Origin of the sequence: Psychrobacter sp. AT9, from assembly GCF_047272965.1 — a bacterium.
Taxonomy (GTDB): Bacteria; Pseudomonadota; Gammaproteobacteria; order Pseudomonadales; family Moraxellaceae; genus Psychrobacter; species Psychrobacter glaciei.
In genome coordinates, this window is the sequence record NZ_JBKOTW010000001.1 from 1 (window position 1) to 461,373 (window position 461,373).

Consider the following 461,373-nt stretch of genomic DNA (forward strand, 5'->3'; position numbering starts at 1 on the left):
ATGATAGATACAGCAACTATTTGGGATAAATGTCTAAACGACCTACGTTATAACGTCAAAGATAATGTATTTACTATGTGGTTAAGACCTTTATCAGCTCATCAAGAAGCACAAACGCTGATCATTCTTGCGCCTAACGATTATTTTGTGACGTATATCAAAAAAAACCATCTGCAAGATATCCAGCAACTGGTGGCTAAGCACAGTCAAGGTGTTATCGAAGAAGTTATCGTGCGGGTCGACAATGCGGGTCGAGAGTCAGACGAAAATAATCAGTCACAATCAGGTTCGCTATTTGAAGAGGACAAACCCTCCCCTACCCCTGCCGAACACAAATTTGAATCTATACATCAGAATAATGCGCGTGCAGATATCGATGCCAACATGCGTCACGCTGCCTTAGCAGACTCTGCTGATGCCAAATCTTTGAGCTATCTGAACCCTGACTTTACCTTTGAGACTTTTGTTACTGGTAAGTCTAATAATCTGGCGTATAAAGCTTGTTATGAGCTTGGTAAACGCCAGTCAAAAAACCGTCATAATCCTTTATTTATATATGGCCCTTCAGGATTGGGAAAAACGCATTTAATGCATTCAGTAGCACATCGCTATTTAAAAAATAATCAAAGTTTTTATTATTTCACTTCTGAAAAATTTATTAATCAATTGGTTTATTCATTAAGAAATAATAAAATAGAAGATTTTAAAAAGAAAATAAAAAAAGTAGATTTATTGATTGTAGATGATATTCATGTCTTAGCAGGAAAGACTAAAAGTAGTAATGAGTTTTTAACGTTATTTGCGGATTTTACTAGTGGTGACAAGCAACTGATTTTGGCATCAGATCGTCATCCCTCGCAAATGACAGAGTTTGATGAACGTTTTAGATCCCGTTTTTCTTGGGGTTTGACGGTGGCTGTTGATCCGCCTGAGATTGATACACGAGTACAAATATTACAGAAAAAAGCGGCATCACATGGCATGACACTGCCTAAAGAATGCGCACTATTCATCGCTCAAAATGTGGTTTCAAATGTTCGGCGTTTAGAAGGTGCTCTAAATCAAGTATTTGCTAATGCCAATTTGACGGGTGCACAGATTACTCTCGAAATGGTGCAATATGCGTTGAAAGATATTGTCGCAATGCGTGTCCAAGCCGTGAATATGGATAATATTCGTAAAGTGGTCGCTGAGTACTATGATGTGACTATCAAGGATATGATGGGCCGTAAGCGCACGCGTAGTATTGCTAGACCACGCCAAATAGCCATGGCATTATCACGTGAATTGACCAGCGATAGCTTTCCGGAGATTGGACAGTCCTTTGGAGGCCGAGATCATACGACGGTGATGCATGCTTGTGATAAAGTTAATGAGCTGCGCGCCGCCGATCCTGCGTTCGATAAGGATTACAAGACACTTGCGCTGATGTTACAAGCAGGTTAAAGGCGTATGCAGTCGCTAAATTTAGGGTGTGGCTGCACTATTTTTGGGCTGTGGTTACACTATATTTTAGTCGGCTGATATGGTTTATAATATTGCGAGTGTCAACAGACAGATACCTTATGGATTATCGTCAGTAGACAAGGTATTATTGAGTCATTATTTTACATTTATATAAAAAGAATCATTCAAATAAGAGTAACCAAGCATGCAATTATCGATTAATCGAGAGTCGTTACTAAAAGCTATTAACCTGATCGCCAAAGCCGCTGACAAACGCCACAATATGGTTATCTTGGGTAATATCAAGCTACAGTTGTCTGAGTCAGCGCTTATTTTGACTGCTTCTGATTTAGAGGTAGAGCTGACATCGACGTTGAAATTGCCTGCTGGTGCTTGCGTGGAAGCAGGTACAACCACTTTACCTGCGACCAAGCTGAGAGATATCTGCAAATCTTTACCAGCACAAGCACAAGTCAGTCTTGCCACGCAAGAGAACGAGCGCTGCTTGCTGACCAGTGGTAAGAGCCGTTTTACCTTGGGTACATTGCCTAGCGAAGATTATCCAAGCTTGGGCAATCCTGAAAACATCACACCGTTGACCATCAGCCGTAGCCGTCTTACTGATTTGATTCATAAAACTCAGTTTGCCATGGCGATTCAAGATGTCCGTTATTATTTAACCGGTATGCTGTTCGATGTTTCACAGCAGCAGCTAACCACCGTTGCGACTGACGGACATAGACTGGCATTGGCGCGTAGCGTCATTGATGTCAGTGCAGATTTGAATATGCAAGCCATCCTGCCGCGCAAAGCGGTGATTGAGCTTGAGCGTTTGGCCTCTGAGCTTGGTAAAATGCTAGGTGATCAAGATAACGCAGTAACGCTAAGTTTCGGTCGCGAGTTTTTGCAAGTAAGCTTGCCATTCGGTGAGGTGGATAGTGCAGGGCAGGTGAGTGATAATCTAATGGTTACCTTTACCGCGCGTCTGATCGACGGTAAGTTCCCTGACTATCGCCGTGTCATGCCAAGCAATACCGATAAATTGGCTTTATTTAATCAAGAGAAAATGACGGATGTGCTACGCCGTGTCGCTATTTTGAGTAACGAAAAATCACGTGGCGTGGTGTTTAATTTCGCCAGCGACGGTATGGTAGAAGTACGTGCCAATAACGCTGAGCAAGATGAAGCAGTTGAGATGATACAAGCTAAGTATCAAGGGGAGCCTATGGAGCTGTCCTTTAATGCCGCCTATCTGCAAGATGTGCTAGGTGTCATCCAAGGGGATCTGCAAATGCATATGAGCCAATCTAACGCCTCAGTGCTAGTGAATCAGCTGAATGATGAATTCCATCAATATGTCATTATGCCAATGCGTATATAGTGTTTTTAGTTTTGTAGAAAGCTGTACAGTTAGACCGTGGCACTTGTCCTGTTAGACGGTATCGTTATCTTTATAGCATGGTTTTAAAGACCGTTTTTACATTCAAAACTAACATCTGCAACCTCGAAAAATCTTTAATTAATTAAACTTTTGCCTGCTAAAATGTAGGTGGCGAAAATAGGCGGCTGTCGACATTATGATTGAACGTCTACAAATCTCACACCTACGTAACCTCAGCCAAGTCACTCTACCTGCCACTGCTTGCAACGTCATTATCGGCGCGAATGGTAGTGGCAAAACCTCGCTATTAGAAGCGATATTCTTGTTATCAAGAGGTAAGAGCTTTCGTCATCATCAGCCCAAACGCTATATTCAGCATCATCAAGACAACGCGACGGTACATGCTAAGCTCAGTGATAGCAGTACTTTAGCGATTCAAAAGCAAGCCGATGCGACGACGATACTACGTCTTAATCAAACCACGGTCTACAATCAAAGCATCTTAACCGAACAGCTCCCCACACTATTGATAGATCCCTCTACGATGGACATGTTAGAGCAGGGCAGTGCCAGTCGTCGGCAGCTGTTAGATTGGTTGGTGTTTCACATGAAACAAGGCTTTCATCCGCAGTGGGTGGCTTATCAACGCCTGTTAAAACAGCGCAATAGTTTGCTAAAAAAATCGCGTCATTTGACCCAAGTTCAACTCGCTGAGCTAAAAGCATGGGACAAAGGTCTGAGCAATCATGCCGCACTTATCCACCACTATCGAGAACGAATATTTAGTGAATGGCAGCCTTACTTTGCTCAAAGCATTGCTCAGTTATTGCCTACTTATGCGGAGCAATTAAGCTTGAGCTATAGCGCCGGTTACGACACCAATGTTGCGCTCGATGTGCAGCTTAATGAACGCTTAGAGCAGGATTTGCAGCTGGGCTATACCCGTATCGGTAACCACCGTGCCGATATTCATGTCCATTGGCGCTCTAGCGAGCCGCTAGCAATGCATGAAGGGCAGGAAGCTAAAAGCACGACAATAGAAGGCGATATGCACACGAAATTACCCGTTCTAAAAGAACAGGCCGCAAATGTGTTGTCGCGTGGTGAAAAGAAACTATTGATCACCGCATTGCGCTTATCACAGTTGCCGCTGCTACTTAATACTGAAAAAGGTGCTGATACCTCTAATAATGATTTTGAATCACGAGTGATACCCGTGGTACTGTTAGACGATATCACCGCAGAGCTGGATGATAGGGCGATTGAGATTTTATTGTCAACGCTAGCACAGCTGCCTTGTCAGGTATTTATGACCAGTTTGACCGAGGATATCGTGCCGCTAGTCAATAAATTCTGGTCAGAACCTAATATGTTTCATGTGAAACAAGGTCAAATCTCATCTGACCAATAGCAATTGTTTTTTACATTATTGCCTCCTTGCTTTGTCGTCAACTCTGCATTTGACCTATAAATTCCACCTTTACTCCAACATAATTTTCACTATCCTAAAATACTTGACGAATAGTGATAAAACTGCCAGTAAACAGTGACTTAGAAGGGAAAAAATGCTAAAATGGGGCTTTATTTTTGTCCTATTCTCAGCAAGTTATCTTATGGCGTGATATAGAGTTTTTTTATTATCTATAAAATTCTAAGTGGCTGATAAACATGCGTTTTATTTATTTTACTTGGCTTCAATAATGTTCAAAAAAACAGAAGCTAGTATTAAAAAACTGAGCGCTAATTTTATGTCTTTAAAGACACGCCACAAAGTTGTAGCTAACGCTATTTAGCTACTAATACGCATGAAAGACTTTGACCATAAAACGTTAAGTCTAAGATAACATCGTGAGGCGTCACCGTAATGGTGCGCCCGTGATGGGCTGATGATGGCTAGATTAAGGAATGCACATGAGTGATTCATTACCTACCGATTACGAGCAATTGACAGCCGATACGACAGTTTCAGATGCTACAGTTTCAGATACTGTCGTTGACACGATTGTCCCTGCCGCCGTTCCTGAGAGTTTACCTTCTGATTATAGCTCCAAAGATATCCGTGTCTTACGCGGTCTAGAAGCCGTGCGCGTGCGTCCTGGGATGTATATCGGTGATACCGATGACGGTACTGGCTTGCATCATATGGTCTTTGAGGTAGTGGATAACTCTATCGATGAAGCGTTGGCCGGTCATTGTGATCAGATCGATATCGTCATTCACGAAGATGAATCGGTCAGTGTCATGGATAATGGTCGCGGTGTCCCTGTCGATATCCATCCAGAAGAGGGTGTGTCAGCGGCGCAGGTTATTATGACTGTCCTGCATGCAGGCGGTAAGTTCGATGATAACAGCTATAAAGTCTCAGGCGGTCTGCATGGTGTCGGCGTTTCGGTCGTTAACGCCTTATCTAAAAAGCTGGAAATGAATATCTGGCGTGAAGGCTATCACTACCATCAGACTTATACCGATGGCGTGCCTGATGCTGACATTCAGCAAATGGAAGCAACTGATAAAACCGGTACTCAAATCCGCTTTTACCCTAGTAACGACGTATTTACTGGCACTATCTTCGAATATGATATTTTAGCCAAGCGTTTACGTGAGCTGTCGTTTTTGAACTCAGGTGTACGCATCGTCTTGACCGATGAGCGTATCGATAAGCGTCATGAGTTTGAACATAAAGGCGGATTGTCCGAGTTTGTCAGCTATATCAATGCGGGCAAAGATGGCGTCAACGAAGTCTTCCATTTTGATAGTGAGCAAGATGACGGCATCAGTGTCGAAGTGGCCTTGCAATGGACTGATACTTATAACGAAAAAGTATTGTGCTTTACCAACAACATCCCGCAGCGCGATGGTGGTACGCATTTATCAGGCTTTCGTTCGGCATTGACCCGCTGTCTCAACAGTTATATGGATCGTGAAAACTTATTTAAAAAAGAGAAGGTAACAGCGACGGGCGACGATGCGCGTGAAGGACTAACGGCGATTGTCTCGGTTAAAGTGCCTGATCCAAAATTCTCTAGTCAAACCAAAGATAAGCTGGTCTCAAGCGAAGTAAAGTCTGCTGTTGAATCGGCGATGCATGACAAATTCAACGATTTTTTGTTAGAAAATCCAACGGCTAGTAAAGCCATTGCGAATAAAATCATCGATGCGGCACGCGCTCGTGACGCAGCTCGTAAAGCGCGTGAAATGACGCGTCGTAAGACTACTTTGGATATCGCAGGTTTGCCTGGTAAGTTGGCCGATTGCCAAGAAAAAGATCCAGCGCTTTCGGAACTTTATATCGTGGAGGGTGACTCTGCAGGTGGTTCAGCGAAGCAAGGTCGTAGCCGTAAGACCCAAGCGATTTTGCCATTAAAGGGTAAAATTCTAAACGTTGAGCGTGCGCGTTTTGACAAAATGCTATCGTCTGCGGAAGTGGGTAATCTAATTACCGCGCTTGGCTGTGGTATCGGCCCTGATGAATATAATCCTGATAAAGTACGCTATCATAAAATCATCATCATGACCGATGCCGACGTTGACGGCTCGCACATTCGTACCTTGCTGTTGACCTTCTTCTTCCGTCAAACGCCAGAGTTGATCGAGCGTGGTTATATTTATATCGCTCAGCCACCACTATATAAAGTAAAAAAAGGTCGTCAAGAGCTGTATCTAAAAGATGATGAAGCGCTTAAAGCGTACCTACTGTCATCTACAATTGATAATACCAAGCTACACATCAGTGAAGATGCACCTGCGATTACTGGGCAAGCGTTAGAGACGCTATTGAATGATTATAACCAAACGCAGCTGATTAAAGCCCGTTTGCAAATTCGTTTTCCAGCGGTGATTTTGGATGCTTTAACGCATACGCCGAAGCTTAGCACCGACATGACTTACGATAAGTCTGCTATGCAAGGGTGGCAAGAAACTATGCAAACTCAGCTTGAGCACTTCGGTAGTGATCTGAGCCCTGAGATTGAATTGATTAATATTCATGCGCCGCAACCGAAAAATATGGATGCAGCCGCTGCAGATTTATTGGGTATGAAACCTGCCGTAGCAGCTGAAGATGGCGACACTTCTGACGGTGAAGCGTTATCGGCTAAAGCACAATGGTTACCTCGCATCACGGTTTATGTGCATCAATTGGCTCATCATTATCTGCTAGATGCAAGCTTTATTAATTCAGGCGAATATACCAAGTTGTTACGCTTATCGGCGGAATGGAACACTTTGCTTGAGGATAGCGCGTTTATCCGCCGCGAGAATACTACAGGTGCTAGCAAAGACATCCCAGTCCGTGACTTTGATTATCTCTGGCAGCAGATGATGCTTGATGCGCGTCGTGGTCTAGCCATCCAGCGCTACAAAGGGCTAGGGGAGATGAACGCCGATCAGCTGTGGGATACGACGATGGACCCTGAAAACCGTCGTATGCTACGTGTTACTATCGAAGATGCCATCGCGGCGGATCATATGTTTACCTGCCTAATGGGCGATCATGTCGAGCCACGTCGTATCTTTATCGAAGAGAATGCGTTAACAGTCTCTAACCTAGATATTTAAATAGCATAATATTGTGACTCACTAAAAAACCACCGCTTTGGCAACCAAGGCGGTGGTTTTTTAATGTTAAGATTGTTTCACGTGAAACTTAATAAAAAATGATATCCTGCTGATATAAAATTTTCTCGCTCGCTGTGCGCTTCGCACTCTAGAGGCTTCGCAAAATTTATTTCAGCAGCATTGTCGTTTTTTTAAATTGAAACGACTATAAACCTTCATTAAACTGTCCCAGTTATAAATTATTAGCATAAGTGAAAAAATAAAATGATTGAAGTCGTGCTACTTGCTATTGCTCTAGCCATGGATGCATTTGCCGTCGCGATTGGGCTGGGTGCTAAGTCGCAAAAACAGAGCAAGCAATATTTGCTGCGTTTAGCTGTCTATGCGGGCTTATATTTTGGTATTGCGCAGGGTATTATGCCGCTTATCGGCTATTTATTAGGTGCGGCTTTACTAGGTTGGTTGGCTGCTGCTGCACCCTGGATCGGTGGTATTATACTGATCGGTCTCGGTGGAAAAATGCTGTATGAGGTGTTTACTGGCGATGGGGAAGATGCGGTAGATAGTGCGCTTCATCTAAAAGCCCATGATATTGATACGGCTGGTGACGAAGCTGCAGTCATTCATACTGCAAACAACGGTATCAATCATCGCACTATGCTTACGCTCGCAATTGCCACCAGCATCGATGCCATGGCGGCAGGGTTTACGCTTAACTTATTGGCGTTGAATGCTTGGTTAGCGTGTTTAATTATCGCCGTAGTAACTGCCGTATTCGGGCTGTTCGGTGTTTATTTAGGCTGGCGCTCTGGCACATGGTTAGAGGATAAAGCCGAAGCACTGGGTGGTTTAGTGCTTATTTAAATTGGTGTAAAAATCATGTTTTTTGGCTAAATAACTATAGTGAGTGAAAAGTAGTATCGATACATCACGCACTGTTGATATCAATTTTTCTTGCTTGCTGTGCCTACGCAGACAGAGGCTACAAAAAATTGATATCAGCAATACCGACGCGCTTTTAGGATGTTTTGACTATATTTCATTCCAACCTATTTTCTCAATAAAAAGTACCGCTCTGGGTTCCAGAGCGGTACTTTTTTGTTTCACGTGAAACTTTAAGAATTAAAAACGGTAGCTGCTACTCTTCATCAGTGTTAAAACGCCATGCCAATATACGGGTGTTTTTCTGCCCTTGGCTCATCTCAATAATGCGCATCTGTGTGACATCGAGCTGCTTTAACAATAGTTGTAAAGGCTTAACATTTTCAGATTTTGAGACCAAGCTAGTAAACCAGCCAACATGCTCAGCAAAGTCTTGGCTCTCTTTTATCATTTTGGTTAAAAAGGTAATCTCGCCGCCTTCACTCCATAGCTCTTTATGCTGACCGCCGAAGTTTAGGTTTTGTGCGGCATTGCCAGATTTCGTTGAGCTACGGCTTACTTGCTCGCTTTCGTTCTTACCACGATGTCTTTGCAAATTATGCTGCTTGCGGGTATTGGATTCCATCGCCTCTTCTAATGAAGCATGGAACGGAGGGTTACAAACGACCACATCGAAGTAATCTTGACGACCGATGATGCCTGCAAAAAACTTTTTTGGGTTAGGTTGTAGTTTAACTTTCACCGCGCCTTTTAGCTTTGGATTGGCATCACAAATCAACGCTGCGGTATTGACCGAAATAGGGTCGATATCGCTCGCGGTAAAGCGCCAACCATAGCTTTGACTACCGATAATCGGATAAATGGCGCTGGCACCCGTACCGATATCTAAAGCGTGGATTTCTTTGCCCGTTGGCGGGAGGTTATCGTCATTTGCATGACTGGTTTGCGCAAGTAAGTCGGCAACATAGTGAATGTAATCTGCGCGTCCCGGAATCGGTGGACACAAGTAACCTTCAGGGATGTCCCAAAACTTGACGCCATAGTAATGTGCCAATAGCGCCTGATTAAGCACTCTTACCGCTTGATGATCAGAGAAGTTAATCGTTGGCTCGCCATTAGGATTGGTAATCGTATGCTTGGCAAGCTCTGGCAAGGCACGGGTCAATACCGCAAAGTCATAGCGACCTTGGTGCGGATTGCGCGGATGTAGCTGACCGAGTTTTTTAGCAGTCTCAGGCGATCTGTTTCTGTGATTGTTGGCGGTCGGGCGACGGTTCATAGGCTTACTGGTCATAGTATCGGGCTTTGATGTTTGAATATAATGCACCATTTTAGCAGATTTCGTAGGTAACGAAGGTCTTATCGGTTACGTAAGATAAGATTTAATCCCAATACAATCATCGCTGTACCCAAGACGCGGTCTATCCAATGCTCAAAGCGTTGAAAGCGGCGATGAATTGCAGGGATAGAAAGTAACATCACCACCGTGCTAAACCATGCCATCTGCAAGACCATCATCCATACGCCATAGATTGCTAACTGCCAAAGCGGTATGTCAGGTGACAATACTAAGGTAAATATCGCCACGAAATACACTGGCGCTTTTGGGTTAAATACATTGCAAAAAAAGCCACGACGCAGAATGGCGAAAGTTGAGTCGCTATCAATAGAAGGTTTTTTGGTAGAAAGCAGCTGTGCTTGCTCGGTAGTCGCGACTTGTGAAACGTCAATGCCTACATGTTCTGAATCTGCTGAATCTAATGGTTTTTTCGGTTTGGCTTGAATACCTTGCCATCCGAGATAAATCAGATAGCTACCACCCAACCATTTAATAGCAGTCAATAGCGGCTGTGAATGGGCAATCACTGTTGCCAGTCCCAGCACCGAATAGATAATGTGTACAGCAAGACCCAAGGTAATACCAAGGCTACAAATCAAACCCGTGCGTCGACCTTTTGCCAATGTCTGCTGTGATACCAAGACAAAATCAGGCCCTGGGGAGGCAGCAGCGAGTAGATGGACGCTAGTGATCAGCAAAAAACCGTGCCAAAATTCCATAAAATACTCTGAGTCATGTCTTAGTTTGAATAATAGTTGCACTTATCGCAAATCAGGTCAACTAATATTGATGTCAGCTATTCATCAACGCGAAAACGGTGCTTGCGTTGCAGAGGGCGTATGTCTATATTAAAAGTAAGTCGAATAAATCTTTAGCAATATTGATTTGGCATAGGGTGAACCCTGCAAACTAGCATTCTAAAAAGGACAAGACCATGACTATGGAAAATAATAACCGCACAGACAATCGAATTACCCAAGAAACAGACGGCCATATCTGCCTGATTGGGCTAAATCGTGCCGATAAACGCAACGCCTTTGACAGTCATATGATTGCGCAATTATCTGAAGCGCTCACTCGCTATGAAGATGATGATAATTTACGCTGTGCGCTTATATTTACTCATGGAGATCATTTTACCGCAGGTCTGGATTTGGTAGAGCTGCAAGACAAGCTAAATGACGGTGTGTTTGAGTTTGACGATAACCAAATCGACCCGTGGGGCATTAGCGGAAAATTGCGTACCAAGCCCGTAGTAGTGGCAGTAAAAGGTACGTGCTTTACTGTGGCTATCGAGCTGATGCTCAATAGTGACGTGGTCATCGCTAGTGATAACTGCAACTTTGCACAAATGGAAGTCCAGCGCGGTATCATGCCATTTGGTGGTGCAACGGTACGGTTTGTAGCAGCAGCAGGCTGGCAAAAAGCCATGCCGTATCTACTCACGGGTAAGGCATTCGATGCGCAAACGGCTGACAGGCTGAATCTAGTCAGTGAAGTGGTGGCAAATGGGTCTGAATATGAGCGAGCACTGACGCTTGCGCAAGAGATCTGTCAGGCAGCACCGCTAGGTGTGAGAGGGGCATTGTCATCAGCACAAGATGCCAGTCGCAATGGCGCAGCAACGGCATTGGCCAATATTCATAGTTATCTACCACCGCTCTTTCATTCAGAAGATGCAAAAGAAGGCGTGATGGCGATGGTTGAGAGACGTGAGGCTGAGTTTAAGGGGCGTTAGTTGTAAAAGAAATAATAAAAAATTGTTAACTTATAGGAACAAATTATGGAGCAAATAGTTGTCAAAAGTGATGATTATAATTCTGAGTCGCAAGTTACTAAGAAAGAATGGTTAAGAGTATTATCAGATAATAGTTTTATGACTAACAATTATAAATTTGCCTTGAGTATTTTCTTTTTAGAGCCTGAACATAAAGCCACCTGTAAATATGTAGCTGAAAAATACCACACGTCTCCTTTTTCACTCAGTGGGTTCATCACTGGTTTCAGTAGAGGCGTTCAAGAGCGTTTAAGTAGGTTTGAAATAACTACAGAAGAGGGCGCCAAAACTTATTGGTTAGTTACAATGCTTGGTAAGAAGGTGGCGGGTAACTTATTTGAATGGAAGCTGCGTGATGAGTTGGTTGAAGCAATGCAAGAATTAGAATATATCAATGCTAGTGCTATAAAAATCGATAGTATTAGCCATTTAGTCGGTCTTATAAACAAAGACGTTGGCGATTTTAAAAAACACTTTCTGATGGCTCGAAAGGATCTAGTAGGTAATCAAAGAGTCACTAACTCAAAAATATTGTTTAAGTATGATAGCGAAGAAAGAGAGTGGGCAATTAACGAAGGGGCTGGCACTGAAGTTCAGTTCCATATTTACTTATCAGACAATAAAATTGGTTATGGTCTAGGTTTTAATACGCTTTATGTCAGATTTAAAGATGACAAGACGCCCATACAATATATCAAACCTTATATGAATGCTTTTACTGCTTTAAAGGAGAGTGATGAGATAACAAAGCTCGCTGACAGAGGTTTTAAGTTAAATATGGATGAAGAGGACTTTGAAAACCCTGTTGAAGATGAGCATTATTTATTTGGTCGAATAATAGAGTTAGATCATGGACAAAAACTGTCATTGGTAGATTACTACAGTATCATAAATGATCTAAGAGGTGACTTGTTTGATGCTTATAAAAATATTTTTAACCTAGCCAATAAGTTAACCATGAATGAACAAGTAAGCGCTCAAAACATTCAGCAACCCATAAATAATACTTTGATGCAAGAAATCAGTGAGCTGTTGCTTACTAATAAAAATCTGATATTAACGGGCGCACCGGGAACGGGTAAAACGTATTTAGCTAAAACCTTGGCTGAGGCATGGGGCGCAGAACATAAACTTATTCAGTTTCATCCCTCCTATGACTATACTGACTTTGTCGAAGGCTTAAGACCTATCCAAAATGAAGATGGAGAAGTTGGCTTTGAGCTGCGAGATGGGAGCTTTAAGAAGTTCTGTAAAGAAGCACTGAAATATCAAAATAACCAACAATTAAGTAATTTTGATGAGGTCTATCAAAAGTTTATAGATGACATTGCTGAAGAAAATCTAGACTTAAAAACGCGAATACGGAAAAACCCTTTCAAAATTAGTGTCAGTCCACATGGCTATATAATTGCTAAAGCTGATACCGAAGCGCCAAAGCCTATGACGTTGAGTAAAGAAAAGATACAGACTTACTTAGAAACAGGTAAGTCTTTAGCCTGGAAACCTTATTTGATTCCAGTATGCGATTATATCAAAGAAAGTTATGATCTGAGAATGGCTAATACTGAGGACAAGGGTAAAAAATTCATACTTATACTCGATGAAATCAACCGCGCTGAAATCTCCAAAGTATTAGGCGAGCTGTTTTTCTCTATTGATCCTGGCTATCGGGGCGAGAGTGGCAGAGTCACGACTCAATACGCCAATCTACAAACTGAAGAAGATGTCTTTAAAGAAGGATTTTATATTCCAGATAACGTCTATATCATCGGCACTATGAACGATATTGATCGCAGTGTCGAGTCGTTTGATTTTGCAATGCGCCGCAGATTTGCTTGGAAAGAAATCAAATCAGCAGACCGTCTATCTATGTGGGATGGGCAAATAGATGAGTGGTCAGAGGAAGCAGAGCAGCGTCTCATTGCTTTAAATAGTGCTATCGAATCTGTACAAGGCTTAAGCGATGCCTATCATGTTGGACCAGCCTATTTCCTAAAATTATCTAATTATGACGGTGATTTTGATAAGCTCTGGACGTATCACTTACAGTCGTTACTTTTTGAATATCTGCGTGGCTACCCTGATGCCAATGAGCAGCTAGCTCTGTTAAAAAATACCTATGACTTGGTTGATGCTAATGTTAGTTACGACTGATAATAAAGCTTTGGAGCTGACAGAAGCGCATCAGCGAGATAAAGATAATCTAAGTCTTATTGCTAATAAAAGTATTGGTGAACTGGTAAAAGCAAATCCTGAGCTATTGATATTTCCTGAGTGTATCAAAGACAATGAAGACGATATAGTCAGCGACCCAATCTTTGAGCTAACCTTTAGTGACTCTAAGACAATGCTGGCAACGGGTAATATCATGGGTTTTATTGGCGTACAAGGTACGCAATTAAAAATCCAATCGCGTTTTGCTCAAGGTGCTATTAATCAAGTTGATAATAGTGTTGAACAAGCGAATAATCGAGGTGCTAGTAATGAGGATTACTTTTTGCACTATATGCTACAAAAGGTCTTGTGCTTTAATCTTTTTGATCTAAAGCACAGTCGTAGTCAAACCAATGTGTTTGATTTTTTGGTATATTTATTTCCTTATTTCCTGAAAAAAGCACTCTCGCAAGGCTTGTACAAGGAGTATCAAAAGAAAACCTATAACGACAGCAATCTCAAAGGCGCTATTGACATCAAAACACATCTGCAACGAAACTTACCGTTTCGAGGTAACATCGCCTACCGTGTACGAGAGCACAGCTTTGATAATCCGATAAGCCAGCTTATTCGTCATGCCATTGAACTGATCAAACAAAAACCAAGCTTGCGAGACGTACTGCACAGCGATAGCGAAACCCTTAATTTCGTTAATTTGATTGTCCAACACACTCCGTCATATCATGCGCGAGACCGACACACTTTCATTAATACCAACCGCAAACCTTTCGTTCATCCCTATTTTACGGAATATACTGGTCTGCAAAAAATCTGCCTACAAATCTTACGTCATGACGGTCTTAAATACGCTCATAATGACGATAAAGCTTACGGTATATTGTTCGACGGGGCGTGGCTGTGGGAGGAGTATCTAAATACGCTCCTGCGTGATATCGGCTATAAACATCCAACCAGTAACAATCGAAAGGGTGGTACCAAGGTTTATGCACAGAAGTTTTCGGGTAATAACGTGCGCCGTTATCCTGATTTTGTGAAAGATAACCGCATTATTTTGGACGCGAAATATAAGCGCATGAAAGACAATCACATTAGTCGTGATGACCTCAATCAAATCCTATCTTATCTGTTTTTATATCGAGCTAATATAGGAGGCTATATTGCACCTACGGTAGATGATAATTTAGCTTTGAATATGGGTGTCTTAAATGGCTTCGGTGGTAGTATTCATAAGTTTAAGCTGGCGATTCCGCAACAGGTCGCCAGTTATCAAGCGTTTAAAACAGCTATTACTGAGAATGAAGCGAAGTTGATTAGGGCTATTGAAGCGTTGTCATTTGAACAAAGTGATGATGATTTACTTGCCATAAGTTAAACTTTGCAAACAAAAAATAGCTGACTTAAGACGCGTTTTAGCCCTGACATGAGAGCCGTAAAAAAATTGCAGTGCAATTTTAGGCTTGCAAGAGAAACTCTCTTAAATGGGAGTTTCTTAAGGCTATCCAAGCAGATAATAGCGAATGGCAGGATTGGCTCCAACTTTATAATAACTCTAATAACCACGAAATCTAAAGCGGCACTTCAAAACACCATCAAGCAAACCAAACATACCAACCAAAAAAACCTCGCAATCGCGAGGTTTTTTGTTTTATCTAGTATGACTGACTATAACTACACCAGCGTCAGTATTAACCACTCAATTATAATTATTTAGCCGACTTATAGTAGTCAACCATCATAGTGCCTAACGTGCCATTGTCATCGATAGTGACGATTCTGACCGTACCTGACTGTGATGCGGTACTGGACTGCACTTGTCCGGCATTACCTAAGACGACTTGGTTGTTTTTAGCCGCCATTGCCCCGTTACCGATAGCGATGCTGTTCATGCCGCCTGCCATAGATTTATTGCCTAGAGCGACCGAGTTTGCACCTTGTGCGGCTGCCGCTTCACCCACTGCCGTAGAGCGTACGCCACTAGCATTGGCTATATGACCAAACGCTTGCGCGCGTTCAGCGGTGGCTTTTGACTGCCAACCGATAGACGTTGAGCCTAGACCTGCGGCATTGGCTTCGCCGCCGACAGCAGTTGCGGAATTCAGACCTGCATTGGCTTTATTACCGATAGCGACGGTGTCATTGGTGCCACCAGCCATAGCGGCTTCACCGACTGCGGTAGAGCGAACACCGCTAGCATTGGCTAAGTGACCAAAGGCTTGTGCGCGTTCGGCAGTGGCTTTTGACTGCCAACCGATAGAGGTTGAGCCTAGGCCTGCGGCATTGGCTTGACCACCGACAGCGGTTGCTGAGTTCAGACCTGCATTGGCTTTATTACCGACAGCGACGGTGTCATTAGTGCCACCAGCCATGGCGGCTTCACCAACAGCGGTAGAGCGAACACCGCTAGCATTGGCTAAGTGACCAAAGGCTTGCGCGCGTTCGGCAGTGGCTTTTGACTGCCAACCGATAGAGGTTGAGCCTAGGCCTGCGGCATTGGCTTGACCACCGACAGCGGTTGCTGAGTTCAGACCTGCATTGGCCATATTACCGATAGCAACTGTGTCGTTAGTGCCGCTAGACATAGCACTATTGCCTAAAGTAATGGCAGTAGAGTTAGCGTTTGCCATCATTTGAGCGTTTGCAGTAACAGGCTGAGCCTCAGCGCCTGTTGCCATAGCAGTGCATGCAGAGGTCGCGGCAATGGCTAGGGTAAGCGCACTAATTTTTAGTGTTGATTGTAGTAGAAAGTCCATTTTCATGAGTAAATCCTTTTTAAAAGCCCAAAAGGCTGGTTGGTGTGATTAAAGAGTAGGTGCAGTAATAAGTAAAATAGACATACCGCAAGAAACCCCGCAATTGCGAGGTTTTATTGAGTTAAATAGCGATTGGTTGAGTCGGTACTTTTGCACCATTTACCAAGCGAAGGTTACCCCGCCACGTGCCCCGACTTTTCCAGTATCAAGACCAAATCCTGCACCCGCTGAGATCGTCATGCTGTCATTCACGCGCCCAGCAAATGAGGTACTCAGTGCTGAGCCACTATTGTAATAGCCTGTGCCAATGGTCATGGCATAGCGTTTGCCTGAAGGAATGACTGGTGTCTCGAGCGCTAGCGCCATTGCGATACCGTCTTCCGCTTCATCTAAGCGATCTTCTTGACGGTTGTACTCGTTGCGCAAATCGTTAATTTGTCTCGCATTGCTAACTGAGGCTGTGCCTAAGTTGGCGACTTGAGCATCCGTGTTGGCTAGCTGGTTTGCGGTAGCCAAAGAGTTGACAGAGACGCTAGCGCCTAACGTGCCATTGGCATCGGTAGTGACTATGTTGGTTGCGCCTGACTGTGATCCTGTACTGGCTTGTAATTGACCGGCATTACCTAAGACGATTTGGTTGTCGCTTGCCGCTGTTGCACCATTACCGATAGCGATAGCATTTGCGCCGCTAGCACTAGATTTATTACCCACTGCTACAGAAGAATCACCTTGAGCTGCTGCCGCTTCGCCTACTGCCGTAGAGCGTACCCCTGTTGCTGATGCTAAGTGACCGAAAGCTTGTGCGCGTTCGGCGCTTGCGGTTGATTGCCAACCTACTGCGGTAGACCCTGCTTGAGTGGCTTGCGCTTGCGCACCGACGGCGGTTGAAGAAGTGCCAGAAGCAGTCGTCTGACGTACACCACTTCTATCGCCGCCAATGGCCACGCCATCAAGACCCGAAGCGACTGAGTTGTTACCGATAGCGATGGCGTTGTCTGACTCAGCGCTGGCCGCTTCACCAACCGCAGTTGAACGCAGGCCGCTGGCATTGGCTAAGTGACCGAATGCTTGCGCGCGTTCGGCCGTGGCTTTTGACTGCCAACCGATAGAGGTAGAACCCAATCCTGCAGCATTGGCTTGACCACCGACTGCGGTGGCTGAGTTCATGCCAGCATTGGCTTTGTTACCGATGGCGACAGTATCATTAGCACCAGCTGCGGTAGCTGCTTCACCGACAGCAGTAGAGCGTACGCCGCTAGCATTGGCTAAGTGACCAAATGCTTGTGCACGTTCAGCCGTGGCTTTTGACTGCCAACCGATAGAGGTGGAGCCTAATCCTGCTGCATTGGCTTGACCACCGACGGCAGTGGCTGAGTTCATACCTGCGTTTGCCGCGTTACCGATGGCGACGGTATCGTTGGTGCCACCTGCCACGGATTTATTACCCAGCGCTACTGACGCTTCGCCTTGAGCAGCGGCTGCCTCACCAACTGCCGTAGAGCGTACGCCGCTGGCATTGGCTAAGTGACCAAATGCTTGCGCGCGTTCGGCACTAGCGGTTGATTGCCAACCCACAGCAGTAGTACCCGCTTGAGTGGCTTGCGCCTGCGCACCGACAGCAGTAGAAGAAGTACCCGAAGCAGTCGTCTGACGTAAACCACTTCTGTCCCCACCAATCGCCACGCCGTCAAGGCCTGAGGCTACTGACTTGTTACCGATAGCGATAGCATTATCTGAACTAGCGGCAGCGGCTTCACCGACTGCCGTAGAGCGTACACCGCTTGCATTGGCTAAATGACCGAATGCTTGCGCGCGTTCGGCACTAGCGGTTGATTGCCAACCTACAGCAGTAGTACCCGCTTGAGTGGCTTGCGCCTGCGCACCGACAGCAGTAGAAGAAGTACCAGAAGCAGTCGTCTGACGTACACCACTTCTATCACCGCCGATCGCCACGCCGTCATCGCCTGAAGCAACGGCAGTGTTGCCTATCGCAACCGCATTAGTACCTGAAGCCACGGCATCTTCAGCGCCAGCAAAACTTTGGTCGCCTGATGCGGTAGTTTGATGACCGACTGCGGTAGCCATATCCCCAGAAGCTTCTGCCTGCCAACCCAAAGCGGTTGCACCTGGGGTGTTCGCTAAGCTTTCGCCACCAATGGCAGTCGTCGAGTTGCCTAATGCCTGCGCACCTGCGCGCGAGCCATTTTCAGATACACCACCGCCAAGTGCTACAGCATCGACACCGTTAGCTTGTGAGTTCGTACCAATAGCGGTAGCATTTTCAAAAGAGGCAAAGGCGGTGTTACCGATCGCCACAGCGTTTTCATCCGACGCAAACGCATTTTGACCCACTGCGGTGGCGTTGTCGGCAAAGGCGCTGGTGTTCGGGCCACAAGCTAGGGCATCTGTCCCAAAGCTGGTTGCGCCTCCTGTGCCCCCACTGCCTAATTGACATTCAGCTGCCATCACAGCGGAAGTACTCAAAGAAGCAGCGGCAATGGCTAGGGTAAGTGCACTAATTTTTAGTGCTGAGCATGGTAGAAAATCCGTTTTCATAATGCTATATCCTTTTTTAAAAGCCCTCGGGGCTAATTGGTTGGTAGAGGTCAATGTCTATCTTAACGCTCGTCATATCAGCGTACTCTGACGTAAACGACTAGGGCGTGTCATCATTTAGATTGTGAGGCTTAAACTGAGGAAAATTGAAGCCAAACAAGAAAGAAATTGCCGTAAATATGAACATATTGACAAGGTTTCTGACGATGTTTGGCAAAATTTAGCCATTTTAAGACCACTAAATGTATCCATGTGTTAATTGATCATACGCCCTAGATACTATTCAGAATTCGCAATATAAATGTAACATTAATATTTGATAAAAATTTAATTATTGTTAGCATTATTTACTCAAAGGTCGTTTAAGCCGATGAATAGATAATTACGGTTGAAAGAGGCTAAGACTGCTAGGGCGTGTCCTAATCATTCAAACAGTAAATACAACGCCATTATCTAGACTATAATAAGTGACCACTATCTGTTAGGAGAATGTCAGTGCTATATAACTTTGATGAGATAATCGATAGGCGTGATACGGGGTCAGTCAAATGGCACTATACCGATGACACGATTCCACTGTGGGTGGCGGATATGGACTTTAAGGCTGCCCAGCCGATATTAAACGCGATTGAGAAAATTGCGCAGCATGGCATATTGGGCTATACCAAACCCACTGCGGCTTTGTATAAATCGATTATTGACTGGCATGGTAGTCGTTATGATTTGTGGTTGGATGAGCAGCATATTTTGTTCTCACCCGGTGTCGTGCCAAGCCTCGCACTGATGATGAGCGTATTTACTGAAGTAGGGGATGCGGTATTGGTCAATGATCCCATTTATACACCCTTTATGACTAAGGTGGAGCAAAACGGTCGCAAGCTGGTGACCTCTGCATTAAAAGAGATTGAGGGCAAATATCGCTTGGATTTGGCTGATATCGAAGCCAAGATAGTTGAGTACAAGGTTAAGCTTTATTTACTGTGCAATCCACACAATCCGGGCGGACGCGTGTGGTCGAGAGAGGAGCTAGAAGCGCTGCTGTCTATTTGCAAAAAATATAATGTGGCGATTGTCAGCGATGAGATTCATCAAGATTTAACCTTACAAGGTCACACATTCACGCCTTTTTTGACGCTAGCAAAAGATTATGAGCACAACGTGGTAAGTCTTACCTCTATGACCAAAACTTTTAATATCGCCGGTATCAAAGGCTCGCTGATATTTGCTAAAGATGAGTCATTAATCAAAAAAATCAGCCAACAGCAGCAATTAAATGACGAGTATGAGCTGAATCTATTTGCTTATGCGGCTATGCGTAGTGCTTATGAACAGGGCGGTGAGTGGCTTGAGCAGGCGCTTGGTTATATCGAGTCCAATATCGAATTAACGATTCACTTTTTAGAAGGGCATCTACCTAAGATTAAGGTGATGCGCCCAGAGGCGTCTTATTTGATTTGGCTCGATTGCTCGGCGTACGGCGAGGGTGATCAGGCGCTTTATGACACGCTTAGAGACGCTAAGGTTGAGCTAAATTCTGGTGTCAAATATGGTAATGAGGGACACCTTAAAATGCGCATTAACGTGGCCTGTCCTCAAGCGGTGTTGATAGAAGGCTTGAACCGTATTTATACAGCCTTAAATAATCATGACAGTTAAACAGCAACGCAAGCCATCACTCCTAATCAATATTAAGGTTAGGCTGGCGCAGACGTTTTATCTTATTTGGCAGGGTAGCCGGTGATGTCTTGAATACTATGATACAAGGGCTGTAAGCGCTCGTACATCTTTAAATAGACTTCATTATACAAGCGCTTGTACAGCTGGACATTCGCATCAATGGGTAAGAATTCATCGCCCAAATGGGTCATCGCTTGTGTCGCGGTTAAATGGTCAGGATAAACGCCAAGACCTACCGCACAGTTGATGGCAGCACCTAAGCCTGAGGCTTCATAAGTATGCGGTCGGTAGGCAGGCATGCCAAAAATATCTGCTGTGAGCTGCATGGCTGAGTCACTTTGGGAGCCGCCGCCAGAGACGCGCAAGTGTTTGATGGGCTTTCCCGTGCGCTTCTCAATGGTATCAAAACCAAGCTTGAGCTCGTAAGCCAACCCTTCTAAGATAGCGCGGTAAACGTGCGCTCGCGTGTGTACATCGCCGAAGCCAATGAGCGCGCCTTTGCCCTCAAGCCCCGGATGACGAACACCAGGCGACCAATACGGCTGCATCATCAGACCCATAGACCCTGCCGGAATGTCTTTGACCGCTTGGTCGAGGAGTTTTTCGGTATCGATACCCTGAGTCTGCGCCAGCTGCTCCTCGTAGTGAGCAAACTGCTCTTTAAACCAGCTGACCATCCAAAAGCCACGATAGATCATATACTCATGGTTGTAATAGTTTGGCGCGGCGGCGGTGTAGGCGGGCATGTGCTTGAGGACTTCGACGTAATCGGTAGAGATGGTGTTAATAGTGGCAGTGGTACCAAAGCTTAAGCAGGCAGTGTCAGTAGCGAGACCCGCTGCCCCTAGAGCTTCGCAGGCTTTATCGCTGGCGGCAGCAATCATCGGTGTGCCCTGTAGAATACCTGTGGCCTCGGCGGCGGCGGCGCTGATTTGACCGAGCTTTTGACCGGGCGAGATAATTTTGGGCATTTGATCAGGGGTACAACTGAATAATCGCCATTTGAGATCTGCGGGTTTTAGCCACTTTTGTGCTTTAAAGTTATAAGGCAGGTAGCCAACCGAATGGCCTGTCGAATCAGCGAGTTCGCCTGTGAGCTGATAGGTGAGGTAGGCGGAGAGATTGACATAGTGCGCAGTCTTCGCCCAGATTTCAGGCTCGTTTTGCGCGAGCCAATTACAGCGCGCTTTTTGCTGCGCCTCGGAGACTAGCTCGCCCATGCCGATGATTTTGGTCAATGGGCTTAGGAAACCAATATCATTGGTCTCAGCGCGGCGCAAATCCATCCATACGATAGCAGGGCGCAGCGGCTGTTTATTCTTATCCAAGCATATCATCGTATAGCGCTGGGTCGCGAGACTGACACCAGCGATTTGTGCTGGGGTGACATCGCAGCTTTGCCATAATTGCTGGCAGGCCTCGCTGAGCTTTTGCCAATAATAGTCGGCATGTTGCTCGGCATAGTTGGGCTGCTTAGAGAAATACGGCTCGATAGGCACACGGGCTTTGGCGATCTCAGTGCCGAATTGATCAAAGATAAGTGCTCTGACGCTTTGGGTGCCGTTATCGATAGCTAAGAAATAAATCGGGTCATCAGGAGTGGTCATAGTTGTCCTTAACTATGTGGTGATAATCGTAAATGTCAAAACGTGCTACTGAAATAAACTTTCCTTGCGTGCTGTGTCTTATCTGCTTTGGCGCTGACAGAGGCTGCGTAACTTTTGTTTTAAAAGCAGGTATTCCAGTAGCACTGACTTCGAATGTTAAGTTAATTGAGAATATTAAGCCGCAGGCAGATGATAATAACGCTGCCATAATTGTTGATAACGCTCTGCTTCTTGCTGCCACCTTTGCTCATCCCAGCCCAGCTCCTCTTGGCAGATTGGCTTCAATCTGGCGCTAATCAATGGCGTCATCGCGCCATGCGGTAGTATCAAACCTAAGCGCGTGCGCCGCAATAGTAAGTCATCTAAATGAATCACTTGCTCATAATGCGCGGCAAAGCGAATCTCCGCCCAAATGGTATTGCTATCGGTGACGTAAGCTAAGTCTTCGTCATGGGCGAGTTCAAGTAACCTATCGAGCTGTAGACCATAAAACCCTTGTAAGCGCTGTTGTAAAGGTTTTGGCAAGGTCGCAAATTTAGGATTGGTTGGGATTTGATTGCTAAAAACTTGATCGCTGTCTAGGTTATTGTTTTGAATAACTGACTCATCAAGGGCGAGCACTTCTTGACACTTTTTAAGGACATCAAGCGCAATGAGGCGAAAGGTCGTGAGCTTACCACCACTGACGGTCACTAGGTTGTTATCTAGCCACACGCTATGGTCGCGCTTTTCTTTGCTCGGACTGACGCGCTTACCATCGCCGCCTTCTGATATCAGCGGCCGCACGCCTGCCCAAGTGCTGATCACATCCTCTCGGTTTAGGTTGACGTCATCAAAGAGATCATTGGTCGCAGTCAATAGATAATCCACCTCTTCGCTGGTGATGCCGACCTCTTCATCGCTTAACGGCGGATGATCCAAATCGGTGGTACCAAGGACGGTGCGGTTCTCCCAAGGGAAGACAAAAACTGCTCTTTTATCGACAGGGTGCAAAAAAGTATAAGCTTGCGTAAGCGGTAAGCGCTCTTGGCTGACCACCAAATGACTGCCGCGAGACGGACGAATTTGCTTATTAAAGGTTTGCTCGGTTTGTTGGCTTGCTTGCATCCGTAGCGTATCTGCCCAAGCGCCCGTCGCACTGACCACGACTTTGGCATGAACGTTATAAGTTTGAGCATTGTTAGCTATAGAATCTGAATCAGCGGTATCTTTTAGCGCTGCCCCTACCACCAATCCTTGCTCATTAGTGAGTAACGTCTCAGCTTTTAAGTAGTTAATCGCCTGCGCACCGTCATATATCGCTTCGTCCAGCACGCGCATCACGAGTCGCGAGTCATCGGTCACGGCATCACTAAACTGACTGGCACCCAAAAAATTCGTTTGCTTGATATGAGGATTTAGACGCAAAAAAGCGTCCTTTTTAAAGTAGGTAAAATAGCGCTTGCCTGCCAGTTTATCGTAGACGCGAAGCAAAGTATTAAATATCCAAGGCGGTGGAAACTTGCCTTTATAATGCGGCATAACGAAATGCATCTCGTTGACCAAGCCGCCAGCTTCACTCAGCATGCGCTCACGTTCACGCACGCTAAGCAAAGTCGTTTTATAGTCGCCCGAGGCAATATAGCGCAGCCCACCATGTACCATTTTACTAGAGCGGCTGGACGTGCCCCAAGCAAAGTCTTTTTGTTCGATAAGTAATACCGCCAAGCCGCGCCGCGCTGCTTCGCGGGCAATCCCAGCACCGGTAATACCGCCGCCAATAATAAGCATATCCCAAATCTGTGATCGAGATAGGGGCGCTAGGGCTTGCTCACGTTGTGTGGTTTGGTTCATAGATGATTCATCTTAGTTATCCATTGATATGACATAGGCAATTTTAAACAAAAAAGCGTCATGATTACGGTGTGCGACAGCAATGATTTTTTCTTGCGTGCTGCGTGCTGCGTGCTGTGCGCTTCGCCAGACAGAGGCTGCGTAAAAAATATTGCTATAGCACTTATCGTTCCTCTTTTTAAGCAATCACTCTTCAAGTAAAACGCCCGGATTCATACGTTGTTCAGGATCTAAGCTTTTGATCATATCGCTGGTGACTTGTAGGCCAAGCGCGCCTTTTTCAGCGCCAAGATAAGGGGCGTGATCACGACCAACGCCATGCTGATGCGATATCGTGGCTGTACCATTAGCCAAACTAACACTGGCGGCATGTTTGATTTTTTGCCAGCGTTTTAAAGTCGCAGCGTGATCTTTTGCCGCTCTAAAGAAGTAAGTGGTATAAAGACTGGCACCTTGTTTATAAACGTGCGAGATATGAGTAAAGGCCATGACTTGCTCGCCTTCATCTGCTAGCGAATTTTTCACCGCCTCCTGCATCTGCGCCATTTGCTCATCGATATTAATCCAGTTGGTCGCGGTCTCAAAGGTATCGACCATGATGCCTTTTTCCCACAACGTACCACGGAGATAAGGAAATTTAAAACGCCCGTGTGCCCAGATATTGCCCATGATATCGGTCAGCTTACCAGTGACACTACCGTGCTGCTTTAGTAGTTTTTTAAACTGGGTAAGTGCCAATTTATTCTGTGCTTTGTCACCTGAGACGCCATAAGTCAGCATGACTTTATCTGAGCTGAGTCCGCGCGCTTTTAGATAAGTGCTAATAGCCAAGAATTGACTCGGTGTAGTGCCCAGATGCAAGTGCGCATCGGTCTCGACCGCATTACTTAGACGTAGCATAGACAGGCGAATGTTACTTTGCACCGCTTGTTTTAATACGGCTTTACCTGCTGCCCAATTGGGTAAAAAAGCAACTTTGAATAGCTCTTCTTCTGGTTGTGACTGTACGCGCATTTTGACTGTCGTAAAGATGCCAGCACGACCTTCGGTGCCCATCATCATCTCACGCAAATCAGGCCCTGCCGATGACGCCGGAATATCAGCGATATTTAACACACCTTGTGGAGTGACAAGTGTTCCGCCCGCAAACATCTGCTCGATACGCCCGTAGCCCAACGACTGCTGACCACTAGAGCGCGCGGCGATCCAACCGCCAAGGGTTGACAGCTCCCAAGACTGCGGATAATGTCCTAGACGGTAACCGTGCTCGTCCAATTGTGCCTCAACCGCAGGCCCTTGCGTACCCGCACCAAAAGTCGCGATTTGACTCTCATTATCCAAGTCAATCAGCTGATCCATCTTGCTCATAGCGACGGTCAATACGGGGCGCGAGCCTTTTTGTGGATTAATATGACCGACGACTGACGTACCGCCGCCAAAAGGAATGACGATAAGATCATGCTCTTGGGCTAATTTAAGTAATTGCTCGACATCATCAGTCGATTCAGGGAAAGCGACACCATCAGGGAAGACTTCAAAGTCGCCACCGTGCATAGCGATCCAATCGGGGAAGCTTTGCCCACGCGCATGTCTGAGTCTAACTTCACTATCGATAGATACCGTATCAAGATCGGTAAGGGCGGTAGGTAAGCGCGATTTGGGCACAGTTTTGAGCACTTGTTGCAAGCTCACAGATTTTAGCTTATTGGTTTTGCCGATGTGTGATTTGATCAATTTTGCGCCATGTGGCGAGACTTTTTTATTGATACTGACATTGCCCCAACCATTCCAGCGCGTTTGCTCGATGGGGGTATTTAAGGAGGTATTATCTTTTGAGACGCTATCTACACTGATGTTATCGATATTTTTATTATCAGAATTTACGGCGATAGGTGCAGACTGGTCAGATTCAGGACTTTTACGGATAAGAGATTTGATTTTGCTCATAGAGAGTTAGCCTTTCGATTTATTATATAGTCAAATCCTATATAAATCGGATGCGAGGTCAGGCGCGCTCAGTCTACTATCCTGTAGACACTTCACTCGTCTTCCTTGTATCCAAATTATCTTGAACCGACTATCACTTTTATTTAGGTTTGGATTGAGATCTGCTGTTAATAATTAGGCGCAATTTAGCGACCGCTCAATGTCTGGTAATGAGTGTGAGCTAACGATACTAAATCTATCGCATTAAAGCCAAATTGCTTATCATTCGAGCATATCACAATATAAACAAAAATTTTATAGGTACTCGTCATTTGTATAATAAAAAATTATCGTCTTTGGCGAATAATCATCAATATCTACTAATAATTATCGATAACCATCAATAATCGCGAACAATTACGCATCTAATAGCCAATAGAGGGCGTAAACTTGTTAAAATAGGCCACCAATTTATTTATTGATGGACATCGATTTATGACCACTGCCGCTGCCACTTCTGCAATACCGACTATCAAGCAAGATCGCATTCTTATCCTCGATTTTGGCTCGCAGTACAGCCAGCTTATCGCCCGCCGTGTGCGCGATTCTGGGGTGTTTTGTGAGATGCTACCTTTTGATATCGACACTCAGCGCATTACTGATTTTGGTGCCAAAGGCGTCATCCTATCGGGTGGCCCTGAGAGCGTACACGCAGAGAATAGCCCGCGTATCAACGATGCGGTGTTTGATTTGGGCGTACCAGTACTGGGTATTTGCTACGGTATGCAAGCGATGGCAGATCGTTTCGGCGGGCAGGTTCATGCCAGTGATATCCATGAGTTTGGCGCAGCGACGATCAACATCAATGGCACTTCTACCTTGATCGATGGTATCGAAGATGCGGCTGGCACGCTCAATGTTTGGATGAGTCATGGCGATAAAGTGATTGAAGTCCCTGAAGGCTTCGATATTGTGGCCAGCACACCAAGTTGCCCAATTGCGATTATGGCCAATGATGACAAGCAATACTACGGTCTACAGTTCCATCCAGAAGTGACGCATACTTTACAAGGTCAGGCGCTATTGGGTCGTTTCGTTCATGAAATATGTGAGTGCGCAGGCGATTGGACACCAGACAACATCGCTGAGATGCGTATCGCACAGTTAAAAGAGCAAATCGGTGACAAGCAAGTATTGCTAGGTCTGTCAGGCGGTGTTGATAGCTCAGTGGTAGCAGCGTTACTGCACAAAGCCATTGGCGATCAGCTTACCTGCGTATTTGTAGACAACGGCTTACTTCGTTTAAACGAAGGCGACCAAGTCATGCAAATCTTTGCAGAAAACATGGGCGTGAAAGTCATTCGTGTTGATGCAGAAGATTTATTCTTAAACGCATTGGCAGGCGAGTCTGATCCAGAGAAGAAACGCAAAATCATCGGCAAAACTTTCATCGACGTATTTGCTGAGAGTGCGCGTCAAGTCAGCGAGCAGAGCGATGGTAAAGTCGTTGAGTTCTTGGCGCAGGGAACGATTTATCCTGACGTCATCGAATCTGCCAAGTCGCATCAAGGCAAAGCACACGTCATTAAGAGCCATCATAACGTTGGCGGTTTGCCAGATGACTTGGCGTTTAAGCTGATTGAGCCGTTACGTGATTTGTTTAAAGATGAAGTGCGTAAACTCGGTATTACTTTGGGTCTACCAGCAAAAATGGTCTATCGCCATCCGTTCCCTGGTCCAGGTTTGGGCGTGCGTATCCTTGGTGAAGTCACCAAAGAATATGCTGATATCTTGCGTCAAGCCGATGCGATATTCATGGCAGAGCTAGAAAAATCAGGCTGGTATGACAAAACGGCACAAGCATTTGCCGTATTCCAACCGATCAAATCGGTCGGTGTGGTCGGCGATGGCCGCCGCTATGCGTGGGTGATTGCGTTACGTGCCGTTGAAACCGTAGACTTTATGACCGCGCGCTTTGCGCATTTGCCATATGATTTGATCGAGACGGTATCGAATCGCATTATGAATGAAATCGCTGAAGTATCACGTGTGACTTATGATGTGTCGAGTAAGCCGCCTGCGACGATTGAGTGGGAATAAATCATTTAAGTATTCTAAACGGTAACGGTGTTAACCTCGCTAGATGTACAAACACGTACTATCTGCGCTCGGTTGCCTTGTTACCATCTTAGACTACGTAAACTTATCTAAATAGCTTTTCAACTCAGATTTTTTGAATTGATATACAGCTTGTCGTCAATGAAAAAACACTCAACTTGGTTGGGTGTTTTTTATTGCTCAAAATCATCAGATAGTTGCAAATACCCCAGTTTTTTATTGAACATTTGTCTTTATTGTCTATAATATGGTCGACTTTAATCGGTTTTATTTATCATTGAAGTTGAGATAAAACTACAAACTGTTCAGTAAAACTAAGGGATAAGATGCTTTGTAATAACTGTGGTCAAGAAAACTCAAATGAAGCGGTTTTGTGTTTAAACTGTGGACACAATCTGTCTGACATTCAAGGACAAACACCACCACCGTTAACAGCGGTCAATATTTCTAAAGATGCGCAAAGCATGCAAAACACACCATCATCTGACTCTCAGACAGCTGATAGTTTATTAGCAGCCTTCGTTGGTAAAAAGTATGATGATTTCTACCGTAATAAATGGTTTAAAAATCATAAACCTACTTTAAGTGCTGATAATAAAAAAATTAATTTCCAAAGTTTCAATCTAGCTGGTTTTTTCTTGGGCTCTTTTTGGTTTTGCTATCGAAAAATGTATCTAGCCGCCTTTTTAATCATACTTGGTATAACAGTCGTTGATCTAACTCTAATGTATTTGTTGGGCATGGAAAAATATAATATGTTAGGGCAGTCTGTTTTTATAGGAGCATGGGCTGGCCTAGCAGGCGTTTCAGGTAATTACTTTTATCTTAAACACAGTGTTAAAAAAATCACGAAGATTACGGACACTCATGCAGATTCGGCTGTAATTAATGAACAATTAGCCAAGCAAGGTGGCACGTCGTGGATTGGTTCAATCGGTGTTACTCTCTTACTTATATTACTTTCGGGCGGTATAACTTACCTACTTGCGCCTAATTGGTATTGGATAGAGTAGCGGTTTTCACTTTTTACTTAGTAATATCTAGCTGGCATGATATAAAACACTCAACTTGGTTGGGTGTTTTTTTTTGCTTTAGAGTTTTCGGAGCTAATCTCGCTTTCCGCTACTATCTTGTCTGCCCACTAGAGCTGCGACTAAAGCCCGCCGTGTTCCTGCTACCGCGAGACCACGGCAGGCTAAGTCGCTGCAATCTAGTGGTCAAACAAGGATATCCGTTGCAATCGAGGCTAAAACGCAACTTCCCTTGCACTCGAACGAAACAGTGCTTCATTATTTTCTGGCTCAAGCTGAAAAACTTTGAAAATCTAATAATAAACAGCCATCAGAACTTAGTCAAATGCATGCTAACGAAGACTTTATTTCTATTGATATCTCTCAGGTAATGGTGGTCTTTCTTTTCCAATTTTTTCCATAAACTTATTTGCGTCTTTTTCAAGCTTTTTGCTTGAGATATTTTTTGCGAATTCAATAATGCTCTTGGTAAGCTCACCTAGTTTGATAAAGTTGATTAAGCGTTCATGCTTAAGAACAATTCCAAACAATAAATCATAATCTATAGGTAAATAAAAATCTTTCGTGAAATTGTGATACTTAAAATATCTAACATTAATTCTTTGTCTATGAGCGAATTGAATCTTACAGTAATCTCTAAGGATCAACCCGACACAAGTTATTAACTGTTCTGTATTTCCATTATTATATTTCGAAGCAGAGTCTAAAATAGTACCAATAGAGGTAGACAAGGATAAAAAACTATTTGGTGTCAATTGAGTGAGGTTATCTTTAACTAATATGTCGTAATTTTCTGATTGGTTCGTTATCAAGTCATCTATAAAAGAGTTTAATTCATCATCTTTAAAACTTAAAGTATAAGTTTCACCTAGTAACTCCTTTAATATCTCAATAAAATCTTCTCGTTCTATGCTCATATCTAAGCTAGGATTCATGATAATGTGTAGCTCATCAGGAAAATCTTCTAACGGGAGTTTTTCATTCAATTTCTTTTTGCTTAGGGAGTCTAGATTATATTCTAGGTAAGCTTCTCGCCGCACTGGAGAAGTAGAAAGTGAAATAAGGAATTTATGAGAAAGCTCTGGTATGTTTGCAGCTTCAACAATTTGAATCATCGTTGAAGTAATTCTTTTTTTGGACAATAAGTCAAGCATGGTGTATGAGACCATGTTGTTTAGCATGAAAGTAATAGTCTCTATCAGCCTCTTTTTTTGGTCGGTAAGGTGTAGATAATTTAATCCATCGACAAAGTTCTGCACAATTTGAAAAGTGTTGAAAAAAGATTGGTCCTCGGAAAGTATATGGCTAGCGTTTTTGTACACACCAAATAATAGCTCAGGGTAGAATTTCACTAGAGTAAAGTCGTTTAGGTAATTGAAGATAATATCATTTTCTTTTTCGGATATAGTATAAGACTCTAACTCTTCTTTTCTTTTTTTATCTCTCTCATTTGGAGATTCACCGATAGTCGGTATTTTTCGGGTTGCAAAAATAAGAGGAGTGTAAAGATGGAGTTCTTCAGCAGTGATATATTGTTCAGAAAAATTATAAACTGCACTAGTATCAAGCTTTTCTTTATCATCAAAGTACTCTGTTGACTGTGCGATTACAAAACCAATGTTTTCATAGTAACTGTACGGTTTTCCATTATTCCCTGAGTTGGGCTGTGTCCAGGCAGGAAATACTGATTTTATTTCATTTCCATGGTGTTGTATTACTACCTTAATTTTGAGTAGAGGATCACCATTGTTTATATACCCAATAATTTGTCCTGGTTGTGTTTGTCCTTCATCTTCATTTTCTAAAGTTTCTCCTATTAAGCTTACAATTTTAACTTCGTCATAACCTTTTGGGAATAATGTCTTCCAGAGAAAGCCAGATTTATAGTATTCATCAGGATACATGGTTATCCTTGCAGCTTTCCCAGTAAATAACTCCCTAGGTATTTTTAGCGTGATAACTCCATTTCCTAGCTCTCTAGCGTAATACCAGTATTGATGCTTATTGCTATTGAAAAAATGTAAATGTTCTAATTTATTGGAGTGCTTTTTCCTGAATTCAATCCAAGCGTCATAAGTATGTAATCCTCCGCTTATCACGGTCATGTTATCCTGATTTCTAACTGGTCTAATCGAAAAATTTCCCTGCGTAATATGAACGATGGCAGCTTTTGTTAACTTTAGCTTTTCTCCGTTTTTCTGTATAAACTCTTTAATCATTGTGTTTTCCTTCTGTCTTTTTATAATTTGACTAGTTTCTTATAAGTTGCTAATAAAGCTTTGAAGAGAATGATTTGTCTAGAATTTGAAAGAAAAATTTAACTTTCAAGCTATTCTGCTTAATCTATTTCCCAAAGTAGATATTTTAGGCAGAAAAATTTATTTTTTTCCTAATGCTTTCAAAATACAAGCGGTATCGAAACCATTACTAATGCTTTCGATACCGCTTGGTGTGTCATTGGCTGTTAAGCAGTCATTTCTCAATTTAAATAATAGAATTTTCTTATTGTCCTATAGATTAGTTCTTACTATACTACAGGTAAGATTGGGCAACTTCACCTTATCTGAAAATTGAAAAGACAGAATTATTTTGTTTAGGTAAAAAAGGCAGCACCTCAAAAGAGATGCTGCCTTTTTTATAATGCTTGACTGCTAAGTCAAAACCCTAACCCCGCACATTCACCACATAACGCCCAACCGTCTTGCTCGCCATAAAGCGATCTAAGTATTCAGGTGTTTGCTCAAGCGTGATCTCTTCAGCATACTTTTCGAGATCAGGCAGTTTCATATCGGATGAAACACGCTCCCAAACGGCTTTTTTATCCGCCAGTGGAATATAGACCGAATCGATACCGAGTAGGGATACTGCACGAGTGATAAACGGCATGACCGTCATCGAAAACTCAGCGCCACCTGCTAAACCACAGCTAGTCACTGCGCCGCCCGCTTTGGTTTGCTTGAGCAAGTTTGCTAAGTAATCGCCGCCTATGGTATCGATAGCGTTCGCCCACAGTTCACGACCAATAGGTTTGCTACCGATTTCATTGATGGTATCGCGATGACGCACTTCGCTCGCGCCCAATGTTTTTAAATGCTCGCTTTGCTCTGGCTTACCTGAGAATGCAATGACCTCGTAGCCCAACTGCTTCAATATCGCGATACTGATGCTGCCCACGCCGCCCGTTGCGCCTGTGACAGCGACTGGGCCATCGCTTGGTTTTGCGCCCATTTTTTCTAACTTTTGCACACTTAATGCTGCGGTTAGGCCGCCCGTACCGTAAATCATCGCTTCTTTTAATGTCAGCGACGACGGGCAGGGGAGCGCCCAATCGGCAGGGATAGAAATCATCTGCCCCAAGCCACCATCGGTATTCATGCCGAGATCATAGCCAAAGACCACGACTTCTTGCCCCTCTTTAAATGTGCCAGACTTATCACTGACCACGACGCCTGCCGCATCGATACCAGGTGTGTGCGGATAGTTTTTAGTGATTCTTTTATTACCTGATGCTGACATCGCATCTTTGAAATTCAACGAAGAGTAATGGACTTCGATCAACAGATCGTTCTCAGGTAAATCGCTGACGTTACGGGTTTGGATGCTTTTTTTAAATTCACCGTCGCTGGTTTCTTGGACGACTAAGGCTTTAAAGGTTTTATTATTAGACATGATACTATTCCTATTTTATTGCTTTTGTATTAAATGTACTTTAAACGAATCTCTTAAACGAGTAGCTTATGGTTTTAACAATACTTTGCCTTTTTTGCCAGATTGCACCTTGCCAGATACCGCTTCTTTAATATTATCCAACGTATAGATGCCGCCTGTTGGTAGCTTTAATTTACCGCTAGCGGCGCGCTCGATAAGCTCTTTTATTAAACGGCTTTTATTATCTGCATCCATCTTTTGCATTAATGCACCGCCCCAAAATCCTTTGAGTGTCGCTTGTTTAAAGATTAGATGAGTCGGATTGAGCGCGAGTGGCTGACCAGACATCGCACCCACTGCTGCTATGATGCCACCATGACCGAGCAAGCTTAGTAAGTCACCACCAGACTGACCGCCGACAGAGTCGACCGCACCGCTTATTTTTGCATCGCCGATAAGTTGACGGACTTGATCTTTCCAGTCGTCATCATCGCTCACCACGTTGTTTTCGGTGATACCAATCTCGGTCAGCTCGTTTGCTGACTCTTTACTACGCACGACGTTGATGGTATTGATACCGCGCTCAGCTGCCAACATCGCAAGCGATTCACCAACTGCGCCATTGGCGGCGTTTTGAATGACCCATTGACCTTTTTCTAGTTCTAAAAACTCAATGAGCATCAAGGCGCTCATCGGCATGGCAATAAGCTGCGCGGCCATTTCATCATCGATGGCGTCCGGTATAGGGATGACGCTGCTGGCAGGCGCGGTGAAGTACTCGGCCCATGTGCCTTCGACACCGGTGACCACCACACGTTGACCCGCTTGCATACCTTTGACGCTAGTGCCGATAGCATCAATAGTACCCACGGCTTCGCTACCAGCAAGAGCGGGCAGTTTTGGCTTGGTGCCATATTGGCCTTGGATAGTGATGAGGTCGTGGTTATGTATGGAGGATAAAATAGTCTTGATACGGACTTCGTTTTCTTTTGGCACTGGCATTGGGCTGTCAGTGATCGTTAGTACGTCTGACGGTTTGCCAAATTCGTTGTAGGTTACGCTGCGCATACTTATATCCTTTTTTATTGTTAGATAGCTATCGTTAATTATTAATCTTTAAATGATGGTGATTAATCACTCATCAACCTTAACAAGTAGGGCTTGATACCCGCAACCTGACTTTGGTAAATGAACGTTGCCCGCTGTTTATCAATATACTACTAGGTAAGTTATAAGCGGTAAGCTATAAAAAACTGTCATAAAAAATGGCAGCGCTCTCACTGTAAAGAACGCTGCCATTATCAATAAAAGTAAGGCTGGCTAAATGACAAGTTAACGACAGTTTAAGGTTTTAGCAGTACTTTACCTTTTTTGCCTGACTGCAATTCGCCATCGACCGCTTTGGTGATATCTGCCAAATCAAAAGTGGCTTCGACCGGTAGCTTTAATTTGCCATCGACCGCCCGTTCAATGAGCTCATTTACTAGACGCTGCTTATGCTTCACGCTCATCTCTTGGCTGAGTTTGCTGCCCCAGAAGCCTTTCATTATGGCTTGTTTAAAAATCATATCGGTAGGATTGATGGCCATAGGCTTACCTGACATCAGACCAAAAGAGGCCAAAGTACCATAATGACCTAGCAAGGATAATAGCTCGCCACTGTTCTCACCGCCGACGGAATCAACCGCTGCACTGATGGCTTCATCACCGACGATATGACGGACTTGATCCTGCCAGTCTTCGTCTGAGGTATTGATATTGTTTTTGATCCCCAACGCTTCCAATTCTTTTATTGCGTCACTGCTGCGCACCACGTTAATGGTTTTGATACCGCGCGCCGCTGCCAGCATCGCAAGCGACTTGCCGACCGCGCCATTAGCAGCGTTATGGATGACCCATTGACCCGGTTGTAATTCTAGGAATTCAATCATCATCAGAGCGCTGAGCGGCATCGCGATAAGTTGCGCGGCCATCTCATCGTTCAGACTGTCGGGTACAGGAAATATCATATCGGCTGACGCTACGAAGTATTCCGCCCACGTCGCTTGTACGCTCGCCGCTGCCACACGCTGTCCGACTTTTAAGCCTTTGACTTCACTGCCAACCGCATCGATGATACCAACTGCTTCAGAGCCACCAATCGCTGGCAATTCTGGCTTGAAGCCGTACTGACCGCGAATAGTGAGCAGGTCATGGTTGTGAATGGAGGCGAGGGTGGTTTTGACACGTACCTCATTGGCTTTGGGTTCTGGAGTAGGACTGTCGCCTAAACTGAGGACTTCTGTTGGTTTGCCAAATTCGTTATAAGTTGCACTACGCATAAGGTATTCCTTTATTTATTTTTGAGTGTAGTCAATCCTATATAAATCAGATACAGCGTCAGGCTCGCTTAGTCTAATACTTGTAGTACTTTCACTCGCCTTTCTTGTATCCAAATTATGTTGAATCAACTATGTTTTTTTGATTATGTATAGGGATTGGTCATGGCTGCTAGGGCATGTCTTCATATTAAAAATGAGGATGCGCCCTAGTCATAAGCCAAGATCTACAGTAACAAGGGATGCTTAAGTACCTCAATATTACTTTGGTTAAGTGATGTTGTCGGTTACTCTTATTTGAATGTTCAACACACCCTAACCTTGAGGATTATTTTGTATTGCCTTATTTTCAACACTCTTAACTTCAGGCTCAATCATTTTAAATGTTCCATCAACCATATCTGTGAGTAGCGGCTCGCCCTTATCATTCACGCGAAACAATCCATACTCTGCCATCTCAAACGCTTCGGCGTGACCTTTTTGAAAGAAGAAAGCGTTGGTCGCCAGCTTCAATTTGTTATTGCGCACGCGATAATGAAGCGCCATTTCATTCGATGCTACATTGTCCGGCTTAGCATCGACTAAACGGCTAAATTTACCGACGTTATTTTCATCTAAAGTGACGATGACGTAGCCTTCACTAGCATCAATATAGTATTCGTTTTCTGGAAGCCTCTCGTTTAGTTGGTCAAACACATCACGCTCTAACGCATAGCTTAAGGTCATATAATCGCCTTGCATAAAGCCGCGCGGATCAATGGGCGCAAGCTCTAATAGCACGGTATCGCCAGTAGCCAAATGGGTCTCAAACTTTGCGACATTAATGGTCATTATGGCTAATATTGTTATCAAACCCAGTAGCGCAACGCCGATGGTGAATGTACGCTTTTGCCACCATGGTAGCGGCTTGGCTACAGACTTTTGCCCTAGCAATGAATCATTTTTTTTATTCATGACAAGTGCTCCTTCTCGTTAGCCACTGTCCGTGCTTCGCCACTTTCTTTGCTAATCGCACAATAACGTTTTATGAGTAACCAACGCATCAGTAGTAAGCCGATACCGATGCTTAGCATAGAGGCGGATTTGACCAATAAAGAGGTATCGAGCTGATAGTAATACCAAAAGATATAGCCGACTAATGCCGCAATGCCGAGCCCTAATAGCACGCGCTGACTGTTGGCAACCGCGATGACGATGATAAGGCTAGTCGTCAGCAATCCTGAGACATAAATCGACATAACGCCCAATATAGCGATGGCGAAAACAATGATGAATCCTGCCGCTGATAGCAGTTTGACTTGATAGCGCTTAAGGATAAGCAAAGCAGCATAAAGGCTGGCGAGCGTCAGTAAACCTTGTGCGAGGTAGTAATTATAGCTAAAGGTGTCGCCATAATTATCAAGGCTATCAAAGCCGCCTCCATATTCAGCGGCGATAAAGTAGACCGAAATGCTGAGCAACATCAAAGCGCTGGCGTAGGAGAGCGCTTTGCTAATATCAAAGGCCGCCAGCCGCCATTTAATAGGGATTCGCTGTAATATTGAATAGCGTTGTAAGTTGGCAACGGCAGTCATAAGCGCCAGTAGCCCTAAGCTTAACTCCGGCAGGTGATAGAAGTTGAGTAGATAGATTACACAGCCCAGCGCTACCATAGCGCTTAATAGGCGGTAAATAAAATTGGGCATGACGATGGTCATAAACAGCTGTATAAGTAATAGGATGATTACATTTACGGGCTGTTCAATCTCATTAGTCAATAAGGCAAAGGCGATATAACCTTGACCAGCGATAGTAATCGCAAAGGCTAAGCTGTTCCAGAATGGGCTATGACGTAAATGGGCATTATAAAATAAAGACCAGCCAATAGCGCTCAATATGCCGCCAGTAACCAATACCCCAATGATACTGTCAAAAATCTCAGTCTCAAATAATATTAACGTCAAAAATCCAATGAATAATAAACTGGCAAATATCCCACTAAGACCAAAAAGGATGTTGATAAACCAAGGGGTATGCTCTTCAGATTCAGTTTGGTTTAACAAGCTATCGTTCCCATTTTGCTCGTTAATAAACCCGTGCTGCTGTAATAGCAAAAGGCTACGACGTTGCTCATCGTTCATATCATTAGTCATAATTGCTCCCCTTTAACGGTGGTATGGGGCACATTGTTCTCGTTTTTAAGACGCGCAACTTTGCGTAGCCAGACGACGGCATAGGAGCTCATACCGATCAGTACCAGCCCTAACAATAAGAAACCGCCAGCGTCAAAATCACTCAGCAGTGCTTTGCCTAAAATAAAGACAACAACCGCAATCACTGAGCCTGACAAGTAAGTTAATATCAGCAAATCAGTCGTACGCTTGCGGAACCGCCAATGCATAAACACACACCAACCTAGCCACAAGGAAACCGCGACTAAGAACAGCAGAATATTTTTATTATCAAAAAAAGTGCTTATCGTCAGATAAGTGATGGTATACGTACTGAGTAGACCGACGACATAGGTACTCCAATGTAGGCTGGATTTGGCGGCAGTATGGAGAGTAGTTGAAGAATTGAATTTGCTATTGATAGCAATGTCAGTAGTAACGCTAGAAAGGCTTAAATTAGACGTCTTTAAATTAGATGGCTTTAAATTAGATGGCTTTAAATTAGATGGCTTTAAATTAGAAAGCCCTGAATCACGTTTGTCTTCAAAGCAGATCAGCCATAAATAAAAAGCGATAACATTAATAACTGTGATTAAGGTGAATTGCCAAAAGTCTTGGTAATAATAATCTATGCCAAAAAACAATGACGTATCGATATAAAACAAAGTGACAGTATTAATCAGCCCAAGCCACAGCAGCCACAGCGCAGGGAAACGGGCGATGATGACCCACGGCAAGATTAATACTGCCCAACCAAAGAATAGCTGCCATGTATCCGCACCAGTCTGATACACCTGCCCAAATAGCGCCAATAAACTACCCGTAATAATACTAGCGATGAGCAATAACAACTGCCGAATAAAGGCAAAGCGCTGACGAAAAGACAGTGCTACATAAAGCGCGATAGTAATGGCCAAAGCGCCTTCGACTAAGGCGAACTTGGCTAATTTACCCATGTATAGCCAGTTATAGGCGATAAAGAAAACCAGCGAAAGTACCAACGCTATCCCACCGACAATCAAAAGCGCTTTATCAAAAAATTGCAGCCATGTGCGCTTACTGGGATAAACGTCTAAAAGTAGGGCTGCGGTATCTGCCTTTTCTGTAGGAAGTGTACCTTGGTTGAGCAACTGCTCGATTGTACGCCTTGATTGAGTCATAGCGCCCTCTATATAAAAACGGTGTGGCTTATCTTAGCTGTTTTTATATGGTAGGGGTGGACTTAAGTTTAAAATTCATCTTGCTCGTTTAACTTAATAAAACTCAATTTTACTCAATACATGCTCTTGCACTAGGTAGGCACAGATATAAGCGCTTGGCCACGCAAAAACAAAGGCCAGTCCCCACGAGTGCAGTAGCTCCATAAAGAAACCATCTATAAAGCCTACTTTGACCAATATCAATGCCGTCGAGATAATGAGCGACATCATCATCGCCATCAAACCCGTAAAGATAAGTCGGTAGTACTTACGGCGCGTGCGTATTCTAATAGTGGGAAAGTTGGCCATAGTATTCGGTTGTCCTACATGGTTATCGCGATGTTCAGCCTATGATGCTGGCATATATTATGTATATAATTTTTAGATGATCAATGATCATAACTGACAAAGCAGTTGGCTATCAGCGTTTATCATACTCTGTGAAATCGAGCGGGTAAAATCGTTATTACTCATCTCAAAGTTCGCCATATCTTAACGACCCTAATGTTTATCTTAAGAAAGCATTTTTTTAAAAATTAGCAGGCTTTAGTATGCTGTTTTTGCTAAGATAAAATCGATCACCACACATAAATAAGGCAGTAAAATGACCGCTCAAAAGCAACGACACTCTCAACAAAAAACCTTAGGGATCATCGGTGGTATGAGTTGGGAGAGTACCGAAAGCTATTATCGTCTGATTAATGAAGGGATAAAGGATAAGCTGGGCGGATTACATTCAGCAGATTTGCTCATACATAGCGTAGACTTTGGGCCCATTAATGAGCTCCAAGAGCAAGATGAATGGGCTGAGCTGGGTGTAATAATGGCCAGTAGTGCTCAGCGTCTACAAGCCGCTGACGTAGACGGGATAATGATTGCTTCTAATACGATGCACAAATTGATCGATGACGTGCAAGCCGTGACCAGTGTACCCGTGATTCATATTGCTGATGCGACGACTGACGCTATCAAAAAGCAGAAGCTAACTAAAATCGCATTATTAGGTACGCAGTTTACGATGACCCAAGATTTTTATAAACAGCGTTTAATCGATGCAGGTTTGCAAGTGTTGATACCAGAGAGTGATGAGCGCGCAGAAGTACATCGAATTATCAAAAAAGAGCTATGCGTCGGTCAATTTAAAGACAGCTCACGCCAGTATTATAGCCAAGTCATTAAAGATTTAGCCGCACAAGGGGCAGAAGGCGTGATATTAGGCTGTACTGAGATTGGCTTACTTATCAAAAAAGCCGATAGCCCGATACCAGTCTTTGATACCACTGCCATTCATGCGGCAGCGGCGGTAGCATTCTTGCTGGGCGAAGACTAACGCATTTCCTCCACTCGCTTATTTAAAACACTATCAATTGCATAGAACATTGTCGATTGAATAAAGTAGATACCTTAATATCCTCGTTGTCGTAAAAACATTGACTTGCGCGTAATCATAAACCAATTTGCCATAAATGGGCTTATGCTAAGATTAAGTATTCAAGATGTTTTGCCAACCATAAACGAGGATGTTTCAATGACATTACTGCGCACGAGTTTAGCTGCTCTACTGACTCTTTCTGTCGTGGGATGTACGACGCCCAATAGTTTTACCGTCGCCACGACCCAAAAGATCGTACAGTATGAGCGCAATAAATCAGACCTTGAGACCAAAGCTATGACGCTGGCATCTGGCGAGCAGATGACTTATTTAGAGGGCGGCAACTTAGCTGGCGAGCCTTTATTATTGATTCATGGTTTTGGTGGTAATAAAGACAACTTTACCCGTATCGCCGATAAATTAGGAGATTATCATCTGATTGTCCCTGATTTACTAGGTTTTGGTAACTCTAGCAAGCCATCAGAGGGAGACTACCGCGCAGATGCTCAAGCAAAGCGCCTGCACGAACTACTACAAGCCAAAGGGTTGGCATCCGCTATTCACGTCGGGGGCAACTCGATGGGCGGTGCTATCAGTGTCGCCTATGCAGCGATGTATCCTAATAGTGTCAAAAGCCTATGGTTATTGGACAGTGGCGGATTTTGGTCAGCCGAGACGCAACGAGAGTTCAAAGCATCAGACCTTGATAATAGCCCGTTATTGATTGACAACACTGAAGAGTATTTTGCGATGTATAAGACGGTCATGTACAAGCCGCCTTATGTTCCCAAAAGCGTGCAAGCGGTCTTTGCACAAGAAAGCATCGCCAATCGGGCGCTAAATACTAAGATACTCAAGCAGATCATCGAAGACAATGTAGAGGCACGCGCCAAAGTGGTCGCTCAATACAACATCCCGACGCTAATCGTTTGGGGAGAAGAGGACAAGGTCATAAAACCTGAGACTGCTAAAATAATGAGCGAGCTGATGCCACAAGCACAGGTCATCATGATGTCGGAAGTGGGTCACGTGCCGATGGTAGAAGCGGTGGAAGATACGGCGAAAGATTATAAGAAGTTTCGTGCAGGACTAAAAAAGTAGTGATTTAGAAAAATTGTGCTCAAAAAAAAGGAACACTAGAATCAATGTCTGGTGTTTCTTTTTTTGTTTAGGGTAATAATTTGAGTGATTTGACTATATCACAGAGGCTACGAAAAATTCATCCCAGTCGCACTGCATCTGTTTTAAAGTGAATCCACTGGATATAGTGAGGCCTGAGATTTAGCTATTGTAAGCTGGGTTTTTAACCCTGAAAAGCGTTAAAAAATGGCAAAATTAAAATGCTGGATTAGAACCTAACTGACGTCAATCAAACTATAGCGTTTTCACCAAGCGCTCTAACAACTCAATCGTTCTTTCTTGTCTGACCAAGGCGACCCCTTGTCCTGCCCATAAAGACTGATGCTCTGGGTCAAGATTATTGGTCGCATGGCCACGTAAAACTTTGGTCATCGCATTTAATTGTGGGTAAGGCGGCAGCTCATGCGCGCTTTCAAATTGCGCAAAGTCACGCAGATAATCGTTTAATAAACCACGTGCCTGCTTACCTGAAAACAGCCTCGTCAAGCGTGTCTCAGCACTGCGTTTATCTTGACTGGCATCGAGCAGTGCTTGCTTATAAATATCATTGATACCGCATTTATCGGTGGTCAAAAAAGCCGTACCTATTTGTGCCAGCTCAGCACCGGCTGCTTGAATCGCTTTGATGGCTTGCCCAGTCATGATGCCACCTGCTGCGATTAACGGAATATCGGTACATGCACGCGTTTGACTGATCAGCGTCAATAATCCCAATGGATCATTTTCACTTTGCGCTAACCAACCACCACGATGTCCACCCGCTTCGACCCCTTGTACACATACCGCATCTGCACCAATATCGGCCCATGCTTTCGCTTCTAATGGATGATTGGCAGTACCGATGACGCGCGTGCCTAGACTTTGCAGGCGCTCAACTTGCTCAGCGCTAATAATACCAAAGGTAAAACTGGCGACAGGGACAGGATTGTCATAGAGCACTTGTAGCTGCTCTGCAAAGTTTGGCGCTGGGCGCTCAGGTAACGCCATGTCTATATCATTTACTTGATAGTATTGACTTAGCCAAGCGGGGATTTCGGTATCAAAGGTGCTCGACTCGTGCTCAGATAACACCATTAGGTTGATCATAAAAGGGCGATCGGTGAGCGATTTAAGGCTATTAATGTGCTCATGCAAAACATCTGGTGCCGTCGTCCCACTCCCTAACGACCCCAGTCCACCGAAATTACTGACCGTTGCCGCCAGCTCAGGTGTGGTTGCGCCTGCCATGGGCGCTTGAACGATAGGGTAGGTTAAATCAAGGGTGTTAAGTAAGGTCATGACGGGCTTCCTTTTTATTTTATTAGAATTTTTATCTAACTTACTTTAACAGAGGAAAGCGATGAGCGTGTTGGATAGTATTTATTTAGTTAATAAATAGGAGGGGTGGATTTTGGCTATAGTTAAAATAGTTGACTATGGATCTGTAGCTAAGTGATTATATTAATCTACTTTTAGGAAAAGGTTACAATAATTGGGTAATATGATACTAACAAAAATCATGGATAGTATGCAATGAACACAACTCAAGCTTTAGCTGAAATAACAGATGCTGGACTATTTGAAAAGATAGCAACTTCAGTGCTGCGTTATGCTGAGCCAGAAATCTACGGAAGTGTGTCTCATCAAGGCGTGAATCCTCAAGGAAAAACGGTCAAAGCACCACTAGATAACGTTGGGTGGCGTCATACTGAAGTAGATGAAACGATAGTTTGTATTGCCCATACGACTACCTCTAAAAGCGACTTAGAAAACAAATGGCTACGTGATTTGGATAAAGTTAAACCTAGAAAACAAGGAGGTAACCCGACAGGAACGGATGGTGACCTAGTAAAAGCCATCAAAGAAATTAATGAAATCAGAAGAACTCATCCAAATATTAAGGCTCGTCTTGCTCTAGCTATAAATTGTGAAGAAAGTCAAGATTTAAGAACTCAAGTACAAATACTGGCCTCAAATCATGATATTGAGTTAGATATTTGGTCTGTATCAAGACTGGCTGGATTTTTAGATACACATCCTGATGGTCAAATAATAAGGAGGAATAGTCTTGGTACAGCACCGATTAGGCTATCAAAACAGTTACTACTAGAAATTGGTGAAAAAAGCCTATCAAATCTTAAATTTGATGCTGAGTTGTTTATTGAAAGAGACTTTAAGCCCGTTTACCAAAATACATTAGTCGTAGGTGTTTCAGGTACAGGTAAAACGACTCAATGTATTAATGTATTAAATAAGTACTTAAGCCATCAAAAGCCAGTATTGGTACTCTCAGATAGTACAGTTAACCAAGCAGTTTCTATTGAGGAAGCCGTCGATATTGAGTTGCATCGTTACGCTAATGAATTAATACCTCAATCAGGTCTTCAAGCGTTAGAACTATGCTCGATTGACGAACCTTTAATGATATTAGTAGAAGATATTAATCGTTCATCAGATAGCGCAAGACTACTGAGGAAGTTGATAGACTGGTCAAATAGTAATGTTAATTTCATTCTGCTCTGCCCAGTGTGGCATAGGTTAATTGCTAGCTTGAGCTTTGAGGAAAGAAAAGGTTTGGAGGCGTATTTCAAACTTGAATATTTAGAAAGCTATAATGAAGATGAAGCGAATAGAGCAGTAATTGCAAGAGCAACTCAGGAAAAAATACAGCTCGATGGGCTATCCGCAGCAAATATTGCCCAACAACTAGGTTATGACCCACTGCTAATCTCACTAGCAAACTTGGCTGAATTTCATGAAAAGTCTAATGTTATTGCAGAATATGTTCGTAAAACTCTCCAGTCTATTGCTACTAGAAACGACTTGTTAGCTTATGAAGTAGAAGAGGCAATTGATGAATATGGATTACATCTATTTCAGAACAAGAAGGTACAAGGAGAGTCTCGAGATTTAAGGGCTTTATCCCAAAGCTCACAAAACGCATTTAAGCAAATTTTAATGGATGGTCGTTTATTTAGACAAGCCTTTGAAAGTTCAGATGACGCTATTATGTCACGGCATGACCGCCTTAACTTTTACATTATGGCAAAATCTATAGTGAGTTATCTAGAAGATGATAGCTTTGACTTAACAGATCCTTACTTTGCAGAAATTATAGGTATCTCTTGTGCTTTAGCAGGTCTTAAGAAGGATAAGTTATACGACATTACTATTAAGAACAGTCTTGTGGCATTTCATTGCTACGCATTCTCTGCAAAAACTAATACCTCTTACTTAAATAGCGCAATTAATAACATCAAACAATGGTTAGTAGTATCTGAGCATCAGTCTGACTTGTATAGCGCTCAACTATATAAATCGTTAATCATTTTAAATGATGTGTTGCATCCTTCAGTAGATGATATTTTGAAATTATATAACGATAGACATCATAACCAAATTTTCTACCAAATTAGCTTCAAGCAGGGAAACTTAAATAATGGATTAAGATGGATATCGACCCACCATTTTGATACAAATGTAACGGGTGAAAAGCAGGTTATTGATCATGTTCTCAATAAATATGGAGAAAGTTTAGTACAGCAGATTTGTGAAAGTTTGATAGATGAAAATATTAACTATCATACAAAACATCGATTATTGCGGTTGATTGGCTATACTGAAAATACTATTTTTGCAAATGCTGTCAGAACAGCATGGCGATTTATACCTGATGATAAAAAAGACTATCGCCTATTTTTTTGGGCTGCTGCTAGAGTGTGTGACGATGACCCAGATTCACTACTAGAACCCATGTTTGACTATTGGGAAAATTTATCAGATGAAAAAAATGAGTATCATTCTACGGATAGATCAAACTTTGCTGCGCATGGCTTAAAGTGGAAATTTAGAGAACATGTACCTTATAGGTCAATTGCTTTTATCCTTAAAGAAGCAGAAAAGAGAGATAGCTTGAATTTTTACATTTTGTATATGCTCAATGAGGTTGATCATCCTGATGTCTTAGAAGCACAAGCAACGCGCTTAGCTAATAGTAGACGGCAAGGGAATTATATGCCAAGTGCGGTATTAGACACATTATCTAGAAATTCTGAAAACGGAAAAATACTTTCAATCGAAAGTAAGGAAAAATTGTTATCTATTTCTGAAAGTTTAGAGGGTGACGACTTCCTAAGAAAGAGTGCTTTTAATTTATGGGAAATGAGTCCACATCATGATGATTTAATAGTGTTACAAGACATAGCTAACAGCGATATTCGCTTTGAAACCGCATTAATGGGTCGAGCAAAACGACAGGATACGACAGCTGTTGCTCAAATAATAGAGAAAATAAATGAAAACCCTAGCTATTGGTGGCAAGCTGCACGTTATTTTTGGCATAAAGATTTTGAAAAATTACTTGAGGATAGTGTTGCAAAAATCGATGAATCATCAGATTTAGAGATATTTTGGATCATAGACGAATTGTTTGAGAAAATAAAAATTCAAGAGGCAGAGTCTTTGTTAATTAAATATTGGAATAATCTGTCAAGCCACTCAATGTTCATCCAAATAGCTCTAATGATTGCAACGCCTAATTTACAAAACTTAGTAGCTAAGAAACTAGAGAATAAAAGCAATGTTGAAGAATATTTTATGCATGTTAGACATACTTTGGGAGTCAGAACTAGAGGTAGGAAAGGTATTCACCGTTATGAACAGATGAAAGCAATAGAGCCATACTTTGAATATTTGGATGAGAGTTTTCTTTTCGATTGCGCCATTATTTGCTTAAAGGAAAACTGGCAAAATATTCATCAAAAACTTAAAACTATGATAAAAGATGAAGGTTATAGAAGAGTAGTGGTGATCAGTGTCAAAGATTTAGAAGAGTCTCGTCTTGCTGAAACTTCTTTTGATGAAAGAAAAGTATCTTTTTTTACGTACAACTGGATAAACTCACAAAAAAGATTCGGCTGGTCTCATAAGAAAATAGTGGATGCCTTGCTTGATTGGTTTAAACAATATCAATCTGAAAAAGCTCTGGAGGTTGTTAGTAAGCCATTGTCGGAAAGTGGTAGACGCTCAGATTACATAGCTTTAAAAGGTATTTTGCAGAATATGGATAGCCTTTCGAATGAAGCAGATGTTTTAAGTAAGCTATATTTCAACATTTACTCTCGGTCACTAGAGTGAGTAAGGTGTGCTGATCGTACCCTATCTAAGATTCAAACCATTAGAAAGCACGACCTATTAAACAACTAGAAATAAAATTTCGAGACAAAAAAATGGTCAGCTTCCAAACCATCCAAACGATGACTAAGAAACTGACTCATTCTTATAACTTTGCTTTTTAACTTTTGCTACTAGTTCAACTGCAACGACCCTTTCGCATTCATCAGCAGCTCAACCACATCATCACCACTGATGACCGTGAAGCGTTTATCAATGGCCGATTCTTCTACGCCACCATGTTTCATACATGCGCTACAGACCAATACTTGTCCACCTTTTTCGATAAAGGCTTCTAGTAACTCGCCAGCAGGTTCAAATGGCGCGCCAATATTGACGTCATCTAAAGCGTTCGGCAATGCCAAATGTACCGCATCTACCATCAATATCACTGAGGCAGAATGACCTTTTTTAAGCGCCACGCCTGCCATCGTGAAGGCTAGGGTAATTTTGCTTGGATTTGATTCACTATTATCAAATAATGTACCGACATAATCTGTTGTGTTAATCATATGGTTCTCCTATTAGGGTTTTGTCATAGTAAATAACTGACTGACTAATAGACTACCATTTATTATACTTTTTTATATAGTGTATTGTTATCAAATAGTATTGCTTAAGTTACTTAACCTACTGGTGGCCATGGACGATCACTATCACTCTCTATCCATTCAGCGACATAGCCAGTTGGCGGTAGCTTCCAATCAGACTGATTTAAGGCCGCAAGCACACGTGCCGTTTCGATGACTTTACCGCCTTCGGTCACGCCCGTACGTAATAGGGCAGACGAGCAGGGCTTACCTTTGACCCACATCGACTGCTCGATATACATCCAGCGTTCATCAAAGCCTGCAATGTGCGTTTTCATCGTTACTTTATCAAAGGCGCGAATACGCTTGCGATACTGAATGGTACTGCCTGCGACCACTAAGCCCCAGCGATTTTTTAATAGCTGTTTGCCCAGTCCGGTACGTACCGCAAAGTCCGTACGCCCCATGTCATAGAGGGTTAGCACGCGCCCATTATTCATCTCTAAGAAGTTATCAATATCTGACAACCGGCAGCGCAACTTAATCTCGCTGGTATCTTTAAATGTTAAGGTATTGCCCCTCTTTACTTGCAGCGCGGCATAGGCGATGGTACTGGCATAGCGAAGAAAAGGATACATAGAGCAGTCTCAAAAGTTGAAAGGTAGGATTTAGCGTGTCAGATTATCATTTATTATTAGAAGGTACGCCAATAGAGTTGAAATAAGCACTGACGGTTTCGGGTATCCAATTGATATCGAATTTTGAGGCTTTGGCTTTTTTACCCTTTGCCTGCTCACTCTGTGACTGTTTTTTGTCTGAACGATAACGCAGATAGCCGATATGACCACCGTGCTTAGTGTCGAGGATGGTGACGCTGTCAGACACATCATTTGGCGTGGCGGTAAAGCCGATAAAAGGGTCGTCTTTGGCGCTGATTAATAGTAAAGGCTTGGTTACAGTGATCAAATAAGGGAGAGCAGAAGAAGATTGATAGTAGTGATTGTTGGAGCGGTAGCCATGACGCGGCGCGGTGAAGATATCATCAAAATCGCTGATGCGATTGACCGCTTTGATCGCATCGATTTCTTCTTTGGTGATATCGTTTGCCAATGCTTTTTTGATAATGGGATTGAGTAAGTAGGGCGTGTAGATGCGATGGCTCAAAAAGCTGTGCATACTCAGCGCCGCTGATGACATATCGACGGGAGCAGAGATGACAGCCGAGCCTTTGCAGATGGCTTTATCTCTATACTCGCCCATGTATTTTGCCAAGGCGTTACCACCCAATGACACTCCAGCCGCATAAATATTGGCGTATTGCTCGCTGAGATTTTGTAGCGCGTGATGCACTTCATTGGTATCGCCCGCATTATAAAACACTCGACCATTGGCTGGAATACCGCCACAACTGCGAAAGTGCGCCACCACAAAATGCCAGCCTTGCGCATGCATTTGATACGCTAAAGCGCGCGCATAATGGCTGTCGCTACTGCCTTCCATGCCATGGAACAGCACAATTAAAGGTGTCTGTTCACGCTCGCCATTTTCGGTTGCTTTTACAGGATGCGCATCATAAAAGTCATAAGCGATATCGGTTTCACCTAGTGAGTCTTGCATCACCATCCGACGATAAGTAGGCGTTTTTGGCGCAAAAAACTTGGGCAAGATGCTTTGTAGATGCGGATTGGTCAGCCAAAATGGGGGTTCAAAAGGAGTAGGTGAGAAAGGTTTGGTAAATTTGGAAGTTGACATAAGGTGGTCTTATTTAATTATCATTGAAAAGCAATGAGTCATCATAACGCTAGCAATGGTGAAAACCAATGGTTTTCAGTGAACGTCTGGTTACTCAAAATCATCAATAGTTTAAGGGTCATCCAACACCCGTCCATCCATCGCAAGGCGTTCTTTTAACGTCTCAATATCTGCCTCAGCGAGCGTCACGGTCAGGGTGACTTGCTTACTATAAGTGACCTCATCAATACGACCGTTTAGACTCTCGACCACATAGCGGCATTGGGCTTCGGTGGCAAACTCTGCGAGTATCTGTACTTGCGCCATGGCTACATAAGGGCTTAAGGTCATCTGGTCGACCGCCGCTTGCGCAGAACCTGCATAGGCGCGAGTCAGACCGCCAGCGCCCAGTTTAATACCGCCAAAATAACGCACCACGATGATAATGACGTTGCCAATAGATTTGTGTTGTAGGACATTTAATATCGGACGTCCTGCGGTGCCACTTGGCTCACCGTCGTCGTCGAAGCCTGCACTGGTGGTGTTATCAGGGTCGCCAATGATGTAGGCCCAGCAGTAGTGACGGGCATCGGCATATTGTATACGCAGCTGTTCCACGTGAAACATTGCTTGCTCGCGTGAATGCACCGGATACGCATAAGCGATAAAATCAGATTTCTTGATTTCTAGGCGCGCAGTGACGGCACGTTTTAGCGTTTGATAGCTCATATTTCATCAGGTCTAGGTAGGATATGGTAAACTTGTCTAACTTTCACTGTCGCCATATTGGGTGCAGTGTTCATTTAATTTTTCATTATAGTACCATTTCTCACGCTTAAAGATAACGAGCGAGTCGCGCCTAAGTGCTAATCTAGTAGCCTTGGCGTGGCGGATAGAATTAGCGGTTTCGTTAAGTTCATCCCGTTAGCGGCAGGGTTGGAAGTGGTAACATAACACTGATGGTAGTCAATCGTATGCGTTTAGATAAATTTATTAGTAAGGCCACCGAGCTGTCGCGCAAAGAATCCAAAAAGATTATGCACGCGGGTGAAATCACGGTCAACGATCAGGTAATCAAAGATCCTGGCGTCCATGTCGATATCGTCAATGATGATGTCATGTGGGCAGGCGAGCCGCTGTCGGTCGCAGCGGGCAATCGCTATATCCTATTGCACAAGCCTGAAGGCTTTGAATGTACCTTAAAAGCGAAAGAATACCCCATCGTGACCGAGCTGATTTCGGTACCAGAATTGGGTAGCTTACGTATCGCGGGTCGTTTGGATGTCGATACCACGGGTGCTTTGCTCATCAGTGATGATGGCGGCTGGTTGCACCGTGTCACTAGCCCCAAGCATGAGCATGCCAAAGTCTATGAGCTGACTTTAGCTGATGCGATGGATAGCGCAGCGCAAGAAAATGCGGTCAAAGAAGTCGCCGAAGGAATTCTACTAGAAGGCGATCACGAAGAGACCAAACCTGCCGTCCTTGAGTTCATGGATGAGACGCATGCCCGTCTGACCCTAGAGCAAGGCAAATATCATCAAGTCAAACGGATGATGGGCTACTTTGGCAACAGAGTGACGGAGCTGCATCGTGCCAGTATCGGCCATATCAGTTTAGACGGTCTCGATAAAGGGGATAGCCGCTTCTTAACCGAGGAAGAAGTTGCCAAATTCTAAATTTTTGCCTTATTGAACCCTAAAATAATTTGTGAAAATAAGATTTAACATGAGCAGCCACTATTAAAGTGCGCTGCTTTTTGCTGTCTGTTATTTCTTTCAGCTATAGTCGATACTGAATAAAGTAGATACACGATATAACGCACGAAGCTGGTACAAATTTTTCTTGCTTGCTGTGCCTACGCCGACAGAGGCTGCAAAAAATTATCCCAGCCTCGCTGTATCCTTTTTATATTGACCTATCTATATTGACCTATTTATATTTGTATTGCCTGTCTCTTAAAGCTCAGTAGCAATTTTGCAAATTTGGCCTTTTAATCGCTGTCAAAGTTAGCGCATATGCTAAAGTCCCGTTATCTTTTTAATCTATGTTTTTGCATAATGAAGTGGATGCTTGTTAAAGAAACTTGCCGAACACGTCTGTTAAAACATCTCTTTTATAACAAATGGGACTGTCTCCGTGAAACAATTTTTATTAAAGTCTGCTGGTTTGATGAGCGCGATACTATTGGCGACGACAGCTTGTGCCGAGCCGAGCGCCACTGATGCTACCAATAATAAAATCAGCTCAAGCGCGCAAACCACGCCAGCCGCTGGCACGGTAAGCCAGTCGGTGGACAAGCGCTTGCGCCAGTTGCTAACGCAAGCAGGGATTAAGACGCAGATAACCTCAATTGTGCCTTCTAAGTTGCCCAATATGTATCAAATCAACCTAGCAGGACAGCTGCCATTGCATATCACTGAGGATGGCCGCTATGTCATCCAAGGCGAGCTACAGAAAAACCCCAGCAAGCGCGTAGTAACCAAAACGCCAGTACGCAGTAATCGCGACCAAATAGGCAAGCCGGTTAGTGCTGCTGTCAAATCATCGTTACTTGCCAATATGAGTGCGCTGAAGAATATGAGCGCTAAAACGCCTTTCTTTTATACGGCAGTGCCGGGCGTTATTTGGGGAGCAACGCTAGAAGGAGTGCCTTTCTTGCTATCGGACGATGCGCAGTACATCACTGACAGTGAGATATCCGTCATCGAAAACGGTCAGTTTATCGGGCTTGATGAAACGTTTGAAAAACGCAAAAATCAATCGGTGTTTGCCGCTTTAGACGAGTCGCAATTGATTACTTACCCAGCCATCAGCGCAGAAAAAGCCATTATTTATGTGGCTACCGATGTCAATTGCCCTTATTGCCGTAAGCTACATCAACAATTTCCTATGCTCAATACCAAAGGCGTCACAGTAAAAACCATCGCCTATCCGATATATGAGCAGTCACCTGCGCAAATGCGTGGTATCTGGTGTCAAGCTGATGAGGACAGCCGTCGCAAAGCCCTTAATAAAGCCATGCTGAGTGGAAAAATGACGCCAGCCGCTGCCAGCTGTAATGTTGATTATGTGACGCCCAATCGCGAAAAAGCGGCGGGACTGGCAGTCATAGCCACGCCTGCTATTTACCGTGAGGATGGCGTACTCTACCAAGCGAGCTTTGAGAGTCCTGAGTTTTTAGAGTTTCTAGGTATTAAATAACCTTTAGGCATTAAATAATTTATCGTCTGTCCACTATAAAATATATCCTAAAAACGCGACGATATTGCTGATATCAATGTTTTGTAGCCTATGTCTGTGTATGTATGTGTCTGTCTGCGTAGACACAGCAAGCAAGAAAAAGTGATATCAGCAGTGCGTGATGGTTCGATATTACTTTTCACTGACTATAATGCTTTTAAAATGACCTTTCTCATAAGTTACCTTCCTTAAAAAACGCATACCAAAGCCGACGACCTTCACTATCGAAATGCCTGACGGTATCAAAAAACTGTTGCCGTGCGCGCTCATTGACCAGAGGTGCAGGCAGCAATGGATCAAAAATCACACTGCGGATACCAGCATCACCGAGCATATAGACTTCACGTAAGGCAGTATCACGCGGTAGTGTATCTTTAGCAGCCGACCAGTCATGCAACCGTTGCGAGATTTCTTTATAGCTTGCTTCCAGCTGCATATCGGACCAGAGTGACAACGCCTTGTCCTGTCGAACACCATCAAAGGCGCTGGCTTTAAAGACGGCAGCCTCCTCTCCTAAGCCAAGATCTAACAGTCGCGCGCGTATGGTTTCGACGCCGCCCGATAGATTGTTGGGGCGCAGATAAAGACCGATATCCAGCTCGCGGAAACCTAACAAAGAAAGCGCGCGAGCACGGGCGCGGAGCACTTTACGGTCGCTACGTGGTAGGCCGCCCGTGGTAACAGCAATCCATGAGTTGTCCCACTCTGTCACGCGCTGATCAGCCGTCGACCATGCCGCTACATCAGCACCCAGTTTTTGCCCCTCAGCACCCAAGCGATAAATAGCAGCATCGACTGCCTCGACCAGTCCCGCTTGCGTCAGCCGTGCCATGGTCACGCGCACGCTATTTTCGGTCATATCAAATAGCGCACCTGCGCGAACGGCCTCAGCAGCCGTCAAAGTTTCCTCATCCGCTACAGTCAGTAGTCGCAAAAGGAGAAGGCGCGGCGTTGGCCAAGAAGTATTACTATTTTTGACAATATTTGATTCCATATGTAATATTAACATTGTACTATGGAAGGTACAAGCCAAAGCGATCTATCAAATAAGGATGTTGTCGATGATGAATCAATTCAATACACATGAGGTGTGCAATCAGCCGGTTGCGCTAGAAAATTATAATGCATGGCAGACAGACATAGCCTTGATGGAAGCGGTTGCTCGCGAGGGCGGATCATGGGCGCAGGATCATCTGAGTGCATTTGGCGCTCGTACTGGTGGCGATTTGATTGATAGTGGTTTTGCTGCCAATGAAAATCCTCCTAAACTTTGCAGTTTTGACCGCTATGGTCATCGGATAGATGAGGTCGAGTTTCATCCTGCCTATCATGAGCTGATGGCAGCTGGGATGGAATACGGCATGAGTAGCTTTGCTTGGCGCCATGAAAATCGTGAAGGGTCGCATGTGGCACGGGCGGCGGTGATGTATCTTGGCTCGCAGGCAGATGCGGGCTTTGGTTGCCCGATGTCGATGACTTATGCAGCAATTCCTGCGCTACGCCATGCACCGGCATTGGCAGAAAAATGGTTGCCCAAGCTGTTATCAGCAGAATATGATCCACGTAGCCTACCGATGGAACAAAAGACGGGCTGTACTATCGGTATGGGCATGACTGAAAAGCAAGGCGGCTCAGACCTACGGCGCAATACTACTAAAGCGCTTCGACAAGATGATGGAAGTTATAAGATCATCGGTCATAAATGGTTTTTTTCAGCGCCGATGTGTGACGCGCATTTGGTATTGGCACAGACCGAAGGCGGGCTTAGCTGTTTCTTAGTACCGCGCTTTTCGCCCGATGGCACGCGCAACGCGGTTCGGATACAGCGCTTAAAAGATAAGCTGGGCGATTGGTCCAATGCCTCATCTGAGGTCGAGTTTCATGGCGCGTTCGGTGAATTGGTTGGTATAGAAGGGCGCGGCATCGTCACAATTTTAGAGATGGTGGCGTTAACCCGTTTGGATTGTATGATTGGCTCGTCAGCGCAGATGCGCCAAGCCGTTGTGCAAGCGATTCATCATACCAGCCAGCGCGAGGCTTTTGGCAAACTGCTGGTCGATCAGCCTTTGATGCGCAATGTGTTGGCTGACTTGGCGTTGGAGTCAGAAGCCGCCGTTGCTCTGACCATGCGCGTGGCTCGCGCGGTTGAAATGAGCGGCAAAGATCCGCATGAGACTGCGTTGGCACGCATTGCGACCGCCATTGGTAAGTACTGGATATGCAAGCGTGCACCCGTATTGATCAATGAAGCGCAGGAATGTTTAGGCGGCATCGGCTATGTAGAAGAGAACATTTTGCCACGCCTTTATCGGCAAGCGCCATTGAACTCTATCTGGGAGGGCAGTGGCAATGTGCAGTGCCTCGACGTACTGCGCGCTTTGCGCAAAGAGCCAGAAACGCGTGAAGCTCTATTCGCCGAATTGCAAAATGCTGCTGGCAAGAATGCGCATTATGATGCCGAACTTAAATGCTTGGCGGCACGTTTCGAGGATCTTGAGACGCTTGAGTTTCGAAGTCGCTATGTGATTGAGCGTTTGGCATTGATGCTACAGGCGTCGATTTTTCTGCTGGGAGATCATACAGACATCGCGACGGAGTTTTGCCGCTCGCGCATTGCAGGCGAACACGGGCTGACCTTTGGCACCTTGAGCCCCGACGCACCAGTGGCGCAATTAATTGAACGTGCTGCGGGCGCAACCAAAGCAGTGCTATAGATTATCCAGCTAGCGTGGCGTTGTGTATGGCGATTGTGAGAACTTTAAGGTAACTTGCAGTATAAATACCAGCGTCACTTTTTTACGGTGTATCTTTTATATGCTGCGCAAATAAGGCAATGTGCTCGACGCCAATCCCGCAGCAGCCACCGATGATATCCGCGCCAGATGCTTGCCAAAGTGTGGCCCATTTTAGGTAATGCTCAGGTGTGGTGTCTGTGCGTATTTGGCGCAATTGAGCGTTGGCTTGCTTATGGACTTGCTTGGAAGCAAAGGCATTGGCGTAGACACCAAGTTGTTGCTTGTCTCCTGCTTCGTTGACAATGGCTTTGGCGACCTGCAGTGCTGAATCCATGACCTCAGGTTGACTACAGTTGAAGAGTATTGCCGTCACATTCAGAGCCATCATGGCGCGAACGGCCTCTGCTACTGTTTCGCCAGAACGTAGCGTGGGTGTGGGTTTTCCTAATTTTGCTTCGCTGCTGTTATCAGCGATGTCTAGCTGACTGTCGTCTAGCGTAAAGGCAATCCAAATAGGTTTTGGCGTCGTTTTGTTTTCATTTTCTGTAAAGTCTGTAATCAACTGCTGCCATGTTGTCGCTTCTATAATGCTGCTTTGGGTTTCCACCAGCCAAATATCCACATAAGCTATCTGCGCGGCTAATAATGGACGGGCTATCACCGGTGCTTGCTTTGGGTCGAATAGATCGGGTCGATAAGAACCAAACAATGGCGGCAAGCAACCAGCGATTTTTACGGGGGCTATTATAGGGGCAGCACTGGCAATAGAGGTTACGCTAATAAGCTTTTTGCTTTCTTGTACAGCTTCAAAAGCGAGCTTGGCGGCCGTTTCTATCAGCTGTTCGCCATCACTAAAGAATTTAGCGCCTAAATGGTAAGGGGTCACCGCGTAGCTATTGACCGTGATGACAGTAGCACCGGCTTTTATATAATCTAAATGAATATCACGAACGCTCTCTGGTGCCAAGCTCAGTGCCAGCGCCGACCATTCAGGCTGCCGAAAAGGCGCACCGCGCCGCTCAAGCTCACGTCCCATTCCACCATCTAACAACGTGGTTGGAGGACGAGCGTTAGATTGAGCGTGAATGCCCTGAGGCATTATTTGAGTTGGCATGACAGTCTCACTTCTAAGATAGTGCAATAGTAAATTAGGCGTATTAAGGCAACACGATATCAACGATTTTCCAATGAATCAGACCGTCGCGCTGCATCTCTATCGTGAGCGGGTAGCCTTTTACTTGACCGCTAATAGTGAAACAATTAATACCGCAATAGCTCAATGTCGGCTTGTCACTGTCTGATCCTTGTGCCGCCTGCTGCTCGAGTTCCGCTGCCTGTTTTTTCATGATTTGCTGCATCTGGTTTTGAACCACTGCATTGACATCGCCGCGCTGGATGATTAAGTTTTGAATCAGGTTTTTGAGGTCGACTTGATTGCTCGCGATAGCCCATGCAGCGGCTAGCTCTTTGGTCGCGCTATTGGCTTGACCTTGAGTATTGATGACTTTTTCGATGTTTTGCGGGGTGATGGCACCAGCGACTGCTTGCGTGATAAAGCCATTGGCTGCGTCAGTTAACGGCGCACCGCCCAGCTCAGCAACCAATGGATATTGAGTCATGGTATTGGCAAATTGATCGGTCAATTGAGTTTCGATACTTGGACGCAGCTGCTCATAATCAATGGCGGCAGCGATAGTGGCACCGTCTTTGGCATCGTAAGCGTTTTTGAGTTGATAAGCACTATAATAAGGTGAGCCCGCATAGATGGTCACAGCAATTATGATCAATAAAACCAGCAGTTTTTTCATAAAAATTCTTACCTTATCGCAAACTTAATCGGCATCAATATGGCGCTAAATATTAGCACGACTTAACCTTGGGCGGGTATAAAAAGCTTTGTCCATTTACTACTAGGGCGTGTCCTCAATTCAAGCGATTGTATCTAAATGGGCTAAAAATGTCTAAATTTTATCAAACATCGTCAAACAGCTGATTAATATCCCAATATTATTTGCACTATTTTCCTCGTTTGACTGCAATTTATCTCATTTTTATACCCATTTTTAAAATGAGGACACGGCCTAGCATCTTTTTTGATCTGACCAAACCTAGCGAGTCGGTAATTTCATGGCGTCAAAGCTTGATAAATTACTCAGCTATCTCCATAAATAGCGCAAACTTTTAATAATTGATTTGGCTAAGCAGCATCCCGCCGTATTCGCTTATAAGATTCATACCGTTATTGCTTCCGTTCGCTTGTGTTCTGCTATGTTTCATGTGAAACCTAACAGAACAATCGAGTACAGAAACAAGGCGATAATTGATTTGGTTTGGTGAATCGACCAGCAGGCGGCACTGTAAAGACGATAGGAGAGCCCATGAGTAAGCGCGATTTTTATGAAGTATTAGGTGTCAATAAAACCGCTGATAGTAAGGAAGTGAAACGAGCTTACCGCAAGCTGGCGATGAAATATCATCCAGACCGCAATTCTGATGATCCTGATGCCGAAGACAAGTTTAAAGAAGCGTCGATGGCTTATGAAGTGCTTAGCGATGAAAGCAAGCGCTCCGCTTACGATCGCATGGGGCATTCAGCCTTTGAAAATGGCATGGGCGGTGGCGGCGGTGCTGGTGGCGGCAACTTCCAAGACATCTTTGGCGATATCTTTGGTAACTTTGGCGATATCTTTGGTCAATCACGTGGCGGCGGCGGTGGACGTTCACGTCGCGGCTCGGACTTGCGTTATGTCATAGAGCTGACCCTAGAAGAAGCGGTGCGCGGATGTAAAAAAGAAATCAGCTTTACCGCGCCTGCGCCTTGCGATACTTGTGATGGTAAGGGTGCAAAAAATGCCTCTGATGTCGTGACTTGCCAGATGTGTCATGGTCAAGGTCAAGTTCGTATGCAGCAAGGATTCTTTGCCGTTCAGCAAGCTTGCCCACAGTGTGGAGGCTCTGGAAAACAGATTAGAAACCCTTGTTCTGACTGTCATGGTAATGGCGTCAAAGACAAATCACGCACGCTAGAAGTGTCTATCCCAGCAGGCGTTGACGATGGTGATCGCGTCCGTTTATCGGGCGAAGGTGAAGCTGGCGGCGCAGGCGTGCAAAATGGCGATCTATACGTTGAAGTACGCGTCAAACCGCATAATGTCTTTACCCGTCAAGGTGCCGATCTCTATATGGACGTGCCAGTGAGCATTACCGATGCGGCATTGGGTAAAGAAGTTGAGATTCCAACCCTAGATGGCAAAGTCAAAATCAAGGTCGCCGAAGGGACGCAAAGTGGTAAATTATTACGTGTCCGTGGCAGAGGTGTGACGCCAGTACGTACGACTATGAAAGGTGATTTGATCTGCCGTGTGGTCATCGAGACGCCAGTTAATCTGACTCGCGAGCAAAAAGACTTGTTACGTCAATTCCAAGATACGCTCGACGGTGATAGCAAGCATCAACAGTCACCGCATAAAAAATCATTCTTTAAAAAGATTGGTGACTTATTCGATTAACTGAGTTGTTTTAATCACTCGTTTGGTTGAATGACTAGATACAAAACCCCCAGTGTTTCACATGAAACACTGGGGGTTTTTATTGGAAGTATAAAAAACCACTCAGGTGGTGATATTTGCTAAACTTACGACAAATAGCATTCAAAACCTTTCTTATTAATATAGAGCTTTTAGGGTAAAAATATGAGCCAACAGATAACAGCGCAAGAAAATACAAATAAACAAGCCATCAGAGTCGGTGTCATCGGTGCTGGTGGTCGTATGGGGCGTATGCTCATCGAAGCCGTACAAGATAACACGCAAACCACGCTTAACGCCGCGATTGAACGCCAAGGATCTAGCCTTGTGGGTGCAGATGCTGGCGAAGTCGCTGCTATCGGACGTTTAGAGGTGCAAATTGTTGATGATTTGCAGACAGTGATAAATGACATCGATGTGCTGATTGATTTTAGCTTGCCTGATGCCACTGAACAAAATATGCAGATTTGCGCGGCCAACGATGTGGCGATGGTCATCGGCACGACTGGCTTCAATGAGCAACAAGAGCAAGTATTGGCAAAGGCAAGTGAAAAAATTGCCATCGTCTATGCGGGTAATTATTCAACAGGCGTTAATCTGTCATTAAAGTTGCTCGGCATGGCGGCAAAAGCATTTGGCAATGATGCAGATGTAGAAGTCATTGAAGCGCATCATAAGCATAAAATCGATGCACCATCGGGTACGGCTTACATGATGGCAGAAGCGGTCGCAGAAGCACGTGGACAAAACTTAAAGGACGTTGCTGTCTATGGTCGTGAAGGGCAAACGGGCGAGCGCGAAGCAGGCACTATTGGTATTCATGCCATTCGCGGTGGTGAAATCATTGGTGATCATACCGTGATGTTTATTGCTGACGGTGAAGTCGTCGAGATTACCCATCGCGCGCGCGCACGGATGACCTTTGCAGCTGGCGCTGTACGTGCCGCAACTTGGGTTATTAAGCAAAAAGTCGGGCAATATAATATGCAAGATGTTTTGGGTTTGAATGACTAATGTTTGAATGACTAATGTTTGAGTGATTATAGCTTCTTGATTGCTGGTTCGACGGGTGCTGAATAGTGGTGAGGATAGGCGTATGAATAAGGCTAAATTGACTATAAAAGCTAAGCTCAGTAGCGCTTTGACTTCTCTCAAAAGCGCTAGCTACGTACGTCAAACAGCATTTACCCTGACCTTTAGCGTAATCATAGCTATCTTACCAGCCACCGTGCAAGCGGCCACTTACCAAACCTACGTTATTCATACTTATGGTGGTGATGCATTACTGCCATCAGTCCGTCAGCAGCTAAATACCAGTCGCGATGGTGGCACGGTTGCAACCTATCAGGATAAGCTGGTACTCCGCACGACTACCGCTAATTATCAAGCAATACAGCAGCTATTGAGCCAAATTGACCGCCAACCACAAGCGTTAACGGTCGCTGTGCGTGTGGGCAATAATAGCAGTACCCAAGGTAGCATCCAGCAAGGGCAGGTTATTATCACCAATCGAGGTATCCAAGGCGCAGGCGTGATTAACCAGCGCAACAGCCAACAGCAAACAAATAATTTATATCAAGTACAAACGCTGTCAGGCAGTGCTGCGAGTATCAGCACAGGCACGCTCTATGCGCTGACTCAGACTAATACCTACCCAACTTATAATCGCTCGTCGGGACAGATTATTATTCAGCAGCAAGTATTATTGCCAACGACGCAAGGTATTGCCGTTACGCCAAGGCTGCTTGCCAATGGTCAAGTCGAAGTGCAGTTATCACAAGTTGAAGAGAGGCTTGTGCGCTCTAATTCGTCTTATGATCAAAATAGTCATCAAGCCACTCAAGGTCAGCGCTTAAATAGTACCCTTATCGTGCCACGTGGACAGTGGGTGACTATCGGTCAGATTTCACAAAATAGCCAAACCCAACGCTCAACTTATGCAAGTAATCGCGCTATGAATAATACTAACAGCACGCCAATCTGGATAATGGTGCAGTAGCATTGCATGGATTAATATTGTTTTTGGCATAAAAAAGCGCGGCACTGCGAATCACAGTACCGCGCTTTTCTTATTTCTGACCATTCACTGAGAATTAGTCAATATAAATCACTTCTAACGGTGGAAAGCCATTGAACTCAACAGATGAGTAAGAATTAGTATAAGCACCAGTGGTTAGCCAAAAGATTTTATCACCAATTTCCAGCTCTTCTGGCAACTGATAGCCTGCTTCTTCATACATGATATCGGTTGAATCACAAGTTGGACCAGCTAACACGACCGTACCTTCGCTGGTTGACGTTTCCATCTTAGGCGTATAAACCGGATACTTGATCGCTTCACCCAAGGTTTCAATTAAGCCTTGGAATAAGCCCACATCGGTGTATACCCAACGCGTCAAGTCGGTGTTCGATTTACGCGAAATGAGCACCACATCGCTGACCAGCACCCCTGAACCACCAACCAATGAACGACCGGGTTCTAGGATGATCTCTGGCATGTCTTCGTCATTATAGTCATCCGTCAAATAACGAGTGATTTCTTCAGCATAGACTTTTACCGGATTGACTTCACTGATATAGTTCGCTGGAAAGCCGCCACCTAGGTTAATCATTTGCAGCTTAATATCTTCTTCGTTTTTCATCCAGTCAAACATATATTTAACTTTGGCTAAGGCATCATCCCAAGCGGCAACGTCTTTTTGTTGGCTACCCACATGGAACGATATGCCATAAGGTACCAGACCCAAATCACGGGCTTGAATCAACAGCTCAATCGCCATATTCGGATGACAACCAAACTTACGAGATAATGGCCATTCAGCGGTCTCAGAGCCTTGTACTAAGATACGGACAAAGATTTTTGAACCAGGGGCATGCTTAGCAATATTTTTTAAATCGGCTTCTGAGTCAGTTGCATACAAATCAATGCCTTTCTCAAATGCATATTTGACATGTTCTGCTTTTTTGATGGTGTTGCCGTAAGAAATACGCGATGGCTCAACGCCGCAGTCAAGGACACGGTCAAGCTCATAAATGGACGCACAATCAAAGTTTGAACCAAGCTCGGCCAGTAAATTAATGACCTCAACTGCAGGGCTGGCTTTCATCGCATAATGCAACTTGGCGTTCGGAAAAAAACCAACCATTTCATGATATTTGGTTTTAATACGGCTAAGGTCCACCACTAAAAATGGGGTTTCGCGACCTTCGGCAGCTTTGGTGAATTTCTGCCAGCCGGCAGGGTCAAAATATTGGTCAATTTTGATCATGGTAGGAAACCTTTAATAAAAACAATATGTGGTGGATAATAAAAAATAGCGTCGCTCTAGAATGGTCGAGCAAAAAAAACCCAAACGCTCTAAAGACGGGTTGTATCAAGCATTGGTGGTTTGCGGCTGTTTTTCAGCGGATTGCTCGCCTTGTTTTTCACGTATTTTGAGCACTTTACGAACTTTGTCACGCGCTCGAGTTTGTTTGAGACGTGATAAATAATCGACGAATATGACCCCATTCAGATGATCCATTTCATGCTGAATACAGACGGCAAGTAAGCCTTCTACTTCTTCATCGATTTTTTCACCATTCTCATCTAAGGCTTCAATACGCACTTTGTTTGGGCGCTCAACACTGTCATAGACTTCAGGTACAGACAAACAACCCTCTTCGTACGGTTGCTTTTCTTCCACCAATGGCGTGACTTTCGGGTTAACAAAAACCTTAGGAGCATTTTTGTCTTCTGACAAATCGATAACGATGAGCTGAATATGACGATCTACTTGACTGGCAGCCAAACCAATACCTTGGGCATCATACATGGTCTCAATCATATCAGCGATTAAGGTTTTTATTTCAGCAGTGACTTCCTTGACAGGCTTTGCAAGGGTGCGTAAGCGCGGGTCTGGATAGCTTAAGATAGGGAGTAATGCCATACGGCTCACCTCAATAATAAATATAAAATAGTGGAGCTATTATAAGATAAATGGGGACAAAAGTAATGCTTATCAATGCCACCTGTTGATATCGCTGTGTTTATGTCGCTATGAATAAGCGCAATACAGCCAGACAATAAAAAAGGTCTCGCTTATCGCCAGACCTTTTTTTGTCAATCGTATATCACATTAAACGTGATTAGATACGACGCTTGCTCATAATCATCTCATAGATGAACAGCAAGATTATGGCACCAATTACTGAGAATATTAGACCAGTAAAACCACCGTCAGCATTTATGCCGATTAGTCCGGCCAAGAAGCCACCTACTAAAGCACCAACAATACCCAATACAATGGTCATTATCCAACCCATAGGGTCGCTACCTGGCTTGATAGCTCGTGCCAATAAACCTGCGACCAAACCTACAATAATCATCCAAATAAAGCTCATATCATTCTCCTAAATTTATTATCAATTATATGTTATTTATTAATTCGTTTATTAATTTCGATAACTACATTGTAGGGACTGTCTAGAACTAAAGGTAAGCGCGAAATGTTACCAGTGTATGAGCTGTGTGAGGAAAACCCTCGATTTGCTAAGATACACGTAGGATAAGTAAATGAAAGGTTAAGAAGGTAGCGAAGTCGCAAACGTAGCTCATAGTTTATGACTTATGACTTATGACTTATGAGTTATGGCTATTGCAAATGCTGAGACATCCCAAAGTAATCAAAAAGTCTGATAATAAAAAAGCGTTGCTTATTCATAATAAGCAACGCTCTTATTCAAAACCAAATCTATACTAGCTTGGGCGTGTCATCAATTAGCACATTGATACATTTTACATAGCCTTTTTACGTTGCTTTGTTATGTAGCGCAGTTAATAAGCGTTGATGAATACCTTCAAAACCACCATTAGACATAATCACAATGGCATCACCAGCTGTTGCATGCGTGTCGATATGTTCGATAATGGCATCGACACTAGAGAGCACTTGTTGGTTACTCATAGTAGAGTTTGTAGCAGTGGCCTGATCAATGACGTCTTTTAGACCCCATTCTAGTCCTGTCGGCTCATACCACAGTGTATAGTCGGCGAGGGCAGCAGACTCAGCCAAGCTGTCTTGATGAATGCCCATTTTCATGGTGTTACTACGTGGCTCAATGATGGCCCAAATACGTCTGTTCGCCAGTTTCTTTTTGGCACCATCTAACGTAGTGGTAATGGCAGTGGGGTGATGGGCGAAATCATCAAAGACTAAGATGTCATTTACCTCACCGATCAGCTCCATGCGACGTTTAATACCTGCAAAGGCAGACAGTGCCGCGCAAGCCGTTTTGACACTGACCCCAACATTATAAGCTGCCGCAACAGCCACCAGCGCATTATTCACGTTATGAATACCGCTCATCGACCAATCGACGACTCCCGTGGCGTCTTTATCAACAGCGTCAGCAACAAAACTTACGCTAAACTGACCACCATCTTCGCTGATAAGCTCAGCCTGCCACTCGCTGCTATTGTCTAAATTATCATCTTCTACATTGGTAGCGTTTGCTGCTGAATCCAGCACGGTGGTTCGCCAAACGGGTGTCCAAACGCCTTTTGCCAACGTATCCTCTAAGCTGGCAGTCGCTGTCGGCATAATGATTTTACCAGTGCTCGGAATCATGCGCACCATATGATGAAATTGGGTCTGAATGGCATTGAGATCCGCAAAAATATCCGCATGGTCAAATTCAAGGTTATTTAAAATAGCCGTACGCGGGCGGTAATGAACGAACTTTGAACGCTTATCAAAAAATGCAGAGTCATATTCATCTGCTTCAATGACAAAATAGCCAGTATTTGCCGAATCGTCATTATCAATTTTGTCAGCGCCCAAATAACTGCTGTGAGAGAAGACCTGCTGTAAACGCTCATCAGTGGTATCGACAAGTGGCACACCGCCGATTAAAAACCCAGTATCGATACCTGCATAATGTAATATCCAAGCGAGCATGGTCGTCGTCGTGGTTTTGCCGTGAGTACCGGCAACAGCTATCACATGACGCGATTGCAATACCTGCTCAGATAAAAACTGCGGCCCTGAAGTATAGCGTAGACCAGTGTCCAGCATATACTCGATGACATCCATGCCGCGCTTCATGGCATTACCAACGACGACCAAATCTGGCGCTGGTTGCAAATGCGCCACCAGATAGCCTTGCTCAATGGTCACGCCCGCGTTTTCAAGTTGGGTGGACATTGGCGGATAGACATTGGCATCTGAGCCTGTGACCGTATGTCCAAGCTCGCGCGCCAACAAGGCCAACGAGCCCATAAAAGTACCACAAATACCAAGAATATGAATATGCATAGACGTTCCGTGCGAGCTTAAATGAAGAGAATAAAAATACAGTATTATCCCAAAAGTTACCGATATCAACCGTGGCTTTTTAGGACACACTTAACCTAAATGTCGCTATTACTGGTTATACTGCTGTAGCAAGAACTAAAAGTAATCGCCAACCAATCAGGAGGGCAGACAAGGGCTTATTGTAAAGTAAACACTGTTGGATGACCAATAAAAAACGCCTGATAGATAGGCGTCATTCAACGGATGGTTTGGCTTATTTAGCATCATTGGATGCCGCGATATTAGGGTGTGTTTGATCCTTCGACGATGGTATTAAAAGCGCCTATTTATGGCTGTTCAACATGCCCTAAATATTTTGTGCCGCTGCTTTTTTATTTGCGTGACAGCGTGTAGTCGTTGTCAGGTTTTTTATACTCATCTATCATCACCAAATGGTTGTCTTGGATATGGTAAGTTTCGATATTTTTGCTTTCATAAACAATCGTAATCGTATCATTGTCTTGTCTATAGATACCCGACTCAAGCAGTGGCTGGCGCGGCGGCTCAGCATTGTTATAGAGGCTCTTTTTTAGTACTGAGCCATCAGCAAACAAGTTCAGAGTAATGTCGATATTGTCGCAAGACGAGCAAGGAACCATACCACCATAATCGCCCATCAATGTAGCTTGTAGCGCACTATCATTATTTGACTCTGAAATCATCGGTGCGCTACGTGCATGCGTGTCACCAGTGGGCTGTGCGGCGCTAATAAGGGATTGTCCAGTATCTGCATTAGCCAGCGCATCAGCGTTCGCTTGCTCATTGTCTTGCGAGTCATCGGCGACCCCTTGCAGATCAGAGCGCTCCGCATTATCGACGGGGGCAACTTTAGTGCTCACCCCTTTATTAGTCGTAGACGAAGAACTGTCGCAACCGAGAAGTAGCAAACAGATGGGCACCGCTAACAGCAGTCGACCAGAGCGTTTTATGGTTTTAGAAGTAGTAGAGAAAATAGACGTAAGATATATCATGGCATACCAAAAACAGTTTTTAATATAGATTCTAGAAACGTTACGAGTATTGTCAGTTAAGATCGATTTCGCGCTATTATCAGGGACAAAAGCGGACAAGCTTACCGAGACTAAATCAGCATTAGGCGCTGATAGTATGCGTTTATCGGTTGGTATCGATCAATGATAGGGTTAAGCTTATTGGACATGGTGCTTATTAGGCAATGGCTTGCAGTTAATGACAGGATAGCCAAAGCATATCCTTATGCCAACTGTGCACATAAGCTGTCATACAATATCAAAGCATCACAGATGCCTATGTGGACTTTTTGTTATCAAGCGGTATGATAAAGAGGATAAGTGGGATGAAGGGGCAGTGAATGCAGTGAACAAGGGCGTTTAGAATTAGTAATGACGATAAAGAAAGAATAAAAAAATGGCAAACCTCTATATCTAGAGAGTTGCCATTTTATGAAAAGATAAAGGGTTACCGTTTTATTGAACCGTCAATCGCTTCAGTTATCATTAAGCACGACGAACAGCTGCGGTAGGGCGGATGATACGCCACAATATCAGTACGTGTACGATTAATAGAATACTAAAAAGAATCAGTGATTGCTCAGGAATACTTAAGCCCATAAGTGTCCAGTCGACAGAGGCGCATTCGCCAGAGCCTGCAAAAACCTCTTCAAACACTTGCAGAATAGGAAGGGTGTCCATCCAATAGTTCAGACCTGGACCACACGAAGGTACTTGATCGGCAGGTAGATGTTGTAACCAAACATGACGCGCAGCAACCGCAGTCGCCCAGCCAATACCTGCTAAGCTACCAAGCCATAATATGAGTCTTACCACTTTAGATTTTGGATTAAACAGTGCTGATATTAAGGCAAAACCGCCCATTACTATGAGGCCAACACGTTGAAAAATACAAAGTGGGCAAGGTGATAGACCCAGATGGCGCTGTAAATAGAACAGCGCAAAACTCATTCCTATCACTGCCATTAATACTAAAAATACTTGCAAGTTACGATAAGTGGTTAGCTGTTGCATTGGTCGAATACTCTTATAATATAATCAATAAAACACTATCAATAATAAAAACGATGGACAATAACAAAGGTTAATTAGCGGTACTGTTGTAGGAAGTCCATAAAGTCTTCTGTTTCAGCCACTTCAATCTCTGCTTGCTGTAGTATTGATTTTTCAGCCAATACTTCATATTTGGCTTGAGTATTGGGGCTAAGGGTTTGCTGCAATAGAGAGTCACGATGCTGCTGCGCTAGGGTAAAGCCCAGCTGCCATAAACTGCCTAGACGCTTGCTATCAGAGTTTACTTGCGCTGATATGGTCGACTCAGAATGTCCCGCTTTGCCTTGCATCAACGCCACCGCCGCACGGTAATCATTGCCACCATAATGCGCATCGAGTAGGGCTGCTAGTGGTTGCATACGACCTAAGTGCATCAGCATCCAGCTTTCTAGTGACTGCTCCGCACCATTGTTAATGATGTGCAAATTGTCACGGCGACCTTCATTGACCACGCGCTCAAGATTGATGGCCAGAGCTTCTTCCTCTTCAGGCATCAATTCAGGCGAATCATTCAGTAAGCAATACAGCGCCATCACTTCTAAAAAACAAGCGCTAGATAGACGGATACCGATATCGCTATACGGATCAAGATCGATGGCGCGGAACTCGACGTAAGCAATCCCGCGACGCTCAAGTGCCTCGGTAGGCGTCTCGCCACTCATCGCAATTTGTTTAGGACGTATCGGGCTATAGTATTCATTTTCTATTTGCAGAATATGATTATTGATTTGAATAGGATTGCCATCAGCGTCATTTAAACCAAGCTTCTCAAAGCTCTCATGTGGCGTTTGAATCGCACGGCGCAGTCCAGCGACATATTCTGGTAGATAGTTATAGCGGATATCGAGGTGTTCTTGCACACTATTGGTATAGCCAAGCTTGCCCATACGTAGGCTAGTGGCGGCAGGCTTATAATAGGTTGAATCGTTCAGCAGCTCCAAATCGTGCTCGCGCCCTGATATAAAGCAAGGACACACACTTGGACTGGCACCTAGCAAATACAGTACCAGACTGGTCAAACGCTTGAAGTTGCGAATAAGCCCTAAATATTTCTCGTTCTTGAAATCTGTCAACGTTTGGGTTGGGGCGGCGGGTGCTTTCGCTTGCCACGCTTCAAACAGACCATCACCGAAAGATAAGTTGTAATGTAGACCAGCGATGGTCTGCATGCGGCGACCATAACGGATGCCTAGACCACTGCGATATAGGGTTTTCAGCTTACCAGTGTTAGAGCTGCCATAATTCGCCAGCGGGATATCTTCATCTTTGGACGACAGCATACATGGCATAGACAGTGGCCACATCAGCTCACCCTCAGGCATACCTTGATACACCAATACGTGCAGCTGACGCAGCATGTTTAGCGTCTCTTTTGGGGTGGCTTTTGGGTCGGTGATGAGCTCAAGCAAGCTCTCTGAATAATCAGTGGTGATAAACGGATGGGTGAGTTTTGAGCCCAATTTGGCTGGATGCGGGGTCTGTGCCAAAAAACCGTCAGGCTTAACGCGTAAGCCCTCTTTTTCGATACCGCGGAGCATACCCGTTAAATGCTGAGTATCAAACCAATTGGGGATTTCAAAGCTAACAAAGCTAGGCACAAAATTACTCATAATAGTCATCTATTGTTATTTGTTATGGCGGCTCAAAACACGACTGGTGTATGACCATCAAAGAGGTGGGTATTTAGGTTGATAATGACGTCAGTTTAGCTCAAAGCGACCCTGAAAACCACGGACAATTACAAATACAATAAGCTTTAGGCGAAGTGATTTGTCTGGATTTCGGCACTTTTTTTGAGGAAAACTGGTCAAGAATACAGCTTGGTTATTACTACTAGGTCTTTATAAAAAAAGCATCTACCCGAGAGATAGATGCTTCGACTGTCATATTCTGGGCTATTTAACATAGTGCTACAGTCTATTCAGATTAAATAGAGAATGACGAACCACAGCCGCAAGTCGTGGTTGCGTTTGGATTGGTCACGACAAAACGTGCGCCTTCTAATCCTTCGGTATAGTCAACGGTAGAGCCTTGCAGATACTGATAACTTAGCGAATCGACAACCAAGGTCACATCGTCATTGTCAAAGTTGGCATCATCTTCATTCAACTCATTGGCGAAATTAAAGCCATAAGAGAAACCTGAGCAGCCACCGCCAGTCACATAGACGCGTAGCATAAGATCGCTATCACCTTCTTCTTCACGTAGGCGACGTACTTTTTGTGCGGCACTATCGGTTAGGCTTAATATCGTTGGATCTACTGGCTGGCTTGAGCTTGGGCTAAATTGGTTGGCTGATTCGTTCATATCTACCTCAGTTGCTAGGATCAAATGCGGTCGTCGTCCTGTTTGGGTTTGCAACTGACATCGTTGCAAATAAAGATACGCGCGGCGTTTGATTCGATTGGGTGCTGTCGTTATGGCAAAGTCGTTGCAATATTATAAGGTTGGTATTTGGGCTACTACTATTCGGGCTACTACTAATTAATAGTCTGCTGGCATTAATCTTTTGGCAGTATATCATAATGGGGGTGACGATTCGTTTGTCAAGAGTGACAGTCGTCAACGCGGGTTTTATGACAGGCTTTTTTAGTATAATAACTGATTGGTTTTGAAATAGTTATTTAATCGTTTGCCTATAAGGCAAGCGTTTGAAATAATAGCCGCCAGTCAGCATGCCAGATGTGTGTTTTTCTTATTGCCTTATATTTTATATTACTGTTGAGATGAAGAAATTATATGATCGAATTTAAAGACGTTGGTGTTCGCCGTGATGGTCGTGAATTGTTTGCAGGTGCAAGCTTCCAGCTCCATCCGGGCCACAAAGTTGGCTTAACGGGCAACAACGGCACTGGTAAATCGACCTTGTTTGCTTTACTGCTGACTCGAATGGGCACTGGCGATACCGAGGTCACACTTGATAGGGGCGAAGTGAGCATCCCTGATAGCTGGCATGTGGCGCATATGGCACAGGAAGTTGGTGCAAGTAGCCAGTCTGCGATTGATTATGTATTGAGCGGTGATGAGCAGTGGTATGAGATTAATGCCTCTTTGAATGATTTGAGCAGCGTTAGTGATGAGCAGATTGGGGTGTTGCATCAGCAGTTCGACGAAATTGATGGGTATCGCACACCGACCAAAGCCGCGCAAATCATGGCAGGTCTTGGCTTTAATACGAGTCAGCATGAGCTACCGGTAGAAGGGTTTTCGGGCGGCTGGCGCATGCGTTTGAACCTTGCCAAAACCTTGATGAGCCGTGCTGATCTTATGTTACTCGATGAGCCAACCAACCATTTGGATTTGGATGCGATTCTGTGGCTAGAAACGTGGATCAATGCGTTTACCGGTCTAGTAATCGTCATCTCGCATGACCAAGCATTTTTGGATGCGACGGTTGGTCATATTCTTCATGTAGAACAACAAAAAATCACCCTTTATACCGGTAACTATCAGCAGTTTATTCGTACCCGTCATGAGCGTATGGCGCAGCAGCAGCAAGCATTTGAGAAGCAAGAAGCAACTAAGGCGCATTTGGATGACTTTATTCGTCGTTTCCGTGCCAAAGCCAGTAAAGCCAAGCAAGCGCAGAGCCGTATCAAGCAACTTGAGCGTATGGCTGAGCTGTCACCAATGATGGCGGACAACCCGTTCTCGTTCCGCTTTTATGAGCCAGCAAATATGAGCTCACCGCTGATTGAGCTGACCAAAGCAGATATTGGTTATAGCGACGTACCACTGCTGCATAATGCCAATGTGCAAGTAACGCCGGATACGCGTCTCGGCTTATTAGGCATGAATGGCGCAGGTAAATCAACACTTATTAAGGCATTGGTGGGCGAGCTTGGCGTATTAACAGGGACGTATCGTGTCTCTGATACCCTTAAACTTGGCTATTTTAACCAGCATCAAATGGATATTCTTGATGCAAAGGCAACCCCAATAGAGATGTTGCGTCGTCTAGCAGGCAAAACGTCTGATGCGATGCTACGTTCGTTTTTGGGTAGTTTTGACTTCCGTGGAGAGCGCATTGATACCCCAAGTGAATTATTCTCTGGTGGTGAGCGTGCGCGTTTGACGCTAGCATTAATTGTTTGGCAACGTCCGAACGTCCTCGTCCTTGATGAGCCAACCAACCATTTAGACTTGCAAATGCGCCAAGCATTGACCATCGCGCTACAGGGCTTTGAAGGGGCAGTGGTACTGGTTTCGCATGATCGCGAATTGATTGCGAATGTCTGTGATGATCTGTTTTTGGTACATGATGGTATTATCGAAGAGTTTGATGGTGACATCAGCGACTATGGCAAGTGGCTGGCAGAAAAGCGTAAACAAGAGAATGCACCAGATAAAAACACTGGCAAGAAAAAAAGCAAAAAAGAGAGCAAGAAGTTCGTTTCACGTGAAACAACTGACAGTCAAATGAGTAGTAAAGCCTCTACTGTATCCTCAAAAAACAAAGCCGCTGAGCCTACGCTTAGTAAAGAAGAGCAGCGCAAACTGGCCGCCGAACAACGTAAGCTGACCGCACCAATTCGTCGTGAAATTGAAAATACAGAAAAGGCACTGGCTAAAATTGATGCGCAGTTAATTGCTCTAGAAGAAAAACTGGCCAACACGGATCTCTATGAAGACAGCCGAAAGTCCGATTTGTTGGTGTTGCTCAATGAGCAAACCGCGCTACAGCAGCAGCACAGCGACCATGAAGAAAAGCTATTGCTAGCGATGACCACGCTAGAGGAAATGGAAGCAAATGCTCGTTAAGCAATATGGTTAGCACAATTAAGGGCTTATTGTATGGTCGCTAATTGATAAAATCAGACATAAAAAAGGGAGAGCGTTAGCTCTCCCTTTTTTATTACATTATTCCTTACGGTATCTACCATCACCATAAGAGAGTATCTTCATACTGGTCGTACAAAGTTGACAGTCTATCTTACCAGCAGCGGCTTTAGATAAATCAAGAATGCGTCCTCGGATGAAAGGTCCTCTATCCGTAATTTTTACTATCACGCTCTGCTTTGTCTTTCTATTGGTCACTTGTACCTTCGTACCGAATGGCAACGTTCTGTGCGCCGCAGTCAAGGAGTTCATGTTGAAGATACTGCCACTGGCTGTGCGCTTACCATGAAACTTATTACCATAATAGCTGGTGTTACCGGCAAAAACGGTGGTAGTCAGCAGTAGTGATAAAGTGATAACTAAAGACTTGATGAAATAAGACATTTAATACCTTTAAACGATTTATAAAATAGACAGATAAGCTTGCCTATATTATTCATACTCCCTATGAGTATAAACATTATATTCATTTTACAATACATAGCTTGTCATATCCTTACCGTTCTGTAAAAGAACGCTAGAGGTCACATATTCACATATCGAAAATTAAGAAAATGGACCGTTAGAGTCCAAAATAAAGCACGAAATCCAAAGAAAAACTATTGTGTTGTAGACGATGTTAGCAGTGATTTAAGCAACGTTTTTATAGTAGTTAGCCCTTATAAAATAGCGGCTGTGGCTGAATCTTTAATCAATTTACTGAAATAATTTAGCGCTGTTGTGTTTTTAATAAAAAATGAGCATAAGTTGATGTAAATAAAAATTGCTAGATTCTTACATTTTTGTAAAGCGTATCAACTTGAATATTATTCTAGAGCGTGTCTTCATCTCAAAAGTGGTATGTTAAATAAGTTGCGATGGTTTTAGTCGCTGCTGCCATGATTTTATTTGGCGAGAATTTCAGCAGTTTCCATGGCGAGATGTGTGCGATTAGAGAGAATTTTAGATTTTATGATATTGAGTTTTTGGAGACGGTATTATTTGAACAACATATGCTATATTTTAAGAATGAGCAGTCAGATAAGGTGCCATATGCATTGAGTAATAAAATCATGCCAACCAAAGTGACATTATGGCAACAGTGGTCAAAGAATAATAATGCCAAAATCGTTGTGACATCTATCAGGGTCTGTTGAACATTCAAATATTAGGACTGCTGATCGCTAAAATCGCATCAAACCTTTTATCAAATCAGGCGCAAACCGACGATAATGTGGAGACCTTAGCTAGGTTTACAACAACATTTGGGGTGGTTTTAGCATCAGCCCCAAGTATACAAGCAGGGGCAGGGCTATTTTTTGCCAATACATGGCGAAATTGTCTACCCTAGAACGACTAGGCGTCAAAAATTTCACTGCGTATTGTCTAAAAAATAGCCACTGCCAGTTCCACATTTGAATGTTCAACAGACCCCAATATAATGACGCAGGCGAAAAATTAAATATTCATTCATTATCCCCATATTATGTATTAACTGAATTTATTAGAAATAAATACGATAAGGAAAAACAATATGGCAGAGAAAAATTACTATGACATTTTAGGGGTCAAAAAAGACGCCTCAGACGCCGATATCAAGAAAAAATACCGTAAGCTTGTCCGTCAATTCCATCCTGATGTCAGTGACGATCCAGACGCTGACAATAAGATTGCTGTGATTAACAACGCTTATGAAACCATCCGCGATAAAGACAAGCGCGCTGAATACGATGCGATGCTAAACAATCCGTTTGCTGGTCAAGGTGGCGCTAGTGGTTTTGGTGGTCAATCAGCGGGCGGCGGGCAAGGTGGTTTCCGCTGGGAAGACATCAAAGACCAGTTTGGTGAAGGTGAAGCGTTTGGCGATGGTAGCTTTCGCTTCGATGATATCTTTTCTGCATTTGGTCGCGGTGCACGTGGCTCAACGAATGGGCAGGCAGGTGGTCGCTCTCAAAATGGTGGCTTTGACCAATTTGGTGGCGGTTTTGGGTCGCAAGATAGCAAAGGTCAAGACCAACATGCAGAGATTACGGTTGATTTGGCCTCGGTCTATAATGGTGATGATTACAGTATTAAATTAAACGTTCCGGTTCGTCAGCCTAATGGCAGTGTCGATTACGAAAATAAAACCCTCAAGATTAAAATTCCTAAAGGCATCACTGATGGCAAACAAATTCGTTTGACAGGTCAAGGTGCGGCTGGTGGCGGTAATGGTAAAAACGGTGATTTATTTTTAAAAGTGAAAATCCGTCACGCAGACAATATTCGTATCGAAGGTGTTGATGTTTATCAAACCGTCAACATCGCCCCATGGGAAGCCGCGTTGGGTGAAAAAATTAACCTCACGACACCAGCAGGTACGCTTGGTGTGACGATTCCTAAAAACAGCAAATCCGGTAGCAATTTGCGCTTAAAAGGTAAGGGCATCCCTGCCAAGCAAGCGGGCGATTTGTATTTAACTTTACACATCGTCAACCCTGATATCAGTACCGAAACCGCTACCCAAGCTTATGAGCAGCTGAAACAAGCTTTTTCTGATACCAATATCAGTCGTTAATGATCGCCAAGGAATACTTAAATCGAAGCAGAGATAAAGACCATACGATAACAATAAAATAAAGAGCAAACGAGGATAATCGCTATGAAACACTCGCCTGAATTTACCGATATTATCATGAGCTTAGATGAGCTAGTATCGGCCTGTGGCCAAGAGCGCCAATGGGTTATCGAATTGATTGAAGAAAATATCATCGAATATGATGTGCCAGAACGTCAGCAGTTTACTGGCTATCAGCTAACGATTGTACGCCGTGCATCGCGTTTGAGTCGTGACTTTGAAGCCAGTGTACCAGCGATTGGTTTGATACTAGAGCTATTAGGTGAGGTGGAGCAACTCCGCCAATTAAAACATCAGCTGGATATGCAAGCACCAGTGATTGAAGTGGATATTGAACACTCAAAGCAGCCGCATTAGCAGTAAATAGTAGACAATAAAAAAGGGCCTTAATAGACCCTTTTTTATTGCCAGAATGAATAACGGGCTAAAACTTAACGAGAATACGTTGGATCAGCAGCTGCCGTAAATAGTACGTCAGTTGATGAATTCAGTGCTGTTTCTGCCGAGTCTTGTATCACACCGATGATAAAGCCAATTGCCACCACTTGCATGGCGATTTCGTTTGGAATACTAAACAAGCTCGCCGCCAATGGAATCAGTAGTAACGAACCACCAGCGACACCAGATGCACCGCAAGCACTAATCGTTGCCACCAAACTTAGCAGAAGCGCTGAAGCAAACGTCACTTCGATACCCAAGGTATGAGCAGCGGCGAGAGTGAGTACGTTGATCGTAATCGCCGCGCCTGCCATATTAATGGTCGCACCCAGTGGAATCGTCACTGAATAAGTATCTTCGTGCAGCCCAAGCTTACGTGCAAGGTTCATGTTGACGGGAATGTTGGCAGCCGAACTACGGGTAAAGAAAGCCGTGATTCCTGACTCACGCAGGCAAGTGAATACTAGTGGGTAAGGGTTTTTGCCAGTCTTAACAAGGACAATAATAGGGTTGGCGACCAAAGCGATAAATAGCATACAACCGACCAGTACCATTAAGATACGCGCATAACCAGCCAGCGCGCCAAAGCCTGTCTCCGCGACGGTATTGGCAACCAAGCCTAAGATACCAAAAGGCGCTAAGGCAATGACCCATTTCACCACTTGTGAGATGGCATCTGCGAAATCACCGACGACAGTACGAGCCGTATCGCTGGCTTGACGCAGCGCAAAGCCAATGATGATTGCCCATGCCAAGATACCAATATAGTTGGCTTCAGCAATGGCGCTGATAGGATTGGCCACCAAATTCATCAGCAGATTGGTCAACACCTCTTTTAAGTTCGCTGGTGGTACTTGCTCGATAGTAGCGTTCACCAACGTCAGCTCGGTCGGGAATAAGAAGCTTGCGCCCACCGCAGTCAGGGCGGCCAAAAAAGTGCCGAACATATACATAATGAGTACGGGCTTAACGAAGACTTCATTGCCGCTACGATGCTGACTAATCGCTGCGATGACCAAAGTAAATACCAGTATCGGTGCCACCGCTTTTAGTGCACCCACAAATAGCGTCCCTAACAAGCCTAGTGCTATACCAGTATCTGGTGCTAGCCAACCAATCAGTACGCCTAATATCAAACCAATAATAATGAGCGGCACCAGCCCTATACGCTGGTACATCGCAATTAGTGAACGCATCTATACATCCTCGATTTAGTCAATACTCCAAATTATTTATAAATGATGACCGCATTAACCTTGCTTAAAATACGCATTGTACGCTCAGTTGCTTGGTCGCCATTTTGAAATAATTCGACTGTAAATAAGACGTTTATAGTGAAAACAGAAAAATAATCGAAGGATGGTAGCATTTTTTAGGATAAGAGCCTACCTTTACCACCAACCGACATAGGCGGGGCAGGTGAAGGTAGAGACTTAATATGAGAAAAATTGACGTGGATTCTCTGATGAGAAATCGTGCTTTTCGTGAGAAATGAGGAGGTGTTAGGGCGCAGGCTGCAACTTAAACTTTAAAATGAGTCAGCTCATAGCCTAATTGTTGATAGGCTTTATATTTATTACGACCTTCTTGAACACTGGTCGCGTCAGGTTTAATCAGCTCAAGAATACGGGTAGGTTGGGCATTGCTGGTTGCTTGCATAAAAGCATTGACGGGCTGTGCTGTTGTATTAATAACGATACCGTTGAAATCTGCTGGCATATAGCCGCCAAGCAATACAGGTGCTAATCGTTTGTTAATATCAACCTCAGGATCATCGCCTTCAGTATTGTTAGCTAAAAGGCGTTGATGCGGTATAAAGCTTGTCGCTTCTTGTGCCCATAGCGCCTCATCAAGCGTCGATGATAATTCTGCGTCATCACCCACCAGAATGAGCAGCGATTGGCTGCTTTTATTGAGTGCCGTTTGGGTCAACTGACAAATAAAGCCCAAGAAATCTTGGGCTTTACTGTCGCTTAATACATAAAAGCTAACTTTCATAAACTGATTTTCATAAGTTGGTTTTCGTCAACGGATTAGACCATATTCGCGCTGTTTTTTAAGTATTGCATAAATAGCGGTACAGGGCGGCCAGTTGCGGCTTTATCTTTACCCGAGTTCCATGCCGTGCCAGCGATGTCTAAATGCGCCCATGCTTGACCTTCTTCGACGAAGCGCGACAAGAAGCATGCAGCAGTTACGGCACCTGCACCTTTACCACCGATGTTTTGCATGTCAGCGATAGGCGAGTCGATCTGTGCTTGATACTCGTCATCCAACGGCATATGCCAGATGAGATCGCCAGATAGGTTGCTGGCATTTTCTAAATCAAATAAGACATCTTCATCATTACTGAAGACCGCTGAGCGGACATGACCTAATGCCACCACACAAGCACCAGTCAATGTCGCGACATCGATGATGGTTTTTGGATTATAGCGCTGTACGTAGCATAAAGTATCTGCCAATACTAAGCGACCTTCCGCATCGGTATTTAAGATTTCAACGGATTTGCCATTCATGGCTTTTACGATATCGCCTGGGCGCGTGGCATCACCTGATGGCATGTTTTCTGCACAAGCAAGCGCACCAACGACGTTGATTGGTAGACGCGCTTCACATAGTGCTTTAATCGTACCGAGTACAGAAGCTGAACCACCCATATCAAATTTCATCTCATCCATCGCCGCACCGGGCTTGATTGAGATACCACCTGAATCAAACGTGACGCCTTTACCGACTAATACGATAGGTGCGTCATCATTTGCTGCTTGCACAGTGTCATCGTTCTTTTTAGAGGCTTTTTTGTTAGCAGCCTTGGTGGGTAGTTTATCAGTCAAGGCTTTTAGGCCACTAACTTTGGCACTGCTAGTTGTGGATTTACCAGCATCGGCGCTAAAGTTTGACTTGCCGCGATACTCCATGAGTACCAGCTTGCCTTCTTTAGTAGAGCCTTGCGCGACTGCTAAGAAGCAATTCATGCCCAGCGCTGACATCTCATCTTCACCCAGTACGGTGACTGTTAATAGGTCAGGGTAGGTTGCTGCTAGCTCTTGGGCTTTTTCTGCCATGTAAGCTGGGAAGCAGATGTTGCCTGGTTCGTTAGCCACATCACGAGTCAAGCTTTGACCAGCAAATACTGACTCTGCGAATTCTAATGCTGGCTGTAGTGATTCGTCAGCTAGTAGATAAATATCAGTTAGCGCAGGCGTGCTTTGCTCAGATTTGTATTTGTCAAAACGATAGGTCGCGGCCAACAGATTGAGGGCAAACTGACCAAACTGGTTTTCTTCAAGCGTGTCGCCTAACGCAACGGTGATAGAGGCTACCCGTTTTTGTGTGCTGCTATAGATGGTTTGAGTGATTTTTTGCAAGACTGTATTGTTGAGCTTATCAACGTTGCCAACACCGACCAATAATAGCTGGATAGGGTTTTGCTTAGTGGTTTTTTTATCACCCGCTAGCGCATAATCAACTACCGTTTCGCCAGCTTTACCGTTGAAGTGCGAGACTTCGATCAATTGCTCGATACGGGTGCTATAGTCTGCCAACACCGATTCAGCAAGGATGTTTTTTTTGTCATCGATTAGGACGACTAGGCAGGCCTCATCTTTATTTTTGGCTTCTTTTTTTAGAATTTTTTGAGTATGAGTTTTTGGCAGGTGCTGAGATAATTTAATATTCATATAGTTATCCTTATTAGAGTTATAAATTTAGAAGTGCAAATCAGTGATGAAGACAATATCAGCATTTTACTACTCTTATGTCGTCTCACTATTTTTTAAATTTTTAAATTGCTTATTATTATAGTGTAGCATATCAGCGAATCGCTGCGCAGTCGGCAAGGGTTAGGTAATGTTTTCGTTTAAATTTGCTGCGCTATCTTGCTAAGGCGTATGGGACGTTCTACGACGAGTCTACCCGTAGCTGACAAAGAGTCAAAAGCGAGCTAAAAGCAGGCAACCGCCATACTATCGAATGTATGACGATTACGCACAGTAATAATTACATTAATTATTAACCAAGTCGTCAGTCGCAACCAAAGCCGCAAATCTATCTTGCAAGGCCGCCATGGCAGTATCGTGCATCACTTCAGCGCTGATGCCTTCTCTTTTAGCACTAGGAAGTGCGCGAGTGGCACAGGCATCATGGCAAACAAAATTATCAAAGCCTAAATCAAACGCTGCTCTGACGCTAGAGCTGACACACATATGACTCATAAAGCCTGCAAAAATAATCTGTTTTTTTCCGGTCGCTGAGATAAGTGCTTGAAGCTGAGTGTCATGAAAGGCATTAGGATGCTTTTTGGTGATTATTTTTTCGCCATCCATTGGTTTTAGCTCGTCCACAATAGCGACGTTAGCAGACAATGGGTCAAAAACATTGCCATTGTCTTCGCCATGATGAGCGATATGAAAGATAGGAACGTCTTGCTTACGGGCTTTATCAAGCAATAGGCGCGCGTTTGCAGTGGCTTTGCTGCCTGCTTGACCTAATGGCATGGCGCCATCGACATATTCGTTTTGATAATCAATAAAGACGATAGCGCAGTTTGACCAATCAAGGGTATCAAATTCGCCACCAGCCAGCTCAAGTAGGGTAGAGGGATTAGACATTTTATTTATGCTCCAATAATTGTGGTAGAGATGAGTATTGACAATCAATCAGTCTAGCAATTAATGCTACTCATATTTGTGACTTGATACGAATGACAAACAAACCTTTCTAAAAGCAAAAACACTGGCTAATTAAATTGACGCAATACCGCAGCCAGTCATGCCTTACCATTTATGTGATTTATTGACTACTGGTAACGTCTACCAGTGTTTATTCATGCTGAATCATGCGTCATCAGCAAGGCTTGGGTGATTTTTTAGCACACATTTCACAGTCATTTTTTATCAAAATATGCTAGCATTAGCGGTTACGTTTATCGCTTATCTTTATATCATTTGACTTATAAGTGGCACCGTTACGTTGATATCTATTTAAGTGTTTGTCTGTTTAGGCATTTGAGTAGCATTAAACTGGTAACACCATACTATTGCGCTTGGCTCTGTCAGTCAGCACGCGATACACCGTCCACATATCCACTGTTAAAGAGTACCTATTGTGATATTACGCCGCTACATGACCCAACAAGTTGCCTCAACCACCGCTTTGGTATTGGGGTTTTTGGTGGTTATGATGCTTGGTGGCCGTCTGATACGTTACTTTGGCATTGCCGCAGAAGGCAATCTAGATATCAGCTTATTATTTACCATCATTGGTTATAACTTGCCGTATTTTTTAGAGCTGATTTTGCCCTTGGCTTTTTTTATTGCTCTAATGCTGGTATTTGGGCGCTTATATGTCGATCAAGAAATGGCGGTTATCAACGCCAGTGGTGTCTCACGCGGCAAGCTGGCTCGGCTGATGACTCCCTTGATACTGGCCTTATTCGTTGGCGAGGCTGCATTATCAGTCGTCGGAAAACCGTGGGGTGTACGCTCATCTGAGGCTATTTGGCAGCAGCAAGCCTTTACCAGTGCCTTTGATTTGATTCGCCCCAATGAGTTTATCAGTAGTGGCAATTACCATCTCTATGTTGGCAGCCTTAGCGACGACAAAAAACAGCTACAAGACGTAATACTCATTCAGTCTGAGCCAAAAGCTAAAGGTAGCAACGCTAAAGCGGCTGCCATGGATGTCGATAATACGATTGATCCTGAAACCGCAGAACAATTAGCGATTCCAGATGTACCGCAAGCGCTGATAAGCAAGGGCGATAAAAACATAAGTAAAGACACCATTACTTTGGCCAAAAGAGCCGAGCAAGTACAGACAGGTGACAAGGGCGTGACCCAGTTGGATTTATTCCAAGGGCGTCGTTACGAGGTCGGCGCGGGCAGCTTGAAGTATAACCAAGTCGGCTTTGATCGCTATCGCATTACCTTGACGGAATCCTCACAAGATGTGATCACCGAAGACAATATCGAAACCCAAGCAATCGGACCGTTATGGCAAGCGGCAACTGGCAGTGCCCAGTTCGGTGGTGAAAATGCGCTGCGTGCGGCACAGGGTGAGCTTGGCTACCGTTTTGCTTTGCCGTGGTTGATGATTATTGCACCGATGCTCGCTGTACCACTGGCGCAAGTACGTCCGCGCCAAGGTCGTTGGTTACGCCTATTTCCTTCGATTTTATTGTTTGTCAGCTGTGCGCTGGGTATCATTTCACTCAAAAACGCTGTGAGCAAAGGTAGTGTGAGCGTTTGGGCATATGCTTGGCTGATTTTAGGATTTATGGTATTGGCACTTTATATGAATTGGGGTAGCCGTGTGCAGCACCGATTGCGCTTTCGCAAACCAGAGAATGGGTCTCTAACAGTCACCGATCATCAAAGTAGTGGCTCACAAGGAGGGCAGTCCTCATGAGTGCTTTATTCTCTAAATCTCCCAATTCTAACTCGCAAAACGCGAATGCTAAGTTTGCCAAAAAACCTGCCAATCTAAAAGTCCTTAGCCGTTACGTCAAACTGAATGCTTTGCTAGCAATCGTCGGAGCGGTTATAGGTCTGTGGGCATTACAACTGGTATTTTCTTATTTGTCTGAGCTGGATTCGTTAGATGATAGCTATACGATGGGTGAGGCGATTAAATATATCTTTTATCGCTCGCCTTATTTTTTAGAGCAGTTTATCCCGACGGGTGCATTGCTCGGTGCAGTGGTCGGCTTGGGTTTACTCGCCAATAAAAGTGAGTTGGTCGTCATGCGTGCCGCTGGCGTTAGCGTTTATCGCATCGTTGGCTGGGTATTACAGCCTGCTTTGATTTTTGTACTGCTTGCCTTGCTCATCAATCAGTTTATTTTGCCGCACTCTAATCAATTGGCAAAAGAGATCAACGATGAAGACAGCACTTCGTTGGTCACATCGGTGCGTGGTTATTGGACAGTGCAACCACGTTTTGAGAATACAAAAGCTGGTCGTACCAAGCCGGATGGTAGCGATATTTTGTATATCGATTATGCCGATGTACAAGGTAATATCGGCGAGGTCAAACGTTGGCATTTAGACAATAATGGCAATCTACAAACGGCTGTTCACGCTGAGGGTGGGCAGTATATTGGTCGCGAACCGCTGGATACAGTCAGTAGCCAGCCGAGCGAGCAGTATCGTTACGAGTGGCAGCTGAATAACATGACCAAGCTGATGATTAATCAAGGCTTTGAGAGTAGCCAAGCGATCTCGCCGTCAGATACCTTAAGCTTGCCCTTTGCGCCTGAGTCTGTGTATTTACTCACCCGCAAAGCCGAAGATCTGTCATTGACCCAGCTATACGAGCATCGTCAGTTTATGCGCCAACAAGGTCAACGCTCTTTGAGTCATGAGCTGGCATTTTGGCAAAAATTGCTATCACCATTATCGATATTGTCGTTGGTGATCGTTGCTTGCTCCTTCGTCTTTGGCTCATTGCGTACACATAGCTTGGGCTTGCGTATCGTGGTGGCATTATTGTTTGGCTTGCTATTTAGTTACGTGCAAGACTTGGTTGGCTTTGTCTCATTGGCGACTGGATTTTCGCCATTATTGATGGTGCTACTACCGATCATTGCCAGTGCGATATTGGGTGGGTATTTGCTTAAACGGCAGATGTAGCGAGATATCATTTGCCATAAAGAAGCCCGCTAAAACTATATGTTTTAGCGGGCTTCTTATTTGTGTCACGTTCAAAAATTTATATCATTCACAAAAATTAGAGTAGCAAGGAGAAAGAGTACAAGTACTACGCATTGTAGGCTAAGCGATTTTGACACAGCTAATCGTATTTTTGGCGTTTGGTATTAGTCTTTGGTCGCCATTGTAATCGTATAGGTTTTGCCTTGCTTGACCTTGTCGCTATTGCCAAACACTTCGGTAAATGAGCGTTTCACGAATTGGCGCAAGCCATTGATTGTTACCACATAAAAACGGCCACCTTTACGCATGCGCGCATAGGCATCGAGGAAATATAGATAATGCTGCTCTTTACCCACTTTGGCAGGCAAGTTCGACATCACAAGGCTAAAGTCTTTGTCTTTTGCCACGTGATTGAAGCCGTTTGATAAATGTACATCGACATTATTAAGACCGTTTTTCTCACAATTTAGGCGCGCATATTCTACCGCCATAAAGTCTTTATCAATCAATGTATGCAGACCATTCGGACATTCACGCGCTGCCGTCATACCAAGCACGCCATAGCCACAGCCCAAATCGATTGAGTCATCATCCGCTTCAAAGTCAATATAATCAAGCAGCATCAAGCTACCATCATCGAGCTTTTGCGGTGAAAAAATACCCCATGTGGTCGCAAAATCAAACGGCTTGCCCAGTACATCTTGGCGAAAATTAATATCTTCACGCCAATGTTGGGCACTTTTCAACAGGTCAGCAGGGGGTCTATGGCTCATGAGATTCTCAGATAATGGATAAGTAAAAGGCGGTGCATTGCTCAGTTATGCAGCGTGCACATCATACGCGTATTGTAACGAGAAAAGAGCGGGTTTGCAGCTATGGATTAGTAGAATTATATGGTGGGAAATTTAGGTAGCGTACCTTATGACTTCGTAATAAAGTTTTAGGACTTGTAAGTATGTCATGTAATAGGAATTACGGAATGACTTTTGGTACAAATTTTGACTTAAGCTGTCAATTTCGTCGATACTAATTTTAGAGTTTATAAGCACACAGAATTTTACGAACAAAAATTCATTGCTAATATCTATTAACTCCGTTAGATTTGAGAAATATATTAAATATTATTTAGGGAAGAAATAATGGAATTATTTAATCAGTTGAAAGGACTAGCAGATAAAGTCGAAAACCTCAAAGATAAAATAGGCAATGAAGAAAGTACAAAGCATGCTTTTATATTACCTTTCATAAATATCCTTGGGTATGACGCTTTTAATCCTTTAGAAGTCGTACCAGAATTTACTGCAGATGTTGGCATAAAAAAAGGTGAGAAGGTAGATTACGCTATATATCAAAACGAAGCTCCGATATTAGTTATCGAGTGCAAGCACTGGAACTCGCCTTTAGATGTTAATAATTCATCGCAGTTATTCAGATATTTCCATGTTACTAAAACACGTTTTGCCCTACTAACTAATGGTATCGTTTATAAATTCTACACTGATTTAGTAGAGCCAAATAAAATGGATGAAAAACCATTCTTCGAATTCAATATCTTAAAGTTAAAAGAGGGTCACATAAAAGAAATAGAGAAGTTTCATAAATCAAATTTTGATGTTGATAAAATCGTCAACAACGCAAGTACTTTAAAGTATACCAGTGAAGTTAAAGCATTGATAAAGCAGGAAATGGAAAATCCTTCAACAGAGTTTGTTAGACATTTTGCAAGCCCTGTCTACTCAGGACGTTTGACGTCTGGAGTAGTACAAGAGTTTACAGATATTATCCAAAAAGCTTTTACTCAGATGATCAATGATAGTGTTAATGACCGTTTAAATGCGGCATTGAATAAAGAAGAAGAGAAGCAAAAGAGCCAAGCAGGTGAGTTATCTGACGATGAAGGCTTAGAAGAGGAAAACGATAATGGAATTATTACTACAGAAGAAGAGCTTGAAGGATATGGGATTGTGCTTGCGATTTTGAGACGCAAAGTTGCGAAAGATAGAGTCTATCACAGAGATACAAAGTCCTATTTCGGAATTTTACTAGATAATAATAATAGAAAACCTATATGCAGACTACATTTAGATAGAAGTGTAAAGTACATCACGATTTTTAAAGAAAACAAAGAGTCAGTCAAGGAGCAAATTAACTCTATTGACGATATTTACAACTATGAACAGACGTTGCTAAATATCGTTGACTATTACGACGCAGAAACGGTGTGAGGTAGATAGACTACCTTTGAAAAATAATTGGTTAGATCTTGATTATATTTTTCAAAGTAGTTGATCAGTTTGCCCTTTCAAATGATGCTCAGCATGCAAATTCTGTAATTTTGCCATCACAACATTGGTATAGTCAATCCACAGTAATGTCGATACAAGGAAACCGAGTGCAAGCTATACATTAGTATGGTTAGCGAGGTTATCGCTGTAGCGATTTTATAGTGGGCAGACTATATAGGTTTACGTGACCAAAATACTTGTGAAACTATTTTCTCAAACGCTTCTTAAGTAAATGATCAAACACAAACGGCCCAAATGGCAAGAAAGATCCAACTACGCCTGCAGGCATTGCCCACAGCGGCATTTTTATTTTGCTCGTTGCAATCAATAGCATCAAAATATAGGCAATAAACAATGCCCCATGCGCCATACCGACATATTTCACTGCTTCAGGAATACCCAGCATGTATTTTAGTGGCATGGCGATACCAAGCAATAATAAAAAAGAAGTGCCTTCTAAGTAACCCATGATGGTCAGGTTTTTAAGAGCAGAATTTTGCCCTTTTGTTAGGGTAGGCAGAGTAGATGGCTGAGCTTGCAACACGTTATATTCCTTTTACAATCATCAATAAATCTTTAATTTCGACTTTAACCGCGCGGATGATGCTCAGCATGCAACTTCTGCAATCTCGCCGTTGCCACATGGGTATAAATCTGCGTGGTAGACAAATCACTGTGCCCGAGTAGTAGCTGCACACTACGAAGATCCGCCCCATGATTGAGCAAATGCGTGGCAAAGGCATGGCGTAGCGTATGCGGTGATAACTCTTTATCAATATTGGCAACTTTGGCGTATTTTTTAAGCAAATACCAAAAGTTCTGCCGCGTCATATACCCGCCTTGCGCTGTCAAAAATACTGCTTGGCAATTTCCTGATTTCAAATGCGCAATCAAATCACCACGAGCATGCGTCAGATAATCTTCCAGCGCATCACTGGCATATTCGCCCAATGGCACCAGTCGGGTTTTATTGCCTTTACCAGTGATTTGTAGCCAGCCAGAGTTTAAATTGACTTGTTCTAGTGACAGGTTAATCAACTCGCTAACCCGTAGACCGCAGGCGTATAGCACCTCTAGCATGGCTTTATCACGCAGTCCCAGCGCGGTGCTGGTATCGGGTGCAGCGAGTAGATTATCAACATCCCCCTCGCTTAAGTCCTTTGGTAGTGGACGTCCGAGTTTAGGACTTTTGATACGCTCGCAAGGGTTGTCCTCACGCAGATTACTGGCAATCATCCACAGATAAAACTGACGCAAGCTTGAGAGCATACGTGCTTGGGTACGTGGGGTTTTGCCTTCTTGAGTGAGAGTTGATAAGCAGTGCAGCACGTCATCAGGCTGCCAGCGGGTCAGGGCGATAGGATTGGTCAGCTCGCAAGAGCGCAAATCGCGCACATAAGCATTACGCGTCCGCGTGGCGAGACCGCGCGCCAGCATTGCTTGACGAAACTCAGTGATGTAAGTTGGTTCGTCGTCTACTGCCAGCGCTTTTGGTTGTCGCTGTTGTACGGCGCGGTCGCGACTCATAAGTGATGGCTCATAAAATAATGCTCAATTATTAAATATTAGGCAGGTTCTAAGCACCATAACGAGGTCACTTCCGCACTACGCGCCGCATATAGAGGATCAGTATCATCTTGACTGCGACCATGCTTAGGTGTGGTATCGAGACGGTATTTTACTTTTAAACCGCTATCTGCAAACCAGTCTAGTAATTCATCACGAGTACGTAGATGTAGATGTTCCGCCAAATCTGACAGAATCAACCAAAGCTCACCTTGCTTAGCTAAGTGAGACTTCGCGCCCTGCAAAAATCCACGCAGCATCGCGCTATTGGCATCATAAACGGCGTATTCGAGCGGCGAGCTTGGCTTAGCAGGTAACCAAGGTGGATTACAGACAATCAGATTGGCGAGTGGCGCATCAGTCGGATATAAATCCGTTTGCTGCAACTGTACGTTAGCCAATTGTAGGCGTGTAAAGTTTTCGCTGGCGCAGGCTAAAGCACGTGGATTTAAATCCGTGGCAACCACCTGTTTGACACCGCGCTGCGCTAAGATAACGGCGAGTAAACCAGTGCCAGTACCTATGTCATAGGCAACCTCATGAATTTTTGGCAGTGGTGCATCAAGCAATAGCGGTACATACTCATGCCGTGTTGGCGCAAAGACACCATAATGCGGGAATATCGATAGACCTAGGCTTTCAATCGGTACGCCTTTTTCGCGCCACTGCGCTGCACCAAGCGCCCCTTGCAAATCACGAAATGATAGCACGCACGATTCGTCTATCGTTTTATCCAACTGGCCAAAAGCTGCTGTGCAGGCCGCACTGACATCAGGGGCGCGGCGTAGCTGGCTGACATAATTGGCATCAAGCTCTAGTAGCAAACGGCTTAATATGCGCGAGCGCTGAGCTTGGATTTGGCGCTGCTGATGAAATAGGTTGGGTATTTCTTTAGAGCTGGCTGAATCAGATTCTGCTGTAGACTTAGCTGCTTTGTTAGCCGCTTTCTTTATTTTGCGCTGCTCGGCGCGCTCATTGGTACGCTCGATGCGCCGAGCGAGGGCTTGTAGTAATTGCTTGGCATTATGAAAGTCACCACGCCACAGTAGTGACGTGCCTTCGCAAGCCAAGCGGTAAGCCTCATCTGCAGTCGTTTTGTCATCGACCAATACAATACGCGCAGGCGGTAGATGATGGCTTTCCGATAACCAGCGGGCATTATGGAAAGTGTCGTTTCCGTCTGTGTTTTCGAGCCACTGCACATACTGTTTTTCGGTTGGTAACACGTTATCTACCTTTAATTTGTGAATGGTATGTTTGGTACAAAGCAAAGATATCTTGATGCTATATAGAGCTAATTGAATGCGTTCAAATGTTCTTTTTCTTAACCAAATAACGATAAAGCGTGGCGCTGATTGGCGCATCCTCATCGCCAGCGACCGTTATTTCATCGGGATCGATACTTAGATCTACATTTTCAGCCAGCGTTTCTTGCTGGACAAGCTCATGCCCCAAATGACGGCAGAAATTAGGAATGTCACGAGTGGTGGCTGGGTCGGTAGCGAGTATTTCAATTACCTCGCCAGCATCGGCTTTGCGGATGGTTCGATGCAGCATCATGACAGGCTCAGGGCAGATCAGCCCTTGAGTATCTAAATGATGATTGATCGTCGTTTGCGTGGTAGAAGTGTTCATAATAGTCATTCAAGTCGATAGTATAAGGTGAAAGTTTTTTTCGTCATTTATAAGTATATTTTTATAAGCATGTTTTACGCTTCTTCAGCGATTTCAGTGTCTTTTTCTACTTCTAAAAAATTAAAAAAGCGCTTAAAGCTCACTTTAAATAAAAACGCCACACCTAGCCAACAAGATAAGCCTAACCATGCGGTATCAGCGAATAATAATCCACCAATCAATATGATGGTCGAGACGCCAATACTCATGGCAATCATCGACGCTTGGTTTAAGCGATAACGATAAATCACCAGCGCATCATAAATAGTAATAGGAATCGTGAGCGCAACCAAGGCATAGGGCAGGTTATAGAAAAGTTGATAAAGCAGCTGATTGTCATGGAAGGCTTTGATACTGGCAATGGTGCCAAAGACCACAAAGGCGAGAATGGCGGCATAAATAAGATAAATCGCTATTTGATTCGCTCGCTGTGCGCCTTTGATACGGGCGATGGCAAGCGGTGCAAAACCATGTTGCGATTTTTTTTGCAGAGATTGGTCTGAGACAGTGGTCATAATAATCAGGCATTTATCCGTGTAGAGTGACGATATGTCAGAAATTGGCGCTGTTTTGACAGCAGGCTTGTCGCTGATTTAATCGGCTTTGATGGCGTCGATGGCGATACTGCTACTCGGGTCAGCAAAGTAAGTCGACATCAGAATACAGGCAGAGATGTCATCGATTGGGTCGCGTTCATGCTTAATCCAACCATTATCCCACGCGATCTCACGCGCCGCCACTGAGGTCAGGCGCTCATCACAGAGGCTCACGACCACTGGTAGATGCTGTTCCATGACTCGATGCGCTAGGCGACGGGCAAATTTATGCGCACGCTTCGACAGCATTGAGCTGCTACCATCCATATTAAGCGGCAACCCCACCACCACTTTTGTTACACCCCAGACCTTGATAATACCTAGCAGATTATCCCAGTCCGGTTGACCATTATTCATGGCTAAAATATCAAAGGCACGCGCAGTCTCGGTAATAGTATTGCCTAGCGCCATCCCCATTTTTTTAACCCCGTAATCGAGCGCCAAAATAAGATGAGGCTTAATAACTGGTTCCACCACAGCAGTGTCAGCAGTTTCGATTTCAGTGCTAGTATCAGACTCTACCATCATTATGCGCGCTTCCTGTTTCTGTTGGGCGTGATTCTTCTGTTGGGCGTGATTCATTTGGCTTAACGGCTTTAATTTGAATGCGGCTTTATTTAAACGGATAATTTAACAATCATAGCTAGTCATTAAGCATGACCAATATCACTACTAAGGTAGTCAAAGTTAACGCCAATCTTATCAGCGGCGATTTGCCAACGTTCTTCAAATGGCGTATCAAACAATAAATTCAGATCAGCAGGACAGACGAGCCAGTCGCCACTAGCAAGCTCTTGATCGAGCTGTTTTTTGCCCCAGCTGGCATGACCCAAGCACAGCTGATAATGACCAACGCCTTGACCGGCGGCGATACGCTTGAGGATATCTTGGCTGGTGGTAATACAGACATTCTCTGATATAGCAAAAGACGATGCCCATTCTGGTTGACCCGTATGCAGCACAAATCCAACCTCGGGATACATCGGGCCGCCTTCTAATGCCACATCTTCCATCACTTGTGCATCTGTCACTTCAATGTCTAAATCTTCTAGCAGTTTGCCCACGCGTGCCTGCTCTAATGGACGATTGACCATCAGACCGAGTGCACCGTGTTTATCATGACGGCAAATATAAATCAGCGCCTGCTCAAACCTTGGGTCTGACAGTTCTGGTGCCGCGATTAAGAAATGATGGGTCAAATTGGCTTTAGACATAAAGAAAAACGCAACCTAGTATTAAAGGTAAAATAACAGAGATGACACACCACTATATGGCGATACTGAGGTGAAAATCAACCAAAGCAAATATTTAGCGGTTATGAGACGCTAGGGCGTGTCCTCATTTTTAAAATGAGGACACGCCCTAATGACGACAAGGTTCTTTACTTAACGTCCGTTAATAAACTGCGGGCGTGGTCGCGGGTAACGTCAGTGATGATCACACCACCAGACATGCGTGCCAGCTCATCGATTTGCGCGCTATCGGTCAGTATTAATAGCTCGCTTTCGGTTTGCTCGTCATGGTGTTTTTGTACCAAGATATGCTGATGCGCTTGCGCCGCAACTTGTGCTTGGTGGGTAATGGCCAGTAACTGCTGCGTCTGCCCAAGCGCGCGCAGCAGCTCACCGACCACTTGCGCCGTGCCGCCACTGATACCGACATCGACTTCATCAAATACTAGCATGGGCTTGGCAGCATTATTGTCAGCATTGGTTGCTTGTAATACCTGCATCACCAGTGCCATTCGTGACAGCTCGCCGCCTGAAGCGATTTTATGTAGTGGTTGCATCGGCATGCCGACATTGGCGCTAAATAATAGGTCAATATCATAGCAACCTTGCGCATTATATTGGCTAGGTTCGGTCTTTTTGGTAAAGACAAACTCGCAGCGCGCATTGGGCAAAGCTAGCGGTTGTAACTGTTTAACCAGTTGCTTGCTGACAGTGGGCGCAGCTTTTGAGCGCTCTTTATTTAGCTGCGTTGCTAGCGCAAGGTAATCTTTCCAAGCCTGTTCAATTTGCGCTGCCATGGCATCGCTGCTTGGCTCGTTTTCTAGCTGCTCTAATTGCGTCTCCCAACCTTTGGCTTCCTCGATTAAGTCGCTCGCTGGCAAGCTATGTTTACGAGATAAGCGATGACCTAAGCTGATAAGACTGTCTAATGTCTGCAAGCGCTCAGGATCAGGCAGTTGTTGTTCAGCATAATCTGACAGTAAGCCTGTTACCTCAGTGATTTGCTGCTGCGCTAAATGCAGCTGCTCGGAGGCTTGCTCAAAGGTTTGACTGACGCTCATTTGGTTATCACAAAGCTTAATCGCCTGCCCGAGCAAGGTCATGACATCTGGCTCATCCGTGTCATTGTCAAGCAGATGCAAGCCATGACTGGCCTCGATCATCAAGGCTTCGATATTAGACAGCTCTTCGTGCTCCGCTTCGACTTCGGCATAATCAACCGCCAATAACGGCGCAATGTCAGCTAATTGACTCTGCAATAATTGCATACGGTCTTGGCGCTGAGCCTCACGGCTCGCAATGTCATCAGCACGGCGTTTAAGCTGCTGATAAGCTTGATAGCTGCTGGTCGTTTGTGCAGCAAGTGGCGTGATTTGTGCCATCTCATCAAGCCATTGCACCACAAACTGAGGCTTAAGGAGCGCTTGCTGAGCATGTTGGCTATGAATATTAACCAGTAACGTACCGAGGTTTTTCAGTTCAGCCAAACTGACTGGCGTGCCATTCAACCACGCTTTTGAGCGTCCGGTATTGCTGAGCTGACGACGAATCAATACTTCTGGTTCTTCTAATGGTCGGTCATTTTTGGCAAACCAATCGGCGACGACGCTGTTATTTTCCACATCAAACTGGGCATAAATATCAGCGTGCGCCGCGCCATGTCTGACCATCGCACTGTCTGCACGTTCGCCTGCACATAAAGATAGCGCATCCAGTAATAGCGACTTGCCAGCACCCGTTTCACCAGTGATGACATTAAAGCCTTCAGCCACACTCAACTCATGCTGAGCGATCAACGCAAACTGATGTAAAGTTAATGATACAAGCATCAACGCCTCTCATGACAGACAATTGACCTCGCATGAAATCATAAGAGGCCATATCTAAAATAGGATAAATAAAGGAATGAAGTCGTTCAGTTGATAATGTTAGTGAGACAAATATGGTTGGCAAATAGTATGATGTTAAATGCAATTAAATACAAATTTTAAAGCCATTAAATCCTGTAAGTCACCCTAAAAAGACTGTCATAAAAATTCATTAAGCTTATGATAAATCAGTGATTACTATCTTAATGATGGTCTTTGTAACGGCAATAATAGGGAGGATAACCCTAATTAGGAGTCACTGTAATAGCAGGGTGTCAGTATAGTAGCGCATCAGCAATAATAGCGCTCAACGCTTCAGTCTTATAGGCGCAAGCCGATAATCTAAACATAAATCATCAAGCGTTCTTTAACCTAAAAACCAAATAAAATTTTCATTGCCGCTGTAACAAACTTTATAGATATAATGTGGTAGCATAATCTCACATAATGATAAACTCTTACCACTAGATTTTTAATCATTGTGCGTCATGACGTGTTGTTACCATATCGCAAATGAATAGTACAACCTAGGTAGAGTAAGCAATTAAATTCGTTACTTATTTTTTAGTTTGGCAATAATTATTTGATAAGGAAGCCACTATGACAGCGGCGCAATTTACCAGTGTAACAGTCAACGCCCAAGCCACGATATCGTATGATGGTCGTTGCTCAAGCCATACCATTATGTTTGAGGATGGTCGGCATAAAACATTAGGTGTGATCTTACCTTGCGACAACTTGGTTGAGCATTATCACTTCAGTACTAACACTTCCGAACGTATTGAGATCATCAGCGGCGAGTGTGAAGTCAAAATAAATGGTGATGAAGAATTCAGCTACTATCGTGCGGGACAATCATTCGTCGTTGAAGGCAATAGTGGTTTTAACTTACGCACAGAGGAAATCGTGCAGTATATCTGTCATTTAGAAGGTTGAGACTCTCCCAAGTTAAAGGTTTTAAAAGACAACTTATAACGCCTAAGCCCTCAAAAAGAAATAAATCTTGCGATAAGGTTTATTTCTTTTTTTTGGTAACATTATTTTTTAAGCTCTTGATTAGTTGCTACAATTATCGTCATATTTCCCCTTTCTATCGCAGTGTGCGATACCCACTTTATAACCGGTAGTCCTATTATGGCAAAACCCATTTATTTCTATGGCATTCATGCTATTGACGCGTTACTCGAACACCGTCCTCTTGATGGCCTTAGCTTGTTTGTACAGCAAGGTCGCGAGAGTGACAGTCATGTCCGAGCGATTATGGCGCAGGCAGCAGACAATGGCATCAGCATTCAACCGACGCAAAAAGACAAGCTCACGCAATTGTGTGGCAGTCCGCAGCATCAAGGCGTGGTGCTAAATGCGCGTCCGTTAGGTTTCGCTGATGAAGGCTTGCTTGATATTATTATCGGCCGCGAACAGTGCTTGTTATTGGTCTTGGATCAAATCACTGATGCACATAACTTTGGTGCGTGCTTGCGTACTGCTGTCGCGATGGGTGTTGATGCGGTGGTTTGTCCGAAACATCATGCGGCTAGCCTTACGCCTACGGTTGCTAAGGTATCGGTAGGGGCGGCAGAAATGATGCCTATTATTAGCGTCACCAATTTGGCACGTACACTATCGCAAATTAAAAACGCAGGTGTTTTTGTATTCGGTACGGCACTCAATGCAGAGGCGAAGCCGATACATGAGGCAGATTTGACGGGCAAGACGGCGATGATTATGGGATCAGAAGGAGAGGGCATGCGCCGCCTGACGACAGAGAGCTGTGATGAGCTGGTTTATATTCCGATGTCAGGTAATGAACATGGCAACTTACAAAGTCTAAATGTAAGTGTTGCCACGGGCATGGCGCTGTATGAGGTTAATCGGCAGCGTACTTTAGCTGCTGGGCAAGCGTAAGATAGCTCTGATGTAGCGGCTCTAATTTTAGGTAGAGATCAGCCAAATTACCATCATTAAGCACGACATCATCGGCGTGCTGATTGCGCTCTTCGCGACTTAGCTGATTGACCATAATGGCTTTAATTTTTTGTACGCTTTGTTCATCTCGTTGGCTGGCACGGGCTAGCTGAGTATCTACCGCGGCGTCCATGACCAAAATACGCTGGCACAAGTTAGCCAGACCCGCCTCCGCCGCTTCAATAAGTAGTGGCGCTGACAACACCACATAAGGTGAGGTATTGGCGGCCAGCTGTAATTTTGCGGTTTCACGTATCGCTGGATGGGTAATCGCCTCTAGCTCAATGAGTGCCTCAGGGTGGGTAAACACATGGGTGCGCACGGCGGCACGATCCATTTCACCATTGTCATTTAATACCCAATTACCAAACTTCTTCTGGATTTTGCGTAGGGTTGAGCTGCCTTTAGCAACGACCTGATGAGCAATGACATCCGCATCAATAATATCAATGCCTTGTTCAGCGAACCAATCACTGGCAGCAGACTTGCCACTACCGATGCCCCCTGTTAAGCCAATGACTAAGGTTTTGCTTTTCTTTTGCGAGGTCTGAGGCTCATGAGAATAAGGTGAAGATGCTTGTTTTGACATAATAATGACTTATCTGCTCGATATAATGACAGTGATGGTTGTAAGTTGAGACAGTATTTTGATGCTTATTTTAAAATTTGATGCTTGTTTTAAGAGGAGCGATCAAAACACTTTCTAAGACAATCTAGTAAGTATACATGCCAAGATACCAGTTGACGATATCTGAGCCATATAATAAAGCAACAATACCAGCGATAGCGATGTAAGGGCCAAAGGCAAACGGCTTGCTCTCACCTTGTTTCTTCATCAAGATAATCCCAACGATTGAGCCGAGCAAGGAAGACAGTAAAATAATCAATGGCAGCATCATAGGCCCAAGCCAAGCACCCAATACCGCTAGTAGCTTAAAGTCGCCTTGTCCCATACCGTGTTTTTTGGTGATGAGGAAAAATACCTTGACCACTATCCATAGTGATAAAAATCCAAACAATAAACCCCAAATAGACTGAGTTGGCGAGACAAACCAGCTTTGCGAATTGACAGCCAATCCTAAGCCCGCTAAAGGAAAGGTTAGGCGATCTGGTAGTAGTTGGGTATCAAAATCAATACCGGTTAGCGCAACCAATGTCCATACTAAAACTAAGGCTGATAACCCAGCGGCACTGACCCCAAACTGATAGATGACCAATATTGACAGCAATGCAGTCACTAGCTCAACCACAGGGTAACGCAGGCCGATAGGAGCTTTACAATTCGAGCAGCGCCCACGTAACACTAGCCAGCTTATTAAGGGTATGTTTTCGTACCACTTTATTTTGTGCGCGCAGTGAGGGCAGCGTGACGCTGGTCGACTCAACGTAATAGGGGTGTCCGCTGCGACGATATCGGTCAATGGTATGGTATGCTCTTGCGGCATGTCTGCTTGCTGAGACATAAATTCACTGCATTCTTGACGCCAGCTATAGACCATCATCAGCGGCATACGGTGAATCACCACATTTAAGAAACTGCCCACACAAAGGCCCAACAGACCAAATACGACTAACGCTACCGTCATATTATTTTGTAGTAATTCTATAAATTGCATTAAATTGCTTTCCTTCCCGTCATCTTTAACCTACCACTGCACCCATTTGGAAAATCGGCAAGTACATCGCAATCACTAAGCCACCAATCAATACACCCAGTACTGCCATAATTAAAGGTTCCATTAAACTGGTCAAGCCATCAACGGCGTTATCGACTTCGTTTTCGTAATAGACCGCTACTTTATCTAGCATTTCTTCTAAACTACCAGACTCTTCACCGATACCGACCATTTGAATGGCTAAGCTTGGGAATAAATTGGTGGAGCGTATAGAGAATTGCAATTGTTGCCCAGTAGAAACATCATTTTTAATTTGCTGCGTGGCATTATAAAAAACAACATTGTTGGTGGCACCAGCCGTAGAATCTAAGGCATCAATAAGTGGTACACCTGCAGCGAAAGTGGTAGATAAAGTACGAGCGAAACGCGCGATAATCGCTTGATAGGCAATATTGCCAAATATGGGAGCTTTTAAGACTGCACGGTCCAAAAAATCTCGGAATTTTTTAGAGCGTTTTTTGGCTTCTGAAAAACCAATAATCGCCCCACCAATGATAATAATTAAAACAAACCACCATGCTTGCATCCATTCAGACATAGCTACTACCATTTGGGTGAATGCTGGTAGCTCCGCGCCAAATGATTCAAATAATCCAGAAAATACAGGTACTACTTTTACAAGTAGAATTATAGTCACGATAATGGCAACAACGATGACCGCAATAGGATATTTCATCGCCTTTTTGATTTTGGCTTTTAATAGCTCACTTTTTTCTTTATAGGTGGCAACCCGCTCTAGCATGGTCTCAAGCGCACCCGACTGTTCTCCAGAGTCAACGAGCGAGCAAAAAAGATCGTCAAAATAGCGAGGATGCTTACGCAGGGCAGAGGCAAAAGTACTGCCAGCTTCAATATCAGCTTTTATTTGCAAGACCAGCTCTTTCATACTGGGATTATCGAGGGAGTCGGCGACAATTTCAAAGGATTGAGTCAATGGCACGCCAGCCTTCATCATGGTTGCTAATTGCCGAGAAAAAATGGCAATATCAATAGGCTTAATAGACTTTTTAAAGGTATAAAGGGGCTTCGGTTTTTTCTTAATACCTTTGACGGTGATGCCTTGTTTGCGCAGAGTAGCTTTTGCCAGCTCTAAGCTACGACTGGTCGTTTCACCTTTTACTTTTTGTCCGCGTCGATTTACCCCGTCATAGACAAAGTCTAACAGCATGTCGGTCTTTGCTTTTGCCATGATACTACCCTCAAAATTTGTCTAATATAAATATTGCAAAGATGTACAACGATGCCAGACTTATTACACAAAGATGGCATACTTTATTTTAACGTAAAAAACCAGTATAACTCTGTTTTATTTTTAAGTACATCTGAGTGGATATTATTGCTCATTTATAAAAGCCAATCTATTAAATCTAAAAGCTATCGACACTGAAGTTTCTATCACCGTTATTTCACTTTTAGCATTTACGATTATTCAGAGGTGACACGCATCATCTCTTGAATACTGGTCACGCCTTGCAATACCTTCAAAATACCAGAACGGCGCAAGTCTCGAAAACCGTTTTTGAGGGCGGCATCTTTGATATCTATCGCGTTGCCGTCTTCCATGATAATCCGGGAAATATCAGGGCTGACTTTCATCACCTCATAGATACCCACACGGCCTTTATAGCCTTCGCGGCATTCGTTACAGCCTACCGGTTCATAGATCACATTGTCTGGGTTGTCTAAATCAGTGTCATTAAAGCCAAGCTCAAGCAAGCTTTGCCGTGGGACGTTGATGGGTTTTTTACAGTTTTTACATAAGCGCCTTGCTAGGCGCTGGGCGATGACCAAGTTTACTGACGTGGCAATGTTAAAGGAAGCCACACCCATATTGCGTAGGCGGGTCAACGTCTCTGGTGCTGAGTTAGTATGGAGAGTCGAAAGTACCATGTGTCCCGTTTGCGCGGCTTTAATCGCAATCTCTGCCGTCTCAAGGTCACGAATCTCACCCACCATGACGATATCAGGATCTTGACGCAAGAATGACTTCAGAGCATTGGCAAAGGTCAGACCAACCTTAGCGTTCACATTGACCTGATTAATGCCTTCGAGGTTAATCTCGACTGGATCTTCGGCAGTGGAGATATTCGTTGCACCCGTGTTTAAAATGTTAATGCCAGTATATAGCGATACCGTTTTACCAGAACCCGTCGGTCCAGTAATCAGCAGCATACCTTGCGGTTTATGCAAAGCTTCCAAAAACATTTCTTGTTGGTCCGGCTCATAACCAAGGGCTTCGATGCCGAGCATGGCGGATGACGGATCCAAAATACGCAATACAAGTTTTTCACCAAACAGGGTCGGTAATGAGTTGACCCGGAAATCGATGGCTTTATTTTTAGATATTTTAAGCTTGATGCGCCCATCTTGTGGTATGCGGCGCTCTGAGATATCCATCTGTGACATTACTTTTAGCCGCGCTGCGATTTTGCTGGCAAGTTGCACGGGTGGGTTGGCCATTTTTTGCATGACACCGTCGACACGAAAGCGGACACGAAAGGTTTTTTCATACGGCTCAAAATGTAAATCTGAGGCACCCATACGGATGGCATCGACTAGCATTTTATTGACAAATTTTACGACAGGGGCTTCATCAACACTGTCGCTAAGCTCAGTTTCACCCTCTTCTTCACCATCATCAAAATCTACATGTAAGTCACTGCTAGAAAAGCTATCAAAACTTTGCATGGTATCGGCATAAAGATTTTCAATGCGTTTTTTTAGCTTATCTTCTTCGACGACGACGGTTTCGATAGAGAGGCGAGAGTTAAAGGCAATCGCATCAATGGCATCTATACGGGTTGGGTCGCTTAAGGCGACAAATAAGCGCTGCCCACGTTTAAAGAGAGGCAAGGCATTAAACTTACGCACGATTTTTTCATCGACCAAGTCTTTTGGAATGACATCCAAACTGATCGCGTCAAGATCAAAGAGTGGATCACCAAAAGCTTGAGACAGCATTTGTGCTAGCTGATAAGCATTGGCCAATTTATTGTCTACCAAATAAGGCACGAGTCCGATCTGCTGCTGCTGTGATTCCGTCTGCGCAGTTTTCATATGCGCTTCGCTCACGACACCTTCGCTAATCAGCTGCTGGGCTAGACCACCGTATTTATTGGCTGTAATAGACATAATAACCTCTCTCTGATATCGAATGTTTTGCTAAAATCCGCTTGCTAGGCATTGATGGTTTTCATGAGTAGCCTTTTATCACTAATTATCGTTAACGCTTGTTGTAACCGTTTGAGATAAATAATTTTAAGCGGCTGCCATTTTTTAGTATTAATAACACCGTGTGGAATTGATATTGTTTTAACGGTTATATTTTTTAAAAGCTATATATAGAATATGGCACTATATATAAGGTATGTCGTATACAAGGTATGCCGCTATTTAAAGTATTTCACCCTTAACTTATACCATGAGGCATTAATCTACAGAGCGCCATAACTGAATAAAATACAATGAAAACAGGATGGCCGTAAAAGCCATTCTGCTGCAGGTCGCACTATACTATAGCACTTGTGAAATATTTGTTATACTGGCGCGCATATAAGCCAAATTGGCAGGAATACATGAGACAAGGTAGATGAGTATGCAAGCTTGGGTAATTGGCAATTGGAAGCAGAATCCAGCAACGAACCACGACGTCAATGCGCTACTAGATGACTTATTAACTGCAGTTAATACTGAAGAGCAAGTGGTCAAAAATAGCTGCAGGTTAATGGTGGCTCCCAGTTGTATTCACTTAGCTGCTGTCAGCGCCCGCTTAAAAGATACCTCAGTGTTGTGTGCCGCGCAAGATATTAGTGCGCATAGCGCGAACACTGGTGCGTATACAGGGGATTGTTCCGCGCAGCAAGTTGCTGATGCTGGCGCAACTTGGACGATACTTGGTCACTCTGAGCGCCGTCAATACCATCAAGAAACTCATGAGTGCTTGCTGCAAAAGCTGACTCATGCGTTGATGCAAAATTTGGGCGTGGTATTTTGTATTGGTGAGACCCAAGCACAATATGACGATAAGCAAACACTGGCGGTCATTGATACTCAATTATCGGTTGTAAAGGATTTACTTGCGCAACAGCCCGAGCTTGCTGCTTCATTATCTGAGCGCTTAATCATTGCCTACGAGCCAGTATGGGCGATTGGGACGGGCAAAGTGCCAACAGTCGCAGAGGTTAGCACAACGCATCAACATATTAAGCAAACCGTCACAGGCTTTTCTGAGTCGTTAGAAGCAATGACTGTACTATATGGTGGTAGCGTCAATGTTGATAACGCCGATAGTTTTGCGGCAGATCCCATGATAGATGGCGCATTGGTTGGTGGTGCTTCATTAAAAGCAGACAGTTTTCTGATGATTGCCAACGCTTTTAGTCGCGCGCTTGGTTAGGGTAAGGTGACAAAACAGCGATTTAATCGCTAACTTGTCGAAAAAATGTCTTTATCAGTTGGCAAAAGTAGGTTTAACAGTGCCCTTGCAATCGTGTACAATGCGCCTTATTTATATAATCGATTTGGCAGCATTACAAGTTAGTTGCTACCACTATTAACTTTAAGATTTATTTTCCGTTATCTGTCGTCATTACGCGGCAAAAGAGGCCACCATGTTTACGTTTATATTAGCCCTGCATATTATCGTGGCGATTGCCATGATCGGCTTGATCTTGATACAGCATGGTAAAGGGGCAGATGCTGGGGCTTCTTTTGGTGCTGGCTCGTCAGGTACGGTATTTGGTGCCGCAGGAACTGCCAACTTTTTAACACGTGCGACTGCAGTATTGACAGTCATATTTTTTATCACCAGTATGACCCTTGCTGTTCATGCACGTAAGCAGGCAGAAGATCAGTTTCGTTTAGATGTTCCTGTTTCAGCTCCGCAAACGCCGCGCCCATTAACGCAAAATCCTGAGTAAGTGTCTTTTAAGTAGGCAGTGCTTGCTATTTTGGCACGTTAGATTTACAATGCCTTTCTGTTTTCGCAAGACCTTATCTATTGATGCCTACCTTAAGCATTATTTACAGTAGATTAAACGTTAGAGAACAGAGTAGCAAAATGCGATTGTGGTGGAATGGTAGACACGCCATCTTGAGGGGGTGGTGGCGAAAGCTGTGGGGGTTCAAGTCCCCCCAATCGCACCAAGTTTTATAGACGTAGCATATAGCGTCAGGTTGGATTTTTTAGTAGAGAATACTTAATTTAGAATTTATTTAAAAAAGGTATTGACACTTCTACGAAACCTCCCTATAATATGCGTTCTAGATTGATGCGGGGTGGAGCAGTCTGGTAGCTCGTCGGGCTCATAACCCGAAGGTCGTTGGTTCAAATCCAGCCCCCGCTACCACTTTTTATACTGATGTTTTGTACACTAAATTTGTCAGTGCCGATTAGCCCACCATTATGTTTGTGGGTTTTTTTGTATCTGTGAGTCAGGGTTGTCGCGGTATCTGCCCTACTTATGCTAAGCTCTATGCCCATAGAGTACGATACTTACTATTCATCTACTTACCGCCACTTGCGTGACTATTCGCAAGCGACGCTGCCTTTTACTTCATACTCTTTTATTGATCATTTTGCTTTATACATAATAAGCACATTCATCAGCTGAGCTTGATGTTCCTAGGTAATGTCCTTATATATAGTAGATGTCAACCGAATATAATACTGAGCTAGTGCTATTATATAATGCATAAAACACCTAACGATTGCTGTGAGCCGCGCAAATAAAAAAGTAATAAATAAATAACGTGGTTCATTAAGTACGACAGATAAGTAAATAGGAAAATATAAATAAATTATGAAGCTTTCGACTAAAGTTGCAGAACTAACTACTATTATTGCCCCTGCGGTAGCTGCATGTGATGTGGCGCTGTGGGGCGTAGAGTTTACCCCACAAGGCAATCGCTCGTTATTGCGTATTTACATTGAGGCTTTACCTGAAGAAAAAGCACAGGATAAGCAGGTAAGTATCGAAAACTGTGCGGCGGTTAACCATCAGGTAAGCGGCATCCTAGAAGTGCATGATCCTATTGCTGGTGAGTTCATTTTAGAAGTTTCCTCACCTGGTTTTGATCGGGCGTTCTTTTCAGATGACCAAATGTATGATTACGTCGGTCAGACTGTGAGCTTGCGCTTGATACAAGCCATTGGTGAAGGCGATAAAAAACGCCGCAAAGCAACAGGTACTTTAGACAGTATCGATGCAACGTCTTTAAAATTGACGTCTACCGATGGTGAACAGTTTGAGATTGCTTTGAGTAACATTGATAAAGCCAACTTGATTTATGAAGATGTCTAATTTCAATATTCAATGGTAACGCAATTCAGTATTAATCAATATTTTGACCCCTAAATAGGGCGTGACTGACGATGACAACACAACGTCAATATGCCAATTATAAAATTTAAGTCAATTATAAAATGATAGGACAGGTATAGCATGAGTCGTGAAATCTTAACGGTAGTAGAAACTGTCAGTAATGAAAAGGGCTTAAATCCTGAAGATATCTTTGAAGCCATAGAAGACGCTTTGGTGGTATCAACCAAGAAAAAAGTCTATACCGAACAGCCAGAAGTAGAGGTGCGGGTATCAATTGATCGTGCAACTGGCGATTATGATACGTACCGTTATTGGACAGTGGTTGCCGATGAAGACCATGAAATGCCAGCCTGTCAGCTTGCTATTACCGACCTTGATCAAGAAGAATGGTCAATTGGTGATATTAAAGAAGAACAGATTGAATCCATTGAGTTTGGTCGTATTGCTGCCACGCAAGCCAAGCAAGTTATCATTCAAAAAATACGTGAAGCTGAGCGTGCGCTAGTAGCAGACGCTTTTGAGCCACGTGTTGGTGAAATGATGTATGGCGAAGTAAAAAAGCAAACACGCGATGGCTATATCATTGATTTGGGTGATAACGCCGAAGGCTACTTATCACGTGATCAGATGCTACCACGTGAGCAATTACGAGCGAAATCTCGTATCAACGCCATTTTATATCATGTAAACCGTGAAAATCGTGGTGCCCAGTTATTATTGTCGCGCACTCATCCTGAAATGCTCTCGGCATTGATGCAAAAAGAAGTGCCTGAGATTGCAGAACAAATCATTGAAATCCGTAACGTCGCTCGTCTGCCAGGTACTCGTGCTAAAATAGCCGTCAAAACCAACGATCATCGCATTGATCCGGTTGGCGCTTGTATCGGTATGCGTGGTACGCGTATTCAAGCGGTTCAGCAAGAGTTGGATGGTGAGCGTATTGATGTGGTGGTTTGGTCAGATGATCCAGCTCAATTCATCATTAGCTCTTTAGAGCCAGCAGATGTTAGTAGTATCATCCTAGATGAAGACATGCAGACCGCTGATATCATTTTTAGCACCAACGATCAGTTAGCGCGTGCGATTGGCTCACAAGGTCAAAACGTCCGTTTAGCTTCTGAACTAACGGGCTATAAGCTTAATATGATGCTCGAAGAAGAGTATCAGCAGCGTCAACAAAACGAATCGAAAGCGTTCATTGAATTGTTTTATGAGCGTTTAGAAGTCGATAAAGATTTAGCTCAAGCGCTTGTCGATATTGGCTTTACCAGTATCGAAGAAGTGGCTTATGTGCCAGTTGAGACTTTCTATGACATCGAAGGTTTAGACGACGAAGCGATTGACATGATTCAAGAACGTGCTAAAGAAGTCGTCATCGCTGATGAGCTAGTCAAACAACAAAACATGAAAGAGCCAAGTCAGGAGTTACAAGATCTTGAAGGAATGACCGTCAGTTGGGCTTATAAAATGGCTCAAAAAGACATCATTACTGTTGATGACTTGGCAGAACAAGCCGTCTTCGATTTAGAAGATATCGAAGGATTAGATACTGAAACCGCAGGAAAACTCATCATGAAAGCTCGGGAATCTTGGTTCAATGAATAAGCGGTAACTGCATATCGCTGTCTTTTAGTGATATGCTATCGATAATAAAGTGCTGGTATAAAGTCGCATAATACATGCAACCTAACCACCAGCCTTAACCCAATCATTTGTAGCCAACAACTGAATTGAACATATAGCAAATAATAGACAGTAGGTGATAATAAATGGCAGATAAGACCGTCAAAGAACTGGCAGATATGGTAGGCAAAACCGCAAGTGCTGTAAAACAGCAACTGGTAGATGCTGGACTGCCTGCTCGCGCAGAGGATGACCTAGTCACCGAGCTTGAGCAAGAGAAGTTGGTGACGTATTTAAAGCAAAGTCATGGTCAGCAAGATAAGCGTCGTATTAGTCTCAAGTCTAAAACAACGAGCACCGCGCGTGTGACCGGCTCTTCAGGTAAATCTAAGAGTGTCAATGTGGAAGTGCGTAAAAAGAAAGTATTCGAAAAGCCTGATCCAGAAAAAATGGCTGAAGAGTTGGCTGCGCGTGAGCAAGCGATGATTGAGTCGCAAGAACGTGCTGCTAAGGACGCTGAAGAGCGTGCTGCTACTAAGAAAAAATCTGAAGAGCGTCAAGCAGCAACCTTAGCTGCGATGCGTGCCAGCTTAGGCTCTAGCAAAAAATCAGACGATAAGAATGACGATATTTCTACTTCAGTTGTTGTGAAAAAGGGCGGTAAGACTACTATTGAAGTCAAGCCTAAAGAACAGCCGAAGAAAAAAGTTGCTGCTACGAAACCTAAAGTTGAAACAGCAGCTGAGCGTAAAGCTCGTGAAGTACGTGAAAAAGAAGAAAATCGTCTACGCGAAATTGAGACAGAAACACGCCGTGTTCAAGCTGAAGAAGCGCAAAAGCGCACACTTGAGCAAATGCGTAAAATGGCTGGTAAATATACGGATCAGCCTGCTGCTGAAGTTCGCAAAGATGAGCCATTGGCTGAAGGTCTAGTCGGTGACGCATTAGAAGAATCATTTGAAAAAGAACGTCGTGAAATCAAGCGCGGTGCAAGTAGCACTGGTGCTCGTGGTCGTCGTCGTAAAAATCAAGATGAGCGTGAGATCAAAAACCGTAAAAATGGTTTACGTTCAACGCAAGCGTCACAGCATAAGTTTGAAAAACCTGTTGAAAAAATTGTCTATGATGTCGAGATTAGTGAGCAAATTACTGTCGCAGATCTTGCCCAGCGTATGGCAGTTAAAGCCCGTGAAGTCACTAAATTACTCATGAAAATGGGTGAGATGGCTCGTGAGTCAGATACGATTGATCAAGCGACAGCCAGTTTGATTGTTGAAGAAATGGGTCATAACCCAGTACCAGTTAGTGATACTAAGGTTGAAGACGATCTACAATCTGCAGTCAATGAACGCAGCAGTAACGTGCAAACACGTCCACCAGTCGTAACTATTATGGGTCATGTCGACCATGGTAAGACTTCATTGCTAGATAAAATTCGTGAAACGAAAGTAGCGAATGGCGAAGCAGGTGGTATCACTCAGCATATCGGTGCTTACCATGTAAAAACCGGTCGCGGTGTGATTACTTTCTTAGATACCCCAGGTCACGCAGCCTTTAGTGCTATGCGTTCACGTGGTGCGCAAGCGACTGATATCGTTGTACTGGTTGTCGCAGCTGATGATGGCATGATGCCGCAAACGGAAGAAGCTATCGACCATGCACGTGCTGCTGGTACGCCGCTTATCGTTGCCATTAATAAAATGGATAAGCCGGGCGCTGATCCTGACCGCGTACTCAATGAGTTGACTGCCAAAGAAGTCGTCTCAGAAGAGTGGGGTGGCGATACACCAATGGCGCGTATCTCAGCCAAAACGGGTGAAGGTATTGACGAGCTATTAGAATATATCAGCATCCAAGCAGAACTAATGGAATTAGAAGCGCCGTTAGATGGTGCTGCGCAAGGTGTGGTGATTGAGTCAAGACTTGAAAAAGGTCGTGGTCCTGTTGTTAGTGTTCTAGTCAAAAAAGGCACACTAAAACAAGGCGACTTGGTTCTAGCGGGCGAGCATTACGGTAAAGTCCGTGCGATGACTGATGAACATGGTCAGCGTATTCAGTCAGCGGGTCCTTCTATCCCTGTAGAGATTTTAGGATTACCTGAAACACCTGCAGCTGGTAGCGAATTCCTAGTCGTTACAGATGAGAAAAAAGCCCGTGAAGTGGCTGATTTCAGAACCAATCGCGAGCGTGAACGTCAACTTGAGCGTCAGAACGCCATGCGCTTAGAGAGCATGTTCGATCAGATGGAACAAGGCAATGTGTCATTCTTGAACATTGTTCTTAAAACTGATGTCCGTGGTTCGCTCGAAGCATTACTATCGGCACTGAATGAGCTGTCAACTGATGAAGTAAAAGTTCGCGTCATCAGTTCAGGTGTTGGCCCTATCTCTGAGTCTGATGTAACGCTTGCAGAATCTAGCGAAGCGGTATTGTTAGGCTTCAACGTTCGTGCAGACGCGACCGCACGTCGTAAAGCAGATGCAGCCAACATGGATATTCGCTATTACAGTGTTATCTATGGCTTGATTGATGATGTAAAAGCAGCCATGAGTGGAATGCTTGCGCCTGAACATCGTGAGAAAATCTTGGGTGTTGCTGACGTTCGAGAGGTATTCCGTTCTAGTAAGTTCGGTGCAGCTGCCGGTTGTATGGTGGTTGAAGGTACAATTTATCGCAATAAGCCTATCCGTGTACTGCGTGATGACCAAGTTATCTTTACTGGTCAGCTGCAATCATTACGTCGCTATAAAGAAGACGTTAATGAAGTACGTACTGGGATGGAGTGTGGCCTAGCCGTTCGTGGTTATGATGTCGAAGCTGGTGATAAGATCGAAGTCTTTGAAATTCAAGAGTTCGAACGTACTATCTAAAGTCACTGCTCGATAGTAAGGTCTCTAATCATGCAAGATGCTTAATCAGCTGAGCATATTAGTATCTCCTTCATATCTAGCTGTACTTAGGCCTAGCAGGTACATCCTGCTAGGCCTTTTTTAACAAATATCAGCCCTTAAATGTATTAATAAGCAAACGGGCTAATCCATAAAAATAGGCCATATCAAATTAAGGTAACAATATGAACCAACGTTTACAGCGCTTATCCGATCAAATTCAGCGTGAGCTTGCTGTTCTTATTCGTGACGCAGTTAATGACCCGCGGCTAACTGGTTTTGTCACTATCTCTAGTGTCAAGGTCAGCCCAGACTTAGGGTATGCGGACGTTTATGTCACCATCATGGAGCCAGAGCTTAATGACGCGATGACCAAAACCAACCACGAAGAAAGCATCAAAGTGCTGAATAAAGCAGCAGGTTTTTTGCGTACCGAATTGAGCCATAGTCTCAAAACGCGTACGACACCACGTCTGCGCTTTCATTATGATGAAGTAACGGCTCGTGGCAACTATATGATGGACTTGATCAGTCAAGCGGTCATCAAAACTGAGCAGAATGAAGATGAAGTCGATAGCAAAGAAAATGATGATTAATGACAATGACTAGTCAACAAACAACGGATAAACAAAAAGTCTCCGGCGTTATCTTAGTTGATAAGCCGCAAGGTATGACGTCACAGCAAGTGGTCTCAAAAGTGAAGTATTTGTTTAAGTCTCCTGCACATGACAGCAAAAAAGCTGGTCATACAGGTACGCTTGATCCCATGGCCACTGGTCTATTGCCTATTTGTATGGGTGAGGCCACGAAGTTTAGCCATTATCAACTTGATGCCGACAAATCTTACCAAGCGACGATATTGCTTGGTAGCCAGACAGATACTGGTGATGCTGATGGTCAAATCGTTGGACAGGTGTCTATTCCAACTTTTGATCAATCAATATTGGACAAGGTTGCTCAACAGTTTTTAGGGGCTCAGCAGCAAATACCACCGATGTATTCTGCCTTAAAAAAGGACGGCAAAAAGCTTTATGAGTATGCCCGTGCTGGTATCGAAGTAGAACGAGCGCCAAGAGATATCGTGATTAAGGCTATTGGTTTAGAAGCTATTGATAACGAGCAGATTCAATTGACGGTGACTTGTACCAAAGGTACTTATGTGCGCGTATTGGCAGAGGATATTGCCAAGATAATGGGCACATTAGGGCATTTAATCGCATTGCGCCGTACGCAGGTCGGAAAGTTTAGCATAGTGGAATCGATTTCTTTATCAGCGTTAGAGGCGCTATCGTTAGATGAGAGACAGGCACAGCTCCTTGCTATTGATGAATGTGTCAGTATCGAGGCTGAGCTTACATTGACTGCTGAACAGTATACCCGTGTCCATATGGGGCAGCGGTTGAATGTTTTTGAGCAGCTTACTGATGATTTGCGCGATTATATTTCAACCAGTATTAGCCACCAGTCTTCTGTTTCAGAAAACAATGATACTCTACTAGATAGCGATATAGTCAGTAGTGACGGTGAACAACCATTGATCCACGAGATAGCGGTAGATATACGCTTGCTAGATGAGCAAGGGGAGTTTATTGGATTGGGCGCTATTAGTCTCAATGGCCGACTGCAACCTAAGAAATTAATCCAGCGGTAGGGTTATATTTGCTAAGCTTTTCATGGTTCGTATGTTTCATGTGGCTATGAGCCAATTAATCCTCTTTAAACTTACTAACAGTTTACACTAATCACATATCCTCACATTTTATTGCAGGTTTCACCTATGGTGAAGCCTGTTTTTTTTGTACATTAGATAAGTCAGCTAGGGAAGGCTAGAAGAGATAACCAATGTAATAAAAATAATAAATACACTAATAAGAAAAATTTAAAATAATAAAAAATGCTTAGGGAATAGATTTAACAAAGAAAGTTTTACTGCTGAAGTCTCAACACTAAATAAAAACAAAGAAGTACTATAAAAACAAGAAGTACTCATAACAAAAAAAACAGATAAATCAATAATAAAATTTATATATAGAATCACAAATATAAAGACAAGGAATATCATGAAAACGATCGCTTTCTTACTACACAATAATTTTGAACAAGCAGAGTATGAAGATGTTAATAACCAACTAAAAGAAAAAGGCTATAACACACTGCTTATTACTACTAACGAAGACAGAAAAGTTCAAGCGATGAATCAGGATGTCTATAAAGGTGACACTTTCACCGCTGACATCTTTGCAAGTGAGGCTAAGGTTGATGATTATGACGCGCTAGTAGTGCCAGGTGGTACTGTAAATGCGGATACCATTCGAGGCAATAAAGAAGCTCACAGTATAATCAATGCAATTAATGAAGCAAATAAACCGTTGGCGGTTATTTGTCATGCACCTTGGGTACTTATTAACACGGGTATCGCAAAAGGTAAGACCTTAACGGCGTACCACTCATTGCAAACAGATTTGGAAAATGCGGGAGCAAATTTCGTTGATAAAACCGTACAAATTGACGGTAACTTAATTACTTCACGTAATCCAGATGATATCGAAAATTTCGTTGATGCTATCGATAAAGCCTTGTCTTAACTGGCTTTGTAAGATATTAACGATGAACATATAGCATTAATCTACCAATAACTATAACCAACCATGATCGAGGAAAATATTATGTCAAACTCTAATCCAAACGATACCAAGCTTGAGCAACAACGTTCTGAATCAGCAACTGCAGCTCTTAAAAGCCAAACCGAAAATAACCATACTGAAGAGTCAGAAGCAGCGGCAGATCGTATTGCGGACAATTTAGAAAATGCTAAAGAAGACAAGTAGAGTATTTAAAGCGTCACTCATAGCTGGGTGACGCTATTACATTTTTTTAGCTTGGTATCAATAATTATAAAACTAAATAGTTCAGAAAATAATAACTTAGGAGCTAATATGAGTAATTCATCGAATAATATGGACGAGCAAGAAAAAGAGATTGAAAAGCTTGCAGAAGATATCAACCCTAGCGAACATGCCACTCCGGATAGTTTAGCGGAAGTCACTACGGCAGCACCTCTTGCTGATGATGAGCTAGGTGGCAATGCTACTGAGAGCGATGTGAAAAAGTAATACGCTAGAATCTTGTAATGGCTATGTTTGTAGTGGCTGTGAATGTACCTTAGATTATTATATTGGCAATTTATCTTGCCATGAAACTATTATGAAAAACTGCTGCTAGTTCAGCAGTTTTTTGGTATAATAACCGTCACATTTGAATTAATATTTTAGATAAAGCAGGTTGCTGAACTTACTGTTTAAAGCAGATGATTGAGTTAGGCAATATTCCGCTGATATCTGGCTTATTTTTAAGTGGTTTTTTATAACACATTGAGCTTGTCGTACACTAGGTCAACTCTAGTAATGCAGGGTTGTCCTGAATGGCGTACAAGTTACTTTATTTACTATTCTATAGCTTTTAAGATGGCTTAAATTTGAGTGCATCTTGGATGCTTTTAGCATTGCCGGAGATATTTATGCTAACTAATACTGATCGCGAACAAATCATTTCTCAATACCAGCGCGGCGAAAACGACACTGGTTCTCCAGAAGTTCAAGTAGCTTTGCTAAGTGCACGTATTAACGATTTGCAGAACCATTTTAAAGCGCACAAAGCTGATAATCATAGCCGTCGTGGTCTTATCCGTATGGTTAACACGCGTCGTAAATTGCTTGATTACCTAAAAGGTAAAGATCTTGGTCGCTATACCACTCTTATTAGCCAGTTGGGTCTACGTCGTTAATTTAACGACAATAGTACGAGCGATCGCTAAAATAACAAATGCCATCCTGTGGCGCTATTTTGAATTTTTTGCTAAATCGCTTGGAACTTGCTTGTTGCTATCGATAAAATAGATTTTTCTAAAACGGTGTGGAATAGTTTCACACCGTTTTTTTATGCTTGTTAATATAGATGATTAATCTCAAATATTTTCACGCTATAGTTTTAGAATTTTTTGTAAAACTAAGGGTTGACTCAATGCTGATTTGAGTCATATCTAGGGAAGACTATAAACAACAGCCCTGTTTTGCAATTAATTGGTCAATGGCTAGAAATCACTGTAAAATAATGCTTGGTCAGTTTTATGCCATTGCTACTATCTGTTGTAGTACCTTAGCAAAGATAGAAAAAACATCGTATATGTATGGTTGCTGCTTGGCATAAGCTTTGACTATATTGATGAAAAAACGAATTTGAACGACTAAAAATATGTAATAGTACGATGTCTACTGTAGACAAATGCATAAGATAGGCAGGTGACACTATCAGTCTCATCGATAGGACTTGCAGATAAAAGACTTGTTCCTCAGGAGCTAGAGACAAAGAATTTTAATGACAAATATCAGCGCGCTTATGACGTTGATATTATTTTCGTCAGTCAACATTAGGAAAATTATATGACAAATCCGACAATGTTCAATACTGTTAAACGTGAATTCCAATATGGTAGCCAGCAGGTTGTTATCGAGACAGGGCGTATCGCTCGTCAAGCCAACTCTATTTTAGTTCACATGGGTGGTGTTACTGTCCTAGTGGCTGCCGTTGTTAAGTCTGATGCGAAAGAAGGCCAAAACTTCTTTCCATTGACCGTCAACTATCAAGAAAAAATGTACGCAGCGGGTAAAATCCCAGGTGCTTATGGCAAACGTGAAGGCCGTGCGAGCGAGTTTGAAACATTAACGTCGCGCTTGATTGACCGCCCGATTCGTCCGCTATTCCCTGAAGGTTATGTGAATGAAATTCAGATTACTGCGACGGTTGTATCGTCAGATAAGACTCAGTCTGCAGATATCGCTGCATTAATTGGTGCTTCAGCGGCACTGGCTATCTCTGACGCGCCATTCAATGGTCCAGTCGCAGCTGCCCGTGTTGGCTTCATTAATGGCGAGTACGTACTGAACCCAACAATCGAGCAGCTCAAAGAGAGCGATCTTGATTTGGTTGTGGCTGGTACTAAGTCTGCCGTATTGATGGTTGAATCAGAAGCAGCAGAGCTTTCAGAAGATCAGATGCTAGGTGCAGTACTTTACGGTCATCAACAGCAGCAAATCGTTATTGATAACATTGCGTCAATGGCTGAAGAAATCGGTACTGCTAAGCAGCAATATAGCGCTCCTGAGCGTGATCAAGCACTTACTAGCAGCATGAAAGAGCAGTTTGGCGAGCAAGTTGCTGACGCTTATACGATTACTGATAAGCAAGCGCGCTACACTAAGCTTGACGAAATTAAGCAATCAATTATTGATACGCTTGCTGGTGATGCTGAGTCAGAAGCCTATGCTGATACGGTATCTGAGCTCAAAGAAATCTATAACGATCTTAAGTATCGTACGGTTCGTGACAATATCTTGTCAGGTAAGCCGCGTATTGATGGTCGTGACCCTGAAACCGTTCGTGCGCTTGATGTGCAAGTTGGTGTATTGCCATATACGCATGGTTCAGCATTGTTCACACGTGGTGAGACGCAAGCATTGGTTACAACCACGCTTGGCAACAGCCGTGATGTCAACATGATTGACTCGCTAGGTGGCACTATCCGTGACCATTTCATGCTGCATTACAACTTCCCGCATTTCTCAGTGGGTGAAACGGGTCGTGAAGGTATTCCAAAACGTCGTGAAATTGGTCATGGCCGCTTAGCACGTCGCGGTGTACAAGCAATGCTTCCAGATAGCGAACGCTTCCCGTATGTCATCCGTGTGGTGTCAGAGATTACTGAATCAAATGGTTCATCTTCTATGGCATCTGTTTGTGGTGCAAGTTTGGCATTGATGGATGCAGGCGTACCAATTAAAGCCCCAGTTGCTGGTATCGCGATGGGTCTGGTTAAAGAAGGCGAGCGTTTCGCTGTACTATCAGACATCTTAGGTGATGAAGATCATCTTGGTGATATGGACTTTAAAGTTGCTGGTTCTAAAGACGGTATTACTGCGCTTCAGATGGACATCAAAATCGAAGGTATTACGCCTGACATCATGGAGCAAGCGCTTAAGCAAGCCCATGCCGGTCGTATCCATATCCTAGATGCGATGAATAAAGTATTACCTGAGAGCCGTACTGAGATCAATGCGCATGCCCCTAACTATGCTGTTATCGAAATCAATCCGGACAAAATCCGTGACGTCATCGGTAAAGGCGGCGCGATGATTCGTCAGCTAACGGAAGAAACTGGCGCAGTTATCGATATCGATGATGGTGGCACGATTCGTATCTTTGGTGAAAACAAAGCAGCGACCAAAGCAGCTATCGGTAAAATCGAAGCATTGACTGCTGAAGTTGAAGTGGGCAAAACTTACGAAGGTACGGTCGCTCGTATCGTTGACTTCGGTGCGTTCGTTAACGTCTTGCCAAACACTGATGGTCTAGTGCATATCTCACAAATCGCAGAAGAGCGCGTTGAGAATGTATCAGATTATTTAAAAGAAGGTCAAACCGTTAAGGTACTCGTACAAGACGTTGATAACCGTGGTCGCATTAAGTTGACTATGAAAGGCGTTGAGCAGGGTTCAACCCCAACTGCTGAATAAGTACTTTCGCTGGATATAAAAAACCGCTTTGGGCTGTTAGTTAATAACACTCAAGGCGGTTTTTTTGTGGCTAAATAAGCATTTACCTTTATACAGTCAGTGAAAAATAATACCGCTACATTGTCATCCTCGCTAAGCATACTAATGTATAACTTGCGCTCGGTTTCCTTGTATCGAAATTATTTGAATTCAACTATATCAGGTTGAATGTTGCTGTCTCCATCCAATCTATTCAATGACATTTCATTTTAATAAAATCATATCTAAGCACTGACAATAAAAAGTCCAACGCCAAACGCCCATTTCAAACGTTCAACATTGGATTGATAAAACTCTAGAATAATTTTCTAATTAACCAGAGTAACTATTCTTGATCTAACTTGTCGATCATACCCTGATATTTTTCTTTTTTAGCAGCGATCTTTTTGCGTCTTTCTTCAGCCGTCGTGACCAAATTTTTGGCGACGTCTAAGCTCTTATCAAAGGCCGCTAATTCAAGATCTACCGCATCCAATAGTTTGCCAAGCATCATAGCCGTCGCTTTTTCAGAGACATCCTGAGTCATACCACTAGCATCAGATTTAAAGTCGTCTTTCAGCTTTGACGCCCACTGATAAATGCCTGCCATGGTAATGCTAGATTTATCCTCTTGATCAGCATTATCTTTTTTACTGGTCTTGTCTTTTTGATTAGACTTGCTGTCTTTGGTGTTTTTGTCAGACTGATCCTCTTTATCGTCACTATTAGATTTGTCGTCTTGATTAGATTTTTGATTTTTATCAGAATCTTTATTCTTACTTGATTTATCTGACGTATCATTTTTAGCAGTACTATCGTCTTTAGCTTCCTCGTAGTCATGCTCAGCGTTGTACGCTTCAAAGTCGCCGTCCTCAAATACCACGGTATCCTCTCTGACCACTTCTACGCCAGTCACTGCTTTATTGTTGGTAGATTTTTTTGAATTCTCAGCATTATTGTTGTTTGACATAGCTTGTTATCCTTATTTAAATTTGAATGTAATAATTTTTTATAGTGGTTGCCTATAAAATGGATACTAAGCTAAGCGCATTTTTTTATCAATATATGGATATAAATATACCGTTTAATGCCTACAGGAAGATACACGCCATGGTTTAAAGCATTAAACGGTAACAATTGAGCTGCATGTGATAACGAAGGAAATATTAAATTTTGTTAATCATTATTAATAGGGTTGTCAGCAATAAACTGAGCCAGTAGCTCAGCCAGTTTTTCGCCTTGGTCTTCTTGTAAGAAATGACCACCGTTAATAATAGTGCTATGGTTTTGACCTTTAGTTCCAGGGATAAGTTTTTGCATGATTCGATCACCACCACCAGTGACAGGGTCAGAATCGCTAAACAGAGTAATGAAAGGTTTGGTAAACTTGCTAAGCTCACCCCAGGCGGCACGGTTTTTTGTTGAAGCAGGATCGTCCGGTGTGGTCGGTACTAGTATGGGGAACTGTCTTGCGCCTTCTTTGTACGATTCATCAGGGAAGGGCGCATTGTAAGCATCGATTACTGCCTGTGATAGCTCGGTCGTAGTGCCACTATTAATAATGCTACCGACATGAAACTTCGGAGTATCTTGTGAGAATTGCTGCCACTTGCGGAAGCTTTCTCCTGGATCGTGATCTCCTGTGGGGAGCATGGTATTGCCAGCTGCTACTCGAGCAAATCTGTCTGGATTTTCTGCCACGAGACGTAGACCAATGAGACCACCCCAGTCTTGACAAAATAATGTGATATTTGTTAAATCTAACTGATCAAGTACGGATTGCATCCAGTCGACATGGCGCTGGTAGGTATAATCCGTACGGGCGGCAGGTTTATCTGAGCGCCCAAAACCAGGAAGATCTGGCGCGATGACACGATGTCCAGCCGCTGTCAGTATCGGTATTACTTTACGATATAGATAACACCATGAAGGCTCGCCATGTAGTAGTAAAATCGGATAGGCATCCTTGGGACCTTCATCGAGATAATGTACACGCAGCTCACCGCCTTCGCCATCATCGACCATCATATAATGCGGCGAAAAATCGTAATCGGCTAGGTTTTCAAAGCATGAATCGGGGGTTCTAAGTATTTTCATAGGGTATCCTTATCCTGATAATAAATAACCGTGCTTTCTCAAACAGTAAACACTCATTTAGCATAGCATTCAAGCCGTTATCGGTGTCATGTTTTTTGAGTGTTAAAGATTGTGCTATGCACCAACAAACGTTTTATTTGTTCTTAGATATTGATACTTTTGGGTACGTGCACATCAATACGCAGCTTAGGAAGGTCTTGTAGTTGCTGCGTCAGTAAAGGCAAGATATCGAGATGCCAGTCTAATGGCAATGAGTTTGCGACGTTGGATTCAGGAGGCGAACTGCCTACAGTACTGTGTAAATGACTATCGATAAGCGGGCGGGCAAATAGGGCAATTCTGCGGATGCCTTGATGGCGAATAAGAGGAATAAGCTGGTGGTGCAAGTCTGTTAAAGCGTCAGTGAGCCAGCGCGACCGCGTCGGATGATAAGGGTGATCTGAGATAACAAGATTGGCAATATAACTGGGTTGATTGCCATTACTGCTGACGCCAAGGCCAGACTGTTCTCGTGTGCGTTTGTGTAATAAACAGCTACCAGCGTTTAGACTACCGTCACGGCACGCGCGACGATAGTGATGGTAGTTATCAGCGAATAGCGTCTTGGTTCGTGCGAGGATAGGGTCGAGCAGGATGCCAGCAGTATTAACTGGTAAGATAAGTAATTGGGCACTGCTATTTAAAATAGGGGCATGCGTCAATTGTAGATTCGCCATCGTCAGCCCCTTCAAAAAATAGTATGTTTATTCTACCTTAGCTTGTACTGTACTTTCTGCTTCTAATTGTGCGATTTGTTGTTCGAGCAAGGCAATTTGATCTTCCTTCATATCCGTCAATTTTTTATTCATCGCTAATTGCTCAGCTGCCAGCTTTTCTTGGGCAGCCCAGCGTTTACGCTCATCTTCTAAGCGATCAATTTCTTCTTTGGCCAGACTATCCGTCTTTGGTAAAGGAGCGCTTAAGATGGTAGCAGGTTTTGGTACTTGACTATTTGAGTTGTCAGCTGTGTCAGCGGCGGTAGCATTCTGATCAAGGACAGTCGCTTCACTCGTTATAGCGTCATCACTATTGACTTCACTGAGGACATTTTCTGCTGGCATAGCAGCAGACTGTGCAGCCTCGTTTTGCTCAGCGATTGATGGTGAGCTGCTGCCAGTTTTTCTAGTCTCAGGCACAGATTGCGCCCAAACTAAATAGCCGATAACAATGAATAGCAGTGCCAATATAATCGCTATCCAGATTCTACGGCGCGATTTAGCGGCTTTCGCTTTTTCACGTTTGCTCAACAAAGGATGCTTTTTTTTATTTTTCATACTACGGTCAATTTATGTCAAAGATATAAGTAGCCATACTATAGCAAACTCAAAATAAAAAGCCTATCTATTGCTAGATAGGCTTAAAGTACTGTTAAATAATAAAGCACTTAAAAAACTTTTAAGTATCAGTATCAGTATCAGTATCAGTATCAGTATTATTTGTTTGCTTAAGTTTTAAATTTTACCGTACCACTGGTGCCTGTCGCCATCGCATCACGAGCGAGTTGGTCTTCCGCATGGTTTTTGGCACTGATGGCATCAGGGTCGGGGCGATGTTCTGCATGGCTACATTTAGTACATTCAATATACTCATCAGGCACAGGCGTCATAATATTTACCTGTACCACTGCGTCCATCGCCTGACATTTGGGACAGCGGACGCCTGCTAAAAATCGGCGCTTTGGGCGTGACGATTGATAACGCATCTAAGTGACCTCGCGATTGCTTTTGGCATTGGCGGCATCGATGTTTTTAACATTGCTAAAGCCGCTGTGACGCAATAAGGCCTCAATACTGGCGCTACGACCACGGAAGTTCTCAAAGTTAGTCTTGGCAGGGAAGCTACCACCAACCGACAAGATACTCTCACGGAAAGCTTTACCAGTCACTGGATTAAAAATACCTTCTTCTTCAAACCTACTAAAAGCATCTGCAGACAATAGCTCTGCCCATTTATAAGAGTAATAGCCAGCCGCATAGCCACCTGCAAAGATATGACTAAAACCATTGGCAAAGCGGTTATAGTCAGGTGTCTGTATGATGGCAATATCGTTACGAACCGTATTTAAGGTTGCCAAGATACCATCATAATCAAGTGCTGGCGTGTGTGCATGAATCAATAAGTCGAACAGTGAGAACTCGATTTGACGCAGGGTTTGCATGCCGCTTTGGAAGTTTTTTACCGCCAGTAAGGCTGCAAGTTTGTCTTTAGGCAAAGGCTCGCCAGTCTCGACATGACTACTAATCAGCGCAATACCTTCAGCATCCCATGCCCAGTTTTCCATAAATTGACTGGGTAGCTCGACTGCATCCCATTCGACACCATTAACACCCGCGACATCACCCACTGTCACTTGCGTTAAAAGATGATGTAGCCCATGACCAAACTCATGGAACAAGGTCAGTACTTCATCATGGGTCAATAAGCTTGGTTTGCCATCGAGGGCAGGCGTGAAGTTACCGACCATAAAGCAAACCGGTAGCTGCTGATGGTCTTGCTCGTCATAAGTGTAACGCGACTGAAAACCACTCATCCAAGCACCGCCGCGCTTACCACTGCGAGCAAACAAGTCAAAATAAAAGCCGCCAAGCAAGTTATCGTCAGCATCAAACAACTGATAGAAGCTTACCTCGTTGTGCCAGCGCGATACAGATGTGCTTTCACTATCTGTCTCATTACTACTTTGCTCTTGTACTTTGATACCATATAAACGCTCAACAATGGCAAATAAGCCGTTAATCACTTTTGGTAACGGGAAATATGGGCGTATCTCTTCTTGCGATAAACTAAATTCGCTTTGTTTTACTTTTTCAGCGATATAAGCACTGTCCCAAGGCTGCAAATCATCAATGCCATAATCTTGCGCATATTTTTGCAGTTGCGCTAAATCCTGCTTAGCAGCTGGAGTGGCTTGCGTGGCCAAATCGCGTAAAAAGGTTTCTACTTCTGCCACGTTATCTGCCATTTTAGTCGATAGTGAGACTTCTGCGTAATTGGCAAAGCCTAATAGTGTGGCTTTTTGCTCACGTAGTTGTAGGATTTGACCCATGATATCAGCGTTATTCAGCGACTCGCCTTTTTTATTTGTATGACCATCAAACTCTGAGGCACGCGTGACGTAAGCGCGGTACAACGTCTCACGTAGACTGCGGTCGTCAGCATGAGTCATGACCGCAAGGTAAACAGGGATATTTAAACTTGCTACGTAATAAGAGGTCGGCAACACATCAATATCTGCTTGCGTGAGGGCACCGCTGGCAAGCTCACGGGCTTTATACTGTTCGCCTGCGTCTGCCAATAGTGCCAAACCACTTTCGGTCAAGCCCGCCAATTGCGCTGACTCTAATGGCAATGCATAGGCTTGGGTAGCATCCAATATATTGTCTGAGAACGTCGCTGATAAGGTTGAGAGTTCACTTTGAGTCGCAGCGAATTGTTCTTGCTCAGCTCTAGGTAACGCCACACCTGACATCTCAAAGCTTCTAAGCGCAAGCTCAATGGCACGAGCGCGCGCAGGCTCAAGCGCTGCAAAGAACGCTTTATCATTCACGATAGCTTGATAACGACTAAATAATGGCTGATGCTGCCCCACACGAGTGCCGTAAGCAGACAGCTTAGGCAACAGCTCATGATGCACATGACGAATCTCATCGTTGCTCATCACGCTATTGAGATGCGACAAGATACCCCAACTGCGATCTAATGCCAGATTGATATGATCAAAATTCATCACATCGCTCAGAGCTTGCTCAGCAGTGACATCAGCAGGACTGTGGTTGCTGTCAGTATGGGCTGTCATTTCATCTAAAAAAGCATTGGCATCGTCTATCGCGCTAATGACTTGGCTTTGTAATGCACTTGGTGAAACATTGGCAAAATCGACAAGGCGTAAATCTGGAGAAATGGGTGTCATAAAGGTATCCGATATCTGATATTAGTGAATAAATTATTATTGGTTAAATAGGGTTTGGTATAAGTGATTTGCGTGATGTCACACACAGAGTATAAAAGGCTGTCAGTTACTTTTTTATTTTGCGGTTTTATACCTATATTATATAAAAGATGGGTTCATTTAATGAAAATGCAACCTACTCACTGACAATACAGAAAGTAAAGCGACGAGAGGGTCGATATTAAATATGTTTAAATGAGATAAACCTGCCTTTTATAACAACATAGATTGTTCTACTTACAAAGCGCTATCATTTGCTTGCAAATTGACCCTACAGCAAGTGAGGTTTGACTGTTAGCATCAAGGGAATAGAATAAAAATATCAAACCCTATTGATAAACGATTTATAGAAAAAATGACTCATAGAAAAATTAACAACGTTGAAAGTAAATGATAATAAAACAAGGAGCAGTATATGAAAGCGACTCTTAAAAGTTTACGTGAAACTAAAGCCAATCCAGCGGTCAGTATCTTTGTTAAGACACATCGAGCGCATCCAGCCAATGAGCAAGATCCAATCGCTCTAAAAAACCAGCTAAAAGTCGTAGAAGATCGCTTAACCAAAGAATACGACAAGAGTACGTCGACAACTATCTTAGACAAGATTCATGCTAAGACCAGTGAGTTAAACCACAACTATAATCTTGATACCTTAGCCATATTTGCCAGTACTGACGATGTACAAGTGATCCGTATGCCCATCGATACCACAGAGCGGGTTGTGATTTCAGACAGTTTTGCCACTCGTGACCTAGTTCGTGATATGGCAAGTGCCGTTCACTACTATACAGTCGTGCTGACCCGTGATAAGGCTCGCCTGATCGAAGCATCAAATGATCGTGTCATCAGAGAGTTTGATAAAGATGACGATGCACAAAACAATATGGAAAGCATCGCATTCCCTGTCGAAAATAATGGTCTGCATACGACAAGTGACGGTGGCTCTGATCGTTCTGCAAGTAATGAGAGCAGCCATCTAAAAGAGTACTTTAACCAAGTCGATAAGAGCGTACAAGAGCTGTGGGGCGAGCATAAAATGCCTCTTGTCATCGTTGGCGATGCCAAAAATATCGGTTACTACAAAGAAGTCTGTGATCGTCCAGAAAACATCATTGCCACGGTATCAAATGCGACCAATCTAGAAGATGGCAGTGCACAGCATATCGTCGATAGTGTACAAGAAGCGGTAGAAGAATATCGTACGTCATTACATCATGCTGCTTTGGGTGAGATTGATAAAGCCCGCGGTGCCAACATGTTGCAGACGGATTTGCAGGAAGTATATCGTAGCGCGTTCCAAGGTGCTGGCGAGACGCTCTATGTTCGCCGTGGCTATATACAATCTGCCAAAATTGATGAAAAAGCGCAGACTCTAAGTATTGCTAATGATGCTACCGCAGAAGGCGTCACTGATGATGCGATTGGCGAAATCATTGAGCATGTGATTCATAATGGCGGTGAGGCTGTGTTTATGCCGCAAGACATCATGGGTGAAGACCAACCGATTGCTCTAGTGACTCGCTACTGATTCAAAAAAACTGGCTATCAATGATGTTCATCGACGAATTCGCCATTGATAGCATATAGGTATAATATGAGAGCATTGGTTCGATAAGAATCAGTGCTCCTTTTACATTGATGCACTTCTACATTACTAATTGACCACTCGTTTTTGATGATAAGTTTTTATGCAGTGCTATCAACTTTTACTATCTAAATACTGAGTTTATGACTGAATCTATGACTACCACCTCTTTTGTTCTAACCAGCTATAACATTCACAAAGGCATGTCGCCTATGAATCGCCAAGTGAAAATGCAAGGTATTGCCCATGCGCTTGAAGTCATAGAGTCCGATGTGCTGTGTTTGCAAGAGGTGCAAGGTCAAAACCTCAAGCGCAATATGCAATACAACGAATATCCTGACCAATCACAGCATGAGTGGTTTGGTGAGTATCTGCAGCTGCAAAATAGCTATGGCAAAAACTCAGAATATGAAAACGGTCATCATGGTAATGCCGTGCTCAGCCGATTCCCGTTAGATCCAAAACACAATGTCAATATTACCGTCAATAAGCTTGAGCAACGCGGCGTCTTACACTGTGAGGTACAGCCTATCGGTTGGGAGCGACCTGTCGTGGTATTGTGTGCGCACTTGAATTTGTTTGAGCGCGATCGTCTCAAGCAATATGAAGCCATTGCCAACTATGTGCGCAATGAGATTGCGCCTGACCAACCGCTTATTTTGGCAGGCGATTTTAACGATTGGAAAAAACTGTCTTGTGATAAGTTGGCGTCCAGTCTCGGCATGACCGAAGCTTTCAAGCATTGTCACGGCAAGCTGTCGCCCACCTTTCCAGCCAAGCTGCCCGTCCTCAGCTTAGACCGTATTTATGTACGTAATCTAAGGATTAAGGATGCATGGGTACACACTGGAAAACCGTGGTCAACGCTATCCGATCATTTGCCCATCAGTGCTGAACTGATGTTGCCATAGCGCAAACCATCTACTGAAACGCAAACCATTGACTAAAAAATAAAATAATAGAAACCCACAAGGATGATGAACCATGTCTAATACTCAAATACCAACCACTCAACAGGCGGTACTTATTCGTGAGTTTGGCGAACCCGACGTTATGAGTTATGAGGATGGTGTTGCTGTTCCTACTTTGGCGGATGAGCAAGTCTTAGTAAAAATAGCCTACGCAGGCATTAACCCTGTTGATTACAAAACCCGTCAAGGCAAAGGGTGGGGCGCTGATAATATTCGTAAAGATAAATTTGATCATGATCAGCCAGCGATTTTAGGCTTTGATATGTCAGGAGTGGTGGTCAGTAGCAATAGCGAACAGTTTGCTGTTGGTGATAAAGTCGCCGCCTTGACTTTCAATGGTGGCTGCTATGCTGAGTATGTGGCAGTCGATGCCAAATTGCTCGCCAAAGTGCCAGAGTCAGTCACATTAGAGCAAGCAGGTGCGCTGCCTTGTATCGGACAAACGGCGCTACAATTTGTAGAGTTTGCTGATATCAAAAAAGGTGAGCATGTCGTCATAAATGCGCCAGCTGGCGGCGTCGGTCATTTGTTGATCCAGTTGCTCATGAATAAAGTGGCGCAAGATAACATTAAGGTGACGGTAATTTGTTCGCCAGAAAAATATGCCAAGCTCGATACGTTAATAGACAAATCCAAGCTAACGAGCTGGATTGACTACACTAAAGAGGAGGCGTTTCCTGACTTGCAAGCCGATGTGCTGCTTGACTTGGTCGGTGGGGGTGCAGGGGTACGCGCGCTTGATGTACTCAAATCTGGTGGCCGCGTTAATGTACTTCCAACGATCTGGGTTGATAAGCTCGTCGATGCTGGTAGTCAAAAAAGCTTAAACGTGGCGGGTTATAAAGCGCAGCGTAGTGGGCAAGATATGGCAAGAGTGTTAGAACAAGTGGGCACTGGTAAGCTCAAATTACAGATTCAGCAGACGTATCCGTTATCTGAAGCCGTGGCAGCACATCGTGAGCTACAAAAAGGCGATACCTTTGGTAAGATTGTTCTAAAGGCAGACTAGTCTGGCAGCATCTGCCGAAACGTGAGACTAATGCGTCCAGTGTTGACAGTTTTAGTCTTGGTGATAGTGTGTTTCCAGTAGGCTTGTGTATCGCCATGCATGACAATAAGCTGACCAGACTCAAGATAAAGCTCGACTTTATCTTGGGTTTTTTTATGCTTAAAGACAAATTTGCGCGTGGCACCGAGCGATAGGGCAGCGATAATTGGCTGATAGCCTAACTCTTTCTCGTCATCTGCATGATAGCCCATGCCATCGCTACCTGAGGGGTAATAATTCAACAGACAAGAATTAAAGTTAGCGACAATTCCAATATTTGCTAGTTGTTGTTCGACATGCTGTTTCATGTGAAACACTGTTTCTGACCATGGGATACTTTGGCGGGCGTGTCCAGAGTAGTGATAGCTGCTATTGTTTCCACCCATCCAAACGATTTGACGCGTGGTGACATGGGTCTTGCCAAACAAAGTGACAATGTCAGCATGCCAAGGCAGTTCGCTTAGTAAGAGGTCGTAAAGCTCACGGCTCTTCTCAACAACGCTGCCCAGATCATTGAGTATCCCTTCATAAGGCAATAAGTTATCTACAGGACTAGGAGCAAATAAATCAGTCATAAGCTAAAATTTTAACGATTAAAATTCTGTAAGATAAAAGTGGCGCATTGCTTCGGTGTTTCTATAGGTAATAAATGTCCGTTCTCAGGCATAATATTAAGCTGGTTAGCGGGCACAAATTTTTGCCAATTATTACGAACTTTATCGTTAATAAAAATAGTCGGCTTGCCAATGATAAGTTGGTAAGGCACCTTGGTTTTCGCCAGCTTCTTTAATGCACCGTCGATATAAGGGATACCAAAATAATTCGCTATCTCTTGTTCGGGAGTGAATATAAATGCATAACTGCCATCGCCTTGCTGTATTAAGCTTTGTTCGGCAAACAGGTACAAGTGCTCATCAGAGATGCGTCGATAAGCGCTTTTTTCTCGTAGGTTTTTATAGAACTCATCTACATTTGCCCAAACCTTTTGCTTGGTTAAAGCGCTTTTAAAAGGTTGACGTTTAAGCTTAACGGAACGAGGTATCAGCTTATACAACAGCGCTTGCGATTTGGTAAAAGTTACCGGCTCAATCAAATACAACTCAGAGAATAGATCAGGGCGTTTGGCCGCTGCCATAGCAGTAGCGGTAGCGCCTTGTGAATGTCCAATGCCTATAACAGGACCATCTTGAGTCTGCTCTAAAAACTGAATAAGCAGATCGGCATCTTGCTCACGCGTTAATACACGGGCTTTTGGCTGGTCGTACCAATAGCCGCGCATCGCGAGCGAGCTGATGTCAAAACCAGCAGCAAGCTCTGTCAACAGGGGTTTGTAGTTACCTACTGTAAAACCATTGCCACCATAAAAGTGCGCTTTAGGGCGTTTATTTTTATTATCAGCCGATGTATTCAATGAGCTTAAATCATAATAGCGTGCCTTTTGACCACCGATATCGATACTGTTTGTGAATGCTTCCATAAAAGTAACACTGCCTTATGATTTATTATTCATCAATAATTAATTGTTTTCGCCTAAGAAGCCGCCACTTTGACGCTGCCATAAGCCAGCATAAACCCCATTTAATGCCAATAGTTCATCGTGGCTGCCTTGCTCGATAATCTGACCTTTATCCATGACCACCAGTCTATCGAGTGCGGCAATCGTAGAGAGACGATGGGCAATGGCAATAACTGTTTTGCCCGTCATAATATCATTCAAGCTTTCAGTAATGGCAAATTCAATCTCAGAGTCGAGTGCACTTGTCGCTTCATCTAAGAGTAAAATCGGCGCATTTTTTAGCATGACACGTGAGATAGCGATACGCTGACGTTGGCCGCCAGATAGTTTAACCCCGCGCTCACCCACTTGTGTATCCAGACCAGTATTGCCTTTATCATCATATAAATCTTTGATAAATTCCCAAGCCTGTGCTTGCTCAGTGGCAAGGATGATTTCTTCATCGCTGGCATCAGGGCGACCATAGGCGATGTTTTCACGGACAGTACGATGGAGCAGCGAGGTATCTTGGGTGACCATGCCGATTTGTTGACGCAAGGACTCTTGAGTGACTTCGTCAATCGCTTGCCCATCGATGTAGATTTTACCTTTATCCACATCAAAAAAGCGTAATAATAAATTCACTAAGGTTGATTTACCAGCACCTGAGCGACCCACCAAACCAATCTTTTCACCCGGTTTAATATCTAGATGGAAGCCATCAAGTAGTTTGACTTGTGAATGGGTAAGGGCTGTTCCGGCAGTATTAACCTCGTCAATGCGCTCGCCTTCGATATCATCGTTTTCACTTTCATAACTAAAGTCAACATGATCAAAGACGATATGGCCATCAGTCACTTTTAGCGTAGCAGCGTTAGGTGTATCAACGATAGTCTGCGGTGCAGATAGTGTACGCATACCGTCCTGAGCGGTACCAATGCTTTCAAATAAGCTGGCTGTTTGCCACATAATCCACTGCGTTAGACCATTGAGTCGCAAGGCCATCGCTGTGGCTGCGGCAACAGCGCCAACACCGATGTCGCCTTGCTGCCATAAATAGATGCCAATCCCAGCCGTACTACTCACTAAAACGACACTAATCAGATGGGTTGAGACCTCTAAATAGCTGACCCAGCGCATTTGTGCATGAACCGTTCCTAAGAACTGACCCATGGCGTTCTTGGCATAACCCAGCTCACGGCGTGAATGACTGAACAATTTGACAGTCATGATATTGGCGTAAGCGTCAGTGATGCGGCCAACCATCAACGCACGGGCATCAGCCTGTACGATAGCCGTCCGTTTAAGCTTGGGAATAAAGAAGCGCAACGCAATGCCAACTAGGACAAACCAGATAATAAATGGGATGAGCAATAAGCTGTCTAAGTTAAATAAGATAACACCAGTCGTAATAAAATACACGATCACGTACATAAACATGTCAGTGACCGTCATCACCGTATCGCGTACGGCTAGAGCCGTCTGCATCACCTTAGCAGAAACGCGACCAGAGAACTCATCTTGATAAAACTGCATCGACTGCCCGAGCATGTGCTGATGAAAACGCCAGCGCATTTGCATCGGAAACACACCTTGAATCGACTGAAAATGAATAAACGAAGATAAGGCAATCCAAAAGGGACTCAATAGCATGACCGCTAGCATCAAAAGGAGCATATCACCTTTTTCAGCCCACAGCGTTTGCGGTGTATAGATACCCAGCCAGTCGACGATATTACCAATCCAAGCAAACAGCATCGCTTCATAAATGCCGATACCCGCCGACAAAATCATAAAAAAGAGTAGCCAGCCACGCAAACCTTTGGTGCATGCCCATAAAAACTTCATCAGCCCGTCACGAGGTGAGGGCAATGGCATAGGCGTATCAGGAAAGGCGGGTAGACGGTTTTCAAAAAAGCGAAATAGAGCATTCATAGGCAAGGGTAGAACATCAATAGCAATACGCCAAGACAAACGCTGGCAAGCATTGTCTTGAACATTTATTTGTGTGAATAGGAAGTTACGCTATTTTAACAAAACTTCGTAATCACGCCTGCATGCTAATTGTAAATTGACAATCAATAGCTGCCTACGTTTACTACCTGTTAGCAAAAGCATTATAAATAGATTGCTGTATAAAACATATTTTGTTACATTCTATGGTTTTGTTGAGCAGAAAACATGGCTTAGGGCCTGTTCTCATTTTTGGCTAATTTAGTCGCTTCCGTTTAGGGCGTGTTTGAGTAAACGAATAATAAATACACAAAATTGCAGCTTAAAAGGTAGACGTTCATGATGTATTTAACCATCGCGGTACTATGTAGTGTCGCTGTGTCAGTACTTTTAAAAATATTACGTCAACGAAATATCGATATCCGTCAGACTATCGTCGCCGGTTACCCAGTAGCGTTCTTACTCACTTGGTTTTTATTGAAGCCAGACATCAGCGGACTTAGTCTGTTAGGAAGCGCGTGGGGGATTATCATAGCGCTTGGCGTATTGCTGCCTGCCGTATTTATCATTCTTGGGCGCGCGATTGCAGCGGTCGGCATGGTGGCAACCGATGCCGCCCAACGTTTATCACTCATCATTCCTATCGTTGCCGCATTTTTATTATTCGGTGAGATGCTGACGGGTACTCGTATATTTGGTTTGGTATTAGGGTTTTTAGCTCTCGGTGCTTTGGTTTATCGTCCACAGCAAGGCGGCATGGATAAACAGGCGCGCCAAACGCCGCTTTGGTTATTTGGCGTCTGGGTAGGCTATGGCATTATTGATATTCTATTCAAGCAAGTTGCCAAGCAAGGGTCTGCCTTTCCGCTAACCTTATTTATAAGTTTCGGGCTGGCAGGGCTGTTACTGTTTATTTATTTGCTAATCACTCGTGTGCGCTGGCAGGGCAATGCCCTCATGGCAGGAGTACTGCTGGGTGCGCTGAATATGGGTAATATTTACGCTTATGTACGAGCGCATCAAGTATTGTCTGAGTCACCAAGCATTGTGTTTACTGGTATGAATGTGGGCGTCATCGCAGTGGCAACTATCATCGGCGTTGGCGTATTTAAAGAGCGGCTCAATCGTATTAATATAGTAGGCTTGGTATTAGCAATTTGCTGTGTGGCAGTACTGTTTTTAGCTTAGGAAACACCCTAATAATTTAGCCCAAATCCATCAACGTCGTTGCGATTTATAAAATCGTTAACTTATCAGATATAGGCACGCAGGGCATCCTATGATAAGGTTGCTTAAAAACAGCAAGGCTGATATAAGCTGACAAAAAGCGATTTGCTTTGAGACACTTGACCTCAATGAATAACAATAGGATGCACACTCAATGGAATACCAGAAGCAATTACAGCGTATAAAAAATGGTTCAGGCTTCATCGCGGCGCTTGACCAAAGTGGGGGTAGCACGCCAAAAGCACTTGAAAATTATGGTGTGAGCAGCGACGATTATGACAATGATGACGCCATGTTCGATCTCGTACATGAGATGCGAGCCCGTATCATCACTTGTGAGTCTTTTGATAATGAGCGCGTGCTTGGGGCGATTTTATTCGAAGATACCATGGAGCGTGAAGTTGACGGTAAGTCGACGGCTAACTATCTGTGGGAAAACAAAAATATCGTGCCATTTCTTAAGGTTGATAAAGGTCTGGCTGAACAGATGAACGGCGTGCAAGTCATGCGCCCGATACCTGATTTAGATGCGCTATTGGACAAAGCCAAAAACTATCCAGTATTTGGTACCAAGATGCGTTCAGTAATTTATGAGCCCAATGTCGATGGTATCGAGCTAGTCGTGCAGCAGCAATTTGATGTCGCCAAGCAAATCATCTCAAAAGGCCTGATGCCAATCGTCGAGCCAGAAGTAAATATTGATGGCACTAAAAAACATGACTGTGAGCTGATACTTAAAACCAGTCTGTTGCATAATCTGGATCGTTTAAGTGGTGATCATCAAGTCATGCTGAAATTGACCTTGCCAGAGGAAGCGGGTTTTTATCAAGAACTGATTGATCATCCAAAAGTGCTAAAAGTGGTGGCTTTATCGGGTGGCTATAGCCGGAGCGATGCTTGTGCTAAGCTAAAACAAAACCCAGGTATGATTGCGAGCTTCTCACGTGCCTTTACTGAAGGTCTAAGTAAGCAGCAAAGCGATGAGGAATTTTCTGAAACCATTAACAACTCAATTGAAGATATCTTTGAGGCGTCGAAAGTTTAAGCAATAGCTATTCAAAATAAAATTTATAATCCCAGTAAACTTTATGTTTGCTGGGATTTTTTTATTGCTTTAATTCTATATTGAACTTATTATTATCCGAATTAAGTTCATCCTTTTATGAGCTTATTTATCATAAAATGGAGCTCTTCTGATGAATGTACGTTACTCAAGCTTGTTATTAGTTTCTATATTAGCTTTATCTGGTTGTGGCGGTGGTTCAGATTCAGATAGTGGTGATTCTTCTGTTACTCCGAATACTGGTAGTCCTTCTGTAGAGCAAAATACTAACACTCAACAGCGCCAAGAGCCTGAACCTTTTGCTGGCTCTTACAGTGGCGTAATCAACAGTGATTTAAAAGACATCTATAATACCTATTTATCAATGAGCACTATCGTCAATAATGATGGTGAATTTTGGATGGTATATACCAATAATGGCTTCATTTATAATGCCAATGATTTAGTATTTGGTTTGATAAATGGTAGATTTGAAAAAAGTAGTAATCCAAATTTCACCTCATTATCATCAAATGCTACTGACTATAGTTTTACCAGTAATAGTGTTGGCACAAGATCCATTGATCTTGACCTTGGCAGACAAAATGGTGCTGATTTTACTTTTTTTGAAACTGTGGTTTATGAAGATGCGTCTAATCCAGAAGGCTTTGAGGAAGAGCTTCGGTACCCAGTATTCTTAGACTACAATCAAGGAAATTCTACAGATAAATTAGAGGATTACAAAGGGGTTTACCAAGGTGCCTTAGTGACTACGAGCACGCGTAGTACTGCTAGCATGGTCACAAACGCTATCTCAAAGGGAAGGATGGGATATAGTATTGTAGATGAACAGGGTTGTATTATTGAAGGGGATATTACTTTTGACCCAAAATCTATTTATCTTCGTGTGGATGGAAACGTAGACAACTCAGCCATCACTTGTCATCTAGAAGAGGGCAAGGTACATGGCCTTGTAACTAAAGATGATGATAAGTCCAAGGTTTTGATGCTTGTTAATGACGATAACAAAGAAGCATATGTATTTAGCGTCGTTAGTTAAGCAACCAAATATCTCTAATATTCAATTAAGACCAATAAAAAAAGCTTGCCCCTAATCTAATTAGAGGCAAGCTTTTTATTTTATCTATTTTTCAGTACTTAAAATCAAACCTCTTTATACAACTGACGATTGTCAGAATGACATTTCTTGGTCATCTTCGTCCTACCTCAACGAATTTTTTCAGTACTGGCTTCACCAAGTTGTTCAATGCGCTTCGTATTCAAGTTTTTAACCAAATGACTAGCATTCGTTCAGTCGACTGTTTAAAGCATTGCTTTTTCGCTGGCGGCATTTTTATCCAGCCCCGCCGCATAATCTCGCACGTTCTGAGTGATTTTCATCGAACAGAATTTTGGCCCACACATCGAGCAAAAGTGTGCTGTCTTATGCGCGTCTTTCGGCAGCGTTTCGTCGTGATATTCACGCGCTGTATCTGGATCGAGTGCTAGATTGAACTGATCATCCCAGCGGAATTCAAAACGCGCTTTAGATAACGCATTGTCACGTGCTTGTGCACCTGGATGACCTTTGGCCAAATCAGCAGCATGGGCAGCAATTTTGTAAGTAATGATGCCATCTTTAACATCTTTTTTGTTTGGTAGACCCAAATGCTCTTTTGGTGTGACATAACAAAGCATGGCGGTGCCGAACCAACCAATCATCGCCGCTCCTATGGCACTAGTAATATGGTCATAACCTGGTGCAATATCAGTCGTTAATGGCCCTAACGTATAAAATGGTGCGTCCGCACACAGCTCAAGCTGCAAATCCATATTTTCTTTAATACGGTTCATCGCGACGTGACCCGGTCCTTCAACCATGACCTGCACATCATGCTCCCATGCCACTTTGGTCAGCTCACCCAAGGTTTTGAGTTCGCTAAATTGCGCTTCGTCATTGGCATCTTGTAAACAACCCGGACGTAGGCCATCACCCAAACTAAAGGCGACATCATAGGCTTTCATAATCTCGCAGATATCTTCAAAGTGCGTGTATAAAAAGCTCTCTTGTTGGTGCACCATGCACCACTGCGCCATGATAGAGCCGCCGCGCGAGACAATGCCCGTCAGGCGTCCGGCAGTCATTGGCACATAATCCAGCAGCACACCTGCGTGAATGGTGAAATAATCAACGCCTTGCTCTGCTTGTTCAATTAAGGTGTCGCGGAATATCTCCCACGTAAGGTCTTCGGCCACGCCATCGACTTTTTCTAGCGCTTGATAAATGGGTACGGTACCAATCGGCACTGGTGAGTTACGAATCAGCCACTCGCGGGTTTCGTGAATATGATTGCCGGTGGACAAATCCATGATGTTATCCGCGCCCCAACGTGTTGCCCACGTCATTTTTGAGACTTCTTCATCGATAGAGGAGCCGAGTGCTGAGTTACCGATATTGGCGTTGATTTTTACCAAAAAATTGCGCCCGATAATCATGGGTTCAGATTCAGGGTGGTTGATGTTGTTGGGAATGATGGCACGTCCAGCAGCCACTTCACTACGTACAAACTCAGGGGTGATAACCGTCGGCGTATTAGCACCAAAGCTCTCTCCGTCATGTTGGCGTATGTCCGTCAAGTCATGCTGCTTTTGGGTTTCACGGATGGCAATGTATTCCATTTCAGGCGTAATAATGCCGCGACGTGCGTAGTACATTTGGGTGACGTTGCCTGTTTTACCATCAACATCTTTGGCACGGCGCGGTTTATCAATGTGAGCAAATCGTAAGTTGGCAGTGCTGATATCACGCGCGCGCGTTTGTCCATACTGACTTGATAGACCTGTTAACTGCTCGGTATCTCCGCGTTCGTTTATCCAGCCTTCACGTAGTTTTGGCAGACCTTTGGTGAGGTCAATGGTGGCATTGGGGTCAGTATAAACACCTGAGGTGTCATAGACATAAAACGGTGGGTTCTGTTCCCATTCGTTCTCAGAAACGCCTTGCACAGGGGTAGGATCAAGCGTTATTTCGCGCATCGGTACTTGAATATCGGGTCTTGAGCCTTCGATGTAAATTTTACGAGAGGCAGGCAAGATACGGTGTAAGTCGCGGGCATCTTCTTCAAAGCGCGCGTCTGTTTGATGGCGATGGGCAGGGGTTTTTAGGGCATCTGCTTTTTTATCCGCTTTGCTAGCAGTCGCGTTGAGCGAAGCATTGGCTGGGATATGAGTTTGAGCAGCTTTTGTGTTCGAGGTAGTGTCTGAAATAGTCATATGCTGTCCTAGCGTGTTGGTCTAATAGTATAGGCAACACCGCCAGAATCTGCGGGGGTAAGCATACATGATACGGACAAATTCAATCGTAAAAAACCTGCTAGCGCTATCAAACCTAAACGTAGTCAGTGATCTTTCGCTGATTGAGAGACGGAACTTATTATTAACGCTATCCATCAGCACAAAAAATACTGGTAGAGGTTGGCGATAATAAAAAGGCATTTCTGCACGCCCTTTGTACTTGTATAACATAGGCTTAAGACTTCCCTGCGTCGGTACTAACCACATCAGGTTCGGCGGGTGATCTCTCAGCGAATGTATAAAGGCGGCTACTTTAATAAAGCGAATTTAATAAAGCCAGTCTTCAATACACCGCACCCCGAGTCTGTCAGTGTTGTGAATCTTATTCATACTAACAAAATTCTGCACCAACGGCTAATAGTATTTGGCTAATCATATAACAACTTAAGATGGCGTCTGATGGTTTCTATGAGTATGGTTGTATCAGGCTGTTATCTATAAATTATTGATATAATTCGTATTTATTTAAAATATAGCAGTGCTGCCTGAATATTATGTAAAGCGAATGAAAGATTGTGACAACTGTCATCAAACTGTCATAAAGATTTGGCAAGATAGCACGCATATCACAAACAATGCTTTTTCATATCGTTGTTAAACTTCAGGAGTCCTACATGCGTTATTCGTTATTAGCAGTAGCCGTTAGTTGTACATTAATGCTCACGGCATGTAATAAATCAACCGACACGGCAGAGCCCACTGCTGATACTAGCAGTAGCGCTGTTACCACGGCTGAAACCACCTCTCAAACAGCCTCTTCTGCTACCACAGGTTTTAAATCTGCTGAAAATATCGCCATGAATATCACGGGTGCAGGTGCATCATTCCCGCAGCCTATCTATGCCAAATGGTCTTATGACTACAATGGGGCAACTGGTGGCCAAGTCAACTATCAATCGATTGGCTCATCTGGTGGTATCAAACAAATTCAGTCAAAAACCGTTGATTTTGGTGCTTCTGATGCACCAATGACGCCTGAAGAGCTTGAAGAGTCTGGTCTTATTCAGTTTCCGACAGTTATCGGTGGCGTCGTGCCAATCGTCAACATCGATGGTATAGAGCCGGGCGCATTGAAGCTAGACGGTACGACCTTAGCAGATATTTATTTGGGTAAAATCAGTAAATGGAATGACCCAGCTATCAAAGCCATGAACCCAGATTTGACCTTGCCAGACGCGGCAATCACGACGGTATTCCGCTCAGACGGTTCAGGTACGACTTTTAACTTCACGGACTATCTGGCCAAAGTATCACCAGATTGGAAAGACACGGTTGGTGTTGATAAAACAGTTAAATGGCCGACCTCTGCGACTGGTGCAGGCGGTAAAGGTAATGAAGGCGTATCAAGCTACGTAAACCGTATGAAAAACTCTATCGGCTACGTTGAGTATGCATACGCTAAGCAAAACAAGATGTCACATACGGCATTGAAAAATGCAGCTGGCAATATCGTGCAACCATCAGCTGAGACCTTTGCTGCGGCAGGTGATATTGATTGGTCACAACAAGAAGGCTTTTATAAAGTCATCACGAACTCTGAGACTGACCAAGCATGGCCAATCGCTGCTGCCACCTTTATCTTAGTCCATAAGCAACCAGAGAATCCTCAGCAAGTTGCTGGCGTGTTGAACTTTTTTGACTGGGCTTACAGCCAAGGCGATGACGACGCTATGGCACTAGATTACGTACCATTCTCTGACACGGCAGTGGCCTTGTTCAAAGCAAAATGGAACGACGTAAAAGGTAGCGATGGACAGCCTGTCTATAAACCTGCTCAGTAATTCGATAGTCATTATTTAATAACGATCGAATTACCCTTTCAAACAACTATTCTCCGGTAGTTGTTTGAAAGGTTTTATCACAGCGAATTTAAGCGCAAAGCCAATGATATTTATAGCTTCTGATACTCATATCTGCTGAGTTTGTTGTGATAAAACCTGATAAATACGCTCATTTTTTAATCTTATCCTATTGAATGCTGAGACACTTATGACAGACTTAAGGTCCCAACTGGCTAAACAAAAACGTTACGATGCTTTATTCGTCAACTCCACCAAAGCATTTGCCATACTGGTATTGATGTCTCTAGGTGGTATTTTAGTGTCGCTAATTGTCGGGGCTTGGCCAAGTATTCAAGAGTTTGGTTTAGGTTTTTATACCAGCAATAACTGGGACACGGTCGCCAATGAATACGGCGCACTTGCACCCATCTATGGCACCTTAGTGACCTCATTTATCGCCATTTTGATAGCCGTGCCAGTGAGCTTTGGCATTGCCATATTTTTGACCGAAATGTGTCCTGCTTTTCTAAAAAAACCACTTGGTATCGCCATTGAGCTATTGGCTGGTATCCCCTCTATCATTTATGGTATGTGGGGTTTGTTCGTCTTCGCGCCATTCTTTGGTGATCACATCCAGCCATGGTTTATTGAACACGTCGGCCCTTTACCGATTATTGGTAAGCTGTTTGAAGGCGCGCCGATGGGACTGGGGATGTTCACAGCGTCCTTGGTGCTTGCCATCATGATTATTCCCTTTATCGCTGCCACCATGCGCGATGTTTTTTCCGTCGTGCCAGACTTATTAAAAGAATCAGCCTATGGCATGGGCGCGACGACTTGGGAAGTGATGTTCAAGATTATTTTGCCGTATACCAAAGCTGGTGTGGTTGGTGGTGTTATCTTAGGACTGGGTCGCGCATTGGGCGAGACCATGGCGGTGACTTTCTTGATTGGTAATGCCTTTAATATCAGTCCAAGCCTGTTTACCTCTGGGGTTACGATTACCTCAGCGCTGGCCAATGAGTTCGCCGAAGCGTCTAGTGAGCTGCATCTGGCGTCGTTGCTACATTTAGGCTTAATCTTATTTGTGATTACTTTCATTGTGCTGTCCATAGCGAAGCTCATGCTCATGCGCATGGATCATAAAGCAGGCAATCGCTAAGCTGACTTTATATCAGCACGACAAAGATTGATGTTGTCTAAAAAGGCTATTTAAAAAGATATGGGAAACGAATGTTATGCCTAATCAAGCTATCAGAGCTACTACCGCATTACCGTTGAAGACAAGCTTTGAGGCACGTTATAACAAAAGCCTTTATAACAAGCGTCGTCGTCTGAATAAGCTTGGATTGGGCTTTGCGTTGTCGGCGATGGCGTTTGGCTTATTTTGGCTATTATGGATTTTACTGACCCTGTTCGTTGAAGGTTTTCAAGGACTGGTACAGTTGCCAGTATTTACGGCTGATACCCCGCCACCGATGAGCGCAGGTGGCCTACGCAACGCCATTGTCGGATCAATCATGTTGGCATTTTCAGGCTTGTTTATCGGGGCACCGATTGGGCTGATGACCGGTATTTATTTGTCAGAATTTTCTCAAGGCAGTATGCTAGGCAAGGTAACTCGTTTTTTAAACGATATTTTGCTATCAGCACCCTCGATTGTGATAGGTCTCTTTATTTATGCGCTTATGGTCAAAGGCAATAACTTTTCTGGTTGGGCAGGCGCGCTGGCGTTGGCATTAATCGTTATTCCTGTCGTCGTACGTACCACAGAAAATATGCTCAACTTAGTGCCCAATAGCATCCGTGAAGCGGCCTACGCCTTGGGCACACCAAAGTGGCAACTGGTAACCAAAGTCACGATCAAAGCTGCCAAAGCCGGACTGACCACAGGCGTGTTGTTAGCCTTTGCCAGAATCACTGGTGAGACTGCACCGTTATTATTCACTGCGCTGAACAATCAATACTTTAGTACTGATATGGGTAAGCCCATTGCTAACTTGCCCAACACCATTTATCAGTTTGCCATGAGTCCTTATGACAATTGGCATACCTTGGCATGGTCAGCGGCATTACTGATTACCTTGTCTGTATTGATACTGAATATTTTGGCGCGGTTTATTGGCAACCGTGGTCACAGCAAATAACAGCTACTAAAAAATCAGGCCTTGTCGATTTTTACTTAAATTTATATCACTTTTCATTGAGTTAGGTTGGATAATATTATGAATGATGTCATCAATAAAGCGCCTAAAAAAACGGCGGTTAAAAAGTCTCATATCACCGAAGACAATCTATTAACCAACCCTTTATCGACCAGTGCACAAATGGCTCAGCCAGATGCCGCAAGCTTTAACAAGCAAACACTGCATGATATTCCACAAAATATGCCGCCTGCAAAATTGGAAGTTCGAGATCTGAATTTTTATTACGATGATTTCCAAGCATTAAAAAATATCAATATTGATATCCCTGATAAAAAAGTGACCGCGTTTATTGGCCCATCAGGTTGCGGAAAATCAACGCTGCTGCGTACCTTTAATCGTATGTATGATCTGTATCCGGGCATGCGGGCAGAAGGTAATATCAATATTGACGGTGCAAATATTCTAGACAAAGACGTCGATGTTAATTTGCTACGCGCACGAGTCGGTATGGTCTTTCAAAAACCGACACCATTCCCAATGTCGATTTACGACAATGTGGCGTTTGGTGTGCGTCTTTATGAAAAATTAAGCAAAGCTGAGCTGGACAATCGAGTGGAATGGGCGCTGAAAAAATCAGCATTATGGCCTGAGGTTAAAGACAAACTTAAAGCCTCTGGACTGTCGTTGTCTGGTGGACAGCAGCAACGCTTATGTATAGCGCGTAGTGTCGCCACCAAGCCAGAGGTATTGTTACTCGATGAGCCAACTTCTGCGCTTGATCCTATCTCTACCGGTGCTATTGAAGCGCTGATTGAAGATCTCAAAAACGACTACACCATCGCTATTGTGACGCATAATATGCAGCAAGCGGCACGGGTGTCAGACTATACGGTCTATATGTATTTGGGCGATATGATCGAGATGGGCGAGACGGATCAGATATTTACCAAACCGGCGCAAAAAGCGACGGAAGATTATATTACGGGTCGTTATGGCTAAGCGCATTGATGATTAAGTTGGGCGACGCTTAGAGTCAGCCGTCAGTCGCTTTTCATTGAGTGATAATGTCAGTCATTACGCTGATGGTTATGTACTGACCATCAAGCACTGATAATAAGACGCTGATAACAAGCAAATAGGATGAGCACTTATTGTGAGCAATCATTCGAAGTTTTTGACATTGACCGAGGTATATCGGCAGATCGGTTTTGAGCACTCAAACAATGTGCCCTTTAATAGGCACACGGTGTCATCGAAATCCAGATTTCAGGGAATACGTTCTATGCAAAATGACAAGCATATCTCTAAAAGTTTTGACCAAGATCTTGATGAAGCGATTCGACTGTTTCTGCATATGGGTGATAGCGCGGCCAATCAAGTCGCCAAGGCAATCCATGCATTGACCGATAAGAACCAAGCGCTGGCACAAGAAGTGATTGATATGGATTTTGATATCAATCGTATGGAAGTCGATTTGGACGAACATATTTTATTATTGGTTGCCAAACGTCAGCCAGCTGCCAGTGATTTGCGTTTGGTCATGGCCATCAGCAAAGGCGTGGTTGATTTAGAGCGCATCGGTGATGAAGCGGTGAAAATCGCCCAGATGACAATCAAAATTATCGCGCAAGGTAAGACTGAGTATGGGTATGCGGAAGTTCAGCATTTGAGCAACCAAGTTCGGCTGATGGTACATAATGCGCTGGAAGCTTTTAGCCAATCGAACGCTGAGCAAGCCTTTGAAGTCATGCGTAATGATAAAGTGGTCAATGATGAGTATCAGTCGGCCATTCGCGCCTTGATGACCTATATCATGGAGGACTCGCGCTACGTCTCAAAAGTCATGAATATTATGTGGGTGCTGCGTGCGCTTGAGCGTATCGGTGATCATGCGCAGAACGTGGCAGAGCTGGTTATTAACTATATCAGCGGTCAGGACGTGCGTCATTCAGACTATGCTGAGGTCGAAAAAGCGGTGCAAGAAGCCAACGATAGAATGGCTGCACGCCAAGCAAGCGCAACATCCGTTACCGATGCTGGCGCAGCAAACAAGACAGAGGATTGATAGGGTATTTAACACGCTTTATAGTCGGTGTACTCTAAAAAGAACATAGCGCTACTGGGATGCTGTCTTCAAATTTAGGTTGCGCAGCCTCTGGGAACGCAGCACGCAAGTCAAATTTATCCCAGTAGCACGTTTAAATTTATATAACAGTTTTATTTTCAACTGACTATAATCTATAAATAAAAACGCGCTATATTATTTATATAGCGCGTTTTTATTTATAGCAGAAAATCACAAATAATTAGCTTTCTGGCGTCCAACCTTGCGCGCGCTCATAATCTTCATTGTCTAAAAATTTATCACGTTGCTCGGTTAAAAACTGCTTGGCTTTAGGGTCCATCATGCTTAGATGATTTTCGTTAATCAGCATGGTTTGGTGCTCAATCCATTCTTTCCATGCTTTGTCAGAGACCGTTTCTTGCAGCTCTTGACCTTTTTTATTAGGAAAAGGTGGATGTGGCATTTTTGGCAATTCTTGCTGATATTTGCGGCAAAATACCGTATTGGCTTGTGGATTAAAACTCTCAGTCATGAGGCAGTCCTTATTGTATTATTAAATCGAATATTAGTATTCACCTATGATAACGGTCTTAGTAGATTTAGCCAAGCCTATCAGGTGTATAGAAGGTAACAGCCGCTTTATCTACTGATCTTAATAAAAAACCCGCCTAGAGAGCGGGATTTTTATTAATAGATGCTAGTTTTATTAAAGGTTTTACGCAAATACTTTTAAGCGTGCGCGACCATTAACGACGGCTTGCTTCACTTGATTGGGCGCTGTGCCACCTAAATGATCACGAGCTGCCAATGAGCCTTCTAGTGTTAAAAAGTCAAAGACATCGTCACCAATAGCATCGCTAAACTGCTGTAGCTGTGCCAAGGATAAATCACTCAAATCGACGCCTTCTTTAATACCCAAAGCGACGGCATGACCAACGACTTCATGAGCATCACGGAAAGCGACACCGTTACGCACTAAATAGTCCGCCAAATCAGTCGCTGTCGCATAGCCTTTCATGGTAGCGGCGCGCATGCTTTCTTTATTTGGAGTGATGTTTGGTAACATGTCACCAAAGGCCAATAAACAGCCGGTAAGCGTATCGACGCAATCAAAGAGCGGCTCTTTGTCTTCTTGGTTGTCTTTATTGTAGGCGAGGGGTTGGCTCTTCATTAGGCTGAGCAAGGTCATGAGTTGACCAAAGACACGGGCTGCTTTACCGCGTACCAATTCAGGCACATCAGGGTTTTTCTTTTGCGGCATGATAGATGAGCCGGTACAGAAGCGATCTGGTATCTGCACAAAGTTAAACTGCGCTGACATCCATAGGATAATCTCTTCGCTCATGCGTGACATGTGCATCATCAAGATAGAAGCAGCTGATGTGAATTCAATAGCGAAGTCGCGATCTGAGACAGCATCAAGCGAGTTTTGGCAAATGCCTTCAAAGCCCAACAGTTCAGCGGTAATCGTACGATCGATTGGGAACGTCGTGCCAGCAAGCGCGGCACTACCAAGCGGCATCTGATTGATACGGCGACGCGCGTCAACGAGGCGTTCAGTATCACGGTATAACATCTCAAACCATGCCATCACGTGATGACCAAAGCTGACTGGCTGCGCGGTTTGCAAATGGGTGAAACCAGGCATGATGGTATCAGTATGCTGCTCAGCCAAATCAAGCAAACCACTTTGCAACCGTACCAATAGTGCGATGATATTATCAGTCTCTTCGCGCAGCCATAAACGGATATCGGTGGCGACCTGATCATTACGGCTACGACCAGTGTGTAGCTTTTTGCCCACCGCACCGACGATATCTGTCAGGCGTGATTCAACGTTCATATGCACGTCTTCAAGCGCAATCGACCAGTTAAATTCACCAGCTTCGATCTCTTTCAGCACTTGTTGTAGACCGTCAATAATAGTGGCAACATCATCAGCACTTAAGATATCGCATTCTTTGAGCATGGTTGCGTGTGCAATCGAGCCTTGAATATCGTGCCGCGCGAAGCGTTGATCGAAGCCTACGGAGGCGGTAAAGGCAGCGACGAAGCTATCGGTTGCTTCACTAAAGCGCCCGCCCCACATCTGCTGACCTTGACTGCTGGTCGGGCTGTTTTGTACCGCAGCGTTTGTTATAGAAGCATCTGTGCTAAAATCAGCGACAGATGAATTTTTATTTGAATCAGGATTACTAGGGTTTGAAGAATTGGCGTTCATATCGGTCTAAGACAAATCAAGAGAATAAGAGCCCAAGTATAGCAAATGATGAGGTTGCCTTACTAGCTGCGCGCTTAGAGTTTTTTATTCCCAAGCTCATGGACGTCATGAGACCTTGGCAGTGGCTGCTTTACATCTTTTTTTGGTCGCTGTTCGTGACGGTGATTGATCGTCATGACTTGGCAACTTGGTCAGAATTTGTGATTAAATTCATGAGCCGATTTTTACAAAACACAGTAAGTATCATCCCATCATTATACCTAGTAGATTATTTACGCCCTGTCTTTACACGCATGAGCATCGTTAAAGTCAGCATTTATATTCTTGCGCTACTCATGCTAGCTTCTGCAATATCAATGACATTAGTCATGCTTATTATGATCAATGTGGGCTGGCTCGAATACGATCTGCAAGCTTTTATTATCAATGTCCTGTTTGATACCATCATTGGCGGCGGCTTTACCTTGGTGTTTCTACTGTATTTTTTACGTCGCTATCGTGAGGTTAGTGCGCTCAAAAAATCGTTTGAGTATAAATTGACTGCACAAAACGATGTGATTAAAGCACGCCTTGCCCCGCATTTCTTCTTTAATACCATTAATACTTTAGTATCCCTTATTGAGTCCAATCCCTCTCGAGCAGCCTCCTTATTGCAACACGTTTCCGCGTTATTTCGTGCCAGTTTTGAAGGTGCTCGCGAGATTAGTTTTGAAGAAGAAATCGCGCTTTGCGAGCATTATCTTGCCATTGAATCTATTCGTTTGGCGGACAAGCTCATTATCAATTGGCGGCTACCTGACGAGGATGTCATGTATGACATGGTCATCACTGCTTTGATGCTCCAAAGCGTGATTGAAAAAATGCTACTCAATGTGGTTGAAATGACCACCGAAACCATTTATATCGATATTGAAGTAACGTGGCAACAGCATCGCGTGACGATTACCATCAGTGTGCAACTGCCCAAAAAAACCTTAATGGTTCACTACGATTTGCGTCAGCACATGAATTTTTATATTCAGGCCGAACGTTTACGCGCCTACTTTGGCCAAAGTGCCGATATTCAAAGTACCGTCACTAGTAAGCAAATCGTTACTGTCATAGATTACCCTCTTCAAGACGTCAGTCTATGATTTTTATCTGGTTATATTCTCTTTAGTAACTGACCGTGGCATATTTATTGCAGCATTTATACTATTATTATTTTCGTTATTAGTTTTAAAGGATGGCGATAACAGCTTAAGGATAAATGTTATTATGTTACTGATACGATTAAAGAAATATACTAGGTACGCCGTAAGAAAGGAGTTTCCATGCGGATTGTAGTTTGTGATGATGAGCCGTTAGCACGTGAGCGTTTGGTTAGGATTGTGCAGGAGTCAGGTCATCAAGTGGTTGCGCAAGCAACGACAGGCGCAGAAGCCATCGTGGCAGTGAAAACTCAACAACCGGACATCATTTTATTAGATATTCGCATGCCTGAGATGGATGGGGTTCGCTGTGCGCAAGAGCTTGCTAAGCTTGAGCATCCGCCAGCGATTATTTTTGTCACTGCTTACGATCATTATGCGATTGCTGCGTTAAAAGCCAATGCGATCGGTTATTTATTAAAACCAGCCAATAAAGATGAACTGTTAGAGGCACTTGCTAAAGCGAAAAATCTAAACGCAGCGCAGTTAAATGAGATTCGTAAGCTCGAAGATCCAATGGCACGTCCCGTCCGTGAACATATCGCGGCACGTACCCACCGCGGTGTTGAGCTGATTAAGCTCAAAGACATTTACTACTTTACGGCTGATCAAAAGTACGTCAAAGTTCGCCATAAAGACGGTATTGTCCTCATTGACGAGACCCTAAAAGAGTTGGAACAAGAGTTTGAAGACCGCCTCTTTCGGGTACACCGTAACGCTATTATTAATCTCAGCTTTTTGGACTTTTTAGAGACCTTAGATGCGGGACAGTATCAGATACGGTTTAAAGGTATTGATGAGACGCTAGCGGTGAGCCGCCGTCACCTGCCAGCGTTACGTGAAAAAATTCAGAGTATGTAACATACCATTGTCATAGCGAAATAATCATCCCATATCATCAAACCCTTATTTATGCTTAAATAGGGGTATTTTTTTGCGTCGGCAGTCATGGTAAATGGTCTTTATCGCCATTTTATAAGGTAAATTTGCATGACTGTTTCGCATTGACATCGCATGAACATTGCACTGTCGTATCGAACTTATTGAGGCCCTTTATGAGCAATCCGCAGCAACCTGCTTTGACCACTTTAAATATCGCCACACGCCAGAGTCCGTTGGCGCTATGGCAAGCCGAACATATTCGTGATCGCCTGCTAGAGATGTATCCTGACTTGACCATTAATCTGCTAAAAATTGTCACTAAAGGTGACAAAATTTTGGACACGCCATTGGCCAAAATCGGTGGTAAAGGTTTGTTTGTCAAAGAGCTCGAGCAAGCGCTGTATGAGAACCAAGCAGATATCGCCGTGCACTCATTAAAAGACGTCCCCATGCAGTTGCCGGAAGGCTTGATGCTGGGTGTTTATTGCAAACGCGCTTCACCAACGGATGCTTTTGTTTCCAATACTTATAATAGTATTGATGAGTTGCCACAAGGTGCGGTAGTTGGCACGTCAAGCTTGCGTCGTCAGTGTCAAATCAAAGCCTATCGCCCCGATCTACAAATCAAAACCTTGCGCGGTAACGTTGGTACCCGTTTGGGTAAGCTGGATGCTGGCGAGTATGATGCGATTATTCTAGCGACCAGTGGTTTACAGCGTATTGAGCTTACCGATCGCATCCGCGGCGAGCTTGATATTGATGCTTGCTTGCCTGCGGTCGGACAAGGCGCTCTGGCAATTGAATGCCGTGAAGGTGATGACGAGGTGATAAAATTGCTTGCACCGCTCAATGATGATAAGGCTCGTATTCGCCTTATCGCTGAGCGCGCGCTAAACCGTCATTTAGAAGGTGGTTGCCAAGTGCCGATTGCGGCTTATGCCGTTCTACAAATGGCTGATGAAACAGCTGCCAACAACGATGACAATGGTAATAATGGCAACAATGATAATGGCAATGTGTTGTGGTTGCGTGGTCGTGTGGGTCAGGCCGATGGTAGTGAACTACTAAAAGCGGACAAGCGTGTCACATTAGTCGGTACGCAAGAAGAGCAAGAAATACAGGCCAATCAACTTGGTATTGATGTTGCCAAGCTCCTACTTGCCGATGGTGCTGGTGCTATCTTATCAGCGATTTATCATCCTGAATGATATTTGAGTAGATAATATTAGAATAAATAATATCTAAGCAAATGGCATCTAAGAATAGTATTTCTGTATGGTGAGTAGCTCAATCATAGAATGGTAATTACTTATACTGACTCTGATTACGCTCACTTTAATTTCATAAGCATTGTTTTATGGTCGGTTTATGCCTTGTTCAACATCACAGTTCACGGATTCGCCTCACTCAACTGAGCAATCATCAGCGCTGCCGCAAGTAGTCATCAACACGCGCCCGATAGAGCGAGCAGCGCCACTGACGCAGTGTCTACAAGCGGCAGGGCTGTCTGTCATTGAGATGCCGATGTTGGCATTGCAAGCACGTGCAGCGACCGATGAAGACAGAAAAATGATGCGGCAATGGCTGGCTGGTGACTATCAAGCACTGGTTATTGTCAGTCCGACCGCTGCGGCCTCAGGGTTAGCCATATGGCAAGCGCTTGAGGTTGAGCGTTACAAAAAAAACAACACTACTGAGCTGGCAGAGTCCGCATTGGCGGCGTTAGAGACGCCAAGTCATTTGATTGCGGTTGGTGAGGCGACTACTGCTGTCCTCAATGATGCCAAGCTACCGGTGGCAAGTTATCACGTGCTTCAACCTACCATTGCCAATAACGAAGGTATGCTGGCGATGCCTGAGATAGAAAGTCTACAAGCGGGCGATAAACTATTGATATGGCGTGGACTTGGCGGACGTCGTCTGCTGGTCGATACCTTGCAGGCGCGCGGTGTACATATCGATAGTATTGCTTGGTATGAGCGCATCATGCCTGACGAGGCGCAGAGTCAATATGAGCAATGGCTACAAGATTTTCAGGCAAAAAACGCATCAAAAACCATAGCATCAGCAGACAGAATAAAGCCCATCGTCGTGATCAGTAGTGGTACTGCCTTTGAGCATTGGGCAAGTATTGTTAAAGCAACAGTAGTAAGGGCTTCAGAAGCGACGAATTTAGAAGCAATTGCAAATCAAAGCAAGATCGACAACGCAGCGCTTAAATTATCAGACTTTACTTATATCGTATTGGGCGAACGCTTGGCAAACATGGTCGCAGAACAGCAGTTGAGCTACTGGCGTGTGGAAGATTTGGTGCCGGAAACCATTCTGGCAGCCATTAGCGCTAAAGTCCTATAGAAAAAACGATTTCTTAATAACCAGACAACACTTAAAGCTTGATACGCTTTTTTTGTTCGCTTTAAATAGGTTTAACCCTACCCATAACGGTCCTATCTTATGTCAATAAATTCTGAATCATTATCTAAGGAACCTTCTGCTATCCAGCAGCGTCGGCAAGCAAATACCTTGTTGTTGCGTCTACAATGGTTGGTGATTTTGCTACTTATCGCGGCATTATTAGTCTTATATATTAGCCATCAACGTTTTCAACATAGCGTCAATGAGCGCCTGCAAAGCAATGAGCAGGTGGTCAGCCGTCTAAATGAGATGGATGATCGCATATTTGCCATGAGTCAGCAGACCTTACCAGAGCCGAGCGTAGCGACCAATAACCAAGCTCAGAATCAGCTGGATTTATTGCGTATTCAAATACAGGCAGCCAATAGATTATTGGCCGACAATAACGATAGCGCAGCGATAGACTTACTACGTGGTCTGCATTGGCAATTGGCACAAAGCAGCAATGAGATTGCCCCAGCGTTGACCGTGGTCATTAAGCAAAGTTTGCTCAAAGATATCGAACGCCTGCAAGCAGAAAGTGCACAACCAAGCCCATGGCAAATTCAAAATCTAGCGATGCAAAATATTCAAGATTTTTTGCACAGTCATGAGCGTGCCGCGAACAGTAATGGTACTAGCAATCATAATGGTAATGAAGGCACTCAGCAAAGTAGAGCGGTAAGCAATAATAACCTTGCTTTGACACGCCGCCAGTTAACCATTCATGAAGTTATCATGACATTGAATTTAGCGAACCAAGCCAGCAATATGCGTGAACAAGATCAGCTAGTCAGCTATCTGACGCAAGCTCGTAAACAACTAAAAACCTTAGTGCCACAGTCTTCTATGACTGCTAGCAAACAACCTGCGCAAGCAGAAAAAAGTGCGACGAGCGCTGCTGAAAGTACAAATGATCTCGCCAAGAACTTAGAAACCATGAAAGCGCCAAGCGATATTCCAGAAGTACTCGATTGGTTAGATAGACTGATTGCCAATGCACCAAAACCGACGCCACTGTTGACCACGCAAATTTTGGACAAACCGCAACGTTAATGAAAGATGACGTCAATGAATGAATATTATTTAAGACAATCGTCTATATCAATATTGAAAGATAAGGTTAAAACATGGATCAGCCAGATAGAACAGTCGGTCTTGCCACTGAGGTACTAAACGATAGTCGTCCTGACGAATTGGCGCATTATCCTGTTATTCATCATCAGCCTATTCACTGGGGCGAGATGGATGCATTTAACCACTTAAACAACGTCGTCTATTACCGTTATGCTGAGTCAGCGCGTATTGCGTATTTGCAGACGTTAGGGATGTTTGATGGCAGTATGGTCACCGTATTAGCACAATCCAGTTGCCAGTATTTGCGTCCTGTGACCTATCCGGATACTTTATTATTAGGCGTTCGTTGTCAACGTTTGGGCAATACGAGTATAACCATAGAGTATCGTTACTATAGTACGGCGCAATCGGCTATCGTTGCGACGGCTGAAGCAGTGGTGGTGCGCTTAGAGAGTGATGGCAAAACTAAGTTGCCTTGGACAATCGAGGAACGCGAACGACTGCTCGCATTAGAAACAGACATTGGACACACGCCTAAATTTTAAAAATTAACACCTAATAAATAAAAAAGGCACGCTAACGGTAAAGTAGCGTGCCTTTTTTAAGCTTGATTTTTCGACTCAATAACGCAAACAGGTTTTAGTCTTGCTGCGGCGCATGCACAAAATCAACCACGTTCAGATCAAAGCCTGAAAGGGCATAAAACTTCATTGGTGATGACAATAGGCGCATATCACGGACACCTAAGTGACGTAATATTTGCGCACCCACACCAACGCTACGATATGGCTGTTGAGTAAGCGTTGATTGCGATTCATTGTCTGCAGCTTTGTCTAACGCATCCCCTAAATCAACCGGCTGGTTACTACCAATCCAAACCAATACACCACGATCTGAGGCGCTAATTTCTTTTAGTGCCGCTTGTACACTCCAGCCACTACGGCCAGTCATGTCATTTTTAGCCGCAAACAAATCACGTAATGGATGGAAGCCATGAACACGTACTGTACTGATCCCTTCGCTGACATCGCCTTTGACTAATGCTAAATGGGTCTCATCAGCACCAAACTCACGGAAGCGATGCAAAGTGAACGTACCATGTTCAGTTTCAAAAGGATGTGATTCTACTTCTTCTACTGTTTGCTCATTGGCGATACGATAGTTGATAAGATCAGCGATCGTACCAATTTTAAGGTCATGCTCTTTAGCAAATATTTCTAGATCATCACGACGCGCCATCGTACCATCAGCATTGATGATTTCAACCAGTACAGATGCTGGCTCAAGACCTGCTAAGCGTGATAAGTCACAACCTGCTTCTGTGTGGCCAGCGCGATGCAGTACGCCACCATCTTGCGCAATGATAGGAAAAATATGGCCGGGCTGTACAATATCTTCAGCTTTAGCAGTAGCAGAAACCGCTGCTTGAATAGTACGGGCGCGATCGGCAGCAGAAATACCAGTGGTGACGCCTTCAGCTGCTTCAATTGATACGGTAAAGTTGGTGCTGAATTTAGCTTCGTTGCGTTCAGACATCAGTGGCAAAGACAGCTGATGCGCACGCGCTTGTGAGATGGTCAGACAGACTAAGCCGCGCGCATGGGTAATCATAAAGTTAATATCTTCAGGGCGCACATGGGTCGCTGCCATGATGATATCACCTTCGTTTTCGCGGTCTTCATCATCCATCAAGACGACCATTTTACCAGCACGAATGTCTTCGATAATCTCAGGAATCGTATTTAAACTCATAGTAAATCTCAATATTTTATTATTTATAGATAGGTGTGATTTGGAATATAGAGCATTATCTACCTATTGTAGCAGCAGATGATACAAAGCGCTGTTACGGTCAAGCAAAGCGCGCTATAAGCAACGTCATTCAATAAAAAGTGACGCACTTAATAGCTTATATAGTTCATTATGAGGTCATTTTAACGCTTTTCATCGCAACGTGCTGTGTCATCTTCCCACTATATCGTTCAGTATGTCAAAAATCGTCATAAGTATTATCAATGACCACTACCATTTATGCATTAAAGCGTACATTACATAATGATCCGAGCCGTGTTATACATGGTTAGTCATTACTTGCTGCTTGGTCTTTCAGCCAATCCATAAATTGTTTACTATGCTGCTCGCGCTGATTATCTGCAAACTCATAAAAGCGTGTGCCGATTAAATTGTCTGGCAAATATGACTGCGGATAATAGTGATTGGGATAATCGTGCGGGTAGATATAATCTTGACCATAGCCTTGATTGCGCATTAATTTGGTCACGCCATTACGCAAATGTAGCGGGACAGGGGAGGCATCCTTTTCTGCCAACGCCATTGCAGCATTGATCGCTTTATACGTGCTATTGCTTTTGGCACTGGTCGCCAGATAAACCACCACTTGCCCTAAAATTAGACGTGCCTCAGGCATGCCAATAGACTGCACACTGCGCAATGCGGCATCAGCAAGGAGTAGGGCATTAGGATTGGCATTGCCGATATCTTCACTGGCCAAAATCACTAAGCGTCGCGCAATAAAGTCGGCAGGCTCACCGCCCACCAGCATCCGCCCCATCCAATACAAAGCTGCATCAGGGTCAGATCCACGGACAGATTTTATCATTGCCGATATAATATCGTAATGCTGCTCACCATCTTTGTCGTAACGCACCAAAGCAGTTTGCGCCACTCGGCTAACCAGTTCGTCATCAATGATAACTGGCGACTGTTTAGCATCAGCCGTTTGAATGGCAAGCTCTAATACATTTAGCGCCTTTCTAGCATCACCATGTGCCAGTTGGCTGATCGTATTTTGCGCTTGTAGATCGATAGTCAGATTTTGCAGAATGTTATCTTCTTGCATGGCCCGTTGTAAGACCGCGCTGATTTGCTGAGGCGTCAGCGGTTCTAGGCGATATACTTGGCAACGAGATAAGAGGGCATTGTTGACACTAAATGAGGGGTTTTCAGTTGTAGCACCAATCAAAGTGATATCGCCAGACTCTACTGCACCCAGTAGTGCGTCTTGCTGCGCTTTATTAAAACGATGAATTTCATCGATGAATACCACAGGTGATTCAAATGCCAATGAATCTTTATTATCCAAGACTTCGCGTAACTGTTTTACCCCAGTATTTAACGCAGAAAGCGCATGAAAGGGACGACCAACGGCATCTGCTAGCAGCATCGCAATGGTGGTTTTGCCAATGCCAGCTTCACCATGCAAGATAATGGACGGCAGGTGTCCTTGCTCCACCAAGCGTCTTAATGGCGCACCCGCTGCTAATAAATGTTCTTGACCAATGATAGCATCAAGAGTCGTGGGGCGCATACGCTGGGCGAGTGGGGTATCGGCATGAAAGTTAGGTGGCATAAGATTCTCTATCGAAAAATGAAAAAGCTATCTACTAGCTACAATGGTAGTAACGGCAAGGTTTTTACGGTTAAATTCAAATGACAGCATACTACGCTGCCTTTATCATTTTCATTGAGTTTCGACACTCATATACGTTTGGCATGATTTTCGCAGCAATTTTATAATAGTAATGAGTATTAGACATCAGCAGTAAAAGTGGGCTAGTTTATAAGGATGGTACTTGTTATAAGTTATACACGCTAGGCTAACGCAAAAATATGTTAATGAAAGCTAACTAAGCGTATAGCTTGTGTCCTGGGCACTTTAGTTTTCATTATTGACCTATATTAATGGCTTTACCGTATCGGTGAGAACAGTAAGCTAAACGTGATTATTAGAAGGAGCTTATTAAATATGAGGTATTACATTAACGATGTCTGAACCGACTCTTAAACGCTTATTCAATCGTTACTTGCGTAGTGATATAGGCAAGCAGCAGTCACGTTATCTGACAGCAGGCGAAATAGCATTGGCGCATTCAGTATTTGGTGACAGCATCAAACTAGATGAAGTGCAGTTGAAGACAGCGTGGTGGGTACTAAAACACTATGCAGTTAGCCCTAATGGTAATATTTACTTTCATCCGGCAGATTGGATAGCAGATTTTAGCCATGCGTCCATTGGTAAGCAAAGTTGGCTCATACATGAGCTAACTCACGTTTGGCAGCTACAACAAGGATTAAAGGTAGTACGCGGAGCGCTTGTCGACCGAAGATACGACTATGTGTTAGAAACAGGTAAATCCTTTTTTAGATATGGTATCGAACAACAGGCACGCATGGTACAAGACTATTTCGTACGTCGGCAACTTGGCAAAGACTGTCAAGATCTAGAAGCTTGTATTCCATTTCTGACCGTACATGCTGTGAATAATGCGACAGGTAAAAAGTACGACTAAAAAAACGACATAAACCAGCAATGGATTGCTGTGATAATTCTAACTTTTATTATTTTGCATTAACAAAGGATATGTACTCTGATGTTTAAATTTTTGCCAGAAACGCTGGATAATGAGGCTCATGATAGCGACATGAATAAAAGCTTCTCAGACAAAAGCACCAGCTCTCTACGTTATCCCTCAACGGTACTTGTGGTAATGCTAAGCGGCATATTGTTATTGAGTGGTTGCCAGCAAGCAGACACGCAACCTGAGCCAAAGGACAGTCAAAGTACTGAACAGACGAGTGCTGAAGACAGTCAACCAATGCCGCAAAGTGATTCGGCTGCTGCGCGTATCAAACAGTTTCAGCCACTGTACGTCGCTCAAGCACAAGGGTTGCAGCGTCGGCTACAAGCAGAGTATGAGTCATTACAAGCTGCTGATGCGTCCGATGGCGATGCTTTATTGCTCGAAGGAGCGACTGACACTACGGCTAATGATGATGGCAATCTTGGTAGTCAAGTGACTGCTAGTAATACACCCGATAATAGCGGTTTGCCAGCTACAGAGGCGAGCAACAGTAATGCGTCTGAACAAGCATCAGTACCAGCCGCTACCGAGGGCGATGTCACGGATACTGAGATGAATACCAGTACTGAAGTTGGTGAGCGCGATTTGACTGTACTTAAGCGTATCAGTCTCGAGCCGCGTAAACCTGTGATGATGACTGAAGCACAAATGATAGAAAGTTATCAGCAAGCGATGGACGCGTTATATCAACCAGTAACGACACCGCTTAGTGCCGAAGATAGCGATACTTTAATTAATATAGCCACTTTGACACCGCAGTTATTCGAGCATGCAGAAATCGCTGGCAGGGTCAGTGCAAAAAGCCCAGCGCTGGCTCGCTTGATTATTCAACATCAAGTCTGGGAGCAAATAGAAGCGCAGCAGGTGATGGATATGCAACAAATGAAGCAAACGCAGCAGCAAGAGTTTGAAACTCTGATGGCTAAGTTCAATGAAACCATCGAAGGATATGATGAACAGATTGCCAAGTATGAGCAGACTTTGAAAGAGTTTCAATAACTGACGATATTGAGCACGACTGAATCAGCAAATGTATTTAATAGAGCTAATATACTTATCTAAAACTAAAAGCATAAAAATCCCGCACGATGGCGGGATTTTTTATTGCTCAAATACTATTTAGCTTACTTGCGATCTTCGACCTTTACAAAATCACGGCGCGTTTCACCAGTATATAACTGACGTGGGCGACCGATTTTGAATGGTGCACTGTGCATCTCTAACCAATGGCTGATCCAACCAGAAGTACGAGCCAATGCAAAGATTACGGTAAACATTGACGTTGGGATACCGATAGCTTTCAAGATGATACCAGAGTAAAAATCAACGTTTGGATATAGGTTGCGCTCGATGAAGAACGGGTCTTCTAGTGCGATTTTTTCTAGCGCCATCGCCAATTCAAGCTTAGGATCATTGATACCAAGTGCTTCTAATACCTCATCACAAGTCTCTTTCATTACTTGCGCACGTGGATCGAAGTTTTTGTAGACACGGTGACCAAAACCCATTAGCTTCACTTCACGGCTTTTTACTTTTTCCATGAATTCAGGCACGTTCTCGACAGTACCGATTTCATCTAGCATCTCAAGAACGGCTTCGTTCGCGCCGCCATGTGATGGTCCCCAAAGGGCTGCGATACCAGCAGCGATACACGCATAAGGGTTAGCACCCGTAGAGCCTGCTAAACGTACCGTTGACGTAGAAGCGTTTTGCTCATGGTCAGCATGCAAGGTAAAGATTTTGTCCATTGCACGAGTGATGACATCGTTTTTCTGATAATCTACATCAGCAGGCGTTGCAAACATCATGTATAAGAAGTTTTCAGCGTAGTTAAAGTCATTACGCGGGTACATGAACGGTTCGCCCTGAGAGTATTTGTAACTCATCGCAGCAAGCGTTGGCATCTTAGCAATCAGACGAATAGCCGTGATTTCACGATGCTCTTCGTTACTGACGTCTAGGTTGTCATGATAGAAGGCTGATAAGGCACCAACAACACCAACCATAATAGCCATTGGATGCGCGTCACGACGGAAGCCTTCAAAGAACTTACGCAATTGGTCATGAACGCCTGAGTGCTTACGGATCTTTTCAAAGAAATCTGCTTTTTGCTCGGCATTAGGCAATTCGCCATGAACAAGCGCATAAGCCACTTCTAAATATTCAGCGTTGTTTGCTAATTGATCGATAGGGTAGCCGCGATGCAATAACTCGCCTTTGCCGCCATCAATAAAAGTAATTTTTGATTCAACAGGTGCGGTTACTTTAAAACCAGGGTCATAAGACCAAAAGCCCGACTCTTGTAAAGCCGCAACATCGATAACTGGGCGCCCTAAAGTACCTTTAATAATTGGAAGTTCGTATTCTTTACCATCTACGGTTAGTTTGGCGTGAGTGTCAGCCATAAATTCCTCTCCATTGGTTGTAACTTGTTAGAATAAAAATATACCGACGCACAGCCTCGCGCCATTACTAGTAAAACGGTCAAAATGTTTTTAACGTATTTAATATGCAGGCTATATTAGCAGCAATTCTCTATGATTTGAAAAAACTTTTAGCAGCAAAGGCACCAACTGGTGTGGTTTCATAGTGTCTATCTACTGTAAATTTTGTATCAAAATATGTCTGCTTGGTTATTTTGCTTAAAAACTGCCCTTTTAGAGCGTTAAGGCAAACTCTATTATGCGCATAATATCTGCATCGATTTACCAAAATAGAGCAAAGCGTATTTTGGCTATCTATGCTAAAAACAGACTGCGTATGAGTAGTAGGCGAACGGAATGGGTCATCTAATCCGCTGAGCTGAGTCGTCAGGGGGGATTTAGTATTGCACAAATTCGCTTGTTTGTTAAATAAGCCTTCTTATTTCATTAGTTTAGGGATAAATTTGTAATTGTCGCCCAGTCATTTTATAATTAGCGTTACTTAACTGGCACTCGCTTTGTGCGAATTGATAAGTGGTCATGATATAGTGTCGTTTAAAGCTGACTCTATCTATATTTAGTGACGACTAGACGGTGACTGTTTAGACCAGAGCTGTACGTGATGGTCTGATAGATCTTGTTAACTGTCCTATTTTTAAGTAATGAGCCTATTTTAATTAATCCGCTTATGGTTCATATTGATGTAGAGAAGACAGTGATCTTTTTCTATGTGAAAAGTATCAGTAAAAATAGAATAGTTAATCGCTCTAACGAATAGTGCGGTTACTTGTTGGTTAGTCGATGAGCCGCTATTAAAAAGCTTATCAATTTAACGAGTCCTGCTACACCGTTTACCATCCGACCATTTCTTCATATTTAGCGCAAACTAAACGAAGTCAGCTAGCTCTTCCTTACTTTATTCGTCTCGTGTGTTGCTCAATACCTAACTTGATACTATTTATATCAAGCAGTGGTTGTTAGCAGATACAGGAGTATAACCGCAAAAAGGATGCCCGCTGTGAAAAGCAACCGACCTATTGATCTGCCTTTAAGCCAAGTGATTAGCGTTAATCGCTCACCGATTGCGATCGCCTCAATCTTGCATCGTATCTCTGGCATTATTCTATTTTTATTGATTCCTGTCATGCTGTGGTTACTACAGAACTCATTGGCGTCGCCTGAGAGTTTTGAGACCGTATTTGACAACGTACTTGTGCGCTTTTTAGCATGGATATTCGTTGCGGCGATTGCTTATCACTTTGTGATGGGTATCAAGCACTTATTTGCTGATATGGGCATGAATGAAGAACTAAAATCTGGCCGCACTGCGTCTATGGTTAGTTTTGTGATTGCAGCGATTCTAATTGTCGCGTCATTTGTATGGGTGATGTTCTAATGATTAAAAATGATTCAGGAATCAAAAGTGCGACTGGTCTGACCGGTTCAGGCTCACGCGATTGGATTATCCAGCGTATTAGCGCTGTCGTTTTAGCTGTTTATAGTGTGGTATTGCTGGGCTTCTTTTTGACGCACGGCGACGTTACTTATCTTGAATGGTCATCATTCATGACCAGTCTGCCTATGCGCTTATTTAGCTTAGTGGCGGTACTTGCACTAGCTGGCCATGCTTGGGTTGGTATGTGGACCGTGTTCACTGATTATATTACCACTGGCAAACTAGGCTCAAGCGCAGCAGGTCTACGCTTAGTGCTACAGTCATTGATGATTATTGCTATTTTAGTATTTTTATTTTGGGGCATCATGATTTTTTGGGGTACTGGTTTCGGTGTTGTTGCCGTTTAACTATAGCCAATCATAGCGTTGGATATTACTGACTTAGTCAGTCACTTATATAATAGGTGCGCTATGGTTTAGTCAGTGAGCGAACCCAATATAAAGATAGATATGCAAATTAGGTGGCTAAAGGTTGTTAGCGTCATCCACTTTGATAATTTCAAGTAGAGGCGAGACAATACAGTGTTTTGTCCAGCAATAGGATGATTTTGAGACAGCCTTTTTATTTACTTCTAAGCATTAACAGGCATTAGGAAAACCGTAATGGCAACTAGACAAGATAATACCATTAGTAATATTAAGACCCTAAACTACGATGCAGTTATCGTTGGTGGTGGTGGCTCAGGTATGCGTGCTTCACTACATTTGGCAGAAGCGGGCATGAAGGTTGCAGTCCTGACCAAAGTATTCCCAACGCGTTCGCACACGGTTGCTGCTCAAGGTGGTATCGGTGCAAGTTTGGGTAACATGAGCAATGATAACTGGCATTTTCACTTTTATGATACCGTTAAAGGGTCAGATTGGTTAGGTGATCAAGACGCTATCGAATATATGTGCCGTGAAGCGCCAAAAGTCGTCTATGAGCTTGAGCACATGGGCATGCCGTTTGACCGTAACGAAGATGGCACGATTTATCAGCGTCCGTTTGGTGGTCATACATCAAACTATGGTGAAAAAGCGGTACAACGTGCTTGCGCCGCTGCTGACCGTACAGGTCACGCACTATTGCACACGCTATATCAAAAAAACCTAGAGCAAGGCACTGAGTTCTTTATCGAGTGGATTGCCCTTGACTTGATCAAAGATGAAGCCGGCAACATCAATGGCGTTATCGCACTTGAGCAAGAGACGGGTACTGTTGCGGTATTTCAGTCACCGATTACTGTCCTAGCGACAGGTGGTGCAGGCCGTATCTTTGCCGCATCTACCAACGCTTATATCAATACTGGTGACGGTATTGGCATGGCGGTCCGTGCTGGAATTCCATTACAAGACATGGAATTCTGGCAGTTCCACCCAACAGGTGTTCATGGTGCAGGCGTACTATTGACCGAAGGTTGTCGTGGTGAAGGCGCTATCTTACGTAATAAAGATGGTGAAGCATTCATGGAGCGTTATGCGCCAACTGTGAAAGACTTGGCACCACGTGATTTAGTATCACGTTCTATGGATCAAGAAATCAAAGAAGGCCGTGGTTGTGGCCCTAATGCGGACCATATCGTTATGGATATGACGCATCTAGGTGTTGAAACCATCATGAAGCGTTTGCCATCAGTATTTGAGATTGGTAAAAACTTTGCCAACGTTGACATCACTAAAGAGCCGATTCCAGTTATCCCAACCATTCATTATATGATGGGCGGTATTCCAACTACGATTCATGGTCAAGTAATCACTCCTGATCTAGAAGCGGGTACGGATGAAGAAGGTCTATACACGAAAGGCACTGTCGTTAAAGGTCTTTACGCTATTGGCGAATGTGCTTGTGTCAGTGTTCACGGTGCCAACCGTCTAGGTACGAACTCACTACTTGATCTATTGGTATTTGGTCGTGCGGCAGGTAAGCATATCGTTGATGAGTTCCATCATGCCGATCACAACTATAAACCACTTGATCCACGTGTCCTTGATTTTACAGTGAAGCGTTTAGACAAACTGCAACAATCGACTGAAGGCTATAATGCTCAAGACGTTGCGGACGAAATTCGTTCGACCATGCAGACACATGCCAGTGTATTCCGTACGCAAGCGATGATGGACGAAGGCGTTGAGAAAATTTTAGCGCTAGGCGACAAAATCGACCAGATTCATTTGGCTGATAAATCACAAGTCTTCAACACGGCCCGTATCGAAGCTTTCGAAGTGGCTAATCTATATGAAGTGGCTAAAGCGACAATGATATCAGCAGCGATGCGTCATGAAAGTCGCGGCGCCCACAGTGTGTCTGACTACGATCGTCCAGAAGATGATGACTATGCACCAAATGGTCGTAACGATCATGATTGGATGAAGCATACCTTGTGGTATTCTGAAGGCAATAAAATCGTTTATAAGCCAGTACGCAAAGTGCCATTGACCGTTGATTATATCGAGCCAAAAGTTCGCGTCTATTAATTTTTGACTGCGCCGCTGGTCTATATGAACAGCGTTAACGTTTTATCCCTTATTAATTTATTAAAAAGGTGACCGCCAGCTACATGCTCATGCCAGCGCTGTGATAAAAATACTCTATCTAGCGCTGATATGTTGCAACCTTTGTACGCCCGCCATCACCTACGTGTGGAGTTTAGCATTATGAGCCGAGGTACTCGCACCATCGAAATCTATCGCTACGATCCTGATCTGGACGCAGCGCCACGTATGCAAACCTATACAGTTGAGTTGTTAGACTCAGATCGTATGTTGCTTGACGTGTTACTACGCCTGAAAAAGGAAGATGAAACCATCACCTTCCGTCGCTCTTGCCGTGAAGGCATTTGTGGCTCTGATGGCATGAATATCAATGGCAAAAATGGTCTAGCCTGTCTTATCAACATGAACACGCTACCCGAAAAAATTACTGTTCGTCCGTTGCCAGGTTTACCTGTGGTTCGTGATTTGGTCGTCGATATGAACCAATTCTACGAGCAGTATGAAAAAGTACACCCGTACTTAATCAACGATCAGCCAGCACCGCCAACAGAGCGTTTGCAGTCACCTGAGCAACGCGAAAAGCTAAACGGTCTGTACGAATGTATTCTATGTGCGTGCTGCTCAACCAGCTGCCCATCGTTTTGGTGGAACCCTGATAAATTCTTAGGTCCATCTGCACTATTACATGCTTATCGCTTCGTCGCTGATAGCCGTGATGGTGATACGCAAGCACGTTTGGCACGTTTGGATGATCCGTTCAGCCTATTCCGTTGCCGCGGTATCATGAACTGCGTTTCAGTGTGTCCAAAAGGTTTGAACCCTACCAAAGCAATCGGTCATCTACGTAACATGCTGATAGACCAAGCAGGTTAAACGAGTTAAGCGCTGCTTAGTTTATGTACATATCATAATGAAACACCGTCTCAGTATTAGGCGGTGTTTTTTATTAGCTAGATTTGCGTATGGGTAGGAGATAGAAGAGGTATTTCTGTTTACTATTTGGAGAGGCGCATTTGGCTAAAACGCGTTAAATCGCTGGTCAAAAGTAAGCCAGTATTAACAATACGTTGGTGGTATGTAAGAAGTCCTGTTATGTAAACGAACTGTCTATATAATTAGCAGTAGAAATGCACGGAGTAAGAGGTTTATAATAGATATTCATTATGTAAATACCTACTATTGAGCAAACAAACTATGTCGTGCAAGGCATGCATGCTAAGCTATACAGCAATGTATGTTTGTCAAAAATGACAATAAATATCCTTCATAAGAAGACATTTCAGCGAAAATAGCCAATTCATAGGCTAGCTGAACGATAGGGTATTTGCAAAAGGTATTATCATTAATAAATTGGTTATAGCTGATAGCAGTATATATAAATTAATGTTGTGAAACGAGTCAGACAAGAAAACTGGACGTTCACAAATAATTTTATCAGATGGCTATTGTTTGAGCTGAGTATTGTAGTAGCGCCATCATTATTACTTGACATATTTTTTATCGATAATGATGAACGCTACTTATCACAGTAGGAACAACGATGCCTTATATTAGTCATCAGCAATTATTAGTTATCAGCAATAGCAAATCTTATTACTGTTTAAGCTCAAAAGTCAAAATATCAAATGTACAACGAACGACACAATAATAAGCACGATTCCATTCATTTATCTATCAAATAGACGATTATTATGAATAGTATAACTAAAGAAGCCGCAGACGTAGAACATACTGAACTGGCCGCTGATAATGCCAACTATATCGAAGTGCTTTATGAGCAATACCTGACTGACCCTACTAGTGTTGATACGGATTGGCAAGCGTATTTCGAACAATACAAATCGCCAAACGATGCTCAGCATAATGCTATTAAAGACCAGTTTTTGTTACTTGCTCGCAATCAAACGGCGAACAAGGGCACTCCTGCAACCACAACGACTAGCAATGCAGCTGACTGTGCCGACCCTAAGCAAATGGGCGTACAGCAGCTGATTTCTGCTTATCGTCGCCGTGGTCATCGCCGCGCAAAACTTGATCCATTAGATCTGCACCCACGCGCTGAAGTGGAAGATTTGACGCTTGAGTATCACAATCTTTCAGAAGCCGATCTAGACACCATATATCCCACCAATGATTTGAATATTGGTAAGGACGAAGCACCGTTACGTGAAATTATTGAAATCATGGAACGTGTTTATAGTCGTTATATCGGTATCGAATATATGCACGTTACCACCAGTACAGAAAAGCGCTGGATGGAAAAATATCTCGAAAGCAATCTGGGTTACATTGAGTTTGATAAAGACAAACGACTCTCTATCCTTGAGCGTTTAACCGCTGCCGAAGGCTTAGAGAAATATTTGGCGCGTAAATATACGGGCGTCAAGCGTTTCGGTCTAGAGGGTGGCGAGAGCTTTATCCCTGCTATCAATGAAATCATCCAACGTGCTGGCGGTTATGGCACCAAAGAGATGGTTATCGGTATGGCGCATCGTGGGCGCTTGAACTTATTGGTGAATATCTTAGGTAAAAAACCTGCTGATTTGTTCGACGAGTTCGATGGTAAAGTTCAGCCAGAAAAAGGCTCAGGCGACGTTAAGTACCACAATGGTTTCTCATCTAATGTGATGACGCCAGGTGGCGAAGCGCATTTGGCTTTGGCTTTTAACCCGTCACACCTTGAAATCGTTGCGCCAGTATTGCAAGGGTCAGTACGTGCCCGTCAGGTTCGTCGTAATGACCAACCTCTTTTAGACAATAAAGGCGGTAACTCAGTCTTGCCAATCGTCATCCATGGTGATGCTGCTTTTGCTGGTCAAGGCGTGGTTCAAGAAACGTTCCAAATGTCACAAACTCGTGCTTATACCACTGGTGGTACGGTACATATTGTGATCAATAACCAAGTTGGTTTTACGACCAGTCGTCAAGAAGATGTTCGTTCAACTGAATACTGTACTGACGTGGCAAAAATGGTACATGCACCTATTTTACACGTGAATGGTGATGATCCTGAATCGGTCGTGTTTGCCGCACAATTGGCATTAGACTATCGTCATCAATTTGATAAAGATATCATCATTGATCTTTTCTGCTATCGTCGTAACGGTCACAACGAAGCAGATGAACCTTCTGCCACTCAGCCTTTGATGTATGCCGTTATTAAGAAACTGCCGACGACTCGTACTATTTATGCACAGAAGCTTATTGCAGATGGTATCTTGAATGCTGAACAAGAAAAGCAATACGAAGATGAGTATCGTGAGTCTTTAGACCGTGGTGATTATGTTGCCAACTCACTGGTTCAAGAACCTAACGAACAGCTATTTGTAGACTGGAAACCTTATCTAGGACATGATTTGGTTGATGACTGGGATACCAGTGTCGATATCGAAATCCTAAAAGGTTACGGACGTCGTATGGCTGAAATGCCAGAAGGCTATAAGCTTCAGCGCCAAGTTCAAAAAGTCGTTGATCAGCGTTTGGCTATGCAAACTGGCGAAGAGCCTCTTAACTGGGGTGCTGCTGAGACATTGGCATACGCATCTTTAGTCGATAACGATAAAGTATTGGTTCGTATTACTGGTGAAGATGTGGGCCGCGGTACTTTCGCTCACCGTCACAGTGAAATTTACAATATCGATGATGGCAGTATGTATGTGCCACTGGCTCATATGAGCGAAACACAAGCGCGTTTTGCCACCTATAACTCATTGTTATCAGAAGAAGCCGTATTGGCCTTTGAGTATGGTTATGCAACGACCGTACCAAACGCATTGATCGTTTGGGAAGCGCAGTTTGGTGACTTCGTCAACGGTGCGCAAGTCGTCATCGATCAGTTCATCTCGAGTGGCGAAACCAAATGGCAGCGTGTGTGCGGTCTGACTATGTTGTTACCACATGGTTTCGAAGGTCAAGGCCCTGAGCATTCATCGGCGCGTCTTGAGCGCTTCTTACAGTTATGTGCTGAAGACAATATGCAGGTCATTACGCCAACGACGCCTGCGCAAATTTATCATGCCCTACGTCGTCAAGCAGTGCGTCCGATTCGTAAGCCATTGATCGTCATGTCACCAAAAAGCCTATTGCGTCATAAGTTGGCTACGTCAAATCTCGAAGAGCTGGCCAATGGTAAATTTGAGACTGTATTGCCAGAGATGGATGAGCACAACGCAGACAACGTGACTCGGATGGTGCTATGTGGTGGTAAGGTTTATTATGACTTGCTAGAACAACGCCGCGCGCTCGGTCTTGACCATGTCGCCATCATCCGTATCGAACAACTTTATCCATTGCCAGAAGAACGGTTGATTGCTGAAATTGAAAAATACAGCAACCTAAAAGAAATCGTTTGGACGCAAGAAGAACCGCTTAATCAGGGCGCTTGGTATTACTTGGCACCGAGTATGTTCCGTATTGTGGTACCACATCCAACCAAGGCAAAAGTCATGGAGCCAGTAGCACGTCCTCCTAGTGCTGCCCCTGCGACAGGTTCTGCGAAATTACACGTACAACAGCAACAAGCATTAATCGCTGGCGGTCTTGGTATTAGTGTGGACGAATTGTCTAAGTAGCAGGTTGTCAAAGTAACAGACTAGATAAGACAAATGAATCAGGCGATGACAGTCAGTATGGTGTAAATACTTTAGATCGGTACTGACTGCCTATCACGACTTAATAATAAATAGCAATATCCAAATCTAAGGAGTATATCGATGGCTGAGATCAAAGCCCCCGTTTTTCCAGAATCGGTTGCCGATGGCACAATCGTTGAATGGCATGTCACTGAAGGCCAACAAGTAAACCGTGATGACCTATTGGCCGAAATTGAAACTGACAAAGTTGTATTAGAAGTTGTGGCACCTGATGATGGTGTGGTAACCAAAATCGTTAAGCAAGTTGATGATACTGTATTGTCTGATGAGTTAATTGCAGAGTTTGAAGCGGGCGCAAGTGGCGCTGGTGCAGACGACAGTAATGACGGTGATGCTCCTTCCGTGAATCCAGATCAGCCAGCTGCTCCAGTACAAGCAAAGCAAGCGGCAGATGGCGGCGAGCCAGTACAAGTAACAGATAAGAAAGAAGAAGCTGATCATAAAGATCAAAGCCCAGCAGTCCGTAAAGCGGCAAAAGAGAGCGGCGTCGATCCTAAAGATGTCGAAGGTAGTGGTCGTGGTGGTCGTGTAACCAAGACTGATATGGCAAGCCCAACGCTAAAAGCAGACAGCTCTATTAAGTCTGATAGCGGTCGTCCAGTAGCTGAATCAGCTGGTGAGCGCACCGAAAAACGTGTGCCAATGACACGCCTTCGTAAGCGTGTTGCTGAGCGTTTATTATCAGCGACGCAAGAAACTGCGATGCTGACGACGTTCAACGAAGTTAACATGAAACCGTTAATGGACATGCGTACCAAATATAAAGACCAGTTTGAAAAGCGTCATGGCGTTCGTCTAGGCTTTATGTCGTTATTCGTCAAAGCAGCGACTGAAGCGCTAAAACGTTTTCCAGCAGTGAATGCATCACTGGATGGCGACGACATTGTTTATCATGGTTTTTATGATATCGGTGTAGCTGTATCATCAGACCGTGGTCTAGTTGTTCCTGTATTACGTGATACCGATCGCATGAGCATGGCAGATGTCGAAAGCCGTATCCGTGAACTTGGTGGCTTGGCTCAAAAAGGCAAGCTTGGTCTAGATGACATGACTGGTGGTACTTTCACTATCTCAAACGGTGGCGTATTCGGTTCACTCATGTCAACGCCTATCTTGAACCCGCCACAAACCGCTATCTTGGGTATGCATGCCATCAATGACCGCCCTATGGCAGTTAATGGTGAAGTTAAAATCTTGCCAATGATGTATCTTGCACTATCTTACGACCATCGTATGATCGATGGTAAAGAAGCGGTACAGTTCTTAGTTACTCTCAAAGAGTTGGTCGAAGATCCAACCATGCTCCTCTTAGACCTATAAGCTTCTAAGCTTGTATTGGCAACCGCTGATACAAGCTTTTTAACTTTGGTAGCGTGGTATAAATAGTTTTTTAATGATGCTACCGTTTCGAGTAGCAACGTCAGCAGCTATATTTTATTAGCGTTTTTTGATAAATAAATGTGTGGCGTTGATATAGTGTATTAACTAGCAGCGAGAAACATCGTTTATCTCTTAATAAAATAAACAATAGCATAAATGATAAATAAAATAGAAATAGGAACGTACTATGAAAGACAGTTATGATCTAGTCGTTATCGGCGGCGGTCCTGGTGGTTACGAAGCAGCTATCCGTGCAGGACAGCTTGGTATGAGCGTTGCTTGTATCGAAAAACGTGTTTATAAAGGTGAGCCAGCACTTGGCGGTACTTGCTTAAACGTTGGTTGTATCCCATCAAAAGCACTGCTTGATAGCTCGCATCGTTATGAAGCGACCAAGCACGATCTTGATGAGCATGGTATCAGCACCGGCGATGTCGCTATTGATATCGAAAAAATGATAGAACGCAAAGAAGGCATCGTTAAGCAATTAACTGGTGGTGTTGCGGCATTATTGAAAGGTAATGGCGTTGACTGGCTACAAGGCTGGGGCACGTTGGTTGACGGCAAAGGCGCTGATAAACAAGTTAAATTTGTCGCTTTAGAAGACGAAGCAGAAAGCACTATTACCGCTAAGAATGTGATTTTGGCGGCAGGTTCAGTGCCTATCGACATCCCAGTTGCTAAAACTGACGGCGATCGTATCGTTGATTCTACTGGCGCGCTTGATTTCACTTCAGTCCCTAAACGTTTAGGCGTTATTGGTGCTGGTGTTATCGGTCTTGAGCTTGGTTCAGTATGGCGTCGTCTAGGTGCTGAGGTTGTGGTCTATGAAGCGCTTCCTAGTTTCTTAGCAGCCGCTGACAAAGACATCTCGAAAGAAGCTGGCAAAATGCTGAAAAAGCAAGGCCTTGATATCCGTGTCGATACCAAAGTAACCAATGCTGAAGTTAAAGATGATCAAGTGGTCGTCACTAGCGAAAACAAAGGTGAGTCGAGCGAAGAGAGCTTTGACAAACTAATTGTTTGTGTTGGTCGCCGTGCTTATTCTGAAAAATTACTTGGCGATGACAGTGGCATTCAATTGACCGAACGTGGTCTTATCGACGTGAACGATCAGTGCAAAACCAATCTTGATGGCGTTTATGCCATCGGCGATTTAGTCCGTGGTCCTATGCTTGCGCACAAAGCGATGGAAGAGGGCATGATGGCTGTGGAACGTATTCATGGCGAAAAAGCTCAAGTTAACTATGACACCATCATCAATGTCATTTATACTCACCCAGAAATTGCATGGGTAGGCTTAACTGAGCAAGAAGCTGAAGCAGCTGGCTATGAAGTCAAGACAGGTTCATTTAACTTGGCTGCCAACGGTCGTGCACTAGCTCAAAGCGAAGCAGAAGGCTCTATCAAAGTAGTGGCTGATGCTAAGACAGATCGCCTACTAGGTATGCATGCTATCGCTGCTGGTGCTGGTGATATCGTCCATCAAGGTATGATTGCGATGGAATTTGTCTCTAGTATCGAAGACTTGCAGTTGATGACGTTTGCGCATCCAACGATGTCAGAAGCGGTGCACGAAGCGGCACTATCTGCAGATGGCCGTGCTATCCACGCTATCCAGCGCAAAAAACGCAAGAAATAAGCAGTTGCTCGTTTAATTATTATCGATTTACAACCTGATTGTGGTATCGCTATTTTGGCGATAGCCACGATCATGAGTGCGTCAGACGTATGATTAATATATGCATGGGCGCACTTGATTTCACTTTTTATTAATTGTAAAAAATAAAGGATACAATCAATGAATTTACATGAGTATCAAGCAAAAGAGCTATTAAAAAGCTACGGTTTGCCAATTCAAGAAGGCATCATCGCCTATAGTGGCGACGAAGCTGCTGCTGCTTTTGATAAAACACCAACTGACATTGCGGTTATTAAAGCGCAAGTACATGCTGGTGGTCGCGGTAAAGCGGGCGGTGTAAAGCTGGTTAAAACTCGTGAAGAAGCCAAGCAAGTTACTGAAGAGCTTATCGGCACCAATTTAGTTACTTTCCAAACTGACGCTGATGGTCAACCAGTTAACTTCGTATTGGTTGCAGAAGACATGTATCCAGTACAAACTGAGCTATATCTTGGTGCAGTCGTTGATCGTGCGACTCGTCGTGTGACTTTCATGGCATCAACCGAAGGTGGTGTTGATATCGAAGAAGTAGCAAACGAGACGCCAGAAAAAATCTTTAAAGTACATGTTGATCCTTTAGTTGGTCTAATGCCTTTCCAAGCGCGCGATGTTGCGTTCAAACTTGGCCTAGAAGGCAAGCAAATCAATCAGTTCGTTAAATTAATGACTGGCGCTTATAAAGCATTTGTTGAAAACGACTTTGCCTTAATGGAAATCAACCCATTAGCTGTTCGTGAAAATGGCGAAATCGTTTGTGTTGATGGCAAAATCGGTATCGATTCGAATGCACTATATCGTCTGCCTAAAATTGCAGCACTACAAGACAAAACTCAAGAAAACGAGCGTGAGCTTAAAGCTGCTGAGTTTGATCTAAACTATGTTGCCCTAGAAGGTAATATCGGTTGTATGGTTAACGGTGCTGGTCTTGCAATGGCAACGATGGATATCATCAAATTGTATGGTGGCAAGCCTGCTAACTTCTTGGACGTTGGCGGCGGTGCAACTAAAGATCGCGTTGTTGAAGCATTCAAGATCATTCTTGAAGACAGCAGCGTTGAAGGTGTTCTAATCAACATCTTCGGTGGTATCGTACGTTGTGACATGATTGCAGAAGCCATTATCGCTGCTGTTAAAGAAGTCGATGTACAAGTACCTGTCGTTGTACGCCTAGAAGGTAATAACGCTGAAAAAGGCTTACAAATTCTAGAAGAGTCTGGTCTTAAGCTGACGACAGCCCAAGGCTTAGCAGATGCGGCTCAGAAAATTGTCGACGCTGTTAAAGCTTAATATATTTGAGGCATAGTCTTTTAAATATAAGCGTTTAAGCATAGTAGTCAACGTGTAATAGCAGCTTGTTGGTATACATTTATCATTAATATTTAATGGTTAACACATCATCAGGTAGCTATTACAAGACAACCGAATACAAGGAATAAATAATGAGTGTATTAATCGATAAAGATACCAAAGTATTGGTACAAGGTTTCACTGGTAAAAATGGTACGTTCCACTCTGAGCAAGCGATCGAATACGGTACTAAAGTCGTCGGCGGCGTAACGCCAGGTAAAGGCGGTCAAACGCATCTAGGCTTACCAGTATTCAATACAATGGCAGAAGCCATGGAAGCGACTCAAGCGGACGCTTCTGTTATCTATGTACCAGCACCATTCGTACTAGATTCTATCGTTGAAGCAATCGATGCTGGCGTTAAATTGATCGTTGTGATCACTGAAGGCGTACCGACTATCGATATGCTAAAAGCCAAACGCTATCTTGAAGAAGCGGGCGACGTGCGTTTAGTTGGTCCTAACTGCCCAGGCGTTATCACTCCAGGCCAGTGCAAAATCGGTATCATGCCAGGTCATATCCATCTGCCGGGTAAAGTGGGTATCATCTCACGCTCTGGTACATTGACTTATGAAGCAGTAGCCCAGACTACTAAGCTTGGTTTTGGTCAGTCAACTTGTATCGGTATCGGTGGTGATCCTATCCCTGGTATGAACCAGATTGACGCATTGAAATTGTTCGAAGCTGATCCACAAACTGAAGCTATCATCCTAATCGGTGAGATCGGTGGTACTGCTGAAGAAGAAGCAGCTGCTTATATCAAAGATCATGTGACTAAGCCAGTTGTTGGCTATATCGCTGGTGTTACCGCTCCAGAAGGCAAGCGTATGGGTCATGCTGGCGCTATTATCTCTGGTGGTCAAGGTACTGCTGAAGAGAAGTTCAAAGCGTTTGAAGATGCTGGTATCGCGTATACACGTGACCCATCTAAGCTTGGCGAAAAGCTAAAAGAAGTTACTGGTTGGTAATTCAGAATTAATTCTGTAATGTGACTACTAAAACCATGTTGAAATGTTAAGAAGGCACCCCTACAATGGGGTGTCTTTTTTTGTAACATAAGATCGTTACAATATTATATATCCTTGTTAAAAAAGAATACATCTATGATAAAAGTACTAAGTATATTTGGCACACGTCCTGAAGCCATTAAAATGGCACCAGTGGTTAAAGCTTTAGAAGCTAACCCTCATATCAAGTCATTAGTTTGCGTAACAGCTCAACACCGTGAAATGCTTGATCAAGTATTGTCGTTATTTGAGATTACACCTGATTATGACTTAGATATTATGAAGTCGGGCCAAAGCTTAACTCAAGCCAGTTCAAGAATGCTACTTGCTCTTGAACCTATTCTCGAAGAGTGTCAGCCAGATTTAGTATTAGTTCATGGTGATACATCGACCACATTGTGTGGTGCCCAAGCTGCTTTTTATCAGCAGATTCCTATTGGTCATGTAGAGTCTGGATTGCGGACTTATAACATCTATTCTCCATGGCCAGAAGAGGCCAATAGACAACTAACCAGTATTATTACTAAACTGCACTTTGCACCGACTAAAGCAGCTGCTCAGCATCTATATGACGAACATAACAACCCTGAATTTATTTATGTCACTGGTAACACAGTCGTCGATGCGCTATTAGGCGTCAAACATAAATTAGAAACTAGCGAGTTTCTCAAGAAAGATTTACAGCAGCAGTTTTCTGAACTGGATTTTACTAAGCGCCGAGTATTGATTACTGGGCATCGTCGTGAAAACTTCGGTGATGGTTTTGAATCAATCTGCCAAGCAATTCAAGAGCTAGCACAAAAGTACCCAGATTACGAATTTGTTTATCCTGTACATTTGAATCCCAATGTAAAAGAGCCAGTCGAACGCTTACTACATGGTCTTGATAACGTTAAGCTGATTCAACCACAGGATTACCTACCATTCGTTTATTTGATGAGCACGAGTCATATCATCTTAACCGACTCTGGTGGTATTCAAGAAGAAGCACCTTCGCTCGGTATTCCAGTTCTAGTAATGCGTGAAACGACTGAGCGTCAAGAGGCAGTTGAAGCAGGAACTGTTAAACTAGTTGGTACTCATCACGCTACTATTGTGGCTGAAGTTAGCAATCTTATTGAAAATGAAGCTTTATACCTAAAAATGAGTGAGGCACATAACCCATACGGTGATGGCCAAGCGTCAGAACGTATTGCTAAAACTATTGTTAGCTTTTTTAATGAAGCAGATTCTTCAAAATAAATATAAGTTAGGTGAGAGAAAAATGAAAAATATTTGTGTGTTCGGTTTGGGCTATATTGGTTTACCAACAGCGGCAATGTTTGCTCATCATGGGGCAAACGTCATCGGTGTAGACGTTAATCAGCATGCTGTTGATACTATTAATCAAGGCAAAATCCACATTGTTGAGCCAGGTTTAGAAGCTATCGTGAAGCAAGCAGTAGATAATGGTAAGCTTAAGGCTAGTCTCACTCCCGTACATTCAGATGCTTATCTCATTGCAGTTCCTACACCTTTTAAAGGTAATGATCATGAGCCTGATTTATCCTATATTCATGCTGTTAGTAAAGCATTAGCCCCTCTGTTAGAAAAAGGTGACGTGGTAATTCTAGAGTCAACATCACCAGTGGGTGCCACTGAGAAAATGGTCGAATGGCTCGCTGAAGAGCGCTCTGATCTTACTTTTCCTAAGTATCATGAGCCTGAAAATGAAGCCGATATCTTTGTTGCTTATTGCCCCGAGCGTGTACTGCCAGGCAAGGTCGTAGAAGAGTTGATCTCAAACGATCGCATTATCGGTGGTATGACCAAAGAATCGACAAAAAAAGCGCAAGAAGTATATCGTATCTTTGTAGAGGGAGAGCTATTAGAGACTAACTCTCGCACTGCTGAAATGGCAAAACTTACTGAAAACGCCTCTCGTGATGTGAGTATTGCTTTCGCTAATGAGTTGTCTATTATCTCTGATAAGTTAGATATCAATGTCTGGGAGTTGATCGAGCTAGCCAATCACCATCCACGCGTCAACATCTTGCAACCTGGTGCTGGAGTAGGTGGCCACTGTATCGCGGTGGATCCATGGTTCATAGTTAATCAGAACCCAAATGAGGCAAAAATTATCCGTGCTGCTCGTGAAATCAATGACAGTAAACCTGATTGGGTCATTGGAAAGATTAAAGCCGAGGTGGACAAGTTAAAAGAGATAGGGATTGATAAGCCGACAGTAGCGTTATTGGGTTTGGCATTCAAACCTGATATTGATGATCTACGTGAGAGTCCGGCCGTTAATATTGCCGAAAAATTATTAAATAACAGTGCGTTGGGAGTTCTTCTAGTAGAACCTAATATAACTACACTTCCTTCTAAGCTTGAGAGTGGTGATTTGGTTGAGCTAAGCGAAGCTCTAGAAAAAGCAGATATTATAACAATACTGGTAGGACATGCTCAGTTTAAACACACAAGCTTTAATATTGATAAAGTAATAATAGACGCAGTGGGTATCGTTTAGCTTGATATGTCATATAGTAGATAATAATAAGATATTTTAAGAACTGCTTAATTTAATTCGATTGCTATAAACCAGCTACTATTTTTATAAAATGATTAACATATGAGTAATGAAGATTTTAAAGAAGGTGTATCTATCATAGTTCCTTGTACTCGTCCTAATGAGTACCTTGGTAAGCTTTTAGATTCCATTTACAACCAACAAGGACTGAATCAAGACTTCATCGAAGTTATTTTAGTATTTAATGGTTATAATGAGTTTATCATTGAGAAGTTTACTGATAAGCTGGAAAAGCTTAAGACTAAGCATCAAGTCAGACTGCTCTACAATAGTGTGGGCAGCGCCTCTAAAGCTAGAAATATAGGGTTAGAAGCAAGTACTAGAAGCTTTATTTGTTTTTGTGATGATGATGATTGGATAGGTGTTAATTACATAAATAATTTATATAAGGTATCAGACCTCTCTAATATAGCTTTTGCTCCTATAATAGATGTAAGTATGGATGGAAAAAAAGAGTCGAGAGAAGATATCAACAGATTTCTAAAGTCTGATAATTCTAACGATCTATCTTTATATTCAAGAGCGCTTACTCTTAATGCGTGTAAACTGATTCCTACCATTTACGCAAAAAAAGTTAATTTTGATGAGGCTTTAATGAGTGGTGAAGATGTAGTGTACTTTTGTGAGTACGTAAGTAGATTTAGACCAAGTTTTGCTCATGTTAATAACGGTGGTTGTTATTATTATCGTCTAAAAACTAAAGACTCTACATCTAGACAATCAATGAGCTATGAGTTCAATGTCGAGCAAAGGCTTGACGTAATAAAGAAACTAGTAGATTTGGCAACTGCTGATTTAAATAATTTTTTTCAAAGTAAGATAAATGCACAACTGTCATTTTTAAACAAATATTTCATTAAAAACTCAAACAGTCTTAGTAGTATACGAAAGTCTTTTGAAAGTAGAAGCTTATCTGATCTTACGATGTTTAAGAATGATAGGTTTTATATCAATTTGTCTTAATGGTAAAAACTATGAAAAAAAATAAATTATTCAAGAAGATGAAAATATCTTTAAAAGATAAAGTGCCTAAGCCTAAAGGTAATGATCAAATAGGAGACAGATTCAAGCTATTGGCTCATGAGTTTCTAAATAATGAAATAAACTACGATGAAGTATTAATTCGTGCTGCGGCTTTGTATTTGAGAAGAGAGCAGCACTTAAAAAATAATGAAAAGTTAGATAAGAGTATTAGTTACATACAGCTATTTCTTAATGAAACTAAAGAGTATAAAAATACTCAACTTGTCAGTATTACTAAAAACCCTAAATCATTAAGTAATGGTTATGAGTCGAAACCACCGATAATTACGAAAGCAGATAAAAGGATTCAAAAGGGTGAGGTCACAGTATTAAAATCGAAAGCTTCTAGAGCAAAAGGCAAAAGTAATCATTTACTATCAAACGAGATTTATAAGCAGTATAAGCAAGGATTGACTATAATATTTGTTAATTTTTCAATGGACAAACGGGAAATATTAACTAGTTTTTTAGATAAAAACAAACAAAGTCTAAATCTTTTAACAGTTAAATTTTTAGGAGAACTGGAAATTGGTGAGATAGACGAGTTAGCAAGGCTATCACAATATTATAAGATGAGGCTTAGGGTTTTAGACTCTTTAAATTCTTTACAACAGTTAGTCAAAGATATTGATACTAAAAGCACAGGATTTGTAGACTTCAATTCTCGGATTATTGATATCGATATTAAAGAGTGTTTGAATAAAAGTACCTACAACTCATTATTATTACCAACTAACATTTGTAATGAAAATTTTGATGTATTAGTTGATAGTAATTGTAGTAATGGGGCTATTATTCCTACCTATTTATTGAAAAAATATGATGTCAAAGTAATTGATGTATTCACGTTTAACTTTTTGCTCATTAGACTGAATAATACTTACAATATGGTTGGTGTACCTTATCCATCTATGATGAATTATTGTGCAGAGCTAACGCTAGAAGATACAGTAAAATATATTCAGAATCTAAGTAGTCTACCAGCCTTCAATGAAACTGATATCGCTACTCAAAAACTAAACAAACTCTATGCCGATTTAAGAAGTGCTGATCAGGATAATTTGCTTAGTATATCTATGCAGCAAAATGCTTATAGAATAGATTTCAGAAAAGCCTTTCCTGATAGTTTTAAAAATACTTCAACTTTGGTAATAGCTTATAACTTCACACCTTTTGTAGATCCATCGGCTATAGTAGTGGCCAAACGTATACAAGAAGAGGAGTGGTATTCGGATGTAATCTGTAATGATATGACAGCTATCAGAAAACGTTCAGAAAGCTTAGCATTCATTGGTAAACCTTATATCAATTCAGTCATTACGATTAAAACTAAACCGACTTTTGCGCATCAGCCGCATTATCAAGAGTTTGTCGATAAGTCTATTGAAGTGCTAGATCTAAGTAAGTATGAGCAAGTTTATAGCAGAAGTTTTTTTGTAGCGGCACATTTCTTAGGGTTTGACGTTAAAGTTGAAAAACCAGAAATTACTTGGCTTGCGGAGTTTTCAGACCCAGGTGTCTTTGATGTGCAAGGCAATAAAAGATATTCGTGGTTTAGAGACTTGGCAGTCCGTGATAGATATGTAGGATTAGTCTATGAAAAATTTCCTGATTTTAAAAAGTATCGTTTAGAAGAAAATGACAATATATACTTTTGGTCAGAACTTCTGCCTTTCTGCTTTGCAGATAGTATTATGTTTACTTGTGAGAATCAACGACGAGTGATGTTAAATAACTTAGAGATAAGTGAGTTAAGAAGCATTGTAGAAAATAAGTCTATTGTTAAATCTCAGCCGACCCTTCCAGAGTTTTTTTACTCTTTTAAAGAAGTTGAACATAATATAGAAAACGAATATATCAATATTGCTTATTTTGGTTCGTTTTATATAAACCGTAATTTCAATGATGTATTTGAGGCTATCAACAGACTTCCATTGGACAAAAAACAGAAAATTAAGCTGCATATTTATACCAATCAAATAGATGATGTCATTGAGGCCGCGACTGAATATAGAGTTCTAGATAATATTGTGGTATCAAACTACTTAGACTATTTGGATTTTTTAAATATTCTTGATGAATTTGATTACTTATTTTTGATGGATACTAATACTGATGGAACTTTTGAAGTAAATCCTTATTTGCCATCTAAATTGAGTGACTATTTAGGGTCTAAAGCTGAAATTTGGGCTCATTGTGAGAAAGGTAGTTCTTTGAGTAATCATAAAGAAGTAGCTTACAAGTCGTATATCGATACACCATTATCTATAGACAGCGTAATAAATAACTTATTTTCTATTGAGAGAGTTTAGTATGAAGCACAGTTCAGTTTTAATAGTATGCCTTAATAGCTCTATCGGTGGTGTATCAACTAGGATGGAGGGTGAAGTAAACGCTTTCATAGATAAAGGCGTTGATGTTTATCTTCTTGGTGACGAGCGTGTAAAGGAATGTAGTTATGCAACCAACCCTAGAGTCAAACAAGTTAAGATAGCCGATCTAGGTGAATGTAATACGGTTGATAAAATCATTGAAGCACTTAACCACGTTGAGTCTATGATTTTGGAAAATAATATCTCTTTCATCTACTCTCATCATCCAGATATGTATTTTATAAGTGCTATTGCGTCTCAAAGGTTAAAAGTACCGTTCATGATTACGCTTCACGGTATTGGCTTTCATCTGTTTAACAACCCATTCCAGCATTTTATTTTGAGAAATTTCGTTTATCCTTACGCAAGTTTAGTGACGTGCATGTCGCCTGCATTGACTACGATTAGTCGGATATATGCTCCAGAGACCAATCTTCGCTTATATCACAATCTAGTAAATACTGAACGCTTTAACCCAATCAATGCTAATAATATCGATGATGTCGATAATCGTTGGTTGATCGTAAGCAGAATAGATGCTGAAAAGTTCCCTGGGCTGGTCAAGTTCATTGAGTATGCTTATCGCGCTGGTATACCTGGAGTTGTCATAGCTGGTGATGGGGGCTTGGTAGATAAGCTTAAACAACTATTATCTGAGGCAGGGATTGTAGATTATGTTACGTTCTTAGGTGCCAGAAAAGATATACATGAGTTAGTACATAAATACAGTGCAGTTGCTGGAGTTGATAGAGTTGTTTTAGAAGCTGGTAGTAGCATGAAGCCAGTTTGTATTTTGGGTTATAACGGTGGAATCAAAGGTTTCTTGAAAGCTGATAATTTTAAGAGACTTGCCTACACCAATTTTTGTGGTCGAGATCTACCTGATTTAGATTTGAATGATTTTGTTACGGAAGTTAACAAAGTTCATGAGATAGATTTGGTTGAAATAAGAAGTATGATCGAAAAGGACTACAGTGAGACGGATAAATGGACTGAAAATGTAGGAGAGTATTTAACTTATTTGGAGTTTAAAGAAAATAAGGATATTCAAGTTTTATACGATCTAATGTGTTTTTATAATAAACCCATAGAAGGACAAATTTACACCTCTCCTGTATTTAAAAAATATATCGTCAAAGACATAATGGTACGTAAAGATAAAAATTCAACTACTGAATATCAAGAGTTCTTAGGTTTGTTAGAAAATAGTGGCAGCTTTGTTAAACCTCACAGCTATGCTATTCGAGATAGTAAAATTAAAGTAGCAGACTCTGTCAATGAGGGAGAATTGATATTTTCAAGTGAAGAAGGTGTCTATCTAAACGATGGTGTCAATGTTGAGCTTGAAAGTTACTTAAAAGCCAATTATGGTCATAAAATGAAAATAAAAATTCGAGCAATGACACATGATAAAGACCATGAAACCAATCCGATGATTATGTCAGTTCTATTTAAAGATAATAATTCTAATCAAAGTACAAAAAAACATAATGTAGAAGGCTTAAGTGTTTCAGCAAATGAGAGTATCGGCTATTTCAAATATGTTCCTGTAAAGAATTTTATGTGGGAGTTTAATTTCGATATCCTTATTAAAGATAGCTCTGAAATAGAGGAGATTAGACTCAAAAAATGGCAAGCTAAAGAGTTTGAAGAGATATTTATTGAAAAAATTGAAATTCATGTTTTTAATTAAAAACCTATAGTATGCGGTTTTCTTGTTTGAGTATTAATCTTTGAGGTAAGTGTCTATGAATTTACTAAATCCAGTTATTAAGACTGCTGATTTGATTACTCTTGGTTGTAAGCTTATTAGTGAAGAGAAAAAAAATATTATAGGATCTGAATTTTCTAACTATTCAACAGAAAATTATAGTGTATTTGCATTTTCTGGACTGATTTATCCTATTAATAGCCAGCCAAAACTATATAATTTTTCTGACTGCTCTTTGCCAAGTTTTAGTGAGGATTTAGATGACTTAAAAGGTCAATGGGTTACCGTATTAGCTAACGAAAAGCGAAGTATGTTTAAAATTATCGCTGATTATTTTGGTTTTCAGAGTGTTTTTTATCGTTATGATATTATTGATGAAGGTCATTCGCAATTATCAGTTAGCACGAGTTATAACTCGTTGATTGAGTATTCTAAAAAGAATCTACTTTCATGTACTTTTAACGAGGAGCAGTTCTATCTAGCGATGGGAGCAACTAATGTACATTTGCGTACAGCTTTCTCTACTCAATCTTTTTGTCGTGAAATAAAGCTTTTGGGAGTAGATGAGATTTTATCTTTTGATATTTTGAAAGATATATTTACAGTTCATAAAAAAGAGTTCATTAGTGATTCCGAAGAAAGAAGCTACGAAGAGCTGATTAGTATTGGAGTTAAAAAAGCTAAAAAGGATATATCTTCATTAGCCAACTTCTATGAAGATAAAAGAATATTTCTGTCTGGAGGTCGTGATTCAAGAATGGTGTTAGCTCTGCTCTCATCTTTAGGAATTGAAAGCGATTTCACGACTGCAATGGGTAATCCTCAGAGTTTATCTGGATTAGCGAAAAGGGTCGTAGAGAAGGATCTTTACGTTTCTACTTATTTAGCTAATGAATTTGGTATGAAGTATAGCAAGTTTAGTGAACACCTCAGGTTAAATTTGGATTTTGAAAAGTCCCTAGAAAGGATCTTATCGCATGGCGCCCAGTTTGCTTGGACAATAGCACCAAGTAATAGAGTAACTCTGCCTGCTCATAGCTACCTTGCTTTAAGAGGGGGAGGCGGCGAGCTTTTTAGAGCTCATGATACGTCAAAAGAGGCTATAGCTGAACTTCAGACGAAATATCCTGATTTTAACGCGTTGGACTTTGATACTCAGGTTGATGCATTATTTAATTTATACATAAATGTTAAGACTATACCAAGCAATTATGTAGTTAGATGCAAAGAGTTATTCACTGAATCTTTTGTTTTTGATAGAGAGTTCTCTCTCGAGCAAAATATAGATTGGCACTTTGATTACTATAGAAATAGAGTCCATTTTGGACACTACATAAGTTCATTCAGTAAAAATGAATTAGCCTTTCATCCTTTAATGCAGAAGGAGTTCTTATATGCGGCGAATCATCATAATATAGATGATAGAAGGAATGGCAAGATATGCTACGACATTATTGAAAAACTCAATCCAGAGCTTAATAGAATTACCTTTGATAATGGTCATTGGTCGCATATTGATATTAAATTTGGCCCTACCTTAGAAGAACTGAGTAAAGATACAGAACTGTATAAAGAGTATTATCAAGTGCAAGTTAAGAACTCTGCTTTAGCTAATAAACCTGTTGACATTAATAAATATGAAATAGATCCTGAACAAAATATCTCACGCTATAAAATATACAATCTTGCTATTAATATTCTTTTAGAGTTAGTTTTCGAACGTAAGTATACAGTCAACCATATCGAGCAAATTATTAAAAACATTCACTCAGGAAAAGCCTCTCCTGTAGAAGTTCTTTTAAAATATATTGATTACAAGAATGCTTTTGAGGAATATAATACTTCTTGTGACTTACTTTCAGTAAATATGCCAGTTAATAGGAAATATTTGGATTATCTTAATCTTGAAAGCCCAGAAAAGCTTTTATCAATAAAAAAAGAATGTTTCAAAAATTTGGATTATACATTTGTTGTAGCTGAAAGCCTCTATTTTAAAGTAAATCTAAGCTCTAAATTTGATGAGTTATTCGATAAAGTTGAGTATGCCTTCTACTTACACGAGAATGGAAAAGTTTTGGATAAGTGTTGGTATGGTAAAAATAGTGAGTATCGTTATAATAATTTAGATAAAGGAAAAAGATATGTTGTTCATTTTTTCTTAAAGATATTTGTTGATGATAAAGCTTTTAATTCTATCATTGTAAGGTCTGATTTTATCAACACTTAGTTATGGTAAATAGTTTTTAGATAACTAAAGCTGCTGAGTTATTTTGCTGTTTGGAAAAATTATGACCTATATAAAGTGTAAATATAAGATATTCCTAATTAGTGATGCCTTGACTTCTACCGCATTACAAAAAAGCAATTTTCAAATAGAAAGCTTAAAAAATAATAAGTATATTTGGCAACATCTTTTTAAAAAAACTGGTTTTATTCTAGTCGAATCAGCTTGGCGTGGTCATAAGGACAAATGGCGCTATAAGATAGCCAATTACCCTGATTATCCTGAACGTAACAATATTGAGCTGCGTAAACTGTTAGAACTGGCAGATAAATACAACATCCCTGCTGTATTTTGGAATAAAGAAGATGGTGCTCATTTTAACCGTTTTATCGATTCTGCTAGCTTATTCAAATATGTACTAACCGTTGATTCAAACTGTGTTGAACGCTATCAGTCTATACTAGGCAAAAATGTAAAAGTAGGGGTGCTACCTTTTGCGGTGCAGCCTAAGTTTCATCATCCCACTGATCTTCCACCTCACTATAACGAAAGTTTGTTTGTCGGTAGTTATAGTCATCATATTCACAATGCGCGCCAGCAATGGCAGGATATGGCGTTTACTGCAGCCTCTCCTTATGGACTGACCATCGTTGACCGTAACTCTGATCGTAAGTCTGATGTCTATCGCTATCCTGACCTATCGAATATGACTATCAAGCCTGCTGTGCCCTATGACCAGACAGGTGAGCTGTTTCGACAGTATTCTCATTGCTTGAATGTCAATACCGTGACTGACTCCCCTAGTATGTTCTCCCGTCGTCTGATTGAAATTATGGCATGTGGGAGACTGGCAGTGACCAATCCTAGCTTATCGGTCAGTACCCGTTTTGAAGGGATGTGTGAAGTCATTGATAGTAAAGAGCAAGCCGATGAGTTGTTTGCGCAATTATCCAGAGGTTATACTAAACAGCAGATAGAAATGATGCGTTACGCCAGTGACCATGTATTGAAAAACTATGACTATGATCAGTGGATTAAGCACATTGTAGAGTTTATTGAGCTATAGTCATTTCAATACGTTATTGTTTCTAACGCTTATTTATATTTCTTTCATCTTTTTAAATAGCTAAAAAACTATGAAAAAAATCACTCACGCCGTTATTCCTGTCGCAGGCTTTGGCACTCGTATGTTGCCATTGTCTAAATCTGTGCCAAAAGAGCTGTTGCCACTAGGCAATCGTCCCGCTATTCATTATGTCGTCGAAGAGGCGATTGCTGCTGGTATTAAGCATATTGTCTTGGTTGGTCATGCACAAAAAAGTGCGATCGAGAATTACTTCGATATCAATGCTGAGCTGGACAGTCAGCTTAGAGCGAAAGGTAAAGACGCGCTGGCGGATAGCTTAAACTGGTTACCAGAAGATGTGACAGTCTCTATGATACGCCAAGGCAAGGCGTTAGGTTTGGGTCATGCGGTACTCGCGGCTCGCCCCATTATTGGTGAGCATGATTTTGCCGTATTATTGCCCGACGTTGTGCTTGATCCGTTTACGGGCGATATGACTAATGATAATTTAGCTTTTATGATTGATGCTTTTGCCAACGATGCACATTCACAGATATTGGTCGATAATGTTGCCGATGAAGATGTGCATAAATATGGTATTGCTAAGCTGAGCGACGCTATTGAGATTGATGAGCAATCAGATACTAATACTAGCTTTAAAGTCGCAGGATTTGTAGAAAAGCCCAACTTAGCCGATGCACCCTCAAAATTAGCAGTGGTTGGTCGTTATGTCTTTAGCAATCATATTTTTGATTACCTAGCCAATACGACAGCTTCGGTCGGTGGTGAAATTCAGTTGACGGATGCTATCGATGCCTTGATTAGTGAATATGGCGTCAATGTCACGACTATGCGTGGCGACAGCTATGATGCTGGTGACATGCGTTCATATATGCAAGCGTTTATCTATTTTGCCGAGCAGCAATTAGCAGGTGATGAATAGTTGATGGATGAGATAAAGGGCGATAACGCTTACAACAGCGCTCGAAACTCTACATACTGGCAGCAATTGCAAACGCTTGCTAAGCAGCCATGGTCACTGGCAGCCTTGTTTGCGCAAGATGATAATCGTGCAGCGCGCTTTAGCATGCAAGCTGGCGCGCTATATATGGACTATAGCAAGCAATGTATCGATGAGCAGGTGCTGGCAAGTTTATTACAGCTAGCAGATAGTTGTGAATTGTCCACACGGATTGATGCACTCATGCAAGGCGCGATGGTGAATACCAGTGAAGAGCGAGCAGCCTTGCATACGGCGCTACGTTTGCCCGAGATGGCAGAGCTAAAAATTGGTGACCAAAATGTCGTTGCTGACGTCCATCATAGTCTTTCACAAGTAGCGCGCTTATCTGAACGTGTCCGCAACGGTACATGGCGTGGATTTTCTGGTCAAGCCATCACGGATGTGGTTAATATTGGCGTTGGTGGCTCTGATCTTGGCCCACTGATGGCGACTACCGCGCTGGATGAGTGGGCAGATACCGAGATTGAAGTACATTTCGTCTCTAACATGGACGGTACTCAGCTTGATAATCTGCTCAAGCATCTTAATCCTGAGACCACCTTGTTTATTATTTCGTCCAAATCCTTTGGCACGGTTGACACCTTATCTAATGCTAAAACGGCATTGTCATGGCTGCTTGCCACTGCCAAACTGCGTGCAGGTACGGAAGACAGTGTGCTACGTCGCCACTTTATTGGCATATCGGCCAATAGTGAAAAAATGAGTACTTGGGGTATTCATCCAGAGCATCAGCTACAGCTTTGGGAGTGGGTTGGCGGTCGATTCTCTTTATGGTCGGCGATAGGACTGGCGATCGCTATTCGTATTGGTATGTCTGGTTTTAAAGCATTATTAGCTGGTGCGCATAGTATGGATGAGCACTTTGCGCAAGCTGATTTTTCAGAGAACCTGCCAGTATTATTAGGGCTGCTTGCTGTTTGGAACAGTACTTTTTTACAGGTGAATGCCCATACCGTACTGCCGTATGATGGTCGTCTCAGCTATTTGCCAAGCTACTTAACTCAGTTAGAGATGGAGAGTAACGGTAAGTCGGTCACCCAACATGGCGATCATATTGACTATGATACTTGCCCGATTCTATGGGGTGAAATTGGCTCCAATGCTCAGCATGCCTTCTATCAGTTGCTACATCAAGGCACACAGCAGGTGTCTTGTGACTTTATTGCTTGTGTGCGTCGTTATAGTGGTCAGATGAAAAATGCGCCATTACAACAGCAGCATGAGCTGTCCTTGGCTAACTGCTTGGCACAAAGTCGGGTGTTGGCCTTTGGTAATGCTGCGCTCCAAGAGTCTGAGGTGCAAGTAGCGCCTGCTGCGGCAAAATATAAATACTACCGTGGCAATCAGCCTTCAACCACGCTACTTATCGACGAGCTAACGCCGCATAGTTTAGGTGCGCTGGTTGCGCTTTATGAACACAAGGTCTATGTGATGGCCAGTATCTGGGATATTAACCCGTTTGATCAATGGGGCGTTGAGATGGGCAAGCAGATGGCAGAATCTGTACATCAAGCCATGCAGCAAGAGGTAAGCGGTCAATTTGATACCTCTACTGATCAACTGTTAAAGCATATCAAGCGTTGGTCTTAACGTTACTCGCATACTGATATTAATATAAACATATCGAAAGGTCGTTCTATGTCAGATGAACTGAGTTATAAATGTAAAAAACCGTCCGTCTGCGTGCTCGTTGGTCATAGTATTGAAGCTATTACCAGTGCCGTGGTGCTGGCAAGCTTGGGTCAGACTGTTCATTTATATGCAGACGTAGCGATGTTAGAGCAGCAGTTGCAGCAATATAGCTTTGAGCATCACTTGCAAGCGCTGTGGCAAATGTATGAGCAGCAGCAAATCATTCTAAGTAAAGCGTTGCCAGATAGTGCTGATACATTAATAAAAAGCTATGAATCAGTAGGTCATGACGAAGCGGATACTCAGAGCATTGTGGCACTTTATTGGTTGTTTTTAGACAGTATCAAGCCAGTATGGGCAGAAGACAGCTGGATTACCGCATTCAACCACAGCCATCAACAGGCGCTGCCTGTGATTATGAGTGGTATTGAGAAACTAGGGATTGTCTCAGTACTTGCTCAGAATTTGCAGCGCGCGTGGGTATATTATGTGCCGTTTGTATTCTTGCAAGATGGCGATGCTTATAGCTCGATGCTGAACCCTGCATTGTGGTTACTCGGTGAAAAAACAGCCAACAGTAGCCAGCATCTAGAAGTATTGAAGCCGTTAATGCAGCATGCGCGTGCCGCTCATTACGCTGATATTGCGACGATAGAGTTTGCCCGTAGCAGTATCATGGCGATGCTGGCGACACGAGTGAGTTTTATGAATGAGATGTCACGCTTGGCTGACAGTCAGCAGGTTGATATCAAGCAAGTCAGTCGGATTATGGGGCTAGATGAGCGTGTCGGCAGCAGTTACCTGCAAGCAGGCTGGGGGTTTGGAGGCAATACATTGCCGACCGAGCTGGCGAAATTACAGCAGTCGAGCATGAGTCATAGTTTAGATATGCCGCTGTTGCAGTCAGTCATGCACATCAATGAAGACCAAAAAGAGCTGATATTCCGTAAATTCTGGCAATATTTTGATGGCTTTATTGATAATAAAACGGTGATGATTTGGGGCGGTAGTTATAAATCAGGCTCTGGACGTACTGCAGGCTCAGCCATACACCCATTACTAGCATTGCTGTGGTCTTATAATATTCGTACTTTGGTGTATAGCGATAAAGCACAAGATGAACTTGCCGCGCTTTATCAGCAGCAACCATTACTGCAATTGATTAATACTCCTTATCAGCAGCTAAATGCCGCACAGGCTGTTTTTATCGTTAGTTGGTCGCCACAAGATCAACTAGATATTGCCAAGCTTAATCAACAGGCGATGCCAGTATTTGATGCGCAAAATGTAATGACACGCTCGCAGATAGATAGTTTAGTGGGCGACTATTTAGGTATTGGTCGGTCTAAATAGTTCTATTCAAGTTTGTCTATTGCTAAAAAAGCTCGCTGATTATTATTAGCGAGCTTTTTTTGATTTTAAGTAGGGCGTATTAAATCGTATTAATTTACGCTGGTATAGCACCTTGTGCCGCTAGCCACTGTTGAATCTCTCGAATTTTAATCGCTAGCAATTCTTTATCACCATGACTTTCGATGTTTAATCTGATAAGCAGTTCGGTATTGGAGGCACGCAGATTAAAGCGCCACTCGCCAAAGTTAAGGCTCAAGCCATCAAGGGTCGATTTGGTCGGATTTTCGCTGCTAAATTTTTCCTCAATAGCGCTAATAATCATTGGCGCATCATGAGTAGTGAGACGAAAATTAAGCTCGCCCGAGCTAGGATAAGCTTTGATATAGCCGCTGACCAACTCAGATAGCGTCTTACCGGTGATAGATAGTAGCTCAATCGTTAATAACCAAGGAATCATACCGCTGTCGCAATAGAAAAAGTCACGGAAATAGTGATGGGCAGACATCTCACCGCCATAAACAGCGCCTGAATCACGCATGACTTGCTTAATAAATGAATGTCCAGATTTACTGATGACAGCCTTACCGTTATGTTCCTTAATCACTGCTTCAGTATTGTATATAACACGCGGATCGTAGACGATTGACTCATTTGGGTACTTATTCAAAAACGCTTGTGCAAGCATGCCGACGATATAACTACCATCGATAAATTCACCATGTTCATCGAATAGGAAGCAGCGGTCAAAGTCGCCATCGAAGGCGATGCCAAGGTCAGCTTTATTTTCCAAAACAGCATGTTGGGTGGCCACTCTATTGGCTTCAATCATAGGATTGGGGATGCCATTGGGGAAGCTGCCATCCGGTGTATGGTGCAGTTTAATCACTTCAATCGGCGCGCCAGCTTGTGCAAGCTTTTCAATCAGCAGGTCAACGACAGGTCCCGCACTGCCATTACCTGAGTTAATCACTAATTTAAGCGGTTTGAGTTTATCGGTATCAATAAAAGTCATGACATGATTGATATAAGCGCTTTTATCAGTTAATAACTGCAATGTTCCTGATCGGTTTTTAGTGATAAATTGCCCAGACTCTGCCAATGCCTGAATCTCTGCCAGACCATCATCAGCACTGATCGGTTTTGAGTGTTCTTTAACTAATTTTAAGCCGTTATAATTAATAGGGTTATGACTGGCAGTGACTTCGATACCACCCAACGCCTGATAATGACTGGTGGCAAAATACACCTCTTCTGTACCGCTCATGCCCAAGTCAATCACGTCAACTCCAGCATCTACAATACCAGCGATGGTCGCCTGTTTTAATTGCTCGCTTGAATGGCGAATGTCGCTACCAATAACGATGGCAGGTTTTAGATTTACCATATCATTGTCATGAGCCTCAACCGCCGCACTATAACGCTGAGATAAAATCTGTGCAAACGCACGACCAATACGGTAAGCAATGGCTTCGTTTAGATTTACCCCCAGCTCGCCGCGAATATCGTAAGCCTTAAATGAATCAATAATAATAGGGTTGAATTCAGTCGCTGGCTGGTAGCTAGTGGTCGCAGACGTAGACATAATGATAAAATTCCTTATGCTAAAGCAGTGATAAAATAATGAGATGGACAACACAATTATAAGCTAATAAGCGTTCAATGCTACACTAACGAGAAAATCGTTATGAACTTAACGTAATTTTATAGTCGGTACTAAATAAAATGGGTACACGACATTATGATGCGTGACTGGCACAAAATTTTCTTGCTTGCTGTGCCTACGCAGACAGAGGCTACGAAAAATTTATACCAGTCACGCTGTCTCTTTTTTATATTGACCTGACTATATCTAATAACAAACGAAAGTGTAAGAGTATCCCTCATGAGCAATCAAGACAACAAAATAGCAGCGCCTGCACCAGTACAAGGAACGCCAACTGCCAGTGGTGAATTAGACGATTTATTGGCATTGATGGCACGGCTACGTGTTGACTGTCCGTGGGACAAAAAGCAAACCAATCACAGCCTCATTCCTTATGCAATCGAAGAAGCTTATGAGCTAGGCGAATCGGTACAGAGTGAGGATGATGAGGATATCAAAGGCGAGCTTGGTGATGTGCTGCTGCAAGTTGTTTTCCATTGTCAGATGTATGCGGAGCAAGGTCGCTTTGATATGAGCGATGTTATTACTACTTTACAAGAAAAGCTCATTCGTCGTCATCCGCATGTGTTTGAGGCTGAAACCCTTGAAGATGACGCAGCGGTAAAAGCTCGTTGGGATGAGATTAAAATGGAAGAGCAGCAAGCGCGCGAGGTACGTGGTAAACCCAAACGTCGTCTAGACAATACCAAAGCGGGCAGTGCGCTGATGCAGGCACAAGATGTACAAAAGCAAGCATCAAAGCTAGGGTTTGACTGGGAAGGCGTTGCAGGGGCAGTGGATAAGCTAGATGAAGAGATTGCCGAGCTAAAAAATGAGCTGACGGATAAATCTAAAACTGAGGTCAAAACAAATATCAGAGAGATTGAAAAGGAGCTGGGCGATTGTATGTTTGCCTTAGTCAATGTCGCCCGTAAATTAAATCTTGATGCAGAAGCAGCAACGCTGACGTGTGTGCATAAATTTAAGTCACGTTTTGGCTATATTGAAGAGCAACTGGCAGCAGCTGGCAAGCGTTTAGAAGACAGCGACATAACAGAAATGGATGCATTATGGGAAGCGGCGAAACGATATGAACGATCATCATGAACGCTCATTCTAAAGTCTCGTTTACCAGTTTAGTCAAGACTGCTATTTTAGGTTATGTTTTGGCTATTCTGATGCTTAACAATGCTAATGCTGTACCATGTTTTGATAATCCTCAAAGTGCTTATGCTTATCTTTTATCGCAAGAAAATGCCAACACTCAAGCGCGTGAGCAATATACCGTGAATATCAATCGTGCCAGCGAAGGCGAGCTGGTTTCACTAAATGGTATTGGTAGTAGCAAAGCCCAAGCGATTATTTTATATCGTGAAATGTTCGGTAGTTTTAAGACAGTAGATGAGTTAGCAAAGGTCAAAGGTATTGGTGCAAAAACGGTTGAGAAAAATAGAAGACGTTTAAGTGTGCAGGATTAATGGCTATGTTTTGCATTAATTAACCCTAATATTGACAAAATAGCACGTAAGTACATGTCATAACGCACCCAGCGCGCGCAAAATTTGTTAAACTAGTGAGTACATCCGCCTGATAAACGCTGTGTTCGTCAGGGGTGGTTAAAGAATACCGGCGAGGAGTAGATGCATGGCCGAGCGTGCCGCCAAGCAGTTAGAACTGAATAAATCTGAATTACCCAATTCCATTACTGAAGTAATTGCCACCTTGACCCGAGCTGGGTTTGACGCCTATATCGTCGGTGGCGGTGTGCGCGATACCTTATTGGGTCTACGCCCCAAAGACTTTGATGCTGTCACTGACGCCAAGCCGCATGAGATTAAAGACGTCTTTGGCAAGCGCTGCCGTATTATCGGTCGCCGCTTTCAGTTGGCGCACGTATATTCAGGCCGTGAGCTGATTGAGGTCGCTACCTTTCGTGGTCCGCCCACCAGCAGTGGTACCACCAATCAAGATGGTATGATCCTGCGTGATAATGTTTGGGGTGACATCCAGCAAGATTTCTCTCGTCGCGATTTTTCTATCAATGCGCTTTATTATCAGCCACTTAAAGGTGTGGTTCATGATTTTTGCGGTGCGCTTGAAGACATTGATAATAGAATCATTCGTCTGTTGGGTCATGCGCCGGTTCGTATTGAAGAAGATCCAGTACGCTTATTACGGGCGTTACGTTTTAAAGCCAAGCTCGGTTTTGAGTTTGATGAGGCATTGTCTGAGCAATTTCATGATGGTAATTGGGCGCTGCTTGAGCAAATATCACCGCACCGTCTCTATGATGAAACGCAGAAAATGTTTACGGGTGGCTATCTTGTGCCATTGCTGCCGTTATTGTTTGAATCAGGTGCGATTGATAGCTTAATTATTTATCCGCCATCTGAGCCCAGTCCTTTAGTAAAACAAGTGGCCATCAATACGGATAAACGTATTGCGGCAGGCAAAAGTATCAACCCAGCATTTTTCTACGCAGCCATACTATGGGAAAATTACCTGCATCAGTTAGAAAAAGCCAAAAAGCGCAATATGCCATTTGCTGAAGCGCAGATGCATGCAGCTGGCAAAGTCATCGATCGTCAACGCATCAAGACCGCTATTCCTAAATTTGCAGAGCAGTTTATCCGTGATATTTGGATATTGCAGCCAAAACTAGCGGCTCCGCGTAGTAAACAAATCGTTCAGCTCTCTGAGCACCCACGCTTCCGTGCGGGCTTTGACTTTTTACTATTGCGCGAACAGTGCGGTGATGCTGAGCATCCGCTATCCGAATCGACCAATGATATGGGCGACTGGTGGCAAACGTATCAAACCTTGTCTGAACAAGAACAAGAGCAAGCGATTGATGATTTCGATGAAAATATTCGTCGCGGTGCCTATAAGAAAGGGCAGCGAGGGCGCGGACGTAATCGCCAAAAGCCAGAGTCAAATATAGTGGATGAATCGATGTCTAATCAAAACAACACTAAGCGTAGCAAAGCCAATGGCAGCACTGAAAAACATAGCATTGAAAATCACAGTACTGAGAAAAATGGTCATGAACAAGCCGTGGTAAATGATTCGTCAAATATCCCCTCACGCCGTCGCCGTGCTGCCAGCCAATCTACTCCTGCCAAGCAGTTTAGTGGTAATAAAGATAAAGGTCATGATTCGCAGCAGGTAAAACAAGACAGTAATGAGCTTGCTCAGCTACAGCAGTTGTCTCTTGCTAATACCAGCAGTCAAACTGCAAATAAACGCCATCACTCTAAGCCTGCGCCATTGTTTGTCATCGAGCACGCAAACGTCGTGCCGCCATTACAAAAGCAGCTATCACCTGCTGATAAGCCTAAGCATCGCCCAGAGCCTGTGCAGAAAAAGTCAGCTATTAAGAATGCATCGGCTGATAAAGATCGACATAATCAGAATGCAAAAACTGATAGCAAGGCTGATAGTAACGCTAATCGCTCAAATAACGCCCAGCAGCCTAAGGATAAACAGCCAGAGGTTACGTCACCTGCTGCTAATGCCTATCCTACCCGTTCGGTAGCAAGAACGCCTGCGCTCGTCACTATGAACAATGAGCCGATACCGCATAAGCGCCGTCGCCGTCAGCCAAGTGTAGACAATACTAATCTTGCTGACAGCACCGAGAAGCAAGTAGCTGCTAATAACGCCGATAAAACTGAAGCGAAGTACACCAAAAAAGCACCTAAGCCAGCAGCTCAATCTACTGGTAAAGCTAAAAAAACAGTAGAACCTGCAGCAACTAAGACGGCAGGGAATAAGACAGAAGCTAATAAAGCGACTGTATCTGCAAAAACTAAAAAACCAGCCAAAGCAGCAGAGGCTAGGTCTACTAAGAACAGTCAAAATGCTGATAGCAAATCGTTGGCCGGTCAAGTGAGCGACAATAAAATGGGCGACAATAAAGGCCCTGTACCATCGAAACGTCGCCGTCGCCAGCCCAGTACCGATAATGTCTAGTATTGTTGACGATGTGGATAATGTTAATTGGGTAACCTGCTATGTGGGCTTGGGTAGCAATCTAACCAATGAATTGGGTTCACCTACAGAGCATTTGCAGCAGGCATTGCAAGGGTTGCGAGAGCATAAGCAGATACGCGAGGTTAGAGCTTCCTCATTTTATGCGTCAGCGCCTATGGGGCCACAAGATCAGCCTGACTTCGTTAATGCAGTGGCTGGTTTTAAGACGATATTGACCCCCTTTGAGTTGCTCGCATTTTGTCAGCAGCTAGAAGAGCAGGCTAAGCGGGCGCGCTTACGACGTTGGGGTGAGCGTAGTCTGGACGTCGATATTTTGTTATATGGTGACACGCGAATTACCGAGCCGCAGCTAACCATACCGCATGCTGGACTGCTTGAGCGTAATTTTGTCTTGTTACCGCTGCGAGAGTTAGCCTCAGCGCTCATCATTGATAGTATATCGATAGATGATTATCCATCTAGTAAAGATTGGACAGGGTTAAAATTATTATCAAGCGACTGATAAATTTTGGGTTATAGGCATGATAATAGTTAAAGGTATTTATAACTAAAGGCATTGAAGATTAATCGAGGGTCATATGACGACGTTATCTACTTTAAATAAATTCAAAAAAGACGGCACCAAGTTTACTTGCTTAACGTGCTATGACTCGATGTTTGCACGCATGATGGACAAGGCACAGATTGATACCATTTTGATCGGTGATAGTTTGGGTATGGTGGTACAAGGCCACGATTCCACCTTGCCCGTGACCGTTGATGATATGGCTTATCATACGGCCAATATTGCTCGTAGCAATAAATACGCACTGATACTGGCTGACTTGCCGTTTATGAGTTATGTGACCTTGCCAGAAGCGGTCGCTAATAGCCGTCGATTGATGCAAGCTGGCGCGCATGTGATTAAAATCGAAGGCGGTAGTGAGCTTTGTGAACTGGTGACTACATTGGCGCAAGCAGGTACGCCCACTTGTGTCCATCTTGGCTTGACCCCACAATCAGTCAATGTATTCGGTGGTTATAAAATCCAAGGTCGCGGTGACGCAGCAGCTGATAAGTTGCTTGCTGATGCCAAAGCGGTAGTTGCGGCAGGTGCCGCACTTTTAGTATTAGAATGCGTACCTGCTGAGCTCGCTAAAGCGGTTACGGAAGCGGTTACAGTACCAGTGATTGGGATTGGTGCTGGCGCAGATACGGATGGTCAAGTCTTGGTCATGCATGACATGCTGGGCATGGCTCATGGTCGTGTCCCGCGCTTCGTTCATGACTTTTTAACTGATGAGCGCAATAGTACGCACAGTATCGAAGGCGCCTTTGCCCTTTATCAGCAATCAGTACGCGACGGCAGTTTTCCAACTGAGCAGCACCAATTTAGCTAATTTTTTTAGCCAGTCTTAACGAGTCTTTTGGTTTTTACGATTATCAGTAGAAGAATATTTAACGATGCCAATCATTTATCAGCAGATTTCAGAGTTGCGCGCCGCTCTACAGCCTTATCGTGGTCAAAGAAATGATAAATCAGATAGCGCTCAGCGTATTGCTTTAGTACCAACGATGGGCAACCTGCATGAAGGTCATCTGGAGCTGGTAAGCATTGCTAAGCAGCATGCCGATATTGTGGTGGTGAGTATCTTTGTCAATCCTACCCAGTTTGGGGAAGGAGAGGATTTTGATAGTTATCCACGCACCTTGGATGAAGATGTCGCTAAGCTAGCAACGGTTGGTGCAGATTATGTTTTTGCACCCAATGTCGATGAGATGTATCCGGTATTGCCACCATCGACCTCAGTTCTTGCTGGTGCCATTACCAATCAACTATGTGGTCAATCACGTCTTGGTCACTTTGATGGTGTTGGTATCGTCGTCTCTAAATTATTCAATATCGTGCAGCCTGATGTGGCGGTATTTGGACAAAAAGACTACCAGCAATTAGCGATTATCAAACAATTAGTACGTGATTTGAGCTATCCCATTGAGATTGTGGGTGCACCTATTGTTCGCGCTGTCGACGGCTTGGCGCTGTCTTCACGCAATCAATACTTGAGCGCCGCTGAACGCAAAACAGCTCCCGTACTTCATATGGAGCTGCAACGCCTAGCACAGAAACTAGCACAGCAGTTAACGAGTAATAAGCAGGGCAGGCAAGGGTTTGACGCATTATTAGCAGAAACGCATCAGCGTATTAGCGATGCTGGCTTCAACATTGACTATCTAGAAATAAAAACTGACCAGCTAGGGACTATTGATACTAGTGATAGTAGTGAAGCAAACGGTAATGGTAAAAGTAGCCATTTAATGATTTTAGTCGCTGCTTGGCTAGGGCGGGCACGATTGTTAGACAACCAATTAGTGACGGTACATTAACCGTTGTGACGTAGTAATTTGCTGGATGCAATGGACTAGGATGACGGATCATGGATGCAAACAACAGTAAGCAAACAGAGCAGGAAGTGGTGGCTGTAACGAACGATGAGCGGCTGAGTATTTTAGTCGTGTCAGGGCGTTCTGGCTCAGGTAAAACGTCAGTATTGAATATACTAGAAGATTTAGGCTATTATTCTATTGATAATTTACCGTTGTCATTGGTGCCTGACGCTGCTAAGAAGCTGGTCAGCGACAGTGGTATCAAACGCATCGCGCTTGGTGTCGATATTCGTACTCCGCGCGCTGACTTGTCTAATTTTGCTGCGACCCATGACATTCTAAAACAGACTTATGGTAAGCAGGCTGTTGAAGTAGTGTATGTGACCGCGCAAGAAAGCACCTTGGTTGCACGCTTTAATGCGACGCGTCGTGTTCATCCATTGATGTCACAAGATGTCGACAGTGATAATGCTAGGCATATCGCTTTCAATCTACCAGCCGCGATCAAAAAAGAAGTCGAGCTGTTAGAGCCCATTGCCAGCCATGCTGATATCACAATTGATACTAGTATGCTTAATATCCATCAGCTCAAAGACACGTTGCGTGCCTATGTCGGTATTGACAATCAAATTGTCATTAATTTGCTGTCTTTTGGTTTTAAGTACGGCAGCCCAATTGATGCTGATTTTATATTTGATGTTAGAATTTTGCCAAACCCACACTGGAAATCTGAGCTGCGCGCCTTGACGGGTCTTGACTCTGAGGTCGGCGAATTTTTTGCAGATTATCCAGAAGTGGTTGAAATGACCGACGATCTCGAAAGGTTTTTAAGCCGTTGGCTGCCTGACTTTTTACACAATAACCGTCATACCGTGACAGTGGCAATTGGCTGCACTGGTGGCAAACACCGCTCAGTATTTATTACCGATAGTTTACAACGTCGTCTTGCCGATGCGATGCCAAACACTATAAAAGTGCTGGCGAAACATCGTGAAAAAAACCGTTGGTAGTTATTGGTAAACATTAGAATATGTCCTCAATTTAATTGATGGGCTAAAAATGGCTAAATTTTGCCAAACAGCGTCAAATAATTGGTTAGTATCTCGATATTATCTGCGCTATTTTTCTTGTTTGACTGCAATTTTTCTTATTTTTATCGCCGTTTTTAGAATGAGAACACGCCCTAGTACTTTTATTATTCATTATTTTGGAACGCTTTTATGATTGACTGGTCAGAACATGATATGCGCGTCTCGCGCACAGAACTCAAAAAATCCCATGAGCGCTTACAACAGTTATCGATACCACTTGCCAGCTTGTCGAAAAAACAGCTGAAAAACCTGCCAGCCAGTGATTATTTTATGGCAGAGTTGATGGCTCTTGCGGATATCACCAGTGCCACTGCGCGTATTAGACAGACCAAGCGAGTCGGCAAATTGATCAGCGAAGAAAATCGCCATGAATTGGTAAAAGCCTTATTCGATGCCTTTTTCCCAAAAGAACAAGTCTCTAAAATAGAAAGCTGGTCCGAACGTCTAAATATCAATGATGAAGGCACACTAAAGCAGTTTGTCAAACAGTATAAAATTTCAGAGCGCAACAGTCTGTATCAGTTATTGCTTTGGATCGAATACGCCAAGCACACGCACGATGATGAGCTGATGATGGAGTCTAAAGAAGATTTGGCCAGCTATATTCGCGAAGTGACAATTTTATCGGATTTAAAAGGATAGTTGTCCTACAACAACTAATAGCGTTACAACGGTTGTCTGCACAAATACCAATAGATAGACGAAAAAGAAAGTTTATCGAAGTCTAAACATAAAAAAGCCAATCATGAGTGATTGGCTTTTTTAGCGGCGTTAATACAGTTTAATTAAAGACAATTAACGTCATAAACATAGACATGCCTGTGTTTATTTTTTCTCAGCACGTACTTTGTCAACTAAGTAATCGACAACCTTAACTACTTTGGCGTCTTCACCCGTTACCACGTACTTGCCTTGTACCACAACAGCTGGTACGCCCGATAGCTGATAACGCTTGGCGCCTGCTTGTGAGCGACCAATTTTTGTACCAACGGCAAATGAGTTATAAAGGCTGTTGAATTTCTTTTGATCAACACCTTGAGATGCATACCATTTGCTTAATGAAGCTTGGTCAAACAGCTTTTTGCCATCTTTATGAATGGCATCAAATAACGCATCATGGGTTTTGCTTTCATAGCCTAGGAGTTGAGCAGAATAAAAACCACGGGCACTGGCTTCCCAAACAGGGTTAAGCGCTGCTGGCGTTTTGAAGAATGCCACATCTTTGTCTTTGTTTTTTGCCCATTTTTCCATATGTGGATTAAGCGCGTTACAATGCGGGCAACCATACCAAAAGAATTCACGCACAATAATAGCATCACCGGTGATTTTTTCTGGATTGTCTAGCACGCGATAATCTTTTCCGGCGACATAATCGGCTGCTTGTGCGCCCATACTGGCGATTCCAATGGCGAAAGCCAGACCAGTCAATGTAATGACACGTTTCATACTTTTTCCTTGAGAGGTAGAGACTGAGAGTTTTAGGAGTTTCTATGGGTTTGAAGGTATAAATGACAAAGTGTCGAGTATAATCAACCTACAGTAGAGTACCGACTATAATAACGTAAAATAGGTGTGGTTGTGAACCCGATTCTTAACTAACGGTTGTAAACCTGTGAGCTATTATTTAAGGTATCTTACTTATCACTATTTGAGTTTCAAAACTGAAACTTTTAATCAGGTAAAGATAGAAACTGCCATTGACGCAATAGTTGCTATAAAGTAAACAGCACACGGTGATGATGATGTTCAAGTATTTGCTAACCTCATTCACAATCCGTGACGATGTACTCACGACAAAACCGCCGCTCGCATGCTAATATTAAGTATATAATCGTGCACTGTATACGATAATAACTCTAAAGGAAAATGCTATGAGCGCAGCTTTATCTTCGCCTTCTGTAAATGATCAAGCGACCAGCCGTTTCGATGATGCTGATACTAATAATATGGTTACAGATGATACTGTGGCTGATAGTACAACGCCTGCCACGATAAATGTGGATCCTAGCGAAGTCGACAAATTCAATAAACTGGCGAGCGAATGGTGGAGTAATACTGGCGCGTTTGCAACTTTGCATGAAATCAATCCACTCCGCCTGAACTGGATAGAAGAAAATATTAAGCGCGGCTATCAAAATAGCGATGATAGTACAAACGCTAGTAAGACTGCTGAGATGGGTCTGACTGGCAAAAAAGTGCTCGATGTCGGTTGTGGCGGCGGTATATTGTCTGAGTCGATGGCACGTCGCGGTGCTGATGTGACCGGTATAGACTTAGGGACTGAAAACCTAAAAGCGGCCACGCTTCATGCCGAACAAAGCAATTTAGAAAAGACGTTGCGCTATCAGCATATCCCAGTAGAACAGCTAGCAAAAACCCATGCGGGTCAGTTCGATGTGGTGACATGCATGGAAATGCTTGAGCATGTGCCTGATCCAAGCTCGATTGTGCAGGCTTGTTTTGAGCTGTTAGCGCCTGGCGGTGTGTGTGTGTTATCGACGATCAACCGTAATCCCAAGTCGTATCTGTTTGCTATCGTTGGCGCCGAGTATGTATTGCGCTTGCTTGATCGTGGCACCCATGATTATGCCAAATTTATCACGCCTGCTGAGCTGGACAAAATGGCAGTTACTGCTGGGTTTACACGCCAAGATATCATTGGACTACATTACAACCCAATAACCAAGCGTTACTGGCTGGCACAAAACGTCGATGTCAATTATATGATAGCCGTACAAAAGCCAAAGGCTTGATAGCTTAAGTCATTGTTTATCGTCCCATCATTAACGCACCAAACACCTCACTAATTAAAAGAGTATGCCTTATGAGCCAATTCGTCAAAGCCGTTTTATTTGACCTTGATGGGACGCTAATCGATACTGCCGCTGACTTCGTACGGATTATCGGTAAAATGAGCCGCGAAAACGATTGGCAAGCCCCGCCTGAAGCGCTTATTCGAGAACAAGTTTCTGCCGGTGCGTCAGCCATGGTCAAGCTCATGCTGCATCAAAATGGGCAAGACAGCGTTAGCGAAGATGATTTACTTGGTTTTCGTCAGCAGTTTTTGGATGATTATGCCGCAGATATTTGTATTGATAGCTGTGTATTTAGCGAGTTAGAAGAAGTGCTGACCACACTTGAGAAAAAAGGCGTACCTTGGGGTATTGTCACCAATAAGCCGCGCTATCTAGCAGAGCTACTGTTACAAAAAATGCAGTTAGATGAACGCTGTGCGGCCTTGGTCTGTCCTGAGGATGTATCACGTTCCAAGCCTGATCCAGAGCCGATGTATATGGCATTAGAGAAACTCGGTATACCGCGCGGCGCTGCTGGCTGTGTTCTCTATGTCGGCGATCACATACGTGATATTGACGCTGGCAATGCCGCTGGCATGTCGACGATTTTGGCCGCTTATGGCTATATTCCACTTGAAGATCAAAAAAGCCTAAAGAAGTGGGGCGCAGACTATATTACTGACACCCCTGAGCAGTTGAAGAAGCTATTGCTTACTTCAGGTAAATTTGAATATCTATAAACAAACCAATCATCAGTAGAGCCGTGATAGGAACATCAACTATAAGTAAATGACTCATGAATATGTCATCTGCAATAGTTGCCTTTAAGTAAGTCCTTCTAAAAATAAATGCTTTTGAAATTAAATACCTTTGATTATAAATAACAAGCAGTGAGTCATATCATGAGCGACAATGTTAAGCAGTCGGCGACCGAACAGAGCAATCAAGTAGCCACGGGAAATTCTATGCAACCTTTAACGCACGACGATATTCGTCAGTTTGTGCCACCTATTGATTGCTTAGACGGTAAGACTATCTTGGTAACGGGTGCAGGCGATGGCATTGGACGCGTCGCGGCTTTAACCTACGCCCGTTATGGTGCCACGGTTCTACTATTGGGTCGCACGAGTAGCAAGCTTGAATATGTCTATGATGAAATTGAGAGCTTGGGTGGCAAGCAGCCAGCCATGCTACCGATGAATTTAGAAGGTGCAACCTATGCAGACATGCAGAAGTTAGAAAGGCTTATCGACAAAGAAGTGGGTCAGCTTGATGGTATATTACACAACGCTGGTATGCTCGGACAATTGACGCCGCTTGAGATGTATGACATTGATACTTTTGATCAAGTAATGAAGGTCAATTTTACGGCGACCTTTATGCTCACGCAAGCGTTGTTACCGCTGCTAAAAGATGCGAATCATGGTTCCATTGTCTTTACTTCTAGCACAGTCGGTACGAACCCTCGCGCATTTTGGGGTGCTTATGCGCTCTCCAAGCAAGCCGTCGAAGGAATGAGCGATATCTTTACTCAAGAGACGCAAAATACGACGAATCTGCGTTTTAACTGTATCAATCCTGGTGGCACTCGTACCAATATGCGCGCTCACGCTTATCCGGGTGAGAATCCTATGTCTCTTAAGACACCTGAAGACATTATGGCGGGCTATGTTTGTTTGATGAGTGACGCCAGTATTGGAATACGTGGACAAGTGGTAGATTTACAACCAAAAGATTAGCAGAGAAAGATGACTGTAAAAATCATAGTGTTATATATGTTTTTTACAGTCGCTGGCGGGTTGTAATTAGGATTAGAAAGCCCCATCTATCTGTTCTTAAAGACTTTTATCTTATAAGATATTAATAATAATAGACAAAAAGGATAAGATTATGGCAGGTGGTTGGTCAAAAGATGGCGCCGAGCACGAACAAATGGATGCGACGGTCAATGATGCGCTTGAGCGCGCGAGGCGTGCGCAACCAACGGGTAAGAGTGCAGAATTTTGTGATGAGTGTGGCAACCCGATTCCAGAAGCGCGTCGTATTGCTGTGCCGGGTGTGCAGCATTGCGTCGGCTGTCAAACCGAGCTTGAGCAAGAGGCGAGAGCGGCTGAACTGTTTAATCGTCGCGGCAGTAAAGACAGTCAATTGCGCTAATTAGTACAAGTTAATTAAAAAAAGACCGACACTACTATTTTACTTAGTAGCGTTGGTCTTTTTTTTGAACGTAGTATTTTTAAAAGGGAGTCTTTTTATAGGTAACTAGGGCATGTCTTCCATCAACAGCGCCATCAGCTCATTGTCGCAAGCCTGCCAATCTAGTGAAGATAATAACGGTAGAGTATTCTCTACTTCTGCTTTGTTAGACACTACACCGTTATCTATAACTGACTGCAAAATCACCTCTAGTCGGCTATCGATTTGGGCGCTCGCCGTGGTGATAGTCAAACTGTCAGGCGTAAAATTAATCTTTAACCAACCATCAGAGGTGTTAACCAAGCCTTTAATACGTTGCCAGTTAGGCAGTCTTAACAGCCATTCTTGTAGACCATCAGCGTTAAACACATAATGTGCAGGCAAGCACCAGCCACCTAGCAGCACATCTTGTTGTTGCTCATGATAGCGGTAGGGTAGATCGGTATCTGCCTCTATGTCTCCAAGACTTTGGTCATTCTCTGTAGCTCGGTTAGACATCAAGCTAGTAAATGGCTTTAAAGAAGTACGAATCTGATTAGGCTTGGTTTTATCGGTAGCGCGTTGCTGAGAGATGGTATGGCTTGGTTTGGTCAGCTGTGCTATCAGCGTTGATGAGGGGGTACTCAAAGCAGTTGTATTATTTGAGCTATTATCTTCGGTTCGAGAGAGAGACTCTGTCCAGATGACAGCCACCTCAGCATTGAGCATTGCTATCCACTCTTGTAAAGCCTTGAGTTCATCTGCATCCAGTTGCGTATAGCGATTGATCACTAAGACATCAGCATCACGGACATGCGCTTGAAAACCATCGTGCGAGCGATACTTTTGTTGTTGCCATTGCACGCCGCTCAGCACCGTAATCACGGCCTGCATATTGAGCGCTGTCTGCCAATGTGGCGCTCTTAATTGTTGTATCAACTCGCGCGGATGTGCCAATCCGGTGGGTTCGATAATAAGACGCTGCGGACGATGGTCACTAAGCAGGCGAGTAATCGCAATTTGTAGGGGTAGTTGACTGGTACAACAAATACAGCCACCACTAACTTCACGAATGGCAATGTTACCTGCATCAGCATTTTCGTCTTGCGCACTTGCTAGCAGCGCACCATCAATGCCAATACGCCCAAACTCGTTAATCAATAGCGCCCAGCGCTCATCGGCGGGCTTGCTAGAGAGTAGCTGGTTGATGACGGTGGTTTTACCCGCGCCCAAAAACCCTGTCACCAAAGTGCAGGGTATGTTTTGAATCATGGTTGATGTGGTCAAAGCCATTGTTGTCTAAACCATCGTCATAAGTGGTTATAAAGCAGCCACTATAAAGTAAATACTATTCACTTTTCGCCGTTTCAACTTCGGCTTCGTCAGGAACGAACACGTAGCCTACACCCCAAACGGTTTGGATATAGCGGGCTTGCGAAGGGTTGTCTTCAATGAGGCGGCGCAGACGTGAGACTTGTACATCGATTGAACGCTCCATTGCACCCCACTCACGACCACGGGCTAGATTCATCAGCTTATCGCGAGTTAACGGCTCACGTGGATGCTGAACCAATGCCTTTAATACTGAAAATTCACCAGTCGTTAAGGTAACGACGTTGCCGTCACGTTTGAGCGTACGAGTCGATAAATCAAGCGTCCAAGGTCCAAACTCAACCACTTCTAGCTGATGACTTGGCGCACCCGGCAGCTCGCGATTTTGACGACGAAGTACCGCTTTGATACGAGCAAGCAGCTCTTTTGGGTTAAAGGGTTTAGGCAGATAATCATCCGCGCCCGCTTCAAGACCAGCGATACGATCAGCATCACCGCCTTTTGCAGTCAGCATGATGATTGGAATATCGCCATTGTCTTCACGCAGACGCTTACAAATACTAATGCCATCTTCACCCGGTAGCATCAAGTCCAACACCACCAAAGAAAAAAGCTCACGTTGCATCAACTTATCCATTTGACTGCCATCATGGGCAGTACGAACGACGAAGCCATCATCTTCTAGGAAGCGTTGTAATAAAGAACGCAGACGGGCATCATCATCGACCACTAAGATACGCTGAGTCAAAGTATCGGGGCTGTTATTGTCAGGCATACAGGCATCCTCTTATAAAAATTATTATTAGTAGAAATTATCAGCAAAAACACTGTCGTTATTTTATGGTTGAGCCATTTATTATAGAAATTGCATATAAATAAAAAACTTTTGTTCAATTCGTCAGTGCGTATCAATATTTGTGCTATTGGTACTTTAGTGTATAAGATTGCACCGCCAATTGCATCACCTGTAGGCATAAATGCTGTATGCGTTTGTTTAACAAGGCTACAGAACTTAGGATAGCAACCGAATTAAGCTATAAAATCACAGATAAATAAGGAAAAGATAAAAAGGATTTTTATTCATGCAGCTTTTGCTATAATGCCAAACACCATTTATCAACGATTGATACGTCTATGAGTAGCACTGATACCTTAACGCCATCTCAAACCTCGACAAATGCACAGGTTTTGGATGCAACCACACACGCGAATATTCACGACAAGCTTGCTCGCGCGCTTGGCATTAAGACTGCTCAAGTCAATGCGTTTGTCAAACTTTATGATGAAGGCGCGACCGTTCCGTTTATCGCGCGTTACCGTAAAGAAAAAACGCAGAATCTTGACGATGCGCAGCTGCGTGCTTTAGAGAAGTCGCTCAATTATGAGCGCGACATGGCAACGCGTCGCCTTAAAATTACTGAGCTGCTTAGTACGCAAGGCAATTTGACCGACGAGCTACAGACGCGTATTGATAATGCGACGTCTAAACTTGAGCTTGAAGACATCTACTTGCCTTATCGTCCGCGTCGCCGTTCACCAGCGGCCAAAGCACGCGCTGCCGGTCTCGATGTGGCTGCTCAAGCAGTCTTAACACAAGAGATTACCCCAACAGAGGCATTGGCTGACTATCAAGCGCCATCTAGTATCTCTGACGATAGCGGTAATGAGATTGAGGTCGACTTTAGCGATATCGACAAGCAGTTGGCTGGCGTACAGGCCATCATCGTTGATGAATGGACGCAGGCGTTAGATCTGCTGGATAACTTGCGCAGTGGTTTTGCCAAAACGGCCAGTATCGTCTCGGCAGTTGCCAGTGATGATAAACGAGAAGTTGGCGAGAAATTTAAAGACTATTTTGAGCACAGTGAAAGCCTTGCTCGTCTACCCAATCATCGCCTATTAGCGATGCTACGTGGTCGCCAAGAAAACGTTTTGGGTCTCAAAATTGAAGGCGAAGATACTCCTTTTATCGAAAAGATTATTGCTCATTTTGATATCGATGCCAAGGCACCTGCTGCCCGTCGTGAGTTTTTAGCAGAAGCGGCGAGTAGCTTGTGGAAAGAAAAATGGCGTCCGCATATCGAGCATCGTTTATTGACTGAAAAACGTTTGACCGCTGAAGCAGATGCGATTGATGTGTTTGCCAATAATTTACAGCACCTATTGATGTCAGCACCTGCTGGTCGTAAGGTTATCTTAGGCGTTGATCCTGGTATTCGTCATGGCGTAAAAATGTCCATCGTTGACGCCCAAGGTCATGTCATGTTGGATAACGAAGACAAGCCTGTCGTCGCTACCGTGTATCCGTTTGCCCCTGATAATAAGATGGATGCAGCTAAAAAAGTCATCGATGAGCTGTTAAGCACTTACAACGTTGATTTGGTCGCTATCGGTAACGGTACAGCGAGTCGCGAAACAGATGCGATGATTAAAGAGATTTTGGCTGCCAATTCTGAGCTAAAAGCCAAAGCGGTTATTGTTAATGAATCTGGCGCTTCTGTTTATTCGGCGAGTGAGCTTGCCAGTGATGAGCTTGCCAATTTAGATGTCTCTGTACGCGGTGCGGTTTCTATCGCGCGTCGCTTGCAAGATCCGTTGTCAGAGCTGGTCAAAGTAGATCCAAAAGCGATTGGCGTTGGTCAATATCAGCATGATGTCAACCAAAACCAGTTGGCCGATAGCTTGGATAAAGTCACCCAAGATAGCGTGAACGCGGTTGGGGTTGATGTAAATACGGCAAGTCCTGCTATCTTAGCGCACATTGCTGGTTTGAATAAAAACGTTGCGCAGCAAATCGTCACCTATCGTAAAGAGCACGGCGCGTTTGATAGCCGTGAGGCGCTCAAAAACGTTCCGCGCTTAGGTGCTAAGACCTTTGAGCAGGCAGCAGGCTTCTTACGCATACACGACGGTAGCAATCCACTTGATGCGACTGGCGTACATCCAGAAAGCTATGCGCTGGTTGATAGCTTACTTGCGCAAACCGGTAAAGCATTGCCGGAAGTATTGGGGAATGATGGTGTACTAAACACGATCGACACTACTGCGCTTGCTGCAAATGATGACAATATCAGTGTAAAAGCCATCATCGAAGAACTTGCCAAACCTGCTCGCGATCCACGTCCTGAGTTCAAAACGGCTAATTTCCGTGATGATGTCAATAGCATTAAAGATCTGAGCGAAGGGATGACGTTAGAAGGCGTGGTTACCAATGTGACGGCTTTCGGTTGCTTTATCGACGTTGGTGTCCATCAAGATGGCTTAGTGCATATCTCACAGATGGCCAATGATTTCGTTGCCGATCCAATGAACCGCGTCAAGCCGGGTGATATCGTGTCAGTACGTGTTATTTCTATTGATGAAAAACGTGGCCGTATCGGGTTTAGCATGAAGCCTGAATCTGAAAAACCTGCACGCCCAGCAGCAAAACCTACTGCGAGAGATGCTGGCTCTGATGAGAAAGTTAGTCGTCCACGTAGCAATCGCCCAAATAGCAGCCGTCCAGCTGCTGACAAGCGACCAAGCAAGCCACGTGGTGATCGTCAGGATAAAGGTAGTGCTAGCAATAATCGTAGCAAAGCGCCAAGGGCTGATAAAACAGAAGTGCCGAGCAAAATGGGTACGTTGGGTGCATTGCTGCAAGAAGCAGGTGTGACTAAAACTAAAAAATAAGTGGCTTTATGGATTTCTTAAGTCGTTTCTAAATAATTAACAGCAATAATCAATAAAAAAGGCAGCCATTAGGCTGCCTTTTTTATTGGGAATATATTTGAAACATATATTACTAGAAGTGCTTTAGCGTGGCTAATAACTCAGCTTATTGGTCGTCTTGTTCCGACTCTAATAAATCCTCTTCATCTAGCATGTCTTCTTGTGGATCTTCTTGTAGCATCTCTTGTTGTTGCATTGCTTCTTCTGGATCTTGCATCGCTTGTTGTTCGGCTTGCATAGCCTGTCGTTGTGCTTGCTGTGCTTGCTGTGCTTGTTGCTGTGCTTGCTGCATAGCCTGTTGTTGTACTTGCATATCTTGATCTTGTTGTTGTGCTTGAAGCTTAGGCGCCATTTGCTGTTGATTAGCGTTGCTATTCACGCTTGCTCTTGAGATGCGCTGAGTTTCGCTGATCTGAATCGAATTAGATTGATTTGGTACTGATTGATTGTCAGCATTTACAGCTTCAGTCTCGAGTGTGGTAGCGGTAGTAGCATTTTGCATATCTGCTTGTGCAGTCTCAGCAGGTGCTGCCATGGCCAAGCTTGGGATAGTAAGTGCGGCACCAATAAGTAACGATAAAGGCAGGGTACGGTTTTTCATCAGTTGATTCCTCAGTTTGCATTCTTATAGTGTCAGCTTAAAGTATTTCAAACTTGACGCTTATTTACATGCTTTCGTTTATCATAAATTAATTTAGTATTTTGAATATATATATTTAGTATATCTAACATTTAATGTGTAGATAAAATAAAATCATGACAACCGTATAGCGATTATCATGACCAATTTGAACGAAAAGCTTTATAAAATCATCTAATAAAACTCTAAGCAAGAGAATACCAACTAAGCCATTATTATTTCAGTAGTACATAGATTAAAAATCTAACAGACAAGCGCTCGCAGGTGACTTTGTGCAACTATTGTATTCTTATTGTCAGGTAAGAATATGAGCGTTGCTACCTTATCTTTAGGTATGTCAGCTAATAAATAAGCGCATGACCTACTGAGAGTCAAGCCTTTGTCCTGTAGAAAAAACTATTCGACGATGACATATCTACCAGTCGTAGGGTTGATAACGCGCTGCTGTAAGTCATTATCAGGGACACGGATAACTGGGAAAGTCTGGCTAATTTCTGTACTGTCAATCACCTCGGCGTCTGCTGCTTCGCCAACGACGACGGTACGTCCAGCTTCTTCTACAGCAATGGCAGTACCGTTAGCCGTGTTGACACGTTTGATTTGATCCACGGGAGCGACGATTACTTCTTTTACCCGATACTTAGCGGGTCGAATAACACGAGTGGTTTCGATAATGACTGGCTCTACACTGCGCTCTTCAGTAATCGCAATTTGTGCTTCTGGCGCGTCAGCTTCAGTGACTTCAGCCATAATCGGTGTCGGGAATTTGGTGCTAAAATGATTGTCACACTGTTGCATACTTAGACGGACAGGATTGCCGTTTTTGTCCATATAAACGTTGACTGGCATATCAGCAGCGATGGGAACGTATTTTCCGACCAATGCACCCGATACCCCGTAGCGACCATTCGATTGTCCAACGCCTAAATCACAAGCGCCTGCTGCATAGTCGCTAGTATTCAAGTTATTACTGTCAACGACATTCTGTGGAATCATAACATCAGATAAGCGCATCTTTTTGACAGAGGTTTCACCAGCTTGGCGTTTGGGATTTTGATACGTATAAGGGGTATAAAATTTGGCTGAGCCATCTTTGACAGCAGTGACGCACTCGTCGTAACTGTCGTAACCTACGTTGCCGTGAGTATCGGTCGTCATCCCAGCATTTGCATTACTACCAATCATTGCCAGACCTAAGGTGATGACAGCGGCGGTCAATATATTCAATTTCATAGTTACTTCCTTTTAATTATAAATAGATGTGTTGTAGTCAGAATGGTGGCTTGCTTATATGGCTTATTTTTATACTGAGTCATTAGGGCGCGTCATTAATGAAAATTATTAGTGAAATAATTACTTATTTAATAAATAACGTCATAGTTTCTAATTCAACGTTTCTGCCTTAATGTTTCTTTACTTTAACGTTTTTAATGCTACGTCAGTTGCTAATAGATGGCTGTGACATCAGGCTAAGAATGTGTAGCATAATGTATAAAAAAAGGTAAAACTGGCAACATTGTTCACCAAAAATGTACGTTATTATTATTTATTAACATCTGCTAAAAAATCATGGGAAATTTTACCTATTAAAAAACCGTACCCTGTTACCAAGATACGGTCAGTAAAACTTAAGACTTTATCACTCTATAATCTATAAAAGTCTAACCCTCGACTATTTCGAAGCTAAGACCTGCATGCGTTTCTAGGCGCGTTAGCAGTTTGTTGCCCATTGCAGATGCTGGCGTCCAAAACCCACCACAGACATCGTCTTTGCTAATATCTTGCGCTAAACACAAGGCCGCTTGTGCCAGCATGCGTGATGTACTGCCATAGCCAGGATCTTTGTCGCCCGTTACTTTGGTATTGATGGTGTCTTTATTGGCAGTTTGGCCAAAGAGACGAATATCGTAGTAACCATTATCTTGATCAGACTTCGACGGGCCAGAGCCAGCTTTCGGTAAGACGTGCTTGGACAGTAGCTCGCGGCTTGGCTTAATCATCATCGCGGTGGCAAATCCTAACAGCCCAGCGCTCAGTGCATAGCTCGACAGCTTACCTTTTATGCCATCTTTCATCCACATGGCTTCGTCATATTTAAAATCACGTCCATATTCATAGCCGAGTAGTTGGTTACTGCGATGCACGATACGGGTATTGATGCTTGCCATCACAAAGGGAGCCAACCAGCGTTTGTGCTCACTGTCATATTCTGGCTTGCTGATATTGGCTTGGCGCACGCTAGGCACGTCTTTATCATCATTAAGCAGATAAGGGTTTGCCACTTGCTTACGACGTGATTTATCTTGTCCCACTTCTTCAAAGATGGTCGCCATCGAGGCAATCGTACCACCAGATAAACCCCCTTTTGCCGCTTTTACGCGCATGTGAATCACATCACAAGTGCTATCGAACTGAGATTCTGCCTGCTGCTGGGTAAAATAAACGCCCAAATCTGACGGGATAGAATCGAAGCCACAGGAGTTGACGATACGAGCACCGCTCTCTTTGGCAGTTTCTTGATATTTATCCATCATGTCTTTGATAAAGATAGCTTCACCGGTGAGATCGACATAGTCTGTACCATTTTCGGCGCAAGACTTGATCAATGGCTCACCATATTTTAGGTAAGGGCCGACGGTTGAGATAATGACTTGTGTTTGTTTGGTCATCTTATCAAGACTGGCAGCATCCTTACTGTTGGCTATAATGATGTCTACTTTGTTCTCAAGCTTGGACTGTAATTCGTTAAGCTTGTCTTCGTCACGACCCGCTATCGCCCACGTGACGCTATCACCATTTTTATTTTTGGCATCAGACAAAAAGCTTGTTAAATAATGGGCGGTAATTTGCCCAACGAAACTTGTCGCACCATATAAGACGATGGTGTAAGGACGCTGTTCGCTACCGGTCGGCTTATTATCATCTGCTGCATTGATAGTCTTTGAAGTATCCGTATTTGTAGCCATATTTATTATCCTTAATAAGTGTTTTTTATATGTAATCTCATACTGAATGGTAGAAATAAAAAATCATTTTTTATATGCCATTGACTCTATTCTAAGACATGTTGGCCGTAAGTAGAAACCCGTTAGTGTGAACTGTGATGGTTTATAGCAGACTATAAGAGGGAAATGCTAGGGATTAAGGGGTGTTTTGATATCTCTACATATAAATCTCGAAAAGCCAAGAAAAAATATCAGCATATTAAGATTTGCTACAAAGGTTACATAACCTACCGATATTATTACCAAAATGAACGTTTATCGGTGCGAAATATTGCTAATCTATGTTTGTAAGCAGTTATAGACAGTATTAAAAAAAACAACAACTTAAAATGGATATTGGATGAGGTAAGGCAAATATTAGTAACGGTCGTTTATAAGGTCTGTTATATGTGTCTTAGAATCTAATTTTTGATAATTATTGAGGAGAAATCTATGTTTCGCTGGGCTATTATTTTTGCCGTAATCGCACTTATCGCAAGTTTCCTAGGGTTTGGCGGTGTCGCTGGACTGTCTGCAAACTTCGCATACATTTTGCTAGCATTGGCTGTGATCTTGTTCATCGTCGCGTTTGTTAGTCGTAAAATGTAATGATAAGTTGAATAAAATAAACGTTACTCAGTAATAAGAAAAAGTCCTCGATTGAGGACTTTTTTTATGGGGATTTTTTACTAAAGGTATTGCTTGAGGTATTAAATACGTCTCTATATATAAAAGAGGCGGGTTAAATAATTATAAATGTTTGGGCTGAATAATATGTTCCATGCGTTTGGCCAAACGAATATCAAGACTGGTAATACCACCCGTATCATGGGTCGTTAGACGCACATCTACGACGTTATAAGTATTGTGCCATTCAGGATGATGTTCGAGTGCTTCGGCATGAAATGCAACTTGGTTCATAAAGCTTATGGCTTCGATAAAGTCGTTAAATTTATAGCTCTTGGTAATACCGTTGCCATCGCGCTGCCAGCCAGCCAAGTCTTCTAGCTGTAGATCAATTTGTTTGTCAGATAAACTACTCATAGCGGTCTCCTTTATTATTATGTTGGATTTACTGGTCGAGTATTCGCTAGCTTTTGGTTATTGGTAGACTTCTCCATTTTAGTAAATGCTACATGGGTTTTATGATTAAAATAGGGCAAAAAACCCACCTACGTTTGATATCTTGTCACATATTTAACGATAAATATATGATTGTAGATAGCAAACAAATAGGAGGGTAGTGTGGCATCAATTGTTGGATTTTAATAGAGCTAAAGGATGGTATTCGACTATACCAAATCTTGATACTCAGGGTGTTTGCTGATGTAAGAGGCGACAAACGAGCACTGTGGCACGACTTTTTTATCCTGTTCGCGCGCATAGTCTAGCGCATGTTTGACTAGACCTGAACCGACACCGCGCCCACCCAATTCTTGCGGTACGATAGTATGGTCATAGACGAGTTTTCCGTCGCGTTCTTGATAGCTGATATAGCCAGTGTGACCATTGATTGAGGTCTCAAAACGTTTGGCTTGTTCATCATGGACAATATCTAAGTGTTTTTTGTCAATATTATCGTTCATATAGCACTCCATTTTTTATAAGTTTTCGCATCATTAATGTTTGTATGAAATGACTTGTTTTTATAATTAGTTATTTCTTTATATGATTCATTGCTAGTCTTTATTATGAGTCATTGCTCATAGATATAATAGATACTTACGAATGCTTATGGTAAATACAGATAGGCGAAATGTTACCGTTCATTCTTATAACCTCTACTTGGCATAAAATAAGGCGTTTTGCACCACAGGCGGTAGATATTTGCTTAAGCCGCGCATGAGCGGTTCATCTTTTGGTTCGACAACATTATTTGCATGCGCTGGTAGATTAGATTGCGCTTGCAAATGTGCCTGCCATTCTTCTGCACTTGGTTTGCTAAAATGCTTGATACGACCTATTACTTGTTTGAATTGGCGACCAAACCGACCAGTGTTATAAGACAAGCCATACTTTTGGCAGATTGCCTGTACTTGTGGCGCGATACGCGCGTAATGGCGAGCGGGCATATCAGGGAAGATATGGTGCTCGATCTGATGTGACAAATTACCCGTTAAAAGGTGAAACCATTTGCTACCTTGAATATTACTAGAGCCAAGGATTTGACGGACATACCAGTCACCTTTGCTTTCGTTAGCATCGAGATGGGTGTAGATATGCGCCTGTTCGGTAAAATGACCACAGAATATCACTGCCCACGTCCAGATATTGCGAGCGATATTGGCAGTGAGATTGCCGCTCAATGTACTTATGCCGCTACGGCGCCCCAACGTTACTGCTGCTAAGGCTGGCAGGGCGATATAGTCTTTGCCCACTTGCCGACCGATTTTGGCAAATAAAGCGCGAGATTTTTGCTGCATGATGTTATGCAGATCAGGAGAGTCCGCATACTCATCGGTGCTGATTTGAATATCATGAAAAGCAACTGCCCACTCAAATCCAAGTGCCAGTCCTGCGGTACTAAGCAAGTTGTAGCGATCTTCAGGCACCCAAGGCTGCTCATCAGTCACTCGAATCAAATGGTAACCCACATCATGATCGCGACCAACGATATTGGTATAAGTATGGTGCAAATAATTGTGCGAATGCTGCCATAGTGGGGCAGGACAAACGATGTCCCAATCAAACTGCTTACTATTCAGATGCGGATGCTGCATCCAGTCATATTGCCCATGCATGACATTATGACCAAGCTCCATATTGTTTAAGATTTTGCTAAAACTTAATAAAGAAGTACCCAATAACCAAGTCGCCATTATACGTCGTCGTGATGACAGTCGACCTGCGACAGCCAGCAGACCACGTGCCAGCACTTCACTATAGACGACGGTGGTATAAACGCGCTGAATGTAGCGAGCATCCTCAGCACCCAGTGAGTCCATCACGCTCTGATACAGAGTGTTTAACTCAGCAGCCAAGGCTTCTGTACGCGCTTTTGACAATTGCGAGCCGCTCAAGGTTGGATATAAACCTTGCTTTGGCGGTACAGTCGTTAATCCAGAAAATGTAGGCACGGCAGACTGTGCGGTGAACATAGAGGGTAATAAGCGCATAGATAGTCCTTAACCGAGACTGCTTAGGGTGTCAGACGACAGCGTCGGTCCAATGATTCAAGTGAGTTTTAGCATATAATATGCACCAATGTTAATCTATCGAAATCTGGTACAAGTTGCTGTATTTTGGTTAGTTTACCTATGGCATGTCATCAATTAGCACATTGATACATTTAGTGGTCTTAAAATGGCTAAATTTTGCCAAACATCGTCAGCAATCTTGTCAATATGTTCATATTTACGGCAATTTCTTCCTTGTTTGGCTGCAATTTTTCTCATTTTAAGCCTCACAATCTAAATGATGACACGCCCTAGGGTAGGTCTTAATCAAACAGTAATAATGATAAGAATAATTAATGAGTGAGCGGGGCTTTATTTTTGGTTCACAAAATATTTCAAACGCTTTAAAACCGTTAATAAGGCGGTATAAACACTTCGAGTCTATCTATAAAAAATATCTATGAGTCTCTATTAAAAATAGCCACCTAATAGAAGCAAAACGCTTTATACATCTAAAATAACTTCTGTCATTGGTATATTGATACAGGTCTGAATGGATTCATAACCATTGCTGCTCACTTTCCCCGTTTGGATATTTTTGACGACACCGCTTATTTTTTGGCAGCGACACAGCTGGCATATTCCTTGTCTACAACCATAGCTCAGCCGTATGCCTGCTTGCTCAGCCCCTAAAAGCAACGTGGTGCGACTACTAAACTGCTGCTGTCGCCCGCGTAAATATACCGTTTGCGCTGCTATATCTGCCGTTTTGCTCGACTCATCTGTGCCAACGTTCATATCAGCATCGGTCAATGCCGTACCAAAATGTTCGATAATCACGTTGTCTCGTAGAGAGTGCTTGTTAGTTAAGCTCTCCTCATCTGTTGGCGGGCTTAGTGTGTCAAGGGCGCGGTAAAGCCCTGCTAACAATGAGGATGAGCCGCAAGCGAATATCGTCGACTCTGCTAATGATAATGGTAGCAGTGATAAAGTATCAGCGTCTAAATGTCGCGTGCCTGCTAGCTGGCTACTGTGGTTATTTGAATCAGTGGTATTAACCATATAATAAGCAAAGTTGGGATAGGTGGTAGCTAGTCGTTGCCAGTACGCTTGAAAAGGCGCTCTTGCCAATGTCGAACGATAATAATATAACAAAGTAACGTGACGTCGTTGTGTCAATGCTTGAGTAATCAACCCTAACATTGGGGTAATACCGCTACCACCAGCGACAAATAAGAGGGGCGACTGCTCAGAGTGTGGCAGTCCACTTTTTTGCTTGGCTAATTTTTCTGATGTATCCGCTAAGGTAAAGTCACCGCTCGGAACGCTACTATTAAATACCGTACCAAGTGGCGCTTGTCTGGTCAGATAGTCCGAAACCAGCCCTTGCGATTTGATAGCAATAGTGACGGTAGCATGTAGAGTATTGCTAGCGCGATCCTCAGTATTATGGTCAGCGTTATTAGCAACACTATTGTCTACAAGGTTTTTAGTGAAAATAGCATCATATAAATTTTTTGGCTGAGGAAACAGCCCAACCAGCGAGTAACTGCGCTGATGATTGATGCCATCGATAGGTACGGTCAAATGAATATATTGACCACCTTGCCAGCTATCGTTGACCGAAAATGCCTGTCGTTTGAATGCGTGATTGACTTCAAATTGCAGCGCAATCAATTCTTCGTTGAGCACCTGCCGTGCCACAAGGCGAAGTTTGGGTGTGGTCAATGACCAAAACGGATGCAGGCGTGACCCAATAAAATCAACGAACGCGCGTTGGATAATCTCAGGGCGGTAGCCGGTCGTCATAGAATACCTTTTATCATATGCTTTTCAATCATTGTAAAGTCGTGCATTTGACTGCTCGCCTAACTGCTTTTGCCGTCGCTTTTATCAGCATTTATACATATTAGAACAGACAAAAGAACTCTACAATTATTGAAATATTTTATTAAGAATATCTAATATCTTAACGGCTATTCATTAATTTTGCGAAAAATTTGCTGCAACTTTTTGTGGGGTTTATAAAACAGAAGCGTATCAGGGTGATATGATTATTGTTCAAATTAGGGCTTATACTGACTATTATAGGCTGCATTCAAGCAAATAATATTGTGCTGATAGACGTAAAAACTCGCGCTTATAGGTGCAAAAATACGAAATCAATGCCAAAGAGTGCTAAAGCCATCTACTAGCTTGCAGGGTATGCGCCACAATGCGATAATGGCCTATAATTTGTAACCCTGATTTTGAGGTGCAGCACGCTTGGCATCATTGCTAAGTATGATTTGCTTGCCTCTTCTATGCAGTCTATCGGAGTGTTAATGGCTCAATATATTTACACGATGAACAACGTGTCAAAACTTGTTCCACCTAAGCGTGAAATCCTAAAAAATATCAACCTATCGTTTTTTCCGGGTGCCAAAATCGGTGTACTCGGTATCAACGGCTCAGGTAAATCAACCTTGCTGCGCATCATGGCAGGTGTGGATACAGAATTTAGTGGCGAAGCACGCGCGCAAACGGGCACCAAAATCGGCTATTTGCCGCAGGAACCACAGCTTGATGACAGCAAAGACGTACGTGGTAACGTCGAAGACGGCATGCGCGAAGCGTTAGATGCGCTCGCTCGTTTAGATGCTATCTATGCTGAATACGCTGAACCTGATGCAGATTTCGATAAACTTGCTGAAGAGCAAGGCAAAATGGAAGACATCATCCAAACATGGGATGCCCATAACTTAAGCACTCAGTTAGAAAAAGCCGCTGATGCCTTACGTCTGCCGCCATGGGATGCGGATGTTAGTAGACTGTCAGGTGGTGAAAAACGCCGTGTGGCGCTATGTCGTTTGCTATTATCACGCCCTGATATGCTATTACTTGACGAACCGACCAACCATTTGGACGCCGAATCTGTCGCATGGCTAGAGCAGTTCTTGCAGAACTACAGCGGTACTATCGTTGCCATTACCCATGATCGCTATTTCTTGGATAATGTCGCGCAGTGGATTTTGGAGCTTGACCGTGGCCATGGCTATCCATATGAAGGCAACTATACTGAGTGGCTAGAGCAAAAGAACACGCGTCTAGAGCAGCAGAATAAGCAAGAAGAGTCCTTTGCTAAAGCGCTGAAAAAAGAGCTTGAGTGGATTCGTAAAAACCAAAAAGGCCAACAAGCCAAGTCTAAATCTCGTGTACAACGCTTTGAAGAGCTGAACTCAACAGAGTTCCAACAGCGCAACGAGACGGCTGAGATTTACATTCCACCTGGTCCACGTTTGGGTAACAAGGTTATTGAGATTAATGACATCTCTAAATCATTTGGCGATCGTTTGCTCTATGAAAACCTAAGTTTTAACGTCCCAGCAGGTGCTATCGTCGGTATTATTGGTCCAAATGGTGCGGGTAAAACCACGCTATTTAACATGATTACTGAACGTGATACGCCAGATACTGGAACCGTTGATTTGGGTGAAAGTGTCAAAGTCGCTTATGTTGGTCAGGTACGCGACAACTTAGACGATAGCAAAACCGTTTGGGAAGAAGTGTCTGACGGCCTCGACATCATCACTGTTGGTGAATATACCACGCCAAGTCGTGCTTATATCGGTCGCTTTAACTTTAAAGGTTCAGACCAGCAGAAGCATGTCGGGCAGTTATCTGGTGGTGAGCGTAACCGCTTGCAACTGGCGAAGACGCTAAAGCAGGGTGCGAACGTCTTGCTCCTCGATGAACCATCAAACGATTTGGATATCGAAACCTTGCGTGCGCTAGAGGATGCGATTCAAGTATTCCCAGGTACCGTCATGGTCGTGTCGCATGATCGCTGGTTCCTTGACCGTATCGCCACCCATATCTTGGCGTTCGAAGAAGAAGGCCCTGTTTGGTTCGATGGTAACTACTCTGAGTTTGAGACCTATCGTAAAAAGACCATGGGTGATGCTGCCACTCCTAAGCGTATGAAGTATAAGAAGATTACGAACTAATACGGCTGTTTAGTATATTGCAATCCAATAAAAAAGACCTCTAATCGTTAGAGGTCTTTTTTTGTGCTTCATTTACTTGAGATAACTGGTTATAAATCAATTCCAGCTAGAGATTAGCGCTTGCGCCCAAATTTACGCTGCTTTTTATTACTAATCTCAGTAATCGCATGGGTAATTTCCTCTTCGTCTAAGCTGGCGACTTGCTGCAAGATTTGCATCATATCAGGCGTTAGCACGTATTTGGCATGATGCGCAATGTCATGAATACGGTGATCAAAGGTCAGTATGCCCGTTTCATCGTCCTTTTGTAGATAGTCAAGGCGAGTCAAGGCGCTAATAAAGCTAGTAAATAAGGCGCGGTCAAAGAAGTCAGGAATGTCATCCGCATACAGCACAGACAAGCGCTGACCGAGCAAGTGGCACAGATCAACGACTTCATTTTCAGTCAAGTTGCCAGAGCCTTGTTGAGCAAGGAGGGCAAGCGTCATAAAGTAACGTTCAAGGCTTTGCTCGACTGGCGTCGCAAGCACTTGTAGCTGCTGATAGCATTTGCTATTGGACTCGGGGACGCTAAGTACGCCATCACCTAACTCAACGATCAGTCCATGACTGAGCAAATTATCTACTTTTTTATTGAGCGTTTCGGCTAAGCCATGTGCTGGATAATATAAAAACAGCTCACTTTGTAAAAATGGATATAACTGCTCGGCAATATTATCCAAACGACTGCGTTCGATACGTCCATTGCGCGCGACTAAGGCGGCTAGGAATGATAGCAGAATAAAGACATGTAAAATGTTATTACGGAAGTAGCTAAGCAGTGCTGCTTGCTTGTCTGCGACCTGAATGATGTCGCCTAAAATATGCGGAATACGTTCGATCAGTTTGAGCTTGACCCCATAATCGATAATCTGTTGCGGGCTCATATCAGTGATGACCGTATCCTCTGAATAAGCCAGCTGCTGAGCAAGACCTTGATAGAGCGCGATTTGCTCACGGCAAATATCTTCATCTAGTGCTGCTTTGGGAGCAGACAGAAGCACTAATGACAGTAACGATACGGGATTGACCACCGCAGCTTTATTGATATGCTGCATGATTTTTACACCGATGTTGTCGACCATGGCGCTGGTTTTGGCATCGAGTGGGGTATCAGTGCGATCAGTCGGTAAGCTATTGGCTGCCACATCGAATTTTGTCATAAAGTCGCTAAGGTGGAGCGGTTTGCCAAAACTTAGATGGACATTGCCAAAGATGCGCTCAATTTTACGACCAACTTTGAGTAAGCCGATTAAAGATTCAGACTCTTTTGGCTTGCCTTTTAATTCACCCACATAAGTACCGCCTTCCATAATCCGCTCATAGCCGATGTAAGTTGGAATGAATACCACTGGCTTATTGGTTTGGCGTAACTGGCTGTGTACAGTCATTGCCAGCATGCCCATCTTTGGTGGTAGCAGACGACCTGAGCGTGAGCGACCGCCCTCGATGAAGTATTCGATAGGCGTATTACGAGTAATAAGCGTATGCATATATTCGCGCAACACAGCGGTATAAAGCGCATTACCACGGAAGCTACGACGAATATAAAACGCCACCGCTCCGCGTAATAGTGGGCCTAAGACAGGCACATCTAAGTTATCACCTGCTGCAACGTAAGGGATGCTCAGACCACGCTTGTAGATAACGTAAGACAGTAGCAGATAGTCGACATGACTACGATGACAAGGCACGTAGATGATTTCGTGATCTGTTGCCAGCTCGCGCACTCGCTCAAAATGATGGACTTCTACACCGTCATAAAGCTGTGTCCATAACCACGTCAAAAATCGATCAAAGACACGAATAATCGGGTAGGAGTAGTCATTCACCATTTCATTGGCATAGCCCTTCGCGAGGCTACGGGCGTCACGAACATTGATCCCCGATGCTTCGGCCTCAGCTTCTATCGCATGCTTAATCGCTGGTGAATAGACCAGCTTATCGACCAAGTTGCGTCGATCTGATAAGTCAGGACCGAGCATACTGGCGCGCTGCTTATCTAGGTAGATCTTGAGCTGTTGTTGCAGCATGCGCACCATCTCACGATTGCCATCGGCAGCTGCGACCAACGCATAACTTGGTACGGTATTCGCCTCATTGGTGCCATCAGTAGTTGAATTGACTGAATCAGTGGCAATAGAATCAAAGACAGCAGGACCTTCTACGTGTCCTTTAAGATTGTCATTAATAAGGGCACGCAAGTCTTGCGGTGGATGGAACTGGACAAAGGTATCGCGTCCCATCACCCCAATATTAAATAACTGCTTGGTAATGCTGGGATCTTCCCAGTTATCAGCCGTTAAAAGCTTAAAGAGGGAATCTTCTTTCTCAGGTGCGCGTCCCCACAATATAGATACCGGCACCAAACGCACTTTTAGCTCTGGATACTGTAAAACAGCAGACACCAAACGAGAAAGGCGCGGCGATAGCTGACTGTCTTTGGCATGGGGATGGTGCAAAAATATAATGGCCGCATTCTCTTTAATATTATGGGCGGCGTCATTTACCCCAACCAATGCTGGTGGCAGATTGTGCTCTTGCGTCTGCAAATCGATCAAAATACTATTGGAGCGCGAATAATCTTGCAGCACATAAAATCTTAGCGTCTGATCGTCAGTATCAAATTCTGGCAACTCACCCAACAGCTTCGGCTTAACAGCGATATCGAGCAGTTGACCCGATACCTTGCGATATAGCTGATTGATGGGCGCATTCGAGTAAGGCTTAGTCGCAATTGCAGCGTCATCGGTTGCTGCATCGCTGCCTGTCGCTGACTGGCTATCGGTCGCGACTGGCGCTTTAAAAATCCGTTTTTTTAGGAACTTATTCTTTAAGAAACTGGGTATCATAATGGATATCAAAATTAGTAAATTGTATTGCCCTCATGATGCCATAAAAGCCATCAAAGCGATATATTGTGTCTGTATATACTGCTAATATTAATACGATTTGGTGACCATTTCGAGCGTTAAATACTGGGTGAGATGCTTAGTTATTTGAAGTATAAAGGCTTTAGCGCAATGATATAGTGGCGTAAACTACTACTAAATATCAAACTTTAGATCGCTATCGGTTGAATTGAGGACACGCCCTAATCTTTACTCTCACTTATTTCAATTACATAACCATAAGTTAAATACCTATGACTCCTGCTATCAAACTTGCCAAACAGCGCGGCCTTGATTATCAGCTGCACGAATATACTCACGACAGTAATGCCGCTTCTTATGGATTGGAGGCTGCCGAAAAACTGGGCATTCCAGTAGCTCAAGTGTTTAAGACTTTGGTGGTAGCCACTGACAACGGCTCACTGGCAGTGGCTATTTTGCCAGTGGACAAAATGCTGAGCTTCAAAAAAATGGCCAAAGCCTTATCGGCTCATAAATTGATGACCTGCAAAAAAGTACAAATGGCAGACCCTAAGCAAGTCGAACGTAGTACAGGTTACGTACTGGGCGGGGTCAGTCCCCTTGGACAAAAGAAGCGCTTGACGACCGTCATCGATATGTCAGCTGAACAGCAGCCAACCATTTATGTGAGCGGCGGTCGCCGCGGGTTAGAAATCGAATTACCACCGACACAATTGGTTGCCACTCTTGAGGCCTGTTTTGCTGATATTACCGATGACTAATGGTTAAAGTCAGGCTTGATATGGACACTAAATTTTCACTCATTATTCACACTTCTTTAAGGATAGACTCATGCCGCATTTAACCATCCAAGTGACGCCTAACGTCAGTATTGCTCATGAAGAATCATTGCTCAAGTCGCTCAATAAAGTGCTATGGGACAGTGGTCAGTTCAAACAACAAACTGATATCAAAGCACGCATCCTACCCATCCAAACATTTCTGGTGGGTGTGGAAGATGATGAGCAGGCCAATGGATTTATTTACGCGCATCTAAAAATGATGACAGGACGTGATATTGCCGTTCGCAATCAGTTGGCAGAGCTATTGGTCGCAACGATAGAAAATCAATTGAGCGCCGCGCAATCGGGACGTTCAGCATTGCAGATATGCGTGGAAGTTGAAGAGATTAGTGCGGTCTATCATAAAAAAATGCTTGGTGACTAGGGCGTGTCATCAATTAGCACATGAATACATTTAGTGGTCTTAAAATGGCTAAATTTAGCCAAACATCGTCAGAAATCTTGTCAATATGTTCATATTTACGGCAATTTCTTCCTTGTTTGGCTGCAATTTTCCTCATTTTAAGTCTCACAATCTAAATGATGACACGCCCTAGTATTAGTAATCAATGTTTGCCGTGCGCCTTACCGTTACTCGTATTTTAATGAATCTACAAATACTCGCACAGTGGCTCGCTGGCATACTTAGGTAAGACAATCACTTCAACGCTATAACCTGCCGTTTGACCTTGGGTGGCCATCAGATTACGAGCAATGCGCAATCGATAAGTCCCCGTGGCAGGCAAGCAGCCTTGATAAATGATACCGCCTTTGGTGCCATCTTGTGTGCCATTGGGCATATGCAGCACACCGACATTGGCAGTCTCAGGCGCACCAACGAGTGGCGCAATATTAATGATGGCATATTGCCAACTGCTGGCGTGAAAACGATACCAGTGCTCGTCTTCATTAGTCTTTATCTGACCAGTTACTGTGCTACTAATAGCACCTTTAGCAAACTGAATAGGGGTGTCGCTACTTTTAGCCAACGCACTATTCGCGCTAACACCTATTAATGTGGCACTTAGCAACAGCATTTTTATCACTCGTGCGATTAACAAAGTGCTTTTGTTATTCATGGACAACATCATTATCTCCTCACTGAGTTTGTTATCTATCTATTATTTCCAGATCTAGTATTCTCTGACTTTTAGTTAAGCATAAAAAAGCGCCTAAATAATAGGCGCTTTTTTTATCAATGATTGATGAATTTGTTTTTGAATCTTAATCTAAGAAAGCAAAGTTTTCGATTTTCATGGCAGTCATGCTGCTGCTTGGCGCAACCATACCTTCGGCGTGACCTGAGGTACGTGGTAACAGTTTATCGAAGTAGAACTCAGCAGTTTGGATTTTGGCTTTGTAGAACTCTGGTGATTCTGTACCGCCATTTTCAAGCTTGTCATAAGCGACAGCCGCCATACGTGCCCAGTGATAACCCATCATGACATAGCCTGAGTACATCAAGAAATCGTCTGATGCTGCTGAGATGATTTCACGGTCTTTACGTGCCATCAGCATCAAGCGTACAGTCAGAGTGTTCCACTCAGCACAAAGCTTGGTCAATGCCCAAACGAATTTACGCATGTCTTTATCAAGTGCATACTCGCCACACCATTTCATGATGCTTGAGGTGTAATCGCGGATGATTTTACCTTTAGACTGCAAGATAACCTTACGACCGAGCAAATCAAGTGCCTGAATACCAGTCGTACCTTCGTACATAGTAGCGATACGCGCATCACGAGCGATTAGCTCCATGCCCCACTCTTTGATATAACCGTGACCGCCATATACTTGCTGACCGTGTTTGGCCGCTTCAATGCCTAGCTCAGTTAAGAAGCCTTTGAGGATAGGTGTATAAAAGCCAAGTTTATCATCCCATTTTTCAAACTCTTCATCATCGCCATTGATGATGCCTTGTGCCATTTTATCTGCATAGCGGGCTGAATGATAAATCATCGAACGACCACCTTCAGCAAAGGCTTTTTGGGTCAATAGCATACGACGGACATCGGCATGATGAATGATCGCATCAGCAACTTTTTCAGGATCTTTCGTACCTGACAAAGTACGCATTGAGCGACGATCTTTGGCATATGGTAGGGCGTTTTGGAAAGACAGCTCAGTATGTGCCAAACCTTGGATGCCAGTACCGATACGAGCGGTGTTCATAAAGGTAAACATGGCTTTTAAGCCTTTGTTTGGCTCACCAATGAGGTAACCGACCGCATTATCAAAGTTTAGGACGCAAGTCGCTGATGAGTTGATGCCCATTTTGTGTTCAATAGAACCACAAGAAACGCCATTGCGCTCGCCACTTTCGCCTTCAGCATTCGGCAAAAATTTCGGTACGATAAACAATGAAATACCACGTGTGCCCTCTGGTGCGTCCGGTAGACGTGCTAGCACAATGTGAATGATGTTATCTGTTAAGTCATGCTCACCACTTGAGATAAAGATTTTGGTGCCGCCCAGCTTGTAGCTACCGTCATCTTGTGGAATGGCTTTTGACTTTACTTGACCCAAGTCAGTACCACATTGTGGTTCAGTCAGACACATAGTGCCTGCCCAAGAGCCTTCGACCAATTTATGTAGATAAGTCTCTTTTTGCTCATCTGTACCATACTGTAAGATGGTGTTGATACAGCCTGTAGATAGACCAGGATACATTGCCCATGGCCAGTTCGCCGTACCGATCATTTCAGCTTTGATTAGGTTCAATGAAGTCGGTAAGTTCATACCACCGTATTGTTCAGGATAAGAAATACCTTGCCAACCGCCTTCTACAAACTGGTCATAAGCATCTTTGAAACCTTTAGGGGTTGTGACTACGCCATTTTCAAAATGACAACCTTCTGCATCAGCTGGCTGATATAAAGGTGCCAAGACGTTTTCGGCAAAATCTGCCATACCTTGAAGAATCATATCAACGGTTTCAGGATCAGCGTTTTCGCCATTGTCTAAGCTTTTATAATGCGTTTGATAGTCGAACACATCATTTATTAAAAACTTGATATCACGTAAAGGTGCTTTGTAAGTTAACATAGTCGGTCTCTTTGGTTAATTCGCTGTCGTAGACTTAGGATTGAAAACCAGAGTTTATTCGAGCGGATGTTTGCTTATTTTGATACAAATGAATGATATTGTAGATGGTGAGTTAAACTTATTAAAATATCGTCTGTTATGAAAGTCGCTAAGTGTTACTTAATAAAGGTTAACTATTAGGATAGTTATCCAAGTATAAGACTTCTATAGCGACAAATATATAACTCATAACTAATATTCATAATTTGTATTATTATATATTAAATTAAGTTATGTGTCGGTAACATATTCGCGTTTAAATAATAGAATTACGAGTCATTTTCATTCAAACATCATGCAAACTAAAGTAAGAAGTACAGTGTTCCATCAATCGGCGCAATATCGAGGCAAGAGGAAAATCGATTTATGAGCGCATCAAAGCGTAAGGCAAGTTGGATAACTTGGCTGGCAGAACGGTTTGCCTATATTAAGTCGTTAGTGTTGGGTGAGCTGCCGCATTTGTTAACAGTTAATCGCAGCAAAAGACCATGGCATATGCCGATTATCGCTGCCATTGCCATTAGCTTCCCCGTTTTCGTCGGTGCTTATTTTGATGCTTTGTCTTCAGGTATTAAGGCTTCGCTGGGGGCAATGATTATCCTCAACTTGCCGTTGTCAGGCACACTACCGTATCGTTTGGTGACGGTCATGGCGTGGGGATTTGCCATGGTGTTGAGCTTTGCACTCGGACTGATCGCTCAGCAGATACCTATGCTCAGACTGCCCGTATTTGCATTGCTTGCTTTTGCCATCGTCATGTTGGGTCGTTACTATCGACAGCTGCCACCGGCAGGATTGTTTGTGATGATGGCAGGGGCGATCGCGTTATTTATTCCTGTACCGTTGACGCAAGTGCTATCAGCGACAGGGCTAGTGATGTTAGGTGGTGGCATGTCGATGTTACTAGCGCTGTTATATAGTCTGTTTTTATTAGCGACGCGTCCTACTGTGCCTGCGCCCGTTTATCTTTATGAATCGGACATGATTAGCGACAGTCTCATTGTGGCCAGCTTTGTGAGCTTGGCGTTGGCCATCGCGATTTTGCTAAAGATGCCTTATCCCTACTGGGCAGCTGTGAGCTGTTTTATCATTATTCAAGGCATGCAGCTACGCACGATGTGGATCAAACAAATGCATCGCTTACTCGGTACATTAGTGGGAATGGCAGTGGCGAGTTGGATGCTGTCGTGGGGGCTATCGATATGGGGCGTTGCGATCGCTATTTTGATAATGATGCTCTGTATCGAGTCATTAGTCGATCGTCATTACGGCTTGGCAGTGGTATTTATCACGCCGTTGACGATATTTATCGCTGAATATGGCAGCATGTCGCTGGTGCCGCCCGTCGCTGAGGAGATCATTCGTGTGCGTATGCTTGATACTACGATTGGTTGCGTGGTGGGGCTTAGCGGTGGTCTGGCCATACATTCAAGCCGTTTGCGTGTGCCGCTACGGCAAATAGAAGCTTGGCTGCTCGCGCGTTTTGGCCAAACAACGAAAGAATAAATGAAAGGCGTATGACAAAGTTGTCTGATTCGGCTTCACACGCCTTTATGGTTCAAAGCAACATATAAATGACGGTCTGATTTATTTGGCATTGAGAGCTTTAGTGGCTTGTACGACATCGATACTGTGACCTGTCCAGCGCTCAAAGCTTAGCGCCGCTTGTCCGATAAGCATGCCGTAGCCGTCTGAGGTCTGCGTCCCACGTGCCGAAAAATGCTCTAAAAACGGTAGAGTGCGACCATACATCATGTCGTAGGCATATTGCGTTTTTAGCGTGTCGTTCAGTGGCAAGGTCTCGCCCGATAGACCAATCGATGTCGCGTTAATAATAATATCAAACTGTCCACTCAACTCGCCAGTCGTACAAGTGGTAATCTGCTGCTGACTAATAGACGTACTGGCAGCTCTAAGCTCGCTGACCAAGTCGGTGGCTTTGCCCACTGTGCGATTGGCAATTGTGAGTGTTGCGATACCGGATTGAATCAAAGGTAATATTGCCCCGCGCGCGGCACCACCAGCGCCAATGATGGCAACGCGAGCACCATCCAGCGGCCAGCCTAAGCTGGTGATATGATTGATTAACCCTTGCCCATCGGTATTATCGCCGTACAGCGCCTCTGCTATTGGCGTGCCACTATTTAATAGTGCTTTATTGAGCAGTAGCGTATTGACCGCACCAGCGACTTTGGCGTGCTCTGATAAGCCACCACGCGACTGACAGCACGCATAAGCGACTTGTTTAAAGGGAACTGTCACATTGGCACCCACACCGCCACCATGAAAAAATGCCTCGACGACCGCGGCAAAGCTGGCTGCATCATCGGGACAATACTGGCGTTGATAGCAAATATCAATGCCTGCTTGCGCCGCAAATAGCGTATGTATTTCAGGAGATTTGCTGTGGGCAATCGGATTGCCAATAACGATAAAGTGCTGGGTCATAAATAAATAGTCCGCTGGCAGTAAGGGCATGAAGGAGTCAGATTGATAACCGTTCAAACCCATTCATCATAAGGGATAACGCTATGTTTGACAAATAGGGCGGTCAAGCGACAAATACACGATTGAACATAGGGGTTTAAAACGTGAGGTCTTTAACAAATCTGTACTGTCTGGGAGTGGTATCCGTAACGTAAAGGGTAGTCAAGCGTTCAGCAGTTGGGTAAACTAGTGAGCATAAAAATCGATATCAATATGCGCTAGTAACTGCTAGGTTATCACCAAGCTTTTTAATAAAACATTCTTCATTATCAGTGGCGTATCTGCCAGCTCGTTAATACTATTTTGAGATCAATCTAAAAGTGTGAGTACATTGTCCATGTTGAATAATAACCTACAGACCCTGATGGTCAGTATGATAATGGCAGTTGGCGTGACGTTGAGTGGCTGTGATAGCACCAAAGAAGACGCCCAAGATCCAGAGGCTGGCGCGGCAACCACTAGCGAGCAGACCGCCATAGATACTTCTACGCAGACGGCTCCGACTGACACGGCTGATTTAGATGGCGCGACTGCTCAGCAAGGCACACCAGTAAAATATGATGTGCTGGCATGGGGCGCTGACCAAGTAGAGCCGATCACGGTTGATGAGCTAGATGGTATCAAAGCGACCTTTGGTAAAGTGGTGAGTACCGACGAAAACAGCCTAGACTATGCCAGTAATCCAGCTTCTAAGTATCGCTTTATGAACACCGATGCGCCTTATTTAGATATTATCGATTCCGAAAAATATCTGGAACTTGGCTGGTATTATGCCAATCCAACTGACTCTGATAAAGAAAAAGAGCTGAGTCAAAATCATGCCAAAAAATCCTATATGCTAGCGCGTCAGCTGATGGGTGATGACGGTGGCAAAGTGCTCGCTGATATGCTGAATGGTCAAATTATCAAAGATAAAACCATCGGTGGGCAAAAAATAGAGCTGGCGAAATGTGAGTTTTATAGTTGTATGCTGGTGCTTAATAAAGCTGCTGCTCAAACAGACAATAGCTAAATGGTGGGAGCTATCATGCCGTCGTCTAACAGCTGGATACGTCTGCAACCTCTAAGCGAGGCTAGCGATAATGCAGCAGGGACAGCGTTAACAATGTCATTAGACAATCGCGGACTGGCATACGGTGATGGCTTTTTTACTACTATGGGCGTCATCGATGGGCTGATACTGTGGTCGGAATATCATCAGCAGCGCCTTGACTCTCATGCTGATGCTCTACAGCTCGATATCGATAGCCAAGCGCTATTGGCCACTTTGCAGACACAGGCCAAGCAATTGCAGCAAGGCATGCTTAAGCTTATCGTCACCCGCGCGGCGCAAGATGTCCGTGGTTATGGTTATGCGCCAAGTACATCCGGTAGTGCTTGCGAGATCTGGCTCAAGTCTTCCGCCATGCCTATCGCCACTGCTGAGCAGATGCCTTTACCGAATGGGTGCCTAGTTCCTCTGCAACCAGTGGCTTCAGCCACTTGCTTGTCTTCACAACTCGCCTGTCTACCGCCACCGCTTGCCGGACTCAAAAGTCTCAATCGCCTCGATAATGTGCTGGCAAGCGCTGAGCTACAACGCGTTAAAGCCCAAACATTAAAATCCAATCCCTTCTTATTAGCCAATCATTTATCGACCAATCATTTATCAGCAAATGCCGAACCCAATATCGGTGAGGGGCTGCTGCGTGATATGAGCGGGCACTGGGTTGAAGGGACGATGAGTAATGTGTTTTATCAATTATCAGAATCGCCATTCGCAAAATCGTCCAATCCTCCACATCCTAAAAACAACAATTATCTAAGCACTGGTCAGTGGTATACGCCGTCGATGGCGCAATCGGGCGTCGCTGGCGTGATGCGGCAGGTGCTTATCGATGGGTTATCCAGCACAGAGCAGCCGGTTATCATTAGGTCGTTATCAGATGAGGATTTACCCCATTTAAGCCAACTGTTCTTTTGCAATGCGTTGCGTGGCATCATGCCAATGAGTAGTTTGAAGTTATTGTCGGCTGACATGGTAGTGTTTTGAAGAGAGTTAGTTACTATCTTCTTTATTCAATAAACGATAAAAATGCTGTCTAAAAAAATCTTTTCTGCCTTCGTTTTGAAGATCTTCATATCGAGCTTGGCTCAGTTTTAGATACTCAGCTTCTTGATCGATACCAATAAAGCGCCTTCCTAGTACGCTGCTTGCAATACCTGTTGTTGAAGAACCTGCAAAAGGATCGAGAACTAATGCATCTTTTTGGGTAGAAGCTAAAATAATTTGCGCTAGTAATGCCATCGGCTTTTGTGTTGGATGTTTACCACAAGATTTCTCCCATTTGGCAATAGCTGGCAAACGCCAAACATCTTTCATTTGCTTGTCATTATTTAATCGTTTCATCAAATCATAGTCGAAATAATGCGGTATTTTAGGGTGTTTTCTTGCCCAAATGATAAACTCTGTCGAATGAGTAAAAAAGCGGCAAGAAAAATTGGGTGGTGGATTGGTTTTCTCCCACGTAATGACATTGAGTATTTTGAAACCTAACTCAGGTAGTATACGACCTAGAGTGAAAATATTATGGTGTGTGCCACTGACCCATATAGTTGCATTATCTGCCATTTTTTCACGGACAGTAGATAACCATTGATAGGTAAAATTATAAGCGTCATCGTCGCTAATTAATTTATCCCACTGACCTTTATTGACGGACTGGATTTTGCCATTTTTTACTGTCATACCATCATTGGACAAGAAGTAGGGTGGATCAGCAAAAACCATGTCTACATTGTTATGTAGTTGAGGAATAACCGTTAAACAGTCACCTTTAAATAAATTAAAATCCAAATTACTACTTTTAAAAAATGAATGACTTTCCATGTCTAATCCAGCATATCGGCTAAGAAGTAAAGAAGCTCGGGTAAATTAAACTCTCCCTCTGCAAAACCATACTGCTCGCAATCGTCTGGAATAACAACCGTTTGTTTGGAGAATCTCTCGTCTTCGCTAATGATGCGAAGCATGTTTACTAGCTCATCTCTTACTATTAGAGAGTCTTGTGAATCTAAAAATTCATTAGATACTGATGATTTAGTACCGATATTAATAGTGAGGTTTTCAATATTTACCATAGTAGCCTCCTTGTCTTCAAAACCTAAGAATATTAAAAAGACACTTATTGTGTGTTTTTAATATTAACTAATTATTGAGAATAAAGCAAATGAAAACAGCAATTTTAGTCAGATTCGGCAAAAGAATTCGTGAGTTGCGTAAAGGAAGTGATTTAAGTCAAAAGCAACTAGGTGAGTTAACAGGCTTTCATAAGAATTACGTGGGCATGATAGAGAGAGGCGAGCGCAACCCATCGTTAGAAAACATTGAAGTGTTTGCTAATACGTTTGAGATGAGCTTGTCAGAATTATTTATATTTTAAGGAGAGAATATGACGTTACATATCAGAAGATTAGTACTACCGATTGGACTGGATAGAGCTGGAATACGCAGATTTGTTGTAGAAACCTTTTTGGATGAAATACCAGGTAATGATTTAGAAAAGGAGGTTTACCAGTATATAGTTGAAGAATGCGAAAGTAATGAAATAAGGATACTTAGGCAAGCTTGGTTAAACAAGGGGATGGATTTCAAAGTCAACTTTGAACATATATATTTTCCGGGCAAAAGAAGAACTAGAAACCCATCTCATCAACATATAGTTGATGAGCTTATAATCAAAAAGAATTATGATGAAAAGGCTTACAAGGTATTAGCTGAGAAAATAAAAAAAGTTTACGCTTGTGAGGAGTACGAAGGTATTAATGAATCATTAAGGAAAATCGAATTACCTATAGGATTGTTGACTCCAGAAGAGATTTGTTTAGCGTTAAAATGGTTGTTCATTGAGCAAGATATAACATATTGGGGAGGCAGCGGCCGCAGTATGCTCTATAATTATCTTAAAAAGAATGATCTGGTTTAGTTTTTAAGAGAAAATAATCTTTTTCAAATAGTCGTTCTGTAACATCTCGATGTTTATTAAGATATTGCCGCGCTCAAAATAATCTTTAAGAGGGTTTTGAGTGCCTACCCAGCCTTTACCATCAGTTACCCAGATGAACTCTACGTTTTGATCTTTCCAAAAACGACTCATTTCAATGTATTCTGTAGCGGTGGATTTAAGTTTAGAGCCGCCCCCATTATAAAAATTAACTTCGATAAAAAATAGCTTTTTATCCTGTTCACGATAAATAACGAAATCGATAATTCTAGACGATTTATCGACCTTCAAATCTATATTCCAAGTATCTTTGATTTTTTTTGCATTGGCCTGAGCCAGATATTTAAGGTTATTATCATGGCAGAATATAGCAACGAAGGATTCAACAAGTTGCTCCATTTGTGTCCCACCGCGATTTTTGCGACCATTTGAGTCTAGTCCAACTTCTACACCTGTACAGTAATCAGGTAAGCTTTTAATTTGCTTACTTTTGATCAGCTCGCCTAGTCCACTTTGCATCACAAAATTAACTAAACTATCGATATCACTATCTAAAAAATTATTTTGTTTAAAGTTGAAGTTTTGGTGTACGTAGTTAACTTTATCGATAAGGATGTCTACTGATTTATCACGTATAGCTAATAAGAAGGGTATGGCTTTTATAGTATTTGGATAGCTCTTGAAAATATCAAATAGTACACTTTCAATATTTTCTTTACCTACCGCTGTATTCAAAAGATTTAGCTCTTTCTCAATGGGTTCAATATTATTTAAAACTTTAGCCCAGTTAACGAAATAATCGTATTGAAGAATACCTTTTAAGTTTAGAGTGCTTATAAATTTATCGAAGTGTTCTGGCTGATACAAAGTATTCATATATTAATAGTTCCTAATAAGTAATTCATTAATCTGACCACGCTTTGAACCTTTAGAGTTAATGCTACGGCTAGCCTTAACTCTCTCTATTTTATAGTTTGAATATAGAGTGTCAAAGTACGTATTTTCAGCATCAAGGTTAGTTGTATCAGAATTACTAAGTAACCATTGATAGCCTTTTTTATCTAGTAAGTCACAAAAAGACTTTAGCTTTTCCTGATCTTCGTCATTGAAGCTATCTTTAGAGTATGATGTGAAGCTAGAAGATTCGCTCAAAGGTTTATAAGGTGGATCAAAATAGAAGAAGGCAGACAAATTGTTCTTATTCAATTGCTCTAAATGCGTAAGCGTATCTTCGTAACTTTGATTATATATTTCTACATTCGTTAATACTTTCGAAGCCTGTAAAATTGTATCTTCAAAAACAAAGTTTGGTTTCTTGTAGCTTCCGATAGGAACGTTGAATTTATTCTTACTATTCACTCGATATAAGCCATTGAAGCCTGCACGATTTAAAAATATAAATAGACCCGCGTGTTTAATGTTTTCAGCTTCCCGTGCATTAAATGCTTCACGTTTAGCGTAGTAATAAGGTTGCTTAGCTTCTTTGTCATCAAGTTTGTCATATTCTGCTTGAAGTGTTTTTAGGTATGCTAATAATTCATGAGGGTAAGACTTTACAACTTTATATAAGTTAACTAAATCAGTATTTATGTCGTTTAATATAATTGCAGAAGGTGGATGCTCACTATCTAGAAGATGTAGTGCAAATGCTGCGCTCCCACTAAAAGGTTCAACATAGATATATGGCATACCCTTTTTTATATACTCAGGTAAGCGTTGAGTGATCTCTGGTATTAACTGGCTTTTACCGCCTACCCATTTTACGAATGGTTTTGCCATTGCTAATCACCTTTTTACATAGTTTTTATTGTAGAATTTGAGCGCAAAATTATAGCATTTTTCATTCATCAGTTCACAAGCTAAGCAAATACCATTGAAAAGCGCACGGTTCAGTGCTAAATTCTAGCAAACCTCTGCCTTGCGAGTTGCCATGAGCAATCCAACACCTGAAACGCCTCCTGAACGTCCTAATGATACTCCATCCAATGAGCAAGAGGGTGCTGTTGACGAGCGCATCGCTGGCACGCCATCGAATGCCAAGCCAGTCTTGGATGAGGCTGCAGGCGAGGAAGTGCCGGCAACGGATATCTCGCTCATCAGCGGCAAGACTAAGCCGCGTAAATATAAAGTGGACAATCAATCGTTCTTTATGCAGCGTGGCTATCAGGTATTGCTTGTGCTGGGGCTTATTGCTGCGTTTCTATTAGTAATAGTCTATCAGACACTGTTTGGACGGATTGAGCAGCCGCAGCAGATGGTCACGATCGAGCAAGGTCAGACCTACTACGGATTGCTGCCGCAGTGGCAACAGCAGACACCACTGTTTTCTGCTAGTGTCGCCAAGCTTTATATTAAGTCGCAAGTCGATGCACCATTACATGCAGGCATTTATCAATTACCAGAGAACCCAACCATCGCCGAGGCGCTACAAGTGCTCGCGCAGGGTGCCAAAGCGGCAATGGTAAAAGTGCAAATTATCGAAGGTAAAACGTCTAAAGACTTATATCAATCGCTACGTGATAATGACAATATCAAAAAAGAAGTGCTAATAGCAGACAGCGGTGATGCTAGTAACGCCAGTATTGCTCAAGGACTGGACTTGGTCGGTATATTGCCAAAGAGCGTGACCAACAGTAACGACTCTATCGTCAATCATAATCTTGAAGGGTGGTTTGCGCCTGACACTTATTATTACGGCGAGGGCACCAGTGACAAGCAGGTATTGACGGATTTGTATAAGCGTCAGCAGCAAGCGTTGACCAAAGCATGGGAAAATCGTGCGCCTGACCTACCTTATAAGAGTCCTTATGAAGCGCTGGTAATGGCCTCTATTATCGAAAAAGAAACCAGCGTGGCAGAAGAGCGTCCCTTAGTATCAGCAGTGTTTAAAAATCGCTTGGATAAAGGCATGCGCATGCAGACCGATCCGACGATTATCTATGGCATGGGCAGCCGCTACGATGGCAACATTCGCCGTAAAGACATCGACGAAAAAACATCCTATAACACCTATCAAATCGATGGTTTGCCGCCTACTCCGATTGCGCTACCATCTGCGGCCTCTATCGAAGCCACCTTACATCCAGCGGATAGTGAGGCGCTGTATTTTGTGGCGACAGGGAATGGTGGGCACAAATTCACCAATAGCTTGGTTGAACACAATCAGGCGGTAAAAGAATACCTGAGTGTCATGCGTGAGAAAAAATCTCAAACGCCGCCGCAGTAAACCATTGCTTTACTTTTCATAAAACCTATCATTTACTTTTCATAAAACCTATCATTTACTGAGCGCTATAAAAATTCATATAGTGCTCATCAATGACATAAGGTCATATCATGTCAGCATCTATACTAGCCAACTTGTTGCAAATCAATTCAACTCAAACCACGACTGATATTACGGATACAGCACCTATGCAAGGGCGCTTTATCAGTTTTGAAGGCACTGAAGGTGTGGGTAAAACCACTGCCATCGAGCAGTTATGTGCGCGCTTGCAAGATAGCGGTATCGACTATTTGCGTACTCGTGAGCCAGGTGGTAGCCCGTTTGCAGAGCGTCTGCGCGAGATATTATTGGATCCGGTGACGGAGATCAATGACGACACAGAGCTGTTGTTATTGTTTGCAGCGCGCTGCGACCATATGCAGCAGGTAATCTTGCCAGCACTACAGCAGGGAACATGGGTGATATGTGATCGATTTACCGACTCTACCATTGCCTATCAGGGCTTTGGGCGTGCGCATGGTGACGCTACTGTACGAGCCAAAATTGATGCGCTTATCACTCAGTTCGTTACCCAGTTGCCCGAGCTGACTCTATGGTTGGATTTGCCCGTATTAGAAGGCATGGAGCGGGCGGGTAAACGTAGCGCTGCCGATCGTTTTGAGCAGCAGGCGACTGAGTTTTTTACGTGGGTGCATACAGGTTTTAGTACGCTCGCAGCCGAGCACCCTGAGCGTATCCAGCGTATCGATGCCTCAGGTAGTGCTGGAGAGGTCAGCGCTAGAGTATGGCAAGCGGTTGCGACAAGATTTCATCTTAGCTAGGGCGTGTCTCCAATTCACTCGATATAGTCAAAATACCCCAAAGACGCTATGATGCTGCTGATATTAATTTTCACTGACTATATCATCTAAATGGGCTAAATCTTGCCAAACATCGTCAACTAGTGCCCTATAAAAAAGCCCTCATAATCATTATGAGGGCTTTTAATTTGCTTATTAGCTTTTCAGACAATATAGTCATTCCACTATAAAAGTATTACAGTGTTAACCTCGCTTGAAGTATTACATATACATCTACACTCGGTTGCCTTGTACTACTTTTAAATTGAATCGACTATAGCGTTTATGGTTTATCCACATCCTTTTTTACCGAATCCTTCACCTTCACATTGTTGGCAGTATTGTCATGATCTGAGTCGGGTAGGCGGTTAGGGTCGAGCGCACCACTTTTTATCTTGGGCGCACTACCATTACCGTTTGTACTACTATTAGTCGATTTACTGGTTTTTGACGTTGCCGTTGAGTTATCTGCCATCACCCCTTTGTTGACTGTGTTAGTAGAGACGTCTTTAGCTTCCGCTCCCTGACGTTTATCTATTTCAGCCTTGACGGTTTTTTTCGCTACGTCACTCTCTTTATCAACCGCTATGGATGGCTCTTGCTCTGGCGTATCAGCGATATCTTCCACCATCTCTTTTTCTTTGCGTTTTTCAGGCGCTTTGGAGTTGGCTTCAAAACTGGCATCTGCGGCAGCACGGGCTTGCTCTTGTTTTGGCGTGACGTCCACTGGCTTTGGCTGGACTTCATCATCAACGACCAGAGAAATCAGCTTGCGATCACGTGGTACTGATCCTTCGAACTTATCAGTGATGACTTGCAGCTTGCCTTCTTTGTCTAGGGTATAGAGCGGTACGAACTGCTTATTGTCGGCTTTATACTGCTCAAACGTATAGCTGTCCGTAATGTTGGTGATTTTAATACGGGCTTTTTTGGACAGCATACTGGCAAGTTTGGTATAGGTTACGTCTTTGCCAAACAACCACTGCGAGTGAAAGTTTGACTGCTTATCATCGCGCTCACTTTTTACTTTTTCATCGCTGAACTTGAGGCGATAGAGCTTGCGCTCGCCGAACTCATGGCGGTAATGAATCTCAGACAAGGTATTCATCTCTTTATCCATACTCATCGCGAATAGGTGACCAATACCGATAAGGTCAAGATGATGGTCGGCGTGATCGGAGATGGGGTTGCCAAAATAGGTGCGCAGACCACTCATACGCGCGCGGGCGATATTGGTATAGTTATTATGAGCGACGATGACATCGAAGCCTTGGTCTTTTAAGGAGGTTGCGATTAGCAATGCAACTGGATTGGAGCCAACGATAAGAATACCATTGGTCTCAGGCTCACGCACGCCAAGTAAATTGCCCACTACTTTTGCACCCAAGCCCTGAATCATGACCGTACCGATGATGACCATAAATACTAAAGGTACGAGCAGCTCAACGCCCTGAATATCATACTCTTGCAAGCGAATCGCAAACAGCGATGAGATAGCAGCGGCGACGATACCACGTGGTCCAATCCAGCTGATCATTAGCTTTTCATTGGTCTTTAGGTTTGAGCCAATAGAAGATGCCCAGACCGATAAGGGACGCGCGATGAACATCACGATAGCGAGTAGCACCAAGCCTGCAAAGCCCACACTCATTAAGCTTGCCAGCTCCACACGTGCCGCAAGAATAATAAAGAGGACGGAGATGAGTAGAACGGTTAAAGATTCATTGAATTCTAAAATAGTCTCACGTGGGAACTTGGGCCAGTTCGCCAGTGCGACGCCCAAGACGGTGACAGTTAGCAGACCAGACTCATGCTCTAAATGGTTGGAGACAGAGAATAAAACCAAAACAAAAGCTAAGGTAAAGACATTGCGTAAAAACTCAGGCACCATATGGCGGCGCATTAAGAACGCCAATGCCCATGCGCCAGCCATACCAAGAGCCGTTGCAAGCACGACAATTTTGGCAAATAGCAATATGCTGCTGGCTTCACCACCAGAGATAATATACTCATACACCAATACCACGGCGATAGCGCCAATGGGATCGATGATAATGCCTTCCCATTTGAGGATATTGGAAATGGTCTTGTTGGGGCGCACACTACGTAACAACGGCATAATCACCGTTGGACCAGTGACACATACTAGCGCCCCGAACAGCAGCGCAATCAATGGATCGACATCGAACAATAGATAAGTCGACAGCGCGACGATAGCAATGGTGATGAGCACCCCGACCGACACCAGCATCTGTACGACCGTGCCGTGTTGCTTGATTTCATCAAACTCAAGGGTCAGTGAGCCTTCGAACAAAATAATCGCCACGCCCAAAGAGATGAACGGGAACATCAGCTCGCCCAAGACTAAATCAGGGTCGAAAACGCCGAGTACGGGTCCAACAATAATGCCAATGAGTAACAAAAATAAAATGGACGGTTGCTTTAAGTACCAAGCCAACCATTGGGCGGCAATGCCGATCCCAACCACGCCAGATAATAATAGGGCGGTATCCATAAATTAATCCTTTTATAATCTTGTGATGCTGTCTAGCTATTAAAGTGGGTTATCGTTAGCGGCCAAAACCTTTTATAACGGCAAATTAATAATAACCATAGCCATCATGAATCATGGATGATATATATACTATATAGTAGTAAAGACAAACGCGTCTCTAGATAAATAAAAAAATGCTAGAAGCGCAAAAGATGGAAAATAAGGGCGTTAAAAGCCAATTCGATTAGTGTATAGTTCATAGCTGCCTGATATGGCTAACTATTGTTTGCTAAAAAATTTATTAGGCTTGTTATCATATCATGATTTTATTTTATATATGTCAAGGGTCTGTCTGACGCGATAGCCGCGCGCCATCGTTCTGCGCTGACACACGATTAGGTGACCGCGCTATAAGAGACTATAAAAGCGAGGGGATAAGACGACGCGGTATTAAAATGGCTTATATTCACTTCCTTACCCATCGCTACGACAAAAACTGGCAGGCAAGTAATAGTAATAAGCTGACCAGCGTTCAAGATGGTTGCTTATAAACTGTTTCTTATAAATTATTGCTATAGATTATCCCTATAAATTTATACAAGCTTGCTATCTATTATGGCGATAATAGCGATAATATTGTTGCTAACAATAATAACCACTCATATGGAGACAATATGCCTATCAATATGTTTCAAGCGCAACCCACTATTCGTATGCAGCGTTGGTTACAACGTAGCAGTTTGGCACTGGCTATCGGCACGGTAATGGCGATAGGTATTAATGCAGCCACTATGCCTCAGGCACAAGCAGCGGTCACCACTGCTGACTTCTCTGACTTAGTACAGCAAGTGACGCCAGCGGTGGCACGGGTCAATGTCACCAAAACGGTCAGTGAAGACGAGCTTGCCAAAGCACAAACCGCCGAGCTGTTACGTCAGTTCTTCGGGGATCGCTTGCGTATCCCAGATCAAGCAGCGAAGCCCGCGATTGAACACGCTTATGGCACTGCTTTTTTTGTCACCACTGATGGTTATATGTTGACCAATCATCATGTGGTTGCTGGAGCAGACAAAATCACCGTGACTCTTAATGATAGAACCGAGCTGGATGTGACATTGGTGGGTAGCGATGAGCGCTCAGATGTGGCCGTGCTCAAAGTCGTGGGTGATCAGTTCCCAGCTTTGCCCATTGGCGATTCAAATAGTCTAAAAGTGGGTGAGCCGGTGTTGGCGATTGGCTCGCCATTTGGCTTTGATTATTCGGCATCTGCAGGTATCGTGAGTGCCAAGTCACGCAGTTTTTCACGTGAGACCAGTGTGCCTTTTATCCAAACCGACGTGGCATTAAATCCGGGTAACTCAGGTGGACCTTTATTCAATCAGCGCGGTGAAGTTATCGGTATCAACTCACGTATCTTTAGCGGGACGGGCGGTTATATGGGCTTGTCGTTTTCTATCCCCATTGACGCGGCGATGGATATCTACGAGCAGCTAAAAACCAATGGTGAAGTCGCGCGTGCCTATATGGGTATTTATCCTCAAGACATCGATCGCAATCTGGCCGAAGCGTATAATTTGGCTCGTCCGCAGGGCGCTCTGCTTACGCGTGTCTCACCAGACTCACCAGCACAAAAATCAGGTCTGCAATCAGGCGATATTATTTTGCAATATAATGATGTGCAGATTATGCGCGCCGCAGATTTATTGAATCTGCTCAATCGGGCACGACCCAATGATCCGTTCAGTGCTCAGATTCAGCGTGATGGCAAGCAAATGATGGTAAAAGGCACGCTAACGTATGCGCCAAATGATGTCCGAGCGCAAAGCGGCTCACAGCAAGACGATGAGATACAACTGGGCTTACGTCTGCGCAATTTGACTCCAGATGAGCAGGCAGAGCTGGCTGTTGACAACAAAACAGGCATATTGGTCACGACCGTCGACCCGACTGGCTTAGCCGCCCGTTCAGGTATTTTCGCTGGCGATATCGTTACCAACTTTCATCAAAAGCCGATTGCGAAGGTCACTGATTTCTCCAGCGCTATCTCCTCACTTCCCAAAAAAGGGGTAGTAACGATTGAAGTCATGCGCCAAGGCATCCCTGGTATTATTGGCCTGCGCATTGAATAGCCACCATATAGTCAATTTACTATGCTTAAATAAAGTATCTTACTAAGCGTTGATAATTATACTTGTCTATCATAGAGCGCGACCTCTATAATGGCTGATTTTTTTATCGATTGATTTTGATGATATGCTATTGCTCGATTTAACTTTGATTAAGCGACATTGAGTTGGGCGCTGATTTTATTAAATAACATTAATTGACCACTGCACAAACGACTATTCATACCTCTATATACAGCTAGGTAATTATGACTGACCACGCTTTTTATACGCTCAGCATCACGACAGCGGCAGCATTGCTAGCGTATATCATCTTGTGGTCAGGATTACAGACGTTCAATGCCAATCCCACAAAACGCTTTTTGCGTATTTGGTCAAAATTGACGCTATATTATGCTGCTTATACCATGCCAGTTTGGGCGTTACTGTTGGTTATTGGGCGAGCACAAGAGGTGACGCCTCTACTGGCACAATTGTCACCAAGCGTTGTATTGATGGCTACCATCGCGATGGGTCTGTACTTTTATACTGTCGTTGTGCAGCCCAATTGTTTGCGCGTGCAGCATCATGCGGTTGATTTAGACTTGTCAGCCCCGCTCACAGTAGCGGTATTAGCAGATTTACGTATTGGCTTATATAGTGGCAAGCCGCGTCATATTCGCAAGCTTGTCGCTACCATCAATGCGCTGTCAGCAGATGCAGTGCTGATTACAGGTGACTGGCTCTATTACCCGAGCGCAGATTTGGTGGGGCAGTTGATGCTGTTTAAGGGAGTAAACAAACCCGTTTATACGGTGATGAGTACCTCGGATTTGCGTTATCAGTCGATTAATACTACCAAGCAAGGTCAGCCACTATTGAAAGATACCTTAGCCAGTGCTTTTGATGTGCTTGATATCAATTATATCGGGCAGCAATGTACGTCGTTGCCGCTTAAATGTGCCCAAACTGGCAACGGTCGATTAAGAGTAAGTCAAACAAGCTCCATTAAAGGTCACCCGAATACCCGTACACAAACAAACCCAAAGGATAATCCAGTCGTGGCGGTGCTTTGTGGTTGGCAAGATGTTCCAAAACAATCGAGCGATGCCAAAACTTTGCAGGTACCCAGTAAAGTGGCGCTCAGTGCCGAAATCGAGCAGGCGACTAAACCTGTCATTATCCTTGCGTCACGATTTGATAGTATTAGCGACTTACCAAAATCGCTACAGCCGCGACCACTATTGATAACGGGGGCTGCTAAAGCGATACAGAAAAACATACTAAAGGCGCAAAAAAAGCAAGATATTCGCCGTATAGACAATCAATCGTCATTATTGGATAGCAGCCGGATGGGTAAGCAGCGCGGTCTATATCAGCATGGTAGCGCGCAGATATTTGTCAGTAGCGGAGTGGGTACTCGAGGATTGCCTTTTCGCTTGTATCGTCCGACTATCGATGTGTTGACGATTCGTTAAAACGACTCAAAAGCATTTATCCCAGTTTCATAATTACGCTAAACTAACTATTAGGGTCTGTTGAACATTCAAATGTGGAACTGGCAGTGGCTATTTTTTAGACAATACGCAGTGAAATTTTTGACGCCTAGTCGTTCTAGGGTAGACAATTTCGCCATGTATTGGCAAAAAATAGTCCTGCCCTGAAAGGCTGATGCTAAAATCACCCCAAACGTTGTTGCAAACCTAGCTAAGGTCTCGACAGTATCGTCGGTTTACGCCTAGTTTGGGGCAATTTTAGCGATCAGCAGTCCTAATATTTGAATGTTCAACAGACCCTAAATAATAAAGTCTATAATCAGTCACTCTTGCGCATTACCATCGCGTTAAACAGGGCTTAAAATGGCACACGATATACCTAGGCTGAGCATTAATTGACTGATAGCGGTCAAATCAAAATATGCTACACTAGTAAGCGTTTTTATGGCTATCAATAAACAACATCGGCAATTGACAAAAATAATGTTAGTGCGGGTAGACCTGCACATGATTTTATAGTGCAAATGTCATTATTGTAGTTATATAAACACCCAGTATGAACATCAAGCAATACCTGTCATTGGCTTGTCTATTGACTTAAAAATGGATATGGGTAGTTGCAAGTGATCGATCATGTGACAGCTTTAATAAAGCTAGGATAATACAACAGTAAGGCACGGTTATGAGCACAGCATACGACGAGATTAAAACCCGACTACAAGGTTCAATGGTAGCCTTGGTAACGCCCATGCACCCTGACGGCACGGTCGATTATAAACGTCTGGCCGATCTCATAGACTGGCAGATTGAGCAAGGCACCCACTGTCTCGTTGCTGTCGGTACCACTGGCGAATCAGCGACGTTATCGATGCAAGAACATAGCGATGTGATTCGTTACTTTGTGAAGCATGTCAAAGGCCGCGTGCCAGTGATAGCAGGTACAGGCGCGAATAATACGACTGAAGCCATCAAACTGACGCAAGATGCGGCGGATGCTGGTGCAGACTGTGCATTATTGGTTGCTCCTTACTACAATAAGCCGCCACAAGAAGGCTTGTATCAACATTATAAAGCCATTGCCCAAGCCGTAAACATCCCGCAGATGCTCTATAATGTACCAGGGCGTACCGTGGTCGATATCGCTCAAAATACGGTTGAACGTTTGGCTGATATCGATAATATCGTTGCGATTAAAGATGCGACGGGCTCAGTCGCTCGTGGTGAGCAATTGATTAAAGCGGTTGGCGACCGTATTGTCGTGCTATCTGGCGATGATGGCACGGCGCTTGATTTGATGCAAATGGGTGCCAAAGGCAATATTTCAGTAACGGCTAACGTCGCACCGAACGCCATGAGTGAGACCTTTTCGGCCGCGCTACGTGGTGATTTTGATGCCGCGCACAAAGTACATGACGTGATTAAGCACTTGCATCGTGATTTATTTATTGAATCGAGTCCCATTCCAGCAAAATATGCGTTACATAAAATGGGTATGATAGACACGGGTATCCGCTTGCCATTGGTTTGGCTAGCAGAACAACATCATGCCACTATTGATGAAGCGTTGGTTCGCGCAAATTTACTATAGATGCGTGCGAATTTATTATAGAAGTGAAGCATTGTAAATGCTGAGCCAGTCGCTGATGACATTGGCTTGGCAAGAACTTATAAGGTTCTATCAAAACGACGAGCCAATCGTCTAAATGAGCAAAAATTGCTAACTCAGAGAGATAATATGATGAAAGTATCATCAACCCCTACAAGAACGTTTCCTGCTATGATGGTTTTGGTATTGGGTAGCACACTAGTATTAAGTGGCTGTCAAATGACCAAAGGCTTTCTTGGTAAGCGCGATAATGGCAGCTTAGAGTATCAAGAGAGTAAGAAGCTTGCACCACTAGAGCTACCAGTGACTCAGCAACCAGCAGCATTTGTGCCGTTATACACAACCCCAAATGCAGGCGTAAACACGCTCACCTTACAGAACGAAGCAGGTAAGCAGTATCAACTGCCTAAGCCTCAACGCGCTGTCGCTGTGAGCGATACTTCAAACTAAACACCGTATTTTCCTACTTACACCGCTGATTTTTTACTGTGATTGTTCAGGACATGATGTTCTCATGAATGACGTCATATAGTATTCAGCGGTCGCTGCGCGTTTTTACCACATAAGCTTGAACGAACAGGAATTCCATAATGCAAAAGCAACAACTGCTGTATAAAGGTAAAGCCAAATCAGTCTATGAAACAGAAGACAACGACCTTCTGATTTTACACTTTCGTGATGATACCTCGGCGCTTGATGGTAAGCGTATCGAACAGTTGGCACGTAAGGGCGTGGTTAATAACCGCTTTAATGCTTTTATTATGCAAAAACTGGCTGCCGCTGGTATCGAAACTCATTTCGAAAGACAATTATCTGATGACGAAGTGCTGGTCAAGCGTTTGGATATGATTCCAGTTGAGTGCGTCGTACGTAACTTCGCTGCGGGCAGTTTGGTTCGTCGTTTAGGCTTAGAAGAAGGCCAAGCATTGACGCCGCCTACTTATGAGCTATTCTACAAAGATGACGCGCTTGGTGATCCAATGGTCAATGAGTCACTTTCTATTTCTCTTGGTTGGGCTACCGAAGCACAATTAGCAAAAATGGAAGAGCTGACGCATCAAGTCAACGACGTATTAATGGCACTGTTTGATGCAGGCGATTTAATACTGGTCGATTTCAAATTAGAATTTGGCGTATTCCATGACCGTATCGTTTTGGGTGATGAGTTTTCACCAGATGGTTGCCGTATTTGGGACAAAAATACCAAGAAGAAATTGGATAAAGACCGTTTCCGTCAATCATTAGGCGATGTTATCGAAGCTTACGAAGAAGTGGCCAACCGTATTGGTGTGCCACTTAGCTAAGTCGTAAATGTTTAGCGCAAAACAAAAAAACTGAGCCATGTGCTCAGTTTTTTTATGGCATTATATTATTGATGGTTCTCTAGTGAGGATTTGAATCTTTGGCTGTAGGCTAATGATATCAACGTTTTGACACGCTGAGATAGCCACAGTGTACTTTATGGTTTACTTATCATACATACTCTATCTGTGATCGATGCGCTATATAGGTATCGAACTGCTTGTGTTGGATATGAATTTAATAACTATGAAGTCGATAGCATGGCTTAAGGCTATGGTTTTCCAAAAAATTGGTATTGATAGAGCTTTATACCCCCCAGTGAGCGTTACCAGTGCTAGCAAAAATACAGGAACATCATACTTCTCAAGGAGATTAGAGCAGTTAGTAACAGTAGTAACCTTTCTTTAAGTTTCATAAAGCTACGCAACCTCCTAATCGTTTATTATTTCCTTTGTCAACAAAGCAAGGCTTCATCAAACCATTTTGTTTGATTGTAAGCATTACATCTTAATTAATAACTCATGCTTGATAAGCATTTGGAAGGAAATGATAATGAAAAAGATAATGATGAGTTCTATTCTAGCTGCTACTGCTTGTTTTGCGATGATTGGTCAAGCAAGTGCCGCACCTGCACAGCATTTTGTAAAACATAAAGTCTCCCATGGACAGCAACACAAAGCCCCTCAGAAAGTGGTCGTTAAGAAAGTTGCACATAAGAAATTTGTGGCTCAAAACCATAAGCATGCATCTAAAGTGGTATATGTTCAAAACCGCCGTTAGTTGATGTAATTTTAATCGTATTATCTGATAAAAAACAGCTCCTAATTAGGAGCTGTTTTTTGTGTCGCAGGTTATGGTAATAGGAAAGTTATCATTAAATCTCTAGGTTCGGTACTTGCGGTTGTTTTATGTCTTGATCTGCTCGTTTCTATTATTTGTACAGAAAAAACCTTAAAGAATAAGACTGCTATTATCAAAAAAATAAGCTCAGAAACTTCTTAAAAAATATGTATCATTCTCGGTATAGTAATCATTATTGATGGCACACTTACTTCTGTAATAACATGGAAAAGTATACCCCACCGGAACCAACTAATTAGTGTCATCAATCAATTAATAGACCATTTAAAACAGACCGTTGTAATGGAACCACTCAAAACAGACTGCAAGATTTAATCACTTTTATTCCATTTAGGTAGTTATCGGTTGAATTGAGGACACGCCCTAATAATGCTCAGTGATAAAATCCTCTCTCGCCATAATTATTGATGGCTATTAGACACCATGAATATTATCTCTTTAGGCACAAGTTTGTAGCTTAACTCGTATAAAAAATCAAACATAGCGCCAACATTGTCTTCAATATCTTATCTTACTTTTATGCTAATTTATTAATACTTGTTTATTAATATTTGGTCATGTCAATTAGATGATAAAAATAAGAAAAGGTTTTGCTAATGTCTACTGCTTCATCAACTGTTTTAGACCCTAGTTGGTTTACTCGACCAACCTGTGTGGTCGCCGCTGATTTGATTGGCAAAGTACTGTGTAGAAAGTTAACGGATACCGATGGCACAGTGAAAATCTTGCGCATGCGTATCTCAGAAACCGAAGCCTATATCGGTAAGGACGACCCTGCTTGTCATTCGCATGCGGGTAGCCGAACGGCTCGTACTGAAATTATGTATGCGCAAGGCGGCATGTTTTATGTCTATCTGACTTACGGTGTGCATCATATGCTCAATCTGGTCAGCGGTGGAGAAGAGTCTCCTGAGTCGGTATTAATACGGGCTGGATTTTTGACCGACGATAGTGATCGTTTGATGGAAGAACAGCTTCTGAGCACGAATAAGCAACTTACTCATCCAACCCAGATGGCAGGTCCTGGCAAATTAACGAAGCGCTTACAAATTGATCGCGCGTTAAATGGCAAATCTATCAGTGTGGAGTCAGCAGTATGGCTCGAAGATGATGACTGCCAGCCACCAGTATCGCTGCGTCCTCGTATCGGCATTGACTATGCTGGCGATGCCAAAGATTGGCTATTGCGCTATATCTGGAGCGACCATCCTTCATTATCAAAAAAATAAAACGATGGCTGCGCTATGATGGTAATAGAGCTGCTCTCTCATGCTAATAGATAAAACAAAGGGTGACACTATGTATAAATTGACGGTTTTTGTTCCCGAAGCGGCATTAGAGCCAGTTAAATCTGCTTTATTTGCAGCAGGCGCTGGTACGATTGGCAATTACGAGCAATGCTGCTGGCAAGTACAAGGGGTGGGGCAGTTTATGCCGCTGGCAGGCAGTGATCCGCATATTGGCGCGCAAGATAAGCTCGAAAAAGTTGATGAGTGGCGAGTCGAGATGGTGGTTGCCACTGCTAATATTGAGCAAGTCATTGATGCACTAAAGCAGGCACACCCTTATGAGACGCCTGCCTATGATGTCATCGAAGTGCTAGATTTTTGAGCTTTAGAGGTATAGTTGATACTAAATAAAATGGGTACATGACATGATGATGCGTGACTGGCACAAACTTTTCTTGCTTGCTCTGCCTACGCAGACAGAGGCTACGAAAAATTTATACCAGTCACGCTGTCTCTTTTTTATATTGACCTGACTATAGGTTATTAGCAGTGGTTTAGGCTTATTTGATCTTAATTACTTGATAGCCTGGATAGCCAAGTTCGATTTTATAATCTTTACTACCACGTGTGGCCTTTACCTTTATTTTGCTATCGCCTCTTTTATATTTGACGTCTTTGACACGGTAGCCCATATTACTGACTTTATTGGCGGCTCGTTGTTCGATAGCTGGTTGATAAAGCTCTTTATCAACGTTTTTGATATCTTTTTTATGCTTTTTATAGACTTTACTGTCTTTATAAACGTCCTCGTAAAGGTCGCCATACGCATTGTAGCCGGGGGCAGTGACGCAACCTGTCGTTATCATTAACGCTGTGACCATAGCGGTGGCAACGGTTGGCTTTAGTAGGGTTGTGATATTCATAATGTCCTCTTATCAAGTTCAAGTTTTTCGCCAGTGTTATAAAAAATGGCCAAACAAACCAAGGGCTGGCTTATTTGACCTTAGACATCAATAGATTAACGATGTCACAATTTTTATTCGATACTGCATTATTCTCAACATCTTATAATCTTAAGAGTTAATCTCAGTTCAATGGATTAAATATTTAATCGTTCAAAAAACCCTAGTCTTTTTCAACTTTAATCACATTTAAGTTTGGGTAACCAAGCAGTATTTCATAGTCTTGCGAGCCACGTCTGGCTTCTATCTCGAAAACGCCGCGATTATTCTTTTCTTCCAGCTCAATATCTTTTACACGATAGCCCATAGCGCTGACCTTTCTGACCGCTCTTTGTTTAATCGCTGGATAACGTGATTCTCTTTTGATGCTGTCTTCGATATCGTCGTTCTTATAGCGATTTTTGTTCTTGTTACCTTTGTTCTTATTTCTATACTTATCTTTTTTATCATAATCATGCTTATCGTAGTCACGGTCGTTATCATACTTGTCATCGTAGCGCTTCTTAGACCAGTCTTGTCTGTTTGAGCTGATAAGCTTTAGGCTAGGATAAGTATACTTGAGCTCATAGGTTTGATTGCTCTTTTTGGCATAAGCGGTGATCGCTCGATTGCCTCGATAATTATCGGATTTGATGTCTATGACCTGATAGCCTTTACGACGTAAATCCTGACGCAGCTTCTGGCTCACACGGTTATAGCTAGCGTTATTGTCATAACCCTTGTCACCGCGATAGACAGAGTTATTGTCATAGCCTGGTCCTACGACAGTACAACCGACCATCGTACCTAGCAATGTGAGTGAAAGGCCAGCAGACCTCGCTGTTTTCAATGAGAATAGCTGTAAAATCTTCATGATAAAATCTCCTACGATATTTTTTTGATCGATAATCACGTGATTGATAATTATGTGATTGCTTTTCACCTCTAACAGCGTAATGCAGTTGATATATATTTGACTTAATAGCACCGATAAATTAGTAGCGCCGATAAAGAAGGACTTGATGCCTTCTTATATTAGCAGTCTTATTTGTTTGCTCTAATAACTGGAGAATATTGTGTTTTGAAATATTTTCTTACATTATCTATAATAAGGCACAAAACTTGATGTTAAGTGTCATTTGCGTTATTAAGTTGTAATTCCATGTTTAAGGATATGTTGCTTAAACAATCACTTAAACGACAATATGGCACATACCTGAGTATTAGCAATAAAAAAATATAGATGTTATTTAAGCTTATTTTGTTTCCATAATTTGTAGGTATAACGGTGCTTGTATGTAGGCTACTGACCAATATTTTTGACCACCATGTCAAAGACAGCCCTGTTCAATATTAGTTTATTTATCCCTTTATGCCATGTGGGGTAGGTAGTGTTTTCTCTGCGCTGGCGTTCGTTATATTGCCAAAGAGCAGGGAAGTATTTTGGGAGAAATGCTGATTTGAGAGTATTAACGACATTAGAGTAAATTGGGCTTGTAAGCATATGCTTACAAGCAATGACGTTTACGCGACTTAACATCAGGGTGAGAATTAGGCATTATACATACACGGCATCAGGGAATGTAACTCAAGGATTGAGTTGACCGCATTAAGGATAATGATTCGTTTACTGGCATCAGGATGATAACGGTAAATGAAGAAAGGATACATAACCTTTGCTGATAGCAGTTAATGCTAGTAACCGTAGTACATAGGGTAGGATGCCCGGTATCGCAACATGCTGAACGTTATGCAAGGATGCATAGATTACAGTCGTGATAGGTAACATGGATAGTTAACAATAAAACCGCATAACAATTAATTGCTATGCGGTTTTATCGTGTCTATAAGTTGAGAAATTTTTATTCAACCTGTTCTAAGTACATTATTGAGTACTGTATAAAGCGTTAAATAACTGCTAATAAAAAACCGCATGAGAATCATGCGGTTTTTTTACTTATCAAATCATCAATAATGTCATTGATGACTTAGCTGATAGCTTAGTATTTGTTTTCGCGACGCCAATCATCTACTTCACGCTCAGCATCATCCTTACTATGGCCATAACGCTCTTGGACTTTACCAACCAACTTATCACGGCTACCTTCAACGTGTAATAAATCGTCATCAGTAAGATCAGCCCATTTTTGCTTAGCTGAGCCTTTCACTTGGTTCCATTCACCTTTCAGGGTATGTTCGTTCATTGTTATATTCCTTTTTTTGATTATTAATTAATCCAGATATTTATCTTATTTAGTTTTATTTAATGCTAAGTTCAGTCGCTATTTTTATTTAGTTACCGTTTATTTGATATCTATAAAAATAAGCTAACTGACGCCCCTAATATAGGCTTTGAAAATTACGCTGTCTGTATAGGCAATGTTTAGAGTGTTACTTCATGATAGCAATCTGCATGAGTATGTTATGGAGACCATATTTGTGTAATAAATAAGGGGTGTTGTCAGTGAAATACGTAAATAACCTAAGAGGTTTTCTACCAACCTCTCAATACCATCATGCTTTATCAATAGCTCGAATTTTATATTCGTCTGTATTCAGCTCGGAATAAAATGAGGACACGCCCTAGAACAATTTTAGCAATCAACAATGCTTATTTATAAAGGTGCAACACGCCTCTTATAAAGGTGCAAACATAAACTACTTAGCCAAATAGTCTTGATAACGCTTGGTCAGTTTCTTTACTCGGAGACGATCACGAATCAATGAAAATAGGGGTGAAGCATTGGGTTTTGGTGGCTTTCCTGCACCCATGCGTTGCAGTTGGCGCTTAATGACAGCCATAGTCGCAATCGCACTCAAGGTTTTGTCTTTCCACTGAACCACTGGATCGTGGGCACTGAGCTGATCGTTTTCTTTCCAGTCATTAGGCAAAGCGGAGTTCATCGCTAAGGCTGTGCCCATCCCGACAATATCAATGCCTTGGGCTAGGACGTTTTCTGCTACCGCCAAACGCCTGACACCGCCTGTGGTCATAATGGGCATGGTGGCCACTTGCGCAATCTCTTTTGCAAAGTCTAAAAAGTAAGCTTCTCGCTGCAAGGTTCGGCCGTCTGCCGTTGTGCCTTGCATCGCTGGGCTTTCGTAACTGCCACCAGATAACTCCACCAAATCAACAGCAAGCCCATTCATTGCTAAAATAACGGTCTTTGCATCATCAGCATCAAAACCCCCACGCTGAAAATCGGCTGAATTCATTTTTACAGCGACGGCAAAGCGAGGCGAAACTTGTGCACGAACAGCTTTAATAACAGTGATTAATAAGCGCATACGATTTTCAATCGAACCGCCAAATTCATCGTCACGTTTATTGGTTAATGGCGACAAAAACTGAGAGATAAGGTAACCGTGAGCGGCATGAATTTGCACGCCGTCAAAACCAGCTTGTTCTGCTTTTAAAGCAGTATCGACAAAACGTTGAATCAGCTGCTCAATATCTTGATGGGTCATGGCGCGGGGTTTGCCAAACAGATGAGAGTGCTTTCCTAAATCAAGGGAAACATCAGAAGGTGACAACACATCACCTCCCATAGCCGCATACACTTGGCGACCAGGATGGTTAATCTGCATCCAAACTTGGGTGTCATTCTTTTTGGCCACTTTAGCCCACGCCTCAAAAGGAGCTATATCACTGTCTTTTTCTAATACAATACCGCCCGGACCGGTCATCGCGCGCCCATCGACCATCACATTACCGGTAATTAATAAGCCAGTACCACCCTCAGCCCAGCGTTGATATAGGCGCAAAATAGTAGAGCCGGGGACTTGTCCTTCATCTGCCATATTCTCTTCCATAGCAGCTTTGGCAAGGCGATTTGAGAGACTGGTGCCACAAGGTAATAAAAAAGGAGAAAAAACTGCTGATGTCATGATGGCAACCTAAAAGTATTGTTTCGTGAAAAATAAGTTTGACGATGAATTTGACTATAGACTTATAGTTTAAATGACTATAATCTTATAGTCGATATAGTAATTATTCCCATAAGTCATTTTAAAACATCAATCGAGGTCGATATTGAAGGTAAATGCTAGAACAGACTTCATTCGCATGGCTGCCAGTCCAGCAACCGAATCAAAGCGTGAGCTGGCAAAAGCTAAAACGCGTCGCGCGCTATTAAAGAGTGCCCTACAGCTGTATAGCGTAGAGGGCGCTTGTGGCATGAGCATGAATAAAGTTGCCAAGGGTGCAGGCATTGCTCAGCCTAGCTTTTACAATCATTTTGATAGCCTCGATGCCTTGCAACATGAATTAAGCGAACAGCTCAAAGACAACTATCTATCCCCCATGCGTATGGCTTGGGTAACGATGATAAAAGATTATGATTTCTTGAATAAAGAGCAATTTAACCAGCGTTGCCAGTCCTGTTTGACCCTGATTTTTGATGCGGCATTTCAGAATATTGCCTTGTTTCAACACCTCATCGAAGACCGTCCGCGCTTTGGCTCAAAGACAATAAATGCCATGAATAAGGGTTCGGAGCATAAACAACTGGGCAATCTTATTACAGAAATACAAGAAGAGTGGACGGAGATATTCATTCAGGGACTACAGTTATCTGGTCGTTCTATTGAACGCACTCACGTGAATCTCTGTGTCGATATTGCTAGCGCACAAGTCCATGAATTAATTTTAGGCTGTCATCAAGAGCGTTATTCAAGACAACAAGCGATTACCATTTTGAGTGCAAATTTTGCTGCATTGTTTGGCAATTTTTTTGCACGGACGCAACAATAAAGAAAGTAACTTGTAGTTGGTTAAAAATAAAAGGGGCACGTTAAATATAGTGTTCTGCTGGTATAAATACTCCTTGACTGCTGCGTGCTTTGCACTCCAGAGACTTCGAAAAATTTATCCCAGCAATGCTATATTTTTTTAAATTGAATCGACTGTATAAAACGAAAGTAGAACGGAAACTAGAGTCAATAAAAAACACAGGGAGCACGACTATGGCTAAAGAAATGGTAGCTGACGAACAAACACATTTTAGGACCTGCACATTGTGCGAGGCGATGTGCGGCGTTGAAATAAAGCATGATGGCGAAAAAGTATTATCGATTAAAGGCGATAAAAACGATCCCTTTTCGCAAGGTTATATTTGCCCAAAAGCCACGGCCTTACAAGACTTGCATGAAGATCCTGACCGTTTGCGTCAACCCGTTGAAAGAACCGCTGACGGTTGGAAGGAAATCAGCTGGACGGACGCCCTAGACAAAGTAGCGGCAGGCATCCAATCAGTACAGCAAAAATACGGTCAAAACGCCTTTGGGGTATATCTGGGAAACCCGAATGTGCACAACATGGGTGGCATGCTAACGGTCAAGCAACTATTGACCAGCCTAAAAACACGCAGTCGCTTTTCTGCCACTTCGATTGATCAGCTGCCGCATCATATCGTCAGCATGCATCTATTTGGTCACATGCTGCGTATCCCTGTGCCCGATGTGAATCGCACACAATATATGTTGATTATTGGTGGTAATCCGCTGGCCTCTAACGGCAGTATTATGACTGCGCCGAACATGCGTCAAAAGTTAAAAGATATCAAAGCTCGCGCGGGTAAAGTGGTTGTGATTGACCCAAGACGCACAGAAACCGCAGAGATTGCCAGCGAGCATCATTTTATTCGTCCCGCAACTGATGTTCTGTTATTACTGGCTATGTTGAACGAAATCTACGCGCAAGGCTATGCCAAGGTAGACAGTAGAGCGGCGGCTTTGGCCCCAGAGATTGATCTTATCGCCTCTTTTGCCAAAGACTATACGGCTGAGTCGGTAGCCAGCATCACTGGTATTACCGCAATTGAAATTAAACGTTTAGTGAAGGAGTTTTGCGAGGCTGAAAGCTCGGTCTGCTATGGTCGCATGGGTATATCGGTGCAAGAGTTCGGCTTGTTAAGCCAGTATCTGTCGATGGTCATTAATATCGTGAGCGGTCGCTTAGATGAAGTGGGCGGATTGATGTTCCCTAATCCTGCGGTCGATGTTGTCAATAGCTCGGGCCCAGGATATTTAGGCAAACGCCACAGCCGAGTAAGCAATCTGCCTGACTTCAATGGCGAGTATCCAGTGGTTGCGATGGCGGATGAGATGTTGGTCGCAGGCGAAGGTCAGTTGAAAGGATTTATGAGTGTCGCCGGCAATCCTGTCCTCAGTACACCAAATGGTGAAAAATTAGATGAAGCCTTGTCAGGGTTGGAGTTTATGGTGTCGCTCGATTATTTTGTGACCGAAACCAGCCGTCATGCCAATATTATTTTACCACCGGTATCGCCACTAGAACGTGACCATTATGACGTGACCTTTAATGGTTTTGCCGTGCACAATGTCGCCAAATACTCGCCTGCCTTGTTTGATCGAAAAGACAATGAAAAGCATGATTGGGAGATTTATTTAGAATTGGCTGATCGTTTGGATAAAGATGCCCCAGAAGCAATACAAAAAGAACGTGCAGCGACAAAAGCGTTTGGGCCAAAGTTTTTACTCGAGCAGGGTCTCAAGTATGGGCCTTATAAAGAGGTTACCTTGGATACGCTGATAGACAATCCGCACGGTGTCGATTTAGGGCCACTGCACAGCATGTTGCCAGAGGCCATCAAGCATGCAGACAAGCAGATTCATCTCAATGTTGATTTTTATCAAGCAGATTTAGACCGTGTAAAAGAGATGATGCAGCAATATGATGACAGTCACATTTTGCTCATTGGCCGCCGTCATGTGCGTAGCAACAACTCTTGGCTGCATAATAGCCATCGATTGGTAAAAGGAAAATCACGTTGTACGTTAATGTTACACCCTGAAACTGCTGAGCAGCAAGGCATTAAAGATGGTCAAGATGTCAGAGTGACGTCTCGGGTGGGCAGCGTTATCATTGCCGCAGAAGTGACTGATGAGCTCATGCCAGGCGTTGTTAGTATTCCACATGGCTTCGGTCATGGTCGCAAAGGTGTTAAGCAGAAGATTGCCCAAGCGCATGCAGGCGTCAGTGTGAATGATTTAACGGACGATACTTTGATTGATCAATTGAGTGGCAACGCAGCAGTGAATGGTGTGCCAGTACAATTAGAAGCGCTTGAATCAGCAACAGATGACGCATTGGCTACGGCATCATAAATCTTGATGGGCAGCACAGTAATATAAGTCTTTCCCTAAATCTAAAAGAAGGCGCTTACTATAGGTAAGCGCCTTCTTTCTTTTGCATAATATTTTAATACATCGTTTATCCGATTAAGCGCTCATACCGACAAAGTCAAAATCCACGTTAGGGGTTTCACCTTGGATTAATAAGCTAATTGCTTTTGCAGAGCCGCAAGCATGCGTCCAGCCTAGTGTGCCATGACCCGTGTTGAGCCATAAATTATCAAAGGTAGCACCATCGTTGCGGCTACCGTGTTTCACTTGACCGCAATGTGCCCGTCCAATGAGTGGGACATTTGAAGGTGTCATAGGCCGCAGTCCCGTCCAGTATTGAACGGAATTTGCAATAATCCCTTTTGGGAACAACTGCTGTACGCGCCGAGTAATGGCTTCACAGCGCGTGGCATTTAAGTCTAAATTATAGCCATTAAACTCCGCTGTTCCAGCGACCCGTAGCTTATCACCTAGTCGTGAGGTAACCAGTTTAAATTCATCATCAATCAGACTAACAAAAGGCGCTAAATGCGGTGCACGAGGGTTGATTTGATAAGTGGCTGAATATCCTTTGGCGGGAAAAATAGGTACATAAATGTTCAGCGGTTTTAATAGGGAGACACTATAGCTGCCAAGCGCCAATACATGACTATCAGCACTAAAGGTCTGCGCGTTCTCGCCTTTTGGGCGAATGGTAATACTATGCACATGCGGACGGGTAGAATTTGCATCAGTATTGAGTGCCAAAATCTCGGTATCATATAAAAACTGTACGCCAGCATCTATGCAGCGCTGTGCCAAACGATGGGTAAATAGATGCGCATTACCAGACTCATCACGGCTGGTATAGGTTGCGCCAGTGAGCTTATGCGCAATAGGGTAAAGTGCTGGTTCCAAACTAACAGCATTATTAATATCAATCACATGGCGCTCACAGCCAAGCGCTTGCATGCGTTCAGTTGGTTCGATGGCCGCATCAAACTCTGCTTGGCTGGTATAAAAATGCATGATACCGCGGGTTTGCTGCTCGTAATCAATACCGATATCAGCACGCAGCTGTTGCAAAGTATCTCTCGAATACAGACCCAAGCGCACCATTTGCACGAGATTGGCATCGGCTCTATCGGCGCGGCACTCTTGCAAAAACTGCATGGCCCATTTGAGCTGCGCTTTATCCGCACGCAAGCGATACAATAGCGGAGCATCTTCTTTAAATAGCCATTTGAGCGCTTTCATCGGAGTCGCAGGATTGGCCCAAGGCGTGGCATGCGATACTGATATTTGACCGCCATTAGCAAATGATGTCTGCATACCTGCCGCTGATTCGCGCTCAATCACGGTCACATCATAGCCTGCCTGACGTAGATACCATGCGGTGGTCACGCCCACCACGCCTGCTCCGAGTACCGCAATATGTGTCATAGGATTCTCTATGCTCATGTTAATCATGACGGTAGCGCTGTATTAAACTGCCATCACCTTCGCTGCGTTGCTTGCTTGATTCGATTTACTTCTTATTTTGGACGTGCAACATCTACCTGTAGAGCAGCTGGCAAGTCCAATATGCTCAGACCACTTTCTGCTAGCTGTTCAGGACGCGCCACGACCAGAGCGGTAAAGCCATTGTCATTTTGCATGGCATTGACCACTTGGATTTTATCGAGCTTGTCACCTGCGGTTGGTACTTCACCAGTGCCCTGTACATAATGCAAAAATGCTTTGGGTGCAGACTTGAAATAAATACGGGCAATGACTTCTTGACCCAAGTAGCAGCCCTTATCGTAATCCATGCCGCCGCGCTGATGTAGACGCAGCTCTTGTGGTTGGAACTGGCCCTGAGTCGCAGCCACGATCCAATAATTACCAGTGGCTATGCTACATGCCATCCAATCCTGTGTGTCGGCGACGGTATTGTGATCGTCCTTATGGCTAAAAGTTGGCTCATTGGCTAATACACAAGGATAAATCGCTGCTGGGGCACTGGTCTCAAACTTTGAAAACGCCCCATACTTATTCAGATGTGCTTGTAAAGACTCAGCACAATCAGCACTGATAACCACGTCATAATGCTTTTCTGCTTGTTTTTTGATCCAAATACCAAATTCAATACGACCTTTTAAGTTGCCGATGGCTGCTGCCTGATAGCTAAGGCCAAGCTTAGTGACGTCACAAGTCAATTGCCCTTGCAAGAATTTTTCGGCGTCCTCACCTTGAATGGTTAATTGCGAAAACTGCGGTACGGCTGATGGATTTGAAGACTGAGTCATTGTTATTATCCTTCTGATGAGAGCTTATTTATTAATAATATAGAGGGTAAATCGAAGTGATAAAAAATTATCTGATCGCTTTTGTCACTGACAGAATAGGTGAGTATAAATCTATATGAGGCTAAGAAGAGTACCACAAAAACCCCTGTCATAAAAAACGTCATCACTAAGCGATAGGTTAAGCGTTAAATTGGGCATAGCGTCCCATTTTCAACCGTACAAATTGGTTAAAGATGGCGAGTTACGGTACAATATTAGCTCTACAATTAACCTAATGTACGATGGCTGCCGAGGATAGAATGAGCTTACCCAATTGCCCAAAATGTGATGCTGAATATACGTATGAAGACGGTGCGTTACTGGTATGTCCTATGTGCGCTCATGAATGGACGGCAGCTGAAACTGATGCAGCGCAAGCTGAAGACCAAGATGCCGTTATTCGCGATGCCGTCGGTAATGAGCTACAAGATGGCGATGCCGTGACCGTCATTAAAGACTTAAAGGTCAAAGGTTCTTCAATTGTGATCAAAGTAGGGACTAAAGCGAAGAGTATTCGCCTGTTGCCAGATGCGACCGATGGCCATGATATCGACTGTAAATTGGATGGTTATGGCCCCATGAAACTGAAATCATCTGTTGTCAAAAAAGCTTAAGCGGCTACGTTTAATTCAAAGAATAATACTAAAATCTGATAATAGTTAATCAGAAAGTTTACTTTTAATAAAATAATACAGAACCAATAAATAGAGAATAACTATGAGTACTAAAAACGAACAGCTCTTTGCGCAAGCACGCAAGCATATCCCAGGTGGTGTCAACTCACCAGTCCGCGCCTTTGCAGGAGTCGGTGGTACACCTATCTTTATGCACCGTGCCAATGGTAGCAAAATTTATGACACCGAAGACAATGCCTATATCGATTATGTGGGCTCGTGGGGGCCAATGATTTTGGGTCATGCGCATCCAAAAGTTATTGATGCCGTTAAAAAGGCTGCCGATGATGGTTTGAGCTTTGGTACACCAACGCCGTTTGAAACCACCGTTGCTGATAAGATTTGCGAAATAGTCCCGAGCGTTGAGATGATTCGTATGACCAGCTCTGGTACAGAAGCGACCATGAGCGCGATTCGTCTGGCACGTGGTTATACCCAACGTGATAAAATCGTCAAATTTGAAGGCTGCTACCATGGGCATTCAGATAGCCTGCTCGTAAAAGCAGGTTCGGGCATGCTTGATATCGGTGAACCAACATCTAAAGGTGTGCCAGCGGACTTTGCTAAACACACTATTACGATTCCTTATAATGATCCGCAAGCGATCAAAGACTGTTTTGAGAAATGGGGCGAAGAGATTGCCTGCGTTATCTTAGAGCCGATCGCTGGTAACATGAATATGATCATTCCGACTCAAGAATTCCATGACACCTTGCGCGCAGAGTGTACTGCCAATGGTGCGGTATTGGTATTTGATGAAGTGATGACTGGGTTTCGCGTCGGACTTGGCGGTGCACAAGCGCATTTCGGTATTGATCCTGATTTGACTTGCTTTGGTAAAATCATCGGTGCTGGCTTGCCAGTTGGTGCGTTCGGCGGTAAGAAAGACATCATGTCTTGCATTGCACCACTTGGCGGTGTCTATCAAGCTGGTACGTTATCAGGCAATCCTTTAGCGATGCGTGCTGGTATTGCGATGTTTGAAGACTTAACGGCAGACGGTTTTTATGACGAGTTAGCCGCGAAAGTAGACCATCTAGTGGATGGTTTTCAAGCGGCTGCTGACAAGCATGGCATTCACTTGCGCACCAATAAATTGGGTGGCATGTTTGGTATGTTCTTTGTCAAAGATACTGAAACTGCAACGCCGAAGAACTTCGATGACGTGACAGAGTGTGACATGACCGTGTTTAATACTTTCTTCCACGGTATGCTCGATCGTGGTATTTATCTGGCACCGTCGGCTTATGAAGCGGGCTTTATGTCTATCAAGCATAGCAATGAAGATATTGATGCGTCTATCAAAGCGGCTGATGAGATATTTTCAGAAATGGCCAGTGCTTAATCTATTCTGATTATTCCAAAGTCATAAGTAACATTAATCTAGGCAATCAAAGCAATAAAAAACCAGTACCTTCAGAGGTGCTGGTTTTTTTATGGACATCTATTTTTTATTGCTACTTATTTTCTAAAGTTATCTATTTACTTTTGATGTTTTTAATATCGGTGTCTAATTGTACGCGTCGTTGTTGTGTATAAGTGGTCAAACAACCATTGAGCACCATTGGATAAGCACTACCGCCACGAACTGGACTGGCAGAAAACTGGCAAGCTTTGTCTCTAAAATCAATCCATGACAATTGTACTGCTTTTAATTGCTTTTTCTCAGAGCTATTAAGTAAGCGCTGAAAATCACGGTAAGACTGGTTCAGTTTTTTGTCTTCTACGGCCAGCTCAGCTGCAATACACTTGTTAATATCAGTCTGAGTATAAGCCTTGTCGCAGGTGTTTGCTGCGGATGCTTGAACACTGAAAAATAGCCCTGTTGACAATAAAGCAAGACAGCCGACGTTTTTAATATGGCTCATGATAAACATATAATCCCGTTACTGGTATGAAATGGCATTTAGCATAACATGGCTATATTTCGGATATATCTCAAATTTATGAGAGGTTTGGTAAATGTTCGTACGGAATTGAACCTATAGTCGATTCAATTCAAAAGTAGTACAAGGCAACCGAGTGTAGATGTATATCAAATACTTCAAGCGAGGTTAACGCAGTAACACTTTTTTAGTGGAATGACTATATAGTTTTAAGCTGATCGAGCCAAGTTGTTGTTCTATATACTGGTCATAAAAGGCGATTCGTATAGACCAAAAATACTGTTAATGACAGACCTAATAGAGTGACTCAACCGCTTAGAAAATTAGGATTAGAGTGTGCTATGCTGAGAAAAACTTACTCAGCAAGGACGCTAACTCATGACTACCAGCACTAATAATATGCCTAGCACTAATACGCCACCGTTATGGCAAGCTTCGTATGAGAAGTATGGGCTAAGAAATAATTTAGATGTGTTAGAAGGTAAGCACAATCTGCTGGATTTATTACAACCAAAGATAGATCAGCATAGTGATTCTGTGGCTTTTAGTATGGGGCCCGCCACGCTTACTTTTGCACAATTGGATATTGCCAGTCGGCGCTTTGCTGCATTTTTACAAGCAAAAAACATCAAAAAAGGCGCTCGTATCGCAGTGCAGTTGCCGAATATATTGCAGTATGCGGTGGCATTGCTTGGTTGTCTGCGCGCAGGTGCAGTATTGGTTAATGTCAACCCGATGTACACCCATTATGAGTTGGCGCATCAGCTGACTGATTCTGAGTCCTGCGTACTCATTGTCCTTGATGGCATGGCATCCGCTTACGATCAGCTCGATGAAGAAGTAAAAGCGCAATTGTTATTAGTCATACATTGCTCTATTGATCCCACTGTCGCACCTGCCGATAACGATATCGCCTTGCTTACTCATATCGATCAGACAGCAAGTGCTACAAGCCAAGCAAATAACGCTCACGAAACTATAGACGATGTCGCTACAAACGATACCTCAGCACGCAGCGTCAGCTTTGCCCATATTATGAATACCTACCATGCTGAGCAATGTCAGCCCGTCACTATCGAGCGTGAGGATTTGGCTTTATTGCAGTATACAGGCGGTACGACTGGCAAACCAAAAGGCGCGATGCTCACACACTATAATGTGATGGCCAATGTCTGTCAGTGTTATGCGATGTTTGGCAAAGCGATTGAAACAGGTCGTAGCGAACAGATCAAAATACTCAACCCTTTACCGCTATATCATATTTTCTCATTTACAGTCTGCGGGCTGCTTGGTCTTTACGGCGGCTGGGAAGATATATTGGTCACCAATCCTCGTGATATTGATGGTCTGGTCAAGACCATTGAGCAGCATCGTCCGCATGTCATTCCTTCGGTCAATACCTTGTTCATCGGGATGCTGCATCATCCAACGTTTGCCAGTCTTGATTTCAGTCGATTGGCCTTATCTATCGGTGGTGGTACTGCCATCATCAAAGCGGTATCTGATCAGTGGCAACAAGTGACGGGCATGATGATTCATGAAGGTTATGGGATGTCTGAGACAGCACCGGTAATCTCATTCAATCCACCAGGAATTAAGAATTTTAATGGTAGCGTGGGTCTGCCACTCGCCATGATGGACATCAAAATCATGGATGACAACGGCTCAGCGTGTGCTATCGGAACACCAGGAGAAGTAGGTATTAAGGGGCCACAAGTGATGCAGGGTTATTGGCGTCAAGACAATACGGATACCTTTAGTGCCGAGGGTTATTTCAAATCAGGAGACATTGGCGTGCTGGATGAGCAAGGGTTTTTGACGCTTGTTGATCGCAAAAAAGACATGATATTGGTGTCAGGATTTAATGTGTATCCGAACGAATTAGAAGCGGCGTTGACTGAACATCCAAAAGTGCTTGAGGTAGCGGTCATTGGGATTGAAGATGCACATAGTGGGGAAGTGCCAAAAGCTTTTGTGGTCAAAAGAGATCCAAGCTTGACGGCTGAGGAGCTGGCTGCTTTTGCCAGTGAGCGTCTGACGGGCTACAAACGTCCACAGTCTTATGCGTTTATCGATGAGTTGCCAAAGACGGCAGTCGGTAAAATATTACGTAAGTCTTTACGCTAAATGAATGCGTCATTTCACTGATGAAAATGACCTGACATCAATGAAGCTTTTAAAACGAATAAAAAACTGGGCTGCTATTTTTAGCAGCCCAGTTTTTTAATGCGTGCTGTATATAACGATTGAGTTTTATCGTGATTTATCAAACTTGCGATCTCTCAAGCTTAAGTTGCCGCGTACCACATCGCTATACATTCGGAAGTCGCTGGCGAAGCTCTTTAACGGAAATTTAAAAGAGGCTGGTTTGTTTTTTTCAAAGAAAAAATGACCCACCCACGCACAAGCATATCCTGCGGCAATACCTTTGAGTAACGGTTTGGGCGAACGGGTTTTGACCGACTTTGCCAAGCCCAATAAGCCAAAGCTGCTGCCTGCGAAATGCAGTCGTCGGCACGCCATATTTTGATGTTCTTCTAAGTAGAAATCGTAAAACTTCTGCTCAGTGGGCGTGGCAGCTTTTATTATGTCATGGTTCACTTGGCTGTTTGTCTGAGCATTTGCTGTTTTATTGCTATGCTGTGTTTGATTGCCATGCAGTGTGTGATTGGTGGTTTGATTCATTGTCGTCGCTTCCTTGCGGGTTATTTATTAATCATCCGTCCATGACGCTTTTTGTTACCAAAGCCGAACGGTTTTACTATGCGATGAGCACGGATTGGTTTAATAGAAAATTAGAATGGATAAGTAAGTGCTTGTTCTTTATTATAATATTTATGGTTTTTAATGTAGCAAATCACCCTGGTTAACACAAGCGCCAAATGTGCTCTACTTGTCTGTGCTGGTGCGAGGCTTTAGCCAAGTGTGCGTCTTACTTGCCAGTGTTTGGCATAAATGCTTTAATGGCGAAACTCGCTGTGATTCGTTCAGTGATATAAGCTATTCATAGAGCAATTTTCATATATTTCAGCAAATATCCTATCCTTTTTATCTAACACGGTAACGATATCTCCTATGCCTAATGACTATCTAGCAAACCCACCAATCGCCGAAGATGAAATGATGGCAGCCATTGATATTGGTTCGAACAGCTTTCATTTGGCCATTGCGCGTCTCGATCATGGTGAGGTACGAAAAGTGGTTTCCATGTCTGAAAAGGTGCAGTTGGCGGCAGGATTGGATAAAAATAATATCTTGGAGGCGGCAGCTGAGCAGCGCGGACTTGAGTGCTTAAGTCGGTTTGTGGCTCGACTCGATTCGGTGCCTGCCGAGCGCATCCGTGTGGTGGCGACCAATGCCTTGCGACAAGCTAAGAATGCGAATGACTTTATTACCCGTGCCAATAAAATCTTGCCCAAGCCGATTGAAATCATCGCTGGACGAGAAGAGGCACGTTTGATTTATTTGGGCGTGTCACACACCAATGCCAGTAGTGATAAGCGTTTGGTCGTCGATATCGGCGGTGGTTCGACCGAGTTCATCATTGGTCAAGAGTTTGACCCGCTATTGACCGAAAGCTTACAAATGGGCTGCGTTGCCTTTACCAAAAGATATTTTGATGACGGGCAGATTACCAAAGAAGCGTTTAACAATGCCATATCAGGCGCACGCAAAGAAGTATTGGCGATTAACGGGCGCTATCAAAAGACAGGCTGGAGCAGCGTGGTTGGCTCTAGTGGCACAATTAAAGCAGTGCGTAACGTGCTTGTCTCTAAAGGCTGGGCGGATGAGCAAGAACGCATTACTTATAAAGGCGTCAAAAAGCTAGAAAAATTATTGATTAAGATTGGCAATGTCAATGATATTGAGCTTGAAGGGGTTAAGGAGCATCGCAAGGCCGTCTTTCCCGCAGGCGTGGCAGTGCTACGTGCAGTCATGAAAGTGCTGGGTATTGAGACCATGACCTATTCGGATGGCGCGTTACGCGAAGGCGTCATGTATGACATGCTCGGGCGCTTTGCTAGTGAAGATGTGCGTGACCGTAGTGTGCTCGCGCTGATTAAACGCTACTCAGGGGATAAAAAACAAGCCAAGCAGGTGGTAAAAACCAGTCGTAATCTGTTTGAGCAAGTGAAGGCGAAGCTATCACTCAGTAGCGACGATGGCGATTTGCTCAGGCGAGCGGCGTTTTTACATGAGATAGGATTGGCGATTAGCCATAGCAGCTACCACAAACACAGCGCTTACTTGCTTGAACACTCAGATATTCCCGGGTTTTCACAAGTAGATCAAAAGCGTATGGCGCAGCTGATGCTCAATCATCGTCGCAAGCTCAAGTCGGATATGTTAGAGCAGACTTGTACCATTGGCGGTGATTCGCTGGTTTATCTCTGCTTATTGTTACGGTTAGCAGTACTCGCGCATCACAGTCGTAGCGATAACGAACTACCAACGTTGCAGCTTCAAGTCATTGATACCAACTGCTGGCAAATCACAGTGACCGATAACAATGAGCATTATGCGTTCTTATTATCAGATTTGCATAATGAGGTCGAGCAGTTTGCTAAATGGGGCGTGACGTTAAGCGTGGTCGAGGCATAAGTGCTGAGCGCTAGCATTGAGTCGTTACTATTGTGATGAGTAAGCTACAGATCAACGTAACAAAAGCGGCTTTGTCAGTAATGTCATGCCATTTAAGATGTGCTACTATAGCTTCTATTGAGTTTACAACTGTACTTTTATTATCTACAAACCGATAACGATGCTATTGTTAAATATAATTATTAAAGGGAAAGGTCTATGAGCACTGTCTGGGATAGTGTGCAGCTTGCACGGCACGCCAAGCGTCCATTATTTATGGACTATGTTAATCAGCTGTTTACCGAATTTGATGAGCTGCACGGCGACCGTGCGTTTGCTGATGATAAAGCCATCTTGGGCGGGCTTGCGCGCTTTGACGGTATGCCAGTAATGGTGATTGGTCAACATCGCGGTCGCAGTACTCGCGAGCGTATCGCCCATAACTTTGGTATGGCCAATCCTGAAGGCTATCGCAAAGTCATTCGCTTGGTAAAAATGGCGGAGCGTTTTAATATTCCCGTGATGACCTTTGTTGATACTCAAGGCGCGTACCCTGGTATCGGCGCGGAAGAGCGTGGACAAGCGCAAGCCATTGCTGAGAGTATTGCGGTTTTTTCTAGCTTAAAAGTACCTATTATCGTGACCATTATCGGTGAAGGTGGTTCAGGTGGTGCATTAGCGATTGGTGTGGGTGATAAGGTAAATATGCTGCAAAACAGTATTTACTCAGTTATCTCTCCGGAAGGCTGTGCCTCTATCTTGTGGAAAACGGCCGAAAAAGCACAAGATGCCAGTGAAGCCTTAAAGTTAAATGCGATTAATTTATATCAAATGGGCTTGATTGATGCTGTCATCGAAGAGGGCGAAGGTGCTCATGTTCAGCCACAGCCAGTCATGATTGCATTGAAAGCACTCATTGCTGAGCAGTTAGATGAGCTTAAGGATTTAGATGCGCATGAGCGTTGCGAGCTGCGCTATGAGAAGCTAAAGTCTTTCAACTCAGAAGTGATGTTGCCTGCTTAATAGGCTGACATTGTGCTTTTTTGGATTGGGCTTGTTTAGAGTGAGGTCAATTTATTATTGAGCACCTATTAAGTATTTAAGGCTCAGCTTTTGATATTAAATAGTTATCCTTAATGTTAAAACAAAAAGTGCTAAAATAAAAACGCGTCATTCTATGGCGCGTTTTTTTGTGCCAACTAACTTCTGCATTAATAATGTATATATAGTCAGTGCAAAGTAATATCGAACCATCACGCACTGCTGATATCAATTTTTCTTGCTTGCTGTGCCTGCGCAGACAGAGGCGACAAAAAATTGATATCAGCAATACCGTTGCGTTTCTAGGATATTTTGACTATAGCAACTTAATAAATAAGATGAATTATGACCAGCAGTGCAATCCTTCCATATCCTATTGAGCCGATAGCTGAGCTGCCAATTGATACTCATTTGGCTGAGGCGTTATTGACCAGTTTGGCTGAGTACGGTGAGCAGCTGCATGGTCGACGACTTTGGCTGGCTTGTAGTGGCGGGCGCGATTCATTGGCACTGGCGGCATTGTGTGTGCAACTCTATCACCAAGGTAAATTGCCATGTTTGCCGCAGCTGTTACATGTTAATCATGGTTTGCAAGCCGATAGTCAGCATTGGGCTGTGCATGTCGCTAACTGGGCGCAAGCGCAGCAGATACCTTGTCGCATTTTACAGGTACAAGTAAACGGGCATGATGAACAAGCTGCACGGCAAGCACGCTACGGTGTCATGCGAGCGCAACTCAATCAAGATGATGTGTTGCTATTAGCGCATCATGCTGATGACCAAGCTGAAACGATATTAATGCGGTTAATTCAGGGCGCTGGGGTGAATGGGCTCTCAGGCATACAGCCGTGGCGCATCCAAACGCAGGGCACACATCGTATGACATTATGGCGGCCTTGGCTCACTGTGCGACGAGCCACTATCAGTGCTTATGCCCAACGCTTGAAATTGCCCTATATCGACGACCCGACCAATGACGCTGGCGACAATGTACGTAGCGGACTGCGCCGTGATGTCATGCCAGCACTGACAAAATATAATCCCAACGTCATTGATAACATTGCTCGTAGTGCGCAGCTACTAAGCGATGCGCAAGCGACTGTCAGCGTTCAATCAGCAAAAGACATGCATCGCACAGCTATTAGTTCGCTACAGTTACCACCTGCGCAGCGTGTGCTAAATATTGATGAGCTACAGAAACTACCTTTTTATCGCCAACGCCAATTATTGCACGATTGGCTAGGTCAAGATGAGCCATTACCGCCCGCTAAGCAGCTAGTCGATGATGTCCTAAGATTAGCTGAGCGGAATGATAATAATCACCAAACGGAACTGTTTTGGCAAGGTCGTAAGCAGTCTTATACTATTCGTCGTTATCGGCAGCAGCTTTATCGTCTAAGCAATGATTGGTTGGCATGGCTTAACATGCCGCTTAATGAACAAACCCAAACGTTAGCCCATGCCAATCTGTCCAACATTCCTAGCAATGGCTTATCTGAGAATAATTTGGCACCGATTCATTTACGAATGAGCACCGACTTTACTTGGCAGTTGCAGATATCACCTCAGGCATTGGCACAGTTATTAGACAATACGGAAGATGAGCATGCGTTACAGACAGTAGTGAAGATAACAGCATTAGATCGCAAGCAGCGCTTACAGACTGCATTGGCATCGCGCCCACAATTAGGAAAAAAACTGTATCAAACGTTGGGCATTCCATCATGGCTACGTGAGAGTTTAATAGTGGTTAGTGTAATGTGTATTCATAAAAATGAAGAATTGCCGTTATTGCTAGTATCACCATTTGAAAGTTGGGTGCTAGGGACTGATAAGTCAGGTATTCATTTCGACGACAATCAGTTGGCAAAATATATTGAGAGTAATCTCAGCCTAAATAAGAGAGTCTGAATACTTACTGAGTTCATTCTAATGTAACGAGAGCATCAAGCGCGACAGCATAACGAGCATAACGGGTACTTTGAATTTATCAAACGGTCGTAGTAGCAGTATGGTAAACTGAGTGTCATTTTAAATGCCATTATGTTACTTTGATTACCTTTGAATTTTTTGAGTAGGAGACATGTATGTCAGTATTAGATAATAAGAAAATCAGCTTCATCGGCGGCGGAAATATGGCGCAGGCTTTGATTAGCGGGCTTGTGAGCTGCGGTATCAAACCGAGTTTAATTACCGTTGCTGATCCTAGTAGCGAGGCTCGAGAGCAACTGGCTGCTAAAGGGTTGAATACGGTTGACCCCACTGTGGATGCAACTGCTGCTATTATCGGTGCTGACATTGTGGTACTGGCAGTAAAACCGCAAGTGATGAAACCGGTCGTGAGCGCTTTTGCCGATGTGTTAGACAAGCAATTGGTGATTTCGGTCGCGGCAGGTTTGTCGACGGATATTTTGTCAGGCATGCTGGGTGGATATAGTAATATCGTACGCGCGATGCCAAATACACCTGCCATGATTCAGATGGGTGCGACCGGTCTGTATGGTACGGATGATATCTCTGCAGAACAAAAGCAGTTAGCAACCGCGGTGATGGAAGCGTCTGGTCTGGTCATGTGGGTTGATGAGGAAGAGCATATGCATGCAGTCACCGCTGTGTCAGGGTCAGCACCAGCGTATATGTTTTATATCATCGAATCGATGGTCGATGGGGCAGTTGCTTTAGGTTTAGATAAAGAACAAGCCTCAGCATTGGCCATGCAAACCATGCTAGGCGCGGCAAAAATGGCGATGGATAGTGATGATGCGCCTGCTGAGCTACGCCGCAAAGTCACGTCACCGAACGGTACGACTCAAGCTGCGGTAGAATCAATGCAAGCCAATGAGATTGGTCGCCAAATCGGTGAAGCCATGCAAGCTTGTTATGACCGTAGCCAAGCGCTTAGCGAAGAGATGAAATAATACCAATAGCCACCAGATACAACCAGCCACTTCTTCGTGAGTGGCTGTCATCATAAATGGTTAATACTGGTCTCGATTATTCGTCTTTTATTAATTTTGTTGTTATTAGCGTACAAGCCCATTGAGTAGCAATTCATGAACAACCTGTTGTTTCAAATTTTTGATTTGGTCACCACCTTCGCTATGATGTTGGTCTTCATCCGTTTTATGCTGCAATTTGCAGGGATGGATGCCAGCAATCCGATGATTGCTCCGGCTTACAAAGCGACCCATATCGTCGATGTGTTTGGGCGTATTTTCCCAACTGTCGGGCAAGGTCGTATCAGTATTGCCGCCATCGTGCTGATGTTTTTGATACGCCTGATTGATATCTCTGGTAAAGCCGCGTTGACCCATAAAGGCATCGCACCTGTCCCGCTATTTTTTACGGGTACCATCAGCTTGATATTAGACTTTTTACGCATGTGTCGCTATTTGGTCATCGGCTCTATTATTGTGAGCTGGATTGTTGTGTTCACTAAATCTGAGCATCCTATTATTGGCATCATCATTAACTTGGCTGAGCCAATCTTAGCGCCCTTTCGCCGTATCACACCAAACTTAGGCATGCTTGACTTGTCACCTATGGTCGCCTTTTTTGCTTTTATTCTGCTCGAAATGCTCATTGGTGGTTTGGCAGCGAGCTTTATGCCGATGTTGGGCTAGTAAAATAAAGACAGAAAGCTAAGAAAAGATTCGCTAAAAAAGACGCTCTATTAATATAGAGCGTCTTTTTTTATTTATCGTTTATAGATTATTCTGAAAGTCTATAAAACGATTGGGTATCAATTGGGCTTGGCTATCATCAGGGTGCGGAGCATCAGCCGCACGCAAGGTTTGTGTAATCCAGCTATCGGCTGCCTTGACCGCATCGATAAGCACGTCTCCCATCGCTAACCGTCCAGCGATAAAGCTAGCCAGCGAGCAGCCAGAGCCATGAAATTCACCTGTTAGGCGTGGTAAAGTGCTTTTATGCACCATGTCACCTTGTATATATAGATATTGCTCGATATCACCGCTATCAAAATCGTGTGAGGTTTTGACCAATACGGCATAAGACCCTTGTGCGCACAGTTTTTTCGCAGCTGTATGCAAGTCTTGCTCACCACTCAAGGCTCGCAGTTCATGAGTGTTTGGGGTAATTAGAGTGGCATAGGGCAGCAGCTTCTTGAAAGCGGCGACCAACGTCTGCTCGTCACCTAAGCTGCCACCACTATTGGCAACCAATACTGGGTCCAGTACAAAAGAGGTGTGTTTCTTGATAACTTTATTAGCGAATAATCTAGTCATCATTTTTATATTATCCGTAGTGCCGAGCATGCCCGATTTGATCACCTTTACTGGCAAATCATCGAGCACTGCCATAGCTTGATTTCTGACTAATTCAGCGCTACAAGCTTCAAAACTAAAAACTTGCTGCGAGCTTTGTATGGTAATGGCCGTACAAGCAATGGCAGCATGACCACCTGCTTGACCAATGGCTTCGATGTCTGCTTGTAATCCAGCACCGCCTGAGGGATCCAATCCTGAAAAACACAGTACTACTGGTCGCATAATACTTCCTTTGACATAATCTAAAATGAGTAACAAATACTATAGACACCCACTACTAAAAAAGCCATAGCAGGTTAGAGATTGTGTATAGACGGTCAATCCACCAATCGATAACAACGCATACCGAACCCAAAAAGTACGATTAGCGGTGTCAAACTCGTTTAGTCTACAATGCGTAGCACTTACAATCGTTTTCCTTGCTACTCTAATTTTTGTGAATGGTATCAGATTAGGCTGACTGCTCTAAACCTCAATTTTACTGATTATTCTGGTACTTTGGTCGTTCAAAAGGATATAAGGCGATGTAAACAAATAAATATGATAAAAATCGCATTAAATCTGTAGACAACGCTTGCAATTCGTTTCGGCTTTGCTATAATACTCGCCCACGGGATAAGACGTATTATCAGCAATAATACTATTTTTTAGAACTTAAAAAGTCTTACATCGTTTGGTGAAGTGGGTGAGTGGCTGAAACCAGTTCCCTGCTAAGGAACCATACGTTTGCGCGTATCGAGGGTTCGAATCCCTCCTTCACCTCCATTTATAGTGTTGTTTTTAGAGTAGTATCGCAAAAAGTAGTGGTTGATTTTTTATCATTTAAAAAGTAATTTGATTTTAATAAATAAAGATGTTGACACAAGCGATATTATCTATATAATGACCAACCTAATTTACTACAAAGTTATTTACTGCGTAGTGAATGATGTGCAAAGTACGCGCTTGTAGCTCAGTTGGATAGAGCACTTGGCTACGAACTAAGGGGTCGGGAGTTCGAATCTCTCCAAGCGCACCATTTGCATTATCACTTCTTTAACCCAGTTAAAGAGACATTAAAATAATCGCCTGTCTTATGACAATTTGGCGGTTTTTTTATGTCTACAGTTTTTATAAAACTACTATTTATATTATAAAGCCATGTCCTACTTGTTATCCTCCCTCTAAATTTGAATAAACAGTCTTTTGCATCTGACGTCTTCTCTCATCATAATATACGATAAGTGCCTGAATTACGGTACAATGAACGCTCTATTTTTCGCTTGCTATGGGCTTGTATCATGTCAAAATCGTCGTCAAAAGCGGCTAATAAAGCCAAATTGCCACCAAAAACCTCCATGCCTCGCGCCTCTGAAATTGAAGAACCAACGATTGCCAAACCTAGCACTCGTATGGCAGCGATCCTTTATGATGGGATGTTGATTTTAGCGTTGTTATTTTTGGTAGGGACTTTGCTGACGGTGATTGGCACACTTATGACTATGGAGACGGGTAGCGAGTCTTCACAAGCGCAGTCGCTGCCGACATGGTATCAAAACTTCATTATGACGCCGTCTTTTATACTGACGCTGGTGGGGTTCTACGGGATATTTTGGCGTCGCGGTGGGCAGACGTTAGGCATGCAGACGTGGCGCTTAAAAACGGTCAATAATAGCGGTCATTTACTGACGTGGGGTCAGTCCTTTAAGCGCATTTTAGCCGCCTTTATCATGCCACTCATATTTGGCATCATTGGTAGTGTCATCGATGGCTCGCGGGCTATCTTATTAACCAGTGCTTTTTTGGGCTTTATCTTTAATTATGCTTTTTGCTTCTTCAACCCGCGTGGTCTCGCGGTGCAAGATATGCTATCAAATACTATCACGTTAAAAATGCCAAAAACAGAGAATGAAGGACTATGGCGAGTCATTAGAAACCGCAAGCAAGGAAAATAAACCGCATTATCATCGCCATAGTCTGTCAACACACTTTAAGCGTTACATATTGGCTGTCTGCATCAGCCATAAAGTATAGCCGACGAAAAACATGACTAAGGTCGCGCCAGATATACGACCAAATGGACGCTTGGTCATAAAGGCAAAAACACACAATACCACGAGTAATAGAGTGATCAACCCCATCGCTAAAATATCACGCGATAAGATAATCGGATTGGCAGTGATGGGGGCGATGAGGGCGGCCAAACCAACGACGCCTAAGGTATTAAAGATATTAGAGCCAATGATATTGCCCAAGGCCATGTCATGCTCGCCTTTACGCGCTGCTGACAAGCTGGCGACCAATTCAGGCAGCGATGTACCAACCGCAACGATGGTTAAGCCGATAATTAGCTCGCTTAAGCCCCAAAACGTTGCCAACTCTACCGCACCCCAGACAATGGCTTGCGAGCTTGCCACCAGCATTGACAAGCCAATCAGTAAACTGCCTAACCCACGCATCAAGCTAGGATGATTGTGCTCTGTGTCGCTCAAACTTTCTGTAATAGCATCTGCGTCATTTGATTTGCCTTCGCGTAAGCTCAGCACGATTTGAATCCCTAAGACGAGCACTAGCATTCCTAATAATACTAACCCGTCAGTTAAGCTCAGCAGCCCGTCACGCAGTTGCCATGCTGCCAATGCGGTAATCACTACCAGTATCGGTAGATCGCGCTTTATGACACCTTTATGAATGATAATAGGGCTAATCAATACGGTTGCACCCAATACCAAAGCAATATTGATGATATTAGAGCCATAAGCATTACCTAATGCCAGCTCAGGGCTGCCTTCTAGTGCGGCTAACACGGAGACGACCATCTCAGGTGCGGATGTGCCTACCCCCAATATAATCACGCCAATCAAAAAACTTGGCATGCGTAACTTAATGGCTAAAGCGGTCGCTCCATCAATAAAAACATCAGCGCTCCAAACCAAAATTGCTAGACCAATCAAAATTGCAATGACTGCCAACCACATGTAGATAACTCCTTCGTTAGGGATAAAAAATAGATATTGGATGTTGAATAAGCTTACATCATATAAAAATGGCATAAAAAAAAGCTGAATCACAATCTGGATTCAGCTTCGATATAAGTACAAGTATTTTAATGGGATTTTGACAACAACAGCAACTGTATGATGACGTATTTACCCATACTTTATGTAACAAAATTTGAAGTGATTTTCTTAAGCCACTTGTACTGGAATGATATTTGCCGTGTCTTTTACGGTGTTGTCTTCATTACAATAGACCAGTTTTGGCTGATACGTTGAGGCTTCAACTTCATCAAAATGCGCATAAGCACAAATGATGACGATATCACCCAAATCTGCCATATGCGCCGCAGCACCATTTAGCGAGATAATACCAGAGCCTGCTTCAGCACGAATAGCGTAGGTGCGAAAGCGCTTGCCATTGGTCACATTATAGATATCGATAGATTCATTTTCACGTAGACCAGCAAGATCTAACAGATCACCATCGATACCACATGAGCCTTCATAATGAAGCTCGGCATGGGTAACGCGAGCACGGTGTAATTTGCATTTAAGCATATTAAGTAGCATAGGTTGCTTCCTTAGCGTAACTGATATTAAATAACTAAATCAAAAGGTTAATGGGGACAAAGCTGCCAAAATAAAAGGCCATTATAATAGAGCCACTATATTATTCAGGTAATTTAAAGCCATTAATTTGTGAACGTGCTTTTTCGACATCACCACCTAGCAGTAACGGCAAGGCCTCAAAGGCAGCAGTTAATGCGCTATCAATGGCAATTTGCTCATCGGGAGACGCTTTAGAAAGGACATGCCCACTGACTTTAGATTTGTGACCAGGGTGACCGATACCCACACGTAGGCGATGAAAATCATTACCGATGTGAGGCGTGATATCACGCAGACCATTATGACCACCATGACCACCATCGGTTTTGAGCTTGATACTACCAGCGGGGATATCGAGCTCATCATGGGCGATCAACAATTCATCATTGTGGATGCCATAAAAATTGATCATGGGTACCACCGACTGACCAGATTTATTCATAAAAGTCAGCGGCATCAAAAGACGAACATCGTGCCCATGAATTTGCCCGCGTCCTGTTACCCCGTGAAACTTTTTGTCAGGGGCGAGCGTGATATTAAACTGCTGCGCTAAATGATGGACGAACCAAAATCCTGCATTATGACGCGTAAACATATACTGCTGACCGGGATTACCAAGACCGACAATAAGTTTTATGGCCATAAAAACACCCTGCTTAAATTTAATAAATGAGTGATAAGGTTTGAAAAGTAAGACGACTCTATAATATTTAGCCTACATAAAAGTTGTCCTAATTTTCAAACCTTACGGACAAAAACAGCAGGAGATATTTATCACCTGCTGTTTTTTTGACTAAACAAACCTTTTCTACGTAGCATACGATAAGTCGCTACATAGTGGTGGTTTATTATTCGCCGTCTTTCTTGTCTTCAGTTTCGCCGTCAGCATCTTGCTCAGTGGCTGGTACGTCAGCTGCATCAACATCTTCAGCATCTTCGTCAACTTCTTCAACCGTTGGTGGCTGCATGTTAACGATAGTACGGTCATGGCCATCTTCTAGCTCAAGCTCATGAATGACAACGCCTTCAGGAAGTTTGATGTCTGATAGACGGAACAAATCACCGATTTCCATACCAGATACGTCTACTTCTAGATACTCAGGAAGTAGTGATGGTAGGCAGATGATTTCGATGTCAGATACTAGCGTTGATAGTACACCAGCAGCAGCAGTACCAGGCGCATCTTCACGACCAGTGAAATGCACAGGAACATTCATGTGGATTTTTTGACCTTTCACAATGCGCTGGAAGTCAGCATGCATTGGGAAGCCTTTAGCTGGGTGACGTTGCAAATCTTTGATAACAGCTTGATGCTCTACGCCGTCAACATTGATGGTCAAAATGTGTGAGAAGAACGCTTCAAATTCAAGCGATTTTACCAACTCATTGATTTTGATAGAGATAGAGGTAGGCTCTTCGTTGCCACCATAAATAATAGCAGGAACTAGATTCTGCTTACGTAGGCGGCGGCTCGCACCTTTACCTTGTTGTTCAGCAGAACGATCAACTGCGTTTAGCTCAAAATGGTTAATGCTCATGGATATAATCCTATAAAAAGAATGAAAAAGTGTCTGGTCATAAAAAGTGGATTTGCGACCGATCCACTAAGACGTGATGATAGCTAAGATGGCTAATAATTAATAATAACTAACAATCAGCCTCTTAAACCATTCGCTCATAGCAAGGATTTTTATCACCATAATGATCATAAAAGTCATTATGGTGAGCATAAAAGTCATTACTTATCAGCGTGATCAGCACTTTTGGTAATATCGACCACTTTAGATAAGACAAATGGTCGGCACAGGCGCGCATTATACGTGGTTTTGTTGTGATAATAAAGACCTAGACAAAAGGCTTACCTAAAAAAAAGCGCCAAGTAATGATGCTTGACGCTCTATTTTTTGCTATTAGGGCTTCGTGGTCACAGTGCTTACTATCAAAATCACTGCAATAACGGTTTAAAATTAGGCATCAAACATTGCGCTAATAGATTCTTCGTTGTTAATACGACGTAAGCTTTCAGCAAGCATTGGGGCAATACTGACCTGACGAATTTTGCTACATGCTTTAGCTTCAGCCGATAACGGAATTGTATCGGTAACGACGACTTCGTCTAGCGCAGATTCGCTGATGTTTTTCAGCGCATTACCCGATAGAACAGGGTGAGTAATGTAAGCTAAGACGCGACGCGCACCGTTTGCTTTTAATGCTTCAGCCGCTTTACACAATGTGCCTGCAGTATCGACCATATCATCAACGATCACGCAATCACGGTCACGAACATCACCGATGATATGCATCACTTGTGATTCATTGGCACGGGCACGGCGTTTATCAATAATCGCCATGTCGGTATCGCCCAATTGCTTGGCCATCGCACGCGCACGTACCACACCGCCAACGTCAGGTGAAACCACCATGATATTGTCATAGTCTTGTTTTTTGAGGTCGTTGAGTAGTACGGGCGTACCGTAGATGTTGTCAACTGGAATATCAAAGAAGCCTTGAATCTGATCTGAATGCAAATCAACGGTCATGACGCGATCGATACTAACGATGTTTAACATGTCAGCGACGACTTTAGCCGAAATAGGTACGCGAGCTGAACGAGGACGACGGTCTTGGCGGGCATAGCCGAAATAAGGCATAACAGCTGTGATACGGCCAGCACTAGAGCGACGCAAAGCGTCAGCCATCATCATGATTTCCATCAAGTTGTCATTGGTCGGTGCACAAGTAGGCTGCATGATAAACACATCTTTACCACGTACGTGTTCTTTGATTTCCACGGCAATTTCGCCATCAGAAAAACGCGTGATGTCAGCTTTACCAAGAGGTATATGAAGGTGATCGGCTACGGTTTTTGCTAATTCTGGGTGGGCATTGCCCGTAAAAATCGCCAAATAAGGCATGACAGAAGTCCTATTGATTGACTCAAGCAGCGACCGCTAAGCAGTGTCAAACTGCTCAAATTCAGAAAAGAGTGGTGAAAATGATTGGAGACTACTATTACAGTAAAAAATGGTAGGGGTAGCTGGACTCGAACCAACGGATGTCAGGATCAAAACCTGATGCCTTACCAACTTGGCTATACCCCTGTAATGTCTAGGCTATGAACATCTGATATCTAATAGTAACTACTAGTTATTCTTAGAATGATGTCATCACCTGTTAGTTATCTGATAAACGATTAAACCGTCTAAAAAACAACTTTTTCCCTAGCGGTGTCCATTGCGAACTATACCGAAACTGGGATAACGTTGTCAATGACAATCAAAATAAGTGAGTATTTATAATACCAATTATAATCAGTGTCTATCGAACGCTTCGTACTAAAAAATGGTAGGGGTAGCTGGACTCGAACCAACGGATGTCAGGATCAAAACCTGATGCCTTACCAACTTGGCTATACCCCTATTGAGGCGACCTATTATAAGTAAATTTTCAGATTTTGCAAGTCATTTGCGGCTTTTTCTGCTATTTATTCTTAATTCATCAAGGACGGTATGATTTCGATAGGTATATGGTGAAAGTCGGTAATAAGGATTGATGCCTTACTGATATTCTCTCGTAGGGCTATATTAGTGAGCTTGAGACTAGCGTGTCTGGTACAGAATTTCCAAAGTAGTCTTATATGTTCCGAGGAGCAGCGTAAGACTCAACTGTATGCAACAGCTTTAGCAATGTAGCTAAGAACTCACTTTTCTTTATTCTTGAAGTGATAGTATTATTACTATCAAAAAATTTCCCAAAAAATATCAGACATTCATCTTCTTGGTAAACGTAAAATAGAGATTTGTTAGTAGATAAGTCATAGAACAAAAAGTTAGTTTTCTCACTACTGCTATCGTAAACTCCAGTTTCAGTTTCATAAAAAATATCGTGTAGCTTGCTTAGTGGTTTATTGATCAAGCTTTTATTTAGGTGAAATTCGCCATCAGTAATAAGTTCTATTTCTTTCTTAATATTGTTAACAAGTGGAAACGCATAATAATTATTATCTTGATAACTGATGTTTACTGAGTTCACAATAATATCCATCATTATGAATGGTTTTTCCATTTCGTGTATTTTAAAAGCAATAGTTTCTGTATTTCCGAGAGTGATCATATTTTGCTCTTAAATGCTTTAGGCTTGATAGTATTTGCGGCTCTTACCTTTTCATCTATCTATAAAAACTTGCGCAGTTATAAACTCCCAACTATATATGCCGCACAAGGAGCTTCCGCAACCCACTTTGCTAGAAGTGTTTTGTCAGTAGCAACGCTTGCATCCAATGGCAAAAACACTGCGCTACCAGAGCCGGTCATGCGTGCTGTGCCTAGTGCTTGCGCCTCTAACCCTTGCAAATAATCCAATGCCTCTCTAACAGCAGGTGCGAGGCTCATCACCACTGGCGTAAAGACATTGTGATAAGGCACATTCAAACGTTGAGTATAGTCATTGAACTGATTTTTAATCGTCTCAATTGATAGTGGCGTAATATCGCGCTGTAATTTAGGATGGGCGAACAGTTTGGCGGTATTCACATGCGCGTTTGGCGTTAGCACTAAATACTGCTGCACAGGCAAATCAATCGCTGTCAGCTCCTCGCCAATGCCCATCGCAATCGCATCTTGCCCAAAGATAAATATTGGTACGTCGGCACCCACTTTAGCACCGATTTTTATCAGCTCATCACACGTTAAATTAAGCTGCCAAATCTCATTTAATGTTAGTAGCGTCGTCGCGGCATTGGAAGAACCACCGCCCAAGCCTGCACCCATCGGTAGATGCTTGTCTAAAGTAATTTGCACTGACGCTAATTGCTTAGGTAATTTGGTTGATTCTATGGCAAATGCTAGCAATGCGCGTGCGGCTTTAAAAATCAAATTGTCATCTATACTGGCAGTTATTGCATCTGCGCCAGTTAAGGTCAGCAGTTGAAGACAAAGTTTATTGGCATCTAACCGATTATCAGCCGTAGAAATGACGGCATCATCTGTGACTGAAAAATGCAAATAATCGCCCCAATCAAGCAAGCGAAACACGGTTTGCAAATCATGATAGCCATCAGCACGCTTACCAGTAATTTGCAAAAACAAATTGATTTTTGCTGGGGACAAGCGAGTGATGGTCGTTTTAGCGCTCATATTATTTTGCATCGCCATTTGATTTATGGATGTTTTAACATTTCAACGTTTAAATGTCTCAATATTTCAATGCTTTAACGATTTTGATGATCAATCGTCATGACGACTTTATTGCCTTGTGATTGTGCAGCGCTGATTTTACTAGGCAGCTTATCGTTGCCTTTATAGGTAAAGCTAGCATTCCACTCACCATTAACTGAGCTAATCAAACGATTTTGATTGTCAAGGGTAGGGGCGGTGTCGGAAGGCGCTGGGCGACCAGATACCCAATACGGCATTTGTGAGATTGGTGCTTGCCAGCCAGTGGCTTTTTTGAGCAAGGTTTCAGGATCGTCAGCGGTCAATGTACCAGTTTTTTCGCTGACTAGCGTTGCTGTTTGACCATTGTATTCAATGTTGGTTTTACCAATCCCGAGTGCACCAATCAACTCAATCGCAAAGCGGTCGTTTTGTTGTCCCCATGCGTAAAAGGCACTGCCGCCTTGAGCACCGTTAGTATCATTAGCAGGTGTCGTAACGCCAATTTTGCCAGTGATATTGAAGCTCTCAAGCTTTTGTGGCTGCTGGCCACTTTGTCCCTGTACGGTGCTACTAGGTTGGTTTGTGCCGCTGGTGGTTTTTAATGATTGACAACCAGTCGTCACCAAAATGGCTGCTGTCAAAGCCGTCAATAGACTGAGTTTTTTGGCTTGAAAAGGGATTGTTTGTGATACTGACATGATGCTTCCTCAAAATTAACAAAGATAATAGCTTAAGCTGAATTTGTTACCCATTTATACGTCGCTGTTAGCTTCTTATAAGAGCCTTGTAGCTTTGATAACTTGGGTTTTGATAGCTTGCGCAATGGTTATGACTTATTTATTATACAAAATATCGCTTAAAAATGACGCCAGCTGTCATTAATACAGTTGTATGCGGTCATTAACATTGTGTTGCCCAAATGAGAAGCGCTGCTGTAGATCGGCGAGCAAGGCGTCGACTTTGTCATTATCCCCTAGGCCTTGATAAGCACGCAACAATAGTGTCCCTGAACGTAGAGTGGGTAAGACATCGTAAGGGGTTTGCAGGTAATTGATCACTTGGCGGTAGTCTTCGTTGGCCAAGGCATTGCCTGCCAAGATATTCAATGCTTGCAGATGTAGCTCGTTATCGTAACGTGGGTCATCATAGCGAATTTGGATGATCGCTGTCGCTAGCGCCAACCCTTGCTCAGAGCTGCGCTCATTGGAGAGCAATAATTGGGCGTAACTGAGCTGATAAGAGAGATTGTTAGGATCGAGCGCTTGCAAGTGATTGAGCAAGGTGCGTTTGACCACGTAGTCGGCTTTATCATCTAACAGCTGAGCACGGGCAAACAGTAACATCTCACTATTAGGATACTTGCGCGCTGCCCGCGTCAACAACCGCAGCGCTTCCTCTGGCTCATTCTGTTGCCATAAAATATCGGCTTGTAACACATAAGTATCAGGCGCAAAGACGTTAAATTCTTTGCGTAGTTTTTCTAAAGTAGCGATGGCTGCATCTACGTCATCATTAATCAACTCAAAAGCGACGACTTTTTTGCGTGCTTCTAGCACTAAATCTTCTTGCATAACACCATTGAGATAGTATTTCGCTTGATCAAAGCGTTGCTGGCGCTCGGCACTGATACCGAGGTAATAATAGGCTTGGTCAAGGTAAGCAGGACTTTTTGCCAGCATATTGAGTAGGCGATCGGCACTAGGATACTCTTCGATGTCCAAGCTGACCAGTGCGGCCAATAAGGTGATCTCGGCATCATCAGCAAAGCGATTGTGCGCCTCTAGTAATAGCTGCCACGCTTGCTCGCTTTGTTTCAAATCCAGTAAGTAACGAATCTCATATAGGTACAAGCTTTTGCTATCAGGATTACGCAGACGTGATTGGCTAACATAATTAATCACCATTTCAGGCTTTTCTATTTTGCGCAATATATCTGCTTTTAAGGTGATAAAAGGCACATAGTCAGGTTGACGCTCTAGCGCGCGATTGATATGGACGATGGCAATTTCAGGTTCGTTAAATTGGTAGAGCAAGCCTGCCTTTAACACCGACAGCGAGGCATTTTGTTCACTATCAAGGGGCTGTAGGGCAGCAAGTAATTCTCGTTTGTCATTATCGGTATTGGGATAAATGCCGATAAGGATTTCGCTTAAGTCTGCCCGAGGGTCATAACGCAAGATGCGATTTAAGGTTTCACCTGCCAACAGATAATCGTGCGCGCGCAAGGCCAAATGTGCCACATAAAACCATGCGGGGACATGATCAGGATTTTGATCTTGCCACGTTTTGGCAAATTGTAAGGAAGCTTCGACACTCTCATTACGCAAAGATAAGCTAAGCGCTCTCTCAAACACTGCCGTCGCATCTTCTTTAAAAGATTGCTGCTTATAAATCATCACCGCCCGGCGTCTGTCATTGCGGTCAGCCGAAAACTCTGCATCCAAAAGCGCATACAAGCTTGGCTCGGTCAGCGTTGGTTGTGCGGCAATCGTCGGTGGTAAGCTATTTACATTCGCCACACTTGTTATTGTCGTTGTTGACTCGTTCTGTGTTGGTTCATTGGAAAATGTATTACGATTAGTCGCATCTGTATTCATCATTGCGACTGAAGGCTGGCTTAATGAGGATTGATTATTAGTGGCATTATGAATGTCTGATGGGTCGAGCGGATTGGCCTGAGCGGGTGAGGCTAGGCACAAACAAATGGCCAACGATAGTGTTAGCTTATAACGTTGGCATAGACGTTCAATAATGACGTGTAATAAAGCGCGAAGGCTAGATTGATCGTTATGCACAAGTTGTGATCGAAATGATGACTCAAAAAAAATCATAAATAGCAGTGTACACCTATTGTTTACCCATTAATAAGGCAATTTTATCCTGATGATTTTAAAATAGACATCGGCAGCCAGTACCCATGATCGACATTATAAAAGGAGATTGAGGTGATAAACAATAGCGCCCGTGTTACTCAATTATTCGTCCAAAAAATCTATCAGGTAGTTGATTTGTTACTCATGCGCCCAGATACAAGCAAATAGTCACCACAGGTGGTCGAGTGTTAAATAAAGCCAGCAATAATGATATAATAAGCGGTTTTAGGTTTTCCTTTAAGCGCTGTTTGCTAAACACTGCTTTTCCAATTTATAAAAACTGCTTTTTTATAAAAACTGCCTTTGGCAAACGGCGAGTACGCTTGGCTGGCAAGTGAGCGTTATATTTATGGTCTATCAATAATGAGATTAGTGGTCATTGGGGTCAATCACAAAACCGCACCAGTCGCTCTACGAGAGCGCTTGGCGCTTGTGGGTGAGGATGTGGCTATCGCCCTTGAGCAGTTAGAGGCCTTTACCGATGGTAGCGTGATTGTCTCTACGTGCAACCGTACGGAGATTTATGCCCTCGTTCCGCAGACTTTGTCTCAGCAAGCAGTAGCGTCGCCCACGGTTACCGACGTTACCTCGCCGTCTTTTAGCAGCAATACTAGCAATGCTGCGCTCAGCACCAATATCTCATCAGCGGCCATCAGCGCCCATATCGTGAAGATTAAAACTTGGCTGGCTGATTTTAAGCAACTGTCGCTCACCGAGATTGACCCATATCTATATGTGCATCGTGATACTCACGCCTTGACTCATTGGTTGAGGGTTGCTGCTGGGCTGGACTCTATGATATTGGGTGAGCCGCAAATACTGGGTCAAATCAAGCGCTCCGTACATATGGCGCAAGAACAAAAAGTATTAAGCAATCAGCTAGGTTGGATCGTCGATCAGGTATTCGCTGCTGCCAAACGGGTACGTAATGAAACCAAGGTTGGCGCTCAAGCCGTATCGCTCAGCTTTGCTGCGGCCAAATTGGTCACGCAAATTTTTGATGATTTGCCCAATCGTACTTTGTTGGTGGTTGCCGCTGGTGAGATGAATCGTTTGGTTGCCACTCATATTGCGGGGCTTGGGGTGGGACGGGTGATTATTTGTAACCGCAACCCTGAGCGTGCTGAGGCTCTAGCGGCTGAGCTACGCAAACCCGGACGACAAGTGGAAGTCAGAACTTTACAAGCGTTGCCGCAAGTGTTGGCGGAAGCCGATATTGTCAGTAGCTGTAGCGGTAGTATGGATTTATTAATAGATAAAACCATGACCTTGCAGGCGCTAAAACGTCGTCGTTATCAGCCAATGCTGATGATAGATTTGGCGGTGCCACGTGATATCGATTCGACTGTGAGCCGCATAGATGACGTGTATTTATATTCTGTCGACGACTTGCAACATGTGATAGCGGGTAATATTGAACAGCGTCGTCAAGCAGCAGTAGACGCTGAGCTACTCGTTAGCCAATTGGTCGTCGAAATGGATCGACGTTTTCAAGTGCGCCAAGTCGGCAAAGACATTCAACAGTATCGTGAGCGTACTCATGACCAAGTAGATAAGCTGCTTAATGAGTCTATTGCTAAGCTTAACGCTGAGGGTGCGAGCCCTGAAGATATCATAGCCGAGCTGTCGAGACGTTTAACCCAAACCTTGACCCATGCGCCATCCAAGCTGATGCGTAAAGCGGCACGCGAAGGGGACAGTGAATTGTTAGACTTTGTCGTCTCAGGACTAAAAGATGCCAATCGTGGACGCTGATGAGCCCCTCATTTACCAATAAACAGTCAACAGTGCAAGTCATATCATTGCCTAGGCGTATCGTTGTCAACCCTCGGTATCGGTGCTAATATCAAGTTCTCATTAACTAAATGGTTTGGATTAAGATACCGTACTGGTGTTCGCTAAGCGTGTGGCTATGAATATATTGGCTTAGGGTTTATAGGCTTTATCAATATTCATTTTTAGCCCATTTAGTCGCTTCCGTTCAGATTGAGGACACGCTCTAGGCTAAAGTACAATATTGTCAGCCTTACGTCGTTTTCTGGTTTCTTATCCGATATTAGTACCTAGGCTGTATCCATATTTGGATATGGCTGTACTGAGACTTAAGCGCCATCAAATTATCTAACCATAAACTAGGAGCGTTCCATGACTGCATTACGTCAAGATATTGATCCAAATGGCCTATTAGAATATTCAGTGGTTTACACTGACCGCGCTCTCAACCATATGTCTAAAGTCTTTCAACAAGTAATGAACGATTTATCTAGCGAGCTAAAGTCAGTCTATAATGCTGATGCCGTTGCTATTGTGCCGGGTTCTGGCACTTATGGGATGGAAGCTGTCGCGCGTCAATTGGCAAAGGATGAAGATTGTCTGATTATCCGAAACGGTTGGTTTAGCTACCGCTGGACGCAAATCCTAGAAAAAGGCAATATTGCTAAGTCATCGACGGTATTGACCGCTGATCGTACAGAAGACACTGATGCGCCAAAGCCGTTTGCACCAGTCGATATCGATGTTGCTATAGCAAAAATCAAAGAACAAAAACCAGCCATTGTCTTTGCTCCGCACGTCGAAACCTCAGCTGGTATTATTCTACCAGATGACTATATCAAAGCATTGAGCGAAGCCGTCCATAGCGTAGGTGGCTTATTGGTCATCGATTGCATCGCCTCAGGTTGCGTTTGGTTGGATATGAAAGAGCTGGGCATTGACGTGCTTATCAGCGCGCCGCAAAAAGGCTGGAGCAGTACGCCTTGTGCTGGTTTGGTGATGCTAAGTGATGCAGCTGTCAAAAAAGTCGATGATACAGAATCTGATAGCTTTAGCCTCGATCTTAAGCAATGGTTAAACATCATGCGTGCCTACGAAAATGGCGGTCATGCTTATCATGCGACCATGCCAACCGATGGCCTGCGTCAGTTCCGCGATACTATTAATGAGGCCAAAGAAGTGGGCTTTGCTAAACTGTCTGACGCACAGTGGGAGCTTGGTAACCGTGTCCGTAAGGTAATGGAAGACAAAGGCGTCGAAAGTGTTGCCGCTGAAGGCTTTAAAGCGCCAGGTGTGGTCGTGGCTTATACTGAGCGTGATGACATGCATAAAGGTAGCGCTTTTGCTGAAGCGGGCTTGCAAATCGCCGCTGGTGTACCATTAAAAGTTGGTGAGCCAGAAAACTTTAAAACCTTCCGTTTGGGTTTGTTTGGTCTAGATAAATTGACGGATATTGATGGCGCGGTAACGCGTTTTGAAACCGCGCTTGATAAAGTATTGGCGAAATAATACTCGCCATAAAAAGTATGATTGGCTATGCCAAATTTGCTTTATCTATTTGAAGTAGCACTGATGCTCGCTTTCCTTGCTACTCAAAATGAAATCTGTTTAATTTAAAAATACTGAGCCTTTATAACAATAGGTTCAGTATTTTTTTACCTTTTTATTATATTTTATAATATAATGTTTTTTAATAAATCGAAAGTTGTCATATGAGTTGTTCTCTTATCGATGAATTAAGCAACTAAGAAAACAAGCAAGCTAGGTAAATATTATGAATATACAAATAGACTGGCAAGCATTTACGCCTATCTCCTTAGTGGGTGGTCTGATACTGGGTGTAGCGACAGTTATTCTGCTATTAGGTATTGGGCGTATCGCTGGTGTCAGTGGTATTTTCTCAAATCTGCTTAAACCCAAGCAAGTAGAGATGTGGCAGGTATTGTTCATAGTTGGCATGGTTGTCTCGCCGATACTATATGGTCTGGGAAGACCATTACCTGATATAGAGATGAGTACTTCTTTGCCATTATTAATTGGGGCGGGATTACTGGTTGGTTTCGGCACGCGTTTGGGCTCTGGTTGCACGAGTGGTCATGGTATCTGCGGTAATGCGCGTCTGTCACCACGTTCTATGGCAGCGACGGTGACTTTTATGTTGTTTGGTATTGTGACTGTCTATATTGGTCGGCATAGCTTGGGCTTGATCTAACAGTGGCATAGACAGCACGTTACGAAGGCAGTGCTTGATACTATAAATAGAAGAGAATAGCGAGACACAACCATGCTAAAAAATATAATTGGATTACTGGCTGGATTATTATTTGGCCTTGGGTTATTGATATCTGGTATGACCGAGCCTGTTAAAGTGCAGGGATTTTTGGACGTCTTTGGTGCGTGGGATATTTCACTCGCACTGGTGATGGGCGGTGGTCTTGCAGTAGCGATAGTCGGCGTACAACTGGCTAAGCGCCAACAGACCAGCTGGATTGGCACATTGATTGAGATGCCAAATAAAACCGTCATTAATAAAAAACTGCTTATCGGCGCAATGCTGTTTGGTATCGGTTGGGGCTTGGTCGGTATTTGTCCAGGACCCGGTATCGTGCTGCTTGGGACGGGACAATGGCAAGCGTATGTCTTTATCCCAGCGATGATAGTAGGCATGCTGGTGTATCAATGGCTTGAACCTAAACTTAATTAACATGGGCTTGGTTTTTGAGCTCAATAAAAGGGTCAGCCTAATTCAATTAGGCTGACCCTTTTTTATCAATGATGTTTCATTAATATTAACGATGCTTCCATATTATTCAAGCTTAATGATAAAAGCTTACTTGGTGCTGGCTGTTACTTTAGGCGTCTCATGCGCCAGTGATTTGGCGGCTTGGCGCAGCTCAAATTTCTGTACTTTACCCGTACTGGTCTTTGGAATTTCGGCAAAAACGATATACTTGGGCACTTTAAAGCCCGCTAAGTGCTGCTTGCAATGTTCTGTGACTGTATCGCGCTGCAAGGTGCTACCTTCATGGATTTCGATAAAGGCGACGGGTACTTCACCCCATTTATCATGTGGCGCGGCGACGACAGCACAGCTTTGGATTTCAGGCATTTTATATAAGACGTTTTCGACTTCGATGCTAGAAATGTTTTCCCCACCTGAGATGATGATGTCTTTGAGCCTATCCATGATTTTGATATAGCCATCAGGGTATTTGACGCCCAAATCACCCGTACGGAACCAACCATCAGCAAAGGCTTCTTCGGTCGCTTTACGGCTCTTTAGGTAGCCTTTCATGACCATGTTACCGCGCAGTGCCAACTCGCCCATTTCCTCACCATCAGCGGCAACGGGTTCAGTCGTGCCTTGTTTGAACACGTCAAATCCCGTCATCAAATGCGACGTCACCCCTTGACGGGATTTTTTCTGCGCGCGGCCAGCGACATCAAGCGTATCCCATTCTTCTTGTTCTGCGCAGACGGTGACGGGTCCATAGACTTCAGTGAGACCATAAACGTGAGAGATGTGAAAGCCCATCGCTTCCATGGCTGCGAGCATGGTCTCAGATGGCGGCGCACCAGCGACCCAGCCTTTGACCGTATGATTGATGGCTTTTTTATACTCAGGTTTGCCGCCCGCAATCATATTGTGTACCACAGGCGCTGAACAATAATGGCTGACTTGATGCTTGGCAATCAACTGCAATATCAAATCAGCATCAATGTTTCGCAAGCAGATATTGACCCCAGCGCGCTCAGCGATCGTCCACGGAAAGCACCAGCCATTGCAATGAAATAATGGCAGTGTCCACAGATACATTGGGTGCTTGGGCATGTCCCAATCTAAAATATTAGAGATTGCATTGAGAGTCGCACCGCGATGATGATAGACCACGCCTTTGGGCTTGCCCGTGGTGCCAGACGTATAGTTCAGCGCAATTGCGTCCCATTCATCTGCTGGCTTTTCCCAGTTATCTAAGCTGTCTGAGCTGGCAATCAATGCTTCATAGCTCATTTTTCCAAAGCGCTCGACATCGATAGCGTTGTCTGTCGCATGAATGACGATTAGGTTAGGAAAAGTCTCATCGATAATCTCAGCATAATCAGCAAACTCACTGTCTAAAATCAACACTTTGGCTTCTGAGTGCTGCAAGCAAAAGGTAAGCGCATTGATATCGAGACGGGTGTTTAAGGTACAAAGCACACCGCCTGACATGGGCACGCCAAAAGCACATTCGACCATCGCTGGGGTGTTAGGCATCATGACCGCGACGGTATCATTTTTATCAATACCCAGTTTACGTAAGCTATCCGACAACTGCCTGCAACGATCGTAGGTCTGTTGCCAAGTCTGCGTGAGGTCATTGTGCTCTAGATCATCATAAATGATCGCAGTTTTGTCAGGATAAACTTGTGCACTGCGAATGATAAAATCGATGGGAGTCAGCGGTTGATAATTGGCAGGGGTTTTGCCGAGACCTGTGTGAAAGTCAGTCATGGAGATAGTCCTTTATCGTACTTTGAGTTTGGCTATTTTTATAGCTCAGGGTTTTTCTATTGATAATTAGCCTTTATTATAGCCAAAGGCGTGGCGAAGTTAGGCTGATTTTGTGGTTTTTACTTAACCAAATACCATAAAACTGCGCGATTAAAGAGGGTTGTCGATATAGTGCTCACTCATCAGTCGCTCGTCTGCGTAGCTGATAATAATAGCGGTGTGTTACGATACCAGTCATGTAAAACTGTAAACTGTGTTTAGATCAACAAACCATTCATAAGGAAAATGATATGACCGCCAGCCGCACTGCCAATTCTATTGAGACCGCTAGCACCAATGAACACTATCCACATTTATTTGAGCCGTTAGACTTGGGCTTTACCACGCTAAAAAATCGCTTAGTGATGGGGTCGATGCATACAGGTCTCGAAGACCGTTTTTATAATTACGGTAAACTGGCAGCATATTTCGCAGAGCGTGCCAAAGGCGGCGTGGCGATGATGATTACCGGTGGTATTGCGCCGAATCGTGAAGGTTGGTTGTCGCCTGTTGGTGGCACGATGAACACCAAAGCTGATGTGATTAATCATCAGCGTGTCACTCGTGCAGCACATAAGTATGACAGCAAAATCATCATGCAAATTTTGCACAGTGGACGCTACGGTTATCAACCGTTTGTGGTGTCATCAAGTCCGATAAAATCACCAATCTCGCCATTTAAACCGCGTAAGATGAGCATTAAAAATATCGAGCAAACGGTAAAAGATTATGCCCGTTGCGCAAAGCTTGCTAAGCAGGCGGGTTATGATGGTGTCGAAATCATGGGCTCAGAAGGGTATTTGCTGAATCAGTTTTTATCGCGCCATGTCAATAAACGGACGGACGAGTATGGCGGTGACATTCAAAATCGTATGAAGTTTGCGGTTGATGTGGTCAAAGCGGTGCGAGAAGCTGCCGGTGAAGACTTTATTATTCTATTTCGCTTATCAGTGATTGACTTGGTCAAAGACGGTAACGTCATGGACGAAGTCATCACTGTTGCCAAAGCGTTAGAAGAGGCGGGCGTGACCATCATGAATACGGGCATCGGCTGGCATGAAGCTCGCATTCCAACGATTGTCACTAGTGTACCGCGTGCTGCGTTTGTTGATTTTACCGCTGAAATTAAAAAGCATATTAACATTCCGATGATGGCGGCTAACCGTATCAATATGCCAGAAACCGCTGAAGAGATTGTCGCTAGTGGTCAGGCGGATATGATTCAAATGGCGCGTCCATTCTTAGCCGATGCCCATTGGGTTAATAAAGCCAAAAACGGTCAAGCCGATCGCATCAATACCTGTATCGCCTGTAACCAAGCTTGTCTCGATCATACTTTTGCCAATAAACGCTCAACTTGTCTGGTCAATCCTCAAGCCTGCTACGAGACTGAATTGGTTTATAAGAAAACCAAAAAACCTAAAAAGGTCGCAGTCATTGGTGGCGGTGTCGCTGGCATGTCAGCCGCTCACGTCGCCGCGCTACGTGGTCATAAGGTCACGCTATTTGAAGCAAAAGATATCTTGGGCGGGCAGTTTAACTACGCCAAAGTTATCCCTGGTAAAGAAGAGTTCTTTGAAACCATTCGCTACTATATCAATGAGCTTGAGCACTTAGGCGTTGAGATTAAACTCAATACCAAAGTCGATAAAGCCATGCTAGAGAAAGCTAAATTCCACCATGTCATCGTCGCAACAGGTGTCGTGCCTAGAAGTTTGGCAGGTAAGCTCGAAGGAGCTGACTTGCCACAAGTGATGAGCTATGCTGAATTGCTCTCTGGTGAAAAATCAGTTGGTGATACCGTCGCCGTCATCGGTGCTGGCGGTATCGGTTTTGACGTCAGTGAATATCTCACAGCTAAGCATGGTCAGCCGCTTGATGAGCTAGGCCCTGAGCTGTTAAAAGACCCAAGCTATCGTCCAAAAGCGCAGTCAGTTAGCGAGTGGCGTGAAGAGTGGGGCGTAACTTCTGATACCGATTACCAAACTGAGGGTGGTCTGATTAAGCCTGAAGCGATCAAGCCTATTCGCCAAGTCTATCTGATGCAGCGTACCAAAGGTCGCTTGGGTAGTGGTCTGAATAAAACGTCGGGCTGGGTACATCGTGCTCATATCAAATCGCACGGTGTCATCCAAGTATCGGGTGCGCAGTACGATAAGATCACCAATGAAGGTGTTTGGATTACCAATAACCAAGGCCAAACTCAGTTGCTCCGTGTCGATAGCGTCGTGGTCTGTGCCGGTCAAGAGTCTGTGGTTGAGCTGATGCCAAATGTCGGTGATGCACCGGACGCGCAATATCATTTAATTGGCGGCGCTAAGCTTGCCGCTGAATTGGATGCTAAACGTGCGATTCGTGATGGGGCTGAGGTTGCGGCAGCGATTTAAGGTTTGATTTAAAAGCTTAGTTCGAACATAGAAGCGGTGAGATTAATTATCTCGCCGTTTTTTTGGTTTGGTTATTATGAATTTAGCATAGCAATATACCTATAAGAATTGCCCTTTAAAAGAGTTTTCCCTACAGGCCTAAATTGTATACAATTTTTTTTACTGCTCTCACGTCAGCGCTAAGGATAAGACCTATTTTCTTGCAGGTCTAGATTTGTTATTATAAAAGATAAAAATTAGATTAAATTATATTTAGTCATTACTTTCTATGAGATCACTCTCCAATAGCTATCATAGTATTACTATCAGCAAATGTACAGTTAGAAAAGTTGTTACTGACAATAGTTAGTGATGACAAACCCCCAAATATATTTAAACCAATAGGTTTAAGATCTATCATATTGATAACTAACCTATCGTCTACTACTCTGAACTGAATTAAGGAATGATCGTTGAACTTTATTTCATCACCATATTCTGTTGAGATTAAATCAAATCTTTCGTCAATAATTTTGTTCTCTGATATTACATTATAAAATTTCTTCGATGTACTTTCTTTTTTCTGCGCACTAAACCAAAGTAATGTTTTAGAGCTTTCCTTATCACGACCTATCAAAAAAATAGGATTTTCGTCAATACTAAAAATTATTTTACCTTCATCGAATATATTACTACAGACCCAAACTTTACTAAAAGGAATGTACTCTTTAGGTAGACTATTATTCATTTCCAAATCCTGCAGCTTTTGGTGTATTTTCTTTAAAGTGTTTTGCAATTTTTGCAATTGTTACTTTTTTTTCTGATGGAAGCATAAGATATAAACCTTCGAATGCTAAAGCCAGTGCTACTAGAATTACTAGTGTTATAATTTCTGTGCTTGATACAGTTTCAATGCCATTAAGATACTTATGATTTATCCATTTAGCTAAAACAGTAATAGAAAAAACACTCGTGCCAGTAAAAAAAGTGTGAGCCCAAATTGGCAATAAACTATTCACCTTCGTTAGCTTTAGAAAGTCACTATTTTCTAAAGGAAAAGGTGTATGTACTGTAGCTCCTCTATAAAGGCCATCAGAACTGATTCTTATGGTCTTACTACTTTGCTTTGTCCCTTCCACTAGTCAATTTCCTTAATACATATCATACAACTTATGCATTTTACACTTCTGCGCAAAAAATAGTACTTAGATAATCAATTAATTTTCATAATCATACATCAAATTATTAGTAGGATGGCATAGAAACTCTACGCTCGCTACCCGAAAATCACCTCCCAAAACTCCCTATCCATGCTAAATTAAACCCTATCAACGATAGTCATATCTATCAATCACGCCATAAAGAAGGATTTTATAATGGTAGTGTTAAAGACACTGTTTAAATGGGTCATTTTGCCCATACTAGGTTTATTAATTATTATCAGCTTGGGCTTAGTAGTGACCGGTAATGCTTATATCTTCCGCGGTTTACAGCTCACTTATCTTAAAGGTGAAGCCACTGCCAATATTGATGATTATATCGATTTTGACAATCGGACTATCCGCGCAAAAGACGCTATCGAATGGGAAAAAGATTCCAGTTTTGAGCAAGTCAAACTCACCACAACGTTGAAGAATGCTTTAGATACAGACCAAACGGTGGCCTTTGCTATTATCAAAGACGGCAAGCTACTGTACGAAAACTACTGGCAAGGTTATGGTAGCGATTCGCACACCAACAGCTTTTCGATGGCAAAAACCGTCACGACTATGCTCTATCTCAAAGCGGTGGAGGATAGCTATATCGGTAGCGTTGATGAGCCGATTACCAAGTGGTTGCCTGAATATGCAGACAATCAATACGCGCAAAATTGTACCCTCGCGGATTTATCAGCGATGACCTCAGGCTATGATTGGACGGAGGATTACTACTTTCCAATTAACCCCACCGCAGAATCCTACTATGGTCATGACTTAGTTAAGCAAATGGTCAATCGAGATTTCGTAGAGGCGTGTGGCGGTCAATTCGAATACTCGTCAGGCGATACGCAAATGCTCGGTATTGCTCTATCACGTGCGTTAAAACCTCATGGCTATACCCTATCTAGCTATTTGGAAGAGAAGTTTTGGCAGCCACTTGGTATGCAAGGTGACGCTTACTGGTCGCTTGACGGCTCAGAGAGCATCGAAAAAGTATATTGCTGTCTAAACGCCAGTGCGCTGGATTTTGCTAAATTTGGGCAGTTATTATTAAACGGTGGCGAGTGGCAAGGTGAGCAACTGCTTAGCAAAGCGCATGTTGATTTTATGATTACGCCAAACGCGGGTGCATTTGCAGAAGGGCAGGCGCAAGTTTATGGACATTCAGTGTGGACGGATATGGAGAGTCCGATTCCGTTTTATGCAATGCTTGGTCATTTAGGTCAGAGAGTATTAGTGTTGCCTGAAGAGAATGCAATCATCGTCAGATTGGGCAAGCAGAAAGGTTTGCCCGCACCAGTAGAGGGATTTCATTTAGAGCCAGATTTGGGTCAATATGTGACGGAGGTAAAAATGATTTTGGATGGTTTGGTGGAGTGATTAGGTACTTTGTAAGCTAACGATTGCAGGGTATCCCGAATTATAGATGAGCCAGTCATTTCTGACTCATCTTAAAATCACTGTCATTATATCATTTTTCAATATTACCCAACGTTAGACCAGTTTCTTGGGTACTATAAATAACGATGTCTTTATCGTCGATTTTACCATTCATGACCAATCTACCGATTCGATTACTGGCTTCTTGATTGCCTTGGTCGGCAGCTAATAAATACCATTGCATTACTTTTTGATAATCCTGAAAAAACTTTATTCACTTTCATACAAATAAGTTGCTTTAGTATTCATTACAGTCGATATTTGAGGAGTACTCAGCTCTTTTGATGTCTATAGCATTATCACCACTCATCCAGTTTCTTTTATTTTCTGGTATTTGTTTGCTATCCAAATAATTTTTAAATTTTATGAAATTCTCTGTTTCAAAACTATTACCGCTACACACATTAATGAAGAAGTACACAATATCGTCGCCTGTTGATGTTTCAAAATTTGTAGTTGACCCATAAACATAATGTTCATGAACATACCAGCTATCAACGGCTGTCACTTTACCTGTAATTTCTTCACCTTTGTAGATTAATTGGTAATTTTCACTAGAGATATACCTTAGTTTTAATTTACCTAGAACTGGCGGTTGATAAACCTTATGATTAAGAAACAACAATATAGTTATAGTTAACAGACCAATAAATAACGGAACTAATAATTTTTTAGGTTTGTTAAACAATTTTTATCCTTGATTACTTTTTAATAGTTGTGCTTATATAGTTCGACCAATTTCCTGAAATTCTATAGATTGTACCGTTTGGATCTTAATTTCTTGATATTAATTCAAAGGTATCATAAGAATCTTTAAACTCACTTCTAAAGAAATAGTTGATTTCCCAGTGATTCTGATATCACCTACTGAAATTGAATTGAGCAATGCCAAATTCGTATTTCTCAGTAGGGGTGATTTGACGATGTAGGTGTGTTTGATGGTTTCGCTGAGCAAGCAGAAGCTAACAAACCACTGGATAGTATTGTAGCTAGCAATATAGACTGGGTTAAGGTATAGATTTTTTTTGATACATTATAATTCCTCCGGACAAATTGCTTTTTATCTATAATGAAACTTTGAGGAAAATATCCTCAATTATTTATTATCTGGCATTAGTATGACTATACTATGGCTCATTTAAGTCATAACAAGGTAAGCTGTAATCGTACTCAAGCTCCACCAAAGTACGTGCTTTAAATAAATCAATAAGATAATCATTTTGCATGTCGGTCATATACATAAAAATGGTAGCTTTATCCTTACATAGAATACGGACACGTTTGGCTGTTTTATCAGATCTACTTGAGGTATTAGCTATATAATCGTTTTTGTCAATTTTATCAGTCATATCTACCCAGCCTTCTTTGAGAAGAAAGCTATGTAAATGTAACAGTCTATTCTTATCAAACTCGGGGCTTGCATATCTGGATGTGTACCACACATCTCTATTAGAATGACTATGATCGCTTACTTTGAAGTTCATAAACTTAGCAATATTATCAAGTTCGGATATAAGCCAGCTTTCTTTCTCAACCAATTCTTGTTGGTATATTTCAAGCTCTTTATTTGATTCTAAGTCTACAGTCCATATAAATAAAATAATAACGAAAGCAATAAGTGAAATATCAGACAGCTTGTATTCTTTACCTTTTATTTTCACTGACAAAATTCCTACATGGTTTGATTTAGTATCGAATAACGCTATTTTTTATATAAGAAATAAAGTCGCAATAGATAATCCATACTAAATTTTTTTAACAATCAAACTATGATCTATCTTTTTCAGTTAATATACCTTTATTGCTTTCTTGCGACTTTTTCCAACTGAAGTTTATAGTTTTAATAGAATTTGGATCAATGTTTTCATTTGAATTGATGTCGTAAAAGTGATTGATATAAACTAATTGATAGCTATTCTCTTTATCTATAAATAGATAATTGTTGTTTAAGATGTAATTCAAAGTATAGCTACCACCTTTTTTAATATTTACTATTATTTCCGGCGCTGTATCAGTAAAACTTGGATAAGGTTTAGATTCTAGGGGTTGTTCGTCATTATAGTAGATAGAAAATGGTTGAACAGTAGTATCAAAATTTATAGTACTATTAGTATTATTTTTTAAGTTAATTGAGAAAATCAAGTCACCATTTTCTTCAAATAGACTATAACTATCAATTATTTTAAAGTTATCCATATTCATTTCAGACACCATCTTTGTATCACTTTGATGTAAACTCTTGAAATTATTGGTGCAACTACTAAGTATCATAATGCTGCTAATAATTACAAATACCCATTTTAAATTTTCAAGCATATTACTTCCTAATAAGTATTTTTTATCATTCCTGACGCATAATAAGAGAAACTGTCCGCGTGCTTTAATGCTAGGTCTGGCCTATCTTGAGCCAGTTTTTTTGAAGCTATAGTTCCATATACACTCTTACCGTTGTTGTAGAATTCGCCAGTTTTTATGTTGTTGAACAAGTCTTTTGTTCCAGCAATATCATCAAAATGAGAAAATTCATGAGTTAACAGTCTAGCATTAGTCGACTTGTTTATAGGTTTTCCTGTATATGGGTCTTCAAAAAATGCTTTACCTGTATTGATGCGATGAGTAGTATCTTTTGTTGTAACATAAGCACCGACACGTGGATCGCTAGCAAGGTAACCTCCGCCTAGTACTTGTGAAGAGCTTCTTACGTCCTTGAAATTATCTAAAGTTAAATTTTTGTTTAAATCAAGCATTTTATCTACTTGAGATAACTTCATTTCTCTCGATTTTTCAATATCCTTTACATCGCCAAATGCCTGCTTGAATTCTTGTTGGTCATCTGAATTCCACCTTGTAAGGGTATTTTTAGTGTTATTAAGCATTCTGTTTTGCTCAATCACTGCCTCTTGAATAGCTTTTTTTTCAGTTCCCGTATATTCCGCTGCTGAACTGGTTTCACTAAATATAGCTAATTGTGAATTCACTTCAGTTCCATTGTCAAAAGGGCTAGAATAAACCACATTTGAATTATCAGAAGCCGTCAAACTTGCAAACAAACTATCAGGCTCAGATTTCGCAAATATCAAAGGCGCTGCCTGCGCAATACTGCCTACATCAAAGTCAGACTCCGCAAACGCCTGCTGAATCGCAATCAGCTTAGCCCCGCAGCTGGTCACATCACCGCCGCGTGCAATAGGTGCACCATCCACAATAAATGACGGATCACCCGTAAGAATAGTAGTGACCTTTTTGCACTTTTTACAGATGACTTTGTCGCCTTTACGCGAGACTGGGATGCCGTTATGAGTGGTATGCGGTGAACCAGAGATGACCGTCCCACCGTGTGAGGTTTTTGCGCCGACTGTGATATAGGCTGCCATAGTGCTACCTTGCTTAAATGCCCAACGTTTAGACGCTTATCGCGAATCTGTTATTTGCCTGACATTATAGAGGCCTAAAGCGTTAAAAATCAAACTTAAGTTCGTCAAAGCATGTCGTCTATATGCAAATTTAGGCACTACTTAGCGTAAAAGCGATTGACTGTACTAAAGATTCAATCATTTCACTTGTTTTCAATACCTAGCAAAAATCTAACCTTCCAACTCACCAATCAAGTATTCCCTGATATTTTCAATAAGGTGGTCTCGGAAGTCTGTGGAGTAAGGCGTTGATAGTTAAGATTAGCTTTATCAAACAACAGGATTGATAAATTATCATTGAATATAAAGTCTTATTCCCCATAATGTAGTCGAACTGCTCACAAGATACTTTGTGTATCGATTGCATGATTCAATCGCAAGCATGGATACATTTTATGAACTCAATAACTCATAAACTTTTCATAGCGCTGAGCGGATTGATTTATAGTAACGGGCATCTACAACAACGATCCTCATTTGTAATAACAAACCAATTAGATATAAGGCATATCATGGCACACGACAACTTATTTGAACCACTCGACATGGGCACTCAAACCCTAAAAAACCGTATTATCATGGCACCATTGACGCGCTTGCGCTCTGTCGAGCCAGGTGATGTTCCGACAGCATTGGCAAGCGAATACTATTCACAGCGTAGTGGTGCTGGGCTTGTTATCACTGAAGCGACTCAGGTTTCTTTTCAAGCAAAAGGCTATGCTGGCGCGCCGGGTATTCATACCCAAGATCAAATTACAGCATGGAAAACCATCGTTGATAATGTTCATGCCAAAGACGGAAAAATCGTCGCACAGATATGGCATACCGGTCTGGTTTCTCATGAAAGCGTGCAGCCTGATGGCAAAGCGCCAATTTCTGCGTCAGATGTTCATGTTGGTATCCGTACCTCATTGCGCGATAGCAACAATCAAGCCATCCGCGTTGAAGCAACGACACCACGTCCAGCCACACTTGATGAAATTAAACAAGTCATTGCTGATTTTGCACAAGCAACCAAAAATGCTCAAGAAGCAGGTTTTGATGGTGTAGAGATTCATGGGGCTCATGGTTATCTATTGCATCAGTTTTGGGTTGAGCAAACCAACCAGCGCGATGATGAGTATGGTGGTAGTCGCGAAAACCGTGCTCGCTTGACGCTTGACGTTATCGATGCTTGTGTCGACGCTTGGGATGCCGACCATGTGGGCATTCGTATTTCGCCACTTGGTACTTTTAATAATGTCGAAGCTGGCTATAATGAAGATGAAAACATCTGGATGATTGAGCAGATCAATGACCGTGGTTTGATGTATTTACATCTGTCAGAGCCTGATTGGGCAGGTGGCACGCCTTATAATGATGAATTCCGTAAGCACATCCGCCAAGCTTTTAATCAGACTATTATCGCGGCTGGTGGCTATACTGCTGAAAAAGCAGAGAGAAACATCAAAGCAGGTTATATCGATGCGGTCGCCTTTGGTCGTGACTATATCGCCAATCCTGATCTGGCCGAACGTATCCGCGAAGGCGCTGCGCTAAACGAGCAGCATCCAGAAAGCTTCTACGGCGGCGGTACTGAAGGTTACACCGATTATCCATTTCTAAACCAAGCATAATGGACTGTCAGCTCGCGTAAATGCTAAGCCGATAATATCTGTAAAAGGTATATCCATTAAAAAGCCACCTTACTATCAATAGTGAGGTGGCTTTTTTATTGTCAATAATTTGAAGATTTACTATGTTTATTTCTTATCGTTTTTATACTATTCAACAGACCCTACTACTTACCAAAATTACCTGTTTGATAATCGCGAAAAGTTTGTTTTAGTTCGGCCTGGGTATTCATGACAAACGGCCCATAACTGGCGATAGGTTCGCCAATGGGCTCGCCACTTAAGATCAATAGTCGAACTGGCGCTACCGTTTTTTCAGTATCAGATGTTGCTGGATAAGTCAGCTGAATAGTGTCAGTGGCATCGGCAATAAATGAGGCAGACTGCTCCGTTTGTGAATCTATAGCTTGTGAGTTTATAGTTTGAGAGTTTATAGTTTGAGAGTTTATAGTGCTTTTGGTAGGTGCTACAAACTGAATCAGTTGACCCGCTGCGATAGGGGTGTCATTGACGAGTAGCTCGCCTTCTTGTACCAATAATAAAACATTATGGCTGTTTGACACCTGTAGCGTCGTCGATCCTGCTGCATGCAGCTCGATATCCCATAAATTAATGGGTGTAAAGGTATCGGCTGCTCCAGTTATATCTTGCCACTCACCAGCGATGATAGCCACCTTACCAATAGTTGTTTGAGCCGCTTCACTATCATCTAGCAATTCAACAATCGGTATATCAGTCCGTCTGATGGACTGATATTTTGGCTCAGTCAGCTTATGGGCGCTTGGTAGGTTTAGCCACAATTGCACCATACTAAAGACGCCACCGCGCTGTCCAAAACCTTGCGAATGGAACTCTTCATGCAAGATACCGCGCCCTGCAGTCATCCATTGAACATCACCTTCGAAGATGATGCCGTTACCGCCAGTTGAGTCCCTGTGACTGATTTCACCAGAGTAAGCGATGGTCACGGTCTCGAAGCCTTTGTGTGGATGCTGTCCGACACCGTGAGGCTGCGCTTCATAATTGGGGTTTGGGGCAAAGGTCGTGGGCTTGCCATAATCCAATAATAAAAATGGGTCAGTGTGGCTATAATTAAAATTGGGATCATCCTCAAGATGATTGACTAAGGTTTTCACATAAAAACCGTCACCGACCCAATGCGGTGCTTTGTCACCATGAATATGTTTAATTGCACGCATTGTTCACCTCGCAAGCCCGTGTTTATATTTACTATTATAATGATGGTCATCACAGTCAATCGTATATACAACGGATTGACACGTCCCCAGACGATAACTGTCTATCTGGGGTCTATTTAGGGTTTATTTCTAAACTTATCAATAGACCCTATATAAAATCCACTTCTATTAAACCACTTCGCCGCAGACAAAGCCACTGGCCCACGCCCACTGGAAGTTGTAGCCACCGAGCCAACCTGTGACATCCAATACTTCTCCGATAAAGTATAGGCCGTCCTGAAAGTTGCTTTGCATGGTTTTTGACGAGACTTCATTTGTTTTGACACCACCGCGCGTCACTTCCGCGGTACGATATCCTTCGGTGCCAGACGGCTTAAGCTGCCAGCCATTGAGCGTCGTACCAAGTTCAGTCAGACGCTCGTCCTTAATATTGGCCAGCTCTGTGTCTTTGATATCATCCCACAAGTGCGTTTGTAGCGCTGCCAATAGCTTCTTGGGTAATGCACTATCGGTATAATCAGCCAAAACGGTACGAATGAGCTGTCTGGGATGCGATTTTTTATGCGCCAAAAGTAGCATTGTCATATCGATATTTGGTAGTAAATTAATGCTAATGGTTTCGCCAATTTGCCAGTAGTTTGAAAGCTGTAGCATAGCAGGACCTGAGAGTCCGCGATGGGTAAACAACACAGGCAATTTAAAGGAGATGCGCTCATTACTGGCAATCACTGGCAGACTAATACCTGCCAAAGCACGGATAAGCTCGCCCGTTTTATCGGTGAAAGTAAAAGGCACGAGACTGGCATCGGTTGCGACAAGCGTATGCCCGAACTGCTGCGCCAATTCATAACCCAAGCCACTAGCGCCCATCGTTGGGATAGACAGCCCGCCAGTCGCCACCACTAAAGATTCACAGCGGTAGCCTGTTTGCGGCAGCTTGGTTTGATTGCCCGATTCTTTTCTCTCTTGCTTTTCTTTTTTGCTGAGTTGCTTGGTTGTCAGTAATTCAAATCGGGCATTTTTATCATTTTCGATGGCTTGAACGCTTTCAACCTGCGCATTCAGCTTCACTTGCACACCTACCGCGCTACATTCATCCAGCAGCATGGTCAAAATATCTTGTGCAGAGTCATCACAAAACAGCTGACCATGCTCACGTTCGTGGTAAGCAATTTTGTGCGCCTCCACCATACCAATAAATTCCCAACTCGGATAACGACTCAAGGCTGACTTACAGAAATGTTGATTGGCACCAATGAAGTGCTCAGGCTCTACAAAGTAATTGGTAAAGTTACAGCGTCCACCACCCGACATGAGGATTTTTTTGCCAGCTTTATTGGCATGGTCTAATACCAGCACGCGGCGACCACGGCGACCCGCAGTGAGCGCACAGTATAACCCTGAAGCGCCTGCACCGATGATGATGACATCGTATTGGCTGTTTGACTTAACGGGTGCCGCTTGGTTTTGCATTTGGCTCATGATAATGACTTATAGGGTAGGTTAAGATAATAGGTTTGGATAAACGATATAAAGTATCTCAATTATACCATGGCAATAATGGAAGTGTTTTTAGGTGAGTAATATAGATAGCTTTAGTCTGCTTGCTATAAATCATTGAATAACTTTACTTTTTCTATAGACAACAATTGATGATTGGTATAATGTAAAAATATGAATGTTATTCGCACCTATTGCTGCCACTTTTGTTACCTATTAGAATTTTAGTCGTTTTTATTTGAAGGAAATGAATTTCTTCAAAAGTAGTTGAGTTAAAAAGCCAGCCGATTGAACGGCTTATTTAAACATTGTCACGGATGACAATGCTAAGACAAAAGGGACTTTATGGATATCCTACAACTGCTCATTAGCGGGATTGCTAATGGCTGTATATATGGGCTGTTAGCGCTGGGTTTTGTGCTCATTTACAAAGCCTCAGAGGCAGTGAACTTTGCCCAAGGCGACATGCTTATGCTCGGTGCCTTTTTAGGCATATCTTTCATTAATGCCGATCAGGCAAACTTTCCTTTCTTATTAGGTATCACCTTTGCGGCTATTATCATGGGCGCATTTGGCTACTTACTTGATCGCTTTGTCCTACGTGGTATCTTTGGTCAACCGCAATTTGCGATGGTCATCCTGACCATCTCGCTCGGATTCTTAATGCGCTTTGTCGCTGGTGTTATCTGGGGACATAGTCCAGTCTCACTACAGACACCATTCTCAGGCAAGATGATGGCATTAGGCTCGCTTAGCATTGCTTATGTCGACATCATTATCATCATATCTACTATCGCATTAACCTCCATTTTATACTTCTTTTTTGCCCACACGCGGCTTGGTATTGCGATGCAAGCCAGTAGCCAAAACCAAATGGCCGCCTATTATATGGGTATTCCCGTTAAGCGCGTCAACGGTATCGTTTGGGCGTTATCAGGGGTGGTTGCTGCACTTGCTGGCATACTATTTGCCGCCAAAGGCGCGATCGAACCTTCTGTCGGACTACTATTTGGTATCAAGGCTTTTGCCGCTGCGGTAATCGGCGGTTTAGGCTCCTTGCCTGGTGCACTAGCAGGCGGGTTGCTGGTAGGGGTGATAGAGCCATTTGCTGGTCGCTATCTACCGCTAGGCTTAAGTCAAATTGCGCCTTATGTGGTTATGTTGATCGTACTAATCGTACGTCCAGGCGGTATTTTTTCTCAGGTCAAACAGAAAAAAGTATAGAAGTTTTGAGTCAAGGATGACTAAAATATTTCAAGGATGAGTACTGCCCATGAAAGCCCAGTTTAAACACAGTTACGATCAAGATATCAATATCTTCGATGACAAACGCCAACTCATAAAGTATGGCGTACTCCTCTTGCTCCTCTTAATGGCACCTTGGCTGCTGAGTAACTATTATATTAGTGAGCTCAGTGCCATATTGATCTGGTCTATCTCTGGACTGGGTCTGATGCTCTTGACGGGTCACACCGGACAAGTCAGCTTAGGTCACGCCGCCTTTATGGCTATCGGTGCGTTTAGCCATATGGCACTGATGGCTCGAGGGTGGAATTTTTTCCCTGCCTTGATTGCTTGCGCGCTCATTACGGGAGTTATCGGCGCTATCATTGCCAGACCGATCTTAAGAACCAGTGGCATCTATTTAGCCATCGCGACCTTGGCGCTTAGTATAATCGTCGAAGACATCGCTATCGTGGCTGAGCCTATTACGGGCGGTATCTCTGGTACCTTTGCCTCTCCTATCAATCTCTTTGGCTATACCATCGATCGCTACATCACGCCAAAGGCCTTTTATTACTTGTGCCTTGCGCTCGTAGTGCTGGTGACATTAGGTTATATCAATTTGCTCAGGAGCGGCACAGGGCGCTCGTTCTTAGCCATCAGAGACAGTGAAGTCTCCGCCCGCGCGCTTGGCGTCAATGTACCGCAAGCCAAAACGCTCGCTTTTAGCATATCTTGTGCGATTACCGCTATTGGCGGCGCTATGTACGGGCATTTTGTGCAAGCGGTCAATTATGAAAGCTTCACCGTTATTATCTCCATCACCATACTATTGCAGATTGTCATTGGCGGTTTAGGCTCGATACATGGTGCGTTTTTTGGTGCTATTGTCGTTGTCCTATTGCCACAAGTGATTGCTATTTTAGGCGATGTCATTGGTCAAAGTACGGGCTCTAATATCACCAGTATTCCTGGTATTGATACGGCGCTATTTGCCTTAGTCATTGTCATCATGATCATCTATGAGCCACGCGGTATATACGGTATTTGGATAAAGATACGGACTTGGTTTCAGATGTTTCCGTTATATCGAAAAGGACTATTTCGCCGTTCTAAAACTTATCTGAAAACGGAGCGTATGCGATGAGCTTATTAAAAGTTGACTCCTTATCTATCGCGTTCGGTGGTGTCAAAGCCGTTGATAATATTAGCTTTGAGGTAAACGAGGGCGAGGTATTCACGATCGTAGGGCCTAATGGCGCTGGTAAATCCACGATTTTTAACTTAATAAGTCGCCTGTACGAGCCGCTTAGTGGTCGTATTACTTTTGATGGGACTGATATTACCAAGCTACCCGCTCACGATATCGCAAAACTGGGTATTGCCCGTACGTTTCAAAACATCGAGTTGTTTGATCACTCAAGCGTGTTACAGAATCTGCTTATCGGTCGCCATTCGCAGCGCAATACGTCGTGGATACAGGACTTGCTGTTTTTGCCAAAAGTGCGCCGTAGCGAGCGCGAGCATCGTCTACAAGTTGAAAAGATTATAGATTTTTTAGAGTTAGCCCCTTATCGAGATAAGCTCATTGCAGGTTTGCCTTACGGTATTAGAAAGGTGGTCGAGATTGCGCGCGCATTAGCTGCTAACCCCAAGCTTATTTTGCTCGATGAGCCTGCCTCTGGTCTGAGCGTAGAGGAGACGTCCGAGATGGCATGGTGGATCGAAGACATGCAAAAGGATCTTGGTCTGACTATCTTGATGGTAGAGCATGACATGAGTCTCGTAAATCGGGTGTCAGATCGAGTATTGGCCGTCGCTGAAGGTAAGTTTTTGGCTCAGGGCACAGCAGCTGAGGTGCAAGCCAATCCACAGGTTATTGAAGCCTATCTTGGACAGGAGAGTGTGTAATGTCAGCTATCAAAAAATCACTATCCTCTGCCGCGCCCGCCACTGAAATGAATTTGGTCGACTCTGAAGTAAAGAACAACGTGCTTGAAGTGCGAAATCTAGAATCCGCTTATGGTCCAGTTATGGCATTGAGAGGCGTGAGTCTAGAGGTGCCCGAAGGTAAGGTTGTCACTATTTTGGGCGCGAATGGGGCGGGCAAGACGACGTTAATGAAGACCATCTCGGGGGTTATCAATCCTCGCAAGGGTGCAGTGTGGTTCCACGGTGAGCGTATCGATGGCACTGAGCCTGATCGCTTGGTCAAAAAAGGACTGTCGCACGTACCCGAAGGGCGCGAGGTATTTCCCTTTTTGAATGTCGCCGAAAACTTGGCGATGGGCGCTTATACTCGGCGTGACAAGTCTGAGATACAGCGCGATGTCGAGATGATATATGAGTATTTTCCCATCCTAAAAGATCGCCGCACTCAAGCAGCGGGCACGATGTCCGGTGGTCAGCAGCAGATGTTAGCTATCGGTCGCGGACTGATGTCACGACCCTCCCTTATGCTACTCGATGAGCCGTCTCTTGGACTGTCTCCCTTATTGGTACAGGAGATATTTGCGATTATTCGCAGGCTTAATAAAGAGCAGGGCGTGACCATCTTACTGGTTGAACAAAACGCCAGAGTTGCCTTGGCAGCCGCGGATTACGGGTATGTGTTAGAGACAGGGCGTATTGTCATGGCAGGCTCAGCGGACAAACTGATGCACTCTGATGATATTAAAGAGTTCTATTTGGGACAAACCAAAGACAACACTGCGGAAGCCACTCGGTGGAAACGCAAAAAGACTTGGCGATAATAATCATGACGACCTCTATTGATATTCATACTGAAAACAATACTTCACTTTCTCCTACTGATGTGGCGGTCACGAAAGTCACATCTGCCGCGCCAGTATCGTCTTACGATTACTCCAACGATAATGATTATAAGACTAATCGAAAGATACGCAATGCGCCTTTCGATCATCCGCCCCAAATCCTAGAAGGGTGCGATACGTTAAGCAAACTTTGGCGACAGGTTTGCTTGAGCCGAGGCGACAAGATTGCTCATCGCGAAAAGAGCTTTGGTATTTGGCAGAGTTATAGTTGGCTTGACTATTATCGTCATGGCTGCGATATCGGCATGGCACTCGTCGAGCTTGGCCTGAGCAAAGGTGATACTGTCTCTATATTGAGCGAGGACAATAAAGAATGGCTCTATTGTGATATGGGTATCTGCGCTGTCGGCGGTATACCCAACGGTGTCTATACGACAGACAGTCCCGAGCAGCTTGCCTATATATTAAGTGATAGCCATTCTAAGTTTCTGATCGTAGAAAACGATGAGCAATTGCATAAGTTTTTAGAGATTCGTGAACAGACGCCTAACATTAAAAAAGTCATTGTCTTTGAGCGTAAAGGTTTGCGTAGCCTAGATGATGATCAGGTTATGTTCTTAGATGATCTATATACGATCGGTCGAACTATTGAAAACGTAAGAGAGCGTTTTGGCGATTATATCGATCAAGGTACCGCGAACGATATACGCACCTTAATCTATACTTCTGGCACGACAGGCAACCCAAAAGGCGCGATTTTAACGCACGCCAATGTCCTCTTTGAGCTAAAAACAAGCATTGATATCCTTCCTATATTGCCTACCGATGAGCAGCTGTGTTTTCTGCCCTTGTGTCATGTGCTTGAGCGTCTGACGTCAGTGGATCTGCCTATTCATAGGGGCTGCATCGTCAACTTTGCTGAGAGCACAGAGACGGTATTTGAGAATATGAAAGAAGTCTCGCCTGATACCTTTACCGCCGTGCCTAGACTGTGGGAAAAAATGTACGCCTCTATCAGTAATATGCGTAGTGATGCTAGTGCGCTTAATGGCTGGGCATTTGATCAGGCCATAAAAGCAGGTCATGACCACGCTGATATCGTGATGGCAGGCAATACGCCCACGACAGGTCAACGACTGCGTTACGAGTTTTGGAACAAGCTGGTGTTATATAAAATTCGTGACCTGATAGGCATGAGTAATATTCGCCGTGCTACCACTGGGGCCGCGCCCATATCACTAGATATTATCCGCTGGTTTCATGCGATAGGCGTGCCTATCTATGAAGGCTATGGCATGACTGAAAGCGCAGGCGTGATATCAGTCAATACGCCTGAAGCACAGATGGCCGGTAGCGTAGGTAAGGCACTACCCGATTCTGAAGTCCGTATTGCCGACAACGGCGAGATACTCGTAAAAGGGGCGAACGTGTTTGCAGGCTACTGGAACAAGCCCGAAAAAACCGCTGAGGACTTACGGGATGGCTGGCTACATACTGGCGATGTTGGCGAGATAAAAGACGGCTATATATTCATTACGGGCCGCATCAAGGACATCATTATCACCGCAGGTGGCAAAAACGTCACACCCGCTGCGATTGAGAGCAAGCTTAAATTCTCGCCTTATATCTCAGATGCCGTCATCATCGGCGATAGACGCAAATATCTGACCTGCCTGATTATGATAGATCAGGAGAATGTCGAAAAGTTTGCGCAAGACAATCAGGTAATGTTCTCAGATTTTCGCTCGCTGTGTCATGCGCCAGAAGTCATCGCCTTGATAGATGAGGTCATACAGTCTACCAATCAGACGTTAGCACAGGTGGAAACCATCAAGCACTTTAGGCTTATTGATGTGCTGCTCAGTCCTGAAGATGACGAATTGACTGCGACCATGAAATTGAAAAGAAGTTTGGTTGAGAAAAAGCATCACGCTCTTATCGACTCTATGTACTGATCTGGGGCTTGTCATCAATTAGCACCGTTCAGATTTTTTGACGTTATCTCAACCTTGATAGTATCAATCTTAAAAGTATCAGCCTCAAAAGTATCAACCTTGAAAGCATCAAACTAACAGCGACTGAAGTCGCAAGGAGAAAGGCAATGAAATGGACATTCAAGACGACGCTACTGGCACTATCTGTCGGTACGATAGGTTTAGTAGGGTGTAGCAATTCAGAAACGCCCGCCGCAGCTGGTACAGATACTGAAACCGCTTCAACGAGTGATATGCCAGTGCAAGGTGTTACGGATACGGAGATTCTATTGGGCGGTGCGAATGATCTATCAGGTCCGTTTGCAGGATTCGGTAATCCTGCGGTAGCGGGTGCGAATATGTATTTTGATGAGGTAAATGCGGCAGGCGGTGTCAATGGCCGAAAGATTCGTTACGTCGTCGAGGATCATTCTTATCAAGTACCAAAGGCGGTACAGGCTGCTAATAAGCTCGTCAGCCGCGATAAAGTATTCGGTATGCTGATGTCGCTTGGTACGCCGCATAACTTAGCGAGTTTCCCTATTATGGATCGCGCCAATGTCCCTAATATTATGCCGATCACTTTTGCAAAGCCAATGCAAGAAGAAGGGGCTTTCAATCGCCGTTATACGATGGGTAGTACGTATTACGACTCTATGAAAATGGGTATGGAATATTTGATTGCCGAAAATGATATTAAAAATTTATGCGTCATGTATATCCCCTCAGACTATGGTGAAGAGACCAATGAGGCGGCTAAGGATATCAGCGATAACAATCCTAATGTCACGTTAGTTCAGGCCAGCTCACATCGTCCTGATGAAACAGACTTTGCTGGTGCAATCGCCAAATTAAAAGAAGCCAATTGCGAGCTAATCGGTCTATCTCTTACGATACGCGGCGCTATTACTGCGGTAGGGACAGCGAACGCTATGGGTTGGACTGACGTGAAATTCATCGCTCCTGCAACGGGTTTTCATCCCGCAGTTGCCGAAGCACCAGGTGGCGCTAGTGAAGGCCTATATGCAGTTTCTTACTATAACGATTTGGCTTTGAGAGCGAATGAGCCTGAGACCAAAGCCTTTATTGAAAAGTATAAAAAAGTCACAGGGGAAGATGTATCAGCAGGTGCTATCCTTGGTTATACTTCAGCCAGAATCACTGTTGAAGGACTAAAAGCTGCTGGCAAAGATTTGAATGCCGATACTTTTAATACCGGTATGGAAACCGTTAGTTTTGTAGATGGCATCACAGGATCTACTATTGCGATTACTCCTGAAAGCCATGTTGCCTTTAACGATGTTTACTTATCGCAAGTACAAAGCGGCGCATGGAAAACCGTTAAACAGCTCAAATAAGTACGCATTATTCATTTAGTGAAATTTTGATAGCAACAAGCCATACATAAGTATGGCTTGTATCGTTTATAAACGTTGTGTTTTATATTTTAACTGTTTTGTAAGTTTAAAATTCGTACTTAATACAAAATAAGCCACTAGCTACCGATAATAAAAATTAACTAGAATGACAAATTAGTCGCTTTATAAGGACTAGACTATCTGTACCTAAGTATACAGATGTACAGCGAAATTGTTATGATTGACTGTTGATGCCTTGCAACCGTTGCGCTTATTTGTCAAACTATCATTAAGTGTCACACATTATGGAAGATGACTCTTATTGCCCGTATAGATGGTCGTTATAGACGATTATTTATATAGGTCATAATAATTAAAAAGGATGAACACTATGACCCAGAAATCATTTCCTATCGCCGCCGAGTTCATGGCTGCTGCCAATACCACGCCTGAGCAGTACCTCAAAGACTACGAACACTCTATCGAATCAACTGAGACAAGTGATGCTTTTTGGGCGAAGCGTGCTGAGCTAATCGATTGGATCAAAAAACCCACCAAAATCAGCAATGTTAATTATGATCTAGATGATTTCCATATTAAATGGTTCGAAGATGGTGAACTGAATATCTCCGTCAACTGCCTTGATCGACATATGAAAAAAAGCCCTTATAAGCCTGCCATCATATGGGAGGGCGATCATCCCTCACTACATAAAATCATCTCTTTTAAAGAGCTATATGAATCAGTCTGTCGTCTAGGTAATGCACTGCGTAAGCTTGGGGTTGAAAAAGGCGATCGCGTCACGTTATATATGCCGATGATACCAGAAGCCATGATAGCGATGCTGGCATGTGCGCGTATTGGCGCGGTGCATTCAGTGGTCTTTGGTGGGTTCTCTGCGGAGAGCTTGGGCAATCGCCTAATCGATAGCCGCTCAAAGGTCGTCATTACTGCTGATGAAGGCCTGCGTGGTGGCAAACATACACCGCTCAAAGCCAATGTCGATCACGCGTTAGATATAGATGGCACGGACAGTGTAGAAAAAGTCATCGTCGTCCATCGCACGGGTAGTGCCATACCGATGAGCGGTCACCGTGATGTCTGGTATCACAACCTGATAGACGGTGAATCAGAGCACTGCGAGCCTGAAGTCATGAATGCCGAAGATCCGCTGTTTTTATTATACACCTCTGGTTCAACGGGTAAGCCCAAAGGCGTACTGCATACCACCGGCGGCTATATCACCTATGCACTCTCTACCTTTCGTGATGTTTTTGATATCAAAGAAGACGATGTCTATTGGTGTACGGCAGATGTGGGCTGGATTACTGGTCACACATACTCAACTTATGCACCGCTTGCCAATGGCACAACGACAGTCATGTTCGAGGGTGTGCCAGAATATCCAACGTGGGCGCGCATCGGTCATATCGTCGACAAGCACGACATTACGATTTTATACACCGCACCGACAGCGATTCGCGCGATGATGAAAGAGGGTGATGCTTTTGTACGAGAATCAGATCGTTCAAGCCTACGCTTACTTGGTTCGGTTGGAGAGCCTATCAATCCAGAAGCATGGGACTGGTACTATAATGTCGTTGGTGATGGCAAATGTCCAATCGTCGATACGTGGTGGCAAACCGAGACTGGCGGTATTTTGATGGCACCTATTCCAGGCACGGTTGATCTCAAACCAGGTGCAGCGATGACGCCACTATACGGTATCAAACCAGAGATTATCGATGGTGATGGTGCGGTACTAGAAGGCGCTGCAGAAGGAAATTTGGCGATTAACAGTAGCTGGCCGGGGCAAATGCGTACCATTTATAATGACCACGCACGCTTTTTGAAGACCTACTTTAGTGATTACCCAGGTTTTTACTTCACCGGTGACGGTGCTCAGCGTGATGAAGATGGTCATTATTGGATCACAGGCCGCGTCGATGATGTACTCAACGTTGCTGGACATCGTTTGGGAACTGCGGAGATTGAGAGCGCGGTGGTCGCTCATCCTGCTACTGCTGAGGCCGCTATCGTCGGTATGCCGCATGAGATTCGCGGTACAGGTATCTGCGCTTTTATCATCCTGAAATCTGGTGAAGAAAAAACAGACGCACTCAAAGCTGAGCTAAAACGTCATGTGCGCACTGAAATTGGCCCAATTGCCACTTTAGATGCCATCTATATGGTTGATGCGCTACCAAAGACGCGCTCAGGAAAAATCATGCGCCGTATTTTGCGTAACCTTGCGGCGGGACAGTATGTTGGATTGGGTGATTTGTCTACGCTTGCAGACAGCTCAGTGATCAATCAGTTGGTCGATGTGGTCAAAGCTGGTCGCGCAGAGAAGACTGGTTAATAGGGCTATATTGTTAAAAGAGTTGTTGAGAGCCAGTTGTTCTCGTTCGTCTATCACAGCTGAATAAAAGCCATGTTATCGAGGGTAGCATGGCTTTTTTACGGAGATAATATTGATATTGAAGCCTTTCAAAGGTTAAATATGATTGATAGACATATTATTCAAAATATCCCTGCCATTGTTATATAGTCAGTGCAAAGTAATATCGATACATCAGGCACTGCTGATATCAATTTTTCTTGCTTGCTGTGCCTGAGCAGACAGAGGCTACAAAAAATTGATATCAGCAGTATCGTAGCGTTCTTGGGGTATTTTGACTAGTTTTGGGATATTTTGAATATAAGTCTTTTTTTATCAAATAATTTATAAGGTCTACTGTCATTATGACTGATCACACTTTACTCTCAACTGATGAATCTCTCCCAAAAATAGCCATTATCGGTGGTGGTTTGACAGGATTGTTGACCGCCACATTACTAGAGCGTACCTTTATTCAAAGCACAGACATTCAAAGCACAGACCAATCCTCTATACCGCAAATAACCGTTTTTGAAAAGTCACGCAGTGTAGGGCGCTTAGCCACCCGTTATCGTACCGATAGTCAAACTGGTAAAAATTGGCAATGGGCATTTGGGGCGCAGTTTTTTACCGCAAAAACGCCTAGCTTTCAGCAGTTTATTGCACCTTGGCTTGAGACTGATTTGTTACAACCGTGGTGTGCCGAAGTGGTTGCGTTAACACCCGCTAATGGCAATACTGAGTCATCTGATATACAGCACAAAGATCAATGGAATACGACGCAAGCTCGCTACATCAGTACGCCAAAAATGACAAGTTGGGGGCGCGCATTAGCCGAAGATTTGCAACATACCAATATAAAATTCAAAACTCGCGTCGCACCCTTTGCGCAATATCCCCAAAACCAAACTGATGACAAGACTGAGCTTTTCGATGAGTCTGGCAATAGCCTGGGCTGCTTTGATTGGGTGATTTGTACCGCGCCAAATGGTCAAGCGCTAGAGCTGATGGCAGAGAGCGGTTTTACGGAGTCAGCCAACATCACCAAGCCAAAGATGCAGGCATGTTATACCTTAATGTTAGGCTGGGGTGAGGTGCAATCATTACCTGCAACATTGACCAGTCAAACACCATCAAGATGGGACGTGGCTTACGTAAATGATTCACCATTAGACAGAATATTTATCGAGCATCAAAAGCCTGCTCATAATGATTTGCTGCCCAGTGTCACCATTCATGCGCGTAACGACTGGTCAGAGATACACGTTGATGACGACATCGACACAATAACAGAGCAGTTATTGCAAGCCGCGCAGCAAGCCCTAAACTGGGACAAAGATAGTGCTCCAAGCCAAGTAGACTGCCATCGCTGGCGTTATGCAGCAACGACTGTCGATGATAACGAGGCACTGGGTATCTTGGTTGATCCACAACATCAATGGATTGTCAGTGGTGACTGGTGCGGACAGGGCAATATAGAAAGTTGCTATCAAATGGCAGTAGAAACGGTTCAGGCAATTATTTCTCGTTGATGTATCCATGCGACTTTGGCATCTACAGGACCATTGGCTCAATTTAGCTAAGAGTGAGTTTAAAGGAGTGAAATCCTTTGCTAAGTTATATCCTGATTAAAGGTCAGCGTAATTTCTTAAGTACTCTTCATAATTTTCAGTGCTGTCTAGCTCTTTCAGTAATATGGAATTACATGCTTGCTCGATATTATAACCACCAACAGTTTCGGGAAATGCGTAAGAAAAATCAGATTCTAACAACCCTCTTTTAGGTGACTGCCAGCTACTTATTACCTCATCCTTAAAGCCATAATCTATACGAGCGTTGATAAAGTAATTCTGGTCTTCACATGATATGAACCATTGTTGTTTCGAATAATAAAGACCTTTCTTTCGTAATGGGTTGTTGTTGATGTATGTAGATTGAAATATAGCTGAGATATATTTAGGTTTATCCTGTAGTGAGTTGAAATTCCTACTTCCTATCACTCTAATGTCTTGTCTTTTAACGGAATCGTAATCAAGAAATGACTGCCCTTGCCTGTTTTCAGATTTACCTAAATCAATCCAATTAACCGCATTAGATATAGTTGGTAAAATTAGAAAAGCGATTAACAGTTTTTTCATAGCCCATCCTCAATTTGAATACAGTATTTATGGGCACCAAAGACGACAAGTATTCTTGTTTTTAGTATTTAAGATCTCTGCTGAAGCACAGACTGCGTTTGCATCCCCTTCAATGAAAATAACTTCATCTCCTTCATCAAATCCATAGCAATAAGTCTGTGCCTCAAATACCTCTGAATTTATTACAAGCTTGTCTTCTCTATTGTTTATAGCTTCAATTTCGTACGTACTAGCAGCCATTGCTGAAGTGCTCATAGCAGCCGCTACGATAAGGGCGGTCAATTTCATTTTTATTCCTTTAATATGTTTACAGTTAGCCTTACCTAACTGTAAACGATTGGTAAATTTTCGGCAACTGTTTAGAAATTATATTCATAAGTTTTGCGTATATTGGGGAAAGCTAGACAAGCAGGCGATAAAATTTTTAGTGAGACTTAAAATCTAAGCAACGTTACTTGCCAGCTGTCGCAACCTAATACAAGGTTAGCTGCAGCTTCATGCACGCAAATTTGCTCACATCTATTTATGTCACAACTGACTTTTCGGACAGGTATCATAGGCTGGCATGTTGAGAAATGTTGAAACTCAAAATTCAATCAAGTAAATGATAGGTGGGCTTGTTTGATCTATTTCTTATCAAGTCTTTTAATTGTGGGGCTACTACCGAGTACATTTTTCATTTGTTCAGCTTGTTCTTTTAAGATATCCATTCTTTCGCCTAGCTCCATCCCTTTATGGATAAGGCTAGTGTTCAAAAATTCTAAGTTAGCGATGATTGCATTTTGTAGGTAAGATGCGTGATCCCTTTGATTGCCATCTTTATCAGGGTTTTCAGATTTCCATTTTGAAGCAGTCTTGCCATAAACTATCACGTTAAGCATATCAGCCTCAGAGGTATATAGTCTCCAGTGGTCATCTTTATTTATACCAAATAGCAAATTCTGTTGGATTGCATCAGTTTGCAATCGGTAATTAATCTTTGCTAGTTCACGATGGGCTTGCCACTCTACAGATTGAAACTGTGCTTCTTGTTCTTTTAGTCTTTGAAACTCTTTAATAAGGTACAGTTTGAATTCAGGACTGAGCCAAGCTCCGAACTCAAATGCAATATCTTTGTGAGCATAAGTACCGCCGTAACGCCCAGCTTTTGCTTTTAACCCAATGGCATTAGTTAAACCAATCCAGCGCTTTGCAGACATTGAGAAACGGTTTGAACCTGCCTCATTTCTAATTCCCTCGAATTCGGGGGAATTAAAATCCATATTGTTTATACGTTCCCAAGCACCTAGAAAATCCAACGTATTTTTGTTACGCAGCCATGCTTCTATAAGTGATAAGCCACCTTCAAAACCTTTGACCATATCCGTAAGGCTAATAAAATCCTCGTCATTTATAGTAGAAACAGCAACCTCAATATTGTTGACCGTAATTTTCCTATTATTTTTACTCATTGTTATTTCCTTTAGAAAAGAGAGATAGGTAATTGAGCTTTAGTTACAGAGATGGTATCTAATAATCGTGATAGTAGCAGATTTGTAGATACTATAATGTGAGTCATTTTCAATATTGGCTAATTGTATAATCTGAAAGAATGTCTCACTAGCAGGACAATATATTATTTTGTGGTTATGTCATCAAAATTTCGAGCAGATGGTGGTCGATTCGATATATTGTAATATAAAATATATGTAAATCAAGAATTTATAGGCAAAAAAAGAGCCCACAGAGGAGGTGCTGTGGGCTGAGGAAAACTGATCGTGTAGATTGACTACAGGGCAGTGATGATAACTTATTATTATTGGTTTTCTTTGCTATTGTTTAACTAAGATTAGGGTAATAATGGAGAATTCAATGGGCGCATATATTTGCTTACAACTTTAAGTGTACAACTGTTTTATTACCTTCGCTATCATAGCGCAAATAATTCTCATTTGGTTATTTCAGTTACATGACATTACGTTTCTCAGTATTCTCATCCCTTGCTATGCGTTGAGCAATTATTGCTGAACGAGGAATTTGGTTTAGCAAATTGCAGGTGTTTACGACGTGTGATTGTGTTATAAAATAGACAGCGCTATCACTATTTCAGCAGTGGATAGTCAAGATTGATGTATTGAGATAAAAGTAATGGCTGTCTTTGAGTACGAGCATTAAAACAATACATCAAGAGATGGCATGACGACGTGCTGGAAAAATGCTAAGCTATCCGCCATTATTATGTCTCTACTAAACTGGGTTTGCCATGACTGAGAATACGCAAGTGCATACGCAGGAGCCGTCAAGTACGCAAAATACCAAAAGTATTTTTAACTTGCCCAATAACCTTACTATCGCGCGTATCCTAATGATTCCGCTGTTTGTGGCGATTGCCTATTGGCCACCAGCCATGGGTATCGGGATGCCAGCCATTTCAGATAATGTGATTGCCCGAGTTGGCATGAGTGAATTCAGCGACAGCTTATTGCGGCACTTGTTACTGACTGGTGTGTTTATCATCGCGGCGATTACCGACTGGTTGGATGGCTACTTTGCGCGGAAGCTCAATGTTATGTCGGCGTTTGGGCGTTTTTTAGATCCTGTTGCGGACAAGCTCATGGTCGCCGCTGCGTTGATTATATTGGTTCAGTGGCATCCCAACATCATTATGGCGATAGCAGCGATTGTGATTATCTCGCGTGAAATCGCGGTATCAGCGCTGCGTGAGTGGATGGCGGAATTGGGTAAAAGTACCAGTGTCGCCGTGTCCTATGTCGGCAAGCTAAAAACGACCTTTCAGATGGTGGCTATCACGGTGTTACTGCTCAACTGGGAATCGCTCGAAATGATTGGCTATGTATTGATGGTCGCTGCTGTGATACTGACGTTGTGGTCTATGATGATTTATTTAAAAGCTGCTTGGCCATACCTTAAGCAAAGCGGTTAAGTTCATAACCTTAGTATCAAAAACATAAATGTTAGACAACAAAAAACGCCAGTCGCATTAGCCACTGGCGTTTTTGTTTTTGCTATTGCTATTTTCTTTTAAGTAACTATTTCTTATAGCGTCACTGAGTTGTTTTCACCCAAGTTAGTCGCTTTTTTACCGTCCATTACTGCAGCAGTTGTCATCTTAAACATATTGACGACTGAACTACCGCTGAGCCAGTATTCGGCACCATGTGGTACGACTTTGATTAGCTGGACGTTTGGATCTTCTTTGCCTTGCTCATAGAATGCATTGTAAATTGGTGACCATAGCTCATCGAGTTTCTCTTGGTCTTCTACCAACTCTGCTTTACCGTTGATTGACACATAGTCTTTTGCATCTTGGCTGACATAGGCCAAGTTCACTTGTGGGTCTTTTTGGATATCGCTGACGGTTTCAGTGCTTTTATCACCAATGAACCAAATCTCTTTTGCGCCAATGCTCGTCTCGCTCGTTGTCATTGGGCAGGCATGTAAATGGCCTTCGTGAGTGCGAGTCGTCATCATGGCAAATTTCACTTCTTTTACCAAAGCTTGTACTTTATCGATATGGTCTTGTCTACTCATAGTTGATTTCCTTTTCTTTATAGTGATTAAATAATAATAGTGATTAAACAATTGGTTGTTTATATATTAGTAATTTTTATTCTGGCTAGATGCTTTCGACATGGTGAAAACAATCATTGTCCTAACAACTGGAACTAGAATACCGAGTTGTACCCATACATTTATATAGGCGACCAGTAATGCGATGTGAGTGTTTGTAAGGAGTATGAGGGTTAGGTAAAAATTGTGACGCTGTGTATTTTTGCTGTCTGATTATCCAGTACAAAGTTAAAAGAATAGCGATTAGGCCTTAGCGTAAGCCCGCTATTCTGCAAATATCTGATAGCAACAGAGCGCAACTTATCGGCAATTTATCTTGGTTTAGACCTGCTTATTACAGGGCTTCTTGTTATAATACGCAGACCATTTACTTAGCATGGCAGAGATGCCTTGATCTTACGGATTATGCCTTTATGATGACCATCGCCGGACAACCGTTTCTTACCGATTTTCAGACGCAGCAACTCATCAGTCAGTTTCAGCAAAAAACCGAGCTCAATGTCAGTCAAATAAGTACCCAGCAAGTGTATGTGCTATCACGCAAGCTCGAAGGTGATGAACATAAAAAGGCGTTAGACCTACTCGCTGTTGACAGTGCGACAGTGCTCGCTGACCCGCAGGACAATCAATTACAAGTCATCGTTGGTCCACGTTTTGGCACGATTTCGCCATGGGCAAGTAAAGCGACTGATATCTTCAACAACTGTGAAATCGAGCTCAACCGTGTTGAGCGTGTGGTTGTTTATACGTTAACAATTGATGGTGACGCAGGCGAAAAACTACCAGTAGACGCTGAGCAGTTGTTGTTTGACCGTATGACGCAGAGCTTGGTTTATGATTTGAATGATTTGAACAAATTGTTTGATGATGAGCAGCCAGCATCATTGAATCATATTGACGTCATCGGACAAGGTCAGTCAGCACTAGAATCGGCCAATACCGAGTTCGGCTTTGCGTTATCAAGTGAAGATATCGACTATCTGATGAATGCGTACGTCAATGAGTTGAAACGCAACCCAACTGACGTTGAGCTAATGATGTTTGCACAGGCAAACTCAGAGCATTGCCGTCATAAGATTTTTAACGCTGAGTGGACAGTAGATGGTGACGTTCAGCCAAAGTCACTGTTCCAAATGATTAAAAATACTTACCAGTCTAATCCACAAGGTATCTTATCTGCCTATAAAGACAACGCTGCGGTGATGGCAGGGTCTGAAGGTATGCGTTTCTACCCGATTCCGACTGACGCGATGGACGCAAACTCTGCCCATCCTTATGACTTCCATCAAGAAGAAATCGATATTCTGATGAAAGTCGAAACGCATAACCATCCAACGGCTATCGCGCCGTATGCGGGTGCAGCGACAGGTGCGGGTGGTGAGATTCGTGATGAAGGCGCAACAGGTCGTGGCGGTAAGCCAAAAGCAGGTCTGACGGGTTTTCACGTATCACACCTACATATCCCAGAGCTTGCTGAGAAATGGGAGCAATCAGGTCAGTTGAGTACTCAGGCTTATGGCACGCCAGATCGTATGGCAACCAGCCTTGAAATCATGACAGAAGCGCCACTCGGTTCAGCCAACTTTTCAAACGAGTTTGGTCGTCCTAATCTATGCGGTTATTTCCGTAGTTTCCAGTTGGATACGTCAGCGGCAAAAGACGGCAGCGAAATGCGCGGCTATCATAAGCCAATCATGCTGGCAGGTGGTTATGGCAATATCAAACGCAACCTCATTGAAAAAAACGCCATTCAACAAGGTGATTTATTAATCGTCCTTGGTGGCCCTGCCATGCAGATTGGTCTGGGCGGTGGTGCAGCGTCTTCAGTTGATAGTGGCTCACTTGATGAAGGCTTAGACTTTGCCTCAGTTCAGCGCGATAATGCTGAGATGGAGCGTCGTTGCCAAGAAGTGATGGATCGCTGCTGGGCACTAGCCGGTAGTGATGTCGATGCCAGCAATAATGGCAAAGACGGCAACCCTATCGTGTCATTGCATGATGTGGGCGCGGGCGGTATCTCTAATGCAATGCCAGAATTGGTCAATGACCATGAGATGGGCGCGGTACTAAACCTGCGTAAAATTCCATCGTTAGAAGCTGGCATGTCACCAATGGCCATCTGGTCAAATGAAGCGCAAGAGCGTTATGTCCTCGCGATTCGCCCAGAAAGCGAAGCCCAATTCGATGCCATCTGCGCGCGTGAGCGTTGCCCGTATGCCATCTTAGGATCAGCCACGGATGTGCGTCAGCTAGTCGTTGATGATACATTGCTCGCTGAGCAGCCTGTCGATATGCCGATGCAAGTATTGCTAGGTGGCACGCCGAAGATGAAGCGTAGCTTTGAGCGTCATGAAACCAGTTTACCTGCACTAGAGCTTGGCGATGTTAATTTAGCTGAGTCTATCAAAGACGTCTTGCGTCATCCAACCGTCGCTAGCAAATCATTCTTGATCAGCATTGGTGACCGCTCTATCACTGGTATGGTCGTGCGCGATCAGTATGTTGGTCGCTATCAAGTGCCAGTATCGGATTGTGCGGTGACAGCGTCAGGCTTGATTGCACTAGATGGTCAGGTGATGAGCGGTGAAGCAATGAGTATCGGTGAGCGTACACCAGTTGCCCTAATCAGCCCTCAAGCGTCAGCACGCCTTGCAATTGGCGAGGCTATTACTAACATCGCTGGTGCGCGCATTGCTCAGTTGTCTGATATCACGATGTCAGCGAACTGGATGGCCGCCTGTGGTGATGATGCAGAAGACGCAGCTTTGTTTGACGCTGTATATACCGTCGGTGAAGAGCTGTGCCCAGCATTGGGTATCGCTATCCCAGTTGGTAAAGACTCGCTATCTATGCGTGCTAACTGGACTGACAACGACAATGGCGACAGCAAAGAGAAATCAGTTGTATCTCCAATGAGCTTGGTGATTACGGCATTTGCTCCTGTGGTTGACGTGGCAAAAACGCTAACCCCTGAGCTAATCAATGGCGACAGTGCGTTCTACCGTATTGACTTGTCTAAAGGCAAGCTACGTTTAGGCGGCTCTATCCTTGCGCAAACGCTGAGCCAATTGGGTAACGATTGCCCAGATTTAGCGCAGCCAAGCGACTTGGTCGATTTCTTTAACTTTGTCCAAGCGGGTAACGCGCAAGGCGTCATCAGCGCCTATCATGATATCGGTGATGGTGGTTTGCTTGCGACCATTGCAGAGATGCAATTTACTAGTCGTCAAGGTATCAAGCTGGCATTGACTGATGATAATCTACTCGGTCAGCTGTTCAGTGAAGAGCTGGGTGCAGTCATCCAAGTATTACCAGAAAACGTCGCTGCTCTCATGCAATTGGCAGAAGAGTTTAACGTTGCTGATATGCTTAGCCTCGTAGGTCAAAGCTCGGAAGAAGACAGTCTGCTTATCCAAACGCCAACGCTCATAGGTAATGACACTCTCAGCTTTAGCCGTACTGAATTACAGCAAGCGTGGACTCAGGTCAGCTATCAAATCGCGCGTCGCCGTGATAACCCAGCGTGCGTACAGCAAGAGTATGACTTGATTGCTGATGCTAGCCATAAAGGTCTAATCGCTGCACCAAACTTTGATCTCAATCAAAAAGTTGAAGAACCATATTTAGCCAGTCGTGAGAATAAACCAAGAGTTGCTATCTTGCGTGAGCAAGGCGTCAACGGTCAGACGGAAATGGCAGCAGGCTTTACGCAAGCTGGCTTTGAAGCGGTCGATGTACACATGAGCGATCTACTGAGTGGCCGTATCAATCTACGTGACTTCGACGGTCTGGTCGCTTGTGGTGGCTTTAGTTATGGTGATGTACTCGGCGCTGGTTCAGGTTGGGCGAACTCTATCTTGTTCCATGACGAGTTACGTATGCAGTTTGTCCGCTTCTTTGCCCGTCCTGATACCTTCTCACTAGGTGTCTGTAACGGTTGTCAGATGATGGCTCAGTTAAAAGACCTCATTCCAGGTGCAGATAACTTCCCACGCTTCATCGCCAACCAATCGGCTCGTTTTGAAGCGCGTACGGTCAACGTAAAAGTCGAGCGTACCAAGTCTATCCTGTTCAAAGGTATGCAAGACAGCATCTTGCCAATCGCTGTGGCGCATGGCGAAGGCTATGCCACACTAGATAACAACGAAATCGACGGTATGGCAAAACACGGTCAGCTTGCGATGCGTTATGTCGATAGCCAAGGTCATCCAACTGAGACGTATCCGCTCAATCCAAATGGTTCGGTCGGCGGTGTCACGGGTCTGTGTAGCACTGACGGTCGCGTCACTATCATGATGCCACATCCTGAGCGTAACCTAAAAGCCTATAACCACAGCTGGAAACCAGAAGAGTGGGACGAAGACGGTGCGTGGATGCGTATGTTCCGTAACGCCCGTGCTTGGTTGCGTTAATATTTGCCAATACAGTTTGAGTTGTTTTTTGAAATAAGAAGGTGAGCTTAGGCTCACCTTTTTTGTGTTCAAGAGTTGAGTTTTCAGAAATAAAGGCTAGCGTTTATATCGTATTTTCATGAGTATAAGTGATGAGACACATGCTAAAGTTGCGGTTAGCAAAAACTAGCATTAAGTAAAATAAGGAATAAGAAAATGTCAGGAATTACAGATATCAATGAGCTATTGAGTTCGATGCAACCCGCACTGGTTGATGAGTTATTTGTATTTTGTACTGTCACAGGGCAGCTAGCAGAATACGTAAACCTAGCGCCAATCGCGACGTTTGTGGAGACAGAAGGGTTGACTTTGGTTTTAACAAAAGACAATGCTGATGAAGTAGGTTTACAGTACGAGGGCGTGTTTCGGCAAATCACTTTGACGGTGCATTCAAGTTTAGAAGCGGTAGGTCTAACCGCAGCCGTGTCAACCAAACTGACCTCAAAAGGTATCAGTGCCAATGTGATCGCTGCCTATTATCATGACCATATATTTGTGTCGGATGATAAGGCGGAGCAGGCGCTATCTGCGTTAAAAGAGCTGAGTAATATATAAAATTTCTGCACAGTATTGCTCATAATAGTTAGTATCTTTTAAGTATAGGAAAAATATTCATATACTGAGAAGTAATTGCTGACTCTATGTGTTTAGTATAGTATGAAGTAATAAAGGTAATTACTCATTACCCTATAGAATTCTAGATTAGCGAGTTCTATTCTGTATAAGGAACATAGCAATGAGCATTGTAAATAAAGCGTTTAATATATTTATCAGCCAAAAAGATAGTAAAAAAGACACTAATGAGCGTCTGATTATCGACGAGTATGGTAATTTGCGTGTGAATTATAAAAACAAGAGTGTGCAAGAGGGGATGGCGAAGCAAATTCAAGCATTGAAAAGAATGGAAGCTAGAAAAGCATCTGAAACTGAGGGCGAAGCTGGTTGATGCACCATGGGTTTATTGGCAGTAGTATATATTTTAATTTTAGGATATATGGGGGCGTCATCTAAGCCCACTAAAAAAAATGAACTTAGACGTAGTGCTGGATGGGAAGCTTATGTTTATTTAGCTTCTAATGGCATAGGCGTTATGATAAGTGGAATGTTCATCTATTTTTTTGGTTATATATTATTATACATAGTAAATTGGTTTATAGAAGCCATTTCATTATGCATTTACGACTCTGCTTTCAGCATCATAGCGTGGTTAAATAAAAAAATCTTTAGTATTGAGTTTTTTGATGAAAATCCTATTTATTTTCATGCAATTGTAGTTGCTTTTTTTTCATGGATTATTTGCGAAGGACAGAGAAACCCAAATACCTCAGAAGATGATTATAAGGCACTTATGGGCTTAGACGGTGTCCTCAATATAGTTATTCACGCTATGCAAAAAGATTCTTTCGTTAAAGTTTCTCTAAAATCTCGAAAAGTGTATATCGGTTTTGTAGTAAGTGAGCAATTTAATAATGTGGATTTAGAGAATATCATGATCATTCCGTTTCTAAGTGGATATAGAGATAAGGATGCGCTCACACTGATCACTAATTGTAATTACATGCCTATGTATGAAAAAAATCAATTTCTAGATACCAACTATAAGGTAAATTCCGATAAAGTTGATGATCTGAAAATGCTTATTAGAGTTGACGAAATTGAAACTATATCCCTCTTTGATCCCCTTTATTATGAAGATTTTGAGGCCACTGATGTATCTCAAACACCATAATCAGGACTTCTTTTCATACTAGTTCAACAAGGCGATTTACGTTACTATTTTGGTAAAATACCGAAATTATATCTAAAAACTACTTCTCCTCCAAACCCTTCCTTGCTTCCGCAATCAACTCATGAATCTTAGCGCTTTCCTTTAGCACGCAAGCATCATAGGCAGAGAGCGGCTCAGGTTCCTGCTCTTTTTCCTGATCTTGCTTGGCTTTTTCTGCTAAATACTTTTCAAGTTTATAGGCTTCAGAATCGCCCATAATTTATCCCCCGTATAATTTTTACCATATAAAAAACGGCACTGAAATCAGTGCCGTTTTATCAGTCGTGATAATTTAAAAGTTAACCACGACTCCTCAAATACTGATGCACCACGTTATCAATCCCAGCTTAAAATCACCTTACCGCATTGCCCACTTTCCATGATATCAAAGCCTTCTTGAAAGTCATCAATGTGCATGCGATGGGTAATGATGGGCGACAAATCAATACCGCTAATCAGCATTTGCTCCATCTGATACCACGTCTCCCACATCTCGCGCCCATAAATGCCTTTTAGGGTTAACGCTTTAAAAATAATCTTGCTCCAATCCACCGTGGTAGTGTTAGGTAAAATGCCCAAGAGCGCAATTTTAGAGCCGTTATACATATTACTAATCATCGAATCAAAGGCCTGAGGCGAGCCTGACATCTCAAGCCCAATATCAAAGCCATGCATTTTTAATTGATCGATAGCGCCTTCGATGGTTTCACCTTTGGCTGGATTGATGGTCATCGTCGCGCCCATTTTTTTGGCAAGCTCTAGGCGATAATCGCTGATATCACTGACTACAATATTACGTGCTCCGGCAAATCGGCAAATCGCTGTTGCCATCGAACCAATCAATCCTGCACCCGTAATCAGCACATCCTCACCAAGGACAGGAAATGAAAGGGCAGTATGAGTAGCGTTTCCAAAGGGGTCCATAATAGCGGCCATCTCATCGCTGATACGCTCATCGAGTTTGATGACATTATCGGCAGGTATCACCAAATATTCGGCAAACGCGCCATCGCGGTCGACGCCCACGCCGATGGTGTTTTCACACACATGCAGCTTGCCACGGCGGCAGTTACGGCAATGCCCACAAGCGATATGTCCTTCGCCAGTGACTCGATCACCCACTTCAAAGTGCTTCACGCCATCACCCATTTCGCTAATGACACCGACGTATTCATGTCCGATGATCATCGGCGTCTTGATGGTTCTTTCTGACCACTCATCCCATTTATAAATGTGCAAATCTGTACCACAAATGGCGGTTTTCTTAATTTTAATTTTAACGTCATTGATGCCAACCGTAGGTTCTGGCATATCTTGCATCCAGATGCCTTTTTTGGCATGGGCTTTAACCAGTGCTTTCATACTTTTCTCTTATTTAGCTGTGTTGTGCTTAATGGTTGAATCTAGGTAAATATCGAGCGACGCTTAATCAATCACCTTCATTTGCTTGGCGACTTTGATAAAGGCGGTGATACACTGGTCTAGCTGCTCGCGAGTATGGGCAGCAGAGAGCTGGACACGGATGCGAGCCTCGTTTTTGGGTACGACAGGGTAAAAGAAGCCAATCACATAAATGCCTTCTTTCAGCAGTGCGTCTGCCATTTGCTGAGAGACATTGGCGTCATAAAGCATGACCGCACAAATTGCTGATGCGGTGGGCTTGATATCGAAGCCGGCATCTTGCATTTTTTTAACAAAATAGGCGGTATTTTCATGCAATTGGTCTTGTAAGGTATTGTCTTGCGATAGCATCTCAAACGCTTTTACCCCAGCGGCAGCCACCATGGGAGGAATGGAGTTGGAAAACAGATACGGGCGTGAGCGTTGACGCAGCATCTCAACGATTTCTTTTTTACCGGTCGTAAAGCCGCCAATAGCACCGCCAAATGCCTTGCCCAAGGTACCAGTGATCAGCTCAATGTCACCACGTAGATCAAACAATTCAGTCACGCCGCCACCCGTGTGACCGACCACGCCTGCTGAATGCGACTCGTCAATCATCACCATGGCATCATATTTTTGTGCCAACGCATAAATCTCATCCATCGGCGCGACATTACCGTCCATTGAAAACACACCATCGGTGACAATTAAGCGAAAACGCTGTGCTTGCGCTGCTTGCAATTGCGTTTCTAAATCTTGCATATCCGCATTAGCATAACGATAACGGGCAGCTTTACACAGGCGTACACCGTCGATGATTGAGGCATGATTTAACGAATCAGAAATAATGGCATCTTCACTGGTTAGCAGTGGCTCAAAGGCACCGCCATTGGCATCGAAACAGGCCGCATAAAGAATCGTATCTTCGGTATTAAAAAACTTAGAAATCGCTGCTTCTAATTGCTTATGCAAATCTTGCGTACCACAAATAAATCGCACCGATGACATGCCATAACCTGAGTTTTCGATGGCTTTGATCGCCGCCTTTTTAATCTCAGGATGGTCAGACAATCCAAGATAATTATTGGCACAGAAGTTAAGCATCTCACGGCCATCGGCGATCTTGATGAGTGCATCTTGCGGAGAGGTGATCACGCGCTCGTTTTTATACAGGCCCGCTGCACGTATATCACTGATTTCTTGTTGTAAGTGTTTCTGAAAGTCTTGATACATAAAGATTCCTTTTTTAATATTATTAGCGTTTGTATTGATAATGCAGGTATTAGGACTGCTGATAGAACCAAACTGTAGTCATTTTAAAATAAAATTGATACGCCAATATTGCCGTGCTACTGGTATAAATTTTACTTGCTTGCTGTGTCTACGCTGACAGAGGCTGCATAAAATATATCCCAGCATCACCGCATCGAGTGTAAAGTGAATAGACTATTTGCTTATTAGTATGGACTAGCCACAAATTGCTAAATACTGACGCACGACATTATCCATGCCTTGTTCCAATGATTCAATCGTAAAGGCATGACCAATCGACACTTCAGCGATATCACTAAGCGCGAGCAGATCAGCCAAATTATCCAAATTCAAATCATGACCCGCATTGACGCGGATACCGTTTTGATTGGCTAGGTTGATACAGTCACTAAAGCGTTGCTGTACTTCATCGAATTTGTCACTGTCATAAGCGCGCGCCCATTCTTCGGTATACATCTCGATCGTCTGCACATCACTCTCGATGACCGCTTTGATTTGTTCGATATCAGGGTCGACGAACACCGCACAGCGCGTACCAAACGCTTCCAGCTCTTCGCTCAATATTGATAAAAATTCATGATGTTTGATGATATCAAAGCCATGATCAGAGGTCAGCTGATCGTCACTGTCTGGCACGAGCGTACATTGATGCGGTTTTACTTCACGGATAATCTTTAAGAACTGCTCATTTGGATTGCCTTCGATATTGAACTCAATCTCTGGATAGTCCTTTAAGAATGCACTGATATCATAGACATCTTGGTATCTGATATGACGTTCATCGGGTCTCGGGTGTACGGTAAAGCCTTTGACGCCTAGATCAATCAGCTTTTTCACAAAGTATAATAGGTTAGGGTAGTCAGTACCGCGAGAGTTACGGATCAAAGCCAATTTATTCAAATTTACGCTAAACAATGTGCTCATAAAATTCCTTGTACAGCTCGTTTATTATTGATGATATGAAAGGGTTAATAAAAATCGTTGGTATCAGCATACTTCTTATTCAATGCCTTTAAAATAGCATAAGTTTCTAAATCTATTTCGCCCGTTGGATTCAGAGGTCGAAAGTGTAGCTGAAACGCATAGACGACATCGCGACTGGCTTTGTCCCATTCATCATTCTTATCGATCTGGTAGCCATAGTCACGAAACTGCTGCTTAACCTCAGGTATTGTAGCCGCTGCAAATGTTTCTGCATCCATAAAAGCAAGCTTATCAGCGTCATCATACCAAGCGCCAATGCCATATTGCCTATACAGCTGCTGCCAAGGGAACTTGGCACCGGGGTCTATTTTGCGCGAGGGTGCCATATCAGAATGACCGATGATATTCTTTGGTGAGATGCCATATCTCGCCGTGATATCTTGTACCAGCTCCGCGACCTTTTTAATCTGCCACTCATTAAAGGCGACATAATGGTCATAAGGATGATACGCCAGCTGGCCGTCTTTTAGGGCATTTTGATACTCAGGTGCAATCCCTGTATTGACGATTTCTATACCGATAGAAGTATCGTTTAATATCGTTCGTCCTGCAAAACCGCCATCACCTGCATGCCAAGCGCGTTCATTTTCTGGTACTAGATTATAAATTTTATTATCGTCATTATCTAACACTAGATAGTGTGCGCTGACCTTGCCTGTGGTCAGTGTTTTGATAGATCGGTCATTGTCTGACACTGTATAGTGCAGCACAATGGTTTTGATGCGTTCGCTTTTGCCAGTGGCTTGATAGGTTTTACTATCTACGATGTAGCTCTTGGTGGTCGCGACGGGAGAGGTTGTGGTGACGCAGCCAATTAAAGGCAGTGTTAGGCCAAACGCTAAGAATATGTTTTTTACCATGAAATGCTCTGTGTAGGAATGATGTCTTTCCAAAGGGTAGTTCAGATTGAATTATTTTTAAGATTCTATTAAATGTCTATAAGTATTTAAATAGTCCTTCCAGTTATGCAAGATATGGTCATAGCCTAGCTTTTCAGTATCACCATGCGTAGGCATATAACTTATGAATCTTTCCATATCTACAGGGTAATCGAAGTCAGCATAAATTTTATTGATTTTATCGTAATCAACACTACTATTTTCTTTATTTTCATAGAGCCAAAGTAAGAGAATGTATCTCCATTTACTGCTCACTGAGTTCCGATCAATGCTTACATCATTAAATATCAAACTTAAAGGTTTGATGTCAGTATCTATATAAAAACTGTCTAACAGCAGATTAAGAGCCAATTCTAATAAGCTCTCATCATTAGGGTACTTAACTAATGACGTATCAACAATGTCAGCTAACTCTCTTAAATCGATTAACTCATATCCTATAGAAAATCTGATTTCTTCTGCAGATAAAATAACGCTATGTTCTTGTAAGAAAGAGAAGGGAATATTAAGGTCTTTCATGATTGTATAGAAAACCCTATTCCTGAGTGCAGCTACGCAGATGAGGTACTGTCATGGAGTTTAAAATATCACTCACTTTTTTAGGTAGGAGAAATTTATAATAATTATCGAGAATATATGGCATGTTCGTGTAATGAGCATAACGATTGAACACAGTACTCCAACCGTCGTATCCGACTTTGTTTTCAATATAGTTTTCGCTGTCTAGGATATTATTTTTATAGCCGATGATTTGCAAAGGTAAGTCGTAGTCTATTAGTGCAAATACTTCTTTCTTGCTATCAAAGATTACAAATGGTGTGTTCAAGTGAGATGAAAAAAAGCTCCAAATTATATCTTCATTTATATAAGGGCATTTACCAAAGCAACCAAAGTTTGCATCAGTTGATGCTATAAAAATAGGTTCGTCTAGATTATTATTTATTAATTGAGATATTATTGTTTCAGGTACTAACTCTCCTCCGATTGTCTCTCCTAACTCGTAAGGAATACAAAAGTAGTTGTAATCGTTCGATAGTTTTGGCTTTATAGCATCGCTTCCTACTATTCCTTTACAGCCTTTTATCACTAAATTATCAAATGAATGAGTATTAGCTTCATCTACAGTTAATAATCTACAACCAAATTTGTCGAGGTATTTTCTTTCTTCCGCCCAAAACTTACTAAAGTATTCTTGGTCGCTACCTTTTAGGTAAAATGCCATTGAGTTTATCCTTTGAAGCACCTTGATTGTACTAAACGTATCTTTCTAACCTTTAATCTTCTTAGCCAACACCTTTTTCCAACTCTCTTCCAAACACTCAATCGCGAGCCATGGCTCAATCACATTAGCATCGTATTTCTCTTTAGAATTGGCCAATTGCCACAGTGTCTCAAGTGTCGCAAACGGATAAGGGCGTTCTATCAAGTAAACTGGTAAATCAGCATCTATAATGCCATCACGAACGACTTGGAAGTACCAGCCAGAGATACCTTGTTTACTGACCCATGCTGCGATATTTGGCACTTTGGTAAACTGTCCGATTTGGTCATTGATTTTGTAGCAGGGGCGGCGCGGTTGAACGATGCGTAGCTGGACGCTATCACCATTATTACTATTATCTTGTCCGTTTTCAAAATGTCCACCATATTGAAAAACGTCACCAATGCAAACCGTAGACTCAGTCATTTCAGGCAGGCCATTGACAGCTTCGGTCGTGAGGTTTTCGCCCAATGTACCGACACGTACCTTTAGGCCAAACTCTGTATTGATTTTTTCATAAGTCGCAGGTGCCAGTTGATGCACCGCTTTTAGCGGACCACCATGATGTTTACGATCGGCTTGCTCATCAGTGGCGAGGCCCATGAAATTGACCGCGACAGGCGCTTTGATGGGTACTTTATCAATGGCGCTCATTTCTTCGCGCGCGAATGGCATGGACTTGCCAGCACGGACGCAAGTTAGGTTAGCGATATGTAGTGGCAGGTCTTGGTTAAAGTCTGGCTTGCTTTGTGCCGTTGCTGGTAACGTAGATATCATCGGTTCTGTGCTCATAATCCGCTCTGATGGTTGGTTGTTTTTTGAGGCAGTAATGCTGACTGGTTGCTGATATCTTAGCCTAATCGTGAACCATTTTCAGAATATTTACGAGAACATCTCCTAGATACAGAACAGCTTATTTTTACATAAAAAAAGACCAGAATAGATATTCTGGTCTTTTTAATTTTACATGATCATTGCATTCAATAATCTTATTTGTTTTTGTTACGACGACCGGCCGTTTTCTTTTCACGTGGCACGGCGACCAGCTCAGCCAACTGCTCAGGTGATGACCATAGGCCTTCTAAGTCATAAAACTCACGAGCTTGTGGCGTCATCATATGGACGACAACAGCGCCCAAATCGATCAACGTCCAGTCAGAATCGATACCGCCTTCACGGCCAAGCGGCATAAAGCCCGCTTGCTTAGCTTCAGCACCAACGCTGTCAGCCATTGCGCGTACATGGCGCTTAGAGGTACCGTCAGCGATCACGATGCGCTCCATCACATCTGTCAAATCTTCTACATTCATTACAGTGATGTTCTTCGCTTTCATATCGTCTAGCGCAGTTTCAACAACGGTTAAGCATTCTTTTAAGCGTTCTTCAGTCATGGTGTTGGTCATAAAATTTAATCTCTTGAATCGTAAATATTAAAATAAATAGGTTAATTGTCAATTTGCCATCTCGCACTGACCAGATAGAGGCAGTGACGTATAGAGATATAATAGGCAAAAAACAAAGATAAGACAATTTTAACGGAATTGAGCAGCAGAATATAGCTGATGGGCAATAATATATTGATAAATAGCAGGATTTAGCCATTTAGCGAATGGATTGGATTCAGTATTGCCAATGATATCATTTATTGACGGGATAGATGTGATTTGCGCTTCGGCTGAAGGCATTATATTTGGTTGATTACCCAGTTGTTGTAACTGCTGGCGTATTTGTGTGCTCGATATGGCCGATATAGGACGGGGGTCTATATAAATGCGACCTTGATGAGGATTTTTCAAGACGCCACTGTCTGCTTGAGTTTGCGTGGGTGTAGGTGTAAATAGCGCGACCAGTTCAGCAGGAGAGTCGGTTGTTTTATTTTGCATTTCAATAGGTAACTGGGCGTGCAGCTGGGTTTTTAGATTAGCTAACGTCTGCATCGCTGGTTTTTTATCAGCAAGATGTTTGTTGATGTCAAAAAGGTTGTTATCACTGTCAGAAAAGCCACCACGGTTAAAAACCCAGAGGTCGACATAATCCGTCAGCCTGAGTCCGTCTTTCCATTTATCTAAGCTCCGTGCACTGTCCATCCCCATAATAAATATCAAGCTGTCATGCGGATAGCGCTGCTGTAACGTGCGGACGCTATCGATGGTATAGACGGGCGGTGCTTGCCACAGCTCCAGCTCATCAATCTGTAATGGGGTATTAAGTGTTGCGAGTTTTAGCATTGCCAGACGGTGCTTAGGGTTGGTGCTTTCATTTTTAAAAGGCGAGCGGGCATTGGGCAATAAGGACACATGCAGTGCGCGCTGTTGCTGCTTCGCTATTGGCAATAAATGCTGGTAGACGTACATCGCCATTTGCAGATGACCCTTGTGTACCGGATCAAATGAGCCACCCAAATAGGCACGAATGGCAAGGGCAGTATTTTCTGCAAGGCGGTCATGGGTAAGGTTTGGCATAAATAAGTGGGTCAAATGGTTGGTAAGAAAACGTTATGATGGATTAAAAATAGACGATACTAAATAAAATAGATACACGACATTATAATGCGTGACTGGTACAAATTTTTCTTGCTTGCTTGCTGTGCCTACGCAGACAGAGGCTACAAAAAATTTATATCAGTCACACTGTCTCTTTTTTATATTGACCTGACTATAGCGCTATTGTAGTGGGCAACAGAGCGTCTGTCATTAAAATGGCAATAAAAAGCCGACCATCATAGTGACAGTCGGCGGTGTTATATACTGCTAATCAGTAAACTTTTAATCAGAAAACCGTGTGACGCTTAAATCAAGTGGCTTAAATTAAGTCGCTATGGGCTTGGATAGCAGTTAGCGCGATAGTATAGATAATATCATCGACCAAGGCACCGCGTGATAGATCGTTTACTGGTTTATTCAAGCCTTGTAGCATCGGCCCAACACTGATGACGTTGGCGCTACGTTGTACTGCTTTATAAGTGGTATTGCCCGTATTAAGATCTGGGAAAATAAAGACATTGGCTTGTCCAGCGACAGGTGAGTCCGGTGCTTTTTGCTTGCCGACACTCATGACAGAGGCCGCGTCATACTGTAGTGGGCCGTCGACTTTTAGGTTTGGCGCACGCTCGCGGACGATTTGAGTCGCACGGGCGACTTTTTCAACATCCGCGCCTGTGCCTGATGAGCCAGTCGAGTAGCTGATCATCGCGACTTTTGGATCGATACCAAAAGCAGCGGCAGATTGTGCCGACTGGATAGCAATCTCTGCCAGCTCTTCAGCATTGGGATCAGGGTTGATCGCACAGTCACCGTAGACCACTACTTGCTCAGGCAATAGCATAAAGAAGACCGACGATACTAAGGAATACTGCGGCGCGGTTTTGATTAATTGAAATGCTGGGCGTACCGTATTGGCAGTTGTATGAATCGCGCCTGAAACCAGACCGTCGACTTCATCTAACTGAAGCATAATGGTACCCAAGTACACGGTGTCCTTTAGGTATTCGGCTGCGACGTCTTCGGATGTTTTACCCTTGCGGCGCTCAACGATGGCGGCGATATATTTGCTCATGTCGAGGCTGTCAGGGTCGATGATTTCTAGACCTTCAGGCAGCGTCAAATCACGGTTTTTGGCGACTTGCTCGACATCGCTACGCTTGGCAAGCAGTACACAGTTAGCGATGCCACGGCTTTGGCAGATGCAGGCAGCTTCTACAGTACGTGGTTCAGAACCTTCTGGTAGCACGATGCGTTTTTTGGCTTGCTGGGATTTTTTGACCAACTGATGGCGAAATGCAGAAGGTGACAAGCGCGGCTCATGATTGCGGCTAAAGTATTCCTTAATCCAGCTTAGATCCAAGTGCGCAGCCACATAACGAGCCACTTCTTCAGCGCGATCAATATCATCGCTTGGAATCTCAGAGCTCATGTGTACAAGGCTCTGTACCGTCTCATAGCTGTCGCTTTCGACACTCATGACAGGGATGCCAGTTTTGAGCGCTGAATGCCAAAGCTCTGTAACCGTCGGGCTGGGTGTGATACCGCCAGTCAATACCAAGCCTGCCAGTGGAATCCCATTGATACAGGCCAATCCAGCGGCCAGCAGCAAGTCATCACGATCACCCGGCACCACGATTAAGGTGCCACGCTTAAAGACTTCATTGACGCGTGACACTGAGCGCGCCGTTAGGCTGATACGGTTGATGCGACGTGTTTTAGCTTCCCCAACATTTAGCCATGTGGCATCAAGCTCTGTAGCAATATCCCATGTACGCGGCACAGATAGTGAGTCACTAAAGGGTACCACACCGATAAGGCGAAACGCTTCGGTATTGAACGAAGGCGATAAGCGCTGAACCTCTTGCATAAAGTTCGGGTCCAAGCTGACGACGGCTTCCCCAGGTGCGACAGGTTGATTGTCAAAAGTGTTGGGCACATCTTGCACACGCATCAAAATCACGCCTAACGTACGCGAATCGATGACACCACCGAACTCACGGGCGTGCACATCCAGTTTGTCTGCTAAATAGGCAGGTTTGCTGATGTCAGCGGTACTGACAAATATAATCTTGGCATCCAAAGCATGAGCGATTGCTCGGTTGATTTGTGAGGCATAAGAGGTCTCGGTGGTCGGTACCAAACCTTCGCAAATGACCACATCATAATCATCGCCGAGCGTATGATAATTGCCGACGACTTCTTCCATTAAATCATCAAGGTTGTCATCGCCGATCATGCGCTCGACATGCTGACGGCTGATAGATTGAGGTGGCTTTAGACCAAAGGCATGCATGGCCAACGCACTTGAGCTGTCCAAGCTGTGTTGTTTATCAAGGGTGTCATCTTGCAAAAACGGCTTCATAAAGCCCGCTTTTATACCGTTATAGTCAAACGCGCGAATCAATCCAAGCGCAGCCGATGTCACACCGATACCGCGACTGATGGGAACAAGTAAAATGGTTTGCATAAGGTTTCCTACGATTTATTATGTTTTAGACTTCGATTTATTATTGGCAGCATAAAAAATACTGAGCGTTTTATTCTATGTTTTTTATAACCATCAGGAATGATAAACGCTGAGTATAATATCTAAATAGGCTTATACCAAATGCAAGGCCTGACGCGTTTCTTGCGCGATACGGTATTCTTCATCCGTTGGTACGACCCAAAGCTCAATACTACTGTCATCTGCATGGAAGCTGCCTTCTTTACCACGGGATAAATCCGCGTTTTTGTCCGCATCTATTTTGATACCAAAATGACGCATCACTGCTAAGATGCTGGCACGCGTGGTCACTGAGTTTTCACCGATACCACCGGTAAAGACGATACCGGTAAACTCCGGTAGCGCACAGCTTAGACTGGCAAGGTATTTACCAGCGCGGTAGCAGAACATCTCGATCGCAAGTTGCGCGTCTTTATGGCCTTCACTGGCTGCTTGCTCGATAGTACGTAGATCGTTAGACAAGCCTGATATGCCCAGCAGTCCACTGTCACTATTGAGCATTTTATCAGTCTCTTCTAAGCTTATACCGAGTTGACGTTTTAGATGCATGTGCAAGCTAGGATCGACATCACCGCTACGCGTACCCATCATCAGACCTTCGAGTGGGGTCAGACCCATACTGGTATCGAGACTCTTGCCATCGTATACGGCAGCCACCGAGCAGCCATTACCGAGATGTGCTGTTAGCCAACCATGTGGCCCTTTAGACTCCGTGATTTGGCTGGTACGCTCTGAGACATAGGCATGAGAGGTGCCATGAAAACCATAACGACGGATTTTGTGTTCTTCGTACAGGTACTTTGGCAGAGCATAACGAAACGCAACGGGCGGCATCGTTTGGTGAAAGGCGGTATCAAACACCACAACTTGCGGCATATCAGGATAAATGGCTTGCACCGCTTCGATACCCAACGCATTGGCAGGATTGTGTAGTGGTGCCAGTATCTTGAGGCGTTTGACTTCTGCGAGTGCATGATCGTCGACTCGCACAGCTGCTGAGTATTCACGGCCACCATGTACCACGCGATGACCGACCGCGATGAAATGGTACTGCTCTAATAGCTCAAGGATTTTTTGTAGCGCCAATTTATGACGACCACCCGGGATAGAGATTTCGAGTTTTTCGCCATTTAGAGTGGTGTGTTTGATACGGGCAGTATCCAGACCTAAGTTTTCGGCAAGACCAGTAATACGAGTAGAGTTGTCATCACTAATCAGCGCGTATTTGATAGAAGAAGAGCCACAATTAAGGACTAAAGTAGGACTTGTCAGGGTTGATGTGTCAGAGTTTTTATCATCAAAAGTGGTGGTCAGGCTGGCGCTCATACTCTATCCTTAGATTATATTTTATAAGTGTTGAATCATTATAGATTAACACGGGTTAAATAAACAAAAACCAGCCGTATTCATGCTGACATCCGTCAAACAAAAATAGGGCTGATTTTGGTCATTCTTGCACGGCCATACTTGTCGAGTGTCGATGAGGCGCTTGCTAGCGCGCTCGTCACAGCTGCAAGGTCGGGCTATAATGTAACATATTTTTGTGCTTATACCACGACCACGATAAGGTTTAAATTCAGTACTGAGCGTGTAATTAATACAACTGTGCACCGAGTATCATTGGGGTTTAATAGCTGCTAAAGCACTAAAACCATGAGCAATATAAATTGTAAGAAAGTTTGTCAAAAAGCTGCTAAATCGCTATTTGCTAACTAAAATGGTGCTCTAGTAATAGTTCTAAAGGTAATGTAGTACATCCAAAATAAAGTAACCCCTCAAAATAATACCAACGCTTAATAAATTTTTGAGTGATTCACAATTACTATGAATAGCCATTATGAATGGTCATTATTAATAGCCACTATGCGCACAGCTTTATAGAATAATGCTATGATTAAAACCTTGTCGTATCCTCCTGTTTTGGTGCTCGATTTTTAATTTGGTTTTTACTAGGGCGTGTCTTCATTTCAAAAATGGTGATAAAAATGAGATGAATTGCCGTCAAACAAGAAAAATAGCGCAGATAATATCGGGATATTAACCAGCTATTTGACGATGTTTGGCAAGATTTAGCCATTTTTAGCCCATTTAGATGACTATCGATTGAATTGAAGACAAGCCCTAATACTGCTTGCTCTTAGCGCCTCCACACCATTGCAATGTTAAAGGTCATCTATTCTATGCTTATTAAATCCCATTTCTCCAAGTCTGAGTCTACTAACGTATTGGTTAGCAGTAGCCGCCGTGTCTTCTATATTTTCATTATTGGCAGTACCATGATGTTGGGCTTGTCAGGCTGCGGGCAAAAAGGCGATTTGTATTTAGTAGACTCCAGTAGCCAGACCGTGCAAGAGAGTACCGATAAAATCGACAGTACCAGCAATCCACAAGACGCTGCCTTCGCTAGTGTCGATGATGATGACTATCAAAAAACGCGCTACCTAGAACAGCAGCAAGTATTGCCTGAGCCGAGCACCGATATTAACGATTATTAATTTTATAGAAAAATTGTTTGTCAAAGAGCCGTTCTTGCTCGCCGCAACCGACAACCTTTACCCTTGATAACCTGATGAAATTAGAGATGTGCATATGAGTCATTCTGAGCAACACGCAGGCGTAACCGATTTTACTATTGGTGAGTCAGTTACCACCCAGACTGAGCAAGGGTTATATATCGACCCTAACGCTTTAACTGCCCACTTACCAGCACTGCACTATCGCGACGACGCTTTATATATGGAGCAAGTTAGTGTCGCAGCGTTGGCCAAGCATTATGGCACGCCTTGTTATGTTTACTCAAAACAGGCGATATTAGACGTCTATCAAGCCTATACGGATAGCTTTTCCAGTCTAAAGCATCAGGTTTGTTATGCGGTTAAGGCCAACTCTAATCTGGCCGTGCTTGGTATCCTAGCGCAAGCGGGTGCAGGGTTTGATATTGTCTCGCGTGGTGAGCTGATGCGAGTATTGGCAGCAGGTGGCGAAGCTGCGCGCGTGGTATTCTCCGGCGTGGGTAAAACTCGCGGTGATATCAAATATGCACTGACCCAAGGTATTGGCTGCTTTAATGTCGAGTCGATTAGCGAGCTGACCTTAATCAATGACGTCGCAAAGTCACTTGATAAGCCTGCGCCGATATCGCTACGGGTCAATCCAGATGTCGATGCCAACACCCATCCATACATCTCAACAGGTTTAAAAGACAACAAATTCGGCATCGCCCATGAAGATGCGGCCACTGTCTACCAACAAGCGGCAGAATTATCGCATATCGATATCGTCGGGATTGATTGTCATATTGGCTCGCAGTTGACTGAGGTTGAGCCATTTGTTGCCGCGCTCGATAAAATCATTGAACTGGTGCATAGCCTGCGCGACAAAGGTATCGAGCTACGCCATATCGATTTGGGCGGCGGCTTAGGGGTGCGTTATATTGATGAAACGCCCGTGTCTATCGATGAGTTTGCCGAGGCGTTATTACCTAAATTAAGCGCGCTTGGCCTGACAGTATTCTTTGAGCCGGGTCGTAGTATTGTGGCCAATGCCGGTATCTTATTGACCACAGTTGACGTATTAAAGCCAACCGAGCATAAGAATTTTGCCATTGTTGATGCCGCGATGAACGATTTGATTCGCCCAGCTTTATACCAAGCTGAAATGGCAGTGATTCCTGAAATGTTACCACAGAATGGTCTAGACACTGACGGTACGCAGCCATGGGATATCGTTGGTGCTATCTGTGAGACAGGGGATTTCTTAGCGAAAGACCGTTTGTTATCGCTCGCTACAGGTGATGTTTTAGCGATAACGGGCGCTGGTGCTTATGGCTTTACCATGAGTAGCAATTATAATTCGCGTCCGCGTGCTAGTGAGGTCATGGTGGCCGACGATCGCCATCAGCTGATTCGCAAACGCGAAACCATTGAAGCGTTATATGCAGATGAAACGCTGTGGCAAGCCGAGTAACATTATTAGGTCTGCCATGACATTTGAATATAAAAAAACCCACTATCGTATTGATAGTGGGTTTTTTTATGGCAGAGCTTTATCAAGATATTGGTTTCAAAGGATAAATATAACTTAGTATTTGATAGCGGTGATAATTATGATTGTATCTGACAGCGTGCTAATATAACACATACATAAAAATAGGATAGGACTCAAGGATATGCTCATAGAATTTACAAAAATGCATGGTCTGGGCAATGATTTTATGGTCATCGATTTGGTGACCCAGCGCTTAGAATTAACCAAGGATTTGGTGCAGTTGTTGGGTGATCGTCATTTGGGCATTGGCTTCGATCAATTGCTCGTGGTTGAACCGCCCATGCGCCCTGATGTCGATTTTGGTTATCGTATTTTTAATACTGATGGCACCGAGGTCGAGCAGTGTGGCAATGGCGCACGTTGTTTTGCGCGTTTTGTGCAAGCACGTAAACTGTCATTTAAGCAGCGTCTGCGTGTTGAGACAGCGAGCGGTATTATTTCTTTGACTACTGACCGTTATGGTTGGGTAGAAGTCGATATGGGCAAGCCGAAATTTGAGCCAAACGAGATTCCATTCACCCCAAAAGCCACCACCAAAATCCAAAACGCTTATCATCTAGACGTTAATGGGACGCCTGTACAGCTTTATGTTGCCAATATGGGCAACCCGCATGCCGTTATAAAAGTCGACAACGTACTCGATGCCGATGTTGAAACCTTGGGCAAAGCCATTGAGTCACATCCGGCATTTCCCGACCGTGTCAATGTCGGCTTCATGCAAGTGATGAACCAGCGTCATATTCGTCTACGTGTCTATGAACGCGGTGTCGGTGAGACTCAAGCTTGTGGTACTGGCGCGTGTGCGGCAGTGGCAGTCGGTATCCGTGAAGGCTGGCTCGATGAAGGCGAAGATGTGCGCGCACAGCTCTATGGCGGTAGCATGATTATCAAATGGCAGCCGGGCTATTCGGTCATGATGACGGGGCCAACGGCATTTGTTTATGAGGGCGTATTTAGCCCAGATGGTCTGATGGCGCAAGCGGGCATCAAGCCCAATCCAGAAGGCTAATAGACAATGACGACCGCGCCTACAGTAGATTCGAAGTCAAAATCGTGGCTATCCGCTGAGCTGGCCGCCACTATCGAGTCAGACGCTTCGTTACGAGAGCTGCTCGCACCAGTACATCGTTGGCTAAACACTTTGTCAGTGCGCAATCATTCACCTCATACATTGACCGCTTATTTTGCGGGACTGAACCAACTGGCGCTGTTTTTACGCGGCAAGCGTTTGACGTGGACGCGCTGTGATAAGCGTCAATTAGCCCAGCATATCAGCCAACGACTCGATGAAGATAAGCTGGCACTTGCTAGTGTCCAGCAAGAGCTATCCGCCATCCGCCACTTTTATGGGTGGCTGATCGAAGAGGATTTAGCACGTATTAATCCAACGACCGGCTATCAGCTTAAGCGCAGCCCTCGACCACTACCGTCGATCGCTGACGTGGATTTACTGACGCAACTACTGGATCAAGAAATCCCTGATACGCCGGAGCAAGCGCGATTATGGTTGCGTGATAAAGCGATGTTTGAACTGCTTTATAGCAGTGGTCTGCGTGTCGGCGAGTTGGTCGCACTGGATATGGCAGATGTGGATTTGTCTGATTTGCGGGTACGAGTGACAGGTAAAGGCAATAAGACGCGCCTAGTACCATTGGGCATTAAAGCAGCAGAAGCGATTACGCGCTATCTACCGCATCGTAACCTGTGGGTGGAGCAGATGGACACCGCATTATTTATCAGTGAAAAATTGGGCACACGCTTGTCAACGCGAGCAGTGCAACAACGTCTAAAAGTCGCGGCAACGCGGGCAGGCATTGCCCAAAATATGTATCCGCATCTATTGCGCCATTGCTTTGCCTCGCACATGCTGTCGGGCAGCGGTGACTTGCGTGCGGTACAAGAGATGCTTGGGCATAGCGATATTAGCACCACACAAATTTATACCCATGTGGATTTTGCTAAGCTTACGCAAGTCTATGATCGCGCCCATCCGCGTGCGACTCATGCGCAGAATAATAAAGACTCAACGTAAAGTTTAAAGACTGACGTTCAAACTCTAAAGCCGTTTATGTAAACAAACCAGCGCTACCCTTAAGCCAAACGATGGCAGTCAAAGATAGGCATTTTTTGCCGACCTTGCGCTTGGGCAGACTTATCAAAAGTTGCCAAGACGATTTCATAATTTTGCTGTTCTTGAACAACAGCTTCTTTGCCCAGAGCCTGCTTACTCAGTGCACTATCATCATAACTATTTATAATAGTGCCATCAAAAGCGGTGATGGCGGTATGTCCCCACGTCTGCCGTGTATTCCCATTTTTGTAGAGATGGTCACCGCCTTGTGCTGCGCCAATGACCATACATTGACTGTCTAGCGCCCGCGCGCGTAGCAACAGCGACCAGTGTGCTTGCCCCGTCAAATAAGTAAAGGCTGACGGCGCGCTCAATATGTCAGCACCCGCTTGCCGCAAACGTTGCGCCAAGGCGGGGAAACGCAAATCAAAACAAACCATCATCCCCAATTGATACACGGCATCATTTACCTCAATCGGTGCGATGACAGTCTGTGTGCCCGGCTCAAACGTGGCGGCTTCATTATAGTTGCCTTGCTTATCCGCCACCGTCGCTGTGAATAAATGAATTTTGTCATAGCGTGCTACCCGTTTGCCATCAGGGGCAAACAGCTGGCTGACTTGACGCAATTTACCATCAGGTACGACCATACCATCTGGGCGATAAACACAGGGCAGAGAGCCGACCAGCACATAAATACCGTAGGTACGAGCGTAATCCGCCAACGTCGCTGATAGTGCATCAAATTGCTCAGCAGTGGCAAACTGCTCACCCATGCTGCAGCAGTTTTCTGGTAAAACCACCAGCTGAGCACCTTGGGCACGGGCATCAATGATGGCAGCTTTTATATCAGCTAAGTTGTTATCCGTGTTTTGCTGACTGTTCATTTGGATCGCAGCAATGGTGAATTGCGTATTATTTATAGGATTATTCATAGTTTGCTCCTCAGTTATTCTTGAGCTGACAAGGCGCGTACTTAATCTTTCTTATCATAATAAGCTTGTCATTATTAACAGGTTATATGTGCTGAAATATTGATTCATTCAGGCAGTAAAACCTGTATCTCGGTATTTTTATAAGAAAGGTATTAAAAGCTCGTGCGCATAGGGTATAAATTATCATAGCAAAATTGTGGCAAAAAATGCTATCGTCATGACCTGATAATATGAACTCACGACCTTAATCAGCATAACATATAGTCGGTTCAACATAATTTAGATACAAAGCAGGCGATTGGAAGTGCTACAAACAGTAGGCTAAGCAAGCCAAACGCTGTATCTGATTTAGAGTAAATTAACTATAGACTATATCACCACGATTGGAGTGTAATAAGCTACCTATGAGTATGTCGTTCGGATTGGCGACCACGCTAAGTACATCACAAAAGCTCACCCCGCAAATGCAGCAAGCCATTAAATTGTTGCAGCTCTCTAGTCTTGAGCTCGCACAAGAGGTTCAGGCCAAGCTGGATAGTAATCCGCTGCTTGAACGTATCGAGGATGAGGAAGACGAATACGAGAGCAATAACGATACGATGGTAGATGACTTTAGCGAGCCATTAACCCTCGATACTTGGAACCAAGCTGCTAGCGCTGATTCATTTACCGCGTCATCTACTTCCAGCTATGACGATGATAGTACGGGCGATTACAGTGATGGTTCAGCGGATAGCTTCGATAAACTACAGCAGTCAGGTATCGATGAGGGTGCGACAGATTATCAAGCGTTAGATAACGATGACGATAGTCGCTTTGATACTGACCGTTTTGATGCCAGTCATTTTAGTGCTGGCAGTGCTTCTAGTGCTTTAGCAAAATCAGATTATGATGAGTTTGATCGTTATCAAGGTGCTACCTGCGCCACGATACAGGATCATGTGCGTTGGCAGCTTAACTTTAAGCGTCTCTCGGAGACGGACATGCTGATTGCAGAATATCTGATGGACTCGATGGATGATATGGGCTTTGTGCGCCTTGATATTGATGAGCTGTTACAAAGCTTTGAGACCATGGCAAGCTTTTATCAATGGGAGGAGCGCGTTGAGCATGATGAGGTCATGGCGGTACTGCGCGTTATCCAATCGTGCGATCCATTGGGCGTCGGTGCGCGCAATTTAAGTGAGTGTCTAGCGATTCAGCTGGTCAAGCTCGATGCTGATACTGACTATCTCAAAGAGGCGCAAGCGCTATTGTCCGCCAGTGAACATTTAGTCAGTAATAATATCAAAGCGCTGACTGAACGGACAGGGTTGGCACCTGAGCACATTACCCCTGCGCTTAACTTACTGCGCGGCTTAAACCCTTCGCCAGGTTTGCTGTTTCAAAGCAATCAGCCAGATTACGCTCAACCGCCTGCCAGTTATGACATCCCTGATGTACTAGTCACGCCTATCCGTCGCCACAATACTCAGAGCACCAATAATAGCAACAGAGCCAATGCTACTGCACAGATAGATGGCTGGCAGGTACGACTGAACCCTGAGACATTACCAAAAATACGGGTCAATCAAGAATATGCCAATTTGGTCAAACGTGGCGATGACAGTCCTGATAATCAATATTTGCGTGAAAATCTCACCGATGCGCGGCTGTTTATTCGTAGTATCGAAGAGCGCAATCAAAACCTGTTAAAGGTAGCGACCAGTATCGTGCGCTATCAGCAAGAGTTTTTGCAGCACGGTGCGACGGCCATGCAACCGCTTATCCTAAAAGTCATCGCTGAAGAGGTTGATTTACATGAATCGACCGTCTCGCGTTTGACCACTAGCAAAAGCATTTTGACACCGCAAGGCTTGTTTTCACTCAAGCATTTCTTCTCATCGCATGTCAGTAGTAGCGATGGTGACATCTCCTCGACGGCTATCAGCGCGATGATTAAGAAGCTGATAGCGGATGAAGATCCCAAAAAACCGCTGTCTGACAATCGCATAAAAGATCAACTGCTTTCTGAAGGTATCGATATTGCTCGCCGAACGGTGGCCAAATATCGTGAAGCGATGAATATTGGCTCATCTGCCCAGCGCAAGCAAAAATATTAATTGCCATAATTCAATGACTTATCCTCAAAGTCAGGAAAATTTCAATATACCTTATTATAAATATAAAAAATAAAATTTTTTGATTATATAGAAACCTGCAAGAAACAACAGCCATTGTTACACTTAGTTACAATTTACTATCTTGCTACTATCAGGTTTTCATGACAAATTAGAGTCATACCAAAGACAAAAACGACGCAAAATTTTTTTTGGTAAAAAAAGGGCGATACTAAATTGGCAATATAAGGATACGTCAACTTTTATCAAAAATTTTGTAGCGGTCGTTGGTAAGGCAAGATGAAAAGGGTAGGAATGCCGCCTCATCTGTTGATTGTAAGTCATAAATAAAAGGACAATAATATGAATGTTTCTATCAGTGGTCACCATATCAGTGTTACCGATGCAATGGACAAAGCGGTTCGCGAAAAACTTGAAAAAGTAGAGCGTCACTTCGATCAGATACAAAGTATTAAAGTGATCTTATCGCTAGACAATAGCGGCGCAAGTGATGGTGGTAAAAAGAGCCATAAAGCCGAAGCGATTATGCGAGTCTCAGGTCAAGAAATGTTTGTCCAAGCGCTTGAGGATGATATGTATAAAGCCATTAATGAGATGGCAGACAAGCTTGATAGACAAGTACGTAAATATAAAACCCGTCAGGAGCGTAAAAAGACTCAGGGTGCAGGGCGTGATGGACGCTATGAAGATCTCAGCACCGCTGATGTAGTGCCAGCCGTTTAGTTTTATTATGATTGATGCTCAATATATAGTGGCTAATAAACCCATAAATAGTATGAATAAATAATATAAATAGCCTATTGATTGAGTAAAGACATAATAAGCAATAAAAAAGACCTCAAACGTATCTAACGTTGAGGTCTTTTTATTGCTTATCATCCCGTCATTATTTAACGAAAGAGAGGATGTTATTAATAAATTTTTGCTTGTTGTAGCTACTGATATTGCTCAATTATTATTTTGGAGGTCGCTATCCAATGAACAACTAGCCGCCACCAACTGCTTGTACCACTTCAATATTCATCCCCTCAGTGATACGTAGCTGACCAAGTTCGCTCTTTGGGATCAGATCTCCATCGACCTCGACTGCATAGCGACCTTCGCTAAGTCCTAGCTCATTGATAACCAATTGCACGGTCTGATGGGTGGTCTGTAGATGTTTACCATTAACGCTAATGGTACTCATAAAATGTACTCCTTAATTGTTAAAATTCCTTTTTTTGCCATATCGTTCAGTCACATCATTACTATCTATCTTTTTCGCAGCTGTTAATCACTTTACTGTAGTCAGTGAAAAGTAATATCGATACATCACGCACTGCTGATATCCATTTTTCTTGCTTGCTGTGCCTGCGTAGACAGAGGCTACAAAAAATTGATATCAGCAGTACCGTCGCGTTTTTAGAATATTTTGACTATATTTAGCTGGCGGCATTGCTCAAGCGGAACGCTGAGACAGCAAGCCACAGCCAACCTGCAATCATCAAAACACCTCCAATAGGTGTGATTGCGCCAAACCAACGTGGTGCGCCCAATGTCATCGCATATAGGCTACCAGCGAATATAATAACGCCAACTTGCAGCAACCATGCACTCGTCTGAGTCGTATAATTTAGACGGACAAGTATGCCAACCAGCAATAAACCGAGGGCATGGACAAACCAATAGAGCGTTGCCGTATGCCACCATTCAAGCTGCTGAGAACTGACCATACTTTTGAGACCATGTGCCCCAAAAGCGCCTAAGCCAACAGCAATGGCCATATTGATCGCTGCAATACCTATCCAATTTACCATGCGAAAACTCGTATTATCATTCAAGCCTGTCAATAGCGCAGCGGTAATAGCGCATAGGGGACGATTTACTGAATATCATTGGGTAAAATGACACTATCGATAGTCATCGCCTCACGGATTTTATCCATAGCGTTCTTTTCGATTTGGCGTACGCGCTCAGCCGAGATAGAGTAAACCGCTGCCAATTCGTGCAAGGTTGATTTTTGCTCAGACAGCCAGCGCTGCTCAACGATATCGCGTGAACGATCATCGAGGGTATCCATCGCTGCAATCAATGCCGATGAGTTGTTTTCTTCCCAATCTGATTCTTCCACCATCTCAGCAGGATCGATGCCATCTTCTAAAAACAGTTGCGGCGCATAACGGCCATCATCATCGTCGCTAGATTGCGCTTCAAATGACGCATCATAGGAGGTGAGACGCGATTCCATCTCAAGCACTTGTTTACGCGTAACATTTAAGTCATTGGCGATGGCATCTGCTTCTTCAAGAGTGAGTTGGTTATTGGTCTTTTTAAGACTGCGTAAGTTAAAGAACAGTTTACGATGCGCCTTGGTGGTCGCGACTTTTACAATGCGCCAGTTACGAATCACAAATTCGTGAATCTCAGCTTTAATCCAATGCACCGCAAAGGAGACCAAACGCACGCCTTTATTGGGATCAAAACGCTTGACGGCTTTCATTAACCCCAAGTTGCCTTCTTGAATGAGATCCGCTTGTGGTAAACCATAGCCTGAATAACTGCGCGCGATGTGAATCACAAAGCGCAAATGCGACATAACGAGCAAGCGTGCGGCTTCCACGTCGCCTTCATCATAATAGCGATGGGCAAGCTCTTGCTCTTGCGTCGGGGTTAAAATAGGGATTTGGTGCACAGTATTGATATACGCGCCCAGATTGACCCCAGGCGCTGACAGATGCGTCGGCATCGCTGGCACTAAGTCACGAGTGCTCGTATCTTCAAATGCACTAGCATCATAAGGTGGACGCGCCGCAGCAGCTTTTAGGGCTGCATCGCGCGCTTCGTTTTTTTCAGGCGCTGCGCCATCTTTTTTACGTGTTTTCGCAGCATCATTAGCGGTAGTAGCCATATTCTTGACCTTGGTTAAATAGATAAACAAACAGTCAGATAAAAATCTTTATTGTTGTAATTGTAAAGGATAGCGACGCTTATTTGCTATCAGTTTTGGTAATGATGAAGTGATATATTGTATCGAAACGCTGTGATGTAGCGCCATCAACCAGTACTTTGTCGGTCATTTCGCTCATCGTTAATCCCAAACTAGGCGTCGTTTTAGCTTGCTGGCTTTGCTGACAAAAAGCGGTGATATCCGCTTTCGAGTTAGGGTCGGTTGCCACAACATATAACGACTCGCCAGCTGCTACATCGCGTAGTGCCACTTTGGTTTTTAACAGTGGCATCGGGCAGGCAAGTCCACGCCCGTCTACCCAACTTTTTATGTTAAGAATCGATTGAGCGGAGCCTGTCGTTCCATCCAACTCAATATTACCCGTATGACCAGTAGACAATAAGTCTAATAACTCTTTAATAACATGCTGCTGCGTATCAGGCAAACTTGCTGACAAACAAACAAAGTAAGACCCTTGTGTGGTAATTAACTGACTGTCAGCAGACATAAAAAACCTTGAGATATTAAAACTTGAATTGGTAGCCGTAGAGAATTTAATAGACCATATTTATTAATATTAACTTATCAATCTGTTTGGTCTATTAAGTAAACGGCACTAATGTAGACATTTTGCGACCATTCGTTATTATAGCAAATTGCCGCGATGCAGTTGCAGTTGAATATAGTCATCGTAATGTTTGGCTCACTAGAATGACTACTCAAGGCTGACAGCTAAAAATGCTATCAACAATCAAACCAAAAATTGACCATCAATAATTACATTGTCATGTTGCACAATAGTGACGCACAGCCGAGTTATTGGTAGCTAAATACAGACTAGAATTGACCTTGTATAAACAAGCTCGTATAGTCAAAATTACGTTATTATCAAGTGGGTAAGATGCGCATCTGTATCATTCTAATAGACAGTCACTGCTTGGTATAGTCAATCCTCTATAAATTGGATACGGTGTCAAGCTTGCTTAGTCTACTACTTGTAGTACTTTCACCCGCCTTCCTTGTATCCAAATTATACTGAACCGACTATAGACAAGGCAGCAATAAATTGAATGAGTGCGCCATCGTTAAGGATATACAGAAAATGATATTGTTTGTATCCAAACAAAAAACAGGTCGTTTGCTTATGCCTCATGCAATAAAACTAGGGCTATCGGCTGTATTATTGGCTCTGACAACTGGCGCCAATAGTAGCGAAAATTCTGCTGCGCCATTTGCCTATAACTCATGGCAAACACCAGCGGCAGAAGCGCTCGATTTACCCAATTTACGCGGGCAAGGACTGAGCTTCGCGGAACAGTATCAAAATAAGCTGCTTGGTGAGTGGTCATTACAACGTATCAATGGTCGCGCAAAAATGGAGCATGATCCTTGGGTGCAAGAAACGGTTAAAGAAATGACGTGGCGGCTCAATGCACAAGCGCGTGAGCAAGCGCCCTTGGGCTTGGTGATCATCGACAATCCCAGTATTAATGCTTTTGCAGTGCCAGGCGGCGTCATTGGCATTAATACAGGGACGATACTGGCTGCGAGTAGTATGGATGAATTGGCTAGTGTCGTCGCTCATGAAGTGGCGCACATTAGCCAACGCCATTATGAGAGTGGCGTTGATGAACGTAAGAAAGCCTTACTGATGCAAATAGGCGGTATGCTGGCCGCGATTGCCGCATCAGCGGTCGATGGTGATGCCACAGCAGCAGTACTGATGGGCAGCCAAACAGCACTAATGAATAGCAGCATGGCTTTTAGTCGCAATAACGAACGCGAGGCCGATCGGGTAGGGATGCAAATCATGACCCAAGCTGGGTATGACCCACGCGCGATGCCGAGATTCTTTGCCACGATGAATCAAAAAAGCCAACTTAATCAGACAGCCAATCTGTTTTTGCCCAGTTTTGTACGTTCGCATCCCTTAAGCAATGAACGTTTGAGCGAATCACAGAGCCGCGCCCAGCAGTATCCCGCCATGTCATTAAGCCAGCAGCAGCGTCATCAAGTGCAGTTTGATTTGCTTTATTGGCGTGTCCAAAGTACAGGTAAGCATGCGTCTGAGACCACACTGACAGCGGCTGCCAAAAACAGCTTAGGTGCCAAATTGGCGTTGATGACTTGGTATAGCGAGCAACAACGCTTTACTGATGCCAATGACATATTGGCGGAACTTGTCGTGTTACCAGCGGCGCAGCGCCAGTCATTAGAGCCATTGTTGTCGATTACGCATAGCCAAATGCTGAATGAACAAGGCAAATGGCAGCAAGCCGCCGAAGTATTAGAGCGTCAGCAGCGTGTTTACCCTGAGCGCCGTGATTTGCGCTTGTATTTAGCCGAAGCGTTGACGAACAGCAATCAGCCGACCAAAGCACAAGCCTTGTTAAAACCTTTGACCCAGCAGCAACCAAGCGATCGTTACGCATGGCAAAGCTTACAACTTGCCAATGAGAGAATTGCCAAAACGACTGACTCCCCGCAGCTAGCCAACATCGCGACAATCAACGCATTGCGCTATCGCAGCCATGATCAGCTATGGAATGGGCGCTATGAAAGTGCGCTTACTTCCTTAACGCAGGCCAAACGATTGGCTGAAAGCATGCAAACGACCGCGCAAGCAAATAGTGCGCGTCCGCTCTTGGCGAGCATAAATGCAGAAATTAAAGACGTAAAAACCGCCAAAGACTTTAAGCCTTAGGCGGTTGTGTTTATCTGTTCATCATTTACAGCTACGGCACATCAGTCTCAAGCAACGATGTTGACCATAAAAAATATTAACCTTGCAAAGCTTCTTTTACCAGCTTAGAGATGAGCGCAGGGTCAGCACGACCAGCGGTTTTGTTCTTTAGCACGCCCATCACACTACCCATATCACGCATAGAAGTAGCACCTTGCGTGGCAATCTCGGCATTTACCAATGCCATGATCTCGTCTTGATTCATTTGCTGTGGCATGAACTCATTGATGATATCGATCTCGAACTGCTCTTTGGTTGCCAAGTCATCACGGTCGTTTTCGGTGAAAATACCGAGCGATTCTTGGCGTTGTTTAAGCTGCTTTTGTAAAACTTCTAGTACGCCTGCATCATCGAGCTCTATTTGACGATCAAGTTCAATTTGCTTGATGACTGATTGTACGTTACGTAATACCTTAACGCGCTCAAGCTCACGAGCTTTCATGGAAACTTTGATATTGTCTGATAAAGTCTGTTTAAGTTGGCTCACTGCTATCATCCTTATTTATCTGTTAAATGCTATTTGTCATATGTTGTTTGTTAGGTTTGTAGAGCAAAACCTGCTGATCGGGGCTTTAATAAAAAAGTGGCTTTGATAAAAAAAGTGGCTTTGATAAAAAATGTATCAGCAGTAATAACAAAAATTGTAGCATAAAAAACGCCACTGATATCAATGGATAACAGTGGCGTTAGTGTAGCGCTTGTACGTAACTAAATCAGATTACTGATTAATACATACGAGTGGTACGAATAGTTTCGCGTTGTAATTTCTTTTTATAACGCTTTACGGCAGCTGCTTTTTTGCGCTTGCGTACTTGCGTTGGTTTTTCATAAAACTCACGCTTACGTACGTCTGATAATACGCCAGCTTTTTCACAAGCACGTTTGAAACGACGGATAGCGATATCTACTGGTTCGTTTTCTTTAACCTTAACTGCAGGCATGAAGACTCCTCGATTAGGATGAGATATAAGGGCATTAGCTTGGCTGTGTATTAGTATTTAGCCGTAATATCTCAAGATCACAGGCATCAGCTCAAACTAGGACAATTCTTGCGCATTAGCACAAGGGCAGGTATTTTAATAAAAAATACCAACAAAGTCAACGATTTTAATGGTTTATTGTCTATATGTTATTTGCTTAGATGAGTATTTAGGTGCAACTGTCTTGCTTTAGATTGAGTCAGGGCACAAAATTTACCGTGAATAAAAAGTCCCTACAGTCTATAACGGTTTGGTTGGAGTTTATGCTATGATAATTTCCATATTATAGGGTCTATTGAACATTCAAATATCAGGGCTGCTGATGGCTAAAGTTACGCCAAACTAGGCGAAAACCGACGATAATGTCGAGACCTTAGCTAGGTTTTCAACAACGGTTGGGGTAATTTTAGCATCAGCACTTTCAGTGCAGTACTCTTTTTTGCCAATATATTATGGCGAAATGGTTTAACCTAGAATGACTAGGCTTCAACAATTTCACTACATATTGTCTAAAAAATAGTGACTGCCAGCACCACGTTTGAATATCAAATAGACTCTAGTAAGCATATGAACCGTTTTATGTGTATTTTATTGAGGATGTCGGCATGAAAAAAACAGTATTAAGTACGGTGTTGAGCACAGCATTTATCGTTGCTTTGGGTGCGAGCGTGAGCGCTTGTGGTGGCGACAAAGAGCATGAAGTATATGCAAAAGATCGCGTTGATGAAGCAGCGGCACTTGCGATAAAAAATGGCCCACCTGCTGAAGAAATGGAGTTTCCAGAAACCGCCCCGATGCCAGCTGCGGATATGACTGCAGACGGTACGGCAGTCGATGGTGCTACTACTGCTGAAGCTGGTATGGCTGACACTGATATGGCAGAAGCAACGGCTACCGATAGTGCTGATACAGCCGCTGCTCCGACTACTGACAGCACTGATATGGCTACTGAAGATGCAGCGGCAGCCACTGCTGAATAAGTTAGTGCTGAACGAACTCTTAGACAGTCATTAGTAGTATAGGCAAGTATTTTGAGCTTATATATTGCATTATTAGCCGATTACAGACTTATTAAGTAAGGGTAAAACCATGATTGATATACAATCGTATATGAAGAAACTGAGATTGTCTGTAATCAGTATGAGCGTGATATTTGCAGTGAGTGCTTGTAGTGGCGATAACAAGGCCACTGAAGAGAGTACAGCAGCCAATGAACATGCTAATACTGCCGTTGAAGAAACAGTCGTAGCAGAACCTGAAATCACGACGCCTGAGCCTGTGATTGAAGCAGAAACAGAGTCTACCGACATGATGGTTGAAGAAGCGGTAGCACCTGAAACTGCTGCTGAGCCTGAAGTGCTGGCTGCTGATGCTGGTGCTAAACTGTATGAGTCAAACTGTCAGGTTTGTCATGCTGCTGGTTTGCTCAATGCGCCAAAATATGGCGATACGGCGGCTTGGACGGCTCGTCTGACCAAGGATAAAGAAACGCTGTATAGTCACTCCGCTAAAGGCTTTAATAAGATGCCAGCGCAAGCGGTAAATGGCGTCACTGAAGCGCAAGTGCATGCAGCGGTTGATTATATGCTAGCATCTGTGAGCTAATAAGGCTTAATGGAATATATTAGCCATTGAAATTTGTTAAACTGACCGTCATTGTGACTGACAATGGCGGTTTTTTTATGCCCGTTTTTTATTGATATCAACCTTAACGAATATGACTGACTGTGCGAAAATCATTTGTTGAACTAGAAATAGTATTTGGCTTATTTTATTCGCTATTCAAATTCCTAAAGTGATGTAAGATAAAAAAACGGCAAAAAGCAGCTCGAAAACAAAGGTATAAAGGCAAAAGTATGAAGGTATTGGGTTTAGAGACCTCTTGTGATGAGACGGGACTGGCGATTTTTGATAGTGAGCAAATGAACAGTGACAATCAAGGTCTGGTTGGACAGGTATTGTATTCACAGATAGAGCTGCATGCACTCTACGGCGGTGTTGTACCTGAGCTTGCCAGTCGTGATCATATTCGCAAGCTGGTGCCTTTGCTTAATGAGTTGCTTGAGCAGTGCGACGTCAAGAAAAGCGAGATTGATGCGATTGCTTATACCAAAGGCCCCGGGCTTATTGGTGCCTTAATGACGGGTGCATTGTTTGGACGCAGCTTGGCGTATGGCTTAGACATTCCTGCGATTGGTATCCATCATATGGAAGGTCATCTGTTGGCACCGCTCATGGGTGCAAATCCTCCAGCTTTTCCTTTTGTCTCGCTGTTAGTGTCTGGTGGGCATACTTTGCTTATCGCCGCACGTGGTGTGGGTCAGTATGAGATATTGGGCGAATCGATAGATGATGCGGCAGGTGAGTGTTTTGACAAAGCCGCCAAAATGTTGGGCTTACCTTATCCTGGTGGTCCCAATATTGCCAAACTGGCAGAGACTGGCAACCCAAATGCTTACAGTTTACCAAGACCGATGTTACATCGTGGTTTGGATTTTTCCTTTAGCGGTATGAAAACGGCCGTGCATAACCTTATCAAAGACACGCCATGCTCAGGTGGTTCGGGTAATGTCTCGGATAGCGACCCACAAGTTCGCGCGGATATCGCTGCCAGTTTCCAACACGCGATGGTCGATACACTGGTAAAAAAATCCATCAAAGCGCTCAAGCAAGCAGAGATGAACCGTTTGGTGATTGCGGGTGGTGTCAGTGCCAATATCCATTTGCGCGAGACGCTAGAAGCTGAGCTAGCCAAAATAAATGCGACGGTTCATTATGCACCGCCAGCATTATGTACGGACAATGGTGCGATGATTGCTTATGCCGGTTACGAGCGCCTGCAAGCGGGTCAATCAGATGATTTGGCGGTGAGCTGCGTGCCGCGCTGGCCGATGACAGAGCTACCAGCGGTTTAAAGATGACTTTCTCAATACGCTATTCGTTAACCTTTATTAAACCTAAGGATGATCTATGCAGTGGATTGCGATTGGTTTAGGCGCCGCGCTGGGCGCGTGTTTGCGAGGCTGGCTTGCGCGCTTTAATCCGCTGCATCATTGGATACCACTAGGTACGTTGGGCGCTAATGTGTTGGGCGGCTTGTTAATAGGGCTCGCTCTAGTGTGGTTCGGGCGGATGGGTAGCGGCTTGTCTGACAATGCTAGACTGTTCGTAATCACTGGGTTTTTGGGTGGGCTGACGACGTTTAGCACTTTTAGCGCGGAGGTCTTTACCTTTATTAATGATGGCCGTTTGCTGGCAGGATTGGCGCTTATCGGTTTACATGTGGGACTGACTTTACTGGCGACTGCTATCGGATTTTATTTGTTTAAGTTGGTTTTGTAACCTTCGATAGATATTACTCACTTAATGGTCTGATTTGAGTAGTTCTTTTATTGCAGTCTGTTTTAAGTGGTCTGTTAATAGGTTTTTGGCACCTTTTAGGTGGTTCCCTTAGGGTATACCTTTTGTATGTACTGATCTGGATAAGGTTTGCATATTTAGTCCAGCAGCTGAGTTTGAACATAGTATTCATGGCAGTAAAGCTTTTGGGAGAATTAAATGATTTATTTTCGAGATAACGAGTCTTGGGTTCAATTTGGTCAGCAAAGATTGGATGACCCTGACATAGTTGTTATAGACTTAATGGGCTGTGAGAGTAAAGAAGACTTCACTTTGACAATAGGGAAGGTATTGTACGGATCTTACAGCCCTAAGCTAGTTACAGGTAAAAGCCTAGATGCGCTTACAGATGTAGTATCAGATTATCTGATTGAAAACTGGTTAAAATGGAAAGAAGTTTACATTATTGGATGGAAATACTTTACTGATAAACATCCTATTTTTTCGCAATATATGTTGTCTTCTTTTGTGAATTCCTATATTAAAAGTCTTTCAGGGGAATTACAACTAGTTGAATGGGGAGAAAGAAATTTTCAAGATTTGTACCTTTTAGAAGCATTGACAGACGCAAGACCAAAATTTTTTTTGGTATTGAATTAATATATGAACTTTTTAATAGGTAAAAACACTAGGTAGCCAGCAATTCAAATACGATAGAATATGTATGCTAAGTACACCATTAAGTACACCGTCATTATCTTAATAATTCAACCTATTGGTATACATAGCTCACAGCCAGACATTCAAGTCCTCACTAGGGAACCGTCATTTACCATAATGCTCGTCATAACGTAAGAGAGCGGACGATATTTCTTAACTGGAATAATTTAGTAAATAGCGAAATATTAAACCGGCTTTACTATTCCTTGTAGCAAACTCGCAAACCCTTGCATATAAGCGGTATCTTGACTCGATGTGCGTGTCGCTGCATACAGCTGGCAATGCACACCATCACCCAGCGGTCGCGAGACGACCCAACCTTTTTTCTCATATTCAGCAACGACCCAATCAGGTAAGGCCGCCACACCGCGTTCACTAGCGACCAGCTGAATCAGCATCGCAGTCAGCTCTGTCGTACGAATACTATCAAAACTGACTTGAGCTGGCGTCATAAAATTGGCAATAATATCGAGACGCTTGGCCTCTACCGGATAGGCAATCAAGGTCTCTTCAGTCAAATCAGTCGGCTCAATAAGCTTCTGCACCGCTAAATCATGCGTTGGCGATAGCACCAAGCGACTCTCATACTCAAACAACGGCTGATAGCTGATGCCCTCTATCGGTAAATCACTGGTGGTAATGAGTAGATCAATATCACCTTCTATTAATAAATGATGCGGTTCAGGCTCAAAACCCGTCGCAAAATCCAGCTCGACATCCGACCATTCGCGGCGATAATGATTAAGTATCGGCATTAGCCAATCAAAGCAGCTGTGACACTCGGATGCTAGGCGTAATCTACCTGCTTGACCGTGTGCCAAGCGTTTCAGATTGGACTTGGTACGAGTGACCTGCGGCATAATGCTGTCTGCCAATGCCAGTACCGTCTTGCCAGCTGGCGTAAAAGTCAGCGGACGCGTGCGGCGATTGACCAAGCTAATATCGTAATAATTCTCTAGCTCTTTTAGCTGATGCGAGACCGCAGAAGCTGTCACGTGCAGCTCATCGGCAGCCGCAGCAAGTGAACCATGCGCTCGTAATGCAGTTAACGTATTAAGATGGCGGAGCTCTAGCATAAGACAACCTGCCTGCTAAGTTGAGAAAAATTCATTATAGTACATATGTTGCTGACTTTCATTCATAGCGTATGATTAATGAGCCATGGACAACTAGCGCTTGCGTAACAGCAACTGTGAGATAATGACCAATATCAAAGAAGCGACTAATAATAGTGTACCAATAGCATTAACTTCTGGCTTGAGTCCTACTCGTACCATCGAGTAAATTCGTAGCGGTAATATCTCATAGCTAGGGCCCGTGACAAAGGTTGAAACCACGACGTCATCTAGCGATAAGGTAAAGGCGAGCAACCAACCTGCCATTACTGCTGGCAAAATAACGGGAATCAGCACGGTACGTACCATCGTCGATTCACTGGCGCCCAAGTCGCGCGCCGCTTCCATCAAGCGCTCATCCAAGCTGCTTAACCGCGCAAAGACAGTGATGACGACAAACGGCAGGCAAAAAGTAATGTGTGCCAATAGTAGTGAGACAAAACCTAGCTGTAGACCAATCAGCAAGAATAGCGCCAATAATGAGATAGCCAATACAATCTCAGGCGACATCATCAGGACAAATAAAAGTCCATTTAATAAGCCCTTACCGCGAAAGTTATAGCGATGTAAGGCTAGGGCAGTGAGCGTTCCTATCAAAGTCGAGACAGTCGCGGCAACCAATCCTAAAACAATAGAGTGCCAAAATGCATCGAGCATCGCTTGGTTATTAAATAGTGATTCGTACCACTTTAAGCTAAAGCCATCCCAGTTGTAGCCGATTTTTGACTTGTTAAAAGACATCACCACTAGGACGATAATGGGCAGATATAGCAAGGCATAAATCAACCCGAGATAGCCTTTGGCGGCGATACTGCCAATCTTAAGCGTACGAGGTTTTTTGGTTGGTGAACTATAAGACATTAGGCCACCTCATTAAAGTCAGTCTTGCCAATGCGGCGACTACTGGCACGATAGGCGAGTAATAGTACCGCCATAGCGAGGGTCAATAATACGCTTGCCGCTGCGCCAAACGGCCAATCACGCGCATCCAAAAACTGGTTTTTGATAATATTACCGACCAACAAGTTGCGCGAGCCGCCTAAAATATCGGCCACATAGAACATACCCATCGCTGGTAATAACACCAACAGTACCCCAGAGATAATCCCTGGTGTTGTGAGTGGTAGCACCACATGCCAAAAGGTCTGCCTTCTCGATGCACCCAAATCTTGCGACGCGAGTAGCATGTCATTGCGCAAGTCAGTAAAGACTGCATACAACGGCAATACCATAAAGGGAAATAACAAATAGGTCAGTCCCGCTATGACCGCGCCTTGCGTGTATAAAATATCAATAGGAGTATCAATCACACCTATCGCTAGCAAGAATTTATTAATCAAACCATTATTAGCAAACAATAACTTGAGGGCATAAGTGCGTACTAGAGAGTTCGTCCAAAACGGCAATATCAATAGCATCATGAGCAGCGGCTGCCAGCGAGTTTTGGCTTTAGAGACCAGCCACGCAAAAGGATAACCAAGCAGCAAGCAGATAACCGTGGTGATACTTGCCATCCATAATGAATGGACAAATACCTCAAAATACAACGGATCAATTATGCGTACATAGCTGTCGATGCTGACCGGCAAGCTGATAAAAGCGCTGCTATCGCGGGTCAAAAAGCTAACAGCGATGACTAGAATATTGGGTAATAAGGCAAAAATAAGCAACCAACCCCAAATCAACCACAGCGTTGCGGTACGAAAAGGACTTTTGCTGCCCAAATTGAAACGGCTAGTACGTGCCATCAGCTGACATCCTTTTGCACAGACATGCTTTGATGTTCGCTTGAGTTGGCGGTTGAATGGTCAATTGAGGGGTCAAGTGAGGGATCAAGTGAGGGATCAAGTGAACTGTCATCTGGTAGCACCCATTCCCAGCCATCAACCCATGAGACCTTGACCGCTTCATTCAATTTATAATCAAAGCTTGGATCGTCTTCATCAAAGAATTCAGAAGCCTTGATAATATGACCGTTTGCCAATTCAATAATAGAGTCTAAAGTGCTACCTTTATAGTTACTTTCAATCACTCGGCCAAACAGTCCAGTATGGACATCGTCATTAGGATCATAAATTCGCAAATCTTCAGGGCGCAGTAGTAAATTGACGATGTCGCCTACTTGCACATCATTGGCAAAATCAGGACGACGTAAATTACGTAACGTCGTTGGGCCGTCTTGAGCTTGTGCCTCACAGACTTCGACTTCGATACGTCCGTTAGTGACTTTGCCATCACGATCTGGCTGGTCAGCGTAGACGCCTTTGACTTCTGCCTTGAATAGATTGGTCTCACCGATAAATTTGGCAGTAAATAAATTCGCGGGCGTTTCATAAATCTCGATAGGTGTGCCGATTTGCTGAAAGGTGCCGTCTTTCATCACCGCAATACGGTCTGACATCGATAGTGCTTCTTCTTGGTCATGGGTGACGAAAACAAAAGTAATGCCCAGCTCACGCTGTAGCCGTTTAAGCTCAGACTGCATTTGCAAACGTAGCTTGTGGTCGAGTGCCGATAGCGGCTCATCAAGTAACAATAATTTAGGACGATTAATGACCGCCCGTGCGATGGCAACACGCTGCTGCTGACCACCAGATAAATCCTGCGGTTTGCGATTGGCGAGATGCTCTAATTGCACCATTGCTAGCATCTCGCTCACGCGCGTTTTAATCTCATCTTTAGGCACCTTTTTAATTTTAAGACCATAAGCCACGTTTTGCGCGACGGTCATATGCGGAAACAAGGCATACTGCTGAAACACCGTATTGACCGGACGCTTATCCGCTGGCAAGCCTGACATCTGCACGCCATCTAGATAGATAGCACCAGCGTTTGGCTGCTCAAAACCGGCAATCAAGCGTAGCAATGTCGTCTTGCCGCAGCCTGACGGGCCAAGCAAGGTCAAAAACTCACCATGCTTGATGTCGAGATTGATGTCTTTTAATACTTCGGTTTGGTCATAGGTTTTTTTTATATCAGTCAGTTGCAGCAGTACCGTGTCAAGTGACGCCGCAGCTTGGAGCGTGTTTGAAGGTGATTCGGTCATAAGGTTGGTTCCTAAGTATCCAACATCTCAGTACAGCTATACGTCTAAAGCACTGCCTTCAAGGTGGTTTGGTATGAGGATAAACGATGGGTATCAATAGGGTTCGGTTGCTGCGTATTATAACAAACCTTGGATATAAGTCAGTGCCAGTTCGTTATAAGTTAGCGATGCTACTTTGTCGTAAAATAAAATTTTGCCAAACAGCGTCAAATAGCTGTTTAATCTCCTGAGATTATCCATGCTATTTTTCTCGCTTGACGGCAATTTATCTCATTTTTATAATAGTTTTTAAAATCAAGACACGCCCTAGTGAGATTAAAAGCGATTTTTTTATTATTTTTCTGCTTTTATTCCTATACAATCATTTTGTGGCTAAGAAATAAAATGTGCCGGCTGTGCATGGCAAAATGCTTAGGGCGTGTCTTCAATTCACTCGATAGTCATTTAAATGGGCTAAAAATGGCTAAATCTTGCCAAACATCGTCAAATAGCTTGTTAATATCCCGATATTATCTGCGCTATTTTTCTTGTTTGACGGCAATTTATCTCATTTTTATCACCACTTTTGAAATGAAGACACGCCCTAGCCAAGCTATGGTCAAAAAACAGAGATTTATTATTCTAATCATTTGATAATCAAGGACCCTTTATGCCTAATGATACTCGTCCACAAACAGGTCTAGAAGCGCTAGAACTACTAAGAGACGGTAATGCGCGCTACGTCGATAGCCTGACGAACACTGATCCAATGATGCAACGACGTCCAGAACTCGTGAGCGATCAAGACCCGCTGGCCATCATTTTGGGTTGCTCGGATGCCCGCGTACCAGTCGAGATTGTATTTGATCAAGGCTTGGGTGATTTGTTTGTTATTCGAGTAGCGGGTAATGTGGTTGCGCCTTCACAAATCGGTTCGGTAGAGTTTGCCGCCGAAAAGTTTGGCACAAAATTGGTGGTGGTCTTAGGACATTCGCATTGCGGCGCTGTCACTGCTTGCGTCGAGGCGCTGATTAATCCTGAGCAAAATTATTCGCCAAACTTACAGTCAATCGTCGATCGTATTCGCCCAAGCGTCTACAACCTTCATGAGCTCGCCACTGCCAATGGTCAAGATGTCGATGCTGATGAGCTGGTCGATCGCTCGATACGTGCCAACGTGCGCATGTCGGTCAGCCAGCTCAAGCATGGTTCGCGAGCGTTAGAGGATTTGACCAGCAGTGGTCAGTTATTGGTCGTTGGTGCAGAGTATGATTTAGAGACAGGAAAAGTACGGTTTTTAGACAGTTAATAGTTATTCTTTTATTAATAAACTTATTAATAAAGTCGCGCCTGCCTTACTCTTATTTGATGTATGGTTTGTGCGGCTACACCGAGTTATTTCATATAAATATCCCTATCGATTGACTGTATAGACTATCAGCTCTTACAAAACCCTATCACTAGTCCCGCGATTTTTTATTATGATGAGAGTTTCAAGCCAATCATGACAACCATGATTTTCTGGTCTTTCAATATTAATAACTCTTCAACTATTAGGATAAACATGTCTACTTCAGTGTCCCATTCAGAAAATGTGCATAATGAAGCAACGGTCGCGCAGCCCGCAAACAGTGTTAAGGCCGATGGTGTGCAGTCGATTGCCGGACAAACCACTGGCTTTACTTTTAACCATACGATGCTACGCGTGAAAGACCCTGCAAAATCATTAGCGTTTTATACTGGTGTTCTTGGTATGACCTTGCTGGCGGTAAAAAAGTTCCCTGATATGGGTTTTGATTTATACTTTTTGGCCCAGTTAACTGAGAGTGAGCGGGACAATTTGCCCACTGGTGACGACTTAGAAATATTTGCGTTCCGTCAACGCGGAATTTTAGAATTGACCCATAATTACGGTACTGAGACAAAGGCTGACTTCAGCTATCACGATGGCAATGGCGAACCACAAGGCTTTGGGCATATTTGCTTTAGCGTACCGAGTTTAGATGAGGCCGTTGCTTGGTTTGATAAAAATGATGTCGAATTCAAAAAACGTCCAGAAGAGGGTAGTATGAAAAACATTGCCTTTATCAAAGACGTCGACGGCTACTGGATTGAAATCGTACAAGCAGATTTGATGCGCTAGATGTTAGACAGTTAAAAAATATAAGCATTAATGAATAAAAAAGTTTAATAATTTAAGGAGTGATCCCTGCATGCCCAGCCCTGAGGCAAACCCTACTGCTGCTGATCCAGCGACGATTAACTCAGCGACAACGACTGATGTTTTTACTTATCAAAGTATTATTGATTCGGCGAATGGAATATTTATCGGCTTTGTTGAGCGTATTCCGTACTTTATAGCGTCGATTATCGTTGTTCTGATTTTTTGGTTTCTATCAATCGTCTTCAAAAAAATCGTCTACAAATTGCTGGGTAGCCGTAGTCGGCATCAGAACTTGGTCAAAGTGTTTCAACGGGTAGGCGGCGCGCTGATTATTTTTATTGGTTTCATGATTGCCATGGTGATCGCCGTACCAGGATTTACGCCTGCCAAGCTGATTGGCGCACTCGGTATTGGTTCGGTCGCGATTGGTTTTGCTTTCAAAGATATTTTTCAAAACTTACTATCGGGTATTTTGCTACTCATCTCGGAGCCGTTTCGTATTGGCGATCAGATCGTTTCTGGAGAATATGAGGGAACAGTTGAGGATATTAAAATCCGTGCAACCACCATCAAGACTTATGATGGTCGACAAGTCGTTATCCCAAACTCAGACCTATATACCTCAGCATTGACGGTCAATACCGCCTACAAACAGCGTCGTTTACAAGTGGCGGTCGGCATTGGTTATGAAGATGATATCGAAGCGGCGAAAGCTGAGATTATGCAAGCATTGGATAAAGTGGGTAGTGTTTCCACTAAATCTAAGCCAAGCGTGATTGCAACGGGATTTGGCGGATCGTCTATGGATCTGATGGTGCGCTGGTTTATTGAAGATGGTACGCAGGCCAATAAGGTTGCCTCTATTCACCAAGTTATTGTAGAGATTAAAAATGCGCTTGATGCAGCAGAGATCAATATTCCATTCCCGATACGCACGATCGATTTGAGTGATCCGTCCGTGAAAGCGATTGTCAATAAAATCAATGAGCAACAAAATGAGCAACAAAATGAGCAACAAGCTGTTGATGTTAATAAAGCAGCGACAGAGTAGTTGAACTGGTGAGGCAATTTTGTTTGTTCGATAGACTTGCCAAATCTATTGCCTAAGTAATCGAACTTTCAAACGACATTAAAAAAACCGCCATATCAAAGGATACGGCGGTTTTTTTGTTATCAATCAACGGGTATTTATTCAGTTTTAGCTCGGAAATCTGTATGACATGATTTGCAGCTTGCACCAACTTGACCAAAGGCAGGTTTAACATCATCCATGCTAGTGGCAGTTTGTGCGGTAGCGCTTAGCTCAGCAGTGACTTTTTGGAAGTTGTCGGCTTCTGCACGGAACTCATCCGCATTAGACCAAACCGCTTCAGTAGTATTACCTACCGCTTCTGGATCTTCAAAATGACTCCAAGGCTTGGCGGAATCTTCTGCTAAGAACGCCGCTTGCTCTTTAAATACTTCAGAATCAAATGTGTCAGGTGCTTTTGCCATATCACCCATGACGCCCATTGCATCGCCCCAGTTTTTCATAGTGTCTTGACGCGCTTGCACGTCAGGGTTAGATTCTGTTGAGGTGCTACAGGCCGTTAGACCCAGTGCAGCTGCCATCAAAGTAATGCTAACCAGAGATTTGAAAGATTTGTTGGTATAAACCTGTGCCATATGACTTACTCCTTTAAACTTGGCTAATAGTAAGCGCGATTACAAACGCTCGCTTTGTCGTAAAATATAGTTATACAAAATACTGCCTAAAATTCTTTTGAGCACAGTTGCTAATAAAGAATGCCTTCTATTGTAACGGTTATCTGGGCGATGGGAATTATATAGTTGTTATATCCTCGTAATATTTTAAATAAGTATAACTTAACTTGGGTATGGCTACTTATGGTTGGCTTTGACGATTGTATGGTAGTTACGCAACATATTTTTTACAATAACGACGAGAGGGTGGGTTGTTTAAACAGTACGGACAATAAAAAAAGCCAGCGATAGTAGCTGACCTTCTTAATGTTTTCCAAAAGTATGAATGCCGTGATATTTACAACACCTATAGCGCTAACCAATCACGAGGTTTTAAATAATAATTGGTCAACTCAAATTCAGACGTTCCTTCCGTAGGCTCAAAACGATAATGCCAGCTGGCAAGCGGCGGCATACTGACTAGAATTGACTCGATGCGCCCGTTGCTCTGTAGTCCAAATAGCGTTCCGCGATCGTAGACCAGATTGTACTCGACGTAGCGACCACGGCGATAGAGCTGAAACTCACGCTGTGCTTCGGTATAAGGCGTATTTTTACGCTGTTCAAAAATCGGCATGATACCGTCAAGATAACCATTGCCCACGGCTTTCATAAAGTTAAAGCAAGTCTCAAAGTCCCAGCCACGGCTATCAGTATTGACATCATCATAGAATAGACCACCGATACCGCGTTGCTCATCACGATGGCGCAAATGGAAATACTCATCACACCACTGTTTAAAATCAGCGTAGATATTATCTCCAAAAGGCGCACACAAGTCATAACAGACTTGATGCCAGTGTACACAGTCGGCTAGTACTGGATAGAACGGCGTCAAATCAAAACCACCGCCGAACCACCAAATAGGTGCTTCGCCCTCGGCTTCGGCGATGAACAAGCGTACGTTGGCATGACTGGTAGGGACATTGGGGTTTTTGGGATGAACAACCAATGACACACCCATGGCTTGTGCTTTGCGACCTGCAATATCGGGGTGACGCGCGGTGGCTGAGGCGGGCAGGTTATGGACATGAATATGGCTAAACATGACTCCCGCTTTTTCGATAACCTCACCGTCTGCCAATACACAGGACCTACCACCGCCGCCTTCAGGACGCTCCCAATCGTCGGGAACAAAAGTTGCAGTACCTCCACCGTCGCGCTCCTGTGCTTCTAACGCTTGGCAAATACGCGCCTGTAAATCAACTAAAAACGCACGCACTCGCATGATATCATCGCTGGTCGGAGTGACTGTTTTCTTCGACTGCAGTTTTTTCGATTCTAGGTTCTTCGATTCTAGGTTTGCAGAGTCTGTAGTTAAGGGGTTTGCATTGTTGTCTAAATTTTGATTGTTCATAAAAATATCTATTTATTCAGGTGTATTGCAGTATTGAATTCTTTATCGAGTAAATGTCCCATACGATCACGCTTGGTGGCCAGATAGTCTGCATTCATGTCATTAACACCAACGACCAATGGTACGCGCTCCACGACATCGATGCCATGGGCAGTCAAATAAGCAACTTTGTCTGGATTATTGGTGATCAGTCTCACCGCATCAACGCCCACATGGGCGAGCATCGGGCTGCACATATCATAAACGCGCGCGTCAGCAGGCAAGCCTAACATCAGATTGGCATCTAAGGTATCATGCCCTTGATCTTGCAGCGCATAGGCACGGATTTTATTGGTCAGCCCAATGCCGCGACCTTCTTGGCGCAGGTAAAGAATTGCCCCGTAACCGGTTTCTTGTATCGCTTGCATCGCTGTATTAAGCTGGGGGCCACAGTCACACTTCAATGAACTAAATGCATCACCGGTCAAGCATTCAGAGTGAATACGCACCAATGGGATAGGTCGTTCTGCTAGCGTGTCCTGCTTTTGCGTCAAGACATCGACAGCGTCTTTATTTTGCTCAACCACAGACAGACCGACCGTCAGCATCACATGCTCTTGACCGTCTTCATTTTCAAAGATATGGATATCAAACTCGCCGTGACGAGTAGGTAGTGTGGCGCTGGTGATAAATTGATATGACATTAATGTCCTACATGAGCCGATCATCGAGGCGGTAGCGGATTTTGGCATAGCCATATTATTATGGTTAAGAGGTTATCAATATAACCGGTTCGTGAAGACAACGTGTTTATAGCGCTTATTATAAAAACACACAAAGTTCACAGACGACGCACGATGATTAAAGCGACAATTAAAAAATAATGCTATTATGCCATACTATTTTAACGGATACAGTGACAAGTCTTTGCCCTTACATTACTATGTCGTCACTAACGTCTGATATTGATGCCAGACAATGAGGCATAATAGCAATACTTGGTGTCACAGCGTTAAGACCATCGTCGTCTATTATGGCGGCGTACTTATTGCTATGCGTCATTATATAAGCGATGAGCGCTATCAGTAATTTTATAGTCAATGACATCCATCATGGTGTCGTGATTATTGCTATTATTAACGCCACTATTATTAACGCCACTTAGTTATTGATAACCATAGTAATATTCTAGGGTAATCCCTTGTCAGCAGATTGGTAGGTATCGTACGGTTTATGCAGCAGTCACCTTATTCCCCACAGTCTCAGTCAGTATCTGCGTCAGCCATGGAGTCTGCTGCTAAGCTATCCAGTCTGCAACAGACGTATGCAGTGATTCCACGTGTGCGTCCTCATACACCGCTACTCGATGCGATCAATACGCCCTCTGATCTGAAAAAATTTACTACCGCGCAGCTTATTAATTTGGCTGATGAATTGCGGCTTTTTTTATTGTATTCAGCGGGTCAGAGTGGCGGACATTTCGGTGCAAATTTAGGGGTGGTTGAGCTGACGATTGCGCTGCATTACCTCTTAGATGCGCCGCAAGATCAGATCGTTTGGGATGTGGGTCACCAAGCTTATGCGCATAAAGTACTGACAGGTCGCCGCGATAAGCTCGGAACGATTCGTTCTAAAGACGGTTTGACCGCTTTTCCTGAGCGTGCTGAGTCAGCTTACGATACGTTCGGCGTTGGGCATTCATCGACTTCCATTTCAGCTGGTCTAGGCATGAGTCTGGCGCTGCGTTACCAAGGCCGCGCGCAAACCGTGGCTTGTATTATTGGTGACGGTGCGATGACCGGTGGTATGGCATTTGAAGCCATGAATGATGCGGTGCAACAAGATGCGGATCTGTTGGTTATTTTAAATGACAACGATATGTCGATATCTTGTTCTATCGGTGGCTTTTCACGGCATTTAGCCATGCTGTGGGAATCAGGTTATCAAGTTGATATCTCTGATGCAGGCGAGCCAGTGCTATGCCAGCGCCCTGATATGCAAGCGTTTGACCGCCGTAAACGCCATAAAGAAATGCGCGATGTGCCGCAGCTAGAAGACAATTTATTCAAAGCGGTTGGCTTTACTTACTTTGGTCCCTTTGACGGACATAATGTGCCTGAGCTGCTACGAGTATTGTCGCTTGCCAAGCAAGTAAAGGGTCCGGTGTTAGTCCATATTTATACCACTAAAGGCAAGGGTTTTGCGCCAGCTGAATTAGATCCAGTTGGCTATCATGCTATCGGTAAATTGCCTGTCGAAGATGATGAAGCAAAACCTACAGAAGGCAAAGTTTCAGCAACTAATATTCCAGAAATTAGCATTCCAAAAACTGACATTCCAAAAACTAGGCCTGCCTTAAAGTACTCGCAAGTATTCGGCCAGTTCCTATGTGATAAAGCGGTGACAGACGATAAGTTGTTGGCTATTACGCCTGCTATGGAAGAAGGCTCGGGGATGATCGACTTTGCTCATCATTTCCCAACGCGTTTTTTTGATGTTGCTATCGCTGAACAACATGCGGTGACGCTGGCCGCTGGTATGGCGACCCAAGGCGTTAAACCTATCGTGGCGATTTATTCGACGTTCTTGCAACGTGGTTATGATCAGCTGATTCATGATGTGGCGTTGCAAAACCTTGATGTGACCTTTGCTATCGATCGCGCGGGTCTGGTTGGTGAAGATGGCGCTACTCATGCAGGCGTCTTTGATTTTGCCTTTTTACGCTGCGTGCCCAACATGGTGATTGCTGCGCCAAAAGACGAGAACGAATGCTACCATTTGCTTAATACCTGTTATGAGTACCAAGGTTGTACAGCCGTACGCTATCCGCGCGGTGTCGGTACTGGGGCTATTATTACTCAGCCAGCACAAACTTATAACATCGGCGAAGCAGTGGTAGAGGCAGTATTAGGTAACGACAATGCGCCTAAAAAACTGGCGCTACTGGCATTTGGCACGATGGTTGCGACGGCTCAACAAGCAGCACAAGCTATCACCAATGATGATGCAGAACTACACTCAGAACCAGACTGTCAGGTGCATGTGGTCAATATGCGCTGGGTAAAACCGTTAGATACTAAATTGCTCGAAACATTACTTGAGCAAGGTATCACGCATATCGCGACCTTAGAAGAGCATATGACGATGGGCGGCGCGGGTAGTGCGGTCAATGAGTATTTGCTTAACGAATCGCTAGCCTTTAAAAATAGTCGTCCGGCTGTCTGTAATATTGGCATCGCTGATCGCTTTATCGCGCATGGTTCACAAGCTGAGCAATGGGCTGATTGTGGTTTAGATGTCCAAGGCGTGGTTGGCCAACTACAAAACTTATTATCGTGAAATGTTTTGATAGCGACCTGTTTAATTAAAAAAACAGATAGCTTGATCAATAGATATAACGCCTACTTAGCCGTGGGTGCTGACTTTTTTACAACTTGCGCAGTTCGTGACGACCACCAAAATAATGGTTGGTTTTGTGAGCGTAATGGTTTTTTCGTTTTTATCGAACAATTTTAGTATAATGCGGTTGTCGTTTATAAGTTTTTATTTATAAAAGACACGTTTTTAAATCGCATAGATGTGGTGTGATGCGGCTAGTCTAATTGGCATGTTGTGGGCACAAAGTTAGTCTTATTTTTATATTCATTCATCAAGCAAATAGGTTATTTATGGAACCCATGGTCGTCATCGCAGCACGTACTGCTGAAAAAGTTGGTAAAGAGATTTTATATGCGCATCAAAACCGCCACAAAATCGAATTGGATATCGAGTCAAAAGGACTTGATGGATTGGTCACACGTATTGATCGTTTCAGTGAAGAGCTGACGATTGAGACGCTAAAAGCCAGCTATCCGAATCATTCGTTTTTGGGTGAAGAGTTTGGTATGCAAGAAGGTCGCGGCGAAGACGCTGACTGGTGCTGGATTATCGATCCGCTAGATGGCACCAAAAACTTCGTCCATGGTGTGCCGCAGTTCTGCGTATCGATTGCTGTACAGCATAAAGGCGTTACCCAACATGGCGTGGTCTATGATCCAGTCCGTGATGAGATGTTCTCTGCTAGCCGCGGTAAAGGCGCGCGCTTGAACAATCGCCGTATGCAAGTGAGCGAACGCAAAACACTTGATGGTGGTCTATTTACTACGGGTCATCCGCTTGAGCGTAAGCGCAATGGTGAAATTGTCTCTTATGCGAAAGAGCATTTTGAAAGCCTACAGAAAGTCTCTGAAGCGGGCGGTCAAATTCGTCGTTTAGGCTCAGCGGCACTTGATTTATGCTATGTGGCCGCTGGTCGTTTCGATGGTTATTTTGAGATGTCTATCAAGCCGTGGGACATCGCTGCTGGTGAGCTTATCGTAACTGAGGCACGTGGTGTGGTCGTCGATCATACTGGTGCACACGACTCAATGACTTCAGGCTCTATCTTTGCGTGCAACATCAAACTGCTAAAACCACTGATGCAAGTGGTTGTCCCAATATGGGGTGACGCGGTATAGTAAGTCCTCGATAAACTTGTGATGGCGTGATATATGCTCAAATGATGAGTCAGTAATATTCCTAGCCTTCAAGTTTTCGACATAAAAAAAGCTGGCGCCATAATGGTGCCAGCTTTTTTATTGCGTAATAGCTTAGATATTTTTCTACTTATAGACTTTATTAATTTGCCGCTACAGTCTTAGCCTCGCTGATACCTTCCAATAAGATTAGCTCTTCTTCAAGTAACCCTAGCATGTCTTGAACGTGCGGTAGCAGCTTGCTACAAGCAGTAATACAAAATTCGATTTTATCTTGATAGCTAGAAAGCGTGATATTCAGCGCTTGTCCATCAACGATAATTGAGGCTGGGTATAGTGCTTTTAGCGGTGCGCCATTCCAATATAAGGGTTTTTTAGAGCCTGGCACATTCGAGATAATGAGGTTAAACGCCTGCTTTCTGGGGAATAAACCTGTCAGTACGTTGATGCCTTCCCACGCATAAGCGATCGCGCTATAGTTGATAATTTGCGCTTTGTTCATACGTCTAAAGCGACGTTTACCACTATTCATACTCTTATAAATCAATTGTAGACGCTTGGCTGGGTCGTCTAAGTGCGTGCCCAGATTTGCCATCAAAAATGAAATCTGATTGCCCGATGCACTTTCATCGCAACGTAAAGACATCGGTACAAAGCCGATCAATGGCTTAGTCGGCAAGGCATTCATAGAGAGCAAATAGCGACGCAGCGCGCCTGCACAAACAGCCAATACCACGTCATTAACATTAACCTCAAATGCATCAGCGATGACACGAAAGCGCTGCATATCATAAGATTGAGCGGCAATGCGCCGTGAGGCTGAGATACGTTGGTTGAGAATACTCATGGGTGCATCGAAGGTACCGACATAACCTTCATCATCACCATGCTTAAAGTTGTCGAGCAGTTCGGTAAAGACGGGCTTGATGGTAGATAATTGCTCTTTTAAGATACTGGTTATAGAGCGGTCAGCGGGTAATAACTTATCCACTGATTTACGATGACGCGCTATCAATGACCATATCGGTAAACTGACAGGTTCAGTGGGTGATTGTGATAAGGATTTTTCGACCAGACGCATGGCTGCAACACCATCGACTAATGAATGATGGATTTTAAAATATAAGGCAAAACGTTCAGGTCTACCCTCGGATTCAGGCAAAATACCTTCGATAATATGACATTCCCACAAAGGCATGGCGCGATCTAGCAAACGGCTATGCTCTTTCGAGATATACATCAACAGTTCACGAACACGCCCGGGATTTGGCAGCGCGACATGACGGAAATGATGCTCCACATCGAACTCTTCATCTTCTTTCCAAAACACCAGTCTGTCGAGCACTTGGTTGAAAGGAAAGCTTGGCGGTACCGTGGCGGTTTGCATCTGCTGCACGAGCTGATTGACAAAGTCACCATCCTCATTTTGCCCATCCTGTGGTAACTCGAATAAGAACAATCCTCCCACGTGCATGGGTTGTTTACGCGACTCAAGAAGTAAGAATAACTGGTCAACAGCGGTGAGTAGTCGCATAATAAATCCTTTTATGGCGATAAGTTTTCAATAAAAAATATATGGTCTGCCCATTATAAAATCGCTACAGCGATAACCTTGTAAGCCATACTAAGTAAGGTATTGCTTACACTCAGTCTTATTGTATCGATACTATTGTGGACTGACCATCATCAATAAGTGGCTATTTGGATGGCTACTAAAACCATGATTTAATAAAATGTCATGGCACCCATCAGCGTTATGTGGTTTCTATCTTATTAGTTTATCACTGGTTTTTCATTAAAAATATGTATTAAAAACGCTATGCTAACCAGCAACCCAGCCGACAGCTACTGGAAAAAATAGCCTGTTTGCGGTGAGCTGGCAATGGCCATTTTGCGCATCGGCATACGACCAGCTAAGAAAGCCTGACGTCCTGCCCACACAGCGTGCTTCATCGCATGAGCCATCATCACTGGGTTTTGAGCATTAGCAATCGCTGAGTTCATCAACACGCCATCGCAGCCAAGCTCCATAGCAATCGCTGCATCAGAAGCCGTGCCGACACCGGCATCAACCAACACGGGCACTTTGGCGTTTTCGATAATGAGACTAAGGGTGTGGCGATTGAGCAAACCAAGACCCGAGCCAATCAAGCTACCAAGCGGCATGATCGCCACGCAGCCCATGCTTTCAAGCTCTTGCGCGACAATTGGATCGTCTGAGGTATAAACCATGACCTCAAAGCCGTCATCAATCAGCACTCTTGCGGCTTTTAAGGTTTCCATGATATTAGGATAAAGGGTTTTTTCATCACCCAAGACTTCCAGCTTAACCAGATTGTGTCCGCCCAATAATTCGCGAGCAAGCTTGCAAGTACGAATCGCGGTTTCAGCGTCAAAACAGCCTGCAGTGTTGGGTAAAATGGTGTATTTGTCAGGGGAGATCACATCAAGCAAGTTGGGCTCGTCACTATTCTGACCGATATTGGTGCGGCGAATGGCGACGGTGACAATTTCTGCTTCTGAGGCACCAATGGCAGCCCCTGTCTCAGTCATATCTTTATATTTGCCTGTACCGACCAACAGTCGCGACGAAAATGTACGACTACCGACAGTGAAGGTGTCTTGGGAAAGTGGCATAGGGATGGTAGCAGTGGAAGCCTGTGACATAACTGAGAATCCTAATAGCGAGGGTGCAGGGTTGGACAAAAAAAGTGTTAACAATGTAAGCCGTTAAGAAGCGAGTGTTAATCACTAGTTATTAATTAATAGCCGTCAACTCGTAGATGGTAATTACTGACTGACTGGCTAATTACTGACTAACTAATAGTAACGCATTGTCAGCAAAATAAGAAATCACATGGTAGTCTTATTGAGTATAAAGCGGTTAGCAAATAAGCCAGCCACATAAAATGCTACTCGCTCAAAACAAAATGTTATTATAACAAACTCATGCGCGCTTACTTGCAGTCTTTTTTGCTTTAGTCAATTAGGCGCACAATGCCCTTGTGAAGCATGAAAAGGCTTTTATTTCTGACGTTATATCTATTTATCAGGTCGACTATATGATGCAACTGCCGTACAGTTTTGCCAAACGCCATCAACTCTTGGTCATTCTTGCTATTGATCCTGAGCTGCCACCGACTTTAGTGCTGACCAAAGCCACACCATTGTCAGCGATTAATGAGGCGGTGCGTTTTTTACAGCAGCAGGGCATACGTGGTGTGCCGACTTACGAAAGCGTCAGCGCCGATGACTTTGAAAGACGCATGAATGCCGCTTATGCAGGCAATACGGGCGAATCACAGCATATCGCTGCTGGGCTTGAAGATCACCCTGACCTCGATAGTTTAGCGGATAGCGTGCCCGAGACTGAAGACTTGATGGATCAGCAAGACGATGCGCCTATTATTCGGCTGATCAATGCGTTGCTGTCCGAAGCGATTCGCCTCAACGCCTCAGATATTCATATCGAAACCTTTGAAAAACGTCTGGTTGTGCGCTTTCGCGTCGATGGCGAGTTAAAAGAAATCATCACCCCAAAACGCCAGTTGGCACCGCTATTGGTCTCGCGTATTAAGGTCATGGCAAAGCTCGATATCGCTGAGAAGCGCGTACCACAAGATGGGCGTATCAGTTTGCGTTTAGCAGGACGAGAAGTAGATGTGCGGGTATCGACCTTGCCATCGAGCTTTGGTGAGCGGGTCGTGATGCGTCTGCTCGATAAACAAGCAGGTCGCCTCAACATGACCTATTTGGGACTCTCTGATAATGATTATAGCGAGCTCAAACGCTTAATTCATCGTCCCCATGGCATTATTTTGGTCACAGGGCCGACAGGTTCGGGTAAAACCACCACGCTATACTCAGCATTAACTGACCTCAACGATCAAACCCGCAATATCCTGACCGCAGAAGATCCGATTGAATTTCAGCTCGATGGTATTGGGCAGACACAAGTCAATAATAAAGTTGATATGACCTTTGCCAAGAGTCTGCGCGCGATGTTGCGCCAAGATCCCGATGTGGTAATGGTTGGTGAGATTCGCGATTTAGAGACCGCTGAGATTGCGGTACAAGCGTCATTGACAGGGCATTTGGTATTATCAACATTGCACACCAATACTGCCATCGGTGCGGTGACGCGCTTGCAAGATATGGGTGTAGAGCCATTTTTATTATCCTCATCGCTCATCGGTGTGGTCGCCCAGCGTTTGGTACGTACGCTGTGTACGCATTGCCACACGTGGCAGCCTGCTGATAGCGAACAGGCAAAATTATTTACAGAAATTGGCATACCGTTGGGTGTTGAAGGTTTGGCAGCTGAGGTCATCAATTTACCCAAACCAGTGGGCTGCGATAAATGTAATCAATCGGGTTTTAAAGGTCGTACCGCGATATATGAGGTCGTTCCCGTTGACGACACCTTGCGACGGATGATTCATAGTAATACGGCGGAGTACGAGCTAGAAGAATACGCACGCCAGCAGACACCATCGATACGTGCTGATGGGTTGCGTAAAGTCATTGCAGGCAGGACAACGTTAGAAGAAGTGTTGCGAGTGACCAAAGAAAGCGCACTCACTGATGATATGATTGTATAAAGCGTGATTGATTGTATAAAGCGTGATTGTATAAAGTAGAACGGTTATTGAGTCAAAAGTTAGGTCAATTGACTCAATAACCGCGTCATGGAAAAAGCCAGTTTGGCTTATTTTTAATAGCGTTACTATTTTGCAGCGATGCACTCGACTTCAACGCTAGCACCAGCGGCCAACTCTGCGACACCGAACGCAGAGCGTACAGGGTAGGGCTTAGCCAATTCAGCTTTATAGACTTTATTAAAATCATCAAAGTCGTCCATATCCGTCAGCATCGCCATACATTTGACGATGTCAGACTTTTGATAGCCGTATTTTAGTAGCGTGGCATGGATGTTGTCTAAAGCTTGTTTTGCTTCCGCTTTGATCCCGCCTTTGACCAATTTGCCATCTTTAAAACCGATTTGTCCAGACATGTATAAAGTGTCGCCGACACGTACCGCTTCTGAAAACGGATAGTTGCCACCATCACCCAAAAAGACAGGGCTAGATTTCGCAATACTTGCGCTATTAGTTGCGGGCGCGGCATTGGTACTAACGGCAAATCCTAACGAGCACGCAGCCACTAAGAGCGCCTTGGACAGGTTGGTAGTAAATTTATAGTTATGTGTGGACATCGTTGTCTCCTTATTATAATACCAAACCCAAAAAGTACGATTAGCGGCGTCAAACTCGTTTAGTCTACAATAAGTAGTACGTTCACTCGTCTTTCTGGCTACGCTTCTTTTTGTGAATGGTATAAGCTTATGGATCAAAAATGCGCTATAAGCAGAGTATTAAGTAGCGCGCTTGTTGTTACGTTATCATTTAATTTTATCATCACTTTTAGCTGACGTGCTGTCTGTGGCTGTATTAGCAGCAGAGTCACTAGATTGCTCAGTCTCAGTTTTGGACTTATTGTTTTGTCCTTGGCGACGTGCTTCTAACTCTGATTTCGGCACCCAAGCCCATAGCATTTCAACCACGATAGGGTCGCGATCACTGTCAGACTCGCGGTCATGGATCACGCAAGGAATAACCATCTCGCCTTTTGGTGTGTTTAAAATGTCCAAGCGTTGCTCATCAGACAAGGTCGCCACTGCGGCCACTTGACCTTTTTTGATCGGGCGATAAAAATTAATCGAGTAAGATTTAATCAGTAATACACGGTCAGAAGGTAGGTTTAAGCCCAAAATAAAGCCCGTTGCGGTCTCAGCCAGTAAAGTGATGGCAACAGCGTGGATAGAGCCAATATGGTTTTGCACGGCTTTGTTATTATTCAAGCTGACCACGACTTGATTGGGGTCGACTGTTTCATAATAGACGCCCGTCGTGCCCACATACGGCACCACTTTGCCAAAAGCTTTGGATAAAATAGTAGAGCGCGCGCCAGCGGGTAAATATTTAGTCACCGATAAGAGTTTGGTGAATTGATTGTTCACTGGCTTAAGGGTGCTATTGGGTTTTTCGACTGGCGATCTTGTGCTGTCAGTGTTGTTGGCTGGCAATTTATTGGTCAGCTTACTAGGGAGTCTTTTTAATAATCCTGACATACAAAATTCCTTATTTAGGTCAGTTAGATGAGATTTTAGCATGATAAATTTTCATGATAGTGGCAAGTGAGGTAGAGATTATCGTCACTGCTATTGCGACCATATTACCTTAACCTAAGTGTCACTACTATTATTAGCATGAACTACCGCGCTTATAAAATGCCAGTAACGTAGCCATATAATTAAGGGTAATCAGGGGTAATTAGGAGTGATGAGAGCTTGTGAAATACTTTTAGACGAAGCTATCTGTTAGATTAAGCTGCTAACTGTAAAAATAACCATGCTGTAATAGTGGTATTTTAGCACGATTTTATTGTTTTTTTGATACCCATTTTGGATGCTGGACGACGTTATGCCTGAGAGAGAGATTCATGAGCCGACCAATATTATTTATACTGGCGTCGCTGGTACTGGTAAAACCTACCAGTTGCTACAAATCGCTCAGCGATACACTGACGATTTGCCGAGAGCAAACGAGGCTGATTTGCTGGCACAGTTATTACAAACGCTAAGCTGGCGTGATGTGGTATGTTTGGTGTTTTTAGATTTTCACTCTGAAAAACAAGACCTCGTAAAAGTACCTGAAATCGTCAGTCATGAATTTTTTGTCGCCAAAGCCGCACAGAATGCACGTGAGAAAAATTTAAGTAATACGGCATGGTCAGTGCTGCAAATGCACAGTCCCACCAGCTCAAAAACGGTCACTTACAAGAACCGTGCTAGCCAGGCCTACTTTGATAAAGACAATAGCGGGGCATGGTATTTACTCCCTGAGAGTATGCCATTACTAAAGGATTTATCGCAGAAACTAGCAGAGTTTCAGCAGGCGCAACATGATAATACCGCAAGCCAACACCATGCTTTTAGTGACCAGCGTTTTAGTATGGTCAGTTTTCATCAGGCCTATGGTTATGAAGAATTTGTTGAAGGTATTCGCCCCGTTATGGCGGCGTCTGGTCAGACGAATCCTCATCAGATGAGCAATAACCAAGCACAAATGAGCTACGCCATTCAAGATGGCGCGTTCCTCAAGCTTTGTCAGCGTGCGGCGCGTGACCCTAAACGGCGCTATGCCATGCTGATCGATGAGATTAACCGTGCCAACGTCTCACGGGTATTTGGTGAGCTACTCAGCCTAATTGAAGCAGATAAGCGAGCTGGCACGGCAAACGCTATGAGTGTTAATTTGGCCTACTCTGGGCGCGCTTTTAGTGTGCCAGCCAATGTCGATATCTACGCCACGATGAATACCCAAGACCATTCTTTAGCGCCATTAGACATGGCTTTGCGGCGTCGCTTTCGCTTTATTGACTGTCCGCCAAAGCCAGAACTGTTGTCCATTATCACCGCTTTTGGCAACGTCAATCAAAGTCTAGAAAGCACTCAGTCAGCAGCATCCATAGATTTGACCAAATTGCTGACAGGTTTAAACAATCGCATTAGCCAAACGTTGGGGATGGAGGCACAATTGGGTCATGCATTTCTGTTTGGTGTACAGAGTTTGGCGCAGCTACAGACCGCATTGATTGAACAAATCATTCCACAGTTGGCACAAGCGGCGGGCGGGCAAGTCGCTATCTTGCAGTACGTGTTCAGAGATGAGCAGCAGTCGATGAAGGCGCAGTTTATACAAGATAGCCAAGCGGCAATTAGTCAGCATTTGGATGACGAAATAAATGACCAGACGAATACTATGACATCAAGTCAATTATTTAGCGGTCACAATGCCTTTTTAGGACAGTCGATGCATACTGGTAGCTATAAGATTAATGAAGATTTTCTCGCAAGGACAGGCGAGTTTACCAATTCATCCGTCTACCAGCGTTTATATTAATAAGGTTGCCAAGTGTTCATCAATAGCGTCGCATATGCCCTTACGAATGGTACTGTCAATAACAGTATCGCCAATAACAGTATCGCCAGTAATGTTAATAGCACTACTATGAAGGTGCTTGATACCAATATCATGACGGTATTTGAGCATCAGCGTTTGACGGTTCATGATTTTTTGCAAGCGTCTGATTTTCAGTGGTTGATGGCGCAAGAGTTTGCCGTATTTACTATCAAACGCAAGCAGGGACAATGGCAGCTAAAGGTCGGGCATTATATTGGCATAGTGTTATTGCCCAGCGGTATGACGCTTGAGATTTTGCCCAAGATGATTGCCTCAGCGTCTACCAGTCGCACGCCACAGCAGCAGTCTTTTGAACCTCATCAAAATAGCGCTAGCGATATCAGACAAGCCCGTCAATGGGTACAAAATATGCTGTCCGACTTGATTAATACCAGTAACCAATATCATAGCAAACTGCCCAATACAAAAAACTTAGGTCAATTTAACGCGCAGGTGACGCCGCTGCCGCTAAGCGCACCATCGTTGTCGGATTGGCTCGCACACCAGTTTTTACAGCGTTTGGCATATTATCAACCGACCCAGCATTATCAGGCTCAGGTGGATAACCAGGCAACGCTACAAGGTCGGCTGTTGATCAAAGAGCAACTGCGCCGCAATAGTGTACAACCGCATAAGTTCGTCTGTGAGCGCAGTGTGTTGAGCCAAAATATGCTGAGCAATCGCATGATCAAGAGTGCATTGGTATGGCTGGCACCACTCCTACAAACAGCCATGCCGCCGAAATCCATACAGCTCTGGCAATCAGTACATGCGCTTAATTACCATGAGCGGCAGCAACTAGAGTCGGTATATCAGCAAGCAAAGCGCCAACTAGCGCTGCAACCCCTGAGTCAACTACAAACAAACGCCGCCCAGCAATTGCTAGATTTGGCTTATTGGCTATTGCAGCAGTCAAATATAGAGACAGGCAGCGGTCTTGATACCAACTTATCCTCTAATCAATCTTCATCACGACCACGTTTATGTCTGCTGATTGATATGAATCAAGCTTTTGAGCAATGGGCAAGCTTACGTATCGCTTCGATGTTTGAGCAATTAAATTTAAATTATAAAGCACTGCATCAAGCACAAAGCGTGTGGTTGAATGATGCAGAAGGGCAGGCATGCTTATCTATCCGTCCGGATTTACTTATTCATCAGACACCAAACCAAGATGATGTTTATCACGATAAAAATTGTGAAGAGAATCCTAATAAAAATAATCGTGGTGCGTCTAGTGAGAAAAAGGCTCGCGACTATAGCCATGTGATCGACATAAAGTGGAAGCATCTGAGCCATTCAGGGGCGATTAGTGCCAGTGATGCCTATCAGTTGACCAGTTATGCGCAAGCGTATCAAGCAGGGCAGGTCTGGTTGGTTTATCCGGTGCAAGGTAACATCAGGCAACCGGTAGCACTCAGACAACAAGTTCAAGGAAGCGGCGATAGTGACAGCAATCCCTCAAACGTGGCAAAGCTGTGGCTTGTGCCCTTTGATGTCTTGAGTGGCACGTTGAACGGTAAGCTCCCGCAAGAATAATAGACGCTATCATTACTATGTTTCACTAACCATGACTCGCAGCGAAAAACGGCTATTTAAAACAATTTCAATAAAATTTGGTTAATTTATGAATTAATTGAAAATAGGTGTTGACAGCATCGTCTTTTCCCCTTAATATGTGCACCTCGATAGCGAGGAACATTAAGCAGTTAGCGGCATTGCCGATAACGAATTAATCAACTTAACTATCGTGATAATAGAGAATTTCGGAGTGTGGCGCAGTTTGGTAGCGCATCTGGTTTGGGACCAGAGGGTCGTAGGTTCGAATCCTATCACTCCGACCATCTATTTTAAGAGCCTTACAGGCTTTTTTTTATGTATAATGATATTGTTTTTGATGTTATAAATTTCTAATATTATAAGCAGATCAAAATTTGTAAAAGTCCTTTAAGAGCGCCTGTAGCTCAGCTGGATAGAGCATCTCCCTTCTAAGGAGGTGGCCGCAGGTTCGAATCCTGCCAGGCGCACCATTTAGCCTGCAAATCTTGCTTTCCTTGGCAAATAGTTATGGCGGTTGTAGCTCAGTTGGTAGAGCCCCGGGTTGTGATCTCGGTTGTCGTGGGTTCGAGTCCCATCAGTCGCCCCATTTTATTTAATACTATTTTCTACTTATCTTATTTATACATACTGATTGCCCTCGTTGGCATTTTTTTTCGTCTGCATTTTTTCAATTCTCTGACCATTTTCTTCTGGTTAGACGATCGCGTGTCGCCCCTTACTTGTCGCTCCTGCCGTGTTGGTTTTTTAAATAACCAACGGATTTATTAGTCGCTAATTTTCTTATCAGTGTTTTGTCACCAATATTTTATAAGCACAGTTGATTTTGACAAAGCTTAATTTTAACAAAGCTTAATTTTGATAGGGCTTGGCTTTTATTTAGTCATATATCCCTACTTCTTTTAGGGTAAACTGCTCATTATTAAGTAAATATAAACTATTCATTAAAAATTTAGAATAATTATTTGATGGTATGGGTGAGGGTGGCTAATTTAGAGTACTGAGCCTTATTAATGTTGCTAATATTAAATATTTCTACAGAGGCAATAAAGGACGGTATTTTTACAAATTCGGGTTCGATATGTGTTTAGCGTACGTATAATTTTAAGTGCAGTCCACGATAAGTGATTTCTCTTGTGTAATATCTCTTAGGTGGTTTATTTTGCAGGGTTAAGATCAACTGCCATAGATTATTGAGGAAGTTATTGATGGACGCACTGAGTGTATTGCTACAAAATGTGCATTTGTTTGAAACAAAATATTATCGTTTAAATGGTTCTGGTAATTGGTCGTATTCACTGACCAGAAAAGACACCATTCTATTTTATTTGGTGATGTCAGGTAGCTTTTGTATCGATGTGGGCAATGGCTTACGAGAGGCACATGCCGGCGACATCATCATGGTTCCCAATGCTTATCAACATGTCAGTTATGCGCTGAGTCATCATGGGAATGATGCCAAGCCGTTGGATGAGCTGCTCACTAATTGCAAAGACAATACGCTTGATATGATAAGTGACGGTGATGAGAAGTCGTCGTTGATACTGATTGAGTGCAAATACGACAAAGAGATGGTTAATCCTTTATTGTCGGTGTTGCCATCGATATTGCCTGAGATCAATAATGACACCGATGGTCGGTTTGAGGTCATTGATGTAGAGATTAAACTTTTAACCTTAGAGTCTCAGCATGAGCGCATGGGCAAAACGGCAGTGATCAATCATTGGGCAAGTATTATGATGATTGAGTGTTTGCGCGTTTATATCGAAAGCATACCTGAGGCAACAGACAATTGGTTAAAGGCGATGAAAGATCCGTTTTTAACCAAAGCGCTAGCCGCGATGCATAATGCACCGAGCCAAAATTGGACGATTCTGACGCTTGCTGAGGTCGCTGGCATGTCACGCTCCAGCTTTGCCCAGCGCTTTAAAGATACTGTCGGTATGCCGCCACTGACCTACTTAATCGATTATCGCTTGCGTTTGGCCGCCCGTTATTTACGTTTGCAGCAAAACAGTATTAGCCGTATCAGTGAGCTGGTCGGTTATGCGTCGGACTCGACCTTTAGCCAAGCCTTTAAGCGCGTCTACGGGGTGTCGCCAAAAGCGTATCGCCAACAGTACCAAAGACAGCTGCTGGCTTAGTGTCTGACAGCGTCTTTAATCCCATCACAAAACATCATCGCAAAAATACCCTCGTAAAGCGTTAAGGTTGAATATTCGACCTTAACGCTTTTTTTGTTTTATATATGCTTGAATACTGAATATTCTCACTCGATAACGAAACCTAAATGGCGTTATTTGATTAAGAGTCTTTTGCTGCTGTAAAGCTGACAATGCGCTTAGGTTCAGGTACTATGGAGTGATGAGTCGCCTAGGTGCGACCACTTGCTTCTAGCGCTTTATATCTTACTGTCTGGCAGTGATATCTGGTGACTCAAGCGATGTTTATTTTTGAAGCTGATGGTGTGTTATGACTGAACCGACCGCAAAACCAACTGCAAAATCGTATGACCAAAAAGGCGCTTCTACGTTTGCCAAAAATAGCAGCAGTATCGATAAAAATGATATCGGACACAATCAGCCTCTGTCAGAAGATAAGCTAAAAAATAAGGTAGCGATTTTGCCTAATAAAGCAGCGTTGTTGGCATTATTCACCTTGCCCACTTCTGAAAATGTAGGGAGTGAAAGCGCAAGGATTGACAGCACAGGTATCGAAAACGCAGAGATTGAAAAATTTGCTGTCAACGAAACCAATATTGCCGAGCAGCGTGTGGCACTCTATCGTGCCCAGCACGAACGTACGCGTCTACTTTATATGGCGTCTGCCGCCACGCGACCCACTTATTTGGTGCAAACACTAAAAGCACAGTTCACCGAATATCAACAGTATTTACTCGCACAGCAGCTTGATAAGCGCGGTCTAATGGATACCGATGCGCTTGAAAGGCTTTGGCAGCAGCTGCATGTGGTCGATGATATTATCGCAGATATCGTGCGCCATATGCCCGCACAGCAGCCAGCGGGCTGGCAGCTAACTATGCAGGATGGTCACAATCCATTGCGTTTCGCAACGGTTGGCAAGCTTAAACACGGCAAGCCTATCTTAGAGCAAGCCAGCCTCAACAGTTATGTACTCAGTCACTTTGGCGTCAGCAGTTTTACCTATGACCGTGGCTATTACATCGGTCATGTCGTCGGCTATTTATTCAGTTGTTATTTTTGCGCCCATTTGTCTGTTAGCTATAGCGTGACGTCGCTTGGTCAGCAGGTCGTTGCCGATTATGAGTATGCCAGTCTTGAAACCCCGCATATGGTGCGGTTGCTACAAGGCTTGGACAGTTATTGTAAAAAACGTATCTATCAGCTGGCAGTCATCTGTGCGCGGCTTAGTGTTTTCGCCAGTGACAAACGCATTGAGAGAATGTTGATCGCTGAAGTGAATGATTTTGATAAAAAATTGCAACAGCAGCATCTGGATGTTTTATTATTACAAGGCTTGATGCCTGATAATAACGACTCAACGCCCCTGTTTTAAGTGGTTTTTTATCTAAGCCAGCCGTTATTTAAGCATTGATATTTACGCACTGATATTTACGCACTGATATTTACGCACTGATATTTACGCACTAATCCAACCCTTTTTTGACTACTTTAGGATATCCGCTGCTATGCCCGCTTATCATTATAAAGCGCTCGACGACCACGGCGGTGTCCAAAAAGGCTTACTTGAAGGGGATTCTGCGCGACAAGTACGCCAGCAGCTGCGCGATAAGCAGTGGACACCCGTTGAGGTCAGTGCGGTCAATGACAGACAAAATCAACATAAAAGCCGTTATAAAAAACCATCGGCTTATGAGTTGGCGCTGCTCACCCGTCAATTATCAGTATTACTCGCGGCTGGTATTCCGCTTGAAGAAACGCTGGCCGCCGTCGCCAAGCAATCGCCAAAAACCCATATCAAATCCTTAATGCTTGCCGTGCGTTCGCATGTTTTAGAGGGCTTGAGCCTCGCCCGTGCGTTGCAGCAAGCGGCCAGTTTTCCACCGTTATATATCGCTACCATTGCTGCTGGGGAAAAGTCCGGTCATTTGGATTTAATCCTGAATCAGCTGGCAGACTACACCGAAAACCGTTTTGCGCTGCAAAAGAAAATCCAAGGTGCGATGGTTTATCCGATTGTGCTAATGGTAATGGCAGTCGGGGTAATCATGGGTTTGATGAGCTTCGTGGTGCCCAAAATCGTCAAGGTTTTTGAGCAGTCTGAGCAAGCACTACCTTTGATTACCCAAATCGTACTTAGCCTATCGAACATCATTACCCAGTGGTGGTGGCTGATGCTGCTAGTACTGTCAGGGACGGCGTTTTTGTTCTATCGCTTTGCTCAGACACAAGCAGGTAAGCTGACGATAGATAGTGTCGTGCTTAAACTGCCGATATTGGCGCGGCTATCGAAGGGACTTAATGCCGCACGCTTTGCCAGTACCCTTGCGATATTGGTGCGCTCAGGCGTACCGCTGATTGAGGCACTACACATTGGCGCTGCCGTTGCGACCAACTTGCATATTCAAAAAACCATTATCACTGCTGCCGATAGGGTGACAGAAGGCTCAAGCTTATCCAGTCAGTTAGAAAAATCTTCATACTTTCCGCCGATGATGGTACAGATGATCAAAAGTGGCGAGAACTCAGGCGAGCTTGAAAACATGCTCAGCCGCGCGGCCAATATGCAAGAAGCGGAAGCCACCAACTTTATTAGTACTTTGCTGTCATTACTTGAGCCTTTGATGTTAGTGTTGATGGGTGTGGTGGTCATGATTATTGTGATGGCAGTGATGCTACCGATTGTGAATATGAATGATTTGGCAGGCTAGCTAATATCTTTCTAAACCTTGCGCCAGCTTTCTTAAGATTTGCTTACTGTTGTATATTGTTGACTGAGTCGCATTTTTACTATGGCAAACTCAAGCACCACGCTATAGTGAAAGCGGGTCAAAATTATACTCATCAATGTCAGCCGTTACTGAATACTGGCTGTGATGACAATATGAGCGCAGCGCTGGATAAAAATAAAACCATGGTTTATAGTGATAATCGTCTCAAGACTAATCAATACAACTTGACTGCCATTTTACGATTTAAATTACTCTGATCCCAAAAGCGATGATAAAAGCGATGACTATGATTGACAACCTTCAAGGAAAGACGGTGCCGCAACGTGAGATAAACCAAGCTCCTTCGGATACCATGGGTGAGCAAACGCCATTATCGGTGCAGCGCCGTCCAGCAAAAGCGCATTACCAGTCAGGATTTACCCTTATTGAGATTATGGTCGTCATCGTGATTTTGGCGATTCTTGCTGGTTTAGTAGTGCCAAAAGTGGTTGGGCAAAGCGATAAAGCGCGTGTCAAAACCACTGAAACCGCACTAGCGACCGTATCGAATGCCCTTGATATGTATAAGGTGGACAACTCACGCTATCCGACCACTGCGCAAGGCCTTGATGCTCTGACGACACCGCCTGCGGATGCCAAAAACTATCCTGATGGTGGCTATATCAAAGGTGGCTATCCAACCGATGGTTGGGAGAGTGAGATGCAATATGTGGCACCGGGTAACGAAGGTCGCCCTTATGACTTATTCTCGTTAGGGGCAGATGGTCAGCAGGGCGGTGAAGGTCAAGATGCTGATATTTATGCCAAGTTATAAACTATTTAGCGCCACTGACAATAGAGAATAACTGGTAGCGGTTTTAAAAAACAGGATCTACGACCTCACAGTTAATGATCGATGTATATCAATCAATAAGGCATTATTGGTTGATATTTTTTATGCATTGGTCAAAAAAATCCGACGTTATTTCGATATATAGTCAACTTAAAATAGAATCGATACGTTAATAGTTATGTGCGACTGGTATAAATTTCGCTTGCTTGCTGCTATCACAGAGGCTACGAAAAAATCATCCCAGTCGCACTGTATTTTTTTAAAGTAATTCCACTATAAGTCGATAGGTTCAGCGCTAATCGTAGCGCTGGGTTTTGAGTGCTAACCCAGCCAACTTCTAAACATTGAAAGCAGCAATCAAAGGTAGACAACCATGCCAATTAATACGCCATTCTCCAAAATGCTAATAAGCAAAGTACTAACAATCAAAACCACTGCCAAAAAACCTTACTTGTTGTCTTTCGTTTTGTTGGGTAGTACGCTACTGACTGGACTGACAGCGACTTTTATGACAGCACAAGCAGCAGGATTGAGTGACTTGTTTAGTAATAATAACAGTGCCTCGCAGTCGAAGTTTTTGCCAGTCGATCAAGCTTTTCAAGTTGTCAGCAGCACCAAAGCCACCTCTAAAGGTACGCGTTTATCGATCGCTTTTGAGATTACTCCGGGTCATTATGTCTATAAAGATAAGCTCACTTTACGTTTTCCTAAGGGAGTGAGCGCCACGCCGTTTACGTTTAATCAGTCACCTGTCTCAATCGATGATCCAACTTTTGGCAAGGTGCCTGTATTTACGCAAAGGAGTGTGATCGCAACCACGACTCTGATTACCAGCAATGGCAAAGGCGCCAAGAATGTGCCCGTTATTATTGGTTGGCAAGGGTGTGCAACAGCAGGATTATGCTATCCGCCAGAAAAAGTTAAAACGAAGATAAACATTGCTGCGACACGCAGATAACACGCAGACAAACAGCAAGCAGGTTGATTCAAGTATCGGTAATAATAGGTAGCCATTCATGTCCATCAAGACATTACGAAAATCCTCATCATTCAGCGCCACCACTCGTCAAAGAAAATCATATGTCTTAGCGCTTGCTATCGCTAGTGGTTCATTACTTACCGGTCTGACAGCGACCTCGATGACGGTGCAAGCGGCTGGGCTTAGCGACCTCTTTAGTAGCGATAAAAGTGCTGGGCAGTCGAAATTTTTGCCAGTCAATCAGGCGTTTCAAGTCAGTACGGATAGTACACCTACCAAATCTGGTACGCGTTTATCAATTAATTTTGATATCACTCCTGAGCATTACGTCTACAAGAAGCAAATTAAGCTCACGCTACCTGCGGGTGTGACGGCCGCGCCGTTCACCTTTAGCCAAACACCCTATTCAATGGATGATCCAACTTTTGGCAAGGTGTTGGTATTTGATCAGGCAAACATGATCGCTACCACCACATTGACGAATAATAGTGGCAAGAATATAGATAACGCCGCTATCGTCGTCGGCTGGCAGGGCTGTGCGAAAGCTGGACTATGCTACCCACCTGAAAAGATTAATACGACTGTCGATATCGTAGCCACATCGGCACAAATAACGGCAGACAATGCTAGTGCTGCGAACAAAGAGGCTGCGTCTAATGGCTCTACTGCAAACAACAGTTCTGCGAGTACAACCAATTCAACTATAAACTCTAACACGACATCAGAAGATACTGCTGCAACTGATCTTGACAATGCTTTGCCTGATAAAGAGCAAGCACTGACAGACGATGGTGCTATTGATTATGATCTAATTGATGATAGCGCTGTAGAGTATGACTCTTTGGGTGGTAGTGCTGCGGCGAATACGCTCTCTGGAGCAGATAGCAACGTATCGGGTGAGGCGACCAACAGCGACAACGTATTATCTAATAACTTTATCGACAACGATCCCTTTGGTTTGGCGAGCCATCCTTGGCTAGCATTTGGCTTGCTATTCTTAGCAGGTTTGGGTTTGGCATTGACGCCTTGCGTGCTGCCAATGTTGCCCATCGTTGCTAACATCGTTGCCCGTCAGAAAAATCCAACAGTCAAAAAAGGCGTGATTTTAACGACCAGTTATGCGATAGGAGTCTCTATTGCCTACGGTCTTTTGGGCGCGGTGATTGCTGTCTTTGGCGAGTCATTAGGTATCATTGGTTGGCTACAAAACCCCATTATCTTAATCAGCTTTGCCATTGTATTCGTTTTGCTAGCACTCTATATGCTCGGTGTCTTTACGATTCGTCTACCGCGCGCCATTACCAGTAAAATGCAAGGATTAAGCCAAGCCGGTGATAGCAAGTTGGGCAGTACAGGTGGTAGCTTGGTTGCTGGTTTCTTATCAGCCTTAGTGGTATCGCCTTGTGTCTCTGCACCATTGTTCGGGGCATTACTGGCCGTCTCGACCATCGGTAGTCCGCTATTAGGGTTTGCCGCATTATTTATGCTGGGCTTTGGGTTGTCCGCACCGCTGATCCTAATTGGGGCAACGCAAGGCAAAATCATGCCAAAAGCTGGTGAGTGGATGAATTGGGTCAAGCTGGGCTTTTCTTTATTGTTATTTGCCGTGGCATTGTTAATGATTGAGCGCGTCTTTATCTCACCAGTCATGCTATTGGTCTGGGCGCTATGGTTTATGGTCGTGGCGACATGGGCATGGAGCTGGATAGGCAAGGGTCGTATGCTGACCCAAGCATTGGGTTTGATTGCAGGTATTTGGGCGACGACACTGGTTATCGGTGCAGCGTTGGGTAACGATGATAGTCTGCATCCACTGGCCTCACTAACTTCCCCTATGATGGCGCAAACGACTGGCCAGACGACTGGCGTGAGTAATGCCAGTAGCAATGCTAATGATGTGCGCATTACCACTCTTGCGGAGCTGGATGTGATTACCGCAGCTAACCCTAAAGTGATTGTCGATGTCACTGCCGAATGGTGTATTGAGTGCCGTATTATGGACAAAAACCTATTCCACAATCGTCCGATACAGATGCAGGATTGGCAATTGGTGCGCTTAGATATCACGGAAACCACAGATGCTTCAAAAGCTATCTTGGCACGTTATCAACTGTTTGGTCCACCGACGCTATTGTATTATCAAGATGGTCAATTGGTGAATAAGCAAGTCGGTGAAATCGGTCGTCAAGAGTTTGAGCAAACATTGACGGAATTGAATAAGACACAGTAGGTGTGATGCTCTAGAGAGCCATCAATTTAACTAAAAAAATTATCCAAGGCACACATCGATGAACCAGCGTCTCTCTTAGCCGAATAGGCTGAGTGGTACGCTGGTTTTTTTATACCGATTTCTTAATATATGTTCAGTAATTTATCTTTTAACAATGACCGCATTTACTATTTGAGAGAAGGATTTGTCATTATGGCTGTTAAGTCATTATTAATTGAGTCTATGCTAGATTAAGTCTTGATAACGCTAGTATAATGGCAGTAATTTTATTACAATAACGCAACAATGTTCAAGCAGCAATGCTATGGCCGATGGCTACCAAAACTGGTTATGAGCGACACGCCCCAATAATTTTCAATCACATATCTATATCACTGACGACCAACTTTAGCTTAGCTATTATTGATGCTACCTGCATTAGATAATCTACTGGCTTCAATGCCAATCATGACAAAGGACACTTATGTTTGCTCCTCTTACACCCCAGCATCAGACTCGAAGCCTTATGGCTTTAGGGTTTGGGTCAAAGACTCAGCTGAGCATCGCTATGGGTATCGCTTTAAGCTGTACGGCTTTGCAAGCACAAGCGGCGAATGACGTTCAGGTTTATAATGAGATACCTGTAGCAGAAGCTATGCTTGAATATGACAATGACAACTCTCCACAAGTGGTCTACGAGCGTCTAAAAAACCCTAATACGCCTATTGATCGTAGTAAGCTGCCGAGTAATGACTTTGTCGCCAAACAGGCGAAGTTGTTTTTTGAATGTACGCAAGTACAGACCAGTTCTGCCCGTCTGGCCTGCTTCGATAAGGTAGCTGAGCAAGGCGAAACGCCAAGCTACACGAGTACCAAACAACCGCTAGATTTGGCAAAAACCTTCAAATCGACCATTTCAGGTAACCCGCAAGTCGTCTTTGCTGAAGAGAATACCACGAGTATTGTGCAGGCCAATAAGACCGATACAGGTTTACTGGTCAATCAGTCAGATTCTACTGAGAGCCTAGATACCGTTGGACTGACGCAAAGAGAAGCAGAAGTCTTAGAAAACGTAGGCGTCACGCAAGGCGATATCGAAAAGTATACGCCACTTAGTTTGTCTTATGACCTTGATAAGAACAGCGAGCGTGGTACTTGGACGGTCAGACCTTATCGACCAACCTATGTGTTACCACTATTTTATACGTCTGATCCCAATTTAAATCCAGGGACACCGTCTCAAGAAACAGAGTCTTTGTCTGCAAATGACATACGTGAGACTGAGCTGAAGTTTCAGTTGTCTTTAAAGACTAAAGTTGCTCAAGATTTATTCGATACCAGTGCAGATTTGTGGTTTGGTTATACACAAGAGTCGCATTGGCAGGTTTATAACGAAGATAACTCGCGCCCATTCCGCGCGACTGATTATCAGCCTGAAATATTTTTGACCCAACCAGTAGCAGCTGACCTACCTTTTGGTGGCCGTCTACGTATGTTAGGTGTCGGTGCTGTTCACCATTCTAATGGACAAGACGATCCGTTATCACGTTCATGGAATCGTGCTTATTTGATGGCCGGAGCGGAGTGGGGTAAGCTTTCAGTCATACCGCGTCTATGGGCTCGCGTGAACAGCGATAATAGCAGCGATGATGACAATCCAGATATCGAAGACTATATGGGTTATGGCGATATCAAGTTCTTGTATGATTTGCCTGATCAGCAGAGCCTTAGTGGTACCCTGCGTTATAATCCAAGCACGAACAAGGGCGCTGCACAAATCGACTATATCTATCCGTTGTCAGAAAACGTCAATGGTATGGTGCAGTTGTTCCAAGGTTATGGCGAGTCTATCATCGACTATAATCATGAAAACACGTCTATTGGCTTTGGTATCGTACTTAATGACTGGAAGGGTTTTTAGTATCAATACTCATCCTGACCATAAAGCATGTACCGCTTAGCACCTTATCAAACCGGACTATGGCTGGCAGAGTATCTGAGTATACGTTGCCAGTTATGCCGTGTTCACCAAAGCGTCTCACAATATCAGCTGATACAAGACCAGCTCATACAATCTCAGCCAACAAAATCCCAAATAGTAGAGTCACAGTACTCATCAAATACCGCTAATTCTGCATCTGGTTCTTTGCCTAACAATCATTCCTCTATTGCCAATCTGCGCCATTTCTTTGATAAGCGTTTAAATAGCGGTCTGCTCTGTCCGCATTGCCATCACAGTATAAGCTGGTTACCTAAACCCTTTCAGGTAGACATGGCTGCTGGCAGTACATTATCTATCCAAGCAGCGACCTATTACGATTATCCGATACGCCAAGCGATTCGTGCGTTTAAGCATCACGAAGATATGACCAAGCTGCCACTATTGCTACACGCTTTGCGTCAACTCCCACGCCCGCACGGCTGTCATCACGACAACAGTATGATCGTCGCCATGCCGACCACCGCTCAACGCCTGATCAAACGTGGCTTTAACCCCGTTAGTATTTTATCAGCGCACCTATCCAAGCATTGGCAAATACCGCTATGGCATGGGGTGCAGCGTATAGATGACACTATCAGTCAGCAAGGACTGACGCGTGCTGAACGCTTGAGTAATTTAGACAACGCTTTTGCATTAATTGAAAAACCACCCAGTAAACGCTTGATATTATTTGATGATGTCGCCACCACCGGTGCCAGTCTGCAAGCGTTAGGGCGTACAGTACATAGCTTGTCTAGCATTACCTCCCTCAATAACGCTCCAACCTCTCATAAACATCCTCTTATTGCTTATGCTCTAGCGCATGGTAGTCAGTCATAGAAGTATTCTCATTCGATTGATGGCTACTATTATGTTGCTAATGTGTTACCTTATCGCTATATTATGAATATACTCTAGCTAAATTTGTTGTTTCTCTGTGCATTGCGTTATAGCTGTTACTACAATGCTATTTATGAATAAAAATGGAATAAAAATTGCAGGAAAATTGTACAAATTATTAAAGATATTAGATGAGCGGCACAGGCTTTACCACCATAAAAACTAGGTGCTCAGCACCATTAAGAAACTAGGGCTACATACAGCCATAAATAGGATTTGATGTGAACGCATCTGCGAAAAATCTACCGCACCCATTACGAATGACCAGCTCAGGATTTACCCTGATTGAGCTGATGGTCACGATAGCTGTGCTTGCTATTATTGTCGGTATTGCAGCGCCTAGTATCAGCAATCAGTTGGCCAATCAGCGTGTTAAGTCGACTGCGGCTACTATTGCTAATGCACTAAAGGAAGCCAAGGTTGAGAGTATTGTCCGTCGTCAGAATGTAACGGTTGTATATACTGACACCAGTACACCTAAAACGATTAAATTGCGCGCCAATAATACCGATATATTTAGTTATAATATTAGTGATAAGAGCACTGTTATCCAAACTATTACCCCGTCTACTGTAACCAGTATTGCTTTTCAACCAAACAAAAAAATAGTTGGTGGTGCTACAGTAGTATATACCATCTGTGATAGCGGCTCTAACAGTGAGACGCCCAAACAAGTAAAACTTACTAATATTGCTAACGTTAATACTATAAGTTCTGGGAGCTGTTAATGAAGATTGGAGCCACACAGGCAGGTGTAGGATTAATAGAGGTGATGGTGGCATTACTATTGCTAGCTGTGGCTGTGTTAGGGTTCAGCGCCATGCAAATGTCAGCGATAAAAGCAACAGACGAAAGCCTTATGCGTACTCGCTCTTTAGCTATCATGCGAGGTGGAGCAGAGGCTATGCGTAATAATCCTAGCGGTATTGCTGCTTTCAAAGCAGCGATAAATGGCTCTTCAAACGCTATTAGTATTGATGGAGGAAGCATAACAAAAGACAACTGTATAACAAATGCAACTACGGCACCCACCGCCGCGCAGACCTGCACGATCAACCAAATGGCAACGCGTGATGGATTATTATTAAAATCATATGCAAGCGCCAATGATATTAATATAGGCATGGTTCCCAACGGCTGTCCAGGCACATCAGGCAAGCAAGAGTTACAGTGTTTCGTGGCCAGCTGGGGTGATACGAAAGTTACATTAGATGATACTGCATCTGATGCTTGTGCGAATGCAAATGGCAGTTATAAAAATGGCGCAGAGTGCTTTATTATGGAGGCATACTGATGTCATATAATCATCAAAAAATAAATCTGAATAATCGTCAGGTAGGTTTCACCTTAATAGAGTTGATGATTTCCTTGGTACTCGGTTTAATCGTGTCTGCAGCCGTCATCCAAGTATATTTAATAAATGTAAAAACAAGTAGTATTCAGTCCAGTGGTAGCGAATTACAAGATGCGAGCGTATTTGGGTTACAGCAATTAGAAAAAAGCATTCGCTTAGCCAATCTTGGTAACCCAACCACTAGAATTGATGGCACTACGCCTAATGGTGGTATTGTTTTAACAGGTCTTAATATTGGCATTCCGATTACACCTACTCCTTATCCTAATACGGGGTATCTAACGAGACGCGCAGGAGATGCTACTGTTGGTACTAATGGTTGGTCAGGTATATCCAATACCAATACCAATAGCGATCAGTTGACTATTCAATATACTAACATCACAGGCTCTCCAATGACAGATTGCGAAGGTGCAGGTGCGGCTGTTAATGACATTGTCATTGAGCGTTATTTCTTACGTAAGGCAACCGGGGATACCAGTACTGGTGCTATCAAAGACTTAGTATTGGCATGTGATGCAGGGCGCGTTAATACTGCTGGTGGAATAGTCATTGTGACTCCATCAAGTGATTCACGTAATTTTGGTCAAGCAGGGCAAGAGTTTATTGTCAATGTCGATCAGTTTAAAGTGCTATTGGGTATACAGTATACAACTGGCGCTAATGCAGGAAGAATGATTTATTTACCGAGTAGTGCTTATCTGAATATAACGGCTGACACACCAGTAGTAACTGCTGTTAAGGCTGGTTTAATTGTTCATGGTAGTACACCTGTTATAGGAAGTGCTGAACAGTCTGAATTTGCTTTGTTAGGGCAATTACCAGCAGATAATAAGCTAAAGACAGATGCTAGCAGTACAAAGAAAGTTCGGACTACCTATCAAACCACAACGTTATTGCGTAACGCTCGTGTCGTAAATCTAACTAGCCCATAGCATATTGGTAAGGAGACTCAAAGTGATTCGATACCGCGATTTATCAAGTTCGACACGAAAAGATATCAATATGGCATATCGGAGCACCGAGAGAGGTGCGACGTTGATAGTGGTCTTGTTATTTTTAGTGCTTATTATGCTAGCAGGTGCAATAGCAGTTAGACAAAGCACGACAGATCTTAAAGTGGCGACCAGTGACCAAATCAACACTGTATTACTCCAATCAGCAGATAGTGCCAACCAAAAGCTAGAGGTGATGGTGAATGGGAGCGCAGACTCCACTGGGTACAGAGATGTAACGAGTGCTACAGGAGCACTGGGTCATTTTTTATTATTTGAAGAGAATAAAATTAATGAGTTCATTTATTGCTTTAATCCTCGGACACAAAGCTATCTAACAAACAGTGCGACTGTTAGAGCACCTCTTGGCGGATATGTGGATGGATTGAATAATGGTGTTTGTGATTATACCGATGCAGCTGATTATACCAGTGCTAGACAAGCCGTCATGACGCAGATGAGTATTACAGTTACGCCTCCTAGTGCCAATGCAAAGCCGTTTGAATCTGTTGTTCTTGGCAAAGAGATTGAGGATAGAACCAGTAAGAAGTATCAGTTCGATATCAGACCGACTTCTTCGCTCCCCGCTTATAGTGAACCAAAATCAGGTGCTGATAAATGTTTTGAGCAAACCAGCATTTCCTCCAACGTAGCTGCTGGGAAAAAATCATTAAATGGCTGTCTGTTAGCGGCTAACACACCTAGCAAAACGCTGTATGAGCAAGCGGATGTCGAAAACCTTTCTTCTTCTACCAAATGTTATCCGTTCGGCAAAGGGACACTAAATCCGCTATGTGTACTAGCTACAACGCCTTAACTTGCTTATTCATTACACCGATATAATATAAGGACAGATGTCATGAAACGATTTGACGACGTACAGCGAACGACTAACGTGATCACGGTACCCTTAAAGTATCTAGTCGTTGTCATGGCATCGATAATGATAATGCCTGCATCACAGGCAGATGTGGCAGGTAAAAAGATTGGCGATTTAGAGATTTATAAAGCGGCAGAAGGTGGTAAGACTACAATCACCATGATGCTAGATACTTCGGGTAGTATGAGTAATGATCAGGTAAATTACGCTTGTGACTTACCTGCTGGTGTGTCTTTTACAAAAGGTTCTGAAAACTCAAATACCACGCCTACGTATATAAAGAACTATTGCACAACTGGAACAAGATATTTTTATCGCTTGGATAGAGACAATGGTAGGTGGTATCGGTGTGGCGATAGCAATGGCTCTGGATCTGTTGACTACGGTTTTGCCGACTGTGGTACAAGAATATATAACGTTCCATCAGTCGATGGTTTTGACTATGTAACATCTGGCACCAATAATAGATACTTCTACAAGAATGGGAGCAAGGTTTATGATCGTCTCACTCGTCTAAAAGATGCGATTTTCACTTTAATGGACAGTAGTCTTCTAGATCCTAAAAAGGTATCTATTGGTATTGGTCAGTTCTCTACACAGAGTAATAGTAATAATCAATATATAGGTGCTAATGGAAGGAGTGGCAAAATACTGGTACCAGCAGCATTAGTGAATGATGCACAGCGTAGCTTAATTAAGACACAGGTAGCAGCTTTGATAGGCTCCAATGGTACTCCCACCGCAAATGCTTATGCAGAGGCCGGTGCTTACATGTTAGGCACGAATACTGTATATCTTAATGGTATCGGTAATTATAGTGGTTTTGACGAATCTGTTACTACCTCCAAAACTAGTAGTAACTATATTAGTCCATTGTCATCACCATCTTCTTGTGATGGACGAGGCATATATTTCTTAACAGATGGTAATCCTAACAGCTCGCCTGATCCTGCAAGAATAATGCGTACAGTATTGAAAAATAATAGTTTTTCAGTACCTTCAAACTCCTTACCTAGTGGTAGTGACAATAATAATGGTATGCCTGAAGTTGGAGCATTTGCCAAAGCCTTACGGGATCCAACCATCAATCCTCTAGGAACAGATAGAGAGATTTATACCGCAGTGGTTGGCTTTGGCTCAGATTTTAATGTCGATAGAGTGGCAGACGTAGCAAAGCCTTTAGCGGATCGAGTGATACGTAATCTTCCTTATACCAATCCAAAGACAGGCATTACAGTAAATCGTGATTTTTATAATTGTAAGAACATTACAAATATTGATGCACAAAACGCCTGTAACTGGGGTGAGAAGTCTCATCCTTCTCTAGCAGGAGTTGGAGGCTTTGGTGAGGGTGGGTTTTATTCAGCGCAGTCTACAGATGATATTGTCAATAGTATCGTGAGCTTCGTCAGTGATTTGAATCAAACCTTACCGTCGGTGCCATCAGGTACAATCGTTATCCCTGACGATCCTTACCGTGCTGATAGTCAGCTCGCTGTCGCCTATTATCCGACATTACAACCTAAGGTCGCTGAAAATTCAGTCATTTGGGATGGTAATATGAAAAAATATACCCTAAATGAAGGTACCTTATATGGTAAAGGTAATGCCAAGCTATTCAAAAGTATCGCAGGTGATTTGGATCCGGCGACGCAAGATATGTGGTCAGATAAGAACTACACTGGGGCCAATGATAAAGTGGAATCTGGTGGTTTTTACGCGCAATTGAACACACCCGCTACTGGCGTCACCTCAGTTAGAACGCTTTATGTCGAAGACTGGGAAAACTCATCTACTAAAAAACCAGTTTTAAGAAAAGTAGGGGTAAGTGTTGCTGGTAAGGTAGTAGTAGATGGGGTGGCTTTGACGAATACTACATTTAAAGATACTGCTACCTATAATGAAGCAACGTTAAAAAAGTTATTGAATTTCTTAGGATTCGATATTCTTCCGAGTACAGCTGTAAAAGATATGACACTTAGCACAGCTAATGTATCGAAAGCTATCAAGGTGCTTGGTGCTACTATTCATTCTACCCCAGCAGCCGTTTCCTATTCAGCAAACCTTGATGCGACTACTGGTAGAGTTACCGATACGCGTGATGATTACGTGCTATTTGGCTCATCAGAAGGTGGCTTGCATTTAGTAGATGCAGATGACCAAAGCGATGGTGGTGGTACAGAAAAATTCGTTATCATACCGAAAGAGATGTTGACGGATGTCAGTAAGTCAAATGCGCTTATTAAAGATGCAACTAAAGCTGATATAGGGTCACCAAACTTTGGCATAGATGCTCCTTGGTTAGTCACTGCTGATTATAATTATAATTTGTCTAATAATAGAGTAAATGTCAACACAGCAGGTGGTAAAGGTGTCTTTGCTTATGGTGGCTTGCGTATGGGCGGTGAGGCTTTTTATGGACTAAACCTAAATGATAGTGACAATCCAAGTATGATATTTGCTATTACGCCAGCCACTGCAGGGTTTGGTCGTATGGGTCAGATTTGGGAGAAACCTACCAAGGCTAAAATAAAAACTAGTACGACTGATACGGGTACTGATGTACTGGTATTCGGTGGTGGCTATGATATGTGTTATGAAAATGAAAGCTTTCAGGTTGGCGTCACAGATACAGCCTTAGGTACTTGTTCAACCAAAACATCGACCAAGGGTAATGCTGTATATATTATCAATGCCAAAACAGGCGCGCTGATTTGGTCGGCTTCTAATGCCTCTAATTCTCAAGGTGCCTCAAATACTGTTACTAGTATGACCAACAGTATCGTCGCTGGTGTGACCACGTTGGATCGTAATAACGATGGCTTTATGGATCATATCTATTTTGCAGATTTAGGTGGTCAGATATTCCGTGCAGACTTTACTAATGCTGGCTTTGTGAGACCAGTAACATCAGGAACTGCATCGCCTGAAACATCTTTTACTAATACCAGAGTCACTCGTGTACTCAAAAGTGCCTACACAGGCAGCGATGCAAAATATAACTATCGCTTTTACGAGCGTCCAGTTGTCAGTTTCTATCGTAATGATACCAGTAATGATTTGTTTGCATTGGTTAATGCTATCTCAGGTGACCGCAGCTCGCCTTTATCAAAAATACGTGATAACACCAAGGCTGATAGGCTGTATGGCATTATAGACAGCGATGTTACCAAGCTAGATAATGTTTTTTATTCCAATAACTTTACGACTGCAGGAACAGCAGGAGGCCAAGCAATCGTAGATTTGACCGCGAACAATACCGCCTCAAGTAGTTTAGCTGAGTTGCCTTCAGCAATTGGGACGCTTACTGCCACAGGATATACCTTAGCTCAAAAAAATGTGACCATTAATACTCTAAAATCGGGAGCCAAACAAGGCTGGTATTATCCTCTGACTCGTTTTGATGGCTACGGTAATGTGAGATATGGTAAAGGTATCGGTAAATCTGAAGTGGTTGATAGCTTTATATACACGACTGTCTACAATCCAGACATGAGCTATGGTGCTGTAGACTCTTGTTCTGCCAAGGTTACAGGTGGTTCAGAGCGACAGCTCTATTGCCTACCTTACGGTATTTGTACCGATGAGGCTTCTAAGAATGGTACTGCTGGATATGTACAAGCAGGCAAAGGCATACAAGAGCTAACACTCGGACCACGTAGCTCGAACCTATCCAATCAGCGTTTACTTATTGGTACACGTACATTGACCGAGCGTGTGAATGATCGGGTCAACTTTGGGTCTGATAATGGTAAAGGGCTTTTCAATGCACTTACCAATCCAAAGGGATTGAATCAAGGTGGTTTAGCAGCGGCTGACAGCATCATAGGTAATGGCACAGCGCCCGATTTTATATTTAACGAACGTTATACTCTACAGCCGAAAGTATGGTACGAAGTAGACTGATAGGATAGTCGCATGAATATGAAAGCGTTGAAGCAACAGCTAGGATTTACGCTCATAGAGCTGATGGTGGTCATCATGATAGTAGCTATCTTAGCGGCAATTGCGATTCCGTCTTACCGTCAGTTTGTAGTACGCAATGCCGAATCGCAAGCGCAAGCGAGTATGCAGCAACTGGATATAGAGCTAAACCGTTGGCGTGCTAGTGCTTTGACTTATAAAGGCTTCAAACCCAAAAAAATAGCAAGTAATGGGGATGTCAGTTACGCATACGATTCAACCAACAATAAAACTATTTACGTCCCTAAGGGTAGCGATAGCACTAACTACAGTTATCTAATTACATTAGTCGATGCTAGCACGGGTAACACGTTAGCCCCCGCAGGTACAAGCTACTCTACTGCGGGTAGCTCGTGGCGTATGTTTGCTCAGCCAAATACTTCCCTTAAAAATTCAGATGCGCAAATTTTGATGACCAGTAGTACAGGCGTGAAATGCAAAAGTAAGGATAGGACGGTTACTACCGCTTCTACTGATTGTGGCATTGGACAGGAGAGCTGGTGATGTCAATTTCTAGCAAAATATTAAAACCATCATCTATACAGCAGCGCGGCTTTACATTAATAGAAATGATGATCGTCGTCGCTATTATTGGTATTTTAGCGGCAATTGCTTACCCTAGTTATCAGCAATATGTCATCAAAACTAAACGTACGGACATGATGACTGAGATGCAAAATATCGCCTCAGAGATTGAAAGTCGTAAACTAGCACAAGGTAGTTATAGTGCTATTAGCGCAGGTATCAAAACGGAATTTTCCACTGCATACCCAAGACAGGGCACTGCGCTATATGACGTAACAATAACAGACCCACTCGTTACTAAATGGACAATTAATGCCATTCCAAGAACAGGTAGTCAAATCGCTAACGATGGCAATCTAAGTCTTAACTATCAAAACATAAAATGTCGTATTCAGGGTGCAAATAGGAAGTGTGGTACTGGTAATGACTGGAATAAATAACAATTTTTGCCAATATCACAAATTTTGACAAAAATTGTCACGTATAGTTACTTTTTATTATTATTATGTGGGTGTACTGACAATTTTCAGTAAGTTAGTAGCAATATTGTCAGTAGTATGTAAGTCTATTTAGCTAGAAAATAGCTATACTTCTTAAGTATTCGGTTGAACAGTGTGATTTAATGCTAAAAATAGTAATTTTCTTAAAATTGGTATGCTATATGCATGCTTTATAGTAAGAAAAAAACAAATTATATTACTAAAGATAAAAAGCGCTGATCGCCACTTGTCTTTATATACCCAAAAGGAGTTCATATGAACACTGCTCAAAAAGGTTTTACCTTAATCGAACTAATGATTGTTGTTGCTATTATCGGTATCTTGGCTGCAATCGCTATTCCTCAGTATCAGAACTATATCGCTAAGTCACAAGTATCACGTGTAATGGGCGAAACAGGCGCACTTAAAACTGCCTATGAAGACTGTTTGAATACAGGTAAAACTGCTGTTGATGCTTGTGATATGGGGTGGACAGGCTCTGATATCCTGAGCATGACAACGTCACCAGTAACGTCTGTTGCGGGTACAGCAGTAACAGATGGTAAGAATAAAGCCGTACTTGCTACTAATGGTACGATCGTTGGTACGTTTGCTGGTAATGCAGCCGCCGCTCTAAAAGCTACTCCTGAAACACTCACATGGACTCGTACTGATGCAGGAACTTGGTCTTGTGCTACTACTGCTGCTAAAAAATATGCACCAGCTGCTTGCCCAGGTGTATAAGTACTAGTCTTATGTAAGTTTAAATAAGTGATAAAAAGCCAAACATTATGTTTGGCTTTTTCGCTTTTAATTTTCACTACATAGTTATTCTGCCAACCAAAACGCAAAAAACCTCCAGAGTTAAAGCTGAGCCTATAAAACTTAGTAACCAAAAATATAAACGTTAAGCTTTGCTTTTTATGTTTGCTTAAAAGGTAATGGCATAGGGTATGCATCGATAACACTATAATTATACATTTGGCTATTATCATGCTATTAACCAAAAAATGTCACAGTACTAGTCAGTTGGGGTTTACCTTGATTGAAATAATGATTGTCGTTGCTATCATTGGCATTCTAGCAGCGATTGCGATTCCTCAATATCAAATTTATATGGGCAAAACGCAAGCAACGAGGGTGATTAATGAATTAGCCCAACTACGACTAACAGTAGAGGAGTGCCTACAGACAGGTAGAACAGTCATTGGATTAGGCAAGGAAGAATGTGACCCTCGTGCTACCGCTTCTAACTTGATAGTAGGAGGATCACAAGTAGGTGTTGTTCTACCCAACAACATGGGTGTAGCACAACTGAGTAATCCACTGACATTGACGACCAGTATTACTGCCATCGTATCTAATCAAGTGAACCCGAAACTATTAGGCAAAAAAATAGAGTGGCTACGCACAAGTTCAGGCTCTTGGAGCTGTAGCAGCGATATAGACGCGTTATATTTACCCAATTCTTGTAGCTATAACGCTAGCCTATAGCTTGCTCAGTTGATAGAGATATTTACTATCTATGCAATAAAAAACCACCTAGCAGCAGATGCTATTAGGTGGTTTTTTATTGTCTTGATATGATATAGGGACTTTAAAGAGAAAGTTATCTTTCCAAGTACTGAATCTTACCTTCCACGCCATCCCACTTTTCAGCTTCTGGCATTTGCCCTTTCATTTCAGTGATGTTTGGCCATTTTTGTGCCAGTTCTTCATTTAACTGCGTAAACATTTCTTGATCTTTTGGTACTTCGTCTTCTGAGAAGATGGCATTGGCGGGGCATTCAGGCTCGCATAGTGCGCAGTCGATGCACTCATCAGGATCGATGACGAGGAAGTTTGGGCCTTCATAAAAGCAGTCCACAGGACAGACTTCTACACAGTCGGTGTATTTGCAAAGAATGCAGTTATCTGTAACGACAAAGGTCATAGTGATGTCTACCTGTTATTGGATTGAGCAAAATAGAATAGTTGAAAAATAAGGCATATTTTAGCGCCTTTACGGCTATTTGACAATTCCCTTTAATGACTAATGAATTTCTTAAGATGATAGAGAAGGTCATGCGCTTGCTTCGGTGTTAGATTGTCAGGGTTGATGGCGCTTAGTTCATCTTGTAAGCTAAACAGCTGATTTTGCTGTGGATTGTTGAGTGTGTTTGATGCTTGAGTAATATGACTCACCTCTTGGTCTAGAGGATGACCATTATAAGCCTGCTGGCGTTTATCCTTTACTGACTTAGCTAATTCATTTTTGTCATCAACTTTATCAACAACAACTTTTTCATTTTCTGTTTTTACGCTATTTATTTTCAAGTTATCTATTTTCAAGTTATCTACTAAATAACGCTTGGCATCATTCAATACCTGAATAGGAATGCCAGCCATCTTGGCGACGTGTAATCCAAAGCTAGAGCTGGCGGCACCTTCGCGAATTTGATGTAGTAGTAGCAACTGACCATCAACTTCACTGGCAGCGACATGGACGTTACGAATGTTAGCATGATTGGCTTCACCATCCTTTGACAATTGCGTCAGCTCAAAATAATGAGTGGCAAATAAGGTTAGGCAGCCAATCTCGACCAAGCGATTGACACAGGCATGAGCAATAGCAAGACCGTCAGTGGTCGCCGTACCGCGCCCGACTTCATCCATTAATACGAGTGATTTGCTTGTTGCTTGATTGAGAATGTTAGCAGTTTCAATCATCTCCACCATAAAGGTAGATTTGCCACCTGCTAAATCATCAGCCGAGCCAATACGGGTAAAGATACGGTCGATATCACCGATATGAGCACGCGCTGCTGGGACAAAGCTACCGCAATGCGCAAGTAGGACGATTAGCGCTGTTTGGCGCATATAGGTCGATTTTCCACCCATATTAGGACCGGTAATCATTAACAGGCGTTCAGGGTTTCCAGCGCTACCAAGTGCGCAATCATTGGCAACGAATTGGTTGGTATGCTTTGCATGACTGTTTTGATTGGTACGATTTCCAATATTAGTTGGATTTAGTACGGCTTCGACGACGACATGACGACCTGCTGTGATATCGATACTGGTTTGACTGTTATTATTCAAGCCATTCTTCGAGTGATTGTTTTTTAAGCCGCTTTCTAAGCCACTATCATCTTTTGAGTTGTTACTCATTATCGGACGTTGCCAGTTATAAGTCACTGCGAGCTGTGCCCAATTGCTAAGCACATCTATTTGGGCGATCGCAGCGCTCAGCTGTTGTAGTTCAGCTAAATGGCTGCTTAAAATGGTTAACAGTTCATTATATAGCTGCTTTTCACGAGTCAATGCTAAGGTTTGTGCGCTCAGATACTCGGTCTCGACATCTTTTAGCTCATCAGTAATAAAACGCTCGCTGCTTTTGAGCGTTTGCCGACGGATAAAATGCGCCGGTGCATTTTTTGCCTGCATTTTGGGCAGTTCAAAATAAAAACCGCTGACTTTATTAAAGCCCACTTTTAGGCTGGGTAATTGGCTCTCTTGACGCGCACGCTCTACCATCTCATCCAATGTCGTTTGAATATTGTCATGCAGATGGGTAAGGCGATCAAACTCTTCATCATAGCCCGCAGCCAACATACCACCATCACGAATATGCGCGGGCGGCTCAATGACAATGGCACGCTCAATCAGCTCGGCGACGGACTGTACCGCAGGTAACTGGTCAGGCAATTGCTGCATCAGCATCGGCAACAGTCCTGACTGCTCATGGCTAATGCCTGAATTTATCAGTAGAGTAGTAATCTGCGCGCTACTAGCGATACCATCAGCGAGTTTACGTAAGTCGCGTGGCTTGGCGCTCATCAGACCGATTCGGCTACTGATTCGCTCAATATCGCCGATGGCATTTAGGGTCTCGCGTAAGTTAGTGACTAATGAATTATTTTCTAAATTTTGCTTCAGCTGTTTATTTTCGTCAGATTGATTGTCTGTCTGCAAAAGACTGGTTATCGCATTTAGGCGCATATTGATACGTGAATGCTGACGTAAAGGGCGCTTCATCTGCTGTACCAGCAATCGTCTACCCATTGGGGTCTGACAATGGTTCAGCACCGATATCAATGAAGTGCCGCTGTTGCTGACAGGCGTAAATAGCTCAAGATTCTGCTGACTATTGGCATCGATAATCAGATAATCATCGTTGTACTCGACGATGAGTTGATTGACTTGTGGCACATGACGCTGCTGGGTTTGCCGCGCATAATGAATAAGCGCAGCACAGCTAGATTGCGCCAATGGCTTGTCGCTAATACCTAAGCCATCTAGACGTTGCACACCAAACTGTTGACAGAGGGTTGTGCTGGCATGCTCACGATGGAAGTCATTGGCGGCGACTTCTATAATAGGACAGTCAAGGTTTTGACGTAGCCACAGCAGCCATTCTGCATCAGTACCACTAATAATATCGCTCAGTGCTTCGCTAATGATACATTCACTGGGCGCAAAGCGTGCGAGCACCGTCAGCATCTGGGTTTGTAAGCCTTCGATATCATTTTTATCTGCTGTCAGGCTTTGGGTAATCAACGTGCCAGCGGCTAAATCCATTTGGCTAATGGCAGCTTGTAGTGGCTGATTGCTATTCGATTTAGGTATAGCAATATCAATGGCGACCACAGTAGGGGTATGGTTTGGCGCAATTAATGCATCATCGGTAATCGTACCTGCTGTCAGAGTTTTGACCACTTCACGGCGCATAATACTGCCAGCGGTCGATTTGCTTTTATCTTTTTTCTGCTTATCGCCCATCGTAGGCGTATTGGATTTATTACTCGCATTGCCAGTGGTTGATTCGTCGATTTGCTCGCAGACGACAACTGTCTGCCCAGCCGCAATCAGCCGTGCCATATAGCTGTCAGCCGCATGAAATGGTACGCCTGCCATCGCAATTGTGTTGCCTGCTTTGTCCGTACCACGGCGAGTGAGCGTGATATCCAATATTTGTGCCGCGCGCTTGGCATCATCGAAAAATAACTCATAAAAATCACCCATGCGGTACAGCAGTAGCGCTTGTGGATAATTGGCTTTCATGGTTAGATATTGCACCATCATTGGCGTATGGTCTGCCAAATGGTAAACGGCGTCACCTATGACTAACGGTTCAGGTGAATGAGGGCTTTGAGCGATTGGTTTGACAGTCATGCACGGTCTCTTGTGGTTCTTAGATAAGTTTACGATGGGTGAAATGATGTGGTTATAAGAATGAATAGTCATCAAACTATAGCTTTGAACGAGGCGTTCAAAAGCTAAGTAGCTTAAAGGTATAAGCGCTATTTTAACACGTCCTGCGCCACTTTTACGTTGGCAAATATCTGCTCGCTGCCCTTGTATCCATCAGCGTCATAACCATATATAATGACGGCACACTTAGTTGGGCGATACTTCATTAGGCGACATGTTATCAGGCAGTATCTTATTCATGAGTGCTTTGTTAATCAGTGCTTTGTTAAGCGTTACTTAGTCGGGTAATGACAAGGATGACAAGGCAGCACACTAAACCTTAGCTAATGCGCACTAATTATCGAATATTTCCATAGGTCAAAAAATTATGTTATCAAAGATTATAGGTAGTGTCGTTGGCACCAAAAACGACCGCGAACTAAAGCGCATGCGCAAAGTGGTCAGCAAGATCAACGCACGAGAAGCTGAAATACAAGCCCTGTCTGATGAGCAATTACAGCAAAAAACCGAAGAGTTTAAAGCCCGCCATCAAAAAGGTGAGAGCTTAGATGCATTGTTACCAGAAGCGTTTGCCGTCTGCCGTGAAGCGTCACTACGGGTCAATGGCATGCGCCACTACGATGTGCAGCTAATCGGTGGTATTACCTTGCACGAAGGCAAAATCGCTGAGATGAAAACCGGTGAGGGTAAAACCTTAATGGGTACCTTAGCCATGTATCTAAATGGCATCAGCGGTAAAGGTGTGCATCTGGTCACGGTCAACGATTATTTGGCGGCGCGTGATGCTGAATTGAACCGTCCATTATTTAGCTTTTTGGGCATGACGGTTGGGGTCATTTATTCGCAGCAACCACCACAAGAAAAGATTGATGCTTATCAAGCTGATATCACTTACGGTACCAATAACGAATACGGCTTTGATTATCTACGCGATAATATGGTGTTTAGTTTAGGCGAGAAAAAGCAACGCTCATTAAACTTCTGTATTATTGATGAAATTGATTCTATCTTAATTGATGAAGCTCGTACGCCGCTGATTATCTCGGGTCAAGCCGAAGATTCATCGCGTATGTATGCGCTGATTAATACGATTATTCCTGTGCTAATCCGTTCAAAGGACGAAGAAGCCAATAAGAACAACGAAGAAGAAGATTTTTGGATTGATGAAAAGAACCGTCAGATTGAGATTAGCGAAAAAGGCTATGAAAAAATTGAGCGCTTCTTAATTGAAGTGGGCGAGCTTGGCGAAAACGAAAGTTTATATAGCCCAAGCCGTTTGCCATTGTTGGCTCACGTACAAGCTGCCATTCGTGCTCATCATGTGTTTGTCAAAAACGTTCATTACATTGTCGATGAAGGCGAAGTGGTCATCGTTGATGAAAATACTGGTCGTACCATGCCTGGTCGTCGCTGGTCAGAAGGTTTGCATCAAGCGGTAGAAGCCAAAGAAAATGCTGAAATTCAAGCAGAAAACCAAACGCTGGCAACAACGACATTCCAGAACTACTTCCGTCTGTATGAAAAATTATCTGGTATGACGGGTACGGCTGATACTGAAGCGGCAGAATTTAAGTCAACCTATGACTTAGATGTCATCGTTATCCCAACGCACGAGCCAATTGCGCGTATCGATATGGATGACCAAATTTTCTTAACCAAGTTAGGCAAATACAAAGGCATCATCCGCGAAATCAAAGAGATTCAAGCCAAAGGTGCGCCAGTCTTGGTGGGTACCGCGACGATTGAAGCCAGTGAAGAGTTGTCTTATTTGCTCGATGAAGAAGGCGTCAAGCACAACGTTCTAAACGCCAAGCAGCATGAGCGTGAAGCAGAAATTATCGCGCAAGCGGGTAGCCCAACATCTGTCACGATTGCCACCAACATGGCTGGTCGTGGTACAGATATTATTCTTGGTGGTAACTGGCAGTCGTTTATCGAAGACATTGACTCTGTCAGCCCAGAAGAGATGAAGCGCCTCAAAGCGGAATGGCAAGTTAGGCATGACCAAGTCGTTGCCGCGGGTGGTTTGCATATCATTGGTTCTGAGCGTCATGAATCGCGCCGTATTGATAATCAGCTACGTGGTCGTGCTGGTCGTCAAGGTGACCCTGGTATGTCACGTTTCTTTTTATCGCTCGAAGATGACTTGATGCGTATCTTCGCAGGCGATCGTGTCGTAAATATGATGCGTGCCATGGGTCTCAAAGAAGATGAAGCCATTGAGCATAAAATGGTCTCAAAATCGATTGAAAACGCCCAAGGTAAAGTGGAAAGCCGCGATTTTGATGCGCGTAAAAACTTGCTCAAATATGATGATGTTGCCAATGAGCAGCGTAAAGTCATCTACGGTCAGCGCGATGATTTGTTAGCAGATATGGATTTGTTAGAAGCCATTGAAATCATGCATCATGAAGTCTATAACGCCATGATCAGCCAATTTATTCCGCCAGGCTCTATCGATGACCAATGGAATGTTGACAGTCTAGAAGATGAGCTTGAAGATGAATTTAAGATATCAATGCCGATTAATGATTGGCTAGATGAAGATCGCCGCTTGGATGAAGAAGGGCTACGCGCCAAAATCATTCAGACAGCACTGGATCATTATCATGGTCGCCGTGAGCAGATGGGTGAAAAAGATGCTGCCCAGCTTGAGCGTCACTTTATGCTTCAGAGCCTAGATAAACATTGGAAAGAACATCTGACGCAAATGGATCAGCTGCGTAAAGGCATTCATCTGCGTGGTTATGCGCAAAAAAACCCTGAGCAAGAATATAAGCGTGAATCATTTGAGTTGTTCCAAATGATGCTAGGGGCGATTAAATCAGAGACCGTACAAGATTTATCACGTGTGCATATTCCAACCAAAGAAGAGTTAGAAGCGTTAGAGATTCAGCAGCGTGAGAATGCTGCGCATATGCGCATGCAATTCGAGCATGATGATGTGGATAATTTGGATAGTAGCTCGAACAGTCCAGCTGGTCAACCGCAACCACAGAACCGCAGCACTGGTGGCGGTGTTGCGGCAGCTGGCATGAGTGCTGCTGTGGCTGGTAATGGTGGTCATGCTAATGAGCCTAACCCTTACGCTGGTATGAACATCAGCCGTAATGCACCTTGTCCTTGTGGTTCAGGACTTAAGTATAAACAGTGCCATGGCAAAATCTAGGGCGTGTCATCATTTAGATTGTGAGACTTAAAATGAGGAAAATTGCAGCCAAACAAGGAAGAAATTGCCGTAAATATGAACATATTGACAAGATTTCTGACGATGTTTGGCTAAATTTAGCCATTTTAAGACCACTAAATGTATTCATGTGCTAATTGATGACATGCCCTAGTCATTAGTTGCCATAATCTCGTGTTTATAGACTGATAAATCAGTAAGAAAGCCCCTATCTAATTTAGATAGGGGCTTTCTTATATTCGTTAGAGCGTTTTTTTATGGCTAAACTATACTTTTATGGTCAGAGCATGCTCTTATGGAATTTCCAAACACCTTGTATTGATTACTTACAAATTCAGCATAGGCGTGAATTTATGGACACGCTATAGTGTTTAGCATATCTATTTGGGAGAGTATTATGAGTTTAGAACGATTAAAACAGTTGCGTACCTCTGTTGCGATGACAGCTTTATTGGCTGGCGCGTTAACCGTTGGTGCCTGTCAGCAAAAGCAAGAGCCTGAACAAAGCCTAGAAGACGATATAAGTGCGGAGCAATCTGTGCCTATGTCTGCTGAACCTGCCGAACCTAATGATGTGATCGTCGCTCCTACAGATGCGTCAGCCAGTCAGGTCGAGAACGATACGGTTGCCTCAGTGAATGGTGGTGTGACACAAATAAATTATTTGTGTGCCCCTGAACTACAAGTCGAAGCGACTTATAAAGATGCTGATAATCAAGTGGTCCTTGCTACCGCTCAAGGAACAGCAACCTTGATGAAAACCAATGATGCCAGCAATCCTGAAGTATTTGAGGCCGCGACTGGTATGGATGGGAAAGCAGGTTTTGTTCAGTGGCGTGTGGCACATGAAGCGCGCGAAACCGGTGTGATGCGAACAGCAGGTGCAGATGCCGCTAATGTGAGCACTTATGAATGTAAGAAAACATCATAATAATACCAAATCCAAAAAGCAAAATGAGGACACGCCCTAGCTTTGTCAAACTCGTCTAGTCTACAGTAAGTAGTACTTTCATTCGTTTTCCTTGCCATAGTCAGTCCTTTATAAATCAGATACTGTGTCAGGCTGACTTAATCTACTATTTGTAGTACTTTTTTCACTTGCCTTCCTTGTATCCAAATTATATTGAACCGACTATACTCTGATCTTTATGAATGCTATCAGTAAGCTATCAAGAAAAAAGCAACGTTGTCGTTGCTTTTTTTATATCTGATTTTTGAGTTATTCACAAAGGCCATCTATTTTTTATGAGTAGGTGTGCGCTCATGCTCCAAAAACCCTTCCTCTGTTACCTCTAGCTCTTCATGCTTGAGCTCGACTTCAATACGGTCAGTATGCGTATGCGTGCTTTTGTTGACGTCAACTTCTTGAATGACATAGGTATCTTTGGTGATGGTCGCCACTTGACGCGATAAGATTATTTCTACGGGCTCATCACCGATTTCAACCTGCTTATCATTGATAGTAATAACTGCTCTGCTATCAAGTGCTGGCTCAACATGGCGCAATATGTCTTTATCATCGTAGTTACCCGACAGTAAATCCTGACTTTCGGCATTATGATACTCAGTACGGACGGTAATATATTCTTCTATTAACTCAATCGGCACTTGAATCGTCTTGGTTCGAGAGTGCTTAGTGACAGTTACTTTGCCTACATCTAAGCGTTCTTTGTTGATGACAGGGCGTTCTTCTAATAATTCCAAACGTCCGCCATTTCCTCTTTGGTTCAAAGCAGTAAGTTCGTTTTCACCACTTTGTTTAGTCTCAACACCATGTTCAGCAATAGGCATATTTGTGTCAGTTGCTAGCGTTTTCTCAGTATTCACTGGTTGGTTTAAACGGTCATTATCATTATTCGCTATCATTTTAGTCTTCCTTGTTATTAGTAAATAGATTACAAAAATACATTGTTGAAAGTTTTTTATTATAAAACATCAATTTTACCAATGACGGTTAACGTCATCATATAGTCGATTCACTTTAAAAAATAGTGCTGGTGGGATAGGTTTATCGAAGTCTTTGGAATGCAAAGCACACAGCAAGCGAGAAAATTTTTACCAATTGAATGATTTATTAGTCGTATCTTTTTTATATTAAACTGACTATAGGACTTATTATAAAGTACACCAAGTTAGAAAAAATAGCATCTAGCATAAAAAAAGACCAGAGGCGAGCTCTGGCCTTTCTAAGCTAAGTTAAATACTCAGCTGCTAGTAACGGTCACTTGCTGCATGCTTGTTTGCTTATCTAATTTGCAATAACCAGCGACTGTCTTTAACGTATTACATACCGCGAGCGCGGCGCACATCTTCAGCGGTGATACCGTCGCGGTCAACAATATTGCCTTCACGATCAACCACGTTACCATCACGATCAATGTCTAACTCTTCACGTTGAATGGTGTCAACGATGGTTTCAGTATGACGTTCAGTCGTCTTACCGACGTTTACTTCTTCTGAAACATAGGTTTCTTTGCCGACGCGAGCGCGTTCTGCTGATAGCTCTACTTCGATACTTTCATTACCGTTCACGTCACCGATATGACGATCCGTAGGGCGGTCGACATTGGTACGTTCGATATTAGCGTGTTCTTCTTCTAACTCGACATCGACGTTGCGTTCTTCAGTAACGACATGCTTACCAACTTTTACCAGACCAGCGACGATACGGTCTTTATTAACGGTCAGACGCTCTTCTAGCAGCTCTAGCGTATTTGGCGCTTCGTAGTTATGCTCAGCAATTTCCATACGCTCTTCTGTTGGTACGCTGTCAGCAACGAATGATTGACGATCTTTTTCATATTGCTCTTTATAACTATACTGATAGTCGTGATCGTAGACGTCCATTGCTTCTACTTGCGCTTGCGTTAGGCTATCAAAGAATACGTCATCACCAACGATACGTGCTAAACCTGCTGGCACTAATACTTCTTTTGAGCTAAACCAACCACCCGCATCAACGATTAGATAACGAATGCGGCCAGTCGTATCTTCTACTAGAGCGCCTTCAATTTTACCGATTTTTTCTTCATTGATGCCATAAGCTACTTTGCCTGTTGGGTCATAGTAGTCATCACCAATAAGATCACGGTGGGTAGCTTGAATATCTTTTAAACGAATTAGTTGGCTCATTATTATCTTCCTTTTATATGAGTAAATGATTAACGGTTCTGTCATAAAGCTAAATTTTTTAAAACAATCATTATTTTTATGGAGCTTTTATTGTTTTACTAAAATCAAGCACTGTAGCTAGCGGTGTTAAATAGCTTCTACATCAACTTGTAATTATCATAACATCATGATTTTAGATGAGATACATGAGCAAGGTAGCAAAGTGTGCGCTTGAAGTAATCGCGTGTAATAGGCTGTAAAAGACAGGATAAATATATATTTTTGAGTTAAGGATTTCTTACTGTAAAGAACATTATTCATCTATTGAGAGGTTTTTATGCATAAAAAAACCGCATAGCAATTAGCAATGCGGTTTTTAAGTAAGACATACATACAAGATCAGATCGTGCGTTCTATTTAAAAAACGACGTTCCAGTACGGTTGATGCTTACGGCAATTCAATAGCAACCGCTACCGCTTCACCGCCACCGATACATAGCGTAGCAACGCCTTTTTTACCGCCAGTACGTTTTAGAGAGTTGATAAGCGTTATTAGGATGCGCGCACCTGAACAGCCAACTGGGTGACCAAGGGCACAAGCGCCACCTTCGACGTTTACTTTAGCATGATCGATGTTTAGCTCGTCCATAGCGGCCATCGTGACCATCGCAAAGGCTTCGTTGATTTCCCATAGGTCGACATCTGCCACTGACCAGCCAGCACCCGTCAATACTTTTTCGATTGCACCGATCGGCGCGATGGTGAATTCACTTGGATGACGCGAGTTCGAAGCAGTCGCCACGATACGAGCTTGATAACCAAGACCTTCAGCCTGCGCTTGTGACTCTTTCATGACTACGACAGCAGCAGCACCATCTGAGATTGAGCTGGCATTAGCGGCAGTGATCGTACCGTCTTTCGCAAATGCTGGACGCAAGGTCGGGATGCGATCAGCGTTTGCAAGTGCTGGTTGCTCATCAGTATCGACCGTTTGCTCGCCTTTGCGGGTTTCAAAGGTAACAGGCGTGATCTCGTCTGAGAAGTGACCATCTTTGATAGCTGTTAGGGCACGATTTAGAGATTCGATAGCAAACGCATCCATCTGCTCACGGGTATAGCCTTTTTCAATGGCCATTTCTTGAGCGAACATGCCCATTAGCTTACCAGTTTCGGCGTCTTCTAGACCGTCTAAGAACATGTGATCTTTGACTTCTTTGTGACCCATACGGTAGCCGCCACGTGACCCTGGCATGAGGTAAGGTGCGTTGGTCATTGATTCCATGCCGCCAGCAACTGCAACATTGAAGCTACCAGCTTTGATACCATCATGTGCTTGCATGACTGCTTTTAGACCTGAACCACAAAGCTTATTGATGGTGACAGCACCAGTCGCATTAGACAACCCTGCTTTACGCATTGCCTGACGGGCAGGGCCTTGACCCAGACCAGCCGTCAAGATACAGCCCATAATCACTTCATCAATATTATCCGGACTAACACCAGAGCGCTCAACAGCGGCTTTAATCGCTGTTGCACCTAAGTCGGTCGCACTCACGTCTTTTAGAGCGCCTTGGAATCCACCCATTGGGGTACGTGCGCCGTTTAAGATTACAATTGCATCATTTGACATTGTTATTCTTCCTTTCCATTTGTTTTGACAAAAATATTTTAATAAAATTACTGTGATTAATTAATAATATGAGTACTTCTAGATTTTATTCAAGGTTATAGCCCATGCTTAGCAATATCGTTATTGTTCTCTATATCAATACTTCTAAGGTGCTAATCACTTAAAGGCCTCAATGATTGAAGGCTCTAGCATTCAAAATGAGGACATATCCTAGTTATGAAAGCACCCATTATTGACCATTAATCATCGGTTCCAAACTTCTGACCTAAGCAAGCTCATCCAAACGAATACGAACGACTTTATCGGTAATCGTATCTAGCTTTTCGATTTTTTCGATGGCCAGATTCATTTGACTCTCAACCACTGGCAGCGTCAATATAATGACAGGTACTTGACCCAGTTTATGAGCAGGCTTTTGCAAAATCGCGTCAATGTTGATACCAGCATCGCTTAGGATGCGAGTAATATCTGCTAACACGCCCGGACTGTCATAAGCATGGACGCGTAAATAGTAGCCAGTAATCATCTGTTCAGCACGTAATATCGGCGTGTCTGACAGCTGTTCAGGAATAAACGCAAGATGCGGAACGTGGTGGCCGTGGTTGTTTTGATTGCTGTTGCCTTGATCGTCACAGTCAGTATTGCCTAGGACACGGACCAAATCCATGACGTCAGCCATCACCGCAGAAGCGGTTGCACCAGCGCCTGCACCATCACCGCAATACAGCGTCTGCCCAAGTGGATGCGAGTTGACCAGTACCGCATTCTTTACGCCATTAACGTTAGCAAGTAATGCGTCTTGTGGAATAAGTGTCGGGTGTACGCGCAATTCAACACCAGCAGCATCAGCATTGCCTTGGCCATCACGGCGTACGGCAAATCCTAAATGCTTGATACGGTAGCCAAGCTCTTCGGCATAGTTGACATCTTGCAGAGTAATACCAGTGATACCTTCACAGTAGACTTTGTCAAACTGTAGCGGAATACCAAAGGCGATCGAGGCGAGTAGGGCCAATTTGTGCGCCGCATCAATGCCCTCGACATCGAAAGTGGGATCTGCTTCTGCGTAACCCAGCTCTTGCGCTTCACTTAGTACGTCGGCAAACGGACGACCTTTATCACGCATTTCGGTCATGATAAAGTTACCAGTACCGTTGATGATACCTGCGAGCCAATCAATTTTATTGGCAGCAAGCGCCTCACGCATCACCTTAATAATCGGAATACCACCTGCCACCGCCGCTTCATAAGCGACGTGGACGTTGTTGGCTTCAGCGAAAGCGAAGATCTCATTGCCATGCTCAGCCAATAATGCTTTGTTTGCGGTCACGACATGCTTGCCATTTTTGATAGCATGCATGATGACGTCTTTGGCTAGGGTAGTGCCACCAATCACTTCGATAACGATATCGACATTGTCACTTGCCGCAATTGCCATCAAGTCACTGTTTTGCATGATATTTGAATCAATATCATCACGCTGACGACGCGTACCCACTTCGGTGATTATAATGTCGCGTCCGCTACGGCGTTTTAGCTCATCTAAATTGTCGTTGATTAGATTGATCACGCCTGTTCCGACGGTGCCCAGACCAAGTATCGCTAGTTTGATGGAATTACTCACAGTATCCTCAAGAGGTTAAATATAATGACGCGAGTATAACGCTGTGGCAATGTCAAATGAGCCTGCGGTACTAAACGTACAGTCTGTGCGCATTATCTGGTGCTGCCAGTTTAACTGCTTCATTATAGTTGAATAAAAAATGCTCAAATAAAAATGGGATTGCTAATATTGCATCGCGCTTTATCGTATCATACCGACAAGCGCTTGTGACGTCTACTCAATGTCGCTGGGGTCAACAATATCAAAGATATCATATGGCGATCGATTAAATAGCACCGACTGCTTGAGCCAATTCTGCGGCTGGTAGATAACCACCCACTTGCTCTCCTGCTTCAGTAAAGATAGCAGGTGTACCACGTACCCCAAGCCTTGATCCTAAAGCCATATGCGCTTGTACAGGATTGGCACAGCTAGGCGCTTGTACATTGGCGCCCATTTTTGCCTGATTCATGGCAGCTTTGCGATCCTGACTACACCAAATAGCTTCCATTTTTGGCACTGACTCTTGACCGCGTGGCCATGCTAGATAACGCACTTCGATACCGCGCGCATTGATATCATCCATCTCTGAGTGTAGTTTGCGACAGTAGCCACAGTCTGCATCGGTAAAGGCATAAACAACGGCTTTGGTCGTGCCTTTTGCTGGATAAATTACCATCTCTTTTTTATCGACGGCTTTTAGCGCTTCTTGCGCGGTACTAGCGACTAGTGCCGCACTGATATCAACTGGAGCCGCGTCACCCACAGCGATAATCTGACCTTGAATAATGTGTTTACCAGATTTATCAGTAAAGAAAGCAGGCAGTCCTTCAGCAGTCACCCAATAAATACCATCCATATCTGTCGGTACAGCTGAGACGATTTTTTCTTCAATCCCAGAAGCGTTTAAGTTGGCCTGAAGCGCTGTAACCACAGCGGCATCATTACCGGTAGCGGTTGGGGTATTGTTCGTTTTGGCTTGAGCACTGTTGACCACGCTGGCATTATTATTGGTGGCATCCGCGGTATTGTTTGAGCAGCCGGCTGCGACGATGACTAATAAGGCACCCATGATGACCCGAGACAAAGGGTTGCGTGAAAATTTATCAGCGGTTGGTATGGCTTTAGAAAAAGGAGAGAAGGACATAGGGTGTTTCCTTTAGGCAGTCACGCCTAATCAAGGGTTCATAATAAAAGGATTTTTTGTATTCTCTGACCCATCCATCATGACGAGTAAGTCGCATGATAAGAAGGGCAACGTTGACTGGTTTTATAGCATGTATTGATCATAAAGGATAAGTAATAATATAGGTTATATTAACATATTTTTTTTAATAATCTCTAAAGGCTGTTTTTTATGCCACTCGTAAATACAATGCATCGATAGCGGCTAAACCTTGCAAAATAAAATACATTTGTACTATTTAATATCGCCTCATGTCTAGGTAATCTATTGCTTATAATCACTTTTATGACAATATTAACGTCATTTTGCAACATTTACTAATTTAAGCGAATTCACGCTAAGGAACGCGTATGGCAGGTGCAAGTTTATTAACCCTACTCGATGATATCAGTGTAATACTCGATGACGTTTCGGTCATGACCAAAGTGGCCGCAAAAAAAACCGCTGGTGTGCTAGGTGATGACTTAGCCCTTAACGCTGAGCAAGTAACAGGTGTCAAAGCCAGTCGTGAGCTCCCCGTAGTTTGGGCAGTCGCCAAAGGCTCATTCATCAATAAGCTCATCCTAGTACCTGCGGCGTTATTAATCAGTACTATCTATCCCCCTTTGGTCACGTTTTTGCTCATGTGCGGTGGTCTATTCTTGGCTTATGAAGGTGCTGAAAAAGTCATCCATAAGTTTTGGCCGCATATTTTACCGCACGACGAGGAGCAAAATGCGCGTCGGCAAGCCAATGCAGATGAAACCGTCGATTTAGTCGCTTTTGAGAAAGGAAAAATCAAAGGTGCTATCCGGACGGATTTTATCCTGTCTGCTGAGATTATTGTCATTGCGTTAGGCTCAGCCGCAGGGGCAAGCTTGCTAGAAAAAAGCTTGGTACTCTCCATTATTGCGATAGCGATTACCGTTGGGGTGTATGGTTTGGTGGCTGGGATTGTCAGAATGGATGATGTTGGTCTGCATCTGATGAAGCAATCGGGCAACATTAAGCAGAAGGTGGGCGCATTTTTAGTATCGGCGGCACCTAAGCTGATGAAATTTTTATCTATCGCTGGGACGTTGGCTATGTTCTTGGTCGGTGGTGGTATTTTGGTACACGGTATCGACTTTTTACATCATGGCGTCGAAAACTTGGCGCATTTGACTGGAATGTTTGAAAGTGTGACAACGACGCTGTTGAATGGCCTAGTTGGCTTAGTAGTAGGGGTGGTCATGGTCGCCATTATTACAATCATTGGCAAAATACGCGGTAAGGATAAAGACGCATCTTCTGCGCATTAAAGGTGTTGCACTGAACATGATTGGCATATGGAGCCTGCCCACTATAAAATCACTACAGCGTCAACCTCGCTGATCATACTAATGTATAGCTTGCTCCAAGCAGTATCTAACATAAAAAAGCCCCAAAGTTGCTGACAACTTTGGGGCTTTTACATTGAAGCTCTACGATTAGCTTTCGCTGTCTGACTCATCAGACTCTAGCTTTTCAGCTTGCGTCGGCTTTTTATGGTCAGTCTTTGGCTTACGACTGCGTGCTTTTGGTACTTTGGGCGTGGTTAAATTAAACATGCCAGTTTGTGGCAGTAGTTGCTCTGCTACATTCTCAATCATGTTTTTATAACTGGCTATCGTCGTTTTTGACTTGGCCGCCTGAATTTCCTCTTTCGTTGATTGCTCTACTATAGGCTGCTCAGTTTGCTCAAGTTCAACCTCAGCACTTTTCACCTCAGCACCTTTCACCTCAACCTCTTCAACATCATTGCTTTTGGTGTCAGGACTTTCAACGCTTGTTTCCTTTAACGCTTGTTCTGCCTCTAGCAGTTGCTCGCTATCAGCGCTAACATCATCTGTTTGCGCTTGATTGGCTAAGGCTGTCGCTTCTACTTTGCGCGCGTCAACGTCATTACTGATTTGCTCAGACTCAGTGACTGGCTCGCTAGCAGAAACGGTTGGTTCCGCTGCTTGCTCATCAGGGATAGTGAGTACAGCTGGTTCCTGATAATCAGGATGTTGACCGCGTGGATCGTTGCTGGCACGTTTGCCAATAGTGCGTGGCTCAACGGCTGTTTTGCCTTGTGCCGCTGCAAACTGACTGACCGCTTGCGTCATTGCTTCAAAGCGGGCAAGGTAATCCGCTGCTAAAGGTTGATAGCCGTAGTTGCTAAAGTCAAAGCGACGAGTGGCAAAGTCGTTGTCGTCGCCTTTGTTCTCGCTTGAATCGCCTTCAACGTTAGTGCCATTGCCAGCCGTTTGAGCTTTCTGCGTATGCGCTTCAATAGCAGCAATAAAGCAGCTGATGACACCATCACTTTTTAAACGACTTTCTGCATCCGTTAATGCTTTACGAACAAAATCACCAACCGAACCACGAATGGTCGGTGCGCTTGCTACTGCTTGCTCAGTTGCTTGAGGCTGCTCAGCAGATTGCGCTTGCTGACTACGAACGACACGCGGGTCATTGCTCGCTTGTCCGAACTTCTTAGCTGTCACGTAGCGTTTGGCAAACAATGCGTCATGTGTCAGCTCAAGCGCTGAGTTACTAGGGCTGCTAGTCTCCGTCGCGGCCGTAGTCGCGTTGTCATCGTCAGTTTTTTGCGCGCTTGGTGCTGTTGCTACGCTAGCTGCCTCAGTAGTTACTGGCTTCTGACTATCAGTTTGACTGTCACTATTGCTTTTAGAAGCTGCTTGCTCATCTACCGACGCTGTTTTGTCATCGACTTTACGGTCGTCTGTAGGTGCAGCCTGTTGCGCCGGATCTGCCGCAGTGCTCACTTCTGCATCAGTGCTTTCGGCAGTATTTGCTTGTGTACTGCTTTTTTGCGTATCACTAACAGGCTCATTGTCCTGTTGAGTACTATCTCTTATATCAGAGCTTTTTTCTGCAGTGATTTTTTCTTCAGAGCTTTTTACCTGAGTACTTTTTTGACTAGTACCGTGCTTGTCAGTACTTTCCACTGCACCGTTTTGCTGGTTAGTACTCTCTTTAGCAGCGTTCTGCTGAGTTGCACTGTCTTCTCTACGTTCTTTTGTAGCTTCATCTTTCGTAGTGTCACGCGCCGAGCTTGGTTTTTCAGCAGATTGATGAGTGACCTGTGTAGGCTTACTATCATCCAGAGATAAGTGAACCACTTCTGGTTTCTTAAGCTCATTGGTTGCTTCATTGACCTGTAGCACCACTTCGTTAGGATCTTGATTACGGCGTGTGCTCGCTTGATTTTTGTTAGCACTGGTAGTCGTTTTTTGAGTATTTTGTTTAGCATTATCAGCTGTTAACGTCTCGCCGCGCTCAAGCTTGCCGCGTGAACTACGCTGAGTGTTTGACTTACGCTTAGTGCGGGTTTGCTCATCTGCCGTGTTGCTGTCTTTTTGCTCAGCATCGTCGCGGTTGCTATCGCTATGCCCGTTGTTATTACTATTACGGCTGTTATCTTGACGATTATTACGGTTGCGATCACTCGTGCGTCTATTATCCTGCTGACGTTTGTCTTGGGTGTCAGCTGATTTGTCATCAGTGCTACTGGCAGCGCTGCTATCGGCACTACTGCTGGCTACATTATCATTGCTTGTGTCATCACGCGGCTCTTTTCTTTGATGCGGCTTAGAAGATCTCGATTTGCGTGGCTTACGTCTTCTTCTATCCTCAGCACTGTTGTCGTCAGTATCACTGTCAGTGTTGCGACGTGCTTGTTGACGGTTAGCATTATTATTCGGCGCTTGATTGTCACTTTTTTGACTACTGTCTTGTTGAGTCGTTTGCGATGGATTCTGAGCATTGCCGGTCAGCGCACTGCTATCCACTTGTCCAAAAGAGCCTAAGCTTTGCGCACCATTATTCACCAGCGCTTCGATGGCTTCAGCCGCATCACGACTACTGATACTATTGGTTGTTTGTGCCTGCGGGGCTTGCGCAAATAAATTGGACAACCAAGCAACAGCTTGTGGTTGGGCAGTCGTTGCAACACTAGGAGACGGAGTCGTTATGGCAGCGGCAGGTGCTGCAACAGCGACGTTCGCCGCTTTATTATCTTGTGGCGCATGCGTCGATGAAGCGTTATTAGTGCTCGTATTATTACGACGGTCATTGCTATGATTGACGGTGCTGCTCTGCTGCTCAGCAGTATTCTGTGGTGCAGTAGTTACAGGGCTAGTTGCTTGGTTCGTAGCGCTGCTATCTCTTGTTTGACGAGGCTGGCGGGTAGGCTGCTGTTCGGGACGTTCCTTTTCAGCCGTTTGCCAATCAACATTATAGCCAAGATCACTGTGTTCTTGGGCAGTATCAGTGATACGCTCGTAGCTTGAAGGGGCAAAACCGTCACGGTTGAAGTGCAGTTTAAAGTTTGGCGATTCTAAATGTGCGTGTGGCAAGATGGTGATACGCGTACCACTGTCTTGCTCAAGATACACTAAGGCATCACGTTTTTCATTCAATAAAAATGCTGCGATATCTGTCGGTACTTCGGCTTGCACTTCACCTTGACGCTCTTTTAGCGCAATTTGTTCAATCTGACGCATAATCGATAGTGACAACGAGCGCAAGTCACGAATCATGCCATTGCCATGACAGCGTGGGCAGATATAACCGGTCGACTCTTCTAATGACGGACGCAGACGCTGACGGCTCATTTCCATCAAACCAAACTTAGAAATATCGCCAAATTGAACGCGGGCACGGTCATATTTGGTGGCATCAACCAGACGTTTTTCAACTTCTTTTTGGTGCTTATTGTCGTTCATGTCGATGAAGTCAATGACAATCAAGCCGCCCATATCACGCAAGCGCAGTTGACGGGCAATCTCGTCTGCTGCTTCTAAATTGGTATGGTAAGCAGTCTCGGCGACATCTGAGCCTTTAGTAGATTTGGCAGAGTTGATATCGATAGAGACCAATGCTTCAGTTTGGTCAATGACGATCGAACCACCTGATGGCAGACGCACTTCGCGCTGATAAGCCGTTTCGATTTGTTTTTCGATATTAAAGCGCGAAAACATCGGCTCGTAATCGGTGTATTTACGCAGTTTTTCTGCTTGTTTTGGCATGACCGCATCGATAAAACCTGCCGCTTCAATATAAGCATTTTCGTTATCGATCCAAATCTCAGCAATATCATCACGCAGATAATCACGCACGGCGCGTGTAACGACGCCTGCTTCTTGATGTACCAAGCGCGGTGATGGATATTTTTGGTTTTGTTCTTGGATGGCTTGCCAGATATTGAGCAGATGGTTTAAATCATGTTGTAAGTCTTCTTGGGTTTTGCCGATACCAGCAGTACGAATGATGACGCTCATACCTTTTGGCAAATCCAAACTGCCCAGCATACGCTTCATATCTTCGCGTAATTTACCAGAGATTTGACGAGAGATACCGCCACCACGAGGGTTGTTTGGCATTAATACCAGATAACGTCCAGCCAATGATACGTAAGTCGATAAGGCAGCGCCTTTATTGCCGCGTTCCTCTTTCTCGACTTGGACGATTAGCTCATCGCCTTCTTTGATCAATTTTTTGATGTTTTCGTCACGAGGATTGCCGCTTAGATATTCAGCAGAAATTTCACGAATCGGCAAAAACCCTTGGCGCTGTGAGCCATATTCGACAAACACGGCTTCAAGCGATGGCTCGACACGGGTTACGTGGCCTTTATAAATGTTAGATTTTTTTTGTTCGCGGGTACGGTTTTCTAAATCGAAATCGTAAAGATGGTTGCCTTTACATAAGGCGACACGAATTTCTTCGTTTTGAGTGGCGTTGATCAGAATACGTTTCATACTATTATCCTATGAGTACACAGGACAACGACAAGAAGGGTTATTATATTGAAAAACTCTGAATGATAAACTTTTACGTTAAATGACTTTTATAGCAAGCCACATTCACGATGTATTCAGACTGCCAATTGGACAGCGATCAATATAAAAATAACCAAAGCAAGAAGGTAGTAGTATCAAGTGACGCTAATATTGATATCAGCTAAAAATACCAGATGTGAGAGGAGCGTCGTGCTCAGATAAAGTTGGATAAATAAAAAGGAGCATTAAGAGGCGCTCATAAAAAACTTACCTGTTAACTCACAATGAATTGACTACGTTTGAGCGTACCAGACAGATGGTTCTAAGTAGCTACTAATACAGGGTGTAAGGCTGTAAGGTTATCTACTGTTAATATTTTAGTGGCTCGCAATGATTGCCGCTAAAGTATTAACACCGAATGCCAATCGTTTTGTATCGATTTAGAGGCTTGGCTATTAACATCCTTGCCACCATAAATTTTACCAAGATGATTAACATGTAAAGTGGTGAAGGGCATTTAATATACTTTGTAAGAGTCTATCGAAGCGCTTGCCACATGGTTACAATTTATTCGCTGTACTGTTTATACTTCAAACCGTTAAATTCAGCGAACCTCTCAATATTAGCTCAAATCAATTCAATTGTTTTATCTATTATTTTAACTTATAACATCTATATATTTTGGTATCTGATTTTAAGAGTGCCACTGCGCTGTTGCTCAGCGGGGCGTACTTGGCAAACAGAATAGGTAACCGGCTCATTAGCTCGGTTGGGTATATCTCTTTTATAATGCATCTATTTTATCTGTTTGACCGCCAATATTCAGGCAGCTCTAAACTCTTAATATCGGACTACCGTCACTTGCTCAACTGCGCTTGCCTAATATGATTAAAAATCAAGTCGTGGTCGTGCGTTAAATGAGTAGTTGTGTACTGCTATCGCTCGATAAACGAACTTGTTTGTCACTATTATCGAAGCAATTATGTTTGGTATAAATACCGCTTATTGGACGCTACGCCGTGTATTACTTGGCATTTAGTCCTAAAAATTAGATGATGCGTGCAAAATTAGCTTGAGGAACAAGGCATGCCTCGTTACTAGCAAGTAGTAAAGATGACGACCGGTCGTTTGAGACAATAAGGATTATTGCCGCAACCTCTGCTTAATTGGCGCTCAACATGTTAAACTATAACAAATCTTTGTGTAAATACCTAACTAAAAATGACAAACTCCAAAATGACTGACGACGCAACTACCCATGAAGCTCCTGCTATTTTTAATAGCAAAACCCGTCCGCAAAGCGCCGACGATGAGATTAGTAACTTTGGAAAGGTTAACTACCTTGAAGTCACTCGCCATCAGCACGACCAGCGCTTGGATAACTTTTTGCTGAACCGCCTAAAAGGTTTGCCAAAACCGCATATCTATAAAATGATTCGCTCAGATGAGATTCGAGTCAATAACAAGCGTTGTAAAGCCCACGATAGATTACAGCGTGAAGACGTGGTACGTATCGCGCCAGTGGTACTCGCCACCCGCGAAAAGCCCATCATCAGCACCGAGTTTGCTAAAAGCCTATTAGCACGTGTGGTCTACGAAGATGATGGCCTGCTGGTGCTTAATAAGCCTTCTGGCATTGCAGTACATGGTGGCAGTGGTCTTGATTTTGGCGTCATCGAAGCCATGCGTGAAGTGACTGGTAAAAAGTATCTAGAGTTGATCCATCGTATCGACAAAGATACCTCAGGTCTGCTGATGATTTCTAAGAAACGCTCAGCGCTAAAGACATTGCAGCAGCATTTGGTCGATAAGACTATTCAAAAACATTATCTATGTATTGCCAAAGGACAACCCGCCCTGAATGAGCAACGTATCGATGCGCCATTGCTTCGCTACACACTTGATAGCGGTGAGCGCCGCGTTAAAGTAGAGGCTCAGGACGCACAATCTAAAGAAAGCCAGACAGATATTATTGTCCATGAACGTTTTATGATTGCCGGTCAACCAGTCAGCTTGATAGAAGCTAAGCCACTGACGGGTCGTACCCATCAAATTCGTGTGCATTTGGCTCATATTGGTCATGCTATCCTAGGGGACAGTAAGTATAACGTCCATGATAAGTCTGGCGTGCATCGTCTGTGCTTGCATGCATGGCGCTTAGACATTCCTGGTTATAAAACTATCACGGCACCATTGCCCGATGAGATGGTTGACTGGCTGCCAGAGCAAACCAAATTGCCTGAATAAGCTTGAATCTCTCGTGTTTCAGGTTACATTTTAGCTGGTATTAAGTATCGATCCTAAACGTCATGCTCACTTATTTATTTCTACCAATAAGTCGGCGTGACGTTTTAGCATCTGTAATAAATGCGCACCATTTAATAAGGCAAACTCATGAATAAACAGTCTGATCATCGCTTAGCCGACAAGACGCTAGTTATTTTTGATTGGGATGGTACGTTGATGGATTCAATCGGTCTGATTGTTGAGTCCATGCATGTGGCAGGAGAGGCACATGGCTTTCAAACCACCGATCAAGCCGTCAAAGACATCATTGGTCTTAGCCTGATGAATGGTATTGAGATTTTGTATCCGCAGGCCAGTGACGCGCAAAAGCTTGCCATTCAACAAAGCTACGCTGACTATTATATTCCAAACAGCCACCGCACACCGTTCTTTGCCCCTACAGAAACCATGCTAAAGACTTTACAACAGCAGGGTCGTAAGCTTGCTGTTGCAACCGGCAAAAAGCGGCGTGGACTGGATCGCGTACTGGATGCTTCGGCAAGTCATGATTATTTTGATATTACCCGCTGTGCCGATGAGTCAGGTTCAAAGCCTGATCCGCAGATGCTGACGGATATCTTGAATCATACGCAGCAGCCAGTATCTGACGCCGTATTTATCGGTGATAGTATTTATGATATTCAAATGGCAAATAAACTTGGCATGACTAGTATTGCTGTTAACTACGGGACAGCGTCCAGCGCTGAGTTGGCTGCCCAGCTACCTACTTATCAAGTTGACACACCGCAAGCGTTAGCTGAGCTGTTGTGTGGCTAGACTCAGAGCAGACAGATAAATGACAATAAAAAAGGGTTTATCACTATTAGCGATAAACCCTTTTTTTTATCAATTTTTATAAAATGCTACTAACTAATGGCTTGCTATCTACCTATCAGTTGGCGATTCATCATTAGGTTGTTCATTAGCAGGCTGACCACTATCAGACTGTTCGTTATCTTCGAGCAATTCTTCTTCTTCTTCTTCTTCGAGCGGGTCATCATCAAGCAGATTAAAAGAGGATTCAATGATTTTGTTGTCATTAAGCTGGTAATCGTACCAATTCCCCATCACACCAGCCAATTCATCGAGGCCTTCTTTCCTCAAGGCTGAAAATAACTGAATGGTACATTTAAGACCTAACTCTTTCAGTCTTTTACGGGTATTGAGTAAGGCGTTTTTAGAAGCACCATACTTCAATTTATCTGCTTTAGTCAGCAAAATATGGACGGGTAGCTCACCTTCTTTGGCCCAAAATAGCATTTGCTCATCAAAGAATTTGAGCGGATGACGAATATCTGTCATCAGCACTAAGCCTGCTAGGCTTGAGCGCGATACCAAATATTCTTCCAACTCGACCTGCCATTCTTTTTTCATTTCCAGCGGCACGGCAGCATAACCATAGCCTGGCAAATCAACCAGACGTCTGTGCTTGTCGCCAATACTAAAAAAGTTAATCATCTGCGTACGACCAGGGGTCTTGGACGAGCGCGCCAACTGCCGCTGATTGGTCAATGCATTAATGGCCGAGGACTTACCCGCGTTTGAGCGTCCTGCAAAAGCAACCTCTAACCCGACATCAGGCGGACAAAGGCGAAAAGTAGGCGCTGACGTCATAAACTCAGTTTGCTGAATTCGTTGGCGCGATTTGGTATTAAACACCGCATGTTCGGCGGCGACATCTGTAAACGGGGTACTCATAAATGGCTCATTAATCTGCAAAAAATTGGATACGGTAGTGAGAATTGGTGGTTGGCTAATCATCAAAGCGACGCATTAAATAGATAGAATACGAGTGGCTCTTGCTGACAACAATCGCTGTTTTAAACCAGTGACTATTCTATACTATTAACCGTCTTACTTATTGAAATTACGGTGATTAGTCTTATATAAATGACAGCATACCATTAAAGTGTAGTAGCGCTTAGCGAAAGTTTTCCTCGCATAAAAAAGCGTTACTAAAGTCAAACTCGATTCATGTATACTAAATTGACATATATTGTTACAATGTTTAATGAAAAACGTTTATTATAGTATTTAATTAAGTTGGTATCTAATTAAGCGTACGAAAAAATTAAGGAGGTGCCCTATGTCTGCAATCACCACACTTTTTACCAAAACTGGCCGTCTACTAATTGGCAGTGGTGCAGCGCTTGTCCTAACGACAGCCATGACAACCAGCGCCAGTGCTGCTGATATTGCCACCACCTATGACAATTCATGTGCAGCTTGTCACGATAGTGGCGCGTTGAATGCTATCAAAAAAGGCGACAGTGCTAAGTGGCAGCAGCTAATACAACAAAAAGGCATGCCAGCCCTGATTAACTCAGTCAAAAGTGGTATGACACAGATGCCAGCTGGCGGACTTTGTGATAACTGTAGCAATGATGATTACCGTAAACTGATTGACTACATGAGTAAATAACAGCTGCTGGATCAAAATTTTAGATAAAAGAAATAAAGCGCTTGAAGCACTCACTTCATGCGCTTTTTGTTTTTCAAGCAGCATCCTATAGTAGCGCTAATAGAAAAACCAGCGGTTACTACGATTAAGTAGGCAAATACTATAAAGTCTTGCTATAATAATCCAAAATAAACCCTGATGTTAGTAAGTACTTTCAGACTGTTTGTGACCAACCCATAAAATATATGCTGACTTCGCTATATAGTAGCGCGACGTATATCAATGTGCTTGTCGATGCAATCACTCTAAATAATACTTACGCCGAGTTAGTAGGATTTGTATCAATGAAAAAGTTAATCGCTGCTGCCAGCTTATGCGTTGCAAGTTTCAGCGTACAAGCTGCTATTGTTGTTCCCGAATATGACGTTAACGCTGGTAAGCAAATTGCAGAAACAGTCTGTGCTGCTTGTCATGGTGTTGACGGTGTCAGTGTGGTTCCTGCTCAGCCTAATTTGGGCGGCCAAAATGTTAAGTATCTCTATAAACAGTTGGTCAACTTTAAAGCCGGTTACCGTAAGAACGGTATTATGCAGTCGCAAGTGGCGAACTTATCACAGCAAGATTTGGCCAATGTGGCAGGCTATTATGCTAGCCAAGCGCCTTGGGGAGTTGGCTTCGGTAATCCGGCAACCAACCAAGAAGCGACCAAGCTGTTTTTAGGTGGTGACAAATCTCGTGGCATTATTGGCTGTGCAGGTTGTCATGGTCCAGATGCGGCTGGTAATACATGGGCAGCGTTTCCACGTTTAGGTGGACAACACTCTCAATATATCGCCACTCAGCTAAAACTGTTCCGTGCAGCTGGACGTGAAGATGACATCGATAGCGATGATCAAAAACGTGCCAATGATGCGGCAAAAGAAGGCGAAAAAGGTATGATGCAGACGGTAGCCTCTAAGCTATCAGATCGCGATATCCGTATTTTGGCAGATTATGTGAGTGCTGTTCACTAAGTGCAAGCATTTTCAGCGTTTGCTTTATAGCACACTGCCATTAAGCCGCTGATTACGTGTCAGTCATTATTTAGTTATTAAACCCCGATTTCGGGGTTTTTTTATAACTGCCAGTCCCTTATATTGTACATACCTTTATATTATATAGACGATTATAAGCCTACCTACAGATGCTTTTGCTTGGTCTGTATAATTATTAATTATCGTTATTCACTTTAGATCGTTTGGATTTAGATTATGATGACCCGCTATGCTTCTTATTTTATCGCAGCGCTGTTACCACTATTATTGTTTCGCTGGTTTGCACCTGCAGCCATTGGTGAAATCGACTTTTGGTTGCTTTGGCTCTTGGCGATGGTCCTAGTATCACTGCCCGTGGTATATGCCGAGATTGCGCTCGCCTATCGTAGTGTCGATGCGCCGTTCGCAGGTATGCAGAAACTCACTCGTGAGGCTGATGCCAGTCCATTATGGCGCAGCTTTGGTTGGTTGGCAGCGCTGGTTTCGATTGTTATTGCTGCGCTAGTTATATCAGGTGCTAGCACTGGTATTGTATCGGCACTTACTGACCTTAATAGTGCACCTGACGTCCCCAGCTTTGCGATCGCTGCGGGATTGATGGTCATTGCTATCTTATTGAGCTTACTCGGTGTTACGCCTTTACCGATTGGTTTAGGTTTAATGCTAGTAGGTTTGGTGCTAGGCGTGGCAAATGGTTTGCCAAATATTAATTTTGCGATGACTGGTATCAGCTTAGGTGAATGGGCGCGCGCGGTTGCTTTAGCGTTGGTCAGTGTGGGGGCAGGTACAGGGCTATATTGGTTCGGTCAACACTTATCAACCAAGCAAGTCGTCACAGCGGTAGATGTGAATAATATCAATGCACAAAAACCAGCACGCACTCGTGCCAATCAAGAATATCGTGCGAGCAAATTGGTATTGCCCATCTGGATAGTGCAATTGTTGGTTGGGATTGTGGCATTATTTATCAGTGGTATGGCATTACCACCGATCGGACAGCTGGTATATTGGCTAGGGGTGTTGTTTGTGGCCAGCTATTTGCTACATTATAGCGTACAGCAGTTAGCGCATAAGTTTGGGCTGTTGGTCAGCTTAGTGGTCACTTTTTCGGTAGCACTGGTACTAGTCATCGCCATACCCACTATATGGCTGGTAGGTCTATTGGTTATTATCAGTAGTATCGCGGTATTGTTGTTGTCCATCTTCGCCGGTTGGCAGATGAAGATCAGTCATTTGCGCAAGTCTCTAAACTTTGGCAATGAAGCGTTCTATAATCTATGGCGGATAGCGATACGTTTGGTTGTACCAGTGGCGCTATTATTGGCGTTGATAGGTTGGGTGATACAGTGGGTAAGCTAATGACGGTCTATCTGGCGTATGCTGAAGAGGCGCAGCGTCAGCATTATTTGACGTTATCAGTCGCTGAAGGGACTACTTTGTACGAGGCACTCGCGCAAGCAGGCTGGTTGATGAAATTTCCAGCATTAGCAAGGTGGTGTGAGGAAGTGGAACAAGTGCCAACGCCAGCAGCTAAGCGTTGGCATGTAGGGATATATGCCCAAAAGCAGCCGCTCAGTTATCCATTGCAGCCGTTCGACCGAATAGAAGTCTATCGCAGCTTAAGCGCTGATCCTATGTCTCAGCGCAAAACTAAGTCTCGAAGTTAACGGTTTAGCCGGACTGTTATTTAGCTTAAGCATTATTAAGTCTGCTATTTTGAAACGAAGACACACCCTAACAATCATTAAGCATAAACTTATAATCAGATTTATTGAGCAGGAAGGGTTTCAATGCCTTCGATGCGACTGACTAAGCCGTTGTCATCAAAGTAAATAACCAAATGCTGGCTGGCATTTTTGACATCAGCGATGCCTTTACGGCTGCCTTCTGTGCCTGCTTTGTAATCATAAATATAGTCCCAACGTTTAGGCTCCAGCGTGTCTTTAATCGCTGGGCTACCCAAAATATAGAGGACTTGGTTTTGATTCATGCCCACTTGCAATTTTTGAGCTTGCACTTGGGTAATGGCTGTCCCTTGAGGCAAATCAATTTTATAAACACTCAGTAATGAGCAGCCAGACATCACAACCGAGGCACTAAGCATACCGGTCATGACAATCTTGCGTAATGTACTTGCACGGCTTAACGGACGAAAATTTAATGTCTTTATCATGGTAAGATGACTCATAAAAAATGGATTAGGTACGGTCAAGGGGTGTTGGTGCTGGTCTTGCCGACAATCTTGGACAAATGATACGTCATTTACTTGCAATTGCCTACCACTTACGACATTATTTACCAAACACTACCTAAGGCATTGGATTATTTATATTTTAAATTCATAGACTTGCGGTGAGATCTATATACCTTAACCACGCTAAAAATTTATGCAAGACAAGCTGGGCTACTGAGATTTGGATCTTTAGTATTTAATTAATAATAATCACTGGCGATTATTTACCTCATATTTTTTAGTTTTTATTTGCTAAGACTTAACAGTCAGAAGGGATATTATGGCTTCTTTTACCAATCAAGATTTACGTAAAGCAGGATTAAAGGTAACGTTACCGCGTATCAAAATTTTAGAGTTGCTTGAGTGCGCAGAGCTTCATCATATGAGTGCAGAAGAGGTGTACAAAGCACTGATTGAACAAGGTGAAGATGTGGGACTGGCGACCGTCTACCGAGTACTGACGCAGTTTGAACAAGCAGGTATTGTTGAGCGCCATAACTTTGAGAACAATCTATCTGTGTTTGAGATCACTCAGGCAGAGCATCATGATCATTTGGTTTGTGATGTTTGCGGCAAGATTATCGAATTCCATAACGAGATTATCGAAGAACAACAACTCAAGGTAGCCGCCGAGCATGGCTTTAAGCTATCGGGTCATTCTCTGGTGTTGTACGGCATTTGTAACAATCAAGAATGTCGCGACAGCGCAAAATAATAGCCTTAAGAGTATTTATTTTTGCAGACAGCAGCGGTATCACAATAAAAACAGCCCTCAATCATGAGGGCTGTTTTTATTGTGTGACTTGCTTACTTGCTACAGATTAGCTGACATCCAACGATAAGCTATCAGCACCTTCGTCTAAATTAGCCGTACCATTTTTACTGCTCAGTTTAATTTTGAGACGTAAGTCATTAGGAGAGTCAGCGTGGAGAATGGCTTCTTTATAAGTGATTTCGCCTTGTTCATATAAATCAAAGAGCGCTTGGTCAAAGGTTTGCATGCCACTATCACGGGAGCGCGTCATGACATCTTTGATTTCGTGGACTTCGCCTTTACGGATATAGTCACTGATCAGCTGTGAGTTTAGCAAAATCTCAATGGCTGCCCGCCGACCTTTACCGTCTGGGGTTGGAATCAATTGCTGGGCGATAATGGCCTGTAAGTTAAGCGACAAATCCATAAATAACTGATTGTGGCGACTGGTTTCAAAAAAGTGAATAATACGGTCAATTGCTTGGTTGGCATTGTTGGCGTGCAAGGTGGCGAATACCAAATGACCAGTCTCTGCATATTGGATCGCATAACTCATGACCTCGCGGTTACGAATTTCACCAATCAAAATAACATCTGGTGCTTGGCGCAAGGTGTTTTTTAGACCCGCCTCAAAAGAGTGGGTGTCTATACCAACTTCACGCTGAGTAATGATACAACCACGGTGTTTATGAACAAATTCAATCGGGTCTTCGATAGTAATAATATGACCATGAGAGTTTTGATTGCGATGACCGATCATGGAAGCCAGAGTGGTTGATTTACCGGTGCCAGTTGCGCCAACCAATAAAATAATACCGCGTTTTTTCATGGCCAGCTCCTTCAATGCTGGCGGCAATCGTAGTTCTTCAACGGTTGGAATTTTATTCTCAATTTTCCGTAAAATCATGCCCGCCATATCGCGCTGTACAAAGGCACTGACTCGAAAGCGTGCTTGCTGTGCTTCATCAGTAATGGCGAATTGACATTCATTTGTCTCTTTAAACTCTTTTTGTTGACTTGGCGTCATTACCCCTTTGACCAATAGCATGGTTTGCTCAGCGCTCAGGGGCGTCTTACCAACGGGTAGAATTTTCCCATTTATTTTCATGGAAGGCGCTACATCAGCGGTAATAAAAAGGTCGGAGCCGTTTTTATTGATCATTAACTGTAACAGTTTATCAATATCCATATCTTACCTACATTCGATGTAAATCGATTAAAAATTGTCTAAAGTCCATTTTTAAAGATCAATAATCATGACTATTAAAAATAAATAACGTGTATAAAAAGGTATATAAAAAAGTCACTGGCTATTAGTAGTAGTTAGGAGCTCTGATCAAATCAGCACTGCTATAAAAATGCATCAGGCTGCTTGGCATAAGGACGAGCAACGTCTTTGCTGATCGTGCCTTTTGTCACAAGATTTTTAAGCGTTTGATCTAGAGTAATCATGCCATCACCGGCACCTGTCTGGATAGCCGAGTACATCTGGGCAATTTTATTCTCACGAATCAAGTTACGAATCGCTGGCGTACCCAGCATAATCTCATGCGCGGCAATTCGTCCACCAGTTTGACGACGCAATAGAGTCTGTGAGATGACCGCTTGTAGCGACTCCGACAGCATGGCACGAATCATATCTTTTTCCGCTGCAGGGAATACGTCGATCACGCGGTCAATGGTCTTAGCCGCTGAGCTGGTGTGTAGGGTGCCAAAAACTAAGTGACCGGTCTCAGCAGCAGTCAAGGCCAGACGAATGGTCTCAAGGTCACGTAGCTCACCAACAAGGATAATATCAGGATCTTCACGCAGTGCTGAACGTAGCGCTGGCTCGAAACCTAAGGTATCACGGTGTACTTCACGTTGGTTAACCAGACTTTTTTTAGATTCGTGGACAAATTCAATCGGGTCTTCGATGGTCAAAATATGCTCTTTACGGGTTTCATTGATATAATCAATCATAGCAGCAAGAGTCGTTGATTTACCTGAGCCTGTTGGACCTGTCACTAGGACGACGCCACGTTTGAGATCTGATACACGCTTGAATACTTCGCCCATACCCAAGTCTTCCATAGTCAGTACTTTGGAAGGAATGGTACGAAAGACAGCGCCTGCACCGCGATTTTGGTTAAAAGCGTTGACCCGAAAACGCGCTAAGTTGGGAATCTCGAAAGAAAAATCCGTCTCATAAAACTCTTCAAAGTCAGCACGCTGCTTATCATTCATGATGTCATAAATCAGCTGATGCACGACTTGATGCGTCATCGTTGGCATATTGATGCGTGTCATCTCACCGTCGACCCGAATCATCGCTGGCATACCGGCTGAAATATGTAGATCTGATGCCTTATGTTTGACCGTAAAGCGCAGCAGATCTTCGATGCTTAGATTGTTTTTTTCAGCCATAATCAGGCATTCCTATCAATGAATAAGGGTAAGACAAAAAGAGCATAGCAGCAGGCTGTAAACGATAACCTTACCAATCATCCTCTGCTAGATCAGTTATTTAGCGATGAGCTGGGCTATGGTTGTTACTATTACTATTATTTTTAGCAGTATATGTTAAACCATGTAACAATATCATAACAAGACTCTTGGCATTTAACCATCTACTAGGCTAAGAAAATGTAAAATTAGACAGTCATTTATTTATTGTGTAAATTTTGCTCATGGCAAAATTTTCATGAAATCTTTAAATAGCGCGATCAATAAAAATCAAAACAAATAATCGAACCATTTATCCTTGTGAGCTGTATATGAAAGATACTGAAAATAATTTTGATAAATTAAGCCTTATTGATAACTGGCAGCAGGTCACACGACAAGTGATGCAGGCAAGTGAACAAGCCAAAGATACCGCATCAGACGAGGTCATTTTACTTGCGGTTTCTAAGACCAAGCCTGCCGAGATGATTGCTACTTTAGCTGAGCAAGGACAACGCCACTTCGGTGAAAACTATCTGCAAGAAGCTATCGAAAAAATCAGTACTCTAAAATCTCAAGCAATAGGCGAGTCTGTTGTTTGGCATTATATTGGTAGTATTCAACGTAATAAGACGCGTGATATTGCCGAGCATTTTGATTGGGTACAAACGGTTGAGCGCGACATCATTGCGAAGCGTCTGAATGAGCAACGTCCAAGCGAGTTGCCGCCATTGAACGTTCTGATTCAACTCAATATTGATAATGAAGACAGCAAGTCAGGGTGTTTGCCAGCGCAGTTACCGGAATTGATAACCACAATGAAAGGTTATGAGCGTCTGCAATTGCGTGGACTGATGATTATCCCTGCTAAAACCAACACTGATGCTTTTAGCCGCACCAAGCAATTATTTGAAGCTATCAAGCGTGACCATCCAGAATTAACTGGCTGGGATACGCTTAGTATGGGCATGAGTGATGATATGGCAGAGGCGATTGCCAATGGCTCAACCATGGTGAGAGTCGGCACCGCCATATTTGGTAGTAGAGGTTAGTGCATGTTGAGCCGATTAAGCCACTTCTTCGAGCTTAGTCACTAATAGCTGGTTAATTTTGAGGTTATTAGTCGCAAGAATTTCAAAGCGATAATTGGCATATTCGATGCTGTCAGTTTTCTTTGGAATTTTGCGTAGCATATACACCATAAAACCACTGATCGTTTCGTAGTTCTGGCTGTGCGGTAGATTGACAATGCCAAGTGAGCGAATCACATCTTCGATTGGGGTCATGCCGTCAATGAGCCAAGAGTTATCAGTACGCTGAACAATGGGCTGATCTTCTAGGGTGACCAGCTCGCCCATGACAATACTCATGACGTCTTTTAAGGTAATTACTCCAACGACCAACGCATACTCGTTAATGATAACGGCAAAGTCAGCACCGGTTGATTTAAACATCTCTAACACTTCAAACAAAGATAAAGTATCAGGCACAAACAGCGCCGGTTTTAATAAGGCTTTGTTGGTTAAGCTGACCTCTTGTTGGTTAAGCACTAAGGCTAAAAAACTTCGTGACTCCACATAGCCAATGATATGCTCTAGATCATCGTCATGGCAGACCAAAAATTTATTATGTGGTTGTTTGATCATGACCTCAACCACTTGCTCCGTACTGACCTTGGTATCAAAGTAGACGATGTGTTCGCGTGGATTCATCACTGAGGTCACCGTGCGCTCTTGCATCTCAAAGATATTCTCGATCAAATGATGCTCTTGATGTTTAATCACCCCAGCTTCTGCACCAGCATCCATCACTGCGTAGATATCCTCTGACGTCATCTCATCCTGACGGACAGTCGATATACCCAATAAATTAAAAATCAGGTTCGCTGCACCATCAAAGACCCAAATAATCGGCTTTAATATAAAAATTAAAAAAATCATTGGCCGCACAACTTTGATAGCAATCGGTTCAGAGTTGGACATGGCGAGACGTTTGGGCATCAGGTCGGCAAACAGCACAAAGACACTGGTGATGATGATAAATGACACAACAGAGGCGAGCGCTTCATGACCGAATAGACGCTCTAAATAAGGACTGATGGCTGATTCACCGATAACACCTGCCAAAATGGCCACCGCATTGAGCGCGATCTGTACCACAGTAATAAAGCTGCCAGGATGCTCTTGCATATTGAGAACATCAAGCGCGCGCACTTCGCCTTCTTTGGCCATCACTTGTAGTTTGATTTTTCGGGCGGAGGCTAGTGCTAGCTCGGAGCTGGAGACAAGGGCGCTGAGCGCAATTAATAAAAAGATAAACACACCAGCAGTTAGCAAGCTCATGAGATACTCGGATAGAAATAGGTAGGGTAGTTAGGTTAAAAATAAAGGGTTCAATTTGTGGACGCGAAAAGATTATTTGTGAATGTTCAACACATTCTAGTCAGAAACTAAAAAAGCTGGGCAAGCACCCAGCTAATAATTACAGATTGATTTTTGAACAAGGAGGTTGTCATTGTCTGACTTCTTTACGGTAGTAGTCAGACAATGGTTGCAACCTAGCCTTTTATCGACCATTTATTCACCAATGGATAACGACGCTCACGACCAAAGGCTTTATGGCTGATCTTCGTGCCAATTGGTGCCTGACAGCGTTTAAATTCGTTATTGTCGACCATTTGGATAACCTTGGCGACCAAGTCAGCATCGAACCCTTTATCTACGATATCTTGATAGCCCATGTCTTCATCGATATAAGACATCAAAATGCCGTCTAAGATGTCATAGTCAGGTAAGCTGTCCTGATCTTTTTGGTCAGGGCGTAGCTCGGCTGAGGGGGGACGGGTAATCACACGCTCAGGAATCACAGGCGTGTCTTCTAGGCGGTTGCGATAGCTGGCCAGTTTATAAACCTGTGATTTATAAACATCTTTTAGCACATCGAAGCCACCTGCCATATCACCATATAAGGTTGAATAACCAACCGCCAGCTCTGATTTATTGCCAGTCGTGATGACCAAATGACCAAATTTATTGGACAGTGCCATCAATACAACACCGCGCGCACGTGCTTGGATATTTTCTTCAGTGGTGTCCGCAGGTGATTTATTAAATAGCGGGGCAAGTGTATGACGAATGCCTTCGACCGCATCAAAAATTGGACAAACCGTATAAGAAACATTTAGACGACGGGCTTGTGCTTGTGCGTCTTCTAAGCTGATTGGTGACGTATATTCATAGGGCATCATGACCGCATAAACTTTATCCGCACCCAAGGCATCGACTGCGATACAAAGCGTTAATGCCGAATCAATACCACCTGATAAACCGACGATAATGCCAGAGAATCCTGAAAGGTTGACATAATCACGCAAGCCAACCACCAGTGCTTGATACATCTCTGATTCGCGGCTGAGGGTCAAAGGTGCTTTAGACTGCGCATTGAATTTGGCAGTTTTGACATCTAAGGTCGCGAGTAGCAATTGGTTCATAAAGCGTGGCGCTTCGTGGGCAACGCTACCATCAGCTTGCACTGCCATAGAGCCACCGTCAAAGACCAAGTCATCTTGACCGCCAACAGCATTGACATAGATGATGGGGAGGCCATTCTCACGGCTGCGTTTGGTCAGCATGGTTTTACGACTGTCTTGTTTTTCAATTTCGAAAGGTGAGGCATTTAAGCTGATGACCAGATCCGCGCCTTGCTTTTTGAGGTCAGAAATAGGGCCTTTTTCCCACAAGTCTTCACAGATGAGTAGACCAATAGTGATGCCTTTATAATCAAATAGGACTTGATTGCGACCTTTGTCAAAGTAACGGCGCTCATCGAACACGCCATAGTTTGGCAATATTTGTTTATGATAAAAGCCTTTTTGATGCCCATTATGCAGGATGGCTGCTGAGTTGAACGTACCATGGTGATCGACGTGCGGATAGCCAACGATCATGACGATGTCATCGATATCACTTAAGCTAGATAAAGCGCTTTTGATGCGACCTGACAAGCTTGGGCGCAGCAGTAAGTCTTGGGGTGGATAGCCCAATAGTGCGAGCTCTGGAAAGACAATCACATCAGCACCTTGCTCGCGAGCTTCTAGTGCCAGCGTGCGCATTTTTGCTGCATTGGCGGTAATATCACCGACCAAAAAGTGTGACTGGGCTAAAGCAAAAGTAACGCTGTCTTGGGTTTTAGTGGTCTTACTCGCCTCATTTGAGGCAGTAAGGTTAGGGTTATCATTGTCTTTTGACATTGTTATTGTTCCTATGAATATAGTATTTAAAATTTGGTGGATCAGTGTTGGTTTAAAATAAAAATTAATCCGAAATTACATCAAAACATTGCGCGTCAGTCATGGTTTTTTTTACATTGTTTTTAACCGTGAGTTCGTATATCGAACTCGCATGATGCGTACAACGCTTGTATAAGCATCAATGTAATGCTTATATGGCAGACCCAAATTATGCCGCACTACTCTAAAAAACTAGACATTAATAGCGTTTAGAGAGGAAGAATAAAGAAGGGTTATGATAAAGGGTGCGCTCTAATAATGACGAAAATAAATAAGGTCAAATTAAAGTAGCGGCACTTAAAATTTCAAAACAATTATTCTAGTATAACATCAATTGTTGATACTAATAGAACGCGCCAGTGATTTACCTTGCTAGATAGTGACTCATAAAGTGACAGCAAATAGTACTCAATGGTTATTGTTTTTCGGCATTCATTCTATGTATGATGGTTTGGTTAACAACGTAACGGTCAAGTGAAGTTACCCCAAAAAAATTGTAAGGAAAGATTACAACATAGGGTTATTTATTTGACCTACTTTGTTGCATAATACCTGTCGGTAGGTAGTCTGCTTCTTGTCCTATTTTCTAAGACATTATTGACATCAACTGTGTTACGGTTGACGTGAGGCAAGCTTACTTGTAGCCAATATTGACCTGTATATTTATAGCCAACCACCCTCGCTAATGGATACCCTCTACGGAAATTGTCCGTAGATTGCTGTTCACCTATTTATAAACTTTGCAGCAATGCCGTATGAGGTTTTGCTGTCCGCTTTTGGTTTATACACTATGATAGAAAACTGGACAAAAGAATTTATTATTCAGCGCTTATTGGCCATTACTTTATTGGTTGTGCTGTTTATATTATGTTTTCAAGTGGTACAGTTTTTTATTGTACCGGCACTATGGGCGGCGATTTTAGCGTACGTTACTTTTCCTATTTATAACTTTTTTCACCAACGCGTAAAGTTCAGCTCAAACGTTAGCGCCGCTATTATGACCGTGAACATCTCTCTTATGATCGGCGTGCCGCTCGTGGTCGGTATCTTTATTTTGCAGCAGGAAGCCTTAAGTATCATCAGCAACTTAATCTATCGTATTAAAGTAGGTTATTTGGACGTGCCTGATTCTGTCAAAGATTTACCGATTATCGGTCAACAAGTCAAAGATGTGCTGTGGCGCATCAATAAGAACCCTGAAGGGACGCTAGAAGCGTTTCGTATTTGGGTACAGTCCCATTTATATTATGGCAAAATCGCCTTTGATGTGGTGTTCAGTAGTCTTGCCAAGCTCGGTATGGCGCTGATGACCCTGTTTTTCTTTTATCGTGATGGCACAAGCTTGATTCGCCAAATCCGTCAAGCCTTACGTAACATCATTGGCAATCGTATCGATGGTTATATTGACTCTGTGGGTACGACCACTCGCGCTGTAGTATATGGCATTGGGCTGACCGCATTGGCACAGGCGATACTTGCTGGTATTGGTTATTATTTCTCTGGTGCGCCAAGTCCTATTTTACTGACAATTATTACTTTCATCATTGCCCTAATCCCGTTTGGTACGCCATTTGTGTGGGGCGGGGTGTCGATTTGGTTGTTAAGTCAGGGTCATACGGTAGAAGGTATTGGTTTGGCATTGTGGGGCGTGTTGGTCATCAGCTGGGTCGACAATCTTATCCGTCCTATCGTGATTAGCGGTGCCACCAAGATTCCTTTCATCATTATTTTTATCGGGGTCTTGGGCGGTTTAACAGCTTTTGGTTTCGTTGGTCTGTTCATCGGTCCTGTGGTATTGGCTATCGGTCTTGCGGTATGGCGTGAGTGGATATCGCAACACAAAAATGAGATATTCGCCCCACAAGAAATAATGCTGAGCGATAAAAACACACAATCAGCGGTTGATGAGTAAAGTGAAAGCAGCTGAGTCATAAAGAATAAAATACCGATCGATAAAGATATTTAATAAGGCTTAACGCGATGACGGATACAGTAACAGGAATCACTATTTTGGCGGATAGTAATATCGCCAGCCTTGATGAGTTTTTTACTGCCACTATGCTTGGTCAGGCGACTGAGCAGACGGTAAGTATTATCAAAGTGGCTGGACGTGATATCAATGCGCAATTGCTTGCCGAATTACAGCCAACTATATTGTTAATACGCTCTGTAACGTCAGTAAACGAAGCGTTACTGGCTGATAATGAAAGTGTGGAGTTTGTTGGCTCTGCAACGATCGGTACCGATCATGTTGATCAAGATTATTTGGCTGCACGCAATATCACTTTTGCCAATGCTGCTGGCTGTAGCAAACATTCGGTCGCCCAATATGTACTGACGGCTATCTTAACGCTGCGTCCGCAGTATTGGCAGCCATCAACGACGCTATTAATGACATCATCAATGCCACCATTAACCTTGGGCATCATTGGGCTTGGTAATATTGGCAGTACACTCGCTCAGTATGCGACTGCTTTGGGCTGGCAAGTACTGGGCTATGACCCGTTATTACACCCTTCAGATACGAATAATGCCAGTTTTGAGCAAGTGCTTAGCCAAAGCGACGTTGTCAGTTTACATGTGCCCCTCACGGACAAAAAAAGTACGCATAAAAAGGCTGCGGCTGGACAAAGTTTTCAAAGCAGTAATGGCAGTGATTATCCAACGCGTCATTTAATCAATGCCGAGGCTCTAGCAATGATGTCGCCGCATACCATGCTCATTAATAGCGCGCGTGGACCTGTTGTTAATGCGAGTGATTTAGAAGCAGATATTGAGCGTAACGAGCGGCAAGTGGTGCTTGATGTGTTTGAGCACGAGCCAGAGATTTCTGAAGGCTTGTTGGCCAAATTGGCTATCGCCACGCCGCACATCGCTGGCTATACCGTAGAAGGGAAGCTGCGCGGCACGCAAATTATTTATGATGCGTTATGTGAAAAACTGGCGGTCGCACCTGCTCAGTCTATGCAAAAACTGTTACCACTAAATATGTTTTTATGGTCTGAGTTGAAGGCGCATCCAGATAGATTGATTAAGTTCTACGACATTATGCAAGATGATGCTTCTCTGCGGAGTCAGGCGGTTGATGGACAAGTTAATGGCGCTGATTTTGATCAACTGCGCCGTGATTATCATTTGCGCCGTGAATGGCAGTTTTAAAGCCAACCCTCAGTTTGCAAACCTATTTTTATTATTCATCAGCCACAGTAAATAGTCATGAATCAATCAATCAATTCTTCTGTTAAGCCAAATGCTAAGCCCAACTACGCACCCACCATGACGCTAGGTATGGCGCAGCAGCGTGCGCAATTCATGCAGGATATTCGTCAGTTTTTTAATAAGCGGCAAGTACTAGAAGTGCAAACGCCGCTACTGTCGCAAGCTGGCAATACAGATACTTTTTTGCAGTCCGTCGCTGCGCAAGTTACCTATCAAGATCGACCTTGTACTTATTACCTGCATACGTCACCTGAATTTGCCATGAAGCGTTTACTGGCTAGCTGGCAAGTGCCTATTTATCAGATTTGTCCCGTTTTTCGAGATAATGAGATAGGCGTACGTCACAATATTGAATTCACTATGCTGGAATGGTATCAGCCACATTATAGCTTAGCCGATATGGCGGCTGAGCTTGGCGAACTACTAGAAGCGCTCTATGGCTATCCGATTGTGATGAACCATTACCGCTATGTGGATGCCTTTATGGACTTCGTCGGCATACATCCGCTGACGGCTAGTCTAGCCGCTCTACAAGCAGTGGCAGAGGATAAAGGGTTGACCGGTTTTGATTTTAATAGTGTAGAAAGCAGCGCAACCAATAGTGAAGAAGATATTCGTCAAAGTTGGTTGGACCTATTGTTCAGCCATGCAGTCGAGCCAAACTTGGGTCACGATCTACCGACTTTGATTATAGAATATCCGCCAGCAACGGCAGCATTAGCAAAAACGGCTTTAGATAAAGACGGTAATAAGGTGGCTAAGCGCTTTGAGTTATATATCAGTGGTATTGAGATTGCCAATGCTTATGACGAGCTGGCAGATGGGCAGGCATTAAGGGCACGCTTTGAGCAAGACAATCAATTGCGTCAGCGTCATAACCTGCCAGTCATGCCAATCGATGAGCACTTATTGGCAGCATCCGATGACTTGATACCCTGTAGCGGTATCGCCGTCGGTATCGATAGATTGCTCATGGTGATAACAGGGGCGAATAGCTTAGAGGACGTCATTCCGTTTCCGAGTGGTTTGGCGTAATATAGCCGACACTGTATAGTCAAGGAATGTTGGAATCGCTACAAGGCGACCGACCGCAGATAGTAAACTGAGTACATCTAGGACGGGTAACACCGTAGCGGTTTAAAAGTGCTCTTACTATATGTATCAATGAGATAAAGTGTTAGGCGTACCCAGTTTAAATAATCACTTTCCTTACTGATTTTGAATACCGTATAAAGCAAAAGGGTCACTTATCGATTGGCTGTTTGAACGCTCGCCAATAAATAAGTGACCCTTCTTTTAAGCTTTTTAAAAATCTAATATTGTTAGATTTTTATGAGCTATTATCAAATAAGCTTATACACTGGCTACAGCTTCATCGATTGCTGTCTCACCGTTATGCATACCAAAGACTTTTTTGGTTGTATTGCTCGCGTTTAATACAGCCACTAAAGTAGCGGCAACGTCTGCAATCGAATTTTCACCAGAATTGTTGTCGTTGACGATAATTTTGCCAGTCGCTTCGCGTTCTTTTAGCGCCGCTGCTTGTACGATAGTGTAGTCAAGGCTGCTGTTATTTACCAACCACTGATCGGCATAGTGCTTAGAGATGTAATAGCCTTTTAAGTCGCCAAGTCCTAGCTCGTCCCATTTTTTGGTGTCTAATGAGAACACTGTACTGAGCATGATGTAGCGTTTGATACCTTTGTCCTGTACCGCTTGCATGGTTTTGATCGCACCATGTAAATCGACTTCTAAGATATCTTTACCACCAGAACCAGCTACAAAATAAACCGCATCGATATCTTGATCGATTTGCTTCTGAATCGCGTCTTTTTGAGCCGTAATGTCTAAATCCAACTGGCTATAATTGTCATCACTGAACAATTTTTCTTGTTGACGGGTCGTGCCTACCACTTGGTGATTATCAGCCAATAACTGCTTGACCAAATCTGTTCCTACTCGACCGCTTGCGCCAATTACTAAAATTTTCATAGTCATTCCTATTCTTATGTACGTTACTGTTGTTGTAAAAACTGAATGTAGCGTAACAAGAATGGTTGGCACACTTCGTTATGAAGCGTGCCGATTGCATAGTGTTTGGTTATGATTGTATACGGTTTGCAAAGAGCACAGGCTATGAGAGATTTAGAGTGGGTGGAAGGGAAATAGCATTATTAAAAATTAACGTACTAAACGATTTAGACCATCGGCAAAGGCTTTTTTATCACGGTCGCCGTATGGTTTTTGTCCACTCATCTCTTGTAGCTCTAGCACACCAGTACCGCGCATGGTATCCATAAAATCGCGCATATTGAGCTTTTGCTTGATATTGTTTTTGTCATAGACCATACCGCGTGTGGTCAGTACCATGCCACCTTTGTCCAAAATGTCATTGGCCAAAGGAATATCACTGGTAATCGCAAGATCGCCTGGCTGTATTTGTTCTACGATATAGTCATCCGCTTTATCAAATCCTGATGGCACTACCGTCATGATGAGCAACGGAGACTTACGCAGCTTAATTGGCTGATTGGCGACAAAAATAGCCATTGTCTGCGTCCGTTCAGCCGTTTTGATAATCAAATCTTTGGCAATTAATGGCACCGAATCAGCATCCACCCAAATTTGCATTATTTTTTAGCCTTCTCTGTTTTTGATTTAGCCTCTATAACTGGCTTAGTTTGGCTGTCTTTAATAGCGTTATCATTTTTAACCGTGTCGTTGCTGTCTTTAGACGTTTTATCAGCTGCTATAACCGCCGAATGATCTGTCACTTTTGGCTGATTATCGATGACACCAGAGGCTAATTTTTTATCAAGACCAACTTTATTGGGAAGTACCGCGACGAGTTTGGCTAATGCAGGCTCTAAATCGGCAACATCATTGGGCATCAATGTGATGTGTGCAATTTTTCGATCCTCGCGTTCAGCCTTATGATAACTATGATAATGTGCGCCATCGATAGCTAGCACGGCGCTGATATCAGGATATTGCCCTAAGACGTTGAGCATAATCGCTGGATGAACATTGTCTGTATCGCCCAGTGGCAGATTGACCACGGCACGAATATGGTTTTCAAATTGACTGGTAACAGCGCCTTCAATACTCCAGTGTCCAGAATTGTGTACACGCGGCGCAATCTCATTGGCGAGTACAGCGTCATTGCCACGCGCGTCTTTGGTAACGAACAGCTCAAGCGCCATCACGCCCACATAACCCAAATGATTCATGACCGTGGTAATCGCATCGGTCGCTTGCTTAAATAAATGGCTAGTCCCAACCGCGGGTGCTTGGGTCTTGGCCAAAACACCCTGATGATGATGGTTTTCAACTAAATCGTAACAGCGTACCTGACCGTTCTGTCCTCGTGCCGCGATAATAGAGACCTCACGACTAAAATGAATAAAACCTTCTGCAATCAATGGCGCGGGCGTTGGTGTCAGCTCACCTTTACCACTGACAGCGTCTTTGAGGTCTTGCCAGGCGGCTTTGATATCGCTGTCTTGCTTAATGACAAATTGACCTTTGCCATCATAACCGCCGCGGCTGGTCTTGAGGACGATGGGCAGTCCAAGCTCACTGCAAGCTTGCTGTAGCTCGGCTTCAGAGTTGACTGCTTTAAAAGGGACGGTGGCGATATCAAGGGCATTAAACATCTGCTTTTCTTTTAAGCGATCTTGGGCGATATCAAGGGCAATCGGTGGCGGAAACATACCTTGCTTACTGCCAGATGTTGATAAATTGGCCAGTTGTTCAACCGTCGCCGTCGGTGTGTTTTCAAACTCCAATGTAAATACATCGGCCGCGGCAATAAAGGCTTCTAATTGCTCGCTATGAAAGACGCGCCCATAAAGGCTGGCAGGGCAGTCGGCGTTGTCTTCTAAAAACACACACTGATAGCCTAATGGCATGGCCGCTTCGGCAAGCATCATGCCAAGCTGACCACCGCCTAAAATACCGATAGTACGAATGGTTTGGGTAACAGGATAAGCGTTCGCTGTGGTCATGGCAGGCTCTTTGAATTAAAAATGAATAAAGGGTATTCGGTTTAGGGTCTGTTGAACATTCAAATATTAGGACTGCTGATCGCTAAAATCGTATCAAACGTTTTATCAAATCAGGCGTAAACCGACGATAATGTCGAGACCTTAGCTAGGTTTACAACAACGTTTGGGGTGATTTTAGCATCAGCCTTTCAGGGCAGGGCTATTTTTTGCCAATACATGGCGAAATTGTCTACCCTAGAACGACTAGGCGTCAAAAATTTCACTGCGTATTGTCTAAAAATAGCCCTGCCAGTTCCACATTTGAATGTTCAACAGACCCTATTTAGATCTGAAATCTAATCTATTAAAATAGGAAAAGGTGCACTGTATGCACCTTGTATTTAGTAGAACTCATCTAAGCATAAATATCAAGTTTAGAACATTTATAATCAGATAATGGGTCTTCGTGTTTTTTAGAAACTATCATCAACTCAGTTGTGTCTTTTAACTGTTGATAATGCCCGGTGTTGGGCTGGCAAGGATGGTTTCGGTTTGTGTTTGGCGTAGAGTATCCAGCTTAGTAGCGATTGCGTCGTCATGCAAGGCCAAGATTTGAATCGCCAGCAGTGCTGCATTATAAGCGCCTGCCGCCCCAATTGCTAACGTACCAACCGCAACACCTTTTGGCATCTGTACGATAGATAATAAGCTGTCCCAACCGCTGAGCATCGAGGATTTTACAGGGACACCAAATACTGGTAGCGGCGTTTGACTGGCACACATACCCGGCAAGTGAGCAGCGCCACCAGCCCCAGCGATAATAACTTGTAAACCATTACCTTTAGCATTTTTGGCATAGTCAAATAATCGGTCAGGCGTACGGTGTGCTGATACCACTTCACAATCAAAAGCGATATCAAAATCTGCAAGCAATTGCGCAGCGGCGCTCATGGTTGCCCAATCAGACTGTGAGCCCATGATAATACCAACTTTTGGCTGACCAGCAGGAGAGGCGATTGGACTGTTTTGCTCAACAGAGTTAACACTAGCTGATTGGGTACTCATGCTTTGATATCCTCAAAACGACCATCATACAAAAGTTTTGCCGCCTTCGTAAAGCCAAGTTTACCGATTAATGCTAAAGCGAGTGAAATGGTATTTCGATTATGACTGTATCACTGGGTCTTTGTCATGGCGATATTGCACAAAATTGCTGGCTTTAAGTGGCAAAGGCTGCTCGGTATCGAGCTGATAGCCTGTTAGATAACCGCTATCTACCGCTGCCGAATAATCAGTACAAGCAACTTGTGGACTCAATGGTTCAGGTGTTCCAGTTAGCCAATAATGACCGACGAATACTGGTTTATCGGTTTTGAGTGCAAAATTGATATTTTCTGCCAAAGCATCTACTGGAATTTGTGCCAATGCGGAGGAGGGGGCACGTGCAACTTCATATAGCGTACGCTCGTTAAGACCTTCAAGCCACCAACGTACCCGCACTCGTGTGCGCTTAGTACCTTCTTTATCAACCATCACCATGCCATCAGGTAGCGGGGTCTCTACGCCTTTTAATACCCTCTCCAACGCTTCAAAATTCTCGCTATGCTCTTGGGCAGTTACGACAAGTCCTTTAGGCGTTAAGCAGTTATCAGCAGTCAATAAGGGTGCTAATACCGCCATGCTGTCCACATCCCAACAGGCATGCACAAAGCAAGCATAGTCAGTCTCCAGCCATAAGGGAATTTCATATAACCGCTCCAGCCAATAGTGATGACTTTCTGAGCCAAAGGGCACTTCTGCGAGAAAAGCCTCGTGTTGGCGCGTATGTGTCTCATTGTGTGAGCGTAAGTATTCCTGAGGGTTATTAGGGTTGAGCGTTGCAAAAGCTAAAGCATTGTATTCATGATTGCCCATTACTGCATCGGCAACATCCGCATCCAGCATGGCAAAAACGATTTCTAACGTGGTCAACTGCTGCGACCCACGGTCGATCAAATCACCGATAAACAATGCCCGATGACCTGCTGGCGGCACGAAGTACTGTCCGTTATGGCGATAGCCTAGCTGGGTAAGCAGACCCACTAGCTTGTCTGCATAACCGTGAATATCACCGATAATATCTATAATCATAAGTCACTGTCTAATCTTAAAGTATAAAATTGCTCGACATGCCGAGCAACGCGACGAAATTAAAAAGGAGTTAAATTTTTTTAACTGGTTTAGATTTAAGCGTCATTCGTTTAAGTAGTTTAACCAAGTGACGCTTCTTTCTTAAAACAGACCTCTAAAAATCATACTTTAAAGGCTTGGCGATAATAACGCGTTTAAAAAATGCGGGAGTACTTGTGGCTCCAGAATAATAGTGGCGATTATCCCGAACGCGCCGCCCCACAGATGCGCCATGTGATTGATGTTTGAGCCACCGCGTTTGTCCGCATAAATGCTATAAGCCACGTAAGCGACAGCAAATAATATCGCTGGGATAGGAACGACTGCAAATAAATAGATTTTTTCCCAAGGTGCCAGCAAGATAAAGGCAAATAATACCGCTGATACACCGCCTGATGCGCCAAGGCTGAGATAGCTGGCATTGTTTTTATTTTTAATATAACTTGGAATCATCGCGATAATGATAGCCAACACATAGAACACCACGAAACCATAACCGAATAAAAATGATTGATATAACCCTTCGATAGCACGACCGAAAAAATACAAAGTAAACATATTAAACAGTAAGTGCATACTGTCAGCATGAATAAAACCATGGGTCACAAAACGATCCCATTGACCATTATTTACCGCGGGTGGATAAAAAATGAGTCGATTGAATAGTGTCTTGTTTTGCCAAGCCAACAAGCTGACAATAACAGTGATAATGATGATAAGGGTCGTATGGTTAAGCAAAGGGTAATCCTTAGGCCGAGCCTAGTGTGTGATTGTGGTGTATACAACAGGGTGAACCGCCTAAATGCGATGGCTAAATAACCACTGGGTAAGACAATCAATAATAAGTAGTGATATGACAGTGCCCATAATGATTGCTGATCATCGATTCAGCAACGATCAGGGTAAGTCAAAAACCCATTATGTAGAGAACTGTGCTTTAATAATCATTTATTATTAACAATATAACAGTGTATAAAAGAGAGTAAGTAATGCTTCGTATACTGACCGTAACGTTAATGCTAAATGCATTTGTAGCAAGCAGTCTACAGCGCCTTAAAAATAAACTTAAGTCTACATATATATTTAAGATAAGATAAAATCGTTTATATGAGCGACGCATAGCAACAACTACCAACAGCACAGCCGTTTCATAGGGCGCGACTTATAAAGTATAAGCATTTAAAGTACAGGAATTTAAAGTACAGACATTTAAAGTACAGACATTAAGCAAAGCGAATAAAAAACGATTTACTTCTTTTATATATTTAAACATTAAAGCCGGTAGAGGCCGTCAGTTATGAGTATTATTGAGCAACTAGAACAACATGTCACGCCAGCTGTGTTGGGTGATAATAGCAGCGTCGCACATATCTGCCTCCTCGAGCAGTTTTATGCGATTTTGGTAGCCCGCTTGGCTTTGCCAGAAGTTTATTCGCAGTTGCTAAGGTCGGATCAAGTCGTGGTTGCTGATAGCGTGCCAGAAACTCCTCTCTTTGAGCAGCTATGGCAAGCCCCAAGTATGCGGCAAACTCTAGTGCAGGAACTTGCCGCCACACATCATATCGATGAGCTTGCTACCGTACAGTTACTTATAAATGCTGCGCCACTGGCCTACCGTGAGCTAAAAGTACTGGCGAATGGGCAGTTTTTACCTGCGTTTTTGCAAAGAGAACAATCGGCGTTGCGCCAGTATTTACCCACATGGTCAGCACCTTTTATCACGGCTCCTCAAAGTATCCATCAACCATCCGGTGCACCGAGTGTCAGAGCGGATGCTACTATAGCAGCTGTGCCAGATAGGCCAAAGGACAAAGTCAGCGCCCCTGATACAACTGCGATAACGCCGTCGATAGCAGCTGCCATGGAGAATAGCAGTGTTCATCCAAATACTAGTGTGAATTTAAGTAAGCATCGCAATAGCAATTTAAACAATCTTACTGATGTTATGCATACCAGTCCTGCTGACCATCATTTGGCAGAAAATGGCAGCATGAAGCGAGAGAAAGTCCGTACCCGTAATCAACGCAATGATTTATTGGTACGGGTATTTTTATTGATACTGGCAGTGGTAGCGATAGGCTTTGCGGCATGGGCACTGTTAATTAAGCCTAATGGTGCGACAACAGTAGAACCTGTGGCTACCGCCCCAGTCGTTGTTCCGCCTACCATTGAACCAGCAGCACAAGTATTAACACCAGTTGAGCTCATCGTTAGAGTAGATGACAGTGGCAGTCTATATACTTGTAGCGCAACGGTCGGGGATGAAGCGTTGCAAAGCATACTACAACAGGCACTCAATACAAGTTTCGGTGAGCAGGCAAGTATCTGTGAGTTGACCATACAGGTAGGCGTGGCCAGTAGTATGAATAGTATACCAGCAGAGGTGCTGCCCAATATCTTGACTATGTTGAGATCAACACCATTTGCTCGACTGCATTTACAAAATGAACGAGTGACCTTGGAAGCGCCAGACAATATGCTCCTACAACGCTTGGTCACTGACATACGTACGTTAGCGCCAGCGCTGATGATTGACAGTGTAGCACCATTACCATTACCCAATAATAGTAACGGAGTAGGTGATATGACGGCTATGAATGGTCAGAATCCTCAGTTTGAGTCCGATGCCAGCGCTGCAAACAATGCTTATAACAATAATGTTAATAGTAATAATTTTGCCGACAATGCAAGCAATAATGGTGCTGGAGAGTATCAAGCAACAGATGACGATACCGGTGATAGTATGATACCCGCACCAGCCCGCAATACACCAGTGCGTAGCAATAACGGCAATCTTACTAATGTGCCTAGCAATTTACCGAATAATTCCAATAGCCGCGCACCTACAAACAATAGACCATCAGGCCCTATCTCCTTGTCTGAAGTAGATAATATGGCCAGCAATGTTATTGTGGCTGAGCCCGCGCAAGTAAGAAACTGATTAGACCGACCCTTGAGATGTAGTATGAGTCATATTACATCTCAATACTTTTATAAAAAGTGATGGCTAAAGGTGATGGTTATAAGCAATCAGATGAAGTCGTTTTATTGCTATAGTCAATCCACTATAAAAGCGTTACAGCGTTAACCTCGCTTGAGGTATTAAATATACATCTACACTCTGTTGCCTTGTACCACTTCTAAATTGAACCGGCTATATAGTCAGTTCGGAATAAAATCGATACATTGTTAGTTATGTGCGACTGGTATAAATTTTCCTTGCTTGCTGCTATCACAGAGGCTACGAAAAATTCATTCCAGTCACACTGTATCTGTTTTAAAGTGAATCTACTATATTAATTTCTGTTGTTCAATAAGCAGTCCTGTTTCTACCGAAAGCACTATTGATATGTTAGGGATTTGTACTTTGTCATCTTTCTAGTTACGCGTAACAACTGAAACATTACCTAACGTATCATTTGCACAACAACGTGTTGATTGTTAACACTTACTTAATACTTTTATAATAATGAAAATTGAATATTGCCAAGATGGTTTTAACGGTTACGGCTCTTATCTCTTAGCAAAATTTTTGAGTATTTTAATTATATAGATTGATACTAATAAGTATTAATAGGAGAGTTATATTATGGATGTTATCAGCCATTTGACGCGAACGGTAAGCCCCGCAGTATTGGGAGATGACCGTAGCCCAGCTAAGAAAAACTTGCTTGAGCAATTTTATGCTATTTTTGCCGCTCGCTTGGCAGACAAAGATACTCATGATCGCTTTTCTAGCGAGAATATCGCTCGTGATGATCAGGGATTTCATGAGCGCGTATGGACGGATAGCACACACCGTGACCAAATAGCTCGTGAGCTTGCTGGCAAACACAATGTCGATGTCACTGCTTCTCGCGGTTTAATCGCGATGGCAGCACCACTTGCGTACCATGAAATAAAAAGCTTGGCAGGGACGACACCTGTGCCGCAGTTTTTAAACGACAACTCGGCTAGCTACCAACATCATATTCCTGCTTGGGCGAGCACAGTTTTGCCAGCAGGTATGATTGCCGCTGCGCCTGCAGGCGCACGAATTTCTGATACGGTCAGCACCGCACCCCTTCAGCGCGAAGAAGAAACAGAAGGCAGTTTTATGAAAGCGCTGCTGCCCATCATTGGTCTGATTATTTTAGGCGCTTTGGCTTGGGCATTGCTTAGAGGCTGCCAAGAAAATCCTGAGCCCGTTGCTACGCCTGCTGTTACCCAAGAGCAAGCCGCCGAAGGTAATGCAACAGCGGTTGCCGCTGATGTTGAGCCTGCGTCATTACGTATCGCCACAGGTGAGAACGGTGAATTATATGCTTGCCGTATGAACGTTGGTAACGAGACGCTACAGACCAATGTCATGAATGCCTTGACCAGTGCATTTGGTGATGAAGCCAATAATTGCCGTGCCGATGTCGATGATAATTTTGCGATAGATATGCCTGCCGCCGCCCAGCTGGCTGCTATCTTGCCTATCGTCAAAAACGTACCGAATGCCAGTATGCTCATAAAAGGTGATACCATCACGGTCAATGCACCTGATGCGGCAACTTTAGACAAGCTGGTCGCTGATTTGCAAGCAGCAGCGCCTGCGATGACAGTAGAAGCCGAAGGTGCATTAGACGCACAAAGTGAGATTGACAACAGCTTAACTGCTGCCGACACCGCGATGAGCAACCTTGGTGAAAACCCTGATCCACGTGATGTGGCGCGTGCCTTGAGCTTGCAGGTTATTAACTTCGAAGTAGATGCAGCGTCTATTCCTGATGCCAACAAATCATTCCTTGACCGTGCCTCTAAGATAATCACTGAAGTACCGAATATGAATTTGATGATTATCGGTCATACTGATAGCCAAGCAGATGACGCTTACAACATGAAACTGTCTCGCGATCGTGCCGAATCTGTAAAAGAATACTTAGTGTCTCAAGGTATTGATGCAAGTAAACTAAGCACTAAAGGCATGGGTGAAACAGATCCTATCGCTGATAACTCGACGGAACAAGGTCGCTTTCGCAACCGCCGTATTGAGTTCGTAGTCAATGATGAGACCACCAGTGCAAATGATGGTATGATTATGAGCAGCGATGCGCTTGATCCTGATTTGAATCCATTAGACAGCAACAACGATGACCTATTGCCAGATAGTGATGATGCGAGTCGTGGTACAGCAGTAGATCCACAAATGAATACTCAGTAGTCTCTAGTCAGTAATCTTTAAAAAATTATTGATAGTAAGAAAGTGATTAATATAAAAAACCGCATCTTAAAAGGTGCGGTTTTTTATTTGCCAAAAAATGAGCGACTGTTATTTATAGGTAGTAGGATCTTTTAGTTCACTATTAGCTGTAGATGATTGCTCTGTTGACGTATTAAAAAAGGTCTGAGTCACGTTTTTCTTTGCTTGCTGCCAGTAGTCAAACTGCTGACAAGTAGCGTCAAGGTCACCTTGCCAAACGGGGATAGTGCCACACATGGTTTTGATGCGTTTTTGATTGGGATAGGGTAGGTTTTGCGCTGCTTTAGCTGCTTCATGGGCTGCAATTCTATCATTACATACCAAGGCAATGTCGCAACCAGCTTCAATTGCTGCTTTGACGCGCGCGCTAATATCTCCAGCTGCTTGCGCGCCTGCCATAGATAAATCGTCAGAGAATAAAACCCCATCAAATTTAAGCGAATCACGGATGATGTCTTTGAGCCAAATTTTAGAGAATCCTGCTGGCTTGTTATCCACTTGTGAAAAAATCACGTGTGCTGGCATCAGCGCATCAAGCCATGGCAGCGTTTGGGCAAACGGCTGCATATCGCTGTTCATAATCTCATCTAAACTACGGCTATCGATGGCTTCTGATACATGGGAATCAGGAGCGATGGCACCATGACCGGGAAAATGCTTCCCAGTGGTTGCCATCCCAGCCGCTTTCATACCATGCATAAACTGGGAAGCCAAAGCGGTAATGGCTTGCGGGTCTTTATGGAAGCTACGATCACCAATGACTTGGCTGATACCACCTCTGTCGAGTACAGGGGCAAAGCTCAGATCAATGCCCACGGCCAGCACTTCTGCTGCCATTAAATAGCCGCAATCGTAGGCACAGCTAAGCGCATGGCTGGGATCTTGATTAAATAAATCACCCAGTCGCCCCATAGCTGGCAATAGGCTAAACCCATCACGTAACCTTGCGACGCGTCCACCCTCTTGATCAACACCGATCAATATATCCGCATTGTGATAGCGTATATCGTCACACAGTGCGCGTACTTGTGCGGCATCTTTGACATTTCGCCCAAACAAGATGACCCCGCCAACTTGAGCTTGCTTGATTAAACTCACATCTTCAGCAGTCAGTGCGGTACTATCGATATCAATCATTAAGACGCCGTACATCGCGTAATCCTTATTATGTTATATCAGCAGTTGCATTTATATCAGATTCAAATGCAACCGACTGTTCAGTGTTATATTATGACAGCTATTATGAATTGAGTATAATCTGCTGGTCAAATCGGCCAAAAATAATGGCTATTAACTGTTAAATAGCGATCAGTAGCCACGAGCAATAAATGTGATAGAAAGTTTGGTATGTACCGCGGTAAAGTGTAATATTGCTTATACAGATTGAGACAATGACGCATTTATGGTCATGCTAGTATTGAGTGATTTTTCGCAAGACGCGAGTCGTATTTTTCCAATAATTAATATCGTTAAAAAGCCAAATAGTGAAAAGGCTGCGCCGTAAAAAAATAACTAATACCATTCACAAAAATTAGAGTAGCAAGGAAAACGAGTATAAGTGCTACGCATTGTAGACTAAACGAGTTTGACACCGCTAATCGCACTTTTTGGGTTTGGTATAAATTTGATGGATAGGGACTCACCAAGCAAATACTTTCGATGACAATTGATAATACTTTCAACTTAAAATAACTAGGTATATATGATGAAAAAACAACCAGCACAGTGGTTACTCAGTGCAGCGTCAGTGGGCATCGCCGGTCTTATTCTCACCCAAAGCTACGGCACTGCAGTGGCAGATACTAACACCGAAGGTTTCGTCCAAACACCTGAACAAAAAGTCACCACTCGTCAAGTAGCCGCCTTGCTGGATCGCAGCCATTATCTCAATCAGCCGCTCGATAGCAAAACAGGCAGCGAGATTCTGTCTATGTATATTGATAGCCTTGATCCAAACCATACCTTGTTTTTGCAGTCTGACGTCGATGAGCTAAAGAAAAAGTATGCCGCCGAATTCGGTGATCGTCTCAAGCGTGGTGATTTGTCTGCAGGGGTAGAGGTGTTTGAGCGCTATCGTAAACGCTCAAACGAATATTTTGCCATGGCAAGCAAAATGCTAAAGACGGATCTGGATTTGACCAGCAATGAGACTATCGTACTTGACCGTGAAAAGCTCGGTCACTTCAAGTCCAAAAAAGAGCAGCGTGATTACTGGGCGCGTCAGTTGAAGTTTCAGTTGATGAGCATCACGTTAGGTCAAGAAGACGAAAAAGCCAAAGAGCAAGTATTCTTGAATAATCCAGACATCACTCGTGGACAGGATTTAGTACGTAATGACGAGCGTACGCCCAGTGAGATTTTACTCAATCGTTTGTCACGTCAACAAGAGCAGTTTAAGCGTCTCAAAGATGATGAAATCATGGAGACAATCTTGAACACTGCCATGCTGACCTATGATCCGCATAGTAACTACTATGCACCAGTTCAAGCAAACGAATTACAAATCCAATCGAGTCTACAATTAGAAGGTATTGGCGTCTCTATCCGTCCTGATCGTAAAAACCCAGACTACACGCGTATTGTGACTCTGGTGGATGGTGGCCCAGCAGCCAAATCTGGTCAGATTAAACCCAATGATTTGATTGTCGGGATCGCCAAAGACGGCAAAAACATGATCGACGTGGTTGGTTGGTCGACACGTGAGATTGTCAGTCTTATTCGCGGTAAGCGCGGCACTTCGGTCACGCTCAAGTTACGTCAGGCTAGTGCCCCAGAAGCCAGCGCTCGTACCGTCACTGTGGTTCGGGACATCATTCAGCAAGAAGAGTCAGGCGTGACCCAGCGCGTTGTAGAAGTACAGCGCCCTAATATCGATAAAACGCCAAAACGTATTGGTGTCCTTGAGATACCAAGCTTTTATTTGAACTATCGGGCGCGCCGTAACGGGGAAGATTATCGTAGCGTCAGTATCGATACCGAAAAAGCACTCAAAGAATTGAATAAAGAAAATATCGATGGTCTCGTGGTCGATCTGCGTAATAATCCTGGTGGGTCATTAGACGAAGTGGCCAAAATGCTCGGCTTCTTTATCAAGAGTGGACCACTGGTGCAAATTCGTGACAATCGCGGCAACATTCAAGTGTACCGTGATGATGATGGTGGCGAACAACTCTATGATGGAAAGGTGGTCGTCATTACTAACCTAGCATCTGCCTCCGCTAGTGAAATTTTTGCTGCTGCCATTCAAGATTATGGCCGTGGCTTGGTAGTCGGTAGCACCACTACGGGTAAAGGCTCTGCTCAGATTCAACTGGACAATTTAGCGCTAGGTTCTGCGACTTTAACTCAGCGCAAGTTCTATCGTATCACCGGTGGTAGTACGCAAAATAAAGGCGTTGTTCCCGATGTCGAATTGGTCAATATCTACGATGATGCGACCTTTGGTGAGCGCGCGCAGAAAAAAGCACTGCCTTGGGATACCATCAAAACCGCACCTTATAAGCCTGAAGGCAAATTTACCAATGATACGTTAGCAACGCTGAATCAGCAGTCTACAATCCGTCAGCAAAAAGACCCACAGTTTACTTACTTATCAACGTTGAACGATATTCGCAATATGGATGATGAGAAAAAACCTGTCAAGCTCGATATCAATAGCCGACGCGCCAAGATGCAGCTGATCGAAAAGCGTTCATTAGAGGCGGAGAATAAACGTCTCATCGCCACAGGTGAGCGTCCGTATGCCAATTGGAATACCTATCAAGCCGCGATGGATGCGAAGTTTGAAGAGCGTAGTCAAATGAAAGCTAATGAGCGCCCAGAGCTACCTGAAGATGAAACTTTCATCAATGAAGCGGCTTATATTATGCTCAGCGCTGACTCAAAAAAAATGATCAGCCCTGAAGACAGTCTCTAGCAAGCATATCACTGTGAGCTAGAAAAGCGGTCAAATAAAAATCCGTGTAAGCATAGGCTTACACGGATTGACGCTTAGACCTCTTACTAACTTATCATCAATCTGCGATTATAACTGTACGGCACGATTGAACGAAACGGTTCATTGATACTAGGGATTGGTATCTTAAAATCGCGTCAGGGATAGATGGTTTGCTAATTAAGGACAATAAGGCTGGATGCCTGCTAGTTATAAGATACTCCGGGATTAAGTATCATATAGCGTTAACATGGATGGTTGGTAATAAAAGCCGCATAGCGCTCGTCGTTACGCGGCTTTGTTACGTTTGGAAGAACGTGTTTTTCTATAAATAAATCATAAAAATCCATAAGCCATAAAACACAAAAAAAGGTCAGTAGACGTATCTACTGACCTTTTAGAATAAACGACAAGCTTCATCTTACTTACTTGTCGTTTAAGCGTTTTACTAATGCTCTAATAGAGATTAGTGTTCAACGCCACCTGCGCCATGTACATGGCCGTGGCTTAGTTCGTCTTCAGTCGCTGCACGTACTTCTTGGATTTCAACATCAAAAGTCAAACGCTTACCAGCTAGTGGATGGTTAGCATCAACAACTACTTCGTCATCATTCACTTCAGTAACCGTAACCAACATTACTTGGCCACCGGCTTCTGACTGAAACTGCATGCCAGGCTGGATGTCATCAACGCCTTGGAAGTTATCGCGTGGTACATGTTGTACGGCTTGTTCTTGATATTCGCCATAACCATCAGCAGGCTCAACGACAGCGTTAACTTTTTCGCCAGCAGATTTGCCTTCTAGTTGTTGTTCTAGGCCTGGGATGATGTTGCTGTGACCATGTAGATAAGCAAGTGGCTGACCTTCTGGTGATTGGTCAAGCACGTTGCCTTCGTCGTCTTTTAGCGTGTAATTGAATTTGACGGCGGTGTCTTTTACGATAGTAGTCATAAATTATCCTAAATATATCTGTGTAAAAAATTAAATACGGTTGCAATAAACCTAAAAAAGCCAATCGGCAAGCCAGATAGCCACGTCATTAGTCAGTTATCATCAGTTTATTAAAGTAACTTTAGCAGTTAGCATCTTTAATTGCGATGGCCCACATAACTTTCAAGGGAAAAACCATAAAAAATGCCAATTAATGTCATAATTTATGAAAATAAGCACTATTTTTTATGCTTTACCGTACAGCTGGTTGCTTGTAAAGGGTCAGCCAGTTGCATTTTCGGCTAAGGACTTCTACCATAACGATAAAAATGAGGATGAGAAAGACGATGAATTCATTGACCAATAACGCTAACGTGCCTACTTCTGACGCCAACACTGCTAATAATGAGTCAACAGAAATTGCCTCAATCAGTAAGGCTGCTCGACCTGTGCCTAATATTAGCTATCGATTCGATTTTGAGCGTTTTTTTGAGCATTTGGTTGATGTGTCGCTCACCTTTACTACAAACGTAGATGCTCCAAATCTTTGGTTGCCAGCATGGATACCAGGTAGCTATTTGATGCGCGAGTTTGCCCGAAACATTACTGCGGTACATTATCAAATTATGGACGACGATAATAAAAGCGCTGAGATGCACCGCGCGATAAAGACAGATAAACACACTTGGCAGTTGCCACAAGTCAAGGCGGCTCAGACAGTAAATGTTCATTATGAAGTCTACTGTTATGATTTATCCGTACGCACCGCTTATGTCGATCAGCAGCGTCTATACGGAAATTTTACCTCTTTAGCATTAGCAGTCGATGGGCAGGAGCAGACGCCTGTACAAGTCAGCTTGATAGTGCCAGCCGCATTTTTGGCGGATAAACAAGAAAGCCATGTGCTTTTAGCCTGTGGTTTAGACGCTACGCAACTGCGCCTTGATGGACAGCAAAAGAATGGACAGCAAGAGGATGGTCAATACAGTTATGAGCTACAAGCAAACAGCTATCACGAGCTGATTGATTATCCTTTTGAAATCGCTGAGCAGGATACATTTGATTTTATCGTCCAAGACCACGCGCATCAGACCTTACCTCACCGTTTTTATCTGTCGGGTAAGCATAATGCCAATATGGGCAGGCTACAGCAAGACGTCACTCAAATTTGTCAGACGTATCTAGATTGGCTGGGTGAGGCACCCTTTAATGATTATACTTTTATGACTTTTGCCAGTGGACAAGATTATGGTGGTCTTGAACACATCAATTCGACCAGCCTGATTACGCCGCGTCGCGACTTGCCGAGTATTGACGAACCAAAAGTACCCAGCAGTGATTATCAGCGTTTTTTAGGCTTATGCAGTCATGAGTATTTTCATGCGTGGTGGGTCAAAACCGTACGCCCCGATGTCATGTTAGAGGTAGATTTGCGCCGCGAAGCCTTTACGCCGCTGCTTTGGGTATTTGAAGGTTTTACGTCTTATATCGATGACTTTATGTTGCAAGCATCAGGCGTGATCGATAAGCCAAGCTATCTCAAGCTACTGGCTGAGCAAGTAAATCGCTATTATCAAACGCCTGGACGCGCCTATCAAAGTGTCGCTGAGTCGAGTTTTGATGCGTGGATTAAGTTATATCGCAGTGATGAAAACACAGGTAATGCTGGGATCAGTTACTACAATAAAGGCGCATTGGTGGCGCTTTGTTTGGATTTAACCTTGCTCGAAAAGAGCAACGGTCGTTATCGTTTATTTGATGTGGTTAAGGCTTTTTATAGCCAAGCAACGCAGAATGACAACCGACGGATTGGTATCAGCAGTGCCGATATGGGTAAGGTTGTCGGGCAGTTTATGTCGCTTGCCGATTGGCAAGAGTTTGAGCGCCGCTATGTCAATGGCGTTGATGAGTTACCGATTGAAGCACTATTGACTGCAAATGGTATAAAAATGCGTACCAATACCAAGGAAACTGCTGACAAGTATGTACCTTGGGGTATGCGCTGTCATGAGACACCAGCTGGACTCAAGGTAAATCGCGTGACACGTGACAGTGTGGCTGCCAAAGCTGGTATTTCGGCGCATGATGTTATTGTCGCCATTGATGGTATCAAGGCAGACACTAAGCAGTTAGCGTCGCTTAGTACGGCAGAGCATGATGTGGAATGTTATCTGTTTCGTCGGGACGAGTTGATGTGCGTCAGCGTATTACCTAAAATAGCGCTTAGTAGTGGACAGCAGCAAGGCATGACTGAGAAAACCTTTCCGCATAAAGTAAGTTTACATTTGGCAAAGACAGATCCAGTGCCCGATGATAATAGTGACCATTTACCACTACCGGCGGGCTGGCAGACATGGCTTAATGTTATGGAGCGTCAGCAAGTATAGATATATCAAAAGTATAGCGGTATCAATTCGATAAAAACCCCTGCTAACCATTTATGATTAGCAGGGGTTTGACGTTATAGGTTTTACACTTATTGATATTGATTGACCGTATTTAGGTAGTGGGCTACTCAGCAGATTCTTTAGCATCTATTTCGTTTTCGACAGTTGCGTCATTACTAATAGTGTCATTGTTGAGCTTATCGATTTTGTTAGCGGCAATCCAATTTTTCATCACTTGAATCTCAGGCTGCTGGGCGTCGATGATGTCTTGAGCCAACTTGCGCATCTCTTCATCCGTACCATACTTGAGCTGTATCTTTGCCATGTCTACAGCGCCAATATGATGTGGCAACATACCGCGTGCAAAAGCCATATCAGGTAGCGGATCGGTAATAGCGAGCATCATGTCACCATGCATCCCGTCCATACTCTTGGCATAGGCTTGTTGCATGGCTTGGGTATTAGGCTTAGGTTTGGCAGCATCAGGATGGCCGGCAAGCCATTTATTCAGAATGTCTATCTCAGCTTGCTGCGCTACCGTAATTTTTTGCGCAAGTTCTCGCATGGCTGCGTCAGTACCATACTTCAGCTCGATTTTTGCCATGTCGATGGCGCCGCGATGATGCCCTAACATGCCTTTCGCAAAGGCGGTATCGGGATCGTTATATGCCATACCGATCATCATCTCATCATGCATTCCTGTCATCGACTTAGTGTAGTCTTTGAGAATGTCTGTCATTTGCTGCTCATCTGCCATTGCATCGCCACCTGCCATATTATGACTATCCATATTCTCTTGATCAGCCGTCATCTCAGTTGCTGGTGCCGCTACTTCTTCTGCGGGCATCACCTCACTATTCTCTGTTGCTGGCTGACAGGCGCTCAGAATAAAAGCAGCAGAAATGCTGGTGGCGAACAAGGCAAAACGACGAGAAGCAATCATGACATATCCTTATAGAGACAAGCTAAACAGTAAATAAACGCAAAATACGGCACTAATATGACAGTCAGGCAGTAAAGTGCTGAATCTTAACAGATAAACCTTACCAGTTCGAGACGCTATGTTTAACAGGTCGTAATATATTTGCTAGATTTTATTACTAATCTATATAAAACCACTAATCTACATAAAACAGGCATAGTCAGGTCAATATAAAAGAGATGCAGCGTGACTGGTATAATTTTTTTGTAGCCACTGCCAGTACCACATTTGAATGTTCAACAGACCCTAGACGTTGTTCGATGTGTCTATGATCTTATGTAAATTATCATCAGTCAATACGCCTGATGACAGAGCAAGTTAATTACTGACACCCAATTCCCTCAGTTTCGCACTATCTAAATGAATACGTACAAACTCACCAACCGCTAGTTCCCCCAATTCGAAGCCTGCGACTGACCAACGAATAAGACGCAGGCAAGGCAATCCAACGTGAGCCGTCATGCGTCTGACTTGGCGATTCTTTCCTTCATAAATCGTCAGTATCAACCATGATGTCGGTATGCTTTTACGCTCACGGATAGGTGGCTCACGTTGCCAGAGTGGCATTGGTAAATCCTCTTCACTAAGCTGTTTGATGTCGGCAGGTAGGGTTTTGCCATCTTTGAGAATGACGCCCTGTCCAAGCTTATCAAGTTGCTCAGCAGTAGGCATGCCTTCAACTTGCACTAAGTAAGTCTTACCTTGCTTACGTCCAGCATTGGCTTTTGGTGGATGGGTAATGGCTTTGTTAACCCTGCCATCATTCGTCAGAATCAGCAAGCCTTCAGACGTCGCATCCAGCCTACCAGCCACGCGCAAAGACTTGTCCGTGAAATATTCCGATAGGGTGGTGTGGTCGTTGTTGCTGTCATCACGGAACTGACTTTGCACACCGTAAGGCTTATTAAACAGAACGAGACTGGTGGTCGACATAAGGTAGCGTTTCCTAAATAAAGGTATTGATGAATCATTGCGAAATATGAAAAGTAATAGTCAAAATAAAAGGTGTTCAACACGCCCTGATTGCAGATCAATTATAAGAGGGTTGATGACTTAATTAACGGCATTTTAATGAAAAGGAAACACATAAAAAATAATGTATTAACTTGTCAGAAGTAGGCTATTGACATAAAAATTTATATTCAATATAAAACCATGTTATTGTAGTGGTATTTATAACATTGATATCTGTACTTGAGCTATGCACAAGAAAAATCATTGCTCAGACCTTTAGCTTAGTACAATGGCTAGGATAACATGTGACATTTATTGCGTACTCAAACTTATAGAGCATTGATATTTATTAATTTTATCTCAGCTTTTTTGTCGTTTCTCTTTTTTATGTCCATGGCATTATATTTTCAGGTACTTTTGTGAGAAAGGTTTTTTATCTTCTTATTAATTGTACTATTTTGCCAATTTTTATTTCGAAGCTTTGAGTGTAAAACGGTTTTGTAAAGCGGTTAGGTACAAGGCTATTAATATAAGATCGTAAGTGCGCCACTTATGCTTGCTCAGCTAACAGGCGCTAACCACGCAGACCTATAATAGAATGGCGAGAGCATAACAGAGTGCCCAGTATACTTGCGACGTCCAACATACAACCAAGGAGTTTTATCCATGTCATATGATAAAGTTATCGTACCAAGAGACGGCGAAAAAGTAACCGTCAACGCTGATTTATCGTTGAATGTCCCCAATCATCCAATTATTCCCTTCGTTGAAGGCGATGGGATTGGGGTGGATATCACTCCAGTTATGATTAAGGTGGTTGATGCCGCAGTTGATAAAGCTTACCACGGCAAAAAATCCATCATTTGGATGGAAGCGTATTTAGGTGAAAAAGCAGCGAAAATTTACGATGGTGATTACTTACCAAGCGAAACGCTAGAGATTTTAAAAGATTACGTGATCAGTATCAAAGGGCCATTAACCACGCCAGTGGGTGGTGGCTTTAGTTCGTTAAATGTGGCTGTACGCCAAAACCTTGATCTGTATGTTTGTCAGCGTCCAGTACGCTGGTTTGAAGGCGTGCCAAGCCCCGTGCAGCATCCTGAGCTGACGGATATGGTTATCTTCCGTGAAAATACAGAAGATATCTACACGGGTATCGAGTGGAAAGCGGGCAGCGATGATGCCAAAAAAGTTATCAATTTCTTAAGAGATGAGATGGGTGTGACCAGTATTCGCTTCCCTGAAGATTGCGGCATTGGTATCAAACCCGTATCAAAGGAAGGCTCGCAGCGTCTAGTGCGTAAAGCCATTCAACACGCTATCGATAACGATTTGCCGAGTGTGACTTTAGTGCACAAAGGTAACATCATGAAGTTCACCGAAGGCGCATTTAAAGACTGGGGCTATGAATTAGCCGCAGAGCGCTTCGATGCAGAGTTGTTAGATGGCGGCCCTTGGATGACGATGAAAAATCCAAAAACGGGTAATGACATTATCATCAAAGACGTCATTGCTGATGCATTCTTGCAGCAAATTCTGATGCGTCCTGCTGATTATTCCGTCGTCGCCACGCTTAACCTAAACGGTGATTACATCTCTGATGCCCTAGCGGCTGAAGTGGGTGGTATCGGTATCGCACCGGGTGCTAACAAAGGCGGCGCAATCGCTGTCTATGAGGCAACTCATGGTACTGCACCTAAATATGCTGGTCAGAACAAAGTAAACCCCGGCTCGTTGATTTTATCGGCTGAGATGATGTTACGTGATATGGGCTGGATCGAAGCAGCCGATCTTATTATTAACGGTATTCAAGGCGCTATCGCTAATAAAACGGTCACTTATGACTTTGAGCGTTTGATGCCTGATGCTATCTTGCTCAGTACTTCTGAATTTGGTAAAGCCATCATTAAGCATATGGATGCATAGATAGTCATCGCTTTATCATGAGCTAAAAGCAATTTAAAATAAGCTATAGTCATTCCACTATAAAAGTATGACAGCGTTAACCTCGCTTGAAGTATCATATATACATCTACACTCGGTTGCCTTGTACTACTTTTAAATTGAATCGACTATATTAAAAAAGCCATCTACAATCATGTAGGTGGCTTTTTTATGGTAAATTTTTCTATGCTGATGTTATAACTATGGTCAAGGAATTTTAGAATCGCTACGATACTGCTGATATTAATTTTTTGTAGCCTCTGTCTGCACAGGCACAGCAAGCAAGAAAAATTGATATCAGCAGTGCGTCATGTATCGATATTACTTTTCACTGACTATATAGGCACTATTACCTTTTTATCTACGGATAATAAAAAACACCCCACAACTCTATAGAGCGGTGGGGTGTTTTATTGTTTTTAACTGACGATAGCGGCAAAAGTATGAAGAAGTAACGTTACTTAAGACCAGCCAGTTAAATCTATTACAACGATGCTAACGCTTCATTGAATAAGGTGCTTGGACGCATGACTTTTTCAGCCAACGCTTCATCCGCGAAGTAGTAGCCTTTGATGTCTACCGCTTTGCCTTGAGCTTCATTAAATTGTTTAATAATCGCGTCTGTATTGCTCTTAAGCTTTTGCGCAAATGGGGCGAATTGCGCTTTTAGATCAGCGTCTTGGTCTTGCTCAGCGAGCTCTTCAGCCCAGTACATCGCCAGATAGAAGTGACTGCCACGGTTGTCCAACTCACCCGTCTTACGTGACGGTGACTTGTCATTTAGCAGCAATGTTTCAGTGGCTCTATCAAGCGTATCTGCTAAGATTTGCGCTTTAGCATTGTCATCGTTTTTGGCCAAATGCTCCAACGACTCAGTCAAAGCTAAAAACTCACCCAATGAATCCCAACGTAGATGGTTTTCTTCTACCAGCTGTTCAACGTGCTTGGGTGCAGAACCACCAGCACCAGTTTCAAACAAACCGCCGCCTTTCATTAGTGGCACGACTGATAGCATCTTAGCGCTCGTTCCTAGCTCTAGGATAGGGAACAAGTCTGTTAGGTAATCGCGTAAGATGTTACCCGTGGCAGAGATAGTATCTAGACCGCGAGCGACACGCTCCAAGGTATAACGCATGGCACGAACCTGCGACATGATCTCAATGTGCAAGCCGTCAGTATCATGATCTTTCAAATACATGTTAACTTTTTTGATTAGCTCGTTCTCATGTGGACGATACGGGTCTAACCAAAAGATGACAGGCGTATCTGAATCACGTGCACGGCGGACGGCAAGCTTCACCCAATCTTGGATAGGGTCGTCTTTAACTTGACACATGCGCCAGATATCACCTTTTTCCACATCTTTTTCAAGCAATACTTCATCGGTATCAATATCTACAATACGGGCAATACCAGTAGCACTAGACTCAAAGGTTTTGTCGTGTGAGCCATATTCTTCTGCTTTTTGTGCCATGAGGCCTACGTTAGGAACCGTACCCATGGTAGTTGGATCAAAGTTACCATGCCATTTACAGAAATTGATCATTTCTTGATAAATACGGGCGAAGGTAGACTCTGGCATGACGGCTTTACAATCATATAGTTTGCCATCAGCGCCCCACATTTTACCACCATTACGAATCATAGCAGGCATTGACGCATCGACAATAATGTCGCTTGGTGAATGGAAGTTGGTAATACCTTTTGAAGAATCAACCATCGCTAGACGTGGGCGATGCTCTTGGCAGGCATGCAAGTCTTGTTCGATCTCTTCACGTTTAGATGATGGCAGGGCAGATATTTTGTCGTATAGATCAGCCATACCATTGTTGACGTTAATGCCTAGCTCGTCAAAAAAAGCACCATGCTTATCAAATGCATCTTTATAATAAATTCTAACCGCATGCCCAAACACGATAGGGTGCGAAACCTTCATCATGGTGGCTTTTACGTGCAATGAGAATAAGATACCAGCTTCGCGGCAATCTTCCATTTCTTGCTCATAAAACTCTAGCAGCGATTTTTTGCTCATGACCATCAGGTCAATGACTTCTTTATCAAGCAAAGCAATTTTGGGCTTCAATACTTTCGTCGTGCCATCATCAAGTAACAGCTCCATACGCACGTTACGGGCTTTATCCAAGGTCATCGACTGTTCGCCATCGTAAAAGTCACCGCTGTGCATATGCGATACATGGGTACTTGACCATTGCTTCCACTCGCCCATAGAATGCGGATGCTTGCGCGCAAAGTTCTTAACGGCTTTTGGTGCACGGCGATCTGAGTTGCCTTCGCGCAATACAGGGTTGACCGAACTGCCTAGACTCTTACCATAGCGCTGACGAATTTCTTTTTCTTCGTCGGTTTTTGGATCTTCTGGAAAGTTAGGGATGCCGTAGCCTTTGCTTTGTAGTTCTTTGATACAGGCTTTTAGCTGCTGAACAGAGGCACTGATATTTGGTAGTTTAATAATATTAGTGTCAGGATCTTGCGTCAGTCGACCAAGCTCAGCTAGATTATCAGGAACGCGCTGATCTTCATTTAAATATTCTGGGAATTCAGCCAACACACGCGCGGCAACAGAGATATCAGTGGTTTCAACTTCAACTCCTGCAGTCTGGGTAAATGCTTTGACAATAGGTAAGAAGGACAAGGTTGCTAGCGCTGGGGCTTCATCAGTTTTTGTATAAATAATTTTTGACATTATAGTAGTGTATCCCTTTAGGCTGTAGTTAATATTAATGCTTAAACAAACGGGTATTTCTATAGAGACTCTATGCGATAGTGAATCGTGATTGAATCAAATGTATCATGAGTCGTCTCTTTGAGACTCTCGGTGCAAAACTGCCTGAAAATAGCTGGCTGGTTATCATTAACCCACTATAGATCCTATGCGATGTCAATCTCGCATAATGAACCAATTGTACTATTTTTATTCATATCTCATGTATACAAATTATATTAAGCTAATAATAGGCTTATTCTACCAGTCATGGGCTTTGATATCATCTTTTCTGTACAATTACCGTTTTTTAAACCCGTTTTTTAGAAGTGTTAAAGTGGATACCGACAGTCATAATATCAAGGCAATCAACAGATAAGCGGTTCACCACATTATTTATAAAAATAGAACGGTTAGGGCAGTTAGGGCGTGTCCTTATTTTTAACCCATTTAGGCGTTTTCGTTCAGATTGAGGACATGCCCTAGTTTAGTAAAGTCATCTACATTCGTGTGGCTGGCTTTTTTTATGCTATTTTGATAGTTAGGCGTGCTGCGTAATATTTCAAGAAATATTGTTATTTTTGCAAATTGTGACAGCAAAAGCACTCACATTTGGTAGGCTAGACCATTACGAAAAACAGTGTAGGTACTATGACTTTACAATATGCGCTACTCAATGATACCAGCTGGCAGAGCCAAGCACAGTGGCAAACGCCAGATACCCCTTTTATGTCATTTGCTTTTTGGCAAATACTGACTGACACGGGAGCGATTGGTGAGCAGGCAGGGTGGCTACCGATATTTATTCTGGTACATCGTGTTGCCGATTATGCTGATAGCGCCAATAGCGTAACAGACAGTGCGGCAGACACAGCCCTGCAACCTGTCGCAGTCATGCCAGTATTCATAAAGGGTCATCATCGCGGTGAGTTTGTGTTTGATCACTCATGGGCGGAGGCTTATGCGCGCTATGGCATCGATTACTATCCTCGGCTGGTCACCAGCGTGCCCTATACACCGATTACAGGTCAGCGTCTTTGGTTGGCAGCTGGTGAGCATTTGAATGATGATATTCTCAAAACAGCCATTGCTGGTGTTGATGATGTCGCTCAGCAAGTGGGCGCCTCAAGCTGGCATGGTCTGTTTGTCACGCCTGAGCTTGCATCTATTGCCACCACGTCTATGCCCACTGAAATCGATATAGAACTTGCGATAGCTGCCCAAGAAAGTGGTGTAGAGTCCACTCCTATTGAGATGCCAATACTTGAGCGTCAAGGCTGTCAGTTTTTATGGCAAAATAAAAACCTCAGCCAAGACAGTCAGCCATTTGCTGATTTTGACGGATTTTTGGCGACACTAAGAGCCAAAAAACGTAAAACCATCCGCGCTGAACGTCGTAAGGTCGCCGAGCAAGGCATTAGCTGTCAGCGTAAGTGCGGTAATGACATCACCGATGAAGACTGGCAAGCGTTCTATCATTGTTATGTGATGACTTATGCAATACGCGGGCAAAAGCCTTATTTGACGCTTGATTTTTTCATGGCGTTAGCTGATAGTCTGCCTGAGCATATTATGTTGGCGCAAGCCATGGATGCTGACGGTGAAATTATCGCGAGTAGCTTATTTTTATACGATAAAGCCGACAGCGACAAGGCTGATGTTGATAATAATGCTACCTTATATGGTCGCTATTGGGGCGCGCTCGGTGAGTATGATAGCTTGCACTTTGAGCTGTGCTATTATCAAGGGCTTGAGTTTGCCATTGAGCAAGGGCTAAAATCCTTTGATCCCGGTACGCAAGGCGAGCATAAACTGGTACGTGGTTTTATTCCAACGACGACACACTCGCTGCATCGTATCTATGATCCACGCTTTGTACCTGCGATTGGTGACTTTTGTGCTAGAGATCGTGAGCATATGGCACAGTATCGTCAGCAGGCATTTGATGCATTACCATTTAACGCCGACAATATGCCAGACTTTGATATCAATCATTAATGCTCGATTTTACGAATATTGACTTTTATTAATGTCGCTTTATTAACAGACACTCGCAGCCGTTTATTTTCTAAATTCTCACTATTAGCCGTTAACTATGTCCAGTAACTCTTATGCTTGTCCTGCCACTTTTATCCCGCCCTCTGAGCTACTGCCTTGGCTCAATGCCGAAGGCTCTCTCACTGCCGTATTAGAAAAAAGAGCAGGGCAGCCATTACGTGTAGAACGCAGTTTTGAGGGCTTTCGACCCTTAACGTTGCAACAAAAAAGACAACTAGGGCTACAAGGCTCAATGCTGAATCGTCCATTACTGGCGTGGATACGTGAAGTACAGTTATATGGTAATGATGAGCAGCCGTGGGTAGAAGCGCAAAGTATCTTTCCTTTATCGACTCTAAAAGGCAACGCGCGGCGGCTGCAACAGCTAAAAGGCACGCCCATCGGCTATGTTTTATTTAAACGTCGTCGCACTCTACCCAATCAGCGTTTTATCAGCCATACCGATGCTGGCTGGCAACGACAAACGCGTTATGATTGGTATGGGCGCACGCTAATGATTAGCGAAACCTTTTTGCCAGCATTCTTAGCCAATGACGCATAGCAAATTGGAATGGCTATGAAAATGACAAGTGACGCATGATAAATAAAAAGATAAATTGGCACTATTATTGAATTAACAGTTGTTCGGTAATTTAAGAATATGGTATAAATACATTCGGGTAACATTTTTATACTTTTCTTAACATCAGGAACTTCTTATGAGTTTATTAAAGCCGTTGCTATCTGTATCGTCAAAATCTATGGTCTTGCTAGCGGTCAGCACGTCATTGCTTGCTTTATCTGTTAACGCAAACGCTGGTTTTTTGGATAGTATTTATGAGGTGCAAAACACCATCAGCTCAATTGGTAGAACGGCCGATACCATCAGAGGTAGCAAACAGGCGGTGTCTGACTTAGGCGAAGAAGTAGGCTTTACAGAAACAGTGGCTCAAAACACTCAGAGCAATACGGGAAAGCTGGTTTCTGGTTCTATATTGTCTGGCAAATTACAAAGTACCAGACTGCATTCACAGGCCAATAAAGCTTCAAACCCAATCGCTATCTTATCTCAGCAAGAAATTATGATTTACATGGGCACTGAACAAAATGGCTACTATCATGTACAAAGTAATAAAGGTGAAGGTTGGGTTTCTAAGCCATTGGTCAGCATCCAATAGTTCATTAGCGCCATGCTTTAATTAAATGCATATGGCTGTAGATTAAAAAATAGATTTGAAAACAGTCATCTTCGGGTGGCTATTTATCTGTGTTATATGACCATTTAATTCACTCATCTTAAGGTGAGATTTTTTGCGCTCGCAGCATGAAATTTCATGTTACACTTAGTCTAAAGCGATGATAGCGATACCCACTCGTATCTTATTTATTGCCGAACTGGATAAGCCAATGACAGACCGATTTCCTCGCTTACTCCTATTAATCTTCGCTAATACAGCCAATCTAAAATAATTCTAATACTGGTAAACTGCGCACAAAAGTGCCAATGTACTTTAAGCGATGTTGGCGCAGTAATGGTTTTATTGCGGGTAGGCTATAGCTTATTTTCAATGACGTTTTTTAATAACGTCTTTTAACGAAAGTCACTACCTAGGACATCACTATGTTTAAAGATATTTCTATCAAAGAGTTTGATCCAGTACTTGCTGAAGCGATGGCTGCAGAAAGCGTTCGTCAAGAAAATCATATCGAATTGATTGCTTCTGAAAACTACTGCTCACAAGCAGTGATGGAAGCGCAAGGTACTGACCTTACTAACAAGTACGCAGAAGGCTATCCTGGCAAGCGTTACTATGGTGGTTGTGAGCATGTTGATGTCGTTGAACAATTGGCCATTGATCGTGCAAAAGAGTTGTTCGGCGCTGAGTACGTCAACGTTCAACCGCATTCTGGTAGCCAAGCAAACTCTGCGGTATTTTTAGCGTTGCTAGAAGCAAATGACACGGTACTTGGCATGAGCTTAGATGCTGGTGGTCACTTGACGCATGGCGCACACATTAACTTCTCAGGTCTGAACTACAATGCCGTACAGTACGGATTGGTAGATGGTACTGGTCTGATTGATTATGACCAAGTAGAGAGCTTAGCGCGTGAGCACAAGCCAAAAATGATTATTGCTGGTTTTTCAGCGTATTCGCAAGTGGTCGATTGGGCACGTTTCCGCGAAATCGCTGATGAAGTAGGCGCTTACTTATTGGTCGATATGGCACACGTTGCTGGTCTTATCGCTGGTGGTGTTTACCCAAGCCCAGTACCGTTCGCTGATGTCGTGACGACCACCACACACAAAACTCTACGTGGCCCACGTTCCGGTATGATTTTGGCTCGTGATGAAGTGCTAGCTAAGAAACTAAACTCAGCCGTATTCCCTGGCAACCAAGGTGGCCCGTTGATGCATGTCATCGCGGCAAAAGCAGTTTGCTTTAAAGAAGCGTTAGAAGACAACTTCAAAACGTACCAGCAGCAAGTCGTGAAAAACGCACAAGCAATGGCAAAAGTCATTCAAGAGCGTGGCTATGAAATCATCTCTGGTGGTACTGAAAATCATCTCATGCTGATCAGCTTGGTTAAGCAAGAAATGACGGGTAAAGAAGCCGATAAATGGCTTGGCGAAGCTCACATCACTGTGAACAAAAACGCTGTACCAAACGATCCAAAATCACCATTCGTGACGTCTGGTATTCGTATCGGTACACCAGCCATTACTACTCGCGGCTTCAACGAAGCGCAAGCGGGTAATTTGGCAGGTTGGATTTGCGATGTGTTAGACAGCCGTGGTGATGAAGCGGTTGCGACTGAAGTACGCGGTAAAGTAGAGGCGATCTGTGCAGAATTGCCAGTCTATGCTAAAAATCAGTAAACTTTAGAATGGTAATAAGAAAAACCGCTAAGCTTTTGCTTAGCGGTTTTTTTGTTATTGCTTTCTACAAGTCTTAGATCATTTAACGCAAACCTGTGTTGATATTGTCATTTAGCTCTTTTAATTATATTTAAGTCTGTTATTTATACTAAAAAATACTACCGACATTTTTCGATAATTATAGTGATCTTGACTGAGTTCGGCTATCAGCTTTAAAGCGCTAAGTTGATGTTTAATTGAGAAAAATGTGTAAATGTTTTTGTTTATACAAAAGTATTAGTATATAGTCGGCATTGAACATTTAGTAATAATACTGATACAAAGTACAATAAATAATTACACTTTGTACCAGTATCGCTGTAAATAATTGTATAAATATTATTTTCACTAAAGGGATTTACATGAAAAAACAATATTTAGTCGCAACGATGCTATTACTTAGCACTACTCTTGCGCAAGCAGCAGAACAACAATCAGGTCTAGCAGCATTTGGAGCAGGTCTCGATGGCTTTATGGCCAGTATATTTGGCTGGTTCGTCGATCTTATTTTCTTTTCAGTACCTCTTGGCGAAGTAAGCTTTCCGCTAATTGTAGGTTGGTTATTAGTTGCCGCATTGGTCTTTACCTTTTATTTTGGCTTTATTCAGTTTCGTCATATAGGCTTGTCTTTAGATATTGTCAGAGGCAAATATACTGATCCAAACCCTGCTGTCAAAGAAGAAGGCGAGGTCAGCCATTTTCAAGCACTAGCTACTGCTTTGTCAGGTACGGTTGGTCTCGGTAATATTGCAGGTGTCGGTGCAGCACTCGCTATTGGTGGACCTGGTGCTACCTTTTGGATGATTATGGTTGGTCTGTTCGGTATGGCGACCAAGTTTGTAGAGTGTACGTTAGGTGTTAAATACCGTACTATCCTGCCTTCTGGTGCCGTATCAGGCGGACCTATGTACTACTTGAGCCGCGGTATGGCTGAACGTGGTATGGGTGGATTGGGTAAGGTGTTAGCCGTCGGTTTTGCCCTTATGTGTATATTGGCCACTTTTGGTGCTGGTAACATGTTTCAGGGTAACCAAGCCTTTGCAGTCATGAGCTCTACTTTTAGCATTCCAACGGATTACAGTATATTCTTTGGTATTGGCTTAGCGTTTTTAGTCGGTATGGTTATCATTGGTGGTATGCCGCGCATTGCAACCGTTACCGAAAAAGTCGTACCTTTTATGGCTTTATTGTATATCACAATGAGTGTCATCGTACTGGTTGCAAACTTTAATCATATCGGCGCCGCATTTGGCGAGATTTTCACAGGTGCCTTCACTGGTGCTGGCGTGGCTGGTGGTTTTATTGGTGCGTTAATCCAAGGGTTAAAACGTGCGACTTTCTCTAACGAAGCGGGTGTTGGTTCAGCCGCTATTGCTCACTCAGCGGTAAAAACCAAAGAACCTGCTACTGAAGGTTTAGTAGCGCTGTTAGAGCCTTTCATTGATACGGTTGTTATCTGTACTATGACGGCGCTCGTTATTACTATCTCTGGCGTGAACACTGTTGCAAACTTGCAAACCCAAGCGCTCACTGGTGTGGATCTAACCCGTGCTGCCTTTATGGAAACGGCGCCTATCTTCCAGTATTTCCTAGCTGTCGCGGTATTATTGTTTGCTTTTTCAACGATGATCTCATGGTCATATTATGGTCTAAAAGCTTGGACGTATCTCTTTGGTGAAGGTAAAGGCGGCGAGATGATATACAAACTTATCTTCTTAGTTTTCGTTGTTATCGGTACCATCGTACAGTTTAGCTTCGTTATCGACTTCTCAGATGCGGCTCTGTTCGCTATGGCGATCTTTAACATCATCGGTCTATACTTCTTGATGCCAATTGTGAAAAGAGAGGTTAATTCTTTCATAGCTCGTGTGAAAAGTGGTGAAATTAAAAAGTACAAATAATGGTTTTGATGGAACACTCTATTATAACTTGATAATTAAAAAAGCCCGCCAAGATTAGTTTTGGCGGGCTTTTCGATGTCTAGCATTCGTTATTTGCTAGATAGCTATTAAATTTTGATCTGTGACAGCATCAGCCTACATAAACGGCAACTTTGTAAATATCTGCAATACCGTCGCATTGACAATATCAACAAAGAAAGCACCAACCATTGGCACGATTAGAAAGGCTTTAGGCGAAGGCAGATAGCGGTCAGTGACTGCCTGCATATTCGCAATCGCTGTGGGTGTTGCACCCATACCAAAACCGCAATGTCCCGCTGACAAAACAGCCGCATCATAGTTTTTACCCATGACTTTAAAGGTAATAAAATAGACATAAATAATCATGATGACTGTCTGCACCAACAAGATAATCAATACAGGGCCGGCTAGATCAGTCAATTGCCATAGCTTCAAAGACAGCAGCGCCATGGCTAAAAATAGACTCAAAGAGGCATTACCGAACACATCAATCGAACGGTCAAACATATCAAAATTGAAGACCATCGTTAGCACATTTCGAATGATAACGCCGCCTGCCAATGCCCATACGAAAGTAGGCAACTCAAACCATGTACCCTCTGCTACCAGTGTCATCACTTCTGCAAAAGCCAATGCCGCAGCAAAGAGCGCTAATGTTTCGATAGTAGAAGACGCAGTGATAAAGCGCATGCTATCTGGTCTCTCAAAGATTTCTTTATCACTGTGCGCGTTATCCTCGTCATGCTTGGTACTATATAACGACTGCGCGCCCGCGACTTTTTCAATATCACTAGGGTGTGGGTTGGCAGGTGTGGGCTTTAGTCCAAGTCGATTAATTAAACGACGGGCAACAGGGCCACCGACGATACCACCTGCGACCAAACCATAAGTAGCAACAGCAATACCAAGCGTTGTCGCACCGACCACGCCGTAGTCTTCTTCTAAAGTAATGCCCCAAGCACCTGCCGTACCATGCCCACCAGTCAAGGCGATAGAGCCGGTGACTAGACCGAGCAGAGGATCAAGCCCCAAGGCACTTGCCATTGCCACGCCAACGATATCTTGTAAAATGATGAAGACG

The 461,373-nt window shown here is 43.5% G+C and carries 374 protein-coding genes, 9 tRNA genes and 1 riboswitch (1 of these 384 only partly in view); of the genes, 209 read left to right on the forward strand and 174 right to left on the reverse strand.

Translation table 11 applies throughout. The features are described from left to right. From dnaA to ACMFL8_RS00025, 5 genes are all read left to right on the forward strand, one after another. A partial coding sequence (dnaA, locus tag ACMFL8_RS00005) for a chromosomal replication initiator protein DnaA (protein WP_413189729.1) occupies positions 1–1,446 on the forward strand: 1,446 nt, incomplete at its 5' end. Positions 1,447–1,651: 205 nt separating this feature from the next. After that, positions 1,652–2,827: a DNA polymerase III subunit beta gene (dnaN, locus tag ACMFL8_RS00010; RefSeq protein ID WP_010197155.1), complete on the forward strand. Its 1,176-nt coding sequence runs from the start codon at positions 1,652–1,654 to the stop codon at positions 2,825–2,827. 196 nt (positions 2,828–3,023) lie between these two features. After that, positions 3,024–4,238, forward strand: a complete 1,215-nt coding sequence (gene recF, locus ACMFL8_RS00015) for a DNA replication/repair protein RecF (protein WP_194620526.1) — start codon at positions 3,024–3,026, stop codon at positions 4,236–4,238. 500 nt (positions 4,239–4,738) lie between these two features. Beyond that, positions 4,739–7,384 carry a DNA topoisomerase (ATP-hydrolyzing) subunit B gene (gene gyrB, locus ACMFL8_RS00020; protein ID WP_227669968.1) on the forward strand — a complete coding sequence of 882 codons (2,646 nt, stop codon included), beginning with the start codon at positions 4,739–4,741 and terminating at the stop codon, positions 7,382–7,384. A gap of 264 nt (positions 7,385–7,648) precedes the next feature. Beyond that, entirely contained in the window at positions 7,649–8,248 is a 600-nt protein-coding gene (locus ACMFL8_RS00025; protein ID WP_413189730.1) for a manganese efflux pump MntP family protein, read from the forward strand. A 274-nt stretch (positions 8,249–8,522) separates the two neighbouring features. On the opposite strand, the gene rlmF is transcribed toward ACMFL8_RS00025, so the two are convergent. Together rlmF and ACMFL8_RS00035 are read right to left on the reverse strand one after the other, a co-directional pair. Continuing rightward, positions 8,523–9,560, reverse strand: a complete 1,038-nt coding sequence (rlmF, locus tag ACMFL8_RS00030; RefSeq protein WP_413189731.1) for a 23S rRNA (adenine(1618)-N(6))-methyltransferase RlmF — start codon at positions 9,558–9,560, stop codon at positions 8,523–8,525. Between the two features lie 65 nt (positions 9,561–9,625). Further along, positions 9,626–10,324: a LysE family translocator gene (locus ACMFL8_RS00035; RefSeq protein WP_413189732.1), complete on the reverse strand. Its 699-nt coding sequence runs from the start codon at positions 10,322–10,324 to the stop codon at positions 9,626–9,628. Between the two features lie 215 nt (positions 10,325–10,539). On the opposite strand from ACMFL8_RS00035, the gene ACMFL8_RS00040 reads away from it, so the two are divergent. Genes ACMFL8_RS00040 through ACMFL8_RS00050 form a run of 3 tightly spaced genes read left to right on the forward strand, consistent with a single transcriptional unit; the run spans position 10,540 to position 14,929 of the window. Beyond that, positions 10,540–11,343: a crotonase/enoyl-CoA hydratase family protein gene (locus tag ACMFL8_RS00040; protein ID WP_413189733.1), complete on the forward strand. Its 804-nt coding sequence runs from the start codon at positions 10,540–10,542 to the stop codon at positions 11,341–11,343. A 45-nt stretch (positions 11,344–11,388) separates the two neighbouring features. Continuing rightward, positions 11,389–13,536, forward strand: a complete 2,148-nt coding sequence (locus ACMFL8_RS00045; protein WP_413189734.1) for an McrB family protein — start codon at positions 11,389–11,391, stop codon at positions 13,534–13,536. Next, positions 13,520–14,929 carry an McrC family protein gene (locus ACMFL8_RS00050; RefSeq protein ID WP_413189735.1) on the forward strand — a complete coding sequence of 470 codons (1,410 nt, stop codon included), beginning with the start codon at positions 13,520–13,522 and terminating at the stop codon, positions 14,927–14,929. The genes ACMFL8_RS00045 and ACMFL8_RS00050 overlap by 17 nt, the downstream gene beginning before the upstream one ends. 331 nt (positions 14,930–15,260) lie before the next feature. Here ACMFL8_RS00050 and ACMFL8_RS00055 read toward each other — a convergent pair whose 3' ends face one another. Both ACMFL8_RS00055 and ACMFL8_RS00060 read right to left on the reverse strand, forming a co-directional pair. Further along, positions 15,261–16,313 (reverse strand): hypothetical protein, encoded by a 1,053-nt coding sequence (locus tag ACMFL8_RS00055; RefSeq protein WP_413189736.1) that lies wholly within the window; start codon positions 16,311–16,313, stop codon positions 15,261–15,263. Positions 16,314–16,466: 153 nt separating this feature from the next. After that, entirely contained in the window at positions 16,467–18,863 is a 2,397-nt protein-coding gene (locus tag ACMFL8_RS00060; RefSeq protein ID WP_413189737.1) for a hypothetical protein, read from the reverse strand. A 489-nt stretch (positions 18,864–19,352) separates the two neighbouring features. Here ACMFL8_RS00060 and ACMFL8_RS00065 point away from each other — a divergent pair, with 489 nt between their 5' ends. Continuing rightward, on the forward strand, positions 19,353–20,519 hold the full coding sequence (locus tag ACMFL8_RS00065; RefSeq protein WP_413189738.1) for a MalY/PatB family protein: 1,167 nt from the start codon (positions 19,353–19,355) through the stop codon (positions 20,517–20,519). Between the two features lie 62 nt (positions 20,520–20,581). Here ACMFL8_RS00065 and ACMFL8_RS00070 read toward each other — a convergent pair whose 3' ends face one another. The 3 genes from ACMFL8_RS00070 to ACMFL8_RS00080 form a co-directional block, all read right to left on the reverse strand. After that, a complete protein-coding gene (locus ACMFL8_RS00070; RefSeq protein ID WP_413189739.1) occupies positions 20,582–22,147 on the reverse strand; it encodes an FGGY-family carbohydrate kinase in 1,566 nt (521 codons plus the stop codon). A gap of 174 nt (positions 22,148–22,321) precedes the next feature. After that, positions 22,322–23,980 (reverse strand): glycerol-3-phosphate dehydrogenase/oxidase, encoded by a 1,659-nt coding sequence (locus tag ACMFL8_RS00075; RefSeq protein WP_413189740.1) that lies wholly within the window; start codon positions 23,978–23,980, stop codon positions 22,322–22,324. Between the two features lie 186 nt (positions 23,981–24,166). After that, positions 24,167–25,927 carry an FAD-binding oxidoreductase gene (locus tag ACMFL8_RS00080; protein WP_413189741.1) on the reverse strand — a complete coding sequence of 587 codons (1,761 nt, stop codon included), beginning with the start codon at positions 25,925–25,927 and terminating at the stop codon, positions 24,167–24,169. Between the two features lie 474 nt (positions 25,928–26,401). Between ACMFL8_RS00080 and guaA the strand changes: the two genes are divergently transcribed. Together guaA and ACMFL8_RS00090 are read left to right on the forward strand one after the other, a co-directional pair. After that, positions 26,402–28,006 carry a glutamine-hydrolyzing GMP synthase gene (gene guaA, locus ACMFL8_RS00085; RefSeq protein ID WP_413189742.1) on the forward strand — a complete coding sequence of 535 codons (1,605 nt, stop codon included), beginning with the start codon at positions 26,402–26,404 and terminating at the stop codon, positions 28,004–28,006. A 344-nt stretch (positions 28,007–28,350) separates the two neighbouring features. Beyond that, the gene (locus ACMFL8_RS00090) at positions 28,351–29,037 is read left to right on the forward strand and encodes a DUF2628 domain-containing protein (RefSeq protein ID WP_240216389.1); all 687 of its coding nucleotides are present in this window, start codon (positions 28,351–28,353) and stop codon (positions 29,035–29,037) included. 368 nt (positions 29,038–29,405) lie between these two features. On the opposite strand, the gene ACMFL8_RS00095 is transcribed toward ACMFL8_RS00090, so the two are convergent. The 8 genes from ACMFL8_RS00095 to ACMFL8_RS00130 all read right to left on the reverse strand — a co-directional run bounded on the left by ACMFL8_RS00095 (position 29,406) and on the right by ACMFL8_RS00130 (position 38,679). Next, positions 29,406–31,274: a hypothetical protein gene (locus ACMFL8_RS00095; protein WP_240216388.1), complete on the reverse strand. Its 1,869-nt coding sequence runs from the start codon at positions 31,272–31,274 to the stop codon at positions 29,406–29,408. Between the two features lie 445 nt (positions 31,275–31,719). Further along, a complete protein-coding gene (locus ACMFL8_RS00100) occupies positions 31,720–32,724 on the reverse strand; it encodes a YhdH/YhfP family quinone oxidoreductase (protein ID WP_413189743.1) in 1,005 nt (334 codons plus the stop codon). 66 nt (positions 32,725–32,790) lie between these two features. Then, positions 32,791–33,771, reverse strand: coding sequence for a zinc-binding dehydrogenase (locus ACMFL8_RS00105; protein WP_413189744.1), 981 nt, complete (start codon positions 33,769–33,771; stop codon positions 32,791–32,793). 275 nt (positions 33,772–34,046) lie between these two features. Next, entirely contained in the window at positions 34,047–35,024 is a 978-nt protein-coding gene (locus ACMFL8_RS00110; RefSeq protein ID WP_210540981.1) for a zinc-binding dehydrogenase, read from the reverse strand. 312 nt (positions 35,025–35,336) lie between these two features. Next, entirely contained in the window at positions 35,337–35,975 is a 639-nt protein-coding gene (locus ACMFL8_RS00115; protein ID WP_413189745.1) for a GDYXXLXY domain-containing protein, read from the reverse strand. Beyond that, positions 35,972–37,153, reverse strand: coding sequence for a DUF4401 domain-containing protein (locus ACMFL8_RS00120; RefSeq protein ID WP_413189746.1), 1,182 nt, complete (start codon positions 37,151–37,153; stop codon positions 35,972–35,974). Before ACMFL8_RS00120 ends, ACMFL8_RS00115 begins: the two co-directional genes overlap by 4 nt. Beyond that, positions 37,150–38,331 (reverse strand): DUF2157 domain-containing protein, encoded by a 1,182-nt coding sequence (locus ACMFL8_RS00125; RefSeq protein WP_413189747.1) that lies wholly within the window; start codon positions 38,329–38,331, stop codon positions 37,150–37,152. The genes ACMFL8_RS00120 and ACMFL8_RS00125 overlap by 4 nt, the downstream gene beginning before the upstream one ends. A 93-nt stretch (positions 38,332–38,424) precedes the next feature. Further along, positions 38,425–38,679, reverse strand: coding sequence for a DUF2798 domain-containing protein (locus tag ACMFL8_RS00130; RefSeq protein WP_010197607.1), 255 nt, complete (start codon positions 38,677–38,679; stop codon positions 38,425–38,427). 295 nt (positions 38,680–38,974) lie between these two features. Here ACMFL8_RS00130 and ACMFL8_RS00135 point away from each other — a divergent pair, with 295 nt between their 5' ends. Continuing rightward, entirely contained in the window at positions 38,975–39,700 is a 726-nt protein-coding gene (locus ACMFL8_RS00135; protein WP_413189748.1) for an aspartate/glutamate racemase family protein, read from the forward strand. A gap of 198 nt (positions 39,701–39,898) precedes the next feature. Further along, on the forward strand, positions 39,899–40,843 hold the full coding sequence (locus ACMFL8_RS00140; RefSeq protein ID WP_413189749.1) for an alpha/beta fold hydrolase: 945 nt from the start codon (positions 39,899–39,901) through the stop codon (positions 40,841–40,843). A 273-nt stretch (positions 40,844–41,116) separates the two neighbouring features. Here the strand turns inward: ACMFL8_RS00140 and ACMFL8_RS00145 are convergent, their stop codons facing one another. Continuing rightward, positions 41,117–42,160 (reverse strand): NAD(P)H-dependent flavin oxidoreductase, encoded by a 1,044-nt coding sequence (locus tag ACMFL8_RS00145; RefSeq protein WP_413189750.1) that lies wholly within the window; start codon positions 42,158–42,160, stop codon positions 41,117–41,119. Positions 42,161–42,394: 234 nt separating this feature from the next. Here ACMFL8_RS00145 and ACMFL8_RS00150 point away from each other — a divergent pair, with 234 nt between their 5' ends. Continuing rightward, positions 42,395–45,997 carry an ATP-binding protein gene (locus tag ACMFL8_RS00150; protein ID WP_413189751.1) on the forward strand — a complete coding sequence of 1,201 codons (3,603 nt, stop codon included), beginning with the start codon at positions 42,395–42,397 and terminating at the stop codon, positions 45,995–45,997. 170 nt (positions 45,998–46,167) lie between these two features. Here ACMFL8_RS00150 and ACMFL8_RS00155 read toward each other — a convergent pair whose 3' ends face one another. The 4 genes from ACMFL8_RS00155 to ACMFL8_RS00170 all read right to left on the reverse strand — a co-directional run bounded on the left by ACMFL8_RS00155 (position 46,168) and on the right by ACMFL8_RS00170 (position 49,023). Further along, entirely contained in the window at positions 46,168–46,545 is a 378-nt protein-coding gene (locus tag ACMFL8_RS00155) for a DsrE family protein (protein WP_194620548.1), read from the reverse strand. Positions 46,546–46,658: 113 nt separating this feature from the next. Further along, positions 46,659–47,201 carry an acyl-CoA thioesterase gene (locus ACMFL8_RS00160; RefSeq protein WP_413189752.1) on the reverse strand — a complete coding sequence of 181 codons (543 nt, stop codon included), beginning with the start codon at positions 47,199–47,201 and terminating at the stop codon, positions 46,659–46,661. Between the two features lie 46 nt (positions 47,202–47,247). Beyond that, positions 47,248–48,315 (reverse strand): YheT family hydrolase, encoded by a 1,068-nt coding sequence (locus ACMFL8_RS00165; RefSeq protein ID WP_413189753.1) that lies wholly within the window; start codon positions 48,313–48,315, stop codon positions 47,248–47,250. Positions 48,316–48,426: 111 nt separating this feature from the next. Beyond that, a complete protein-coding gene (locus tag ACMFL8_RS00170; protein ID WP_413189754.1) occupies positions 48,427–49,023 on the reverse strand; it encodes a YigZ family protein in 597 nt (198 codons plus the stop codon). A 245-nt stretch (positions 49,024–49,268) separates the two neighbouring features. Between ACMFL8_RS00170 and ACMFL8_RS00175 the strand changes: the two genes are divergently transcribed. After that, the gene (locus tag ACMFL8_RS00175) at positions 49,269–49,973 is read left to right on the forward strand and encodes a pseudouridine synthase (protein ID WP_189583776.1); all 705 of its coding nucleotides are present in this window, start codon (positions 49,269–49,271) and stop codon (positions 49,971–49,973) included. Positions 49,974–50,433: 460 nt separating this feature from the next. Beyond that, the gene (locus ACMFL8_RS00180; protein WP_413189755.1) at positions 50,434–51,498 is read left to right on the forward strand and encodes a disulfide isomerase DsbC N-terminal domain-containing protein; all 1,065 of its coding nucleotides are present in this window, start codon (positions 50,434–50,436) and stop codon (positions 51,496–51,498) included. A 211-nt stretch (positions 51,499–51,709) separates the two neighbouring features. Here the strand turns inward: ACMFL8_RS00180 and ACMFL8_RS00185 are convergent, their stop codons facing one another. Continuing rightward, positions 51,710–52,531 carry a PaaX family transcriptional regulator gene (locus ACMFL8_RS00185; RefSeq protein WP_413189756.1) on the reverse strand — a complete coding sequence of 274 codons (822 nt, stop codon included), beginning with the start codon at positions 52,529–52,531 and terminating at the stop codon, positions 51,710–51,712. Positions 52,532–52,598: 67 nt separating this feature from the next. On the opposite strand from ACMFL8_RS00185, the gene ACMFL8_RS00190 reads away from it, so the two are divergent. Further along, positions 52,599–54,251, forward strand: coding sequence for an isovaleryl-CoA dehydrogenase (locus ACMFL8_RS00190; RefSeq protein WP_413189757.1), 1,653 nt, complete (start codon positions 52,599–52,601; stop codon positions 54,249–54,251). Between the two features lie 82 nt (positions 54,252–54,333). Here ACMFL8_RS00190 and ACMFL8_RS00195 read toward each other — a convergent pair whose 3' ends face one another. Both ACMFL8_RS00195 and ACMFL8_RS00200 read right to left on the reverse strand, forming a co-directional pair. After that, positions 54,334–55,386 (reverse strand): homocysteine S-methyltransferase family protein, encoded by a 1,053-nt coding sequence (locus tag ACMFL8_RS00195; RefSeq protein WP_413189758.1) that lies wholly within the window; start codon positions 55,384–55,386, stop codon positions 54,334–54,336. A 43-nt stretch (positions 55,387–55,429) separates the two neighbouring features. Continuing rightward, positions 55,430–56,080 (reverse strand): DUF2939 domain-containing protein, encoded by a 651-nt coding sequence (locus ACMFL8_RS00200; RefSeq protein WP_413189759.1) that lies wholly within the window; start codon positions 56,078–56,080, stop codon positions 55,430–55,432. A gap of 570 nt (positions 56,081–56,650) precedes the next feature. Between ACMFL8_RS00200 and dnaJ the strand changes: the two genes are divergently transcribed. The 3 genes from dnaJ to ACMFL8_RS00215 all read left to right on the forward strand — a co-directional run bounded on the left by dnaJ (position 56,651) and on the right by ACMFL8_RS00215 (position 59,798). Continuing rightward, on the forward strand, positions 56,651–57,781 hold the full coding sequence (dnaJ, locus tag ACMFL8_RS00205) for a molecular chaperone DnaJ (protein ID WP_201589129.1): 1,131 nt from the start codon (positions 56,651–56,653) through the stop codon (positions 57,779–57,781). 183 nt (positions 57,782–57,964) lie between these two features. Next, a complete protein-coding gene (gene dapB / locus ACMFL8_RS00210) occupies positions 57,965–58,813 on the forward strand; it encodes a 4-hydroxy-tetrahydrodipicolinate reductase (RefSeq protein WP_413189760.1) in 849 nt (282 codons plus the stop codon). Between the two features lie 82 nt (positions 58,814–58,895). Continuing rightward, positions 58,896–59,798, forward strand: a complete 903-nt coding sequence (locus tag ACMFL8_RS00215; RefSeq protein WP_413189761.1) for a hypothetical protein — start codon at positions 58,896–58,898, stop codon at positions 59,796–59,798. 94 nt (positions 59,799–59,892) lie between these two features. Here the strand turns inward: ACMFL8_RS00215 and ACMFL8_RS00220 are convergent, their stop codons facing one another. The 8 genes from ACMFL8_RS00220 to erpA form a co-directional block, all read right to left on the reverse strand. Beyond that, positions 59,893–61,068 carry a type III PLP-dependent enzyme gene (locus ACMFL8_RS00220; RefSeq protein ID WP_010197659.1) on the reverse strand — a complete coding sequence of 392 codons (1,176 nt, stop codon included), beginning with the start codon at positions 61,066–61,068 and terminating at the stop codon, positions 59,893–59,895. Positions 61,069–61,173: 105 nt separating this feature from the next. Then, positions 61,174–61,728: a peptide deformylase gene (def, locus tag ACMFL8_RS00225; protein ID WP_189583749.1), complete on the reverse strand. Its 555-nt coding sequence runs from the start codon at positions 61,726–61,728 to the stop codon at positions 61,174–61,176. A gap of 199 nt (positions 61,729–61,927) precedes the next feature. Continuing rightward, complete coding sequence (locus ACMFL8_RS00230; protein ID WP_010197661.1) at positions 61,928–62,182, reverse strand: GlsB/YeaQ/YmgE family stress response membrane protein; 255 nt, start codon at positions 62,180–62,182, stop codon at positions 61,928–61,930. Positions 62,183–62,589: 407 nt separating this feature from the next. Beyond that, entirely contained in the window at positions 62,590–64,095 is a 1,506-nt protein-coding gene (gene mpl, locus ACMFL8_RS00235) for a UDP-N-acetylmuramate:L-alanyl-gamma-D-glutamyl-meso-diaminopimelate ligase (RefSeq protein WP_413189762.1), read from the reverse strand. Between the two features lie 371 nt (positions 64,096–64,466). Then, positions 64,467–65,105: a copper resistance protein NlpE N-terminal domain-containing protein gene (locus ACMFL8_RS00240; protein ID WP_210540962.1), complete on the reverse strand. Its 639-nt coding sequence runs from the start codon at positions 65,103–65,105 to the stop codon at positions 64,467–64,469. A 504-nt stretch (positions 65,106–65,609) separates the two neighbouring features. Continuing rightward, positions 65,610–66,137, reverse strand: a complete 528-nt coding sequence (locus ACMFL8_RS00245) for a disulfide bond formation protein B (protein ID WP_413189763.1) — start codon at positions 66,135–66,137, stop codon at positions 65,610–65,612. Positions 66,138–66,211: 74 nt separating this feature from the next. After that, the gene (gene gshA / locus ACMFL8_RS00250) at positions 66,212–67,786 is read right to left on the reverse strand and encodes a glutamate--cysteine ligase (RefSeq protein WP_194620562.1); all 1,575 of its coding nucleotides are present in this window, start codon (positions 67,784–67,786) and stop codon (positions 66,212–66,214) included. A gap of 316 nt (positions 67,787–68,102) precedes the next feature. Continuing rightward, positions 68,103–68,483: an iron-sulfur cluster insertion protein ErpA gene (gene erpA / locus ACMFL8_RS00255; protein WP_227669969.1), complete on the reverse strand. Its 381-nt coding sequence runs from the start codon at positions 68,481–68,483 to the stop codon at positions 68,103–68,105. A gap of 432 nt (positions 68,484–68,915) precedes the next feature. Here erpA and ACMFL8_RS00260 point away from each other — a divergent pair, with 432 nt between their 5' ends. Continuing rightward, on the forward strand, positions 68,916–70,937 hold the full coding sequence (locus ACMFL8_RS00260) for an ABC-F family ATP-binding cassette domain-containing protein (protein WP_413189764.1): 2,022 nt from the start codon (positions 68,916–68,918) through the stop codon (positions 70,935–70,937). A gap of 99 nt (positions 70,938–71,036) precedes the next feature. Here ACMFL8_RS00260 and ACMFL8_RS00265 read toward each other — a convergent pair whose 3' ends face one another. Beyond that, a complete protein-coding gene (locus ACMFL8_RS00265) occupies positions 71,037–71,399 on the reverse strand; it encodes a septal ring lytic transglycosylase RlpA family protein (protein WP_189583719.1) in 363 nt (120 codons plus the stop codon). A gap of 1,129 nt (positions 71,400–72,528) precedes the next feature. Between ACMFL8_RS00265 and ACMFL8_RS00270 the strand changes: the two genes are divergently transcribed. Both ACMFL8_RS00270 and ACMFL8_RS00275 read left to right on the forward strand, forming a co-directional pair. After that, positions 72,529–73,551, forward strand: coding sequence for a DnaJ C-terminal domain-containing protein (locus ACMFL8_RS00270; RefSeq protein ID WP_413189765.1), 1,023 nt, complete (start codon positions 72,529–72,531; stop codon positions 73,549–73,551). Between the two features lie 84 nt (positions 73,552–73,635). Then, the gene (locus ACMFL8_RS00275; protein ID WP_201589179.1) at positions 73,636–73,968 is read left to right on the forward strand and encodes a chaperone modulator CbpM; all 333 of its coding nucleotides are present in this window, start codon (positions 73,636–73,638) and stop codon (positions 73,966–73,968) included. A 74-nt stretch (positions 73,969–74,042) separates the two neighbouring features. On the opposite strand, the gene sstT is transcribed toward ACMFL8_RS00275, so the two are convergent. From sstT to ACMFL8_RS00295, 4 genes are all read right to left on the reverse strand, one after another. After that, complete coding sequence (sstT, locus tag ACMFL8_RS00280) at positions 74,043–75,245, reverse strand: serine/threonine transporter SstT (protein ID WP_189583694.1); 1,203 nt, start codon at positions 75,243–75,245, stop codon at positions 74,043–74,045. A gap of 325 nt (positions 75,246–75,570) precedes the next feature. Continuing rightward, positions 75,571–76,047 carry a DNA polymerase III subunit chi gene (locus ACMFL8_RS00285; protein ID WP_189583691.1) on the reverse strand — a complete coding sequence of 159 codons (477 nt, stop codon included), beginning with the start codon at positions 76,045–76,047 and terminating at the stop codon, positions 75,571–75,573. A 35-nt stretch (positions 76,048–76,082) separates the two neighbouring features. After that, positions 76,083–77,732 carry a leucyl aminopeptidase gene (locus ACMFL8_RS00290; RefSeq protein ID WP_413189766.1) on the reverse strand — a complete coding sequence of 550 codons (1,650 nt, stop codon included), beginning with the start codon at positions 77,730–77,732 and terminating at the stop codon, positions 76,083–76,085. A gap of 324 nt (positions 77,733–78,056) precedes the next feature. Beyond that, positions 78,057–78,662 carry a cysteine hydrolase family protein gene (locus ACMFL8_RS00295; RefSeq protein WP_194620568.1) on the reverse strand — a complete coding sequence of 202 codons (606 nt, stop codon included), beginning with the start codon at positions 78,660–78,662 and terminating at the stop codon, positions 78,057–78,059. A 514-nt stretch (positions 78,663–79,176) separates the two neighbouring features. Between ACMFL8_RS00295 and ACMFL8_RS00300 the strand changes: the two genes are divergently transcribed. Together ACMFL8_RS00300 and lptG are read left to right on the forward strand one after the other, a co-directional pair. After that, positions 79,177–80,460 carry an LPS export ABC transporter permease LptF gene (locus ACMFL8_RS00300; protein ID WP_194620853.1) on the forward strand — a complete coding sequence of 428 codons (1,284 nt, stop codon included), beginning with the start codon at positions 79,177–79,179 and terminating at the stop codon, positions 80,458–80,460. Next, entirely contained in the window at positions 80,457–81,683 is a 1,227-nt protein-coding gene (gene lptG / locus ACMFL8_RS00305; protein ID WP_194620569.1) for an LPS export ABC transporter permease LptG, read from the forward strand. The genes ACMFL8_RS00300 and lptG overlap by 4 nt, the downstream gene beginning before the upstream one ends. Positions 81,684–81,868: 185 nt before the next feature. Here lptG and ACMFL8_RS00310 read toward each other — a convergent pair whose 3' ends face one another. Beyond that, on the reverse strand, positions 81,869–82,477 hold the full coding sequence (locus ACMFL8_RS00310; RefSeq protein ID WP_194620570.1) for a class I SAM-dependent methyltransferase: 609 nt from the start codon (positions 82,475–82,477) through the stop codon (positions 81,869–81,871). Between the two features lie 366 nt (positions 82,478–82,843). Here ACMFL8_RS00310 and ACMFL8_RS00315 point away from each other — a divergent pair, with 366 nt between their 5' ends. After that, the gene (locus tag ACMFL8_RS00315) at positions 82,844–83,929 is read left to right on the forward strand and encodes a type I restriction endonuclease (protein WP_194620571.1); all 1,086 of its coding nucleotides are present in this window, start codon (positions 82,844–82,846) and stop codon (positions 83,927–83,929) included. 265 nt (positions 83,930–84,194) lie between these two features. Here the strand turns inward: ACMFL8_RS00315 and ACMFL8_RS00320 are convergent, their stop codons facing one another. From ACMFL8_RS00320 to recN, 8 genes are all read right to left on the reverse strand, one after another. After that, positions 84,195–84,533, reverse strand: coding sequence for a DUF3817 domain-containing protein (locus tag ACMFL8_RS00320; RefSeq protein WP_413189767.1), 339 nt, complete (start codon positions 84,531–84,533; stop codon positions 84,195–84,197). 44 nt (positions 84,534–84,577) lie between these two features. After that, a complete protein-coding gene (gene xerD / locus ACMFL8_RS00325; protein WP_413189768.1) occupies positions 84,578–85,516 on the reverse strand; it encodes a site-specific tyrosine recombinase XerD in 939 nt (312 codons plus the stop codon). A gap of 38 nt (positions 85,517–85,554) precedes the next feature. Next, on the reverse strand, positions 85,555–86,781 hold the full coding sequence (locus ACMFL8_RS00330) for a methyltransferase (RefSeq protein WP_413189769.1): 1,227 nt from the start codon (positions 86,779–86,781) through the stop codon (positions 85,555–85,557). Between the two features lie 82 nt (positions 86,782–86,863). After that, positions 86,864–87,190: a sulfurtransferase TusA gene (gene tusA, locus ACMFL8_RS00335; protein WP_010197717.1), complete on the reverse strand. Its 327-nt coding sequence runs from the start codon at positions 87,188–87,190 to the stop codon at positions 86,864–86,866. Positions 87,191–87,264: 74 nt separating this feature from the next. Further along, entirely contained in the window at positions 87,265–87,744 is a 480-nt protein-coding gene (locus tag ACMFL8_RS00340; protein ID WP_413189770.1) for a hypothetical protein, read from the reverse strand. A gap of 78 nt (positions 87,745–87,822) precedes the next feature. Then, entirely contained in the window at positions 87,823–88,353 is a 531-nt protein-coding gene (ruvX, locus tag ACMFL8_RS00345; RefSeq protein WP_413191351.1) for a Holliday junction resolvase RuvX, read from the reverse strand. Positions 88,354–88,475: 122 nt separating this feature from the next. Then, positions 88,476–89,039 carry a YqgE/AlgH family protein gene (locus ACMFL8_RS00350; RefSeq protein WP_010197721.1) on the reverse strand — a complete coding sequence of 188 codons (564 nt, stop codon included), beginning with the start codon at positions 89,037–89,039 and terminating at the stop codon, positions 88,476–88,478. Between the two features lie 167 nt (positions 89,040–89,206). Then, the gene (gene recN, locus ACMFL8_RS00355) at positions 89,207–90,886 is read right to left on the reverse strand and encodes a DNA repair protein RecN (protein ID WP_240216350.1); all 1,680 of its coding nucleotides are present in this window, start codon (positions 90,884–90,886) and stop codon (positions 89,207–89,209) included. 639 nt (positions 90,887–91,525) lie between these two features. On the opposite strand from recN, the gene ACMFL8_RS00360 reads away from it, so the two are divergent. After that, positions 91,526–91,861 (forward strand): pyrimidine/purine nucleoside phosphorylase, encoded by a 336-nt coding sequence (locus ACMFL8_RS00360; protein WP_010197725.1) that lies wholly within the window; start codon positions 91,526–91,528, stop codon positions 91,859–91,861. Positions 91,862–92,059: 198 nt separating this feature from the next. Beyond that, positions 92,060–92,830 (forward strand): 23S rRNA (guanosine(2251)-2'-O)-methyltransferase RlmB, encoded by a 771-nt coding sequence (rlmB, locus tag ACMFL8_RS00365; RefSeq protein ID WP_010197727.1) that lies wholly within the window; start codon positions 92,060–92,062, stop codon positions 92,828–92,830. Here rlmB and coaE read toward each other — a convergent pair. From coaE to pilB, 4 genes are all read right to left on the reverse strand, one after another. After that, positions 92,793–93,479 (reverse strand): dephospho-CoA kinase, encoded by a 687-nt coding sequence (gene coaE / locus ACMFL8_RS00370; RefSeq protein ID WP_413189771.1) that lies wholly within the window; start codon positions 93,477–93,479, stop codon positions 92,793–92,795. The two genes, rlmB and coaE, sit on opposite strands and share 38 nt — an antisense overlap. A gap of 124 nt (positions 93,480–93,603) precedes the next feature. Continuing rightward, the gene (locus tag ACMFL8_RS00375) at positions 93,604–94,506 is read right to left on the reverse strand and encodes a prepilin peptidase (protein ID WP_194620580.1); all 903 of its coding nucleotides are present in this window, start codon (positions 94,504–94,506) and stop codon (positions 93,604–93,606) included. A 25-nt stretch (positions 94,507–94,531) separates the two neighbouring features. Beyond that, positions 94,532–95,755 (reverse strand): type II secretion system F family protein, encoded by a 1,224-nt coding sequence (locus ACMFL8_RS00380; RefSeq protein ID WP_194620581.1) that lies wholly within the window; start codon positions 95,753–95,755, stop codon positions 94,532–94,534. A gap of 236 nt (positions 95,756–95,991) precedes the next feature. Continuing rightward, entirely contained in the window at positions 95,992–97,698 is a 1,707-nt protein-coding gene (gene pilB, locus ACMFL8_RS00385) for a type IV-A pilus assembly ATPase PilB (RefSeq protein ID WP_413189772.1), read from the reverse strand. 463 nt (positions 97,699–98,161) lie between these two features. Between pilB and tpiA the strand changes: the two genes are divergently transcribed. From tpiA to pnp, 14 genes are all read left to right on the forward strand, one after another. Further along, positions 98,162–98,962 (forward strand): triose-phosphate isomerase, encoded by an 801-nt coding sequence (gene tpiA, locus ACMFL8_RS00390; RefSeq protein WP_413189773.1) that lies wholly within the window; start codon positions 98,162–98,164, stop codon positions 98,960–98,962. 214 nt (positions 98,963–99,176) lie between these two features. Continuing rightward, entirely contained in the window at positions 99,177–99,485 is a 309-nt protein-coding gene (gene secG / locus ACMFL8_RS00395; RefSeq protein WP_010197739.1) for a preprotein translocase subunit SecG, read from the forward strand. Positions 99,486–99,627: 142 nt separating this feature from the next. Then, positions 99,628–99,711, forward strand: a tRNA-Leu gene (locus ACMFL8_RS00400). Between the two features lie 126 nt (positions 99,712–99,837). Further along, positions 99,838–99,914: transfer RNA gene (locus ACMFL8_RS00405), tRNA-Met, on the forward strand. A gap of 453 nt (positions 99,915–100,367) precedes the next feature. Next, positions 100,368–100,868 (forward strand): ribosome maturation factor RimP, encoded by a 501-nt coding sequence (rimP, locus tag ACMFL8_RS00410; protein WP_010197742.1) that lies wholly within the window; start codon positions 100,368–100,370, stop codon positions 100,866–100,868. Positions 100,869–101,009: 141 nt separating this feature from the next. Further along, entirely contained in the window at positions 101,010–102,494 is a 1,485-nt protein-coding gene (nusA, locus tag ACMFL8_RS00415) for a transcription termination factor NusA (protein ID WP_010197744.1), read from the forward strand. A gap of 164 nt (positions 102,495–102,658) precedes the next feature. Further along, complete coding sequence (gene infB, locus ACMFL8_RS00420; RefSeq protein ID WP_010197746.1) at positions 102,659–105,382, forward strand: translation initiation factor IF-2; 2,724 nt, start codon at positions 102,659–102,661, stop codon at positions 105,380–105,382. A gap of 203 nt (positions 105,383–105,585) precedes the next feature. Beyond that, a complete protein-coding gene (locus ACMFL8_RS00425; RefSeq protein ID WP_010197749.1) occupies positions 105,586–105,996 on the forward strand; it encodes a ribosome-binding factor A in 411 nt (136 codons plus the stop codon). Continuing rightward, positions 105,996–107,051 carry a tRNA pseudouridine(55) synthase TruB gene (gene truB / locus ACMFL8_RS00430; protein ID WP_413189774.1) on the forward strand — a complete coding sequence of 352 codons (1,056 nt, stop codon included), beginning with the start codon at positions 105,996–105,998 and terminating at the stop codon, positions 107,049–107,051. Before ACMFL8_RS00425 ends, truB begins: the two co-directional genes overlap by 1 nt. A gap of 409 nt (positions 107,052–107,460) precedes the next feature. Further along, positions 107,461–107,985 (forward strand): type 1 glutamine amidotransferase domain-containing protein, encoded by a 525-nt coding sequence (locus tag ACMFL8_RS00435; protein WP_413189775.1) that lies wholly within the window; start codon positions 107,461–107,463, stop codon positions 107,983–107,985. Between the two features lie 81 nt (positions 107,986–108,066). Continuing rightward, positions 108,067–108,228 (forward strand): hypothetical protein, encoded by a 162-nt coding sequence (locus ACMFL8_RS00440; protein WP_194620586.1) that lies wholly within the window; start codon positions 108,067–108,069, stop codon positions 108,226–108,228. A gap of 108 nt (positions 108,229–108,336) precedes the next feature. Next, positions 108,337–108,513, forward strand: coding sequence for a hypothetical protein (locus ACMFL8_RS00445; protein WP_413189776.1), 177 nt, complete (start codon positions 108,337–108,339; stop codon positions 108,511–108,513). A 404-nt stretch (positions 108,514–108,917) separates the two neighbouring features. Continuing rightward, positions 108,918–109,184: a 30S ribosomal protein S15 gene (gene rpsO, locus ACMFL8_RS00450; RefSeq protein WP_010197757.1), complete on the forward strand. Its 267-nt coding sequence runs from the start codon at positions 108,918–108,920 to the stop codon at positions 109,182–109,184. 670 nt (positions 109,185–109,854) lie between these two features. Next, a complete protein-coding gene (gene pnp, locus ACMFL8_RS00455; RefSeq protein WP_194620854.1) occupies positions 109,855–111,969 on the forward strand; it encodes a polyribonucleotide nucleotidyltransferase in 2,115 nt (704 codons plus the stop codon). 364 nt (positions 111,970–112,333) lie between these two features. Here the strand turns inward: pnp and ACMFL8_RS00460 are convergent, their stop codons facing one another. From ACMFL8_RS00460 to ACMFL8_RS00485, 6 genes are all read right to left on the reverse strand, one after another. Continuing rightward, positions 112,334–112,957 (reverse strand): hypothetical protein, encoded by a 624-nt coding sequence (locus tag ACMFL8_RS00460; protein WP_413189777.1) that lies wholly within the window; start codon positions 112,955–112,957, stop codon positions 112,334–112,336. 206 nt (positions 112,958–113,163) lie between these two features. Next, on the reverse strand, positions 113,164–114,084 hold the full coding sequence (locus tag ACMFL8_RS00465; protein WP_413189778.1) for a haloalkane dehalogenase: 921 nt from the start codon (positions 114,082–114,084) through the stop codon (positions 113,164–113,166). A 143-nt stretch (positions 114,085–114,227) separates the two neighbouring features. Beyond that, the gene (locus tag ACMFL8_RS00470) at positions 114,228–114,800 is read right to left on the reverse strand and encodes a hypothetical protein (protein WP_413189779.1); all 573 of its coding nucleotides are present in this window, start codon (positions 114,798–114,800) and stop codon (positions 114,228–114,230) included. A 27-nt stretch (positions 114,801–114,827) separates the two neighbouring features. After that, positions 114,828–115,397 (reverse strand): hypothetical protein, encoded by a 570-nt coding sequence (locus tag ACMFL8_RS00475; protein WP_413189780.1) that lies wholly within the window; start codon positions 115,395–115,397, stop codon positions 114,828–114,830. A 170-nt stretch (positions 115,398–115,567) separates the two neighbouring features. Next, entirely contained in the window at positions 115,568–115,825 is a 258-nt protein-coding gene (locus ACMFL8_RS00480) for a YheV family putative metal-binding protein (RefSeq protein ID WP_240216337.1), read from the reverse strand. Continuing rightward, entirely contained in the window at positions 115,826–118,033 is a 2,208-nt protein-coding gene (locus tag ACMFL8_RS00485) for a M3 family metallopeptidase (RefSeq protein ID WP_413189781.1), read from the reverse strand. 454 nt (positions 118,034–118,487) lie between these two features. Between ACMFL8_RS00485 and ACMFL8_RS00490 the strand changes: the two genes are divergently transcribed. The 3 genes from ACMFL8_RS00490 (at position 118,488) to ACMFL8_RS00500 (ending at position 121,637) form a co-directional block, all read left to right on the forward strand. Next, on the forward strand, positions 118,488–119,600 hold the full coding sequence (locus ACMFL8_RS00490; protein ID WP_010200740.1) for a hypothetical protein: 1,113 nt from the start codon (positions 118,488–118,490) through the stop codon (positions 119,598–119,600). Between the two features lie 212 nt (positions 119,601–119,812). After that, positions 119,813–120,568: an endonuclease/exonuclease/phosphatase family protein gene (locus ACMFL8_RS00495; protein ID WP_010200741.1), complete on the forward strand. Its 756-nt coding sequence runs from the start codon at positions 119,813–119,815 to the stop codon at positions 120,566–120,568. Between the two features lie 73 nt (positions 120,569–120,641). Then, positions 120,642–121,637 carry an NADP-dependent oxidoreductase gene (locus ACMFL8_RS00500; protein WP_413189782.1) on the forward strand — a complete coding sequence of 332 codons (996 nt, stop codon included), beginning with the start codon at positions 120,642–120,644 and terminating at the stop codon, positions 121,635–121,637. On the opposite strand, the gene ACMFL8_RS00505 is transcribed toward ACMFL8_RS00500, so the two are convergent. From ACMFL8_RS00505 to ACMFL8_RS00515, 3 genes are read right to left on the reverse strand one after another with little or no spacing between them, the layout of a single operon-like run. Further along, positions 121,634–122,251 (reverse strand): alpha-ketoglutarate-dependent dioxygenase AlkB family protein, encoded by a 618-nt coding sequence (locus tag ACMFL8_RS00505; RefSeq protein ID WP_413189783.1) that lies wholly within the window; start codon positions 122,249–122,251, stop codon positions 121,634–121,636. The two genes, ACMFL8_RS00500 and ACMFL8_RS00505, sit on opposite strands and share 4 nt — an antisense overlap. Positions 122,252–122,262: 11 nt before the next feature. Continuing rightward, positions 122,263–123,153, reverse strand: coding sequence for an alpha/beta hydrolase (locus tag ACMFL8_RS00510; protein ID WP_413189784.1), 891 nt, complete (start codon positions 123,151–123,153; stop codon positions 122,263–122,265). Between the two features lie 39 nt (positions 123,154–123,192). Further along, positions 123,193–125,106, reverse strand: coding sequence for an ABC transporter ATP-binding protein (locus tag ACMFL8_RS00515; protein WP_413191352.1), 1,914 nt, complete (start codon positions 125,104–125,106; stop codon positions 123,193–123,195). A 357-nt stretch (positions 125,107–125,463) separates the two neighbouring features. Here ACMFL8_RS00515 and ACMFL8_RS00520 point away from each other — a divergent pair, with 357 nt between their 5' ends. From ACMFL8_RS00520 to ACMFL8_RS00530, 3 genes are all read left to right on the forward strand, one after another. Further along, positions 125,464–126,312, forward strand: coding sequence for an EamA family transporter (locus ACMFL8_RS00520; protein ID WP_413189785.1), 849 nt, complete (start codon positions 125,464–125,466; stop codon positions 126,310–126,312). A gap of 193 nt (positions 126,313–126,505) precedes the next feature. Beyond that, the gene (locus ACMFL8_RS00525; protein ID WP_010200753.1) at positions 126,506–127,396 is read left to right on the forward strand and encodes a fructose bisphosphate aldolase; all 891 of its coding nucleotides are present in this window, start codon (positions 126,506–126,508) and stop codon (positions 127,394–127,396) included. Between the two features lie 151 nt (positions 127,397–127,547). Beyond that, positions 127,548–128,453: a hypothetical protein gene (locus ACMFL8_RS00530; protein WP_413189786.1), complete on the forward strand. Its 906-nt coding sequence runs from the start codon at positions 127,548–127,550 to the stop codon at positions 128,451–128,453. A gap of 263 nt (positions 128,454–128,716) precedes the next feature. Here the strand turns inward: ACMFL8_RS00530 and thiC are convergent, their stop codons facing one another. After that, positions 128,717–130,666 carry a phosphomethylpyrimidine synthase ThiC gene (gene thiC, locus ACMFL8_RS00535; protein WP_413189787.1) on the reverse strand — a complete coding sequence of 650 codons (1,950 nt, stop codon included), beginning with the start codon at positions 130,664–130,666 and terminating at the stop codon, positions 128,717–128,719. A 247-nt stretch (positions 130,667–130,913) separates the two neighbouring features. Continuing rightward, a riboswitch (TPP riboswitch) is annotated at positions 130,914–131,058 on the reverse strand. Between the two features lie 303 nt (positions 131,059–131,361). Between thiC and pstS the strand changes: the two genes are divergently transcribed. From pstS to phoU, 5 genes are all read left to right on the forward strand, one after another. Next, positions 131,362–132,528: a phosphate ABC transporter substrate-binding protein PstS gene (gene pstS / locus ACMFL8_RS00540; protein WP_413189788.1), complete on the forward strand. Its 1,167-nt coding sequence runs from the start codon at positions 131,362–131,364 to the stop codon at positions 132,526–132,528. Positions 132,529–132,736: 208 nt separating this feature from the next. Continuing rightward, positions 132,737–133,690, forward strand: coding sequence for a phosphate ABC transporter permease subunit PstC (gene pstC, locus ACMFL8_RS00545; protein ID WP_010200767.1), 954 nt, complete (start codon positions 132,737–132,739; stop codon positions 133,688–133,690). A 76-nt stretch (positions 133,691–133,766) separates the two neighbouring features. Then, on the forward strand, positions 133,767–134,675 hold the full coding sequence (gene pstA, locus ACMFL8_RS00550) for a phosphate ABC transporter permease PstA (protein WP_413189789.1): 909 nt from the start codon (positions 133,767–133,769) through the stop codon (positions 134,673–134,675). A 78-nt stretch (positions 134,676–134,753) separates the two neighbouring features. Next, complete coding sequence (pstB, locus tag ACMFL8_RS00555) at positions 134,754–135,674, forward strand: phosphate ABC transporter ATP-binding protein PstB (protein ID WP_194620605.1); 921 nt, start codon at positions 134,754–134,756, stop codon at positions 135,672–135,674. A gap of 283 nt (positions 135,675–135,957) precedes the next feature. Then, positions 135,958–136,740, forward strand: a complete 783-nt coding sequence (gene phoU / locus ACMFL8_RS00560) for a phosphate signaling complex protein PhoU (RefSeq protein ID WP_210540918.1) — start codon at positions 135,958–135,960, stop codon at positions 136,738–136,740. Positions 136,741–136,981: 241 nt separating this feature from the next. On the opposite strand, the gene ACMFL8_RS00565 is transcribed toward phoU, so the two are convergent. Together ACMFL8_RS00565 and argH are read right to left on the reverse strand one after the other, a co-directional pair. After that, positions 136,982–137,272: an oxidative damage protection protein gene (locus ACMFL8_RS00565; protein ID WP_010200774.1), complete on the reverse strand. Its 291-nt coding sequence runs from the start codon at positions 137,270–137,272 to the stop codon at positions 136,982–136,984. A 183-nt stretch (positions 137,273–137,455) separates the two neighbouring features. Beyond that, entirely contained in the window at positions 137,456–138,829 is a 1,374-nt protein-coding gene (gene argH, locus ACMFL8_RS00570; protein WP_194620858.1) for an argininosuccinate lyase, read from the reverse strand. A 239-nt stretch (positions 138,830–139,068) separates the two neighbouring features. Between argH and ACMFL8_RS00575 the strand changes: the two genes are divergently transcribed. The 6 genes from ACMFL8_RS00575 to ACMFL8_RS00600 all read left to right on the forward strand — a co-directional run bounded on the left by ACMFL8_RS00575 (position 139,069) and on the right by ACMFL8_RS00600 (position 145,049). Then, the gene (locus ACMFL8_RS00575) at positions 139,069–140,094 is read left to right on the forward strand and encodes a histidine kinase (RefSeq protein ID WP_413189790.1); all 1,026 of its coding nucleotides are present in this window, start codon (positions 139,069–139,071) and stop codon (positions 140,092–140,094) included. 180 nt (positions 140,095–140,274) lie between these two features. Further along, the gene (locus ACMFL8_RS00580; RefSeq protein WP_189583566.1) at positions 140,275–141,012 is read left to right on the forward strand and encodes a LytR/AlgR family response regulator transcription factor; all 738 of its coding nucleotides are present in this window, start codon (positions 140,275–140,277) and stop codon (positions 141,010–141,012) included. A gap of 194 nt (positions 141,013–141,206) precedes the next feature. Continuing rightward, positions 141,207–142,241, forward strand: a complete 1,035-nt coding sequence (gene hemC, locus ACMFL8_RS00585; protein ID WP_189583563.1) for a hydroxymethylbilane synthase — start codon at positions 141,207–141,209, stop codon at positions 142,239–142,241. Between the two features lie 160 nt (positions 142,242–142,401). After that, positions 142,402–143,388: a uroporphyrinogen-III synthase gene (locus tag ACMFL8_RS00590; protein ID WP_413189791.1), complete on the forward strand. Its 987-nt coding sequence runs from the start codon at positions 142,402–142,404 to the stop codon at positions 143,386–143,388. Positions 143,389–143,487: 99 nt separating this feature from the next. After that, positions 143,488–144,483, forward strand: coding sequence for a hypothetical protein (locus tag ACMFL8_RS00595; protein ID WP_413189792.1), 996 nt, complete (start codon positions 143,488–143,490; stop codon positions 144,481–144,483). Between the two features lie 74 nt (positions 144,484–144,557). Beyond that, complete coding sequence (locus ACMFL8_RS00600; protein WP_413189793.1) at positions 144,558–145,049, forward strand: acyl-CoA thioesterase; 492 nt, start codon at positions 144,558–144,560, stop codon at positions 145,047–145,049. A gap of 94 nt (positions 145,050–145,143) precedes the next feature. On the opposite strand, the gene ribBA is transcribed toward ACMFL8_RS00600, so the two are convergent. Beyond that, entirely contained in the window at positions 145,144–146,256 is a 1,113-nt protein-coding gene (ribBA, locus tag ACMFL8_RS00605) for a bifunctional 3,4-dihydroxy-2-butanone-4-phosphate synthase/GTP cyclohydrolase II (protein WP_413189794.1), read from the reverse strand. 328 nt (positions 146,257–146,584) lie between these two features. Next, on the reverse strand, positions 146,585–147,874 hold the full coding sequence (locus ACMFL8_RS00610) for a replication-associated recombination protein A (RefSeq protein ID WP_413189795.1): 1,290 nt from the start codon (positions 147,872–147,874) through the stop codon (positions 146,585–146,587). A gap of 415 nt (positions 147,875–148,289) precedes the next feature. Here ACMFL8_RS00610 and ACMFL8_RS00615 point away from each other — a divergent pair, with 415 nt between their 5' ends. Beyond that, complete coding sequence (locus ACMFL8_RS00615) at positions 148,290–148,814, forward strand: type IV secretion protein Rhs (RefSeq protein WP_413189796.1); 525 nt, start codon at positions 148,290–148,292, stop codon at positions 148,812–148,814. 81 nt (positions 148,815–148,895) lie between these two features. Next, positions 148,896–149,885: a hypothetical protein gene (locus tag ACMFL8_RS00620; protein WP_413189797.1), complete on the forward strand. Its 990-nt coding sequence runs from the start codon at positions 148,896–148,898 to the stop codon at positions 149,883–149,885. 125 nt (positions 149,886–150,010) lie between these two features. Here ACMFL8_RS00620 and gltA read toward each other — a convergent pair whose 3' ends face one another. Next, a complete protein-coding gene (gene gltA, locus ACMFL8_RS00625) occupies positions 150,011–151,291 on the reverse strand; it encodes a citrate synthase (RefSeq protein WP_010200792.1) in 1,281 nt (426 codons plus the stop codon). A gap of 1,027 nt (positions 151,292–152,318) precedes the next feature. On the opposite strand from gltA, the gene sdhC reads away from it, so the two are divergent. The 19 genes from sdhC (at position 152,319) to ACMFL8_RS00720 (ending at position 180,277) form a co-directional block, all read left to right on the forward strand. Continuing rightward, the gene (sdhC, locus tag ACMFL8_RS00630) at positions 152,319–152,705 is read left to right on the forward strand and encodes a succinate dehydrogenase, cytochrome b556 subunit (RefSeq protein WP_010200793.1); all 387 of its coding nucleotides are present in this window, start codon (positions 152,319–152,321) and stop codon (positions 152,703–152,705) included. 20 nt (positions 152,706–152,725) lie between these two features. Next, positions 152,726–153,112 carry a succinate dehydrogenase, hydrophobic membrane anchor protein gene (gene sdhD, locus ACMFL8_RS00635; RefSeq protein ID WP_227500963.1) on the forward strand — a complete coding sequence of 129 codons (387 nt, stop codon included), beginning with the start codon at positions 152,726–152,728 and terminating at the stop codon, positions 153,110–153,112. A 255-nt stretch (positions 153,113–153,367) separates the two neighbouring features. Then, the gene (gene sdhA / locus ACMFL8_RS00640; RefSeq protein WP_189583538.1) at positions 153,368–155,218 is read left to right on the forward strand and encodes a succinate dehydrogenase flavoprotein subunit; all 1,851 of its coding nucleotides are present in this window, start codon (positions 153,368–153,370) and stop codon (positions 155,216–155,218) included. Positions 155,219–155,398: 180 nt separating this feature from the next. Next, positions 155,399–156,109, forward strand: coding sequence for a succinate dehydrogenase iron-sulfur subunit (locus tag ACMFL8_RS00645; RefSeq protein ID WP_010200796.1), 711 nt, complete (start codon positions 155,399–155,401; stop codon positions 156,107–156,109). 818 nt (positions 156,110–156,927) lie between these two features. Further along, positions 156,928–159,807 (forward strand): 2-oxoglutarate dehydrogenase E1 component, encoded by a 2,880-nt coding sequence (locus tag ACMFL8_RS00650; RefSeq protein WP_413189798.1) that lies wholly within the window; start codon positions 156,928–156,930, stop codon positions 159,805–159,807. Between the two features lie 141 nt (positions 159,808–159,948). Next, positions 159,949–161,208 (forward strand): 2-oxoglutarate dehydrogenase complex dihydrolipoyllysine-residue succinyltransferase, encoded by a 1,260-nt coding sequence (odhB, locus tag ACMFL8_RS00655; RefSeq protein WP_210540907.1) that lies wholly within the window; start codon positions 159,949–159,951, stop codon positions 161,206–161,208. A 247-nt stretch (positions 161,209–161,455) separates the two neighbouring features. After that, a complete protein-coding gene (lpdA, locus tag ACMFL8_RS00660; protein WP_413189799.1) occupies positions 161,456–162,910 on the forward strand; it encodes a dihydrolipoyl dehydrogenase in 1,455 nt (484 codons plus the stop codon). Between the two features lie 159 nt (positions 162,911–163,069). Continuing rightward, positions 163,070–164,236, forward strand: coding sequence for an ADP-forming succinate--CoA ligase subunit beta (gene sucC / locus ACMFL8_RS00665; RefSeq protein ID WP_110922030.1), 1,167 nt, complete (start codon positions 163,070–163,072; stop codon positions 164,234–164,236). Positions 164,237–164,388: 152 nt separating this feature from the next. Further along, complete coding sequence (gene sucD, locus ACMFL8_RS00670) at positions 164,389–165,264, forward strand: succinate--CoA ligase subunit alpha (RefSeq protein ID WP_201589362.1); 876 nt, start codon at positions 164,389–164,391, stop codon at positions 165,262–165,264. 135 nt (positions 165,265–165,399) lie between these two features. Next, positions 165,400–166,545, forward strand: coding sequence for a non-hydrolyzing UDP-N-acetylglucosamine 2-epimerase (gene wecB, locus ACMFL8_RS00675; protein ID WP_413189800.1), 1,146 nt, complete (start codon positions 165,400–165,402; stop codon positions 166,543–166,545). Between the two features lie 22 nt (positions 166,546–166,567). Then, positions 166,568–167,812: a UDP-N-acetyl-D-mannosamine dehydrogenase gene (wecC, locus tag ACMFL8_RS00680; protein WP_413189801.1), complete on the forward strand. Its 1,245-nt coding sequence runs from the start codon at positions 166,568–166,570 to the stop codon at positions 167,810–167,812. A gap of 102 nt (positions 167,813–167,914) precedes the next feature. Further along, the gene (locus ACMFL8_RS00685; RefSeq protein ID WP_413189802.1) at positions 167,915–168,835 is read left to right on the forward strand and encodes a glycosyltransferase family 2 protein; all 921 of its coding nucleotides are present in this window, start codon (positions 167,915–167,917) and stop codon (positions 168,833–168,835) included. Positions 168,836–168,846: 11 nt separating this feature from the next. Further along, positions 168,847–171,207, forward strand: coding sequence for a hypothetical protein (locus ACMFL8_RS00690; protein WP_413189803.1), 2,361 nt, complete (start codon positions 168,847–168,849; stop codon positions 171,205–171,207). A gap of 1 nt (position 171,208) precedes the next feature. Then, complete coding sequence (locus ACMFL8_RS00695) at positions 171,209–172,960, forward strand: glycosyltransferase family 4 protein (RefSeq protein ID WP_413189804.1); 1,752 nt, start codon at positions 171,209–171,211, stop codon at positions 172,958–172,960. A 55-nt stretch (positions 172,961–173,015) separates the two neighbouring features. After that, on the forward strand, positions 173,016–175,205 hold the full coding sequence (locus ACMFL8_RS00700; RefSeq protein WP_413189805.1) for a hypothetical protein: 2,190 nt from the start codon (positions 173,016–173,018) through the stop codon (positions 175,203–175,205). A gap of 61 nt (positions 175,206–175,266) precedes the next feature. Continuing rightward, positions 175,267–176,268 carry a glycosyltransferase gene (locus tag ACMFL8_RS00705; RefSeq protein WP_413189806.1) on the forward strand — a complete coding sequence of 334 codons (1,002 nt, stop codon included), beginning with the start codon at positions 175,267–175,269 and terminating at the stop codon, positions 176,266–176,268. Positions 176,269–176,338: 70 nt separating this feature from the next. Further along, a complete protein-coding gene (locus ACMFL8_RS00710; protein WP_413189807.1) occupies positions 176,339–177,211 on the forward strand; it encodes a UTP--glucose-1-phosphate uridylyltransferase in 873 nt (290 codons plus the stop codon). Between the two features lie 3 nt (positions 177,212–177,214). After that, positions 177,215–178,882, forward strand: a complete 1,668-nt coding sequence (gene pgi / locus ACMFL8_RS00715) for a glucose-6-phosphate isomerase (protein WP_413189808.1) — start codon at positions 177,215–177,217, stop codon at positions 178,880–178,882. Between the two features lie 48 nt (positions 178,883–178,930). Beyond that, complete coding sequence (locus tag ACMFL8_RS00720; RefSeq protein WP_413189809.1) at positions 178,931–180,277, forward strand: UDP-glucose/GDP-mannose dehydrogenase family protein; 1,347 nt, start codon at positions 178,931–178,933, stop codon at positions 180,275–180,277. Positions 180,278–180,371: 94 nt separating this feature from the next. Here the strand turns inward: ACMFL8_RS00720 and ACMFL8_RS00725 are convergent, their stop codons facing one another. Continuing rightward, the gene (locus tag ACMFL8_RS00725) at positions 180,372–181,859 is read right to left on the reverse strand and encodes a phosphomannomutase CpsG (protein WP_413189810.1); all 1,488 of its coding nucleotides are present in this window, start codon (positions 181,857–181,859) and stop codon (positions 180,372–180,374) included. A 300-nt stretch (positions 181,860–182,159) separates the two neighbouring features. Here ACMFL8_RS00725 and mazG point away from each other — a divergent pair, with 300 nt between their 5' ends. From mazG to yjgA, 8 genes are all read left to right on the forward strand, one after another. Further along, entirely contained in the window at positions 182,160–183,026 is an 867-nt protein-coding gene (gene mazG, locus ACMFL8_RS00730) for a nucleoside triphosphate pyrophosphohydrolase (RefSeq protein ID WP_413189811.1), read from the forward strand. Continuing rightward, entirely contained in the window at positions 183,023–183,397 is a 375-nt protein-coding gene (locus tag ACMFL8_RS00735) for a ComEA family DNA-binding protein (RefSeq protein ID WP_413189812.1), read from the forward strand. The genes mazG and ACMFL8_RS00735 overlap by 4 nt, the downstream gene beginning before the upstream one ends. 166 nt (positions 183,398–183,563) lie before the next feature. After that, on the forward strand, positions 183,564–185,891 hold the full coding sequence (gene pcnB, locus ACMFL8_RS00740; RefSeq protein WP_413189813.1) for a polynucleotide adenylyltransferase PcnB: 2,328 nt from the start codon (positions 183,564–183,566) through the stop codon (positions 185,889–185,891). Further along, positions 185,884–186,414 (forward strand): 2-amino-4-hydroxy-6-hydroxymethyldihydropteridine diphosphokinase, encoded by a 531-nt coding sequence (gene folK / locus ACMFL8_RS00745; RefSeq protein ID WP_413189814.1) that lies wholly within the window; start codon positions 185,884–185,886, stop codon positions 186,412–186,414. The genes pcnB and folK overlap by 8 nt, the downstream gene beginning before the upstream one ends. Positions 186,415–186,490: 76 nt before the next feature. Further along, a complete protein-coding gene (gene panB / locus ACMFL8_RS00750; protein WP_210540890.1) occupies positions 186,491–187,291 on the forward strand; it encodes a 3-methyl-2-oxobutanoate hydroxymethyltransferase in 801 nt (266 codons plus the stop codon). Positions 187,292–187,355: 64 nt separating this feature from the next. Beyond that, the gene (panC, locus tag ACMFL8_RS00755) at positions 187,356–188,276 is read left to right on the forward strand and encodes a pantoate--beta-alanine ligase (RefSeq protein WP_413189815.1); all 921 of its coding nucleotides are present in this window, start codon (positions 187,356–187,358) and stop codon (positions 188,274–188,276) included. 50 nt (positions 188,277–188,326) lie between these two features. Further along, positions 188,327–189,286 carry an RNase adapter RapZ gene (gene rapZ, locus ACMFL8_RS00760; RefSeq protein WP_413189816.1) on the forward strand — a complete coding sequence of 320 codons (960 nt, stop codon included), beginning with the start codon at positions 188,327–188,329 and terminating at the stop codon, positions 189,284–189,286. Between the two features lie 210 nt (positions 189,287–189,496). Beyond that, positions 189,497–190,009 carry a ribosome biogenesis factor YjgA gene (yjgA, locus tag ACMFL8_RS00765; protein WP_010200860.1) on the forward strand — a complete coding sequence of 171 codons (513 nt, stop codon included), beginning with the start codon at positions 189,497–189,499 and terminating at the stop codon, positions 190,007–190,009. A 183-nt stretch (positions 190,010–190,192) separates the two neighbouring features. Here yjgA and ACMFL8_RS00770 read toward each other — a convergent pair whose 3' ends face one another. Further along, complete coding sequence (locus ACMFL8_RS00770) at positions 190,193–190,813, reverse strand: thiol:disulfide interchange protein DsbA/DsbL (RefSeq protein WP_189583436.1); 621 nt, start codon at positions 190,811–190,813, stop codon at positions 190,193–190,195. 500 nt (positions 190,814–191,313) lie between these two features. Here ACMFL8_RS00770 and ubiG point away from each other — a divergent pair, with 500 nt between their 5' ends. The 4 genes from ubiG to ACMFL8_RS00790 all read left to right on the forward strand — a co-directional run bounded on the left by ubiG (position 191,314) and on the right by ACMFL8_RS00790 (position 194,319). After that, on the forward strand, positions 191,314–192,120 hold the full coding sequence (gene ubiG, locus ACMFL8_RS00775; protein ID WP_413191353.1) for a bifunctional 2-polyprenyl-6-hydroxyphenol methylase/3-demethylubiquinol 3-O-methyltransferase UbiG: 807 nt from the start codon (positions 191,314–191,316) through the stop codon (positions 192,118–192,120). A gap of 71 nt (positions 192,121–192,191) precedes the next feature. Next, a complete protein-coding gene (locus ACMFL8_RS00780) occupies positions 192,192–192,902 on the forward strand; it encodes an HAD family hydrolase (RefSeq protein ID WP_189583430.1) in 711 nt (236 codons plus the stop codon). 225 nt (positions 192,903–193,127) lie between these two features. Continuing rightward, a complete protein-coding gene (locus ACMFL8_RS00785; RefSeq protein WP_240216457.1) occupies positions 193,128–193,901 on the forward strand; it encodes a YciK family oxidoreductase in 774 nt (257 codons plus the stop codon). A gap of 151 nt (positions 193,902–194,052) precedes the next feature. After that, the gene (locus tag ACMFL8_RS00790; RefSeq protein WP_010200867.1) at positions 194,053–194,319 is read left to right on the forward strand and encodes a DksA/TraR family C4-type zinc finger protein; all 267 of its coding nucleotides are present in this window, start codon (positions 194,053–194,055) and stop codon (positions 194,317–194,319) included. 105 nt (positions 194,320–194,424) lie between these two features. Here the strand turns inward: ACMFL8_RS00790 and ACMFL8_RS00795 are convergent, their stop codons facing one another. Both ACMFL8_RS00795 and ompR read right to left on the reverse strand, forming a co-directional pair. Next, positions 194,425–195,630, reverse strand: coding sequence for a CobW family GTP-binding protein (locus tag ACMFL8_RS00795; protein WP_413189817.1), 1,206 nt, complete (start codon positions 195,628–195,630; stop codon positions 194,425–194,427). A 55-nt stretch (positions 195,631–195,685) separates the two neighbouring features. After that, positions 195,686–196,444 carry a two-component system response regulator OmpR gene (gene ompR / locus ACMFL8_RS00800; protein WP_025651114.1) on the reverse strand — a complete coding sequence of 253 codons (759 nt, stop codon included), beginning with the start codon at positions 196,442–196,444 and terminating at the stop codon, positions 195,686–195,688. A 359-nt stretch (positions 196,445–196,803) separates the two neighbouring features. Here ompR and ACMFL8_RS00805 point away from each other — a divergent pair, with 359 nt between their 5' ends. After that, a complete protein-coding gene (locus ACMFL8_RS00805) occupies positions 196,804–199,341 on the forward strand; it encodes a helix-hairpin-helix domain-containing protein (protein ID WP_413189818.1) in 2,538 nt (845 codons plus the stop codon). Between the two features lie 145 nt (positions 199,342–199,486). Here ACMFL8_RS00805 and ACMFL8_RS00810 read toward each other — a convergent pair whose 3' ends face one another. The 3 genes from ACMFL8_RS00810 to ACMFL8_RS00820 form a co-directional block, all read right to left on the reverse strand. Next, positions 199,487–199,981, reverse strand: coding sequence for a hypothetical protein (locus ACMFL8_RS00810; protein ID WP_413189819.1), 495 nt, complete (start codon positions 199,979–199,981; stop codon positions 199,487–199,489). Between the two features lie 435 nt (positions 199,982–200,416). Continuing rightward, positions 200,417–201,253 (reverse strand): hypothetical protein, encoded by an 837-nt coding sequence (locus tag ACMFL8_RS00815; protein WP_413189820.1) that lies wholly within the window; start codon positions 201,251–201,253, stop codon positions 200,417–200,419. Positions 201,254–201,681: 428 nt separating this feature from the next. After that, positions 201,682–202,986 carry a saccharopine dehydrogenase family protein gene (locus ACMFL8_RS00820; RefSeq protein ID WP_413189821.1) on the reverse strand — a complete coding sequence of 435 codons (1,305 nt, stop codon included), beginning with the start codon at positions 202,984–202,986 and terminating at the stop codon, positions 201,682–201,684. 471 nt (positions 202,987–203,457) lie between these two features. On the opposite strand from ACMFL8_RS00820, the gene ACMFL8_RS00825 reads away from it, so the two are divergent. Next, a complete protein-coding gene (locus ACMFL8_RS00825; protein ID WP_010200882.1) occupies positions 203,458–203,613 on the forward strand; it encodes a DUF1328 domain-containing protein in 156 nt (51 codons plus the stop codon). A 141-nt stretch (positions 203,614–203,754) separates the two neighbouring features. On the opposite strand, the gene ACMFL8_RS00830 is transcribed toward ACMFL8_RS00825, so the two are convergent. The 4 genes from ACMFL8_RS00830 to ACMFL8_RS00845 form a co-directional block, all read right to left on the reverse strand. Continuing rightward, entirely contained in the window at positions 203,755–204,048 is a 294-nt protein-coding gene (locus ACMFL8_RS00830; RefSeq protein WP_194620641.1) for a 4a-hydroxytetrahydrobiopterin dehydratase, read from the reverse strand. A gap of 248 nt (positions 204,049–204,296) precedes the next feature. Then, positions 204,297–204,590, reverse strand: a complete 294-nt coding sequence (locus ACMFL8_RS00835) for a GNAT family N-acetyltransferase (RefSeq protein WP_189583406.1) — start codon at positions 204,588–204,590, stop codon at positions 204,297–204,299. A 195-nt stretch (positions 204,591–204,785) separates the two neighbouring features. Next, positions 204,786–206,120 carry a fatty acid desaturase family protein gene (locus ACMFL8_RS00840; RefSeq protein WP_413189822.1) on the reverse strand — a complete coding sequence of 445 codons (1,335 nt, stop codon included), beginning with the start codon at positions 206,118–206,120 and terminating at the stop codon, positions 204,786–204,788. A 504-nt stretch (positions 206,121–206,624) separates the two neighbouring features. After that, the gene (locus ACMFL8_RS00845) at positions 206,625–207,929 is read right to left on the reverse strand and encodes a flavin reductase family protein (protein WP_413189823.1); all 1,305 of its coding nucleotides are present in this window, start codon (positions 207,927–207,929) and stop codon (positions 206,625–206,627) included. A gap of 515 nt (positions 207,930–208,444) precedes the next feature. Between ACMFL8_RS00845 and ettA the strand changes: the two genes are divergently transcribed. Beyond that, a complete protein-coding gene (gene ettA / locus ACMFL8_RS00850; protein ID WP_189583397.1) occupies positions 208,445–210,106 on the forward strand; it encodes an energy-dependent translational throttle protein EttA in 1,662 nt (553 codons plus the stop codon). Positions 210,107–210,219: 113 nt separating this feature from the next. Here ettA and plsB read toward each other — a convergent pair whose 3' ends face one another. Then, the gene (gene plsB / locus ACMFL8_RS00855) at positions 210,220–212,997 is read right to left on the reverse strand and encodes a glycerol-3-phosphate 1-O-acyltransferase PlsB (protein ID WP_413189824.1); all 2,778 of its coding nucleotides are present in this window, start codon (positions 212,995–212,997) and stop codon (positions 210,220–210,222) included. 293 nt (positions 212,998–213,290) lie between these two features. On the opposite strand from plsB, the gene ybaK reads away from it, so the two are divergent. Together ybaK and ACMFL8_RS00865 are read left to right on the forward strand one after the other, a co-directional pair. Beyond that, on the forward strand, positions 213,291–213,779 hold the full coding sequence (ybaK, locus tag ACMFL8_RS00860) for a Cys-tRNA(Pro) deacylase (RefSeq protein ID WP_413189825.1): 489 nt from the start codon (positions 213,291–213,293) through the stop codon (positions 213,777–213,779). 70 nt (positions 213,780–213,849) lie between these two features. Continuing rightward, positions 213,850–214,224, forward strand: a complete 375-nt coding sequence (locus ACMFL8_RS00865; protein WP_240216279.1) for a 5-carboxymethyl-2-hydroxymuconate Delta-isomerase — start codon at positions 213,850–213,852, stop codon at positions 214,222–214,224. A gap of 226 nt (positions 214,225–214,450) precedes the next feature. Here the strand turns inward: ACMFL8_RS00865 and ACMFL8_RS00870 are convergent, their stop codons facing one another. Further along, the gene (locus tag ACMFL8_RS00870; protein WP_413189826.1) at positions 214,451–214,918 is read right to left on the reverse strand and encodes a hypothetical protein; all 468 of its coding nucleotides are present in this window, start codon (positions 214,916–214,918) and stop codon (positions 214,451–214,453) included. A 145-nt stretch (positions 214,919–215,063) separates the two neighbouring features. Then, positions 215,064–216,884, reverse strand: coding sequence for an acyl-CoA dehydrogenase C-terminal domain-containing protein (locus ACMFL8_RS00875; RefSeq protein WP_189583358.1), 1,821 nt, complete (start codon positions 216,882–216,884; stop codon positions 215,064–215,066). A 405-nt stretch (positions 216,885–217,289) separates the two neighbouring features. Here ACMFL8_RS00875 and ACMFL8_RS00880 point away from each other — a divergent pair, with 405 nt between their 5' ends. After that, positions 217,290–218,429 (forward strand): FUSC family protein, encoded by a 1,140-nt coding sequence (locus tag ACMFL8_RS00880; protein WP_413189827.1) that lies wholly within the window; start codon positions 217,290–217,292, stop codon positions 218,427–218,429. An 81-nt stretch (positions 218,430–218,510) separates the two neighbouring features. On the opposite strand, the gene aroE is transcribed toward ACMFL8_RS00880, so the two are convergent. Next, on the reverse strand, positions 218,511–219,371 hold the full coding sequence (gene aroE / locus ACMFL8_RS00885; protein WP_413191354.1) for a shikimate dehydrogenase: 861 nt from the start codon (positions 219,369–219,371) through the stop codon (positions 218,511–218,513). A gap of 376 nt (positions 219,372–219,747) precedes the next feature. On the opposite strand from aroE, the gene ACMFL8_RS00890 reads away from it, so the two are divergent. Together ACMFL8_RS00890 and ACMFL8_RS00895 are read left to right on the forward strand one after the other, a co-directional pair. Then, positions 219,748–220,422 carry a hypothetical protein gene (locus ACMFL8_RS00890; protein ID WP_413189828.1) on the forward strand — a complete coding sequence of 225 codons (675 nt, stop codon included), beginning with the start codon at positions 219,748–219,750 and terminating at the stop codon, positions 220,420–220,422. 15 nt (positions 220,423–220,437) lie between these two features. Continuing rightward, complete coding sequence (locus ACMFL8_RS00895) at positions 220,438–221,442, forward strand: aminotransferase class IV (RefSeq protein ID WP_413189829.1); 1,005 nt, start codon at positions 220,438–220,440, stop codon at positions 221,440–221,442. 6 nt (positions 221,443–221,448) lie between these two features. Here the strand turns inward: ACMFL8_RS00895 and ACMFL8_RS00900 are convergent, their stop codons facing one another. Next, positions 221,449–222,279 (reverse strand): DNA-methyltransferase, encoded by an 831-nt coding sequence (locus ACMFL8_RS00900; protein ID WP_240216273.1) that lies wholly within the window; start codon positions 222,277–222,279, stop codon positions 221,449–221,451. 2 nt (positions 222,280–222,281) lie between these two features. After that, positions 222,282–222,530 (reverse strand): hypothetical protein, encoded by a 249-nt coding sequence (locus ACMFL8_RS00905; RefSeq protein WP_413189830.1) that lies wholly within the window; start codon positions 222,528–222,530, stop codon positions 222,282–222,284. An 89-nt stretch (positions 222,531–222,619) separates the two neighbouring features. Between ACMFL8_RS00905 and ACMFL8_RS00910 the strand changes: the two genes are divergently transcribed. Together ACMFL8_RS00910 and ACMFL8_RS00915 are read left to right on the forward strand one after the other, a co-directional pair. Continuing rightward, positions 222,620–222,832 (forward strand): helix-turn-helix domain-containing protein, encoded by a 213-nt coding sequence (locus ACMFL8_RS00910; RefSeq protein ID WP_413189831.1) that lies wholly within the window; start codon positions 222,620–222,622, stop codon positions 222,830–222,832. A gap of 9 nt (positions 222,833–222,841) precedes the next feature. Beyond that, on the forward strand, positions 222,842–223,375 hold the full coding sequence (locus ACMFL8_RS00915) for a hypothetical protein (RefSeq protein WP_413189832.1): 534 nt from the start codon (positions 222,842–222,844) through the stop codon (positions 223,373–223,375). Between the two features lie 3 nt (positions 223,376–223,378). Here the strand turns inward: ACMFL8_RS00915 and ACMFL8_RS00920 are convergent, their stop codons facing one another. Then, the gene (locus ACMFL8_RS00920; protein WP_413189833.1) at positions 223,379–224,269 is read right to left on the reverse strand and encodes a type II restriction endonuclease; all 891 of its coding nucleotides are present in this window, start codon (positions 224,267–224,269) and stop codon (positions 223,379–223,381) included. 3 nt (positions 224,270–224,272) lie between these two features. After that, entirely contained in the window at positions 224,273–225,172 is a 900-nt protein-coding gene (locus tag ACMFL8_RS00925; protein ID WP_413189834.1) for a DNA adenine methylase, read from the reverse strand. A 151-nt stretch (positions 225,173–225,323) separates the two neighbouring features. Here ACMFL8_RS00925 and mltG point away from each other — a divergent pair, with 151 nt between their 5' ends. Beyond that, a complete protein-coding gene (mltG, locus tag ACMFL8_RS00930) occupies positions 225,324–226,619 on the forward strand; it encodes an endolytic transglycosylase MltG (protein WP_413189835.1) in 1,296 nt (431 codons plus the stop codon). Between the two features lie 188 nt (positions 226,620–226,807). After that, positions 226,808–227,440, forward strand: coding sequence for a dTMP kinase (tmk, locus tag ACMFL8_RS00935; RefSeq protein ID WP_413191355.1), 633 nt, complete (start codon positions 226,808–226,810; stop codon positions 227,438–227,440). Positions 227,441–227,741: 301 nt separating this feature from the next. On the opposite strand, the gene ACMFL8_RS00940 is transcribed toward tmk, so the two are convergent. Then, positions 227,742–229,973, reverse strand: a complete 2,232-nt coding sequence (locus tag ACMFL8_RS00940; RefSeq protein WP_413189836.1) for a cation:proton antiporter — start codon at positions 229,971–229,973, stop codon at positions 227,742–227,744. 653 nt (positions 229,974–230,626) lie between these two features. On the opposite strand from ACMFL8_RS00940, the gene ACMFL8_RS00945 reads away from it, so the two are divergent. The 8 genes from ACMFL8_RS00945 to ACMFL8_RS00980 all read left to right on the forward strand — a co-directional run bounded on the left by ACMFL8_RS00945 (position 230,627) and on the right by ACMFL8_RS00980 (position 238,933). Continuing rightward, on the forward strand, positions 230,627–232,081 hold the full coding sequence (locus tag ACMFL8_RS00945; protein ID WP_413189837.1) for a Do family serine endopeptidase: 1,455 nt from the start codon (positions 230,627–230,629) through the stop codon (positions 232,079–232,081). A 245-nt stretch (positions 232,082–232,326) separates the two neighbouring features. Next, positions 232,327–233,535, forward strand: a complete 1,209-nt coding sequence (locus ACMFL8_RS00950; protein ID WP_413189838.1) for a hypothetical protein — start codon at positions 232,327–232,329, stop codon at positions 233,533–233,535. A gap of 700 nt (positions 233,536–234,235) precedes the next feature. Next, positions 234,236–235,141: a 4-hydroxy-tetrahydrodipicolinate synthase gene (gene dapA / locus ACMFL8_RS00955; RefSeq protein ID WP_189583329.1), complete on the forward strand. Its 906-nt coding sequence runs from the start codon at positions 234,236–234,238 to the stop codon at positions 235,139–235,141. A gap of 147 nt (positions 235,142–235,288) precedes the next feature. After that, the gene (locus ACMFL8_RS00960; protein ID WP_227669975.1) at positions 235,289–235,609 is read left to right on the forward strand and encodes a hypothetical protein; all 321 of its coding nucleotides are present in this window, start codon (positions 235,289–235,291) and stop codon (positions 235,607–235,609) included. A 140-nt stretch (positions 235,610–235,749) separates the two neighbouring features. After that, positions 235,750–236,463 (forward strand): phosphoribosylaminoimidazolesuccinocarboxamide synthase, encoded by a 714-nt coding sequence (gene purC / locus ACMFL8_RS00965; RefSeq protein ID WP_413189839.1) that lies wholly within the window; start codon positions 235,750–235,752, stop codon positions 236,461–236,463. Between the two features lie 550 nt (positions 236,464–237,013). After that, positions 237,014–237,241 (forward strand): hypothetical protein, encoded by a 228-nt coding sequence (locus tag ACMFL8_RS00970; RefSeq protein ID WP_413189840.1) that lies wholly within the window; start codon positions 237,014–237,016, stop codon positions 237,239–237,241. A gap of 677 nt (positions 237,242–237,918) precedes the next feature. Then, positions 237,919–238,551 carry a DNA-3-methyladenine glycosylase gene (locus ACMFL8_RS00975; protein WP_413189841.1) on the forward strand — a complete coding sequence of 211 codons (633 nt, stop codon included), beginning with the start codon at positions 237,919–237,921 and terminating at the stop codon, positions 238,549–238,551. A 70-nt stretch (positions 238,552–238,621) separates the two neighbouring features. Then, on the forward strand, positions 238,622–238,933 hold the full coding sequence (locus tag ACMFL8_RS00980) for an NGG1p interacting factor NIF3 (protein WP_413189842.1): 312 nt from the start codon (positions 238,622–238,624) through the stop codon (positions 238,931–238,933). A 178-nt stretch (positions 238,934–239,111) separates the two neighbouring features. Here ACMFL8_RS00980 and ACMFL8_RS00985 read toward each other — a convergent pair whose 3' ends face one another. The 4 genes from ACMFL8_RS00985 to ACMFL8_RS01000 form a co-directional block, all read right to left on the reverse strand. Beyond that, positions 239,112–239,474, reverse strand: a complete 363-nt coding sequence (locus tag ACMFL8_RS00985; RefSeq protein WP_413189843.1) for a hypothetical protein — start codon at positions 239,472–239,474, stop codon at positions 239,112–239,114. 202 nt (positions 239,475–239,676) lie between these two features. Further along, positions 239,677–240,366: a hypothetical protein gene (locus ACMFL8_RS00990; protein WP_413189844.1), complete on the reverse strand. Its 690-nt coding sequence runs from the start codon at positions 240,364–240,366 to the stop codon at positions 239,677–239,679. A 1,126-nt stretch (positions 240,367–241,492) separates the two neighbouring features. Then, entirely contained in the window at positions 241,493–241,696 is a 204-nt protein-coding gene (locus ACMFL8_RS00995; protein ID WP_010196100.1) for a CsbD family protein, read from the reverse strand. Between the two features lie 454 nt (positions 241,697–242,150). Then, on the reverse strand, positions 242,151–243,380 hold the full coding sequence (locus ACMFL8_RS01000; RefSeq protein ID WP_413189845.1) for an NADH:flavin oxidoreductase/NADH oxidase family protein: 1,230 nt from the start codon (positions 243,378–243,380) through the stop codon (positions 242,151–242,153). Between the two features lie 178 nt (positions 243,381–243,558). Here ACMFL8_RS01000 and ACMFL8_RS01005 point away from each other — a divergent pair, with 178 nt between their 5' ends. Both ACMFL8_RS01005 and ACMFL8_RS01010 read left to right on the forward strand, forming a co-directional pair. After that, on the forward strand, positions 243,559–244,245 hold the full coding sequence (locus ACMFL8_RS01005; protein ID WP_413189846.1) for a TetR/AcrR family transcriptional regulator: 687 nt from the start codon (positions 243,559–243,561) through the stop codon (positions 244,243–244,245). 212 nt (positions 244,246–244,457) lie between these two features. Next, positions 244,458–246,620, forward strand: coding sequence for a molybdopterin oxidoreductase family protein (locus ACMFL8_RS01010; protein ID WP_413189847.1), 2,163 nt, complete (start codon positions 244,458–244,460; stop codon positions 246,618–246,620). 114 nt (positions 246,621–246,734) lie between these two features. Here the strand turns inward: ACMFL8_RS01010 and ACMFL8_RS01015 are convergent, their stop codons facing one another. After that, a complete protein-coding gene (locus ACMFL8_RS01015) occupies positions 246,735–248,060 on the reverse strand; it encodes a D-amino acid dehydrogenase (protein WP_413189848.1) in 1,326 nt (441 codons plus the stop codon). 92 nt (positions 248,061–248,152) lie between these two features. Next, positions 248,153–248,905, reverse strand: coding sequence for a YgfZ/GcvT domain-containing protein (locus tag ACMFL8_RS01020; RefSeq protein ID WP_413189849.1), 753 nt, complete (start codon positions 248,903–248,905; stop codon positions 248,153–248,155). A 299-nt stretch (positions 248,906–249,204) separates the two neighbouring features. Here ACMFL8_RS01020 and ACMFL8_RS01025 point away from each other — a divergent pair, with 299 nt between their 5' ends. Beyond that, entirely contained in the window at positions 249,205–249,558 is a 354-nt protein-coding gene (locus tag ACMFL8_RS01025; RefSeq protein ID WP_057758016.1) for a zinc ribbon domain-containing protein YjdM, read from the forward strand. Between the two features lie 103 nt (positions 249,559–249,661). Next, complete coding sequence (gene hemL, locus ACMFL8_RS01030) at positions 249,662–250,963, forward strand: glutamate-1-semialdehyde 2,1-aminomutase (RefSeq protein ID WP_201593604.1); 1,302 nt, start codon at positions 249,662–249,664, stop codon at positions 250,961–250,963. Between the two features lie 133 nt (positions 250,964–251,096). Here hemL and ACMFL8_RS01035 read toward each other — a convergent pair whose 3' ends face one another. Continuing rightward, positions 251,097–251,486, reverse strand: coding sequence for a lysozyme inhibitor LprI family protein (locus ACMFL8_RS01035; protein WP_413189850.1), 390 nt, complete (start codon positions 251,484–251,486; stop codon positions 251,097–251,099). 396 nt (positions 251,487–251,882) lie between these two features. Between ACMFL8_RS01035 and ACMFL8_RS01040 the strand changes: the two genes are divergently transcribed. Further along, positions 251,883–253,631 (forward strand): AMP-binding protein, encoded by a 1,749-nt coding sequence (locus ACMFL8_RS01040; protein WP_413189851.1) that lies wholly within the window; start codon positions 251,883–251,885, stop codon positions 253,629–253,631. 126 nt (positions 253,632–253,757) lie between these two features. On the opposite strand, the gene ACMFL8_RS01045 is transcribed toward ACMFL8_RS01040, so the two are convergent. Further along, the gene (locus ACMFL8_RS01045) at positions 253,758–254,189 is read right to left on the reverse strand and encodes a DUF962 domain-containing protein (RefSeq protein WP_227679679.1); all 432 of its coding nucleotides are present in this window, start codon (positions 254,187–254,189) and stop codon (positions 253,758–253,760) included. 390 nt (positions 254,190–254,579) lie between these two features. Here ACMFL8_RS01045 and ppx point away from each other — a divergent pair, with 390 nt between their 5' ends. The 5 genes from ppx (at position 254,580) to ACMFL8_RS01070 (ending at position 260,749) form a co-directional block, all read left to right on the forward strand. Continuing rightward, positions 254,580–256,106: an exopolyphosphatase gene (ppx, locus tag ACMFL8_RS01050; RefSeq protein ID WP_210540854.1), complete on the forward strand. Its 1,527-nt coding sequence runs from the start codon at positions 254,580–254,582 to the stop codon at positions 256,104–256,106. A 198-nt stretch (positions 256,107–256,304) separates the two neighbouring features. Further along, positions 256,305–257,108, forward strand: a complete 804-nt coding sequence (locus ACMFL8_RS01055) for an acetyl-CoA carboxylase carboxyltransferase subunit alpha (protein ID WP_413189852.1) — start codon at positions 256,305–256,307, stop codon at positions 257,106–257,108. A 363-nt stretch (positions 257,109–257,471) separates the two neighbouring features. Further along, complete coding sequence (tilS, locus tag ACMFL8_RS01060; RefSeq protein ID WP_413189853.1) at positions 257,472–259,037, forward strand: tRNA lysidine(34) synthetase TilS; 1,566 nt, start codon at positions 257,472–257,474, stop codon at positions 259,035–259,037. A 176-nt stretch (positions 259,038–259,213) separates the two neighbouring features. Beyond that, entirely contained in the window at positions 259,214–260,044 is an 831-nt protein-coding gene (gene proC / locus ACMFL8_RS01065; RefSeq protein ID WP_194620676.1) for a pyrroline-5-carboxylate reductase, read from the forward strand. A gap of 135 nt (positions 260,045–260,179) precedes the next feature. Then, positions 260,180–260,749: a YggT family protein gene (locus ACMFL8_RS01070; protein WP_010196074.1), complete on the forward strand. Its 570-nt coding sequence runs from the start codon at positions 260,180–260,182 to the stop codon at positions 260,747–260,749. Positions 260,750–260,830: 81 nt separating this feature from the next. On the opposite strand, the gene ACMFL8_RS01075 is transcribed toward ACMFL8_RS01070, so the two are convergent. Continuing rightward, positions 260,831–261,637 (reverse strand): hydroxymethylpyrimidine/phosphomethylpyrimidine kinase, encoded by an 807-nt coding sequence (locus ACMFL8_RS01075; protein ID WP_194620677.1) that lies wholly within the window; start codon positions 261,635–261,637, stop codon positions 260,831–260,833. A gap of 453 nt (positions 261,638–262,090) precedes the next feature. On the opposite strand from ACMFL8_RS01075, the gene ACMFL8_RS01080 reads away from it, so the two are divergent. From ACMFL8_RS01080 to ACMFL8_RS01090, 3 genes are all read left to right on the forward strand, one after another. Then, a tRNA-Ser gene (locus tag ACMFL8_RS01080) sits at positions 262,091–262,180 on the forward strand. A gap of 176 nt (positions 262,181–262,356) precedes the next feature. Further along, positions 262,357–262,433 (forward strand) — tRNA-Arg (locus tag ACMFL8_RS01085). 262 nt (positions 262,434–262,695) lie between these two features. Further along, positions 262,696–263,349 carry an RDD family protein gene (locus ACMFL8_RS01090; RefSeq protein WP_194620678.1) on the forward strand — a complete coding sequence of 218 codons (654 nt, stop codon included), beginning with the start codon at positions 262,696–262,698 and terminating at the stop codon, positions 263,347–263,349. Positions 263,350–263,391: 42 nt separating this feature from the next. On the opposite strand, the gene ACMFL8_RS01095 is transcribed toward ACMFL8_RS01090, so the two are convergent. From ACMFL8_RS01095 to ACMFL8_RS01145, 11 genes are all read right to left on the reverse strand, one after another. Next, complete coding sequence (locus tag ACMFL8_RS01095) at positions 263,392–264,372, reverse strand: calcium/sodium antiporter (protein ID WP_010196070.1); 981 nt, start codon at positions 264,370–264,372, stop codon at positions 263,392–263,394. Between the two features lie 210 nt (positions 264,373–264,582). Beyond that, the gene (gene panD, locus ACMFL8_RS01100; RefSeq protein ID WP_010196068.1) at positions 264,583–264,963 is read right to left on the reverse strand and encodes an aspartate 1-decarboxylase; all 381 of its coding nucleotides are present in this window, start codon (positions 264,961–264,963) and stop codon (positions 264,583–264,585) included. Between the two features lie 100 nt (positions 264,964–265,063). Continuing rightward, entirely contained in the window at positions 265,064–265,645 is a 582-nt protein-coding gene (gene pth, locus ACMFL8_RS01105) for an aminoacyl-tRNA hydrolase (protein ID WP_010196065.1), read from the reverse strand. Between the two features lie 205 nt (positions 265,646–265,850). Continuing rightward, entirely contained in the window at positions 265,851–266,540 is a 690-nt protein-coding gene (locus ACMFL8_RS01110) for a 50S ribosomal protein L25/general stress protein Ctc (RefSeq protein ID WP_194620680.1), read from the reverse strand. 429 nt (positions 266,541–266,969) lie between these two features. After that, complete coding sequence (locus ACMFL8_RS01115) at positions 266,970–267,917, reverse strand: ribose-phosphate pyrophosphokinase (protein ID WP_010196062.1); 948 nt, start codon at positions 267,915–267,917, stop codon at positions 266,970–266,972. Between the two features lie 110 nt (positions 267,918–268,027). Then, a tRNA-Gln gene (locus ACMFL8_RS01120) sits at positions 268,028–268,103 on the reverse strand. 242 nt (positions 268,104–268,345) lie between these two features. Further along, positions 268,346–268,421: transfer RNA gene (locus ACMFL8_RS01125), tRNA-Gln, on the reverse strand. Between the two features lie 214 nt (positions 268,422–268,635). Beyond that, positions 268,636–269,115: a hypothetical protein gene (locus ACMFL8_RS01130; protein ID WP_413189854.1), complete on the reverse strand. Its 480-nt coding sequence runs from the start codon at positions 269,113–269,115 to the stop codon at positions 268,636–268,638. A 77-nt stretch (positions 269,116–269,192) separates the two neighbouring features. Next, the gene (gene ispE, locus ACMFL8_RS01135) at positions 269,193–270,137 is read right to left on the reverse strand and encodes a 4-(cytidine 5'-diphospho)-2-C-methyl-D-erythritol kinase (protein ID WP_413189855.1); all 945 of its coding nucleotides are present in this window, start codon (positions 270,135–270,137) and stop codon (positions 269,193–269,195) included. Positions 270,138–270,211: 74 nt separating this feature from the next. After that, positions 270,212–270,856, reverse strand: a complete 645-nt coding sequence (gene lolB, locus ACMFL8_RS01140; RefSeq protein WP_194620683.1) for a lipoprotein insertase outer membrane protein LolB — start codon at positions 270,854–270,856, stop codon at positions 270,212–270,214. A gap of 180 nt (positions 270,857–271,036) precedes the next feature. After that, positions 271,037–272,857, reverse strand: coding sequence for a tetratricopeptide repeat protein (locus ACMFL8_RS01145; protein WP_413189856.1), 1,821 nt, complete (start codon positions 272,855–272,857; stop codon positions 271,037–271,039). Positions 272,858–273,394: 537 nt separating this feature from the next. Between ACMFL8_RS01145 and hemA the strand changes: the two genes are divergently transcribed. From hemA to ACMFL8_RS01165, 4 genes are all read left to right on the forward strand, one after another. Next, the gene (gene hemA, locus ACMFL8_RS01150; protein ID WP_413189857.1) at positions 273,395–274,786 is read left to right on the forward strand and encodes a glutamyl-tRNA reductase; all 1,392 of its coding nucleotides are present in this window, start codon (positions 273,395–273,397) and stop codon (positions 274,784–274,786) included. A 390-nt stretch (positions 274,787–275,176) separates the two neighbouring features. After that, positions 275,177–276,313 (forward strand): aminotransferase class V-fold PLP-dependent enzyme, encoded by a 1,137-nt coding sequence (locus ACMFL8_RS01155; RefSeq protein WP_413189858.1) that lies wholly within the window; start codon positions 275,177–275,179, stop codon positions 276,311–276,313. 265 nt (positions 276,314–276,578) lie between these two features. Continuing rightward, a complete protein-coding gene (locus ACMFL8_RS01160; protein WP_413189859.1) occupies positions 276,579–277,016 on the forward strand; it encodes a YeeE/YedE family protein in 438 nt (145 codons plus the stop codon). 72 nt (positions 277,017–277,088) lie between these two features. Next, positions 277,089–277,508 (forward strand): DUF6691 family protein, encoded by a 420-nt coding sequence (locus ACMFL8_RS01165; RefSeq protein ID WP_413189860.1) that lies wholly within the window; start codon positions 277,089–277,091, stop codon positions 277,506–277,508. A gap of 126 nt (positions 277,509–277,634) precedes the next feature. Here ACMFL8_RS01165 and ACMFL8_RS01170 read toward each other — a convergent pair whose 3' ends face one another. Continuing rightward, positions 277,635–279,299, reverse strand: a complete 1,665-nt coding sequence (locus tag ACMFL8_RS01170) for an AMP-binding protein (protein ID WP_413189861.1) — start codon at positions 279,297–279,299, stop codon at positions 277,635–277,637. Between the two features lie 290 nt (positions 279,300–279,589). Here ACMFL8_RS01170 and ACMFL8_RS01175 point away from each other — a divergent pair, with 290 nt between their 5' ends. Beyond that, positions 279,590–281,725, forward strand: a complete 2,136-nt coding sequence (locus ACMFL8_RS01175; protein ID WP_189583222.1) for an NADPH-dependent 2,4-dienoyl-CoA reductase — start codon at positions 279,590–279,592, stop codon at positions 281,723–281,725. Between the two features lie 274 nt (positions 281,726–281,999). Here the strand turns inward: ACMFL8_RS01175 and ACMFL8_RS01180 are convergent, their stop codons facing one another. Both ACMFL8_RS01180 and ACMFL8_RS01185 read right to left on the reverse strand, forming a co-directional pair. Beyond that, positions 282,000–282,452 (reverse strand): hypothetical protein, encoded by a 453-nt coding sequence (locus ACMFL8_RS01180; RefSeq protein WP_413189862.1) that lies wholly within the window; start codon positions 282,450–282,452, stop codon positions 282,000–282,002. Beyond that, the gene (locus ACMFL8_RS01185; protein ID WP_413189863.1) at positions 282,445–282,843 is read right to left on the reverse strand and encodes a hypothetical protein; all 399 of its coding nucleotides are present in this window, start codon (positions 282,841–282,843) and stop codon (positions 282,445–282,447) included. The genes ACMFL8_RS01180 and ACMFL8_RS01185 overlap by 8 nt, the downstream gene beginning before the upstream one ends. Before the next feature lie 237 nt (positions 282,844–283,080). On the opposite strand from ACMFL8_RS01185, the gene ACMFL8_RS01190 reads away from it, so the two are divergent. Beyond that, positions 283,081–284,283 (forward strand): serine hydrolase domain-containing protein, encoded by a 1,203-nt coding sequence (locus tag ACMFL8_RS01190; RefSeq protein WP_413189864.1) that lies wholly within the window; start codon positions 283,081–283,083, stop codon positions 284,281–284,283. A gap of 91 nt (positions 284,284–284,374) precedes the next feature. Here the strand turns inward: ACMFL8_RS01190 and ACMFL8_RS01195 are convergent, their stop codons facing one another. The 5 genes from ACMFL8_RS01195 to ACMFL8_RS01215 all read right to left on the reverse strand — a co-directional run bounded on the left by ACMFL8_RS01195 (position 284,375) and on the right by ACMFL8_RS01215 (position 287,717). Continuing rightward, positions 284,375–284,527: a hypothetical protein gene (locus ACMFL8_RS01195; protein ID WP_413189865.1), complete on the reverse strand. Its 153-nt coding sequence runs from the start codon at positions 284,525–284,527 to the stop codon at positions 284,375–284,377. Positions 284,528–284,581: 54 nt separating this feature from the next. Continuing rightward, entirely contained in the window at positions 284,582–285,031 is a 450-nt protein-coding gene (locus tag ACMFL8_RS01200; protein WP_413189866.1) for a hypothetical protein, read from the reverse strand. Positions 285,032–285,470: 439 nt separating this feature from the next. Then, positions 285,471–286,004 carry a hypothetical protein gene (locus ACMFL8_RS01205; RefSeq protein ID WP_240216233.1) on the reverse strand — a complete coding sequence of 178 codons (534 nt, stop codon included), beginning with the start codon at positions 286,002–286,004 and terminating at the stop codon, positions 285,471–285,473. A gap of 106 nt (positions 286,005–286,110) precedes the next feature. Continuing rightward, positions 286,111–286,659, reverse strand: a complete 549-nt coding sequence (locus ACMFL8_RS01210; RefSeq protein ID WP_413189867.1) for a hypothetical protein — start codon at positions 286,657–286,659, stop codon at positions 286,111–286,113. An 8-nt stretch (positions 286,660–286,667) separates the two neighbouring features. After that, positions 286,668–287,717, reverse strand: a complete 1,050-nt coding sequence (locus tag ACMFL8_RS01215; RefSeq protein ID WP_413189868.1) for a PAAR domain-containing protein — start codon at positions 287,715–287,717, stop codon at positions 286,668–286,670. 551 nt (positions 287,718–288,268) lie between these two features. Between ACMFL8_RS01215 and ACMFL8_RS01220 the strand changes: the two genes are divergently transcribed. Further along, positions 288,269–289,372 carry an alkene reductase gene (locus ACMFL8_RS01220; RefSeq protein ID WP_210541585.1) on the forward strand — a complete coding sequence of 368 codons (1,104 nt, stop codon included), beginning with the start codon at positions 288,269–288,271 and terminating at the stop codon, positions 289,370–289,372. A gap of 164 nt (positions 289,373–289,536) precedes the next feature. Here the strand turns inward: ACMFL8_RS01220 and ACMFL8_RS01225 are convergent, their stop codons facing one another. Both ACMFL8_RS01225 and ACMFL8_RS01230 read right to left on the reverse strand, forming a co-directional pair. After that, positions 289,537–290,568, reverse strand: coding sequence for a pirin family protein (locus tag ACMFL8_RS01225; RefSeq protein WP_413189869.1), 1,032 nt, complete (start codon positions 290,566–290,568; stop codon positions 289,537–289,539). Positions 290,569–290,736: 168 nt separating this feature from the next. Then, positions 290,737–292,050: an NAD(P)/FAD-dependent oxidoreductase gene (locus ACMFL8_RS01230; RefSeq protein WP_413189870.1), complete on the reverse strand. Its 1,314-nt coding sequence runs from the start codon at positions 292,048–292,050 to the stop codon at positions 290,737–290,739. 363 nt (positions 292,051–292,413) lie between these two features. Between ACMFL8_RS01230 and ACMFL8_RS01235 the strand changes: the two genes are divergently transcribed. The 8 genes from ACMFL8_RS01235 (at position 292,414) to ACMFL8_RS01270 (ending at position 303,309) form a co-directional block, all read left to right on the forward strand. Continuing rightward, complete coding sequence (locus tag ACMFL8_RS01235) at positions 292,414–293,292, forward strand: branched-chain amino acid ABC transporter permease (protein ID WP_189583195.1); 879 nt, start codon at positions 292,414–292,416, stop codon at positions 293,290–293,292. 49 nt (positions 293,293–293,341) lie between these two features. Further along, the gene (locus tag ACMFL8_RS01240; RefSeq protein ID WP_194620700.1) at positions 293,342–294,439 is read left to right on the forward strand and encodes a branched-chain amino acid ABC transporter permease; all 1,098 of its coding nucleotides are present in this window, start codon (positions 293,342–293,344) and stop codon (positions 294,437–294,439) included. Continuing rightward, complete coding sequence (locus tag ACMFL8_RS01245) at positions 294,436–295,203, forward strand: ABC transporter ATP-binding protein (RefSeq protein ID WP_010196014.1); 768 nt, start codon at positions 294,436–294,438, stop codon at positions 295,201–295,203. The genes ACMFL8_RS01240 and ACMFL8_RS01245 overlap by 4 nt, the downstream gene beginning before the upstream one ends. A 47-nt stretch (positions 295,204–295,250) precedes the next feature. Continuing rightward, positions 295,251–296,045: an ABC transporter ATP-binding protein gene (locus ACMFL8_RS01250; RefSeq protein WP_037032897.1), complete on the forward strand. Its 795-nt coding sequence runs from the start codon at positions 295,251–295,253 to the stop codon at positions 296,043–296,045. A gap of 5 nt (positions 296,046–296,050) precedes the next feature. Further along, positions 296,051–298,021 carry an AMP-dependent synthetase/ligase gene (locus tag ACMFL8_RS01255; protein ID WP_413189871.1) on the forward strand — a complete coding sequence of 657 codons (1,971 nt, stop codon included), beginning with the start codon at positions 296,051–296,053 and terminating at the stop codon, positions 298,019–298,021. A 146-nt stretch (positions 298,022–298,167) separates the two neighbouring features. After that, positions 298,168–299,397 (forward strand): ABC transporter substrate-binding protein, encoded by a 1,230-nt coding sequence (locus tag ACMFL8_RS01260; RefSeq protein WP_413189872.1) that lies wholly within the window; start codon positions 298,168–298,170, stop codon positions 299,395–299,397. Positions 299,398–299,788: 391 nt separating this feature from the next. Then, complete coding sequence (gene acs / locus ACMFL8_RS01265; RefSeq protein WP_201593311.1) at positions 299,789–301,759, forward strand: acetate--CoA ligase; 1,971 nt, start codon at positions 299,789–299,791, stop codon at positions 301,757–301,759. Positions 301,760–302,142: 383 nt separating this feature from the next. After that, the gene (locus ACMFL8_RS01270) at positions 302,143–303,309 is read left to right on the forward strand and encodes an NAD(P)/FAD-dependent oxidoreductase (protein ID WP_413189873.1); all 1,167 of its coding nucleotides are present in this window, start codon (positions 302,143–302,145) and stop codon (positions 303,307–303,309) included. Between the two features lie 96 nt (positions 303,310–303,405). Here the strand turns inward: ACMFL8_RS01270 and ACMFL8_RS01275 are convergent, their stop codons facing one another. From ACMFL8_RS01275 to ACMFL8_RS01285, 3 genes are all read right to left on the reverse strand, one after another. Further along, positions 303,406–303,915 (reverse strand): hypothetical protein, encoded by a 510-nt coding sequence (locus tag ACMFL8_RS01275; RefSeq protein ID WP_413189874.1) that lies wholly within the window; start codon positions 303,913–303,915, stop codon positions 303,406–303,408. A 27-nt stretch (positions 303,916–303,942) separates the two neighbouring features. After that, positions 303,943–304,203: a hypothetical protein gene (locus ACMFL8_RS01280; protein ID WP_413189875.1), complete on the reverse strand. Its 261-nt coding sequence runs from the start codon at positions 304,201–304,203 to the stop codon at positions 303,943–303,945. A 338-nt stretch (positions 304,204–304,541) separates the two neighbouring features. Then, positions 304,542–305,366: a KilA-N domain-containing protein gene (locus ACMFL8_RS01285; protein WP_413189876.1), complete on the reverse strand. Its 825-nt coding sequence runs from the start codon at positions 305,364–305,366 to the stop codon at positions 304,542–304,544. 791 nt (positions 305,367–306,157) lie between these two features. Between ACMFL8_RS01285 and pgsA the strand changes: the two genes are divergently transcribed. Further along, positions 306,158–306,838 carry a CDP-diacylglycerol--glycerol-3-phosphate 3-phosphatidyltransferase gene (pgsA, locus tag ACMFL8_RS01290; protein WP_189583172.1) on the forward strand — a complete coding sequence of 227 codons (681 nt, stop codon included), beginning with the start codon at positions 306,158–306,160 and terminating at the stop codon, positions 306,836–306,838. A gap of 113 nt (positions 306,839–306,951) precedes the next feature. On the opposite strand, the gene ACMFL8_RS01295 is transcribed toward pgsA, so the two are convergent. Beyond that, entirely contained in the window at positions 306,952–307,446 is a 495-nt protein-coding gene (locus ACMFL8_RS01295) for a pyridoxamine 5'-phosphate oxidase family protein (protein ID WP_189583168.1), read from the reverse strand. A 452-nt stretch (positions 307,447–307,898) separates the two neighbouring features. Between ACMFL8_RS01295 and purL the strand changes: the two genes are divergently transcribed. The 4 genes from purL (at position 307,899) to ACMFL8_RS01315 (ending at position 313,665) form a co-directional block, all read left to right on the forward strand. Then, positions 307,899–311,897: a phosphoribosylformylglycinamidine synthase gene (purL, locus tag ACMFL8_RS01300; protein ID WP_413189877.1), complete on the forward strand. Its 3,999-nt coding sequence runs from the start codon at positions 307,899–307,901 to the stop codon at positions 311,895–311,897. 195 nt (positions 311,898–312,092) lie between these two features. Continuing rightward, a complete protein-coding gene (locus ACMFL8_RS01305) occupies positions 312,093–312,491 on the forward strand; it encodes an ACT domain-containing protein (RefSeq protein ID WP_413189878.1) in 399 nt (132 codons plus the stop codon). Between the two features lie 181 nt (positions 312,492–312,672). Further along, a complete protein-coding gene (locus ACMFL8_RS01310; protein ID WP_413189879.1) occupies positions 312,673–312,882 on the forward strand; it encodes a hypothetical protein in 210 nt (69 codons plus the stop codon). 6 nt (positions 312,883–312,888) lie between these two features. After that, positions 312,889–313,665 carry a hypothetical protein gene (locus ACMFL8_RS01315; RefSeq protein ID WP_413189880.1) on the forward strand — a complete coding sequence of 259 codons (777 nt, stop codon included), beginning with the start codon at positions 312,889–312,891 and terminating at the stop codon, positions 313,663–313,665. Positions 313,666–313,744: 79 nt separating this feature from the next. On the opposite strand, the gene ACMFL8_RS01320 is transcribed toward ACMFL8_RS01315, so the two are convergent. The 12 genes from ACMFL8_RS01320 to ACMFL8_RS01375 form a co-directional block, all read right to left on the reverse strand. Beyond that, on the reverse strand, positions 313,745–313,921 hold the full coding sequence (locus ACMFL8_RS01320) for a hypothetical protein (protein ID WP_413189881.1): 177 nt from the start codon (positions 313,919–313,921) through the stop codon (positions 313,745–313,747). 119 nt (positions 313,922–314,040) lie between these two features. After that, positions 314,041–315,066 carry an L-threonine 3-dehydrogenase gene (gene tdh, locus ACMFL8_RS01325; RefSeq protein ID WP_413189882.1) on the reverse strand — a complete coding sequence of 342 codons (1,026 nt, stop codon included), beginning with the start codon at positions 315,064–315,066 and terminating at the stop codon, positions 314,041–314,043. 63 nt (positions 315,067–315,129) lie between these two features. Then, the gene (kbl, locus tag ACMFL8_RS01330; protein WP_413189883.1) at positions 315,130–316,320 is read right to left on the reverse strand and encodes a glycine C-acetyltransferase; all 1,191 of its coding nucleotides are present in this window, start codon (positions 316,318–316,320) and stop codon (positions 315,130–315,132) included. A 234-nt stretch (positions 316,321–316,554) separates the two neighbouring features. After that, positions 316,555–317,283 (reverse strand): pyridoxine 5'-phosphate synthase, encoded by a 729-nt coding sequence (locus ACMFL8_RS01335; protein WP_413189884.1) that lies wholly within the window; start codon positions 317,281–317,283, stop codon positions 316,555–316,557. A 44-nt stretch (positions 317,284–317,327) separates the two neighbouring features. Beyond that, a complete protein-coding gene (locus ACMFL8_RS01340; RefSeq protein ID WP_413189885.1) occupies positions 317,328–318,203 on the reverse strand; it encodes an N-acetylmuramoyl-L-alanine amidase in 876 nt (291 codons plus the stop codon). 57 nt (positions 318,204–318,260) lie between these two features. Continuing rightward, complete coding sequence (locus tag ACMFL8_RS01345) at positions 318,261–318,761, reverse strand: DUF2247 family protein (RefSeq protein ID WP_413189886.1); 501 nt, start codon at positions 318,759–318,761, stop codon at positions 318,261–318,263. A gap of 16 nt (positions 318,762–318,777) precedes the next feature. Continuing rightward, positions 318,778–319,464, reverse strand: a complete 687-nt coding sequence (locus ACMFL8_RS01350; protein WP_413189887.1) for a hypothetical protein — start codon at positions 319,462–319,464, stop codon at positions 318,778–318,780. 45 nt (positions 319,465–319,509) lie between these two features. Next, positions 319,510–320,280 carry an MOSC domain-containing protein gene (locus tag ACMFL8_RS01355; protein WP_413191356.1) on the reverse strand — a complete coding sequence of 257 codons (771 nt, stop codon included), beginning with the start codon at positions 320,278–320,280 and terminating at the stop codon, positions 319,510–319,512. 212 nt (positions 320,281–320,492) lie between these two features. After that, complete coding sequence (gene rsfS / locus ACMFL8_RS01360) at positions 320,493–320,906, reverse strand: ribosome silencing factor (protein WP_010195955.1); 414 nt, start codon at positions 320,904–320,906, stop codon at positions 320,493–320,495. A 129-nt stretch (positions 320,907–321,035) separates the two neighbouring features. After that, positions 321,036–321,965, reverse strand: coding sequence for a nicotinate-nicotinamide nucleotide adenylyltransferase (locus ACMFL8_RS01365; protein WP_413189888.1), 930 nt, complete (start codon positions 321,963–321,965; stop codon positions 321,036–321,038). A gap of 340 nt (positions 321,966–322,305) precedes the next feature. Then, on the reverse strand, positions 322,306–324,453 hold the full coding sequence (gene pta, locus ACMFL8_RS01370) for a phosphate acetyltransferase (protein ID WP_413189889.1): 2,148 nt from the start codon (positions 324,451–324,453) through the stop codon (positions 322,306–322,308). Positions 324,454–324,585: 132 nt separating this feature from the next. Beyond that, the gene (locus tag ACMFL8_RS01375; RefSeq protein ID WP_189583135.1) at positions 324,586–325,818 is read right to left on the reverse strand and encodes an acetate/propionate family kinase; all 1,233 of its coding nucleotides are present in this window, start codon (positions 325,816–325,818) and stop codon (positions 324,586–324,588) included. Between the two features lie 854 nt (positions 325,819–326,672). Here ACMFL8_RS01375 and lptM point away from each other — a divergent pair. From lptM to ACMFL8_RS01395, 4 genes are all read left to right on the forward strand, one after another. Then, complete coding sequence (gene lptM / locus ACMFL8_RS01380) at positions 326,673–326,987, forward strand: LPS translocon maturation chaperone LptM (protein WP_189583132.1); 315 nt, start codon at positions 326,673–326,675, stop codon at positions 326,985–326,987. Between the two features lie 94 nt (positions 326,988–327,081). Then, a complete protein-coding gene (gene lysA / locus ACMFL8_RS01385) occupies positions 327,082–328,458 on the forward strand; it encodes a diaminopimelate decarboxylase (protein WP_373299625.1) in 1,377 nt (458 codons plus the stop codon). A 202-nt stretch (positions 328,459–328,660) separates the two neighbouring features. Continuing rightward, positions 328,661–329,548, forward strand: a complete 888-nt coding sequence (gene dapF, locus ACMFL8_RS01390) for a diaminopimelate epimerase (RefSeq protein ID WP_413189890.1) — start codon at positions 328,661–328,663, stop codon at positions 329,546–329,548. A gap of 6 nt (positions 329,549–329,554) precedes the next feature. Next, positions 329,555–330,571 carry a tyrosine recombinase XerC gene (locus ACMFL8_RS01395; RefSeq protein ID WP_413189891.1) on the forward strand — a complete coding sequence of 339 codons (1,017 nt, stop codon included), beginning with the start codon at positions 329,555–329,557 and terminating at the stop codon, positions 330,569–330,571. A gap of 59 nt (positions 330,572–330,630) precedes the next feature. Here the strand turns inward: ACMFL8_RS01395 and ACMFL8_RS01400 are convergent, their stop codons facing one another. Then, complete coding sequence (locus ACMFL8_RS01400; protein WP_413189892.1) at positions 330,631–331,545, reverse strand: nitrilase-related carbon-nitrogen hydrolase; 915 nt, start codon at positions 331,543–331,545, stop codon at positions 330,631–330,633. A gap of 404 nt (positions 331,546–331,949) precedes the next feature. Between ACMFL8_RS01400 and rpoN the strand changes: the two genes are divergently transcribed. Together rpoN and hpf are read left to right on the forward strand one after the other, a co-directional pair. Continuing rightward, positions 331,950–333,647 (forward strand): RNA polymerase factor sigma-54, encoded by a 1,698-nt coding sequence (gene rpoN / locus ACMFL8_RS01405; protein ID WP_413189893.1) that lies wholly within the window; start codon positions 331,950–331,952, stop codon positions 333,645–333,647. Positions 333,648–334,007: 360 nt separating this feature from the next. Beyond that, the gene (hpf, locus tag ACMFL8_RS01410) at positions 334,008–334,388 is read left to right on the forward strand and encodes a ribosome hibernation-promoting factor, HPF/YfiA family (protein WP_352310577.1); all 381 of its coding nucleotides are present in this window, start codon (positions 334,008–334,010) and stop codon (positions 334,386–334,388) included. A 262-nt stretch (positions 334,389–334,650) separates the two neighbouring features. Here hpf and thiS read toward each other — a convergent pair whose 3' ends face one another. From thiS to ACMFL8_RS01430, 4 genes are all read right to left on the reverse strand, one after another. Next, entirely contained in the window at positions 334,651–334,851 is a 201-nt protein-coding gene (thiS, locus tag ACMFL8_RS01415; protein WP_010195929.1) for a sulfur carrier protein ThiS, read from the reverse strand. A 235-nt stretch (positions 334,852–335,086) separates the two neighbouring features. Further along, positions 335,087–335,461, reverse strand: coding sequence for a DUF423 domain-containing protein (locus tag ACMFL8_RS01420; protein WP_413189894.1), 375 nt, complete (start codon positions 335,459–335,461; stop codon positions 335,087–335,089). Between the two features lie 65 nt (positions 335,462–335,526). Continuing rightward, complete coding sequence (gene rpoH / locus ACMFL8_RS01425; RefSeq protein WP_201574459.1) at positions 335,527–336,390, reverse strand: RNA polymerase sigma factor RpoH; 864 nt, start codon at positions 336,388–336,390, stop codon at positions 335,527–335,529. Positions 336,391–336,631: 241 nt separating this feature from the next. Continuing rightward, positions 336,632–337,099 carry a sulfurtransferase TusA family protein gene (locus ACMFL8_RS01430; RefSeq protein ID WP_413189895.1) on the reverse strand — a complete coding sequence of 156 codons (468 nt, stop codon included), beginning with the start codon at positions 337,097–337,099 and terminating at the stop codon, positions 336,632–336,634. Between the two features lie 636 nt (positions 337,100–337,735). Between ACMFL8_RS01430 and ACMFL8_RS01435 the strand changes: the two genes are divergently transcribed. Next, on the forward strand, positions 337,736–339,295 hold the full coding sequence (locus ACMFL8_RS01435; protein ID WP_227676148.1) for a M48 family metalloprotease: 1,560 nt from the start codon (positions 337,736–337,738) through the stop codon (positions 339,293–339,295). Between the two features lie 76 nt (positions 339,296–339,371). Here ACMFL8_RS01435 and ACMFL8_RS01440 read toward each other — a convergent pair whose 3' ends face one another. Next, on the reverse strand, positions 339,372–339,821 hold the full coding sequence (locus tag ACMFL8_RS01440; RefSeq protein WP_194620723.1) for a GatB/YqeY domain-containing protein: 450 nt from the start codon (positions 339,819–339,821) through the stop codon (positions 339,372–339,374). Between the two features lie 238 nt (positions 339,822–340,059). Continuing rightward, on the reverse strand, positions 340,060–340,275 hold the full coding sequence (gene rpsU / locus ACMFL8_RS01445; RefSeq protein ID WP_010195908.1) for a 30S ribosomal protein S21: 216 nt from the start codon (positions 340,273–340,275) through the stop codon (positions 340,060–340,062). 644 nt (positions 340,276–340,919) lie between these two features. Between rpsU and ACMFL8_RS01450 the strand changes: the two genes are divergently transcribed. The 5 genes from ACMFL8_RS01450 to ACMFL8_RS01470 all read left to right on the forward strand — a co-directional run bounded on the left by ACMFL8_RS01450 (position 340,920) and on the right by ACMFL8_RS01470 (position 344,313). Further along, positions 340,920–341,294, forward strand: a complete 375-nt coding sequence (locus tag ACMFL8_RS01450) for a hypothetical protein (RefSeq protein ID WP_413189896.1) — start codon at positions 340,920–340,922, stop codon at positions 341,292–341,294. 109 nt (positions 341,295–341,403) lie between these two features. Next, positions 341,404–341,919: a c-type cytochrome gene (locus ACMFL8_RS01455; RefSeq protein WP_413189897.1), complete on the forward strand. Its 516-nt coding sequence runs from the start codon at positions 341,404–341,406 to the stop codon at positions 341,917–341,919. Between the two features lie 251 nt (positions 341,920–342,170). Further along, positions 342,171–343,229: a tRNA (adenosine(37)-N6)-threonylcarbamoyltransferase complex transferase subunit TsaD gene (gene tsaD / locus ACMFL8_RS01460; RefSeq protein WP_413189898.1), complete on the forward strand. Its 1,059-nt coding sequence runs from the start codon at positions 342,171–342,173 to the stop codon at positions 343,227–343,229. A gap of 55 nt (positions 343,230–343,284) precedes the next feature. Further along, positions 343,285–343,656 carry a CrcB family protein gene (locus tag ACMFL8_RS01465; protein ID WP_194620726.1) on the forward strand — a complete coding sequence of 124 codons (372 nt, stop codon included), beginning with the start codon at positions 343,285–343,287 and terminating at the stop codon, positions 343,654–343,656. A 216-nt stretch (positions 343,657–343,872) separates the two neighbouring features. After that, complete coding sequence (locus tag ACMFL8_RS01470) at positions 343,873–344,313, forward strand: hypothetical protein (protein WP_194620727.1); 441 nt, start codon at positions 343,873–343,875, stop codon at positions 344,311–344,313. A 245-nt stretch (positions 344,314–344,558) separates the two neighbouring features. On the opposite strand, the gene ACMFL8_RS01475 is transcribed toward ACMFL8_RS01470, so the two are convergent. From ACMFL8_RS01475 to potA, 4 genes are all read right to left on the reverse strand, one after another. Continuing rightward, positions 344,559–345,449: a LysR family transcriptional regulator gene (locus tag ACMFL8_RS01475; RefSeq protein WP_194620728.1), complete on the reverse strand. Its 891-nt coding sequence runs from the start codon at positions 345,447–345,449 to the stop codon at positions 344,559–344,561. Between the two features lie 93 nt (positions 345,450–345,542). Beyond that, a complete protein-coding gene (potC, locus tag ACMFL8_RS01480) occupies positions 345,543–346,349 on the reverse strand; it encodes a spermidine/putrescine ABC transporter permease PotC (protein ID WP_413189899.1) in 807 nt (268 codons plus the stop codon). Then, positions 346,349–347,236, reverse strand: coding sequence for a spermidine/putrescine ABC transporter permease PotB (gene potB, locus ACMFL8_RS01485; RefSeq protein WP_010195883.1), 888 nt, complete (start codon positions 347,234–347,236; stop codon positions 346,349–346,351). The genes potC and potB overlap by 1 nt, the downstream gene beginning before the upstream one ends. Then, positions 347,236–348,534: a spermidine/putrescine ABC transporter ATP-binding protein PotA gene (gene potA / locus ACMFL8_RS01490; RefSeq protein WP_413189900.1), complete on the reverse strand. Its 1,299-nt coding sequence runs from the start codon at positions 348,532–348,534 to the stop codon at positions 347,236–347,238. Before potA ends, potB begins: the two co-directional genes overlap by 1 nt. Before the next feature lie 649 nt (positions 348,535–349,183). Here potA and ACMFL8_RS01495 point away from each other — a divergent pair. The 3 genes from ACMFL8_RS01495 to ACMFL8_RS01505 all read left to right on the forward strand — a co-directional run bounded on the left by ACMFL8_RS01495 (position 349,184) and on the right by ACMFL8_RS01505 (position 351,728). Continuing rightward, a complete protein-coding gene (locus tag ACMFL8_RS01495) occupies positions 349,184–349,822 on the forward strand; it encodes a carbonic anhydrase (RefSeq protein ID WP_189583081.1) in 639 nt (212 codons plus the stop codon). 255 nt (positions 349,823–350,077) lie between these two features. Next, positions 350,078–350,656 (forward strand): lactoylglutathione lyase, encoded by a 579-nt coding sequence (gloA, locus tag ACMFL8_RS01500; protein WP_413189901.1) that lies wholly within the window; start codon positions 350,078–350,080, stop codon positions 350,654–350,656. A gap of 70 nt (positions 350,657–350,726) precedes the next feature. Then, a complete protein-coding gene (locus ACMFL8_RS01505; protein WP_413189902.1) occupies positions 350,727–351,728 on the forward strand; it encodes a mechanosensitive ion channel family protein in 1,002 nt (333 codons plus the stop codon). A gap of 137 nt (positions 351,729–351,865) precedes the next feature. Here ACMFL8_RS01505 and ACMFL8_RS01510 read toward each other — a convergent pair whose 3' ends face one another. The 3 genes from ACMFL8_RS01510 to ribA all read right to left on the reverse strand — a co-directional run bounded on the left by ACMFL8_RS01510 (position 351,866) and on the right by ribA (position 354,460). Continuing rightward, positions 351,866–352,342, reverse strand: a complete 477-nt coding sequence (locus ACMFL8_RS01510; protein WP_201592598.1) for a c-type cytochrome — start codon at positions 352,340–352,342, stop codon at positions 351,866–351,868. Positions 352,343–352,727: 385 nt separating this feature from the next. Further along, positions 352,728–353,648: an oxygen-dependent coproporphyrinogen oxidase gene (hemF, locus tag ACMFL8_RS01515; protein ID WP_413191357.1), complete on the reverse strand. Its 921-nt coding sequence runs from the start codon at positions 353,646–353,648 to the stop codon at positions 352,728–352,730. A 137-nt stretch (positions 353,649–353,785) separates the two neighbouring features. Further along, entirely contained in the window at positions 353,786–354,460 is a 675-nt protein-coding gene (gene ribA, locus ACMFL8_RS01520; RefSeq protein WP_201592600.1) for a GTP cyclohydrolase II, read from the reverse strand. Positions 354,461–354,989: 529 nt separating this feature from the next. Here ribA and dxs point away from each other — a divergent pair. Together dxs and ACMFL8_RS01530 are read left to right on the forward strand one after the other, a co-directional pair. Next, positions 354,990–357,095 carry a 1-deoxy-D-xylulose-5-phosphate synthase gene (dxs, locus tag ACMFL8_RS01525; RefSeq protein WP_413189903.1) on the forward strand — a complete coding sequence of 702 codons (2,106 nt, stop codon included), beginning with the start codon at positions 354,990–354,992 and terminating at the stop codon, positions 357,093–357,095. Between the two features lie 329 nt (positions 357,096–357,424). Next, positions 357,425–358,252 carry an inositol monophosphatase family protein gene (locus ACMFL8_RS01530; protein WP_010195855.1) on the forward strand — a complete coding sequence of 276 codons (828 nt, stop codon included), beginning with the start codon at positions 357,425–357,427 and terminating at the stop codon, positions 358,250–358,252. 160 nt (positions 358,253–358,412) lie between these two features. Here the strand turns inward: ACMFL8_RS01530 and ACMFL8_RS01535 are convergent, their stop codons facing one another. Beyond that, a complete protein-coding gene (locus ACMFL8_RS01535) occupies positions 358,413–359,804 on the reverse strand; it encodes a WS/DGAT/MGAT family O-acyltransferase (RefSeq protein WP_413189904.1) in 1,392 nt (463 codons plus the stop codon). A 311-nt stretch (positions 359,805–360,115) separates the two neighbouring features. Continuing rightward, on the reverse strand, positions 360,116–360,937 hold the full coding sequence (locus ACMFL8_RS01540; protein ID WP_413189905.1) for a thiazole synthase: 822 nt from the start codon (positions 360,935–360,937) through the stop codon (positions 360,116–360,118). A gap of 395 nt (positions 360,938–361,332) precedes the next feature. Here ACMFL8_RS01540 and gspE point away from each other — a divergent pair, with 395 nt between their 5' ends. Beyond that, a complete protein-coding gene (gene gspE, locus ACMFL8_RS01545; protein WP_026037034.1) occupies positions 361,333–362,871 on the forward strand; it encodes a type II secretion system ATPase GspE in 1,539 nt (512 codons plus the stop codon). A 125-nt stretch (positions 362,872–362,996) separates the two neighbouring features. Here gspE and ACMFL8_RS01550 read toward each other — a convergent pair whose 3' ends face one another. Beyond that, positions 362,997–363,485, reverse strand: coding sequence for a RidA family protein (locus tag ACMFL8_RS01550; RefSeq protein ID WP_413189906.1), 489 nt, complete (start codon positions 363,483–363,485; stop codon positions 362,997–362,999). A 186-nt stretch (positions 363,486–363,671) separates the two neighbouring features. After that, a complete protein-coding gene (locus tag ACMFL8_RS01555) occupies positions 363,672–364,400 on the reverse strand; it encodes a DUF4442 domain-containing protein (protein ID WP_240216580.1) in 729 nt (242 codons plus the stop codon). A gap of 352 nt (positions 364,401–364,752) precedes the next feature. Here ACMFL8_RS01555 and ACMFL8_RS01560 point away from each other — a divergent pair, with 352 nt between their 5' ends. The 22 genes from ACMFL8_RS01560 to ACMFL8_RS01665 all read left to right on the forward strand — a co-directional run bounded on the left by ACMFL8_RS01560 (position 364,753) and on the right by ACMFL8_RS01665 (position 389,336). Further along, complete coding sequence (locus ACMFL8_RS01560; protein ID WP_413189907.1) at positions 364,753–366,234, forward strand: McrB family protein; 1,482 nt, start codon at positions 364,753–364,755, stop codon at positions 366,232–366,234. Positions 366,235–366,246: 12 nt separating this feature from the next. Beyond that, positions 366,247–367,833, forward strand: a complete 1,587-nt coding sequence (locus tag ACMFL8_RS01565) for an McrC family protein (protein ID WP_413189908.1) — start codon at positions 366,247–366,249, stop codon at positions 367,831–367,833. Positions 367,834–368,061: 228 nt separating this feature from the next. Then, positions 368,062–368,138, forward strand: a tRNA-Pro gene (locus ACMFL8_RS01570). A 109-nt stretch (positions 368,139–368,247) separates the two neighbouring features. Continuing rightward, positions 368,248–368,324, forward strand: a tRNA-Arg gene (locus ACMFL8_RS01575). 40 nt (positions 368,325–368,364) lie between these two features. After that, positions 368,365–368,440, forward strand: a tRNA-His gene (locus tag ACMFL8_RS01580). Positions 368,441–369,059: 619 nt separating this feature from the next. Further along, positions 369,060–369,995 (forward strand): helix-turn-helix domain-containing protein, encoded by a 936-nt coding sequence (locus ACMFL8_RS01585; protein ID WP_189583047.1) that lies wholly within the window; start codon positions 369,060–369,062, stop codon positions 369,993–369,995. A gap of 328 nt (positions 369,996–370,323) precedes the next feature. Beyond that, positions 370,324–371,388 carry a hypothetical protein gene (locus tag ACMFL8_RS01590; protein WP_210541070.1) on the forward strand — a complete coding sequence of 355 codons (1,065 nt, stop codon included), beginning with the start codon at positions 370,324–370,326 and terminating at the stop codon, positions 371,386–371,388. Between the two features lie 133 nt (positions 371,389–371,521). Further along, on the forward strand, positions 371,522–372,724 hold the full coding sequence (gspF, locus tag ACMFL8_RS01595) for a type II secretion system inner membrane protein GspF (protein ID WP_189583041.1): 1,203 nt from the start codon (positions 371,522–371,524) through the stop codon (positions 372,722–372,724). A gap of 373 nt (positions 372,725–373,097) precedes the next feature. Beyond that, complete coding sequence (gene gspG / locus ACMFL8_RS01600) at positions 373,098–373,559, forward strand: type II secretion system major pseudopilin GspG (protein ID WP_189584089.1); 462 nt, start codon at positions 373,098–373,100, stop codon at positions 373,557–373,559. Between the two features lie 391 nt (positions 373,560–373,950). Further along, positions 373,951–374,535: a protein-disulfide reductase DsbD N-terminal domain-containing protein gene (locus tag ACMFL8_RS01605; protein WP_413189909.1), complete on the forward strand. Its 585-nt coding sequence runs from the start codon at positions 373,951–373,953 to the stop codon at positions 374,533–374,535. Between the two features lie 58 nt (positions 374,536–374,593). Beyond that, entirely contained in the window at positions 374,594–376,786 is a 2,193-nt protein-coding gene (locus ACMFL8_RS01610) for a protein-disulfide reductase DsbD domain-containing protein (RefSeq protein ID WP_413189910.1), read from the forward strand. Between the two features lie 463 nt (positions 376,787–377,249). Continuing rightward, positions 377,250–378,686: a phospholipase A gene (locus tag ACMFL8_RS01615; RefSeq protein ID WP_413189911.1), complete on the forward strand. Its 1,437-nt coding sequence runs from the start codon at positions 377,250–377,252 to the stop codon at positions 378,684–378,686. 27 nt (positions 378,687–378,713) lie between these two features. Next, entirely contained in the window at positions 378,714–379,586 is an 873-nt protein-coding gene (locus tag ACMFL8_RS01620; RefSeq protein WP_413189912.1) for a ComF family protein, read from the forward strand. A gap of 281 nt (positions 379,587–379,867) precedes the next feature. Then, on the forward strand, positions 379,868–380,374 hold the full coding sequence (locus tag ACMFL8_RS01625; RefSeq protein ID WP_413189913.1) for a Tfp pilus assembly protein FimT/FimU: 507 nt from the start codon (positions 379,868–379,870) through the stop codon (positions 380,372–380,374). Continuing rightward, positions 380,374–380,940 (forward strand): type IV pilus modification protein PilV, encoded by a 567-nt coding sequence (pilV, locus tag ACMFL8_RS01630; protein ID WP_194620746.1) that lies wholly within the window; start codon positions 380,374–380,376, stop codon positions 380,938–380,940. Before ACMFL8_RS01625 ends, pilV begins: the two co-directional genes overlap by 1 nt. Next, a complete protein-coding gene (locus ACMFL8_RS01635; protein WP_210541075.1) occupies positions 380,940–381,935 on the forward strand; it encodes a PilW family protein in 996 nt (331 codons plus the stop codon). The genes pilV and ACMFL8_RS01635 overlap by 1 nt, the downstream gene beginning before the upstream one ends. Before the next feature lie 70 nt (positions 381,936–382,005). After that, positions 382,006–382,812 carry a PilX N-terminal domain-containing pilus assembly protein gene (locus tag ACMFL8_RS01640; protein ID WP_228293221.1) on the forward strand — a complete coding sequence of 269 codons (807 nt, stop codon included), beginning with the start codon at positions 382,006–382,008 and terminating at the stop codon, positions 382,810–382,812. A 42-nt stretch (positions 382,813–382,854) separates the two neighbouring features. Beyond that, positions 382,855–386,781 (forward strand): pilus assembly protein PilY, encoded by a 3,927-nt coding sequence (locus ACMFL8_RS01645; RefSeq protein ID WP_413189914.1) that lies wholly within the window; start codon positions 382,855–382,857, stop codon positions 386,779–386,781. Between the two features lie 12 nt (positions 386,782–386,793). Next, complete coding sequence (locus tag ACMFL8_RS01650; RefSeq protein WP_413189915.1) at positions 386,794–387,342, forward strand: type IV pilin protein; 549 nt, start codon at positions 386,794–386,796, stop codon at positions 387,340–387,342. Next, complete coding sequence (locus ACMFL8_RS01655; RefSeq protein ID WP_413189916.1) at positions 387,342–387,803, forward strand: type IV pilin protein; 462 nt, start codon at positions 387,342–387,344, stop codon at positions 387,801–387,803. The genes ACMFL8_RS01650 and ACMFL8_RS01655 overlap by 1 nt, the downstream gene beginning before the upstream one ends. Positions 387,804–388,118: 315 nt before the next feature. After that, positions 388,119–388,586 (forward strand): pilin, encoded by a 468-nt coding sequence (locus ACMFL8_RS01660; protein ID WP_413189917.1) that lies wholly within the window; start codon positions 388,119–388,121, stop codon positions 388,584–388,586. Positions 388,587–388,835: 249 nt separating this feature from the next. After that, the gene (locus ACMFL8_RS01665; RefSeq protein WP_413189918.1) at positions 388,836–389,336 is read left to right on the forward strand and encodes a pilin; all 501 of its coding nucleotides are present in this window, start codon (positions 388,836–388,838) and stop codon (positions 389,334–389,336) included. 115 nt (positions 389,337–389,451) lie between these two features. On the opposite strand, the gene fdxA is transcribed toward ACMFL8_RS01665, so the two are convergent. Continuing rightward, the gene (gene fdxA, locus ACMFL8_RS01670) at positions 389,452–389,775 is read right to left on the reverse strand and encodes a ferredoxin FdxA (RefSeq protein ID WP_101205516.1); all 324 of its coding nucleotides are present in this window, start codon (positions 389,773–389,775) and stop codon (positions 389,452–389,454) included. 92 nt (positions 389,776–389,867) lie between these two features. After that, on the reverse strand, positions 389,868–392,996 hold the full coding sequence (gene mutS, locus ACMFL8_RS01675) for a DNA mismatch repair protein MutS (protein WP_413189919.1): 3,129 nt from the start codon (positions 392,994–392,996) through the stop codon (positions 389,868–389,870). A gap of 406 nt (positions 392,997–393,402) precedes the next feature. On the opposite strand from mutS, the gene secA reads away from it, so the two are divergent. Continuing rightward, positions 393,403–396,204, forward strand: a complete 2,802-nt coding sequence (gene secA, locus ACMFL8_RS01680) for a preprotein translocase subunit SecA (RefSeq protein WP_201592630.1) — start codon at positions 393,403–393,405, stop codon at positions 396,202–396,204. A 415-nt stretch (positions 396,205–396,619) separates the two neighbouring features. Continuing rightward, entirely contained in the window at positions 396,620–397,153 is a 534-nt protein-coding gene (locus ACMFL8_RS01685; RefSeq protein WP_413189920.1) for a hypothetical protein, read from the forward strand. 305 nt (positions 397,154–397,458) lie between these two features. Here the strand turns inward: ACMFL8_RS01685 and ACMFL8_RS01690 are convergent, their stop codons facing one another. From ACMFL8_RS01690 to ACMFL8_RS01710, 5 genes are all read right to left on the reverse strand, one after another. Then, a complete protein-coding gene (locus tag ACMFL8_RS01690) occupies positions 397,459–398,088 on the reverse strand; it encodes a YsnF/AvaK domain-containing protein (protein ID WP_413189921.1) in 630 nt (209 codons plus the stop codon). Between the two features lie 417 nt (positions 398,089–398,505). After that, positions 398,506–399,354 carry a DUF2382 domain-containing protein gene (locus ACMFL8_RS01695; protein ID WP_413189922.1) on the reverse strand — a complete coding sequence of 283 codons (849 nt, stop codon included), beginning with the start codon at positions 399,352–399,354 and terminating at the stop codon, positions 398,506–398,508. Positions 399,355–399,781: 427 nt separating this feature from the next. Further along, positions 399,782–400,963, reverse strand: coding sequence for a thiolase family protein (locus ACMFL8_RS01700; RefSeq protein ID WP_413189923.1), 1,182 nt, complete (start codon positions 400,961–400,963; stop codon positions 399,782–399,784). Positions 400,964–401,228: 265 nt separating this feature from the next. Next, a complete protein-coding gene (locus ACMFL8_RS01705) occupies positions 401,229–402,587 on the reverse strand; it encodes a homoserine dehydrogenase (RefSeq protein WP_413189924.1) in 1,359 nt (452 codons plus the stop codon). A 265-nt stretch (positions 402,588–402,852) separates the two neighbouring features. Then, positions 402,853–403,713, reverse strand: a complete 861-nt coding sequence (locus tag ACMFL8_RS01710; protein WP_413189925.1) for a DsbC family protein — start codon at positions 403,711–403,713, stop codon at positions 402,853–402,855. Positions 403,714–404,102: 389 nt separating this feature from the next. Here ACMFL8_RS01710 and ACMFL8_RS01715 point away from each other — a divergent pair, with 389 nt between their 5' ends. Next, complete coding sequence (locus tag ACMFL8_RS01715) at positions 404,103–405,032, forward strand: DUF808 domain-containing protein (protein ID WP_201592642.1); 930 nt, start codon at positions 404,103–404,105, stop codon at positions 405,030–405,032. Between the two features lie 168 nt (positions 405,033–405,200). On the opposite strand, the gene ACMFL8_RS01720 is transcribed toward ACMFL8_RS01715, so the two are convergent. Next, the gene (locus tag ACMFL8_RS01720) at positions 405,201–409,520 is read right to left on the reverse strand and encodes an Rne/Rng family ribonuclease (RefSeq protein WP_413189926.1); all 4,320 of its coding nucleotides are present in this window, start codon (positions 409,518–409,520) and stop codon (positions 405,201–405,203) included. Between the two features lie 1,257 nt (positions 409,521–410,777). Between ACMFL8_RS01720 and ACMFL8_RS01725 the strand changes: the two genes are divergently transcribed. Together ACMFL8_RS01725 and ACMFL8_RS01730 are read left to right on the forward strand one after the other, a co-directional pair. Then, positions 410,778–411,788, forward strand: coding sequence for an RluA family pseudouridine synthase (locus tag ACMFL8_RS01725; RefSeq protein WP_201592646.1), 1,011 nt, complete (start codon positions 410,778–410,780; stop codon positions 411,786–411,788). A gap of 147 nt (positions 411,789–411,935) precedes the next feature. Beyond that, positions 411,936–412,604 carry an HAD-IA family hydrolase gene (locus tag ACMFL8_RS01730; protein ID WP_413189927.1) on the forward strand — a complete coding sequence of 223 codons (669 nt, stop codon included), beginning with the start codon at positions 411,936–411,938 and terminating at the stop codon, positions 412,602–412,604. Between the two features lie 108 nt (positions 412,605–412,712). On the opposite strand, the gene yihA is transcribed toward ACMFL8_RS01730, so the two are convergent. Then, the gene (yihA, locus tag ACMFL8_RS01735; RefSeq protein ID WP_413189928.1) at positions 412,713–413,525 is read right to left on the reverse strand and encodes a ribosome biogenesis GTP-binding protein YihA/YsxC; all 813 of its coding nucleotides are present in this window, start codon (positions 413,523–413,525) and stop codon (positions 412,713–412,715) included. Between the two features lie 388 nt (positions 413,526–413,913). On the opposite strand from yihA, the gene ACMFL8_RS01740 reads away from it, so the two are divergent. From ACMFL8_RS01740 to ACMFL8_RS01755, 4 genes are all read left to right on the forward strand, one after another. Continuing rightward, on the forward strand, positions 413,914–414,249 hold the full coding sequence (locus ACMFL8_RS01740; RefSeq protein WP_210541090.1) for a c-type cytochrome: 336 nt from the start codon (positions 413,914–413,916) through the stop codon (positions 414,247–414,249). Between the two features lie 323 nt (positions 414,250–414,572). Further along, complete coding sequence (locus ACMFL8_RS01745) at positions 414,573–415,241, forward strand: c-type cytochrome (protein ID WP_010195758.1); 669 nt, start codon at positions 414,573–414,575, stop codon at positions 415,239–415,241. Positions 415,242–415,478: 237 nt separating this feature from the next. Then, positions 415,479–416,621 carry a hypothetical protein gene (locus ACMFL8_RS01750; protein WP_189582954.1) on the forward strand — a complete coding sequence of 381 codons (1,143 nt, stop codon included), beginning with the start codon at positions 415,479–415,481 and terminating at the stop codon, positions 416,619–416,621. Beyond that, positions 416,609–416,929, forward strand: coding sequence for an RnfH family protein (locus ACMFL8_RS01755; protein WP_227676144.1), 321 nt, complete (start codon positions 416,609–416,611; stop codon positions 416,927–416,929). Before ACMFL8_RS01750 ends, ACMFL8_RS01755 begins: the two co-directional genes overlap by 13 nt. Positions 416,930–417,030: 101 nt before the next feature. On the opposite strand, the gene ACMFL8_RS01760 is transcribed toward ACMFL8_RS01755, so the two are convergent. Beyond that, on the reverse strand, positions 417,031–417,450 hold the full coding sequence (locus tag ACMFL8_RS01760; protein ID WP_051000695.1) for an outer membrane protein assembly factor BamE: 420 nt from the start codon (positions 417,448–417,450) through the stop codon (positions 417,031–417,033). Between the two features lie 325 nt (positions 417,451–417,775). On the opposite strand from ACMFL8_RS01760, the gene fur reads away from it, so the two are divergent. Next, positions 417,776–418,210 (forward strand): ferric iron uptake transcriptional regulator, encoded by a 435-nt coding sequence (gene fur, locus ACMFL8_RS01765; RefSeq protein ID WP_189582952.1) that lies wholly within the window; start codon positions 417,776–417,778, stop codon positions 418,208–418,210. Between the two features lie 106 nt (positions 418,211–418,316). On the opposite strand, the gene ACMFL8_RS01770 is transcribed toward fur, so the two are convergent. Further along, positions 418,317–419,438 carry a PilT/PilU family type 4a pilus ATPase gene (locus tag ACMFL8_RS01770; RefSeq protein WP_189582949.1) on the reverse strand — a complete coding sequence of 374 codons (1,122 nt, stop codon included), beginning with the start codon at positions 419,436–419,438 and terminating at the stop codon, positions 418,317–418,319. A 161-nt stretch (positions 419,439–419,599) separates the two neighbouring features. Next, positions 419,600–420,655 carry a type IV pilus twitching motility protein PilT gene (locus tag ACMFL8_RS01775; RefSeq protein ID WP_010195743.1) on the reverse strand — a complete coding sequence of 352 codons (1,056 nt, stop codon included), beginning with the start codon at positions 420,653–420,655 and terminating at the stop codon, positions 419,600–419,602. A 350-nt stretch (positions 420,656–421,005) separates the two neighbouring features. Between ACMFL8_RS01775 and ACMFL8_RS01780 the strand changes: the two genes are divergently transcribed. Continuing rightward, complete coding sequence (locus ACMFL8_RS01780; protein WP_413189929.1) at positions 421,006–421,725, forward strand: YggS family pyridoxal phosphate-dependent enzyme; 720 nt, start codon at positions 421,006–421,008, stop codon at positions 421,723–421,725. A 15-nt stretch (positions 421,726–421,740) separates the two neighbouring features. Here the strand turns inward: ACMFL8_RS01780 and ACMFL8_RS01785 are convergent, their stop codons facing one another. Together ACMFL8_RS01785 and ACMFL8_RS01790 are read right to left on the reverse strand one after the other, a co-directional pair. Beyond that, positions 421,741–423,015, reverse strand: coding sequence for a hemolysin family protein (locus tag ACMFL8_RS01785; RefSeq protein ID WP_010195738.1), 1,275 nt, complete (start codon positions 423,013–423,015; stop codon positions 421,741–421,743). Positions 423,016–423,230: 215 nt separating this feature from the next. Next, positions 423,231–424,922, reverse strand: coding sequence for an NAD+ synthase (locus tag ACMFL8_RS01790; protein WP_201592660.1), 1,692 nt, complete (start codon positions 424,920–424,922; stop codon positions 423,231–423,233). An 829-nt stretch (positions 424,923–425,751) separates the two neighbouring features. Here ACMFL8_RS01790 and ACMFL8_RS01795 point away from each other — a divergent pair. The 3 genes from ACMFL8_RS01795 (at position 425,752) to epmA (ending at position 429,215) form a co-directional block, all read left to right on the forward strand. After that, positions 425,752–426,873, forward strand: a complete 1,122-nt coding sequence (locus tag ACMFL8_RS01795; RefSeq protein WP_189582940.1) for an AI-2E family transporter — start codon at positions 425,752–425,754, stop codon at positions 426,871–426,873. Positions 426,874–426,941: 68 nt separating this feature from the next. Continuing rightward, positions 426,942–428,120 (forward strand): 4-phosphoerythronate dehydrogenase, encoded by a 1,179-nt coding sequence (locus ACMFL8_RS01800; RefSeq protein WP_189582937.1) that lies wholly within the window; start codon positions 426,942–426,944, stop codon positions 428,118–428,120. Positions 428,121–428,177: 57 nt separating this feature from the next. Beyond that, positions 428,178–429,215, forward strand: coding sequence for an EF-P lysine aminoacylase EpmA (epmA, locus tag ACMFL8_RS01805; RefSeq protein ID WP_413189930.1), 1,038 nt, complete (start codon positions 428,178–428,180; stop codon positions 429,213–429,215). 318 nt (positions 429,216–429,533) lie between these two features. Here the strand turns inward: epmA and ACMFL8_RS01810 are convergent, their stop codons facing one another. The 6 genes from ACMFL8_RS01810 to ACMFL8_RS01835 form a co-directional block, all read right to left on the reverse strand. Then, positions 429,534–430,172 (reverse strand): NAD(P)H-binding protein, encoded by a 639-nt coding sequence (locus ACMFL8_RS01810; protein ID WP_189582931.1) that lies wholly within the window; start codon positions 430,170–430,172, stop codon positions 429,534–429,536. Positions 430,173–430,361: 189 nt separating this feature from the next. Then, positions 430,362–430,811 carry a YaiI/YqxD family protein gene (locus tag ACMFL8_RS01815; protein ID WP_010195720.1) on the reverse strand — a complete coding sequence of 150 codons (450 nt, stop codon included), beginning with the start codon at positions 430,809–430,811 and terminating at the stop codon, positions 430,362–430,364. Beyond that, positions 430,811–432,187, reverse strand: coding sequence for a 5-(carboxyamino)imidazole ribonucleotide synthase (locus ACMFL8_RS01820; RefSeq protein ID WP_189582928.1), 1,377 nt, complete (start codon positions 432,185–432,187; stop codon positions 430,811–430,813). Before ACMFL8_RS01820 ends, ACMFL8_RS01815 begins: the two co-directional genes overlap by 1 nt. Positions 432,188–432,670: 483 nt before the next feature. Then, complete coding sequence (purE, locus tag ACMFL8_RS01825) at positions 432,671–433,231, reverse strand: 5-(carboxyamino)imidazole ribonucleotide mutase (RefSeq protein WP_413189931.1); 561 nt, start codon at positions 433,229–433,231, stop codon at positions 432,671–432,673. Between the two features lie 99 nt (positions 433,232–433,330). Continuing rightward, complete coding sequence (locus ACMFL8_RS01830; RefSeq protein WP_413189932.1) at positions 433,331–434,296, reverse strand: metallophosphoesterase; 966 nt, start codon at positions 434,294–434,296, stop codon at positions 433,331–433,333. A 168-nt stretch (positions 434,297–434,464) separates the two neighbouring features. Further along, positions 434,465–435,073: a rhomboid family intramembrane serine protease gene (locus ACMFL8_RS01835; RefSeq protein WP_010201910.1), complete on the reverse strand. Its 609-nt coding sequence runs from the start codon at positions 435,071–435,073 to the stop codon at positions 434,465–434,467. 559 nt (positions 435,074–435,632) lie between these two features. On the opposite strand from ACMFL8_RS01835, the gene ACMFL8_RS01840 reads away from it, so the two are divergent. Together ACMFL8_RS01840 and ACMFL8_RS01845 are read left to right on the forward strand one after the other, a co-directional pair. Continuing rightward, a complete protein-coding gene (locus ACMFL8_RS01840; protein ID WP_413189933.1) occupies positions 435,633–437,276 on the forward strand; it encodes a hypothetical protein in 1,644 nt (547 codons plus the stop codon). Positions 437,277–437,924: 648 nt separating this feature from the next. Next, a complete protein-coding gene (locus ACMFL8_RS01845) occupies positions 437,925–439,523 on the forward strand; it encodes an OmpA family protein (protein ID WP_413189934.1) in 1,599 nt (532 codons plus the stop codon). Positions 439,524–439,631: 108 nt separating this feature from the next. Here ACMFL8_RS01845 and nagZ read toward each other — a convergent pair whose 3' ends face one another. Beyond that, positions 439,632–440,714 (reverse strand): beta-N-acetylhexosaminidase, encoded by a 1,083-nt coding sequence (gene nagZ, locus ACMFL8_RS01850; RefSeq protein ID WP_413189935.1) that lies wholly within the window; start codon positions 440,712–440,714, stop codon positions 439,632–439,634. A 553-nt stretch (positions 440,715–441,267) separates the two neighbouring features. Here nagZ and ACMFL8_RS01855 point away from each other — a divergent pair. Then, positions 441,268–443,478 (forward strand): carboxy terminal-processing peptidase, encoded by a 2,211-nt coding sequence (locus ACMFL8_RS01855; RefSeq protein WP_201592677.1) that lies wholly within the window; start codon positions 441,268–441,270, stop codon positions 443,476–443,478. Between the two features lie 484 nt (positions 443,479–443,962). Here ACMFL8_RS01855 and ACMFL8_RS01860 read toward each other — a convergent pair whose 3' ends face one another. After that, on the reverse strand, positions 443,963–444,448 hold the full coding sequence (locus tag ACMFL8_RS01860) for an FKBP-type peptidyl-prolyl cis-trans isomerase (protein WP_413189936.1): 486 nt from the start codon (positions 444,446–444,448) through the stop codon (positions 443,963–443,965). Between the two features lie 326 nt (positions 444,449–444,774). On the opposite strand from ACMFL8_RS01860, the gene ACMFL8_RS01865 reads away from it, so the two are divergent. Continuing rightward, positions 444,775–446,814 carry a M61 family metallopeptidase gene (locus ACMFL8_RS01865; protein WP_413189937.1) on the forward strand — a complete coding sequence of 680 codons (2,040 nt, stop codon included), beginning with the start codon at positions 444,775–444,777 and terminating at the stop codon, positions 446,812–446,814. A 124-nt stretch (positions 446,815–446,938) separates the two neighbouring features. On the opposite strand, the gene ACMFL8_RS01870 is transcribed toward ACMFL8_RS01865, so the two are convergent. Together ACMFL8_RS01870 and ACMFL8_RS01875 are read right to left on the reverse strand one after the other, a co-directional pair. Further along, the gene (locus tag ACMFL8_RS01870; RefSeq protein ID WP_413189938.1) at positions 446,939–447,757 is read right to left on the reverse strand and encodes a DUF305 domain-containing protein; all 819 of its coding nucleotides are present in this window, start codon (positions 447,755–447,757) and stop codon (positions 446,939–446,941) included. A gap of 357 nt (positions 447,758–448,114) precedes the next feature. Continuing rightward, on the reverse strand, positions 448,115–448,729 hold the full coding sequence (locus ACMFL8_RS01875) for a pseudouridine synthase (protein WP_413189939.1): 615 nt from the start codon (positions 448,727–448,729) through the stop codon (positions 448,115–448,117). A 687-nt stretch (positions 448,730–449,416) separates the two neighbouring features. On the opposite strand from ACMFL8_RS01875, the gene icd reads away from it, so the two are divergent. Continuing rightward, the gene (gene icd / locus ACMFL8_RS01880; RefSeq protein WP_413189940.1) at positions 449,417–450,676 is read left to right on the forward strand and encodes an NADP-dependent isocitrate dehydrogenase; all 1,260 of its coding nucleotides are present in this window, start codon (positions 449,417–449,419) and stop codon (positions 450,674–450,676) included. 502 nt (positions 450,677–451,178) lie between these two features. Here icd and ACMFL8_RS01885 read toward each other — a convergent pair. Then, complete coding sequence (locus ACMFL8_RS01885; RefSeq protein WP_210541106.1) at positions 451,179–453,398, reverse strand: NADP-dependent isocitrate dehydrogenase; 2,220 nt, start codon at positions 453,396–453,398, stop codon at positions 451,179–451,181. Between the two features lie 669 nt (positions 453,399–454,067). Here ACMFL8_RS01885 and ACMFL8_RS01890 point away from each other — a divergent pair. The 5 genes from ACMFL8_RS01890 (at position 454,068) to ACMFL8_RS01910 (ending at position 460,271) form a co-directional block, all read left to right on the forward strand. After that, positions 454,068–455,414 (forward strand): GNAT family N-acetyltransferase, encoded by a 1,347-nt coding sequence (locus tag ACMFL8_RS01890; RefSeq protein WP_413189941.1) that lies wholly within the window; start codon positions 454,068–454,070, stop codon positions 455,412–455,414. Between the two features lie 97 nt (positions 455,415–455,511). After that, entirely contained in the window at positions 455,512–456,015 is a 504-nt protein-coding gene (locus tag ACMFL8_RS01895; RefSeq protein WP_189582882.1) for a chorismate--pyruvate lyase family protein, read from the forward strand. 157 nt (positions 456,016–456,172) lie between these two features. After that, positions 456,173–456,631: a hypothetical protein gene (locus ACMFL8_RS01900; RefSeq protein WP_413189942.1), complete on the forward strand. Its 459-nt coding sequence runs from the start codon at positions 456,173–456,175 to the stop codon at positions 456,629–456,631. A gap of 443 nt (positions 456,632–457,074) precedes the next feature. After that, on the forward strand, positions 457,075–458,331 hold the full coding sequence (gene glyA / locus ACMFL8_RS01905; protein ID WP_413189943.1) for a serine hydroxymethyltransferase: 1,257 nt from the start codon (positions 457,075–457,077) through the stop codon (positions 458,329–458,331). A 401-nt stretch (positions 458,332–458,732) separates the two neighbouring features. Further along, positions 458,733–460,271, forward strand: coding sequence for an alanine/glycine:cation symporter family protein (locus ACMFL8_RS01910; RefSeq protein ID WP_194620785.1), 1,539 nt, complete (start codon positions 458,733–458,735; stop codon positions 460,269–460,271). Positions 460,272–460,406: 135 nt separating this feature from the next. Here ACMFL8_RS01910 and gltS read toward each other — a convergent pair whose 3' ends face one another. Then, positions 460,407–461,373 carry the 3' portion of a sodium/glutamate symporter gene (gene gltS, locus ACMFL8_RS01915; protein WP_194620786.1) on the reverse strand. 308 nt of this gene lie beyond the right edge of the window, so the window shows 967 of its 1,275 coding nt (coding positions 309–1,275); the start codon falls outside the window, past its right edge; its stop codon occupies positions 460,407–460,409.

Excerpts from the sequence above, each read along its gene's own strand:
- dnaN (WP_010197155.1), top strand. The coding sequence starts at position 1,652 with ATGCAATTATCGATTAATCGAGAGTCGTTACTAAAAGCTATTAACCTG.
- recF (WP_194620526.1), top strand. The coding sequence starts at position 3,024 with ATGATTGAACGTCTACAAATCTCACACCTACGTAACCTCAGCCAAGTC.
- gyrB (WP_227669968.1), top strand. The coding sequence starts at position 4,739 with ATGAGTGATTCATTACCTACCGATTACGAGCAATTGACAGCCGATACG.
- ACMFL8_RS00025 (WP_413189730.1), top strand. The coding sequence starts at position 7,649 with ATGATTGAAGTCGTGCTACTTGCTATTGCTCTAGCCATGGATGCATTT.
- rlmF (WP_413189731.1), bottom strand. The coding sequence starts at position 9,560 with ATGACCAGTAAGCCTATGAACCGTCGCCCGACCGCCAACAATCACAGA.
- ACMFL8_RS00035 (WP_413189732.1), bottom strand. The coding sequence starts at position 10,324 with ATGGAATTTTGGCACGGTTTTTTGCTGATCACTAGCGTCCATCTACTC.
- ACMFL8_RS00040 (WP_413189733.1), top strand. The coding sequence starts at position 10,540 with ATGACTATGGAAAATAATAACCGCACAGACAATCGAATTACCCAAGAA.
- ACMFL8_RS00045 (WP_413189734.1), top strand. The coding sequence starts at position 11,389 with ATGGAGCAAATAGTTGTCAAAAGTGATGATTATAATTCTGAGTCGCAA.
- ACMFL8_RS00050 (WP_413189735.1), top strand. The coding sequence starts at position 13,520 with ATGTTAGTTACGACTGATAATAAAGCTTTGGAGCTGACAGAAGCGCAT.
- ACMFL8_RS00055 (WP_413189736.1), bottom strand. The coding sequence starts at position 16,313 with ATGAAAATGGACTTTCTACTACAATCAACACTAAAAATTAGTGCGCTT.
- ACMFL8_RS00060 (WP_413189737.1), bottom strand. The coding sequence starts at position 18,863 with ATGAAAACGGATTTTCTACCATGCTCAGCACTAAAAATTAGTGCACTT.
- ACMFL8_RS00065 (WP_413189738.1), top strand. The coding sequence starts at position 19,353 with ATGTCAGTGCTATATAACTTTGATGAGATAATCGATAGGCGTGATACG.
- ACMFL8_RS00070 (WP_413189739.1), bottom strand. The coding sequence starts at position 22,147 with ATGACCACTCCTGATGACCCGATTTATTTCTTAGCTATCGATAACGGC.
- ACMFL8_RS00075 (WP_413189740.1), bottom strand. The coding sequence starts at position 23,980 with ATGAACCAAACCACACAACGTGAGCAAGCCCTAGCGCCCCTATCTCGA.
- ACMFL8_RS00080 (WP_413189741.1), bottom strand. The coding sequence starts at position 25,927 with ATGAGCAAAATCAAATCTCTTATCCGTAAAAGTCCTGAATCTGACCAG.
- guaA (WP_413189742.1), top strand. The coding sequence starts at position 26,402 with ATGACCACTGCCGCTGCCACTTCTGCAATACCGACTATCAAGCAAGAT.
- ACMFL8_RS00090 (WP_240216389.1), top strand. The coding sequence starts at position 28,351 with ATGCTTTGTAATAACTGTGGTCAAGAAAACTCAAATGAAGCGGTTTTG.
- ACMFL8_RS00095 (WP_240216388.1), bottom strand. The coding sequence starts at position 31,274 with ATGATTAAAGAGTTTATACAGAAAAACGGAGAAAAGCTAAAGTTAACA.
- ACMFL8_RS00100 (WP_413189743.1), bottom strand. The coding sequence starts at position 32,724 with ATGTCTAATAATAAAACCTTTAAAGCCTTAGTCGTCCAAGAAACCAGC.
- ACMFL8_RS00105 (WP_413189744.1), bottom strand. The coding sequence starts at position 33,771 with ATGCGCAGCGTAACCTACAACGAATTTGGCAAACCGTCAGACGTACTA.
- ACMFL8_RS00110 (WP_210540981.1), bottom strand. The coding sequence starts at position 35,024 with ATGCGTAGTGCAACTTATAACGAATTTGGCAAACCAACAGAAGTCCTC.
- ACMFL8_RS00115 (WP_413189745.1), bottom strand. The coding sequence starts at position 35,975 with ATGAATAAAAAAAATGATTCATTGCTAGGGCAAAAGTCTGTAGCCAAG.
- ACMFL8_RS00120 (WP_413189746.1), bottom strand. The coding sequence starts at position 37,153 with ATGACTAATGATATGAACGATGAGCAACGTCGTAGCCTTTTGCTATTA.
- ACMFL8_RS00125 (WP_413189747.1), bottom strand. The coding sequence starts at position 38,331 with ATGACTCAATCAAGGCGTACAATCGAGCAGTTGCTCAACCAAGGTACA.
- ACMFL8_RS00130 (WP_010197607.1), bottom strand. The coding sequence starts at position 38,679 with ATGGCCAACTTTCCCACTATTAGAATACGCACGCGCCGTAAGTACTAC.
- ACMFL8_RS00135 (WP_413189748.1), top strand. The coding sequence starts at position 38,975 with ATGACCGCTCAAAAGCAACGACACTCTCAACAAAAAACCTTAGGGATC.
- ACMFL8_RS00140 (WP_413189749.1), top strand. The coding sequence starts at position 39,899 with ATGACATTACTGCGCACGAGTTTAGCTGCTCTACTGACTCTTTCTGTC.
- ACMFL8_RS00145 (WP_413189750.1), bottom strand. The coding sequence starts at position 42,160 with ATGACCTTACTTAACACCCTTGATTTAACCTACCCTATCGTTCAAGCG.
- ACMFL8_RS00150 (WP_413189751.1), top strand. The coding sequence starts at position 42,395 with ATGAACACAACTCAAGCTTTAGCTGAAATAACAGATGCTGGACTATTT.
- ACMFL8_RS00155 (WP_194620548.1), bottom strand. The coding sequence starts at position 46,545 with ATGATTAACACAACAGATTATGTCGGTACATTATTTGATAATAGTGAA.
- ACMFL8_RS00160 (WP_413189752.1), bottom strand. The coding sequence starts at position 47,201 with ATGTATCCTTTTCTTCGCTATGCCAGTACCATCGCCTATGCCGCGCTG.
- ACMFL8_RS00165 (WP_413189753.1), bottom strand. The coding sequence starts at position 48,315 with ATGTCAACTTCCAAATTTACCAAACCTTTCTCACCTACTCCTTTTGAA.
- ACMFL8_RS00170 (WP_413189754.1), bottom strand. The coding sequence starts at position 49,023 with ATGAGCTATCAAACGCTAAAACGTGCCGTCACTGCGCGCCTAGAAATC.
- ACMFL8_RS00175 (WP_189583776.1), top strand. The coding sequence starts at position 49,269 with ATGCGTTTAGATAAATTTATTAGTAAGGCCACCGAGCTGTCGCGCAAA.
- ACMFL8_RS00185 (WP_413189756.1), bottom strand. The coding sequence starts at position 52,531 with ATGGAATCAAATATTGTCAAAAATAGTAATACTTCTTGGCCAACGCCG.
- ACMFL8_RS00190 (WP_413189757.1), top strand. The coding sequence starts at position 52,599 with ATGATGAATCAATTCAATACACATGAGGTGTGCAATCAGCCGGTTGCG.
- ACMFL8_RS00195 (WP_413189758.1), bottom strand. The coding sequence starts at position 55,386 with ATGCCAACTCAAATAATGCCTCAGGGCATTCACGCTCAATCTAACGCT.
- ACMFL8_RS00200 (WP_413189759.1), bottom strand. The coding sequence starts at position 56,080 with ATGAAAAAACTGCTGGTTTTATTGATCATAATTGCTGTGACCATCTAT.
- dnaJ (WP_201589129.1), top strand. The coding sequence starts at position 56,651 with ATGAGTAAGCGCGATTTTTATGAAGTATTAGGTGTCAATAAAACCGCT.
- dapB (WP_413189760.1), top strand. The coding sequence starts at position 57,965 with ATGAGCCAACAGATAACAGCGCAAGAAAATACAAATAAACAAGCCATC.
- ACMFL8_RS00215 (WP_413189761.1), top strand. The coding sequence starts at position 58,896 with ATGAATAAGGCTAAATTGACTATAAAAGCTAAGCTCAGTAGCGCTTTG.
- ACMFL8_RS00220 (WP_010197659.1), bottom strand. The coding sequence starts at position 61,068 with ATGATCAAAATTGACCAATATTTTGACCCTGCCGGCTGGCAGAAATTC.
- def (WP_189583749.1), bottom strand. The coding sequence starts at position 61,728 with ATGGCATTACTCCCTATCTTAAGCTATCCAGACCCGCGCTTACGCACC.
- ACMFL8_RS00230 (WP_010197661.1), bottom strand. The coding sequence starts at position 62,182 with ATGAGCTTTATTTGGATGATTATTGTAGGTTTGGTCGCAGGTTTATTG.
- mpl (WP_413189762.1), bottom strand. The coding sequence starts at position 64,095 with ATGCATATTCATATTCTTGGTATTTGTGGTACTTTTATGGGCTCGTTG.
- ACMFL8_RS00240 (WP_210540962.1), bottom strand. The coding sequence starts at position 65,105 with ATGATATATCTTACGTCTATTTTCTCTACTACTTCTAAAACCATAAAA.
- ACMFL8_RS00245 (WP_413189763.1), bottom strand. The coding sequence starts at position 66,137 with ATGCAACAGCTAACCACTTATCGTAACTTGCAAGTATTTTTAGTATTA.
- gshA (WP_194620562.1), bottom strand. The coding sequence starts at position 67,786 with ATGAGTAATTTTGTGCCTAGCTTTGTTAGCTTTGAAATCCCCAATTGG.
- erpA (WP_227669969.1), bottom strand. The coding sequence starts at position 68,483 with ATGAACGAATCAGCCAACCAATTTAGCCCAAGCTCAAGCCAGCCAGTA.
- ACMFL8_RS00260 (WP_413189764.1), top strand. The coding sequence starts at position 68,916 with ATGATCGAATTTAAAGACGTTGGTGTTCGCCGTGATGGTCGTGAATTG.
- ACMFL8_RS00265 (WP_189583719.1), bottom strand. The coding sequence starts at position 71,399 with ATGTCTTATTTCATCAAGTCTTTAGTTATCACTTTATCACTACTGCTG.
- ACMFL8_RS00270 (WP_413189765.1), top strand. The coding sequence starts at position 72,529 with ATGGCAGAGAAAAATTACTATGACATTTTAGGGGTCAAAAAAGACGCC.
- ACMFL8_RS00275 (WP_201589179.1), top strand. The coding sequence starts at position 73,636 with ATGAAACACTCGCCTGAATTTACCGATATTATCATGAGCTTAGATGAG.
- sstT (WP_189583694.1), bottom strand. The coding sequence starts at position 75,245 with ATGCGTTCACTAATTGCGATGTACCAGCGTATAGGGCTGGTGCCGCTC.
- ACMFL8_RS00285 (WP_189583691.1), bottom strand. The coding sequence starts at position 76,047 with ATGAAAGTTAGCTTTTATGTATTAAGCGACAGTAAAGCCCAAGATTTC.
- ACMFL8_RS00290 (WP_413189766.1), bottom strand. The coding sequence starts at position 77,732 with ATGAATATTAAATTATCTCAGCACCTGCCAAAAACTCATACTCAAAAA.
- ACMFL8_RS00295 (WP_194620568.1), bottom strand. The coding sequence starts at position 78,662 with ATGTCTAATCCCTCTACCCTACTTGAGCTGGCTGGTGGCGAATTTGAT.
- ACMFL8_RS00300 (WP_194620853.1), top strand. The coding sequence starts at position 79,177 with ATGACCCAACAAGTTGCCTCAACCACCGCTTTGGTATTGGGGTTTTTG.
- lptG (WP_194620569.1), top strand. The coding sequence starts at position 80,457 with ATGAGTGCTTTATTCTCTAAATCTCCCAATTCTAACTCGCAAAACGCG.
- ACMFL8_RS00310 (WP_194620570.1), bottom strand. The coding sequence starts at position 82,477 with ATGAGCCATAGACCCCCTGCTGACCTGTTGAAAAGTGCCCAACATTGG.
- ACMFL8_RS00315 (WP_194620571.1), top strand. The coding sequence starts at position 82,844 with ATGGAATTATTTAATCAGTTGAAAGGACTAGCAGATAAAGTCGAAAAC.
- xerD (WP_413189768.1), bottom strand. The coding sequence starts at position 85,516 with ATGAGTCGCGACCGCGCCGTACAACAGCGACAACCAAAAGCGCTGGCA.
- tusA (WP_010197717.1), bottom strand. The coding sequence starts at position 87,190 with ATGAACACTTCTACCACGCAAACGACGATCAATCATCATTTAGATACT.
- ACMFL8_RS00340 (WP_413189770.1), bottom strand. The coding sequence starts at position 87,744 with ATGACCACTGTCTCAGACCAATCTCTGCAAAAAAAATCGCAACATGGT.
- ruvX (WP_413191351.1), bottom strand. The coding sequence starts at position 88,353 with ATGATGGTAGAGTCTGATACTAGCACTGAAATCGAAACTGCTGACACT.
- ACMFL8_RS00350 (WP_010197721.1), bottom strand. The coding sequence starts at position 89,039 with ATGTCTAAAGCCAATTTGACCCATCATTTCTTAATCGCGGCACCAGAA.
- recN (WP_240216350.1), bottom strand. The coding sequence starts at position 90,886 with ATGCTTGTATCATTAACTTTACATCAGTTTGCGTTGATCGCTCAGCAT.
- ACMFL8_RS00360 (WP_010197725.1), top strand. The coding sequence starts at position 91,526 with ATGACAGCGGCGCAATTTACCAGTGTAACAGTCAACGCCCAAGCCACG.
- rlmB (WP_010197727.1), top strand. The coding sequence starts at position 92,060 with ATGGCAAAACCCATTTATTTCTATGGCATTCATGCTATTGACGCGTTA.
- coaE (WP_413189771.1), bottom strand. The coding sequence starts at position 93,479 with ATGTCAAAACAAGCATCTTCACCTTATTCTCATGAGCCTCAGACCTCG.
- ACMFL8_RS00375 (WP_194620580.1), bottom strand. The coding sequence starts at position 94,506 with ATGCAATTTATAGAATTACTACAAAATAATATGACGGTAGCGTTAGTC.
- ACMFL8_RS00380 (WP_194620581.1), bottom strand. The coding sequence starts at position 95,755 with ATGGCAAAAGCAAAGACCGACATGCTGTTAGACTTTGTCTATGACGGG.
- pilB (WP_413189772.1), bottom strand. The coding sequence starts at position 97,698 with ATGTCTATTACAGCCAATAAATACGGTGGTCTAGCCCAGCAGCTGATT.
- tpiA (WP_413189773.1), top strand. The coding sequence starts at position 98,162 with ATGCAAGCTTGGGTAATTGGCAATTGGAAGCAGAATCCAGCAACGAAC.
- secG (WP_010197739.1), top strand. The coding sequence starts at position 99,177 with ATGTTTACGTTTATATTAGCCCTGCATATTATCGTGGCGATTGCCATG.
- rimP (WP_010197742.1), top strand. The coding sequence starts at position 100,368 with ATGAAGCTTTCGACTAAAGTTGCAGAACTAACTACTATTATTGCCCCT.
- nusA (WP_010197744.1), top strand. The coding sequence starts at position 101,010 with ATGAGTCGTGAAATCTTAACGGTAGTAGAAACTGTCAGTAATGAAAAG.
- infB (WP_010197746.1), top strand. The coding sequence starts at position 102,659 with ATGGCAGATAAGACCGTCAAAGAACTGGCAGATATGGTAGGCAAAACC.
- ACMFL8_RS00425 (WP_010197749.1), top strand. The coding sequence starts at position 105,586 with ATGAACCAACGTTTACAGCGCTTATCCGATCAAATTCAGCGTGAGCTT.
- truB (WP_413189774.1), top strand. The coding sequence starts at position 105,996 with ATGACAATGACTAGTCAACAAACAACGGATAAACAAAAAGTCTCCGGC.
- ACMFL8_RS00435 (WP_413189775.1), top strand. The coding sequence starts at position 107,461 with ATGAAAACGATCGCTTTCTTACTACACAATAATTTTGAACAAGCAGAG.
- ACMFL8_RS00440 (WP_194620586.1), top strand. The coding sequence starts at position 108,067 with ATGTCAAACTCTAATCCAAACGATACCAAGCTTGAGCAACAACGTTCT.
- ACMFL8_RS00445 (WP_413189776.1), top strand. The coding sequence starts at position 108,337 with ATGAGTAATTCATCGAATAATATGGACGAGCAAGAAAAAGAGATTGAA.
- rpsO (WP_010197757.1), top strand. The coding sequence starts at position 108,918 with ATGCTAACTAATACTGATCGCGAACAAATCATTTCTCAATACCAGCGC.
- pnp (WP_194620854.1), top strand. The coding sequence starts at position 109,855 with ATGTTCAATACTGTTAAACGTGAATTCCAATATGGTAGCCAGCAGGTT.
- ACMFL8_RS00460 (WP_413189777.1), bottom strand. The coding sequence starts at position 112,957 with ATGTCAAACAACAATAATGCTGAGAATTCAAAAAAATCTACCAACAAT.
- ACMFL8_RS00465 (WP_413189778.1), bottom strand. The coding sequence starts at position 114,084 with ATGAAAATACTTAGAACCCCCGATTCATGCTTTGAAAACCTAGCCGAT.
- ACMFL8_RS00470 (WP_413189779.1), bottom strand. The coding sequence starts at position 114,800 with ATGGCGAATCTACAATTGACGCATGCCCCTATTTTAAATAGCAGTGCC.
- ACMFL8_RS00475 (WP_413189780.1), bottom strand. The coding sequence starts at position 115,397 with ATGAAAAATAAAAAAAAGCATCCTTTGTTGAGCAAACGTGAAAAAGCG.
- ACMFL8_RS00480 (WP_240216337.1), bottom strand. The coding sequence starts at position 115,825 with ATGCGTTATCAATCGTCACGCCCAAAGCGCCGATTTTTAGCAGGCGTC.
- ACMFL8_RS00485 (WP_413189781.1), bottom strand. The coding sequence starts at position 118,033 with ATGACACCCATTTCTCCAGATTTACGCCTTGTCGATTTTGCCAATGTT.
- ACMFL8_RS00490 (WP_010200740.1), top strand. The coding sequence starts at position 118,488 with ATGAAAGCGACTCTTAAAAGTTTACGTGAAACTAAAGCCAATCCAGCG.
- ACMFL8_RS00495 (WP_010200741.1), top strand. The coding sequence starts at position 119,813 with ATGACTACCACCTCTTTTGTTCTAACCAGCTATAACATTCACAAAGGC.
- ACMFL8_RS00500 (WP_413189782.1), top strand. The coding sequence starts at position 120,642 with ATGTCTAATACTCAAATACCAACCACTCAACAGGCGGTACTTATTCGT.
- ACMFL8_RS00505 (WP_413189783.1), bottom strand. The coding sequence starts at position 122,251 with ATGACTGATTTATTTGCTCCTAGTCCTGTAGATAACTTATTGCCTTAT.
- ACMFL8_RS00510 (WP_413189784.1), bottom strand. The coding sequence starts at position 123,153 with ATGGAAGCATTCACAAACAGTATCGATATCGGTGGTCAAAAGGCACGC.
- ACMFL8_RS00515 (WP_413191352.1), bottom strand. The coding sequence starts at position 125,106 with ATGAATGCTCTATTTCGCTTTTTTGAAAACCGTCTACCCGCCTTTCCT.
- ACMFL8_RS00520 (WP_413189785.1), top strand. The coding sequence starts at position 125,464 with ATGATGTATTTAACCATCGCGGTACTATGTAGTGTCGCTGTGTCAGTA.
- ACMFL8_RS00525 (WP_010200753.1), top strand. The coding sequence starts at position 126,506 with ATGGAATACCAGAAGCAATTACAGCGTATAAAAAATGGTTCAGGCTTC.
- ACMFL8_RS00530 (WP_413189786.1), top strand. The coding sequence starts at position 127,548 with ATGAATGTACGTTACTCAAGCTTGTTATTAGTTTCTATATTAGCTTTA.
- thiC (WP_413189787.1), bottom strand. The coding sequence starts at position 130,666 with ATGACTATTTCAGACACTACCTCGAACACAAAAGCTGCTCAAACTCAT.
- pstS (WP_413189788.1), top strand. The coding sequence starts at position 131,362 with ATGCGTTATTCGTTATTAGCAGTAGCCGTTAGTTGTACATTAATGCTC.
- pstC (WP_010200767.1), top strand. The coding sequence starts at position 132,737 with ATGACAGACTTAAGGTCCCAACTGGCTAAACAAAAACGTTACGATGCT.
- pstA (WP_413189789.1), top strand. The coding sequence starts at position 133,767 with ATGCCTAATCAAGCTATCAGAGCTACTACCGCATTACCGTTGAAGACA.
- pstB (WP_194620605.1), top strand. The coding sequence starts at position 134,754 with ATGAATGATGTCATCAATAAAGCGCCTAAAAAAACGGCGGTTAAAAAG.
- phoU (WP_210540918.1), top strand. The coding sequence starts at position 135,958 with ATGCAAAATGACAAGCATATCTCTAAAAGTTTTGACCAAGATCTTGAT.
- ACMFL8_RS00565 (WP_010200774.1), bottom strand. The coding sequence starts at position 137,272 with ATGACTGAGAGTTTTAATCCACAAGCCAATACGGTATTTTGCCGCAAA.
- argH (WP_194620858.1), bottom strand. The coding sequence starts at position 138,829 with ATGTGGGGCGGGCGCTTTAGTGAAGCAACCGATAGCTTCGTCGCTGCC.
- ACMFL8_RS00575 (WP_413189790.1), top strand. The coding sequence starts at position 139,069 with ATGAGACCTTGGCAGTGGCTGCTTTACATCTTTTTTTGGTCGCTGTTC.
- ACMFL8_RS00580 (WP_189583566.1), top strand. The coding sequence starts at position 140,275 with ATGCGGATTGTAGTTTGTGATGATGAGCCGTTAGCACGTGAGCGTTTG.
- hemC (WP_189583563.1), top strand. The coding sequence starts at position 141,207 with ATGAGCAATCCGCAGCAACCTGCTTTGACCACTTTAAATATCGCCACA.
- ACMFL8_RS00590 (WP_413189791.1), top strand. The coding sequence starts at position 142,402 with ATGCCTTGTTCAACATCACAGTTCACGGATTCGCCTCACTCAACTGAG.
- ACMFL8_RS00595 (WP_413189792.1), top strand. The coding sequence starts at position 143,488 with ATGTCAATAAATTCTGAATCATTATCTAAGGAACCTTCTGCTATCCAG.
- ACMFL8_RS00600 (WP_413189793.1), top strand. The coding sequence starts at position 144,558 with ATGGATCAGCCAGATAGAACAGTCGGTCTTGCCACTGAGGTACTAAAC.
- ribBA (WP_413189794.1), bottom strand. The coding sequence starts at position 146,256 with ATGAGTTTAAATACGATTCCTGAGATTATCGAAGACATTCGTGCTGGT.
- ACMFL8_RS00610 (WP_413189795.1), bottom strand. The coding sequence starts at position 147,874 with ATGCCACCTAACTTTCATGCCGATACCCCACTCGCCCAGCGTATGCGC.
- ACMFL8_RS00615 (WP_413189796.1), top strand. The coding sequence starts at position 148,290 with ATGTCTGAACCGACTCTTAAACGCTTATTCAATCGTTACTTGCGTAGT.
- ACMFL8_RS00620 (WP_413189797.1), top strand. The coding sequence starts at position 148,896 with ATGTTTAAATTTTTGCCAGAAACGCTGGATAATGAGGCTCATGATAGC.
- gltA (WP_010200792.1), bottom strand. The coding sequence starts at position 151,291 with ATGGCTGACACTCACGCCAAACTAACCGTAGATGGTAAAGAATACGAA.
- sdhC (WP_010200793.1), top strand. The coding sequence starts at position 152,319 with ATGCCCGCTGTGAAAAGCAACCGACCTATTGATCTGCCTTTAAGCCAA.
- sdhA (WP_189583538.1), top strand. The coding sequence starts at position 153,368 with ATGGCAACTAGACAAGATAATACCATTAGTAATATTAAGACCCTAAAC.
- ACMFL8_RS00645 (WP_010200796.1), top strand. The coding sequence starts at position 155,399 with ATGAGCCGAGGTACTCGCACCATCGAAATCTATCGCTACGATCCTGAT.
- ACMFL8_RS00650 (WP_413189798.1), top strand. The coding sequence starts at position 156,928 with ATGAATAGTATAACTAAAGAAGCCGCAGACGTAGAACATACTGAACTG.
- odhB (WP_210540907.1), top strand. The coding sequence starts at position 159,949 with ATGGCTGAGATCAAAGCCCCCGTTTTTCCAGAATCGGTTGCCGATGGC.
- lpdA (WP_413189799.1), top strand. The coding sequence starts at position 161,456 with ATGAAAGACAGTTATGATCTAGTCGTTATCGGCGGCGGTCCTGGTGGT.
- sucC (WP_110922030.1), top strand. The coding sequence starts at position 163,070 with ATGAATTTACATGAGTATCAAGCAAAAGAGCTATTAAAAAGCTACGGT.
- sucD (WP_201589362.1), top strand. The coding sequence starts at position 164,389 with ATGAGTGTATTAATCGATAAAGATACCAAAGTATTGGTACAAGGTTTC.
- wecB (WP_413189800.1), top strand. The coding sequence starts at position 165,400 with ATGATAAAAGTACTAAGTATATTTGGCACACGTCCTGAAGCCATTAAA.
- wecC (WP_413189801.1), top strand. The coding sequence starts at position 166,568 with ATGAAAAATATTTGTGTGTTCGGTTTGGGCTATATTGGTTTACCAACA.
- ACMFL8_RS00685 (WP_413189802.1), top strand. The coding sequence starts at position 167,915 with ATGAGTAATGAAGATTTTAAAGAAGGTGTATCTATCATAGTTCCTTGT.
- ACMFL8_RS00690 (WP_413189803.1), top strand. The coding sequence starts at position 168,847 with ATGAAAAAAAATAAATTATTCAAGAAGATGAAAATATCTTTAAAAGAT.
- ACMFL8_RS00695 (WP_413189804.1), top strand. The coding sequence starts at position 171,209 with ATGAAGCACAGTTCAGTTTTAATAGTATGCCTTAATAGCTCTATCGGT.
- ACMFL8_RS00700 (WP_413189805.1), top strand. The coding sequence starts at position 173,016 with ATGAATTTACTAAATCCAGTTATTAAGACTGCTGATTTGATTACTCTT.
- ACMFL8_RS00705 (WP_413189806.1), top strand. The coding sequence starts at position 175,267 with ATGACCTATATAAAGTGTAAATATAAGATATTCCTAATTAGTGATGCC.
- ACMFL8_RS00710 (WP_413189807.1), top strand. The coding sequence starts at position 176,339 with ATGAAAAAAATCACTCACGCCGTTATTCCTGTCGCAGGCTTTGGCACT.
- pgi (WP_413189808.1), top strand. The coding sequence starts at position 177,215 with ATGGATGAGATAAAGGGCGATAACGCTTACAACAGCGCTCGAAACTCT.
- ACMFL8_RS00720 (WP_413189809.1), top strand. The coding sequence starts at position 178,931 with ATGTCAGATGAACTGAGTTATAAATGTAAAAAACCGTCCGTCTGCGTG.
- ACMFL8_RS00725 (WP_413189810.1), bottom strand. The coding sequence starts at position 181,859 with ATGTCTACGTCTGCGACCACTAGCTACCAGCCAGCGACTGAATTCAAC.
- mazG (WP_413189811.1), top strand. The coding sequence starts at position 182,160 with ATGAGCAATCAAGACAACAAAATAGCAGCGCCTGCACCAGTACAAGGA.
- ACMFL8_RS00735 (WP_413189812.1), top strand. The coding sequence starts at position 183,023 with ATGAACGCTCATTCTAAAGTCTCGTTTACCAGTTTAGTCAAGACTGCT.
- pcnB (WP_413189813.1), top strand. The coding sequence starts at position 183,564 with ATGGCCGAGCGTGCCGCCAAGCAGTTAGAACTGAATAAATCTGAATTA.
- folK (WP_413189814.1), top strand. The coding sequence starts at position 185,884 with ATGTCTAGTATTGTTGACGATGTGGATAATGTTAATTGGGTAACCTGC.
- panB (WP_210540890.1), top strand. The coding sequence starts at position 186,491 with ATGACGACGTTATCTACTTTAAATAAATTCAAAAAAGACGGCACCAAG.
- panC (WP_413189815.1), top strand. The coding sequence starts at position 187,356 with ATGCCAATCATTTATCAGCAGATTTCAGAGTTGCGCGCCGCTCTACAG.
- rapZ (WP_413189816.1), top strand. The coding sequence starts at position 188,327 with ATGGATGCAAACAACAGTAAGCAAACAGAGCAGGAAGTGGTGGCTGTA.
- yjgA (WP_010200860.1), top strand. The coding sequence starts at position 189,497 with ATGATTGACTGGTCAGAACATGATATGCGCGTCTCGCGCACAGAACTC.
- ACMFL8_RS00770 (WP_189583436.1), bottom strand. The coding sequence starts at position 190,813 with ATGAAACGTGTCATTACATTGACTGGTCTGGCTTTCGCCATTGGAATC.
- ubiG (WP_413191353.1), top strand. The coding sequence starts at position 191,314 with ATGGTTACAGATGATACTGTGGCTGATAGTACAACGCCTGCCACGATA.
- ACMFL8_RS00780 (WP_189583430.1), top strand. The coding sequence starts at position 192,192 with ATGAGCCAATTCGTCAAAGCCGTTTTATTTGACCTTGATGGGACGCTA.
- ACMFL8_RS00785 (WP_240216457.1), top strand. The coding sequence starts at position 193,128 with ATGCAACCTTTAACGCACGACGATATTCGTCAGTTTGTGCCACCTATT.
- ACMFL8_RS00790 (WP_010200867.1), top strand. The coding sequence starts at position 194,053 with ATGGCAGGTGGTTGGTCAAAAGATGGCGCCGAGCACGAACAAATGGAT.
- ACMFL8_RS00795 (WP_413189817.1), bottom strand. The coding sequence starts at position 195,630 with ATGGCTTTGACCACATCAACCATGATTCAAAACATACCCTGCACTTTG.
- ompR (WP_025651114.1), bottom strand. The coding sequence starts at position 196,444 with ATGCCTGACAATAACAGCCCCGATACTTTGACTCAGCGTATCTTAGTG.
- ACMFL8_RS00805 (WP_413189818.1), top strand. The coding sequence starts at position 196,804 with ATGAGTAGCACTGATACCTTAACGCCATCTCAAACCTCGACAAATGCA.
- ACMFL8_RS00810 (WP_413189819.1), bottom strand. The coding sequence starts at position 199,981 with ATGAAAAACCGTACCCTGCCTTTATCGTTACTTATTGGTGCCGCACTT.
- ACMFL8_RS00815 (WP_413189820.1), bottom strand. The coding sequence starts at position 201,253 with ATGAAATTGAATATATTGACCGCCGCTGTCATCACCTTAGGTCTGGCA.
- ACMFL8_RS00820 (WP_413189821.1), bottom strand. The coding sequence starts at position 202,986 with ATGGCTACAAATACGGATACTTCAAAGACTATCAATGCAGCAGATGAT.
- ACMFL8_RS00825 (WP_010200882.1), top strand. The coding sequence starts at position 203,458 with ATGTTTCGCTGGGCTATTATTTTTGCCGTAATCGCACTTATCGCAAGT.
- ACMFL8_RS00830 (WP_194620641.1), bottom strand. The coding sequence starts at position 204,048 with ATGAGTAGTTTATCTGACAAACAAATTGATCTACAGCTAGAAGACTTG.
- ACMFL8_RS00835 (WP_189583406.1), bottom strand. The coding sequence starts at position 204,590 with ATGAACGATAATATTGACAAAAAACACTTAGATATTGTCCATGATGAA.
- ACMFL8_RS00840 (WP_413189822.1), bottom strand. The coding sequence starts at position 206,120 with ATGCGCTTATTACCCTCTATGTTCACCGCACAGTCTGCCGTGCCTACA.
- ACMFL8_RS00845 (WP_413189823.1), bottom strand. The coding sequence starts at position 207,929 with ATGACGACCGGCTACCGCCCTGAGATTATCCAACGCGCGTTCGTTGAT.
- ettA (WP_189583397.1), top strand. The coding sequence starts at position 208,445 with ATGGCTCAATATATTTACACGATGAACAACGTGTCAAAACTTGTTCCA.
- plsB (WP_413189824.1), bottom strand. The coding sequence starts at position 212,997 with ATGATACCCAGTTTCTTAAAGAATAAGTTCCTAAAAAAACGGATTTTT.
- ybaK (WP_413189825.1), top strand. The coding sequence starts at position 213,291 with ATGACTCCTGCTATCAAACTTGCCAAACAGCGCGGCCTTGATTATCAG.
- ACMFL8_RS00865 (WP_240216279.1), top strand. The coding sequence starts at position 213,850 with ATGCCGCATTTAACCATCCAAGTGACGCCTAACGTCAGTATTGCTCAT.
- ACMFL8_RS00870 (WP_413189826.1), bottom strand. The coding sequence starts at position 214,918 with ATGAATAACAAAAGCACTTTGTTAATCGCACGAGTGATAAAAATGCTG.
- ACMFL8_RS00875 (WP_189583358.1), bottom strand. The coding sequence starts at position 216,884 with ATGTTAACTTACAAAGCACCTTTACGTGATATCAAGTTTTTAATAAAT.
- ACMFL8_RS00880 (WP_413189827.1), top strand. The coding sequence starts at position 217,290 with ATGAGCGCATCAAAGCGTAAGGCAAGTTGGATAACTTGGCTGGCAGAA.
- aroE (WP_413191354.1), bottom strand. The coding sequence starts at position 219,371 with ATGACCCAGCACTTTATCGTTATTGGCAATCCGATTGCCCACAGCAAA.
- ACMFL8_RS00890 (WP_413189828.1), top strand. The coding sequence starts at position 219,748 with ATGTTGAATAATAACCTACAGACCCTGATGGTCAGTATGATAATGGCA.
- ACMFL8_RS00895 (WP_413189829.1), top strand. The coding sequence starts at position 220,438 with ATGCCGTCGTCTAACAGCTGGATACGTCTGCAACCTCTAAGCGAGGCT.
- ACMFL8_RS00900 (WP_240216273.1), bottom strand. The coding sequence starts at position 222,279 with ATGGAAAGTCATTCATTTTTTAAAAGTAGTAATTTGGATTTTAATTTA.
- ACMFL8_RS00905 (WP_413189830.1), bottom strand. The coding sequence starts at position 222,530 with ATGGTAAATATTGAAAACCTCACTATTAATATCGGTACTAAATCATCA.
- ACMFL8_RS00910 (WP_413189831.1), top strand. The coding sequence starts at position 222,620 with ATGAAAACAGCAATTTTAGTCAGATTCGGCAAAAGAATTCGTGAGTTG.
- ACMFL8_RS00915 (WP_413189832.1), top strand. The coding sequence starts at position 222,842 with ATGACGTTACATATCAGAAGATTAGTACTACCGATTGGACTGGATAGA.
- ACMFL8_RS00920 (WP_413189833.1), bottom strand. The coding sequence starts at position 224,269 with ATGAATACTTTGTATCAGCCAGAACACTTCGATAAATTTATAAGCACT.
- ACMFL8_RS00925 (WP_413189834.1), bottom strand. The coding sequence starts at position 225,172 with ATGGCAAAACCATTCGTAAAATGGGTAGGCGGTAAAAGCCAGTTAATA.
- mltG (WP_413189835.1), top strand. The coding sequence starts at position 225,324 with ATGAGCAATCCAACACCTGAAACGCCTCCTGAACGTCCTAATGATACT.
- tmk (WP_413191355.1), top strand. The coding sequence starts at position 226,808 with ATGCAAGGGCGCTTTATCAGTTTTGAAGGCACTGAAGGTGTGGGTAAA.
- ACMFL8_RS00940 (WP_413189836.1), bottom strand. The coding sequence starts at position 229,973 with ATGGATACCGCCCTATTATTATCTGGCGTGGTTGGGATCGGCATTGCC.
- ACMFL8_RS00945 (WP_413189837.1), top strand. The coding sequence starts at position 230,627 with ATGCCTATCAATATGTTTCAAGCGCAACCCACTATTCGTATGCAGCGT.
- ACMFL8_RS00950 (WP_413189838.1), top strand. The coding sequence starts at position 232,327 with ATGACTGACCACGCTTTTTATACGCTCAGCATCACGACAGCGGCAGCA.
- dapA (WP_189583329.1), top strand. The coding sequence starts at position 234,236 with ATGAGCACAGCATACGACGAGATTAAAACCCGACTACAAGGTTCAATG.
- ACMFL8_RS00960 (WP_227669975.1), top strand. The coding sequence starts at position 235,289 with ATGATGAAAGTATCATCAACCCCTACAAGAACGTTTCCTGCTATGATG.
- purC (WP_413189839.1), top strand. The coding sequence starts at position 235,750 with ATGCAAAAGCAACAACTGCTGTATAAAGGTAAAGCCAAATCAGTCTAT.
- ACMFL8_RS00970 (WP_413189840.1), top strand. The coding sequence starts at position 237,014 with ATGAAAAAGATAATGATGAGTTCTATTCTAGCTGCTACTGCTTGTTTT.
- ACMFL8_RS00975 (WP_413189841.1), top strand. The coding sequence starts at position 237,919 with ATGTCTACTGCTTCATCAACTGTTTTAGACCCTAGTTGGTTTACTCGA.
- ACMFL8_RS00980 (WP_413189842.1), top strand. The coding sequence starts at position 238,622 with ATGTATAAATTGACGGTTTTTGTTCCCGAAGCGGCATTAGAGCCAGTT.
- ACMFL8_RS00985 (WP_413189843.1), bottom strand. The coding sequence starts at position 239,474 with ATGAATATCACAACCCTACTAAAGCCAACCGTTGCCACCGCTATGGTC.
- ACMFL8_RS00990 (WP_413189844.1), bottom strand. The coding sequence starts at position 240,366 with ATGAAGATTTTACAGCTATTCTCATTGAAAACAGCGAGGTCTGCTGGC.
- ACMFL8_RS00995 (WP_010196100.1), bottom strand. The coding sequence starts at position 241,696 with ATGAACGAACATACCCTGAAAGGTGAATGGAACCAAGTGAAAGGCTCA.
- ACMFL8_RS01000 (WP_413189845.1), bottom strand. The coding sequence starts at position 243,380 with ATGACATCAGCAGTTTTTTCTCCTTTTTTATTACCTTGTGGCACCAGT.
- ACMFL8_RS01005 (WP_413189846.1), top strand. The coding sequence starts at position 243,559 with ATGGCTGCCAGTCCAGCAACCGAATCAAAGCGTGAGCTGGCAAAAGCT.
- ACMFL8_RS01010 (WP_413189847.1), top strand. The coding sequence starts at position 244,458 with ATGGCTAAAGAAATGGTAGCTGACGAACAAACACATTTTAGGACCTGC.
- ACMFL8_RS01015 (WP_413189848.1), bottom strand. The coding sequence starts at position 248,060 with ATGACACATATTGCGGTACTCGGAGCAGGCGTGGTGGGCGTGACCACC.
- ACMFL8_RS01020 (WP_413189849.1), bottom strand. The coding sequence starts at position 248,905 with ATGACTCAGTCTTCAAATCCATCAGCCGTACCGCAGTTTTCGCAATTA.
- ACMFL8_RS01025 (WP_057758016.1), top strand. The coding sequence starts at position 249,205 with ATGAGCTTACCCAATTGCCCAAAATGTGATGCTGAATATACGTATGAA.
- hemL (WP_201593604.1), top strand. The coding sequence starts at position 249,662 with ATGAGTACTAAAAACGAACAGCTCTTTGCGCAAGCACGCAAGCATATC.
- ACMFL8_RS01035 (WP_413189850.1), bottom strand. The coding sequence starts at position 251,486 with ATGAGCCATATTAAAAACGTCGGCTGTCTTGCTTTATTGTCAACAGGG.
- ACMFL8_RS01040 (WP_413189851.1), top strand. The coding sequence starts at position 251,883 with ATGACTACCAGCACTAATAATATGCCTAGCACTAATACGCCACCGTTA.
- ACMFL8_RS01045 (WP_227679679.1), bottom strand. The coding sequence starts at position 254,189 with ATGAATCAAACCACCAATCACACACTGCATGGCAATCAAACACAGCAT.
- ppx (WP_210540854.1), top strand. The coding sequence starts at position 254,580 with ATGCCTAATGACTATCTAGCAAACCCACCAATCGCCGAAGATGAAATG.
- ACMFL8_RS01055 (WP_413189852.1), top strand. The coding sequence starts at position 256,305 with ATGAGCACTGTCTGGGATAGTGTGCAGCTTGCACGGCACGCCAAGCGT.
- tilS (WP_413189853.1), top strand. The coding sequence starts at position 257,472 with ATGACCAGCAGTGCAATCCTTCCATATCCTATTGAGCCGATAGCTGAG.
- proC (WP_194620676.1), top strand. The coding sequence starts at position 259,214 with ATGTCAGTATTAGATAATAAGAAAATCAGCTTCATCGGCGGCGGAAAT.
- ACMFL8_RS01070 (WP_010196074.1), top strand. The coding sequence starts at position 260,180 with ATGAACAACCTGTTGTTTCAAATTTTTGATTTGGTCACCACCTTCGCT.
- ACMFL8_RS01075 (WP_194620677.1), bottom strand. The coding sequence starts at position 261,637 with ATGCGACCAGTAGTACTGTGTTTTTCAGGATTGGATCCCTCAGGCGGT.
- ACMFL8_RS01090 (WP_194620678.1), top strand. The coding sequence starts at position 262,696 with ATGTCAAAATCGTCGTCAAAAGCGGCTAATAAAGCCAAATTGCCACCA.
- ACMFL8_RS01095 (WP_010196070.1), bottom strand. The coding sequence starts at position 264,372 with ATGTGGTTGGCAGTCATTGCAATTTTGATTGGTCTAGCAATTTTGGTT.
- panD (WP_010196068.1), bottom strand. The coding sequence starts at position 264,963 with ATGCTACTTAATATGCTTAAATGCAAATTACACCGTGCTCGCGTTACC.
- pth (WP_010196065.1), bottom strand. The coding sequence starts at position 265,645 with ATGGCCATAAAACTTATTGTCGGTCTTGGTAATCCCGGTCAGCAGTAT.
- ACMFL8_RS01110 (WP_194620680.1), bottom strand. The coding sequence starts at position 266,540 with ATGAGCATTAACCATTTTGAGCTAAACGCAGTTGATCGTTCTGCTGAA.
- ACMFL8_RS01115 (WP_010196062.1), bottom strand. The coding sequence starts at position 267,917 with ATGCCTTATTTGGCGATTTTTACGGGCAATGCCCACCCAGAATTAGCA.
- ACMFL8_RS01130 (WP_413189854.1), bottom strand. The coding sequence starts at position 269,115 with ATGATCACTCTCGGAAATACAGAAACTATTGCTTTTAAAATACACGAA.
- ispE (WP_413189855.1), bottom strand. The coding sequence starts at position 270,137 with ATGAGCGCTAAAACGACCATCACTCGCTTGTCCCCAGCAAAAATCAAT.
- lolB (WP_194620683.1), bottom strand. The coding sequence starts at position 270,856 with ATGTCAGTATCACAAACAATCCCTTTTCAAGCCAAAAAACTCAGTCTA.
- hemA (WP_413189857.1), top strand. The coding sequence starts at position 273,395 with ATGAGATTAGTGGTCATTGGGGTCAATCACAAAACCGCACCAGTCGCT.
- ACMFL8_RS01155 (WP_413189858.1), top strand. The coding sequence starts at position 275,177 with ATGACTGCATTACGTCAAGATATTGATCCAAATGGCCTATTAGAATAT.
- ACMFL8_RS01160 (WP_413189859.1), top strand. The coding sequence starts at position 276,579 with ATGAATATACAAATAGACTGGCAAGCATTTACGCCTATCTCCTTAGTG.
- ACMFL8_RS01165 (WP_413189860.1), top strand. The coding sequence starts at position 277,089 with ATGCTAAAAAATATAATTGGATTACTGGCTGGATTATTATTTGGCCTT.
- ACMFL8_RS01170 (WP_413189861.1), bottom strand. The coding sequence starts at position 279,299 with ATGACTGACTTTCACACAGGTCTCGGCAAAACCCCTGCCAATTATCAA.
- ACMFL8_RS01175 (WP_189583222.1), top strand. The coding sequence starts at position 279,590 with ATGACCGCCAGCCGCACTGCCAATTCTATTGAGACCGCTAGCACCAAT.
- ACMFL8_RS01180 (WP_413189862.1), bottom strand. The coding sequence starts at position 282,452 with ATGAATAATAGTCTACCTAAAGAGTACATTCCTTTTAGTAAAGTTTGG.
- ACMFL8_RS01190 (WP_413189864.1), top strand. The coding sequence starts at position 283,081 with ATGGTAGTGTTAAAGACACTGTTTAAATGGGTCATTTTGCCCATACTA.
- ACMFL8_RS01195 (WP_413189865.1), bottom strand. The coding sequence starts at position 284,527 with ATGCAATGGTATTTATTAGCTGCCGACCAAGGCAATCAAGAAGCCAGT.
- ACMFL8_RS01210 (WP_413189867.1), bottom strand. The coding sequence starts at position 286,659 with ATGCTTGAAAATTTAAAATGGGTATTTGTAATTATTAGCAGCATTATG.
- ACMFL8_RS01215 (WP_413189868.1), bottom strand. The coding sequence starts at position 287,717 with ATGGCAGCCTATATCACAGTCGGCGCAAAAACCTCACACGGTGGGACG.
- ACMFL8_RS01220 (WP_210541585.1), top strand. The coding sequence starts at position 288,269 with ATGGCACACGACAACTTATTTGAACCACTCGACATGGGCACTCAAACC.
- ACMFL8_RS01225 (WP_413189869.1), bottom strand. The coding sequence starts at position 290,568 with ATGCGTGCAATTAAACATATTCATGGTGACAAAGCACCGCATTGGGTC.
- ACMFL8_RS01230 (WP_413189870.1), bottom strand. The coding sequence starts at position 292,050 with ATGAGCCAAATGCAAAACCAAGCGGCACCCGTTAAGTCAAACAGCCAA.
- ACMFL8_RS01235 (WP_189583195.1), top strand. The coding sequence starts at position 292,414 with ATGGATATCCTACAACTGCTCATTAGCGGGATTGCTAATGGCTGTATA.
- ACMFL8_RS01240 (WP_194620700.1), top strand. The coding sequence starts at position 293,342 with ATGAAAGCCCAGTTTAAACACAGTTACGATCAAGATATCAATATCTTC.
- ACMFL8_RS01245 (WP_010196014.1), top strand. The coding sequence starts at position 294,436 with ATGAGCTTATTAAAAGTTGACTCCTTATCTATCGCGTTCGGTGGTGTC.
- ACMFL8_RS01250 (WP_037032897.1), top strand. The coding sequence starts at position 295,251 with ATGAATTTGGTCGACTCTGAAGTAAAGAACAACGTGCTTGAAGTGCGA.
- ACMFL8_RS01255 (WP_413189871.1), top strand. The coding sequence starts at position 296,051 with ATGACGACCTCTATTGATATTCATACTGAAAACAATACTTCACTTTCT.
- ACMFL8_RS01260 (WP_413189872.1), top strand. The coding sequence starts at position 298,168 with ATGAAATGGACATTCAAGACGACGCTACTGGCACTATCTGTCGGTACG.
- acs (WP_201593311.1), top strand. The coding sequence starts at position 299,789 with ATGACCCAGAAATCATTTCCTATCGCCGCCGAGTTCATGGCTGCTGCC.
- ACMFL8_RS01270 (WP_413189873.1), top strand. The coding sequence starts at position 302,143 with ATGACTGATCACACTTTACTCTCAACTGATGAATCTCTCCCAAAAATA.
- ACMFL8_RS01275 (WP_413189874.1), bottom strand. The coding sequence starts at position 303,915 with ATGAAAAAACTGTTAATCGCTTTTCTAATTTTACCAACTATATCTAAT.
- ACMFL8_RS01280 (WP_413189875.1), bottom strand. The coding sequence starts at position 304,203 with ATGAAATTGACCGCCCTTATCGTAGCGGCTGCTATGAGCACTTCAGCA.
- ACMFL8_RS01285 (WP_413189876.1), bottom strand. The coding sequence starts at position 305,366 with ATGAGTAAAAATAATAGGAAAATTACGGTCAACAATATTGAGGTTGCT.
- pgsA (WP_189583172.1), top strand. The coding sequence starts at position 306,158 with ATGACTGAGAATACGCAAGTGCATACGCAGGAGCCGTCAAGTACGCAA.
- ACMFL8_RS01295 (WP_189583168.1), bottom strand. The coding sequence starts at position 307,446 with ATGAGTAGACAAGACCATATCGATAAAGTACAAGCTTTGGTAAAAGAA.
- purL (WP_413189877.1), top strand. The coding sequence starts at position 307,899 with ATGATGACCATCGCCGGACAACCGTTTCTTACCGATTTTCAGACGCAG.
- ACMFL8_RS01305 (WP_413189878.1), top strand. The coding sequence starts at position 312,093 with ATGTCAGGAATTACAGATATCAATGAGCTATTGAGTTCGATGCAACCC.
- ACMFL8_RS01310 (WP_413189879.1), top strand. The coding sequence starts at position 312,673 with ATGAGCATTGTAAATAAAGCGTTTAATATATTTATCAGCCAAAAAGAT.
- ACMFL8_RS01315 (WP_413189880.1), top strand. The coding sequence starts at position 312,889 with ATGGGTTTATTGGCAGTAGTATATATTTTAATTTTAGGATATATGGGG.
- ACMFL8_RS01320 (WP_413189881.1), bottom strand. The coding sequence starts at position 313,921 with ATGGGCGATTCTGAAGCCTATAAACTTGAAAAGTATTTAGCAGAAAAA.
- tdh (WP_413189882.1), bottom strand. The coding sequence starts at position 315,066 with ATGAAAGCACTGGTTAAAGCCCATGCCAAAAAAGGCATCTGGATGCAA.
- kbl (WP_413189883.1), bottom strand. The coding sequence starts at position 316,320 with ATGTATCAAGACTTTCAGAAACACTTACAACAAGAAATCAGTGATATA.
- ACMFL8_RS01335 (WP_413189884.1), bottom strand. The coding sequence starts at position 317,283 with ATGAGCACATTGTTTAGCGTAAATTTGAATAAATTGGCTTTGATCCGT.
- ACMFL8_RS01340 (WP_413189885.1), bottom strand. The coding sequence starts at position 318,203 with ATGGTAAAAAACATATTCTTAGCGTTTGGCCTAACACTGCCTTTAATT.
- ACMFL8_RS01345 (WP_413189886.1), bottom strand. The coding sequence starts at position 318,761 with ATGAAAGACCTTAATATTCCCTTCTCTTTCTTACAAGAACATAGCGTT.
- ACMFL8_RS01350 (WP_413189887.1), bottom strand. The coding sequence starts at position 319,464 with ATGGCATTTTACCTAAAAGGTAGCGACCAAGAATACTTTAGTAAGTTT.
- ACMFL8_RS01355 (WP_413191356.1), bottom strand. The coding sequence starts at position 320,280 with ATGATATCTACGTTACCAGCAACGGCACAAAGCAAGCCAGACTTTAAC.
- rsfS (WP_010195955.1), bottom strand. The coding sequence starts at position 320,906 with ATGACCAACACCATGACTGAAGAACGCTTAAAAGAATGCTTAACCGTT.
- ACMFL8_RS01365 (WP_413189888.1), bottom strand. The coding sequence starts at position 321,965 with ATGCCAAACCTTACCCATGACCGCCTTGCAGAAAATACTGCCCTTGCC.
- pta (WP_413189889.1), bottom strand. The coding sequence starts at position 324,453 with ATGCAAACCATTTTACTTGTTCCCATCAGTCGCGGTATCGGTGTGACA.
- ACMFL8_RS01375 (WP_189583135.1), bottom strand. The coding sequence starts at position 325,818 with ATGAGCGCCAGCCTGACCACCACTTTTGATGATAAAAACTCTGACACA.
- lptM (WP_189583132.1), top strand. The coding sequence starts at position 326,673 with ATGCTTATTAAATCCCATTTCTCCAAGTCTGAGTCTACTAACGTATTG.
- lysA (WP_373299625.1), top strand. The coding sequence starts at position 327,082 with ATGAGTCATTCTGAGCAACACGCAGGCGTAACCGATTTTACTATTGGT.
- dapF (WP_413189890.1), top strand. The coding sequence starts at position 328,661 with ATGCTCATAGAATTTACAAAAATGCATGGTCTGGGCAATGATTTTATG.
- ACMFL8_RS01395 (WP_413189891.1), top strand. The coding sequence starts at position 329,555 with ATGACGACCGCGCCTACAGTAGATTCGAAGTCAAAATCGTGGCTATCC.
- ACMFL8_RS01400 (WP_413189892.1), bottom strand. The coding sequence starts at position 331,545 with ATGAATAATCCTATAAATAATACGCAATTCACCATTGCTGCGATCCAA.
- rpoN (WP_413189893.1), top strand. The coding sequence starts at position 331,950 with ATGAGTATGTCGTTCGGATTGGCGACCACGCTAAGTACATCACAAAAG.
- hpf (WP_352310577.1), top strand. The coding sequence starts at position 334,008 with ATGAATGTTTCTATCAGTGGTCACCATATCAGTGTTACCGATGCAATG.
- thiS (WP_010195929.1), bottom strand. The coding sequence starts at position 334,851 with ATGAGTACCATTAGCGTTAATGGTAAACATCTACAGACCACCCATCAG.
- ACMFL8_RS01420 (WP_413189894.1), bottom strand. The coding sequence starts at position 335,461 with ATGGTAAATTGGATAGGTATTGCAGCGATCAATATGGCCATTGCTGTT.
- rpoH (WP_201574459.1), bottom strand. The coding sequence starts at position 336,390 with ATGCCGACGCATCTGTCAGCGCCTGGGGTCAATCTGGGCGCGTATATC.
- ACMFL8_RS01430 (WP_413189895.1), bottom strand. The coding sequence starts at position 337,099 with ATGTCTGCTGACAGTCAGTTAATTACCACACAAGGGTCTTACTTTGTT.
- ACMFL8_RS01435 (WP_227676148.1), top strand. The coding sequence starts at position 337,736 with ATGCCTCATGCAATAAAACTAGGGCTATCGGCTGTATTATTGGCTCTG.
- rpsU (WP_010195908.1), bottom strand. The coding sequence starts at position 340,275 with ATGCCTGCAGTTAAGGTTAAAGAAAACGAACCAGTAGATATCGCTATC.
- ACMFL8_RS01450 (WP_413189896.1), top strand. The coding sequence starts at position 340,920 with ATGAAAAAAACAGTATTAAGTACGGTGTTGAGCACAGCATTTATCGTT.
- ACMFL8_RS01455 (WP_413189897.1), top strand. The coding sequence starts at position 341,404 with ATGATTGATATACAATCGTATATGAAGAAACTGAGATTGTCTGTAATC.
- tsaD (WP_413189898.1), top strand. The coding sequence starts at position 342,171 with ATGAAGGTATTGGGTTTAGAGACCTCTTGTGATGAGACGGGACTGGCG.
- ACMFL8_RS01465 (WP_194620726.1), top strand. The coding sequence starts at position 343,285 with ATGCAGTGGATTGCGATTGGTTTAGGCGCCGCGCTGGGCGCGTGTTTG.
- ACMFL8_RS01470 (WP_194620727.1), top strand. The coding sequence starts at position 343,873 with ATGATTTATTTTCGAGATAACGAGTCTTGGGTTCAATTTGGTCAGCAA.
- ACMFL8_RS01475 (WP_194620728.1), bottom strand. The coding sequence starts at position 345,449 with ATGCTAGAGCTCCGCCATCTTAATACGTTAACTGCATTACGAGCGCAT.
- potC (WP_413189899.1), bottom strand. The coding sequence starts at position 346,349 with ATGTCTTATAGTTCACCAACCAAAAAACCTCGTACGCTTAAGATTGGC.
- potB (WP_010195883.1), bottom strand. The coding sequence starts at position 347,236 with ATGGCACGTACTAGCCGTTTCAATTTGGGCAGCAAAAGTCCTTTTCGT.
- potA (WP_413189900.1), bottom strand. The coding sequence starts at position 348,534 with ATGACCGAATCACCTTCAAACACGCTCCAAGCTGCGGCGTCACTTGAC.
- ACMFL8_RS01495 (WP_189583081.1), top strand. The coding sequence starts at position 349,184 with ATGCCTAATGATACTCGTCCACAAACAGGTCTAGAAGCGCTAGAACTA.
- gloA (WP_413189901.1), top strand. The coding sequence starts at position 350,078 with ATGTCTACTTCAGTGTCCCATTCAGAAAATGTGCATAATGAAGCAACG.
- ACMFL8_RS01505 (WP_413189902.1), top strand. The coding sequence starts at position 350,727 with ATGCCCAGCCCTGAGGCAAACCCTACTGCTGCTGATCCAGCGACGATT.
- ACMFL8_RS01510 (WP_201592598.1), bottom strand. The coding sequence starts at position 352,342 with ATGGCACAGGTTTATACCAACAAATCTTTCAAATCTCTGGTTAGCATT.
- hemF (WP_413191357.1), bottom strand. The coding sequence starts at position 353,648 with ATGCGAGTGCGTGCGTTTTTAGTTGATTTACAGGCGCGTATTTGCCAA.
- ribA (WP_201592600.1), bottom strand. The coding sequence starts at position 354,460 with ATGTCATATCAATTTATCACCAGCGCCACACTACCTACTCGTCACGGC.
- dxs (WP_413189903.1), top strand. The coding sequence starts at position 354,990 with ATGCAGCAGTCACCTTATTCCCCACAGTCTCAGTCAGTATCTGCGTCA.
- ACMFL8_RS01530 (WP_010195855.1), top strand. The coding sequence starts at position 357,425 with ATGGAACCCATGGTCGTCATCGCAGCACGTACTGCTGAAAAAGTTGGT.
- ACMFL8_RS01535 (WP_413189904.1), bottom strand. The coding sequence starts at position 359,804 with ATGCGACTACTCACCGCTGTTGACCAGTTATTCTTACTTCTTGAGTCG.
- ACMFL8_RS01540 (WP_413189905.1), bottom strand. The coding sequence starts at position 360,937 with ATGTCACAGGCTTCCACTGCTACCATCCCTATGCCACTTTCCCAAGAC.
- gspE (WP_026037034.1), top strand. The coding sequence starts at position 361,333 with ATGATGCAACTGCCGTACAGTTTTGCCAAACGCCATCAACTCTTGGTC.
- ACMFL8_RS01550 (WP_413189906.1), bottom strand. The coding sequence starts at position 363,485 with ATGTCCACACATAACTATAAATTTACTACCAACCTGTCCAAGGCGCTC.
- ACMFL8_RS01555 (WP_240216580.1), bottom strand. The coding sequence starts at position 364,400 with ATGTCAGGATTATTAAAAAGACTCCCTAGTAAGCTGACCAATAAATTG.
- ACMFL8_RS01560 (WP_413189907.1), top strand. The coding sequence starts at position 364,753 with ATGCCTGAGAGAGAGATTCATGAGCCGACCAATATTATTTATACTGGC.
- ACMFL8_RS01585 (WP_189583047.1), top strand. The coding sequence starts at position 369,060 with ATGGACGCACTGAGTGTATTGCTACAAAATGTGCATTTGTTTGAAACA.
- ACMFL8_RS01590 (WP_210541070.1), top strand. The coding sequence starts at position 370,324 with ATGACTGAACCGACCGCAAAACCAACTGCAAAATCGTATGACCAAAAA.
- gspF (WP_189583041.1), top strand. The coding sequence starts at position 371,522 with ATGCCCGCTTATCATTATAAAGCGCTCGACGACCACGGCGGTGTCCAA.
- gspG (WP_189584089.1), top strand. The coding sequence starts at position 373,098 with ATGGGTGAGCAAACGCCATTATCGGTGCAGCGCCGTCCAGCAAAAGCG.
- ACMFL8_RS01605 (WP_413189909.1), top strand. The coding sequence starts at position 373,951 with ATGCCAATTAATACGCCATTCTCCAAAATGCTAATAAGCAAAGTACTA.
- ACMFL8_RS01610 (WP_413189910.1), top strand. The coding sequence starts at position 374,594 with ATGTCCATCAAGACATTACGAAAATCCTCATCATTCAGCGCCACCACT.
- ACMFL8_RS01615 (WP_413189911.1), top strand. The coding sequence starts at position 377,250 with ATGTTTGCTCCTCTTACACCCCAGCATCAGACTCGAAGCCTTATGGCT.
- ACMFL8_RS01620 (WP_413189912.1), top strand. The coding sequence starts at position 378,714 with ATGTACCGCTTAGCACCTTATCAAACCGGACTATGGCTGGCAGAGTAT.
- pilV (WP_194620746.1), top strand. The coding sequence starts at position 380,374 with ATGAAGATTGGAGCCACACAGGCAGGTGTAGGATTAATAGAGGTGATG.
- ACMFL8_RS01635 (WP_210541075.1), top strand. The coding sequence starts at position 380,940 with ATGTCATATAATCATCAAAAAATAAATCTGAATAATCGTCAGGTAGGT.
- ACMFL8_RS01640 (WP_228293221.1), top strand. The coding sequence starts at position 382,006 with ATGGCATATCGGAGCACCGAGAGAGGTGCGACGTTGATAGTGGTCTTG.
- ACMFL8_RS01645 (WP_413189914.1), top strand. The coding sequence starts at position 382,855 with ATGAAACGATTTGACGACGTACAGCGAACGACTAACGTGATCACGGTA.
- ACMFL8_RS01650 (WP_413189915.1), top strand. The coding sequence starts at position 386,794 with ATGAATATGAAAGCGTTGAAGCAACAGCTAGGATTTACGCTCATAGAG.
- ACMFL8_RS01655 (WP_413189916.1), top strand. The coding sequence starts at position 387,342 with ATGTCAATTTCTAGCAAAATATTAAAACCATCATCTATACAGCAGCGC.
- ACMFL8_RS01660 (WP_413189917.1), top strand. The coding sequence starts at position 388,119 with ATGAACACTGCTCAAAAAGGTTTTACCTTAATCGAACTAATGATTGTT.
- ACMFL8_RS01665 (WP_413189918.1), top strand. The coding sequence starts at position 388,836 with ATGCTATTAACCAAAAAATGTCACAGTACTAGTCAGTTGGGGTTTACC.
- fdxA (WP_101205516.1), bottom strand. The coding sequence starts at position 389,775 with ATGACCTTTGTCGTTACAGATAACTGCATTCTTTGCAAATACACCGAC.
- mutS (WP_413189919.1), bottom strand. The coding sequence starts at position 392,996 with ATGACTGTCAAACCAATCGCTCAAAGCCCTCATTCACCTGAACCGTTA.
- secA (WP_201592630.1), top strand. The coding sequence starts at position 393,403 with ATGTTATCAAAGATTATAGGTAGTGTCGTTGGCACCAAAAACGACCGC.
- ACMFL8_RS01685 (WP_413189920.1), top strand. The coding sequence starts at position 396,620 with ATGAGTTTAGAACGATTAAAACAGTTGCGTACCTCTGTTGCGATGACA.
- ACMFL8_RS01690 (WP_413189921.1), bottom strand. The coding sequence starts at position 398,088 with ATGATAGCGAATAATGATAATGACCGTTTAAACCAACCAGTGAATACT.
- ACMFL8_RS01695 (WP_413189922.1), bottom strand. The coding sequence starts at position 399,354 with ATGAGCCAACTAATTCGTTTAAAAGATATTCAAGCTACCCACCGTGAT.
- ACMFL8_RS01700 (WP_413189923.1), bottom strand. The coding sequence starts at position 400,963 with ATGTCAAATGATGCAATTGTAATCTTAAACGGCGCACGTACCCCAATG.
- ACMFL8_RS01710 (WP_413189925.1), bottom strand. The coding sequence starts at position 403,713 with ATGTCCTTCTCTCCTTTTTCTAAAGCCATACCAACCGCTGATAAATTT.
- ACMFL8_RS01715 (WP_201592642.1), top strand. The coding sequence starts at position 404,103 with ATGGCAGGTGCAAGTTTATTAACCCTACTCGATGATATCAGTGTAATA.
- ACMFL8_RS01720 (WP_413189926.1), bottom strand. The coding sequence starts at position 409,520 with ATGAAACGTATTCTGATCAACGCCACTCAAAACGAAGAAATTCGTGTC.
- ACMFL8_RS01725 (WP_201592646.1), top strand. The coding sequence starts at position 410,778 with ATGACTGACGACGCAACTACCCATGAAGCTCCTGCTATTTTTAATAGC.
- ACMFL8_RS01730 (WP_413189927.1), top strand. The coding sequence starts at position 411,936 with ATGAATAAACAGTCTGATCATCGCTTAGCCGACAAGACGCTAGTTATT.
- yihA (WP_413189928.1), bottom strand. The coding sequence starts at position 413,525 with ATGAGTACCCCGTTTACAGATGTCGCCGCCGAACATGCGGTGTTTAAT.
- ACMFL8_RS01740 (WP_210541090.1), top strand. The coding sequence starts at position 413,914 with ATGTCTGCAATCACCACACTTTTTACCAAAACTGGCCGTCTACTAATT.
- ACMFL8_RS01745 (WP_010195758.1), top strand. The coding sequence starts at position 414,573 with ATGAAAAAGTTAATCGCTGCTGCCAGCTTATGCGTTGCAAGTTTCAGC.
- ACMFL8_RS01750 (WP_189582954.1), top strand. The coding sequence starts at position 415,479 with ATGATGACCCGCTATGCTTCTTATTTTATCGCAGCGCTGTTACCACTA.
- ACMFL8_RS01760 (WP_051000695.1), bottom strand. The coding sequence starts at position 417,450 with ATGAGTCATCTTACCATGATAAAGACATTAAATTTTCGTCCGTTAAGC.
- fur (WP_189582952.1), top strand. The coding sequence starts at position 417,776 with ATGGCTTCTTTTACCAATCAAGATTTACGTAAAGCAGGATTAAAGGTA.
- ACMFL8_RS01770 (WP_189582949.1), bottom strand. The coding sequence starts at position 419,438 with ATGGATATTGATAAACTGTTACAGTTAATGATCAATAAAAACGGCTCC.
- ACMFL8_RS01775 (WP_010195743.1), bottom strand. The coding sequence starts at position 420,655 with ATGGCTGAAAAAAACAATCTAAGCATCGAAGATCTGCTGCGCTTTACG.
- ACMFL8_RS01780 (WP_413189929.1), top strand. The coding sequence starts at position 421,006 with ATGAAAGATACTGAAAATAATTTTGATAAATTAAGCCTTATTGATAAC.
- ACMFL8_RS01785 (WP_010195738.1), bottom strand. The coding sequence starts at position 423,015 with ATGAGCTTGCTAACTGCTGGTGTGTTTATCTTTTTATTAATTGCGCTC.
- ACMFL8_RS01790 (WP_201592660.1), bottom strand. The coding sequence starts at position 424,922 with ATGTCAAAAGACAATGATAACCCTAACCTTACTGCCTCAAATGAGGCG.
- ACMFL8_RS01795 (WP_189582940.1), top strand. The coding sequence starts at position 425,752 with ATGATAGAAAACTGGACAAAAGAATTTATTATTCAGCGCTTATTGGCC.
- ACMFL8_RS01800 (WP_189582937.1), top strand. The coding sequence starts at position 426,942 with ATGACGGATACAGTAACAGGAATCACTATTTTGGCGGATAGTAATATC.
- epmA (WP_413189930.1), top strand. The coding sequence starts at position 428,178 with ATGAATCAATCAATCAATTCTTCTGTTAAGCCAAATGCTAAGCCCAAC.
- ACMFL8_RS01810 (WP_189582931.1), bottom strand. The coding sequence starts at position 430,172 with ATGAAAATTTTAGTAATTGGCGCAAGCGGTCGAGTAGGAACAGATTTG.
- ACMFL8_RS01815 (WP_010195720.1), bottom strand. The coding sequence starts at position 430,811 with ATGCAAATTTGGGTGGATGCTGATTCGGTGCCATTAATTGCCAAAGAT.
- ACMFL8_RS01820 (WP_189582928.1), bottom strand. The coding sequence starts at position 432,187 with ATGACCACAGCGAACGCTTATCCTGTTACCCAAACCATTCGTACTATC.
- purE (WP_413189931.1), bottom strand. The coding sequence starts at position 433,231 with ATGAGTACCCAATCAGCTAGTGTTAACTCTGTTGAGCAAAACAGTCCA.
- ACMFL8_RS01830 (WP_413189932.1), bottom strand. The coding sequence starts at position 434,296 with ATGATTATAGATATTATCGGTGATATTCACGGTTATGCAGACAAGCTA.
- ACMFL8_RS01840 (WP_413189933.1), top strand. The coding sequence starts at position 435,633 with ATGAGTATTATTGAGCAACTAGAACAACATGTCACGCCAGCTGTGTTG.
- ACMFL8_RS01845 (WP_413189934.1), top strand. The coding sequence starts at position 437,925 with ATGGATGTTATCAGCCATTTGACGCGAACGGTAAGCCCCGCAGTATTG.
- nagZ (WP_413189935.1), bottom strand. The coding sequence starts at position 440,714 with ATGTACGGCGTCTTAATGATTGATATCGATAGTACCGCACTGACTGCT.
- ACMFL8_RS01855 (WP_201592677.1), top strand. The coding sequence starts at position 441,268 with ATGAAAAAACAACCAGCACAGTGGTTACTCAGTGCAGCGTCAGTGGGC.
- ACMFL8_RS01860 (WP_413189936.1), bottom strand. The coding sequence starts at position 444,448 with ATGACTACTATCGTAAAAGACACCGCCGTCAAATTCAATTACACGCTA.
- ACMFL8_RS01865 (WP_413189937.1), top strand. The coding sequence starts at position 444,775 with ATGAATTCATTGACCAATAACGCTAACGTGCCTACTTCTGACGCCAAC.
- ACMFL8_RS01870 (WP_413189938.1), bottom strand. The coding sequence starts at position 447,757 with ATGATTGCTTCTCGTCGTTTTGCCTTGTTCGCCACCAGCATTTCTGCT.
- ACMFL8_RS01875 (WP_413189939.1), bottom strand. The coding sequence starts at position 448,729 with ATGTCGACCACCAGTCTCGTTCTGTTTAATAAGCCTTACGGTGTGCAA.
- icd (WP_413189940.1), top strand. The coding sequence starts at position 449,417 with ATGTCATATGATAAAGTTATCGTACCAAGAGACGGCGAAAAAGTAACC.
- ACMFL8_RS01885 (WP_210541106.1), bottom strand. The coding sequence starts at position 453,398 with ATGTCAAAAATTATTTATACAAAAACTGATGAAGCCCCAGCGCTAGCA.
- ACMFL8_RS01890 (WP_413189941.1), top strand. The coding sequence starts at position 454,068 with ATGACTTTACAATATGCGCTACTCAATGATACCAGCTGGCAGAGCCAA.
- ACMFL8_RS01895 (WP_189582882.1), top strand. The coding sequence starts at position 455,512 with ATGTCCAGTAACTCTTATGCTTGTCCTGCCACTTTTATCCCGCCCTCT.
- ACMFL8_RS01900 (WP_413189942.1), top strand. The coding sequence starts at position 456,173 with ATGAGTTTATTAAAGCCGTTGCTATCTGTATCGTCAAAATCTATGGTC.
- glyA (WP_413189943.1), top strand. The coding sequence starts at position 457,075 with ATGTTTAAAGATATTTCTATCAAAGAGTTTGATCCAGTACTTGCTGAA.
- ACMFL8_RS01910 (WP_194620785.1), top strand. The coding sequence starts at position 458,733 with ATGAAAAAACAATATTTAGTCGCAACGATGCTATTACTTAGCACTACT.